The following is a 443333-nucleotide window of genomic DNA, read 5'->3' as shown; positions in this document are numbered from 1 at the left end:
CCCCTCCGCGGTGGGGTCCCGGCTGTCGTTCAGGTCCGCGACGAACAGCGGGTGGCCCATCCGGTCGCGCAACACGAGGTCGAACGCCCGCTGCTCGCGGGTCTCCTCGCCGCCCTCCCGGATCGCGATCGACACCGTTCCGCCGATCTCGGCGCGGTCGATCTCGGGGAGCGCGTCGTAGAGGTCCCGGAGCGTCCCCTCGTTGCCGGTTCCGCGGACCTCGAACGGGAGGTCCTCGACGAGCCAGCGGGTGAACCCGTACTCGATGGTGTCCTCGAGGAACTCCTCGAACGGTCGGCCGTCGACCGCGAGGCCGTCGGTCTCGAAGCTCGTGTGGTGTTCGACCCGGAGGTTCTCGCGGAGCGCGTCCCGGTCGGCGGCGCCCTCGTGGGCGTCGGCGAGCGTCGCGCCCTCCTTCGAGTCGTACCTGATGAACAGGTTGGTCCCGTTGCGCGCCTCGCCCGGCGTGAGCGTCCGCTCCGCGTCCGGGAGCCGCTCCCTAGCGTTCGACAACTCGTCGCGGAGTCGGTCACGCTCCTCTCGGAGGTCTTCGACCTCGGATTCGAGCCGGTCGACCGCCTCGGCCAGCTCGTCGCGCTCCGACTGTATCTCGTCGCGCTCGGCCGCCAGCCGGTCGCGCTCGTCGGCGAGCGACTGCCGCTCCTCCTCGGTCTCCTCCAAGGCCGCCTCGAGCTTCCGCACCCGATCGGGGTCGGCGTCGGTCGCCGCCTCGCGCTTCGACACCGCCGACGGCGTCGACGACGGCGTCTCGGTGGCGCGCGGCGAGGGCGAGCCGCCGTTCGCGTCCGACCCGCTCCGCCCGGTCCGGGCGCGGTCGTCAGCAGAGCGGGAGCGCTGCGCCGACGCCCCGCGCCGCTCTCCACCCGATCGCGGCTCGCCGCCCGCCTCGGAGGGGTCGAGCGCCGGGATCGACTTCTGTTCCCGCCACTCGGCCTCCTCCGAGAACACGTCCTCGGAGTCCGGGGCGTCGCGACCGTCCGAGTCGGCGTCGCCGATCCGGACGGCGTCGGACGCCGGCCCGTCCGTCTCGTCGGTGCCGTCGCTCGGGTCCGCGTCGTCGCGGTCGCTCTCCGCGGTCCGCACGTCGACGCCGGCCGGTTCGTCCGAGCGGTCCGCCGGGGACGGCCCGTCTTCCCGCCCGGCGTCGTCGCCGGGCTCGCCGGGGGTTTCGCGCCCGTCGGCGGGCTCGTCGGCCCCGGCCTCGGGAGCGGTCCCAGGGGCCGCCGGCCCGTCGCTCGGTTCGTCGGCCTCGTCGCTCGCTGCGTCGCTCGCCGGGTCGGATCCGGCGGCCGCGGTCGACTCGGCGGCCGCGCCGGAATCGCCCGCGTCGTCGCCGTCCGGGAGCGGCCGGACGTCGAGGTCGACCTCGTAGACCGTGTAGATCCCGACCTCGTCGGCGGCGAGGTCGAACGCGTCGTCGCCCGTCTCCAGCCGCCGGGCGTTGCCGACGTACGCCGCCGCCATCGACTCGCCGCCGGTGTAGGCGACGTAGTAGTCGCCGGAGAGGACGTTCTCCGAGAGCTCGATGTACCCGGTGAATCCCCCCTGCGAGAGCTTGCGGTCGGCCTCGTCCAGCGGCGTGTCCTTGGTGTAGTACTTCGCCCGCGGCTCGCCGCCGAGCTCCTGCATGGCGAAGAGCACGGGGAGCGCGTCGTCCGGGGCCCGGTAGACGGTCCCGGAGGCGTCGGCGAAGGCGTCGAGCGTCGCGTCGACGACGCCGACGACGCGCCCGTCGACGAGGAACAGCCACCCGGTCCCGTCGGTCGCCGCCCCCGAGAACCCGTCGTCGACGATCCGCCGGAGCCCCGCGAACCCGTCGGAGAACGAGCGGTCGTCCCACTCGGCGATCGCTTCCCGTCGCTGTGCGTCCATCCTTGCGTTTACGTCGCCAACACCGACTCAAATACCTTCCGGAGCGTGAGACGGCCGTCTGACGCCGCGCGCGGCGGTCCGAACCGCTCGACGGCGGGCCCGACGTCTCGGCGCGATGCCCGGCCCGGTCAGTCGGCGTCGACGGCGGCGATCGCCTCGCGGCCGAGCTCGACCACGTCGTCCGGGAGGTCGCTCGCCGCCAGCTCCGCGGCGGTGTACCAGCGCCAGCGCGCCGGGTCGACCTCGTCGTCGCCGTCGGGGGCGATCTCCCGCGAGTCGACGCGGGCGTAGTAGAGGTGGTCGACGTGCTGATGGCCCACCGACCCGTCCTCGTGGACGTTGATGTCGTGGAGCATGAGGTGGGCCGGCTCCGGAAGTCCCCGGGTGTTCGGGCCCGTGATCGCCGACTCCGTCGCGACCAGCTCGGGAGTCAGCCCCGTCTCCTCGCGGACCTCGCGGCGCGCTGCCTCGTGGGGGAGTTCGTCGCGGTCGACGTGCCCGCCGGGCGGCAGCGTGATCCCGAGCCGCTCGTGCTCGTGAAGGGCGGTCGCCCCGTCGTTGACGATGTAGGTCGTCGCCGTGAAGTGGCGAGTCGTCTCCATGGTCTCGGGTGGCGGCGCGTCGCCTTCGCGGTTTCGGCTCCCGGCGGGAGGCCGGCTCCGCTCGGACGACGCGAACGACTTTGGGGGTCCGGCGTGATCGCGGGGTATGCCACCGATCAACGCGGACGAGCTGTCGTGGGCGACGGCCGACGCGGACGTCGCCGCGTGGCGACGGAAGCGGCTGGGCGCCGCGGCGGGCGGCGCCGACCTCGGCTGTAGCCTCTACGAGCTGCCGCCCGGCGAGCGCTCGTGGCCATATCACTACCACGCGGCCAACGAGGAGGCGCTGTACGTCCTCGCGGGCGAGGGGACGCTGCGGCTCGACGGCGAGGCGTACCCGCTCCGGCCGGGCGAGTACGCCGCGTTCACCGCGGACGAGTCGGGCGCGCATCGGGTCGTCAACGACGGGGACGAGGTCCTCCGCTACCTCGTCGTCTCGACGATGCGCGAGCCCGACGTGACCGTGTACCCGGACTCGGAGAAGTTCGGCGTGTACGTCGGCGCGCCGCCCGGGGGCGACGCCGAGCGGTCGCTGTCGGGGTACTACCGGATCGGCGACGACGTGGGGTACTGGGACGGCGAAGAAAGCGGGTGAATCCGTGAGCGACCTTCGAACGCGGCGACGAGCGGCCGCGGCGCGGTAGCGTCAGTTCAGTGCGACCGAGTCCTCGGCCTCGAGGAGCTCGTGGTAGCGGTTCCGGATGGTGACCTCGCTGATGTTCGCGACCTCGCTGACCTCGCTCTGGGTCACCTTCTCGTTGACGAGCAGCGAGGCGGCGTAGACGGCGGCCGCGGCGAGCCCGACCGGCGACTTCCCGGAGTGGATCCCCTGTTCCTTCGCCGTGTCGAGCAGGCTGCGGGCCCGGCGCTCGGCCTCGTCGGAGAGGCCGAGGTCGGAGGCGAACCGGGGCACGTAGCTCTCGGGGTCGGCGGGCTGGATCTCCAGCTTGAGCTCGCGAACGACGTAGCGGTACGTCCGGGCGATCTCGTCCTTCTCGACCCGGGAGACGCCCGCGATCTCGTCGAGGCTGCGCGGCGTCCCCGCCTGCCGGGCGGCGGCGTACAGCGAGGCGGTGGAGACGCCCTCGATGGAGCGGCCTGGGAGGAGGTCCTCGTCGAGCGCGCGGCGGTAGATGACCGACGCGGTCTCGCGGACGTTGTCCGGGAGCCCGAGCGCGCTCGCCATCCGGTCGATCTCGCCGAGCGCCTGCTTGAGGTTGCGCTCCTTGGAGTCGCGGGTGCGGAACCGCTCGTTCCAGGTCCGCAGCCGCTGCATCTTCTCGCGCTGGCGGCTGGACAGCGACTTGCCGTAGGCGTCTTTGTCCTGCCAGCCGATGTTCGTCGAGAGCCCCTTGTCGTGCATCATGTTCGTCGTCGGGGCGCCGACGCGCGACTTGTTGTCCTTCTCCTTGGAGTCGAACGCGCGCCACTCCGGCCCGCGGTCGATCTCGTCCTCCTCGACGACGAGCCCGCAGTCGACGCAGACGGTCTCGCCGTGTTCCGTGTCGGTCGCTAACTGCCCGCCGCACTCGGGGCACCGCAGCTCCTCGTCTTCGGTTGTCGACTCGGTCTCGCTCTCGTCGTCGACGGTCTCGGTCGTGTACGTTCGAAGGTTCTCGCTCATTGGTTTGGTGCGTGGAGGGAACAACGAAACCGAGAGACGGGTCTCGGTGTTTTCCTCACCTTCGGGTAAGTGACCGACGCACTTAAATGTTCGCGTGTCTGGCGTCGCGGAGACACGGCCGAAAACAGCGTGTAGAACCCTGTACAATTCGGAATTCTCGACGGAGGAGACCGACCCACGCAGAGAGGGATCTCGACGGCGCGAGAACGGAAGTTAGTATATAGGCGTTTCGCGAGCCGAGGGCGCTCATCGAGGCGGCCGGCCCGCCGGTCACTCCCCGGTCGCGACCGTCGCGGCCGCGCCGGCGAGGTAGCCGAGGGTCACGCCCAGTCCGGTCACCAACGCGAGGGTCAGAGCGAGGTCGGGGCCCGCGGTGACGCCGGCCGCCTCCGACACCGGTATGCCGTCGCCGTCGGAGATCGGTGCCGTCCCGTCGGTCGCGTGCCGAGTGAGCGGCACGCGAGAGACCCACCACAGCGCGAGCATCGCCGGGAGGTACCCCAGCGTCGCGCTCACGCCGGTCACGGCGCCGGTGAGCGGATCGTCGATACCGAGGTACCGGACGGCGGTGGCGGCGCCGAGACCGAAGGAGAGCGGAACGAAACGGAGCGGCCACAGCGCCGCGTCCGACTGTATCAGCGGGTGCCCGGAGACGACGAGGTTCGACAGCCCCGGCCCCGTTCGCATCCGGATCCAATGGGCGTCGAAGAGGAACCAGACCGACCCTTCGAGCCCCGATATCGGTCCCCCGACCATCCACCGAGCGACCGCCGAGTCACCCGGCGACACGCCGGCGACCGCGAGTCCGACCCGCGTGATCCCCAGTCCGAGCAGCGCCGCGCCGGCCCCGCAGGCGACGGCGACGCGGAGCCACCCCGGCGGGAGCGAGGCTAGCGATCCGACCGTCGTTCGGCCGTCGGTCGCCATCTCGACCCGGCCTTCCCGAGCGAGCGGGATATGCTTTCTCACGGGCCGCGTGCGGGACGGCGATCGGTTCCGCGAGGACAACCGCTTTGGGCGTCGCGCGAGCAGCACGCGTATGAACCGAACGCGGCTCGACGACCGCCTCGCGGACCTCGACACCGACGGCTACCTCCTCGACGCCTCGCAGGAGGACGCCAACCAGCTGTACCTCTCCGGGTTCACCGGCCCCGACCCGTTCCTCACCCTGTACGCCGACGGCGAGGTCCACGTCCTCGTCAGCGGGCTGGAGTACGGCCGCGCGACGACGGAGGCGGCGGCCGACACCGTCGAACGCCACGCGGACTACGACTACGAGTACGGCGGCCGCGAGGAGCGCAACGACATGTACGCGGAGTTCGTCCGCGACAAGGGCGTCGAGTCCGTCTCGATGCCGCCGCGCGGCCCGGTCGGCACCGCGGACGCCCTCCGCGAGCGCGGGATCGAGGTCGCGGTCGACGCAGACGACCGGCTCCAGGCGGTCCGCGCGGTGAAGACCGACGAGGAGATAGACGCGATCCGCGACGCGCAGGAGGCGAACGAGGCCGCGATGCGGGCCGCCGAGGAGCTGATCGCCGGCGCCGACGTGGCGGGCGAGGACGACGACGCGGAGGCGGGCGTCCTGCTCCGCGACGGCGAGCCGCTCACCAGCGAGCGCGTGACCGAGGAGATAGAGGTGACGCTGCTGCGCCACGGCTGCGCGCTCGACGAGACGATCGTGGCCGGGGGCGCGCAGGCCGCCGACCCCCACGACCGCGGCTCCGGGCCCCTCCGCGCGAATGAGGCGATCATCGTCGACATCTTCCCGCGCTCGAAGGCGACGAAGTACAACGCCGACATGACGCGGACGTTCTGCGTCGGCGAGCCGAGCGACGCGCTCCGCGAGTGGTACGACCTCACCGAGCGCGCGCTGGAGGCCGCGCTGGACGCGGTCGAGCCGGGCGCCACGGGCGAGGAGGTCCACGCCGCCGCCTGCGAGGTGTACGAGGAGGCGGGCGAGCCGACGTTCCGCACGGACCCCGAGACGGAGACCGGGTTCATCCACTCGACCGGGCACGGGATCGGCCTCGACGTCCACGAGTCGCCGCGGCTCGCGAGCGGCGGCGAGGAGCTGGAGCCGGGCCACGTCATCACCGTCGAGCCCGGGCTCTACGACCCCGCGGTCGGCGGCGTCCGGATCGAGGACCTCATCGTCGTCACCGAGGACGGGTACGAGAACCTCACCGACTACCCGATCGAGTTCGTCGCCGAGTGAACCGCTGCGGGGCGCCGGGGGGCGCCCGGGACCGCCGTCGGCGCCGCGCGACACCCGGCCCGTCTGACCGCGATCGGAAGCCGCTTTGACCCGTACCCGGTACGGCGACCGTGAACTGGCGGTACGAACACACGGCGCTCGCGCTCTGTACGCTCGCGTTCACCGGGACGATGGTGGCGCGGCTGGTCGTCAGCCCGCTCGTCCCGGAGATCACGGCCCGGTTCGGCGTGACGAACGGCACCGTCGGGCTCGCCTTGAGCGGGATGTGGCTCACCTACGCGCTGGCGCAGTTCCCCTCCGGCGTCCTCGGCGACCGCTACGGCGAGCGCCGCGTCATCCTCGCCGCGGTCGGCGCCACCGCGGTCGCCTCCGTCCTCCTCGCCGCGTCGCCCTCGATGCTCGCATTCGGCCTGTTCGCGGCCGCACTCGGCGTCGGCGCCGGGCTCCACTACTCCGTCGCGACGACGTTCCTCACGCGGCAGTTCGACGACACCGGCCGCGCCATCGGCGTCCACGTCGCCGGCGGCCCGCTCGCGGGGCTCGCCGCGCCGCCCGCCGCCGCGCTCGTCGGCTCGCGGTACGGCTGGCGCGCCGGCGTGCTCCTCGGCGCCGCGGTCGCGGTGCCCGTCTTCGTCCTGTTCGCGTGGCGGGTCCGGCCGACCGAACCCCTGCGGCCGGACCAGCCGATGGGCGAGCGGTTCGCCGTCGGCCCGCTCGCCGAACTGCTCTCGCGGCCGCGAATCCTCTACACGACGGCGCTCGCGACGATGGGGGCGTTCACGTGGCAGGCGACCGCCTCCTTCCTCCCGACGTTCCTCGAGGTCGGGACTGGCCTGTCGAGCGCGCTGTCGGCGCTTCTGTTCTCCGTGTACTTTCTCGTCCACGGCGGCACCCAGCCGGTGACCGGCTCGGTGTCCGACCGGATCGGACGCGACGCCACGGCGATGGTGACGATGGGCGCGGGCGTCGTCGGCTACGGGACGCTCGTCGCGGCCGCGACGCTCGACCTGGGCCTCCTCGTGTCGGTCCCGGCCGTGGGCCTCGTCGGCCTCGCGATGTCGTGGGGCGCGCCGATCCAGTCGCGGTTCATGGACCTGCTGTCCGACGCCGAGCGGGGCGCCGGCTTCGGACTCGTCCGGACCGCCTACATGGTGACGGGCGCCTCCGGCAGCGTCGTCGTCGGCGCCGTCTCGGACGCCGCGGGGTGGCCCGTCGCGTTCGGACTGCTCGCCGGCGTGATGGCGCTGGGGCTGGCGACGCTGTCGGCGAACCGGCTGCTGGGGCTGGGGTACTGAACGGTTCGGAGTCGCGCCGTGAATCACTCGAACGTCGGGAGTCGCTCCACGTAGCCCTCGTCGCGGGCCGCTTGCGTCAGGGAGCGGACGACCTCGAACTTCGCCTCGGTGTACGCCGCCATGTCGCCGCCGTGCTCCGCCGCGGCGTCGCGTTTGACTCGGGCGTACTCCGCGCGCGCCCTCGGATGGTCGGTCAGGTACTCCCGGAACAGCAGCATCGGTCGCCACTGGTCCGCCTCGACGGTGTGCATCCGGACGGCGACGACGCCGTCCGCCTCCCGTCGGATCGCGACGACCGTGTCGTCGGCGTCGTGCTCCCGCTCGAACCCCGCGGCGGCGAGCCCCTCAGCGGCGGCGCGCATCCCGTCGCCGTCTGCGTATATCGGCATGACATCCAGCACTGGCTTGCCCGGGACGCCGGGGATGGCGGTGCTCCCGACGTGGAACACGTCGAGCAGTCGGTCGTCCGAGGCGGCCTCGACGCGGTCCCGTGCCGACTCGTAGCGATCGTCCCACTGCGGGTCTTGGAGGAGGGAGACTCCGTCCTCTTTCGGATCCATCGCTCGCGGCTATCCGCTCCGTCCGGAAAATAATGTCGGAATATTTGAAATTACTCTTTGCTTACTATTTCTCACGGCGGTCTCTTAATCGTTCCGGCGGACTCGTCGGTGCGGTAGGCGGGCCGGCCGTTGAGCGCGCTCGCGGAGCCGGGGCTGGGCGGCGCGAGCGACGCTGCGGAGAAAGCGCGGCGGGTCCCAGGGCGGCGGGGAGAGCGCGCCCGTTACAGCCGATCGTCCTCGATGCTGCCCGGGTCCTCCGCGGTGTCGAACATGTTGTTCTCGGCGCCGTCGAGCATCTCGTCGCGGGGCTCCTCGTCGACCACGCTCACGTTGTACGCCTCGATACCGGACGCGATGAGGTCCTCCGCGGCCTGCTCCTCGGAGACGAACTCCTCGTCCGCCAGCTGCTGAAACTCCGCGTACACGTCGTCCGAGAGGTTCAGCTCGAAAGTGGGCATACCCACCGTTCCGACCGGACACTTTTAAATTGTTCCCTCGTTGCGTGACGTGTCCGCGGAGGGGGATCACAGCGACCGACGACGGCGAAACGGTGATCGAGGCGTCAGACGGCGGCCGTCGGATCCGCCGCGACGCCGTCGACGCCGTCCGCGCCCGGGCGCAGAACCTGCGCTCGGAGGCGGACGAGAGCGGCTGAGGGCCGACCGGCCGCGACGGCCCGAACATCTGCGGGGTCAAGGGTACCCCGACGGAGTGACGTAATACGGGTATGCCCGGCTTCCCGTCGCCCTTCGGCTCCGACGACGAGGACCTGTTCGACGGCTACGACGAGTTCGTCGCGGAGACCGTCCCGCGTCCAGGCGGGTTCCTCGACGGCCACGACGTGCTCACGGGGGCGGACCACCTCGCGTTCCACCGGCTCACCCGCGAGTGCTTCGAGGAGCGGAAAGTGTACGACATGACGTTCGACTACAACCTCGCCCGGCTGAACTTGGACACGCGCCACGGTGACGCCGGGTTCCGCTACGCCGTCGAGCGCGGCGACGCGCCGGACGCGGTCGACGGGAGCGAGGTCGACCGGGTCCTCCGCGCGGAGTTCACCCCGACGACCGCCTTCTGCCCGCAGACGCACACGCTGACGGTCGGGGCCTTCCGGGCGTGGAACGGGCTCGCCGACCGACACGAGTACGACCTCGTCCGGGTCCGCGCCGCCGCGTCGCACAACCAGAGCGAAGCGGTGAACGACCGGCTCGCGGCGCTGGAGGAGGCGTACCTGGAGACGGGCGACGTGGAGGTCGACCTGGAGGAGGGAGTCGGGGTCGAGTCGACGCCGACGAGCGGGACGGAGGCGTCGGGCGCCGGGGGACGCTCGGCGGACGCGCCGTTCTGAGCGCCCGTCGCGGGGACGGTTACAGGTCCCGCCAGGCGCCGAGGAACCGCTGGACCGCGGTGAGGTGTCCGACCGCGGCGAACAGCGCGAGCAGCAGGCCGACGACGTTCAGTCCGGCGACGATCGGCGCGGAGTAGACCGCGGCGACGACGCCGACGATCCCGGCGAGCGCGAGGCGGTCGGCCCGGCCGAGGAGCCCGCCGTACTCGCGGCCGATGCCGACCGCCTGGATCTGCGTGCCGAGGTAGGAGGTGAGGAGGACGCCCGTGACGGCCGCGAAGCCGAGCGCGTACGCCTCGACGCCCGCCGTGAGCCCGGCGATGATCGCCACGTCGGCGTAGCGGTCGAGGACGTGGTCGAGGAAGTCGCCGCCGTCGGAGGCGACCCCCTGGTGCCGCGCGAGCGCGCCGTCGACGACGTCGAGCCAGCCGTTGAGGAGGACGAGCAGCGCGCCGGCCGCGTACAGGGGCGTCGACCCGACGGCGAAGGCGGCGGCGGCCCCCACCGCGACGAGGAAGGCGATCACGCTCACCTGGTCGGGCGAGAGGCCGAGCCTGTCGGCCGCCGACACCCACGGGCCGAGCAGGCGGTCCGCCACGGAGCGGTACTGGTCGAGGGTCATCTACCGTCTCGACGCTCGCGGCCGGCTCATATATAATCGATGAAGTCCACGGTGCCGGCGCTCGGCTCGCGCTCGCCCTCGACCGCCGCGCGGATCGCGTCGGCGACCGCCTCGGGGTCGCGGTCGGTCGCGTCGACCTCGTAGACGTTCTCCGCGCCGTGTTCCGCCACGGCCTCCGAGAGGATCACGTCGAGCGCCTCGCTTTCGGCGTTCTCCGCCGCGGTCTCGGGCGACTCGCCGCGCTCGACGAGGCGGGACTCGATCGCCTCCGGGTGACAGCGCAACACGACGACGCGGTCGGCGTCGAACCGGTGCGCGAGGTGGGAGTCGAGGACGCCGGTCCAGTCGCCGAGGTGCTCGCGGACCGCGTCGAGGTCGGCGACGAGCGTGTCGCGGTCGGCGTCGCGCTCGGTCCAGAGGTCGTCGTCCGACTTGATCCGCTCGTTGAGGTGGATCACGTCGTACTCGTCCGCCAGCAGCGCCGTCGCGGTCGACTTGCCGGTCCCGGGGGTTCCCGTGACGGCGACGCGGTCTGCGCGGCCGCGGCCCGCGGTCGCCTCTTCGGATTCGGACGCCTCCGTCACGCGCGGACACCGAGTTCGAGGTCGGCCAGCACGTCGTTGAGCAGGGCGACCGCCTCGCGCGTCTCCTCGCGCGTCCCCGTGGAGACGCGGACGTGTTCCGGGAGCCCGAACGAGGTGCAGTCGCGGATGATGACGCCGCGCTCCTGGGCCGCCTCGGCGACGCGCTCGCCGTCGCCGACCGCGGCGAGGACGAAGTTGCCGGCGGAGTCGACGGTGGGGGCGTCCAGCTCGTCGGCGATGTACTTGCGGGCCCAGCGCGCGGACTCGACCGACCGTTCGACGTGCTCCTCGTCGTCGAGCGCGGCGAGCGCGGCGCGGCAGGCCAGCTCGTTGGCCGCGAACGGGGTGTTGACGCGGGCGTACGCCTCGCCCCACGCCTCGGGGACGACGCTGTAGCCGATCCGGAGCCCGGCGAGGCCATACGCCTTCGAGAAGGTGCGGAGGACCGCCACGTCGTCGCGGTCGTCGACGAGCGGGATCGCGCTGTCCACGTCGGCGAACTCGCCGTACGCCTCGTCGACGACGACGAGCGTCTCCTCGGCTGTCGCGTCGGCGATCGCCTCGACCTCGTCGAGCGCGATCGTCGACCCGGATGGGTTGTGCGGGGAGGTGAGGTAGACGATCCGCTCGCCGCCGTAGGCGGACAGCACCGTCTCGGCGTCCTGCGCGAAGCCGTCGGCCGGGGAGAGCTCGTACTCCGTCACCTCACCGTGGTGGTACCGCGACGACATCGCGTAGTAGGCGAAGCCGGGGCTCGGGACCAGCACCTCGTCGCCGGGCTCTAAGGCGGCCCGCGAGAGGTAGTCGATCGAGCCGTCGGCGCCGGGCGAGACCCACACCTGCTCGTCGTCGACGCCCCACTTCTCCGCGATCTTCGCGGTGAGGTCGGTGTGCGAGGACTTCGGGTACTGGTTCACCCGGTCGGCGTGCTCGCGGATCGCCTCGACCGCCGCCGGGCTCGGCCCGTGCGGGTTCTCGTTCGAGGAGAGCTTGATGAGGTCGTCGGGGTCGAGCCCGCGCTCGCGGGCGACCTCCTCGACGCCCCGCCCGGGCACGTACGGCGAGTGATCGGAGAGATCCCGTGGTTCCATGTCACCGATTCGGGGACCGGCGGGCTTAAGCGTGGTCTTGGCGGTCGAGGGCTCGCGACGGGGCCGCTCCGCCGTTCACGACGACCGGCCGTCGGCGAACCGCCGCTCTGCCTCGGCGACCACGTCGGGTCGCCCCGCGAGCTCGACGACGACGGTCTCGCTCCCGTAGTCGACGCCCGCGACCACGCCGCGGTCGTACGCCCACGAGAGCGCGGCCTGCGCGGCGCCGCCGTTGGGCGCCTCGACCGTCGCGGTCGCCGTCGGCAGCGCGTCGGCCACCGCGTCTGCGAGGTCGGCGAGCCCGGTCTCGTCGCGGACGCTGACCGGGACCGGCGAGCGGAGCGCGTCGACGACGGGGGCGTCCCGCGGGTCCAGGTCGGCGACCGCGCCCTCGTAGGCCTCGACCGCGGCCGCGAGCCCGTCCGCCCCGACCTCGTCGGCCTTCGACAGCACGGGGATCACGGGGCCGTCGGTCGCCTCGATCGCCGACAGCGACGCCGTGAGCTTCCGGCGGAGGTCGGCCGGGTCGTCGCTCGCGTCGACGACGAGCAGCGCGCAGTCGGCCCCCCGGATCGCGTCGATCGTCGTCCGGAACGAGCGCACCGCCTCGTGGGGGAGCCCGTCGAGGAAGCCGACGGTGTCGGTGACGAGGGCCCGCCGCCCGCCGACCGTCGCGCGGCGCGTCGTCGTCGAGAGCGTCTCGAACGGCCGGTCCGCGACCGCGAGCGGGCCGTCGCCCTCGGCCGGGTCGCCCTCGGCGTCGGTGCGGTCGGCGTCAAGAGTCCCCGGCTCGTCCCCGAATTCGGGGTCGTCGACCTCGTCCGCGAGCCGGCGGGCCAGCGTCGACTTCCCGGCGTTGGTGTACCCCGCGAGCGCGACGAGGTCGAACCCGGCGTCGCGGCGCTCCGCCCGTCTGGCCGCCCGGTCGTCGGCGATCTCGTCGAGCGCGCGCTCGGCCGACTCGATCCGCTTCTCGACGTCGAGCACGCGGCTGTCGCCCTCCGGCTGGAGGCGCACGTCCTCGCTCGCGTCGCGGGCGACCGCCTCGCGGAGCCGGGGCAGCTCGTAGCGCAGCCGCGCCAGCTCCAGCTGGCGGTCGGCCGCGCGCGAGTCGGCGGCGTCGGCGAACAGCTCCAACACGAGGCGCGGGCGGTCGATCACCGCGGTTCCGGGCGGCAGCAGGTCGCCGAGCGAGAACGTCTGTCCCGGCGACAGGCCTCCGTCGTAGATCACAGCCTCGGCGTCGGTCTCGGCGGCGAGCCGCATCAGCTCCTCGGCCTTCCCGCGACCGAGGTCGTAGGTCGGGTCCTCGCGGCGCCGCTGGGTGACCTCGCCGACGACCGCGTACCCGGCCGCGGCGGCGAGGTCCCGGATCTCAGCCGTGTCAGGCGGCTCGCCCTCGGAGCGGGCAGCGACGACGGCGGGGGTCGCGCCCGGGTCTGCGGGGTCGAGGGGAGAGAGGTCGGTGTCGCCGGGGCGAGCGTCGGAGGTATCGGCGGCGGCGTCGGTTTCGATCGATTCGGCTGTCTCGTTCGTCGTGGCGTCGTCTCGTGACATTCGGTCGGGCGCTCGCGTCGGCCCGGAGAGGGGAGCGTCTCGCGCTCCGGTCGCGGTGCTGCGGCGCGGGCGACCGACCCCGATTCGCGGACGGGGCGGTCGATCGCGCCGCGGCGGTACCGTCATGAACCGGCGACGAACGAACTGGTCTCCATACCTCCGACTCCGGGGCCTCGCACATAAGCGTTCACCGGAAACGAGGTGTGGTACCGAGACGCAAAAACGAGGGAGTCCGAGCGGCGCGCCGCTCAGGGGACGCGAACGTCGTGTTCCAGCGTGCCGACGCCCTCGACCTCGACCTCGACGGTGTCGCCGTCCGAGAGCGCGCCGACGCCCTCGGGGGTGCCCGTCGCGATCACGTCGCCGGGTTCGAGCGTGAGGTACGTCGTGATCTCCTCGATCAGCGTCGGCACGTCGAAGATCATGTGCTCGCGGTCGCTCGACTGCTTCGTTTCGCCGTTGACGCGGAGCTCGACGCTCGCGTCGGCGGGCACCTCGTCGGGCGTCGCGAGGACCGGGCCCAGCGGCGCGGCGCCGTCGAACGCCTTCCCGCGCACCCAGTTCTGCTCGCGGTTCTGGTCGTCGCGGTTCGACACGTCGTTCATACAGGTGAACCCGGCGACCACGTCCATCGCGTCGGCGGCGTCGACCGCCTTACACTGCTCGCCGATCACGACCGCGAACTCCGCCTCCCAGTCGATCCGATCCTTGCCGGCGGGGACGGTCACGGTGTCGCCGTGGCTCGCCACCGCGTTCGGCGGCTTGAGGAAGAGCAGCGGGCGGTCCGGCACGTCGTTGCCGAGCTCCTCGGCGTGGTCGGCGTAGTTGCGGCCGATACAGACGATCTTCGACGGGTCGGTCGGCGCGAGCACGTCGATATCGGGGTCGGAGAGCGCGTACTCCTCGCCGCCGAAGGCGACCGTGTCGGTCGCCGGGTCGTACTCGCCCTCGCGGATCGATCCGGCCGGGTCGCGGAACCGTGCGCGGTACATACGCGGCCGAACGGGCGGCCCCCCGAAAAGCGTTCCCGGAGAGGCAAGCGACGACCGCGACCGGGCGCGGGTCCGCGGACTCAGTCGGTCCGATCGGCGGACTCACGGACCGAGTCCGTCGTCGTCGAATCCGCTTTTGTCGCGTCCGCCGTCTCGTTCGCGGCGTCGGCGGCGGGCTCCTCGTCGTCGAGTTCGTCGAGCGACAGCGACTCGACGTCGTCCGCGAACAGCTCCGACCGCGCGCAGTCGGCGCAGTAGTGGTTGTACCGGACCGAGTGGGTCCGGACCGGTACGCCGGCGACCACCGTCTCGTCGCGGCGCCGCCTGACGAGGCCGCGGTCGAACGGCTCGTCGCAGACGACGCAGGGCTCCTCGACGGACTCGGGCGGGCGGACGACCCGGTGATCGACCGTCTTCTGCCGGCCGAACTCGGTGACCCCGTGGCGGCGGTCGAGTCGCCGGCGGACGGGCGGGGACACGCCGAGCCCGAGCCCGACGAACGCGAGGCCGATCAGCGCGCCGGGCACGGAGCCGCTCGTCCCCCCGAGGAAGGCGATCCACCCCCCGATCACGAAGAGCAGCGCGATGAGGAGGTAGCCGGCGACGGTCTCCGTTCGGCTCTCTCCGGGGGCGCTCGACGGGGCGCGCGTCGGCGTCGAGTCGCCGCGGACGAGGCGCCGCCGCTCGGCCAGCTTCGAGTAGTGCCACCAGCCGTACAGCAGGTTCCCGATGCCGCTGGTGAAGAAGAACAGGAGGACGTGGACGCCGACGGAGCCGATCCCCCTGTCGACGAGGACCACGCGGTCGCCGGCGTCTTGTTCGATCTCCCATCCGGCGTCGAGATGGTCCTGGACGCGGCGGCGGAACGCGCGCTCGCTCTCGTCCGGCGACGCGGCCGAGGGCGACGGGGGCCGGTCCGCCCCGCCCGACCGGCCGCTCGACCGCTCGGACGCGGCGGACTCACCGCCCGCCCGCGACGCGCCGCAGTTCGAACAGAACCGGTCGTCGTCGTCGAAGGCCGCGCCGCACTCGGCACAGTAGGCGGGGTCGGAGGGGTCGCCGAGGTCGGCGCCGCAGTCGGGGCAGAAGCTCGCCCCGTCCGGCACCGCCTCGCCGCAGGCGGGGCAGGCGGCCGGCGGGCCGCCGGGCTCGCTGGTCTGGGAGGGCATCTACCGGACGTTCGCGCCCGTTCCGGTTAATTGCTTTCGCCGACGGACGACGGCTTCCGCGGCGTCGAGTTTTATTACGACGCGCCGAGACGTACGGAACGGACCATGGAACTCACCTGGCACGGCCACTCCACGTGGCACGTCGTCGCCGAGGACACGGAGCTGCTCATCGACCCGTTCTTCGACAACCCGAAGACCGACGTCGACCCCGCGGACCTCGACCCCGACTACCTCCTGTTGACCCACGGACACGCGGACCACATCGGCGACGCCGCCGAGTTCCCGGACGCGACGGTGGTCGCCACCCCGGAGCTGACCGGCTACGTCCAGGAGAACTTCGGCCACGAGCACACGCTCCCGGCCGGCGGCATGAACATCGGCGGCACCGCCGAGTGCGGCGACGCGTGGGTGACGATGGTCCGCGCGGACCACTCGAACGGCATCGAGAACGACCCCGACTACTCCGCCGGCATGCCGACCGGGTTCGTCATCGGCGACAAGAAGCCGACCCAGGAGTCGGACCCCGACTGTACCACGTTCTACCACGCCGGCGACACGGGCCTGATGTCCGAGATGGTCGACGTGATCGCCCCGTACCTCGAACCGGACGCCGCGGCCCTGCCCGCCGGCGACCACTTCACCATGGGGCCCGCGGGCGCCGGCATCGCCGCCGACTGGGTGGGCGCCGACGTGGTCTTCCCGATGCACTACGACTCGTTCGGCCCGATCGAGATCGAGACTCGCGAGTTCGTCAACGAGGTGAAGGCCGCGGGCGCCGCCGCCGAGCCCGTCGTCCTCGAGGGCGACGAGACGTACACGCTCGACTGAGGGAACGGGTCGACGGCCTCTCCGGTGATTCCGCCATTTTTCGCGGCGCTCGCGCGCGGAGCGACCGCGACCGAAGCTGCGTCGACCCCGCCCGTCCCCCGGCACTCACGTCCCGTGTCGGCAGCCTTTAGCGGCGGGAGGACGAACGGACGGTCGACTATGGCAGACATCGAGACGTCCACGGTTTCCGAGGAAGGGTACGCCAGCACCAGCCAGGTCGGCGAGTTCGACCTCCAGATCGACGCGACCGACGAGACGGGCCCGAACCCGAACGCGACGCTCGTCGCGACGTACGCCTCCTGTTACCTCCCGGCGCTCCGCGTCGGCGGGAGCCAGCGCGGCGAGGAGGACCTCGGCAAGATCCAGATCGACGCGAGCGCCGACCTCGACGACGACGACGACCTCGAATCGATCGCCTTCGACGTCCACGTCGAGGCCGACCTCGACGACGAGACCGCCGCCGACATCGCCGAGCGCGCCGAGGGCATCTGCCACGTCCACAGCGCGCTCCGCGAGGGGCTCCACGCCGACGTCAGCGTCTACCCCGGCGCGTTCTGAGGCCGGACCCCCGCGTCGAAAATCGGTTTTTCCCGACCGTACCCGCCCGCTCAGTCCCGCGACTCCGCCTCTTCCGCGGCCGGCCCCGAGGGCTCGCCGGGCGCCGCGGACCCGTCCGCGTCCGATCCCGGGCGGTCGAGCCCGGTGAACTCGAACCGGGCCCCCCCGCGTTCCCCCTCCGTGACCGCGACCTCCCAGCCGTGCGCCTCGGCGATGCGCTGGACGATGGAGAGCCCGAAGCCGGTGCCCGTCTCGGAGGTGGTGTAGCCGCTCTCGAACACCCGGTCCCGTTCGTCGATGTCGATCCCGGGGCCGTCGTCCTCGACGTAGAACCCGTCCGGGAGGTCGCCGACGACGACGCGCTGCCCCCCGTGTTCGGCCGCGTTCCGGTACAGGTTCCCGAGGAGCTGCCGGACCCGCCCGGGGTCGGCGTAGATCTCGCCGTCGGCCTCCACCACGACCTCGACAGGCGCGTCCGGCTCGTCCCCGCCGGCCGCGTCCTCGCCGAACGGGTCCTCCCCGTCCGCCGATCCGAACGCGTCGTCGCTGTACCCGGCTGCCAGGTCGCCGAGGTTGACGGGGTCGAACGACCCGACCGCCTCCCCCTGCTTGGCGAGCGCGAGCACGTCCTCGATCAGCCGCTCCATCTCGTCGAGCGCGCGCTCGCAGCGGTCGAAGTAGGAGTCGGTCCCCGTCTCGGGCGCGAGCCGGAGGTACCCAGAGAGGACGTTGAGGGGGTTCCGGAGGTCGTGCGAGACGATGCTCGCGAACTCGTCGAGCCGCTCGTTCTCCCGCTCGATGCGGCGCTCGTACGCCTTCCGCTCGGAGATGTCGCGGCTGCTCGCGAGGAACCGGTCCTCGCCCTGAACGTCGATGCGCCGCACGTGGACCTCCGCCGGGAACGTCGACCCGTCGGCGCGGGCGAACGTCGTCTCCAGCCGGACCGTCTCGTCCATCTCTAGGCCCTCCCAGAGCCGCCGCCCCTCCTCGGGGTCGAGCTCGGCGTCGACTTCCCACACGTCCATCCCGACTATCTCCTCGCGGTCGTACCCGAGCGCGTCGGTCATCGCGCGGTTGGCGTCGACGATCGACCCCGCCTCGTCGTGGATGTCGATCATGTCCGGCGAGCGCTCGAAGAGGGCCTCCAGCCGCGCGGTGGTACGTTCGAGCCGGCGCTGTCGGCGCCGCTCGGTGGTCACGTTCCGGGAGATGCCGAGCACCCCGTCGAACTCCCCGTCGATGACGAGTCGGGTCAGTCCGTAGTCGACGATCGCCCCGGGCTCTCCCGGGAGGTCGACCTCGACCGTCCCGGTCAGGGAGTCGCGCTCGCCGTCGACGAGTTCGCGGTACTCGTCGCCGTCGGTCGCCCGGATGCGCTCGACGAGGCGGCTCTCGCGGCCGACGAGCGACTCGCGGTCGGTCCCGAGCACGTCGGCGATGTAGTCGTTCGCGAGCGCGATGCGGCCGTCGGCGTCGTAGATACATACCGACTCCGGCAGCTCGTCGACGATGCGGCGGTAGCGTTCGAGCTCGCGCTCGCGCTCCTTCTCCTCGGTGACGTCGATGTGGATCCCGACGGCCCGGAGGGGCTCGCCGTCCTCGGTCCGCTCGACGACCCGGCCCCGGTCGCGGATCCACTTCCAGTCGCCCGACTTCGTCCGCATGCGGTAGTCGCTCTGGTAAGGGTCGGTCTCGCCGTTGAAGTGCGCCTCGATGGCGTCCCAGGCGTCGTCGATGTCGTCGGGGTGGACGCGGTCCTCCCACGTCGACAGGTCGAAGTCGATCTCGTCGGTGTCGTGGCCGAGCATCCCGGCCCACCGGTCGTCGAACCGGACCTCGTCCGTCCGGACGTTCCAGTCCCAGACGCCGACGTCGGCCCCCTCGACGGCCAGCTGGAGCCGCTCCGAGACCTCCCGGAGCTCCCGCTCGCGTTCCCGGCGCTCCGTCACGTCGCGGAAGTACAGCGCCAGCCCGTCGGCGGTCGGGTAGGCGTTCACCACGAGCACCGCGTCGAGGCGGTCGACGTGGTGTTCGAACTCGGTCGCCTCGCCGGTCGCGGCGACCTCGCGCAGCGCCGCCTCCGCCTCGGTGCCGGCGACCTCCGGGAACAGCTCCCAGATCCGCTCGCCGAGCAGCGCGTCCGCGTCGCGCTCGACGAAGCCCGCCGCCCGCTCGTTGAGGTAGGTCAGCCGCCACTCCGAGTCGACCTGACAGAAGGCGTCGCTGGTGCGCTCCAGGTGCGCGGCCAGGCGGCGACCGCCGCGAGCCTCAGACACCGCGTCCGCGACCGCGTTCGCGAGCCGCGCGAACTCGTCCGCCGGCTCGTCCCGTCGGATGTACTCGTCGACGCCGGCCGAGACGGCGTCGCTGGCGACCGCCTCCGACCCCGACCCGGTGAAGAGCACGAACGGCACGTCCCCGTGGCGGTCGCGGACCGTCTCTAACAGTCCGACCCCGTCGATCTCTGACAGTTCGTACCCGGAGACCACGCAGTGGAACGACGCCGACGACAGCGCGTCGAGCGCCGCCTCGGCGTCCTCGACCGTGACCACCTCGAACCGGTCGTCGCGCGCTTCGAGCCGCGAGGCCGCCGTCTCGGCGAACGCCGGTTCGCCGTCGACCACGAGGACCCGCACGAGCGACGCCGCTCGCGGTCCCCCGTCGCCGTCGGCTCCGTCCGCTTGACTCATCTGCGTAGGTGTTTCTACTCGACATGATAACCGTTTCGCTCGGTTTCATCGGACGACCGTCGAAACGGAAATGCCGGACCCGACGGGGAGGACCGCCGTCTCCACGGCGTCGTCCGAGCGGACGGTCCCCACGTACGCGCCGATGCCGCGCGTCTGGGCGTCCACGGCGGCGTCCGGGAGCGGTTCGCCGGCCTCGAAGTGCGCGACGAGGTCGCCGAAGTCGATCGGGCCGCGGGCGATGTTGTCGGCGACGATCACGCCGCCGGACCGGACCTTCGGGAGGACGGTCCGGTAGGCGTCCGCGTACCGCTCCTTCTGGTGATCGATCAGCACCACGTCGAACGGGCCGTCGTAGCGGTCGACGGTCTCCATCGCGTCGCCGACCTCGAAGGTGACGCGGTCGGCGTACCCGCCCTCGGCGGCGAACGAGACGCCGCGTTCGGCCTCGTCGGCGTCGAACTCGGTACACACCACGTGCCCGGCGCCGCCCCGGAGGAACCAGGTGGCGGAGTAGCCGAACCCCGAGCCGAACTCGAAGACGCGGTCGGCGTCCGTCAGTCGCGCGAGCAGGCGGAGGACCGCCCCCGCCTCCGGCCCGATGATGGGGAAGCCCCAGTCGTCGGCGAGGTCGGCCATCTCCGCCTGCGTCTCGGTGTGTTCCGGCGCCGTCGCGGCCAGGAACCGACGCGCAGGGTCCGTAAGCACGTCCATACCGCCGCCTCGGACGCGTGATACTTAAATCAGACCGACGGGCCGACCGACCCGATCCGGGCCCGGTCGCTCGGCGACCCTGAAAACTGTTAAGTCCCGCTCGGTCGACCGATTAGATAATGTACGACCCTGAGGAACTCGCCGCGATCCGGGAGGCCAAGGAGTCGTGGGAGGACGGGACCTACGGCGACACGGTCGACCGGTTCGGCGAGCGGGAGGAGACGTTCACCACCGACACCGGGGGCCAGGAGGTCGACCCGCTGTACACGCCCGCCGACGTGGACGTGGACTACCGGGAGGACCTCGGTTACCCCGGCGAGGAGCCGTACACGCGGGGCGTCTACTCGACGATGCACCGGGGGCGGCTGTGGACGATGCGGCAGTACGCGGGGATGGGCACCGCCGCGGAGACGAACGAGCGCTTCCGCTACCTCATCGACGAGGGCTCGTCGGGCCTGTCGATGGCGTTCGACCTCCCGACCCAGATGGGCTACGACTCCGACGCCGCGATGGCCGAGGGGGAGGTCGGCCGCTCGGGCGTCGCCATCGACACGCTCGACGACTTCGAGACCGTCTTCGACTCCATCCCGCTCGACGAGGTCTCCACGTCGATGACGATCAACGCCCCGGCCGCCGTCCTCCTCGCGATGTACGTCGCGATGGGCGACAAGCAGGGCGTCCCGCGCGACCAGCTCCGGGGGACCATCCAGAACGACATCATGAAGGAGTACATCGCGCGGAACCTCTACATCTACCCGCCGAAGCAGTCGATGCGGCTGATCACGGACATCTTCGAGTTCTGCGCGGCCGAGACGCCGAAGTTCAACACCATCTCCATCTCCGGCTACCACATCCGCGAGGCCGGCTCGACCGCGGCCCAGGAGATCGCCTTCACGCTCGGCGACGGCATCGAGTACGTCGAGGCCGCCCTCGACGCGGGCCTCGACGTCGACGAGTTCGCCCCGCAGCTCTCCTTCTTTTTCAACGCCCACAACAACATCTTCGAGGAGGCCGCGAAGTTCCGCGCCGCCCGCCGGATGTGGGCGCAGATCATGGACGAGCGGTTCGGCGCGGAGAACCCCAAGTCGAAGCAGCTGAAGTTCCACACCCAGACCGGCGGCTCGACGCTCACCGCCCAACAGATCGAGAACAACGTCGTCCGCGTCTCGTATCAGGCGCTCGCCGCGGTCCTCGGCGGGACGCAGAGCCTCCACACGAACGGGAAAGACGAGGCGCTCGCGCTCCCGACCGAGAAGTCCGTGCGCACCGCGCTCCGCACCCAGCAGATCCTCGCCCACGAGTCGGGCGCGGCCGACACGATCGACCCGCTCGCGGGCTCGTACTACGTCGAGGACCTCACCGACGGGATCGAGGAGGAGGCGTTCGAGATCCTCGAAGAGGTCGACCGCCGCGGCGGGATGTTGGAGGCCGTCGAGAGCGGCTGGGTCCAGCGACAGATCCAGGACGTGGCCTTCGAGCGCCAGCGGGAGATCGAGGAGGGCGAGCGGATCATCGTCGGCGTCAACGAGTTCGAGGTCGACGAGGAGCCGGAGATGGACTTAGAGGAGGTCGACCCCGAGCAGGAGCAGAACCAGCGCGACCGGCTGAACGAGGTGAAGGCCGAGCGCGACGACGACGCGGTCGACGAGGCGCTCGCGGGGCTCCGCGAGGCCGCGCAGGGGTCGGAGAACGTGATGCCCCACGTCGTCGACGCGGTGAAGGCGTACGCGACGGTCCAGGAGATATCCGACGTGCTCCGCGACGAGTTCGGGGAGTACAAGCCCGGGCGGTGAGCGGGAAGGTGGCGGCGACGGTTCCGAGCCGCCCCCGGCGGCGCGCTCAGTCCGCGCCGCGGACGACGTGGCCGTACTTCAGCGCCGCGACGAAGACCCCGCCGCCGACCGCGTTGCCAACGGTCGCGAGCGCGAGGAACGAGAGGTAGTCGGCGATCGATATCGCGGGCGAGGAGAACAGCCCGAACAACACCTCCACGTTGCCCGCGATCGAGTGCGGCAGGTGGAGCATCCCGATGGTGCCGGTGACGATGAAGACGAGCAGCAGGCGGCCGGTCGTCTCCTGGGCGGCCGTGATCAGCCACGCCAGCAGCCCCATCAGCCACCCGGCGAACACGCCGCCGACGAACAGCCACGTGAGATCGTGGGAGACGAGCTTGAGCGCGATCTCCTCGAACGCAGCGGCCTCGACGACGCCGAGCCCGGGCGTCAACAGGGTCGCGAGCAGGGCGAACGACAGGCCCCCGATCAGATTCCCGACGTACACCAGCCCCCAGAGGCGACCGAGCTGGCCGAGCGACGCCTGCCCGTCCATCACGGGGATCACGGCGAGCATCGTGTGTTCGGTGAACAGCTCCGACCGGCCGAGGATGACGAAGACGAACCCGACGGAGTAGACGGTCGCCAGCAGCAGCTCGGTCCCGAGGTCGCCGTACCCGCCCGGCGAGAGCGTCAACACGACGGCCATCAGGAGGGGGCCGAACCCGATGTCGAGCCCGGCGGACAGCCCGGAGAGCAGCAGCCCGGACCGCTCGCGGTTCATCTCGTGGACGGCGCTGTCGAGGATCGAGTCGAGGATCGTCCGCGACGTCTTCTGCTCTAAGGCCGTGTCGGGGTTCTGGTCGCTCACTGGGTGTCCCTGCGTCGAGTTGTCGCTCCAGACACCCAACGCTTTCCATCGGCGAACCCCGCTTCCGGGACCGACAGTCGCCCGCGTCCCCCGACCGCGTTCCCGCTCGGTCGCGCCGCCCGGGGCCATTTATGTCCCCGCGCCGCGACGGTCGCGTATGCGCTTCGATCACGTCGGCGTCGCGACGCGGGACGCCACGGCGCTCGCGGACCTGTTCGGCGGCCTGGTCGACGCCCCGGTCGCCCACGAGGAAACGTTCGACGGGATGCGCGTCGTCTTCCTCGAACTCGACGGCGGCGGCTACTTCGAGCTGCTCGAACCGGACGCCGGCGGGACCATCGCGGACTACCTCGACCGCGAGGGGCCCGGCGTTCACCACGTCGCGCTCGCGGTCGACGACCTCCCCGCCGCGCTCGACGACGCCCGCGACCTCGGCATCGACCTCGTCGACGAGGAGCCGCGCCCCGGCGCGTGGGGCCACGACGTCGCCTTCTGCCACCCGCGCTCGACGGGCGGCGTGCTGGTCGAGTTCGTCGAGCACTGAGGCGGCCCACGGTCGCCCCCGAGAAGCCGACGGCGCGGCTCAGTCCGCGGACTCGGCCTCGACCGCCGGGTCGTGGGCCTCGTACCAGTCGAGGATCTTCTCCAGCCGGTGGATCGCGCGGTCGGGGTCGCCGATGTTGTGGTGTTCGTCCGGGTAGACGACCAGTTCGGCGTCGACCCCCTGCTTACGGGCGGCGACGTACAGCTGCTCCGACTGCGACGGGGGACAGCGCCAGTCCTCGCCGCCCGCCATGACGAGCAGCGGCGTCTCGATGTTCCCGGCGTCGAGGATCGCCGTGGACGCGTCGAACGCCTCCGGGTTCTCCCACGGGAGCCCGAACTCCGCCTCCATCCAGATGTGCGTGTCGTCCGTCCCGAACGCCGACCGGATGTCGTAGATCCCGTGTTCCGGCGCCGCGGCGGCGAAGAGGTCCGGCTCCTGCGTGACCAGGAACCCCTGGGCGATGCCGCCGTACGAGAAGCCGTGGCCGAACACGCGGTCGGGGTCGACCCAGCCGCGGTCCGCGAGCGACTCGACGCCCGCGGCGATGTCGTCGACCTCCGCGGTGCCCCACTTGCCGGTCAGCTCGGCGGTGAACTCCCGGCCGCGCGAGGTGCCGCCGCGGTAGTTCGGGCGGAAGACGAGGTAGCCCCGGCTCGTCAGCGCGGCGTGACCGAAGCTGAAGACGGGCTCGTCGTACGACATCGGCCCGCCGTGGATGGCCACCACGAGCGGGTGGTCGCCGGACTCGGGGTCGACCTCGGGGTCGTGGTAGAGCACGCCGTCGAGCGTCCAGCCGTCGGACTCCCACTCGACGCGCCGCGCCTCCGGTATCGCGAACTCGTCGACGAGCGACTCGTTGACGCGGGTGAGCCGCCGGAAGGACTCGGGCTCCGTTGCGGCGTCGAGGTCGTCGACGTCGACCGCGTACAGGTCGGTGCCCTCGGTCGGGTCGGAGAGGACGACGACCGCCGTCGACCCGTCGTCGGCCACGTCGATGCCGGCCATCGCGCGGTCGCGGCCCTGCGCCTCGAAGACGCGCTCGACGGTGCCGTCCGTCTCGACGCGGACCAGCCGCGTCTGACTCTCGTCGGCGATCCGGGCGTATATCTCGCCGTCGACCCACGACGGCTCGCCGCCGCGGGCGACCGTCCGGTCGAGCGCGGCGGTGAGGGAGGCCGGGTCGTCACGGGCGTCCGCGTCGTCCGCTGCGTCGACGAGGTACACCTCGGCCGGCGCGGGCGGGTCGTCGGGATCGCTGGCGACCGTCGCGATCCCGTCGCCGTCGGGACGCCACGCCGGCGCGCCGTGGGCCAGGTCGCCGCCCGTGAGCCGCTCGGCGTCGCCGCCGTCGACTGGGACCGCGTAGAGGTCGCGGACGGAGGTGTCGTCCGGGCGGTCGAGCCGACACGAGGTGAACGCGATCCGCCCGTCCGGCCCCCACGTCGGACTCATGCCGGCGATGTCCTCGAAGGCGCCGCCGCCGTACGCGTCGTCGAGCCGGCGAGGGTCGCTCTCGGGGTCGTCGAGGTCGACAACGAACAGGTACCGCGTCACCTCGTCGGTCCAGCCGGCGCCGTTGACCTTGTGCTGGAGCCGCGTCGTCTCGATGGGGCCGCCTTCCTCGCGCACCTGGTCGAGGTACTCGGACTCCTCGTCGGTCGGGTCGCGCGACTCGATCACCAGGCGGTCGCCCTCGGGCGACCAGTCGAAGTCCGCGACGCCCTCGTCGCGCTCGGTGACCTGCCGCGCGTCGCCGCCGAGCGCGAGGTCGAAGATCCACACCTGCGGCTTGGGCCCGTCGTCGCCGTTTCCGAGGGGCTCCTCGCTGTCGCCCTCGCTCTCGGCGTCCGCGTCCTCGTCCCCGCTTTCAGCGTCCTCCTCGTCCTCATCGTCGTCTCGGTCGCGCCAGCCGACCCGCTTCTCGGCGTCGCGGTCGCGGGCGGCCACGAACGCGAGGCGGTCGCCGTCGGGCCCCCACGCCGGCGCGGAGGCGCCGGAGGCGCTCGTCAGGCGGTGCGGCTCGCGGGACCCGTCGGTCGGGGCGACGAAGAGGGAGGAGACCGCCTCGTCGGCGGCCTGGTCGTACTCGGTCGCGGTGAAGGCGACGCGGTCGCCGGTCGGGGAGACGGCGACCTCGCCGATCTGGGTCAGGTCGTAGTACGCGTCCAGCGGCAGTTCCGACATGAACCCACCCAGCGGCGGGCGGAGGAAATACGTTCGGGCCGCGGAACCTCGGCGACCGAGGGGGCGCGGTCGGCGGCGACGCGGGACGCGAGGGCGACCGACTTAACCGCGACGCGACCGCATCGCTCGTCGTGTTCCGCGACCTCTCGCGACCGATCGAGACGGGGATGCCGACCTATCCCGGCGATCCCGACGTGACGCTCGCGCCCGACGCGACCCACGAGGCCGACGGCTACGCGACGAGCGAACTCCGGACCGGGACGCACGCGGGAACGCACGTCGACGCGCCGTGGCACACCGTGCCCGGGGGCGAATCGATAGACGAGCGGGACGTCGACCGGTTCGCGTTCGACGCGCGCCTCGTGGACCCCCGCCCGCTCGAACCGCGGGAGCCGATAAGGGCCGACGCGCTGCCCGACCCCGACGCCCTCGACGGCGACCTCGACCTCCTCGTCCTCCGGACGGGCTGGGAGTCGCACTGGGGGACCGAACGGTACCGCGACCACCCGTACCTGACCGCGGCGGCCGCGGAGCGGTGTCGGGAGGCGGGCGTCGGCGTCGGGCTCGACGCCTTCGGTCCGGACCCGACGCCGACGGCGGACGGAGGGGCAGACGGTGAGGCGAGCGAGGACGGCGAGCCCGACGAGACGCCCGCCCACGACGTTCTCTTGGGCGCCTCGCTGCCGATCGTCGAGAACCTCTGCGGCCTCGACGGCGTCCCGGCGCGGTTCCGGCTCTCCGCCTTCCCGCTCCGGCTCCGCGGTGCCGACGGATCGCCGGTGCGAGCGGTCGCCGAGTGGGAGGAATAGACGGACGCGGACCGCGGCGCGGGCGCCCCAGACCAAACCCGTTTTAAGCGTCGGCGACGAACCGCGTCTCAAGGTCGATATCCATGGAAATGCCACGCCGCTTCAACACGTACTGCCCCCACTGTGACTCCCACCAGGAGCACGAGGTGGAGAAGGTCCGATCGGGTCGCGCGACCGGAATGAAACGCGACGCGCGACAGCGACGCCGCGCGCTCGCGACCATCGGCAACGCCGGCGGGTACTCGAAGGTGCCCGGTGGCGACAAGCCGACGAAGAAGACCCACCTGAAGTACCGCTGCGGCGACTGCGGGAAGGCCCACATGCGCGAGGGATGGCGCGCCGGCCGTCTCACGTTCCAGGAGTAAGCATGGCGGGAGACTTCCACCGCGTCGCCTGCGGCGACTGCGAGAACGAACAGGTCGTCTTCGGCAAGGCCTCCTCGACGGTGTCGTGCGCGGTCTGCGGCACGACCCTCGCGACCCCCACCGGCGGGGAGGCGGAGCTTCACGGCGAAATCGTCGAAACCGTTGAGGCGCGGTAACCGCCTCACCGCTCCGTCATGAAGTACAGCGGCTGGCCCGAACCCGGCGAGTTGGTGGTCGGCGATGTCGACGAGATCGCCGACTTCGGCGTGTTCGTCGACCTCGACGAGTACGAGGACAAGCGCGGCCTCTGCCACATCAGCGAGGTCGCGTCCGGCTGGATCAAGAACGTCCGCGACCACGTCCGCGAGGGACAGACGGTCGTGGCGAAGGTGCTGGAGGTCGACGAGTCGTCGAACCAGATCGACCTCTCGATCAAAGACGTCAACGAACACCAGCGCAAGGAGACGATCCAGGACTGGAAGAACGCCCAGAAGGCCGACAACTGGATGCTCATCGCGCTCGGCGAGGACGTCGACGACGACCGCTACACGTCGGTCGCCAACGCGCTCCTCGCGGAGTACGAGAGCCTCTACGACGCCTTCGAGGCGGCGGCGATCCGCGGCGACGAGGCGCTCGACGACGTCGACGTCGACGCCGACACCGTCGACGCGGTCGTCGCGGCCGCCCGCGACAACGTCTCCGTCCCGTACGTCGACGTGACCGGTTACGTCGACCTCGAGTCGGCGGCCCCCGACGGCGTCGACGACGTGCGCGACGCGCTCGCGGCCGCCGAGGGCAACGGCGAGGTCCCGGACGGCGTCGACCTCGACGTGGGCTACGTCGGCTCGCCCGAGTACCGGATCAAGGTCCGCGCGCCGGACTACAAGACGGCGGAGTCGCAGCTCGAAGCCGCCGCCGAGCGCGCCCGCGAGGCGATCGAGGCCGCCGGCGGCGCCGGCGAGTTCCACCGCGAGCGGCGCGAGGACGACGAGTAACTCGGTCCGACCCGACCCCTTTTCATCCGTGAAATCAGACATCCGCGTCTGCGCGAACTGGGAGGCCGCTCACGAACGGCCGGTGTACGCGCTCGGCGACCGGTGCCCGAAGTGCGACGGCCCGACCGAGAACAGCGCGCCGGCCCCGTTCGGCCCGGAGGACCCGTACGGCGAGTACCGACGGCGGGCGCGGCGACGCGGCTCGGAGTAGGCGCGGACGCCGCGGCGGCGCCCGGAGCGTCCGATCGATCGCGAGCCACCGGAATAGCCACGCTCTTGTGACCGCCGCCCGGACGGACGGGGTATGGAGGACATCGAGATCGACGAGGTCGCGACGCCGGAGCTCACGGACCCGGTGTTGATCGAGGGGCTGCCGGGCGTCGGGCACGTGGGGAAGCTGGCGGCCGAACACCTGCTGGAGGAGTTCGACGGGGAGCTCGTCCGCCGGGTGTACGCCACGGAGTTCCCGCCGCAGGTGAACGTCGACGACGAGGGGGTCGCGGAGCTGACCTGCGCCGAGTTCCACGCCGTCGAGACCGACGGCGCCGACCTGCTCGTGTTGACCGGCGACCACCAGGCCGGGTCGAACGCGGGCCACTACAAGCTCACTTCGACGTTCCTCGACGTGGCCGAGGCGTTCGGCGCGCAGCGCGCGTTCGCGCTCGGCGGCGTCCCGACCGGCGAACTCGTCGAGGAGTACACGGTCCTCGGCGCGGTCTCCGACGGCGCGCTCACGGAGGACTTGGAGGACGCCGGCGTCGAGTTCCGCGCCGACGAGCCGGCGGGCGGCATCGTCGGCGTCTCCGGGCTCGTGCTGGGGCTCGGCGGCCGCCGCGGGTTCGAGGCCGCCTGCCTGATGGGCGAGACGAGCGGCTACCTCGTCGACCCGAAGAGCGCCCGCGCCGTGCTGGAGACGCTGGAGGCCGTCCTCGACATGTCCGTCGACTACGAGAGTTTAGAGGACCGCGCCGAGGAGATGGAGGAGGTCGTCGGCAAGATCCGCGAGATGCAGGAGGGGCCGGCGGTGCCGGACGACGACCTCCGTTACATCGGCTGATCGGGCGCACAGCCGGGACTCGTTCGACCGTTCGTCCGACCGTTCAGTCCCGCCGCCGAGCCGGAACCCCGGTTCCGGCAGAGATAAACCACGTCCCCGATCATCGTTCGTGTATGACAGAGGTACGCGTCGCCGGGGTCGGGCTCACTCCCTTCGGCAGTCACCCGGAGCGCACCGGCCGCGACCTGTTCGGCGAGGCCGCGCTGCGGGCGTTCGAGGACGCGGCGGTCGACCGGGCCGACGTCGAGGAGCTGAACTACGGGAACTTCATGGGGGCGCTCGCCGAGCACCAGGGCCATCAGGCGCCGCTGATGGCCGAGGCCGCCGGGGTGCGCTGCCCGGCGACGCGCTACGAGTCGGCGTGCGCGTCGGCCGGCGTCGCGGTCCGGGAGGCGGTCCGGACGGTGGCCGCGGGCGACGCGGACGTGGTCCTCGCGGGCGGGATGGAGCGCATGACGAACCTCCCGACCGCCGAGGTCACCGAGGGCCTCGCCATCGCGGCCGACGACCTCTTCGAGGTGCGGGCGGGCGTCACCTTCCCCGGCGCCTACGCGCTCATGGCGAACGCCTACTTCGACGCCTACGGCGGGAGCCGCGAGGACCTCGCGCACGTCGCGTCGAAGAACCACGCCAACGCCGTGCCCAACGAGTACGCCCAGTACCGGAAGGAGGTGTCCGTCGCGGAGGCGATGGACGCGCCGCCGGTCGCGGAGCCGCTCCACCTGTACGACGCCTGCCCGATCACCGACGGCGCGAGCGCGCTCGTGTTGGTCTCCGCCGAGTACGCGGAGCGGAACGACCTCGACGCGTCGGTCGCGGTGACGGGCACCGGACAGGGGACCGACCGGATGGCGCTCGGCGACCGCGACCGACTCGCCCGGACGCCCGCCGCGGACGACGCGGCCGACGCGGCCTACGCCGACGCCGGCGTCGAGGCGAGCGACGTCGATGTCGCGGAGGTCCACGACTGCTTCACCATCGCCGAGGTGCTGGCGCTGGAGTCGCTGGGACTGTTCGAGCCGGGCGAGGGGATCTCGGCCGCCCGCGAGGGGGTCACGACCGCCGACGGCGACCTCCCGGTGAACCTCTCGGGCGGGCTGAAGGCGAAGGGCCACCCGGTCGGCGCGACCGGCGGCTCGCAGATCGCCGAATTGACCCGGCTCCTCCGCGGCGACCACCCCAACAGCGAGCACGTCCCAGACGCCGAGGTCGGCGTCGCGCACAACGCGGGCGGGACCGTCGCCAGCGCGGTCGTCCACGTGCTGGAGGTGGCGGAATGAGCGACGAGGACCCGAGCGGAGAATCCCCGCCGACCGACCGCGACTACGCCGAGTGGCTCGACGCACTCGCCGACGGCGAGGGGTTCGCGCTCGCGTGCCCGGACGGCCACGGCTCGCTCCCCCCGCGTCGCGTCTGCCCCGAGTGCGGGTCGCCGGACCTCTCGCGGGAGCCGCTCCGCGAGACGGGGACCGTCGAGACGTACAGCGTCGTCCACGTCCCGTCGCCGCGCTTCGCCGACGACGCGCCGTACGCGACCGCCGTGGTCGACTTCGGCCCGACGCGGTTGACGGGGATCGTCCGCGGGGACGACCCGGACGGGGACGCAGCCCCGGAGGTCGCAATCGGCGACGCGGTGACGGCCGCCGTCGGGGAGCGCGCCACCGACGGCGAGCGGCTCGTCGTCTTCCGGCCCGCGGCCGACCGGTCCCCGGACGAGTGAGCCGAGCGCGAGCGGGCGGGTCGCTCGGTAAGTGAGAGGTCACCCCGGAACCGGCGTCGCTCGCGGTCTTTCCGTCGAATTTCGGCGTCCGACGCGCGGCGGGGCAAAACCATTATACAGGGATGGTAAGTATTCCGACCGTATGTCCGACCGCATCCCGGTCCTCCTCGTCGACGACGACCCGGACCTGCGAGAGGTCACCGCCTCGTTCTTAGAGCGCGAGGCGGACCGGATCGCGGTCGAGACGGCGCCCGACGCGGACGCCGGGCTCGACGTCCTGGCGGACCATGAGGTCGAGTGCGTCGTCTCGGACTACGAGATGCCCGGGCGGGACGGACTGGCGTTCCTCGCCGCGGTCCGCGAGCGCTACTCGGACCTCCCGTTCATCCTCTTCACCGGGCGAGGGTCCGAGGAGGTCGCGAGCGAAGCGATCTCCGCCGGCGTCACCGACTACCTCCAGAAGCGCGGCGGCACGGAGCGGTACGAGCGGCTGGCGAACAGGGTCGTCGAGGCCGTCGAGAAGCGGCGCGCCGAACTGGAGGCCGAAGAGGCGGTCGGCCAGTTCCGCGCGGTCGCGGAGGGGGCGTCGGACGCGATCCTGTCGGTCGACACCGACGGCGTGATCGAGTTCGCGAACCCGGCCGTCGAGTCGGTGTTCGGGTACGAGCCGAGCGAGTTGGAGGGCGAGCCGCTGACGACGCTGATGCCCGACCGGCACCGGAACGACCACCTCGGAGCGGTCGAGCGGTACCTCGCCACCGGCGAGCGGAGCGTCGACTGGTCGGACGTCCGGTTCAACGCGCTCCACCGCGACGGCCACGAGGTCCCCGTCTCCCTGTCGTACGGCGAGTTCACCGCGGACGGCGAGCGACACTTCGTCGGCGTGATCCGCGACGCCACCGACCGCGACCGCCACCGGGCGTTCATCGAACACGCCAGCGACGTGGTCGCCGTGCTGTCGCGCGACTGGCGCTTCCGGTACCTGAGCCCCTCTTGCGAGCGCGTGACGGGCCACGCCCCGTCGGACCTGCTCGGCGAGCGGTCGCTGGACTACGTCCACCCGGAGGACCGGGAGGCGGTCAGGGCGGCGTTCGGCGAGGTCGACGTCGAGGGGGGCCCACCGACGGCCGAGTACCGGTTCGAGACGGCCGACGGCGAGTACCGGTGGCTCGAATCGGTCGGGAGCGACCGGATCGAGACGGACGACATCGAGGGGTACGTCGTCACCACCCGGGACGTCTCCGACCGGAAGGAGCGCGAGCGGACCCTCGCCAGGCTCCGCGAGTGGACCCGGGACCTCAACTACGCCCGGAGGACCGAGGAGGCGGCCGATCTGGCGGTGGAGGCGGTCGACGACCTGATCGACGCGGGGCTGAGCGGGATCCACCTCCGCACCGAGGAGGGGGACCGCCTCGAACCGGTCGCGCTGGGCCAGTCGGTGCCCGCGCTGTTCGAGGAGCAGCCGTCCTACGACCGGGACGCGCCGCCGGGGACGCGGGCGGCGATGGCGTGGGACGCCTTCCGGAGCGACGAGTCGCTCGTCGTCGACGAGCTGTCGACGTACGAGCCGCTCGACGAGCCCTCGCCGGCGGAGAGCCTCGTGTTGCGCCCGATCGGTGACCACGGGCTGTTCGTCGTCTCCTCGCCGGAGCCGAACGAGTTCACCGACACCGACGTGCTCGTGGCCGAGATCCTCACCGGCCACCTCGAGGCGGCGTTCGACCGCATCGAGCGGGAGAGCCGGGTGGAGCGGCTCCACGACGCGACGCGGACCCTCGTCCGGGCGGACTCGCGGAAGGAGATCGCGGAGCGGGCGGTCGAGGCCGCCACCGACGTGCTCGGGTTCTCGATCGTCACGGTCCGGATCCACGACGAGGACGCCGGCGGACTGGTGCCGATGGCCGTCTCGCCGAAGGCGGAGGACCTGCTGCCGGAGCGGCGGACCTACACCCCCGACGGGGGGAGCCTGAACTGGGGCGCGTACGACGCCGGCGAGCCCCGGAAGTTCGACGACATCCGCGAGACCGACGCGCTCGACGCCGACACGGACCTCCGGAGCCTGCTGATCGTCCCGATCGGCGACTACGGGACGATCTCGGTCGGCGAGACGGAGCCCGGCGTGTTCGGCGGCGTCGACGAGTACCTCGCCGGGATCCTGGCGACGGCGGCCGAGACGGCGTTCCAGGCCGAGGCGCGCACCCGCCGGCTGGCGGAGCGGACGTCGGAACTGGAGCGACAGAACGACCGCTTAGAGGAGTTCGCGGGGGTGGTGTCACACGACCTGCGGAACCCGCTGGAGGTCGCGCGCGGCCGGACCGAACTCGCCCGCGAGGAGTGCGACAGCGACCACCTCGCGGCCGTCGAGCGCGCGCACGGCCGGATGACAGCCCTGATCGACGACCTGCTCACGCTCGCCCGCGAGGGCGACCCCGTGACCGACCCCGACCCGGTGGACCTGGGCCGGGTCGTCGGCTCCTGCTGGCGGACGGTCGACACCCGGGACGCGACGCTGCGCGCCGACGCCGAGGGGATGATCCTCGCGGACGAGGGGCGGCTCAAGCAGCTGTTAGAGAACCTGATCCGGAACGCGATCGAACACGGCGGCCACGACGTGACGGTCGCGGTCGGGACGCTGCCTGACGGCTTCTACGTGGCCGACGACGGCCCGGGCATCGACCCCGACCGCCGGGAAGACGTGTTCGAGGCGGGGCACACGACCTCGCAGTCGGGGACCGGGTTCGGGCTGCGGATCGTCGAGCAGGTGGCCGACGCGCACGGCTGGTCGGTGCGGGCGGGAGCGAGCGAGGACGGCGGCGCGCGGTTCGAGATCACCGGCGTCGAGTTCGAGGAGTGAGCCGGTCCGAACCGGGCGCGAGCGGGGGAGCAGAGGGGCGGCGTCGCCCGCGTGACCGCGGTCGGGCGGAGTCGATCAGTCCCGCGTGACCAGTTCGACCTCGTGGCCGTCCTGGTCTTTGGTGAACGCGTAGTTGTGGTCGCACGAGGCGGGGTCGCGGTAGTCGGGCGCCTCGCGGGTCATGAGGTCGTCCCACGCCTCGTCGAGGTCGTCGACACGCACCGCGACGTGGCCCCAGCCGTCGCCCATCGTGTACTCGCGGCCGTCGTAGTTGTAGGTGAGTTCGAGCTTCATCGCCTCCTCGGCCGCGTCCTCGGGCGCCACGAAGTAGTTCGAGAACGTGTCGGCCTCCCAGCGGCCCGGGAACTCGGTGTACTCGAACTTGCGGGTCCAGTAGCCCAGCGCCTCGTCGGCGTCCTCGACGCGAATCATCGTGTGGTCGATGCTCCACTTCGCGCCGTGGTCGCGCTTGACGATCTCGATCTCGTGGCCGTCGGGGTCCTTCACGAACGCGTAGCGGTTCCCGCAGGACTCGGGGTCGCGGTAGTCCTCGACGCCCTCGTCCATCAGCTGGTCGTACGACTCCTGAAGCGCGTCCTCGGGGACGCGGACCGCGATGTGGCCCCAAGCGTCGCCGATCTCGTAGCTGCGGCCGTCGTGGTTGTACGTGAGCTCTAAGAGGGCGCCGTCCTCGTGAACGTCCTCGGGGCCGAGGAACACGTTCGTGAACGTGTCCGCCTCCCAGCGGCCCTTCTCCTCGTAGTTCAGGTGCGTCTGGTACCAGTCGAGGCTCTCCTCTAGGTCCTCGACGCGGATCATCACGTGATCGAAGGTTCCGTCCATGGGCGAGATATCGGCCGCTCGGGTCAAAAGCGTACTGAAGCCCGAACCCCCGCGACGGGCCGGACCGGCGAATCCGATACAGCGCGAATTCGCGTTTTATTAACGCCGAACGGGATGGATAGATACGGCTCGATCCCCCATATCGCACGTTCGCCGTCGACCGGCGGCGAACGTCTCTATGGCAAACGAACCGACGAAGCCGTCGACGGCAGACGGCACGACATCGCAGTATCGCTCGCATGTGACTCCTCCCGACACGGGCGCCGTGCGCCGGGTCGCCGCGTTCGCCGCGGGCGCCCCGTTCACCGCGCTCGTCGCGGCCGTCGAGGTGGCGCTCGTGACGGCCGCGCTCGGGGTCCAGCGGTCCGCCGCGCCGGTCGCGGTCGGGCTGATCGCGTTCTCCGTGTACGCGGCCGACCACGTCGCCGACGCGGAGGGCGACGCCGACTCGACGCCGCTGCGCGCCCGCTTCGCGCTCCGCTACGCCGACCAGCTGATGGTCGCCGCCGCCGTGAGCTACGGGCTCGCGGTCGCGCTCGCGGCGGGCGCCGGGCCCGCGGCGCTGGCGCTCGCGCTCGTCCCGGGCGCGGTGTGGATCGGCTACGCCACCGACTGGCTCCCGGCCCTCGGCGACCGCCTCGCGCCGCTCGGCGCGGGCTCGGTGCCGCGGCTCAAGGACGTGTTCCTCCTCAACTCCGCGGCGGTCGCGCTCGCCTGGGCGGTCGCGGTCGTCGCCGCCCCGCTCGCGTTCGCGGGCGTCCCCGTCGACTCGGTCGGGCCGGGGACGGTCGCCCTGCTTTTCGCGTACGTCCTCGTCCGCTCGTTCGTGGACGTCGAGGTCCCGAACGTCAGGGACGCCGCCGCCGACGCGGCGCGGGGCGTGGCGACGCTCCCGGTCGTCTTCGGGGTCGCCGGAACGCGGCGGATCCTCCTCGGCGTCGACGCCGTCGCCGCCGGGCTGCTCGCGGTCGCCTTCGCGACCGGCGCGGCGGCGCCGCCGGCCCTCGCCGCGCTGGCCGTCGGGCTCGCCGTCTCCCTGGCCGTCACCGCGCTCGCGGGGCGGCTCGACGGGACGGCGCTCGGCGTCGCCCCGGACGGCAGCTACCTCGTCGCCGGCGTCGCCCTCCTCGCGATCGGGCTGTGAGAGCGGGACGTTCCCTGCGCTGAGGCCCGAGCGACCGATTTTTTCGATGAACTAATTCGACCAGATGAGTTATAAATGCGATGCGCGTAAAAAACGCCATGGCCGCGCTGAGTCCCCTGTCCGTCGCCCTCCTCGTGGCCGTGACGGTCGGGCTCGCGGGGGCGATCCTCGCGTGGCGGGAGCGCCCGGAGCCGGGCGCGACCTGGCTCGCGGTGATGCTCGCCGGGCAGGTCTGGTGGGCGACGTTCCTCGTCTTCGAACTGGAGGCGACGACGCTACCGGCGAAGGCGCTGTGGTACGACGTCCAGTGGGTCGGCGTCGTCGCCATCCCGGTCGGGTGGCTCTTCTTCGCGCTGGCGTACACCGGCTACGACCGCTACGTGACCCCGTTCTCCGTGGCGATGGTGTCCGTCGTGCCCGCGGCCACCGTCGCGGTCGCCGCCGCCGGCGACCCGGGCAACCTCCTCGCGGTCGACCGGGTCGTCCGCGAGACCGCCGTCGGCACGTTCCTCGACGTGGTGCCCGGGCCGCTGTACTACATCATCGCGGGCTACACCTACCTCCTCGGCGCGGTCGGATCGGTCCCGCTGATCCAGCTGATCCGCGACGACGCCCGCCCGTTCCGGGGACAGAGCGCGGCGCTCCTCGTCGGGACCGCGGCGCCGTGGGCCGGCAGCGTCGCGTACCTCTCGGGCGCGATCCCGATCCCCGGGCTCGACCCCACGCCGCTGGTGTTCGGGGTCTCGGGGGTCGCGTACCTGCTCGCGCTCTCGCGGTTCCGGCTGTTGACGCTCGCGCCCGCCCCGCGCCGCCGGGCGAGACAGCTCGTCTTCGAGCAGCTCCACGACCCCGTGTTCGTCGTCGGGACCGAGGGGCTCCTCGTCGACTTAAACGAGAGCGCGGCCGAGACGTTCGGCGTCGACCGCCGCGACGCCATCGGCGAGCCGGCGTCGGCGGTCGTTCCGAAGTACGACGCGGTCCGCGAGCTCGACGCGGGCGGGGACGACAAACCGCGGGCGATACGGGTCGTCGGACGCGACGGGCAGCGCCCCTACGAGGCGACGATCAGGGACGTGGTCGACGACCACGACCGCACCACCGCGCGGGTCATAACCTACCACGACGTCGGGGCGTACCTCGGCCAACAGCAGCGGCTCAACGTGCTCAACCGCGTCTTCCGGCACGACGTTCGCACGGAGACGAACCTCATCCTGGGGTACGCCGAACAGCTTCGCTCGGACCCGACCGACGAGCGCGCGATGTCCGTCATCTCGGAGAGCGCCGAGCGGATGCTGGACCTCAGCGAGCGCACCCGGACCGCCGGCGAGCTGTTCGACCCGACGGACGAGTCGGAGTGGAGGCCGCTCCCGGCGGTCGTCGACGAGGCCGTCGCGGAGGCGCGAGCAAACGGTCCCGACGCGCGGGTCGAGGTCGGGGAGGTGCCGACCGTCCCCGTCAGAGGGGTGTTGGTGGTCGTCTTAGAGAACCTCTGCTCGAACGCGGTGCGACACAACGACGGCGACGCCCCGTGGATGCGGGTCGACGCCGCGGTCGCGGACGGGTGGATCGAGGTCACCGTCGCGGACGACGGCCCCGGGATCGATCCGGCCGAGTACGACGTTCTGGACCGCGGCACGGAGACCCCCCTCCGACACGGCAGCGGGATCGGCCTGTGGATCGTCAAGTGGGGCGTCGACCACCTCGGCGGCCGGATATCGTTCGAGGAGCGCGACCCGCGGGGCACGCTCGTGACGGTCTCCGTGCCGCTAGACCGGGAACCGTCCGAGGCCGGGGGCGACGGGAACGAAGCCCCAGAACCGCCCGCCGACGGCCCGTCGACCGGGGGCGGTTCGGTCTCGGGGCGGGCGCCGTCGGACGCGGGTCGATAGGCACTTGACGCCGGACCCCGACCGCGGGATATGGACGCTACGGCCACGACCTATCTCCCGTACGCGCTGCTCGCGATGGGCGCGTACGCCCTCGTCTCGCCGCTGATGCGCGTCGCCACGACCGGACCGAACGCGATCCCGAGCGACGTCGCCGTCGTCGTCTCGAACACGCTGCTCGTCGCCATGGCGATCGGCGTGATCGCGTACACCGGACAGGGGTTCACGGCCCACCTCGCGTCGCCGAAGCTGGCGCACGTCCTCGCGGCGGGCGTGTTCCTCGGCATCGGCATCCTCGCCCTCTACCGCTCGCTCTCGCTGGGGCCCGTGAGCGTCGTGACGCCCATCTTCGCGATGTTCCTCGTCTTCTCGTCGGTGATCGGCTTCCTGTTCCTCGGCGAGTCGTTCACGGCCCGGAAGGGGCTCGGCATCGCCTTCGCCGCCGCGGCCGTCTACCTGGTCTCCGGCGCCTGACCGCGGGCCGATACGGGAGTCGATCCGGAACCGCCTGCCGCGTGACGAAACCCCTTTAGCCGCCAGCGGGAAACGGGCTCATCCGTCGTGTCTCGCCTTCCGAGCTCCCTCCGGTCGCTGATCTCCCGCGTTCCGAACCCGTTCCGGCTGCTGATCTTGTACATCGGCTTCGCCCTCGCCCGGGTCGGCCTGATCGACCGCCACCGCGTGGTCCGGACCACCGACCTCGCGTGGCCGCGGATCGTCACGGGGATCGCGCGGATGTCGAAGAACGCGGTCGACGTGGCGATGGTCGGCGTCGCGGTCGGCACCAGCGCCGTCGCCGGCGTCGGCTTCGCCGGCCCCTACTGGGGGCTCGCGTTCGCGCTCGGCGGCGGCGTCGCCGGCGGTACCATCGCCCTCGTCTCCCAGCGGTTCAGCGCCGAGGCGCTCGTCGAACTCGGCGACGCGGTCCGGTCGAGCGTCCTCCTCGTGATCGCGATCACGGTCCCGGTCAGCGGCGCGTTCTGGCTGTACGCGCCGGCGTTCATCGACGTCCTGAGCAGCAACGAGGCGGCGATCGCCTACGGCGCCGACTACCTCCGCGTCGTCGGGCTCGGCGTCCCGTTCGCCGCGCTCAACCTCGTCGGGAGCCGGGTGCTGGTCGGCTGCGACGACGCCTACACCGCGATGCAGGTCCGGGCCGGCGGCGCGCTCGCGAACATCGTCCTCAGCGCGCTGTTCATCTTCGGCTTCGGCTGGGGCGTCGAGGGCGCCGCGGTCGGAACCGTCCTCTCGAACGTCCTCGCGGTCGCCGGCTTCACCGTCGGCCTCGTCCGCGGGAGCGCCCCGCTGATCGGCGAGTTCCCGGTCGCCATCGACGCGACCGGCTCGTACGTCAACCCCGGCATGCTCCGCGACCTCGTCGAGATCGGGGTCCCGGTCGGCGCGCGCAACCTCGTGTGGACCGCCGCCGAGTTCCCGATGCTCGCCATCCTCGACGTGTTCGGGCAGAACACCGTGGCCGCGTTCGTCATCGCCCGCCGCATCTGGGGGATCATGAACACCCCCGGCTGGGGCTTCGGCCTCGCCTCCTCCAGCCTGGTCGGGCAGGAACTCGGCGTCGAGCGCCCCGACGAGGCGGAGGCGTACGCCCGCGACATCATCCGCTTCTCGGTGGCGACGTACGCCGTCTCCGCGGTGCTGATCGCCGTCTTCGCGACCGACATCGTCTCGCTGTTCGCCGAGTCGCCCGACAGCCCCGAGATCCCGATCGCCGTCAACCTCGTCTACGCCGCCTGCGCGGCGGTGATCTTCCAGGGGGTCTCCGGCGGCGCGGCCGGCCCCCTCGACGCCGCCGGCGACACGAAGATCCCCTTCGCGAGCCAGTTCCTCGGGATGTTCTGCGTCTCGATCCCCCTCGCGTACGTCGGCGCGCACAGCGCGACGCCGGCGATCGACCTGCCGCTCGTCGGCGTCACGATCCCGGAAGTCGCGCTCCCCGCGATCGGCCTGTGGGGACTCTACCTCGCGTTCATGGCGGAGACGACGATCCCCGCCGCGATCAACTACCTGCGGTTCCGCTCGGGCAAGTGGAAGAAGATAAGCGAGGCGTACCGGCCCGAGGCGCCCGCGGACGACTGAGATCGGGCGGCGTCGGGCCCCGGCCGGCGGAGCGGATGACACGCCGCGGGCGGGCCCGAAGTCGCCGCGAGCCCGCGGCCGCTACGAGTCGTCCCCGAACGACTCCGCGAGCGCCGCGAAGTTGGCGAGCGTTCGGGTGGCGGTGGCGTCCTCGAAGGAGCGCTCGGTCGCCTCCCAGCCGTCGTACTCGTCGACGATCCGGGGGGTGAACTCGGGGTGGTACTGGACCGACCAGACGGGTCGGTCGCGGTGGCGGGTGGCGAAGTACTCGTAGTAGTCCGCGCGGCCGATGACCTCCATCCCGTCGCCGAGCTCCGTCACCACGTCGGAGTGGAGCACCGGCACGGTCGGCTCGACGCCGTCGAACAGCGGCTCGTCGGCGTCGAGGTCGGCGTCGCAGAGCCGGAGCCGAGAGGTCCCGCTGTCGACGACCTCGCCGCCGAGCGCGGCGTTCAGGATCTGGTGGCCGAAGCAGATGCCGAGCGTCGGGACCCCCTCCTCGACGAGTCGGCGCGCGAACCGCTTCTGGGCCGTGATCCACGGCTGGTCGGGCTCGTCGTAGACGCCGACCTCGCTCCCGCCGACGACGACGCCGTCCACGCCGTCGAGGCTCGGGTCGCCGTCCTCGTGCGGGTAGTCGTACACGCGGGCGTCGGGCAGGAAGTGCGCGATCTCGTCGGCCATGTAGCCCCCGTCGACCGCGTTATTGAGTACCAGTATCATCTGCGATCAATTTAAGAAGAACTGATCTCTCGGTAGTGACATGGGTTTCGATGCCGAAGCGGTACGTGCGGACTTCCCCGTCCTCGACCGGCGCGTGAACGGCCATCCCCTCACCTACCTCGACAACGCCGCGACCACGCACACCCCCCGACAGGTGTACGAGGTCTTCGAGGAGTTCTACGCGGGGTACAACGCGAACGTCCACCGCGGGATCCACGAGCTGAGCCACGAGGCCTCGCTCGCCTACGAACGGGCGCACGACCGCGTCGCCGACTTCCTCGGCGCCGACGGCCGCGAGGAGATCGTCTTCACCAAGAACACGACCGAGAGCATCAACCTCGTCGCGTACGGCCTCGGCCGGCACCTCGACGAGAGCGACGAGATCGTCGCGACGGAGATGGACCACCACGCCTCGCTCGTCACCTGGCAGCAGATCGCCAAGCGCACGGGCGCGACCGTCCGCCACGTCCCGGTCACGCCCGACGGCCACCTCGACGCGGACGCGGCCCGCGACATCGTCACCGACGACACGGCGGTCGTCTGCGTCCCCCACGTCTCGAACGTGCTCGGGACGGTCAACCCCGTCGCGGACCTCGCCGCCCTCGCGCACGACCACGGCGCGTACGCGGTCGTCGACGGCGCCCAGTCCGCGCCGACGCGTCCGGTCGACGTGGGCGCGATGGACGCCGACTTCTTCGCGTTCAGCGGACACAAGCTCGCCGGCCCGACCGGGATCGGGGGGCTCTACGGGAAGCGGGAGCTGCTGGAGGACCTCGACCCGTTCCTCTTCGGCGGGGAGATGATCCGGAACGTGACGCTCACCGACTCCACGTGGAACGGGTTGCCCTGGAAGTTCGAGGCCGGCACGCCGCCCATCGCGGAGGGCATCGCGCTCGGCGCGGCCGTCGACTACCTCGCTGAGCTGGGCATGGACGCCGTCCGCGAGCACGAGAACGACCTCGCGCAGTACCTGCTCCGGGAGCTCGCGGACCGAGAGTTCGTCCGGGCGTACGGCCCCGGCGTCGGCGAGGAGCGCACCGGCCTCGTCTCGTTCAACGTCGAGGGCGTCCACGGGCACGACCTCTCCAGCCTCCTCAACAACCGCGGCATCGCCATCCGCGCCGGCGACCACTGTACGCAGCCGCTCCACGACCGGCTCGACATCCCCGGCTCCGCCCGCGCGTCATTCTACGTCTACAACACCCGCGCGGACGTGGACCGCCTCCTCGAGGTCGTCGACTCGGCCCGCGATGACCTGGACGCGTACCTCGCCTCCGACCGTTACCACGATCTCGTCAGCGAACACTACCACCAGCCCCGTAACTCGGGCGCGCTCACCGACCCGACGTTCGTGAAGTCCTCGGAGGAGACGACCTGCGGCGACGACGGCGAGTTCCACGTGACGATCGCCGACGGGCGCGTCGAGGAGATCGCCTTCGAGAGCCGGAGCTGCGCGGTCAGCCGGGCCGTCGCCAGCCTGCTCTCGGAGGATCTAGAGGGTATGGCGGTCGAGGCCGTCGCCGACCTCGACGGGCACGTCGCCCGCGCGCTCGACGGGCAGTACCCCGACATCCGCAGCGAGTGCGTCGAGGGCCCCGAGGAGGTCATCCGCGAGGCGGCCCGAGAGTACGTCGCGGAACACGGGGCGTAGGCCGTCACCGCGGCGCTCGGCGTCGACCTCGGACGGGACGGGCGCGCGGCTCCGGGACGGGCGCGACCCGCTCGGATTACCGGATCGAACGGCCTCCTCAGCGATCGGTCACTTCTCCTCGGCGTGTCGCACCTCGACCGCGACGCCGCGCGTCGACCCCGCCATCTCCGGGCCGGACATCGCCGCGCGGCCGACGGCGAACGCCTTCGGCCCCTCGACCACGACCTCGTCGCCCACCCGCACGTCGCCGTCGGCGTCGACGACGCCCGGCGCGAGGACGGAGCCGCGCGGGACGAAGGAGTCGATCTCGACGCGCTTCGTCGGCGCGTCGCTCGCGACCCACCGGCGCGCGCCGGCGAGGGTGAAAGACAGGGTGCCGTACTGCGGGACCATCGTCGCCAGCTGCTCGCCCGGCTCGCCCTCGCGGCCGGCGTCGGGGTCGTCGCCCCACACCTGGAGCTTCGGGTAGCGCCCGGTGGTGCGCACGTCGGCCTCGCCCGGCCCGCCGAACAGGTCGTCGCCCGCGCCGTCGCCGAGGAGGAAGTCGGCGATGCCGCGGACCGTGTTGTGCTCGCGCTCCCGCTTGCTGTAGGCGGGCTCGCCCTGGAGGGCGGCGTTCAGCTCGCCGAGCGACTCGTCGGTTGTCGGGTGGTCGACGCAGGTGTACTCGAAGGGAACGTCGATCGCCGGATCATTCTCGACGCGCTCGCAGATCTCGCGGTAGCCGTCCTCCGGGACGTGCGCGACGACGCGGGAGTAGTCGTTGCGTTCGAGGTACCGCCGGAGGACCTCGGCGACGAACTCGATCTCGTCTTCGCTCCAGTCGCCGGTGACGACCGAGTCGTAGTGTTGCGCGGGGTAGGTCGTCTCCAGCTCCTGGGGCACCACGCCGATGGGCGAGGTCATCGAGACGGTGTGACCGCGCCACTGGATCGCGTCGTGGAACTGGCGGTGGCTCTGGGAGTCGCTGTACGGCTTCGTCGCCGAGCAGGGGACCAAGACGAGCGGCTGGTCGGTGAAGCGGTTGCGGTAGCGGCTCGTGACGCGGTCCGCGAACCGGCGGATCTCGACGCGGTCGAGCGTCTCCGCCGACGCCGCCGTCACCTCGGCGTCGCGCATGAGCGGGGTCCGCTCTTCGAGGTACCCCCACTGGTCGTCGAACTCGCGGAACGCGGCCGTGAGCCACCCCTCGTGGCGCGCCTGTCCCTCGACGTAGTCGCGGAGGCGACCGCTCCGGATCCGCTCGCGGACGCGGCGGAGCTCGGCGCGGAGCGCGTTGACGTTGTGGTCGGCGCAGTCGGCGCGCGTGAACTCGCTCCGCGGTCCGGCGCAGGCCGGACAGGCACACGGGAGTTCGTCGAGGTCTTCGAGGAAGTGCTCCGCGTCCGCGGTGAGGTACATCCCCTGGGTCCCCTTCGTCCGGGCGAGCGTCGCGTCGACGAGGTCGACGCCGGCGTACGCGAGCAGCGCGACGTTTCGCGGCGTCGCAACGCCGGAGAGGCCGAGCGCGGCGTCCGGCGGCAGGCCCGCCTTCGCGCGGACGACCGCGTCGCGGAACGCCTCGCCGTGGCCGACGAACCCCTGGGCGTCCGAGAGGAGGTACGCGTCGGCGCCGAGGTCGCGGGCGCTCCGGCTGTCGACGACCGCGGCCGAGGGGAAGTCGGCGTCCGGATGGTCGACCGCGAACGACTCGCGGACCTCGTCGCGCGTGCCGGCCGGGAACGACCGGTGCGGCAGCACCGTCAGCGCGCTCTCGTCGCCGTCGGGCACCTCGCGGTCGCCGGCCCAGAGGCTCCCGGCGTCGTCGAGGAACGGGTCCGCGAGCGCCGGCGTCGTGACGGGGTCGGCGAGGCGGACCTCCCCGAGGCGGGCGGCGCCGTCGCGCTCGTGGACCTCGAAGTAGTCGGTCATACCACCACTCGCGCGGGGACGGTCAATTCTCTTGTGTTCCGCGGCCGCCGCGGCCCGGCCGCCGGAGCGGAGCGCGGCCCGTCCGCGGCGCGGCGGGCGTGGCGTCGCGAGCCCGCCGACGGTCGACCGACCGCGGCGGGACGACCGGTCGGTTTCGGCCAGTGATAGCCGGGGGCCAACGGTTTTCACTCGGCGTTCCGTCCGGTCGCTCGATGGGCCGACGGTTCGACACGCGGGACGCGGGGGCGGATCGACTGCGGGAGCTGCTGGTGACGCTCGGCGTCGCCGATCCGGACTACGCCGCGGGGCGGCCGGACGCGGGGGTCACGCGGGCCGCCGCGGCGGCGTTCGTCTCCCTCACCGGGTTCGCGCTCCTCGTGCCGAACGTCACGCCGCTCGCGTCAGGCGGGGAGCCGCCGATCGGCGTCGCGCTCTCCGTGCTGGGGACGGTGCTCTCGGTCGCGCTCGTGGCGGTCGGGGGGCTCCTGTTCCGGAGCTCCTTCTCCACGCGGAACGCGGTCCGGATCGCGGTCTGGAACCTGTTCGGGATCGCGGTGCTCGGCGGCATCATGCTCGGCATCCTCCGGTATCAGGCGGCGCTCGGCTCGCCGTTCGTCGCGCCCACGTTCTCGGTCGCGAAGGTGCTCGCGATCGGCGCCGTCGCCCACGTGATCATCGGGGTCTACGACGCCCGGCGGGTCCGGGCGCAGCAGCTGGCGAAGGAACAGCGGAAGCTCTCGGTTCTCAACCGCGTGATCAGACACAACCTCCGCAACGAGACGACGGTGCTGGGCGGGCACGCCTCCATCGTCGCCGAGGGGGTCGACGACCCCGACCTGCGGGAGTCGGCCGAGACCATCGCGCGCAGCGCGTCGGTGATCGGCGGGCTCGCTGAGGACGCGAAGCGGCTTCAGGCCGCCTTCGAGCGTCGCCCCGACGAGCGCGGGCCGGTCGACGTCGACGCCGTCGTCGCGGACGCCGCCGAAGCGGCCCGCGAGGCCGGCGCGGAGACGGTCGAGACCGACGTGGACCCCTGCGTCGCGCTGGCCGACGAGCGGCTGGCGACGGCGGTCGAGGAGCTCGCGACGAACGCGCCGGACCACGGCGCGAGCGAGGTCGCCCTGTCCGCGCGGGAGCGCGACGGTGACGTCGAGATCGCCGTCAGCGACGACGGACCGGGGATCCGGGAGACGGAGGGGCGCGTGATCACCGGCCGCGACCCGGAGACCCAGTTGGAACACGCGAGCGGGCTGGGGCTCTGGATCGTGCGCGCGACCGCCGACGCGTTCGACGGCTGGCTCTCCATCGAGACGACCCGCGCCGACGGAGACGGCCCGAGCGGCGACGAGACCGGGACGACGATCACCCTCGGCGTGCCGGCGGCCTGACGGTCTCCCAGCGCGCTCTCCGCCGGCGCGCGGCGGAACTGTTAGGCCGACCGCGACCGACCGATCGGTATGGACCCGACCGGCCCGTGGGACCGCGACCGCGTCGACGAGTACCTCGCCGCCGCGCGCGTCCCGGTCCGGCTCGGCTGCCGCACGCCGAGCGACCGCCCGTGGATCGTCTCGCTGTGGTTCGCGTGGGACCCGGACGCGGGGGGCGAGCCCGACGGAGACGGCGGTCACGGGGGCACAGCCGGGGCGATCCGCTGCGCGACGAGCGCGAGCGCCGACCTCGTCGAGTTCGTCGAGCACGACGACCACGTCTCCTTCGACGTGTCGACGAACGACCCGCCGTACAAGGGGGTCCGCGGCCGCGGTCGCGCGACGGTCGTCCCCGACGAGGACAAGCGGCTCCTCCGGTCGCTCCTGACGAAGTACCTCGGCGGGACCGACAACCCGACCGCCGAGCGGCTCCTGCGGCCCGAGCGCGACGAGGTCGAGATCCGGATCGAGCCCGAGCGGCTCCACGCCTGGGACTACTCGGAGCGCATGGAGACCGGCGGGGAGTGAGGCGACCGCGGGCGGTCGACGGCGCGGCCCGCGTCGCTCTCCGCGAGGCGATCGTTTAAGCGGTCGCCGGGCCACCCGACGGTATGAGCGCTCTCGACAGCGACGAGTACCGCGCGTTCCGCCGCGACCTCCACCGCCACCCGGAGCCCGCGTGGCGCGAGTTCTACACCACCGCCCGCATCGTCGAGGAACTCCGCGAGCGAGACCTGACGGCGCTCCACGTCGGCCCCGACGCGCTGGCGGGCGACGAGCGCCTGAACGTCCCGGACGACGAGACGTTGGCCGAGTGGGAGGACCAGGCCCGCGAGGCGGGCGCCGACCCGGAGATCCTCGACCAGCTCTCCGGAGGCTACACCGGCTGCGTCGCGGTCGCCGAGCGCGGCGACGGCCCCGTGGTCGGCCTCCGCGTCGACATCGACGGGCTCCCGATCACGGAGTCGGAGTCCGGCGACCACGTCCCGGCCGGCGAGGGGTTCCGCTCCGAGCACGAGGGGTTCATGCACGCCTGCGGCCACGACGCCCACGCGACGATGGGGCTCGGCGCGCTCGACGCGGTCCTCGACTCCGACTTCTCGGGCACGCTGAAGGTGTTCTTCCAGCCGGGCGAAGAGCAGGTCGCCGGCGGCAAGCCGATGGCCGAGTCGGGCCACCTCGACGACGTGGACTACCTCTACGCGGTCCACGTCGGCCTCGACCACCCGTCCGGCGAGGTCGTCTGCGGCGTCGAGGGGTTCCTCGCGGTGCGGCACTTCCTCGCGGAGTTCTCCGGCGAGCCGGCCCACGCCGGCGCGCGCCCCGAGCAGGGCCGGAACTCGGTCCAGGCGATGGCGGCCGCGATACAGAACCTCTACGCCATCCCGCGGCACGCCGACGGCCCCACGCGGGTGAACGCCGGGCTCGTCGGCGGCGGCACCGCGACGAACATCATCCCCGAGGAGTCGCACATCGAGGGCGAACTGCGCGGGCAGACGACGGAGCTCGCCGAGTACATGTCCGACCACGCCGACCGGATCCTCGACTCGGCGGCGGAGATGCACGACTGCGAGGTCGAGGTGTCGACGCTCGGCGAGGCGCCCAGCGCCACGAGCGACGACGCGCTCGCCGGCCTCGTCCGCGAGTCCGCGGGCGACGTGGCGGGCGTCACGAGCATCGTCGACAGCGACGACCTCGGCGGCTCCGAGGACGCCACGTACCTGATGAACCGCGTCCAAGAGCAGGGCGGGCTCGCCTGCTACCTCGGCGTCGGCACCGACCACCCCGGCGGCCACCACACGAGCGACTTCGACGTGGTCGAGGCGGACATCGGGATCGGTATCGACGTGATCGCCGGCGCGATCCGGCGGGTCGCCGAAACGCGGCCGTAGCGGGAGCGAGCGACGAGAATCCCGACCTCAAGCGTAAGGTTCCCTGAACCAGAACCGGTCTGGACCGTCTTTTATTTCTACCGAAACCGGCCCGCGATTGAGTTGTAAAATGATGTGGAGACGCGAGAGGCAGGCGCGAGGTCGTCGGGCTTCGCCCGACTGCCAGAGGGACCTTCGGTTCCTCGCTGGAGTCGGTTGCCGAGCGAAGCGACGACGACCGATCGAGGGATTGAAACACTTCACCCAACTCCCCTAGCGGCGAGTTATGAGAGCCTGCTAGGCCTTCGGCGGGCGTCACCGCGAAGCGACCGGTGATGCTATGAACGCTGATGTGTATTTCTTTTCATATGTTTCTCGACTGAAACAACCGGTCGACGAGAGTTGCGTATCGGTCGCCGAAACCGCTCGATCCCCGAGCGATGACAACGGATCGAGACCGAAGCTACAAGACATTCCCGACATTTGACGAGGACGATGCAGCGGCTCGCCGGTCTGGCGCTTACTACGTTCGCAGTGTTACTCGCGGTCTCGACCGTCGGCGTGGCGTTTGGCGAGTTTTCACTCGTGGTCGATCTGACCGTCGCTCTCGTCGGACTGGGGTTCCTTACTGGGAGCGTCCTTTCGCTCATCGAGCTCGGACAGCGGATCCACCAGATCTCGCGGTTCCTCCTCGCAGACGTCCGCGGCGGGGACGACGTCGCGACGCTTCCCTCCGGGGACCACTGGCTACGCATCGAGGCCAACGCCACCGCGTTAGACGAGCCGGTCCGTGGCGTTCTCGGCGACGCTCCTGCGGTGGCGGTTACCAGCGGGGGTCACATACGCGAACGATTCGCAGGAGTTCCGTGGCCGAGTACACGGAGCGGGGCCGGCTTCGAGCAGACCGAAGCGGTTCCTACCCGACTCTATCAATCGACCACCAACGTCACCCTCGCCGCTACCGGCACGTCGCGGACCGTCGGAGATGACATCCGTGTCGTTGGAGGCGACCGAAGGGAGCTGACCGCTGACGACGACGTGTCGTCACATACAACGAACGCGCTTTCGGACGTTGAAATCGACGTCGGAGATGCCGTGTTCAGAGGACGCATCTTTGAACACTATCTCCGAATTACCGAAGCGACGATACCGGACGGAGAGACGGTTCAGCTCTTCGGACCGGTTACCGTCGTGACGGCCGGGGGCGAAACGACGGTCACGCCGGCCGGCCGCTTCGCGAATCGGCCGCTGATAACGACGGCAGGATGGGGAGCCATCCTACGACGGATAGGGCGACGGATCGGCATCCTTTCTCTGGTGGCCCCGATAACCGGTGTAACGGGGTTGTTCTTACTCACATTGGTCGGCGTTACGCTCATCGGGTAGCTGTTCCGAGCGCGGCTCGATGAGGGGAGACGGTCGGGAGATATAGATCGAATGGCGTATACTCCGTACTAAGTGATCTGTCGCTTGCTCGTACTGACCGCACCGAGGTAGGACGTCTCAGTTCCGACGATCGCAACGAAGACAGAATGTAGAGACGTCCGACCGCGAATTCGTCTTCCGGACATTACTCCTCAGAACGTGAGGTGCGAGCTCGACGACGGGCCGTCGTCGTCGCCGTCGTCGTCCGGCAACCCCTCGTAGAGGTACGTGAGGTCGTCGTCGGTGAGGAACACCGCGCCGTCGCGGACCTCGACATCGATCGACCGGAGCGTCGTCCCCGCGGCCTCGCCGTTGTCGCAGTCGCCCTCGCAGGCGTCGAACGCCGAGCCGTGCTTCGGGCAGACGACCGAGCCGCCGCGCGTCACGGCGCCCACTTCCTCCCGGTGAAGCCGCTGGTCCTCGTGGGTACAGCGATTGATCCACGCGCGGACGGGCTGTCCGTCGCCGCCGGCGTCCGCCTCGTCTACCCCGTCGTCCGGCTCGTCGGCACAGGGCACGAGGAACACCTCGCGGTCCGCGTCGCCCTCGCGGGCCGTGAACGCCCACGACCCCCGCTCGCGAACGGTCTCGACGGTGGTCAGTCGGTAGCCGCTCACGGGGTCAGTACTTCGCGTCGGCGCCGGTCGTCTCGTACACGCGGTCCATGATGGCGTCGCGCTCGCGGGTCCAGTTGGCCATCGCGGCCGGGCTCGTCGGGTACTCGTCGTAGTGCGCGATCAGCTCGTCGGCCAGCGACTTCGTCTGGTAGAAGTTCCGGATCGTCCCCCAGTAGCCGAACGACTTGATCGCGGCCTTCACCTTCAGCCCGAAGGACATCGAGGTCGACCCCTCGTACAGCGCCTCCGCGAGCTTCTCGCCCGGCAGCGACGCGAGGAGGCCCATTAGGTCGTCCACGTCGACCGCGGTCGAGAGCACGTTGTACACGTCGAGGCCGGCGTAGCGCCCGCCGAAGTGGTCCATCACGCGGGTGTTGTACCGCCAGAGGTTCTCCTCGCTCACGTCGCCGTCGGAGATGGCCTTCACCGCCTGCTCGCCGGCGTACTTGCCCGCGTACGCCGCGCCGGCGATGCCGCCGCCGGTCGTCGGGTTCACGTGGCCCGCGGCGTCGCCGACCGCCATGTAGCCGGGCGCGACCGCCGAGTCGTACGGTCGGCGGGTCGGCAGCGCGGCGCCGAGCTTGTCGCGCACCTCCGCGCCCTCGAACTCGGGGCGGTCCCGCAGGTCCTTCTTCAGCGACTCGACGAGCTGCATCGGTTCCTCGGTCATCTGGAAGCCGAGGCCGGCGTTGATCTCCGTCGCCGTCCGCGGGAAGTACCAGAGGTAGCCCGCCGCGCGGTCGGTCGCCTTGAACACGAGGGCGTCGTCCCACTCGACCGGCTCCGGTACGTCGACGATCTCGCGGTACGCCGAGCAGAACTGCGAGTACCGGACGTTCGTGTCGAAGGTCGTCCCCTCGAAGTCGGCCTTGTCCTGGAGCAGCGAGAGCGACCCGGCGCCGTCGATCACCACGTCCGCCGTGTACGTCTTCGGCTCCCCCTTCCGCACCGCGTGAATGCCCGTGACGCGGCCGGTCTCGTCCTGGAGCACGTCGTTGATGACGGTGTCGTAGTGGAAGTCGACGCCCGCGTCCTCCGCGCCGGCGATGATCTGACGGCCGTACTCCCAGCGGTCGATGACGGCGAGCTCGCCGGGGACCGGGATCTCCAGGACCGTGTCCTCCTGGGGGATCTCGAACCGACCGTGGTCGACGCCGGTGTTCGTGAACGCGGGTTCGAGCCGCTCTTTCGGGATCGCCTCGGGGAAGGCGTCCGCGCCCTTCAGGGCGTCGCCGCAGGCGATGTGGCCGGCCTCCTCAGCGTCCTTCCGCTCGACGATGACGACGTCGAGCCCCTCGTTCGCGATCGTCGCGGCGGCGTAGCAGCCGGCGGTCCCGGCGCCCGCCACGACGACGTCGTACTCGTCGATATCCATTACCGGACCGTGTCGTGCCCCCGGCAAAACTCTTTGCTCCCGTTTCGGTCGCGTCGGAGGCGACGGATTTCGCGGGCGACCGCGGCGCGAGGCGGGCGGCGCGGAGCCTAACTGTTCAGGGTCACCGTTTAACGGGCCGCAGACGGATGTCCATGGTATGGGTCACCTCGATCAGGTCGACGCCGACCGCCTCCGGGCATGGCTCTCGGAGGTCCGGTCGTCGGAGGCGACCGCGGCGCTGATGGTCGCCGTCGCGTACGACCGGGGGATCGGCACGGCGGAGCTCGCATCGTGGTACGACCGCTCCGAGGAGTGGGTCGCGGAGACGATCGAAGCCCTCGACTCGCCGGGCTTCGTCTCGACGGTGGCCCGCCTCGAAGGAGTCGACCTCGACGCGGTCGCCGACGAGTCGAACCTCGCGCCCGCGACGGTCCGCGACTGGTTCGACGACCTCGGGGACGAGCCGGTCCCGGAGGCGGCGGACGTGGTCCGCCGGTACGCCGAGGGGTCGGTCGAGCCGGTCCGGAGCGGGTCGCCCTCGACTGTCTACCACCTCGACAGGGCCGTCGTCGACGAGCGCGGGTGGTCGATCGACGACGACGACCTGTTCGCGAAGGCCGCCGAGGCCGACCTCGACCTCCCGGAGTACGGGCGCTTCCTCGTCGAGCCCGGGGAGTCGATCCTGGAGGCGGCGGAGCGCGGCGGCCGGTCGTGGCCGTACGCCTGCCGCGGCGGCGCCTGCTCGAACTGCGCCGTGATCGTCGTCGAGGGCGACGTGGCGATGCCGGGACAGTCGATCCTCTCGGACGAGCAGATCCGGGCGGCGAACGCCCGCCTCTCCTGCGTCGGCGTCCCGATCACCGACGAGGTCAAGGTCGTCACCGGCGTCGGCGACGCGGCGGACTTCGCCGACCTGCGGCTGCCGTCGCCGGCCGACGAGGCGGGGGCGTCGGACTGACGGCCGGCGGAGCGGCGGCGTCCCGAGCGCCGCCGATTACTCCTCGGTCTCGTAGTGTTCGCCCGCCGCCTCCGGGAGCCGCGTCCGGCCGACCAAGGCGAGCACGAGGATGACGACCACGAACGGCGTGATCCGGATGAGCTGGCGGGGGACGCCGATCCCCTGGGTCTGGAGGACGGTCTGGAGCGCGTCCAGCCCGGCGAACAGCATCGTCGAGAAGAACGTCCCGACCGGGTTGTAGTTGCCGAACAGGTACGCGACGATGGCGATGAACCCCTTCCCGTTGACCATCGTCGGGCCGTTCCCGGTGAACTGGCCGAGGTCGAGCGACAGCGCCGCGCCGCCCATCCCGGCGAGCACCCCCGAGATCAGCACCGCCGCGTAGCGGACGCGCGTGACGCTCACGCCGGCGGTGTCGAGCGCCTTCGGGTTCTCCCCGCTGGCGCGGATCCACCGGCCGAACGCCGTCCGCTCGAACACGTACCAGGACCCGGCGACGGCGACGAACAGCATGTACACCGACGGCGACGCCGAGAACAGCGCGCCGAAGAACGGGATGTCGGCCAGGACCGGCACCGAGATCGACCCCGTCGTCGCGACGGTCGGGGAGTTCGGGCTCCCGTAGAACACCTGGGACGCGAACGGGGCGAGCCCGAGCGCGATGAGCCACACCGCGAGCCCGGCGATGATCTGGTCGGCCCGGAAGCCGATCGTCACGACGGCGAACAGCGCCGCAAGCAGCGTGCTCGCGACGACGCCGCCCGCGTAGCCGACCCAAACCCCGCCGGTGATGTCGGCGACGTAGATGGCGCTGAACGCCGAGATGATCAACAGCCCCTCCAGTCCGATGTTGATCACGCCGGACTTCTCGGCGAAGATCCCGCCGAGGGCCGCGAACGCGATGGGGACCGACAGCCGCAGCGCGGACGCGAGCGTGAACCGGCTCGTGAGCGCGTCGGCGAGCGTCCCGGCGATCGAGTCCGGGAAGGCCAGCCCGGCGAGCAGCAGCGCGACGATCCCGACGACCGTGACGCCGGCGACGAGCGCGCGGGTTGAGTACCGCTCCAGGATCGATCCCGAATCGGCGACCGGACCGCTCGTCGACCCGTCCGCGGGCGCGTCACTCATCGGTCTCACCCCCGTCGACCGGCACGCCGCCGTCGGTCGCGGCCGACTCCGGCCCCCGACCGATCCCCGGGAGCCCCCGGGCGAGCAGCCGGAAGAACTCCGGCATCGCCACGAACAGGATGATGAGTCCCCGGAGGACGCCGACCAGCTGCGGCGGCACGTCCGTCGCGAACTGGACGACCGTCGTCCCGCTCTTCAGCACGCCGAACAGCAGCGCGGCGATCCCGACGCCGAGCGGGTTGTTGCCCGCGAGGATCGAGACGGTGATCCCGTCGAAGCCGTACGAGGGGATCCCGGTCTGGAACGTGCCGAGCACCATCATCACGTACATCGCGCCGGCGATCCCGCCGAGCGCGCCCGAGAGCGTGAGGCTCGCGACGACGGTGCGCTCGGCGTCGACCCCGCCGTACTCGGCCGCCTCGGGCTGGACGCCGCTCGTCCGGACGTCGTACCCGAACGCCGTGTGTTCGAGGAGGTAGTAAAGCGCGCCGAGCGCGAGGAGCCCGAACGCGAGCGCGACCAGCGAGAAGTCCTGTCGCGCGCCGAACAGCACCGCCGGGAACTGCGCGAACTCGGGGAGGGGGACCGTCTGGTTGGCGGCGCTCTCGGGGTCTTTGAACACGCCGCTGACCAGGTACAGCGCGACGCCGGTCGCGATGAAGTTGAGCATGATCGTCGTGATCACCTCGTTGGCGTCGGCGTACGCCTTCAACAGGCCGGGGATCGCGCCGTAGAGCCCGCCGAACACCGCTCCCACCAGCAGGCCGAACGGGATCAACACGACGGTCCCGACGACGCCAGACACGAGCGACGACGCCCAGAGGACGCCGAGCGCGGTCGCCAGCGCCCCGACGACGAGCTGGCCCTGCGTCCCGATGTTGAAGATCCCGGCGCGGAACGCCAAGGCGACCGAGAGGCCGGTGAAGATCAGGAGCGTCGTCTCGCGGAGCGTGACCGCGAACTGTCCGTTCGGCGACCACCCGCCGCTGAAGGGGTCGCCCAGCGCGCCGAGGAAGAGGCGGTCGAACACCGCTATCGGGTCGTAACAGAACCCGGTCCCGAAGTAGTACACCGCCTCACCGGCGGTACACGTCGTCATGCGTCCGGCGACGAGCACCAGCACCGCGCCGATGAGCACGGAGAGCACGAGCGCGGCGGTGCTGATCAGGATCCGTTCGGTCCCGGACGCCGTGGCGAGCCGCGAAAGCACGTCGCGGGCGCGGTCGGCGACGCTCACGCCCGGTCACCTGCCGGATCGACCGCGTCGGCCGCCGCCTCGTCGTCCGCCGCGTCCGCCCCGTCGGGCGGCGACGAGGGGTCCGGGTCGCCGTCGGCGCGCTCGCCCGGTCGCTCCCCGGCCATCAGGAGCCCGAGCTCCTCTTCCGTCGTCTCGTCGGGGTCGACCACGTCGATGAACTCCCCCTCGTAGATGACCGCCAGCCGGTCGGAGAGCCCCTGGACCTCCTCCAGCTTCGAGGAGACGAGGAGGACCGCCACGCCCTGTCGACGGAGCTCCAGCAGCCGCTCGTGGATGAACTCGATCGAGCCGATGTCGACGCCGCGCGTCGGGTGCGAGGCGACCACCAGCTCCGGGTCGCGCTCGAACTCACGGCCGACGATGAACTTCTGCTGGTTGCCGCCCGAGAGCGACTCCGCGTCCGCGTCGGCGTCCGGCGGGCGGACGTCGTACTCGTCGATGATCGCCTCCGCGTGGTCGCGCGTCGTCTGCCAGTCGACCCGGCCGTTGGCGGCGAAGTCGGGGTCGTGCTGGCTCCCCAACAGCCCGTTCTCGACGAGGTCGAACTCCATCACCAGCCCGCGCTCCTGCCGGTCCTCGGGGACGTACGCCATCCCGGCGTCGATCCGGTCGCGCCGCGAGACGGTCGTCACGTCCTCGCCCAGGAAGCGGATCTCGCCCGCGTCGACCGACTGGAGCCCGGTCACCGCTTCGACCAGCTCCGTCTGTCCGTTGCCGTCCACGCCCGCGATGCCGAACACCTCGCCGCCGCGAACGTCGAAGGAGACGCCGTCGACCGCTCTGACCCCGCGGTCGTCCTCGACGACCACGTCCGAGACCGACGCGACGACGTCCCCGGTCTCCGCGGCGCCGCGGTCGACGTCCATGAGCACCTCGCGGCCGACCATCAGCTCCGCGAGCTCCTCTTGGCTGGTCGCGTCCGCGGCGACGGTCCCGACCTTCCGGCCGTCCCGGAGGACCGAGATCTCGTCGGCGGCGCGCATCGCCTCGCCGAGCTTGTGGGTGATGAAGATGATCGTCTTGCCCTGCGCCGTGAGCTCCTCTAACACCTCGAACAGCTCGTCGACCTCCTGCGGCGTCAGCACGGCGGTGGGCTCGTCGAGTATTAGCGTCTCGGCGCCCCGGTACAGCGCCTTCAGGATCTCGACGCGCTGTTGCTCCCCGACCGAGACGTCTTCGATCCGCGCGTCCGGGTCCACGTCGAAGCCGTACCGGTCGGCGAGGTCGGCCACGGCCTCTCGGGCCGCCTCTCGGTCGACGGCGAGTCCGCCCCACTTCCGCGGCTCGCTCCCGAGCGTGATGTTCTCGGTGACGGTCATCGGGTCGACGAGCATGAAGTGCTGATGGATCATTCCGATCCCGGCGTCGATCGCGTCCCGCGGCGAGCCGAACGCCTGCGGTTCGCCGTCGAGCCGAACCGTTCCCGACGTCGGCTCGTAGAGGCCGTAAAGGACGTTCATCAGCGTCGTCTTCCCGGCCCCGTTCTCACCGAGAAGGGCGTGGACGGTGCCGCGTTCGACCTCGAGGTCGACGTCGTCGTTCGCGACGACGCCGGGGAACCGCTTGGTTATCCCGTCGAGGTGGACGGCTGTGGCCATTGGTCTACTACCCTCTGGTTCAACCGTGATTGAATATGTTTGGATATGATTCGGTGCCCGCGGCGCGCCGATCGGTCGGGGCGCCGACAACATCCGGTGCGGCGGCGCGCGGGCGACGCCCGTCGAGGGGCCTTACAGCTCCGAGGGGACGTCGATGTCGCCGGCGATGATGTTCTCGCGGGCGGTCGCGACCTCCTCGGTGACGTCGTCGGGGATCTCGGAGCCGAGCTGGTCGCCGTAGACGAGCGCGACGCCGTCGTTGCCGAGCCCGAGGGCGACGTTCGAGCCGCCGGGGAACTCCTCGTCGACGGTCGCTTCGATCGCGTTGTAGACCGCGGTGTCGACGCGCTTGACCATGCTGCCGAGGATGACGTCGGCGTAGTCCGGGCGCGTGACCGACTGGTCGCGGTCGACGCCGATCGCGAACTTCCCCTGTTCCTGGGCGGCCTGGAAGACGCCGGTGCCGGTGTTACCCGCGGCGTGGTAGACGATGTCCGCGCCGCTGTTGTACATCGAGGTCGCCGCCTCGCGGCCCGCGGCCGGGTCGTTGAAGCTGCCGGTGTAGTTGACGCTGACGTCGACGTCGTCGTTGCCCGCCGAGACGCCCGCCTCGAAGCCGGCCTGGAACTTCTGGATCAGGTCGGACTCGACGCCGCCGACGAACCCGAGGTTCGTCGAGTCGCCCTGGGTGGAGCCGGCGCCGGCCGAGAACGAGCGCGTCGTGAGCAGGCTCGCCATCAGGCCCGCGAGGTACGACCCCTCGTGCTCCCGGAACGTGTAGCTCGCGACGTTGTCCGCGTCGACGACCGAGTCGACGATCATGAAGTCCTGGTCGGGGTACGACGACGCGGTGTCGGTGAGCGAGTCCGCCTGGAGGAACCCGATACAGCACACCAGGTCGTAGTCCGGGTCGCTGGAGTTCGCGAACTGCTGCTGGAAGGTGCTGAACTGCGCCACCTCGTCGGGCTGGGCCTCGCGGAAGGAGATCCCCAGCTCCTCTTCGGCCTCGATCGCGCCCTGCTGGGCCTGGTCGTTGAACGACCCGTCGCCGAGGCCGCCGGTCGCGTACACCATCCCGATGTTCGCCGCCGGACCGCTCCCGCCGTCGGAGCCGTCGTCGCCGTCGGACCCATCGGATCCGTCAGACCCGTCCGAGCCGTCCGAGCCGTCCGAGCCGTCCGAACCGTCGGAGCCGTCCGAACCGTCAGACCCGTCCGAGCCGTCGCTCGGACCGCCGCTACATCCGGCGAGGCCGATCAGGCCCGCCGCGCTTGCCGCCTTGATGAACCGCCGCCGTTCGAAGTCGGATGCCATCTCACTACTAACCCCGTCGGAACGGGGCATAAATTCGTCGTTCCCCCGACGCGGCTGTCACACGTTCGTGCGGACGTACGGAGCGAACCCGGCGGAATCGACCCCGGTATCGAGGGGTTCGATCCACGAACCCGAATCTCTCACGGTCGTAAACGGCCCGCCGTCGCGGAGACTCGGTCGGGAACGCCCTCGGCGACGCGAGGACTCAGACCGCCGCGACCGCGTCCTCGACGAGCCCCTCGACCTCGGCGACCAGCGCGTCGACCTCGTCGCTCTCGGCGTACACCCGGACGTACGGCTCCGTCCCGGAGGGGCGGACCAGCGTCCACGAGGCGTCGTCGAACTCCAGCCGGACCCCGTGGTCGGTGTCGACCGCGGCCTCGGGGAACGCCTCCGGCAGCGCCGTCTCCAGTCGGTCCATCACGTCGCCCTTCGCGTCGTCGGGACACGAGACGCTCACCTTCCGGTACGGGCGCTCCGTGATCGGCGCTCGGAGCGCGTCGAGCCCCTCGTCGGCGACGAGGCGGGCGATCACCGCCGCCGAGGTGACGCCGTCGATCCACCCCCCGAAGGCGACGTGGATGTGCTTCCACGGCTCGGCCGCGAAGACGACCCGCGTGTCGGCGCCGACCTCCCCGGCGGCGCCCGCTTCGCCCACCGCGCCCGCCTCGCCGAGGGCGCCGGCGTCCGTGGCCGACTCCCGCACAGCGGCGATCCCCTCGTGGAGCGCGCCGAGGCGCACGCGTTCGACCCGGCCGCCCGCCTCGCGGACGCGCTCGTCGATGCGGCCCGAGGCGTTCGGCGTCGTCACGACGACGGGGTCGGCCGCGTCGCTCGTGCGGGTGTACCGCTCCGCGAGGAGGGCGAGGACCGTGTCCTCGTGGACGACCTCGCCGTCCGCGTCGACGATCACGATCCGGTCGGCGTCCCCGTCGTGACCGATCCCGAAGGCGAACCCCTCCGTCTCTCCCGAGCCGTCGCCCTCACCGGACTCGCCGGCCGTCGGTCTGCCCGGGTTCTCGACGCCCTCGTTGGCGTCGGCGACGAACGCCCGCAGGTCGGCGAGCGTCTCCGGGGTCGGCTTGCTCCCGCGGCCGGGGAAATGGCCGTCGACGTTGCCGTTGAGCGTGACCACGTCGGCGCCCAGTTCGCGGAGGACGGCCGGCGTCGCGGGCGCGCTCATCCCGTTCCCGCAGTCGACCGCGACGCGGAGCCCGTCGAGGGGCGCGCCGAACCCCGCGGCGTACTCGCGCACGGCGTCGAGGTAGCCCCCGAGCGGGTCGGTCCGGACCGCCTCGGTCCAGTCGTCCCACGGGGCGACCGCCTCCTCGTCGGCGACCCGCGCCTCGACGGCGCGCTCCGCGTCGCGGTCGAACTCGACCCCGTCGCGGAACAGCTTGATCCCGTTGTCGGTCGGCGGGTTGTGCGACGCCGTGAGCATCACGCCGTAGCGACCGCGCGAGGCGTACGCGAGCGCCGGCGTCGGCAGTCGCCCGGCGCGGCGCACGTCGACGCCGCCCGCCGACAGCCCGGCCTCCATCGCCGCGGCGAGCGCCGGGCCGGTCACCCGCCCGTCGCGGGCGAGCACGACCGTCGACTCGGGGGTCGACCCCGCGGGCGACTCCTCGGCTCGGCTGCGTATCTCGGCGGCCACGGCTCGCCCCACGGCGAGCGCGAGCGCCGGCGTGACACGGTCCTCGACGCCGCCGCGTATCCCGGCGGTTCCGAACAGGTCCATGTCGACCACGTCGGCGCCCGGGAGTTAGTAGGCGTCGGTTGCGGCCGCGAGGTCGGCCCACCGGGAGTCGACAGTTGGGGGAGTCGGTCGCCGGCGGGTCGTTTAAATCGTCGGCGGGCGCACCACCGACCGATGACCGACCGCGTTCGCGCGCACGTCTTCGTCTCGGGCAGGGTTCAGGGCGTCTACTACCGGGCGACCACCCGCGACACGGCCCGCGAGAAGGGCGTCGACGGCTGGGTCCGGAACCTGGAGGACGGCCGAGTCGAGGCCGTCTTCGAGGGGCCGGAGGGCGACGTCCGCGACATGGTCGCGTGGTGCGAGACGGGGAGCCGGGCCGCCGAGGTCGACGACGTGGACGCCGAGTACGGCGAGCCGGAGGGGATCGAGGGGTTCGAGGTCAGGTGGTGACGCGGTCCGGTCAGTCGTCGTCCGCGGCCGCCGCGGCGCCGGTGGCGTCGGCGCCGGACCGCTCGCGCACGCCCAGCTCCTCCAGCGCGCGCAACACCACGACGGCCTCGACCACGTCGCGCTCCTCGGTGTAGGGGTCGTCGACCGCGTCGAGGGTCGCCTCGGCCTCGCGCGACAGGCGCGCCTCCAGCTCCGTCTGGTCAGTCTCCGCCTTCGTCGCCGACAGCAGCGCCTCGTGGTCCTCGCGGAGGTCGAGCGAGACGTGCGCGGCGTTACACCGCGAGAGCGGGTGCGTGTCCATCTCGATCGCGAGGTCGCTCACGAGGTCCCAGTCGTCGGCGCAGAAGCGGAGGGTGACCGTGCCGACCACGTCGCGCCAGGCTATCGGCTCCCCGTTCTCCATGAGGCGGAGCGCCCGCGGCGGCACCGCGATCCGGGTGTGGGTGTCGTCCCGGCCGCACAGGCAACAGGGGGTGTTCTTCAGTCCGGCGTACACGTAGATTCGTACGCGCCGCAGAAGGGTGTGCGTTTCGCCGTCCGGTACGCTCGGACGCCTCGATGACTCGGCGTCTCGACTACGCCTCACACTCGGCGAGCCACTCGTGGGCCCACGAATCGATCTCCTCGAAGACGGGCGCGAGCGACTCGCCCTTGTCGGTCAGGCTGTAGTACGTCGCCACGGGCGAGTCCTCCTCTAACCGCCGGTCGACGAAGCCGGTCTCCTGGAGGTCGTCGAGCACGCGCGAGAGGGTCCGCGCGTTCGCGTCGGTCTCGCGCTTGAGTTCGTTGAACCGCGCCTCGCCGTTCAACAGTTCGTGGAGGACGACGAGCCGCCACTGCGATCCGATCTGCTCGATCGAGTCGATGACGGGGCACGGGGTCTCGGGCGCCGTCGCCTCGGTCGCCGCCGCCTCGGTCGCCGCGTCAGCGCTCGATTCCGTCGTCTCAGCCGTCTCAGCCGACTCCGCCGCAGAGAGATCCTGTGATGACATCGGTGTTACCTACTAACCCAATTGTCCGGGAAGCGATAAATAGGTTACGTCCGTATAGCAGGTTACACGATGTTAGCTGAATTCGCGACGACACCGCTTCAGTTCGACGCCCCGTTCTCGGGCGAACTCTTCCTGCTCGGCCGGATCCTGTTCGGCGCGACGCTCGCATTCATGGGACTCAACCACTTCATGGACCTCGAAACGATGGCCGGCTACGCCGAGTTCAAGGGCCTCCCGGCGCCGAAGTTCTCCGTCATCGCCTCCGGCGCCGTCCTCGTGCTCGGCGGCGTGGCCGTGGTCGCCGGCGCGTTCCCGGTCGTCGCGGCCGGCGCGCTCGCCTTCTTCCTCCTCGTCTCCGCCGTGACGATGCACGACTTCTGGTCGATGGACGACCCCGAGGAGAAGCAGAACGAGATGACGAGCTTCCTGAAGAACGTCTACGGCGCCGGCGCGGCGCTCGCGCTGCTCGCCGTCGGCGGCACCGCGTGGCCGTACGCGGTCGGCGTCGGCCTGTTCTGAGCCGCCGGCGGACCTGACTTCGACGACGCATCGACTCGCGACCACCGCGCACACGATGTTACCACCGCACACGCGCAGCGCGGTCGACGAAAACACCTTTTCGAAACGCCGTCCGGCGACCAGTCGAGTCGCCGAGCCGGCCGGCGCCGCCGTCGCCAGTACGACTAACTGTGCTCCCGACAACTGTTCGCACAGACCATGACCGACGCGCCGCCGACGACGGGACTCCACCACGTCACGAACATCTGTACCGACATCGAGGAGACCACCGCGTTCTACGAGGACGTCCTCGGGTGGCACACGGTGAAGCGGACCCAGAACTACGACGACCCCGGGACGCCGCACTACTACTACTCGCCGACGCCCGAGGGGGAGCCGGGGACCAACGTCACCTACTTCGAGTACCCCGACTCGCAGGGGGCGCCCGGCCCGGGCGCGAGCCACCACTTCGCGTTCGGGGTCGAGGACGAGGAGGCGCTCCGCGAGTGGCAGGACCACCTCGAAGCGCACGGCGTCGAGGTCTCCGAGGTGAAAGACCGGACCTACTTCAAGAGCATCTACTTCACCGACCCCGACGGGCTCGTCTTCGAGCTGGCGACGCAGGGGCCGGGCTTCACCCGCGACGAGGACGACCCCGGCAGCGAGGTCATCGACCCGTTCGAGAAGGGGTACGAGAACTGAGACGCCTGGTCGCCGCCCGGCTCACTCGCCTTCCACCAACGCCGCGAACCGGTCAAGCGCGCGCCGGCAGACGGGCACGTACGGCGCCGCGACCAGCGGGACCTCGATCACCGCCCGACACCGGTCCGGGTCCCCGGAGTACCGCTCGACCCGGTGGCCCGTGGCGGGTATCCCGGCGACCTCCCAGTCCCACCGGAGACGCGTCGCTGACGACACCCTGAACGGAACCCACGCGCCCGCAACTCGAACCCGGCCGGTCGTCCCGGTCTCGACGTACCGGTCCGAACTCTCGACGCCGCTAACGGACGGGCTCCACTCGGGCCAGCGCCGCGTGTCGCGGAGCGCCGTCGCCGTGGCCACCGGCGGCGCGGCGACGTCGCGACCGACCGCGAGCGTCGCGCCCTCCCGGACCACCGACCCGCCGTCGCCGCGGTCAACGTTCCCGGACGCGTCGCGATTTCCGAACACGTCGATTCCTCCGCGGTCCGTCCCCCTCATCGCTGCGGCCGCCCGAAAGAATCGAAACGTTCGGTCGCTTCTACGCCGTTGAAACGACTATTTTCCGAGGTACGTCCAGAGATCCGACCGCCGATCTCGCTCGAATATTAATACCTAATATGGTATCAGGACTCATTATCTCTTTCCACGAAGGGTTAATACGGGGTTCCGGGCTATCGCAGGTCAATATGGCAAGCGATCGCGACACCATGAAAGACGTCTCGCACACAGCACCGAACGACACGTCCGCCGACGGCGTCTGGGAGCGAGGACGAGGAGCCGTCGAGGAAGAGGAAGAAGAGGAGTAACGCCGACCGCCGTTTCTCGCCGGACGCACCGGCGTCGATCAGCTCTCGACCGAAGAGCCACGCGGCCGTCGCTTCCCCGTTTTCGTCGCCTTTGTCGCCACCCCGTATTCGACGCCACCGTCGCCTCCCCGCGTTCGCCGCACCGGTCGCGTCGGCCGGCTCCCGTCGACACCCTCTTTGACCTGCTGACTCCACACGAGGCATGGTCGGAGCCGCACTCGGCGTGATCGGTGTCGCAGCGGTGATCGTGTTGCTGGGACTGAGCGCCTTCTTCTCCAGTTCCGAGACCGCCATCTTCTCGCTGCCGACCGAGTGGTTCGACCGGCAGGCGACCACGGGCGACCCGCGAGGGGCCGTCCTGAAGGAGCTTCACGACGACCCCCACCGGCTCCTCGTGACGCTCCTCGTCGGGAACAACGTCGTCAACATCGCCATTTCGAGCATCGTGACCGTCCTGGTCGCGAGCCACCTCTCGTCGGGGGCGACGGTAGTGGTGACGACGCTGTGTACGAGCTTCCTCGTCCTCGTCTTCGGCGAGATCGTCCCGAAGGCCTTCGGGCTCGGCAACGCGGAGTCGTGGTCGCTGCGCATCGCGTCGCCGGTCCGGCTCGTCGAGCGCGTCCTCTCGCCGCTCATCACGCTGTTCGACGGGATCACCCGCCGGATGAACGCGTACATCAGCGGCGACGCGAACATCGAGAAGCCGTACACCGACTGACGCGCCGACGGCCGACGTTCGGCGCTCGATCCCGGCGTCCCCGGGATCTCCCGGAATCCCGACCGACGCGATCCGAGCGGGCATACGTTCCCCGCGTGACAGTACAGGATGACCGATCCACAGCCGGAACGGGAGCCGTTCCGGACGGCGCCGTCGACTCCCTCCCGGACCGTTCTCGCGGTTGATACCCGCGGGCGTGGGTTTAACCCGGCCGACGGCGGAGCCGTGCGCATGATCGAGGTGTCGGGCCTGCGGAAGACCTACGGCGACTTCGCGGCCGTCGTGGACAGCGACTTCGCCGTTGACGACGGCGAGGTGTTCGGGATCGTCGGCCCGAACGGGGCCGGCAAGACGACGACGCTCAAGGTGATCGCCGGCCTCGTCGAGCCGACGGCGGGCGACGTGACCGTCGCCGGGTTCGACGCCGCGGACCCAGAGATGCGCCGGCACCTCGGGTTCCTGCCCGAGGAGTCGCCGCTGTACGAGGAGATGACCGCGCTGTCGTACCTCCGCTTCTTCGCCGACCTCTACGACGTGCCCCGCGAGATGGCCGACGAGCGGATCGGCGCCGCGCTCGACCGCCTCGAACTCGACCACCGCGAGCGCCGCCTCGGCGATGTCTCGAAGGGGATGAAACGGAAGGTCGCCATCGCGCGCTCGCTGGTCAACGACCCGGACGTGCTGGTGTACGACGAGCCAGCCTCCGGGCTCGACCCCGTGACGACGAACTCGGTGCTGGCGTTCACCCGCGAGCTCCGCGAGACGGGCAAGACCGTCGTCTTCTCGGCGCACAACCTCTACCACGTCGAGTCCGTCTGTGACCGCGTCGTGGTGATGAACGAGGGGCGGATCGTCGCCCGGGGCAGCGTCGACGGGATCCGCGAGCGACACGGCGAGACGACCTACCGCGTCTTCAGCGACGCTGAGCCGGCCGCGACGCCCGCGCTCGCCGACCTCGACGCGGCGACCGAGGAGGTCGGGGACCGGTACCGGACGGCGGTCCCGAGCATGGACGCCGTCGCGGCCGTCCGCGAGGCCGTCGGCGACACCGGCGGCGAGGTCGTCGACATCCGGAGCCGCGAGCCGAGCCTGGAGGACGTATTCCTCGACATCGTCGGGCGGCCGATGCCGGGGCGGTACACCGGGGACGGCGGGGCGGACGGACGGAGCGACGGCGAAGGCGGCAACTCGGACAAGGGAACCGACAGCGACCGCGACTCCGACGAGCCGAGCGACGGCGACGCGAACGGGTCGGAGGGCGGTGAGGAGACGACCGCCGCGACGGCGACGGAGGCGACCGAGTGACCGACCGGCTGCGCGGCGTCGGCCGACGGCTCGCGGTCGCCGGCCGCCGCGTCCTCCGGGTGGCCAAGTGGGAGTCCGCCCGCGCGTCGGGCGGCGTGGACCGTCGGACGCTCGCGGCCGGGGTCGCCCTGCTCCTCGTCGCCGGGGGCGTCGTGGGGGTCGGCGTGGCCACCGGCGTCGCCGGCCTCGACGTCGACCAGAACGTGTACCGCGTCGGGGTCGACGCCGAGTCGCCGTACGCGGACGCGATCGAGGAGGCGCCGTCGCTGCGCCCGGTGCCGGCCGGGACCGCGTCGCTCGGCGACTCCGCCGACGCGGTCGTGGTGACGGTGGTTCAGCCCGGCGCCGGCGACGACGGGTCGATCGACGGCGCGGACGTCGAGGAGGTGGTCGTCCGCGCGAGCGACACGCAGAAGGGCGAGGCCGCGGCCGCGTCGGTCCGCGAGGCCGTCGAGTCGCACAACGAGCGGCTGATGCGCGCCGAGCCGAACCGGACGGCCGCCTTCCCGGTCGTCGTCACGCTCCGGTACGTCGGCCGGACCACCGGCTTCGACGAGGGCGCGACCCTCGGCGGGAGCGACGGGGGGAACGACGGCGGCGCAGGCGACGGTGGCGGCGGGTCGGGCGGAGGATCAGACGGCGGTGGCGGATCGGACGGCTCTGACGGCGCCGACGGCTCGGGCGACACGGGTTCCGCCGCGGACGGGAGCGCGTCCGGCGACGACGGCGGATTCGCGGTGCCCTCCATCGGCGGCGCGGCGTTCGGCGCGGACACGGTCGGCTCGCCCGGGTCGATCACGCCGCCGTTCCCGTTCACCTCGCTGCTTCTGGCGTTCGTCTTCCTCGTGCCGATGAACTTCCTGATTCAGGCGTACGGCTCCTCGATCCTCGACGAGCGGACGAACCGGCGGGGCGAGCCCCTGCTCGTTACGCCGCTGTCGCCGGCCGAGATCGTCGCCGGCAAGACGCTGCCGTACGCCGCCGCGGCCGCGGTCGTCACGACCCTCATCGCGCTCGCGGTCGGCGGCGGGGCGCTCTCGGTGGTCGCCGTGGCGCCGGTCGCGGCGACGTTCCTCGGGGCCACCTTCGTCGGCGCGATGTTCGCGCGCTCGTTCAAGGAGCTCACCTTCGTCACGGTGGGGGTGAGCGTCCTCCTTACCACCTACGCGTTCGTCCCGGCCATCTTCACGAACGTGACGCCCGTCGCGCTCGTCTCGCCGCTGACGCTCGTCGTCTTCGACCTCCAGGGCGAGGCCGTCTCGGCGGGCGAGGTGCTCTTCTCGACCGCGCCGATGGCGGTCGGCGCCGCGCTCCTCTTCGGCCTCGGCCTCGGCGTCTACCGCGAGGAGGACATGTTCTCGCAGAAGCCGGTGACGCGGAAGTTCCTCGACGCGCTCGCGGTCCGGCTCGCCCCTGTGCCGTCCGGGGGCGAGCTCCTCGACCGCGGTCGCCTCCGCGCGCTCGGGCGCGTCGCGTTCCTCACCGCCTGTACGATCCCGTTCGTGTTCGTCGCGGAGCTGCTTGCCGTCGCGGTGCTGTTCGCGCTGCCGGTCACCGTGTCGATCCCGGTGCTGCTCGTGACCATCGCGTTCATCGAGGAGGTCGCGAAGAGCGTCGGCCTCTACGCCGGCTTCGAGCGCGGCGTCTTCGCCCGGACCGGCGGGGGCGGCGACGGGGAGCGCGACGGGACCCTCGGCGTCGCGCTCGCGGTCGGCGTCGCCTCGGGGACCGGGTTCTTCCTCGCGGAGAAGGCCACCGCGGTCGTCCAGGCCGTCGGGCTCACCGACCTCTTCCTCGGCCGCGCCGCCTTCGCGGACGTGGCCGGGCTCTCCGGGCTGCCGCCGCTCGCGCTGGCGGCGTTGTTCTTCGCGCCGCTCGTCCTCCACGTCGCGACGACGAGCGCCGCGAGCGTCGGGGCGAGCCGCGGCCGGACCGCCTACGCGCTGGCGCTGACGCTGGCGACGCTCGGCCACGCCGCGTACAACGTCGGGGTGGTGAGCCTTGGATAGCCGCCTGACGATCGCCGGGCGGGAGATAGCCGGCCTGCGCGCCGAGAAGACGATCCTGCTGGCGATCGGGATCCAGCTGTTCATCGCAATGTTCTCGTCGTTCCTCGTCGTCGGGCTGGTCTCGATGTACGACCCGGGCTCGCTCGACGGGGCGCAGATCGAGGTCGCGGCGGCCGGCGACGCGGTCGACGACTTGGAACGCGCCGCGAGCGAGGTGCCGGGCGCCACGGTCACGCCGTACGAGGACGCGGGCGCCGCCCGGAGCGCCTTCGAGCGGAACGCGGCCGACGCGGTGGTGATCGCGACTCGCACGGAGGACGGGCGGGTGTCGGCCGCCGTCACCGCCCCCGACTCCACCGTGGAGACGACGGTGATCGTGGTACAGCTGCGCGAGCTGTTGCGGACCTACGAGCTGAACGAACGCGACGCACGCGCCTCGTACCTTCAGGAGTCGCCGCTGCCCCTGCCCGACCGGAGCGACACCAGCCCGTACTTCACGTTCACCTACACGGTGTTGATCCCGCTCCTCGTCTTCCTCCCGGTGTTCATCTCGGGGTCGCTCGTGGTCGACTCGATCACGGAGGAACTGGACCAGGGAACGATGGAGCTCCTCCGGGTCGCGCCCGTCACGCTCGCGGACATCGTCGACGGGAAGGCGCTCGCGGCGATCGGGATCGCCCCCGGACAGGCGCTGATCTGGCTCCTGCTGCTGGAGGCGAACGGCACGTCGGTCGCGAACGTCGGCCCGATCCTGGCGCTGATGACCGCGCTCACGACGCTCGTCGTCTCGGTCGCGGTCGGCATCGCGGCGGTCGCGCCCGACCGGCGGGCGGCCCAGCTGCTCTACTCGGTCGCCGTCCTCGTGCTGTTCGGCGGCGCGACCGCGATGGCCGGCGGCCCCGCGAACGCGGTGGCGCGGCTCGCCATCGACAGCGCGGGCGCGGCGACGGGCGTCCTCGTGATCGCGTACGCCGCCATCGCCGCGGCCGCGTACCTCGGCGTCCGCCGCGTCGTTGCGCTCGAGGGGTTCGCTCGCTGAGGAGGTCGGCCGCCCGTGGGTCGGGTCGCTGAGGGCTCGCCCCGCGCCTACCGACCGAACCCGTCACCGAGCCCCTTCGCGGTCGGGAGCCGCCAGCCGCGGGCGACGGCGACGAGCCGGAGCCCGACCGTCACCGCCGCGCAGGCCGCGGCCGCGATCCCCGAGGGGCCGCCGAGGACGCCGACCAGCCAGTACGCGAGCCCGCCGAGCACGGCGCAGCTCGCGTAGAAGTCCTCGAAGAGGATGAACGGGGACCGGTCGAGGAGGATGTCGGCGAGCGCGCCGCCGCCGACGGCGTTGATCGTGGCGACGGCCACGACGCCGAACGCGGACACGCCGGCGTCCGTCGCGACGATGGCGCCGGTCGTGGCGAAGGCGGCGAGGCCGACCGCGTCAGCAACGACCGTCACCGGGTGCTCGTCCGGGCTGGCGAGCCACGCGCTCAGGCCGACCGCGAGCGCGACGCCGAGCAGTCCGAGGAGGATCTCGACCGGCGAGCGCAGCGCCAGCGGGACGCGCGAGACGAGGAGGTCGCGGGTGACGCCGCCGGCGAACGCCATCGCGAGCCCCACCACCGCGACGCCGAACAGGTCGAACTCCTCGCGGACCGCCTTGCTCGCCCCGACGAGGGCGAACGCGACGAGCCCGACCGTGTTCATGACCGCGAACGGGTCGCCGAAGAGGGCCGCGAGGACGCCGCCGGTCATCCGCCGAACGCCCCGAGGCTGGACTGGAGCTCGCGCTCCGGCACCGCGTCGGTCAGCTCGTAGCCCACGAGGTCGCGCGCGTCGACCGCGTACGTCGAGCCGCCGCGGTCGAGCACCAGCACGCGCCCCTTCCAGCCGCGGACGGTCCCCGCGGCCATCGTCTCGGCGACGGGGCGCTCGTCGAGGTCGAGCCCGTAGTCGAACGCGAACCGCTCGATCGGGTCGAACCGGTCGAGGAGCGCCTCCCAGGCGGCCTCGTCGACCGCGCGCCCGAACCCGTCGAGCTTCGTCGGGACGCGGACGCGATCGACGAGGTCGTCGCCGGCGGCCAGCTCGGCCTCCACCTCGCGGGCGACCCGGCCGTTCGGGAAGGTGCGGATATGGGCCGCGCGATCGGCGCCCTGCTCGCGGAGGCGGGTCCCGAGGCGCCACTCGCGGGTGACGCCGACCTTCAGCACGTCGGGCGCGAACGCGGCGAGGTACATCGCGTGCGACTCGTGGCAGTCCATCTCGTCTTTCAGGCACGTGCCGGTACACCGCGCGCACACCCAGACCCCCGAGTGCTCGTCGCAGTACGGGGCGTCCGCGGCGTCGCAGGCGACGTGGTCGCCCTCGTGGACCGTCCCCGCGCAGCGGCGCTCGCCGAGGCCGAACGCGAGCTCGGTCCCGGGGCTCGCGTCCACGAACTCGACGCTCCCGCCGCTCGCGACGTAGAGCCCGCCGCCGATCGGTCCGCTCTCCTCGGAGGCCGGATCCGCGCCCCCGTCGGACTCCGGCGGATCGCTCGCGACGCCCGTCTCGTAGCCGACGACCTGCACGCCGCGGGGTAGGGAGAGGCGGGGCTTATAGCCGTCGTCGGCCGCTCCGCTCGCCGCCAGTCGAGACGCGACGCGCGCTCGGCGAGGAGTTTTCCCCGCGGGCGTCGCACACGCGGCCATGCTCGACGCGACGCTCGCGACGGCGGCGACGGACGACGGGTTGACCCTCTCGCTGCGGATCGAGAACGCGGGGTCGACGCCGGTCACGCTCGACTTCCGGACCGGGCAGCGCGCGGAGTTCACCGCGTACCCGGCGGACGAGAAGGACATCGACACCGGCGGGGAGGGAGCCGACACCGGCCGGGAGGACACTGACTGGGAGGACACCGACCGGGAGGGCGCGGACCCCGTCTGGCGGTACGGCGCGAACCGGATGTTCACGCAGGCGCTCGGGAGCGAGACCGTGGCGCCCGGCGAGGCGGTCGCCTACGAGGCGACGTGGCGGGGGCCCCCCTCCGGCACCTACCGGGTCGTCGGCGAGGCGACGGCGACGGACCGCGACGTGCGCGCGGCGGCGGTCGTCACCGTGGCGTGACCGCGCCCGCTCCGACCGGATTTTATAAGTGAGGCCCGCGTTGCTCCTCGGACATGCGCACGGCAGCCCTCCCCCCGGTCGTCGCCGCGGTCGTCGCGGTCGCGATCAGCGGTATCAGACGCCTCTCGCCGATCCTCCTCGAATCGCCGGTCGCCCTCCCGTCGGCCGAGACGCTCTCGACGTACCTCGTGAGCGCCCGGTTCACAGCGTTCCTGCTGGTGTACGGGCTACTGTTCGGGGCCGCACTCCTCGCCGGACTGCGCGACGGCGACACCTCCGCCACGTCGACCGCGCTGGCGACGGGCGCGAGCGCGACCGTCGCCTTCCTGCTCGGGTCGGTCGCCGTCTTCTGGTACCTCGGCCCGGACCGCGGCCCCGTCGTCACCGCGGTGTTCGCGCTCGGCGCGAGCCTCGGCGTCGGGATCCAGTTCGCGGTCGTCGCGTACGCGGGGGTCGCGCTCGGGGAGCAGCGCGGCGCGGGGCCGAGCCCGATCGTCCCCTGATCGCGTCCTGCGCGCCGCTCGCGCGGCTACGACGCGTCCGACTCCCGCCCGTGGACCGCGCGGTCGACCGCGGCCGCCGACGCCTCCCGGGCGCGGTGGCTGGCCTCGGCGTCGGTCTCGACCTCGACGAGGTGCGACCCCGGCGACTCGTGGGCCCGGGCGACGGCGTCCGTCACGTCCTCCGCGACCGCCGCCGCGCGCTCCGCGGGGTCGTCGCCGCGGTCGGCGAGCGCGTCCGGGCGGGCGTCGATCCGCTCGTACGCGAGGCCGTGGAGCGCCGCGAGCGGCTCGAAGTCGAGCCCGTGCGGCGTCTTGAACGACTCGGTGAACGGCGGGTCGAACGACTCGATCGGGAGCTTGTGGAAGATGCCGCCGCCGTCGTTGTTGACCGCGACGACCGTGACGTCGACGTCGCAGCGGTCGACCGCGAGCAGCCCGTTCGAGTCGTGGTACAGCGCGAGGTCGCCGACGACGAGCGTGAGGTCGTCCGTCGTCCCGCTCCCCGCGCCGAGCGCGCTGGAGACGATGCCGTCGATGCCCGAGACGCCGCGGTTACCGAGCGCGGTGACGTTCGCGGTCGTCGCGCCGACGAACCGGTCGAGGTCGCGGACGGGCATCGAGTTCGAGACGAACAGCGTCGCCGGGTCGGGCAGCGCCTCTGCGACCGCGCGGACGGCGTCGCCCTCGTGGAACGCCGCGTCGGTCGCGTCGCCAGCGTCGCCCGCGGCAGAGCCCTCGTCCGCGTCGCCGTCGCGGGCGTGGATCGCCTGCGCGACGCGGTCCGCCTCCTCCCACTGCGCGCGCCAGTCGCCGTCTCCGCCCCCGCCCGCGACGAGCCGCGAGAGGCGGGCGCAGAGCCGGCTCGGCTCGGCGACGACGAGGTCCGTCGCGGCGAACTCGGCCTCGCGCCAGCCGCCGGCGGGGTCGACCTGGTACTGGGCGGCGCCGGTCCCGGCGAGGTACTTCCGGAGCCGCTTCGAAGTCGGCGAGGCGCCGAGTCGGAGCACGAGGTCGGGGTCGCTCCAGCCCTCCGGCCCGTCGCCGGCGAGGTCGGCCGAGAGGTAGGCGTCGTAGCTGCCGATCACCGGCGCGACGCGCGTGTGGCCGCCGTATCGAAGTCCGGAGAGCGGGTCGGCCAGCACGGGGAAGCCGGTCGCGTGCGCGAGCGCCGTGACCGCTTCCGGGTCGATCCCCGGCGGGTCGGCGGGCCCGGCGACGATCAGCCCGCGGTCCGCGTCGCCCAGCTCGGCCGCGAGCGCGCGCAGCTCGTCGTCGCCGGGCTCCGGCGCGCCGGGCGTCACGTCGACGTAGGGGCCGTCGCGGCCGCGTTCGGCGGCCTCCGGCAGGTCGTCCGGCACGTCGTCCGGGACCGGCGTCGGCTCCAGCGGCTTCTTGAACGGCACGTTGAGGTGGACCGGTCCCGGCTCGGCGCCCTCGGCGGCCCCGACCGCGCGCGCCACGGTGGTCCGGAGCGACCGGAGCGCCCGGTCGTTCGCGGCCGGCTCGGGGAGGTCCTTGTAGAACCGGACGGCGTCGCCGTACAGCTTCTCCTGGTCCGCGGTCTGGTTCGCGCCGGAGTCGCGCAGCTCCGGCGGCCGGTCGGCGGTGAGCGCGAGGAGCGGGACGCGCGCCTCGCTCGCCTCCATCACGGCCGGGTGGTAGTTGGCGGCGGCGGTGCCCGAGGTACAGATCAGCGGCGTGACGCGGCCGGTCCGTCGGGCGCGGCCGAGCGCGAAGTACGCGGCGGAGCGCTCGTCGAGCTGGGAGAACACGCGGAGCTCCTCGTGGCCCGCGGCGGCGACGGTCAGCGGCGTCGAGCGGCTGCCCGGCGAGGCGACGACGGCGTCGACGCCCGCGGCGACGAGCTCGTCGACGAGCGCGGTCGCCCACAGGACGTTCCGGTTCGGCGCGGTCATTACCGCCGCTTCGGGCGCCGACGTAAATACTCCGGCGGGTTCGACCGAGCGGCGGGGGCGTGCGGGGTCGACGGCGTGGTCACTCCGACTCCGATTCCGACTCCCGCCCGGTCACCTTCCGGATACACGAGGAGCCGAACGGCCCGAGCTCGCCGGCGTCGAGCTCGACGAAGTGGCCCGTCGAAATCGAGGCGCCGCACCGCCGGCACTCGAAGTCGCCCTCGCGGGCGACGACCTGGCTGTCGTACTCGACGTAGGTCCCGCCCGTGCGGACGCGGAGCCGGGCGCCCTCGCGGTCGATGACGCCGCGCTTCTCGGCCGCGTCGAGGATGTCGCGGGTGAGCGCCGGGCTGGTCGTTATCGTCTCGATCCGGTCGACCGCGGCGGCGAGGTCGAGCTCCTCGCGTTCGAGGTGGGCCAGCAGCTCGACGCCGAGCTCCAGCTTCTCGTCGCGGGTCGGCGGCTCCGTCACGGGCGGCGAGACGGCGCGGTCGCTCTTAAGTCGGCGGGATGGGCGCCCGGCCCGCGCCCCGAGCGGTCGGCGGTCGCGTCCGCGCGCCCCCAACGATCGTCCGCCAACCCTCGCAGACCGGCAGATTCACGTCGAGCGGACGACACCTCCGACCGTGGCCCGTTCCCGCGACCGCTCCCGCCGCCGCCCCGCCTACCGGCGGCGCCCGAACGAGTTCTACTGGCTGTGGATCGCGGCGACCGCGACGTACGGCGTCGGCGATATCGTCTCGACCGTCGCCTTCCTCCGATACGTGCCGACGATCGAGGAGGCGAACCCCGTGGTGCGGTTCGCGCTAGAGTCGTTCGGGCTCTCGGGGCTCGTCGCGCTGAAGATCGCCGTCTACCTCGTGATGCTCTGGATCAGCGTCGAGGGGGCGCGAGACGGAGACGGCCTGCTGTACTACTTCCCGCCGATACTGCTCACGGCGACCGGGACGTACCTCACCGCGAGCAACCTGCGGCTGCTGTGGCTCGCGTGAGCCGGGGCGCGCCGTCCCGCCGGCTCCCAGCGCCGGCTATCGCCCCGACCGACACCGACTTTCCCGCGCGGCGCCGATCGGACCCATGCTCTCTGACACCCCCGGGCTCCACCACGTCACGGGGATCGTCGGCGACGCCGAGGCGCACGCCGCCTTCTACGGCGGGACGCTCGGCCTCCGCCTGCTCCGCCGGACGGTGAACTACGAGGACTTCCTCCAGTACCACCTCTACTTCGGCGACGCGACGGGCTCGCCGGGCTCCGTGTTCACCGTCTTCCCGGACCCGAACGCCGACCCCGGACGGCCCGGGAAGCCCGGCTACGAGGCCGTCGCCTTCGCGGTGCCGCCGGACTCGCTCGGCTACTGGCGGGACCGGCTCGCCGACCGCGGCGTCGAGGCGGACCCGCTCGACGCCGACGCGCGCTTCGGCGACCGCGGGCTCGCGCTCGCGGACCCCGCCGGGACGCGGGTCGAACTGGTCGCGGCGCCGGCGGGCGACGAGTCGGACCCGTGGACCGAGGGGCCGGTCCCCGCCGCGCACGCGGTCCGCGGGCTCCACGGCGTGACCGCGCTGCCCGCCGACCCGTACGGCACGGCGAGCGTGCTGGAGACGCTCGGCTTCGAGTACGAGGCGGAGGCCGGGGACCGCGTTCGGTACCGCGCGCCGGGGGACCGCGCGGCGGTCGTCGACCTCCTCGACCGCGACGCCGCGTACCTCCGGGAGGGGCCGGGGACGCTCCACCACGCCGCGGTGCGCGTCGCGGACCGCGAGACGCTGCTGGAGTGGCACGAGCTGTTCCGCGAGCGGGGCTACGACGTGTCGCGCGTGAAGGACCGCCACTTCTTCCACTCGCTGTACGTCCGCGGCCCCGGCGGGCTCCTCGTCGAGCTCGCGACCGAGGCGCCGACCGCGGACGGCCCGCCGGGCCCGGGGCTCGCCGACCCGGCGGCGACGGGGCACGCGACGGAGCTCTACCTCCCCCCGCGGTTCGCGGAGGACCGCGAGCTGATCGAGTCGCAGCTGCCGCGGTTCGACGGCCCCGAGTCGGGGTCCGCGGAGGAATGAGCCGGCGGATCCGCGGCGTCGGCGGGCCGCACGCGGAGGCGACGCTCGTGACCGGCGGCGCCCCCGTCGCGGCGGCCGAGGTCGCGGTCGTGCTGGTCCACGGCCGCGGCGGCACCGCCGAGGGGCTCGTCAGGCTCGCGGACGAGTTCTACCGCTCGGGCGCGACCCTCCTCGCGCCCGGCGCGGTCCGGTCGACGTGGTTCCCGGCGCCGCACGAGGCCGCGCTGTCGGCCAACGAGCCCGCCCTGACCTCGGCGGTCGACTGCGTCGCGGCCGCGGTCGACGTCGCGCGCGACGCCGGCGTCCCGCCGGAGCGCGTCGTCCTCGTCGGGGTCTCGCAGGGCGGCGCGGTCGTCGCCGAGTTCCTGCGCCGCCGCCCCGATCGGTACGGGGGCGCGTTCGTCGTCTCGGCCGCCCTGCCGGGCGACGACCTCGATTCGCGGGCGCTCGACGCGGCCGAGGACACCGAAGGCGACGAAGGCGACGGCACCGGGGACGGCAACGGCGGAGACCGTGGCGCCGGGAGCGACGACGACGGGTCGCTCGCCGGGACCCCCGTCGCGCTCGACAGCAGCGAGGACGACCCGTACGTGCCCGCCGAGCGCGTCCGAGCGACCGCGCGCGCCTTCGAGCGGGCCGGCGCGGCGGTCGAGTGCCGGATCGACCCGGGCGACGGCCACGGGCTCTCGGACGCGGCGATGGACCGGATCGGCGAGCGGATCGCGGGACTGCTCGGCGAGGACTGAGGCGTCGCCCCGTCGAGCGGCCCTCGCGACCCGGCCGGTCCCGAACGTGTTCGCGCCGCCCGACATGCGGCTGCGGCGTCGACGGTCGAGCGATGTCCGAACTCGACGTCAGAGAGATCCCGCCGAACGAGCGACACGACCGGATCCACGAGGCGTTCGCCGACTTAGAGCCGGGCGAGTCGCTCACGATCGTCAACGACCACGACCCGAAGCCGCTCTACTACGAGCTGTCGGCCGAGGTCCCCGCGTTCGACGACGAGGCGTACGCGGTCGAGCGCGAGGGCCCCGAGCGGTTCGTCGCGGAGCTGCCGAAGGCCGAGGACGGAGCCGAGCCGGAGACGGTCCGGATCGCCGACCTCGACGGCGAGCCCCACGCCCGGGCGTTCCCCGGCGCGGAGCCGAAGACGGTCCGGCTCTCGCTGGACGCCGGCGAGTCGGTGGCGGAGCACGACCACCCGGACCGGACGGTGCTGTTCCACGCGCTGACGGGCGCCTTCGACGTCGCGCTCGACGGGGAGCCCCACCGCGTCGAGGCCGGCGAGCTGCTCCGCTTCGAGGGCGATCGGACGGTGAAGCCGACCGCGCGCGAGGACGCCACCGCGCTGATCGTGCTGGCGCCGCGGGGGGAAGCGTAGGCGACGCGCGACTTCGGCGGCCGACGGTCCCGGAGCGGACGGCGTTCGCTCCGAACATGTTCGTCGGAATTCCCGCACGGCGAGTCGGCGCGCAGGGCGTTACAACTACCGACCGCGAACGACGACCCACATGACGGACGACACGACACTCGATCGGCGACGGTTCGTACAGGCGACGACCGCCGCGGGCGCGACGCTCCTCCTCGCCGGCTGTTCCGGCGGGGGCGACGGCGGCGACGGCTCCGGTGGAGACGGCGGCGACGGATCCGACGGCTCGGACGGCGGCGACGGCGGCTCCGGCGACGGCGGAGACGGCGGCGACACCCAGTACCTCGGCGAGGAGCCGGACTACGGCGGCTGGATGGAAGGGGCGAACAACTACGAGCAGACCGTCGACGCCACCGGCCAAGACGAGGTCACGGTCTCGGTCGGCGCGGGGGACGGCCTCTCCTTTGGCCCGGCCGCCGTGGCGGTGAGCACCGGGACTACCGTCGTCTGGGAGTGGACCGGACAGGGCGGCGGCCACAACGTCGCCGCCGACTCGGGCGCGTTCGAGAGCGAGACGGTCACCGAGGAGGGCCACACCTTCGAGTACACCTTCGAGGAGACGGGGACGTTCAATTACGAGTGTACCCCTCACTCATCGGTCGGCATGAAGGGCGCCGTCGTCGTTCGGTGACGACGCGACCCGGCTGAACCGCGCCCGGGACGCCGACGCGACGCGGACACCTTTTTTCCAACCCACCTTTCGAGCAGGGAACCGGCCGCGTTCTCACGTCCTCGGAACGCGGTCGGCGTTCTCCGAACGTGTTCGCGCGCTTCCAGCCGCACAGCAAGCCGCTCGACGACCTATATACCGAACGCCGCAACGTCCGCCTGTCGCGAGGGAATCGCCGCTCGCGGATCTACCCATGTCGAACGACACACAGCGGTCCACGGACGCGGGGGAATCGAGCGACCAGACGACCGACTCGACGGACGGGTTCGACTCCATGCTCCCCGGCGTCCGTCGCCGCGACTTCATGAAGGCCGGCGCCGCTGCGGGGGGTCTCAGCGGGCTGGCGGGCTGTACCAGCATCCTGAGCGAGGACGACGTCCAGGGGACGGCCTCGGCGAGCGGGGTCGACAACTCCGTGCCGCCGGGCGAACACGACGAGTACTACGCGCTGCTCTCCGGCGGGCAGGCCGGCGACGTCCGCGTCTACGGGCTCCCGTCCATGCGCGAGCTCATCCGGATCCCGGTGTTCAACCGGGACGCCTCGCGCGGCTACGGCTTCGACGACGAGAGCAAGCAGATGCTCGAAGACGCCGGCGGGTACACGTGGGGCGACACCCACCACCCGCGGATCAGTCAGACCGACGGCGACTACGACGGCCGGTTCGCGTACGTCAACGACAAGGCGAACGGGCGGATGGCCCGGATCGACCTGACGTACTTCGAGACGGACGCCATCGTCAACATCCCGAACCAGCAGGGGACCCACGGCGCCTGCGCGCAGCTGCCCGACACCGACCTCATCTTCGGCGTCGGCGAGTTCCGGACGCCGGTCCCCAACGACGGGAGCGGGAACCTCGAAGACCCCGACTCCTACGGCTCCGTCCTCGCCGCGATCAACCCCGAGAACATGAACGTCGAGTGGGAGGTCCTCATCGACGGCAACATGGACAACGGGGACGGGAGCAAGGAGGGTCGGTACTTCTTCACGAGCGCCTACAACACCGAGGAGGCCGCGACCGAGTCCGGGATGACCCGGGCCGACCGCGACGACGTGAAGGCGTTCGACATCCCGCGGATCGAGGCCGCCGTCGAGGCCGGCAACTACGAGATGCTGAACGGGGTCCCGGTCGTCGACGGCCGGAAGGACAGCCCGCTCAACCAGGGCGACGAGCCCATCGTCCACTACATCCCGACGCCGAAGAGCCCGCACGGCGTGAGCGTCACCCCGGACAACGAGTACGTGATCGTCAGCGGGAAGCTCGACCCGACGGCGTCGGTCATCGACATCGACAAGATCGACGAGGTCGACGACCCGACCGACGCCATCGTCGGCCAGCCGAAGCTCGGCCTCGGCCCGCTCCACACCGCCTACGACGGCCGCGGCCACGCGTACACGACGCTGTTCATCGACTCGCAGGTCGTCAAGTGGGACATCGAGGAGGCGGTCAACGCCGAGCCGCGCTCGGAGAGCCCCGTGATCGAGAAGATCGACGTCCACTACAACCCCGGCCACCTCATCGCCGCGGAGTCGTACACGGAGGACCCGGCGGGCGACTGGCTCGTCTCGCTGAACAAGCTCTCGAAGGACCGGTTCCTCCCGGTCGGCCCGCAGCACCCGGAGAACGACCAGCTGATCTACATCGGCGACGACGAGAACGGGATGGAGCTGGTGAAGGACTCGCCGGCGCAGGCCGAGCCGCACGACGCGTCGATTTGCCACAAGTCGAAGATCAACCCGAAGGAGGTGTACGACCCCGAGGACCTCGAACTCAGCCACACCGCCGAGGGCGAGTCCACGATGGAGCGCGTCTCCGAGGACCGCGTGGAGATCGAGATGTACTCCACTCGGAATCACTACGGGTTCCAGGAGATGGTCGTCCAGGAGGGCGACGAGGTCGAGATGCAGGTGACGAACATCGAGACCACGAGCGACATGCTCCACTCGGTGGCGATCCCCGACCACGACGTCCACATGCGGGTCGCGCCCCAGGAGACGCGCAAGGCGACGTTCACCGCCGACGAGCCCGGCGTCTACTGGATCTACTGCGCGCACTTCTGCAGCGCGCTGCACTTAGAGATGCGCTCGCGGCTCATCGTCAAACCGGAGGAGTAACGCCATGAGTTCGTCGCTCACGCGGCTGACCGAGATCCGACGCGCGCTCCCGCTGGCAGCGGCGGCGCTGCTCGTCGGCGCGCTGCTGGTCCCGGTGTGGAAGATCTCGCTGACGGCGCCGCAGTACCCCGGTCAGGAGCTGCTCATCGAGCTGTACGCGTACCCGCGTCTGGGCGGCGACTTCGCCGAGGTACAGGGGCTCAACAAGTACGCCGGGTTCCACTACCCCGACCCGGTGTTCATCGACCCGAACTACGCCGTCAGCGAGGCCGCGATCGACGTGCCCGAGTGGCTGCTCGGGCCGGTCGTGTTCGTCTCCCTCGCGCTCACGGGGGCGTTCGTCGCGTTCGCGCCGACGGCCCGCAAGCTGAAGGCCGGGCTCACGGCCCAGCTCGTCGGGACGATCACCGTCTTCGTCGGGATGTTCGCGTTCATCCAGTACCGGCTCTACCAGGCCGGCCACTCGCTGGACCCGGACGCGCCGCTCCGGGGCATCGAGTCGTTCACGCCGCCCCTGCTGGGGCCGTACGAGGTGGCGAACATCTCCGGCTTCGCGTGGTTCGGCCCCGGCGGGTACATGACCGTCCTCGCGGTCCTGCTGCTCGCCGCCGCGTACCTCGCGCGCGACATCGAGGCGACCGTGGACGAGCTGCCGGCGCTCGCCCGCGCGCTCCCCGGAGAGGTCCGCGACCGCGTCGGTGGAGAAACGGCCGCCGACCGAGACCGCGACGTCGACGGGGGCGACCATGTCGGGTGACCGCCTCGAGGTCGGCTTCCTCGCGGCCGCCGTCGCGGTCGCGGCCGTCGCGCTCGCGCTCGGCGTCGCGCTCCCGGTCGCCGGCGCTGGCGGCGCCGCGGACGCGAGCGGCCCGGCCGCCCCGTCGAACGCCTCCGGCGCCCCCGGGCTCGACGTGGCCACGGACTTCGCCGCGACGGGGGTGACGGCGCCCGAGCGCGACGGGACCGCGACGGTCGACGGGGAGTCGTTCGCGTCCGCGCAGGCCGCCGTCGACGCCGCCGACCCGGGCGCGACGGTCGTCCTCGACGGCCGGTTCGACGAGCGCGTCAACGCGAGCGTCGACGGCCTGCGGCTCGTCGCGAGCGCGGACGGCGCCGTGATCGACGGCGGCGGCGAGGGGCGCGTGCTCACCCTGAGCGGCGAGAACGTCACCGTCTCCGGCGTGTGGGTCCGCGGCTCCGGAAGCGACCTCGGCACCGAGGACGCCGGCGTCTTCGTCGCGGGCGACCGCGCCCGGATCGAGTCGGTCCGGATCACCGACACGGCCTACGGGATCTGGGTCGACGGCGCCGACGAGGCCGTCATCGAGGACGTGCGGATCGACGGCCGGGAGGACGTGTACCCGGTCACCGACCGCGGCAACGGGATCCACCTGTTCGAGACGCGCGGGACCGTCGTCCGCGACACCGAGATCACGCGCACCCGCGACGGGATCTACTTCTCGTGGGCGACGGACGTGCTTGCCGAGAACAACACGATCCGCCACACGCGGTACGGCGTCCACTACATGTACTCGGACGACAACCGCCTCGTGGACAACGTCGCGGCCGACAACGGCGTCGGCTACGCGCTGATGGTGAGCGAGGGGCTGACCGTCCGGAACAACACGGCCCTGCGCAACGACGGCGGCAGCGGCCACGGGATACTGGCGAAGGACATCGAGGACTCGACGATCGCCGGCAACCGCCTCGTCGCGAACCGGAACGGGCTCTACCTCTACAACGCGCAGGGGAACCGGCTCGTCGACAACCTGATCTACCGGAACGGGATCGGGATCCACAGCGCCGCCGTGAGCAACAACGCCGTGGTCGCGGGCAACAGCTTCGTCCGCAACGAGCGGGCGGCCAAGACGGCGCGGAACTCGCTCGTCGCCTGGAACGGCACCGAGCGGGGCAACTACTGGTCGGGCGCGCGGACGGCCGACCGCGACGGCGACGGCGTCAGCGAGATCCGCCACCGCCCGATCGGGATCGTGGAGACCCTCGTGGACGAGACGCCGCAGGCCGCCGTGTTCGCGAACAGCCCGGCGTTCGAGGCGGTGCGGCTGGCCGAGAGCTCCTTCCCGGTGATCGAGACGCCGGGCGTCGTCGACCGCCGCCCCCTCGTCGAGCCGAACCACGACTGGCGCGCCTACGAGCCGACCGGCGAGGCCCGCGCCGCGAACCGAACCGCCGACACGGAGGACACACCATGAGAATCGACGCGACCGACGTGCGGAAGACGTACGGGGACGTGACCGCCCTCGACGGGCTCTCGCTGTCGGTCCCGAGCGGCTCGACGTTCGGGATCATCGGCACCAACGGGGCCGGCAAGTCGACGCTGTTCCGGCTGCTCGTCGGCCACGACCGGCCGGACGCCGGGACCGTCAGCGTCGGCGGCACCGACGTGACCGAGGACGGGCGGCGGATCCGCGAGCGCGTCGGCTACCTCCCCGAGCACATTGGGTTCCCGGACGGACTCACCGGCCGCGAGGTCCTCGGCGTCCACCGGGCGACGCGCGGCCTCCCGAAGGACGGGCGGATCGCGGCGGCGATAGCGCGGGTCGGGCTGACCGCGGACGAGGCCGACCGCCGCGTCTCGGGCTACTCGAACGGCATGCAGCGCCGGCTCGGGCTGGCGACGGTGCTGTTGCCCGACCCCGACGTGCTGATCCTCGACGAGCCGACGGCGGGGCTCGACCCCCGCGGCGTCGACGAGTTCCACGCTATCGTCGAGGAGATAACGAAGGAGACGGACGCGACGGTCGTGTTCTGCTCGCACGTGCTCGGCGAGGTCGAGCGGCTCTGCGACCGCGCCGCCGTCCTCCACGACGGCCGCGTCCACGCGTCGGGGCCCGTCGATGAGCTCGCCGCGGGGACGAGCGAGGCGGCGCCGGCCGCGACCGACGCGGGAGCGACGGGCGAGAGCGGCCGGGACGCCGGCGGACTCCGCGCGGCGTTCCGCGAGGCGGTCGGCGACGACGCGGCACGCCGCGCCGCGACCGACGCCGAGGAGGTGGCGCCATGAGCGACCCGACGGAGCGGGCCGAGGAGGGCGACGCCGAGACCCGTCCGGACGGCGGGCACGCGGACGCGGCGGCCGCGGTCGGGGCGTTCGACGCCGACGGGGACGCCGAGGCCGCCGACTCGTCGGCGTCGGCGGCGACCGTCGAGGCGACCGAGACCGGGGCGAACGACGGCGTCCGCGGGGCGCTGCGGCACGTCTTCGTCGTCGCGGTCACGGAGTACCGGTTGGCGGTCCGGAGCCGGTGGGCGCTCGCGCTGACCGGGCTGTTCGTCGCGTTCGGCGGCGTCGTCTTAACGTTCAGCGGCTCGGCGGTCGGGCCGGCGGGCGCCGAGCGCGTCGTCGCCTCGCTGACGAGCCTCGCCGCGTACCTCGTCCCGCTCGCGGCGCTCGCCTTGGGATATGACGCGATCGTCGGCCGCGAGGACGAGGGGTGGCTCGCGGTCGTGTTCTCGCTGCCGGTCCGCCGGAGCGAGGTCGTCGCCGGGACGTATCTCGGCCGGCTGGCGGTGCTGGCGGGCGCGACGCTGCTCGGGTTCGGCTTCAGCGGCGCCCTGATCGTCCGCGAGTTCGGGGTCGCCGAGCTGCCCGCGTTCCTCGGGTTCCTCGGGGGCGCCGTCGGCGCCGGCGCCGCGTTCCTCGCGCTCGCGCTGCTGCTGTCGACCGTCGCCCGCGAGAAGACCCACGCGCTCGGCGCGGCGCTGCTCGCGTGGGTGTGGTTCGTGCTGGGCCACGACCTGCTCGCGCTCGGCGTCGTCGCGGCCGCGGACCTGCCCGGCGCCGCGCTCTCGGCGCTGGTCCTGTCGAACCCGGTGAGCGCGTTCCGCGTGCTCGCCTTGAGCGGACTCGGCACGACCGCCGGCGGCGGATTCACCGCCGTCCTCGCCGGGAGCGGGCTGTCGACGGCCGCGCTCGCGCTGTCGCTCGTCGCGTGGGCCGTCGTCCCCGTCGCCGCGGCGGGCGTCCTGGTCCGCCGGCGGCGGCTCTGAGAAGGGGCGTTCGAGCCGGCGGACGCCCGCGGACTCGGTTTCCGACCGCGCTACTGGATCCGTTCGATCCCGTCGTCCTCGGGCTGCTCGAAGTCGACCGGGCGGCGCGGGAGGTCGTCGACGAACTCCCGGACGATGGTGCGCTCGACGCGCTGGAGCACCTCGCTACACGTGGACTTCGCGATGCCGACGTGGTCGGCCACCTCCGTCAGCGTGGTCTCGCGGGGCACGTCGTAGTAGCCGCGGTCGACCGCCTCGAAGAGGACCTCGCGCTGGCGCTCCGTGAGCGACCCGCCGGGGTTCACGCGCTGTTGGACGTACTCGACCTCGAAGTCGGCGCCCACGTCGCGGAGGGCGTCGCCGAACTTCGCGACGCGCTCGTGGTCGCCCGTCACGTCGACGCGGGCGACGCCGTCGCGGATCTCGACCGGCATCTCGATGGGGACGCCGGCCCGCCGCGCGACCGTCTGGAGCAGCGGGACGAGCGCCTCGACCTGGACGGTCACCATGCCCTCGTCCTCGGCCATCACCGACGAGTGGGTGATCGTGTCGTGCGCTTCGATGACCTCGAGGATCGAGTCGGTGTCGTCGGCGGTGATCCGGACCAGCGCGAACCCGGCGCCGTCGTCGGGGGTCGCGGTCATCACCTGGAACCGCGCGTCCGGGAACTCCCGCGAGACGTCGCCGACCCACGGGCCGTCCGGGATGTCCACGCGGAGGCGTGCCTGTGCCATGCGCGCCCGTTCGGCGCCGGCGTGGAAGTACCTTCGGCTCCGCGCTCGCCGGAACATGTTCGTCACAAACGACCCGGGGATCGGGTTCGTCGATCGACACATGAGCTCCGAACCCGGCGATTCCGCGGCGGTCGAACGGGCGGTGGCGGAGCGGACGGACGCGCCGACCGAGGGGGAGACGATCGCCCTCGACGTGCGGACCCTCGGCCCGCCGAAGCCGCTGCGCGAGACGCTCGAACGCGTCGAGACGCTCGGCGACGGCGACGTGTTAGTCCAGTACAACGACCGGAGCCCGCAGTTCCTCTTCCCGCGCTTGGAGGACCGCGGGTTCGCCTACGCCGCGGTCGAGACGGACGCGACGGAGGCGACCGTCACGGCGATATGGCCGGCCGACGGCGACCGGACCGCGGCGGACGAGCGGGCTACCGAGGGCGACTCGGGCGCCGGCGACGCGACCGCGACGTAGCCGCCTGACGGGGTGAACCATTCAAGCTCGACGCGACGGTCCCCGACGTCGTGCGCGGCGGCGCGTTCGGCTATCCCCCGCGCAGCGCCCGCCACTTCGCGGCGACGAACCCCGCCAGGATGAACGCGAATCCGACGACGGTCGCGGCCGTCACCGCCTGACCGAGCACGAGCCAGCCCGCCAGCGCCGCGAACACGGGGATCACGTACTCGATGAAGCTCATCTCGACGGGACCGAGGTCGTCCAGCAGCGAGAAGTACAGCAGGAACCCCCCGACGCCGGCGACCGCGGAGAGGTACGCGACGGCGCCGAGCGCGGACGGGGTCCACGCGGCGGTCGCGAACGACTGGCCCGGGACCGCGAGCACGGCGGCGTGGAGGACCGCCGCGCCGACCGCCATCATCCACGCCTGCGTGGCGACGAACGGCATCGACGGCGATCGGCTGTGGGTGACGACCGCGGCGACGGCGAACGCGAGCGCGGACGCGAGCACGAGGGCGACGCCGAGGACGCTGTCCGCGAGGTTCGCGGGGTCGGGGTCGGCGATGACGACGACGCCGACGAACCCGAGCGCGACGCCGACCGCGGTGCCCGCGGTGACGTCCGCGTCGGTGGACGCGAGCCGCGTGAGCGCGGGCGTCACCACGGGGACGAGGCCCAACAGGACGGCCGCGACGGCGCCGGTGACGTACCGCTGTCCGGCGAACAGGAACGCGTGATGGGCGCCGATGATGAGGGCCCCGCCGACGAGCACGTACACGTAGTCGTCGCGGGTCCGCGGGCGGGCGTCCGTCCCCGAGGCGAGGACGCCGCCGAACAGCAGCGCGGCGGCGACGTCGAAGCGCACGGCCGCGAACGGGACCGCGGGGAGGTCCGCGAGGCCGACGTCCGTCGCCATGAACGCCGTCCCCCAGACGGCGCAAAGTAGGAGGAAGCGGCCTGCGGTCCGGTAGCGACTCATTCACGCGGAGGTCGCCGCCGACCGCGAAATACCCGTCGAACCGCCTCCGCATTCGCGCGCCGCTCCCGGCGGGGAACACGTTCGGGGACGACCCCAAAGGGATCGGGACCGTACCGTCGCCCGACCGATGTTCGACGACCTCGACACCGACCGGCGGCCGCTGGTGCTCGTCTGGGAGGTCACGCAGGCCTGCGGGCTCGCGTGCCGGCACTGCCGCGCCGACGCGAGGCCGCAGCGGCACCCCGACGAGCTGACGACCGCGGAGGGGAAGCGACTGCTGGAGGACGCCGCCGCGTTCGGCGACGGGCAGCTCGTCGTCCTCTCCGGGGGCGACCCGCTCGCGCGCGACGACCTCACGGAGCTGGTCTCGTACGGCGACGACCTGGGCCTCCGGATGACGATCACGCCGAGCGGGACGCGGTCGCTCACGCCCGAGCGCGTCCGCGACCTCGCCGACGCCGGGATCGCGCGGATGGCGCTCAGCCTCGACGGCCCGACGCGCGAGCGCCACGACGCGTTCCGCGGCGAGGAGAGCTTCGCGGACACGGTCGAGGCCGCGCGCGCCGCCCGCGACGCCGGGATCCCGCTCCAGGTCAACACCACGGTCTGCGCGGACACCGTCGACGACCTCCCCGCGATCCGCGACCGCGTCCGTGACCTGGGCGCCGTCCTCTGGAGCGTCTTCTTCCTCGTGCCGGTGGGTCGCGGCCGCGTCCTCGAGCCGATCGACCCCGGGCGCGCCGAGGACGTGATGGCGTGGCTCCACGAGGTCTCCGACGAGGAGCGCTTCGGCGTGAAGACGACGGAGGCGCCGTTCTACCGCCGCGTCGGCGTCGAGCGCGCGAGCGACGGCGAGGCCGACGGCGCGGCCGGCCGTCGGGGCGGGATCACGGCCGGTCGCGGGTTCGCGTTCGTGAGCCACACCGGCGAGGTGTATCCGTCGGGCTTTCTCCCGGAGTCCGCGGGGAACGTCCGCGACCGGTCGGTCGTCGACGCGTACCGGAACGCCGACCTCTTCGAGTCGCTCCGCGACCCCGACGGCTTCTCGGGGAAGTGCGGCGCCTGCGAGTACCGCCACGTCTGCGGCGGGAGTCGCTCGCGGGCGTACGCCGCGACGGGCGACCCGACGGGAAGCGACCCCCTCTGTCCGTACGTCCCGGAGGGCTACGACGGGCCGCTTCCGGAGCGACAGCGCGCCGGCGACGACGGCGAGCGTCCCGAGCCGGCGGACTGAGTTCGGGCTCAGGCGTACGCCTCGAACTCCTCGCCGAACGCGAGGAAGTAGCCGGTCCCGGCGACCCCGATGACCGCCGCGACCGTGAACGCCACCTCCGGGCTGACGAAGTCCCACAGGTACCCGCCGACGGCGGCGCTCGGGATCACGACCGCGTTCCGGAGCAGGTAGTACGTCCCGGTGACGCGGCCGCCGGACCCGCGCTCCGCCGGGCCGACGATAAGCGCCTTGTGCGACGGCAGCCCCGCGAACCGGAGCCCGGAGAACGCGAAGACCGCGACCATCACCGCAGACAGGGGCAGCGCCGACCCCGCGAGCGCCGGCGCGTAGATCAGCACGACGGGGAAGACGGCGTAGACGGCGAAGCCGACCGCGACGACCGGCTTGAGCCCGACGCGCTCCGCGAGCTTCGAGGCGGGGACCATGATCAGCAGCGCGACGAGCATCTCGACGCCGAGCAGGTAGCCGAAGAACGCCTGCGGGGAGAGGTCGATCTCGTACGAGAACCCGCCGAGCGCGACGGTGGTGTCGAGGCCGACCTGGAAGAACTGCGTGACCACGAGCACGAAGAACACGTACACCATCCCGTTCGCGAACCGGACGAGCGTGTCGCCGACGAGCAGCGGGCGCAGCGGCGCCGGCATCTCCCGCAGGTCCCGTCGGATCCGGTCGAGCCCGGCGAACGAGTCGCCGATGGAGTCGTCGCTCGCGTCGTAGAGGACGTGTTGGACCGCGGTCCCGAGGACGCCGAACGCCACCCCGACAGCGAGGACGTACCGGAAGCTGGCGGTGAACTCCGCGCGGAGCCCGATGAGGACGGCGGCCAGCACTGGGCCGATCAGGAACGCCGTCCGCCGGAACGTCTCCGTGCTGGCGAACCCCGCGGCCAGCCGCGAGGGCGCCGTCGCCTGCTTGACCACCGCGAACGTCGCGCCGAGGCCGAACGACTTCCACGCCTGCGCGAGCGCGAGGCCGACGAAGATCCAGACCCACGGCTCCACCGTGCGCCCGCCCGCCGTGATCGGACCGACCGCCGGGGCGACCAGCCAGACGGCGAAGCCCGCGGTCGACAGCAGCCCGAACAGCGTCAGCGCGTACCGCGAGCCGATCCGGTCCGAGACGGCGCCGCCCGGGTACGGGTACAGCGCCGAGATGACGTTGCCGAACGTGCCGAAGAGCCCGACGGCGAACCCGGAGGCCCCGAGCGCGACCATGTACTCCGGGAGGTACCGGGTCGTCATCTGGAAGCCGAGGCTGAACGCGAACATCGCGACCGACAGCACGAGCACGTCCCGCTCTAACGCGAGGAACCGGCGGAAGGCGTCGAGCGCACCGGACCGCTCGGCGTCGGCCGCCGCAACGTCGGTCACGAGTGGCCCCTCCGCGCCGCGAGGCGGTCGCAGTCGTTGACTCCGGCCCGGGCCCGCGGTGCGACGGGAACGAACATACGCGTTCTCCGGTTCGGGCCGTGAAAAATCCGACCCCGTCACTCGGGGCCCGTCTCGGTCGCGCGGACGAGGTCGCGGAGCTCCTCGATCGAGAGCGGATCGATCCGCTCGCGGGTCCCGTCGCTCGTGTAGAACAGACTCGTCTCGACCGGCCTGTCGGCGAACCACTCGTCGAGGACGTGGTAGTAGACGCTGAGCTGTTTTTGGTACTCCGCCTGCGCGCGCCGCGTCGCGTCCGTCTTGTAGTCGATCACCTCGACCCGGTCGGGCGTCACGCGGACGAGGTCCGCGATCCCCGAGAGGGTGACGCGCCGGCCGTCGACCGCGACCGGGAGCGTGACCGGCTCCTCGACCCGGAGGTCGCCAGACAGGCCGTCGAGGAGCTCGGCGATCCGCCGCTCGTGGTCGTTCGACGGCGTCACGTCGTCGCCGAGGGCGTACGCCTCCGCGAAGTCGTGGACGCGCGACCCGAAGTCCATCCCCCGCGTCTCGGGGTAGGCCTCCGGGCCGGTCTCCGGCCGTTCGTCCGCGTCCTCGAACACCGACTCGTCCATCAGCGAGTGGGGCGTGTGACCGATCGGCCCGTCCGGCGCCGTGACCGCGAACGGGAGGTCCGCGTCGGCCGGTTCGCCGCGGTCGAGCGGCTCCACGCGGGGATCGATCTCCTCGACGGCGACCGGGAGTCCGTCGAGGAACGCGTTCGGGTCCTCGCCGGCCGCGAACACGACGTGACTCTCCGCGCGCGTCACCGCGACGTAGAGCAGCCGCCGCTCCTCGTCGTACCCCCGCGGCAGACAGCGCCTGATCACGTCGTATCGCCAGTCGTCGTACACGTGCGGGTGGGCGCCGTCCTCCGAGTAGACCTTCCGCCGGCGGAGCCCGACCGGGTCCCGGAACTGGATGACGCTCGACCCGCCGGCCCGCGGCGGGAAGCGCCCCTCGTTCATGTTCGCCATGACGACGATCGGATACTCCAGCCCCTTCGCCGTGTGAATCGTCTGGACGGTCACCGCGTCGTCGCCAGCGGACGCGCTGACGTCGACTGTGCCGCCGGTCTCGACGCCGCGCTCGATGTGCCGGATCAGGTCGCCGCGCGTCGCCGTCGTCGAGTCGTGGACCGACTGAACCGTGTGTAAGAGCACGTCCGCGACGTCGCCCGTGAACCCGTAGCGGTCGAGGACGCGGCGCGCCACCGCCCCGACCGACTCCAGCCCGCGGAGTTCGTCGCGAAACGCGGCCGGCTCGGCCGGGTACGACCCCGTCTCCAGGATGTGATCGATCTCGTCGACCGCGTAGCCGATCCGTTCGAGCACCACCGCCCAGCCGCGGTCGGCGTCCGCGTCGAGGATCCGGAGCCACGCGAGCAGCAGCTTCGCCGGGTCGGTCCGGAACAGCTCGACCCCGCCGTCGTACGCCACCGGGAAGTCGTACTCCGCGGCGACGTCGAGCAGCTCCCGCCCGTAGTCGCGGGTCCGCGTGAACACCGCGACGTCCCCGTACTCCGGCGGGCGCGGCTCCCCGTCCTCGCCCTCGACGGCGTAGTCGTCGTTGCCGACGATATCCTGAACCTTCGAGAGGACGGCCTCGTGTTCGTCCTCGTGGCGGATCCCCTCGATTACGGTGTTGTCGAACGCGGCGTTCGCGGAGAGCTCGACCACGTCGTCGAGGGGGGCGTCGACGGTCTCGCCGCTCGACGCCGGCGTCGCGATCGCCCGCTCCGAGAGGTCGATCACCGACGCCGTCGACCGGTAGTTCTCCCGCAGTTCGATCCGGGTCGGGTCGGGCGAGCCGAACGGGACCCGGTCCGCGTCGGCGTTGAGGTCCGCAGCGAACCGGTCCAGCCGCGCCTCGAACTCCAGGATGTTGTCCACGTCGGCGTACTGGAACGAGTAGATGCTCTGCTTCCAGTCGCCCACGAAGCAGAAATTGTCCGTCGCGGACAGGAGGAGCGCCAGTTTGAACTGGACCTCGCTCGTGTCCTGGAACTCGTCGACCATGACGTACTCGAACGCCGCCGCCTCCCGGACGCGCTCGTCCTCGCACAGGAGGACGAACGCGAACAGCTGGAGGAAGCTGAAGCTGAGGTAGTTGCGGCGCAGCGCGAACCGGAGGTACCCGAGGTAGGCGTCGTGGACGAACGCCTTGAGCGCCTCGCGGTCCTCGCGGAACACCGCATCGGCCACGTCGTCGTCGAGTCGCTTCGTCCCCCGACCGCCCCGGAGCGCCGACTTCGAGGGGGCGTCCGGGCGGTACGTCTTGTCGCGGCCGAAGCGGCTCAGGTCCTCGCGCAGGACCGACTGCTTCCGGCCGTCGTTGCGGGGCTCGTTCGCCGCGTCGAACCGCTCTTTGAACGCCTCGAAGTCCCCGTCGAGGTGAGACTCGCCGTCGCGGTACCAGCCGTCCGCGGCGGGGAAGACTCCCTTCGAGGCGAGCTCCCGGATCAGGTCGAGCAGTTCGTCCGGCGACGAGAGCACGCGGTAGAAGTCGGCGTGCTCCGGGTGGTCGTCGCGGAAGCCGCCGAAGAACTCGCGGAACCGCTCGGCCTCGATCAGCTCGTCGTCGAGGATCCGCGTCGAGCCCGTGATCCGCTCGTCGATGCCGAGGTGCGTCGGCGCGGCGTACCCGTGTTCCTGAAGCAGCTCGTGGCAGTGCGAGTGGAACGTCCGGATCGGGGCGTCGGCCAGCTCCCGCAGCCCGTACGCGCTGTGGTCGACGATCCGCTCTTTCATCTCCGTCGCGGCGCTCCGCGTGAACGTCGCCAGCAGCACGTCCTCGGGGTCCGTCTCGGGGCGGTCGACGATCCGGCCGTAGCGGCGGGTGACGGCGAACGTCTTCCCCGTCCCGGGGCCGGCGTCGACGAGGTAGGTCCCCTCCGTGCCCTCGATGAGCTCCCGCTGCGCGTCGTTCGGCGTCGGCTCGCTCATCGGTCGCCCTCCAGCAGCAGGTCGCGGTTGTCCACGCGCCGGTAGTTCGGCTCGCCCCCGAGCCCGTCGACCGGGAACCGCTCCTCGCCGGCGCGTCGGTCGTTGAGCTCGTCGAGGCGCTCGTCGACGAACGACTCGAAGGCGTCCAGGTCCTCGCGGAAGAACGCCCGCTTCCGGGCGCCGTTGAGCTCCCGGATCGCCTGGTCGACGCCCTTCTCGGCGTCGACGTCCGCCGCGGTGGCCGCGTCGACGGCGTCGGTGAACCGCGCGGCGAACGCGGAGTCGCGCAGTTCGCCCCTGTCGGTCGTCTCGGGGAACGTCAGCGGGGTCAGGACCTCCTCGTACGCCTCGTAGCCGAGGTCCGCGAACGTCTCGCGGCAGTCGGCGTAGCCGTCCAACAGCCGCTCGTAGGCCTCGCGGGAGGCGACGTACTCGTCGAACGCGACCGGGTGGTAGGTGACGGTCGTGAGCGCGTCGTCGAGGTCGGCCTCGCCCGCGATCACGTCCGCCATCGGTTCGAGGAAGTGGAAGAACGTGAACTCCAGCCGCTCGTCCGGGCGGACCGACCGGTAGTACGCGAGGTACAGCGCCGCCTGGAAGTTCGGCGCGTCCGCCGGCGGATCGGTCGCCGCGCCGCCGACCACCTGCGAGGCCCGCTTCCTGCGCCCGCTCTTGTAATCGAGCAGGTGAGTCGGCGACCGCACGAGGTCGATCTTCCCCTTCAGGCCGAGGGACGCGTCCTCGAACCAGCGCTCGGTGAGCGGCGAGTCGACCGGCTCGTCGAAGTAGTCGGCGAAGAAGTTCGTCCCCCGCCCCGAGGCCGGCGTGAGGAAGTCGTCCGACTCGGGCGCCTCCTCGTCGAGGTACGCCGTTATCAGTTCGATGCCGACGCGGTACGTGCGGCGGCGGAGCGGCTCGTCGTCGGCCGCGAAGAACGCCGCCGTCTCCGCGAGCATCGCGTCGACGAGGTCGCCGGTGTCGGCCGCGGCGACCGCGTCGGGGTGGTTCGCGTAGAACTCCGCGAAGTCGTGGAAGAGGTTCCCCTCGACGAACCGCTCCCGGTCCGGCGCGTCGAGGAGCCGGTCGAAGAGGTAGTCGCGCGGGCTGTTGACGTAGCTGTTGAGCGCCGACTGGCTGACCGTCTCGACCGACTCCGGCTCCACGTCGGTCGGTTGCCGGTCGAAGCCCTCGCCCCTCGGCCGCGGGCGGCGCCGGTGTTCGACCGAATCGAGGTCGCTGAACCGCTCGAACTCGTCGTCGAGGAGGTCCCCGAGGTACAGGCACGGGGTGACCGGCTCCCCGCCGGCCGCGTCCTGGACGAGGTAGTACCGCCGGTCGCCGCTCTGGAGCAGGCGCTGGAAGTCGGCGACGTAGCGGTCGAACTGCGCCTCGGTGTCGACCCAGGGCCGCTGGGGCGCCGAGTGCGTCCACTCATCGCCCATGCCGAGGTGGAAGACGACGGGGCGGTCCACGTACGCGGACGACTTCGCGTCGGCGAGGAGGACCCCCTCGTTGTCGGTGTCGACCGGGACCTCGTACGTCTGGAGGTAGTACGCGAGCCGGTCGACGGCGCCCTCGGTCACGGGCTCGTCCGCGAGCCCCAAGCGCCGCAGCTCCTCGCCGAGGCGGCTCAGATCGACGCCGGCCTCCGTCGCGTACGCGTCGAGCGCCGCCGCGAACGTCCGTCCCGCGGCCGCGTCGCGGAACGACCGCAGCCACGCCGCGCCCGGCCCGTCGACCGCCGCGACGCGCCGCTCGCGGTCGGCGACCGGAACGTCGATCCCCAAGGCCGTCAACACCGGCGCGGCGTCGCCGAGGGTCGTCTCGGAGCCCCGGAAGCAGAGCCGGAGGAGCCGGACGAACGCCCGGTGATGCGGGTCGTCCGCGAACCCGGGGCCGCCGTAGAAGGGGACGTCCGCCGCCTCGAACGCGGACTCGACGAGGGAGGAGTACCGCCCCCCGCCGTCGAGGACGACGGCGACGTTCTCGGCGTTGCTCGGGGAGACCGTCTCGAGGAGCGCGGCGACGACGTCCGTCGCCGACTCGAAGACGTGGAAAGGCGGGGCGTCGAACGCCTCGTCGGTGAACAGGTCGACGCGGTCGAACGACTCGGGGAGGACGCCGCGTTCGAGCGCGGTCAGCTGGTCGTGACCGACGACGGCGACGGACCGCCCCTCGTCGATCTCGTACTCGGTGAGCCGCTTCGAGGTGGTCCGGAGCGTTCGCATGCCCGCGACGACCTCGCGAGTCGCGTCGTCGACGTAGGCGTCGTACTCGAGGATCGCGTCGAGCCGCCCCGTGTGCTCCCAACACTGGAGGACGTTCCCGACGGCGTACGCGACCGCCTTCCAGTCGCGGTCCGTCGACGTGACGAGTTCGAGGAAGGCGCGCCGGTCCTCCGCCTGTTCGCGGCGGCCGGCGGCGAGGCGGCGCGGGGTGGTCGCGAACGTCCCGAAGTGGGGGCGGTCGAGGCGGCGGTTGATGGCGCTGGCCAGCGGGGCGTCGGGGGTGACGACGAGGTCGTACCCCTCGACCGCCGCGTAGAGTGACTCCGCCCGTTTCGCTCTCCGAATAGGCACGCCTACCGAGGATACGGACGAGTCACAAAAAGATACGGAAGGCGGCCGCGACCCCACGGTCCCGGTCACGCCCGGGGCCGGACGGCGATCGGCGTCGGCCGCCCGCATCCGGCGTGACCGTCGCCGGCACGGGCGACGGCGCCAGCGTGAGGGGACCGGGAGCGGGAGCGAGAGAAACGGTCCGGGGGCGCTAAAACGCGTCCGAGTCGAGCACCCGATGCGGCACGTTCCTGTCGCGGAGCTTGGAGGTGTGTCGCGGTATCTCGTCGGTGACGGCGACCAAGAGCACGTCGAGGCCGAGCATCCCCGCCTCGGCGACGCCCTCCGCGGTCCCGAACCGGACGTCCGGGGAGGCGTCGCTCCGGGAGACGAGCGCGTACGCCTCCGTCCCGGCGACGGCGACGAGGCCCTCGTCCGGGACGTGCGCCGAGACCACGTCCGGGTTCAGGCGCTCGTCGTCGGTGACGGTCGGGACGGGCAGCACCGAGACGGTCCCCGTCTCGTAGTCGACGACGCCCTCGAAGTCGGCGACGCCGACGGCCTCGCCCTCCGCCGCGCTCGTGACGGTGACCGCGGTCGCGGTCCCGCCGGCGGGGTTGGCGTGGAGGACGCCGTCCCGCATCACCAGCCCGACCTCCCTGCCCTCCGCCACGTCGTCGAGCGCGATCGCGGCGTCGACCTCGACGCTTTCCAACACGTCGGAGTTCACGCGTTCGAGGTACGTCTCCAGGTCGTCGGTCCGGGAGATCAGCCAGTCGACGCCCTCCTTTGTCACCTCGTAGCGCCCGCGACCGCCCTTCTCGACGTAGCCCGACTCGACGAGGTCGCGGACGTAGTCGCTGACCGCCTGCGAGGTCACGCCGATCGCGTCCGCGATCTCCCCCTGACTCACCGCCGGCTGGCGGGCCGCGATCTCCACGAGCACCTGATAGCGCGTCGCGCTCCGCTTGTTCTCGAGGACGTCCGGCGACCCCCCGCCCGCTGTGTCACCCATTACCGGACCATGAGCCGCCACAACCAAAGTCCTGTTGTCTATCTCACGGCGAGCTTGCGCTGTGTGCGGTTCTCAGCTCAGATGAGAAACCTCAGTGTTCGCAATTCAACTCGGCTTGTCCCGCGGTGCGAGAGAGTTGTATTCCGGACGAGGGCGACGGGGCCGCGAAGTGAGGCGAGATCGAACCCGACCTGCGCGGACACCCACTGAAGCGACGCGGCGGTCCGCGCGATTTCAGATGGTGGCGCCGCCCAGGTGGTTCCCGTGTCTATCGGGATCGACACGCGAGAATCGAGACTAGGTGAAAAACGGTCGGCGAGGAAGTGGGCGCTACAGGATTTGAACCCGTGGCAACTTGGTCCGAAGCCAAGCACTCTGTCCAAACTGAGCTAAGCGCCCTCGCTCTGAGTTACTGCCGAGAGCGTGTTAAGTCCCGCGATCCGAACGCGCCGCCGCGCAGTCGGTCGGTCCGCGGGTCGCGCCGTCGCGGAGATCGATTCGGGTCCGTGACACGTTCCCGCGATCCGGCCGCGTGCGGATCCGCGCTCGACCGCGAATTCCGCGATCGAACGGGGTGTACCGCGGCGTCGAAGTCGGGCGGCGCCTCGCAAGGGGCGATCAAAAAGAATATTATTCGGAGCGGGCATGTTTCGGTAGTAGATGTGTCCTGGTCGTACGGCCTCTCGGCCGAACGAGTGGCTCGCGCCGTCGACGTCGCCCCCGAGGTGCGTCCATGTATGAGCTGACGCCGCATTTCGACGCCGAGGTCGAGCCCGGGACCAACATCCTGTTGACCGGCCCGCCGCTCAGCGGGAAGCGGTCGATCATGATGGACGTCCTCGCCGCGGGGACCGACCGCGACGAGGGCGCGATCGTCGTCACCACGAAGGACGGCGCCGACCGGGTGCTCCGCGACTACGAGAAGCGGACGCCCTACGAGGGGAAACCGGTCGCGGTCGTCGACTGCGTCACCCGCCAGCAGGGCGGCGAGACCCGCGAGTCCGACCGGATCAAGTACGCCTCCTCGCCGGTGGACATGACGGGGATCGGGATCAAGCTCTCAGAGTTCCTCCAGGCGTTCGGCGACCGCGGCATCGAGCGGAACCGCGTGATGGTCCACTCGCTGTCGACGCTGCTGATGTACTCCGACCTCCAGACGGTGTTCCGCTTCCTCCACGTGTTCACGGGGCGGGTCCAGAGCGTCGACGGGCTCGGGCTGTTCAGCATCGACTCGACGGCCCACGACGACCAGGCGATGAACACGCTCAAACAGCTGTTCGACGGGATCATCACCGTCCCCGAGGACGGCGAGCCCGACATCCGGCTGCCCTGAGCGGGGAATCAACGCCGGCCACCTCCTCCGCCCCGACGCGCCGACCGAGGGATCCGCTTAATCGCGTCGCGACCCAACGACGAGCCATGCCCATCACCGACGACGCCGGACTCGACCGCCTGCTCGACGCCGAGACGATAGCGGTCGTCGGCTGCTCGACGACGCCGGGGAAGGCCGCCCACGACGTGCCGGCGTACCTCCAGCGGCAGGGGTACGAGGTGATCCCCGTGAACCCGTTCGCCGACGAGGTGCTCGGCGAGCGGGCGTACGACGCGGTCGGCGAGGTCGAGGAGTCGATCGACCTCGTGGACGTGTTCCGGCCGAGCGAGGAGGTGCCGGACATCGTCGAGGCCGTCCGCGAGCGCCACGCGGACCGCGGCGACGCCGGCGCGGTGTGGCTCCAGCTCGGGATCACCCACGACGAGGCCGCCGCGGCCGCCGAGGCCGACGGGATCGACGTGGTCCAGGACCGCTGTCTCAAGGTCGAACACGGCCGTTTGCGCGGATAGGACCGGCTGCGCGGACAGGACCGACCCCGGAGCGGCACCGCGCGGCCGGCGCCGCGCCGCTCACCCCTCCCACTCCTCGAACGACCGGTAGACGCCCTTCGAGAGGTAGCGCTCGGAGGAGTCGCAGAATATCGTGGCGACCGCGTCGTGCGGGGCGTCGATGGCGCCGTCGCGGATGTCACGGGCGACCCGCTTCGCCGCGATGGCGTTCGCGGCGGCCGACGAGGCGACGAGCTGCCCCTCCTCGGCCGCGAGCCGGCCCATCTCCTCGTGGACCTCGCGGTCGGGGACCGCGATGATGTCGTCGACGATCTCGGGGTCGAACAGCTCGTTGCGGTCGATGTCGTGGGTGCCGATCCCCTCGGTCTTGTACTCCTCGTGCTCGACGTCCTCGCCGAGGAACTCGCGGTAGGCGGACCCGGCGGGCTCGACGGCGGCGACGTACGTGTCCGGGTCGCGCTCGCGAAAGTACTCCGCGAGGCCCATCAGCGTCCCGCCCGTGCCGCAGCCGGCGACGACGGCGCCGACCTCGCCGTCGAGCGCCTCGTCGATCTCGGGCGCGGTGGTCTCGTAGTGGGCCTCGACGTTGAGCGGGTTCGAGAACTGCTGGGGGACGACGGCGTCGTCGAGCTCCTCGGCGATCTGGTGGGCGCGGTCGATCGCCAGGCCCATCCCCTCCTCGCTTGGCGTGTTGACGACCTCGGCGCCGAGCGCGCGCATGAGCTGCTGCTTCTCGACCGAGAAGCGCTCGGGGACGACGAAGACGGCGTTCAGGTCGAGCTGTCCGGCCGCGACGGCGAGGCCGATCCCGGTGTTGCCGGCGGTCGGCTCGACGACGGTGCCGCCCTCCCCAACGTCGCCGCGCTCCAGCATGCGTTCGAGCATGTACTTCCCGATGCGGTCCTTGACGCTCGCGCCGGGGTTGAACGACTCCAGCTTGGCGTACACCGGCACCGCGTCCGGCGCGTCGTGGACGTCGACGAGCGGCGTCTCCCCGATCGTCTCCAGCACCGACGACAGGGGCTCCCGATGGTCGGTCATAGCCCGGCAAACGTTGCCGCCGGTTTTGTGTGTTGCCATCGGTCCGTCCGGTTCCGGGGCTCCCCGGCGAGGGCAGTCTTTGCCGAGGGCGGCGCGGCGCGACCGAATCGGTTCGCGCGTCGCGGCCCGCGACCGTGTGACGCCGCGCCGCGGATCGAACACACTTATGCCGGTCGTCCGGCTCCGACCTGTATGAGCGAGACCGATGCGGAGGCCGAGGTGACGGTCGTCCTGCCGGACGGATCAGAGCTGACCGTTCCGGCGGGGTCGACAGTCGAGGACGTCGCCTTCGAGATCGGCCCCGGGCTCGGTCGCGACACCGTCGCGGGGAAGATCGACGGCGAACTCGTCGAAAAGTACGCGGAGGTCCACGACGGCGCGCGGATCGAGATCGTCACCGACCAGTCCGACGAGTACCTCACGGTGTTGCGCCACTCCGCGGCCCACGTGTTCGCGCAGGCGCTCCAGCGGCTCCACCCCGAGGCGACGCTGACGATCGGCCCGCCGACCGACGACGGCTTCTACTACGACGTGACCGACGTCGACGTCGACGAGGACGACCTGGCCGCCATCGAGGAGGAGATGGAGGAGATAATCGCGGCGGACTACGACATCGAACGCGAGGTCCGGTCGCGCGAGGCGGCGAAGGAGACCTACGCCGACAACGAGTACAAGCGACAGATCTTAGACGAGGAGGCCGACGGCGAGGAGGTCACCTTCTACGTCCAGGACGACTGGGAGGACCTCTGTCAGGGCCCCCACGTCGAGTCGACCGGCGAGATCGGCGCCGCGACGCTGCTCGAGGTGTCGGCCGCCTACTGGCGCGGCGACGAGGAGAACGACTCGCTGACGCGCGTGTACGGCACCGCCTTCGCGAGCGAGTCCGACCTCGAGGAGTACCTCGAACTCCGCGAGCAGGCCCAGGAGCGCGACCACCGGAAGATCGGCCAGGAGATGAACCTCTTCTCGATCCCGACGGTGACCGGGCCGGGCCTCCCGCTGTACCACCCGCCAGGGAAGACCGTGCTCCGCGAGCTGTCGGAGTTCGCGAACGAGCTCAACCGCGACCACGGCTACGAGGAGGTCGAGACCCCGCACGTGTTCCGGACGGAGCTGTGGAAGCAGTCGGGCCACTACGAGAACTACAAGGACGACATGTTCCTCCTCGACGTCAACGACGAGGAGTACGGCCTGAAGCCGATGAACTGCCCGGGCCACGCGACCATCTTCGACCAGCAGAACTGGTCGTACCGCGACCTCCCGCAGCGCTACTTCGAGAACGGGAAGGTGTACCGGAAAGAGCAGCGCGGGGAGCTGTCGGGGCTCTCGCGCGTCTGGTCGTTCACCATCGACGACGGCCACCTGTTCGTCCGGCCGGACCAGATCCGGGGGGAGATCGAGTCGGTGATCGAGATGATCTTCGAGGTCGTCGAGACGCTCGACCTGGAGGTCGAGGTCGCGCTGGCGACCCGCCCCGACAAGTCGGTCGGCGGCGACGAGATCTGGGAGTCCGCCGAGGAGCAGCTGCGCGACGTGCTCGAATCCGGCGGCTACGACTACGACGTCGAGCCCGGCGACGGCGCCTTCTACGGCCCGAAGATCGACTTCGGCTTCGAGGACGCCCTCGGCCGCGTCTGGGACGGCCCGACCGTCCAGCTCGACTTCAACATGCCCGACCGCTTCGACCTGACCTACACGGGCGAGGACAACGAGGACCACCAGCCCGTGATGATCCACCGGGCGCTGTACGGCAGCTACGAGCGCTTCTTCATGGTCCTCATCGAGCACTTCGACGGGAACTTCCCGCTGTGGCTCGCGCCCGAGCAGGTCCGCATCCTCCCCGTCTCCGACGAGACGCTCGGCTACGCCCACCGCGTGAAAAACGAGTTGGAGGACGCCGGCTTCCGCGTCGAGGTCGAGGACCGCGACTGGACGGTCGGCCGGAAGATCCGCGCGGGCCACGACGACCGGCTCCCGTACATGGTCATCGTCGGCGACGACGAGCAGGAGGCGGGGACGGTCTCGGTGCGCGACCGCTTCGAGAACCAGCGCGGCGACGTCGACCTCGACGACTTCGTCGACCACCTCGTCGCCGAGCGCGACGAGAAGCGGACGGAACCCGACTTCGTCGACGCCGAGTGACGACGCGGCCGAGCGCGGGTCGCTGATCGGCGACGCCGCGCGGCCGTCGCGGCGCGCCGGCGCTCACACCCGGTCGACGCCCGCGAACTCGAACCGCGCCCCGCCGTCGGCCGACTCGGTCACGCTGACCGCCCAGCCGTGTCCGTCGGCGATCTGGGAGACGATGTCGAGCCCGAACCCGGTGCCGTCGCTCGTCGTCGTGTACCCGGACTCGAACACGCGGTCCCGGTCCTCCGCCGGGATCCCCGGACCGTCGTCGGCCACGTAGAACCCGTCTCCGTCGGAGAGGGGCCCGACCGTGACCGCGACCCCGCCCGACCGGCTGCCCGCGGCCCCGTGCTCCGCGGCGTTCCGGAACAGGTTCTCGAGGAGCTGCCTGAGCCGCTGCTCGTCGGCGCGGAGGGCGTAGCCGTCGCTCGCGACGCGGAGCGTCCCGCCCCGAGTGTCGGCCGTCTCCCAGGCGTCCTCGGCGAGCGCCCCGAGGTCCACGCGGGTCAGCTCGTCGACGGCGCCCCCCTCGCGCGACAGGGTGAGGATGTTCTCGATGAGCGTGTCCATCCGCGAGAGAGCGCGCCGAACGGGCTCGACGTGTTCGCTCTCGCAGTCGTCGGCGAGGAGCTCCATCCGCCCGCGGGCGGTCGTCAGCGGGTTCCGCAGGTCGTGGCTCACGACGCTCGCGAACTCGTCGAGCCGGTCGCGCTCGCTCGCGAGCCGGTCGGCCGCGCGCCGCCGCTCCAGCTCGTAGCTCACCCACCGCGTCAGCAGCTCGACGAACGTCCGCTGGGTGTCGGTGAACGGCTCGTCGCGGGCGCTCGTGTCGGCGAAGCAGAGCGTGCCGAACCGCTCGCCCTCGACCTCGACCCGACCCCCGACGTACGTCTCCAGCCCGAAGGTCTCGTACGCGGGATCGCCGCCCCACCCCTCCGCCGAGGCGTCGACGATCGTCAGGAGCTGGTCGCGTTCGAACGTCCGCTTACAGTACGCCTCGTCGAGGGGACACGTCTCGCCGGGCTGTAACAGGGGGTGGCTGGCGTGCGAGACCTCGATGTGCTGGGTGTCGTCCTCGATCCGCGTGAGGAAGCCGTTCGGGAGGTCGAGGTACTCGCAGCCGATCGTCAGTATCTCTGCGACCTTCGCCTCGAACGTGCGGTCCTGGTCGGACGACACCGCGTACAGCCGCTGGATGGCGCGGAGGCTCTCCTCCTGACGCTGCTCCAACTCGCGTCGCTCGGTGACGTCGAGGAGGTAGACGGAGAGCCCCTCGTCCGACGGGAACGCACGCGCGTTGAACCACGTGTCGAGCGGCTCGTAGTAGGAGTCGAACGAGACCGGCTCCTGGGTCTCCATGGCGCGGCGGTACTGCTCGTAGAACACGGTTTCTCTCGACTCCGGGACCGAGTCCCAGATGTTCGCGCCCTCGACCGAGCCGTCCGGGCCGACGGCGTCGTCGCTCATCGCGGACCGGAGGATCTCCCTGCCCCGCTCGTTCGCGAACACGATCCGCCAGTCGCCGTCGAGGGTGAAGAACCCGTCCGACATCCGGTCGAGCACCGTCCGGAGGTCTTTGTTCGACGCCGACTCGCCCGCGCCGTCGCTCATGTTTCGGCGCACGTGGCGCGGACGGTTAAGTTGGGGTGGATTCGGGACAGACCGCGGCTCGGCGGCGTCTCGGACCGTGGGCTCGGCGGCGCACAGACCGGTCCCGAGGCACGGGGTCGCCCCTTCCGTCGGCTTTTTGCGTTCGCTCGTCCGGGTATGACGTATGTCGAACCAGCAAGCCGAGCCCGGCGTCGACGACCGAGCGCCCGAAGTCGGAGAGCTGACGCCGCCGGACCGCACGCTGATGGGGCCCGGACCGAGCGACGTCCACCCGCGCGTCCTGAACGCCATGAGCACGCCGCTGGTGGGCCACCTCGACCCCTCGTTCGTCGAGATCATGGACGAGGTCCAGGAGCTGTTGCGCTACACGTTCCGGACGGACAACAAGTGGACGATCCCCGTCTCGGGGACCGGGTCGGCGTCGATGGAGGCCGCGATCGGCAACCTCGTCGAGCCGGGCGACACCATGCTCGTCCCGACGAACGGCTACTTCGGCGGCCGGATGAAGTCGATGGCCGAGCGCGCGGGCGGCGAGGTCGTCGAGGTATCGGCTCCCTGGGGCGAGCCGCTCGACCCCGTCGACGTGGAGCGCGCGTTCGACGAGCACCAGCCCGACGTGTTCGGGTTCGTCCACGCGGAGACCTCGACGGGCGTCCTCCAGCCGAGCGTCCCGGAGCTGACCGACATCGCGCACGCCCACGACGCCCTAGTCATCGCCGACTGCGTCACCTCGCTGGGCGGCGTCGAGATGCGCGTCGACGAGTGGGGCGTCGACGCCGCCTACTCCGGGCCGCAGAAGTGCCTCTCGTGTCCGCCCGGCGCGAGCCCGCTCACCCTCAACGACCGCGCGATGGACAAGGTGCTCGACCGCGAGGAGCGCCCCCGGTCGTGGTACCTCGACCTCTCCCTCCTGGAGGGGTACTGGGGCGACGACCGCTCGTACCACCATACCGCGCCGATCACGAACGTCTACGCGCTCCGCGAGGCGCTGCGCCTCGTCGCCGAGGAGGGGATCGAGTCCCGCTGGGCGCGACACCGCGAGGTCGCCGGCGACCTGAAGGCGGGCCTCCAGGACCTGGGGCTGGAGATGAACGCCCCCGACGAGTACTGGCTGCCGAGCCTCAACGCGGTGCGGGTGCCGGACGGCGTCGACGACGGCGCCGTCATCGACCACCTCCTCGACGAGTACGACCTGGAGATCGCCTCGGGCCTGGGCGACCTGGAGGGCGACATCTGGCGGATCGGCTGTATGGGCTACTCCGCGCGGCCGAAGAACGTCGAGTACGTCCTCGCCGCGTTAGAGGACGCGCTGGCGGCGCAGGGACACGAAGCCTGAACCGCTGTCCGGGCGCGCAGCCGACGCGGTTGAGGCGGACCCAACTGAGGCGGGTCTAACGAGACGAACCGCCTCTCCGCCGTGCGAACCGGTACCACCGTTCCCTCCCGCTTTTTTGTCGGGGAGCCGACCGTGCCACCGTGACCGACGCTTTCGGACGCGCGATCCGAGACCACCACCGGAGCGAGCGAACGGCCCCGCTCCGCCAGGGTGACGGCGAGGAGACGCGCGAGCACCCGATCGAGGCGTTCTACTTCACCGAGTTCGACCCGGAGAGCGACGCGTGGCTCGCCTCGCGGCTCGATGGACCGCTGGTCGACCTCGGCGCCGGGGCGGGCCGCCACGCGCTGCGGTTTCAGGAGCGGTTCGAGACCGTCGCCGTCGAGTCCAGCCCGGCGCTCGTCGAGGCGATGCGCGAGCGGGGCGTCGCCGACGCCCGCGAGGGCGACATGTTCGCCCTCCGAGAGTCGTTTGAGCGCGACCGGTTCGCCTCGGCGACCGCGATAGGCACCCAGATCGGACTGGCGGGGTCGATGCGCGGGCTCTCGGCGTTCCTCGGCGACCTCGCGTTCGTGACGACGCCGGACGCGACCGCCGTCGTCGACTGCTACGACCCCGACCACCCCGAGGCCGCCGACCTCCTCGGCTACCGCGAAGATCCGACGCCGGGGCTCGCGGGGCGCGTCATGTGGTTCGCGTACGACGGCGAGCGGGACCCGACCCTCCGGTTCACCCTCTTTTCGCCGGACCGACTCCGCGAGGCGGCGATCGGGACCGGGTGGGAGGTCGAGGCGGTCGACCGTCCCGGATCGGGCGAAGGGCCCCACTACCGCGCCGCGCTCCGGAAGCGGTAGTCGGCCGCCGCGGCGCTCGCTCCGCGAACACGGCCGCTACCACGCGGTCAGCGCCGCGCAGCCGTGGTCGGCGGCGAGGATCCCGAGGAACGCCAGGACGCCGGTGATCGCGAACGCGCCGCCGACGTAGAACACCGAGCCCATGCTGACCTCGACCATCAGCCAGCCGGCGATGAGCGGCCCGGCCACGGATCCCGGGCGCCACACCAGTTCGCGGATGCCGAAGCTGGAGGCGACGCCGCCGTCGTCGGTCCCCTCGTCGGCGAACAGCGCCATGCTGGCCGGCTCGCGGAAGGAGTCCGCGACGCCGAGCAGCCCGGAGAAGGCGACCAGCGGGAGGTACGCCGGCGGGAGCTCGCCGAGGACCGGCAGCGTCACGCCCGCGCCGAGCGCGCTCCCGACGGCCGCGGAGAACGGGATCGCGACCGCGACCGCGCCGTAGGCCCCGCCGCCGGCGAAGACGAACAGCGACCGCCCGTAGGCGTCGGAGAGCCGGCCGGTGAACAGCTGGCCGACCATGTTGGTCGCCTTCTCGGCGGTGACCGTCACCGCGACCGCGGTCGCGCCGACCGCGAGCCCGCCGGAAGCCAGCTCGGTCCCGGCGTAGATCGGCACCCACGTCCGCACCATCGTCACGGCGAAGGCGTACTGCGCGCGGAACGTCGAGATGGTCAGGATCTTCCGGTTCACCGCGAGGTCGCTGAACGGGAACCCCTCGACCCGCGTGGGGTCCGGGTCGAGGACACCCCACGTGACGAGCCACGCGGCGACCATCAGCGCCGCGATGATCGCGAACACCGGCCCGAAGCCGACGGCGTCGTAGACGGCGCCCGCGCCGAGCGACCCCAGTATCGAGGCCCCGAACGAGGCGGCGTTCGCCTTGCCGATCTTGTCGGCCCGCGTCCCGGCGTCGGCGATCTGGCCGACGAGCGAGAGCGTCATCAGCCCCGCGCCGGTGACGACGAGCCCCTGGAGCGCGCGGACGAGGATGAACGTGCCAGAGGTGTCGACGAGCGGGAAGAGGGCGTACACGCCAGCGCCGACGCCGAGGACGCCGAGCAGTACGAGCCGCTTGTCGAACCGGTCGCCCGCCCACGCGAGCGGCACCACGGCGACCGTCTGCGCGAGCGTGAACCCGGTGGTGTACATCCCGATGACGAAGCCGGCGGAGAGCGTGACCCCCAACACCGTCGTCGCCTGCGGGTCCAGGGTGTTGATGTACGTCGGCAGCAGCGTCAACAGCGTGATGAACCCGAACCCCTCGGCGAACCGGGTGAGGTAGAGCGCCCAGAACTGCGATCGCTTCGCCCCGTCGGTCGCGCCCGCGTTGCTCACACCGGATCCGCGCCGACCGATTCAAAAGGGGTTACGATTCGAAACGCCGCTCCGGACCGCTCCGCTCACATCGTGTCGGCGTACTTGTCCCGGCGGTAGAGGTCGATCTCGTGGGCCGACGAGCCCGGCCGCGACGCCGCGAACGCGATGGCCTCCGCGACCTCCTCGGGTTCGGTGACGCTCCCCGGCTCGAAGCGCTCCTCGAACGGCTCGCCCTCCTCGCTGCCGAACTCGGTCCGCACCTCCGAGGGGTTGACCACCGAGACCGCCACGCCGTCGTCGCCGGCCTGCGCCGCGACGCTGTGGGCGAACCCCCGGATCCACCACTTCGTCGCGGCGTACACGGGGTTGAACGGCCGGGGGAACTCCCCGGCGAAGCTGCCGACCGCGACCAGCGTCCCCTCGCTCTCCCGGAGGTGCGGGAGCGCCTCCCGCGTCAGGAAGAACGCCCCGTCGACGTTCGTCTCCTGCATCGCGAAGTACTCCTCGTCGGTCATCGTCGCCACGTCGCTCCCGCGGGCGAGCCCCGCGTTGACGACGGCGACGTCGAGGCCGCCGAACGCCTCGACCGCCGCCTCGACCGCCGCCGCCGAAGTCGCCGACTCGCGCACGTCGCCGGCCGCGACGACCGCCTCGACGCCGTACGCCGAGCGCACGTCCTCCGCGACCGACTCCAGCGCCTCGCGCCGCCGCGCCACGAGGACGAGGTCCGCGCCGCGCTCGGCCAGCGCGTGCGCCGTGGCTTCGCCGATTCCAGAGCTCGCTCCGGTGATCACCGCCGCCGCGCCGTCGAGATCCGTCATGGGTCTGCGATCGGAGAGCGCGAAAATAAAACGTCGCGCCGAGGCGAGTCACCGCGTCGCCCGTCGCTCTTCGGTTCAGGGTACGGGCCGGGCGCGATTTGAACACGCGACCGACGGATTAAGAGTCCGTCGCTCTCCCTAACTGAGCTACCGGCCCTCACCGAATCGTACCGCTGTCGAGTTAAAAGACCTTTTCATTCGACGACGGTCCGGGCCGGCCGAATCCCGGAGGCGAGAACGGCGTCGACTGGCGTGCGCCCGGGCCGACCGCTCGGAGTACCGAGGGCGGCCGACTCGACGGAGGCGACGGCGCGAGGAACCCCGCTCGGTCACACGTTCGGGGCGCACGGATGAACCGCGCGCGGACGCTGAGAGCGCACTCGTTAAGTGTCGTGCCGCGGAAATCCCTCCAATGAGTAGTGGGGCATCCGGATCCGCGCGGACCCGATACGCCATCCTCGGCTGTGGAAGCGTCGGTCACGCGGTCGCTGAGGAACTGACCGAGCGCGGGAAGGACGTCCTCATCCTCGACCGCGACGAGAGCCGGGTCGAGGCGCTCCGCGACCAAGACCTCAACGCGCGCGTCCAGGACATCGTCGAGCCGGACGTCGTCGACGAGCTCGACGACCGGGACATCGTCCTGATCCTCGCGAGCGACGTGGAGGCGAACAAGGCCGCGGTCTCAGCTGTCAGGGAGACCGGCGGCGACCACTACGTCGTCGTCCGGGCGTCGGACCCCGTCAGCGAGGACGAGCTGCGCGAGCGCGGCGCGGACGTGGTGATCAACCCCTCGACGGTGATCGCCGACAGCGCGCTCCAGTCGCTGGAGACCGGCGAGCTGGAGTACATGGCGCGCCAGCTCGCGGAGATCATCGAGGAGGGGGGCGACCGCATGGCGATCTTGACCCACGACAACCCAGAGCCGGACTCGATCGCGTCCGCCACCGCGCTCCAGGCTATCGCCGAGGCGTTCGGCGTCGACGCCGACATCATCTACTCCGGCGACGTGGGCCACCAAGAGAACCGCGCGTTCGTCAACCTCCTCGGAATCGACCTGCTCGCCCGCGGGGAGGCCCCGGCGCTCTCGGAGTACGCGACCGTCGCGGCCGTCGACCTCGCGAAGGCCGCGGCCGAGGACCTCGACCTCGACGTGTCCGTCGACATCTACCTCGACCACCTGGAGTCCGAGGTGCCGTTCGACGCGCGGTTCGTCGACGTGCGCACCAACGTCTCCTCGACGTCGACGATCCTCACGAAGTACCTCCAGGAGTTCGACCAGTCGCCCTCGGAGGCGGTCGCGACCGCGCTGCTGTACGGGATCCGCGCCGAGACGCTCGACTTCAAGCGCGACACGACGCCGGCCGACCTGACCGCGGCCGCGTACCTCCACCCGTTCGCGAACCACGACACCCTCGAACAGGTGGAGTCGCCGTCGATGAGCCCGGAGACGCTGGACGTGCTCGCGGAGGCGATCCAGAACCGCGAGGTCCAGGGGAGTCACCTCTTCTCGACGGCCGGGTTCATCCGCGACCGCGAGGCGCTCGCGCAGGCGGCCCAGCACCTCCTCAACCTAGAGGGGATCACGACGACGGCCGTGCTGGGCATCGCCGACGAGAAGATCTACCTCGCGGCCCGCTCGAAGGACATCCGGCTGAACATCGGCAACGTCCTCGACGAGGCGTTCTCGGAGATGGGCGACGCCGCGGGCCACTCGACGCAGGGGTCGCTCGAGATCCCGCTCGGCATCTTCACCGGCATCGAGGCGAGCGGCGAGAACCGCGACACGCTCCTCCACCTCACCGAGGAGGCGGTCCGCCGGAAACTGTTCGACGCGCTCGGCGTCGAGGGCGGCAGCGGCGACGGCTCGAACGGCTCCTGACCTGCCGACTCGGGACGGATCGCACCCGCGTCTCGGCGGGGTCGTTTTCCGGCTCGGTCCCGTACCTGCGACCGCCACGCCGCATGTACGTTCCCGAGGACCCGCCGCCGGACTGTCCCGCCTGCGGCGACCCGTACGACTCGGTCTCCCGCCACACCGGGGGGTTCGTGGCGAACCTGCTCGACAACGAGCGCTACCAGCGGGTCTGTTTCTACCCCGCGACCGACGGCGGCGAGCCCGCGTTCGACTGCTATCACCACACGCACGCGCAGGCCGGGACAGACGGCGACTGACCGCGAGGAACTCGGGCGGCGGCTAGCTGAGAGGAGAGAACGGACGGCGGCTGACGCCGGTAATGACGACTGACCGCGAGGGCGCAGGGCGGCCCCGGCGGTCGCGCCGCGCTCAGAAGTCGTCGCCTTCGGTGATCGAGGTGTACGAGCCGATCAGCGCGCCCGAGAGGTCGACGCCCTCCAGGGTGGCGCCCGTGTCGATCACGGAGTTTCGGACCTCGGAGTCGGTGATCGTCGCGTCCTCGAAGACGACCGCGCGGTCGAGCGTCGAGTCGGTCACCGTCGCGCCCGACATGACGTGGACCACGTCGCCGAGGTCGCTCCCCTCGACGGTCGCGTCGTCGGCGACGAGCGTCCCGCCGTCGAGCGCGTACTCGACCGCGTCGAGGTAGGAGTCGGCGGTGCCGATGTCGAACCACGCGCCGTCGAAGGTGAACGCGTGGACCGCGCCGCGCTGTTGGAGCCACTGGAGGAACCAGCCCGGCTCGTCCGGGTTGTTGTCGTCTTCGAGGTATGTGGTGAGCTTCGGGAGCGTCTCCGCGGGGAACGCGTAGCAGGCGATAGAGACCAGCGTCGACTGCGGGTCGTCGGGCTTCTCCTGGAAGTCGACCACCTCGTCGCCGTCGAGTTGGACGAGCCCGTACGACTTCGCGCGCTCGCGGTCGCCCACGTCGTAGGCCGCCAGCGTCGGCGTCCCCTTGTCCTCGAAGAAGTCGGCGAAGTCGGCGAGGTCGAAGCTGATCATGTTGTCGCCGGCGACGACGATCAGGTCGTCGTCGACGCCCTCGCGGTCGACGAGCTGTTCGAGCGCCCCCACCACGCCGAACTTCTCGTCCTCCTCGACGGTCTCTTCGACCGACAGCGTCGGCTTCTCGAACGGGCTGTCGGCGAGGTACTCGGCGAAGGTGTCGGCGAAGCGCTCGTTGGTCGAGACGAACACCTCGTCGACCCGGTCGTCGGCCTCCAAGTCCTCGAATATCTCGTCGATGACGGTGTTCTCGCCAACCGGCAGGAACATCTTCGGCCGGTGTTCGGTGATCGGCCAGAGTCTGGTCGCGTAGCCACCCGCGAGTACGACGGCTTTCATACCTGCTCCGTCTCACCCCGGTGACATACCTCTTGTGCCCGCGTCATCGGTGGCGTCGCGATCCCGGACGGTTTTGCGCGTCGCCCTCGACGTTCGCCCATGGAGACGACCCGCCAGCGGATCGCCGACGCGCTCCGCGAGGGACCGCGGACCGCGAGCGACCTCGCCGAGACGCTGTCGCTGCCGACGCCGACCGTGTACGAACACCTCGACCACGTCTCGCGGTCGGTCCGAGAGGGGAACGCCGGCGGCGGCGACGCGGACGAGGAGTTCCTCGTCGCGCCGCCGACCTGCCGCGAGTGCGGGTTCGACGGCTTCGACGACCCGGTCAACGAGCCGTCGCGGTGTCCCGAGTGTAAGAGCGAGCGGATCGAGGAGCCGGCGTTCGTGATCCGGTAGGGAGACCGGGCGGCGTTACAGCTCGTCCAGCAGCGTCGTCGCCGCGTCGGCCGAGGAGCCCGGGCCGCGCGCGGTGATCAGGTCGCCGTCGACCGTGACGCTCGTGTCGGCGTCGAGTTCGGCGTCCCAGTCGGCGCCGGCGAGGACGACCTCGTCTTCGACCCAGTACGGGAGCTTCCGGCCGTCCGGCAGCACGTCGTCCTCGTCGACGATGTCCTCCTCCCACGCGTTCGGGAAGCCGGTCACCGAGCGCCCCTCGACGAGCGGCGTCCCGTCCGCCTCGCGGGTGAACCCGAGGATGCCGACCGCGTGACAGACGACGAGGGCGACGCCGTCGTCGCCCGCGACCGCGTCCAGCAGGAGCTGCCGCGCGTGGCGGTCCTGGTTCACGTCCCAGACGGTCCCGTGGCCGCCGGGGAAGACGACGGCGTCGTAGCCGTCGGCCTCGACCGTCGCGATCGGCTCCGGATCGTTGAGTTCGGGGTGGCTCTCGTCGACCTCGCGAAGCTCCGCGACGCGGTCCTCGCCGCCCGCGGCCTCCGGGTCGAGCGACCGCTCGTCGACGACCGGCGGCGACCCGGACGGCGTCGCGACCGTCACGTCGACGCCCTCGCTTTCGAGCGTAGTCAGCGGCTCGATACACTCCTCGGCCCAGTACCCCTCCTCGCTCACGACGAACAACGCGCTAGTCATGTGTACGCCCCCGTTGACGCCCCCGACACAAAAGGCGCCCGCGCCCGGCAGCGATGAAGGACGGCGCCGAGTTTATAAACGGCCGCAGCGGTGCGGTCGGCGCGTGCCTGTGAGCGGCCGACAGGCCGCGAGCAGCACGCGCGAGGTCGCCGGCGCTACGCGCCGGCTGCCAGAGGGACCGGAGGTCCCTCGCTGGAGTCAGTCGCCGTCGCTTCGCTCCGGCGACTGACGAGGTTGGGGAGGTGTGAGGCTGCGGTTACTGCGCGGGGTGCGCCTCACGGCTGGGGCTTTGAGGGCGTTCACCACCTCAGCGTAGTCAACTACCTATAAGCGGCTAACCAGAAAATTCGCGGGGTTCACCGCGGTTTCGCTGCGGACGGGTTATTCGTCGCCCTGCGCGTCGACGATCACGACCTCGCCGTCCTCGACGGTGACGTTGATCAGCGTCTTCACGTTGTAGTCGGTGTCGTCGAGCTCGTTCGGGCCGGCCTTCTTGATCACGGCGACAACGTCGACGACCTCCGCGCCGACCTCGTCGGTGAGCGCGTCGAGGATGGCCTTCATCGTGCCGCCCGTCGAGAGCACGTCGTCGAGCACGAGCACGCGGTCGCCCTCCTCGACGTCGTTGATGTACATCTCCGACTCGGAGTAGCCCGTCTCCTGGAACAGCGGGACCTCGCCGTCGAGGCCGTACTGGCGCTTCCGGATGACGACCAGCGGGATGTCGGTCATCAGCGAGAGCGCGGTCGAGATGTGGATCCCCATCGCCGCGGGGGTGACGATCTTGTCGACGTTCTCCAGCTCCGCCTTCCGGATGATCCGGATGACGATCTCCCGGAGCAGCTCCGGTTCGAGCATGGGGACGCCGTCGCTGATCGGGTGGACGAAGTACTGGTACTCGCCTTTCTCGATGATCGGCGCGTCGAGGAGCGACTGCCGCAACTGGTCCATGTCGCGGGTACTCGGGCGGATTAATAAAGCGTGGCGATCCCCGAGTTCCGTGGAGTCCGGTGGCACGGAGCGAGGCACGGAGGTGAGCCGAAGGCGGTGGGCGGGCCGGCGCGACTTACCCGCCCGTCACGTGGCGCTCCATCGCTTCGACGGTCGGACTGAGCATGTCGGTGAGTCCGCGGTCCGCGTCGGCCTCTGGAACCCACTCCTCGGACGTCAGGTAGTCGCCGACCTCGTGGACCGTCGCGGCGTCCGCACCGCGGTAGCGGGACACCGCCCACAGCGCCGCCGACTCCATACAGAGAGTCACGACTCCTTCATCGCGGTAGCGCTCGACCTCGGGAACCGTCTCGCGGTACATCGCGCTGGTCGTCCACGTCGTTCCGCGTGGCGTGTCGAAGCCGGCGCGCGACAGCGACGCGTCGAGTTCGTCGACGAGCGACGCGGTCGGTGTCACCGGCTCCTCCGGGGGGAGATAGTGATGTGAGACCCCCTCGTCGCGGATGGCGTCCGTCGGGAGGACGGCCGCGTCCGGGGCGATGTCGGGCTGGAGCGCGGCGCCGCCGCCGAGCATCGCGACCGCCTCGGCCCCGGCGGCGATGACGTTCTCCGCGACGGTCGCGGTCACCGGTGCGCCGATCCCCGACTCGTGGACGGGGACGTACCCGACCGCCTCCGAGAGCAACTCGATGTGTTGTCCCCTGACGATCTCGACACGATCGTTGCTCTCTTCGCGTACCGCGTCGGTGAGCTCGGTCTGGTAGCCGAGCAGGACGGCCGGCGGCGCGTCGGGGAGTCCGTCGCCCTGCGCCGCGACGGCGTCGGCGGGCGAGAAGAGGGCGTCGGCGTCGTACTTGTCGCCGAAGTGCGGGATCATTCGAACTCCGGCTCCCGCTTCTCCAAGAACGCCCGCATCCCCTCGCGCTGGTCGTGGGTGCCGAACAGGCCGGCCCACGCCCGGCGTTCGAGGGCGTGCCCGGTCGCCGCGGCGCCCTCGCCGGCCGCGTTCAGCGCCTCCTTCGCGGCGCGGAGCGCGGTCGTGGGCTTCGCCGCCAGCTCGCCGGCCAGCTCGTCGATCCGGTCGTCGAACGCCTCGTCGGCGACGACCTCGCCGACGAAGCCGACCTCGGCCGCCTCGGCCGCGTCGATGCGCTCGCCGAGGAAGATCAGCCGACGGGCCACCTCGTCGCCGACGAGGGCCGGGAGGCGCTGGGTGCCGCCCCAGCCCGGGATGATGCCGAGGTCGATCTCGGTCTGTCCGAGGACGGCGCTCTCGGCCGCGACGCGGAGGTCGCAGGCCAAGGCGAGCTCGCAGCCGCCGCCGAAGGCGTACCCGTCGATCGCGGCGACCGTCGGCGCCGGGAACGACTCGATCGCGTCCGCGACGCGGTGGCCGAGCTCCGCGTACGCCTGCGCCTCCGGCGTCGACATCTCGACCATGTAGGAGATGTCGGCGCCGGCGACGAACGCCTCGTCGCCCGCGCCGGCGATCACGAGGGCGCGCGCGTCGCGGTCGGCCGCCTCGTCCAGCGCGTCCTCGATCGCTTCGAGCGTCTCGACGGTGAGCGCGTTGAGCTGTTCCGGTCGGTCGACGGTGATCGTCGCGACGCCGCGGTCGTCGACATCGAAGGAGATGGTGTCCCGGTTCATACGGGCCCCGTCGCGGGGCGGCGTGAAAACAATTCGGCAGCCGGATCCGGAGGTCGGGAGTCGGCGCGGCCGAGCGCACTCCGGCCCCCGTCAGACCTCTTCGCGGCTGTCGATGCCGGTGTAGATGAACCACGCCGTCGTGTACACGCCGACGAACAGGAGGTAGCCGACGATCAGCCCCCCGAGCTGGCGGCTCGCGAGCCCGCCGGGGAGCGTCCGCGAGAGGACGCCGAGCGCGAGCACGAAGACGACGAGCGAGAACAGCCCGGAGAGGGCGTACACGCCGAGGTCGGAGGTGAGGCGGTCGCGCACGCTCTGACCAACGGGGTCCCGTTACATACCCCCATCGGTCCCGGACCGGACCGCGGGAAGGGACTCGGTCGCGGCGTCGGGGCCTCGGCGGCCGATCGCTTAATCGAGCGCGGCTCCTATCGGATGGTATGAAACGAACCCGACGCGAGGTCCTCGGGATCGGGGCGGCGATCGCCGGCGCGTCGACCGCCGGTTGCCTCGGTGCGATCGGCGGAGCGACCGACGGCGACGCTCCGCGAGGGAAACAGCAGATCGAGCCGCCGGTGACCGCCGACGACCCCGACTACGCCGACGTGTACGAGGCCGTCGTCCCGTCGGTCGCGCGCGTCCAGACGTACGTCGAGAGCCGGGAGACCGTCTTCGGGCCGGGGGAGGGCGGCGCCGCGGGACAGGGCTCCGGGTTTCTCTACGACGAGGCGCACCTGGTGACGAACGACCACGTGATCGGCGATCCCGACACGATCCGCGTTCAGGCGACCGACGAGACGTGGGTGAACGCGACCGTCGTCGGTCGCGACCCGTACAGCGACCTCGCGGTCGTCGAACTCGACGCGGGGCTCCCCGGGGACCCGCTCCCGGTCGCGACCGACCTCCCGCCGGTCGGCACCCGGGTCCTCGTCGTCGGCGCGCCGCTCGGCCTGTCGGGGTCGGCGACCCAGGGAATCGTCAGCGGGCGTAACCGGACGATTCCGGCGTCGACGGCGCCCGGCCGCTTCTCGATCGCGGACGCGATCCAGACCGACGCCGCGCTGAACCCCGGCAACAGCGGGGGGCCGATCGTCACTCTCGACGGCACGGTCGTCGGCGTCGCGACCGCGACGCGGGGCGATAACATCGGCTTCGGCGTCTCCGCGCGGCTCGTGAACGAGGTGGTCCCGGCGCTCATCGAGACCGGGAGCTACGACCACTCGTTCATGGGCGTGAGCGTCGTTCGGGTCGATCCGCTGCTCGCGGCCGGCAACGACCTCCCGGACGCCAGCGGCGTCTACGTCGCCGGCGTCGTCGCCGACGGCCCCGCCGACGGCGTCCTCCGCGGCACGGACGGGGAGGCGACTGTCGACGGCGCGACGGTGCCGACCGGCGGCGACGTGATCGTCGCGCTCGACGGGACCGAGATCGCGGACAACCCCGACCTCTCGCGGTACCTCGCCCTGGAGACGGACCCCGGCGACACGGTCGCCGTCACCGTGGTGCGCGACGGTAGCGAGGAGACCCTCGACGTGACGCTCGGCGAGCGGCCCGAGCCGTGACGCTCGGCGAGCAACCTCAGCGGAAAGCTGAATTTGGGTGCGTGCGCCCGGTCGTCACCCGTTGCGCGGATTGCAACCCCTATATGCCCCCGGCCACACGTACCGGTATGAACGGGAACCGGTTCGGCCGACTCTTCCAGCTGACGACCTACGGCGAGAGCCACGGCGACGCGATGGGCGTCACCGTCTCCGGCGTGCCCGCAGGCGTCGAGCTCGACGAGGAGGCTATCCAGGCGCAGCTCGACCGGCGCAAGCCGGGCCAGTCGATGATCACCACCTCGCGCGGCGAGCCCGACGAGGTCGTCGTCAACTCCGGCGTCCAGGACGGGTACACCACCGGGACGCCGATCGGCATGGTGATCCAGAACAAGGACGCGCGCTCGGGCAAGTACGAGCCGTACGTCACGGCGCCGCGCCCCTCGCACGGCGACTACACCTACTCGGCGAAGTTCGGCACGCGCAACTGGGGCGGCGGCGGGCGCTCCTCCGCCCGGGAGACGGTGAACTGGGTCGCGGCCGGCGCCGTCGCGGAGCAGGTCCTCGACGCCTCGGACCACGACGTACAGATCAAGGCTCACGTCAACCGGATCGGCGAGGTCGAGGCCGACCCGGTGAGCTTCGAGCAGCTGCTCGAACGCAGCGAGGAGAACGACGTGCGCTGCGCCGACCCGGACGCGGCCGCCGAGATGCAGGAGCTGATCGAGGAGTACCAGGAGAAGGGCGACTCAATCGGCGGCTCCATCTACTTCGAGTGCCGCGGCGTCCCGCGCGGGCTCGGCGCGCCGCGCTTCGACGGCTTCCCGAGCCGCCTCGGGCAGGCGATGTTCTCCATCCCGGCGACGACGGGCGTCGAGTTCGGACTGGGGAAGGAAGCCGTCGACGTGACGGGCAGCGAGCGCAACGAGGACTGGACGTTCGACGACGGCGAGTCGTTCGAGCACGTCGAGAGCGACGAGGGCGACCCGGTCCCCGTCGGCAACGACCACGGCGGCCTCCAGGGCGGGATCACGACCGGCGAGCCGATCTACGGCGAGGCGACGTGGCACGCGCCCACATCGATCCCGAAGAAGCAGCGCTCCGCCGACTGGGAGACCGGCGAGGAGAAGGAGATCCAGGTCGTCGGCCGCCACGACCCGGTCCTCCCGCCGCGGGCGGTCCCCGTCGTCGAGGCGATGCTGTACTGTACCGTCCTCGACTTCATGCTGCTCGGCGGTCGGATCAACCCCGACCGCGTCGACGGGAACCCGGGCCAGTACGACACCGAGTACCACCCGAGCAGCCCGCGCAACGAGTAACGAGCGATCGGCCACCTCCGCGGGTCGGCCGGCCTATTCCCCCGGCGACCACTCGCAGGCGTTCCCCGCGACGAGGTCGTTCTCGTCGATGTGCGCGGAGAGGCACGCGTAGTTACAGAAGTAGGTCGGCGAGCCGCACCCGTCGTCGCAGTCGCGCACGCAGACCGGGTCGTGGTCGAAGATCCGCGAGTCGCAGTACGCGCAGGTCTCGTCGGCGTCCGGCGTCGACACGGTCGTGGACATACGTGGAGATTGTCGCGGCGCAGCGACGAAAAGGCGTCGCACGTCCGGGCGGCTCACACCACGACGACGGCGTCGACGACGACGAGCAGCACGAAGCCGACGAGGAACGCGCCGGTCGCGGCGTCGGCGTGGCCGTGCCCGTGCGAGGAGGGGATCAGCTCACGGAAGACGACCGCGAGCATCGCCCCGGCGGCGAAGCCGGAGGAGACGGGAAACAGCCCCGCGGCGACCGAGACGAGCGTGAAACCGAAGGCGGAGGCGGCGACCTGCGGCACCACCCCAGACAGCGTCGTGTACCAGAGGACGCGGGCGTTCGACATGCCGGTGTCCGCCATCGGCACGGCGAAGGCGAACCCGTCGGGCACGTTCTGGAGCCCGATCACGACCGCCAGCAGCAGCGCCACCTCCTCTAACCCGGAGGCGAACGCGACGCCGATCGCCAGCCCCTCGGGGGCGTTGTGGAGCGTGATCGCCCCGCCGATGAGCAGCGCCTTTCGGAGCGTCACCTCCCGGGCGGCCGCGTCGGATTCGGCCGGATCGGCTGCGGCCTCGTCGACGGCGTCCTCGTCGTCATCGCCGGCGGTCGGCCGACCGCCCTCGCCCGTCCGCATCGATTCGGCGTCGTCGCCCGTCGCGCCGCCCTCCGGGAGCCACTCGCGGTACCGCGCGTGGAGGTGCGGAATGGCGTAGTTGCCGCCGAGGAGCACGATCCCGCCGAGGAACACCCCGATCATCACTGCGGAGAGGGTCCCCTCCTCCAGCCCGGGAATGATCAGCCCGAAGACGCTGGCGGCGACCATCAGCCCCGCGGCGAGGCCGAGCGCCGCGTCGTACACCCGGTGCGTGACCTTCGAGCGGAAGAAGACGGGTAACGCGCCCAGTCCCGTCGCGAGCCCCGCGACGGTGGTGACCCCCAGGAGGGCCGGCAGCGTTGTCATGCCCGTCGGTTCCCCGCCCGGCGGGATAAAGACGGGCGACCGAGCCGACGGGCTCTCTCGCCCCGGCTCCCTACCGGACCGCGATCCCGCGGAGGTCGCCGCCGTACGCCCAGCCCGCGACGAGAAGCGTCGCCACCGCGCTCGCGGGGAGGACCGAGAACCACCCGGCGGTCGCGCCGACGCCGAAGCGCACGCCCAGTCCCGCCGCGACCCACAGCGCCGCGGCCGCCGCGAGCACGAGGAGGCCGCCCGTGACGCGGCGGTCCTCGCGGCCGAGCGCGACCCCGCTCGTGGCGCTCCCGGCCGCGAGCAGGTGGAACCCGAGCGCGAGCGGCCACGCCCGGATCGACGGCGGGAGCGTCGCGAACGGCCGCGGCTGATCGAGGAAGTACGCCCACACCGGGTAGCCGCCGAGCCCCGCGCCGTCGCCGCCGAGCGTCACGAACCCCCAGAGGCTCACCAGCGTCGGCTGACCGTCGCCGGGCACGACCGCCATCGGGACCGCGAGCAGCGCGGCGACGAGGAGCCACTCGACGCGGCCGCTGGTCGGTGCCGCCGGGCGCGACGCGGACCGCGACTCCGAGTTCGCTCTCCGGGACGACTCCGACGCCGACTCCCGACCACCGTCCGGTCTCGCCATACGGGCGGTTCGACGCCCGGGAGTAAGTATGGTCGGGGAGTCGAATCGGCCGGCGCGAGGTCATGTCCCCGTCAGGGGTAATTCGTTCCCGCCCGTACCGCGCGTGTCAGTGACCCACGACTGAAGTCGTTGGCTTGTCAGTGGACTCCCCTTCTGCCGTCGAATCGACGGAGGCGATAAATTCGCCGTTCAGGTTCAGTGTCCCTGACGTCAGCGCACACTGACAGGGTGCGCCTCCACTCGAAGACTTCTGCCCCGAGCGGAGACGTTTCAATAGTTTCCGAGCAATGTTCTTGCTCGCGTTATAGTCCGCGTTCAGCTGGTAGTCGCACTTCTGACACGCGAACTGGTGTTTCGAGCGCCGATTCCTCTCGTGTGTAAAGCCGCACTTCGAACACCGCTGGCTCGTGTACGCCGGACTCATCTTCTCGACTTTGATATCGAGCGTCTCGGTTTTGTACTCGACGTACTCGTATAATCGGCGGAACGCCCACGCGTGGAACCGCTTCGCACGAGCCATCCGATCGCGGATATCGGTCAGATTCTCGAACGCGATGTGCGTACATTCGTGGTCGTGAGCTTCGTCGAGAATCTGGTTCGAAGCACGATGGAGTTCGTCTTTCATCCAGCGGTGTTCTCGGTCGTCCATCGACTGGATCGACAGGTGGGCCGACCGCGTGCCCGTCTGTCGCATTGACCCGCGGGTCTTCTTGAATTCGCGGCGTCGATGGTTCATCTCGTCGGCGTTCCCGATGAACGCACCCGTAGAAGTCACCGCGAGCGAGCCGCCCACGTTCAGATCAACGCCAAGGACTGTTCTGTGCTCGGCGTTAGAAACAGCCGTCGACTGCTCGTGTTCGTCTGTGGTACGGCGCATACGCGCGTGGAGGTAGAACGACTCGCTCGAGCGGTCGTACTGAAGCGTGGACATCCGGAACTCGTACTCCTCGTTCAGTAGGTACTCGCCAATCGGTGTTCCTGTCGGATCGTCAGGAAGTACGTACTCACACTCGACGCGCCCGTTCACCGTGGAAAGGGACACGTGGTCGCGGTGAAACGTCGCACTTCGTTTGTCGTAGACGACGCTCCACGCGTCAAAGTGCGGTTGACTGGTGGTTTCGCCTTTCTTGAGTCGAGCAATACCGCTTTTTGTGGCTTCGATAGCGCGTCGAATCCCTTTTTGAACGAGGTTCGCTGTCAGATCTGTTTCGTTGCGAAGTCGCTCGTAAAGCGCGTTTTCGGCTTGTTGTTTCGACGTGATACAATGTTCGTCCGGGTATCTCCACGCCCAGGCTGCGGTCGTGTTCGCACAGTGGAGGAACTGCTTTTTCGTCTGATGGAGGTTGTCGCACCGCTCGTCGGGTACGTCAAGCTTGACTTTGACGGTGCGGACCACATCCTCCATCTGTATTTCACATGTTAATCTATTTATTTATAACTTCTACGGCTGGTGCCGGGGAGTCAGGTTGCTATCGCCCGTGATTTGTTGCGAAAGTTGGCGGGTTCCTCCTACGATTAAAGTCGTGGGGCCCTCGTTGTTACTCTGTGAACACGAACGACGGCGGCCATCACGACGCGGCGGTCGACGCGCTGGCGGCCCGCGAGTACGAGCGCGCGGGGAACCGCTACACGCGCGGAGGACGGCGCGTGCTCGCGGACCCGCGGCCCGACCTGGACCCGTTCGAACCGGACGAGAAGGGATGGATCGGACAGGGGCTCCAACAGTTGATCGCGGCCGCGGTCGCGTACCGCGTCGCGGGCGTCGGCGAGCGCGCGGGCCGACGCGCGGCCGAGGGGATCGCCGCCGCGCGCGACTTCCAGTCGGTCCTCGACGAGCCGGGACAGGCGGCCTGCCTCGCGGAGTTCGTCGCCGACTTCCGGGTCGCAGGCGCGCTTGGCGGCGCTGGCGATGCGTACGACGCCGCCGCCGAGCGCTACCAGACTGCCGGGGACGCGGTCGACTCCCCGCAGGCGCTCGCGACGACGCCGCTGTTCGAGGCCGCGGCCGCGACGATCAAGCAGGTCGCGCGGGGACAGGCGGACGGCGAGATAGCGATCAAGTGGGAGGACCTCCACGGGCCGGACCCGAGCCGGCCGGGCGAGTTCCTCGCGCACCGCGCCGGGTTCAAGAAGCAGCGGTTCCCCGGGCTGGTCGAGCGCGCGGTCGCCGACGGTCACCTCGCAGCCCCGCGGGGGACGACCGAGTACAACAACGACACCCACCGCTGCCCGAACTGCGGGTCGACCCACGTGAACTGGGCGGGGACCGGAATCCTCTGTCTGCGGTGTTCGACGCCGACGGCGGAGAAGTAACGCGCGGCGAGCGCGCCGCCGTCAGCTCAGCAGGCTCTCGCCGTCGAACTCGTCGTCGGCCTCGACGTCCAGCAGGTCGAGGACGGTGGGCGTCACGTCGAAGAGGTTCGCGTCGGACAGGTCGAGGTCGGGGTCGGTCGAGTACAGCAGCGAGTTCTCGAACTTGTGCATCCCGTTGCGCGGGCCCTCGGTGAAGACGGCCTCCTTGCCGGAGAACCCGGACTTGAGGTCGAACCCGTCCGCGGGGATGACGACGAGGTCGGGGGCAATCTCGTCGTGGTCGCCGTCGAAGACGGTCTCGCCTTTCACGATCCGGCGGCACACCTGCCGGCCGTCGGGGCCGGTGAGCGATTCGAGGTCGTCGATGAGCGCCTCGCGGGTCGCCTCGTACTCGGACTCGGGGACGACGCCGTTGGGCTCGCGGCCCTCTACGTTGAGGTAGAAGCGGCCGGGGATGAGCGAGTACGCGCGCGTCTCGTCGTCGATGTCGGTGAGCGCGTCGTGGTCGTCGCCGTCGTATGAGAGCCACCCCTCGTCGGCGAGGAACTGGTTACAGTTCACCTCCCACTCCAGTCGAGTGAACCCGTGGTCAGAGGCGACGATCAGGGTGGTGTCGTCGTCGAGCGAGTCGCGGATCTCCCCGATGTAGCCGTCGAGCTTGCGGTAGAACGCCAGGAACTCCTCTTTGTACTCGCCGTCGGTCGCGTAGTCGCCGAAGAGGAAGTGGTTCACCCGGTCGGTGCTCATGAACACGCCGAAGAAGAGGTCCCAGTCGTCCTGGTCGAGGTAGTGGGAGAAGGCGTCGTAGCGGGCGTCGAGCGTCGCGTGCGCGTTCTCGATGAACTCCGTCTTGTCATCGTCGTGGCCCAGTTTGGCGTTGACGTCGATCCGGTAGTCGAAGCCGTCGAGCGTCTCGCGCACCGCGTCGTCGCTCGCGGCCGACTCCAGGTCGGGCGAGAGGAACCCGGAGACCATCCGCTGGACCCGCGTCGACGGCGGGAACGTGACCGGGACGTTGAGGACGGTCGCGTCGCGCCCGGCGTCGGTGACGCGGTCCCACAGGCGGGTCGCCTTCACGTGGCGCCCGAGCGGGACGTACGTCTCGTAGGAGTCGACCTCGCGGTCCTGGAAGCCGTACACGCCCGTCGAGCCGGGGTTCTGCCCGGTCGTGAGGCTCGGCCAGCACGCGCTCGACTCGGGCGGGACGATGCTCTCCAAGCGCCCCCCGGAACCGGTCTCGGCGATGTCGGTCAGGTTCTCGAAGACGTCGGGGTGGTCCTCGACGAGGTCGAGCGGTACGCCGTCGATCCCGAGGAAGACGACGCGCTCGTCGTCGTCGCCGCGGAGCCGGTCGAACAGACCCATGGGCGACGGTTCCGGGGCGGCCGCCATATCCCTTGTGTTCCGCGAGATTACGACACTCGTGGCGACTGAGAGGGCGCGCCGGGATTCAGAAAGCCTATTCGTCTCGGCGGCGACTGCTACGGCGTATGAGCGACGACTTCCCGGCGAGCGTCGACGTCGATTACACCGACGGCGAGGGGGAAACTCCGGACGACTACCCGTCGATCCAGCACAAAATCGAGAAGGCGGTCGAGGTCACCCGCCGCGGGCTCGAACAGTACGACAACCCCGCGGTGATGTGGACCGGCGGGAAGGACTCCACGCTGACGCTGTACTTCATCAACCAGGTCGCCGAGGAGTACGGCTACGACAAGCCGACCGCCGTGTTCATCGACCACTTCCAGCACTTCGATTCGATCACCGACTTCGTCGAGCACTGGGCCGACGAGTGGGAGATCGACCTCGTGTACGCCCGCAACGAGGACGTGGGCGCCTACGTCGACGAACACGGCCTCGAACCGGGCGACGACATCCCCGTCGACGCCCTCTCGGAGCACAACCAGCACCACATCCGGGAGATCCTGGAGTTCGAGGAGGACTCGTTCCCGTTCCTGCTCGACACGTACGTCGGCAACCACCTGCTGAAGACGGTCGCGCTCAACGACGCCCTCGAAGAGCACGACATCGACGGCGTCATCTCCGGCGTCCGCTGGGACGAACAGGAGGCCCGCGCCGACGAGACGTTCTTCTCGCCGCGGCACGACCCCGACCTGTTCCCGCCGCACGACCGCATCCAGCCCATCCTCCAGTTCGCCGAGGCCGACGTGTGGGAGGCGTTCTGGAACTTCGTCGTGCCGGACACGGTGGAGGCGTTCCCCGACGAGGGGTACATCCCGCAGGCCGACGACGACCTGCCCGAAGGCGTTACCCAGGAGGACATCCCGATCTCGCCGAAGTACTTCGCCGGGTTCCGCTCGCTCGGCAGCGAGGTCTCGACCGAGAAGACGACCGAAGAGCCCGCGTGGCTCCAGAACCTCGAGGACACGACCGAGCGCGCCGGCCGCGCCCAGGACAAGGAGGACCTGATGGAGCGCCTGCGCGACCTCGGCTACATGTGATCGCCGCCGGGGCATAGCCCCGACCGACCCTCTTGACGCAGCAGCTCCTTCGTCCTTCGGTCAGCGTTAGCGACCGTCGGCGCTCGCCTCGCCGGCCGACGCGGTGAAGCCGACCTCGCGGAGTCGCTCCGCGAGCGGGAGGCCGATCCCGGACGCCGGCGTCAACACGCCGCCGTCGAACTGGGAGTCGACCTCGTCGCGCGCCAGGCAGACCGCCGACTCGCCGAGCATCCGCGCGGTGGCGCCGTAGCCCGGATCGCGGTCGGCGCCGAACTCGGCCTCCACGGTGAACGGCCCGTCCGCCGCCGTCCCGCGTCCGAGGACGCGGATCCGGAAGTGGCCCGCCTCGGCCTCCTCCCGCGTCGGCCCCTCGCCCGGATCGGGGAAGACGTATCGGCGGAGCGCGGAACGCAGCGGTCCGACGGACATCGCGGCCGTGAACAGGCCGAGGCCGCCGGCGACGGCGCCCGCGGTCGCCGCGCCCCGCACCCCATCGCCGGTCGGGACCACCTCCGAACACCGGAACTCGCGTCCCCACGGGTATCCGAGGAGCGCGTTGCTCCGGCGCACCACCCGCTCGTTCACCGCGGCCATCGGCGACGGCGCCGTCCACTCGCCCCGCAGCGCGTCCCGCTGCGGCCACCGCTGTGCGCCCGGATCGACGCCGCTCCGCTCGCCGCGCGGCGCCAGCGAGTAGGGGTTGCGGAGCGTCTCCCGCGCGAGCGGGTCAGTCGCGGCCGCCTCGAACAGCTCGCCGGCGCTCGCGAGCGTCCCGCCGCTGACGCTCCCGCTGCCGCCGTCGAGGTAGATCCGGACCGTCTCGCAGGGCGCGCCGTGCGCCTCTCGCGCGTACGACTGCGCGAGCAGGGTGCCGAGGTCCGCCGGGACCGAGTCGAACCCGCAGCTGTGGACGATCCTGGCGTCGGCGTCGACCGCCGCCTCGTGGAAGCGGTCCACGGTCTCGCGCACCCAGTTCACCTCGCCGGTGAGGTCGCAGTAGTCCGTGCCGGTCTCGACGCAGGCCTCGACCAGCGGCGTCCCCAGCCGGGTGTAGGGGCCGACCGTCGTACACACCACCTCCGCGTCTCGGGCGACCGCGCGCAGGCTCTCGGGGTCTGTCGCGTCGCCCACGACGACGGCGACATCGTCTCGCGCGTCGCTGCGACGGGCGAGGTCGTCGGCGAGCGCGTCGAGCTTCGCCCGGTTCCGTCCGCCGACGGCCAGCGAGAGCTCGTCGGGGCCGTACCGCTCGGCGAGGTACTCGGCCGTGAACCGCCCGGCGACCCCGGTCGCGCCCCACACCACGATGTCGTGCGTCGGCTCGGCGTCAGTCATTCGGGAGGGAGTAGGGGGCGGCGTCGGTAAACTGGTGCGGTACCGCGCGGCGACCGCCGGCGATCGGGGCGTCACGAGGTTCTGACACGCGCTACCTCTTTAACGCCGGGGCCGTACACAGTGGTATGGCCGTTGGCACTCGGTTGTCACTACAGCTCGCCGACTTCGGTACCCGCTCGCTCGTCACGCACAGCCTGATGGTGTTGGGGTTCATCGGGGCGGTGTACACGGGGCTGTTCGTCGAGGGACAGATCGGCACCGTCTCGATGGCGGCGTTCATCAACTTCACCGCCGGGCTGTGGATCTCGCAGTCGATCCACTCGCTCGGCAACGCCGCGACCGACGACGAGTACCAGGGCGTCCTCAAGGAGATATTGAACCGTGTCTAGCGAACCCGGGATCGACACCGCCCGCTTCGGGCGGATCCTCGCGCTCGTCGGCTTCGTCACGACCGTCTTCCTGTTCCTGACGGCGCAGCGGCTGTCCGGCGACGCGTTCCAGATCGGCGCGGTCGCCATCGGGATGGTGGGGCTTATCACCGCCATCATCGGCTTCCTCGTCGCCGCCGGCAGCGCCGTCGACGCGACCTGACCGCCGTCCCGCTTCTCGTTCGGGTTACTGATACGGCTCGCAGACCAGTTCGACGCCTTCCTCGAAGCTGATTTCGGGCTCCCAGCCGGTCGCCTCGTGGAAGGTCGAGTAGTCGGCCATCGTGTCGTGGACGTAGCCGTCGAAGGGGCACTCGATGTACTCGGGGTCGACGTCAGTGCCGAGCGCGTCGTTGATCATCGCGACCATCTCGTTGAACGAGTACGCCTCCTGGGTGCCGACGTTGTACACGCCCGTCAGCTCGTGGTCGGCGGCGAGCTCGCACGCGCGGGCCACGTCGGAAACGTGCGTGAAGTCGCGGGTCTGAGAGCCGTCGCCGAACAGCTCGGGGGCTTCCCCGTTGGCGATAGCGTCCGCGAACTGCGCGACCGTGTTCGCGTACTCGCCCTTGTGTTCCTCGTTGCCGCCGAACCCCTGGTACACCGAGAAGAAGCGGAGGCCGGCCATGTTCATGTCGTGGTGGTTGGCGTAGTACTCGGCGTAGCGCTCGCGCGCGAGCTTCGAGGCCTCGTAGGCCGTGCGCGCCTCCACGTCCATGTCGACCGGCGAGGGCTCGGTGCGGCTCCCGTAGATGGAGGAGGTGGAGGCGTAGACGACGGTGTCACACCCTTCCTTTCGAGCGCGTTCGACCGTGTTGACGAACCCCTCGACGTTGACGCGGCAGCCGCGCTGGGGGTCGCTCTCGTGCATGTTCCGCGAGGAGAGCGCGGCGAGGTGGAAGACGACATCGACGTCGACGGGGAAGTCGCCGTCGACGACTGAGGCCTCGACGAACTCGACGCCGTCGTCGAGGTTCTCGGGCGTGCCGAGGTAGGTGTCGTCGACCGCGATCACGTCGTTGTCGGCCGCGAGGCGGTTCGCGAGGTTCGAGCCGATGAATCCCGCGCCGCCCGTGACGAGGACGCGTTTGTCCTTCATGTACGAGTGTCCTCAGAGCCGACGGTTCAGCGCTTCGGTTTCGCGAGGATGACCGAGGCGGCGGGCGGGCGGACTCGCGGCTCCGCACGCGGCGAAAGCGACTTGCTCGCGGCGCCGGAAGTGGGACCAGAGATGTCGACCCGCGAGGCGGAACTGGTGATCGAGACGTGGCGCCTCCGCGAGCGGGACCTCCCGCGGGTCCCGCCGGCGGGGTGGGGAACCGTCGACCGCCTCCGCGCGGCGGTCTGTCTCGCGGTCGAGTGCGCTGTCGACGGCGTCGATCGGATCGAACCGTTCGAGGGCCCCGCGAGCGAGCGCGAGCGGTTCGCGGCGACGGTGACGACGGACGCGGTCGACGACGCCCTCGTCAGCGTCCGCCCCGCGCCCGCGGAAGGCGAGACCGACGACGAGACCGAGGCGCGCGGCGACGGGGAGTCGTTCGAGGAGACGACGGAGCAGTTCGACCTCGACGAGGCGCTCGACCGGCTGTAGGCGGGCCTCGCGGGGCCAGCGCACCGGCGCCACCGGCTCGTAGTGGCCCGCGACCGATACCGACCGGTCGGGGGCGGCGCACTCGACTGGTCCGTCTCCGAACCTGTGCCGATCGACGCCTCGTTTCGCGCCGATGGGCGCTCGACGGGAGGACGAGGCGCGGAGGCCCCTGGGGGCGGTGACGGGCGTGGTTTCAGCGGTCCGGGTTGAGCGAGGAGGGCCGAAAAGCGAGGCGGGCCGAAAAGCGAGGCGGGTCCGGGCGGAAACGCGGCGTCAGCGGGGACGGTCCGGGGCGCTCACGCTCGGATCGTGATGTCGCCGTCGTTGGTCCGCGCCGTCAGCGCGCCGTCGCCGCCGTTGACGGACGCTCGCAGTCGGGTCTCGGTGCGCTCGCGGACGCGGAACCTGGGGCCGCCTCCCGAGAGTGCGAAGTCACCGTCGTACGTGCGAGCGGTGAGCGCCGCGCTGAGGTCGTCGCCGAGCCGGAGCAGCAGGTCGCCGTCCGAGGACTCGACCGTCGCGTCCGCAGTGACCGCGGGGACGTCGGCGACGACGTCGCCGTCGCGGGTCCGGAGCGTGTCGACGCGCTCGGGGTCGCGGACGCGGACCGCGCCGTCCGCGGTCGTCGCCGTGACGGCCCCGGCGGCCCCGTCGACGCGGACGTCGCCGTCACGGGACTCGAGGCGCACGGCGCCCCGGGCATCGGTCACCGACACGTCGCCGTCGGCCGTGACGAGCGCCGCACCGTCGGGAACTGACTCCGCGTGGACGTCGCCGTCGGCGGTCTGAAGTCGGTCGACGTCGACATCCGGCGGCGCGGTGACCTCGACGTCGACGCCCCCGCCGCCGAGCCCGACGATCCGCGGTTCGTCGGTCGTCACCTCCAGCCGGTCGCCGGTCACCCGAACCGTCGCGTCGAACTCGTCGAGCGAGACGCCGCCGACGGCGCGCTTGCGGGCGACGACCTCGACGTCGTCGCGGGGCTCGGCGCTGAACGAGACGTCGCCGGCGACGTCCGTCACGACCAGCGTCGAGACCGCCGCGGGGTCGACGGTCCGGCGCTCCGTCTCCGTCCGCCGCTCGACGTCGACGACGCCGGCGCAGCCGGCCAGCGCGGTTCCGAGGCCGACGCCGACGGCCCCGAGCAGGCCCCGCCGCGTGGCCGACGCGCCGTCGGACGACCCGTCAGGCATCGGCGCCCCCCGCGGTCCGCGCCGCGCCGCCGAGCAGCGCGTCGGTGAGGAACCCGCCGAACCTGGCGACCCCGTTGAGCACGTGGAGCGACACCAGCGCGAGGAGGACGCCGAGGCCGGCGCCCGCGACCGCCTCGCGCAGCGTGTCGACCACGTAGGGGCCGAGCGTGTACGTCACCCCGGGGGCGTCGTAGAAGACGGGCATGCTGATCAGCGTGGCCGAGAGCGTGAACGCGGTGACGAGCGCGGTGAACGCCACCACGCCGTAGACGAACTTGAGACCGACGAGCACGAGGCCGGTCCAAGTGGTCGGGGCCGTGAGGATCCGCTTCGTCGTCCCGAGCGCCTCCTCGACCGACCCGAACGCGAGGTCGACCTCTGCGGGGGCGGCGTCGACCTCGACGTCGAGGAGCCAGTCCGCGAGGCGGCGCTCGAAGGACCCGATCCCGAGCGTCACGAGCAGCGTCAGGAGGACGACCGGGACGCCCGCGAACGTGACGAGCAGGCCGATGCCGGTCGAGAGGCCGGTGGTGACGACCGTGAAGTAGGCGATCCCCAGCGGGAACGCCAGCAGGAGGTACGCCAGGTTGCGATACGTCTGTCCGTCGAAGGGCACACCGACGAAGCGCGCGAGCGCCTCGCCCGGCGAGCGCGGAGACCAACTGTGGTCGCTCATAGTGCGCTTACGGCTTGCCGCCCCGTCGACATATAAAGAATCGAGCGCTGCTGATCCGGCAACATCACCAAAAGTATAAATATGAGTTTCGCGCCGACCGTCCTGGACGCCGGCCCGGAACTCAGTCCGTTCCGATCGACGGCGCGCCCTGCCCCAGGGTGAGCTCGGCCCACCGGGCACAGAGCCAACCGGCGGCGTAGAGCACGTTGAGCCCGACGAGGAGCGCCAGGACGCCCAGGAGCGACATCGCCAGCGCGCCCGGCAGCGTCGACACCTCCCACGACGTGAGCCGCACGATGAACGAGACGCCGACCTCGAACTGCTCCCACGGGACGACGAGCGACAGCTCCCGCCGGATCGGCTCCGGGAGAATGAGCCCGACCGACGCGCCCGGGGCGTCGTAGTACAGCGGCGTCGCCAGCAGCGACCCGCCGACGCTGAGGAGGACCGTGAGGAGCGTGAAACCGGCGACGCCGACGACCAGCTTCGAGAGGACGAACGCGACGGCGCCCCACACCGCCAGGTCGGTCACGACCGCCACGGCGCCGTCGGTCACGCCCGACGCCTCACGGACCTTCCACGACGGCGGGGTGATGTCGGCGCCGAGGAGGGCCTCCGCGAGCGCGCGCTCGCCGATCGACACCGCCACGACGCCGCCGAGCGTCGCGGCGAGTATCGGGACGCCGACCGCGAGGACGGAGAGCCCGAGCCCGAGCGAGATCCCGACCACCGTGCCGACGAAGTAGGCGATACCGAGCGGGAACGCGAGGGCCAGGTACGCGGCGGCGGCGTAGGTTCGCGGCCGGAACGGCGTCAACAGCACCGCGCGAACGACGCCGCTGTCTGCGGAGGGAACCGAGATCGCGTCTGAGAGGGCCATCTGCCGTCTGGACCGTCTGCCACCGCTCGTATTAAATTTCGGTCCTGTCACCGTCCCGAGCGGTTCGTCCGCGGAGCGCGAACGGGGGATCGATTCGGAGCGAGCGTGACGCCGCCGCCGGGGAAATTAAGTTTCCCGCCGGCGACGTTCAGCCGGATGGCCTCGGAGGCGTCCGTCGACCAACGAGAGGTGTACTCGCTGCTCGACGACGAGTACGCCAGGCAGATCCTCATCGAGACCTACGAGGAGACGCGCTCGGCGCGCGCGCTCAGCGAGGCCTGCGACGCCTCCGAGGCGACCGTCTACCGCCGCCTGGAACGCCTCCGCGAACAGGACCTCGTCGAGACGGTACAGGAGGTCGACCCGGACCGCGGCCCCCAGCAGGTGTACGCCGCACGGCTCAACCGCGTGTCGGTGGACCTGACCGCGAGCGGGTTCGAAGTGAGCGTGGACTACGTCGACGAGACGGCCGCGGACCGACTGACGCGGCTCTACGAGGAGCTCTCGGGATGATCGGAACGCGCGCAGCGGCGACGGCGCTCGCGGCGGTCGGCCAGCGGAGCGTCCCGCTCGTCGGGCGGTCGAATCTCGCGGCGCAGGTCGACGTGGTCGGCGGCGGCGCGGGGCTCGCCGCGATCACGATCGCCGCGTTCTTCCTCTCGGTGCTGCTCGCGGTGTTCGTCACCTACCGCTTCGCCCGCGGCTACTTCCGCACGCGGCGGCGGCCGCTGCTGTTCCTCACGCTCGGGCTCCTGCTCCTGGCTCCGCTCCCGATGTTCCTCCGGCTCGCCTTCGGCAACGTCGCGTGGGTGACCGCCACCGAGCGCACGGTGGTCGTGACCGCGAGCAAGCTCTGCGGCCTGCTCCTCGTCCTCGGGGTGGTCCACCGGTGACGCTCTCCGTCGTCGCGACCGCCGGCGGGGTCGCGACCGCCTGCCTCGGCACGTACGTCGCGTACCTGGCGTACGACGGCGGCCGCCGGAACGGGAGCCGGACGATGCTGCTGTTGGCCGTCGGCGTCGCGTGTATCGCGGTCCTCCCGTACGTGATCGCGTACGCCGTGACGCCGCTCCTCGGGCTCTCCGACGCCGCGACGGTGTTCGGGGTCACGGTGGCGCATTTGGTCGGCCTCGTGGCGCTCGCGGGGTCGGTGACCGATTAACGGCGATCGCTCCTCACCTGTGTCGACCCGCCCCCTGGCGCAGGGTCCGGGCGCTCCGACTCGCCATCCCGAACCGTCTTTGCGGAGCCCGGTGATGACCGTGGTATGTTCGGAACCAGCGGCGTTCGCGGGCCGGTCGGCGAGGCGGTGACCGCGGACCTCGCGCTCGACGTGGGGCGCGCGCTCGCGACGGACGGCGCGGCGACGGTCGTGGTGGGGCGCGACGCGCGGGACAGCGGCCGGATGCTCACGCGAGCCCTCGTCGCGGGCCTCACCGAATGCGGGGCAGACGTGATCGACGTGGGCGTGGAGGCGACGCCGACGGTCGCCCGCGCCGTCGCCCGGGAGGGCGCCGACGCCGGCGTCGTCGTCACGGCCTCGCACAACCCGGCGCCCGACAACGGGATCAAGCTCTGGACGGCCTCGGGGCGCGCCTTCGGCGAAGAGCGCAACGACCGGATCGCCGAGATCGTCGAGGCGGAGGCGTTCGAGTTCGCGGGGCACGACGCGATCGGCGCCGTCGAAGAGCGGGAGGTCGCGGTCGGCGGCGACGCCCGACGCCGGCACGAGCGCGCGCTCCGCGAGACCGTGCCGCTGCCCGACGACCTCTCGGTCGTCGTCGACCTCGGAAACGGCGTCGGGCGCGTCACGGCCGACGCGCTCCACGCGGCCGGCTGCGACGTGGAGACGCTCAACGGACAGCGCGACGGGCGGTTCCCGGGGCGGCCGAGCGAGCCGACCGCGGCGAACTGCGAGACCGCCTGCGAGGTCGTCGCCGCGACCGACGCCGACCTCGGGATCGTCCACGACGGCGACGCGGACCGCATGATGGCGATCGACGAGCGCGGGCGGTTCGTCGCGGGCGACGCCCTGCTCGCGCTGTTCGCGCGCCGCGAGGCGGGCGCAGGCGACCGCGTGGCGGTCCCGGTCGACACGAGCCTGCTCGTCGCCGACGCGCTCGCCGAGGTCGGCGCCGAGGTCACCTACACGCCCGTCGGCGACGCGTACGTCGCCGCGGAGGCGTCGAAGCCGGGGGTCGCGTTCGGCGGCGAGCCCAGCGGCGCGTGGATCTGGCCGGACCGGACGCCCTGCCCGGACGGCCCGCTCGCGGCGTGTATCCTGACTGCGCTCGTCGGCGCCGAGGGCTCGCTCGCCGCGCTCGTCGACGACCTCCCCGAGTACCCGATCCGCCGGGACTCGGTTCGGACGGACGCGAAGTCGGCGATCGTCGAGCGCGTCGCCGAGGCCGCGGCCGTCGAGTACGAGGACGTGTCGTCGCTCGACGGCGTCCGCGTGGAGACGGACGCCGGCTGGTTCCTCGTCCGCGCGAGCGGCACCGAGCCGCTGGTCCGGATCACGGCCGAGGCGCGCGACGAGGGCGACGCGGACGCGCTGTTCGAGACCGCGCGGGGGCTCGTCGACCGGGCCGCAAAGGACGCGTCCTAACCTCGCTCCGACTCATCGTAGCGTTGCTCGACGCGCTCCGCGACCCAGTCGAGAACCGAGAACAGGACGTCGAGGTGGTGGTCGCCGAGCGGTGACGGCTCCGCGCCGCCCGCGTCCGGCGCCGGGTGGAAGTGGTTCCTCGGCGCGTCGGCCTTCGGGTGGCGGTCCCAGCGGCACTGGAACCGAGACGAGCCCCGTTCTTCGACGTAATGAAAGTAGTAGTCGCCCGTCACAAACCAGTGGACGTCGATCCGGGCGGCGTCGACGGCGGACGGATACGCGGTCGCGTCCAGCGTGAGCACCAGCGACCGGGGAGCGATCCGATCCGGCTCGAACTGCCAGGACTCGACCAGCGGGGCTGTCGCCGCCCGGCGCCCGATCGTTTCCATCGTTGTCCGGTCGAGCCGACCGCTGTCTGCCGCGGTCTCGGCGTCGTCATCGTCCGACATGTAGCTGGGGAGGCCTCAGGCCGACCCGCGGAGGTCGGTCCCGTCGCGGCCGCGCGCCTCGGCCCGCGAGACGGCCCGCTGAAGGAGTTCTATGTCGTGCCGCACCGTTCGCCACCGCGACAGCGACTCCAGCCGGTCGTGGACCGCGGCGTGGTCGCCGCCTTCGACTGACGCGACTGAGGCGGCGTCCGGATCCGGAACGCCGAACGACTCTTGGAGGTCGGCGTCCTCGGCGAGGAGGTCGTCCAAGCGCTCGCGGAGCGTTGCGGCGGTGTGGTCGTCGGCCAGCGTCTCGACGCGTTTCCACTCGAAGTACGACTCGTTGCGGCGGTACTCGGTGGGACGACTCCCGCGCCGGTCGGCAATGCCCATCTCGACCAGCTGAGTGAGCGCGTTTCGCGCGCCGTCGGGCGAACAGGCCGCGCGCTCGGCGATCTCGCTCGCCGACGCGTGTTCGGTCACCCCGGTCATCACGTCGTACACCCGCTGAAACGTGGTTCGGTCCCGTTCCCACTGACGTCGGGCCTCACCGCTCTCGTCCGACGACGAGTCGCCGGTGGTATCGTCCGACATACCGTTCAGTCGTGGTCTACAAGGCATATATCTTTGGTAGCAGAAATATAGCATCTGACCGCCCTTCCGAGATCGATCCCGACGGCCACATCGACCGAGCCGACCGCAGCCGATAAGCCCCGCCCCGCCGTCGCCCCGGCCATGTACGGAGTCGTGCTCGCGGCCGGCCGCGGGACTCGGATGCGACCGCTGACGGACCGCCGCCCGAAACCGCTCCTCCCGGTCGGGGACCGCTCGCTGCTGGAACGGGTGTTCGACACGGCCCGCGACGTCGTCGACGAGTTCGTCGTCGTGACGGGCTACCGCGGCGAGGCGATCCGGGAGGCGATCGGCGAGTCGTACCGTGACCGCCCGGTCCACTTCGTCGAGCAGGGGGAGGCGCTGGGCACCGCCCACGCCGTGGCGCAGGCCGCGCCCGTCGTCGACGACGACTTCCTCGTGCTCAACGGGGACGTGGTCGTGGACGCGTCGCTGCCGCGGGCGCTCGCCGAGGCGGGCGCGCCGGCGGTCGCAGCCACCGAAGTCGACGACCCGCGGGCGTACGGCGTGCTCTCGACCGACGCGGACGGGGCGCTCGCGGACATCGTCGAGAAGCCGGCGGACCCGCCGACGAACCTCGCGAACGTCGGCTGCTACGCGTTCGAACCGGAGGTGTTCGAGTACATCGACCGCACGCCCGAGAGCGAGCGCGGCGAGTACGAGATCACGACGACGATCGACATGCTGCTCGGCGACGGCCGCCGGATCGACGTGGCGCGCTACGACGGCACGTGGCTCGACGTGGGGCGCCCGTGGGAGCTGCTGGAGGCGAACGAGCTGGCGCTGGCGGCGCTCGACGACGAACGCGCGATCGCCGGCGCCGTCGAGGAGAACGCCCAGCTTCACGGACCGGTGGTCGTCGAGGCGGGGGCGCGGGTCCGATCCGGGGCGTACGTCGAGGGGCCGGCGCTGATCCGCGAGGGCGCCGACGTGGGACCGAACGCCTACGTCCGCGGGGCGACCGTCGTGGGGCCCGGAGTCCACGTCGGCCACGCGGTCGAGGTGAAGAACTCGGTGCTGATGGCGGACGCCTCGGTCGGTCACCTCTCGTACGTCGGCGACTCCGTCCTCGGTCGCGGGGTCAACTTCGGCGCGGGGACGAACGTCGCGAACCTCCGCCACGACGGCGAGAACGTCCGGCAGACGGTGAAGGGCGACCGCGTCGACACCGGGCGCCGCAAGCTGGGCGCGATCGTCGGCGACGGCGCGAAGACCGGGATCAACACCGCGTTGAACGCGGGCGTCGTGCTGGGCACCGGTGAGACGACGGGGCCCGGCGAGGCGCTGACGCGCGACCGGCTCTCGGAGTGAGAGCAATCTCCACCGGTCGGGGCTCCGCTCCGAGCGCGAGCGATTTAACACCCGGGCGGGCGACGGTGACGGTATGGCAACCGACTCGGTAACCGCGGTGATCCTCGCCGCGGGCGAGGGCCGGCGGCTAGCGCCGCTGACGAACCGGCGGCCGAAGCCGATGGTCCCCGTGGCGAACAGGCCGCTACTCGAACACGTCGTCGAGGCGGTGACGGCGACCGACATCGATCGGATCGTCCTCGTCGTCGGCTACGAGCAGGAGCGCATCCGGAACCACTTCGGCGACGGCGACGACTGGGGCGTCACGATCGAGTACGTCGAGCAGGCGACGCAGCTGGGCACCGGCCACGCCGTCCTCCAGGCCGAGCCGGTCGTCGACGGCCCGTTCGTCGTGCTCAACGGCGACCGGATCGTCGACTCGTCGATCGTCTCGGCGATGCGCGACCGGGCGCTCGACGGTGCCCCCCCGGCGATGGCGGTCACGTCCGCGGCGAGGCCCCGCGAGTACGGCGTCGTCACGCTCGACGGCGACCGCGTGAGGGCCATCGACGAGAAGCCGGAGGGGCCGGTCGAGACCAACCAGATCAACGCCGGCGTCTACGCCTTCTCGCCGGCGGTGTTCGACGCGATCCGCGAGACGCACGCCCCCGGTGAGTTGGCGATCACGGCGACGCTCAACGACCTCGCCGGCCGCGAGACGCTGTCGGCGGTGCGGTACGACGGGCGCTGGCTCGACGTGTCGAACCTCTGGGACCTGCTGATCGTCAACGCGGGGCTGGTCGACGAGGCCGCGACGCCCGATGCCGCGGGCGCGAGCCGCGGCGAGTCGGTGACCGTTGCCGACGACGTGGCGCTCGCGGGCAACGTGCGCGTCGGGCCGAACGTCACGATCGGCGGGAGCACCGCGATCGGCAGTAACGCGACGATCGAGGCGGGCGCAGTCGTCGAGAACGCCGTGGTTTTTCCGGACGCCGTAATCGGTGCGGGCGCCGTGGTCCGGGACGCGATCGTCGCCGGCAACGCACGAGTCGGCCCGAACGCGACGATAGCGGGCGAACCGGCGACGGTCGTCGTCGGCGACGCGGTCCACCACGGCGTCGAACTCGCCGGCGTGGTCGGGGACAACGCGACCGTCGGCGCCGGCGCGACGCTCACCGACGGCGCGGTCGTCGGCGACGACGTGACGGCCGACGCGGGGGTCGTGATCGACGACCGCGTCGACTCGGGCGCGGTCGTGCGGAGGGGGTAATCATGTGCGGGATAACCGGCTACATCGGCGACGGCATCGCGCTGGACGACGACGCGGAGGGCGCCGCGGGCGACGGCGGGGTCGCCGGCGTCGGCGACATCGTCCACGAGGGGCTCCGTAACTTGGAGTACCGCGGCTACGACTCCGCGGGCGTCGCGCTCGTCGGGGAGACGAGCGGGCTCACGGTCGCGAAGCGGTCCGGCGAGGTCGACAACCTCACCGTGCCCGACGTGCCCGACGCGGCGCTCGGCGTCGGCCACACGCGCTGGAGCACGCACGGCCCGCCGACGGACGCGAACGCCCACCCGCACACCGACTGCGTCGGCGACGTGGCGGTCGTCCACAACGGGATCGTCGAGAACCACGAGGCGCTCAAAGCCGAGCTAGCTGATCACGAGTTCACGAGCGACACCGACACCGAGGTCATCCCGCACCTGATCGAGGAAGAGCTCGCGGCCGAGCGCGGCGCGGACGACCTGCTCGACGCAGTCCGAGCCGTCGAGGACCGCCTCGAGGGGAGCTACGCGATCTGCGCGGTCCGCGAGGGCGACGACCGGATCGTCGTGGCGCGGCGCGGGAGCCCGCTCGTGTTGGGCCGCGACGACGACGCGACGTTCGTCGCCAGCGACGTGACGGCCTTCCTCGAACACACCCGCGACGTGACGTACCTCGAGGACGGCGACGTGGCGGCGCTGTCGGCCGAGGGCGTCGCAATCTACGCCGACGGCGATCTCGTTGACCGCGGCGTCGAGACGGTGACGTGGGAGGCCGACGCCGCCGAGAAGGGCGGCTACGAACACTACATGCGAAAGGAGATCCACGAGCAGCCCGAGGCGCTCCGGCAGACCATCGCGGGGCGCCTCGACGTGGACGCCGGCGGCGTCGACCTCGACGTCTCGTTCCCGCCCGGCTTTCTCGCCGACCTCGAAGAGATCCAGATCGTCGCCTGCGGCACCTCGAACTACGCGGGCCGGTACGCCGCGCAGCTGTTCGAGGAGCTCTCGGGAGTGCGCGCGACCGTCGAGATCGCCAGCGAGTACGAGTTCGGCGCCGGCCGCAGCCCGGACCGCACGCTCGTCGTCGCCGTGACGCAGAGCGGCGAGACCGCCGACACGCTGGGCGCGGTGCGGCGAGCGAACGCCGCCGGCGCGCGGACGTTCGCCGTGACGAACACGCTCGGGAGTACAGTGACGCGCGAGGTCGACGACACCGCGTTCATCCGCGCCGGCCCCGAGATCGGCGTCGCGGCGACGAAGACGTTCGCCTCGCAGGTGGCGACGCTCGCGATGCTCGCGGTAGCGATCGGCCGCGAGCGCGGCGCGCTGGGGGCCGCCGACGCGCGGCCGGTGTTGGAGGGGCTCCGCGACCTCCCGGGAGCCGTTCAACAGGTGCTCGACAACGAGGACGCGGTGCGCGAAGCCGCGACCGAGTACGGCGACAGCGAGGCGTTCTTCTTCGTCGGGCGGCAGCTCGGTGTCCCCGTCGCCTTGGAGGGCGCGTTGAAGCTCAAGGAGATCTCCTACGACCACGCCGAGGGGTTCGCCGCGGGGGAGCTCAAACACGGCCCGCTCGCGTTGGTGACGCCGGAGACGCCCGTGTTGGCGGTGCTGACCGACGGGTCGCGCGCCGACGAGACGATGAACAACGTCACCGAGGCGCAGACCCGCGGCGCGCCCGCTATCGGCTGTGTGTCCGCGGGCCAGGAGTACGGCACGCTCGACGTGTCGCTACCGGTGCCCGACGTGGGGATCGTCGAGCCGCTGGTCGCGAACGTCTACCTCCAGCTGTTCGCGTACCACGTGGCCAACGACAAGGGTCGGTCGATCGACAAGCCGCGGAACCTCGCGAAGAGCGTCACGGTCGAATAGCGCCGCGTCGTCCGCGGCGGTCCCGTGGGCGGCTGGAAATCGTTTAACCAACAGGAGGGTATGGTGGACCGAATTCTGTTGGTTATCACGTCCGATATGACACCGCTGGCCGCGTGACCGATCGTTGCCGAACGGATCCACGAGTGACGGCGAACCTCTTCCGGACGATCGGTTGCTTGGACGGGTACCTGGGGATTCAGCGCGGCTTTCAGATCGAGCTACACTGGTTTGCCCCGCCGCAGTCGTACGGGTGACAACGGGTGAAACGCTGTTGGAGATACGGAACTCGCAGGCCGGCTTGCCGAGACATCTAGGAGTCGACCACCATCTCAGTCGGCGGAGCGCGCTGCCGTCCCAGAAATGCGTGAGGCGAGGCTGTGGCCCGACGCAAACCATGAGACCGGAGTATCTATCAATGTGAATATAGTATCGGTTCGCATAGCCGGAACACCCCGGGAATACCGGGGTGATACGGCCGATCTGTGAAATCGGCGTGTTGAAACGTCATCAGATATCCGGGCCACGCGTCAGGAGACATCCTACTTCCCGAGGTGTGGAATCCCGCTGCCGGCTGGCAGTTTCACGATCAGCGCCCGCTGGTCCAGCGGCGAGAGCACCCCCGTTCAACGCCACGTGCGCTTGGTCGAAACTTCGGGCGCGTGTTACACCAGTTGACACGGAGAAGACTGCGGCGGGAAAAACGGGTGTCAATCGGCCCAATTTCGGCATAATAGCGGATTTCGCAGGAGGAATTTGAAATCAACGGGTGAACCAACGCACGTCGGGACAACTGCCCCGTCAGTTCCATTCACGCGCAGCCAGCGACCGGGACGAAGTCGATAATTACGTGCCAGGCGGCACTCCGCCGGACCGGCTTTCGCGACCCCCTCGCCGCGCCCGTTGATGCGGGCGCTCGTCGACGACCGACGCCGCCCGCGCTCGATGAGGCCTGCGACGTCCGCAGCGGCGACCAACTCGGGAAAGCAGCGGCTACTCGTCGTCCAGTTCCTCGTCGCGGCCTTCAGAGAGGCGCTCCCAAATCTCCGTACACCCCGCGCCATCGGGAACATCGGCGAGGTGGGCGTCGTCAGCGGCATCCGAGTTACTCATGTTCTGAGTAACCGTATAGGCGCCCGCCTAATAACCCTTCCGGCCCTACCAGTACGTACTTACGGAGCGCACGAGGAGAGGCGTACATGCCCGATTCCGGTGAGGACCTCTTCTCGTTGCTCGATCTGACGGAGTACGAAGCCGACGCCTTAGAGGAACTGCTGCTGTTGGGCCGGACGACGGCGCCGGATCTCGCGGAGGCGACGGGGATTCCGAAGGCGCGGATCTACGGCGTGCTCGACGCACTGTCGGAGGCGGGATACGTGAAGGTGATCCCGGGCCGGCCGAAGCGGTACGAGCCCCACGCGCCGGCGGCGATCGCCGAGCGGGCAGTCGAGAACCGGCGACACGCCTACGAGCGGTTCCGCGAGGACGTCGAAGCCGTCGAGGAGGCGTTCGTCGAGGAGTACGCGCCGGTCCGCGACCGCGGCGTCAACGAGCTCAGCCCGACCGAGGACCTGTTCCACGTCGTCGACGTGGGCGAACCGAGCGAGCGGGAGACCAGACGCCTGTTCCGCGAGGCCGACGAGGGTGTGTACGTGCTCTCGAAGAGCTTCGGATACATCGATGCCGTGCGGACAGCGATCCGGGACGCGGTCGACCGCGGCGTGGACGTTGACGTGCTACTCCTCCACCCCGACTCGCTCTCGACGGAGAACCGACAGCGGCAGGCGGAAATTCGCGAAACGCTCGCCGACGAGTACCCGTCGGTCAGCGTGCGAGTCAGCGACCGCGTGCTGCCTTGGCGCGGCACGTTCGTCGATCCGGATCTGTCGTACGAATCCGGGCAGGGACTCCTGATGGTTGAACAGGAGGAAGTGCCGAACCACCACCGACAGGCCGCAGTCACGGAGAACCCCTCGTTCGTGGCGGGGATGTGGCAGTACTTCGACCTACTGTGGCGCCACGAGAGCGTCCCAGCTGACCCGGACCCGGGCCGAGGTCCGGTGGACGGTGACGGAGTTGGGGAGTAGCGAGACGGAGCGACTCCGTACGGAGGCATTATCAGCGGCCGAAGCTAACCGCAAAGCCTTTACTCGTAGTTACTCGATTGCCGAGTAACGATGACCGTCCTACTCACTGGTGCTGACGGCTACCTCGGCTGGCCGACTGCGCTGCGACTGGCAGACCGCCTCAACGAGCGAATCGTCTGCGTCGACGACTTCTCGCGGCGCGACTGGGTCGCCGAGTCGGGGAGCGTCTCCGCGACGGAGATAGAGGATCCCGAAGCGCGCTTCGAGCGCGTTGAGAACCTCAGCCTGATCGAGGGCGACCTCGCGGACCGCGACTTTGTTCTCCAGTTGCTGGCCACCCACGAGCCCGACACCGTGCTCCACGCGGCCGCCCAGCCAAGCGCACCGTACTCGTCGATTAACGGCGAGCGCGCGCTGTACACCCAGCGCAACAACGTCTCGATGACGCTGAACCTGCTCCACGGACTCCACGAGACGGGGCTGTCGGACACGCACTTCATCGAGACGACGACCACCGGCATCTACGGGGCGCCGCACTTCCCGATCCCCGAAGGCGGATTGGAAGTCGAGCGGAAGGGCGGTTCAGACGAGGTGCCGTTCCCGGCGATGGGCGGCAGCTGGTATCACCAGACGAAGTCATTCGACGCCGCGAACATGCGGCTCGCGGAGTCGCAGTTCGAGTTCCCGATGAGCGAGGTGCGGACTGCCATCGTCTACGGAACTGAGACCGCGGAGACGCGCGACCACGAGAGCCCGACGCGGTTCGACTTCGACTACTACTTCGGGACGGTCGTCAATCGGTTCTGCGCGCAGGCTGTCGCCGGCTACCCGATCACGGTGTACGGCAAAGGCGAGCAGCGCAAGCCGATGGTGAGTCTCGAAGACGCCGTCGAGAGTCTCGTGCGGCTGGTCGAACAGGGCCACTCCGGCGACGACGGGATCGACGTGTACAATCAGGTCACCCGGCCGATAGCGATCGTCGAGCTGGCGGAGACGATCGCCGAGGTCGGCGCGGAGTTCGACTTGGACGCTGAAGTGAAACACTACGAAAACCCGCGCGAAGAGGACGAGGAACACAAAATGGAGATGGAAAACGAGCGGTTCCTCAAGCTCGTGGGCGGCCAGCGTCAGGACCTCGAGTCCGGGATCCGCGACGTGCTCGGAACGCTCGTCGACGAGCGCGAGCGGATCGCGGCTCACGAGGACCGGTTCCTGCCGGGCGTGCTGACCGATGAGTGAGACGGACGGCGACGCAAGCGGAAACGAGGGTGACGGCCAGCGGATCCTCGTTACGGGCGGCTGCGGTTACATCGGCAGCGCCCTGGTTCCGCGGCTGCTCGACGACGCGCGCGTGAGCGAGGTCGTCGTCCTCGATTCACTGGCCAACGGTTCACCCGCGCACCTCGCCGGCTGCGTCGGCCCGGATCTCGATTTTCGCCGCGGCGACGTCCGTGAGTACGGCGCCGTCGAGAGCGCGACCCGCGGCGTCGACGCCGTGATCCACCTCGCGGCGATCACCGGCGCCGCGTCGACGCACGAACGGCGCGAGGAGACGTTCGCGGTGAACCGCGACGGCACTGAGAACGTGCTCACAGCCGCGGGGAAGTTCGACGTCGACAGCGTCGTCGTCGCCTCTTCGTGTAACAACTACGGCCGCGCGGCGAGCCGCGATATCGACGAGATGACCGAACAGAATCCCCTCAATCCGTACGCAGAGTCGAAGGTGGCCTGCGAGCGGCTGTTGAACGACGCGCTCAAGGCGTACGATTTCGAGGGGACGGCGCTCCGGATGAGTACGAACTACGGCTGGTCGCCGGGCGTCCGGTTTAATCTGGTGGTGAACCACTTCGTGTTCCGCGGGCTGACGGACCGCCCGCTGACGGTGTACGGCGACGGGTCGAACTGGCGGCCGTTCATCCACGTGCGCGACGCCGCGCGGGCGTATCTTGACGCCGCCCTGGATCCCGACACATGGCCCCAGCGCGTGTATAACGTCGGCTCGAACGACGGGAACTACCGAATCGCGGAGATCGCGGAGATAGTCCGGGAGGAACTCGATCGGGATCTGGACGTGACGTACTTAGAGGACGAGCAGCCCGGCCCCTCGTATCACGTGAACTTTGACCGCTTGGCCGAGACGGGCTTCGAGACGGAGTGGACGCTTCGCGAGGGGGTTTGGGATATCGCGAATGAGCTGACCGGCACAGAGGTGTTCAACGCATGACGGACACGACACAGATGAAGACGGACGGCGGAAACGACGGCAGGGAGATCGACACCCCGACGATCGCGGTCACGGGCGCGGCCGGTTACATCGGTAGCCGCGTCGTCGTAGAGCTCCAAGAGGCGTATCCCGACTGGGAGCTCATCGCGATCGACAACCAGTACCGCGGGCAGGTGGATACGATCGGCGATGTCGACATCGAGCACGTCGATATTCGAAACCGTGATCGGCTGGAAGAGGCGCTCGCGGGCGCGGACGTGGTGTGTCACCTCGCGGCGATTAGCGGCGTCGACGATTGCGAAGAGAATCCGGACCTGGCCTACGAGGTGAACGTCACCGGGACGAACAACGTGGCGTGGTTCTGTCGGAAGACGGGTGCCGCGTTGGCCTTCCCGTTCAGTATGGCCGTGTTGGGCGATCCGGAAGAGTTCCCGATCACGGCCGACCAGCCGCGTGATCCGTTGAACTGGTACGGGCGGACGAAACTGCTCGGCGAACGGTCGATCGAGGCGTTCGCGGACGGCGCGTTCCCGGCGCACCTCTTCCTGAAGTCGAACCTCTACGGCGAACACGTGGTCGACGAGACGGAGGTTAGCAAGCCGACCGTTATCAACTTCTTCGTGAATCGCGCGCTCGCCGGCAAGACGCTGACGGTGTACGAGCCCGGGACACAGGCGCGAAATTTCGTTCATGTGAAAGACGTGGCGCGGGCGTACGTGCGAAGCGCGGAGCGGTTGGTGGAGCAGCTTTCGAACGGCGAGACGGGGGCTGAGACGTACGAGATCGCGAGTAACGAGGATATGAGCGTGATGCGCGTGGCCGAGATCGTTCGGGAGGTTGTACGCGAGGAGCGCGGGATCGAGGTGAACATCGAGTTGATGGAGAATCCACGAAGTGCCGAGACTATGGTAGAAGAGTTCGAAGTGAATATTTCGAGCGCCAGTAATTTCCTTGGGTGGGGAACAGAGGATGGAGTCGAGGGAGCGGTTCGAGAACTCTTAGAGTAAGTGACATCGGCAAGAAGCGATTCGACAAAAAACGGCCTCTCGCGTGGTGTTTTTTGACTCTTCGAAAGAAACAGTTATGACTGAAGTCGACAGGGCTTGGATCAGTTTCGTGGATCAGGGACTGGCACCGCAGCCATCAAGAGTTTTTACTCGCGGGTTACTATGACTGTGGTGTTCGAAGTCTACGTCTGCCGCCGAAGAACCGGTCGATCTCATCATCGGGTAAAGCCTATTCAAGTGTATTCTCGAAATTTGAAGCGTGATAACGGCACGTACTAGTTCCGAGGTATTACTACGAGAGGTTGTAGAGGTGTGCGCAGTCGGCACACGGGTTTTCCATTCGGTCATCGACTGATTTTATTACTGACATGAGATAGTACTAACCACTTACTTCCCGTTAGGTATTTCCTTTCTTGTTCATTTTGGCTGCCCGACTCACAATCCTAGTTAGTCGCTGGTCTGTAATTAGAAGTCTTCTGGTCCCAAACCGTTATAATCGCTGACCGAAGACGGAGATCAAATGCATCTTGCGCTGGTCGTGGAAGATCCCGCCTCCACTAAGGGGCCCGATACCCAAGCTAATAATCTTCTGAAATCCCTCGATACGTGTACGGATACGGTGGATGAGATTACGGTCATATGTAAAGATGGAGCGAGCCCTGATTACCGATCATCGAATATCAGTACTGCCGACGTACTTGATTCCCACCAGCCGTTCGCCTCGCTAAAAAGAGTGTTCGAATGTTGCCGAACGGTAGACCTAGTCCACGTGTTCGCAGCTAACTGGCGCATCGTCTTGGCAATCATGGGACTGTCAAGAACTCCCGTACTACTCGGAACGTCGACGACATTCCGCGCACTCCCGCACCGAATCGCGGTACGTCTCTACCGACCGAACGCGGTATTCGCTAGCGTCGAACCCTTCGAGACCGCCATCAGCGAGATGGGCTACCGACGTGACAGAACGTTTTTTATACCCAACGGAATTGACACCGATATCTTCTCCCCCCCGGGCCAGAAGAAAAGAGAGGAAATCCGCCGAATCCTCGGCGATCGACACGAACTCTCATTGGCAGAGAATATCATTATTTGGGTGAACCACCTCAACGATCACAAGCGACCACTCCTGGCGCTCCAAGCCTTTCAGCAGTTTAGACAACAGAGAGACGACGTATCGCTCCTCATGATTGGTGATGGGCCTCAACGGGCGGCAGTTGAGGAGATGGCCGAGAATATATCAGACGCGCACTGCTTGGGATTTATCGACCACGATGCCGTTCATGACTACTACCGTGTTGCCGACCTCAACCTTGTCACATCAAGATCGGAGGGTATCTCTAACGTCGTCTATGAGGGGATGGCCTGCGGTCTCCCGGCCCTCACGGCGACAGCATTCGACCAAGTCGGAACCGGAGAACACGGACGCTACCTGTCGCCATCAGCTTCAAAGGAGATGATCACCAGCGGCATGGCCGAAATACTTCAGCGCCGAGAAGAGTTGGGACGACAGGCACGAGATCACGTCGTCCGGCACCACGGCCTAGAAACGTTCGCCGACCGATACGAACAGTTGTACCAATGGTGTCTCGGACGGGGATCAAAACCGAAGTTCGACGAGACTTGGAAAGCCGATACAATTAATCGTATACAGCGGAGCTAGAAGTTCTGTTCTTCGAAGTGTTCGATAGTCCTGCGTAGCCCCTCGTCGAAATGGACTATCGGTTCATAGTCGATAGTTTGACTCCCCCATTCGAGATCGGCCAGAGAGTGGCGAACGTCGCCGGGTCTGGGGCTGTCGTAAATCGGGCTGATATCAGTACCGAGGTGTTCGTTGATCCGCTCGACGAGTTCGTTCACCGTCACACGATTTCCACAGCCAACGTTACAGACGACACCACTAGCGTCGCTCTCAGCAGCACCGACGTTCGCCGCAATGACGTTGTCGATGAAAGTAAAGTCTCGCGACTGTTCACCGTCACCGAAAATAGTCGGTCGTTTTCCTTCCATCATTATACTGATAAATTTTGGAATAACAGCAGCGTATTCTCCGTTTGGATCTTGCCAAGGTCCGAAAACGTTGAAGTATCGTAAACACACCGTGTCGATACCGTAGATGTCAGACGCCTGCTGGACGAGTCGTTCTGTGTAGTACTTCGAGAGGGCATACGGTGACTCGGGATTCGTCGGGTCGCTCTCTCTGGCTGGTAGGTTCCCGTCGGATCCATAGACCGAGGAAGAGGACGCAGCGACGATTTTTTCCGGGTCTTCATCGCGTGCCGCATCGACCAGTGTCGCCGCCCCAACGCAGTTGGCAAGGGTCGAACGCCGAGGGTCCTCAACGCTGCGCGAGACGGAAGGAATGGCAGCCTGATGGAATATCCAATCTACGTCTGTTACAGATTGTCGAGCGACCGCCGGGTCGCAGATATCACCCTCGATGAATTCGAAGTTCTCATCGGGTAGCCGTTTGAGATTGTCTCGACTGCCAGTCGAGAAGTTATCAATACCTCGAACCTCGTGGCCCGACTCAAGCAAGGCCTTCGCGAGCGATGAACCGATGAATCCTCCGACGCCAGTGACGAGTGCCTTCTTTGTCATACGATTGCTGTGTGAATGTCGCCGACTACACGTTTCAAGACATCGATTCAACAGTAGATGTGTCCGAGATCCTGTTCTGTAAATCAGGTCGATTTATATAGGTAGTGTTTAGATAAGCTGATTCTATGCGAAGGCAAACGCTTGAACCCAATCTTCAGCAGTACTCGGCTTGACACGGCTAAACGTATTTGAGAACTGGTTTGTTCGTCTTTTTACTTCACGAAGACACGTTCGATGGCATTCCGATTCCCATGTGTAAGGTGTTGGAATCGGAGCCCGTGACGATGACAGGCCGCCTGTAACCATGGAGCACCATCGACGAGAAAGACTTCGTCGTCGACCTGATATTTCTCACGCAGTTCTGGGAGAAACATCGAGGAGATCGCGTTCATTCTCGCTGGATAGAGACAAACGTGGAGAAGGCGGTTCGTGTCGGGATAGACAGCAGCATACAGCCAATGTCGTTCAGAATTGAGCTGAATCACGGTTTCATCGACCGCAACGTGATTCGGATCGGTACCGTCTGTCGGCTGTAGATCCGCTTTTTGTACCCACCGGTGGACGGAAGTTCGATGGCGATCGACACCCAACCTCTAAAGATTCGAGACTGTATCTGAAAGTGATAGACCAGTCAAATGGAGTCGGATACCGAGCTTCATCACCGACTCGGGTGTCTCTCTCGCTTCAGAAAATCTAACTCGATACACCCGCTATCGCCGTTGAGACGGTCGAAACTAAGCATGAATCACTCAATCTTTTGACCGCCTCATCCTTCGACCTTATTTTAACACCGCCTTATAGATAGACGGAACGTTTATCCTACCCTCATAAGAATAGTGCGGCATGAACGTTCGGAAGTTCGTTTATAAACATACCTTCCCCCTTCACCACTGGGTTGTCAGGAATGATATGTTCGATTACTATGAGGATATCAAGAAATTCGAACGGAAGGACCGAAGAGCAATTCGCAATTTCCAGCGCGAACGGGTACAAAAAATGGTCGAATACGCTCGCGAGAACACAGAACATTACGCGAAGTCGCTGTCTGATGTTGACACCGATATTGACGATCTAGACGGGTTACTTCAGCAAATTCCGGTTCTCGACAAGCAGACGCTCCGTGACGATCCCGACCGGTTCACGAACGAGAAGTATGCCGATCATAAAATCACGACCTCGGGGTCAACTGGCACCCCGTTAGTCATGTGGGCGAATAAAGCGCAACTTGAGAAGCGCTTGGCCATGAACCTACGCAATCGTGAGTGGATGGGGTATGAGTGGGGGGACAAGAGCGTGCGTCTATGGCATCAGAAGATCGGGATGTCCACAATCCAGTGGATTAAAGAACAATTTGAGGCGTTCCTATCTCGCGAGAAATTCATCCCGGTCTTCAAAATGGGTGACGACAACCTCGGAGAGATTTTGGATGAAATCGACGAATACAATCCGGATCTCATCGACGGTTACGCCGAAGCATATAATATTCTCGTTGAGTACTGTAAGCGCAACGACCTCCAGAAAGATTGGAAGCGGGTCGTCAGCTCAGGACAGCAACTCCATCCCTCGACACGAGAGGGGATCAGAAACTATCTCGGCGCAGATGTGTTCGACAGATACGGCGCGAGAGAGTTTAGCGGCATCGCACAGGAGTGCGTGGAACATGACGGCAAACACATAAATTCGTACCTCTACGTCGTCGAAGTACTGAACGATGACGGCGAGAAACCTGAGAAGGGTGAAAAAGGAAATATCGTCGTGACGGATCTCCATAACAAGGCGACTCCTCTGCTCAGGTACAAAATCGGCGACCTCGCGTATCCGGTTGAAGAGGGGACCTGTGGATGTGGAATGGACTGGCCGAAATTAGGTGAAATTGTTGGTCGCGAACAGTCGGTTATCGTGACGAAGCGGGGTAAGCAGCTCCCCGGTACCTTCTTCGACCACTATTTCAAGGACTACTTCGATGTAATACAACAGTGGCAGGTCGTCCAGAAAGAGCGAGAATCCATCGAAATCAATCTTATGGTGACGAGTGAAGAAGCGTTTGAAGAGATCGAACCAGAACTCCGTCGGGGGCTACACAAGCACGTCGGGGACGTGGAAATTCGGTTCAATATGATGGACGACATGGAAATGATCCGTACCGGAAAGTTCCGACACACGATATCAGAGGTCGAAGAATGAACTCGGTTTTGGTCACTGGTGCGAGTCGGGGTATCGGTCGATACGTCGCAACTCACTTCGCGGAACAGGGGCACGACGTGGCGATAACGGCTATTGACGAGGTAGAACTTAGGAAAACCGCCGAAGAACTGGCTGACCTCTCCGAAAGTGGCCGTACCGAGCGGTTCCTCGCCGACAGCTCCGAAGCGTCCGAGGTAAGGCGGGTTATCGAGGCGGTGAATGACGCCTTCGACGGTATCGACATTCTGGTGAACAATGCTGGTCGGGTAGGTCCAGTCGGAGAATTCCCCACAAACGATCTTAGGGACTGGAAACGAACTGTCCGAACGAACTTATTTGGGATGGTACACTACACATATTATATTCTACCTAGTATGAAGAACCAAGGCTACGGGCGTATCGTGAACATCCTCGGCGGGGGGGCACGGAGTTCCAGACCAACGCTGTCGGGCTATGGAACTTCCAAGGCGGCGACGCTTAGATTCACGACCTCGGTCGGTGAAGAACTCGAAGGAACGAATGTTCGGATGAACGGTGTGGGCCCAGGTGTGGTCGCGACAGATCTCATCGACGAGATCAGGTACGGAGAAAGACTCTCCGACGAGTACGCGGAACGGCTGACCGAGAAAGTCGAGGAAGGTGAGACGACAGACCCAGAGAAGCTGTGTCGATTCATTGAGTTCCTCGCACGCGAGGAGCTTGATGAGACGGGTGAAATTTGGGAAGTCGACGAGTGGGAAGACCCGGAAGAGTTCTGAGTAGCGCTTTCCAAAGAACTAACTCTTTGAGCGATCAGGTCCCTTTATGATGGAAATCTGCGTCGTTGGTCTCGGATATGTCGGCCTACCCTTGGCCTCCGCATTTGCTGAAGAAGGATATCAGGTCACTGGATTTGATGTCGACGACGAGAAGATATCTCAATTAAATAGTGGGCGTGACGAGACGGGAGAGCTGTCGGAAGACGATCTTATTCGGGAAGAGATTACGTTCACATCCGATAGCACTGCCATTGAGAATGCCGATTTCGTGTTCGTGTGTGTCCCGACCCCGCTGGACGACAGCAAGCGACCTAATCTATCTTACCTCGAAGCTGCATCACGGACTATCGGTGAGCACATACAACCTGGTACCACAGTCGTCTACGAGAGCACCGTCTACCCCGGTGCGACGGAGCAGAAGTGTCTCCCGATACTGAAGGAACACTCGGGGATGGAACTCGGAAATTTCCACATCGCGTACAGCCCGGAACGAATCAGTCCCGGAGATGATTCCCACACGCTCCGCTCAACGACGAAGATTCTCTCCGCTAGTGACCCCGAGAAGGAGGAGGAATTAGCCGCTCTCTACGAGTCGATTCTGACCGAAGAGACGCACATAACGCCGACGATACGGGTCGCGGAGGCGGCGAAAGTCATTGAGAACACACAGCGCGACCTCAACATCGCGCTGATGAATGAGCTGAGTCAGCTGTTCACTACGATGGAGATTGACACGGCCGCGGTGATTGATGCGGCGGCGACGAAGTGGAACTTCCACGAGTATCATCCGGGATTGGTCGGCGGCCACTGTATCGGCGTGGACCCGTACTACCTTACTTACAAAGCCCAACAGGAAGGCCATGACCCTCAGGTGATCTTGGCCGGACGCTCAATCAACGACCGTATGTACAGACAGGTCGTTGAGATGGTACTGAAAGGTCTTAATGAGTTTGAAAAAGTCCCCAAGCAGTCTACCGTAGTGGTGCTGGGCCTTACATACAAGGAGGACGTGAACGACGCACGGAACTCCCAGGTCAAACCGCTCATCAGCGAACTTGAAGAGTACGGAGTTGACGTCCGAGTCCTGGATCCAGTACTTGGGGAGAGGCGTATCGAAGAGCTAGGGTATACACCGCTCTCAGACTTAGACGATCTCTCGGCCATCGATGGCGTGGTGAATGCAGTACCCCACGAAACCCTCTCGCACATCACGCTGGACACACTTCAGACAGCCATGGACGCACCCGTTTTAGTGGATGTGCGGGGGAGTTTCGACAGCGATGACGCCGAAGAGCGCGACTTCTATTACCGGAGTTTCTAGTCTCTGGGCTAAAACCTCGTAGTTAGCTGCTTGAGGTATCAATATTCATCTGACAGATGCTATTTTGAGTGTCGACGATCTATTTATTCGGTCACCACCGGCGTCGCGACGACGAACATCAGTGGCGCAAGTGTCGCTGGTCGGCGCAGTCGGAGCATGACATAGCCGAGCCGCAGTATCAGCCTTGGGACGGCTTCCATAGCCTGACCTGCGAAGTACCGAACCGTGCCGCTATACTTCGCGTGTTCGAATCCCGAAACGGCCGCTATCTCGTAGTCATGGTTTTCGAGCAGCGTCGAGAGGCCGGCCGGTGTGTAACCGAACTTGTGGTCGAAGTCGCCGAACATTATTGAGTTTGAGAGGGGGTTCGCGAGATTCCCGGTTAGTATTGATATGACCCCGTCGTCAGTCAGCTTTCGCCGCGCCGTGTTCAGTAGCTGCTCGACGTATTCTTTCTCCAAGTGTTCGATGACTGCGTGCATGAGTATAAAATCGTAGGCACCGTCTTCACAGTCTTCGAGGTGAGAGAGACCGTCTTCGTTGGACACCGTGGCTTGGTCGTCAAGCCGACTACGAGCCTGCGACACGCGAAGGTCAGAGACTTCGCATCCGTACACCTCCGTGTAGCCCTTCGAACGGACCCACTCGAGAAACTTACCGTCGCCACAGCCTAAATCAAGAACCCGCCCTTCAGTTTCTTCTGGGAGAAACGGACCGTAGTTCCGCTGGAATCGGTCGTGGTACGCTTCGCTCATTTCATAGCTGACTCAGCAGACAGATGTATAAATCCGACGGAACTGACACGGCTGAGTGAATTAAAATTCTTCATTAATGAGCTTATTAGCGAGAGTTTTGAATGGACCAAGGTCGATTCCGAAGCGTTCTTCGAACATGAGGACAAGACGAGCCTCCTCAGCTTCGATCCCCCCAGTGCGAAGCACGACGATAATAAATAGCGGCGCGTAAAGCACACAGGCAACCACCAGTGAGAAGGCCGATCGTTGGAGAGTCGCGACGACCGGCAGGTAGACGAGACCGGCAACTATGGTGGCGACGACTGCCGGTTTAAATAGACCCATCGAGATGGGATTAACGTCAATTTTATTCCATATTTGGTAGATGTACAATACCCCTAAGGTCAGGTACGAAGCCGTCGTGGCGAGTGCGGCACCGAAAGCCCCAAAATCAGGGATGAGTGCCACATTAACCACCACATTGAGTACCGCAACGAGGAAGTTGTCGTACATGATGAGTCGAGTCTTGCCGATCGAGGTCAGTGTGTTACCGCTTAGGGCCGCCGCAGTATGAACAAAGAATCCGACTGCCAGAATCGGAAGCACTGGCGCCGCGGCAACGTATTTGGGGCCAAATGTAATAGATACAATTGTTTCAGGGAAAAGAGATAGCAAGAGGGTAAGCGGAAGATTCGCCAGTAGGGCCCACTTAGTGATTGTGCGAATCAGACGACGGAGCGCGTCGTGATCTCCGTCGGCGTGGAGTTCAGAGATCACAGGGACGAAGAGGAAGCCGAATGCGGAGACGGTCATCGTGAGGAACTGCGCGAGGGGGTAGACAGCGTTGTACTCACCCACGGGACCCGCGCCGGCTAGGGCGCCGAGAAGAAAAATATCGATATCGGAGAAGACAGCGCTCATCGCAGCCGTGACGACTAGTGGTGCCGAAAACGTTAGCAGCGTTCTGCGTACCGGAGTATACTGAACCGACCAATTAAATATTGGTGTTCGGGAGTGGAGGAACCAGAGACCGAGAAACGCGGTAACTAAGTAAGAGACTAGATACGCCCAAGCGACCGACGCACTATCGAAACCAAGCGCAACTACGACTGCGATACCGATGATGCGGACGACTGGGAGCGATACGTTCTGGAGGACAGTTCGTGGGACGGGAAGTTTGAACCCTTGCATACTTCCGTTAACCATCCGGATGAAGACGGCGAACGGAATAGCAGCACTGAATAGTCGTAGCACGCGGACCGTGGTACCATCAGCACCGATAATGTCGGCCAACCTTGGTGAGAGGACGAACAGCACAAGTGCGGCGGCAAGCGAGAGCGGAATTGCAATTTGAAAGCCTGATACCAGGACTCCGCGAATGCGGGAAGCGTCGTCATAACGAGGGACATAGCGCCCGATACCGCTATTTAAGCCTAGGACGAGCACAATTCCAGAGAACGTCAGCAGTGTCGTGCCGACAGAAATAACGCCATACTCGACCGGACCAAATATTCTTGCAACGACTAGCTTTCCGGCGAACGCGATGCTGACCTCAAGGAGCATACCGAGGAAAACCAACCCACTACCCTTGAGTAGGTTACTCAGGAGATGCGCGTCCTCGTCGTCCATGGGGTATCCTGTCTGGGGAGGGTACTGTGAATTTCGGTTGCGTGAGAGTTCAGTCTACTCAACAGTCACGTTTTGATTAAGATCAGAACTTTATTCTAATCATGTGTACAATGTCAGTAGAGAAATATTTTAACGGATGGAAGTGGATGTTGGCCGCAAATAGCGTTATAAAACCGGAGTGATTACCTATATATAATTATTAGAGTCTTCCATTGCCAATAGTATTTTATAATGGAATAGCAAATAGTGTGAGACCGCTGAACGTTCGTCATTTCGTTCCATTTTTTTGGCCTAGCGGATACATGCGTCGTCGGCGGGGGAAAAATTGTATTTAATTCACAGTCCAAGTGATAAAAGGCAACCTGTCTCACAGTCATACTGGCCATTCTGACAGAGTTGCCGCTGTCTTAGTTCCAAACCATTGCCGACTATCCTGTCTGGAAGGATAACCAACCTCTCGCACTAGTGTTGGACAGAATCACGGCATTACTACCGAAGAGCGATTAAAATAAAACGCAAGGAGAACTGAGCCCATAGTCACGCTACGGGTTATAGGAGGCGTAACTGAGGGGGTTTCCGCGATCGCAACGTGATCGTGATCTTACGGCGGTTCTCGGGCCGTCATTAAGTCAGAAAGCCCTACGTGTGACTTACAACTCCGCCATTCTACTTATTAAGACCAATGCCGATGACGAGTTTGTCTTGTACAGGAGACAGATTCCCTGGGATATTTGTTCAAGAGAGATCGAATGAGTATCTAGAATATGGTACCCCTGAGAGAATTCGGTCGACAGTTCGGCGATACCAGACTCACGTGGCAGAGCCATCGGCTGCGCGGATGGACCCGTTACCAAAACGAGCGGCCGCGAGATCTACTCCTCAAGCCCTACGGGTCGTTGCTCTCTGCGAACATATGAGAATCGGCATCTATAATCCACGTGTTGGTTTCTCTCGTGCGGGCGGCACTGAGACGTTCCTCCGGGAGATGATGCGTCGGCTTCAGAACAACTACGAAATACACCTATACTGTGGGGAGAATAAACTACTAAGCGAGGTTAAAGAGCTTAACATCGAAATAACTACTATACCTCTCTGGAAAAAAGAATCGCGTCGAAACGAACTGCTCGCTGAAAACACTCCCCTACTGCCCGCAGAGGTCGAATCGATATCTATGTACTGGCATGCGAGACGTCGCGGGGTCTTCGATCGCTTGTCTGATGAGGTTGATGTCCTCTCGACTCACTACTATTTGGATAATCTCCTCGTCTCCCGAAGCACTCCCATATCTACGCTTTTTCGGTTTCCCGGAATAAAGCACCCATCCGTTCGGTGGCAAACAATGTCCAAGTTCGCCTCGCCCGAGTGTTACCTCTCCAACAGCCAAGCAACAGCCGAACGATTGCGTGAGTGGCTCGACTTAGATGTCGATGGAACGGTGTACGCCGGTGTCGACCTCGACCAGTTCTCCCCAAATACCGAACCCGCATTCACATCTGACCGTGTCTCCATATTGTTCGTCGGTCGCCTCGACGAGGGAAAGGGTCTCAACGACCTTCTAGACGCATACGCGAGAATCACCGACGAAGCCAGACTTTACATTGTCGGAAGCGGAGTCCTAGAGGACGACCTGCGAGCAAGGGCCAGAGAACTCGGTATCGAGAACTCCGTGACGTTCGTCGGCGCAGTTGCTCACAATGAGATACAACGCTACTACGCTGCCGCAGACGTGTTCTGTCTACCTTCGTACCACGAGGGATTCCCGGTGGTGAATATGGAAGCACTGGCGAGCGGGTGCGCACTGGTTACTACACGTTTGGACGCTGTCAAGGAGCAAGTTACCGACGGTGAGCAAGCGCTCCTATTCGAACCTGGTGACGTGGACGGTCTAGTGGATGCCCTTGGGCGCGCCGTCCGCGAGAGGGATCTCCGCGATCGACTGGCCGCGAACGGTCTGGAACGGTCGAAAGAGTTCGGCTGGGACGAACAGGCGAAGCAGATGGGAGAGTTCTACGAACAGGTGGGGCAGCAGTGACACGACAGATTACAGTCGTCGTTCCTACTATTGACGAGCCCGAGGAGCTGCGCGGATGTCTTGATTGTCTCAATAACCAGTACTACGACAACTTCGATGTCTTAATCGTCGATTCGGGAACAGGAGTCAACAGGGATGTGGTTAATGATTTCTCCGACCGGTTGGCAGTTGAGATGCTGTCGATGCGCAGGAACGGCCTCCCTCGTGCGCGAAACAAGGCCGTCACTTATATTGATGAAACAGACGTTGTTGCCTTCTGTGACCCCGACGCCCGTCCGGTCTCCGATTGGCTCGGGGCTCTAGCCGTCGAGTACACTGATGGGGTCGGCGCAGTTGGTGGTCCGGTTCTCGAACCCGGCGACTCCCTCCAAGATCGTGAGACTGTGGGACGGATCCAACCCAACGGAGAAATCGTCTCGAACTTCGATGCGGATGATCGTTGCCTAGTCCATCACCTCCGCGGGACGAACATGTCGTTTGACGTTGATTTACTCCGCGAACTCGGCGGCTTTGATCCCGCGTATGAAGGCACTGCCCATTACGAAGACACCGACGCAACGTACAAAGTACATCGAGCGGGTTACGACGTGGTCTATACGCCGGAGGCCGTCCTTGAACACTACCATCCGGAGTCGGAACGAGACCTCAAAGCATATCACCACTACCGGCTCGCGAACTGGCCGATACTGTTCGAAAAAACGTCTCCCACTCTGCTGGATAGGGTCTCATTCTACACGCGGCTCTTGATGAGAGCGGGATACTACCGTCTGAGACTCTGAACGTCAGCCTAGATGACGCTCGGCGATCAATTCGTCAAGGAGCGATGAACGTCTATGGACGATAGGATGTCGGAACCCAATAACCGATAGTCCCATTAGTCGTCGGTGAGTCCGATTATGCCGATGGACACCCGCACTATAGCGCTGGGGGTCGATGGAGCGACCTATGATCTCCTCGACGAGTGGATACAGGCCGGGGAACTCCCCAATTTCGAATCGGTCGCCGACGAGGGGTTAGACTGGACTCTCGAAACGACCATTCCAACGCGGTCTATCCCCGCATGGCCCTCGTTTAATTCCGGTACCAATCTGGGAGTTCACGGTCTGTTAGATTTCAATTGTGACCTTGACTCCGATAGTGAGAAGCTCGTCGATCAAACAAACCTCCGAAGTACTCGGTTCTGGGACGTGCTAGCTGAAGATGGCGTCTCTCCTATTACACTCGGTGGTCTATTGACATACCCGCCTCGCGAGGTACAAAACGGCGTCGAGGTCTCGGGCCCGATGACTCCCGAGTCGGCGGAGGTATTCACAAAGCCAGGGTCCGTTTCCGAAAGAATCCGGGAAATCGTACCCGACTACGAGTTCGGTCCGTCGCTCGATGGTTCCCGGAGGGCGGTCAGGGATGCTTGTATCGAGTCAGCGGAACAGCGTGCGACCGTCGCGAAGAACCTGATGACGGAACACAGCTGGCAGTTTTTTTTCGGTCTGTTCATCGCGACCGATCGAGCACAGCACAAGCTCTGGGATACCCCCGAAGAGATCCTACCGGTGTATAAAGAGATAGATGACTTCATTGGGTGGATTCGAGAGAGGTATCCTAAAGCGAACGTCATTCTGTTTTCCGACCACGGTTTCACCTCACCACCCGAGCGAGATTTCTTCCTCAACGGATGGCTCGCGTCTCGGAACGACACTACCGAGGGAAGTCCGGACACTTCGTTGAAGTATACTGTTGCGAAGTGGGGCTATTCCAACGCTCGACAGTACATAGGCGTCAACTTCCGTGACCTCGTACCTGACCGCTTAGAAACTTGGTTAACCGGCACCGGAGAAGGTTCAAACTCGCCTGTTCGCGCCGCAAACCGAAATATCGACGGTATTCATGTGGATCTGCCAAACGAAGAAGAAGTAATCGAAGATCTGATCACCGAGCTTTGCGATCTGACCGACCCTGAAACCGGTAGCCAGGTGTTCAGAGGGGTCTACCGTAAAGAAGATCTGTATGAGGGGAAGTATCTGGAAGATCTTCCGGATATCATCCTCCTTCCGAACCCGGACTACAACGTCAACACCAACCCGAACAACCATATTTTCGGATTATTCCCGGGATCGGAGAACGAAGGGATGCACGATGCCGCTAGGGAGGGAGTATTGATGATGGCAGGACCGAATATCAAACAAGATCCCGAACGGAAAACGGCATCCCTCCTTGACCTCCCGCCGACCCTACTCCACATATGTGACTCACATATCCCGTCGAATTACGACGGAAAGGTACTCATGGACACACTCACGGGGGCACCGGCACAACGTGAAGTCGCTTCACGTGAACCGCTTCATACAGGACCTAAAACGACAACTACGACAGAAAACAAAGAAGACGTTGAAGAGCGTCTCTCAGACTTGGGATACCTCTGATGCAGGAGGCCATAACGGTTTCAATTCTGATCCCAGCGTATAACGAGGAGGCATACATAGAGGGTTGTATTAAAAGCATCCTGAGTCAAGACACGTCTTTTCGGTACGAAATAGTGGTATGTGACGACTGTTCGACGGATGCCACACCACAGATCCTCGAACAATTAGATCAGATGATACCAGAATTGCGAACGGTTAAGAACGACACGAACCGGGGGATAATAGGAACTTGTAACCGGCTAGTTGAAGCCGCTAGAGGGGAATACTTTGTGCGAATCGACGCTGATTCGAGACTTATTCCAAACAGTCTTCAGCGGATTCAATCAAAACTCATAGGCGGCTACTCGTTGGTGTTCGGGAAGATTGAGGTGAAAAACACGAGCTATCTTCATCCCGCCGCCGCACAGGTCGGGAAGCTCAAGGGACGAAGTACATGGTACGGTGGTGCCTGTTTCGCGTGCGACACGCAGGCATTCGTCGACTCGGGTGCGTTCGACAAGGAGATGATTGGTGCCGAAGTTCAGGAACTGAAACAGCGAGCACAGCGACTGGACTGGTCGGTCGCGTATCTCGACGAGGCCGGCGTCGAATCAAACTTCCCGACAGCGCTCAGACCTGTTCTTTATAGGAAGTACGACTCAACACGGTCACACATCCGCCAGTACAAGAACAATCCGGAGGAATTCAACCTCTGGGAAGTTCGAGGACCGATGTTTTGGACCACATTTGTTGTAGTAGGGCTCACCTCGATTGTCCTGCCTGTTCTGGCCTTATTATCACTAATCCTTCTTGTTGTGCCCTTCCATCAGTATGTCCGCGACGCACCCCTTGCTGCCTCCGTCTCTGGCCGCCGATCGTTCTTATTATTGTACCCGCTGTACGAAGCAGTTGGAGGAATTGTACGAATGTTTGGCCTTTGGTCTGATATAGATATTTTGATAGATGTGATGGCCAAGAAGTATATTTAAGTTATATGTATGAAGTTAATACTACTCACCAGATGTGTCAATCGTATCTTATTAGATTTCTAGATATTATCTGATATGTAGTGCCCTCCTCACTTATTTTATCGTAACGAACTGTCGAATAACGCTATTAGGACAGACAAACAAACAGCGGTGGGTGGTGAATATGTCGACTCGAGGTTTATTTCTATATAATTATGTTCAATATTTATAGATAATGCCTTAATTCATAAACTATTTGAAAATTTTGCCAATAAACCTAGTCTCTCCCAACCATTTTACTCCTCGGTGTATTTATTACCTCTGAATAGTTTGGAAACTATCATAATATAATTTTATGTTTTTTCTGATGTTTTCAGAGAACCGCATATATGAAAATTCTGACACGTATGTCTCCAGTGGTTTTGAGAATTCTGTCTGGGTTGTCCGAACGATCGCTTGCTTGATTCCGTTTTTTGTTCCGTCATGGAGCGTGCCATTCTCGTTTTCAGTGATGAATGCCCCAGGAAACCCGTCGTTTATCGAAACTACCGGCTTTCCACTCGCATTCGCCTCAATTGGCACTATACCGAAGTCTTCATTGTGTCCATTAAATACGACGGCGGTACATCGTGACAAAATTTTGAGTTTTTCATCTTCATCAACAAATCCCTTCCATTTGATGTTTTCAGTCCGCTTGATCCGATCCATAACCGAATCGTCGACATCACCAGCCCCACCGACCATCACCAGCCGCTCATCCAAGTCCTCAAAAGCCGAGACGACTTCGGGGACGCCCTTCTCCTCATCAAGCCGGCCGAGATGAAGGAAGAACCTGTGATCGCCGTCATCGTAGTACCGGTCCAGTTCGACGGGCGGATATAGAACTTCTGAGTCGCGCTTGTAGTACTTCCAGAGGCGACGCTCAATGATCGGACTGTTGACGAAGTAGTGATCCACGCGCGGATCGACCGCCATGTCCCGCGTCCGGAGGTAGCGTATCATCGGTCGCGAAAGTGCCCCGAACAGCGAGTCCTTGCGGTCGTGGTAGAGGTCGTAGAACCACCGCGGCGGGGAGTGACAGTAGTTCACGTGAAGCGTGTCGTCGGGTGTAATGACCGCCCGCGTCGTTGCGCCCGACGTGACCAACACGTCCGGATCGCCGAACTCGCGCCAATCGATGTCCTCCCACTGTGAGTACTCGAAGAGGCGACCTGCCCGCCGCTGAAATCGTCGGACGACCGGGTAATCGAGACCGGGGGTTACGTCTTCGAACGTCACTGATCCGTACGGGTTGGAGTCGTCCGGATCGGGCTCGCCGAGCGTGTAGACGCGGTCCGCGTCGACAGCCTCTGCGAGCTTCGTGACTAGGTACTCGGCGCCGCCCCACGCGTTGACGTGCCAGTGGGCGACTGCGACGTCGAAGTCGTCTAAGTCCATGGGTTCGTCAGCGGCCGACGCGTCCATATCTGGCCCAAAGACGAGTCATCGAAAAAGTGTGTCGTCATCCCAGTCCCAGAGGGCGTACGCGTATCCGCACCCGACGGCGGCGGTAAACTGAAAGAGAGAAAGGAACTGAAGCAGGCCGGCCAGCGAGGGGTCTCGAATCAGCGTCGCAGTCCGTGTCGGTACCGAATCGGTCGCCAAGGTTGTGAGAAACGCTCCCTCTTCCCCGCCCTCGTCGTCAACGAACGACTCCATTGCTCGCTTCGAGTATCCCTGCCAGAATGCCCTGTCGACTAACCACCGAAACTCCGTCCGGTACTCGAACACCTTGTGGGCTACCTCGGCCTCCGGGTCGTACCACACGCCCTGCCCGTACGCCTCTCGCATCCGCGCGCACAGCTCGGTCTCTCCACCCTGGAGGTTCTTGTCGCCCTTCCGCCCGCCGATGTCGACGTCGAACCCGCCCAACTCCGCGAACACGTCCGCCCGGAACGAGATGTTCGAGCCAAAGGTGTTCCGCACCTCACCCGGACCGTCCGCGAAGCCGCGATGCGTCACTCCGACCAGCCAGTAAAACTCTTCCGGGAGAAACGACGGCTTCCCGGCGACCCACTCGGGCGTCATCTTCCCGCCGGCCGCGATCGCGTCCTCTTCCTCGTAGGCGCAGACCAGCCGCTCGGACCATACCTCGTCCGCCACCGCGTCGTCATCGATGAATGCGACCACGTCGCCGGACGCTAACTCTGCGCCACGATTGCGACTCGCCAGCAGCCCCACGTTCTCGTTGTTACACGCGATCACTGTGTCCTCGCGGTCGCCGTAGTCCTCGACGACGCGGTCGTACACTTCCGGCGTCCCGTCGACGACCACGACGAGCTCGACGTCGTCGTGCGTCTGCGCGAGGACGCTGTCGGCGGCCTCGCGGAAGTGCTCGTACATGTCGAGGGTGTACGTACAGACGACGACCGAGACCTTCACACCGTGAGGCTTTCGACGCGCGGGCTTATCGTTTCCGCCTTTGGCCGAATTCCGGAGCGTGTTCGCGGTCGAAGACCACCCGAAAACGCGGAGCGGTCGCGGGTATATGACAAGCCTTATGCGCGTTTTGACAGTGCCTTGCGGTAATGAGCGATTTGAACGATCCGCCGGCTGAATCGGACTCGTCCCCGTCCGATCTCCTCGCGCGGTGGTACCATGTTCCCGTCCTCCTCGGGATATTCGCGTTCATGCTGTGGACGCGGCTGCGCTCGTACGGGAACTTCATCCAGAACGGCGAGGTGTACTTCCGTGGCAACGACGCGTGGTATCACCTCCGGACGACGAGTTACCTCCTCGAGAACTATCCGAGCACGCTCCCGTACGACGTCTGGACCGGCTTCCCGGTCGGGACGAACGCGGGGCAGTTCGGGACCCTTTGGGATCACATCATGGCGGTCGGCATCTGGATCGCCCGACCGATCATGGGCAGTACCGAGGAGGTCATGCTCGTCATGTCGCCGATTATCGGCGCGCTCGTCGCGGTGCCGACGTACTTTATTGCGCGTCGTTTCGTTGACCGCGTGCCCGCGCTCGTGGGCGCGGCGACACTGGCGCTGTTCTCCGGGACGTTCCTCCGGTACAGCCTCGTCGGGTTCCCCGACCACAGCGCAGCCGAGGTCTTCTTCCAGAGTACCGCGATTCTCGCGTTCCTCGTCGCGCTCGGGGTCGCCGAACGCGAGAAGCCGGTGTGGGAGCTTGTCATAGATCGGGACTGGGACGCGCTCCGTGAACCGATTGCCTACGCCGCCGCGGCCGGCGTCGCGCTCGGCCTCTACATGTGGACGTGGCAACCCGGTATCCTGATGGCCGGGTTTACCGGGATCTTCCTCGCGGTAAAGCTCACGAGCGACACCTACCACGGAAAGAGCCCGGAACCGGTGGCGTTCGCGGGCGCTGTCGCGATGGCGGTTGCGGGCCTGATGCAGGTCGTCCCGCTGGACACCTTCGGTTTTAATCCGACAGAGTACTCGTTACTCCAGATCATTGCGCCACTCGCCGTCGCGGTCGGCGCCGTCTTCCTCGCGTGGCTCGCCCGCCAATGGGAAGCACGTAACCTCGGTACCAACACCTACCCCGCGGCCGTCGGCGGCCTCATTCTCTCCTCTGCTGGCGTCGTCTGGCTCGCGATCCCGTCACTGTGGTCGACGATCGTCAACAACCTCCTCAACACCGTCGCCTTCTCGGCGAGCGCCGGGGCTCGCACCATCGGTGAGGCCCAACCTCCCCTCCAAGGCGCCTCTTTCTCCAATTTCGTCCTCTCGCAGTACGGGCTCGCCTTCTTCCTCGCGCTCGCCGCGATCCTCTACATCCTCGCGCGCCCGCTCTACCGCTCTGACGACACCAACCACACCCTCTACATCCCGGCCGCGCTCGCGGTCGTCGGATCCGTCTACGCGGTCCCGCAGGCGTACGGCGCGATCGGCGGCGCCGTCGGTGTCGACTGGCAGGTGATCGGCCTGCTCATCGCCGCGGGGTTCCTCGTCGGTGCGACGCTGCTCGTCGAGTACGACGCCGAGGAACTGTACTTCGTCGTGTGGGCAGCGTTCATCGGCAGCGCGGCGTTCACGCAGGTCCGGTTCAATTACTACCTCGCTGTCGTCGTCGCGGTCGGCACGGCGTACTTCCTCCAGGTCGCGCTCGACGCTCTCGATCTCAACTCGCTCGACGCCGTCCGCGAGATCGAGGGGTGGCAGGTGCTCACCGTCGCCGCCGTCATCGCGATCCTCATCGTCCCGCTGGTCGGCGTCGCCACGCCGGTCTGGCAGGCGGGTAACTCCAGCCAGCCGGGCAGCGTCGTCCAGTGGGACGAGAGCCTCCAGTGGATGAACGACGAGACGCCTCAGCCGGGCGAGCTCGAAGGCGCGGACAACCCGATGGAGCTGTACGGCACCTACGAGCGGCCGGCAGACGGCGACTTCGAGTACCCAGAGGGCGCCTACGGCGTCCAGTCGTGGTGGGACTACGGCCACTGGATCACCACGCGCGCCGAGCGCATTCCGAACGCCAACCCGTTCCAGCAGAACGCGGGCGAGGCGGCCGACTACCTCCTCGCGCCGAGTGAAGAAGAGGCGGCCGACGTCCTCGCGAGCCAGAGCACCGAGGGCAACAACACGCGCTACGTGATGGTCGACTGGCAGATGGCGTCGCCGAACTCCAAGTTCAACGCGCCGGTCACCTTCTACAGCGGCAACGAGACCGTGCGCGACTTCAACGAACTGCTCTACCAGCGCGTTCAGGGTCCGCAGGGCCAGCAGGGCGGCCTCCGCCCCGCGCTCCAGACGCGCACCCAGCGCTACCACGAGAGCCAAATGATCCGGCTCTACCAGCACTACGGCAGCGCGGTCGAGCCGCAGCCGGTCGTCCTCGACTGGGAGCCGCAGACCGCACAGACCGCCTCGGGCGAGCAGGTCGAGATCAAGGTTCTCCCGAGCGAGGGGCAGGCGATCCGCCGGTTCGATAACCTCTCGGCCGCGCGGTCGTACGTCGAGGAGGACGGCTCCGCGCAGGTCGGCGGCGTGATGGGCGTGCCCACGGAGCGGCTCGACGCCTTGGAACACTACCGGCTGGTCCACGCCACGGAGGCGCCGGGGCGGTCGCCGTACGCCCAGCAGGCGAGCATCCTCGCCCAGCAGTTCGGCGTCGACCTCCGGGCGACGTTCGGCGAGTCGTTCCTCGGCGCGCTGCGCGACGACTTCGTCAAGACGTTCGAGCGCGTGCCGGGCGCGACCGTCGAGGGGTCGGGCGCGGCGCCCGGCCAGGAGGTCCAGGCGACCGTCGAACTCCGGAAGCCGAACGGGCAGACGTTCGAGTACACGCAGTACGCGACCGCGGACGACGACGGGAACTTCGAGTTCACGCTCCCGTACTCCACGACCGGGTACGACGAGTTCGGCCCCGAGAACGGGTACACGAACACGAGCGTCCGCGCGACCGGCCCGTACAACGTCACCACGGCGGCGACGACGGACGACGACCTCTACACCACCGAGCGGTTCGGGCAGGTCGAGGTGACCGAAGGGCAGGTCGTCGGCGCCGACGACGCGGCCGCGACGGTCGAACTCGAAGAGCGGATCATCGACTGCCCCAGCGGCGACCCCGAGTGTCCGGTCGACGGCGACAGCGGGAGCGACGGCGGCGACTCGACGAACTCGACCGACGCCGGATCGCTGATCGGCGTCGAACCGGTGGCGGCGACGACCGCGACGGCGGCGACCGCACCCAACTGACCACGGAATCCGATCGCGGTCTCGGCGCCCGCGGTCGACGCGGCCGTCCGATCACACGCTTCTTTACCGCGGCCCCGTTTGTGGCGAGCAGATGGCCGACCTCCGCGAATGGGCGACGCTGTACCTGAAGGGCGTCGCGATGGGAAGCGCCGACGCCGTCCCGGGCGTCTCCGGCGGCACCATCGCGCTCATCGTCGGGATCTACGAGCGGCTGATCGCGGCGGTCACCGCCGTCGACCCCGACCGCGCGCGCCGCGTGCTCGGCGGGGTGCGAACGGGCGGCCGCGCCGACGCGCGCGCCGCCTTCCGCGAGGTCGACGGCGGCTTCCTCCTCGTGTTGGGCGCCGGAATCGGGACCGCGGTGGTGACGGTGTTGAGCGCGGTGAACCGGCTGCTCGCGACGCAGCCGGTCGCGACGTACGGGTTCTTTTTCGGGCTGATCGCGGCGAGCGCAGCTGTGCTGCTGGGCGACGTCGACCTCTCGACGCCGCGCCGGAAGGCAGCCGCGGTCGCCGGCTTCGCGCTCGCCTTCCTCGCGTCCGGCGTCGCCGCGACCGCGCTCGGCAGCCCGCTCCCGGTCGTCTTCCTCGCCGGGGGCGTCGCCGTCAGCGCGATGGTGCTGCCGGGCATCTCGGGGTCGCTGCTGCTCATCGTCCTCGGCCAGTACGAGTACATGTCCGGCGTCGTCGCGCGGTTCGTCGACGGCGTCGGCGCGGCCGCGCTCGGGAACGGCGCCGACGCGGTCGTCGAGACGCTGCCGCCGGTGGCCGCGTTCCTCCTCGGCGGCGTCGGCGGGCTCTTCACCATCGCGCACGCCGTCCGCTACGCGCTGTCGCGGGCGCGGGCCGCCACGCTCGCGTTCCTCGTGAGCCTCGTCGTCGGCGCGCTGCGCGCGCCGCTGGTGGAGGTGTCCGCGCGGCTGGCCGAGAGCGGCGAGCCGTGGCGGGCGGCCGCGCCGCGGTTCGCGCTGGCGGCGCTCGTCGGCGCCGGGCTCGTCGCCCTGTTGAACCGCTACTCCGCGACCATCGAGTACTGAGTCGACGGGTCGCCCCTCCGGCCGCGCCCGCACCGCCCGCACCGGCCGCCCCGCCCGCGCAACGCCTTTTCCGCTCCCGGTCGTACGTCCGATTATGGTTCAGATGGAATCCGACTCGGCGCTCGACCGCGGCGACGCCGCGCCCGACTTCGAACTGCCCGGCGCGGACGGCGAGACGCACGCGCTCGACGACTTCGCGACGGAGGCGCTGCTCGTCGTCTTCACCTGTAACCACTGCCCGTACGCGAAGGCGAAGGTCGACCTGTTGAACGACCTCGCGGCCGAGTACGACGACCTCTCGGTCGTCGGGATCAACCCGAACGACGCCGACGAGTACCCCGACGACTCGTTCGAGGCGATGCGCGAGGCGGTCGCGGACGGCACGGTCGCGTACGACGCGTACCTCCGCGACGAGACCGGCGAGGTCGCGGCCGCCTACGACGCCGTCTGTACGCCCGACCCGTTCCTCTTCGGCCGCGAGGACGGCGCGTGGCGGCTCCGGTATCACGGGCGCCTCGACGACGCGCTCAACCCCGACGACGAGCCGACCGAGTGCTACGTCCGCGACGCGGTCGACGCCGTCCTCGCGGGCGAGGACGTCGAGATCCCGGACCGGCCCTCGCGGGGCTGCTCGATCAAGTGGCCCGAGGAGTGAGGGCGGACGGGGCGCGGCCGACGACGGAGCGCCCGGGCGCGATCCGGTGCCGGAACGGCGTTCCGACGGAGACGCCTTAACAAGGGTCCGGGCCGAACGGAGGGCATGGGCATGAAAGGCGACGAGCCGGACCTCCACGAGATCGATCGCTACGACGGCGGCGTCGGCTGGATCGCGTACCCCGACGAGACGATGGAGCGCGCGAGCCACGCGTTCGCGGTCGACAACGAGGAGACGGGCGCGGCCGACGTGTGGGTGGTCGACCCGGTCGACGCGCCCGGCGTCGACGAGCTGCTCGACGACCTCGGCGAGGTGGCCGGCGTCGTCGTCGGGCTCGACCGCCACGTGCGCGACAGCGGCGAGGTCGCGGCGCGCCACGGCGTTCCCGTGTACGTCCCCGAGTGGATGACGGGCGTCGCCGAGGAGCTGGGCCCCGACGTCGAGGTCGAGCGGTTCGGCTCGCGGCTCGCCGACACGGGCTTCGAGGCGATCAGGATCCGCGACTCCTCGCTGCCGCCGTGGCAGGAGGTCGGGCTCTTCGACGGCGAGACGCTCATCGTCCCCGAGTCGCTCGGCACCGCGTCGTACTTCCGGGGCGACCGCGAGCGCCTCGGCGTCCACCCGATGCTGCGGCTCACGCCGCCGACGACCGCCCTCTCGGGGCTCAATCCCGAGCGGGTCCTGACCGGGCACGGCGTCGGCGTCCACGAGCGCGCGGCCGTCGCCGTCGAGGACGCCCTCTCCGACTCCCGGTCGAAGGCGCCCGGCCTGTACGCGAAGACGCTCGCGTCGGCGCTGCCGTTCTGAGCGGGAACGGCGGTGCCGCGGCGCCGCGGCGGCTTTCCGGGCCCGCGGCGTCGGGCGGGCGGTGCGTGACCTTTTGCCAATGCGTCCCGTAGCGACGGCCGACCAGTGATCTACGTCACCCGCGACCTGTTGACCGTGCTCCGCGAGCGCGCCGCGAGCGAGGACCCCGACGAGGTGAACGTCCGGCTCTCGGCGACGCCCGCCGAGGAGTTCGAGGCGGACCTCGGGCTCGACCCGGCGACGCCGGTGGTGACGCACTTCACGCTCCCGTCGGTGGGCAGCTCGGTCAGCTCCGTGTTCGGCGTCGACCTCGGCACGCCGGCCGGCGAGGGCGGCGCGCGGTTCCTCTCGCACCCGGACGGGTTCCTCGGCGTCTCCCGCACCGACGACCTCGCGGGCGTGGTGATCGTCGCGGTCCCGCCGTACGACGCGGACTCGGTCGCCGCCTTCGACCGGGCCGGGGACGGGGTCGAGCTCGCCGTCGTCGACGCCGTCCCGCCGACGGAGTCCGTGCCGGAGTGAGCCGAGAGCAGGGGTTTCAAGCCGTCGGAGGGAGTATCCGGTTCTAATGGCAGCACGGCCACCCGGTGGCGGCGATACGAAGGAACCGGAGGCGATCGAGTTCGGCATCGCCGCGCTCGACGCCCGGCTCGACGAGGCGGACGTGTCGTTCCCCGCGACGGCCGCGGAGCTCCGCGACGCGCTCGGCGATCAGGAGGTGCCCTACGACGCGCAGGGGCGCTCGATCGCGCTCTCGGACGCGCTCGACCGCGTGCCGCAACGGGAGTTCGAAAACGAGACGGCGTTCCTCGACGCGCTCTACCCGGTGTTCGACGAGGCCCGCCGGGAGGAGCGCGGCGTGATCGCCAGCCTCCGCGACGCCTTACCCTTCTGAGCCGGTCGGGCGCGGTCCGCCCGACCGAGACCCCTCACCGCGACTCGGCGATCTCGCTCGCTTCCTCGTCGGACTCGCCGGCGTCGTAGCGCTCGATGACGTCGTTGATCAGGACGACGTCGCCGACCGCGCGGACCCAGCGGTACGGGACGATGACGCCCGTCGAGCCGCTCACCTGCCCGGCGAACAGCTCGTGGTTGAGTTCGGCGAGCGCGAGGCCGGTCACGGCGCGGGCGTCCAAGTCGAGCTGGATGTCCTCGATTTCGCCGACGAAGACGCCGTTGCTGGAGTACACCTCGCGGCCGACGAGCGACGTGATCTCTTCGGGGGCTGCGTTCATACACAATACGGTCACGAGCGCGCCTAATAAGCGTTCGTTGTCGAACGACGCGCGTCGGACGCCGTCCGGTCGCCGCCGTCCGAACCCCGCAACTCCCGGCGCCCGTCACTCCCGCGGCGCGATCACTTCGATCGGGTGGAGCGGCGACGCCTCCAGCAGGGCGTCGAGCTGTTCGGTACAGGAGGTGCCGGGCGCGACGACGGTCCGGTCGGTGTCGCCGAACTGCTCGACGAGGGGCTCGCCCACGTCCACGCTCAGCTCGTAGTAGTCCGTCTTGTAGCCGAACGAGCCCGCCATCCCGCAGCACTCGGTGTCGGAGACCAGCACGTCGTAGCCGAGCCGCTCGAAGGTCGCGGTCGCGTACTCGCCCACCTCGACCGTGCGCGCCTGACAGTGCGGATGGTAGGCGATCCGCCTGCCCGACGCCACGGGGCCGGTGCCCTCGCTCGGCGCGCGCAGCGCCGCGGGGTCGGCGCCGTTCTCCAGCAGGCCGAAGACGTACTCCATGGCGTCGTAGCTCGCGGTCGCGAGCCGCTCGTGGGAGTCGGTCGGGAGGAACCGCTCGTACTCGCGGCGGAACGTCGCGAGGTCGCTCGGCTCGATCACCACCACGTCGCGGCCGGCGTCGAGGTGGGGCGCCAGCCCGGCGTACACGTCCTCGGCGGCCGCCTCGGCGGTCGCGACCATCCCCTGCGACAGGGGCGGGCGACCGCTGCCGGGCAGGTCGGGCACCAGCACGCGGACGCCGAGCGCCTCCAGCGCCCTGACGGTCGCCTTGCCGCGCGCGACGTCGACGTAGTTCGTCGCGGTGTCGGGGTAGACGACCGCCTCGCGGGCCGCCTCGTCCGCCGGGACCGTGGGGCCGCCGCGGGCCTCGAACCACTCCACGAGCGACTCGCGCGCGAACGCTGGGAGGTCGCGGCGGCGGTCGATGCCGGCGACCCGCTCGGCGACCGCGCGCAGCGGGCCGACGTTCGCGAGCCGGTTGGCGAGCGGCGCCGTCTTGTGCCCCCACTTCGCGAGCGTCGCGTAGTTGCCCACGAGCCGGGTGCCGAGGTCGAGGCCGCCGGGCTCCTCGTCGGGGACCAGCTCCTCGAACGCCCAGTCGAGCTGGCTCGGGTCGGCCTCGCCGCGGTTGATCCGGTCGCGGACCGCGGTGTTGATCCACGGGATGTCGATGCCGACCGGACACGCCGGGACGCAGCGCGAGCAGCCGGTACAGAGGTCGTTGAACTCGGCCGCGGTGTCGAGCCCCTCGATGCCCGCCTCCCAGCCCGTCGCGATGCCGCCGGAGTAGGTCTCGCCGCCGAACGCGTGCCCGCCGACGCTCTGGAAGTTGCCGCAGGCGTTCGAGCAGGCCGAACAGCGGATGCAGTACAGCGTCTCCCTCAGCGTCTCGTCGTCGCGCATCGCCAGGCGCCCGTTGTCGATGAGCACGAGGTGGAACTCGCGGTCGGACTCCGAGCCGTCGGCCAGGGGGCCCTCGTCGGCCGCGAAGTCCGGCACCGGCGAGTCGACGGGCGGCGTAAGCGTCGAGATGTAGGAGGTCACGTCCTGCCCGGTCCCCGACCGGCCGATCAGCTCGACGAACGGCGAGAAGTCCTCGACGGTCGGGACGAGCTTCTCGACGCCCGCGACCGCGACGTGCGTGTCGGTCGCGGTCACCGTCTTCCGGGCGTTGCCCTCGCTCGTCACGAGGAGCATGGTGCCCGAGTCGGCCGCGATGAAGTTCGCGCCGGTCATCCCGAGGTCGGCGTCCTCGATCAGCTCGCCGAGCCGCTCGCGGGCGAACATCGTGAGCTCCTCGGCGGTCTCGGGCGGGTCGTCGGGGTCGAACCGCTCCGCGAACAGCTCGGCGATGGCCTCGCGGGACTTGTGGATCGCCGGCGCGACGATGTGCGACGGCTCCTCGTCGGCCAGCTGGAGCACCCACTCGCCGAGGTCCGTCTCGACGACCTCGACGCCGTCGTCCGCGAGCGCGTCGTTCACCTCGATCTCCTCGGAGGTCATCGACTTCGACTTCACCGCGCGCTCGGCGCCGCACTCGGCCGCCACCTCCCGGATGTACCGGTTGGCGTCGGCCGCGTCGTCGGCGAGGTAGACGGTGCCGCCGTTGGCCTCCACCGTCTCCGTCACCTCGTCGATGAGGGCCGGGAGGCGCTCGATCGCGTCCTCCTTGATCGCCCGCGCCTCGTCTTTCAGCGCCTCGTAGCCGTCGAGGCGGGCGGTCGACTCGTAGCGCCCCTCGTTGAAGCCGCGGGTGTTCGCCGCGACCGCGTCGCCCTCGGTCGCCAGCAGCTCGCGGATCCGGTCGGCCTTCGCCTCCCGGTCGAGGTCGCCCGGCGCCTCGGCGGGACGCGCGTCCTCCGTCCCCGCGCCGGGGTCGGCGTCGCTGCTCATCGCTCCCCCTCGCCGGGGTCGTCCTCGCGGAGCAGCACCACGTGGACCTCCTTCGGCCCGTGCGCGCCGTGGACGAGCCCGCCCATGTCCGCCGTCGCGCTCGGGCCGGTCGCGAACACCACGTCGACCGACTCGTCGCGCGCCCGCGGCCCGAGCCACTCGAAGGCGTCGGGCATGTCGGGGACCAAGTCCGCCTCGCGGAGGACGACGACGTGGCGGTCGACGAACAGGCTCACCGGCTCCGTGCCGGCCGCGTCCGCCTCCAGCGCGACGCTCCCGTACTCGGCGACGCCCAGCGACGCCGCCGTGACGCCGGTGTGCGCCCCGCGCAGGTCGGCGGTGGTCGGCTCCGTCTCGATTCGCTCCGGGAGGGTCGCGGGCGAGTCGGCGAACGCGGCCGGCCCGGACCGGTCGAGCGGGACCCCGACCGCGGGCTCGCCCGCGGCCGCCTCGACCATGGCCGCGCACTCCGCGGGCGGCCCCGCCGAGACCGCGACGCCGAGGTCGTCGAGTCGACCCGTGAACGTCGACGTGTCTGCGAGCGACATGGTGGTCACTTCGCCGGTCGGCATAAGGGTGTTGCGGCGCTTCTCGCGGACGCGAACCGGGCCGCGCGATCGGATGCGGCCGGGCGAGCGGATCGAGTTCCCGCGACGCGCGGGCGGCAGGAGGTTTTTCATGGTTCGACCGCGAGGGTCTCGCATGGCCACCAACACGCCGGAGCCGGAGCCGACGGACGGCGGGGACTTCGACTACACCGGCGGGTCCGTGGAGCGACCGGATCTCGTCGACGCGCTCGACGCCCGCGTCGACGGCGACGTGCGGTTCGACGACTACTCGAAGCGGCTGTACGCGACCGACGCCTCGGCGTACGAGGTCACCCCGATCGGCGTCGTGATCCCGGAGTCGACCGCGGACGTCGCGGCCGTCCACGAGTACTGCTTCGCGGAGGGGATCCCCGTCCTCCCGCGCGGCGGCGGCACCTCCCTCGCCGGGCAGACCGTCAACGAGGCGGTCGTCCTCGACCTCACGGCCGAGATGGACGCGGTGATCGAGACCGACGCCGACGCGGAGACGGCCCGCGTCCAGGCCGGCGCGTACGTGGGCGACCTCAACGCCGCCGTCGAGGGCGACGGCCTGAAGTTCGCGCCGGACCCGGCGTGGCGCGACAAGTCGGCGGTCGGCGGCGCCATCGGCAACAACTCCACCGGCTCGCACTCGCTGAAGTACGGCAAGACGGACCACTACGTCGAGGAGGCCGAGGTCGTCCTCGCCGACGGCACCGTGGCGACGTTCGGCGAGGTCGCGGTCGAGGAGCTCCGCGAGTCCGCCGACGCCGACAGCGACGACCTGCTCCCCCGGATCCACGCCGAGGTCGTCCGAGTCCTCGACGAGGAGGCAGACCGGATAGACGAGCGCTACCCGGAGCTGAAGCGGAACGTCTCCGGCTACAACCTCGACCGGCTCCTTGCCGAGTACCGCGGCGAGCACGGCGAGGCGGGCGTGGTCAACCTCGCCCGGCTCATGGCCGGCAGCGAGGGGACGCTCGCGACGGTCACCGAGGCGACCGTCTCGCTCGTCGAGATCCCCGAGACGAAGGCGGTGGCGCTGCTCACCTACGACGACCTGCTGGACGCGATGGAGGACGTGGCGGCGTGCCTCGAACACGACCCCGCCGCCGTCGAGGTGATGGACGACGTGCTGCTCGGGCTGGCGGCCGACACGCCCGAGTTCGAGGACGTGGTCGGGATGCTCCCGGACGGGACCGACTCCGCGCTCCTCGTCGAGTTCTACGCCGACAGCGACGCCGAGGGGAAACGGAAGGTCGCGGACCTCATCGCCGACCGCGTGGGCGCCGCCGACGGGGACGGGGGCGTCGACACCGCGGTCGAGCCGAGCGCGGGCGCCGCCGAGACGACGAGCCACCCCCGCCGCGCGGCCCACGCCATGGAGGCCCACGACCCGGAGAAGCGCGACCGCTTCTGGAAGATGCGCAAGGCCGGCCTCCCGATCCTCCTCTCGCGGACCACCGACGAGAAGCACATCTCCTTCATCGAGGACTGCGCCATCCCGCCCGAGCACCTCCCCGAGTACACCCGCGAGTTCCAGGAGATCCTGGCCGACAACGACACGTTCGCGACCTTCTACGCGCACGCCGGTCCCGGCGTCCTCCACGTCCGCCCGCTGATCAACACGAAGGAGGTCGACGACGTGGAGGCGATGCTCGACATCGCCGACCGCGTCACCGACTCCGTGGTCCGGCTCGGCGGCTCGGTGTCAGGCGAGCACGGCGACGGCCGCGCGCGGACCCAGTGGAACCGGAAGCTGTACGGCGACGACCTCTGGGAGGCGTTCCGCGAGCTGAAGACCGCGTTCGACCCCGACTGGCTGCTCAACCCGGGGAACGTCTGCGGGGACGTCGACATGCGCGAGAACCTCCGGTTCGACGCCGACTACGAGTACGACGCCGGCTTCGACCCCGCGATGGAGTGGGCCGTCGACAACGGGATACAGGGGATGGTCGAACTGTGTCACGGCTGCGGCGGCTGCCGCGGCCCGCAGGAGACGACCGGCGGCGTGATGTGCCCGACCTACCGCGCCGCCGACGAGGAGATCCAGGCGACCCGCGGCCGGGCGAACATGCTCCGCGGGGCCATGACCGGCGAGCTCCCGGACGACCCGACCGACGACGAGTTCGTCACCGAGGTGATGGACCTCTGTGTCGGCTGTAAGGGCTGTAAGGTGGACTGCCCGAGCGGCGTCGACATGGCGAAGCTGAAGGCCGAGGTCGAGCACGCCCACCACGAGGAACACGGGGCGGACCTGCGGACGCGGCTGCTCGGCCGCTTCGAGTCGCTCGCGCCGCTCGCGTCGCGGTTCGCGCCCCTCTCGAACCTCCCGAACAAGATTCCGGGGAGCGGCCTCATCGCGGAGAAGGCGCTCGGCATCGCCAGGGAGCGCGACCTGCCCACCTTCCGCTCGGAGACGCTCGTCGACTGGTTCGAGGCCCGCGGCGGCGCGGGCGTCCCGCGCGAGGAGGCCGCCCGCGACGTGCTGCTGTTCCCCGACGTGTACACCACCTACACGAACCCCGGCGCCGGGAAGGCCGCGGTTCGCGTGCTGGAGGCCGCCGACTGCCACGTGCGGATCCCCGACGTGGACGGCAGCGGGCGGCCGCCCCACTCGAAGGGGCTGCTCGACGTGTCACGCGCGACGGCGAGAGACGTCGTCGAGACGCTCGCGCCCGACGTGCGCGACGGCTGGGACGTGGTCGTCGTCGAGCCCTCCGACGCCGTGATGCTCCAGTCCGACTACCACGACCTGCTCGACGGCGACGCCAGCGACGTGCCCGACGCCGACGTGGCCGCCGTCTCCGAGAGCGCCTACGGCGTCATGGAGTACGTCGACGCCCGCCGGCTCGACGAGGAACTCGCCCTCGACGCCCCCACCGAGTCGCTCACCTACCACGGCCACTGCCACCAGAAGGCGACGAAGAAGGACCACCACGCGGTCGGCGTCCTCCGGCGCGCCGGCTACGGCGTCGACCCGCTCGACTCCTCGTGTTGCGGCATGGCGGGGTCGTTCGGCTACGAGGCCGAGCACTACGCGATGAGCAAGGCCATCGGCGAGACGCTGTTCGAGCAGGTGGACGCCAGCGGCGGCGACGCCCTCGTCGCGCCGGGCACCTCCTGCCGGACGCAGTTAGAGGAGGGCCCCGGCGAGGTCCCGGAGCCGACGCACCCGATCGAGAAGCTGGCGGCCGCGCTGGCGTAGGCGGCGGCCGCCAGGCGGAGACGCCGACTGCCGTGCGTCAGCGGTCGGTTCCGTCCGGATCGGTGCGGCGCCTACTCCGCGTTCGAGCGGACGTTCGCTCCGACGACGGCGATCAGGTACGAGAACGCCGGGAAGGTCGCCGCGACGACGACGAGGAACGCCGGGTCGAGCCCGGCGGGGTCGTCGGAGAGCCACCCGGTGTACTGGAGGACGGCCAGCGTGAGGACCACGACCGCCGTGTTGATCGCGTACTCGGAGAGCGGCGGGGTCGGAAAGCGCACGCGGCAGGGTGGGACCGCCGCTCACTCAACGCTTTCGACCCGGTCGCGCTCCCGCTCGCGGCGCCGCGCCAGCAGCCGCTCGATCCCCTTCCCCGGGCCGCCCTCGATGGGCCACCCCCGCGTGCGCCACTGCGGCGGCTCCGGCGAGAACTCCGGACAGGAGCCCGAACACTCCCGCGCGGTCGGCATCTTCCCTTTCGCGGCGCAGTGCGGGACGAGCGCGCGGTCCTCGCGCCGGAGTTCGAAGTGCCGGCAGTCGGGACGCATCGTGTCGTGGAACGAGCGCCACCCCTTCCCGTACGCGCGTTCGGCGATCTCCAGCCGCAGCGTCTCCGTCTCGGGATCGCGGTGCTCGCCCTCGCCCGGCGCGAGGTCGCTCGGGTGCCACGCCACGTCGGCGGCGTCGGCGTCGACGCCCGCGGAGAAGTCGGTCGCGAGGATGCCGGCCTCGACGGGCATCTCGCGGAGCAGGGCGGGCTCGACGCGCTCGCCGGTCGTCTCCGTCGCGAGCCACGCCTCGTCGGCGAGCGCGGCCTCGACGTCGTGGGCCAGTTGGTCGGCGAGCCGGTCGGCCGCCGAGCGGTCGAGGTCCGGCTTGTTCTCGACCGCGACGATCCGCTCGACCCAGTCCGGGTACGGGCGCACCCGCCGGATCTCGATGCGGTTGCCGTCGCGGCGCTTCTCGATCAGGTCCCGGCCCGCGGCGCGGTGGACCGCCTGCCGCACGTAGCGCCACGGGTAGCCCGGGTCGGGCAAGGCGTCGCGGTACCACGCCCACTCGGCGGGCGCGCCGCGGACCACGTGGAGGAGGTCGGAGTCGATGGTCCGGTCGCCGAACGCGCGCCGCCGCGCGAACGCCGCCGGGTCGACCTCGATCACGACCGTGTCCCAGCGGCGCTCCTTGGTGCCGAGCTGGCGGGCGACGATCGCCGGGCGCAGCCCCTCGCTGGGGTGCCAGGCCAGCTCGGCGTACCGACAGACCAGAAGCTCGTAGCCGAACTCGGCGTCTGGCGTCACTGGTCGACCAGTCGAGCGGGGCGGACAAAAGCGAACCGCTCGGGGCGGGCGCCTATACGTACTTCCCGTCTTCCTCGTCTTTCCGCTCGTCGAGGTACTCGTGGGCCTCTTCTAGGATATCGCGCGGGCCGTCCTGCGTGATCGTGTTGATCGCCTGGTCGTAGTCGCGCCACTGGAGGTCGCGGTGTTCCTTCGAGAGCTCCGCGCTCGCCTCGAACGAGCGGGCGATGAAGAGGTGGACCGTCTTGTGGATGGTCTTCCCGTTCGCCTCGAACACGTAGTCGTACTCCCTGCGGAACCCGTCGATCAGCCGGAAATCCTCGATTCCGGCCTCCTCGCCGACTTCTCGTATCGCCGTCTGCTGGAGCTCCTCGTCCCCCTCGACCCCGCCTTTGGGGAACTCCCAGTCCCCCGGTCGGCTCTTCAGGAGCAGGTACTCCCGTTCGCCGCGGGTATCGCGGAAGAGGATGGCTCCGGCACTGGTCGCTTCGACCGTCATTGGCCGCAGGTAAGCGATCACCCCTAAAGAGCGTGTCGGACTTCCGAACGGTCGTGTCAGTGCGGGCTGAAAGACGAGACGGCGGGGTTCCGAGCATCGCCGGACGGTCGAAACGGCGCCACACCGCTCTCGGTACCGGTCAATAGCACTCCGTCGGTCTCATAGTTCGTTTTATGATTGCGTCGCACGTGGCCCGGAATAATGGGAGCGACCGCTGAGGTTCGGCGGCGGTGTCGGCTCGCGACGGAACCGCACCGCGACAGGGGCGTGACGCTCCACGGCGTCGACGGCCGGACGTGTCACGCCATCGACGCGACCGAGGACGCCCGCGACCGCTTGGCGGACCTACGCCTCGGGGACGCGGTCGAAGTCGTCCTCGAATCCGTCCGCTGTCGGGGCGACGGCTGGCGGATCATCCGCTTACGCGAGGTCGACCGAGGGAACGCTCCGGCCGGCCGTCTTCAGGGAACTGGTCCGACGCAGCGCCGACCGTCCGGCGAGCGGGACGACTCCGCGGACCGGCTAAACGCGAAGCCGTAACTCGGGGTTCGAGCCGAACGCGGCCGCGGCGCGCGGCGGTGCGGATACCGCGGGCTACGCTCGGCTCCAGCGACCGTCGCGGCCGGGGCGAATTCGGGGCCGGAATCGCGGGTAGATGCGTTTTTACCGCTCGGGCGGCCATTGGCGGACGACCCCCAGCCATGACCTTCGTCACGAAACTCGACTTCGCGTCCGGCGACCGCGACGTGCTCGTCGAGACCGTCCAGGAGCTCAAGGAGACGCTCGAACGCAAGGGCGCCGAGTGCAAGGGCCCGCACGCGAGCCCCTCGGAGCGCGTCACCGTCCCGCTGTACAAGGACCTCGCGCCCGGCGACGAGTTCTCGCCGTGGCGCTACGACGTGTACCGCCGCTCGATGGAGATCCACGGCGCCGACGACATCGCGCGCGACGTGGTCGGCCGCGACTTCCCCGACTCGATCCACGTCGAGGTCGAGGTCGACCAGAAGAAGCCGCTCGGGCACCGACGCGACTGAGCCGGCCCCAGTCCCGACCGACCGGGCGACGGGGTCACGGCTGCTTTTTCGGCGCGACGACACTCCCCAGCGAGCCGCCGATCCGTCAGCCGAGCGTCCGCAGGTTCTCCGTCGCGACGCGGTCCGGGAGCCGCTCCAGCGCCGCGTCGCACCACGCGTCGTGGCCGAGCGTGAGCGTCGTCTCCGGATTGGCGTCCGCGAGCGCGGCCACGCCCGCCGCGGCCGCGACCTGCGCCGCGTCGTCGGTCCGCTCAGGCACCTCGGCGGTGAGGGGGTACGTCTCCGAGAGCGCGGGCGGGTAGGGGCCGAACGGCGGCTTCACGCGCCACACGGCGTCGTAGGCGTGGTCGGAGGGCGCCTTCGACTCGGTGAGCAGCAGGTCGTCCGGCGCCGCCAGCCGGCCGAGGCGGTCCCGGTGCCGTCGCACCTCGGGCCGGCGCGCCGCCTCGTGGGAGGTGTAGAAGAACGCGTCCTTCGAGCCGGGGTCGGTGCGCTCCAGCTCCTCGGCGTGGTCGAGCAGCGCGCGGTAGCCGTCGAGCATCGCGGGGTGGCCGCGGGCGCGTCGGTCGACCAGGTCGAGCAGGTTCCCGGACCGGATCGCCTCCTTCACGCGGCGCAGCTCCTCGAAGGTGACGTGGAGGTTGTGCTCGGCGAGCAACCGCTCCGTCTCGCCGTCGCCGAAGCCGCGGAGGTCGGCCGGGGCGTGGTCCGCGCAGACGGGACACGAGCAGGGGAAGTAGTCGAGATCCTCCAGGTGTTCCGTCCCCGACACCGTGAGGTAGCGGCCGTCGCGGGCCATCAGCGCGTAGGCGGCCGAGTCGAACAGGTCGCAGCCGGCCGCGACCGCGAGGGCTAACATCATGGGGTGGCCGGCGCCGAACAGGTGGACCGGGACGCCCGGGCCGAGGCCGCGCTTCGCGGCGCGGACCGCCTCGACGACCTCGGCGTAGCGGTACGAGTTGAGCAGGGGGACCATCGCGCCGACCGGGAACACGTCGAGGTCGGTCGCGGCCGCGTGCCGGCCGGCCTCCTCGCGGAGGTCGGCGTACGTCGCGCCCTGGACCGGGGCGTTGACGAGCATCTCGCCGGTGTCGGCGTCCTCCGCGTCCGCGAGCGCCTGCTTCGTGGTCGCCAGCTCCCGCTCCGCCCGCTCGCGGTCCGCGTCGGGCGGCGTCGGCACGTCGACGGGGGTAGCCACGTCGCTGCCGATCCGCCGCTGGAACTCGATGATCTCCGCGGTCGTCACGTCGATGTCGCCGTACTCGGCCAGCTGGAAGGAGCCCGAGTCGGTCATGATCGCGCCGTCGAACCCGAGGAACTCGTGGAGCCCCTCGTCGACCACGCGGTCGCGGATGCGGTCCGTGCTGCGGATGATGTAGGAGTTCGTGATCAGCATCTCCGCGCCGAACTCCTCGCGGAGCCGCTCGGGCTCGATCGTGAGAACGTTGGGGTTGACCACGGGCAGGAGCGCCGGCGTCTCGACCGTGACGTCGGCGCGCGGGACCTCCAGCCGACCAATCCGCCCGGCGGCGTCGTGGTCCCGGATCTCGAAGTGATCGCGCATACCCCGACTGCGCGGACGCGAGCGGTAAGGGTTGCGTTCGGCGGCGAGCGCGCCGCCGGAGAGCGCGGTCGCGCCCCCGTTTACAGCCCGGTCGGGTGCGGGAGGTACGTCGTCTCGACGCCCCAGTCGTCGGTCAGCGACTGGAGCGCGCGGACGCCGAACGTCTCCGTAGCGTAGTGGCCGGCGAGGAACACCGTGACGCCCGCCTCCCGCGCGTCGTGGTAGACCTGCTGTTTCCCCTCGCCGGTGATCAGCGCGTCGGCGCCGGCGGCGACCGCCTCGTCGAGCCAGTCGACCCCGGACCCGGTGACGACCGCGACCCGCTCGATCTCGTCGGGGCCGAAGTCGAGCACCCGCGTCGGGGACGGCTCGCCGTCCGGCTGCCCCTCGAAGCCGTCGAGCGTCTCCCGGATCGCCGCCGCCGACCGCGGTTCCGCCGCTTCGCCGATCGTCCCGATCGTCACCGGCCCCATCTCGCCGAACGGGTCGCGGTCCGCGAGCCCGACCGCGTCCGCGACGCCGGCGGCGTTGCCCAGTTCCTGATGGCCGTCGAGCGGGAGGTGCGAGACGTACAGCGCGATGTCGTGCTCGATCAGGGCCGCGATCCGGTCGTGGACCCGTCCGGTGACGCGCTCGATGCCGCCCCACGAGAGTCCGTGGTGGACGACGAGGGCGTCGGCGCCGGCGTCCGCGGCTGCCTCGATCGTCGCCCGCGCGGCGTCGACCGCGAACGCGACGCGCTCGATCTCGGCCTCCTCCGGCCCCACCTGGAGCCCGTTCGCGCTCGCGTCGACGTCGGCGTACGCGGCCGTGTCGAGTCGGTCGTCGAGTCGGTCGACGTACTCGGAGAGCTTCATACCGACCCGTGGACCGGCCGGGGAATAAAGCGCGGCGGTCCGCGGGGACCGGGCCCGGTCGGAACCGCGAGCGGCCTGTGACGCAGCGGCCGAGGCGAGAATCAGTCGTCGAGCTCTTCGGCGACGGAGTCCGGGATCGCGTCCGGGCCGCCGGCCCCGGCCTCGGTGAGGTCCGCCTCGTCCGGCCCCTCCGCCCGCGCGGTGAACTCGGGGTCGAACAGCTGGAGGGCGGTGCGGATCGTCTCCCAGTCGTCCTCGCCGGCGGCGTCCCGGAGCGACCGGGTGGGGGCGGCGAGCAGCTGGCCGACGAGCGCGTCCGCCAGGTCCTCGACCGTCTCGCGCTGCTCGTCGGTCAGGTCGCCCTGCGCCTCCAGCTTCGACATCGCGCGGTCGAGCTCGCGCGCCTTCACCTGGTCCGCGCCGGCGTACATCGCCGAGATGGCGTCGTCGGCGCGCTTGCGCTTGTACGCCTCCAGGATGCGGTCGAGCTCGTCGTCGATGATCGACTCCACTTTCCGGGCCTCCTCGGCGCGGCTCTCCCGGGTCCGCCGGGTGACGTCTTCGAGGTCGTCGATGTCGTAGACGGTGACGCCCTCGCGGGCGCCGGCCGCGGGGTCGACGTCGCGGGGCTGCGCGATGTCGATACAGACGACCCGGCCGGCGCCGTCGACGTAGGAGGGATGGACGACGAGGTCGGGGCTCCCGGTCGCGGTGACCACGAGGTCGGCCTCGGGGATCACCGCGGGGAGGTCGGCGAGCGACACCGCCTCCGCCGGGGTGTCGACCTCCTCGACGACGAACTCCGCGTGGGGCACGGTGCGGTTCGCGACGACGATCTCGGAGACGGCGGTGTCGTCGAGCGTCCGGGCCGCGAGCGTCCCCATCTCGCCGGCGCCGACGACGACGGCCGTCCCGTCGGTGAGGTCGATCTCGCCCGCCGCCAGCCGGACGGCCGCGGAGCCGAGCGAGACGACGCCCTCGTTGATCTCGGTCTCCGTCCGCGCGCGCTCGCCGACGTGGAGCGCCTTCGTCACGGCGTCTTTGAGCACCGGCCCGATGCCGCCCGCCGACTTCGACTCCTCGTAGGCCTCGCGCAGCTGGCCGATGATCTGGTCCTCGCCGAGCACGAGCGACTCCAGCCCGGAGGCGACGCGCATCAGGTGTTCCAGGCTCTCCTCGTGGTCGAGTCGGCGGACCGCCCCGGCGCGCACGTCGGGCGCGAACGTCGACAGCGCCTCCGTCCCGTCGACGGTCCGGTCGGTGACGACGTACGCCTCAGAGCGGTTACACGTCTGCACCGCGAACGCCTCTTCGACTCCCTCGCGTGCGAGCAGGTCGGAGACGGTCGCGCGGACGCCGTCGCCGCCGGCGGCCTCGATCTCGTCGACGGTCGCGTCGGCGTGGGCGACGCTCACGCCGGCGATCGCACCCGTCTCTCTCATCGGTCGAGTACCTCCTCGATCACGGTGTCGGCCTCTTGCCGTCCGTTGGATCTCCCCTTTTGTAAACCCTTCCAAACCCCCCGGGATCTGACAACGCGCCGGACCGCTTCCCGGCGTTTGGCCGGCGGGACGCCCGCCGCTTTCAGCTCCTCGCGGATCTCGCCCGAGAGGGTCGCCATCGCGCCCGCGCCCTCGATCTCGGCCTCGATCCGCTCGCGCAGCGCCTTCGCGAGCGCGGGGCTCGTGCCCCCCGTCGAGAGCGCCACGGTCACGGGGTCGTCCTCCACCGTCGCGGGGACGACGACGCTCCCGGGGTCGCGGCCGCCCGACACGTCCGTCCGGTTGACGAGGATCCCGCGGTCCAGCGCGGCCGACTCGACGGCGGCGTTGACCGCTGCGTCGTCGGTCGCGGCGACCGCGAGCGCCGGGCCGAGCCGGTTGATCCAGTCGGGCACCGCCTCCGGGTCCGGGGCGGCGCGGACCAGTTCGACCGACGGCCCATCGGCGGATTCCGACCGGTCCCCGTCTGCGAACGTTCGCAGTCGCTCGTCGAACTCGGGGCTGACGACGACGATCCGGGCCGCCTCGTCGAACCCCCGCGCCTTGCGCGAGCCGACGGCGCCGCCGCCGAAGACGGCGACCGTCTCGCCCGCGAGGTCGTGGTACAGCGGGGTCACGCCGTGTTGCTGTCCGCCCGGTCCGCGATGCGGATGCCGGTCTTCTTCAGGATGCGCGTCGAGAACAGCGTGTCCCAGTCGTCGGCGCCCACGTCCCAGTGGTCGTCCATGAGCTCCCTGACCTCCGCGATCCGGCGCTCGCTCTCCGCCTCCGTGCGGCCGTGCGTCATCGCGAAGAAGTTGTACTCCCAGACGCCGGCGTGGCGCGGCCGCTCGTAGCAGTGCGTGACGAAGTCCAGCGACGCGACGGCGGGCCCGACCTCGTCTAAGACCTCCTCGGGCACGTTCCAGACCGTCATCCCGTTCTCCGTGTAGCCGAGCGCGTAGTGGTTCGGGATGACGCCGACGCGGCGCACCTTCCCCTCCCGCTCGAACCGCTTGATCGTCTCGATCACCCAGTCGACGTCGGCCCCGATCGCCGCCGCCACGTCGGCGTACGGCGTCTCCGTGATCGGGAGGCCGCCCTGGATCTCGACCACGAGGTCGCGCTCGTCGGGCGTGAGCGTCCCGCGGTCGCTGGGCGTGACCTCGGGGCCCAGATCCGAGAGGTCCACGTCGCCGTCGGGCACCGGCCCGTCGACGAGGAACTTCGCGCCGACGTGGAACTCCCGGAGCTTCGGGAGGTTGTACGTCTCCTGGCCCGTCGCGGCCTCGATCTCCGCGAGCACCTCCTCGACGCGGTCGTGGCCGTCCTTGTCCGGGTCCGGGTGGTCGGCGACGCTCACCACGAACCACATGTTGAGGTGGGGGTGCTCCCGCTCGTAGTTGTGCGCGACCGCGGTGAAGTCGTTCACCGTCTCCGCGATCTCGTCGTAGCGGTCCTCCGGCGCGTGCATGGCGACGAGCGACGCCGCCCCGCCGATCTCCTCGGCGTTGACGAGCGCGCCGAACCGCGATAAGATCCCCTCCTCGTCGAGTTCGCGGACGCGCTCGCAGAGCTCCGGTCCCGTGACCTCGACGCCGCGCTCCCCGAGCGCGGCCGCCGCCGCGTCGAAGGGGCGCTCCGCGACCGGGAAGCCGCCCTGGAACGCGTTGATGATCGCGCGGTCGAGCGCCGTCAGATCCGCGTCGACCTCCTGCATGGACCGATCTCGGACCCGAGCGAGAATAAGCGGTTCGACCCGTCGCCGCGACGCCGCGGCGGGCCTACCCGTCGAGGTCCCGGGCGATGTCCGCGAGCGACGACCGCGGCCCCCGGTTCGCGTCGTACAGGGTCCGCTCGCCGGGGATCCGCAGCCCGTACAGCTCGCCGGGCACCACCACGTCGAGGACGACGCTGTCCCCGGGCTCCCGACCGTTCGCGTCGAGCCACTCGACCAGGCGGTTCGTCCCCTCGCCGGCCTCGCGCGCGAGCCGTCGGTTGTCGTACGCGCCGCGCAGCAGCCGCCCGTTCGAGTCGGCCGCGACCCGCGCGTGGTACTCCTCGCGGTCGATCGCGACGCGGATCACGTCGCCCGCGCTCACGCCGAGCGCGTCGCAGGCGCCGGACTCGACGCGCCCGTCGAGGGCGTCGTCGTCCGGGAGCCTGACGCAGGGGCGACGAGTGCCGCCGCTGCGGGCGAGCGAGACGCGAACCGAGGAAACGTCCTCGCCGTCGGAGGGAACGCGAGGCATCGGGGCGCCTTACTCGTCGGCGTCGTCGTCGCCCTCGCCGAGCGCGGCCGCCACGTCGCCGTCGCCGTCGACGACGCTGGCGTTGATCTGCGCGATGTCGTCGTCGATCTCGCGGCCGCGGACGGTGATCCGCTTGCGCTCGCCCTCGCGGGACGGCTCGAAGCCGACGCCGCCCTCTAAGAGGAGCTCCTTCAGGCGGGTGCCGGAGACGTCCTCGCGCATCGGGCGCCCGGTCTCGTCGGAGCCGCCGGTGAGTTCGATGGTGTGTTCGGGGAGTCCGACCGCGTCGCCGCCGATCTCGTCGCCGAGTTCGCGACCGAGGAATCGGTTGGCGTCCTGTCCGTCGACCTCTCGCTGGAACGTCTCGCCGGTCTCGGGGTCGGCGACGACGACTTTGAATTCGGCCATGCGCGAACCCAGATGCCCGCGCATAAAAAGCACGTCGAAACGTCGGAACCGCGGGCCGCGGCGCGCTCAGGCGTCTGCCCCGTCGACGCGGACGATCTCGCGTTCGCCGTCCCCCCACGCGCCCTCGACGAACGCGGCCTCGACGGCGCGAGCGACGGCGTCGGGGTCGTCCGGGCCGCCCGCGTCCGCGACGCTCCCGACCGATCCGGGGTCGAACGGCACGTCGAGCGCGCCGTAGACGCGGTCGGTGACCCGAGCGATCGGGTCGGGGTCCGCCGCGGAGGCGACGAGGACGCCCGCGACGAGCGCCGCGTCGGCGCGCACGCGCTGGGCGAGCCCCGCGATCTTCCCCCCGCTCGCGTCGCCCGCGCCGTCGGCGACCCGGAGCGAGTGGTCGCCGGGGCAGAACGCGTTCGGCGGCTCCCCGCGGACCACGTCGGCGCCGAGGTCGCGGAGCGCGTCGCGGAGCGCCTCGGTCGCCGTCTCGTACCGCGCGTCGATCGACCCGCGGCCGGCCCCGGTCGGCACCGCGACGCCGAACGACAGCGTCGATCCGGTGTACGCGACCGCGCGGCCGCCCACGTCGCGCTCGACGGCCGGGAACCCCGCCGCCTCGGCCGCCCGCTTCGCCGCCTCGAACCCGGGATCGCGGGCGTCGCGCCGGCCAAACGCGACCTGTTTCGGGGGCGCGGTGACCCGGACCGCGGGGACGCCGTCCGCGGCCGACGCGAGCAGGTCGGCCGTCGGCTCCCGGTCGGCGGCCGGCGTCGCGAACTCCCCTCTGAAGACGCGCATGACGGAGCCGAGGGGGGGATCGCACAAGCCCTTTGCGCCGAGGGCGCCGCGCGGCGACGCCCGCGGGTCTGCGCGGCCGGCGACCGCCCGCCCGCCGCCGTCCCGTGACACAACAGTTTTGTCGGCCCTGGAAGTGGTACAGGTATCGATGAGCGATCTGGGCGCGCTGCCGGTCCAAGCGTACCTGACCGCCTGCCTGCTGGCGGGGGGCATCGGGCTCTGGCTCGGCCGGGTCGCGTGGCGGGAGCGCGACGAGCCCGGGGGGATCGAGGTCGCGCTCTACCTCCTGTGCGGCGGCGGCGCCTCGCTCCTGTACGCCCTCCAGGTCGCCGCGTCAGGCGAGGTCGCGATGACGGTCGCGCTCAACCTGTCGACGCCGCTGCTGGGCGCGTTACCCGTCCTCTGGATCCTCTTCGCCCTGGCGTTCACCGGCCGCGACCGCTGGCGGACCGAGAACCGGATCGTCGCGCTCGCGACCCCCGCGTTCGTCTGGGTCCTGCTCGCGTGGTCGAGCGGCACCCACGGGCTCGCCCGCCGCTCGGTGACGCCGGTCACGGACGGGCCGTTCACGCTGCTCGGCTACGGGCTCGGTCCCGCCGGGGGCCTGTTCGTCCTCCTCGGGTACGCGCTGTGCGTCGCCGGCGCGTTCCTCGTCGTCGACCTCTACGAGCGGACGGGGAACCGCTACCGGCTCCAGACGTTCGTCGTCCTGCTCGGCACGCTGTTCCCGTTCCTAGCCGGCATCGCGACGTTCGTCGACGTGGGGAGCTACGCGAACCTCTCGTGGCTGCCGACGGCGTTCGTGATCCACGGCGTGTTCCTCTACGGGACCGTCTTCTGGCTCGGCACCCTCGACGCGGCGGTCGTCGCGCGCGACACCGCCGTCGAGGTGATGCAAGACCCCGTGATCGTCTCCGGCTCCGACGGGCGAATCCGCGACCTGAACCCCGCCGCCGAGGCGATCCTCCCGCCGGACGCGGTCGGGTCCTCGCTGTCGGAGGTGTTCCCCCGCCTGGAGGTCGGCGTCGAACACCCGATCGCCATCGGCGGCCGACAGTTCGACATCCAGGAGAACCCGATCACCGACCCCCGGGGGACCGACCGCGGCCACGTCTTCCTGCTCCGCGACGTGACCGCCCGCGAGGAGCGACAGGCCGAGCTGGAGCGCCGGGAGGCCGAGCTCGAACGGCAGAACGAGCGCTTAGAGGAGTTCGCCGGCGTCGTCTCCCACGACCTGCGCAACCCCCTGGCCGCCGCGTCGGCGGGCGTCGAACTGGCCCGCCAGCGCGGCGACGACCCCGACGGCGCCCTAGAGCGGGCGGCGAACGCCCACGAGCGGATGGACGACATGATCGAGGGGCTGCTCGCGCTGGCGACCGCGGGCGAGACGGTCGACGAGCTCGACCGCGTCTCGCTCGACGGGACGGTGCGGCGCGTCTGGTCGCGGCTTGAGACCGCCGAGGCGACCCTGACCGTCGAGGGCGGCGACGCGACGGTGCTGGCGGACCGCGACCGCCTCGAACAGCTGGTCTCGAACCTGTTCCGCAACGCGGTCGACCACGCGGGCGAGGACGTCGCCGTCACCGTCACCATCGAGGCCGACGGCGACCGGGTCGCGCTGGCGGTCGGCGACGACGGGCCCGGGGTCCCCGCGGCGGAGCGCGAGCGCGTCACCGAGCGCGGCGTGTCGCTCGGCGGCGGGACCGGGCTGGGGCTGGCCATCGTCGGCGACATCGTCGAGGCGCACGGGTGGTCGCTCTCGGTCGCCGAGTCCGACGCCGGCGGCGCGGAGTTCGTCATCGAGGGGATGGAGGCGGCGGACGCGTGACCGGACCGCAGGCCGAGGGGGCCGACACGCCCGGGACGACCGTCGCGCTCCCCGGCGAGGTCGTCCGCGAGTACGAGAAGTTCTCGCGGTTCAACTCCCCGTACCCGGCTCACGACCGCGGCCGCGCCGTCGACCTGTATCCGCGCGACGGCGTCGGGCGCTCCCCGGTCGCCGGGGTCGTCAGCGAGGTCCGCACCGTCGGCTGTCCGGACCGCCCGTACGCGGCCGCGGAGGACCACCTGATCGCCGTCGACCTCGACGAGGGGTGGTGCGCGCGGGCGGGCGTTCCCCCGGGCACCGTCGCGCGGATCCTCCACGTGATCCCCGAGGTGGAACCCGGCGACCGAGTGGCCGTCGGCGACGCGCTCGGCCCGACGACGCGCTCCGGCTTCTTCGGCCAGTGGGTCGACGACCACGTCCACCTCGGCTTCCGGGCCCCGGACGCGGACCCCCTCCGGGCCAGCGGGTCCCTCCCGGTCGCCGTCGACGCCCCGATCGAGCCGGTCGCCTGGGACGGGACGGGCGCCGTCGTCGAGCGCGGGCCGACCCACGTCGTCCTCGACGGGCCGCGCCGCTCCGGGGCCGGGCCGGCGTTCGCCGCGCTCGCGAGCGACCGGGGCGTCCCGCTCGACGGCGGGCTGACGCACTACGCGGGCGGCGGGACGTTCGCGCGCGCCCCGAAGCCGGCGGACGGCGCGAGTACCGGAGCGCTCGGCCCGGGCGACGCGGTGTCGCTGCTCGGGACGCGGGTCGGCACCGCGGCCGACCACGAGGCGGCGGGCGGCGCGCCGCGCGTCGAGTGGGACGCCGTCGACGTCCTCGCGAACGGCGAGCGCGTCGTCGGACTGTCCCTGTTCGCGGCGCGGACCGACCGGTTCGGCGTCAAGGTGGTCTGCCCGGACCGCGAGTTCGCCGTCGGAGAATCGGTGACGGTCGAAGTCGTCCCGAGCGACGACCCGATCCGCCTCGGCGTCGGGTGAGCGGCGACGGGAATCGCCGGCCGGTTGTCTCGCGTTTCCGGGGGGTACAAGCCGGCCCGGCGTCTGCCCGGGAACATGGACCGCACGGACATCGCCGAGATGGACCCGCTGCCCGACGCGGCGACGGCGTTCGTCGAGCGGAAGCTTGAGGACGAGCACGGCTACCTCTCGTGGCTGAACACGTCGGTCGAGACGATCGAACGCGGCCGCGTCGTCCTCTCTATCCCCTTCGACGACAAGCTCACCAACGCGGACGGGCGGACGATCCACGGCGGCGTGGCGGCGACGCTGATCGACACGGCCGGCGGCGTGGCTCAGCGCACGACGTTCGAGGACCCGCTCGACGGCGGCGTGGCGACGGTGAACCTCAACGCGAACTACCTCCGCCCCGCGAACGGCGACCTCCGCGCGGAGGCCGAGGTGGTGCGGGCGGGCGGCTCGATCGGGGTCAGCGAGATGACGGTCACCACCGCCGGAAACGGGGGCGAGGCGACCGCGGACGACGACGCGAGCGACGGGGACCGGTCGGAGGTCGTCGTCGGTCAGGGCTCGTTCCGGCTGTTCCGCGAGTAGCCCGGGAGGTCGGCGAGGATCGCGTCGAGGGCCTGCTCGGCCTCGTCGGTGGCGTCCGCGTCGGCGTCGGCGTCGTCACTGGCGCCAGTCCCGAGCGCCGCCGCCAGCGCCGCGACCGGCTCGCGGTCCGCGCGGTCGGGGGCGGCCCGCACGACGACTGACTGCTCGCCGAGCGAGACGAAGTCACAGCCGAGCCGCTCCGCCGTCTCGCGGAGGCCCAGGCCGGCGTCCGCGTCGCCGGCGACGACGGCGCGGACCGGGCTCTCGAACGCCTTCGCGGTCCGCTCGTAGCCGTCGATCCGGCCGGCGAGGTCGCGGCGGTCGGCGTCGCGGTCGGCCGCGAGGTCGTCGAGCGCCGCGTCGAGGCTGCGCCGGAGCCCCGAGACGGTCGGCCGGTTGCGGAGGCGGAGGTTGCAGTCGACGAGGTCCGCGAGCCCGGTCACGTCTTCGGGGTTGCCCTCGGGGACGACGAGCCCCCACTCGCGGGTCCAGCCGCCGAGGACCGCGGCGTCGACGTCGCGGTCGGTCGGGCCCGCGGTCACGGCCACGTCGGGGACGCCGTCGCGGAGCCGGCGGAGCCCCTCGCGAGAGCCGACGGCGAGGTACCGCGGGTTCGCGAGCCGGTCGAGCAGGCGGTTGAGCGCGGGGTCGTCCTCGCCGACGCCGAGCAGCGTCGGCGGGCGCACGTCCGGGGAGAACAGGTCGACGGAGACCGTCTCGCCGGCGTCGAGGTACTCCGTGTCCGGGTCGACCGCGACGACGCCGTCCGCCTCGACGAGGCTCGTCGTCGCCCCCGACCCCTTGTCGACCGGGTAGACGAGCGGGCGATTGCCGTCGTCGAGGTCGAGCAGGCCGACGGGCATCAGCCGCAGGCGCCCCTCGCCGTACCGCTCCCCGACGCCCATCCGGCCCTCGACGGTCGCGGTCGCGGGGTCGTCCCGCCCGGCCGCCTCGCGGATCGCGGGAGCGACGAACGTCCGGAAGATGGTGAGCGCGGACACCGGGTACCCCGGGAGGCCGATGTACGCCGACTCGCCGGCGTCGGCGGCGTCGCCCGTCTGTCCGTCGCCGTCGGCCCCGTCGCCCGACCGGTCGAGGCGACCGACGAGCATCGGCTTGCCGGGCTTGACGGCGACGCCGTGGAGGAGGAGCTCGCCGCGCGCCTCGATCACGCGGTAGATGACGTCGACCGCGCTCGCGGAGGTCGACCCCGAGGAGAGCACGAGGTCGCACTCGTCGGCCGCGCGGCGGAGCAGCCGCTCCATCTCCGCGTAGTCGTCGCCGGCGTGCGGGTAGAGGACGGGCTCGCCGCCGGCCTCCTCGACGCCCGCCGCGATCGTCGTCGAGTTCACGTCGTATATCTCGCCGCGCTCGGGGTCGAGCTCCTCGCCCGGCCGGACCAGCTCGTCGCCGGTCGAAACGATGCCGACGCGCGGGCGTCCCTCGACCGGGACCTCGTCAACCCCGAGCGCGGACAGCAGGCCGATCTCGCGGGGCGTCAGCCGCGTCCCGGGGCCGAGCGCGCGGGCGCCGGCGGCGATGTCGGTCCCCGCGGTCATCACGTGGTCGCCCGGCGCGACCGACGTGCGGACCGCGATGCGAGAGGCGTCGCCGTCGGTCGCGTCGTCCCCGCCGACCTCGTCCGTCCGCTCGACCATCACGACCGCGTCGGCGCCGTCGGGCATCACCGCGCCCGTGGATATCTCCGCGCAGGTCCCCGGCTCGACGGTCACGTTCGGCGCCGCGCCCGCGTGGACCGCGCCGACCAGGTCGAGCTCGGCGGGGTCGGCCTCGTCGGCGCCGAAGGTGTCGCGCGCCCGCACCGCGTACCCGTCCATCGAGGCGCGGTCGAAGCCCGGCACGTCGATTGCGGCGTCGACGCGCTCGGCGAGGACGCGGCCGCGGGCCTCCCGCAGCGGGACCGTCTCCGGCGACGGCGAGAGGTCCAGCGACGCGATCGCCTCGCGGGCGGCCTCGGGGGTCGCGAGGTCGCGGAACTCCTTGCGGTCGCTCATTCGGTCACCTCCCAGAGCTCGACGTCGACGGTCTCGCCGGCGTCGAGCCCCTCGCGCGGCTCGGGGACGACGACCCAGCCCTCGGCGAGCGCGACGCTGGAGAGGATCCCGGAGCCGCTGGCGCGCGTCGGCGTCGCGGTCGGGAGAGCGTCGTCGCCGTCCCCGTCAGCACCCTCCTCCCCGTCCGGCTCCGTCAGCGACACCCGCGCGAACGTCCGCACGCCGGGCTCGCTCGCGACCTTCCGGTCGAGCGTGGCGCGGCGCGTCGGGAACGGGTCGGCGTCGGTCCCGCCCGCCCGCTTCAGCGCGGGGCGGAGGAACTGCGCCGCGTTGACGATACACGCGACCGGGTAGCCCGGGAGCGAGACGATCGGCGTCCCCTCGGCCGCCCCGAGGCACACCGGGTGGCCGGGCTTCAGGGCGACGCCGTGGACGAGCACCTCGCCGAGGCCGTCGACGACCTCGGGGATCAGGTCGCGCTCGCCCACCGAGGAGCCGCCGGTGGTGACGACCACGTCGGCGTCGAGGTCGGCCGCGACCGCCTCGCGGAGCGCGTCCGGGTCGTCGGTGACCACGTCGCGGTACCGGGCCTCGCCGCCCCAGCGCTCGACGAGCCGGGAGACGGTGAGCCCGTTCGTCTCGATCACCTCGCCGGGGCCGGGGTCGGACTCGACGAGCTCCTCGCCGGTCGGGATGACGGCCACCTCGGGCGGCTCCCTGACCGTCACCTCGTCGAGGCCGACCGAGCGCAACAGGCCGAGGTCGGAGGGGCGCAGGACGTGGCCGGGCTCGTACAGCCGCTGGCCGTCCGCCACGTCCTCGCCGGCCTCGCCGACGTTCTCGCCGGTCGCGACCGCGTCGAACACCTCGACCTCGTCGCCGACCGCCTCGACCCGCTCGACCATCACGACGGCGTCGGCGCCCTCGGGGACCGCGCTGCCGGTGTGGACACGCGCGGCCTCGCCGGGCGCGACGGCGTCGGCCTCGGCGGGCTTGGCCGCGAGGACCGCCGGCGAGCGGTCGCCGGCGCCGAAGGTGTCGCTCGCGCGGACCGCGTACCCGTCCATCGCGGCCCGGTCGTACCCCGGCACCGGCGCGGGCGCGTCGATCGGTTCGGCGACGACGCGGCCGTCCGCCGCCTCGACCGGGACCGACTCCGTCCGGTCGTGGGGCGTGACGGCGTCGAGCAGCGTCGCCCTCGCGTCCGCGACCCGGGTCCGCCGCTTGAACCCGGACTCGCGTCTGTCGTGGCTCATGGGATCACATTCGCGGCCGCGGGCAAAAACCCCGTTCTCCGCGGGCGCGGGCGCCGTCGTCTCCGGCCGCCGACCGCTTCGCGCCGCTCCGACGCTGTGCCGCTTCGTCGCTGTGCCGCTCCGTCGAACCACGCCGTCCGTCAGGCGAACCAGGAGAGGAGCCGCCGGATTCGGTGGACCGACTGGAGCGCGGCCACCTTCGCGGCGACGGCGCCGTCGACCGCGGTCCGCTTGGTGGCCTGCGCGCCCCGCGCGGCGCCGGTCCGCGCGTAGTAGGCCGACCGGCGCCCGGCCGCGCCGACGTAGTGTTTCGCCGCCATCCGGATCGGCGCGCGCCGTCCCTCGACGGTCGTCGTGCCGCGGCGGATCGCCGCCAGCACGTCGTCGGCGGTGACCTCGCGGACCGATTCGGCGCCCTCGATCGTCAGGTCGGTGTACGCCCGCCCGACGTACTGGAGGTGGTGCGCGTCGCTCGCGGCCACGCCGGGGTAGCCGTACTCCGCCGCGAACCGCCGAGCGCGGCGGTTCCGGTACCCGGTGAACAGCCACGCGTTGAACACCTCGATGGCGTCGACCTCGGTGGCCGTCGCCGGTTCGGGGGTCGCCCCGCCGTTCGGCGTCGGTTCGGGCGCCGCCGATTCGACCGCCTCGCCCGTCGCCTCGTCGGCCGGGCCGGGGGTCGCCGCCGCCTCGTCGGCCGGCCCGGGCGTCGGGATGTTGCGCTGGCGGACGCCGTGGCGCGAGCGCTGGAACGGGTGGGGAACGATCGCGACGCCGCCGCGGTCGCGGACCCAGCGGACCGTCTCGGCGTAGGGGCGCCCGCGGGGCGGCATCCGGTCGACGCCGACCGCGAGCAGGTGGCCGTGCGCGGTCGACACCTCCACGCCGGGGATCCCGATCAGCCCGTACTCGTGGGCGATCTCGGCCGCCCGTTTCGACTCCCGGATCACGTCGTGGTCGGTGATGACGACCGCGTCGAGGCCGATCTCTGCCGCGTGTTCCAAGATTAGCTCGACGGGCTCGTGGCCGTCGTAGCTCCCCTCCGAGTGGACGTGCGGGTCGATGCTGACGGTGACGCTGGACACGCCCGGACTACGCGGCGGGAAGTATATAAATGGGCCAGCGACGGCGGCGCGGGCGGGCTCAGCCGAACAGCCCCTTGATCTTGTCGACGACCGATTCGTCCTCGGCGGCCTCCTCGGCCTCCTTCCGCTGCTGTTCGCGCAGCTCGCGGAGCTTCGCGGCCTGGTCGTCGGTCCCCTGGCCGCTGTCGGTCTTCACGTCGCCGCCCTGGAGCCCCTTCAGCTCCGAGACCGCGTCGTTGACCGCGCCGGAGGTCGTCCGCGTCTCGGTCGCGGAGCCCGCCAGCTTCTCGGCGTCGACGTCCGCGTCGTCGACCGCGCTGGTGTTCAGTTCGAGCCGGCGCGTCTCGGAGCGCTCGACGCCCCCCCACGTCAGCTCCGCGTCTTCCAGCTCGCGCTCGATGTCGGCGCGGACCGACTCCTCGGTGACCGCCTCGCCGTCGCCGCCGGCCGCGTCCGGCCCCGATCCGCCGCCCGCGTCCGCGGCGCCGCTCCCGGCCTCGGACGCGCCGCTCCCGACCGCGCCGCCCGCGGCGCGCTCGACGCGGTGGGCGACCAAGGCGCCGCCCGTCGCGCCGATGACCGCGACCAGCCCGAGGGTGTAGCCCGCGACGATCTGCGCGCTGTAGTCGGGGTTGGCGACGACGTTCCAGTTGCGCGGGTACGCCCAGGTGAACGCGGCGGTGCCGACGAGGGTGATCGCGACGCCGACGCCCGCGAGGTACAGCATTCGGCGGTCGACCGGGAGGAGGACGACGATGCCGAACAGCAGGGCGGGGAGCCCGGCCGCGGCGGCGACGGCCGCGACCTCGCGGACCGCGTACGTCGAGAGCGCGGTCGGGTCGAGCGTCGCGCTGTAGAGGAACACGACGACCCCGATCACCCCGAGGGCGATTCCGGCGGAGAACAGCCCGAACCCCGCGTACACGTCGATCGTCCGGTCCGGGTCGCCGACGTATCGGCGGTAGTACTCGATGAGGACGTTCTCTGCGTCCGCTTCGCTCATACGCGAACGTTTCCGCCGAGTGTAATGACTGTTACCCCGGCGGTCCCGACCGCGCGGCGGCGCTCGTCCGGAGCGGTCGGCGGTCGACCCCCGCCGACCCGTGCGTTTTTCACCGCGGGCGACGAGGTTCCACGCGAGAATCCGTGACGCCCGAGTGCCCCCGCTGCGGCGCCGCCCTGTCGTCGCTGTCGCTGGGCGCCGCCACCGCCGTCGCCTGCGAGGAGTGCGGCTACGCCGACGTCGAGGCCGACCACTCCGGCGAGCCGGAGCTCGCCGAGAGCTGGGCGGACGCGCTCGCGCGCTTCGAGGAGAACCAGTAGCGGTCGACCCAACCCACACCATGCCCACGCTCGACATCTCCGACGACCACGCCGACCGGATCGAAGCGCTCCGCGCGGAGCTGGCCGCGGCCCACGCCGGCCCGTACGCCTCCGTCGACCGCGAGGACGCGCTCGCGTACCTGCTCGACCTCGCGGACGCCGTCGACGACCCGGACCGCGTCGCGGCGCCGGCGACCGACGACGAGGACGACAGCGAGCGGTCGGCGGCCGCGGGCGACGCCGCGCCCTTCGACCGCGACCGCGCCCGGGAGCTGCTGGCGTCGCGGAACCGCCGCCGCAGCGACCCGGACCCGGACGACCCGATGGACCTGTCCGACATCGCCGCCGCCTTCGAGGTCACCGGCCGCAGCGAGATGACGAAAGACGAGCTGATCGACGCGGTCCTCGACGCGGCGGCCGCCCTCGCCGCGGACCCGTTCTCGCGCGTGGATATCGACCTCGACGACGACGCGGACGCGGAGGCTGCAGACGACGCGGGCGACGGCGAGGGCGACGGAACTGAAGCGGACGAAGGCGACGACGGAACTGGAGCAGACGACGATGCCGACGCGAGCGAGGACGCGGCCGGCGGGAGCGACGACGGCGGCGCCGGCCAGTTGGATGCGATGATGAGCCTGCTCGACACCCACGCCGACAAGTGGCGCGAGGCGGACGGCGACGCGCGGTACGAGGTCGACCTCCCGGACGGGAGCGTCGAGACGGCGCGGACGAAGGACGACGTGCGCGCGCTGCTGTTCCGGAACTACTGACGAGGACCACACATGGGATTCATCGACGCGGTCCGCGCGTGGCTCTTCGGCGCGGACGACGACGCGACCGACGCGGGCGAATCGGGCGACGAGCCGGGAACGAGCGGCGACGACGACGGGGACACGAGCGACGGCGACGAGCCGGGCGGGCTCGACCCCGCCGGCGCGACCGAGACGCGCACCGCGAGCGCCACCGACGACGCGGTCGACGCGCTCCGCGACGTGCGGCGGTCGCAGGACGCGGGGAGTGCGGGCGACGCGGACAACGGGCGCGCGCCGGACGACGACCGCACGAAGCCGCCCGACGAGGGCGGTACCAACCGTTAGGTACCCGGAGGCGAACAGGAGCGTATGACAGACGCGTCCGGCGACGGCGAGTTCCAGTCCCTCGACGACCTCCCCGACGATCCGACCGACCGGGAGTACGTCGAGCGAGCGATCAGGCTCTCCGAGGAGGCGGTCGAGGCCGGCAACACGCCGTTCGGCGCGCTGCTCGTCGTCGACGGCGAGGTCGTCGGCGAAGCGCACAACGAGACGCGGACCGAGGGCGACGTGGCGGCCCACCCCGAGCTGACCCTCGCGCGCTGGGCGGCCCGCGAGCTCGACGCCGACGAGCTGGCGGGCTGTACGATGTACGCCAGCACGGAGCCGTGCCCGATGTGCGCGACGGCGATCCACTACGCGGGCATCGGGCGGGTCGTCTTCGGCGTCGACGGCGAGACCCTCGGCGAGCTCTCCGGCGACGTGGTGCCGATCCCCCTCGAAGAGGTGATCCGGCGCGCCGACGGCGACACGACCGTCGAGGGACCGGTGGCCGTCGAGTCCGCGATGGCGGTCCACAACGACTTCTTCCGCGAGTCGTGACGACGGGACCGGACGCGGGCGGCGACGGCGGGGGCGATGCCGACGGCCCCGGCGCCGACGAAACCCCTTCCGTCCTCTCCGTCGGCGCCGCGGCCATCGACGAGTGGTACGCGGTCAGCAACCTCCCGGAGCCGGACGGCGGCGCGTTCGCGGACGAGGTCACCTCCGCGTTCGGCGGCGTCGGCGCCAACGTCGCGGTCGCGCTGGACCGCCTCGGCCGCGATGCCGGCCTCGTCAGCCGCGTCGGCGACGACGAGTACGGGCGCCGCGCGCTGGCGTACCTCGACGAGACCGGCGTCGACGGGACCCACGTCGCCGTCGGCGACGCCGCCCACACGCGCTCGCTCATCCTCCGCGACCCCGACGGCGAGCGCGCCATCGTCACCGCGGGCGAGAGCTTCCGCGGGCTCCGCCCGGACGCGGACGCGCTCGCGGCGATGGCGGACGCCGACGTCGTCTTCCTCACCGCCTACGCGCCCGACCGCGCGGCGCGGCGGATCCTCGACCGGGTGGAGTCGCTCAGGGCGGCCGCGGCCGACTCGGGCGACGCCCCGCCCGCGCTCGTCTTCGACCTCTCCGGGGCCGTCGAGGAGCTGGTCGGGCGCGGCACCGAGCCGGCGACGATCCACCGGTTCCTCCACCGGGCCGACCTGTTCGTCGCGGACGGCGTCGCCGCCCGGGCGTTCTTCGGCTCGGCGGCGGCCGCGGTCGAGCGGGTCGCGGCCGCGCAGCGTCGAACGGCCGACTCCGAGGCCGGGCCCCGGACCCTGTCGCGCCGCGGCCCGACGTGGCCCCGCGCCGTCCTCACGCGCGGCGCGGACGGGATGACGGCCGTCGCCGGCGGCGAGGCGTCCCGGTTCGACGCGTTCGACGTCGAGACCGTCGACGCGACCGGCGCCGGCGACGCCTTCACCGCGGGGCTGATCGACCGGTGGCTCGCGGGGGAACCGCGGGGAGCGGCCGAGCCGGGGAAGCCCTCGGCCGACCGTGAGGCCGTCGCTTCCGGCGTCCGGTTCGCGGCCGCCGTCGCCGCGATCAACTGTACGAGCCGGTTCACGCAGCCCGGGCTCCCGACCCGCGACGAGGTCGAGGCGTTCCTCGCCGAGCGCGGGTTCGGGCCCGACGGGAGCCCGTAGCGACCGGGTCGGGCGCGCGGGCCGGCCGGCGGGAGCTACCGCGCCTCGTCGGCGGCCGCGACGAGGGCCGCGACGCGGTCGGCGTCGACCGGGGCGGTCGTCTCGCCGCCCGCCTTGAGCGCGGTGCCGACGATCGCGCCGTCGGCGACCGAGAGCAGGTCGGCGACGGTCTCCGGCGTGACGCCGCTGCCGACGAGGACGGGCGTGTCGAGGCCGTGACGCTCGCGCTCGGCGACGACCGACTCCAGCGCGCCGGCCTCGACCGCTTCGCCGGTCCCTGAGCCGGAGGCGATGACGGCGTCGGCGAGGCCGCGCTCGGCGGTGTCGGCGAACGACTCGGCGGTGTACCCCTCGGGCGTCAGCGGCGCGGAGTGTTTCACGTCGGTGTCGGCGAAGACGCCGACGTCGACGCCGAGGCGCTCCCTGAGCCGGAGCGTCTCGTGGGCGCGCCCCTGGACGATCCCCTGGTCGGTCACGCGGGCGCCGGTGTGGACGTTCACGCGGACGAAGTCAGCGTCGACCGCGGCGGCGACGGAGAGGGCGGCCTCGGCGTCGTTCCGGAGGACGTTGACCCCGAGCGGGAGGTCGGTCTCGGCCGCGACCGCCGTCGCGGCGCGGGTCACGCTCGCGACGACGTGCGGCGGGACCTCGTCGGGGTAGAACGGCGCGTCGCCGAAGTTCTCGATCACGATCCCGTCCACGCCGCCGCGGTCGAGCGCCCGCGCGTCGCTCGCGGCCCGGTCGACCGCCGCGCGCATCGCCTCGCGCCCGTCGTCCGGCGCCCGGGGGGCTCCGGGGAGCGGCGGGAGGTGCACCATGCCGAGGAGCGGCGCGGCCGTGCCGAAGGTGGATTCGAGCTCCATCGTCGGGAGCGACGCGGCGCCCCGACAAAAGCCTCCCCACAGCGTTTAGGCCGGTGCCCACATGCGTCCGACCGAGATGGGAATCGACGCGACGGAGCCCGGCGACGGCGACGTGACGCTCGTCTTCTCGCTCGGGGCCGCGCGCTCGCTCGCCGACCCGGCCGCGGCGTTCGCCGACGCGCGTCGGTGGAGCCGCCACGTCGGCGTCGTCGCGAACGAGGCGGACCGCGTGGCGGCGTTCGCCCGCGAGCACGGCGTCGAGAACGACTACGCGCTCCGGAACTGGGACAAGTGGGGCACGCTCGCGGACGCCCGCGACGAGAGCGCCGCCCCGCGGTACGTGTTCGTCGGCACCACCCGCGCGGACGAGCGCGTCGCGACCGAGACGGGATACGAGTTCCTGCGCGTCGACGAGGCAGCCGAGAAGGCCGGCTGGGAGCTCTCCGATCCGGGGGCGCCGGACGCCGCCGAGGAGGGGCGCGGCGGCCGGCTCTCGCGGGCCCGGCGCGCGCTCCGGAACGCGCTCTCGCGGTTCCGGTGAGCGCCGCGCGCCCGTTCGGCGGTCGGGGACGCCGGCCTTCCGTCCGCGGAAGGTACAAACCGCTCGTCGCCCAACGTGGGGTATGTCCTCACCGCTCGCGGACGAGCCGGTCGAGCCGGCCGGCGACGACGGAGAGCCGCTCGCCGAAGACGAGTACGCCGACTACGCCGCCGAACTCGGCGACGCCTGGGAGGTCGTCGACGGGCACCACCTAGAGGCGAGCTACGAGTTCCCCGACTTCGAGACGGCGCTTTCGTTCACGAACGACGTGGGCGAGCTCGCCGAGGCTGAGTGGCACCACCCCGACATCGCGCTGTCGTGGGGAGAGGTCGGCATCGAGATGTGGAGCCACGAGGTCGGCGGCCTGACGCGCGCCGACTTCGTGATGGCGGCGCGGATGGACCGCCTGTACGCCGACTACGGGGAGTGACCCGACGCATCAACGAACGGCTTTAAACCCCTGCCGGCGAAACGTCGGGTAATGAGCGAGAACGTCTTCCTGGTCCCGATCGACCCGGAGAACTTCGACCGAACGGTCCGGACGCCGGTCGATCTCACCGACTACCCGGATCGCCCCGAACCCCTCGCCGACCTCGACGAGGCCCGCCTGTGGGCCGTCGACGACGACAGCGGCAACGGGTCGACGTTCGAGAAGATGGAGTCGGGCGACCTCCTGCTGTTCTACGCGGACGACGAGTACGTCGCGACCGGCCGCGTCGGCGAGGCGTTCGCGGACGAGGACCGCTGGGCGAGCGGGACGTTCTGGACCGCCTTCCCCACCACGCGCGTGTACACGGTCACCGACTTCAGCGCCGTCTCCGCCCCGAAGCGCGCCGTCAACCGCATCTTCGACTACTCGTCGTCGTACACGCCCGGCTTCATGCGCGTCGCGGACAGCCGCGTGACGGCCGAGCTCTCCTCGATCGAGTCCGCGCTGGAACACTACACGAAGCGGAACGCCTGAGCGCGGGCCGCGCCGGCGGGTTCTCAGTTCTCGACCGCGTCGACCAGCGCCGCGTACGCCGGCTCGTACGCCGCCGCCACGCGGTCGGGGTCGCCGCGCACTTCGCCCGACAGCGCCGGGAGCGGCTCGGTCGCGAGCGGTTCGATCATCTCGGTCACCGCGTCGACGTGCTCCTCGCGGGTCCCCTCGCGCGGGCTGCCGGCGGCGACCGCGCGGGCCTTCGCGTAGCGGTCGCCCGCGTAGATCCGGGCGCGGCCGGGGTCGACGACCGCGACCGCGTCGGGCGCGACCGGGCCGTCGCGGGGCAGCGTCCCGGCCACGTCGGCGTACGACTCGACGACGACCGGGACCGGCGTGCGGGCGACGCGGTCGGCGAGGCGCTCGATGGCGGGCAGGTGCGCCGCGGCCATCACCTCGTTGAACTCGGGCACGTCGCGCACGCGGGTCGCCTCCGCCAGCGGCAGGCGGTCGGTCAGTCCGTCGGGGATCAGCCCCGCCTCCGCGGCCGCGCCGTTGACGACGAACCGCGTCCCGGCGTCGGTCGTCACGCGGTCGCAGAGGAAGGTGCGGTCGGCGTCGCCGAGCATGCCGGTCCGGCCCGGCGTCGGCTTCCAGAGCCGATGGACCGGGTTGATCGACTCGGGCGTGACCGCCGACGCCGACGGCGACGAGTCGTCGGCCGCCGCCAGCGGGCGGGTGTTCGCGGCCGCGAGCGTGCGGGCGTCCTTCCCGTACAGGCGGCCCGCGTCGGTCGCGACCCGGTAGTCGTCGTGGTCGAACCAGTAGTCGTTGCCCGCGCGGGGCTTGACGCCGACCGCGTCGCCCGCGCGCTCGGCGAGGTGCGCGACCAGCCCCGCCGAGAAGGTGGTCTTCCCGGCGTCGACGCGCGAGCCCCCGGCGACGAGGTAGGTCGGCGGGTCGGAGCGATCCCCGGTCACGCCGATCCGTCGACGTCGTCGGGCTCAGCCTCGCCGCCGTCGGCGTCCGAGTCGGGCTCGGGGTCGGCGTCGGTCGCGAGCCCGTAGTACCCCGGGCCGTCCTCGGTCAGCGGCTCGGCGACGACCATCTCCTCGGCGTGGACCATGACCCACGGGACCGCCCAGTCGACCAGCACGGCCTCGGTGTCCGGGTCGACCTCGGCGTCCGGCTCTAACCCCTGAAGCAGGCGCCCGATCTCCGGGATTGTGTACATCTGGTCCGGCTCGAACAGCTCCGCGGGCTCGTAGAAGTCGCACGGGTAGGTGGTGTCGAACGCCGACTTCGGTTCGGGCATGCGCGGCGATACGCGACCGCGTCCGTAAACGCTGCCGATACGACCTGAATCGATCCGACGCTACCTGAACCGATGCGGTGGCGCGTGCCGACGAGCGCCCGATAGGGCGCGAGTCGCACGCGCGAGGGAGTCGCTGGCGCCATCGGCGCCAGCGACGAGGCTGGGGAGGCGAGAGGTGCGGTGCTGTGCGGGGCGGGGTGGGGCTCAAAGGGGCAGCCGCGAGGGCGGCGCAGGCGACGTAAGCACCGCAGCGGGTGAGCGGAGTGAACGAGCGAGGAGCGCAACGAGCGTGCGCCGCCCTCGTGGCTGGGGCTTTGGCGGTATTCCCCGGCACTCCGTCAACAATCCCGGTGAATCAATCAGCCTGAACAGAGCGGTCACTAACCGCGTAGCGTCCTGCGAAAAAATGCGGATCTCGACGCGCGTAACGCGTCCTCTCGAACGCGCTTACTCGAACAGCTCGACGGCCTGCTCGTAGCGGTCCGACGGTTCGTCCCAGTCGACGACCTCGAAGAAGTTGTCGACGAACTCGCCGCGGGCCGGGCCGTAGTCGTGGTAGTAGGAGTGCTCCCAGACGTCCAGCGCGAGGATCGGGTGGCCGCCCCAGATCGCGCCCTGGTCGTGCTTGTCGACCACGACGTTGCGAAGCTGATTCGAGAACGTGTCGTACACTAAGAGCGCCCAGCCGCTGGCCGCGGAGGCCGCCGCCTCGAACTCGCCCTTCCAGGCCTCGTACGAGCCGAAGTCCTCCTCGATGCGGTCGGCCAGCTCACCCTCGGGCTCGTCGCCGCCCTCCGGGGACATGTTCTGCCAGAACAGGTCGTGGAGGATGTGGCCCGAAGAGTTGTGGGTCACGTTGCGGATGGCGCCGCCGGACGAAGAGAAGTCGTGGTTCTCACGGTTCTCTTCGAGCGTCTCTTCGGCGGAATTCCAGCCGTTGACGTACCCCTGGTGGTGGGTGTCGTGGTGCCATTCGAGCACCTGCTCAGAAATGTGGGGCTCAAGCGCGTCGTACTCGTACGGGAGCGGATCGAGTTCGTAGCTCATGCTTGTATCACCTATCACGAACATGTGCCGGAAACCTGTTAAAGATAATGCGGCACGCGCTACCACGCGGCACCGGACGTGAGTGTTATCGGGAGTTTCGGGGCTCCAACGGTGTGGTTGCGGTTCCGCGAGTGCGCGCGTCGAACGCGGAAGCCACTCGTGAAAGGCGCCCGAAACGAAGACGTAACTGAAAGTGGTTTCTCTGTCGGCGGGCCACTCTTCGAAGTCGAATCCGTACACAAAGCGCACGTGGCGCGCGTAGCGCGATGTGCGCTGCGCGCTTACGGTGGGACTGGGATTCGAACCACGGTCGCTCCCTGCGGTCGCTCTCTGATTCGAATTCCGCACGTGGTGCGCGCAGCGCGGAGTGCGCCGCGCGCTTACGGTGGGACTGGGATTCGAACCCAGGAAGCCGTGAGGCTACCTGCTTTCAAGGCAGGCGCAATGGGCCACTCTGCCATCCCACCGCTCGGTGCGTTCCGACGCCGTCGTCCGATCCGGAGTCGACGACCGGTCGGTCCCGCAGCCGATTCGGGGCCGTCGAGATCGCCGGCACTCGTCGCGACGCGGCGTCGGTTATCGATCCGTTCGAGGGAGTTTGAAGCTATCGCTCTCGCCGACTCCTCTCTCGACGACCGCGGTCTGTCGCGGTACGCCGGCGCGAACGGGCGCGGGCTACTCGCCGGCAGCCGATCCGTGTCGGCGACGGACGGCCTCGGCCAGCGCCTCGTCGGCCGACACGTCCCCCCGCGTGACCCGTACCCACCCGACGATCAGTCCGAGCATCACGAGCGTCGGGAGGACGACCAACAGCAGTTCGATGGCGCCCGCCCCGAGGCTTCGGTCGAGCCTGACGAGCGCCGGGAACCCGCTGTCGGCCAGTCCGAACACCGACACCGTCCAGAAGTTGGTCGCGAAGTGGAGCCCGACGGGGAACGCGAGGCTGCCGGTGAGGACGTACGCGGCCGCGAAGTACACCGCCGCGGCCATCGCCTGGCCGGCGGCGAAGATCGGGCTCGCCCCTTGGGCGGCGACGACGGCGTGCGCGGGGCCGAACGCGAGCACGCTCGCGACGCCGGCGACCAGGACCGCTCGCCGGGGTTCGAGCCCCCGCGCGGCCAGCCCCTCGCTCGCGTTGACGATGAACACCCCGCGGAAGAGCAGCTCCTCCCAGAGCGCGACGCCGACGAACCCGACGGCCGTCGCCGCGACCGCGACGGCGACCGCCGGGGCGCCGCCGCCGCTCGCGACTCCGGGAGAGAGCGTCTCCACGACACGCCCGGTCCCGGTCGCCAGCAGGAGGGCCGTGACGAGCCCCTGGAAGACGCACCCGACGGCGACCGCCGCGAGGAAGTCGCGCGCCCAGCGGCGGTCGAGCGCGAGGCCGTACCCGCGCACCGGTCGCTCGCCGGGGACGAGCGAGGCCACCAGCGCGTACGCCCCGACGGCGAAGAGGACGATCAGCGCCACCGGACCGTTGACCAGCACGCCCGGGACGTCGACTCGCCCGAGCAGCCGACTACCGGTGAGCAGCGCTCCGAGCACCACGGCGAACCCGAGCAGGATCCGCCACGTCGCGCGCAGCCGATCCCCCTCGCCGCCCCACAGCAGGCGCCGGAGCGCGTCGCTCGCCGAAAGCCCCATCGTGACAGATCGGTAACGAATAGACGAACATAAACCTCGTGGCCGTTCGAGCGGAGGATCAGAACCGGATCGAGGGCCGCGAACTGGTGACGCGACGCCACCGCGGCGGGGAAGCCCGGACCCGGGCCGGACTCGGACGGGTGGCCGTCAGTCCCGAACCAACCGCTGCTCGCCGTCCTCGACGACCACGTCGAGACCCTTCTCGTGGACGAACGCGGCCGTGTAGTCGGGCACCACGCGCTCCGCGGCGAACCGCGCGCGGAGCATCGGCACCACGTCGAGGAGGTCGTCGCCGGTCTCCAGCGAGGGCGACGGCTCGACGAAGTCCACCGAGCGGTCCGCGTCGCGGCCGCGCTCCGCGAGCGTCGGCAGCGCCGGCGCCTCGAACGCGCCGTCGAAGTCGATCGGCCGAGTGAATCCCGCGTAGTACGCCCGGCCGTTCGACGAGGGGCCGAGGACGACCTCTGTCGTCCGGAGCTTCATCGCCGCCGAGTCGACGATGGTCCGCGAGAGCAGCGGCGCCGTCGGGGTGACGACCGCGACGGAGTCGGCGCCCTCCTCGCGCAGCAGGTGCGTGACGGTGTTGCCGGCTCGCGCGCCGAACGAGGACCCCACCTGCCGCTCGAAGCGGACCTCGTCGGTGCCGCCGAGGGTGTCCGCGACGAGCGTCCGGAGCTCTGCCTCGGGGCTCGTCTCGGTCCGGTACTCGGCGGGGAGGTCGTCCTCGTCGGGGTAGTTGACGAGGAGCTCGCCGCCCGAGCGCTCGACCGCGAGGACGGCGTCGCGGAACTGCGCCTCGTAGAGGTCGGCCGCCTCGGCGGGCGACAGCGGCGTCGACTCGGCGATCGCGGTTCCGACGAGCCCCTCGCGGGGCGGGTTCGCCAGCAGGGCGACGACGGTCATATCGGAACGCGGCGCGGGAGCGCCTTCAACTCGCTGCTTCGGTCCGGCGGGCGTTCGAACGCGGCGCGGGCCCGCGGGACCGGCGCGCGTCGGTCGGCCCGCTCAGGAGAAGTCGCGCCGCATCGCGATCTCGAACCACGGGCAGAGGCGGAGCTGGCGGTACAGCTCGGGGTTCTCGTGGAGGTGGTCGTAGTCGGCCCACAGCATGCCGCCGATCTCCTCCTCGTCCGGGTCGAGGGTCGTGTCGTCGAGGGTGACCTTCAGGACCGCACAGACCTCCCACTCGACGCCCTCGTTGGGGTAGTAGCGCTTGTACTCGAACTTGTCCGTCACCCGGAGGTCGTCGTACTGGTCGGGCGAGATGCCGAGCTCCTCTTCGAGGCGCTGTTCGGTGGCCTCCTCCTGCGACTGCCCCTCGACGGGGTGGGAGGCGACCGTGCCGTCCCAGTGGCCGTCCCACAGGCGCTTGGTCGGCGCGCGCTGGGCCAGCAGGACGTGGCCGTCCCCGTCGAAGACGAGGCAGGTGAACGCGCGGTGGCGGATCCCGTCGCCGGTGTGCGCGTCGAGCCGGTTCACCGTCCCCTGCGCGACGTCGTCCGGGTCGACGGCGATGACGTCCTGAAGCGCGTTCTCGTGGTCTGCGTCGGTCGTGTCCTCGGGCTCGCTCGCGCCGTCGCCGGCGGGGTCCCCCGGTGCGGCAGCGTCTTCGGAACTCATGCGCGTTACGTCGCGGACCAGGGCTAATAAGGGTTCGATACCGCGGCCGCTCGCGAGCCCCGAGGGCGCCTCGCCGCGGCAACCGGCGCTCCCGGACGCCCGTTCCCGCGCTACCCACCGTCTACCCTCCGGCGTTCGGTCGCGTCCGCCGCGGGGTCGCCCGCGACCGGCGGCGCTTCGACGCTCTTAACCGCGTCCCGGCGCTACTTCGCGCGGATGAGTGACCCGGCGCTCGACGTCGTCGAGTTCGTGTTGACGACGCACTTCTACACGCAGGACCGCGACCTCGACGAGAACGACCTGCCCCCGCGCTTCCGGCAGGTGTTCTGGTCGGCCGACGCCGCCGACGACGCCCCCGGCGGCGTGGAGCGACCGCTGAAGGCGACCGACGAGACCACCCGCACCGCGACCGGCGTCGAGCGGCCGTGGGAGGCGGTCTCGGACCTCCTCTTCACCCAGCGCACGGAGTTCTCCGGCGAGATCTCGCTGACCCAGCCCGCGATGGGGCTGGAGTGGTACCGCGATCACGCGGACGATGACCGTATCGCCGGGAACCCGACGGTCGTCGCCGCGATGGCCGCCGCCGAGGACCTCGAACCGCCGGTGACCCGCGAGGAGGCCCGAGAGGACGTGCGGCCGGTCCAGGCCGACCGCGTCTGGATCGACGCGCTGCTCGCGGAGTACTTCGACGAGGACGAGGACGGCGAGATGCTCGACCTCGTCAACGTCCGGGCGCCCGAGGAGATCGAGACGACGCTGGCCGACCTCGTGTTGACCGGCGACCAGGAGGGCGAGATCCAGAAGATCGTCAAGGCGATCGAGCACCGCGAGTACCTCGCGGAGATCGGCCTCCGCGAGATCGGCAAGCTGCTGTTCGTCGGCCCGCCGGGCACCGGGAAGACGACCGTCTCGCGCGCGCTCGCCCACGAGCTCGGGCTCCCGTTCGTCGAGGTGAAGCTCTCGATGATCACGAGCCAGTACCTCGGCGAGACGTCGAAGAACGTCGAGAAGAGCTTCGAGGTCGCCAAGCGGCTCTCGCCGTGCATCCTCTTCATCGACGAGTTCGACTCGGTGGCGAAGACCCGCCGCTCGGACGAGCACGCCGCCCTGAAGCGCGCGGTCAACACCCTCCTCAAGTCGATCGACGAGGTGTCGCTCGTGCGCGACGAGGTGCTGCTGATCGGCGCGACGAACCACCCGGACCAGCTCGACGCCGCCGCGTGGCGCCGCTTCGACGAGATCGTCAACTTCCCCAAGCCGGACCGCGACATGCGCGCGGACATCCTCCGCGTCGTGACCAAGGAGATGCAGATCGCCGACTTCGACCCCGAGGAGGTCGCCGACCGGACCAGCGGGCTCACGGGCTCTGACCTCCGGATGGTGCTCCGCGAGGCCGTCCTCGGCGCGCTCACCGAGGACCGGATGACGATCACGCAGGCGGACGTGATGGAGGCGGTCCAGGACTTCGAGGAGCGCGATAACCTGAAGAACATGGACATGATCGACGGCGAGGGCGCCGAGGTGCTCGGCGAGACGAGCTCCGGCGAACAGGAGCACACCCACGACGAGTCCGGCGACGGGTCGCACGACCACGACCACGCCGCGCACGGCGCCTCGCACGACTGAGCGACGCCGCGGTGCTCAGGCGAACGTGTCGACGACGGTCCCCGTCCCCTCCCCCGTGGTGTAGTAGTAGCCGTCGGCCTCGGAGAGCGTCCCCCAGTCCGCCCAACTGCCCTCGTAGTTCCGCGTGTCCACCCGGCCGAGTTGATCGAGAACGAACCAGCCGACGGAGCCGCGGACGCCGGTCTGACAGTACGTGATCGCCGGCTCGCCGTCGTCCGAGAGCCCGGCGTCGTCGAGCCAGAGGGTCTCGAGGTCCGCCCGCGAGCGGAGCCGCCCCGCCTCGCCGTCGATGCTCTGGACGAAGTGGAGGTTCGTCGCGCCGGTGATGTGCCCGAACCGGTCGAGGTCGCCCCGCCGGTCCTGCCCCCAGTACTCCGCCGTCGAGCGCATGTCGAGGATCGGGACCGCGGCGTCGTCCTCGGAGACGCGCTCCGCGACGAACTCGCGGGTCGCCACGACGCCGGTGTCTATCGCCGGCTCGTACGCCGTCTCGCTCGCCGACGGCGCCGCCGACGTCGTCTCCTCGCCGGCCGCCTCCCAGACGGAGAACCCGCCGTCGAGGAGGCTGACGCTCCCGCGGTGGCCGACGGCGTTGAGCGTGTAGATGGCGTACGTCTCCCAGAGGCCCGAGGCGGCGCCGTACACCACCACGTCGTCGTCCCGAGCGATCCCCGCCCGCGAGAGCGTCCGCGCGACCGCACCGGGGTCGGCCTCGAACCCGTCAGGCGTCTCGGCCGAGTGGCTCTCGAGCATCGCCGAGGTGGAGAAGCGGTGGGCGCCGGGGATCCGGGCCGCGTCGAACGCCGACTCGTCGCGGACGTCGAGCAGCGCCACGCTGTCGCGGTTCTCGGAGAGCCAGCGGGCGTCGACGACGTCGTCGAACGCCTCGGCCGCGGGGGTGCTGTACGCCGCCGGGCGTCCGTCGTCGAGGACGCCGAGGCAGCCGGCGGTCGCCGCGAGCGCCGCGCCGCCGGCGGCCAGCGCCTCGCGCCTGGAGAGCCGCGCGTGTCTCCCTGTCATTCGTTCGCAAGTCGTGACCCGACGGGGTTAACGCTGTCTCCGATCCGTCGGCGGTGTCGTCGGTGTTGTCGGTGTCGCCCCGTCGCGAGCGCGGTCCCGGGGGCCTCGGGCGCGACCTCAGCGCCGAACGCCGACGACCGTGTAGCCGAAGCCGCGGTCGACGATCCGGGGGTCGAGGCCGACGCCGTCCATCGCGGCCGCGAAGTCGGCCGGCGTCCGGAACCGCGAGTTCATGCCGATCGCGTGCTCGCCGGCGACGAGCAGCCGACCGAGCGGGTGACTCGGGTCGAACTCGCGGACGACGAGCGCGCCGCCGGGCGCGAGCGCGCGGGCCGCCTCCGCGAGCGCGGCGTCGTGGTCGGGCAGGTGGTGGAGGGCGTCGACGACCGTGACGGCGTCGACGCTCGCGTCGCGGAACGGCAGGCGCCCGGCGTCGGCGGCGAGTCCGTCAAGCCCGCGGCCGCGGCGCGCCCGCGAGAGCATCTCGACGGAGGCGTCGACGACCGTGATGTCCGGGCCCGTCAGCGCGGCCGCCGCGCGGCCAGATCCCCCGCCGACGTCGAGGAGGCGCTCGATCGGGCGCGTCGCGTGATCGAGGCCGGCGGCGAGCGCCTCGCCGTCCGCCGGCGGCATCGCGAGGTCGTACAGCGGGGCCGTCCGGTCGAAGAAGTCCACGTCGCCGAGGCCGTACATGAGCGGTCCGACCGCCGCGACGGACAAAGAGCCACCGACCCTATTTACCCGTTCGCCACCGTACGGTCCCCATGGAGTACGCGCTCGTGTGTCCGCCCGGGGAGGGGGAGACCCTCCGGCTCGACTACCGAGCGTTCGCGTACGCCGGCAAGTTCGTCGTCGGCGGGCCGGGGAAGGCGGTGGTCCGGACGCCGGACGGGTCCCCGGCGGCGCCGGGCTGGGAGCCGGACGAACCGCTGCCCGACACGGTCGACCCGGAGGCGTTCGACGACGAGGTGATCGCGGCCGTCTCCTTCTCGGCCGACCGGACCGACCCCGACTGCTGTCGGCTGCGGTACGTCACGGTCCACGCCGCGCGCCGCGGGGAGGGTATCGGGCCGGAGCTGATCGGCGAGACCGTCGCCGACCTGGCCGTCGCCGGCTTCGAGCGCGTGAAGATCGCCGTGAACAACCCGTTCGCCTACGAGGCGTGCCACAAGTGCGGCTTCGCCTACACGGGCGAGCGCACCGGGATCGCCGAACTGGAACTCGAGCGCCCGGCCGGGGCGCCCGCCGACGTCGACCCCGAGCGGTACCGCGAGGGGCTGTCGGCGTTCCGCGAGACGGACGGCGAACTGAGCCGGGCCGAGCGCCGGTTCGTCGCGGAGCGACTGGAGCGCGGGCCGCCGCCGGTGGCGGACGCGACGAACTCCGGAAAAGGTGCCTAGTTGAGCGCCCAGATGGCGTAGTTGAGCGCGGTCGCGAAGGAGACCCACGCGAGGTAGGGGACGAGCAGCGCCGCGGCGCGGCGGTCGACGCGGTCGAAGAGCCGGATCGTCGCGGCGACGAGCGGAAGGAGGACGGCGAGGACGGCGAGGCCGAGGTCGGCGCGTTCGAGCCCCCAGAAGGTCGGCGACCACGCGACGTTGACGGCGAGTTGGACGCCGAACAGCGCGAGCGCCGTCCGGACGCGCCCCGCCGGCGCCGCGCCGTCGCGCCCGGCCAGGTATACGAGGGCCGCGGCGGCGCCGCACAGCGCGTACAGGATCGGCCAGACGACGCCGAACGCCCAGCCCGGCGGGTAGAAGGCGGGGAGCTCAAGCGACGTGAACCACGCGCTCTGCGTCGTGGTGAAGGGGACGCCGAGCGCGCCGATCAGGTTGACCGCGACCGCCGCGGCGGCGATGAGGAAGGCGTCGCGGCGGTCCGGGAGCCGAGAGGTCGCGGTCGTCACCATGGGCGACCTTCGCGGGCTGAGCGGTTAAATCCGTCAGATCGCGTCGTAGTCCTCGCGGAACGTCTCTAGCGTGGCCGCGAGCACGCCGATCACGATCGGCCCGACGAACAGGCCGGTGAAGCCGACCGAGTAGATGCCGCCGAACACGCCGAGGAGGATGATCGCGGGGTTGAGGTGCGCCCGCTGGTCGATGACGAGCGGCCGGGCGTAGTTGTCGACCATCGCGATCACCGCGACGCCGTACACCGCGAGGAAGATCCCGGCCGTGACCTGGTCGACGATCACGAGGTAGGCCGCGGCGGGCCCCCACACGAAGAAGGCGCCGATGAGCGGTAAAAGCGCCAGCACCGCCATCACGAACGTCCAGAACACCACGTTGGGGATCCCGGCGACCCAGAGCCCGAGCCCGGCGATGACGGCCTGAAGCAGCGAGACGGAGATGTGGCCGATCACCACCCCCCGCGTCATCGCGTCGATCCGGTCGACGAGGTCCGCCGTGACGTCGGGCGGCAGCGGGCTCGTGTCCCGGATCCACCGCACGAACGCCGGCCCGTCGATGAGGGTGTAGTAGAGCAGGAACAGCGCGAGCGACAGCCCGACCGAGGCCCGGAGCCCCGTGGTGACCACGCCGCTGAACCCGCCGAACAGGACCTCGACGAGCAGTTCGCCGGCGGTCTGGAGCAGGTCGGCGACCTCGGGGTCCTGCCCGGTGAGCGCCGCGATCTCCGCTTCGATCGCCGCGACGTTGATCGCGGTCTCGCCCGCGGCGATGGCCGTGAGGTCGCGCACGAACACCCACGAGATGTACGCGAGCGGGAGGATCACGGCGACGATGGCGGAGAAGATGAGCGTCAGCGCCGAGAGCATCTGTCCGAAGCGCTTCGAGACGCGGGCCCGGAGCCACCGCGAGAGCCGACGGTGGAACGGGTAGAGGACGAACGCGAGGATCGCCGCGGCGATCACGTACTCGACGAACGGGAGAATGACGAAGAGGGTCAACAGCGCGACCGACCCCATGAGGAGAAGCAGGAACGATTGCCCGCGGTTCATGGAAGTCGGTGTCACCCCCGGAATATAAATATGCGCGGCGGGCGGAGCCGACCGACGGAGACTCCGGTCGGAGCCGCCCCGGAACGACGGCAGCGCCTCTCGGCGGCGCGGAGTGCGCGCGCCCAGCGACCACGTCGATCGGGGGCGCTCGTCCCTCGATGAGCGTGGACGCTGGGGTCATCGCCCGCGACGAATCACGTTAAATCCGGTTAAATCGGCGATAGCGGCGCTAACGGTCTCACCCGTTTATTCCCGTCAGGCCCCACGTGACGAGCGCATGAGTCGAAGCACAATCGCCGCGATCGTCGCGGCCGCGCTGCTGTGTGTCGCCGGCGTCGCCGGCGCGACCGGTGCCGCCACCCCGGGCGCCGGCCAGCTCGCACAGACCGACGACCAGTCGACGAGCGCCACAACCATCGACGCGAGCGCGGCGATCGATAACGAGACCCTCGTCGTGACCGTCACGGCCGACGACGGGCCCGCCGAGAACGTCTCGGTCAGCTACGACGACCAGACCGCACAGACCGGCGCGGACGGCACCGCGTCGTTCGCCGTCGCCGACGACGACGAGGCGGAGATCGAGATCGAAACCGAGGGGGCCGAGGGCGAACTCAAGTACGCCGTCGCCGACGGCTCGCTGACGCTCCTCGAAGAGGAGTACGAGTACGACCGCGACGTCGACGCCGACGATAACGACGACGCGGCCGAGGAGGCTGACGACGAGGCCGAAGAGGACGACGATGAAGAGGAGTACGATGACGACGAGGAGGACGACGAAGACGACGACGAAGAGGCGGAAGCCGAAGACGACGATGAAGAGGACGAAGACGACGACTGACGCGCGGTGACCCCGGTGACCCGGAGGCCCTCCGCGTGACCCACATCGAACGCTAATCGCTTTTTGCTGGTTCGCCTGCCAGCCGCGCCGCTACCGGTCGTCTAAGCGTGCGCGTCACGCACCGCGGACAAGCTGTGAGATCAGTTCGACGGTCGACGTGAGCGAGGACGACTCAGGCGCTGGCCTCGTCCTCGTCGAGGCCGGGCGCGGCCGCGGGGTCGACCTCGTCCGGCTCTTCCGTGTCGCCGCCGACGACCGTCTCGCCGTCGTCGGTCTCGACGTACACGTCGTCCGCGAAGCCGGCCAGGGCGTTCTCGTACTCCGGCGAGGCGAGCTTCTCCGGGGTCTCCGGCGCGTCGACGATCCCCTCCGGCGGGCGGAAGTCGCCGAGCGGGTCGTCGATCGTGATCCCGTACTCGGTGAAGAAGGACTCGTACCGGCGGTAGTGGGGCTCCAGCTCGTCGCCGGGGATCTCCATCATCTCCGTCCAGCCGTAGTTGAAGAAGTCGAAGTTCGCCTGGACGTGGGTGATCTCTCGGGCCTCAGCCTCCGGGAAGCCGGCCTCCAACGCGGCGACGTACGTGTCCATCGTCGCGTCGAAGAAGCTGTCGAGGTGGTCGCGGCGCTCCTCCCGGCGGTCCTCGTCGGCCTTGTTGAGGAAGATGCTCGTGTGGAGGTCGACGAGCTTGTCGTTGGCGACGTCGCCGACGACCGGCGTGGTCAACGCCTTCTTGGCGGCCCAGTGGCGGATGTTCTGCCGGATTTTCATACGCGTCGTTGGGTCGGGACGCTCTTGAATGTGTGGCGTCGAACCGGTTCGAAACGCGGTCCGGCAACCGCTTCAGGTCTCGCCGAGCGCGTACACGTCACCCGCATGGGTCGCCGCGAGGACGACGCCGTCGACGACCGTCGGAGCGGCGCGGACGCCCTGGAGCAAGACGTCGGTGTAAGTGCGCTCGCGAGTCCGGAAGGACCACCGCTCTGTCCCGTCTTCGACCGCGATCGCGCGGACGGTCCGGCCATCGCCGAGGTACGCGACCCCGTCCGCGACCATCGGCGCGGTCGCGCCGGCGACCTCGTCGTCGCTCCACAGCCGCTCTCCGCCGGTGCCGACGGCGACGAGCCCGAGTTCGGTCGGAACCACCGCCGTGTCGGCCGCGACGGCGACCGACCGCCGGACGGGTCCCAGGAGGTCGTCAGTCCATTCGACGGTTCCGTCGCCGAGGTCGAGCGCGTACAGGGTCCCGGCTCGCGTTCCGATCAGCACGCGGCCGTCGGCGACGGTCGGCGTCGCGGTCGCGTCCCCGTCGACGTCGGCCGTCCACAGTTCCGCTCCCGAGGCGGCGTCGTAGGCGACGACACGGGGATCGCCCGCGCCGTAGACGACGGTTCCGTCGGCGACGGCGGGCGCGGAAGCGTACTCAGCGAGGTCGTTGCGCCACCGTTCGGTCCCGTCGCGGTCGAACGCCGCGACGGTCTGCGTCTCGTAGCCGCCTCCCACGAACACGCCGTCGTCGGTCACGGTCGGCGCCGTCGTGATCTCCGTGTCGGTCAGCCGCCGCCACCGCACCTCGCCGCTCTCGGCGTCGACGGCCGCCAGTCCGCGGTCGGTCTCGCCCCCGCCGTTCCAAACCGTCACGTATGCGATGCCGTCGCGAATCGCCGGCGTCGACGACCCGTCGTGACCGACCTCCGTCGACCACTGTACCTCGCCGGTCGCGAGATTGAGACGAAACAAGGTCCCCGAGAAAGAGACGTACACCCGATTGCCCACGACGACCGGCTGCGAGTGGTCGTACCGGAACGGCGTCCGCCGCCAGAACACGTCGATGTCGTCTGTCGGTCCCGCATCCTCGCGGCGTCCGACGTGCGCCGGTCCCCACTGGAACTGCGACCGGGGGCCGTCCTCGGCGCCGTTCGTTTCGACCTCTCGGTTCAGTTCGGGGTCCGACCCGTCGCTATCCGATCGCTCGTCGTCGCCGCCAATGCGCACGTCGCCGAGACAGCCAGCAACTCCGACGAACCCACCGACCGCCAAGGTGGAGAGGGCAGTTCGTCTGTTCACGGCTCAACGTCCCCGAGAACGCTATAAGTGCCTTCTGTCGCCGGCGCGGTCGAGAGTTCCGTTGTCGGAATTGTTATTGTGCGCGCGGCGCAATACTAAGGCAATCATGGACGACGACGCGGACGACTGGGCGGCACAGGTGGAGGCGCAGCGGGAGGCGAAGACGCAGCAGTTCCGCGAGTCGGCGCGGTCGCCGCTACCGGTCTCGATGCGGGGCGACGGCTTCCCCGGACTGGCGTACTACGACCCGGACCCGGCGTACCGGTTCGTCCTGCCGCTCCACGAGCACGACGAAAAGGAGACGGTGACCGTCGAGACGACGGCCGAGGGCGAACAGACGTACCGCCGGTGGGGGGAGTTCCGCTTCGAGGTCGACGGCGAGGCGGCGACGCTCCAGGCGTATCGGCCGGCAGACGGTGCGGACCGGTTCTGGGTGCCGTTCCGCGACGCGACGAGCGGCGACGAGACGTACGGCGCGGGCCGGTACCTCGACTTAGAGCCCGACCGCGACCGCGTCGACGGCGAGTGGGTCGTGGACTTCAACCTCGCGTACAACCCGACGTGCGCGTACAACCACGCCTACGAGTGCCCGCTCGTCCCGACGGAGAACTGGCTCGACGTCGCCGTCGAGGCCGGCGAGAAGGACTTCCCCGCGGAGCCGGCCGGAGCCGACCACTGACTGGGGGCGAGGACCCCATGTCGTCGGTCGGAGCCACCGATCGGCGCAGGGGGCGCAGCGCCGCGAGCCCGAGCGCCGGCCGGTGTGAGAGTTTCCGACGGAAACGCGTCACTTCGGCCGTTTTCGCCGGTCGTGCGTATCCGTCGCATGCCCCCGGACGCGGATGACAACCCACATTAACCATGAATCCGAACGGCCGGACATGAGCGATTCGTACGTGATCATCGGTGACGGTATCGCGGGCGCGTCCGCGGCCGAGACGCTCCGCGAGGAAGCGCCCGACGCCGAGATCACGGTTCTCACGGACGAGGGTGAGTCCCTCTACAACCGGATTCTGATCAAGGAGTACGCGAAGGGGAAGCTCCCCGAGGCCCCGATCTCGATCCACCAGGAGGACTGGTACGACGAGCACGACGTCGACCTCCGGCTGAACACGGTCGTCGTCGACATCGACGTGGAGAACGACGCAGTCCACACCCACGAGGGGGAGACCTTCGAGTACGACTCCCTCCTGCTCGCCATCGGGGGCACGCCCCAGCAGCTCCCCGTCGAGAACGCCGACGCCGACGGGATCCACCACTTCTGGACGTTCCAGGACGCCCGCAACATCAAAGAGAGCGTGGAGGGCGCCGAGAAGGGCGTCATCGTCGGCGCCGGCCTCCTCGGCATCGACTTCGCGGCCATCTGCGGCGCGCAGGGCGTCGAGGCGAAGTACCTCATGCGCGGCGACTGCTGGTGGCGCTACGCGCTCTCCGAGGAGGGCGCGGAGATCATGCACGAGGCGATGCGCGAGCGCGGCGTCGAGCCGGTCTTCGACTCCGGCGTCGACCGCTTCGAGGTCGACGACGAGGGCCACGTCGAGGCCGCGGTCGACCCGAACGGCGAGCGCTACGAGTGCGACTTCGCCGGCGTCGCCATCGGCCTGAACTTCAACACCGAGCTCGTCGAGGACACGCCGCTTGAGCTCGATGACGGCATCGTCGTCGACGAGTTCATGCGCACCAACGTCGACAACGTGTTCGCCGCGGGCGACATCACCACGTTCAACGACCTCATCCTCGGCGAGCACGCGAAGAACGGCTCGTGGGGCTCCGCGAAGGAGCAGGGGTCCATCGCGGCCCGCAACATGCTCGACTACGGCAGCGAGGCGTTCAAGTGGGTCTCCTCGTACTCGATCACGCACTTCGACTTCCCGTTCCTCTCGTTCGGCCACCCGACGCTCGGCGAGGAGTCGGTGGAGGCGACCACCGGCGACGCCGAGTGGCGCCGCGTCGCGCTGAAGGACGGCAAGGTCGTCGGCGGCGTGCTCATCGGCGACCTCTCGCCGCAGTCCGCGTTCAAGCAGCTGATGCGCGAGGGCCGCGACGTGAGCGGACAGACCGACCTCCTCATGGAGCCCGGCTTCTCCGTCGACGACCTCGCGGCGACGACGGAGCAGTAGAACGCGACGCCGCGTCCGACTACCTTTTCGCCCGCGGGGGCGTACTCTCCGCTCATGAACGCTGGACGGCTTCCCGACGGGGACTTCTTCGCCTCCTTCGTCGCGGAGTGTTCGGACCCGGTCGTCTCCGTCGACGGCGAGGGAGCGATCGTCCACGCGAACCCGGCGACCGCGTCGGCGTTCGGCTACAAGCCGAACGAGCTACAGGGACGCGAACTCGCGTTCATCGTCGCGCCGGACGCCGGCGACGCGGGGGCCGAGTCGGTTCGGGACCGGATCGCGCGGGTCGAGGGACTCGACGAGAGCGGGAGCGTTTCGGTGCCGATCCGCCACGCCGACGGCCACACGGTGACGTTCTCCGTGCGCTTCCACGAACACGTTCCCGGCGGGGCGGGAGGCGACGGTGGCGACGAGGCGGACCGTGACGGCCGCGATCCGGTGTACACTGGGATCTTCCGTGACGGCGTCGAGGAGGTCGGCGGCCGGCGGGCGGAGACGTTCCGCAACCTCGTCGAACACGCCGGCCACGCGATTTACGTCACCGACACAGACGGAACGATCGAGTACGTCAACCCGGCGTTCACCGAGCAGACCGGCTACGAGCCGGAGGAGGCCCTGGGCGAGACCCCGGCGATACTCAACTCCGGCGAGATGCCCGACGAGTACTTCGACGCGCTGTGGGCGACCCTGCTGGACGGCGAGGTGTGGGAGGAGGAGATAGTCGACCGACGCCGCGACGGCGAGCCGTATCACGCCCACCAGACGATCGCGCCCGTGGTCGACGACGACGGGGAGGTGTCGCGGTTCGTCGCCATTCAGACGGACATCACGGAGCGGAAGGCCGCCACGGGGCGGCTGAAGCAGTACCGGGACATCGTCGAACGGCTCGACGACCCGGTGCTCCTCCAGAACCGCGACGGCGAGTTCGAACTGCTGAACGAGGCCGTGAGCGAGTTCGCGGGCGTCGACCGCGAGGCGCTGTACGGCACCGACGAGTTCGCGCTCATGGACCCGGCGGCCGCGGCCGAGATAGACGAGCGCCGGCGGGAGGTGCTCGAACGCGAGGAGACGGTCGAGTACGAGGTCTCGCCCGAGTTCCCGACGAGCGGCCGCGAGGCGACGTTCAGCACGCAGCGGTACCCGTACTACGACGCCGACGGCGAACTGGCCGGGACCTTCGCCATCTGCCGGAACGTCACCGACCGCAAGCGCCGGGAGCGGGAGCTGGAACGGTACGAGCGCGCCATCAACGGGGCGACGGACCTCATCGCCGCGGTCGACCGCGACGGGCGGCTGCTGTTCGCCAACCCGCAGTACCGGGAGTACCACGGGATCGGCGACCGCGACGTGACGGATCTGACGCTCGCCGACGTCGTCCCGGAGGGGAGCTACGAGCGCGTCGAGAGACAGGTGGAGCGGGCGCTCCGTGGCGAGTCCGTCGAGTACCGGACGACGCGGACCCACCCGACCCGCGGGAAGCGGACGTTCGACGTCCGGTACTACCCGCTCGACAGTCCCGACGGCGAGGCGCCCGCCGGCGTGGTCGGCGTGCTCAGGGACGTGACCGACAGCGAGAACCGCGCGCGACAACTGCGGGTCGTCGACCGCGTCCTCCAGCACAACCTCCGGAACGCGCTGACAGTCGTCAGGGGGCGCGCACAGCAGATCGCGGCTGGCGACGCCGACCCGGCCGCCGCCGCGGAGTACGTCGTCTCCCGGGCCGACGACCTCTTAGAGACCAGCGAGAAGGCCCATCACATCACCGAGATACTGAGCGACGGGGCGGAGACGGAGCGCGTCGACGTCGGCCGGATCGTCCGACAGGTGGCGGCCGCGGCGGCCGACGAGTTCCCGAGCGCGACCGTCGACGTCTCGGTGCCGGACGACGGGATTGCGGTCGCGTCCGCGACGACGTGGCTCTCGCGGGCGGTGGACGAGATGATCCGGAACGCGATCGTTCACCACGACCGGGACCGACCGACGGTCGAGGTGTCGGTCGAGACGAGCGACGACTCGGTCGCGGTCCGCGTCGCCGACGACGGGCCGGGACTGAGCGACATGAACCGAGACGTGCTCGTCGACGGCACCGCGGTCGACGCGCTGTACCACGGCAGCGGCCTCGGCCTGTGGCTCGTCTACTGGGTCGTACAGCAGTCGGGCGGCTCGGCGGCCGTCGCGGACGCGGAGCCCCGCGGCACGGCGGTCACGCTCACGCTGTCGCGCCGGGAGGGCCGACTCCCCGGTGAGTGAGGCGTCGACGACGGGCCCGCCGAGCCCGCGGCCTCGGTCGGGACGGCGGCCGCCGCGAAACGCTTATGATTAATCGTGTTATACGGTATCACATGTCACTCAGAGACACCGGGCGACGGCTGCGGCTCCGCCGCACCGGCCGCGTCCCGTCGGACGCGCGCGTCCGCCACTACGACGAACTGGACGACGACGAGCAGGGCGTCGTGCGGGAGCTGGCGGGCGAGCCGTGGACGGCGCCCGAGACCGGCGACCTCGACGACGGCGACGTGGTGAAGTTCACCGACTACTACCTGGTCCGGTCGCGGTGACGGCGGCCGCCTCGGGGTGAGCGGCCGGCGGGCTACGCGGAAGCGAAGTTGTTTTCGCCGGCGGGCGGCAAGCGGGGCGCATGGACAGCGGCGGATCCACAGACATGACGCTGGCGTTCGAGTTGGAGGCGCTGAAAGCGCTCGCGGACCCCAACGCGGTGTTCAACAACGCCCGGCAGTGGACGGAGTACGTCGGGGTCGTCAGCGAGAAGCCCACCTACGTCGTCACGAACTTCACGCGGAAACACCGCGTGCGACAGGACTTCTTCTCCGGCCCGCGCGGCGTCGAGGAGAGCTTAGAGAACATCAGCGGACAGTTCGACACGGATCGGCACGTCTTCGTCGGCGTCGACGACGAGGACGAGGCCGTCGCCGAGGCGACCGGGTGGGAGTTCCTCCAGGTCGAGGACGCCGCCGAGGCCGCGGGGTGGACGCTCGCGACGGGCGAGCCGGACGATGAGGCGCCCGAGGAGCAGGCGCGCGACGACTGGCCCTGACGAGACCGGGAGGTGTTTTGACGCGGGCGCCGAAGGCGGACGTATGACCGACCACGGCGACGACAGCCACGACGGCGACCATTCTGGAGATGGCCACGATGGCCACAACCACAGTCACGATGACCACGGCCACGATCACGATGATCACGGCCACGGAGACCACGGCCATCACCACCACGACGCGGACTCGGTCGCGGCCGCGGTCGTCACGGTCTCCTCGTCGCGGGGCGCGGACGAGGACCCGGCCGGCGACTACGTCGCGGCGGCGTTCGAGGAGGCGGGCCACGAGGTGTCGGTCCGCGAGCTGATCCCGGACGACTACGACAGCGTCCAAGGTACCGTCGACCGACTCGCTCGGCGGAAGGACACCGACGTGGTGGTGACCACCGGGGGGACGGGCGTCACGCCCGACGACGTGACGCCGGAGGCGGTCCGCGGCCTGTTCGCGAAGCGGCTCCCCGGGTTCGGCGAGCTGTTCCGCCGGCTCTCCTACGAGGAGGTCGGCACGCGGACCATCGGCTCGCGCGCGACCGCCGGCGTCGTCTCCGCCACGCCGGTGTTCTGTCTCCCGGGCTCGGAGAACGCGGTCCGGCTCGGCGTCGACGAGATCGTCCTCACCGAGGTCGGCCACCTCGTCGGGCTCGCCGGCCGCGGGCTCGACGACGAACCGGCCGAGGACGAGAACGGAGAGGGAGGGCAGGGTGACGACGCGGATAGCCGCGACGGCGGAGGGGGCGACGAGGAAGGCGGAGACGCCTGACCCAGGGGGCGCTCAGACGGCGGTGAGGAAGTTCCGGATGAGGTCGTGGCCCGACCCGGTCAACACGCTCTCCGGGTGGAACTGGACCGCCTCGATCGGGTGCTCGCGGTGGCGGATCCCCATCACGATCGACTCGCCGTCGTGGTCCGTGGTGGCCGTGACGTCGAACGCCTCGGGGACTTCGGTGGCCGCCAGCGAGTGGTAACGGCCGGCGCGGAATCCCTGGTCGAGCCCGCGGAACACGCCCTCCCCGTCGTGGTCGACGGGGAACGCCTTGCCGTGGACGGGCTCGGGGGCGTGCCCGACGGTCCCGCCGTACTCGTAGACCGCGGCCTCCAAGCCGAGACAGACGCCGAGCGTCGGCACCGACGGCGAGAGGTCGCGGAGCACCGACATCGTCACGCCCACGTCGCGGTCGTTCTTCGGGTGGCCGGGCCCCGGACTGATGATCACGGCGTCGGGCTCGGCCGACTCGATCTCGTCGAGCGACGCCGTGTTCTTGAACACGTCGACGGCGACCGGCTCCCCGCCGATCGTCTGGTCGGAGACGTACTCGACGAGGTTGTAGGTGAACGAGTCGAAGTTGTCGACGACGGCGACCTTCATCGCTCCGCCTCCGTGCCGGTAGCGAGCGGCCCGTCGTCGCCCTCGGCGGGCGCCGCCGAGTCGGCGTCGCCGTCCCGCGCTTCGTCCTCGCGGATGCGGTCGATCGCGGTCAACACACCGTCCATCTTCTGTTCGGTCTCCTCGTACTCGGCCGCGGGGTCGGAGTCGGCCACGAGGCCAGCGCCGGCGCGCACGCCGACGACGGACTCGTCGCCCGACTCGTCGAGCGTCGCGGTCCGGATGACGATCGCAAAGTCGGCGTCGCCGGTCCACGAGTAGTAGCCGACGCCGCCGCCGTACGCCTCCCGCGGGGTCGTCTCTAAGTCGTCGATGATCTCCATCGCGCGCACCTTCGGCGCGCCCGTGAGCGTCCCGGCCGGGAACGTCGCGCGCGTCGCGTCGAACGCGTCGGCGTCGGCCGCGAGCGTCCCCGTCACGGTCGACTCGATGTGCTGGACGTGGCTGTACTTCAGCACGTTCATGAACTCCTCGACGCGGACGGAGCCCGGCTCGGAGACGCGCCGCACGTCGTTGCGCGCGAGGTCGACGAGCATCGTGTGCTCGGCACGCTCCTTGCCGTCCGCGAGCATCTCGCCCGCGAGCCGCCGGTCCTCGACCGGGCTCGTGCCGCGCGGGCAAGTGCCGGCGATCGGGTTCGAGACGACGCGGTCGCCCTGGACCGACACGAGCGTCTCCGGGCTTGCGCCGACGACGGTCCGGTCGTCGTGTCTGAGCACGTACATGTACGGCGAGGGGTTCACGTCGCGGAGCGCCGCGTACAGCCCGAGCGAGTCGACCTCGCCGCGGAGCTCGCGACTGCGCGAGATCACGCCCTGATAGATGTCGCCGTCGAGGACGTGTCGCTTGGCGGTCCGGACGGCCTCCTCGTACTCCTCGCGCGGGTCCGCGGACTCCTCGCGCACGCGGACCCCGTCCGGGTCGGGCGGCGCGGCCTCGCGCAGTTCGGCCGCGACCCGCTCCGCCTCCGCGACGAGGTCGTCGTAGACGGCGGCGGGGTCGTCGTCGACGCCGATCACGGGCGTGAACACCAGCTCGGCGCCGCCCTCCTTCTCGTCGAAGACGACGGTCCGGGTCGTGAGCGCGAACTCGGCGTCGGGGAACTCGGTCTCGGGGCGGTCGACGCCGACCTCCTCCAGCCAGAGGTCGTACACCGCCTCGTACGCGAGGAACCCGACGAACCCGCCGGAGAGGATCTGCCGATCGGTGTCCGGGAAGCCGCGCAGGCTCACGTCGGGGAACGCCGCGCGGACGCGGTCGACCGCGTCGCCCGCGGCGGGTCCGAGGTCGCCGTCGGTCGCACCCGCGCCAGCGCCGACGAACTCGGCGGCCGGTCCCAGCTCGGTCACCTCGGTGCGGTCGGGGTGGACCGAGACGATCGCCTCGGGGTCGTAGCCGACGAACGAGTAGCGGGCGTGCCGGTCCGCCTTCCCGCCCGCGGTGAACGCGCCGTCGGGGTCGCTGGAGGCGACCTTCTCGCCGGACTCCAGCAGGAAGCCGTACGGCCCCTCGCCGACGAGGGTCGCGTACGCGCCCAGGGGGGTCACGTCGGCGTCGAGCGCGGCCGACGCGCGGACCACGACCGGCCGCTCGGCGTCGGCCGCGAGGTCGACGAACTCGGCCTTCGTCCGGTTCAGCGGGGGCGCGTCGCTCATGCCAGCTCCATCTCCCGGCCCGCGTTCGCGACGAAGCGGGCGACCGCGTTGTGGTCCTTCCGCCCGCCCTCGATCTCGACGCCCGAGGCGACGTCGACCGCGAAGGGGTCGGCGACGCGGACCGCCTCGGCGACGTTGTCGGCCGTGAGCCCGCCCGCCAGCACGACCGGGGTCGTGAGCCGGGCGGCGAGGTCGCCGGTCGCGCGCCAGTCGTGCGTCTCGCCCGTCCCGCCCGCGCCCGAGTCGTCGGTGGAGTCGACCACCAGCGCGTCGACCGCGCCGTCGAGCTCCTCCGCGCGGGCCGGGTCGTCGGCGTCGACCGTGAGCAGCACCTTCCGCTCCGTCTCCGCGCGGACGTACCGCAGCTCGTCGAGCGTCCACTCGCCGTGGAGCTGGATCGCGTCGGGGGCGACTGTCCGGGCGAGCTCGACCGCGCGCTCGGCGGAGTCGGGCATCGTCACGAGCGTCGCGGTGACGAACGGGGGCACGGCGGCGAGCAGCTCGGCCGCCGTCGCCGGGTCGACCTCGCGCGGCGAGTCGACCGGGACCTCCGTGATCACGCCGACCGCGTCGGCGCCCGCGTCGACCGCGGCGCGGAGGTCGGCCTCGTCGGTGAGCCCGCAGATCTTCACCCGGGCCATCAGTCGTCGTCCTCCGCGGTCGCCCCGAGCCCGCCGTCGACCGGCTCGCCGTCGCCGCAGAGCGCCGCGAACTTCTCGGCGGCCGCGCCGGAGTCGATCGCCTCGGCCGCCCGCTCGACGCCCGCCGCGAGCGTGTCGGCCTCGCCGGCGACGTAGATGGCCGCGCCCGCGTTCGCCAGGATCAGGTCGCGCTTCGGGCCCGTGACGGAGCCGTCGACGATCCCGCGCAGGTCCGCCGCGTTCTCCTCCGGACCGCCGCCGGCGACCGCGTCGATCGGGGCCCGGTCGAGCCCGAGGTCCTCCGGCGCGATGGTGAACTCGGTCACGTCCTCGCCGTCGACCTCGGCGGCGACCGTCTCGTCGTGGATGCCGATCTCGTCCATCCCGGCGCCGTGGACGACGAGGGCGCGCTCGACGGGCATGTGCGCGAGCGAGCGCGCGATGACGGGGACGAGGTCGGGGTCGTAGACGCCGAGCACCTGCGCGTCGGCGCCCGCGGGGTTCGTGAGCGGCCCGAGGACGTTAAAGATCGTCCGCATGCCGAGCTCCTTCCGGGGGCCGATGACGGCCTTCATCGCCGGGTGGAAGACCGGCGCGAGCATGAAGCCGATCCCGTCCGCCTCGATCGCCGCCTCGACGGCGGGCGGTTCGGCCTCCACGTCGGCGCCCGCGACCTCCAGCACGTCCGCGCTCCCCGACGACGAGGAGACGGAGTAGTTGCCGTGCTTCGCGATCGGCACGCCGGCGCCCGCGGCGACGATGGCGGCGGTCGTCGACACGTTGATCGTGTCGTAGTCGTCGCCGCCGGTGCCGCAGGTGTCGACGAGCGGCTCGCGGTCGGGCTCGATCGTGCGCGCCGCGTCGCGCATCCCCTGCGCGAAGCCGGCGATCTCGGCCTCGGTCTCGCCCTTCGTCCGGAGCGCGGCCAGCAGCGCCCCGATCTGGGCGTCCGTCGCCTCCTCGAAGACCAGCCGCGCGGCCTCGCGCGCCTCGGCTACGGTCAGATCCTCCCCGTCCGTCACGCGCTCGACCGTGTCGTTGAGATTCATTGTGTCCACCGATGTAGTATTCCGCGTTGTGATGTACAAGTATGTACACTAATTTAACGCTGTCGCCGTGACGGGAAGCGGTACCACGCGCCGTGAACGCGGAAGAACACGAGGAGAGGCGACCGAGAGCGGAGAAGCGACGCCGACGGCAGAGCGGATCAGCCCCTACGCCGGGTCGAGCGCCCGCGACCCGTCGGCCTCGACGACGACCACGGGGACCTCGGCGTCGCCGATGACGGTGTCGGTCGTGGAGCCGAAGACGAAGCGGCCGACGGTCCCGGTGGTCGGCGCGCCGACGACGACGAGGTCGTAGTACGCCGACTGCTCGACGATGGCGCCCGCCGCGGTCCGGTCCTCGACGAGCCATCGGTCCGCGCGGTCGAACCCGCCGAGCCTGTCCTCGGCCGCGTCGAGGAGCCGCTCGCCGGCCGCCGCGTAGTCGGTGTCGTCCGCGTCGCTTGCGGCGACGACCGTGCCGGAGGCGTCCTCGTCGGGGCCGGCGTCGGCGAGCGCCGCGTCCGAGGGGACGACGTGGAACAGTTCGAGCCACGAGTCGGTCTCCGACGCGATTTCCCGCGCCACGTCGACGGTCGCGCCCGAGTGCGGGCCGGGGCCGACGGCGACGAGGACCGAGGAGACCCGGTCGGGGCGGTCCGCGCGGTCGGCGCCGTTCAGCGACACGTCGGCGGCGGCCGGGACCTCGCCCGCCTCGTCGACCGCGGGCCGGATGACGGGGTCGCCGACCGCGGGCTCGGCCGCGTGGCCGGCGCCCCCGGTCCCGACCGAACCGCCCGACCCGCCGCGTGCCCCGCCGTTTTGCGTCCCGCCCTCGCGGGCGTTTCCACCGTCGGCGTCGCTCCCGTCCATGTGCGAACGTCTGACGCTCGTCAGATAAATCCCGTTGGTTCCGCGACCGTCACGGTCCGAGGCGGTGCGCTGCGGGGCCGGACCCGGGAGGTCGCGACCCGAAACGCGGGCGCGCTACTCCCGGAAGAACGCCTCGTCCTCGAACGGCTCCGCCTCGCCCTCCACCGCGAGCACGTCGAGCGCGGTCACCTCGGCGCCGACGCCGAGCAGGCCGGCGAGGCTCGGCTCGGTGCGTCCCTCGTCGCCGGAGATCAGCTCCTTGATGTAGAGCCCGCCCTCGCCGCTGATCTCGACGGTCGCGCGCCGCGGGTCGTCGAGTTCGGCGGTCGCCTCGTACACGTCGCGCTCGCGGGTGATGCTCGCGCGGCGGTGGTCGACGCGGTTCGGCGTGTACTGCTCGACGGTCGCTCCCTCCAGCTCCGCGACCGCGTCGGCGAGCGCGTCGGCGTCGACGTCGGCGTCGAACGCCACCTGCGCGCGGTACCGCTTCCCGGCGTCGTGCTCTTTCACGCGCTCGACCATGTCGTAGGTCGCGAGCCGGAGGCCCTCGACCTCGACCGCGCCGTCGGCGAACGCGTTGATGTCGGACTGGAGGCGGTCGGTGTCGACCCGGCGCCGGCGCGGCTCCTCGACCTCGATCACGAACGGGCGGCCGGTGCCGAGCATGAGGGCGTCGACGTCCTCGCGGCCCGCGCCGTGGAACGTCGCCTCGGTCCCGTCCATCACGTCCTCGACGATCGGCGCGGTGTACTCCTCGACGCTGTCGTCGTAGAGGTAGCCGGAGCCGCCGCAGTGGTCGCAGGGGTCGGCGCCCTGCCGTCCGGAGCCCTTACACTCGCGGCAGGGCCACTCGGTCTGGGGGATGTCGCGCTCTAACTTCCGGTACCGGCCGTAGACGAACGTGGAGTTCACCTTCGCGGCTATCTCGTCCTCGGCCAGGTCGATCGTGAACTGGACGTCCGGGCGGTCGAAGGAGACCTCGGCGCCCGTCGCCCGCCCGACCCGCTTGCCCACCTCGCGGTTGAACTCCGACTTGAACGGCTCGCCCGCGTCCTCGTCGAGGCCGGCGTCGGCGCGGAGCAGCGCCTCGTTCTCCTCGATCAGCGGCGGCGGGCGCGTGCCCACGTTGTACGTCTCGAACTCGATCCCCTCGACCGCCTCGGCGGCGCGGGCGGCCCAGTCGTCGAACTCGGCGCAGCGACCCTCGCACACCCAGCAGTCCGCGGTGTCGACCGCCTCGTGGTCCTCGTCGTCGCGCAGCGCGAGCGACACCCGGAGCGCCGAGCCGCGGTCGGCGTTCGACAGCCCGAAGCTCCGGTCGGCGACGAGCCGGCCGAGACAGGCGTCGCACACGGGCCCGGTCTCGGTCGCGCGCGCCGCGACGTCGAGTACGTCCATACGCCATCCAGCGCGCCGGGTGGTAACTGTCTTACTACTCGGCCGAGACCGGGCGGCCGAGGCCCGGCGCCCGAGCGACGGCTCGCCCCGCGGACGAGGGGCGGAGTCGGATCGTTCAATGTCGCCCGGGCGGAGGGGATCCGTATGGGAACGCCACGCGATGCGCGGGAGGACCAGGTCGCCGAGGTCCTCGACCGGCTGTACGAGGAGTACCCGGACTCGACCATCTCGCTCAACTACTCGAACCGGCTGGAGCTGCTGATCGCCGTCATCCTCTCGGCGCAGTGCACCGACGAGCGCGTGAACTCGGTGTGCGCCGACCTGTTCGAGACGTACGAGACGCCCGAGGAGTACGCGAACGCGCCCCAGGAGGAGCTCGCGGAGGCGATAAACTCGATCACCTACTACAACAACAAGGCGAAGTACATCCGCTCCGCGTGCGCGGACATCGCGGAGAAGCACGACGGCGAGGTGCCGGACACGATGTCGGAGCTGACCGACCTCGCGGGCGTCGGCCGCAAGACCGCGAACGTCGTCCTCCAGCACGGCCACGACGTGGTCGAGGGCATCGTCGTCGACACCCACGTCCAGCGGCTCACGCGGCGGCTGGGGATCACCGAGGAGGAGCGTCCGGAAGCGATCGAACAGGACCTGCTCGACGTGGTCCCCGAGAGCGACTGGCAGCAGTTCACCCACCTCATGATCGACCACGGTCGCGCGACGTGTACCGCGATCAACCCCGACTGCGCCGACTGCGTGCTCGCCGACGTCTGCCCCTCGGAGAAGGGCGACGGCGACGTGGACCTCGCGAGCGGCGAGGCGTGGTGAGCGGGTCAGAGAGCGTTCGGGACCGATGTCGTTCGGCATAGTGTATTTAAAGGCCCCGCCGATGCGGGGAACGGGCCGGATCCGTCTCGCCGGGAGGGAACCCGCTCGCCGGTTTATACGTTCGTCCGGTGTATCCGTAGGTGAGGAGAGACACTATGTCCACCAAAACCACGAACGAGTTCGGCGGCGAGATCGGCGGAATCACCCTGTTGGGGAAGGCGCACTCGCTGTCGGCGCTGTTCATCGTCCTGCTCCGGGCGACCATCGGCGGGATGATCCTGTTCGCCGGTCTCGGGAAGGTCTCCGAGTGGCCGTTCGACGCCGCGGGCTACCTCGCGAACATCGACCCGGCGAGCCCGGTCAGCGGGCTGTACGGGGCGATGGCGTCGAGCCCGGCGCTCATGGAGGTCGTCAACGTGATCGTTCCGGTGACGCAGCTGCTCATCGGCGCGGCGCTCATCGCGGGCGCGTTCGTCCGGCTGGCCGCGCTCGGCGGCGCGATCCAGATGACGCTGTTCTACCTCGGCGGGTGGAGCGGCGAGGCGCTCGCGCTGTTCGACTCGACGCTGGTGTACGCATTGGTGTTCCTCACCGTCGCCGCGTTCGGCGCGGGCCGCGTCCTCGGACTGGACGCCTACATCGAGCGGATCGAGGTCGGCGGGCAGGCGCTCGTCGAGCGGTTCCCGAAGCTCCGCTACGTCCTCGGCTGAACGGGGGCGACGCGGCGCGGGGGGAACCGGGCGCGTGACGGCGCGCCGCCGACTCGTTTTCGATGTGCGACGTACGGTGTGGCTGCTTCACTTTTCGCAATCAGTTTTGGAACGGAGAGCGGCCGCGTTGCCACCGCGCGTTGATAAATGTCTGACTGTGAATCGCCGGGGGATGCCTCCAAAGACCCAGCCGCTCGGCGAGACGCGACCGCTCCTGCCGAGGAGACCTCCAAAGCCCCAGTCGCGAGTAGGCGACGCAAGCACCGGAACGAGGGAGCGGTAGCGACCGAGTGAGGAGCGCAGCGAGCGTACGGGCTCCTCGCGACTGCCCCTTTGAGTCCCGGCCCGCACGGCACCGCACCTCACGCCTCCCCAGCCTCGTCGGTCGCCGTCGCTACGCTCGGCGACCGACTCCCTCGCGCGTGCGACTCGCGGCCTGCGGCCGCTCGCCGGCACGCGCCGCCGCAACGGCTCGTGTTGGTGTAGCCGCTCGCGGCACCGGCCCTCCGTTTCGGGTTCCAATCGATATAAGACCGCGCGGGCGGAACGGGGGCGTAATGGAACTCGGTTCGCGGGACGCGTTCTCCCGGATGGGGACGCTCGGCATCGAGGAGGAGTTCTACATCGTCGATGCCGAGGGCCGCCCGACATCCGGGACCGACGACCTCGTGTACGGCCGCGACCCGCCCGCCGCGGTGCCCGAGGGGTTCGACCACGAGCTGTTCGAGTGTACGATCGAAGCGCAGACGGAGCTGATCGAAGACCCCGCGGACGCCGCGGACGCGCTCGCGACGGTCCGCGAGGCCCTCGTCGACCACGCCGCAGCCGACGGCTATCAGATTGCGGCCGCCGGCCTCCACCCGGCGGCGAAGTGGCGCGAGCTCGACCACGTCGAGAAGCCGCGGTACCAGGCCCAACTGGACCGCATTCAGTACCCCCAACACCGGAACACGACGGCGGGGCTCCACGTCCACGTCGGCGTCGACGACGCAGACAAGGCCGTCTGGGTCGCGAACCGCCTGCGGTGGCACTGCCCGGTCCTGCTCGCGCTGTCGGCGAATTCGCCGTTCTGGAACGGGTTCGACACCGGGCTCGCCTCGGCCCGCGCGAAGGTGTTCGAGAACCTCCCGAACACCGGCATCCCGTCGGCGTTCGAGGACTTCGACGCGTTCCGGCGGTACGAGCGCCGGATGGTCGAGACCGACTCCATCGCCGACCGCGGCGAACTGTGGTTCGACGTGCGCCCCCACACGGGTCACGGCACGGTCGAGGTGCGGGCGCCGGACGCCCAGCGCGACCCCGACGTGACCCTCGCGCTCGCCGAGTACGTCCGGGCGCTGGTCGTCGACTACGCCGAGCGGTACGAGGACGGCGAGTCGCCCGCGTCGCTGCGCCGGGAACTGCTCGACGAGAATAAGTGGCGGGCGATCCGGCACGGACACGACGCCGCGTTCGTCGACCGCGACGGCGAGGGGACGACCCCACTGGGCGAGGTGGTCGACGCCGAGTGCGACCGGCTCGGGATCGACGGCATCCGGGAGGTGTACGAGGCCGAGAGCGGCGCCGCGCGCCAGCGCCGGATCCGCGAGGAGTCGGGCGCCGACGCGCTGCGCGCGGACCTCCTCGTGAGTCCCTGACGCCGTCGTCATCCCCTGACACCGGGGCCGAAAGACCCGAAAACGCGCTCCCGGCGTTCCGTCGGAACGAAAGCGACGAGAAACCCTTTTGGCCGCGTAGCTCCCACTCTCCGCCATGACCGCGAACGATTCACCCTCCGAACCGGGCGACGACGCAGAGGAGTCCCCGACGGAGCGGACCCGGGAGGAGCTGCGGAAGACGAAAGAACGGCTCGGCGAGGGCGCCGACAGGGCGGTGAAGGGGTTCGACGACAACGTCGTCGACCTGCTCGCGTGGCTGCTCGACACCGAGACCCGGGCCCGCATCTACGTCTACCTGCGCGACAACCCCCACAGCACGAGCGACGAGGTCGCCGACGGCACCGGCCTGTACCCGAGCACCGTCCGCGAGGCGCTCGCCGAGCTCCACGACGAGGGCACCGTCGAGCGCGACAAGCGGAAGGCCGAGGGGGCGGGCAACAACCCCTACGAGTACGAGGCCATCGCGCCGAGCGACCTCGTCCGCGGCGTCGTCGGCGACGTCCAGGCGGAGCTGAACGCCGTCTTCAACCTCGACCGCCGGCTCGGCGGCGAGTCGCCCGACGGCGACACCGAGCCCGTCCAGATCTCTGTGGACGGCGACGGCGAGCCCGTCGGCGACGCGGACGCGGACGACGGCGGCGACGAGCCGTCGAACTGAGCCGGCGGCGGTTCGGGACCATTTAAGTTCGACCCGCGTAACGGAGAGGCATGAACGTCGCGCTGGGGGGTACGTTCGATCCCGTTCACGACGGCCACCGCAAGCTGTTCGAACGGGCGTTCGAGCTGGGTGACGTCACCGTCGGGCTCACCTCCGACGAGCTGGCGCCGGAGACCCGACACGTCGAGCGGTACGTCCGCCCCTACGACCGACGCGAGCGCGACCTCGAGGCGGAGCTGGCCCCCCGCGCCGAGGCGCACGGCCGCGACTACGAGATCCGCGAGCTGACGGAGCCGACCGGCATCGCCGTCGAGCCGGAGTTCGACGCGCTGATCGTCTCCCCCGAGACGAAGGCGGGCGGCGAGCGGATCAACGAGATCCGCGCCGAGCACGGCCGCGACCCGCTCGACCTGGTCGTCGTGGACCACGTGGCGGCGGAGGACGGCGAGCGCATCTCCTCGACGCGGATCGTCGCGGGCGAGATCGACGAGCACGGCAACCTCACCCCCGACCGCGAGGGGCGGGGCGCGACGCGCCCGGAATGACCGGCAGCGAGGCAAGCGAGGCGGACGCGGCCGCCTCCCGGCGCGCGACGTTGCGTCGGATCGCCCTCGGCGAATCCGGCTTCGAGCGGGCGACGGTGTGGAGCGCGGTCGGCTTCGCGCTGTCGTACGCGGCCTTCGACGCGACGGCCGCGGTCGGCGTCGGCGACCCGGCGGTCGTCGGCGCCCTCGCCGCGGTGACGGCGGTCGCCGCGGTCGCGTTCGCGGCGACCGGGGGCGGCGCGTTCCCGGCGATCCTCCTGACGTACGGCCCGTTCGCCGGAACGTTCCTCCGGGGACTCGGGCCGGAGCCGTACGTCCTCCCGTTCACCGCCGGCGGCCCGGCGGCCGCCGCGTTCACCGCCCCGCTCGCGCTCGCCGGCGCGGTCGCGGTCGCGGTCGGCGCCGCGTCGACGGTCATCGGGTATCTTCTCTCGCGTATCGCCGCGTCACGGTAGGATCGAACTCGGGCCGTCTCAGTCGTCGAGCGTCCCGTTCAGCACCTTCGCGGCGACGAGTATCGGGTCCCACACCGGGCTGAACGGCGGCGCGTACGCGAGGTCGAGCCGCTCGACCTCGGGGACGGTCATGTCCGCCTCGATCGCGGTCGCGAGCGTGTCGATCCGGACCGCCGCGCGGTCCGTGCCGACGATGCTCCCGCCGAGCAGCCGCTTCGTATCGCGGTCGGCGACGAGCGTCACGTCCGTCTCGGCTGCGCCCGGGTAGTAGCCGGAGCGCGAGCCCGCGGTCACCGTCTCGCTCACCGGGTCGAACCCGGCCGCCTCGGCCTCGTCGCGGTCCAAGATCCCGACGCGGGCGGCCTCGGCGTCGAACGCCTTCACCGCCGCCGTGCCAGCGATGTCGCCGACCGGCGTCGGGTCGCCGGCGACCGTCGCCCCGATAGCGCGCCCGGCGCGGTTCGCGGTGAGGCCGAGCGGGACCCAGTCCGGCTCGCCGGTCACCGCGTGGCGCGCGGTCGCGCAGTCGCCCGCGGCGTACACGTCCGGGAGGCTGGTGCGGCCGTGGTCGTCGACCCGGATCGCCTCGCCGGGCCCGAGGTCGACGCCGGTGCCGTCGAGCAGGTCGGTGTTCGGCCGGATCCCGACGCCGACGACCGCCATGTCGACGGGGAACCGCTCGGGCGCCTCGCCGCCGCCACGTCCGACCTCGATCGCCTCGATCCGACCGTCACCGACGAGCGCGTCGACCGGGGCGTTCGTGTGGACGGTCACGCCCTCGGCTTCGAGCGCCGCCTCGACGCGGTTCCCGACGGTCTCGCCGAACGGCGAGAGGAGGTGGCCCGAGCGGTGGAACACGTGGACGTCCAGCCCGCGCTCGGTGAGCGCCTCGGCGACCTCGACGCCGACGTACCCGCCGCCGACGACCGCCGCGGTCTCGGGGGCCGGCATCGCGGCGTTGCGGTCGACGCGCTCGCGGTCGACGGCGCTCACGTCGGCGCGGGCCGGGTCGTAGGCGTCCGGCTCGGCGACGTAGGCGTCGATGGCGGCGGCCGCGTCCATGTCGTGGAGCGTGAACGCGCCGTCGACGCCGCGCACGTCGAAGGGGCCGGTGGTCGCGCGCGCCCCGGTGGCGACGAGCAGGCCGCCGTACGCCCGCTCGGAGCGGTCGCCGTCGGCCGTCTCCACCGTCACGCGCTTCGCGTCGGGGTCGACGGCGACGACCTCGTGGCCGCGCCGGAGGTCGATCCCCCGCTCGTCGACCTCGCTCGGCGACAGCGACAGCAGGTTCGACATCCGGTCGACGTAGCCGGCGATGAAGTACGGCATCCCGCAGTAGGCGTACGAGATCCACCGGCCCTTCTCGAAGACGACGACCTCGCGGTCGGGCGCCTCGCGGCGGAACTTACTGGCCGCGCTCAACCCCGCCGCGTCGGCCCCGACGACCACGAACGGATCGCTCATGGCCGGATATCGACGGGGCGGGTGAAAAAGTCACGCCGCGGGTGCGGGTCGGGCACGCGACCGGTCGGGTGCGGGCGCGGGGCGTGGGGCGGTCAGTCGCCGTCGTCGTCCGCCAGCCGCGAGAGGGTCTCGCGGGCGTTCGCGACCGCCTTCTCCTTTTTCGCCGGGTACGCCTCGACCTTCGTGCGAACGGTAACCCCCGGTCCGAGCCTGATGTCGCCGCGGAACGCCGCCTGCTTGTCGAGACGGAGGAACAGCGCGCAGTTGTCGTCGACCCGCTCGTCGAGCTCGTCGAGGACGCGGTCGAGGTCCTCCAGCTCGGAGAGCCGGTCGAGGACGTGGCGCATCTCGTCGGCCCGCTCGACGCGGGCCGAGAGCACGACGATCCGGTCCCCGTGATGGCCGACGTTCTCGACGCGGTCGAGTTCGACGTCCTCGGGCAACAGAGAGCGGAGCGCCTGCTCGACGCGTTTGACGTCCTCCGTGGCGTACGAGAACGCGCGGAGGTCGACGTAGTGGAAGGGGACTTTCGGCATACGGTACGGATGGGGGCGGCGTTACTCCTCGCTCTCGACGGCGTCGAGCGCGTCCTCGGGGACGCCCGTCTCCTGGCCGTCCTCGAAGCTGACCGTGTACGTCGCGTCGCCGAACATCGTCTCCATCACCTGCGTGATCGTGCCCGACTCGCCGTCGTACTCGCTGTGCTTGTCGTGGAGCACGACCTCGTCTTCCTTCTCGAAGCTCATGGCGATTCGTTCCGCCGGGACGGTTAAAAGCGCGCGGATCCCGACCGAGACGAGGGACGTGAGACGGCGACGGCCTCGGGGAAGCCGCCACCCGTCGCCTCACGTCACGGCGAGCAGCGCCGCGCCGAACGCGATCATCAGCGCGAGCCCGACCGCGAGCCAGACGAGGGCGCTGTCGACGGCCACCGCGACCGCGACCGCGGCGCCGACCGCGACGAGCCCGAAGACCGCGCCCGCGACCCCGCCGCTCCTGACGAGGCGGTCGAGCGCGTTCACCGCGCGCTGCCCGGGCGGGATCTCCGGGGGTCGCTCCGGGGGCGCCGAGAAGGTCTCGTCGACCGCGACCGACTCGCTCGGGGTCTCGGGCGACGGGTCGATCCGAACGTCGACGTACGCCGTGTTCGAGCCGTAGCCGGTGACGATCTTCAGTTTGCCGCGGACCGGTTCGTCGACGTCGGCCGTCGAGACGTGGACGCGGCGGGTGGCCTCGTCGGCGACGAAGTGGTTGCCGTCGTCGAGCGCGGCCGCCCGGTCGAGGTCGTCGTCGAAGTGGAGGTGGACGTGCGTCGAGCGCCCGCTGTTCTCGAGCACGACCGGGAACGGCCCGTCGGTGACGAACGAGTCCGGCGCGTCGATGTCGTGGACCGCCTCCCCGTTCAGTTCGACGTCGAGTGTCGGCACGGTCGGGACCACGCCCCCGTACTAAAAAAAGATTCACACGAGCGAGGGGTTTCGAGGCAGGGGACCGCCGCCGTCGCCCGCTCGGCTCGGCCCTACGCCGCCGCCTCTTCGCGCATGTCCGGCGGCAGGAGGTTCGGGATCCCGTCCTCGATGGGGTACGTCTCGCCGCACTCCGTACAGGTGAGCGTCCCCGCGAGCACCTCCTCGTCGTCCTCGTCGTCGACGTCGAGTTCAAGGGGCGCCTTGTCGAGCGGACAGCAGATCACGTCCATCAGGGATTCCTTCATACCGCTCGGTTGGGGTGGACCGATAAAAAAGCGTGCGGGTCGCGACCGTCGCGCCGTCTCGGACCGGCCGAGCGGGCCGTCGCGGCGTCGCGGCGCCGCGGTCGCTCCGGATAACAACCTCTTTGCCGTCGGGCGCCGCCCTCCGTGACATGGGCATCCCGGCGGAGCGGATCGAGCGGCTGTTCGCCCTCGCCCGCGAGGCGGTCATCGACGACGAGTACGACCGCGCCCGCGAGTACGTCGCCCGCGCCCGCCGGATCGCAGAGCGGAACCGCTGCGGCGTTCCCACAGAGCTCTCCAGGCGCGCCTGCGACGACTGCGCCGTCTACCTCCGGCCCGGAAAGACGAGCCGCGTCCGGACCCGGCCCGGCCGCGTGGTCGTCCGCTGTACGGAGTGCGGCGCGACGGCGCGGTACCCCTACGGGGAGTGACCGCGGCTACTCGGCGCGCTCGCGCAGCGCCGCGAGCACCGAGGCCGTCCCGTCCATGAACCCCTCCGAGACCACCTCGTCGGCCGCCTCGCGGGCCGCGTCGTCCGCGTTGGCGACCGCGTAGGACTCGCCGGCGACGCCGAACGTCGAGACGTCGTTCTCGCTGTCGCCGACCGCGACGAACTCGTCGGCGGCGAGCCCGAGCGCGTCGGCGACCACGCCGAGCGCCCGCCCCTTGCTCACGCCCGTCGACTTCACGTGGTAGGCGTAGCCGGTGTCGACGACCTCCACGTCGTCGACGGCCGCGGCGACCTCCCGGAGGAGCGCCTCGTCGGCGTCGGGCGAGCACGCCACCTCCGTTTCGCGCCACCGATTCACCGTGTCGCCGTCCCCCCACCCGACCTCGCCGCCGCGCTCGCGGAACGCCTCGACGACGGCCCGCGCGGCGTCCGGGTCGCCGACGACCGTCGTCTCGCCGTCGACGTACGCAACGCCGCCGTTCTCGGCGATAACGGTCTCCTCGCGGCCGAGGAAGTGCGCGAGCGCGACCGGGTAGGGGAACGCCTTCCCTGTGGCGAAGACTATCGGGGCGTCCCAGTCGGGCAGCAGCTCGAAGGCCCGCGGGTCGATCCGGCCGGTCGGCGTCGTCAGCGTGCCGTCGATGTCGAGCGCGAGTGGCGGGACCATACCCCGAGTCGGCGGCTCGGCGACAACTGTCTTCCGTTCGAACGAAGCGGGGTCGGAGCGGCGGCGCGTCGTCCGCACGCGGGCCACCCGCCCGAGGCGAGCGCGGAGCGCAGCCGAGGGGTCGCGCGGCGCTACCCGGTCCGGACGCGGCGGTCGAACAGCTCGCGGAAGACGACCGTCGGGAACAGCGGCACGAGCCGGCTCGGCGGCCGACCCTTGCCGTCGCTCCGGTGGACGGTGACCCGTTCGAGCAGGCCGGCGTCGGCCAGCTCGTAGAGGACGCGCCGCACCGTCGACGCCGACAGGTCGACGCCCGGGCGCCCCGCGATGGCCTCCGTCGCCATCCCCACGGTCGACCGCTCCTCTTCCGTGAGGCCGGCGAGCTCGTAGAGGAGCCGCTGGCGGCTCTCGGGCAGCGAGAGGACGCGGCCCAGCGCCACGCAGGGGCGCGGGACCCCGTCGGTGCCGGCGTCGACGTCGCCCGCTCTGACCGTCGACGCGCCGGCCCGCTCCGCGTTGACCGCCGCGCCCATCACGGCGGCGAGCGCGTCGTGGGCGTCGCCCGCGGCCCACTCGACTATCTCGCGGATCTGGTCGTGGCTGAGCGCGTCGCGGCCGAGCCCGGTCGAACACCGGCTCGTCAGCAGTTCGACGAGCACGTGCCGGCGGTACTTCGCGAACTCGACGGTGGTCTCCGGCTCCCAGTCGACCGCGTCCGGCGGGTCGCGGCCGAGACAGGCCGGCGTGAGCTGCTCGCCCACGTCGGTGAGCCAGTCGACGAGCGTCGCCGCGGTCGGCGTCTCGGCCTCGTTCGTGTGGTCGACCGCGACGACCAGGTCGGGCCCGGTGCGCATCGCGTCGCGCAGCGAGTCGGCCAGGTCCTCGGTACCGATCCCGTGGTCGGGGACGTGTTCGTCGCTCATCGCGGCCAGCATCGCGTGGTACAGTCGGAACCGGGTCGAGGCGTTCCGGGCGTCGACGTAGACGAACCCGGGGATCGTCGGCTCGACCGCCCGCGTGGTCGTCTGGATCGCCCGGCGCGGGCCGCTGTGGCTCGCGAGCCGGGCGAACAGCGCGGAGACGACCGCGGACTTCCCGCTCCCCTTCGGTCCGTACACGTAGACGCTCGGCGGGAGCGACCCGGAGAAGGCGGGCTCGAACACGTCGAGGAGCCGCTCTATCGCCGGCCCGCGGCCGACCGGCGAGTCGACGTGTCTGACCGGAGACACGGCTTCGAAGTCGGCGAGAACGCTCATGCCGGCGTCGTAGCCGAGTCGTCGCTCGATCCGGTCGTCGATATTCACGGTCGACCCTCCGGGATAGTCGAACAAAACAGCCCCGAAACGGGACTGGAGGACGGTCCTCGGGGCGGACGGGTTCGCACGCCCGAGCCGCCTACCAGTGGGCGGGCTTGTACCGGTTGATGACGACCGTCGAGACGACGAAGACGACCCCGCTGATGACGCCGGCGATCGCGCCGACCGCCAGTCGGACCGCCGGCGTCCCCTCGGAGACGACCGCCATCACGACTGCCACGGCCCCCATCACGACGAGGAGGTTCCGTCGGTCCCGCCGGTCCAGCCCGATCCGGTCTAGCATACCACGTCGTCTCGGCCGGGGCAGTTAAACGCCCCGCGTTCCGCTCGCGACCGCGCCCCGTCGGGCGGGCGGACGGCGCCGCGCTCGTCCGGGGCCGACGGCCGGGGTCGGGGCGATGGAAACCTATACGACCGTCGGGCGAACTACGACGGGTATGTCGAACGACGCGGCCGTCGAGACGCTGCACACGGTCGACGACAGGAGCAAGGTCGTCGCGGTCCTGTCGACGGCGGCCGCGTTCGGGGCCGGGATGCTCGCGATCGGCGACATCGAGTTCGTCTCGATCGCCGCGGCCGCGTTCGGGATCGGCGTCCGCTTCGCGTCCGTCTGGGCGGGCGTCCGCGCCTTCGTCGACGACGACGCGGTGACGATCGCCGACCAGCCCACCGCGGGGAGCTTCCACCACGGCGCGACCGGCGTCGCGCTCGCCGCGGCCGGCGCGACCGCGCTGGTGGGCCGCGCCCTCGGCGTCGAGGTCGTCCCGATCGCCGTCGCCGCGGCGGCCGTCGGCGTCGTCGGGTTCGTAGGGCTCTCGGTGCTGCTCCCCGACTGAGCAACGTGCGCGCTCGGCCGTGGTCTCGTGCGCGCCGCTCGCCGACCGGTTCCGAGCGACCGCGGGTGAGCGAGGTTCCATAATAAAAAGGTGCTGCCGGGGCCGAGAGCGCGTTAGATTCCCGTGCCGGGGATCCAGACGCCCCAGTTGAGCAGCCCCGCGATGACCAGCAGCCCGATCGTCAGCGTCCAGACGACGATGGCGGCCGCCGGCGGGTCGAAGTGGGTGTCGGAGTGCGCGTAGAACACGCGCTGGCTCGCCTCGCCGACGACGGCGGAGAACAGCCCGAACAGCGCGCCGAACAGCAGCGCGGGCGCGGCGCCGAACGCCAGCGGCGCGGTCAGGTCTCCGGCCGACAGGTCGGTGAGCATCAGGATCCCCTCCTGCCACGTCGCGAGGAACGCGGTCGCCCCCGCGAGCGTCATGTGGTGGGTGACCGGGATGCGGTCGACGCCGAGGTTCAGGAACAGCAGCGACGCCGCGCTGATCCCGAAGCCGGCGAACACGGCGATGAGGCCGTGCCCGCCGCTGATCATGTTGTACGTGATGACGCCCGCGCCGAGCCCGGTGAAGAACCCGATCGCGGCGACGTGCGACCACTTGTACATGTTCGGCAGCCACGGCTCGACGGCCAGGCGGTCCTCGCTGGCCTTCCCGCCGTCGCCTTTGACCTCGCCGGGCTCGCGCATCTCCTCGCGCTCGAACGGCCCCATGTCGAAGTAGCCGTCGGCCTTGTCGCTGACCTTGCCGACGATGCTGTAGCCGAAGACGGCGCGGACCACGAGCGCGCTGATGACGATGCTCACCGGGATCGGGTCGACCGGGAGCGCGAGCTGTCGGGAGAGCTGTTCGATGAGGACGCCGAAGATGCCGAAGACGGCTCCCACGGCGAGGACGTCCGGCTTACTCCCCAACGCGAAGCCGATGTCCTTCGCGTTGTGGTAGTCGAACCCGGACTCCATGTAGCCCTTGTTGGCCGCGTAGCCGGCCGCCGCGACGCCGCCCGCGAAGGAGATGTGCGGCCCGAACACCGGCCCGAAGCCGACGTCGACGCCGAACCCGCCGCCGCCGAGCGACCCGCCGATGACGAGGAACCCGGTGAAGATGAACGCCGGCAGCGCGCCGAGCGCCGCCCCGAAGGCGCCGCCCGCGAGCGCGCCGAGCAGGATGGCCGGATTCGTCAGGCTCTCGATCACGTCGGTCGGCGCGCCCGGCTCGTAGCCGACCTGTAGCACGGTGTCGGCCGCGACGGCCAGCTCCGGGAGCAGTTCGACGCTCATCTACTCGTCCTCCTCGTCGATCGCCCAGTTCTTCGAGCGCTCGACCGCGTCGTCCCAGCGGCTGTACAGCTTGTCGACCTCGTCCTGCGACTTCTCCGGGGTGAACTCGCGGTCGATCTGCCAGTTGTCGCGGAGCTCGTCGACGTTGTCCCAGTAGCCGACCGCGAGCCCGGCGGCGTACGCCGAGCCGAGCGCGGTGGTCTCGTCGACCTCCGGTCGCGCGATCTCCGTCTGGATGATGTCGGACTGGAGCTGACAGAGGAAGTTGTTCTTGACCGCGCCGCCGTCGACGCGGAGGCTCGTCGTCTCCACGCCGGAGTCGGCCTCCATGGCCTCGGCGATGTCGCGGGTCTGGTAGGCGATCGATTCGAGCGTCGCCCGCACGATGTGCTCTTTGCTCGTCCCGCGCGTCATCCCGACGATGGTGCCGCGGGCGCGACCGTCCCAGTGCGGGGCGCCGAGCCCCGTGAACGCCGGGACCATGTAGACGCCGTCGGTCGAGTCGACCGACCGCGCCAGCTCCGCGGTCTGGGCCGCGTTGTTGATCAGGTCGACGTCCTCGAGCCACTCGATGGCGGCGCCGGTGATGAAGATGGACCCCTCGAGCGCGTACTGGACGGGCTCGCCGGACATCTGGAACCCGATCGTCGTCAGGAGTCCGTGGTCGGACTCGACGGCGTCGGTCCCGGTGTTCATCAGGTAGAACGAGCCGGTGCCGTAGGTGTTCTTCGCGTCGCCCTCGTCGAAGCAGGTCTGCCCGAACAGCGCGGCCTGCTGGTCGCCCAGCGCCCCCGCGACCGGGACCTCCTCGCCGAGGAAGCCGTCCGCGTCCGTGTGGCCGTAGTAGTCCTCGTCGGAGGACGGCCGTACCTCGGGCACCATCTCCTTCGGCACGTCGAACTCGTCGAGCAGCTCGTCGTCCCACTCCAGGTCCCGGATGTTGTACAGCATCGTCCGGGAGGCGTTGGTGACGTCAGTGATGTGGTTGCCCGTCAGGTTGTAGATGAGCCACGAGTCGATGGTGCCCATCACGAGTTCGCCGGCGCGGGCGCGGTCGCGCAGGTCGCCGCCGCGCGAGCTCTGCATCTTCAGCGGCTCGGCGTTGTCGAGGATCCACTCCGTCTTCGTCGCGGAGAAGTACGCGTCGGCCTCGAGGCCGGTCTTCTCGCGGATCTCCTCGACCTTGTCCGCCTCCTGAAGCTCCTCGACGCGGTCGGTCGTCCGGCGGTCCTGCCAGACGAGGGCGTTGTGGACCGGCTTCCCGGAGTCTTTGTCCCAGACGATCGTCGTCTCGCGCTGGTTGGTGATGCCGATGGCGTCGAGCTGGTCGGCGTCGAGGCCCGCGTCCGCGAGGCCGTCGAGGACGACCTGCTGGGTGTTCTCCCAGATCTCTATCGGGTCGTGTTCGACCCAGCCCGGGTTCGGGTAGATCTGTTCGTGCTGTTCGTAGGCGTTCGCGACGACCTGGCCCTCGTGGTCGAACACCATGAATCGAGTTCCGGTCGTCCCCTGGTCTATCGCACCGACGTACTGTGTCATGTTGTGGATCCCTCCTGTGGCGCTGGTCCGTGCGCGGCGATCGCCCGGTCGCCCTCGCCGTCGAGGGCGGTTTCGGGCCCGCGTCCGCCGCCGCGGCGCGCGACCGATCGGTCAGGCCCGTCCGGAGCCGACCCGAGACGGTCGCGAGACGCGCCGCGGCATATCTTCACGGAAGCTACCACGCCGATCGTGAACATAATGTACTACCATAATAATCTTCCTGTTGAAATCCCGAGTTCGACGCGAGTGAAAAAGGCAGATTGATAAATCCGTCGGCCTCGTCAGCGATTACAGTACTTGAATGACCCTGATAGTTACTGTTGGGGTGCGCCGGGAGGTAAAGTAAAGTGGACGTGGTCCAAGGGCCTCGCATGGACAGACAAGTGGACGTCGTGGTCGTCGGTGGGGGGTCGACGGGGTGCGGCGTCGTCAGGGACCTGGCGCGGCGCGGGCTCGATACGGTCCTCGTCGAGAAGGGGAACCTGACGCACGGCACGACCGGACGGATGCACGGACTCCTTCACAGCGGGGGGCGGTACGCGGTCTCCGACCAGAAGAGCGCGAAGGAGTGTATCGAGGAGAACAGGGTGCTGCGCGACATCGCGTCCCACTGCGTCGAGGAGACGGGCGGGATGTTCGTCAAGCGGCCCGAGGACTCCGAGGAGTACTTCCAGGAGAAGCTGGAGGGGTGTAAGGCGTGCGACATCCCGGTCGAGGTGATCGACGGGGAGGAGGCGCGGCGCCGCGAGCCGTACCTCGCGCGCGACGTGGAGAAGGCGATCGCCCTGCCGGACGGCGCGGTCGACCCCTTCCGGCTCTGCGTGTCGAATGCCGCGGACGCCCGGGAGCACGGCGCGCGGATCGAGACGCACGCCCCGGTGACGGACGTGCTCGTCGAGGACGGGGAAGTCGTCGGCGTCGAGATCGAACACGAGACCGGGCCGGGCAAGCGCGTCCACCGCGAGCCGGGGACGACCGAGGAGATACGCGCGCGCCACGTCGTCAACGCCACGGGCGCGTGGGCGGGCAACGTGGGCGAGATGGCCGGCGTCGACGTGGAGGTGCGCCCCTCGAAGGGCGTGATGACGGTGATGAACACCCGGCAGGTCGACACCGTGATCAACCGCTGCCGGCCGAAGGGCGACGCCGACATCATCGTCCCCCACGAGACCGCCTGTATCCTCGGCACGACCGACGAGGAGGTCGACGACCCGGAGGACTACCCCGAGGAGGAGTGGGAGGTCGACCTGATGATCGAGACGCTCTCGGAGCTCGTCCCGGCGCTCGAGGACGCGCGGACGCTCCGCTCGTTCTGGGGCGTCCGCCCGCTGTACGAGCCCCCGGGGACGGGCACCGAGGACCCGACCGACATCACGCGCGACTACTTCCTCTTGGACCACGGCGACCGCGACGACCTCCCCGGCATGACGACCATCGTCGGCGGGAAGCTCACCACCTACCGGATGATGGCCGAGTCCATCTCCGACCACGTGTGCGAGACGCTCGGCCACGAGGCGACCTGCGACACCGCCGACGCGCCGCTCCCGGGCTCGGAGAGCGAGGCCCGCATGGAGGACCTGATGGACGAGTTCGGCCTGCGCTCGCCGGTCGCGCGCCGCTCGGGCCAGCGGCTCGGCTCCCGGGCCGACGACGTGCTCGACGAGTACGACCCGAACCCGATCGTCTGTAACTGCGAGAGCGTCACCCGCGCGGAGGTCCAGGACGCGATCGGGGAGGCCGGCTCCGACCTCAACGCGGTCCGCCTCCGCACCCGCGCCTCGATGGGGAACTGCCAGGGCGGCTTCTGTACCCACCGGATCGCCGCGGAGCTCGCCGAGGAGTACCCCGAGCCGGTCGTGCGCGACGCCGAGGACGAGCTGTACCAGGAGCGCTGGAAGGGCCAGCGCCACGCGCTGTGGGGCGAGCAGCTCTCGCAGGCGATGTTGAACCACATGCTCCACGCGACCACGATGAACCGCGACGGCGACCCCGCGAACCTCGACGAGGCGGTCGACTTCGGCGCGTTCGACGCGGGCGCGGGGGCGCCGAGCCCGGGCGATTCCGACGGCGAGACCGGGACCGCCGCGGCGGACGGCGGCCGCGCAGACGACGACGCGGTCACCGACGGTGGCCGCGCAAGCGACGACGCGGCGACCGACGGAGGTCGCTGATGGCGATCAACAGCGACGTGCTCGTGATCGGCGGCGGGCTCGCCGCGGTCACGGCCGCGGTGTCGGCCGCCCGCGAGGGCGCGGACGTGCGGCTCGTCTCTCACAAGGCGAGCACGCTGCGGCAGGCCTCCGGGCTGATCGACGCGCTCGGCTACGTCCCGGCGACCGAGCCGGCGAAACCGCTCCGCGACGGGCCGCCGACCGCGGGCCGCGAGCTCGACCGCGACGAGTGGCCGGACCCGGAGGGGCCGCTCGCGGACCCGTTCGAGGGGATCGAGCGCCTGCCGGAGTCGCACCCGTACCGAGTGGTCGGCGCGGACGCGCTCCGCGACGGGCTCGCCCTGTTCGACGACCTCGCGGGCGACGCCTACCGCGGGGGCCACACCGACCGCAACGCGCTCGTCCCGACGTTCGGCGGCGCGGTGAAGCCGACGGCGCGGTACCCGGCCGCGGCCGAGGCCGGGCTCGCGAGCGACGAGCGGCCGATGCTGATCGTCGGGTTCCGGTCGCTGACCGAGTACGACGCGCGCGCCTTCGCGGGTCGGCTGGAGGCGGCGGGCGTCCCGTTCGACGCCGCCGGCGCTGAGGTCGAGTTCGCGGAGGCGTTCCGGGCCGACGCGAAGATCACCCGGCTCGCGAAGGCGCTCGACCACGACGAGGACATCGACGGCGTCCCGGCCCGCGAGGCGCTGGCGAAGGCGGTGGCGCCGCACCTCCACGACGTGGTCGACGCGGACGGCGGCGTGGACCGCGTCGAGCGCGTCGGCTTCCCGGCGTTCCTCGGCGACGACCGGGGCGACGAGGTGCGCGCGGAGCTCGCCGACCGGCTCGGCGCCGACGTGTTCGAGGTCCCGATGGGGCCGCCGAGCCTCCCGGGACTCCGTCTGGAGGACCGCCTGTTCGACGCGCTCGACGCCGAGGGCGTGCGGTTCGAGACCGGCAACCCCGTCGTCGGCGTCGAGTCCGCGAGCGACGGGCGGGTCGAGGCGGTCGCGGTCGACCGGAAGGGTCGGACGGCGCCGTACGGCGCCGACGCGTTCGTGCTGGCGACCGGGGGGCTCGTCGGGAAGGGGCTCGACTCCGACCGCGAGGGCGTCCGCGAGCCCGTCTTCGACCTGTACGTCGACCAGCCGGACGACCGGTACGAGTGGTTCGTCGACGACGCGTTCGGCGACCAGCCGTACGCGCGGTTCGGCGTTCGGCCCGACGAGCGGTGTCGGCCCACGGACGCCGACGGGGAGGCGCAGTACGAGAACGTGTTCGCGGCCGGCGGCGTCGTCGGCGGCGCGGACGCGGCGAGAGAGAAGTCCGCGAGCGGGGTGTCGCTCGCGACCGGCCTCGCGGCCGGGCGGCAGGCGGCGACGGAGGCGAGCCAATGACACGAGACACGGCGGACGACGGCGACGGGGGAGACGCGAACGGGACGACCGAACCGAGCGGCGGACGCGGCGGGGGCCGCGGGCGCGCCGGGTGCGGGGACTGCGGCTGCGGGGAGCCGAGCCCGGGTGTCCCCGAGGCCGGCCGCGACGAGCAGCCGTCGATATTCGTCCCTGACGAGGGGGAGATCGCGGACGACGGCCCGGGGGCGGCCGCAGACGCCGCCGGCGCCGCGGAGCGCGCCGCCACCGACGGCGGCGTCGAGAGCGCGTCGGGCGGCAGCGACTCGACCGAGCTCGACCCGGACGCGTACGACCCGGTGGACGTGTTCCCCGGCGGCGACCTCGACCTCCGCGAGGGGGCCGACTCCTGTTACAAGTGCACGAGCTGCGACACCTCCTGTCCGGTGGCGGAGGTCGACGACGAGTTCCCCGGGCCGAAGTTCCAGGGCCCGGAGCAGTGGCGGCTCAAGCGGAAGGACGACCACGACATCGACGAGTCGATCACCTCCTGTTCGAACTGTATGCGCTGTGACGACGCCTGCCCCTCCGGGGTGCCGCTCTCGCAGATGCACAACGAGGCGCGCGGGCAGTTCGTCGAGCGGCAGATGGAGAAGCTCTCGATGGAGTACATTCGGAACCGAATCTTGGCCAACTACCGCACGTCGGCGAGCCTCGCGAGCATGTTCCCGCGGACCGCGTCGTTCGCGATGAACTTCGGGCCCGCCCGGTGGGCGATGGAGAAGGTGATGGGGATCCCCAAGGAGCGCGACTTCCCCGAGTTCGCCACGGAGACGTTCCGCGAGTGGTGGAAGGCGCGCGGCGGCGCGCAGGTGGAGAACCCCGACAAGCGCGTGGCCTACTTCCACGGCTGTTACTCCAACTACAACACCCCCGAGGTCGGGAAGGCCATGGTCCGCGTCTACGAGCACTTCGGCTACGAGGTCATGGTGCCGCCACAGAAGTGCTCGGGCACGCCGATGTTCGCGAACGGGATGCTGAAGGACGCGCGGCGCCACGCCGAGACGAACGTCGAGAACCTCGTCGAGGCCATCGGCGATGGCGCGGACGTGATCGCCTCCTGTACCTCCTGTTCGATGTCGCTGCGCCAGGAGTACCCGGAGCTGTTCGACCTCCACGGGATCGAGGACCTCGCCGAGCACACCTTCGAGGCGCTGGAGTATCTCCGGATCCACGAGGACCTGGAGGGCGAACTCGACGCGGCCGGCGGGCTCGACGACGAGCGCGCGTTCGCGTACCACGCGCCGTGTCACGCCCGCAACCAGGGGCTCTCCCGGCAGGCGGTGGAGACGTTCCGGGACGTCGACGGCGTTCGGATGGAGGACGTGGGCGACTCCTGTTCGGGGATCTCCGGGACGTACGGCTGGAAGGAGGAGAAGTACGAGAAGTCGATGGAGATCGGCGCGGAGATGTTCGAGCACATGGAGGACGCCGAGGGCGAGGTCGGCATGACGGAGTGCCCGACCTGCGCGATGCAGATGGAGCACGGCACCGGCTACGAGATCGAACACCCCCTCCAATTGCTCGAGGACGCGCTCGGCGCGTAGGCGGGACCGTCCCCGACCGGGGGTGAACACCGCCGAGACAGCGCCTCTCGCGGACCGCGCTCGCGGCGCGTCTCGTCGCCTGCGCCGTTCGTTCTCAGGTTCGATAACCGCGTGAGAATCCTTATCCGGGAACCCCCTCAGTCAGGATACGTGACGCTCGAACAGTTTCTCGATCGCTTCGACGGTCCCGAGCGGTCCGTGGTCATCGTCAACCGAACCGACCCGGACCCCGTCTTGAACATGCTCGTGGACACGTTCGGCGACGACGCAGTGCGGGTCGTGGAGGGCCGTGTGGTCGAGGGCCCGGACGACCCCGACGCGGGCGGCGCCGGGGGGGACGGCCGGCTGACCGACGGCTCCGGGGCCCCGCGGCTCGATCGGACGAGCGGTCTCACAGCGCGAGAACTGGCGACGAACGCCGTCGTCGACGGGGAGGGCGACGCCGCCCCGTCGCTCGACGTCGAGGTGCTCCGCCGCCACGAGGACGTGCCGTTCGACGGCGGCGACCCCTCCGACATCGAGAACCTCGTGCTGCTCATGGAGGACGACGAGGTGGTCGCCGGCTCGACGCTCGGCGAGCTCGGCGACGCGGTGCTGTTCGTCAACTCCGACCTGTACATCACCGGCAGCCGGTCGCTCTCCGACGTGGAGCTTCCCTCGGTGATAAGCGGCCTCGACGACGCGACGTTCACGCTCCGCGGGTACCCCGAGTCGAACCGACAGAAGCTGCTGCTCATCACCATCTCGCGGTTCATCGAGCGGGCGGCGTGGACCGCCGGCGACGGCACCCTGCGCTCGTCGTTCCAGCGGCTCTCGCGTATCGACGACGAGGTCGGCACGCGGGACGTGTACGAGCGCGTCGCCGACACCGGCGTCGACACGCACCTCTACGGCGTGCCCGACGAACTCCCGCAGGACCTCGACGCGGTGATCCACGCCGGGAACGACCCCGACTTCACCGACAGCTGGTTCGTGGTGTACCGGCCCCCGGAGGGGCCGCACCCCGCGCGGAGCGACCCGGAAAGCGACCTCGTCCGGGGGGTCGAAGGGGGCGTCGGGCTGCTCGCGGTCGAGACGGAGCCGCGCGTCTGGCGCGGGCTCTGGACGTTCGACGCGGACCGCGTCGCGCGGATAAATCGGTACATCGAGCGCAACCTGTAGGCCGATCGAGGATTTCCTCCCGCCGGCGACCGGTCGTATCCAACCCGTGCGTTCATATTCTCGGAGCGGTGACGGGCGGCCATGTTCACGGAGCGGTCCGCGCTCGTCGACGACGGGCGCCCGATGCGCGGGTACGGCGTCGCGGTGACGCCCGGCCGCGACGGGCCGCTCGTCTTCGTCGCCGGCTACGGCGAGCCGAACCGGCTGTACGCCCGCGAGGGCGGCCGCTTTTCCGACACCGCCTGCGGCATCGTCGCCGACGGAACCCACCACGGGATGGGGGTGTGCGCGTCCGACCTCGACGCAGACGGGTGCGAGGAGGTGTACGTCCACAACTGCGCGCGCGGCGTCGACGGCGGCGACCCCGACCTGCTCTTGAGTCGCCTGGAGGCCGACAGGTACCGCTGGACGGACGTGTTCGCGCGGGAGGTGAACGCCGACCGCATCGACGTGCGCGCCGGGCGCTCCGTCGCCGCGCTCGACCGACTGGGGACCGGTCGCTACGGCGTCGCCGTCTCCGGCTACGCCGCCCCGCTCGCGTTCTACGAACTCGGCGACGACGGCGAGGTGACCGACATGGCCGAGGCGGTTGGCCTGGAGGTCGACGGGGGGTGCCGGTCGCTGCTCGCGGTCCCGTACCGCTCGCGCGAGGGCGACCTCTTCGCGGGGGTCGAGGGGGGACCGAACCGGCTGTTCAGCAACCGGGACGGGCACTACGACCGGACCGACGGCGGCCCCGACCTCTCGGACCCCGGCGGCGACACGCGGGGCGCCGCGCTCGTCGACGAGGGCGGGACGTTCGCGCTCGCGGTCGGCAACGAGTCGGCGCCGAGCCGGCTGCTCCGCTGCTCTCCCGACGGCGGCTACGACGACGTGGCCCCCGACGCGCTCCGCGACGTTGGGCCGGTCCGGACCGTCGTCGCGGCGGACTTCGACAACGACGGCCGCGAGGAGCTCTTCTTCAACGTCTGCGGCGCGGAAAACCGGCTGTTCGAGCGCGTGGATCGGCCCGGGGGGCCGCCACAGTGGGAGCCCGCGGACCTCGGGGCCGCCGCGGAGCCGGACGGGTTCGGCACGGGGGCGGTGGCGGCCGACCTCGACGGCGACGGCGCGCTGGAGCTCCTCGTGGTCCACGGCGAGGTCGCCGCCCAGCCCGTGACCGCCTACGGCGTCGCCGACGCGCCCGACGCCGGGTGGCTGCGCGTGCGCCCGACGACGCGACACGGCGCCCCGGCGCGCGGCGCCGTCGCCACCCTGGAGACGACCGAGGGCGTCCAGCGGCGGACGGTCGACGCGGGGGGCGGCTGCCTCTGTCAGACGGAGCCGGTCGCGCACTTCGGGCTCGGCGGCGCGGAGCCGCTGCGCGTCGACGTGCGGTGGCCGGACGGGCGCGAGCGGACCGTCGTCGGCCCGAGCGCCGACCGGGAGATAACGGTCAGACACCCGTCTCGGAAGGCGACGGACCGCGACGCCCGGACGCGGCGGTAGCGGCCGAGCGGCCCCGAGCGGGGGCCCGGCGGGACGGCGGCGGCCGCCGTGGCCAGAACTGCCGCCCTTCGCGGGTTCAAGTGTCCCCGGGCGTACGGGGAGGTATGGTGGATCCGACCTCGGAGCTCGAGGAGGACGTCGACGAGGAGTCCGCGCCGCGCTGCGCGACGTGCGGCGAGCCGGCGCTGGGGACCGGACACCGAACGGTCACGTGGGTCGACGGCGGCGACGCCGTCCACCGACACTTCTGTTCGCCGTCGTGCCGCGCGGACTGGGACGACGAGCGGCCCTCCGCGGGCGAATAGTCAGGGGAGCGACGGCGCGACGATCAGGGCGGTGACCGGAGGCCGGCCGCCACGACGCGGCGCGGCGGTCGGCGACGGCGGGAGGCTTTTTGCCCGCGGGGGTGGTAGCGTTCGGTATGATATCGCTCGACGAGGCCGTGACGGCCCGACTGGAGTCACACGGGGAGCGGTTCGAGGTCCTGATCGACCCCGACGCCGCGCTCGCGATCAAGCGCGGCGAGTTCGACGACGACTTAGCGGAGGTCATCGCCGCGGAGGACGTCTTCGAGAACGCCTCGCGGGGCGACCGCCCGGCCGAGGAGGACTTAGAGACCGTCTTCGGCACAACGGACCCGCTGGAGATCATCCCGGAGGTCGTCGAGCGCGGGGAGATCCAGATCACCGCCGAACAGCGCGCGGAGATGCAAGAGCGGAAGCACAACCAGCTGGTGACCACCATCACGCGCAACGCCGTGAACCCACAGATGGACGACTCCCCGCACCCGCCCGAGCGGATCGAGCGCGCCCTGGAGGAGGCCGGGTTCCAGATCGACCCGATGGAGCCGGTGGAGAACCAGGTCGACGACGCGCTCGACGCGCTCCGACCGGTGATCCCGATCCGGTTCGAGGAGGTGACGATGGCGGTCCAGCTCCCGGCCGACTACGCGGGGTCCGGCCAGGCGCAGATCCGCGAGTTCGGCGATCTCGAACGCGAGGAGTGGCAGAACGACGGCTCGTGGGTCGGCGTGCTCACCTTCCCGGCCGGCCTCCAGAACGACCTCTACGACCTCGTCAACGAGGTCACCTCGGGCGAGGGCGACGCCCGCGTCATCAAGGACAAAGACGAACTGCGGACCCGCTGACCGAATCCTTAAGCTCGCGACGCATTTTCACCGCCTCCGCGGGGTTGATACCGGCGGGCCGCGGCTCGGATCGCATGCATCCACGCGCGGCGGAGTTCGAGGAGCGGGCGGCGGAACGGCACGGCGTCGACGTCGACGTGCTGGAGTTCGACGCGGGCACGGAGACGGCGGCCGCCGCGGCCGACGCCGTCGGCTGCGAGACGGGCGCCATCGCGTCGACCATCGTCGTCTCCCTCGTCGGCGGCGACCGGGACGGGGCGCTCGTCGCGGCGGTCACGAGCGGCGCGAACCGGCTGGACCTCGACGCGGTCGCCGAGTACTCCGAGGCCGACGCGGCCGAGATGGGCGACCCGGACCGGATCCGCGAGGTCGTCGGCTGGAGCATCGGCGGCGTCCCGCCCATCGGACACGACGCCGCGCTCCCGACCGTCTTCGACCCGACGCTGGCCGAGTACGACACCGTCTACGGCGCCGCCGGGACGCCGAGCGCGGTGTTCGCGATCGGTCCGGACGCGCTCGCCGACCTCGCGGACGCGACCGTCGTCGATCTCACAGAGTGAGTAGCGACGCCACCGGATGGCGGAGGCAGCGGCGCGTTGTTAAGCGAGCACGCTCTCGGCGACTGAGTTATTAACTATGACTTGTGAAATAATAACCTTTTTCTGTTAATCGGCGATAGGATCGGTATGACTCACTCACGGCGGTCGGTACTGCGGCGCGGCGCCGGGCTCGCGGTCGCGGGGGCGGCGGCGTCGCTGGCGGGATGCTCGGGCGGGGGAACCGGCGGTTCCGAGGGGTTCGACTCGGGGTACGCCGCCTTCTTCACCCTCAACGACTGGGCGAACGAGGTCGCGGGGGAGCACGCGAGCTTCGAGGACCCGGTCGACGTGGGGCAACTCGGCCACGGGTGGACGCCCGACGGGACGCTCGCCGCGGAGGTCGCCGCGACGGACGCCTTCGTCTACCTCGACAGCCCGGAGTTCTCGTGGGCGCAGGACCTCGCGGAGACGCTGGAGAGCGACTACGACTCCGTCGCCGTGGTCGACGTGCTCGACGGGCTGGAAGACGACCTGCTCGACTGGGACCACAACCACGGCGGAGAGGGCGGCGACCACGGCGACGAGAGCCACGACGGGGAAGGGGACTCCCACGAGGGCGACGATCACGAGGGCGACGACCACGGCGGCGAGGGGGAGACCCGGTACGACCCCCACGTCTGGACCGACCCGGTCCTCGCGGCCGAGATGGTCGAGTCGATCGCCGCGGGGCTCGGCGAGGCGGACCCGGAGCACGCCGACGCGTACGCCGCCAACGCCGAGTCGTACGCCGACGAACTCGGCGCGGTCGACGACGCGTTCGAGTCGATCGCCGAGGACGCCGCGCGCGACGTGGCGGTGCTGGCGGGCCACAACTCCTTCCAGTACTTAGAGGCGCGCTACGGGTTCCGGCTCCACTCGCCGGTCGGGGTCTCGCCGCAGAACGAGCCGACGCAGTCAGAGATCGCCGACACGATCGACCTCGTCGACTCGGCGGGGATCGACGTGGTGTTATACGACCACTTCCAGTCGCCCCGGCTCGCCGAGTCGATCGTTGAGAACAGCGACGCGACGGAGGCGGTCCCCGTCACGCCCGCCGGGGGGACGACGCGGGAGTGGAACGACGCCGGCTACGGCTACCTCGAACAGATGACCGAGATCAACGTCCCCGCCTTCGAGCGGGCGTTCGGCGCGCAGTGAGCCGGTCGACGCGCGCGCCGACCGGCTCGGCGCCCGGCGACGGCGGCGCCGCCGGACTAAAAGAGCTAAACGTGCGGCCGACCCATACCGGAGACACGCAGTGAGCGCAATCGTCGACCTCGACGGCGTGACGTTCGCCTACGGCGACACCGTCGCCGTGAGAGACGTCTCCCTCACGGTCGAGGAGGGGGACTTCCTCGGGCTGGTCGGGCCGAACGGCTCCGGGAAGACCACGCTCCTCCACCTCATGCTCGGTCTCCACGAGCCGGACGCGGGGTCGGTCGAGCTGTTCGGCCGACCGGTGGCGGAGTTCGACGACGGCGGTCGGATCGGCTACGTCTCGCAGAAGGCGACGAGCCAAGGCGGCGCGATGCCGGTCACCGTCCGCGAGTGCGTCACCATGGGTCGGTTCGCGCACGCCGGGCGGGGCCGGCTCTCCGCGGCCGACCGGGCCGCCGTCGCGGACGCCATCGAGACGGTCGGCATCGGCGACCTGGCCGACCGGCTGGTCTCCGAGCTCTCGGGCGGACAGAAACAGCGCGCGTACATCGCGCGCGCCCTGGCGAGCGACGCCGACCTGCTCGCGCTCGACGAGCCGACGGTCGGCGTCGACGCCGAGTCGCGCGACGCCTTCTACGCGCTCCTCGACGAGCTCAACGACGACGGGATCACGATCATCCTCATCGAGCACGACATCGGCGTCGTCACCGACCGCGCCGACCGCATCGCCTGTATCAACACCGAGCTGTACCACCACGGCGACACCGAGTCGTTCGTCGAGAGCGAGGCCCTCGCCGAGGCGTACGGCACGACTGGGCAGGTCGTCCACCACCACCACTGATGAGCCGGAGCAGCGCCGCTGACGGCGAGGGGGAGACCGCGGCCGTCGAGGGATCGACCCGTGACCGCCGGCGTCGCGTCGAACTCGCCGGCGTCGGCCTCACCGCGTTCGTCGCGGTCGGCATGCTCGGGTTCCTCCTGCTGTACTGGGCGCAGGACCTCCCGGTCGCGAGCGATCTCTACGCCGCGTTCCGCTCGCTCGGCCGGGGGATGGACGCCGCGCTCGGCACCAACGTGTTCCGGCACCCGATCATGTGGCAGTCGATGGCGGTGGGCGTGCTCGTCGGCGTCGTCGCCCCGCTCGTCGGCTCGTTCCTCGTCCACCGCGAGATGGCGCTGATCGGCGAGACGCTCGCGCACACCGCGTTCGCCGGCGTCGCGGTCGGCATCCTCGTCACCTCCTCGACCGGGTGGAACGGGTCGCTGCTGCTCGTCGCGCTCGCGGTCGGCGTCCTCGGCGCGCTCGCGGTCCAGTGGCTCACGGAGCGCACCGACGCCTACGGCGACGTGCCCATCGCGATCATGCTCAGCGGGAGCTTCGCGGTCGGCACGCTGATCATCAGCTACGGCGACGGGCTGACGGGCGTCAACATCCAGGGGTACCTGTTCGGGAACCTCGCGGTGGTCACGCCGGAGGGCGCGCGCCTGATGGGCGCGCTCTCGCTCGTCGTCGTCGCCGGCGTGGCGCTGACGTACAAACAACTCCTCTTCATCACCTTCGACGAGCAGGCGGCGCGGGTCGCCCAGCTGAACGTCACCGGCTACAACACCCTGCTGGTGGTGCTGACCGCGGTCGTCGTCGTCGGCGCGATGCAGGTGCTCGGCGTCATCCTCGTCGCCGCGATGCTGGTCGTCCCCGTCGCGGCCGCCTCGCAGGTCGCGCGGAGCTTCCGCGAGACGATGTACCTCGGCGTGATCTTCGGACAGCTGTCGGTGCTGGGCGGCTTCGCGATCTCGATCGGGTTCGGGCTGCCCTCCGGGGGATCGATCGTCGTCACGGCCATCGCGGTATACCTCGCGAGCATCCTCGGCTCCGGGGCCTCCGGAACGCCCGTGTCGGCGCACGGCTGACGGCGAGCGGCCGCCCGTTCCCGTCGCGTGACCCGGCTCGCGTCCGGTTTCCACAGACCCTTATGTCCCGGCCGCCAGACACGTCTATGGGAGACACAGAGACCTACACGGTCACCGGCCCCGACGGTGACGAAGAGTCGTTCGAACTGCCCGCCGGCCTCGTCGACGTGCTCAGCGAGCAGGGCGAGCCGTCGACCGCCGTCATCTCCGACGTGGTCGTCCAAGCGATGGCCCAGCAGGCGCACGTCATCGTCCACCACAGCGAGGGCGACGTGCCCGAGGACATCGCGGCGATGGAGGAGACCGCCGCGGAGCTGTTCGAGGAGCGCTTCGGCCAGTCGCTCGAAGACGCGCTCGGCCACTCGCACTGAGCGGGCGCCACGCGGTCGTTCCGACCGACGCCGGCGCGTCGCACCGCCCGAACGAGTTCGCCCGACCGGCCGCTTAAGCCGGTCGAGTCCCTACGTTTTCGCATGCCTACCGACCCGGCCGGCGCGGACGCGCCGGTGTTGATCTTCGACGGCGACTGCCCGTACTGCTCGGTCGCGGCGGTCGCGCTGCGCCGGCTCGACGGCGTGGTCGCGGTCCCGTGGGAGGCCGACCCCGTCGGGCCGTTCCTCGACGCGCAGTTCGGCTCCCGGCCGTTCGCGATGGTGCTCGTCGACCCCGCCGAGCGCCGCGTGTACGCCGGTCGGTCGGCCGCCGAGGAGCTGGCCGACCGCGCGGGCACCCCCGGGATCGTCGGCGGGCTGGTCCGCGACAACTACGACCGCATCGCCGACGTGGTCGGGACGCTGTCGGGACGGGCCCGCGACCCGGACGACTTCCACGACACCTACCGCCTCGACGACGAGGCGGGCGACATGGTGGGATCGCTCCGGACGGCCGCCGCGGAGGCGCCGGCCGCGCTGTCGTGACCGGGGCGCCGACCGCGGCCGCGACGGGGAGCGACCGATGAACGACGCGCCCGGCGGGAGCTATACGCTCGTCGTCGGCCTCGCAGCGGACGCGACGGTGACGGCGGGCGCGCTCGGCGACCGCCGGCTCCCGGCGGGCGCGTACGCCTACACGGGGAGCGCGCTGGGCGCGGGCGGGTTCTCGCGGGTCGACAGGCACCGCCGGACCGCGCGCGGCGACAACGACACCCGGCACTGGCACGTCGACTACCTGCTCGGCCACCCGGCGGCGCGGATCGACCGCGTCGTGCGGAGCGTCGGCGTCGACGTCGAGTGCGCGGTCGCCGAGTGCCTACCGCCCGGGCCGATCGACGGGTTCGGCGCCTCCGACTGTAGCTGCGAGGCCCACCTGTCCGCCGGCGACGGGCTCGACGCCCTCGCGGAGCGCGCGCTGGCGGCCCACGAGGCGGCGGTCGCGTCGTCGGACGACCCGGACGCGACCGTCGACGTGGTCGACGGCTCCGGGGAGTGAGCCGCCGGGCGGCTCGCCTCAGAGGTCGTACCGGTCGACCACCTGCCGGAGCTGTTCCTCGCGCCCCTCCATGGCGGCGTCGCGGAGGGCCTCCTCGTCCTCGGTGGGACAGTTTAGGTCGGGGACCGGCGTGGGACGCCCGTCGTCGTCGAGCGCGACGAACGTGAAGTAGGAGGTCGTCGTCCGCCGCGTCTCGTCCGTGCGGGGGTTCTCGGCGCGCACGTCGACTTTCACGTCGACGCTCGTCCGGCCGGTGTTGAACACGTACCCCTCGATGATGGCGACCTCGCCCATCTCGATGGGCGAGATGAAGTCGACGTGGTCCATCGAGGCGGTGACCACCTGCCGGTTCGCGAAGCGCATGCCGGCGATGGCGCCGCAGATGTCCATCCAGTGTAACACGGCGCCCCCGAGCGCGCGGCCGAGGTTGTTCGTGTCGTTCGGGAGCAGCATCTCCGTCATCTCGGTGTGCGAGGAGGCGAGCGTGGCCGTCTCGTCCATGCCTCCCGTGAGAGGGCCGGCGACTTGAACGGCCGGCTTCCGTCGCGGGCGGCGGCCGGCGGACGCGGCGCGAGCGCGCTACCGCTCTTCGGAGGGCCCGTCGTCGTCGCCGAACCGGATCGAGTCCGGCGGTCGACCGGCCTCGTCTATCACCTCGTCGGTGACGACGATCGGACAGTCGACGCGGACCGCCAGCGCGAGCGCGTCCGAGGGGCGGGCGTCGAAGACGAACCGCTCCGGCTCGCCGTCGTCGTAGCGCTCGGCATCCACCTTCGCGTAGAAGGTGCCGTCGTGGAGGTCGTCGACGCGAACGCGGTCGATCGCGCCGCCGAACTCCGTGAGGACCTCCACGAGGAGGTCGTGCGTGAGCGGTCGGTCGAACGGTTCGCCCTCCAGCGCCATGCCGATGGACCGGGCCTGGTCGCCGCTGACGAAGATGGGGACGTACTCGCCGCGCGCGGAGAGGATCACCGCCGGGACGTCGCCGCTCGGCGCCGAGCCCGCACCGACCCCGACGACCTCGGCTTCGTGTTCCATACGCGAACGTGGTGACGGCGGCTTGAATAGCTGTCCCACGCGCGGCCTCAGTCCGACGCGCGGTACCAGTACGCCCACGCGAGCGTGAACACGAGCGCGGCCCCGAGGAAGAACACGACCCCCGGCTCGACGAGCGAGACGGCGTACTGCGCGATCGGGTCGCCGACGAGTTCGACCGCGCCGTCGGTCCCCTCCGCGGCGGTGTTCTGGTCCGGGACACTCTCGATGGTCGGGCCGCCGCCGTCGCCGCCGTCGGCGGTGGCGGTGCCCGCGTCGCCCCCGGAGCGGGCGGTGAACTGCGAGCCGAGCGAGCCGACCGCGAGCAGGCGCTGGACCGCGACCGCCGCCAGCCCGATGATCCCGTAGCCGCCGAGCAGGCGCATGAGCGCGGTCTTGATCCCGGTCGACTCCTCGGACCCGCCCGCGAACAGCACGAGGGGCTCGTCCGCGGCGGCGTACACGTCCATCTCGCGCCCCTTCTCCGAGTAGGCGGTGTCGACCACGTCGACGAGGTCGGCCTCGTCGAGCCGCGAGAGGTGGTACTGGACGTTCTGGAGCGAGGTGTCGACCTCGTCGGCGATCTCCGACTTCGTCGCCGGGCGGTCGTGGAGCGTCGAGAGGATGGCTCGGGCCGTCTCGGAGCCGAGGGCGGCGATGAGGTCGTCGGCCTCCTCGTCGTCGACGCCGACGACGCGGGGTTCGCGCTCCTCCGGAGTCGCGTCCGGCAGGGAGGGCAACAGCCGGGACATACGCTCTCATGGGACGCGTGAGGATACAAACTTGTTGGATCGTCGGGGACGAGTCGGCGCTCCCTGGGCGGATACCGCGATCGACTCACAAACCCTAAACGCGGCGACCGAGTACGACGGGTGATGACAGAGACGTCACGGGGGAGCGGCGACGGCGCGCCCCCGTCGACCGACCGGTCCCCGCGGGCCGACGGCGGCGACTTGGACGGGGCGACGCGTCGCGACCGCTCCGCCGGCGAGGGGAGCGTCACGGTCGTCGGGACGGCGCACGTGTCGGAGCGCTCCGTCGACGAGGTCGAGGAGACGATAGAGCGGGAGCGCCCCGACGTCGTCGCCGTCGAGCTCGACGAGGGGCGCTACCGGCAGCTCAACGGCGAGACCCCCGACGACCTCGACGCCGGCGACCTGCTCAAGGGGAACACCGTGTTCCAGTTCCTGGCGTACTGGATGCTCTCGTACGTCCAGACCCAGCTGGGCGAGCGGTTCGACATCGAGCCGGGCGCCGACATGAAGGCCGCCGTCGACGTCGCCGAGTCGCTCGGCATCGACGTCGCCCTGGTCGACCGCGACATCCAGACGACGATCCAGCGGTTCTGGGCGCGCATGACGATAACCGAGAAGCTCCGGCTCGTGGGCGGGCTGGCGTTCGGCGTCAGCGACCCCCGCGTCGCCGGCGTGATCGGCGGGCTCATGGTCGGGATCCTCGCGGGCCCGGCGATCGGGCTCTTCGGCGGCGCCGTCGGGATCACGACCGGCGTGCTGACGAGCGTCGCCGCGGGCGTCCTCGTCGCGCTCGCCGTCGGCATCGCCGTCGACCAGGTCGGCACGCTCGCGCTCTCGCCGGACCAGCGGCTCTACGCCGCGGCCGGCACCGGGCTGGCCGCCGGCGTCGCGGCCGGGGTCACCGGCGTCGCGAACGGCCTCGTCTCGACGTACCTCGGCGGGTTCCCCGTGGCCGCCATCGGCGGCTTCGGGATCGGGATCGGCCTCGGGCTCGTCGTCGGGGCCGTCCTCGCGCTCGCGGTCGGCGCGTTCGCCGGCGGCGAGGTCGACCCCGAGGCCGGGGGGATCGAGGAGCTCGACGAGGCCGACCTCACCGACACGGACGTGGTGACGATGATGATGGAGGAGTTCCGGCAGTTCTCCCCGGGCGGCGCGGAGGCGCTCATCGACGAGCGCGACGCGTTCATCGCCCACCGGCTCGTCGCGCTCCGCGAGGCCGGTCACGACGTGGTTGCCGTCGTCGGTGCCGGCCACCGGGCGGGGATCGAGGGCTACCTCGCCGACCCCGCGACGCTCCCGCCGATGGAGAGCCTGGTCGGCCAGGAGTCCGGGCGCGGGCTCCCGTGGAAGAAGGCGATCGGCTACGCGATCACCGTCGGCTTCGTCGGCTTCTTCCTCCTGCTCGCGCTGGGCGGGGCCGGGAACGCCTTCCTGCTCCGCCTGTTCGGCGCGTGGTTCCTGATCAACGGCGTCTTCGCGTTCGCGTTCGCGAAGGTCGCGGGCGCGCGCTGGCTCTCGGCCGGCGTCGGCGGCGCCGTCGCGTGGCTGACCTCGATCAACCCGCTGCTCGCGCCCGGCTGGTTCACCGGCTACGTCGAACTGCGCAGCCTGACCGTCAACGTCGCCGACATCGGCGCGCTCAACGACCTGCTCGCCGACGAGACGCGGTCGGCCGCCGAGCTGGTCTCCGCGATGCTCGACGTGCCGCTGTTCCGGCTCATCGTCGTCGTCGCGATGACGAACGTCGGGAGCATCGTCGCCAGCTTCCTGTTCGCGGCGTACGTCATCCCGGCGATGTTCGGCGCCGAGGTCGGCGGCGTTGAGGACGTCGGCCGGCTGCTCGTCGAGGGGGCGATAAACGGCGCGGACCTCGTCCGCGGCGCCGTGGGGGGGATCGCATGAGCGGCGGGAGCGCGGTGTCCGGGCGCCGGATCGCGGGCCTGTACTTCAGCGGGACCGAGCTCCGCGACCTGCTCGTCGCGTGGCTCGCCCTCGGCGTGGCGTTCATGCTGTTCTTCGTCGGCGGCTCGGGCGGTATCGGCCGCATCCTCGCGGCGGGCGTGGTCCCGCCGCTGTTCGTCGCCCTCTCTACCGCCGGGGTCGCCTTCCTCCTCCACGAGGTCGCGCACAAGGTCGTCGCGGTCCACTACGACCAGGTCGCGGAGTTCCGCGCGGACAACAGCATGCTGTTCCTCGCCGTGATGAGCTCGCTCCTCGGGTTCATCTTCGCCGCGCCGGGCGCCGTCCACCACCGCGGCCGGCTGACGCCCCGCGAGCACGGCCACATCGCGCTGGCCGGCCCGGTCGTGAACCTCGGGCTGATGGCCGTCTTCTTCCCGCTGTTCGCGCTCGGCGGGATCGTCGGGAGCGAGATCGTCACGGTCCTCGGCGCGCGCGGCATCGCGATCAACGCGTTCCTCGCGGCGTTCAACCTCGTGCCGTACGGCCCGCTCGACGGGAAGACGGTGCTGTCGTGGAGCAAGCCCGTCTGGGCCGCCGTCTTCGTCCCCTCCGCGCTGCTCGCGTTCGGGCTCGTCTTCGTCCTCGGCCTCGGGTTCGGCGGGCCGTTCTGACGGGCGACGCAGCCCGCTCGCGACGGGCCCGGCGGAACGGTGCGTTTTTGCTCTGCGGGCGTGCCCCCACAGACATGACCGAGGCCGACGGGAGCGACGACGGGGGACCGGACGCCGGCGACGAACTCACCTACGCGGACGCGGGCGTCGACATCGACGCGAGCGAGGCCGCGACCGCGGCGCTGATCGGCGCGGTCGGCGCGGACACCGAGGCGGAGGGCTCCGGGAGCGAGTACGCCGGGCTGCTCGACATCGGCGACCGCTACCTCGCACTGGCGACCGACGGCGTCGGGACGAAGCTGCTCGTCGCTGAGGCGCTCGGCGACTACTCGACGGTCGGCATCGACTGTATCGCGATGAACGTGAACGACCTCGTCGCGGCCGGCGTCCGCCCCGTCGCGTTCGTCGACTACCTCGCGGTCGACGAGCCGGACGAGCGCTTCGCCGAGCAGGTGGGCGAGGGGCTCGCCCGCGGCGCGGAGCGCGCCGACATGGAACTCGTCGGCGGCGAGACCGCGGTGATGCCGGAGGTGGTCCGCGGGCTCGACCTGGCGGGCACCTGCGCCGGCCTCGCCGCGAAGGACGGCGTGTTCGACGGGCGGGCGGAGCCGGGCGACGCCCTGGTCGGCTGGCGCTCGTCGGGGATCCACTCGAACGGACTCACGCTGGCGCGGGAGGCGGTGACGCGCGACCACGAGTACGCCGACCCCTGTCCGTTCGAGGGCTACGAGACGCTCGGCGAGGCGCTGCTCGAACCGACCGCCATCTACACCGACCTCCTCGACCCGATGCGCACCCACGGCGTGCGCGGCGCGGCCCACGTGACGGGCGGCGGCTGGACGAACCTCGAACGCCTCGGCGACCACCGCTACGTCGTCGAGGACGCGTTCGACCCCCAGCCGGTCTTCGAGTTCGTTCAACGCGAGGGGAACGTCTCCGACGAGGAGATGCACCGCACGTTCAACATGGGGACCGGCTTCGTCGCCGCCGTCGACCCGGACGCGGCCGAGTCGCTGGCCACCGAGACCGACGGTCGCGTCATCGGTCGCGTCGAGGCCGGGACCGACGCCCCGGACGGCGACGCGACGGTGGCGATCCGCGGGCTGGAGCTGTGATCGGCGCTCGATAGCAGTTATTGTTGCCGGTACTACGGACCGTCGGCCCGGCGCGCCGACGCGGCGTCGTTTATGCCCGTCGGGGCCGAACGGGAGATGATGACAGACCGGGACGCGTCGCCGGACGAGCGCGACGGCGAGGACGGCGAGACGCGCGAGGGCGACGAGCCGGACGACGCGGGACACCTCGACGACGTGGAAGACGGCGCGGGCTGTACGGAGATTTGGGAGCGGCTCTCCGAGCGCCGGGAGGAGTGAACGCGGCCCCGCGTCGATCTCTTACGACAGTTGCGCGGCGATGTCGGCCTCGGTGATGATCCCGACTGTCTCGCCGCCGTCGGTGACCATCACGGCCTTGTAGTGGTCGAGGAGGTTCCGGACCTCGTCGACGGTCGCCGACGGCGCGACCGTCGGGAACGACTCGCTCATCACCTCGCTGACGGGGTGATCGCCGACGTTCTCGCCGGCGTGGACCACGTCGCCCTGACTGATCGACCCGACGGGCACGCCGTTCTGGAGGACGGGGAGCTGCGAGTACGCCTCCGCCTCCATCAGCTCGACCGCCCCGCTCACCGCGTCGTCCGGCGCGACGCTGATCACCGTCTCGTTCATCAGGTCGGCCGCGCGGACGACCTCGCCTTCCGCCTCCTGGAGGGCGTTGACGATCCGGCGCAGCGTCGAGAGCCGCGGGTCGACGTCGCCGCCTTCGATCCGCGCGATGAGGGGCTGGGAGACGTCCGCGGCGTCGGCGAGCTCGCTCTGGGTCAGCTCCAGCGCGGTCCGGCGCTCGCGGAGGTCTTGGGGCGTCGGCAGTTCCATACCGCTGAATTACCTGAGGTTATTAGAAAAGCTTTCGGCACCGACCGATCTCGCGCACTCGCGTCTACCGCTCCGGCGCCTCCTCGTCCTCGTCCGCCTCCGTCTCGAAGACGTCGATGACTTCGAGGGGCACGTCGCGGAGCGCGCCGCCGACCTCGCTTTTCGCGATCCGCTCGGCGTGCTCCTCGCTGTCGGCGTTGAAGATGTCGATCTCCAAGAGGAGTCCCACAAGGGCCGTGTTGGCCGCGAGGAACGCGGCGTCGAACGGCTCGCCGCAGGCCGGACAGCCGGTGACGCCGGGCTCGACCTCGACGTACTGCTTGTCCGTCTCGTTGAGTCGCTTGCCGGCTTCGCTGACCGCGACGCCGATGGCGTCGTCGGTCTCCTCGACGTCACGGACCAACCAGGCGGCCTCCATCGCGACTTCGTAGTTGCTCATACTCGGCCGGAGGAGCCGCAGGGTTTCTTGTCTTGTGGTTCGCCCGCGGTCGACGCGACCGCGGAAGCCGGGCCGATCGGCGGCGAAACGCGCCTTACACGCGGTCGACGACCGCCGCGGTGACCTCGTCGGTCGTCGCCGACCCGCCGAGGTCGCCGGTGCGGGGACCGTCGGAGAGGACGCCCTCCACCGCGTCGCGCACCCGCTGGCCCTCCTCGACGTGCCCGAGGTACTCCAGGAGCATGGCTGCCGAGAGGATGGCCGCCGTGGGGTTCGCGACCCCTTCGCCGGCGATGTCGGGCGCGGTCCCGTGGACCGGCTCGAACAGCGCGTTGTCGTGGCCGACGTTCGCCGAGGGGAGCAGGCCGAGCCCGCCGACGAGGCCCGCGGCCAGGTCGGAGAGCACGTCGCCCGCGAGGTTCGGGCAGACGATCACGCCGTACTGGCTCGGGTCGAGCGGGAGCTTCGTCGCGAACGCGTCCATCAGCTCCTCGTCCGCGTCGACGCCGCGCTCGGCGGCCACGTCGAGCACTTCCTCGCGGAACCGGCCGTCCGTCTCGCGCATCACGTTCGCCTTGTGCGCGACCGTGAACCCCTCGTCGGGGTCGCCCGCGGGGCCGCGCCCGTCGCGGACGAACTCGCAGGCGTACTCCGCTAGCTCGCGCGAGGCCGACGACGTGACGACCCGCGTCAGCGTCGAGAGGTCGTCCGAGAGGCGGTCCTCGTGGCCCGAGTACACGCCCTCGGTGTTCTCGCGGAGGAACACCACGTCCGTCTCCGGGCGGAGCGCGTCGACGCCCGGGAACGCCTTCGCGGGCCGGACGTTGACGAACGAGTCGACCGCCTCGCGCAGCGGGAGGATGACGTCGGCGGCCGTCTCGCCGGCCGCGCCGAACAGCGTCGCGTCCGCGTCGGCGACGCGCTCGTACGTCTCGGCGGGGAGCGCCTCGCCGGTCGCATCCTTCGTCGCGTCGCCCGCGTCGGCGGCGACGAACTCGAACTCGACGTCGATCGACTCCAGCACCTCGACGGCGGCCGGCACGACCTCGCGGCCGATGCCGTCGCCCTCGATGACGACGATCTCGTCGGGCATCCGGTCAGTCGTCCCCCTCGACGTACGGCAGGTCGGCGACCGTCTCGTCGACCTTGCTCCGGTTCGAGTACATCAGCGCGGTCGTGTCCCAGATCCCCTCGACCAAGGCCTCGCGCATCGCGTCGTCGACGTCGACGTCGATGACGGTGTCGCCGTAGGTGACGGTCTCGTTCTCGACGTCCACGTCGATGTTGCCGTCGGGGTTCGCCTCGATCCACTCCTGCAGTTCGACGACCGTCTCGTGGTCCGTCGTGACCGCCGGGATGCCCAGCGACTTGCAGTTGTCGCGGAAGATCTCGGCGTAGGACTCGCCGACGACGCCGTCGATCCCCCACCGCATCATCGCCTGCGGCGCGTGTTCCCGGGAGGAGCCGCAGCCGAAGTTGGAGTTGACGACCGCGATCGACGCCCCCTCGAAGCGGTTGAGCGGGTGGTCGTTGAACTCGCCGTCGTCGTCCCGCCGGGCGTCGTAGAAGAGGTAGTCCGCCATGTTGTCGAACGTGACCTCCTTCATGAACTTTGCCGGCAGGATCTGGTCGGTGTCGACGTCGTCGCCGGGGATCGGGACCCCCGTGCCGGACACCTCGGTGATGTGCTGGTCGTCCGCGTCGTTCGCGCTCATCAGTCGGCCACCTCCTCGACGCCGCCGGCGCCGCCCGTCGGCCCGTCGTCGAGGTACTCGCGCGCGTCGGCGACTTCGCCCTCGACGGCCGCGGCCGCGACCATCGCGGGGCTCATCAGGACGGTGCGGCCGTCCTTCGACCCCTGCCGCCCGATGAAGTTCCGGTTCGACGAGGAGGCGCACACCTCGTCGCCCTCCAGGGCGTCGTCGTTCATCGCGAGGCACATCGAACAGCCGGCGCGGCGCCACTGGAAGCCGGCCTCGATGAACGTCTGGTCGATGCCGCGCTCCTCGCACTGCTGGCGGACGGTCTCGGAGCCGGGGACGGCCAGCGCGCGGACGTCCTCGTCGACCGTGTTCCCTTCTAAGATCTTCGCCGCCTCCTCGAAGTCGGAGAGGCGACCGTTGGTACAGGTGCCGAGGAACGCCACGTCGACGTCGTAGCCGAGCATCGACTGGCCGGCCTCGATGTCCATGTGGTCGAGCGCCTTCGCCGCGGCCTCGCGGTCGGTCCGGGCCTCGAAGTCGTCCGGGTGCGGGACCGGCTCCGAGATCTCTATCACCTGTCCGGGGTTGATCCCCCAGGTGACGAGCGGGTCGAGCCCGTCGGCGTCGACGGTGACCACGTCGTCGTACTCGGCGTCGTCGTCGGAGCTGATCGACTCCCAGTACGCCTTGCGCTCCTCGAACGCCTCGCCGTCGGGGACGTACTCACGGCCCTTCAGGTACTCGTAGGTGGTCTCGTCCGGGTTGATGTAGCCGGCGCGGGCGCCGCCCTCGATGGACATGTTACACACCGCGAGCCGGCCCTCCATGTCGAGCGCCTCGATGGCGGGGCCGCCGTACTCGTACACGTGCCCGACGCCGCCGTCGACGCCGAGGTCCTGGATCACTTTCAGGATCACGTCCTTCGCGTAGACGCCCTCGCCGAGCTCGCCCTCGACGTTGACCCGACGGATCTTCTGTTTGTCCGCGGCGATACAGCCGGTGGCGAGCACGTCGCGGATCTGGCTCGTCCCGATGCCGACGCCGATGGAGCCGAACGCACCGTGGGTCGCGGTGTGGCTGTCGCCGCAGGCGACGGTCATCCCGGGCTGGGAGAGTCCCAGCTCCGGGGCGACGACGTGGGTGATCCCCTGCTTGCCGGACTCGAAGCCGAAGAACGTGATCCCGCTGTCGCTCACGTTGCGTTCGAGCGCGGAGAGCATCTCCTCGGCCTGGTCGTCGGCGAGGGGACGCTCGCGCTTGTCGGCCTCGGTGGGCGCGATGTGGTCCGTCGTCGCGAACGTCCGGTCGGGGTACGCAACGTCGAGCTCGCGCTCGCGCAGCATGCCGAACGCCTGCGGGCTCGTCACCTCGTGGACGAGGTGGAGCCCGATGAACAGCTGGTCCTGCCCGTTCGGGAGCTCGGTGACCTTGTGTCGGTCCCACACCTTGTCGTACAGCGTCCCCTCGCTCATCAGGCGGTCACCTCTGCCGACTCCTCCTCGTCCTCGTCGGCCGACTCCTCCCACGCGAACAGACCGCGCAGCTCGTCGCCGACGGCCTCGATGTCGTGGTTCTTCTCCGCGTTCCGGAGCTGCGTGTAGGAGGGCCGCCCGGCCTGGTTCTCCGCGATCCACTCGCGGGCGAACTGCCCGTTCTGGACCTTCTCTAAGACCTCCTCCATGTTCTCGCGGGCGTGCTCGTCGACGACCACGTCGCCCTGCGTGAGCCCGCCGTACTCGGCCGTGTCGGAGACGGAGTCCCACATCTCGCCGAGCCCGCCCTCGTACATCAGGTCGACGATGAGCTTCAGCTCGTTGAGGCACTCGAAGTACGCCATCTCGGGGGAGTAGCCCGCGTCGACGAGCGTCTCGTACCCCTGCTTGACGAGCGACGTGACGCCGCCGCAGAGGACGGCCTGCTCGCCGAACAGGTCGGTCTCGGTCTCCTCGCGGAACGTCGTCTCGACGACGCCGGCGCGCGTACAGCCGATGGCGGCCGCGTACGCGAGCCCCTCGTCGCGGGCGTCGCCGGTCGCGTCCTGATACACCGCGAGCAGGCCGGGCGTCCCCTGGTCGTTCTCGTAGTTCCGGCGGACGAGGTGGCCCGGCGACTTGGGCGCGACCATCGTCACGTCCACGTCCTCCGGCGGCTGGATCTGGTTGTAGTGTATGTTGAACCCGTGCGCGAACTGCAGCGTGTCGCCCGCGTCGAGGTTCGGTTCGATCGCGTTCTCGTACACGTCCGGCTGGACGGTGTCGGGGACGAGGACGCTCACCACGTCGGCCTCGGCGGCCGCGTCGGCGGGCGTCTCGACGCGGAGCCCGTCGCTCTCGGCGGCGGCCCGCGAGGAGCTGTCCTCGCGGAGGCCGACGATCACGTCGACCCCGCTGTCGGCGAGGTTCTGCGCGTGGGCGTGGCCCTGCGAGCCGTAGCCGAGGACGGCCACCGTCTTGTGCGCGATGGCCTCCTCGTCCGCGTCGTCGTCGTAGTATACTGTCGAGTCGAACGTCTGCGTGTCGTCTTCGGTCATGTGTATCGTGTTGTGTCCGCGTGGGTCCGCGCGTCAGTCGTCGTGCGTTGTCGGTTCGCCGGCCGTTCCGGGTTTCTCTCCTGGCGCCGTGGGGGTGTCGCCGCGCGCGAGGGCGGTCGGGCCCGTCCGCGCGATCTCGACGATGCCGAACCGGTCGAAGGCGCTTATCGCGCTGTCGATGCTCGCCTTGTCGCCGGTGAGCTCGACCGTGATCGTGTCCGGGCCGGCGTCGACCGTCCGGCCGTCGTACATCTCGGAGACCGCGTGGACCGCGGCGGGGTCGTCGGCCTCGACCTTCAGCAAGACGAGCTCCGAGGTGACCGCGTCGCCCGCGACCTCGCCGACCGAGATGACCGGCTTCAGCTTCGCCATCTGCTTTTCGATCTGGTCGATGCCGGGGTCCGTCTCCTCGACGACCATCGTGATCCGCGAGTGGCCGTCGACCGTCGTCGGCCCGACCGTCAGGCTCTCGATGTTGAACTGGCGCCGGGAGACGAGCCCGGAGACGCGCGCGAGCACGCCGGGCTCGTCCTCCACGAGCGCCGAGATGACGGCGCGCCGCGACTCGTGTTCGGCCTCGACGACCGGGTCGATCCGGATCCCCTCGAGGTTCCGGCGGCCCTCGGGGTGGTCGCGCTCGTCCGGCCCGGGCTGTTCGTCCGGGAGGGGCCTCGAGTCGCCCTCCGGCGCGCCGGCGGACGGGGAATCGCCGCTCATAGCTGGTCCTCCGCGGCCGCGAACTTCCCGTTCGCGCCGCCGCTCGGCACCATCGGCAGGACGTTCTCCTCGGGGTCGACGTGGAAGTCGATCACGGCCGGCCCCTCGTAGTCGAGCGCCTCCTCGACCGCGGGCGCGACCTCGTCGTAGTCGTCGACGCGCAGGCCGAGGGCGCCGAACGCCTCCGCGAGCTTGTCGAACTCGGGCATCCACGTGTAGTCGGACGCCATGTGGCGCCCCTCGTAGAAGGCGTCCTGCCACTGGCGCACCATGCCGATGTACTCGTTGTTCAGCACGGCGATGGTGACGTCTAACTCCTCGCGGACCGCGACCGACAGCTCCTGCATCGTCATCAGGAAGGAGCCGTCGCCGTCGAAACACACCACGTCGCGGTCCTCCTCGCCCATCGTGTCGGCGGCGACGCGCGCGCCGACCGCGGCGGGCACGCCGTACCCCATCGTGCCGAGCCCGTGCGAGGAGACCCACGTGCGGGGCTCCGTGTACGTCCAGAACTGCGAGGCCCACATCTGGTGTTGCCCGACGCCGGTCGTCACGATGGTGTCGTCGTCGGTCGCCTCGTCGAACGCCTCGACGACGAACTGCGGCTTCAGCGGCTCGTCGTCCGGCGTCGCGTACGTGAGCGGGTACGTCTCCTTCCACTCCTCGCAGCGCTCGCGCCACGCGGCGGCGTCGGGCGCCTCGCGGACCGCCGCCGTCAACTGGTCCAACACGCGCCCGGCGTCGCCGATCAGCGGGTAGTCGGCGTGGACGTTCTTGCTGATCTCCGCGGGGTCGATGTCGACGTGGATGACCTCGGCCTCGGGCGCGAACGTGTCGATGCCGCCCGTGAGGCGGTCGTCGAACCGCGTGCCGACCGCGATCAGGCAGTCGGTGTGGGTGATCGCGAGGTTCGCGTAGCCGGTGCCGTGCATCCCCGCCCACGAGAGGCAGAGGTCGTCGTCCTCGGGGAACGAGCCGATGCCGGGCATCGTCGTGGTCACGGGGATGCCGTAGCTCCGGGCGAAGGTCCGCGCCTCGTCGCTCGCGTCGCCCTTGATGACGCCCCCGCCGAACAGGCAGATGGGGCGTTCGGCGGCCTCGATGGCGCGCGCGGCCTCCTCGACCGCGTCGGCGTCGGCGTTCGGGTCGGGATCGGTGCCGGCCGGCGGCGTCGCCGGCCCGGGCGTCCGGTCCGTCTCGTCCTGCGTCACGTCCTTTGGGAGGTCGACGAGGGTCGGCCCCGGGCGTCCGGCCCGCGACAGTTCGAACGCCTCGCCGACGGTGTCGCCGACGGTGTCCGCGCCGCCCGCGAAGTAGTTGTGCTTCGTGATGGGGCGGGTGACCCCGACCGTGTCCGTCTCCTGGAACGCGTCGTTCCCGACGAACTCCGTCGGGACCTGGCCGGTCAGCGCGACCATCGCGTCGGAGTCCATGTCGGCGTCGGCGATGCCGGTGACGAGGTTCGTCGCGCCCGGGCCGGACGTGGCCATACAGAGGCCCGGCTCGCCGGCGACGACGCCGTACGCGTCGGCGGCGTGGGCCGCGCCCTGCTCGTGGGCCATCGTCACGTGCCGGATCGACGAGTCGTACAGGGCGTCGTAGACGGGCATGATCGCGCCGCCCTGAACGCCGAAGGCGGTCTTCGCGCCCGCGGCCTCGAGGGCGGCGACGACCGACTCGGCGCCGGTCGAGACGGCGCCCGCGGCCGGTCCGTCGTCCGGGTCGGTCGGTTCCTCGGTCGCGCCGTCGTCCGACTCGTCGGCGTCGGATCGCGGCTGTGCTGCTGTGTCGCTCATTGTCGTGGTGGTGTGCGGTGTGGCATCTGGCGGGTTGTCGTGTCGGTCGCTGCGAACGCGGGGCGGCCGGGGGCGGCCTCGACCCGTCGAGCGCGGCACTCCGGGGCTCGGGAACGGTCCGGCCGCCGGCGTTCGGCGGTGCGTCGCGTCGGTGAGGAAGGGGTAGTGTAGGGGGTCAGACCCCTACGATGATCGGCGCGACGGCTCCCGGGACGCTCGCGTGCGCCGCGGCCGTGGAACGCCGTCGCATCTCGCCCGAGGCAACGCGGCCGGGGTATAAATTCCTGTCGGGGGACGCGGCGCCGGGCGGCGCACGGCCCCTCGGTCGGGTGCTCCCGCGACCGCCCTCGCGGTCGCTCGGGGGGCGCTCCGGTCGGGGCGGGGTCCATCAGACCCGGACCTCCTCCTCGCGCGTGACGCCCGCCTCCTCGGCGAACCGCTCGACGTCGCCGGCGGTCACCTGCCGCTTGCCGGCGCCGTACTCCTTGACCCGCTTGGTTATCTTCCGGACCTCGCTGTCCGTGGGGTCGAAGCCGGCCTCAACCAAGTGCTTGCGCACGCTGTGCGTGCCGGTGTGTTTGCCCAGCACGAACTCGCGCTCCGCGCCCACCATCTCCGGGGTCATCACGCCGGTCTCGAACGTGTCGGCGTTCTCGATGACGCCCGCGGCGTGGATGCCGGACTCGTGGGCGAACGCGTTCCGCCCGGTGATCGGCTTGTTCGCCGGCACCGGGATGTCCGAGGCCTCCTCGACGATCCGGGCCAGCTTGGTGATCTGGGTCGTGTCGATGCCGGTGTCGACGCCGTACACCGACTCGACGGCCATGACGACCTCCTCGTAGGCGGCGTTGCCGGCGCGCTCGCCGATCCCGTTGACCGACACCTGCGCCTGCTCCGCGCCGTTCTCGAAGCCCGTGACCGCGTTCGCGGCGGCCATGCCGAAGTCGTCGTGCGTGTGGACGTCGACGCGCGCGTCGGTCGCCTCCACGACGGCGTTGACCGTCTCGCCGAAGCTGGTCGGCATCCCCACGCCGCAGGTGTCGGGGATGTTGATCCAGTCGGTGCCGGCATCGGAGACGGCCTCGACGATGTCGATCAGGTACTCCGGGTCCGTCCGGGTGGCGTCCATCGGCGAGAACATGCACTCGACGCCGGCGTCTTTCACCTGCTCGACGGCGTCGACCGCTCGCCCCTTCGCCTCCTCGCGGGTCGCGTGCATCGAGTCCTCCAGCTGGACGTCGCTGGTGGAGACGAACACGTGGACCATCTCGACGCCGGAGTCGATGGCGGCCTCGATGTCGCCCTCGACGACCCGCGCCAGTCCGCAGACAGTGGTGTCCGTCGCGGCGGCGATGTCGCTGACCGCCTCGAACTCCGTGTCCGAGTTGACCGGGAACCCCGCCTCGATGACGTGGGTGTTCATGTCGTCCAGCGTCGCCGCTATGCGGCGTTTCTCATCGTAGCTGAACGACGTACGTGGTGACTGTTCTCCGTCTCGCAGGGTCGTGTCGAAGATCCGTACCGGACCTATGTCGACGTTAGAAGCTATCGTGCCCTGGAAGAACTCGATCCGCCGGGGTGTCCGACGAAGCCTCCGTGATGTCTGTCATCGATTCACGACAAGACGGTCGCGTACTTAACGGTTTGGACGATCGCAAAATCGGAGCGGACCGGCAGTTCGGCGTGACGCGAGGGGAACCGAGAGAACCGCATGACAGCGCCGGTATCAATACACCTTAAGGAGATTATACACACACCGGTGATCGATGACCTATTCCGATCCGGAAGCCGGTTAATAAGCCGAATCGACGTTCGTTTCCTTCGATCCGCGGCCGGCGCGCGGTGGGAACGCGCGGCGCGGCACGCGGTAGCAAGGGGGGCGACGGAAGGCGGCGGGCAGCGCGCGGCGCCGCGTATCGGTGAGCGGCGCCGCGTATCGGCGTGCGCCGCCCGCCGGTGCCCGTCGGGGATCGCTGCGGTCCGCCCTCACCGACCGAGCGCCGCCGTCACCTCGCGCCGGAGCGCGACCAGGTCGGGGTCCGCCCGGTCGCGGGGGCGGTCGATGTCCACGTCGACGACCGACTCGACCGTGCCGGGCTGACCGCCGAGGACGGCGACGCGGTCCGCGAGGTAGACGGCCTCCTCGACGTCGTGGGTGACGAGGACGACGGTCGTCCCCCGCTCCGCCCACACGTCGAGCAGGTGGTCCTGCTGGTCGGCCTTCGTCAGCCGGTCGAGCGCCGAGAACGGCTCGTCGAGCAGCAGCACGGACGGGTCGTAGGCGAGGCCCCGGGCGAGCGCGACGCGCTGGGCCATGCCGCCGGAGAGTTCGCCCGGGCGGCTCTCGGCGAACCCGTCGAGCCCGACCGTCTCGATCAGGTCGTCGACGCGCCCGCGGGCCGCCTCGGTGTCGGGGTCCACGTCCGCCGGGAGCCCGACCGCGACGTTCTCGCGCACATCCGCCCAGTCGAGCAGTCGGGGCTCCTGGAACACCATCCCAACGGCGTCGCTGCCGCCGTCGCGCACGTCCGTCCCGTCGACCGTGACGCGCCCCTCGAACGCCGGTTCGAGCCCGGAGAGCACGCGGAGCAGCGTCGACTTGCCGCAGCCCGACGGGCCGACGACGGCGACGAACTCCCCGTCCGCGACCGCGAGGTCGACCCCGTCGAGCGCGACGGTGTCGTCGTACCGCTTGCGGAGACCGTCGACCGCGAGGACGGGGTCCGCGTCCGAGGGCGCGGCGTCGGCGGTCGGCGCCGCGGCGTCGGCGTCAGCGTCCGACGACACGGTCTCTCACCTCCCTCACCGCGAGGTCCGAGCAGTTGCCGAGGAACGCGAAGAGCAGGATCGACCCGACGATGATGTCGGGCCGCGCGAGGGTCCGCCCGTCGCTCAGCAGGAACCCGATCCCCTGGCTCGCCGCGATCAGTTCGGCGGCGACCACGAACATCCACGCCAGCCCGACGCCGCCGCGGATCCCGACGAGCAGGTCCGGGAGCGCGGCCGGGAACACGACCCGCCGCAGCGACTCGACGCGGCCGAGGTCGTACACCTCGGCGACCTCCAGCAGCTCCTCGTCGACCGCGGCGATGCCGGTCGAGAGGTTGAGGTACACCGGGAAGAACGCGCCGACGGCGATGAGCAGCACCTTCGCGGTCTCGCCGATGCCGAACCAGAGGAGGAACAGCGGCACCCACGCCAGCGACGGGATGTTCTTCAGGCTCTGTAACAGCGGGTCGAGCAGGTCGCTCGCGGTCCGCGAGAGCCCGGTCGCGGTCCCGAACAGAATTCCGACGGCGATCCCGAGGCCCGCGCCGAGGACGACGCGCTGAACGGTGATCGCGACGTGACCCCACAGCTCGCCCGAGGCAGCCATCCCCCAGAGCGTCTCCGCCACCCGCAGCGGCGCCGGCAGCTGGTGGGCCGCGAAGACCCCGGTCGCGACCGCGACGTGCCAGACGACGACGAGCGCGGCGGGAACGAGCAGCCCGAGCAGCGGCCGGAGCCGGCCCGCGGCGGGGAGCGGGACCGGTCCGAGACCGCGCGACTCGGCGCTCCGGGCCGACCCGTCCCCGTCCGATCCGCGGCGGGCCTCGGACTCGTGACGGGTGTCCGCGGCCATCTCAGACGACCTCGGTCGCGAACTCGGAGTCGATCAGCTCGTCGACGGTGCCGGCGGGGTCGGCGTCGTCGGTCACGAGCCCCTCGCGTTCGAGGATCGGCGAGAGGTCCGAGAGCAGTTCGCGGTGCGGCTCGCCCGGGACGGGCTCGGAGAGGTCGGTCCGCCGGGTGAACACGCGCTCCGCGACCGGCGCCGACATCTCGGAGGCGTCCGCGAGGATCCCCGCGGTCGCCTCGGGGTTCTCGATCGCCCACTCGCGGCCGCGCTCGTAGGCCTCAAGGACGCGGCGCGCCTGCTCCGTGCGGTCCGCGAGGAACCCGTCGAGGAAGTTCAGGAAGCCGTAGGTGTTGTACCGCGGCTCGCGGAAGAACAGCTCGGCCCCGTCGTGTTCGAGCTCGAGCTCGGCCATGTGCGGGTCGAGCCCGGCCCACGCGTCCACGTCGCCACGGACCAGCGCGGACTGCCCCTCCGGGTGCTGGAGGTTGACGACCTCGACGTCGTCCTCGCTCAGCCCGGCGTCGCCGAGCGCCTGCAGCAGGAAGAAGTACGGGTCAGTCCCGCGGGTCGCGGCGACCCGCTTCCCCTCCAGGTCCGCGACCGACTCGATGCCGGTCTCCTGGAAGGTGACGAGCGCCGTCCACTCGGGCTCCGAGTAGACGTACGGCGTCGTGATCGGCACGCCGTTCGTGCGCGCCATCAGCGCCGCGATGCCGGCGGTCGAGGAGACGTCGGCCTCGCCGCTCTGCGCGTACTCGTTCGCCTGGTTGCTGCCGAGGCTCAACACCCACTCGACGTCGGTGCCGGTGTCCGCGAACGCCGCCTCGAGCCAGCCCTTCTCGCGCAGCACGAGGCTGACCGGATTGTAGTACGCGTAGTCGACCGTCACCGTCCCCGAGCCGCTCCCGCCCCCGACGCAGCCGGCGACGAGCGAGCCGCCGATCGCCGCGCCGGTACCGCGCAAGAACTGTCTTCGCTCCATCGTGACTCCTCGTACCGGTGCCACTCATAAACCGATATGGCTATTGAGAATATTCGGCTACGGCTATGATGCTCACGAGTTATTTATTTTCACCAGTGGCGACGGTTCACACGCGAACAGAACGCGGCGTCGACCGCGCTGTCGCCCGGACGCGCGGTTCGCTCGCGGTCGCCCGCACGGTCGAAGGCGTTCGGCTCGCGTTCGGGGTACCGGATCATGTTGCGGACTCCTCGCGGCGTCCGGTCTCGGCCGCGAGGGGCACTGACTGAGGAAGAAGAGTTCCTCCGCGATTACATCCCCATGTCGGCGGCGGCGTCCGGAACCGGGAGATCCGGGACGGCGACGCCGAGGAGTTCGGCGGCGTGGTCGAGCGCCATGTCGAACCCGTAGTACCGCTCCAGTTCGTCGCCGTCGGGGCCGGGCCGGACCTTCAGCATGGCGTACCCCTCGACGTTCTGCGCGACGGTCGCCTCGCGGCCGTCCCGCGAGAAAGTGAGCCGTCGTTCGCCGTCCGTCTCCTCGTACCGCGCCTCGATCCCGTTCGCCGACGCGGCCTCCGTGTCGGTCATACCCGCAATACGGGCCGGACCCTGTCGAACCTGTCGGTCGTTACCGGGGGTCCCACCCGTGGAACTCGGTCCCGGGCTCCAGTTCGAGGTCGAACGCGTCGATCATCCCGCCGAGCGCGTCGTACCCCCGCGCGGTCGCGGCGATGCCGACGATCGCCACGTCGTCGTACAGCGCCGCGACCTCGTCGTGCGCGACCGCGTCGACCTCGCCGCGGACGACAGCGAGGGCGTACTCGATCAGGGTCGTCTCGTCGTCGCCGAAGGGGCCGGTGTCCCCGCGCCCGAGCGCCGCGATCTCGTCGTCGCCGATCCCCACCCCGCGGGCGATGTTGACGTGCTGGTGCCACTCGTAGCGGTTGCCGACCTCGCTTGCGACCGCCAGGATGACGAGCTCGCGCTCCCGCTCAGTGAGCCCGCTGTCGGTCCACAGCGACCCGAGGAACGACCGCAGCCCCGCCAACACCTCGGGGTTGTTGCCGACCGACTGGTACACGTGGAGCGGTTTCCCCTGAAGCGACGACTCCAGGAGGTCCTCGTACTCGTCCGGCACGTCCGACGCCTCGACGTAGGGAACTCGGGCCATGCCGGGCGGTCGCGCCGGCGGGGCATAGGTGTACGCGCCTCGGTATCGTTCGCCGCGAACGGCGGCGGATCGGGTCCGTCGCCGTCCGCCGACCGCTCTCGGGGCGGGCGGCGGCGATCCGCGATGGCAAGGTTAAGGGACGCCACGCACCAACTGGCGGCAATGAGTACCGAGGTGACCCGCCGCCGGGCGTGGGTGATGGCCGCCCGGCCCCAGACGCTCCCGGCCGCGGCCGCGCCGGTGATCGTCGGCGTCGGGCTGGCGCTCGCCGACGGGGTGTTCGCCCCGTTGCCCGCGCTGGCGGCGCTCGTCGGCGCGGCGCTGATCCAGGTCGGGACGAACTTCGCGAACGACTACTACGACGCGATCCAGGGCGCCGACACCGACGACCGCGAGGGGTTCACCCGCGTCGTCGCCAGCGGCCTCATCGAGCCGGCCGAGGTGAAGCGGGCGATGTGGCTCACCTTCGCGGCCGCCATCGGCGTCGGCACCTACCTCGTCGCCGTCGGCGGCGTCCCGATACTCGTGATCGGACTCGCCTCCGTCGCGGCCGGCATCGCCTACACCGGCGGGCCGTACCCGCTCGGCTACCACGGGCTCGGCGACCTCTTCGTGTTCGTCTTCTTCGGCGTGATCGCGGTGACGGGGACGTACTACGTCCAGGCGGCCGCGCTCCTCGCCGGGTGGTTCCCGGTCGGGGTGCCCGGTGAGACCGTCACCGTCGGGGCCGCGGTCGCGAGCCTCCCGATCGCCGCGCTGTCGACGAACATCCTCGTCGTCAACAACCTCCGCGACCGCGAGGAGGACGCCTCGACCGGCAAGCGCACGCTCGCGGTCCGCTTCGGCTACCGGTTCGCCCGCGGCGAGTACCTCGCGATGCTCGCCCTCGCGTACCTCGCCCCGCTGTGGTTCGTCGCGCGCGGGGAGGGCCTCGCGACGCTGCTCCCGCTCGTCACGCTCCCGCTGGCGGCGACCGTCGCGCGGACCGTGCTGACCGAGACCTCCGGCGAGGCGCTCAACCCAGCGCTCGAATCGACCGGCAAACTGCTCGCCGCGTACGCCGTCGCGTTCGCGGTCGGACTGGCGGTGTGACCGACGACGACCCGCGCGGCGAGGGGCCGGCCCGGACCGTTCGACACCGGCCGTTCGCGCTCGACCTGACCCGTCCGCTCGGCACCGCACGCGGGGAGATCAGCCGCCGGGAGGGGTTCGTGGTCACCGTTGAACGAGAGACGGGCGGGGACGGCGCGGTCGGTCTCGGCGAGGCGACGCCGCTCCCGGGGTGGACGGAGTCGCGGGAGGCCTGCGAGACCGCGCTCGACGGCCTCGGCGACCGGGGCGAAGTCGAGTCGCCCGCGGAGGCGCCGGACGCGGCGTCGACGCCGGCCGCGCGCCACGGCGTCTCGCTCGCGGTCGCCGACGCCGCGGCCCGCGAGCGCGGACGGCCCCTCGCGGCTCACCTCGCGGACGCGGCCGGCGTCGGCGCCGCCCCCGCAGACGCGGTCCCGGTCAACGCGACCGTCGGGGACGGCTCTCCGGCGGAGACCGCCGCCGACGCGAGGCGCGCGGTCGAGGGGGGGTTCGACTGCCTGAAGGTGAAGGTCGGCGCCCGCGACGTCGACGCCGACGTCGAGCGCGTCCGCGCCGTCCGGGAGGCCGTCGGCGACGCGGTCGCGCTCCGCGCCGACGCGAACGGCGCGTGGGACCGCGAGACGGCGTCCCGCGCGCTGGACGTGCTGGCCCCCTTCGACCTCGCGTACGTCGAACAGCCGCTCCCGGCGGACGACCTCGACGGGCTGGCGGCGCTTCGTCGGGGCGACCCGGCCGACGGCGGCGAGAGCGACGACGGAGGCAAGGGCGACGACGGCGGCGACGGAGTCCCGATCGCCGCCGACGAGTCGGTCGCGGCTCGCGGGATCGACGCGGTGCTCGACGCGGGCGCGGCCGACGCGGTCGTGCTCAAGCCGATGGCGCTCGGCGGGCCGGACCGCGCGCTCGCGGCCGCGCTTCGGGCGCGGGAGTCCGGCGTCGACCCGGTCGTCACCACCACGATCGACGCGGTGGTCGCGCGGACGGCCGCCGTCCACGTCGCGGCCGCGGTCCCCGACGTGTCGCCCTGCGGCCTCGCGACCGCGTCGCTGCTCGACGACGACCTGGCGCCGGACCCCTGCCCGGTCGAGGGCGGCCGGATCGCGGTCCCGACCGGTCCCGGCCTCGCCGGGGGCGCGTTCGACGACCTGCGGCGGTAGCGGGGCGGGGGCCGACCCGTCGCTCGCCGCAGGGGGACGGACTTTTCACCGCGACCGGCGAACGGAGGGGTATGAGCGAGTGGACCGACGCCATCGTCGGCGAGCGGATGACCGTCGACAACCAGTTCAACGAGCGCGTCGCGGCGTCGCGCTTCTCCAGCCAGGAGTGGGGACTGATCATGACGGCCACCGAGTTCGAGATCGAGAACGCCGACGACCCGGAGGCCGCCCGCGTCGTCGCGGACACGTCGAGCCTGCCCGCGATCATGCCCGAACTGGAGAACCTCCGGTCGCAGATGGCGGGGATGGGCGGCGCCCCCGGCGGCGACTCGGGCGGCTCCGGCGGCGGCGTCGTCGACTCGATAAAGGGCGCGCTCGGACTCGGCGGTGGCGGCGGCGGTGGGCCGTCCGACGAGGAACTGGAGGCCGCCGAGCGGCTCGTCCAGGAGTACGCCGACGAGCTACAGGCGCACTTAGAGGAGGTCGGGAAGTGGGAACAGGTCCGGGTCGCGTATCAGGAGTAGCGGGGCGGCCCGGGAGGCAGGGCCGACGCCGGGCTTACTTCAGGTCGCTGCCGCGGAACAGCGTCAGCTCCTCCGCCTCGTAGATGTTGATCAGTTCGCTCACGATCTCGTCGTACTCCTCGTCGTCGACCCGGAGCGCGTCGAGCCGCTCGACCGTCTCCTCGTCGAGGTGGATCTGGGGCATACGCGGCGGTTGGTCGGCGAGGGAATAAAAAATGTCGACGGGCGTGATCCCTGACGGCGTCGCCGAGGCGGACTCGGTTCGCGGCGCTCGGCGCAGCGTCAGTCGCGTCACTCGGACTCGCTGCGGAGTTCGGTCGGGTCGCCGGCGCCGGACTCGTCGGTCGCGAGCGCCTTCCGAGCCGATGCTTCGACGTCCTCGACGGTAAGATCGACGGTCGGAGGCACGAACTGACCGTTGAGGAACAGCGTGGTGTCGGGCTCGGTCGACCAGTCTGCCACCACTTCCGAGGAGAGAATCGGCTGCTCCGTCGGGTCGCGTCCCACGAGCCGTGTCTTCTCGTCGAAACAGTCGTAGACGATCTGATACTCCGCCCCGAGCCACGAAGCCGGGGAAAGCACCGTTCGCCAAATGACTCGGTGTTGCGACTCCGAGACGGACTCGACGGAGATGAGCCTCGGCGTCGGAGGATTCGGAGGCATCACGTTGGTGGAGCAGTTCCCCGCGAAGCGGACCGGGGGGTGACTGGGAAGCCGTAGCGTCGCGAGGGCCGTGTCGAGCGGGAGGCCTTCGGCGGCGAGCAGTTCGATCGCGGTTCGAAGCTGGTCTGCCGGGAGGTGACCGTCGATCACCGCGGCCCCGGTGCCGCCGCGGCGGACCGTGTTGACGGCGACGGCGGGACGTGAACTTCCCTCGAAGACGCTGACGGCCGGAGCCGATCGGCCGTCGGCCGCCGGGTAACGAGGGAGGTCGTCCGCGACCGGCAGGCCTCCGCGAACCGGGAGATCGGAGTACAACAGGTCGATCGACGGGTCAGACAGCGCGTCCGCGACGGAGTCCGCGGTCGGGGTTCCGAGAACCGAGAGCGACCCGACGCCGGCCGGCGTCGACGGGCTCGTGAGCGCCTCGCGCAGTCGCCGGGCTCGCTCATCGGACCGGATGAGGAGGGTGACGTTCGCGTCTCCGGCGTCCGGGGGCGTCCGCCGAAGTTCGTGTTCGTACGCCGCCGGGAGCGCCGCGGCGGTCCACTCCGGTATCGGATCCAGGGCGGGAACCGAGTCGCCCTCGCGGGAGGAGAGCGATCGGCTGCCGGTCGGCCGGTCCGCCGTCGTGACTCCGACCGGATCCCCCGAGCGAACCCCCTCGGCGGAGCCACGGACTCGAATCGGCGCGAGGACGTGCGCGAGGTGCGGCAGGAGCTCGGCCCCTTCGGGGCCGGGACGGAGTACCGCTTCCGTCGCCCACTCGGGAGCGTACGGTTCGACGGTTTCCGCGTCGACTTCCAGGAACTCCATCAGCCGTTCGCTCAGCGAGAGATCGTCCAGGTTCGGCGGGTAAAACGGCAGTTGCGGGCCGACTAGGTCGTACTCCACCCTGTCGGAGATCGTGTAGCCGTCGGTCCGCACGAGCGTGTCGAGGAAGAACCACGTGCGAAGCAGGTCCGTTGCCCGCTCTTCGAGCCGGTGGCCGTCGGTGGGAAGCCGCTCTGTGTACCCGTTTTCGAGCCGGACGGCCGGCGCCTCGCCGATCGTCATCCGGGCCCCGAGGTAGTAGGCGAGCGTCGAGAGGCGGTACACGTCGGCGTACGTCGGTCGGACGACTACCTCGACGCCCGTGTCCGGGACGGTCAGCGGGCTCGGGATTTCGAGCGACTCCCCTCGGCGGATGCGGGGCGGGTATCCGCGAAGCGTCGGCCAGGACCGCTCCGCCGAAAACTCTCTGATGGACGATCCCAGCACCGACACCGCCTCCGCGAGGGCTTCCGGGTCGTCCGGGACGGTGATCGTCGCCTCCGGACGGGTATGGAGCGAGCGGGCGCCGAGGGAGACGGTCGCGGGACGGTCCAGCGATATCTCGACCGATTCCGGTCCCTCGACTCCGCTGACCGACAGCTCCGCGTCTTCGACCCTGAGAGTCGACTTCACTGCGCCCGTGGTCTCGACACAGTACGATCCCCGCGGGAATTCCGTCGGGTCGTTCGGGCGCCCGATGAACTCGCCCTCGGCGTCGCGCACGACGATCGACGTGTAGGCCGGGACGACGAGCGACGTCGCCTCGAAGCTGACGGCGTTGTCGACCGGAGAGGGGAACAGCGCCGGGAGCGCCGGCGAGAGCTCCGGTTCGCGGTCAACGCGGAACTCCATCTGCTCGCCCTCGATCACGTCGCGGACCGTGAGCGTCGTCCCGTTGACCTCGAACCCGATACGCTCGTCCGAAACCCCGTCTTTCACGAGTTTATTCTGGTTCGCCAACACGTATGAGCGTGTCGATAATCTCCGGGTTCCGGGATTCTGAAACGTGTTCTGAGATTTTACGCACCCCCACTAATTTCGTCCTGACAACAATGTTAACACGGCTCCGCGCGGAACGAGGGGCATGAACGATGCCGGGTCGGAGCCGATCGAACGGGCCCTCGCGGCGGCGTTTCCGGACCGGGCCGTAGACCGGTTGACTGGCGTCGGCCCCTCGTGGAACGGCGCCAACGAGACGGTCGGCGTCGTCTTCGCCGACGGTGGCCGGGCGTTCCTCAAGGTCGCGCTGGCCGACGAGAGCCGCCGGATCGCCCGGGAGCGCGCCGTGCTCCGGTACGTCGTGGAACACGGGCCCCTCTCGGTCCCCGAGGTATTGGGGGCCGAGCCCGACGGCGACCCGGCGTACCTCGCGACGGCGCCGGCGCCCGGCCGAGGGCTGTTGGACGCCTACGAGGCGGCGAGCGACGACGAGCGCGAGCGACTGCTCCGCCGCGTCGGGGCCGCGCTCGCCGCGCTCCACGCCGACCGGTTCCCGGACCACGGGGAGATAGTCGGGGCAGGCACGGAGCGCGGGAGCGCGGCGGAGCGCACGGCGACCGCGGAGAAAGGAACGTCCCCGGGACCCGACGGGCCAACCGGACTCTCCATAGAGTTCGCGCCGTGGTCCGACGTGCTGCTCGCGACGATCGAGCGGACCCGAGAGATCGGCACCTCCGAGCGGCTCGCGGGCCACTACGACGCGGTGATCGACTGCGTCCGCGCGAACCGGGGGACGCTCGACGAGGCGCCGGCCGCGCTGCTCCACGGCGACGTCACGAAGCCGAACCTCTTCGTCGACGCCGACGCGGTGGCGGCGATCGACTGGGAGCTGTCCCACGTCGGCGACCCGGCGCGGGACCTCGTCCGCGCGGAGGACCAACTGCTCAACGGCTTCGACTCGACCGGCCCAGAGCGGTTCGCCGCCGCCCTCCGCGAGGGGTACCGCGAGCGGGCCGGGGGGCTCCCGGCGGGGTTCGAGCGGCGCCGCCCCGTCTACGAGGTCGTCAGGATGCTCGGACGGTCGGGGTTCGTCGACCAGTGGGCGACGTACCTCGACGAGCCGGTCGACGCCCTGATCGAACGCGCGGACGCCGAGTTACGGGCGCGGCTCGACGCCGTCTGACCGCGGCGGAGAGTCGGCCGCCCGCCTCAGCGGTTCCACGCCGCGTCGTCCGGGTCGATCTGTCGCTGGCCCGGGTCGAGCGCGTCGATGGCGTCGAGGTCGGACTCGGGCAGGTCGATGTCGAGCGCGCGCAGGTTCTCGCGGACGTGGTCGCCGCGCGCCTTCGGGATCGGGGCGACGCCGCGGTCGAGCGCCCACGCGAGCGCGACGACCGCGGGCGAGAGATCGTTCCGCTCCGCGATCGCGGCGACCTCCGGGTCGTCGAGGATCTCGCCCCGGCCGAGCGGGGAGTAGCCGACGAGGCGGTGGTCGCCCTCGGCGGCGAGCGCGCGCAGTTCCGGCTGGCGGAACCGCGGGTGGCACTCGACCTGGTGGGCCGCGATCGGCGCGTCGAGGATCTCGCGCGCCTCGCGCAGCAGGTCGGGGGTGAAGTTCGAGACGCCGACGTGGTCGGTCACGCCCGCGTCGCGGAGGTCGTCGAACGCCGGCAGCGTCGCCTCCGGGTCGTACGCCCGGATCGGCCAGTGGACGTACAGGAGGTCGACGCGGTCGAGGCCGAGGCGGTCGAGGCTCTCGCGCGCCGTCTCCCGCACGTCGTCGGGCGCGAGGTTCTCGGGGTGGACCTTCGTGGCGACGACCACGTCGTCGCGGTCGACGTCGCTCGCGGCGATCCCCTCACCGACCGCGGCCTCGTTGTCGTACATCTGCGCGGTGTCGACGTGGCGGTAGCCGGCGTCCAGCGCCGCGGCGACGGTGTCGGTACAGGTCTCGGGGTCGTCGAGCCCGGACGTTCCGAGCCCGATCGACAGGTCGAGCGGTGGCACGCGAGACGGTTCCGGCCGCTGAGTGAAAAAGGCGCGCGAGCCGGCACGCCGCGATCCGACGCCCCCGCGCCGGCGCCGCCGCGTCCCGCGCCCCGTCCCGCACGCTTAATCCGTCGCGTCCGTAGGGTGGCCTGAGATGGCGACCGGTCCCGCGCTCCCCTCGACCCCCGAGCCGCTCCGGCTCGGCGCGTTCGCCGACCCGATCCTCGTCGACCCCGGCCCGCGGCTGCTCCGCGCCGTCGTCGCGGGGTACCGCGAGGCCGCGCCGACGCTCGTCGACCCGAGCGTCGCGGATCTGTCGGGCGGCGCGGGCGACGCGGACGCGGACGGCCCCGATCCGTCGGGGCTCCCGACGCTGAGGGTGCTCGCGGGCGAGAGCGCGGTCGACGACGCGACGGCGGGGTTCCGGTCGGCGAGTCGGCTCGCGGCGCTCGTCGACGCCGACGCCGTCGCCCTCCGCGTCCTCGACGCGCCGCAGCCGAACCCGGTGCTGGCGGGCGAGGAGACCGGGTTCGCCCTGATCGGGAGCGAGGACGACGGGGCGACGGCGGAGACGACCCGGTGGCACCGCGTCGGCGACGACGCCTCGCTCCGCGAGCGGTACGGGGCGGCGTTCGGAGACGCCGAGGCGTACGGGCTCCGAACGCCGAGCAGACGACGGGTCTACGAGGGGGTCGCCGCGCGGTGCGACGAGTCGGTCGCGGCGGCGGTGCTCCGCGCGCTCGACGTGACGGACGACGCGGGCGACACGGTGGACGACGCGGGCGACGCGCCGGAAGGTTCGGGCGACGCGAGCGCGGACGGTCCCGACCCGGAAGCGGCCCGAGTCCGCGCCTACGCGGTCGGGGCCCGCGAGGGCGTCCTCGACCGCGCCCTCCGGCGGGCCTGCGAGGACGCGGGGCTCGGGAGCCCCTCGACGTTCACGCGGATAAAACGGCTCCTGCTGGCGGCCGACCTGATCGAGACGGTCGCCGAGCCGCAGCCGGTCGGGCGACCGCGGGAGCGGCTGGCGCCCCGCGGCGCGCTCGCCGCGGCCGAGACCCCCGAAGAGACGGTCGCGGCGGTCCGCGACGTGACGGAATAAGAGCGGTGCGGAGCGGCGAGGCCGCGGGATCGATCGCGGCTCGTCAGTCGTCGGTCGTCTTGATGTCCGCGGAGAGCCCCTGCGCCATCTCGATCTCCTTCGAGTTGTTCAGGGTCCACGCGGTGCGGTCGGTGACGGCCTCGATGGCCTCGCGGGCGGAGGGGTAGCCGTTACCGGACTTCTTCACGCCGCCGAAGGGGAGCTGGACCTCGGCGCCGATGCACGGGAGGTTCCCGTACGCCAGCCCCAGCTCGGCGCGGTCGCGGTAGTAGTTGATCTGCCGGTAGTCCTCGGAGATGATCGCGCCGGCCAGCCCGTAGTCCACGTCGTTCTGGATCTCCACGGCGCGCTCGATGCCGCCCTCGTACTCCAGCAGGGCGACGTGGGGGCCGAACACCTCCTCGTGGGTACACCGCAGGTCGGCGTCGGGGTCCGCCTCGTAGACGAACGGACCGATCCAGTTGCCGTCCGCGTGGCCGTCGGGGATCTCGTCGGCGTCGAGTTCCGTCCGGTCGACGAGGACGTTCACGTCCTCCTCGCGGGCGAGCTCGTTGTACTCGGTGACCTTCTCCAAGTGCTCCGGCTCGATCAGCGGCCCCATGAACGTGTCCTCGTCGAGGGGGTCGCCGACCGCGACCGACTCCGCGACCTCGACGAACCGCTCTTTGAACTCGTCGTACACGTCGGTGTGGACGATCAGGCGCTCGGAGGAGACGCAGCGCTGGCCGGTCGTCTTGAACGAGGACATCACCGCGGAGTGGACCGCGACGTCGAGGTCCGCCTCCTCGGTGACCACGATGGCGTTCTTGCCGCCCATCTCGCAGGCCGCGCGCTTGCCGGCGACGCCGCCGAGCTTGTCCTGGATGTGGTGGCCGACCTCCGCGGAGCCGGTGAAGAGCACGGTCGAGACGTCGTCGTGCTCGACGATCGCGTTGCCGGCGTCGCCGAACCCTTGGACCATGTTGAACACGCCGTCCGGGATCCCGGCGTCGTCGAACATCTCCGCGATGATCTGCGCGCACCACGGGGTCTGTTCGGCGGGCTTGAAGACGACGGTGTTCCCCTCGACCAGCGCGATGGCCATGTGCCAGTACGGGATCGCGACCGGGAAGTTCCACGGCGTGATACAGCCGGTGACGCCGCGGGGCTTCCGGCGCATGTACGCGTCCTTCGACGGGATCTCCGAGGGGACGATGTCGCCCTTCGGGTGCCGGGCGTCGCCCGCGGCCCACTCGACCATGTGCGCGGCCTCGACCACGTCGGCTTTCCCCTCGCTGATCTCCTTGCCGCACTCCTTCGAGACCACCGCTCCGAGCTCGTCCGTCCGGTCGCGGAGCTCGTGGTACACGTCCCAGAGGTACTCCGCGCGCTGGATCCGCGAGAGCTCGCGCCACTCCTCGAACGCCGCGTCCGCGGCGTCGACCGCGCGCTCCACGTCGTCGGGGGTTCCGCGTCGGAACTCGCCGAGGGACTCGCCCGTCGCGGGGTTCGCGCTCTCGAAGGTCTCGGACCCGTCGCCGTCGACCCACTCGCCGTCGATGTAGTGCTGGTAGGGCTGCGCCATGTGTGGCGGTTACCGTCGGCACGTCCAAATAACCCACCCTACCATGGGCGGCAGGGTCTTCGTGGTGCGGTACCTACTGTGTCGGATAATGGCGACGACCGACGCGGAGGGGCGGGAGGACTGGAGCGGGACCAGGCTGACGCTCGACCTGTGGCACCCGAACTGCTGGGCCATCGAGGCGACGGGCAGGACGGAGGGCGGCGTGCTCGCGCACGCCATCTACAACTCGCCGCGGACCGACGCGGCCGCGCCCAACTCGGTGAACGGGCTGTTCACCGCCTTCGCGGACACCACGGACGAGGTCGAGGCGCTCCTCGACGCGATCCGCGACTCCGACCGCGCCGGCAACCTCCTGGAGCTCCAAGAGCGGTTCGGACGCGCGCGGGACGCCCCGGGCAACGTCGTCCGCGAGTTCTTCCTGGAGTACGACCCCGCCGATATGGTGTGTCCGACGCTGCTCGAACACGGCTTCGTCCACAGCGCGCCGGTCCGGATCGAGGACGGGCGGGAGGAGTGGCAGGTGTGCTTCGTCGGCGAGCGGACGGACATCCGCGAGTCGCTCGACGCGGTTCAGGCGGCGTCCGGCGCCGAGGTGACGGTGGAGTCGATGTCGTCGACCGGGCACGCCGGGCGGACCCCCCGCGAGCAGCGGCTCGACACGCTGACGCCGACGCAGCGAGCGGTGTACGAACACGCGCGCGAGGCCGGCTACTACGAGTGGCCCCGCGAGGCGTCGACCCGGGAGCTCGCCGACGACATGGACGTCTCGAAGACGACGCTGCTCGAACACCTGCGGAAGGCGGAGTCGAAGCTCCTGGACCCGTGACCTCGGCCCCGTGTCAGCGGCCGACGACCGCTCGCAGCGCGAACAGCGCGTTCGACTTACGCTCCCGGACGCGCCGGTAGAAGTACGAGAACCACTTGCTGCCGTACGGGATGTACTGGTACACGGTCACCCCGTCGGCCGCGAGGTCGAACTGCGCCGACTCGCGGACGCCGGTCAGCATCTGGACCTCGTATGGGGTCCCGTGTTCGGCGTGGAGCTCCGCCGCGTGCTCGATCATCGCCGGGTCGTGGCTCCCGACCGCGACCCCGTCGTCGAACGCCTCGAACATGTACGCGAGGCAGTCGCGGTACGACTCGTCGACGCGCGCCTTCTTCTTGTAGGAGATGTCGGCGGGCTCGTCGTAGGCGCCCTTGACCAGCCGGACCTTGCCCGGCAGCTCCGCGAGCCGTTCGAGGTCCTCCCGGGTCCGCTTCAGGTTCGCCTGGACGCAGACGCCGACGTTGCCGTCGGTCTCGCGCGCGTGTCGCTCGAAGGCGTCGAGCGTCACGTCTGTGGTCTCGTGGTCCTCCATGTCGATCCAGACGAACGTCCCCGTCCCGTCCCCCTCGGCCCCGGCTCCCTCGTTGGCCGCCGCGACGATCCGCGCGAGGTTCTCGCGGAAGACGTCGTCGCCGACGTCGAGGCCGATCTGACTCGACTTCACCGAGACGCAGGCGTCGACGTCGCGGTCCGCGATCGATCCGACGAGGTCGACGTAGGCGTCCGCGTCCTCGTCGGCGGGCGGCCGCTCCTCGTAGTGCTCGCCGAGCAGGTTCAGGATGCCGGCCACGCCGCGGTCGTTCAGCCCCTCGACGTGGGCGAGCGCCGCCTCGGGCGTCTCCCCGGCGACGAAATTGCTCGCGATGGGCGGTAGCATGTGTACACTGCGAGCCCGGGCCGGTATATACTGCCACCCGACCAATTCTTACGAATACATGTCATTTGTATAAATCTGCGACGGTGCCCGTACGTACGAATTCGCCGGGCCGAACCGCTCGTCCCGACCATGGACGGGCCGGGGTTAAGATACCCGGATGTGCTCCGGACTACCGGATAAACATGTCACGAGATACCACGGACGTGGCTGACCGGCGTACCCTGCTGAAACTGACCGGCGGCGCGGGAGTGATCGCCCTGTCCGGCTGCCTGAGCACGACCGACGACGGCGGCGACGGATCGGACGGATCGGACGGCTCCGACGGCAGCGACGGAAGTGACGGCGGCGACGGGAGCGACGGGAGCGACGGGAGCGACGGCGGCGACGGCGGCGACTCGACCGGCCCGTACGAGATCGGGATGGTCGACTCGCTGACCGGGTCGCTGTCGGCGTTCGGCGAGCGGAACCAGCGCGGCGTCGAACTCGCGTTATCGCGCGTCAACGACGTCGGCATCAACGGCCGCGACCTCGCCCTGATCACCGAAGACTCCGAGAGCGAGAACCAGGGCGGCATCGCCGCCGCGCAGAAGCTCGTCAACCAGGACGGCGTCCCGTTCCTCATCGGCGCGGTCGGCTCCGGCGTCTCGCTCGCCATCTACGAGAGCGTCGTCGAGGGGACCGACGTGGTCCAGCTGAGCCAGAACTCCACCGGGCTCAACCTCACCGACTTCCCGGGGCTGCTCCGGATGTCGCCGTCCGGCCGCAGCCAGTCGCTCGCGCTCTCGAACATCATCGCCGACGACGGCTACGACGAGGTGGCTGTCACCTACGTCAACAACGACTACGGGCAGAGCCTCACCGACGCGTTCGTCGAGGCCTACGACGGCGACGTGGTGTACAACACGCCCCACGACCAGGACCAGCAGTCCTACTCCGGCGTCGTCTCCGAGATGAACAGCTCCGGCGCGGACGCGTGGCTGTTCGTCACCTACCAGGCCGAGTTCGCCACGATGGTCAACGAGGTGTTCTCGTCGGGCTACGAGGCGCAGTTCTACGGCGCCGACTCCGTCTCCGGCGACAACGTCTTGGAGAACACCCCGGAGGGGAGCATCGACGGCATGAAGATCGTCGTCCCCTCCGCGCCCGTCGAGGAGGAGAACTACCAGTCGTTCGCGGACGCCTTCGAGTCCGAGTACGGGCGTCGCCCGACCTCGTGGGCGGCGTACGCGTACGACTGCGTCATCAACGCCGCCCTGGCGATCCAGGCCGCCGACGAGTTCAGCGGCGCCGCGCTCCAGGAGACCGTCCGGCGCGTCTCCGGCCCCGAGGGCGAGCAGGTGACCTCGTTCGAGGCCGCCAGCGAGATCCTCGCCGACGGCGGCGGTCCCGACGACGTGGACTACCAGGGGGTCAGCGGGCCCATCGACTTCAACGAGGACGGGGACCCGGTCGGGTTCCTCCAGGTCTTGGAGGTCCAGAACCACGAGTACGAAGGCATCGACTTCGTCGAAGGCTAACTCCGACCGATGACCGTCCTCGGATACCTGGCCAACGGGCTGGTCTTCAGCAGCATCATCGTCCTCGGGAGCATCGGGCTGTCGCTCGTGTACAGCATCGCGGACTTCGCGAACTTCGCGCACGGCGACACGATGACGATCGGCGCGTACACCGCGCTCGTGACGTTCGGCGCGATCGGCGGGCTCGGCGGCGCGGTGCTCGGGCTCCCGTTCGGGTTCTTCGTCGCCTTGGTCGTCGGCATCGCCGCCGCCGCGGTCGTCGCGGTCGTCACCGAGCGGCTGATCTACGAGCCGCTGGAGATCGACTCGATCGGCCTGCTTATCACCTCCATCGGGATCGCCTTCGTCTACCGCGCGCTGATCCAGATCCGGTTCGGCTCCGACTTCACGCGGTTCGACATCCAGCCGCTGCGGCCGATCGAGTCGCTCGTTCCCCTCGGGATCCGGGTGACGCTCCACGACGTGGCGATCGTCGTCTCGGCCGTGATACTCGTCGTCGGGCTCCACGTGCTGCTCCAGTACACCGACCTCGGCCGGAAGATGCGCGCGATGGCCGACAACCCCGACCTCGCGCGGGTCAGCGGGATCCGGACGAAGCGGGTCAAGCTCTGGACGTGGGTCATCGGCGCCGGGCTCGCCGGCGCCGGCGGCGTGTTCCTCGGGCTGTTCAACCAGCTCTCGCCGCGGATGGGGTTCAACCTCCTCCTCGTGATCTTCGCGGCGGTGATCCTCGGCGGGATCGGCTCCGTCTACGGCGCGATGGCGGGCGGCTTCCTCATCGGCATGATCAACCAGCTCACACCGTTCTTCTCCGACGTGGTCGAAGCGCTCCCGATCTGGCCGGGGTGGCTCGCGCGCCTCCTCGAGAGCCTGGTCAGCATCGAGTACGCGAACGCTATCGCCTTCGTGATCATGGTCGCGGTCCTGCTGGTCCGCCCCAACGGGATCGCCGGCGAGGGGGCGACATGAGTCGCCTCGACGACGCGAAGGCGGCGGTGACGGACCTGAGCCGCCCGGAGCGGTGGGTGCTCACCGTCAGCGTCGGGTTCGCGCTGTTCCTGCTCGCCGCGCTACTGACGGGCGGGCTCGGCCCGACGTACTTCCTCTTCCTCGTCGGCCTCGCGGGCATGTACGCGCTGCTGTCCTTCGGGCTGAACGCGCAGTGGGGATACACCGGCCTGATCAACTTCAGCGTCGCCGCGTTCTTTGGGATCGGCGCGTACGGCTCCGCGCTGATGACCGCCGACGGCTCGCCGATCGCGGGCGGGTTCAGCCCGCTCGTCGGCCTCGCCGTCGCCCTGTTCGTCGCGCTCGTGCTGGCGCTCCTCATCGGGATCCCGACGCTGCGGCTGCGGGCCGACTACCTCGCCATCGCGTCGCTGGGGCTCGCGGAGGTCGTCCGGCTCGTCGTCCTCAACGAGCGCTGGCTGACGAACGGCAGCGCGGGGGTCCGGGGCATTCCCGGGTTCTTCGCCGGCTGGCCGGTGCTGTCGACGTTCCCGGAGGCGATGCCCGGGCTCCGACTGGAGGTCGTGCCCGGGTCGCCGGTGTTCTTGGAGACGGCGTTCTGGCAGGCCTCGCTGAACGTCCTGCTGGTGCTCGCGTTCGCGGGGGCGACCTACTTCGTCCTCCGGCGCGCGCACCGGTCGCCGTGGGGCCGCGTCCTGCGGACGATCCGCTCCGACGAGGACCTCGCGCGAGCGCTGGGGAAGAACACCTACTCGTTCAAGATGCAGTCGTTCGTCCTCGGGAGCCTGATCATGGCGCTGGCGGGCGTGTTCTACACGCACCTGAACCTCTACGTCGGACCGGGCGACCTCGACCCGATCACGACGTTCTACGCCTGGGTCGCCGTGATCTTAGGCGGCAGCGGCTCCAACCGGGGCGCGCTGTTCGGCGGGATCGTCATCGTCGCGATCCGCGAGGGGACGCGGTTCCTCAACGACGTGGCACTGCCGGTCGACCCCGCGCCGCTGCGGCTGCTCCTCATCGGCGTCGTGATCATCGCCGTCATGCGCTACCGGCCGCAGGGGGTCCTCCCGCCGCAGCGGGAGCTGATCTGGCCGAGCGCGGTCGACGGGGGCGGACGCCCCGAGCGGCCGGACAGCGGCGTCCGCGAGCGCAAGGGGGGTGGTGACGGTGAGTGAGGGCGCGCTCCCCAAGCAGGACGCCGTGTTGCGCGTCGACGACCTCCAGAAGTCGTTCGGCGGGCTCGCGGCGACGGACCACGCGACGTTCGCCGTCGAGCGCGGCACGATCACCGGGCTCATCGGCCCGAACGGCGCCGGCAAGTCGACGCTGTTCAACCTCATCTCCGGCTTCTACGAGCCGGACGGCGGGACCGTCGAGGTCAACGGGACCGACGTGACCGGCATGGAGCCGTATCAGGTCGCCGACCACGGGCTCGTTCGGACGTTCCAGACGCCGCGCAAGCTGGAGGGGATGACGGTCCGCGAGGCGATGCTGGTCGGGCCGCGGAAACAGCCCGGCGAGTCGTTCCTGACGCTGTTCGCGTCGCCGGGGACGGTCGCCGACAGCGAGTCGGCGAACCTCGCCGAGGCCGAGCGGATACTGGCGGACTTCGAGATCGACCACCTCGCCGCGCAGCCCGCGACGGACATCTCCGGCGGGCAGATGAAGCTCGTCGAGCTCGCGCGGGCGATGCTCGCCGAGCCGGAGGTCCTCCTGCTCGACGAGCCGGTGGCGGGGGTGAACCCGACGCTCGCGAAGAAGCTGAAGCGGCAGATACGGCGGCTCAACGACCAGGGGACGACGTTCCTGCTCATCGAGCACGACATGGAGTTCGTGATGGACCTCGCCGATCCGATCGTCGTCTTAGACCAAGGGCACGTGCTGACCGAGGGGACGCCCGAGGAGGTCCGGAGCGACGACCGCGTCATCGACGCGTACCTCGGGGGTGGCGCGTGAGCGACGCTCCCGAGGCCGGCTCGGGCGCCGGGACCGACCCGGTGCTCGCGCTGTCGGGCGTCGACAGCGGGTACGGGGAGGTACAGGTGCTCGACGACCTCTCGGTCCGGCTCGACCCCGGCGAGATCGTCTGTCTCGTCGGGCCCAACGGGGCCGGGAAGTCGACGGTGCTCAAGACGGCGTTCGGCATGCTGACGCCGTGGACGGGGACCGTCGAGTACCACGGCCGCGAGATCGGCGGCATGGCGTCCGAGGAGATCGTCCGCGAGGGGATCGGCTACGTCCCGCAGACCGACAACGTGTTCGGCTCGCTGACGATAGACGAGAACCTCCGGATGGGCGGGGTCGCCCGCGACGGCGGCCTCGACGCGGTCATCGAGACCCTGTACGACCGGTTCCCGATCATCGAGGAGAAGCGGACCGCGAAGGCGAAGACGCTCTCCGGCGGCCAGCGCCAGGTGCTCGCGTTCGCGCGGGCCCTCGTGATGGAGCCCGACGTGCTCCTCATCGACGAGCCGTCGGCCGGCCTCGCGCCGAACACCGCCGACGACGTGTTCGCGGACGTCCAGGAGGTCAACGACATGGACACGGCGATCCTGATGGTCGAGCAGAACGTGACGAAGGGGCTCGGCATCTCCGACCGCGGTTACGTCCTCGACCAGGGGACGGTCCGGTTCGAGGGGACGCCCGAGGAGCTGTTGAACGACGAGGAGGTCTCGCAGCTGTACCTCGGCGGCTGACTCCGCTCGACACCCTTTTGCGAGCCGGTAGCGGTTCTCGTACGCCGTCTCACCGATGTCACCTAGCCCGAGCCGATACGCCTTCGCGCTCGCCCCCCTCGCAGCCGCGTCGCTGTGGGGCGGGATGTACGTCGTCAGCAAGTGGGGGTTCGCACTGATCCCGCCGGTCACGCTGGGGTTCCTCCGGGTGACGCTGGGCGCCGCTGCGCTCCTGCTCGTCGTCACCGCCCGCGGCGGTCCCCTGCCCTCGCGCGGCGAGTGGGCCACCTTCGCGGCGCTCGGCGGCTGGGTGACCCTGACGGTCGCCACGCAGTTCGTCGGGACGGAACTGACGAACGCGAGCCAGGGCTCGCTTCTGACGGTGTTGACCCCCGTCTTCACCGTCGCGCTGGGCGCGGTCGTGGTCGGGGAGCGCGTCACGGGGAGGAAGGCCGCCGGAATGGCGGTCGCGGGGATCGGCACCGCGGTCGTGCTCGCCGGCCGGTACGACCTCGCCGCCGTCGCCGCCGGCAACCTGCTCGGGGTGGCGCTGCTGCTCGTCGCGAGCGCGGCGTGGGCCGGCTACACCGTCTGGGGTGTCCGCGCGGTCAGGCGTCACGGGGCGCTCCGCGCGGCGACCTACTCCTCGCTGGCGAGCGTCCCGATGCTGGGCGCCCTCGCCGCCGCCGAGCTGTGGGTCCTCGGCCGCTCGCCGGCCGACCTCCCGCTGACCGCCGAGTCGGCCGGCGCGGTGTTGTACCTCGGGCTGGCGTCGACGGCGGCGGCGTGGTTCCTCTGGTACAAGGGGTTGGAGTACGTCTCCGCGGGGACGGTCGCCGTCTTCTTCTTCTTCGCGCAGCCCGCCGTCGGGGCGGCGCTCGGGGCGGCGCTGCTCGGGGAGTCGCTCGGGTCCGGCTTCGTCGCCGGCGGCGCGCTGATGGCCGTCGGCATCTGGGTCGTCGGCCGCGAGCGCGCGAACGAAATGCGACGGTCCGCCCGATCCGACCGCGGGATGATCCGCGAGAGAGGCCGCCGGGTCGGGTGTCGCCGGCCCTCGCGCTACGTCGTCCGCTTTTCGAGCTCGCCGGTCAGCTCCGCGGCGTCGAAGTCGTGGTCCGGTCGGATCGCGACGAAGTCGAGGAACCGGCGCGCGGCGAGGAGCTCGTCCGTCGAGTAGCTCGTCAGCGCGGCCGAGACCGTCTCGGCCGCGCCGACCAGCGGCTCCAGCGCCGCCAGCGCGCTCGCGAGGTCGTAGGCGCGCGCCGCCTCTCGGCCGTCCTCGCTCACGCGGGTCGCGTCGATGACGTAGAGCTCGCCGTCGGCGACGAGGACGTTCTCGGCGCGAAGGTCGCCGTGCGCGAGGCCGGCGTCGTGGATGGTCCGGAGCGTCCCGAACAGCTCGGGGGCGAGCTCGGCGACGGCCGCCGCGTCGAGCTCCCCCAGCGTGCGGAACTCGGGGAGGTACTCCAACACGAGCACGCCGAGGTCGCCGACCTCGAACGCCTCGACGGGCTCGGGCGCGTTGACCCCGAGCTCGCGGACGCGTCGGGTCGCCTCCAGCTCGTGGCGCGCCATCTCGTAGGGGGTCTCGTGACGCTCGAAGAACCCCTCGGTGCCGGCCGAGAACGCGCCGAGGTTCCGCCCGGTGGTGAACAGCGCGTGGACGAGCGTGTTCTGCCGCGTGATCACCTTCACGAAGAGGTCCTCGTCGACGACCATCGGCGTCGACAGCCAGTTGTCGGCGTCGAGGAAGCGAACTCGCATCTCGTCGCGGTCGTAGCGGGTCGCCAGCTCGCGCGCGACCCGCTCGATGTCGGGCCAGTCGACGCGACCGCGGACGAGCTGCCGGAACTCCATACCGGCGGAACGCGGCGACGCGTCATAAGTCGTCGGCTCGCCGACCGCCGCGCGCCGCGGTCTGTCACGGTCGTTCGCATCGTTTATGCCCGCGGGTCGCAATTCTTGCCCATGGACTTCGAGGTACCCGGCGAGCACCGGATGATACGCGACACCGTCCGGGAGTTCTGCGAGGAGGAGATCGCGCCCATCGCTCAGGAGATCGAGGACGAACACCGCTTCCCCGAGGAGGTGTTCGAGTCGCTCGCGGACCTAGACATGATGGGCGTCCCGGTCTCGGAGGAGTACGGCGGTCTCGGCGGCGATCAGCTGATGTACGCGCTGGTCACGGAGGAGCTCGGCCGCGTCTCCGGCGGGATCGGGCTCTCGTACGCCGCGCACACCTCGCTGGGCGCGAAGCCGATCGACCTGTTCGGGACCGACGAGCAGAAGGAGCGGTGGCTCCGCCCGCTCGCGGAGGGGGAGGGGCTCGGCGCGTGGGCGCTCACCGAGCCCGGCAGCGGCTCGGACGCCTCCGACATGGACACGACCGCCGAGTACGACGCCGACGCGGACGAGTACGTGCTGAACGGCACCAAGCAGTTCATCACGAACGCGAACGTCGCCAACTCGATCCTCGTGAAGGCGGTGACGGACCCCGAGGCGGGGTACGACGGCATCTCGACGTTCATCGTCGACCCCGACGCCGACGACGGGTTCGAGGTGACGACGGTCTGGGACAAGATGGGCCTGAACAGCTCGCCGACCTGCGAGATAGCCTTCGACGACGTGCGGATCCCGGCGGACCGGCTCCTCGGCGAGGAGGGCGACGGCTGGACGCAGACGATGAAGACGCTCGACGGCGGGCGCATCTCCATCGCCGCGCTCTCGGTCGGGCTCGCGCAGGGCGCCTACGAGGCCGCCAAGGAGTACGCGGGCGAGCGGGAGCAGTTCGGGAAGCCGATATCGAAGTTCGACGCCGTCCGCGACAAGGTGGTCCACATGCACCGCCAGATCGAGCGCGCCCGCCTGCTGACCCACCGCGCGGCGTCGAAGTACGACGCCGGCGAGTCGGTCACCCGCGAGTCGGCGCTCGCCAAGCTCGACGCCAGCGAGGCCGCCCGCGAGGTCGCGGAGGAGGCGGTCCAGACGCTCGGCGGCTACGGCTACACCACCGACTTCGCGCCGCAGCGCTTCTACCGCGACGCGAAGCTGATGGAGATCGGCGAGGGGACGAGCGAGATCCAACACGTCGTCATCGGGCGCGAACTCGGCCTCTGACGGGGCCGTCCCGCGTTCTCGGTCGTCCACCGTCCGGCCTCAGGGGAACTCGATCAGGTCGTCGTCGACGCCGCGTAAGCTCTCGGCGAGCCGCGAGCCCTCCGGGACCGCTCGCTTGAACGGCGCCGACCCGAACGTCGCGTCGCCGTTGACCGAGACGAGGCCGAGGTCGGCCGGGTCGCCCTCCAGCCCCGTCAGGAACGCGACGGTGCGGACCGCCGGCACGTCGCCGGCGTACGCGTCCCGGTCGACGGAGCCGTACAGCGTGCGGTTCGTCGCGACATGGTGGACGCAGGTGGGCGTCGGCGCGAAACAGAGCAGGTAGCGGGCGCCCGGTTCGGTCCGCCCGAGCTTCGGGCGGAGCGCGTGGCGCTCGTCGGCGTGGAAGTACCGCTCCATCCGCCGGTACTGTCGGAGGACCTCGTTCGCGCCGGTGGCGCGGCGGACCGCGGCGTCCGCCTTGAGCTCGATCACGCGGTCGACCGGCTCAGGCGTCCGCGTCCGGACGAACAGGTCGACGACGCCCTCGCGTCCGTCGGCGTCGTACGGCTCTTCGAGGCGGATCGCCGGGTCGTCGGCCGTCGCCTCGTAGTGTTCGACGAGCCGGGTCGCCAGCGCGTCTTCGCGCATTGGTCGCCGGGAGGGTCCGAAGCGCGATAAACCCGCCCCTCCCGGGCGAGTCCTCGGCGCGCCGAACGGGACGATTTCCCCTCGGCGCGTTCCCGCGATCCGAGAGCCATCACGGGGTTTGTAAGGCTTCATCTCCTACTTCAGGTGATGTCTGACAAACTGTCCAGACGGCGGTATCTCGCCGGAACCGGCGCCGCGCTGACCATCGGAACGCTCGCCGGCTGTTCGGGCGGCGGGGACGGCGGCGACGGGTCGGACGGCGGGGACGGCGGCGACGGGTCCGGCGGCGGGAACGCGGCCGATGACGTTCCCGACGAGATCGACGAGTACCTCTCGGACGCCCGGATGTACGAGGGGACCATCATGGACTTCACCGGACAGGACGAGGTGACCGTCCAGGTCGGCGCCGGGGACGTCGGGTTCGCCTTCTCGCCGGCGGCGATCCGCATCGACTCCAGCACGACCGTCGTCTGGGAGTGGACCGGGACCGGCGGCGCGCACAACGTCGCCTCCGTGGAGGCGTCCGAGTCCGACTTCAACAGCGGTGACGCGGTCTCCGAGGAGGGGACCACGTTCGAGCAGTCGTTCGACAACACCGGGATCCAGCTGTACCAGTGTACGCCTCACCAGGCGAACGGGATGCTCGGCGCGATCGAAGTCGTCGAAGCCTGAGCCGGCCCCGACCGGCGGTCCGACGGAACGCTATTTTTTCGGCGGCGGAACGGCGCTCACGAGAGGAACGACCAGCGGACGTCGACGATCCGGTCGTGCTCGCTGGTGACCGTCGGCCGCGCGAGGTGGTCGTTGGCGTTGGCGCCGACCTCGGCGAGCCGCGACAGCGCCTCTTCGAGCGTCCGATCTGAGCGCCGCACGGCGGCGTCTCGCTCGTAGGGCGCGTCGACCGGGTTCGACCGGGAGTTCGAGATCGCGATCGCGTCGGTGAGGTCGCCGCCGATCGCGTGCGGCGGCTGGTGGAAGTGCCAGTCGCCGACCGTGAGAAACAGCCACACGTCGCCGTTGATGGCGTGGTACTCGCCGGTGACCCCGTCGGCGTCGTACGCGACCACGCGGGAGAGCACGGCGGTCTTGAGCCGGTAGAGGGCGTCCTTGCGGGCCGAGCGGACGTTGCTCTCGGTGACGTCGCCGCGCTCGTAGGCCGCGGTGGCCTCGTCGGCGAACTGCTTCGCGACCTTGTTGACGACGTACAGCGATTCGAGCAGGTCGTCCGTCGGTTCCAGCGGAGTCACGGGAGCACCGGTCGTGTGCTGCGACCGGCCGCAGGTCCGGCCGTCGCGCGGATAGGCGTTTCGGGATCCGGAACGCCGGCGCCATCCCTCGGGCGCCACCGCGGACTCGCTCAGCGTCGAGGTCGGGGGACCCCGGATGGTTAATTCTTTAAGCGCAGGGACGAAGAGAGGCGTAAGATGGCGCACGACTCCGTGAAACTGTATTCGGCGATATACGTCGCCCTCCTCGTCGCGGCGACGCTGAACTTCGCGCTCTTCGAGACGTCGTTCATCGAGTTCTCGTACACGACGGCGATCGCCGGGACGCTGGTGATCGCGACGGTCAAGACGCTGCTCATCGTCGCGTACTTCCAGCACCTCCGGTGGGAGAACCGCTCGCTGACCTACCTGATGGGCCTCGCGCTCGCGCTCACCATGCTGCTGATGGCGGCCGCGACGTACTCCATCTCGTAACGACCCCGCGACGGCAGCGGACCCTCCTCCCGGATCTCCTCTCGACGCCTCTCGCTTTCCGTGGAGCGACGCTTCCGTCTCCATTGTCGCCGCCTGTTATTACTAAGTAATATTAGTTAGTTATAACACGGTCCGAAACGGACCCTCGGACGAGATGGCGTTCAGCGACCGACTCCTCGAGGCCGGATCGGACATCTGGGACGCGCAGAAGGAGCACCCGTTCGTCGTCAAACTGGCGGACGGGGAACTGGACGAGGCGGCGTTCAGACACTGGGTGAGACAGGACTACCGGTACCTGCTCGACTACGCGCGCGTCTTCGCGATCGCGGGGACGAAGGCGGACGACGAGGAGACGACCCGGCGGCTGACGGCCACCGCGCACGCCACGCTCGACGACGAGATGGACCTCCACCGCTCGTTCGCCGCCGACTACGGCCTCTCGGCCGCGGATCTGGAGGCGGTCGAGAAGGCGCCGACCTGCGCGGCCTACACCGACTTCCTCGTCCGGACGGCCCACGAGGGGTCGATCGCGGAGATCGTCGCCGCCGTCTACCCGTGCGGGCAGGGCTACCTCGACGTCGCCGACCACATGGCCGACCGCGCGACCGAGGAGCACCGCTACACCCCGTTCATCGAGAAGTACACGAGCGACGCCTTCCGCGAGACGGTCGCCTGGGTGCGCGACCTCGTGGACCGGCACGCCGAGGCGTACCCCGGCGAGCGCGACGCGATGCGGGCGGCGTTCCTGCGGAGCGCCCGGCTCGAACACGCCTTCTGGGAGATGTGTTACACCGAAGAGGAGTGGCGCGTCTGACGCGGCGTGTCGACGGAGCGCGCCGGTCAGCGGCCGCGCCGACGGCGCGGTCGCCTCAGAACGGGTACTCGCGCGGCTCGTGCTGGATCGAGATCCACTTCGTCTCGGTGATCTCCGAGAGGAACGCGTCGCTGTTGTAGTGCCCGACGCCGGAGGCGCCGATCCCGCTGAACGGGACGTGCGCCTCGTCGTTGATCGGCTGGTCGTTGATGTGGACGTTGCCGGTCTCCATGCGGTCGGCGATCTCCTTCGCCGTGCCGAGGTCGCCGGAGTGGACCGCGCCGGAGAGCCCGTATTCGGTGTCGTTGGCGATCGCCACCGCCTCGTCCACGTCGGAGAACGGGATCACCGGGGCGATAGGGCCGAAGTGCTCGTTCGCCGCCGCCGGCATGTCGTTTGTGACGCCCGAGAGGACGGTCGGCGCGACGACCAGCGAGTCGTCAACGCCGTCGACGTCGACCGTGCGGCCGCCCGTCTCCAGCGTCGCACCGGCTTCGACCGTCTCGTCGACGTACTCCAGCATCTCGTCGCGCTGCGACTCGTCGATGATCGGGCCGACGATCGTCTCGGGGTCGTGGACGCTCCCGGTCGGCAGCGACTCGGCGCGGTCGACGAGGCCCGCGACGTACTCGTCGTAGATGTCCTCGTGGACGACGTGGCGGTTGATCGAGATACACACCTGTCCCTGGTGGACGAAGGAACCGAACGCGGCGGCGTCGAGCGCGCGGTCGATGTCGGCGTCCGCGGTGACGACGTGCGCGTTGTTCCCGCCGAGCTCCATCGCCGGGACGGCGAGGTTCTCGCCGGCGAGGCTCGCGACGTGCTGGCCGACCTCCGTCGAGCCGGTGAACGCGACCACGTCGCTCTCGGGGTGGCTCGCGACGCGGTCGCCGACCTCGGAGCCGCGACCGGTGACGACGTTCAGGACGCCGTCGGGGAGGTCGGTCTCCTCGAACAGCTTCGCGAACAGCAGCCCGCCGGTGATCGGCGAGTTCGTCGAGGGCTTCAACACGACCGCGTTCCCGGCCGCGATGGCGGGCGCGACGGCCCGCATCGAGAGGTTCAGCGGGAAGTTCCACGGCGAGATGACCGTGACGACGCCCTTCGGGCCGACCTGGAGCTGGTTCTCCTTGCCGGGGATGTTGGAGGCGGCGTGTTCGCCCTTCATCCGGCGCGGGAGCGTCGCGGCCTCGCTCGCGTGGTCGCCCGCGATCTGGATCGACGTCTCGCCCATGATCGCCGAGCCGCCGACCTCGTACTCCAGCAGCTCGATGATCTCGTCGGCGTGGGCGTCGAGCGCCTCGTGGAACTGCTCGATCACCGCCTGGCGGCGCGCGGGCGGCTGCTCGCCCCACGACGCCTGCGCCTCGGCGGCGGCCTCGTAGGCCGCGTCCACGTCCGTCTCGGTGCCGCGCGGTACCTCGGTCACCGTCTCGCGCGTCGAGGGGTCCTCGACGGCGATGGTCTCGCCGTGCTCGGCGGCTCGCCACTCGCCGTCGACGTAGAGCCGGTCCCAGTCCGCGTCGATCGATAGGTCGCTCATTCCGTTTTACCAAACGGTAGAAACAGCAAAAAGGGGAGAGATAGCGGAGATGCCCGCCGGATCGGTCGGGCGGGGGTCGTCGCGTTCCCGGCGGCTCCAACAGACTTTACCGTCCAGTAAACGAGGAGGGACGTATGAGTCAGTTCGACCGGTCCGGCGGCGTCGCTCCCGACGGCGAGCGCGCGGACCGCATCGAGGGGGCCGACCCCGCCGCGGCCCCGCGGACCGAGTCGCGGATCCCGCCCGCCGAGGTGTTCGCGGTCCTCGGCAACGAGACGCGGGTCGAGACGCTCCACGCGCTGCTCGACCTCGGCGGGGACGAGTCGCCGGTGAGCTTCTCCGAGCTGTTCGAGCGGGTCGACGCGACGGACAGCGCGAACTTCAGCTACCACCTCGACCGGCTCACCGGTCACTTCGTCCGGCGGCGCGACGACGGCTACGAGTTCCGCGCGCCCGGGCGGAAGGTGGTGAGCGCCATCTTCACCGGCACCCTCACGGAGCGGGCGCAGTTGGGCTTCTTCCCGGCGGACGGCTCGTGTCACGCCTGCGGCGGCGACCTCCACGCCTGGTACGTCGACGACACGCTCTCCATCGGCTGCGTCGACTGCGGCGCGATCCAGGTGAGCTACCCGTTCCCGGCGGGCGCGCTCGACGGCCGGTCGACCGACGACCTGCTGGACGCGTTCCACCACTACGTCCGCCACCACTACTGTCTGGCCGCCGACGGCGTCTGCCCGGAGTGTGCCGGCACGGTCGAGACCGACCTCGTGCGGACGCCCGACGAAGCGGACCAGGCCGTCGCGGTCGAACACGCCTGCCGGCGCTGTAGCTACGACCTCCGGTCGACGGTCGGGCTCCTGCTGCTCGACGACGCCGACGTGCTCCGGTTCCACGCGGACCGCGGCGTCGACCTGAGTTCGGCGCCGTTCTGGACGTTCGACTGGTGCGTGAGCGACGCCGCGACGACGGTCGTCTCCGAGGAGCCGCTCCGCGTCCGCGTGACGGTCGCCTGTGAGGGCGACGAGATGCGCGTGGGCGTCGACGAGACCGGGACGGTCGTCGAGACCGACGGTCCCGAGTTCGACGCGGTTTAGCCGCCGGACGACCCCACGGCTGGACGGTTATTCGAAAGGAAGACGGAAGAGAACGGACCGCCGCGAGTGCCCACAGCCTCGCTCCGTCGCCGGCGGCGCGAGCGCCCGGAGCGGGAACCGGCGCGTCGAGCGCGTTACTCGAACAGCTCGACGGCCTGCTCGTAGCGGTCCGACGGCTCCTCCCAGTCGACGACCTCGAAGAAGTTGTCGACGAACTCGCCGCGGGCCGGGCCGTAGTCGTGGTAGTAGGAGTGCTCCCAGACGTCGAGGGCCAGAATCGGATGGCCGCCCCAGATCGCGCCCTGGTCGTGCTTGTCGACCACGACGTTACGCAGCTGGTTCGAGAACGTGTCGTACACTAAGAGCGCCCAGCCGCTGGCCGCGGAGGCCGCCGCCTCGAACTCGCCCTTCCAGGCCTCGTACGAGCCGAAGTCCTCCTCGATGCGGTCCGCGAGGGCGCCGGTCGGCTCGTCGCCGCCCTCCGGAGACATGTTCTGCCAGAACAGGTCGTGGAGGATGTGGCCCGAGGAGTTGTGGGTCACGTTGCGGATGGCGCCGCCGGACGAAGAGAAGTCGTGGTTCTCACGGTTCTCTTCGAGCGTCTCTTCGGCGGAATTCCAGCCGTTGACGTACCCCTGGTGGTGGGTGTCGTGATGCCATTCGAGCACCTGCTCGGAGATGTGCGGTTCCAGTGCGTCGTACTCGTACGGCAGCGGATCGAGTTCGTAGCTCATGCGTTCACACGTACTCGCGGCACGGGTAAGAAGATTCTCTGTAGCGCATTCCAGTAAATCACCTGTTATTTCTGAACGCAGGTGAAATCCCCTAAAACAGCACTCAGGTCTGATTATAAAAGAATACTATATCGAGGTTAAACTATTCGGAGTTCCGTAATCGTGATGCTTACCATCTCTGATCGAAGCGAAGTGCCGTGACCGCCTCCGCGTCGAGCGCGAGCAGGGCGGCGCAGGTGCGGTGAGGACGGATCCGGCAGGGGCGACCCGTTCGGTCGCCGCGGCGCGCGCGACGGTGGCAGGGACCCGTTGCGTGCGACGGAAATCCCGACCGAGTTTTTAGTAGTCGGGGTGGTATCTACACCCATGGACCTACGCGAAGCAACCGCCGCAGACGTCGACGCGGTCCGGTCGGTCGCCCGCGAGTCGCTCGTGGCGTCGTACGGGCACGCCGTCGACGAGGCGCTGTTGGACGAGGCTGTCGAGGAGTGGTACGACGCCGGGGACCTCGGCGACGACGTCGAGGACGACGACGCGGTGTTCCCGGTCGCCGTGGTTGACGGGGTCGTCGTCGGGTTCGCGGAGAGCTACGTCGTCGGCCGCCGCGAGCGCGTCGGCGAGATAGACTGGCTCCACGTCCACCCCGACCACCGGGGCTCGGGAATCGGCTCGGCGCTGTTAGAGCGAGTCGAGTCGGCGCTCCGCTCGGCCGACGTCGACCGCATCGAGGCGCGCGTGCTCGCCGACAACGAGGCGGGCACTGAGTTCTACGAGCGCGAGGGGTACGAGCTCGCCGGCGAGCGCGAGGTGGACATCGGCGGCGAGCTGTTCGCGGAACGGGAGTTCCGGAAGCAGGTCGGACGGCTCAGGGGCATCTCCGAGGCGACGTACCAGACCGAGGACGGGGAGACCGTCCACGTCGCGTTCGACGAGAGCGACCGCGGCTCGCAGGCGCCGTTCTACGTCGCGTACGTCGACCCGGACCACGAGCGCCGCTACGGCTACCTCTGTGGCAACTGCGAGGGGACGGACGTCGCCATCGATACGATGGACCGGATGGAGTGCCGCGACTGCGGGAACCGGCGGAAGCCCGCGCGGTGGGACGCGGCGTACTGACGGGTCGCCGCGCGGAGCGGCGCGACCGCCTCAGAGCGTCTCCTTCACGCCGATGACGCGCTCCTCGGCCTCGCGGCCGGGGTCCCACTCGCTCCCGTCCCGGTCCGACTCGCGGTGCTCTTCGACGGTCCGCGCCATCGCCTCGTCGACCGGCGTCGACTCCCAGCCCAGGTCGGCGAGCGCGCAGGTGTCGAGCAGGTGCGGGTACTCGCGGTAGAGGGTGAACTCCTCGGGGTCGAGGCCGCCGGCCGCCAGCGCGTCCGCGCTCGCGGGGACGATATCGACCTCGGTGTCCGCCGCGTCGGCGATAGTCTCCAGCGTCTCCCGCAGCGTGAGCGCCCGCCGGTCGCCGACGTTGTACGCCGCGCCAGGCTCGCCGCGCTCGGCGACGATCCGCAGCGCGCTCGCGACGTCCGCGACGTACGCCCGGTGCCAGAGGTTCTGCCCGTCCCCGGGGACGACGACGCGGTCGTGGGTGAGCACGCGGTCGATCCAGTAGTCGAGCCGCTCGGTGTAGTCGTGCGGGCCGTAGACGATACACGGGCGGACGGCCATCGCGTTGACGCCCGCCTCGGCGGCCGCGAACACCTCGCGGTCGCCCTCGGCCTTCCGGTTGCCGTACGTCTCGTGGTCGTCGTCGACCGCCTGCGCGTCGGTACACGGCTCCAGCGGCGTTTCGCCCTCGCGCTTGGGAATCTCCTCGGCGGCGTAGCTGGAGCCCGACGAGATGTAGACGTAGCCGTCGACGTCGGCGAACACGTCGGTCGCGGTCGCCACGTCTGCCGGGTGGTACGCGACGCAGTCGATCACGACGTCCGGTTCGACCGACAGCTTCGCGGCCCGGAGCGCGGTCTCGTCTTTCCGGTCGCCCTCGACGTGGGTCACCCGGTCGTCGTCCGCGAAGGGGTTCTCGTGGTTCCCGCGGTTGAATATCGCGACCTCGTAGTCGTGCGCGAGCAGCTCCGCGACGGTGTGTCGGCCGATGAACCGCGTGCCGCCGACGACGAGCGCCGTGTCTGACATACCTGGGATCGGACGAGCGACGTGAAAAGCGTGGCCGAACCGGAATTCGATCGTCCGGCTCAGTCGTCGTCGCCGCGGGGGCCGTCGCCGCGCCACCGGCGGTAGAGGAGGTACGCGACGCCGAGGCCGATCCCCCAGGTGCCGACGCCGAACACCGCGAACGCGGCCCCGTAGAGGAACTCGCCGAGCGGAACGCCGAACATACCGGAGTTCGGCGCGTCCGCCACATAAACGCTCCGAGAGAGGTAGGTTCTCGGGGCGGGAGGTCGTACGACCGCGCATGTCGGAACGCACTCGTCGGCGGCCCTGGCTCGCCGCACTGCTCGCGCTCGTCGTCTCGGGACTGGGTCACGCGTACCTCCGCCGGTGGGCCCGCGGGCTCGGCTGGTACCTGGCGGTCGCCGCGGCGGTGTTCGTGTTCGTCCCGGAGTCCGCGATCTCGGGCGCGCTCGCGGGCGACCCGCCGGCGGTCTCGGAGGTCGCGCCCGCCGCCGCGGTCGTGGTCGCCAGCGTGGTCGACGCGTACGTCGTGGCGGTCCGCCACAACCGGGGGTCAGAGCGGGACCGCGACCGCAGACGAGCGACGGACTCGCCGGCCGCGGTACCCGGTCCCGACGGCGCGTCCGCGGAGGTGACGGGCGGCGAGTCTGAATCGGAGTCAGGAGAGACGATCCGCTGTCCCGAATGCGGGAGAGAGACCGACCCGACGTTCGACTTCTGTCAGTGGTGCGCCGAACCGGTCGGTGAGGGCGACGCGTGACAGCGAAAAAACGGGGCCGCGAACCGCCTCAGAAGAGGTAGAACAGCGGGAAGACGAACACCCAGACGATGTCCACGAAGTGCCAGTAGAGGCCGAAGTACTCGATCGGCCGCTCGTCGTCGAGGTAGTGACCCTGGTACGCCCTGACGAACAGGAAGATGGCGATCACTAACCCGAGCAGCACGTGGATCCCGTGGAGCCCGGTCGTGACGTAGTAGATCGACGCCTGGATCGGGTCGCCGTGGGCGTTCGCGGAGATGGTCACGCCCTTGTCGAAGACCTCGTGGTTCCACTCCCACATCTTGATCGCCATGAAGACGAACCCGAGCAGGATGGTCGACCCCAGCGACGCCAGTAGTCCCTGCCGGCTCTTCCGGCGGGCCGCAACCAGCGCGAGGATCACGGTGAACGAGGACGTGAGCAGCACGAAGGTGTTGATCAGTCCGGGTAGCGGGTCGGTCAGCGGCTCCCACGTCATCCAGCCCGCGTTGTAGCGGACGAAGATGGCCGCCGAGAGGAACGCACCGAAGACGATCACGTCGGAGGCCAGGAAGAACCACATCCCCAGCTTCACCTTCTCGACGCCGTTGAACGGCCAGCGTTCGGCGAACTCGGACGGCGGGGCGTAGAAGTCTTCGAGTCCCCACTTCACGCCGGTGTAGAGGAGGCCGACCATGCCGGCCACGATGGCGATCGGGTACATCGCGTTGGAGATGACGACGTTGCTCTGCATCGCCGTCTCGCCCAGCTCGACGGTGACCGCGTCCGCGAACCCGGAGAAGCCGAACAGCGTGACGCCGAGCGCGACGGAGAGCGCGAACGGCCAGATGCTGGCGTGGCTCGGGTGTTTGTCCCAGTACGGGTACTCGGAGATGTGCGCCGAGTGGCTGTCGCCGCCGTCGGTGGCCACGTCGCCGTTGTCGTCGGTCTTCATGGCGGGGCCGCCGTCCGGCACGTAGTCCTTCACGAACTCCAGCTTCCCGGAGGCGTACGAGGGACGGTTGGGCCAGTTCTCGAGCGGCGGGGGCGAGGAGACCGCCCACTCAGCCGTCCGCGAGTAGTCCCACGGGTTGTCGCCGGCCGGCTCGCCGGAGACGTAGGACTTCGCGAAGTTGTAGAACATGATGAAGAACGAGAACCCGAGCACGAACGCGCCGATCGTCCCGAACTGGTGGTAGATCTGGAACTCGGGGTTGTACTCGAACACCCGGCGGGGGGTCTCCCAGCCGAGGAACATCGAGAAGTAGACGGCGTTGAACCCGATGAAGAAGATCACGAAGTGGAGCTTGCCGAGGAACTCGTCGTACATCTTCCCCGTGATCTTCGGGAACCAGTAGTAGGCCCCGCCGAACAGCGCCGTCGCCCCGCCGAACATCACGTAGTGGAAGTGCGCGACCACCCAGTAGGTGCCGCGGAACTCGTAGTCGAGCACGATGGCGCCGAGGAAGACGCCCGTGATCCCGCCGAGGATGAACAGCAGGAGCGCGCCGAACGCAAACAGGAACGGCGTCGTGAACTGGATCCGCCCCTTGATCAGCGTGTAGATCAGCGCGAAGACGACCAGGTCGAACGGCAGCGAGATGCCGATGGTGGTCGCCATCATCAGCGTCTTGATCTCCAGGTTGATCGTCGTCAGGAACATGTGGTGCATCCACACGAGGAACGACTGGACGGAGATCAGGCAGATGGAGATGATCACCCACTTCCGCCCGACGAGGCGGCGCCCGGAGAACGTCTGGAACAGCTCCAGCATCACGCCGAGCGCCGGGAAGAAGACGATGTACACCTCCGGGTGACCGAAGAACCAGAACAGGTGCCCCCACAGCAGGGACCCGCCTTCGGTCGCCGAGAAGTAGACGCTACCGAGGACGCGGTCGGCCGCGAGGATGAGGCCCACCGCGAGCAGCGCGGCGAACGCGAACAGCATCATCCAGACGGTCGCGAGCATCGACCAGGTGAACATCGGCATGTCCATGATCCCCATCCCCTCGGCCCGGGAGTGGTGGATGGACGTGAGGAAGTTCACCGTCGACGCCGTGGTGCCGGTGACGAACATCGCGAGCGCGAGCACCGCACCGGTCGAACCGATGCTCGGCGTGTACATCGGCACGTTGAGCGGGGCGTAAATCGTCCAGCCCGCCGACAGCGTGCCGCCCTGGAAGAAGCTGATCGCGAGCAGGAGGCCCGAGCCCAGGTACAGCCAGTACGAGAGGGCGTTCAGCCGCGGGAACGCGAGGTCGTCCGCGCCGATCTGGAGCGGCACGAAGTAGTTCGCGAACCCGAACGCGAACGGCGAGAGGAACCAGAACACCATTATCAGCCCGTGCGCGGTGACGGCCTCGTTGTACGCCAGCCCGGAGAGGATCTGGCTCGTCGGGTCCCACAGCTGGAGGCGGATGAGCAGCGCCATCACGCCGCCGAACAGCAGGAAGAACAGCGCGGTGATCGTGTATAAGATTCCGATGTCCTTGTGGTTGGTCGTCACGAACCAGCGCTTGACGGAGGTCGTCGGCGGGAGTTCGCTCATGCGCCCACCCCGCTGGCCGCGGCGAAGCCGGCGCCGGAGGCCCCGATACTGGCGCTCTCGGAGCTGTTACCGGTGCTCGCGTACCACTCCTCCCACTCGTCTTGCGGCAGGACCGTGATTTGGCTCTTCATCTGGGAGTGACCCGGACCGCACAGCTCGAAGCACTCGACGCGGTAGGTCGCCTCCCCGCCTTGCGCCTCGACGTCCTCGGAGCTCACAGCGAACCACGTCTCGCTGTAGTCTCCGGGAATGGCGTCGGACTTTATCCGTAAGTCCGACGAGCCGAAGTTGTGCCACACGTCCCTCGACGTGATGTTGAGGTCGATCCGCTGGTCGGCCGGCACGATCAGCTCACCCCGTTCGGTGTGCCCGTTGGGGTACTCGTAGGCCCAGCCGTACTGGTACCCCTCGACCATGATCTCGATGTCTCCCTCGTCGCCGGTGTCCGGTCCCTGCTCGACGTAGAGGAGGAGCCCGTACGCGTACACGACGAGGCTGATGACCACGATCGCGCTCAACCCGAACGAGAGGAAGAGCTTCTTGGCTTTCGGACCGCCCTGTCCCGTGGGGAGCTCGCCGACGACCGGCGCGTCGAACTCCTCGTCCGACCGGTTCCCGTCGTCGCGGTACTTGTACACGTTCCACAGCGTGTACGACACGACGATGGTACCGACGAGGGTGCCGAGCGCGAGGAAGACGAAGAAGATCTCGTCGAAGACCTCCGCCTGTGCGCGCCAGTCGCCCCCTTGTTGTAGGATAACTGGATCTATCATGTTCGTCTGTCTGCTCTTGTACCACCCTTAGCGATGGTACACTTATCTCTTGTGTAGCGGGGCGGGCCATCGGGGGTGGACCCACCCGTTTCGCCCCCCGAGTGCGACCCCACCGGCCGGTCGATCGACGCCGCGGTCGAGGGGACCGATCGGTGCGGAGACCCCGCGTCGAAGGCGCGTCGAAGGGTATTTGTACGCGCGAACGGAGCCCCTAACAACGGAAATCCATGACATCACTCACCCTCTTGAGTACGGGGCTGATGGGCCTCCTCGTCGTCGCCACGTTCGTCGCGGTCGCCGAAATCGGGGCGAAGCGAGTCGCTCCCGGCCGCGACGAGACGGGCGGACGCTACGAGGCCGTCGTCGACACGCTCGGCGACGTGGTCCGGACGCCGGTCGTGTGGGCGGTCTCGTTCGTCGGCATCACGGTCCTCGTCGGCGGGAGCATCCTCCTCGGCGTCGGGAGCTTCGGGATCCCCGAGGGGCTCGCCGGGACGCTGGTGAACGTCGCCTTCCTGGCCGTCGGGCTGCTGCTCGTCGGCTTCGTCTTCCTCGGCGCCTACTTCGCGACGCGGAGCCGCGGACTCGGGAACGCGCACGGCGTCGCCGCGGGCACCCTGGCGACCGGCGCCGCGTTCCTCGTCCTCGTCACGGTCCAGCTGGTCGTCGGCGTGGTTGGCTGACTCGGTCTCCTTCTGTCTCTGCCGTTCGGTCGGAAGTCACTCGGTGCGCGGCGTCAGCGCTCGGCGCCGGCGCCGCGGAGCCCGTCGTCGAGCCCGAGGCCGACGAGCGAGCCGTACCGGTCCCACACGACGACGAGCGAGGGGACGAGCAGGATCGAGCAGAGGTAGGCGTAGAACACGCCGAGCGCGAGCAGGACGCCGAAGTCGCGCAGGAGGGGGATGACCGCGAGCCACAGCACCCCGAGCCCGGAGACCGTGGTGAGCATGCTGCCGGTGAGCGCGCCGCCCGTCCCCGCGATGGTGACGTCGAGCGCCTCGTCTATCGGCAGGCCCGCCTTGTACTCGTCGACGAACCGGTGGACGAAGTGGACGGTGTAGTCGACGCCGAGCCCGATGGAGACGGAGAGGATCGGGGCGTTGATCGGCGTCAGCGGGATGTCGAACAGCCGCATCGACCCGACGAGCAGGCCGACGGTGACGAGCACCGGGACCAGGTTGAGGAGGCCGTAGACCGCCTTCCCTTCGAGGTAGGCGTACGAGAGCGCCAAGAACAGCGCCGTGAGCCCGAAGGCGGCGAACAGGCTGCGGATCGCCGACTCCGTCAGCAGGTCGATCACCGCCTCGTTGACGACGAGCGAGCCGGTCGGCACCGCGTCGAGCGGCGTGCGCTCGGCGAGCTCGCGCACGTCGGCGACCGCCTCGGAGTTGTCGACGCCGGGTCGGATCGTGTAGTCGATCCGCGCGCTGCCGCGGTCGGCGGCGACGTACCCGCGGGCCCGGCCGTCAGCGGAGGAGTCGAGGAGCGCGTCGTACACCTCGTCGACGTTGCGATCGGGCACGCCGTTGCCGAGGCGGTCGTTGCGCTCGACGAGCGCCGCGAACTCGGGGTCGCGCGACGCCCGGTCCTCGATCACGGTGACGACGCTCGTCGCCTGCGCGCGGCGCTCGTCGGTCGTCGCGAAGGTGTCCGGGGGGTTCCGCGTCGTGCGGTGGATCAGCTCCAGGGAGTCGTCGTCCCTGACCGACTGGTCGATGTACAGCGTCACCGACCCCACGAAGTCCTGCTCGAACTCCTCCTCGAAGAGGGTCAACACGTCGAGGAACGTGTACTCCGTCGGCGCGAACGGCTCCGGGAGGTCGGCGTACGTCTCCAGCCGGTCCTGGTCGGGGAAGAACGCCTCCTCGGAGAACTCCGTGTTCACGCCGGTCCCGTAGGCGCCGCCGACCGCGCCGCCGACGAGGAGGAGCGCGACGACCGCGACCGGGGCGATCCGCGAGAGGTCGACGCCGACGTGGAGGACGCGCGCGAGCCGCGAGCCGCCGGCGCCGAGGGCGCTCGTCCCGAACGTCGGGACCGGGAACCGCTCGCGCAGCCGGTCGACGAGCACCTTCGCCGCGGGGAGGAAGACGCCGAAGATGATCAGCGTGAACGTGATCCCCGCGGCCGCGACGATCCCGAAGTCGCGGTTCGGGTCGAACGGGCTCACGACGTTGGAGACGAGCCCGAACACCGTGGTGATCGTCACCAGCAGGAAGGCGATGAGCAGCTGGTCGGTGGTGGTCCGCATCGACGCCTCGATGCCGGTCCCGGTCGCCCGCTCCTCGCGGTAGCGGTTGACGATGTGGATCCCGAAGTCGATCCCGACCGCGAGCAGCAGCGGGAACACCGTCACGAGCGAGTCCGAGAAGGGGATCCCGGCGTACCCCATGAAGCCGAACGTCCAGAGGAGCGACAGGAGCAGCGCGGCGATCCCGATCGCCATGTCGAACGGGTCGCGGTACGAGAAGATCAGGAACCCGACGATCAGGATGAGCGCCGCCGGGAAGACGATGATCGCGGTGTCGGTCAACAGCGCCGTGATCTCCGACTGGAGGACGCCGTCCCCGAAGAGGATGGCGTTCTCGCCGGCCTCGTTGCCCGGGACCGAGTCGACGACCTCGACGCTGCGTGTCTGTAGCTCGGTCACGCGCGCCGTCGTCGCCGCGTCCGGCAGGTCGTAGGTGATCCCGACGATGGCCGTGTCGGCCGCCTGCGCGGTGGGGTTGTAGTCGACCGACACCTGGGCCGCGATCGCGCCCGTCGCGTCGGCGTCGGCGATGGCCGTCCGCAGTTCGGCGGGCGTCGCCTCGGTCACGGCGTCGCGCCGCTCGGCCGCGGTCGAAGCGCTCGGGTCTAACTGCCGCGCGACCGCGTCCGCGTGGCTCGACGTCGACGCGACCCGGAGCGTCGAGCGCGACTCCAGCCGGTGTTGCGTCTCCAAGGTCCGCACGAGCGCGTCGTGGGAGAGGACGTTGTCGTCGGAGACGATCACCTGCGCCGACGTCGCGGAGCCGCCGATCGAGGTCTCGAACTCCTCGTCGATGTCGTCGAGCGCCCGCTGGGCGGGGATGTCCTGCGTGAACTGGTCCGCGCCCGCGCTGGTCTCGATGCCGGTCAGCCCGCCGGCGAAGCCGGCCGTCACGACGAGGAACACCGCGACGACCGCCAGCGGCCGCTGCGTGACGACGCGGTCGATCTCCTCGATCAGCCGGTCGGCCGCGGTCACCGGTGCCCCGCTGTCCCGCGGTCCGTGGTCGGGCGGCTCCTCGGCGGGCGACCCGGCGCGGTGGTGCGTCCGCTCATCCGATCACCGTCGTCGGTACCAGACGGCGCCGCCGACCGCGGCGGCGACGAGCAGGGCGGCGACGGCGACGAGGCCGAGCGGCGGCCCGCCGTCGTCGACCGATTCAGTCACGGTCACCGGGACCTGGGTGATGTCCGAGATGCGGTCGTTGCCGCGGGCGTCCTCGTAGCGGAAGTCGAGCTCGACCGGGTGGTCCTCGACGCTCGCGCTCCCCGCGGCGGCCACCTCGAACCAGATCCGCGCGGACTCGCCGGGTTCGAGCTCGTCGACGAACGCCTCGTCGTTGACGGCCGTCAGCGGGCTGTCGGCGTAGAGCCCGGCGTTGATCGACGAGAGGGTCTCCGGCCGCCGGTTCGTGATCGTGGCGTTGATCCGGCGGGTCTCGCCCGCCTGGACGGTCGCGTTCTCGACGGCCAGCTCGAACTCGGGCTGTCGCGGCGCAACCTCGACGCGTCGGGTCTGCTCGGCCGTGAGGGTCGCGTCGCCGCTCTCGTACTCAGTGGTGAACCGGAACTGTCGCGGCCCGGGGTCGGCGCTCCCGCTCACGTCCGCGTCGAAGGTGAACTCCGCCGACTCGCCGGGCGGGATCCGCGGGAGCGCGTACCGGCTCTCGCCGAGGCTCACGCGGTTGCTCCCGGAGTCGGCGACCAGGACCGCGTTCTCGACGGCGCGCGGCCCCTCGTTCGTGATCGTGCCGGTGACCGTCCCGGAGTAGCCGACTTCGAGCGTGCCGGAGACGTCGTCTAGGGAGAACGACTGCTCGCGGAGCGGGACGACCCCGGCGCGGGCGGGCGCCGCCGTCTCGTCGAGGCCGTTCGGGTCGCGGTAGTCGACGGTCGAGGAGAGCGCGTAGGCGCCGCCGGCGAACGACTGCCCGACCGAGGAGTCGAACGTCACCGTCCGGTTCTCGCCGGGCGCCCAGTCGCCGACGAACGACTGTCCGCCGCCCTGCCCGAGGGTGACGCCGGGCGCGGTCGTGCTCCCGGAGACGACCGCGTCGCGGGCGGTCTCGTCGCCGACGTTCGCCAGCGTGACGGTCACGTCGCCGCTCCCGCCGACCTGCGCGTCGGTGTCGGTCTCCAGCACCGCGAACCGTGCGCCGTCGTCGACGACGATGGTGACGTCGAAGTCGTCGATGCCGCGGCGGTCCTTGTGGTCGTTGAACTCGGGGATGATCTCGAAGGTGTAGCGGTAGCGGAGGGTCGCCTCCACCTCGTACCGCCCGTCCGGCACGTCCTCGGGCACGGTCACGTCGAGCGGCACGGCGACCGGGCTCGCGGCGGTCGAGACATCGCCGACCGGGATCTCGCCGTCCTCGACATCGATCGGCACGCCGCCGTCGTCGACCTCGACGGTGAGCCCGCGCGCGGTCGTCACCCGGGAGTCGAGCTGGTTACCGATCTCCATCTCGCCGGTGTTGACGATGTCGAGCGTGACGGTGGACTCCGCGCCCGCCGGCACCGTTCGCTGCGACGCGAAGACCTCCAGCACCGGCGACCCGCGGACCTGTCGCGCGGTCGGCTCGCTCGTCTGCGCGACGACGCCGTCGGCGGTCGGGGCCCCGGACAGGGCGGCCGAGTCCGCGGGCGATCCGCCCGCGCTCGGCGCCGCGGCGCCGGCGAGCGAGACGCCGACGAGGAGGGCGCTCACCGCGGCGACCGCGAGCGCGGCGGTGACGAGTCGCGCCGGTCGGCTCATCGGTCCCCTCCGGCGGGACCGCGGGAGGATCTGGCCGCGCTGAGCGGCCGGTCGTACCGTGACGCGTCGGAACGAGTCATACGTCCCCGAGCGAGGCCCGCGACATAAGCGTGTTGAATGAACGTTCAATCAAGAGCTGTATATACCGGGGGCGAATACGTCGGGTATGGACGACCCGTTCGCGGAGCCGTCGAACACCCGGCAGGCCATCCTCGGCGCGGCGTTCCGCGCGCTCTGCGAACACGGGTACGCGAACGTCACGATCCAGCGGATCGGCGACGAGTTCGACAAGAGCCCGTCGCTCGTGTACCACCACTACGACGGGAAAGACGACCTGCTGCTCGACCTCCTCGGCTTCCTGCTCGACCAGTTCGAGGCGGCCGTCGCGGACGGGTCCCTCGCGGAGCCGTCGGGCGACGCCGCGGCGGGCGCGGGCGACGACGTGCCGGAGATGGCCCCGGAGGCCTTCGACCGCTCGGCCCGGGACCAGCTCGACGACTACCTCACGGCGGTCGTCGACCCCGCGTCGCTCGACGACCCGTACGCCCCCGACGAGCGGTTCGTCACGGTGATGACGGAGCTCCGCGCGCAGGCCGCGAGCGACGAGGCGTACCGCGACCACTTCGACCGCAGCGACCGCGTCTTCGGCGAGTACCTCGAACGGCTCGTCCGCGAGGCCGCGGCCGAGGCCGACGGCGACGGGTCACCGGGCCCCGCCGACGACTCGCCCGGCCCCGACGCCGTCGACGCCGCCGAGGTGGCCGCGACGCTCCAGACGTTCGCGACGGGCGGGATGTTCCGCTGGGCGACGACGAACGGCGGCCCGTGGGTCGCGGGCTCGCGCGCCGGGATCGACCGATACTTGGAGGCGATGCTGCCGCTCGTCGACGCGAGCGGTGCGGGAGAATAGCGGCCGGAGCCGCGCTCAGCGGTCCGTGACGCCCTCGGCGTCCATCCGCGAGACCTCCTCTTCGAGCCACTCGCGGAGCCACTTCACGCGCTTGATCCGCTGGTGCGCGATGCTCTCGGCGGTGTCGGAGACGACGCGGTCGGTGTGGTCGTGCGCGCGCTGGAGCACGCGGTCGACCATCTTCGCGGCGTCCATGTGCGTCCGCGACTCGTACCCCATGCGCAACAGCATGAGGACGGCGCCGTTGGCGCCGACCTTGTCGAGCACGTCCGCCTCGATCAGACACCGGCTCTCTAGGGGCACGTCGTCGAGGTCGCCGGTGTACGAGTGGTCGACGACCGCCCCGCACACCTCCTCGATGAACGACTCCGGGTAGGTGCCGCGGCTCTGGAGGTACTCGCGGGTGACGCGCGCGCCGGCCTCCGCGTGGACATCCTGTTCGGCCTCCAGCTTCGCGACGTCGTGGAAGACGGCCGCGACCCGGACCACGTCGACGTCGGCGCCCTCGGCCTCGGCGATCTCGGTCGCGAGGTCGACGACGTTGAGGATGTGGTTGAAGCGGTACGACGCGGAGTGCCAGGGGTACCAGCGCATCCGTCCGCCGTCGTCCTCGCTCTCGACGCTGGCCGCGAGGTAGTCGCGGACGAACCCCTTCATCTCCTCGAAATCCTCGTCGTTCACCTCCGTTTCCTTAATTTCGACGCCCACCGGGACCACCTCGGGCGAAAAGATCGTGATTCATTACCGTCACCGAGGAGCGTTTCGGTCTTAGGCGTTACGACGGAGTCTCCGGCCGCTGACGCGGCGGGCGATCGGTCGGTGCGACGCCTCCGCGGCGGGCGGCGGCGCGACGCGGGACGCTTAACAGGGTCGGGGGCGCACCGGCGTCTATGCTGAGTCCCTTCGGGAACGACGACCGCGCTCGGTTCCAGCGGGCGGCGGCGGTGAACGTCGCCGGCAACGCGGTGAAGATCGCGGTCGAGGGCGCCGCGGGGCTCGCGTTCGGCAGTGTCGCGCTGGTCGCCGACGCCGCCCACTCGGTCGCAGACCTCGTCGCGAGCGCGGTCGTGTTCGTCTGGGGGGGCTCGCGGTACGAGAGCGCGGACGAGACGCACCCGCACGGCCACCAGCGGATCGAGCCGCTGACGGCGCTGTTCGTCGGCGCGACGGTCGCGATCCTCGGGCTGCTCCTGCTGCGCGAGTCGGTCCGCGGGCTGGTCGGGTCGGCCGAGGTGACGGCGAGCCCGCTCCTCGTCGGCGCGCTGCTGTTCGCGATGGCCGACATGTACCTCCTGTACCGGTACACGGAGCTGGTGAACGCCGACCTCGGCTCGACCGCGCTCGACGCGCTCGCCGTGGACTGCCTCAACGACATCTACACGACGATCGCGGCGCTCGTCGGCGTGTTCGGCGTGTTCCTGAACGTCCCGATCCTCGACCCGGTCGCCGGCGCGCTCGTCAGCCTCCTCGTCGTGTACCAGGGGGTCGAGATCGGCCGCGAGAACGTCACGTACCTCGTCGGGGCGGCGCCGCCCTCCGGCGACCGCGAGCGCGTCGTCGCCGCGCTCCGCGACCACCCGGCCGTCGAGGGCGTCCACGACCTCACCGTCTACTACGACGGGACCGACCTGGAGGTCGAGGTCCACGTGGAGGTCGACGGGGAGATGACGCTCCGCGCGGCCCACGACGTGGAGACGGACCTCGTCACGAGCCTCCGCGCGCTGGAGGACGTCGGGGACGTCCACGTCCACCTCGACCCGTCCGGCCTCGGGGAGTGGAAGGACGCGCCGGAGTGGGAGGACGCGGCGGACGGGTCGGACGCGTCAGGGGAGCCAGACGCATCGAGCGGGCCGGACGCGTCGAGGGAGCCGGATCCGTCGGGCGGGCCGGACGCGCCGATGGAGTGAGGCGGGGCGACCCCGCGGTCGCCCGGGGCCCGAGGCCGCCGGGGGCGTGCGGGTTTTGCCCGTTCGTCCCCTAGATCGGGTATGCTGAAACGCCGCTGGCTGGAGATGACGTGGCGGGACGGACTGTTCGCGCACTGGCCCGTCGACCCGTCGACCGTCGCCGCGGCGCTGCCGGAGGGCCTGTCGGTCGCGACCCACGACGGCGACGCCTACCTCGGGGTCGTCCCGTTCGTGATGGACGACATCCGCCCGCGGGGCGTGCCCGCGGGGCTGTCGTTCCCCGAACTCAACCTCCGGACCTACGTCGAGGGACCGAGCGGGCCCGGCGTCTACTTCCACAGCCTCGACGCGGACGACCGGCTCGGCGTCGCGGTCGCTCGCGGGCTGTTCCGGCTCCCCTACTATCGCGCCGAGACGGACGTTCGACGCCCGGGGGCGTGGGACGGGGGCGGCGCCGAGGGCGCGAACGAGGACCGCGCCGTGCGGTTCGCGAGCCGCCGCGTCCACGACGGCGCCCCGCACGCGCGGTTCGACGCGACGTACGCCCCGGCCGGCGAGGCGTTCACGCCGGAACCGGGGTCGCTGCCGGCGTTCCTCACGGAGAACTACCGCTTCTACACCGCCGGCTCCGGCGGGCGGCTGTACGTCGGCGAGATCGAACACGAGCCGTGGACGCTGCGCCCGGCCGCGGCGGAGATCCGGGCGAACACGCTGTTCGCGGCCAACGGGTTCGACGACCCGGACGGCGAGCCGCTGCTCCACTACGCCGAGCCGATCGCGGTCACCGCGGACCGGATCCGCCGGGTCTGAGGGCCCCGGGGGCGTTCGCCCCGGCCGCGCGCGACTCGCTACGGGAAGAGCCCGCGGTACTCGTGGGCCTTCGCCGTGCGCTCCAAGGCGAGCGTGTACGCCGCGGTCCGCAGGTCGGGCAGCTCCTTCTCGTCGTACTGGTCGATCGTCTTGTCGAACGCGCTCCCGATGCGGCGCTCGAGCTCGGCGTTGACGGTCTCCAGCGGCCACGAGAACTCCTGGGCGTTCTGGACCCACTCCAGGTACGAGACGATGACGCCGCCCGCGTTCGCGAGGATGTCCGGGACGACCTGGATGTCGCGCTCGGTGAGGACCTCGTCGGCGGCGACCGTCGTCGGCCCGTTCGCGGCCTCGACGACCGCCGAGGCCCGGAGGTCGTCGACGTTGTCGGCGGTGATCACGCCCTCGACGGCGGCCGGGATGAGCACGTCGACGTCGAGGGTGAGCAGCTCCGCGTTGGTGATCCGGTCGGGGTCGTCCCAGCTCGACCCGTCCGCGTTCCCCCGGTACTCGCCCGCGACGTACTCCTCGATCAGCCCGCCGGCGTCGACGTGCGCGCCGAGCGCCGCCACGTCGAGGCCGTCGGGGTCGTAGGCCGCGGCGGAGACGTCCGAGGTCGCGACCACGTTGGCGCCGGCCTCGTCGAGGAGCCGGGCCGCGTTCGACCCGACGTTGCCGAACCCCTGGATCGCGACGGAGGCGTCGGAGAGGTCGCGGTCGAGGTACTCGAAGAGCCGCTCGGTGACGAGCGAGACGCCGCGGCCGGTCGCCTCCACGCGGCCCGGCGTCCCGCCGATCTCCAGCGGCTTCCCGGTGACGACCTGCGGGACGGAGTACCCCTCGTACATCGAGTAGGTGTCCATCATCCACGCCATCGTCTGGGGGTTCGTGTTCATGTCGGGCGCGGGCACGTCGATCTCGGGGCCGATCATCCGGCGGATCCCCTCGGTGTACCGCCGGGTGAGCCGTTCGAGGTCGCGGTCGGTGAGGTCCTTCGGCTCGCAGATCACGCCGCCCTTCGCGCCGCCGTAGGGGAGGTCGACGAGCGCCGTCTTCCACGTCATCCAGCCGGCGAGCGCCTCGACCTCGCGCTGGGTGACCGACGGGTGGAACCGGACGCCGCCCTTGAACGGGCCGCGGGCGCTGTCGAACTGACAGCGGTACCCCTCGAACACCTCGACTTCGCCGGACTCCAGCTCCACGGGGAGCGTCACCTTCAGCGTGCGCTCCGGGTGCTTGAGCCGCTCGAACACCCCGTGATCCACGTCTGCGTACTCCTCGGCGCGGTCCATCTGGGCGAGCATGTTCTGGAACGGGTCGTCGGCCATGGCCGGCACGACTCCGTCGCCCGTGATATCGGTTTCGGCAAGTATCGCCTCCGAGAGAGATCCTCTCGCATGGGATTCGGACCGAGTTCCACCGGGCGGTTCCGACCGGACTTATACGTCGGGCCCCTCAATCGCCCCCCATGACACACGGACGTGCGACGGGGGACCGTCGATGACGGCACAGACGCTCCACCCCCGGGTCCAGATCGTGTGGGTCCTCCGCGCGGTGCTGCTCTCGGCGCTCGTGACCGCCCCGTTCGCGGGCGGCGCGTACCTCGAGTACCTCCCGCGATGGGCGCCGGTCGCCGTCGGCGCCGTCGTCCTGACGCTGACCGTCGCGCACGCGCTGCTCCGGTACCGGCGCTGGAGCTACGAGATCCGCGAGGACGCCATCTACCTCGACCGCGGCGTGCTCACGCAGGTGCGGACGACGGTGCCGCTGGTGCGCATCCAGCACGTCGACTCCCGCCGCGGCCCGATCGAGCGGACCGTCGGGCTCGCCTCCTGCGTGGTGTACACCGCGGGGTCGCGCGGCGCCGACGTGCGGATCCCGGGGCTGACGCCGGACGGCGCGAGCGACCTCCGCGAGGAGCTGAAGCGGCTGGCCATCCGCGCCGACGGGGAGGACGCGGTGTGAAGCTGGCGCCGCAGTCGGTCCCGTACCGCGCGCTCCAGAAGGCGGCCGGAACCGCCGTCGCGCTGTTCGTGGTCGTGAACAGCGGCGGGTTCGGCCTCCCGCTCGCGGTCGGCGGCGGGGCCGCCATCCTCCTCGCGATGTTCGCCTACGAGGTCGCGTACTACCGCCGGTTCGAGTACGTCCTCACCGAGGACACGCTCGACATCTCCTCCGGCGTCATCTCCCGCCGCGAGCGGGAGATCCCGTACCGGCGGATCCAGAACGTCGACGTGAGCCGGAGCGTGATCCAGCGCGCCATCGGCGTCGCCGCGGTCGACTTAGAGACCGCCGGCGGCTCCAGCACCGAGGGGTCGATCCGGTTCGTCACGCCCGACGAGGCGACCCGGCTCCAGCGCGAGGTCCAGCGCCGGAAGGCCGGGGGCGCGCGGCCCGAGGAGGCCGGCGAGGGAGCGGCGGCCGACGTGGACGCGGTCGAGGCCGGCCGCGAGGACGCGTTCGCGCCCGACGAGGAGGAGCTGTTCGCCATCTCGCCGAGCGAGCTGGCCTTGGTCGGGGCGCTCTCGTTCGACGGGCGCCTGATCGGGCTCCTGGCGTTCCTGAGCTCCGGGTCGTTCCCGGTGCTGTCGAGCTTCCTGCCGGAGACGTCGGCCGCCGCGCTCACCGCGACGGCGTTCGTCGGCGTGGCGGCGCTGTTCATCGCGTCGTGGCTCATCGGCGCGGGCGTCGCCTTCTCGAACTACTACGGCTTCCGGCTCTCCCGCGCCGGCGACGAACTCCGGTACGAGCGCGGGCTGTTCCGGCGGTACAGCGGGTCGATCCCGACCGAGAAGGTCCAGACGCTGCGGATCACGGACAACCCCGCCAAGCGCGCGCTCGGCTACGCGAGCCTCTCCATCGAGACCGCGGGGTACGCCCCCGGACAGAGCGCGGAGTCCGGCAACCAGTCCGCGGTGCCCATCGCCGCGACCGACCGCGTCTACCGGCTCGCACACGAGATAGAGTCGTTCGGCACCCCCGATTTCAACCGGCCGCCGAAGCGGATCCGGTGGCGGTACGTCATCCGGTACGCGCTGCTCGTCGGCGTCCTCACGGGGATCGCGTACGGCGTGAACTGGTACGTCTCGCCGTCGCTGCCGTGGTACGCGGTCGCCGCGCTGCTACTCGTCGCGCCACCCGCGGCGCACCTGAAGTGGAAGCACCGCGGCTACTGGGTCGGGGAGGACCACCTGCTCACGCGGAACGGCTTCTGGAGCCGGACCGTCGCCGTCGTCCCGTACTACCGGATCCAGAACGTGATCGACAGCCGCACCGTGTTCCAGCGCCGGTGGGGCGTCGCGACGGTCGTCGCCGACACGGCGGGGACCGGCTCGCTGACCGGCAGCGACGCCGCCGCGGTCGACTTCGAGGTGGCCGAGGCCGAGGCGTTAGAGGAGACGCTCACCGAGCGCCTCGCGACCGCCGTCGCGGAGCGGCGCGGCGCCGGCACCGACCGCTTCGAGTGGTTCGATGGGAACGTCGACCCCGACGAGAGCACCGACGGCGACGGCAACCCCGAAGAGGACGCCGGCGGACTCAACGCGGACATCGACGGGGCGCCCGCACCCGGCGACGACGACCCCGACGCGGACGTCGACGAGACGGCGCCCGACCCGACGCCGTCGGTCCCGGACGCGGACGAGACGACGGACGACGACGCGCTCGACATCCCCGAAGACGGCGTCGTCCGCCCGGACTTCTCGCCGAGCGACCGCGACTACTCGGAGCCCGCGGAGCGCATCGACACCGGCGAGTACGCGGTCGACCAGAACCCGTCGGACGCCGACGTGGCGCACGGGCCGAACGCCGACGGCGGTCGGGACGGGACGAAGGCGGACGACGACCGCGACGAGGATATGGAAAGAGACCGCGACGACACGGAGAGCGGTCGGGCGGACGCAAACGGCGAAGATTCTGAGGGTGATGGGGGTGATCCCGACGGCGATGGCGACGACCCCGAGGGCGCCGGGACCGATTCGCGGACCTGACCGGCGGGACCGATTCGCGGACCTACTCGTCGAGCAGCTGCTGGGCGATCGTGTTGCGCAGCACTTCGCTCGTCCCCTCGTAGATCTCCGAGAGCTTCGCGTCGCGGTAGAAGCGCTCGGCGGGGAAGTCCTTGGTGTAGCCGTAGCCGCCGTGGATCTGGATCCCCTCGTTGGCGACCTCGCGGGCGATCTCCGAGGCGTACAGCTTCGCCTGCGCGGCCTCCTTGATGTAGTCGTCGCCGCGCATCTTCAGGTCGGCGGCCTCGTGCATCAGCAGCTCCGCGGCGCGGGCCTTCGTGTCCATGTCCGCGAGCTTGTGCTGGATGGCCTGGAAGTCGCTGATCGGGCGGTCGAACTGCTCGCGCTGCTGGGCGTACGACTTCGCCTCGTCGAGGGCGGCGCGCGCGATCCCGACCGACCGGGCCGCGATGGTGATCCGGCCGCCGTTGAGCGTCTTCAGCGCGTGGACGAACCCCTCGCCCTCCTCGCCGAGCCGGCGCTCTTCCGGGATCCACATGTCGTCGAACCGGAGCTCCGCGGTCGGACACCCCTTGTCCCCGAGCTTGTCCTCCGTCCCCTCAACGACGAACCCGTCGTCCTCTTCCGGGCGCACGATGAACGACGAGATGCCCTTCCGCCCGGCGTCGGGGTCGGTCTTGGCGAACAGCGTGACCGTGTCGGCGACGGAGCCGTTCGAGATCCAGAGCTTCCCGCCGTTGACGAGGTAGCCGTCCCCGTCGCGCTCCGCGGTCGTCGACATCGCGGGCACGTCCGACCCGGCCTCGGCCTCTGAGAGCGCGAACGCGCCGATGTCCTCGGCGGTGTTCAGGGCGGTGAGGTACTCCTCCTTCTGGGCCTCGTCGCCGAACTCGTAGAGCATGTTCCCGGCCAGCGACGTGTGGGCCGCGACGACGGTGCCGAGCCCGCCGGAGCCGCGTGAGATCTCTTCGAGCCCGATGGCGTAGCTGTGGTAGTCGAGGCCGGCGCCCTCGTACTCGACGGGGAACGGCATGCCCATCAGCCCGAGGTCGGCCATCTCCTCGACGAGGTCGGCGGGGAACTCGTCGGTCTCGTCGATCTCGGCCGCGCGCGGGACGACCTCCTCGTCGACGAACTCCGCGACGGTGTCGCGGATCTGACGCTGCTCTTCGGTGAGCGTGAACTCCATGCCGTGGCCTTCGGCCGGGCGGACTTAGCCGTTTCCACACGGTTGTACACGGGTCGGCGGTTCGTCGGCGCTGACGGGGACCGAGTCGTGCGGTTTCGCCGCCCCGAGCGGCGATCGACGCGCGGCCGCCGTTCCACGAGGCTTTTTATGCGTTGTGCCGTAAACACTGGCAACTGAATGAGCGGACGAGAACACGCCCCCGCCGAGGCCGACCTCGCGTGGTGTCACGAGGCGGTCCAGGGGGTCTCGCGGACCTTCGCGCTGACGGTCGACGTGTTAGAGGAACCGATGGCGTCGCAGATCTGCGTCGGCTACCTCCTCTGTCGCGTCGCCGACACGGTCGAGGACGCCGGGCACATCCCGCCGGACGCCCAGAGCGACGTGCTGCGGACGTACCGGCGAGCGATCGACCCGGACGACGAGACCGACATCGCCGAGTTCCGCGAGACGGTCGACGAGTGGCTGCCCGCGGAGCGCGACGACGACTGGAGCGTCGTCGCCGACGCGCCCACGATCGTCGCGACGTTCGAGGAACTCGACCCGGAGGCGCAGGCGGCCATCGTCCCGCCGGTGCTGGAGATGGTCGACGGGATGGCGATGTTCGTCGACCGCCACGCCACCGAGGGCGGGCTCCGCATCGACGACCGCGACGAGTTAGAGCAGTACTGCTACTACGCGGCCGGCACCGTCGGCAACCTCATCACGAACCTGCTCACCCGCGGCGACGTGGCCGAGGAGCGCGCGAAGCGGCTGCGGGAGACCGCCGAGGAGTTCGGGCTCCTCCTCCAGCTCGTGAACGTCTCGAAGGACGTGTACGACGACTACACCGAGGAGAACAACATCTACCTCCCCGCCGAGTGGCTGGAGGCGGAGGGCGTCGACCAGGAGCGCGTCGTCCACCCCGAGAACCGCGAGTCGTCCGCGCGCGTCGTCGACCGCACCGCCGACTACGCCCGCTCGTTCCTCGACGACGCGCAGGCGTACTTGGAGACGATGCCGCTCTCGAACGGCAACACGATGGAGGCGTGGACCGTCCCGTACCTGCTCGCGGTCGGCACCCTCCGCGAGCTGGGGAGCCGCCCTGAGGACGCGCTCACCGAGACCGGCGTGAAGGTGTCCAGACAGGAGGTGTTCGCGGTGATGTCCGCCGCGAGCGGCGTCGGCCGCGACTCGCTGGCGGAGCTGCGACAGACCATCGCGCGGACCCCCTTCCACCGCGCGGTCGGGTCGGCGGACTGACCACCACGGCCCGACGCCGCCGGCTCTCCTCGCATCTCTCTACCAGCTTCTCACCGCTATTTCTCACAGCCGCGACCGCGCCCGCGACACCGCCGGGACGCGCACCTCGATAGTCTCCCCGAGCGCCTCGGCCGCGCTCAGCAGCCACTCCGCGCGCTCGACGCGCGAGTCGAGGTCGCCGGGGCCGATCCGGTAGCGGTCGACGAGCTCCTCGACCGTCGCGCCGCCGATCCACTCGTCTAAGATTCGCGCCGTCTTCACCGACTCCAGCCACCCCTCGAAGTCGTCCGGGTCGGTCATGTCCGTGGTGAGACGGGCGGCGTTCCGCCGCGCGAACCGGTAGATCTCCGCGCGCTCGGCGTTGCCGAGGTAGGTGTCTTGCATGTCGGGCGTGTCGCAGATCACCTCGAAGGCGGTGAGCGTGGTCGCCTCGGGGAGGTCGGCCGCGGCGCGGAGCCCGGCGACGATCCGCTGGCCGGTCTCCGGGCGGACGTACTGCTTCGAGGTCGTCTCGCCGACGGCCGTCGCGACGAGCCGGTAGTCCTCGACGCCGCCCGTCTCCCGGGCGACCATCCCGGCCGCGACGAGGTCGTCGACCGCGACGGCGACTGCGTCGGCGAGGCCGCCCGCCCCGGTCTCCCGCGCGTAGAACGTCCCCTCGAACACGTCGAGGATCTCCGTCTCGGTCGCCGCGAAGTCCGTCGCTATCGCGGCGAGGACGTGCGTGCGGAGCGCGCCGGGGTCGGCGAGCTGCGACTCGACCGCCTCGGGCTCGCCCTCGACGTAGCGCTCGCGCACCTCGTCGCGCGCGTCGGCGTCGGCGACGAGCACCGCCTCGCCGTGGGGGTCGAGCCCCGGTCGGCCCGCGCGGCCGCACATCTGGTGGACCTCGAGCGTCGGGATCCACGACATGCCGCCCTCCCCGTAGCGGCGCTGGTCGCGGACGACGACGCGGCGCGCGGGGACGTTGACCCCGGCCGCCAGCGTGGGCGTGGCGCAGATACAGGCCACGTCGCGCTCGCGGAACGCCGACTCGACGACCGCGCGGTGGCCCGAGCGGAGCCCGGCGTGGTGGAACGCGACGCCGGCGCGCAGGCAGTCCGCGAGCTGTCGGCCGGTCATGGTGCCGTCCACGTCGGTGGCCTCCTCGGCGGCCGCCGCGGCCGCGTCCTCGACGCCCAGCGCCGCGGCGAGGCCGCCCTCCGCGAGCCGCTCCGCGAGGTCGACCGCCTCGCGCCGGGAGCGGACGAACGCGAGGCACTGGCCGCCGTCCGCGACCGCGTCGGCGACGAGCGCGGCGGTGACCTCGGTCGCGTCGGGGTCGTCGGCGTCGTCGGCACCCCCGTCCCGGGCCTCGCCGCCGTCACCGTCGCCGGCGGTCTCGTCGGGGCCGACGTCGACCGAGAGGCTCGTGCCGTCGTCGAACGCGACCTCGCCGCCGACCGCGACGCCGGTCCGCAGGTCGACCGGGCGCCACTCGGACTCGACGAGGGCGGCGTCGAGCCAGTCCGCGATGGCGTCGGGGTTGTCGACGGTCGCCGACAGCGCCACCGTCTGGAGGTCGGGGTTCCGGCGCCGGAGCGTCGCCAGCGTCACTTCGAGCGTCGGGCCGCGTCGCTTCGCGCCGAGGAGGTGGACCTCGTCGACGACGACGCAGGCGAGCTCGTCGACCCACGAGGCGCCGTTGCGGATCGCGGAGTCGACCTTCTCGCTCGTGGCGACCACCACGTCGTTGCCGGCGAGCGCCTCGCCCGTCGCGTCGAAGTCGCCGGTGGAGATGCCCACGTCGACGCCCGGCAGCGCCGCGAACGTCTCGTACTTCTCGCGGGCGAGCGCGCGGAGCGGACAGACGTACAGACCGGGACCGCCGGCCGTCAACAGCGCGAGCTGGGCGATGAACGTCTTGCCCGACGCGGTCGGCACCGCCGCCACGACGTCGGCGCCCTCACAGACGCCCGCGTCGACCGCCGCGCGCTGGGGCGGGTACAGCTCGCGGACGCCCCGCTCGGCGAAGTGGTCGACGACGGGCTGAGACAGCGGCAGGTCCCGGACGCGCATGTACCGCTCGTTCGGCGGGACCGGTGATAAAGAGTCGGCGGAATCCCCCTCGCCGCGGGTTACGCGTCGGCGTCGAAGTCCTGGAAGAGCTTCTCGTAGTCCTCGTCGTCGCTCGCGACCGCGTCGCGCGACTCGTCGGCCCGCTCGCGCAGCTCCTCGATCCGCTCGGTGAGCCGCTGGTACTCCTCGTTGTCGGCGAGGTCGTTGGCGCTCTTCTCGGACTCCAGCATCGCCTTCTTCGAGGTCAGCGAGAACAGCTCCTGGACCTCCGAGTCGTACTCACCGCGCCGCAGGAGCCCCTCGACGGTCTCGCGGAGCGTGTCGCTCGTGACGGGCTTGACGAGGTAGTCGTCGAACCCCATCTCCAGGATGTCGAAGTCGGGCTCGACGGCGGTGACCATCGCGACCCGGCAGTCGATGCCGCGGTCGCGGACCGCCGTGAGGACCTCGTCGCCCGAGAGGCCGGGCATCCGGCGGTCGAGAAGTATCGCGTCGACCTGGTTGTCGGCCTCGTCGAGCTGATCGAGCGCCTCGCGGCCGCCGTACGCGGTTCGGACGCGGTACTCGTCGCCGAGCCAGGCGGCGTACAGGTCGGCCAAGTCGGGTTCGTCCTCGACCACGAGGACCAGCGGCGGTTGCTCACTCATGGATGACGGGAGCGAGGGGGTGTTCGCTCACACGTTTCGTCTCGCCGCTGGCTATATTAAAATACCTCTTCGACGCGGGGGTCGATCGGCGGCGCGGCCGGACTCGGCTCCGCCCGGTCCGGGCTCGGAGCCGGTCTCGCCCGCCGCACGGCCTCCGCGGTTACTCGCCCGGGCTGTAGTTGGGCGCCTCGTCGGTGATCATCACGTCGTGCGGGTGGCTCTCGCTCTGTCCCGCCGAGGAGACGCGGACGAACTCCGCGCGCTCGTGGAGGTCGGGGACGGTCTCGGCGCCGACGTACCCCATCCCGGAGCGCATGCCGCCGGTGAGCTGGTGGAGCTCGGAGGCGAGGCTCCCCTTGTACGGCGTCGCGGCCTCGACGCCCTCGGGGACGAACTCCTCGTCCTCGTCCTCCTCCTTGAGGTAGCGGTCGCCGCCGCCGGACTTCATGGCGCCGACGGAGCCCATCCCGCGGTACTGCTTGTACTTCTTCCCCTGCATCGTGATGACGCGGCCGGGCGCCTCGTCGGTGCCGGCGAAGTACGAGCCGAGCATCACCGCGTCCGCGCCCGCGGCGATGGCCTTGATCGCGTCGCCGGAGTAGCGGATGCCCCCGTCGGCGATGACGGGCACGTCGTGCTCGGCCGCGACGTCGGCGACCTCCGCGACCGCGGTCATCTGCGGCATCCCCGCGCCGCTGACGACGCGCGTGGTACAGATCGACCCGGGGCCGATGCCGACCTTCAGGCCGTCGGCGAAGTCGACCGCCGCCTCGGCGGCCTCGCGCGTCCCGACGTTGCCGACGACCACGTCGGCGTCGACGGTGGCCTTGATCGCCTCCGCGGAGTCGAGGACGTTGAGGTTGTGCGCGTGGGCGCAGTCGATGAAGATGACGTCGACGCCGGCCTCGTCGGCCGCGACGGCGCGCTCCTCCTCGAAGGGGCCGACGGCGACGCCGGCGAGCAGGCGGCCGCGCTCGTCGCGGGCGGCCTCCTCGTGTTCGCGGCGCTGGAGGATGCCCTGCATCGTCACCAGGCCGACGAGCCGCTCGTCGCCGTCGACGATGGGGACGCGCTCGATCTTGTGGTCGTACATCAGTTCGAGCGCCTCGCGCGCGTCCACGTCCTCCGGCGCGGTGATGACCTCGTCGGTCATCGCCTCGCGGACGGCGTCGTCCTCGCCGACCTCCAGGTACGGGCGGATGTCGGTGCCGGAGATGATCCCGAGGACGGTGTCGTCCTCGGCGACGACGGGGGCGCCCGAGACGCCCTGCCGCTCCATCACCGCGTCGGCCTCGCGGACGGTGTCGTCGGGCGAGACGGTGACGACGTTCTCGCGGCGGATGACGAGCTCGTGCGCGCGCTTGACGCGCTCGACCTCCGCGGCCGTCTCCTCGACGGTCATGTTACGATGGAGGACGCCGAGCCCGCCCTCGCGGGCCATCGCGATGGCGAGGTCGCTCTCCGTGACGGTGTCCATCGCCGCCGACAGCACGGGGACGGTGAGTTCGACGTTCTTCGACACGCGGGTGGAGAGGTCCGCGTCGTCGGGCTCGACGCGGCTCTCCTTCGGTCGGAGCAGCACGTCGTCGAACGTCAGCGCTTCCGGAACCTCGAGCTTCGCCGAGAACCGGTCAGAATCTGTCGCCATATAATGCGTCACAAGCGCCCGATGAAAAGCGTTGCGAGACGGCACGGACGTGGTGGTTGCTCACATCCGAACCCGTGTTATATACAGAATCGTGCCGATCTCGACGAGATCTGTCGCGACCGCGGTCGAAATGGGCCCGACGGCCTCGACCGTTCGGTCCGCCCGGCGGCCGCGGTCCGAAAACCGAGAGATGATCGGGGATGCTCGGCGAACGTCGATGTATCGTCATCGAAGCGCTACCATCGCCGTCGATCCATCGTGTCGTGCGGACACGTCTCACACAACCTTTAACGCGACCGAAACGCGTATATTGGGTATGGACTCCGACAGTCCCGTGAACGCGCGCATCGCCGGCCAGCCGAACGCCGCCCTCGGCGTCCGCTTTACAGCCGGCAATCCGCGCAAACGCTTTACATGGGCTCGTCGGACCCGTCGCGGCGTGGACTCCGCGTGGTGGTCCCCGGACCATCGCGAGTCGCACGCGTCCCACCGCCACCCCGTCGGTCAGGGCTATCGTCCCTAAATGAGCACGTCACGCCACCCGGTCGCCCTGCGGCTCGAACAGCAGGTCGGGAGCGCGACGAAGCTGCTCGCGACCGTCATGGCCCTGCCGCTTGTCGACGGCATTTTCCCCGCCCTCGTCGTCGCCGGCGTCCTCGGATCGGCCACCGGCGTCGTCGAGACCGGCATCCTCATCTTCGGCGGCTCCGCGACCGCCGCGGTGATCCTCGCCGAGATGGACGGCTCGCGGCGGGAGATGGCCACCTCGGTCCTGCTGATCGGCGCGGTCATCATCCCGGTCGCCGCCGTCGAGGCCGCCCTCGCGCCGACCCTCCAGGGGCTCCTGAACCTGCCCGTCTTCGAGCGGTTCGCCGGGCTCGTCATCCTCACCATCGCCGCCAAGACCGCCAGCTCGGAGGTCGGCGAGTTCCTGCCGAGCCCCGGCGTCATCATCGGCCTAGGCCTCGTCGCGAGCTTCGACCCGTCGGGGTTCGCCATAGAGACCTCGACCGAGTACGTGGTCAACGGCACCGCGGCCGCCGCCGTGGGCGTGGCGTTCGCGCTGTCGATCGCGCTGCTCTCGCCGCACCTCCGCGGCCGCGTCGACATCGACCGGTTCCGGTTCGGCTCCGCGGTCGCGCTGGGCGTGCTCGCGCTGCCGATCCTGCTCGGCCCGTTCGACCTCATGCAGACGGACGCGCCCATCGCGCTCGCGGTGCTCGCGGTGACGACCCTGTTCGCGTACGACCCGAGCGCGGACGGCGAGGCGAGCGCCGCCGGCGACGACGCGCCCGACGACGACGCGCCGACGAGCGACTCCCCCGAGGCGGACGACGGCGACGCGACCGACGCCGGCGAGGAGCCGGACGCGGAGGCCCCGAGCGATCCGCCGCTCGACGCCCCGCCGGAGGGGCCCTCGCCCATCGTCGACGACGACGTCGCCGTCCTCGCGAACGGGGGCGACGGGCGAGAGACCGACGACGACGGCGCGGACCCGTTCGCGGACGACGACTCCCGCGCGCCGTGGCTGTGACCGGCGGGTGGCCGCCCGCGAACGGCGCGCCCCGCCTGACCGCTTTCTCCGTCGCTCCGACCCCCGCGCGTGTCGCCGGGGTTTAGGCACTCGGTCCCGAACGGCCGGTATGTCGAACCGCGTCGTTCAGGGGCGGATGGTGACGCCCGAGAAGCTCGCAGAGCTGGTCGAAGGGGAGTCGGTGCTGGAGGCCGAGTCGATCACGGACGCCGACCGCGACTGCCCGGACTGCGGCGGCGACGTCATCTCGGTCGGGTACATGCCGAGCGTGACGGAGTTCGTCACCGGCTACAAGTGCCAGGACTGCGACTGGAGCGCCGACGACCGCGACTGAACCGCGTAGACCGACTCACCCGACGATCGGCGGAACGGGCCGGAGGCACCCGGAGCGGAAGCCCCCCGCCGTCCCTCGATCGCTTTCGATCGAAACCCCTTTATCCGCGTTTCGGCAACGAACTGATGCGAGATCACGCGGGGCTGTGGCCAAGCCAGGCATGGCGACTGACTCCAGAGGCTTGCGCCCGGGACGACACTCCAGACTGATATACCGAGCGGCCGACTGATCATCGGTCGCGTTGACGACCCTCTGGAGTTCCGAGGCGCACCGGAGATATCAGTCGATCGGGGGTTCAAATCCCTCCGGCCCCACTTCCTGCTGTCGCGAGCAACACCGCGAGCGACGGCGACGTGCTGAGGAGGGATTTGAACCGAGAAGCGACGACGACCGCGGTTCAGATCCCCGTAGCCGCAAACTCTGCTGCTGTATTCGGCGACGCGAACGGCACCCCGTCGAAGACGGGTCGACGCGGGTCAGCGCCGCGCGACGATCCGGCCGGCCATGAGGCCGACGAGCCCGATCATGCCCGCCATCGCGAGGTAGATCCCCAGCCCGATCAGTTCGCCGTTCGCGCCGTTCACGCCCGCGAGGCCCAGGAACACGACGGCGATGACGGCGTGGAGCGCGAGCACGCCGGACGGGACGTTCGCTCCGAGGTCGAATCCGATGTCCATGCCGTTCACTTCGGCGGGCGTCGGAAAAAGTCGTCCGGTCGGACCGCGCGACAGCGGCGCTACGCGCGCGGCTCGTCGGGCAGGTCGAACACGTCCTCGACGCGCGCGTCGAACTCGCGCGCGATGCGCCAAGCCAGCTCCAGCGAGGGGTTGTACTCGCCCTTCTCGACGTAGAGGACCGTCTGCCGAGTCACGTCGACGCGGTCGGCGAGCTCGGCCTGGGTCAGCCCGGCCTCCTCGCGGAGCTCGCGGATGCGGGTGTCGAACTCCACGATCACGCCTCCACGCCGCGCCGCCGCACCCACGCGCGCGTCCCGTGGGCGACGGAGGAGACGCAGATCGCGACGGCGGCCCAGACGACCACGACGCGGGCCTGCGCGTAGGCGGTCTGTGCGACACCGTCGATTCCGCCCGTCGCTTGGAGCGCGGATCCGACGAGGAAGACGGCGAGCGAGCCCCCGAACAGCAGCACCGCGGCGCGGCTCGCGGCCGTCCGCGTGAGCGCTCGGGTGCGCTCGTCGGTCGGCGTGTAGCCGACGCGGTCGGCGAGCGTGCGGCTCACGGTGAAGAACGCGACGAACAGCACCGCGCCGCTGGCGATGAGCGGGGCCGACTCCCGGGCCAGTCCGAGGTTGAGCGTCAGCACCGTGACGAGCATGTGAACGGCCCGTCCGATGCGGTACTTCGTGCGAGGTCGCATGCGATTGTCACCTCTGTGTGTTAGTTTAATCTAACGTTATATATTTCTTACTACGGTCAGCGAGGCGAGCACCGTCGCTCACGAGAGGCAAGTCAGATCGCACAACGAGAGCGGATTCGACGAGGCGGTACCGAGTCGGGGTCGTCAGAGGAACGTCCGGCAACCGTCGGCAGTCGTCCGTTACAGCACGTCCCCGATCCGGACCGGCTCGCCGTCCAGGTCCGGGTCCTCGGCGACTATCGTCAGCACCTCGTGGTCGGTGACGTCGCGGTACGACTTCCCGGTCGCCTCCTCGATCAGCGTCTTCTCTAACTCGAACTCGGTGCCCTCGTAGACGACGTCGACGCCGCGGTCGGTGAAGGTCAGGTCGGTGCTCATACCCGGCCGTAGGCGGCGAATCTGTAAAAGGAGCGCGACACGGGCCCGCCGGCGGCGAGCGTTCGTCGGGCGTTACTCGTCGTCGTCGTCGCGCATCTCGGAGAGGCGTCCGACGAGGTCGTCGGTGTCGGCGTCGCCCTCGATGGTGACATCGCCGTCGTGGTCGTTCTCGTGGACGTTCACCGCGTCGTCCTCGTCGGTGTCGACGTCCTGGTCCTTCTGCTCGCTCTCGTCGTACGATCCGAATCCCATGGGCGGGCTACCGGCGGCGCACTGAAAAGCGCGGCGACAGGGGGCCGCCGCGGGAAGCGTTCACGTCCCGCTCCGGAGGCCCCCGCTCGGGCTGGAGGCGGCGCGCTCCCGTCCGACGCTCGTCCGACGCCCCGCACCGTTTATACGCTCGGGGCGACTGCTCCCGGTGTGTCGCTGCGAGGAGACGGCCCGATAGAGGAGCTCGCGATCCCCTCGGAGACGACCGTCGAGGAGCACGACGTCGTCGTCGACGGCGACGTGCTCGTGGGCGGGCAGTCGACCGTCGAGCTCGGCGTCCGCGGCCGCAACGTCGCGATCGGCGAGCGCGTGCGCGTCGGCGACGACATCGAGGCCGAGGGCGACTGCCGGCTCGACACCTGGTGTTCCGTCGACGGCAACGTGCTCGTCGGCGAGGACGCGTACCTCGGCGAGCGGGTGACCGTCACCGGCCGCCTGATGGTGTCGGGCGACCTCGACATCGGCGACGACGTGACGATCGAGGAGGGGTTCGAGGCCAACGGCTGGATCGTCATCCGCAACCCGGTGCCGACGATCGTCTTCTACTTCATCGTCCTCTCGCAGCTGCTGCGCGTCGGCGAGACCGACGCCGCCGACGAACTGGCGGAGGCGCTCGCCGACGGCGACGACGTGCGGGACCCGCTGTTGGTCCCGCGGAACGCCGAGATATCCGACGACGCCTGGCGGGTGTCGACCCCGGCCACCGTCGGCGACGACTGCCGGCTCCACGGTAACCTCCGCGCGGCGTCGATCCGCGTCGGCGAGCGCAACGAGGTGTTCGGCTCGCTGCGCGCCCGCGAGGACGTCACCGTCGGCGCCGACACGATCATCCACGGCGACGTGACGACCCGCGGCGGGACGGTGACCGTCGAGAGCGGCGCGCGCGTCCTCGGCGACGTCTCCGCGGGGGATCTCGTGGTGTACGACGGCGCGGAGATCCAGGGCACCCTCCGGGCGCGCGGCGAGATGAAGCTGATCCAGGAAGCGGAGCGGGCGAGCGAAGACGACGGGGTCGAGTCCGATGAACCGGAGGAGGCGGAGACCGAAGCGGCCGCCGAAACCGGAGCCGATGCCGCAGACGCCGAAACCGGGGCCGACGCCGCTGAAGCTGAGGCTGACCAGTCCGCCGGCGCGGACGCAGAGACAGTGGAGTCCGCCGACGCGGAAGCCGAGAAGGCGAACGAGTCGGACCGCGACAGCGACGACGGATCGGTCGACGACGGAGAAGCCGCCGAGTCCGCCGACGCGGACGACGACCGCGACCTCGACGGCGAGTCGGATGCCGACGCGACCGCCGAGAGCGAGCCCGCGGCGTCCGCGCGCGAGGACGAGACGACCGCCTCCGAAAACGGATCCGCCGCGGACGCCGAGGAGACCGCGGCGGTGACCGCCGACGCCGGCGCGGCGACCGAGACGGTCGAGTCCGACGACGACTCCTGACCCGTTGCGTCGGACGTGTTGCGTCCGTCAGGGACAGAACCCGGACTTCCGTTCTCTACGCCTAAACAGCCGTTTTTCGGCAGGCGTTTGGAGATAGTTTATCGCGGAACCCCCGCTCCATTCGACGTTTAACGCGGTTTTAGCCAATTTAATTTCACGCTAAGTCTAAACTGACACAAGGCACTTACAACAGGCACCGAAAGCCCCGGGTGCGTCATGAGCCGATCTCTGACGGCGACCCGCCGCGCGACGCTGGCGGGACTGGGTGCGATCGTCGCATCGGGAAGCGTGACAGGTGTCGCCGCGGCCGCGGAGGGCGACTGGACCGTCGAGGCGACCGAGACCGACAGCACGCTCCACGACGTGGTGTCGGCGAACGCCGGCCGCTTCGCGGTCGGCGGCGGCGGCGTCCTCACCGCGCCGGCGGCCGAGGGCTGGCGGACGCTTCGCGACGGCGGCCCGACCGGGAACGGGAACAACCTCTACGGGGCCGCCGTCACCGACGACGGCGAGCGCGTCTGGTTCGTCGGCGCGAGCGGCGCCATCGGCGAGTACGTCCCCGCGACGGACACGCTCGTGGACCACTCGGCGCCGATGGACAACACGAACAACTACAACGCCGTCGCCGTCACCGGGCAGGCCGGCGAGGCGAACGTCTACGTCGCCGGCGACTCCGGGAAGATCTACTACAGCTTCGAGAACGGCGCCACGGGCACGTGGGACTACGTCACGCCGGGCAGCGGCTCCGCGCTCCCCGCGATCGACTTCCACGGCCCTCGCAGCGGGCACGCGATCGACACGAACGGCCGCGTGTTCGTCACGGACGACGGCGTCACCTGGAACGCCATCGGCATTGAGGACGCCAACGTGACCTTCTACGGCCTCGACAGCGACGCGCCCGACGACGTCGCCGTCTCCGGCGGCAACGGGACGGTCCTGACGTACGACGGCGCGAACTGGACGCCCGACGCGCTCGGCGACGCCGACCTCGTCGACGTCGAGACGGACGGGGAGGCGGGGTACGTCGTCGGCAGCGGCGGCGTCGTCCAGGAGCTCACCGCCGACGATCGGTTCGCGCTCGACACGCCGACCGGCGAGAACCTGAACGCGGTCGACGTCGACGGCGACGCCGTCGTCGTCGGGAACAGCGGCCTCGTCCTGCGTCGGTAACGCGGGCGTCGACCCCGCCGACCGCCGACTCCGACCGCGGCGGTCCATACCCGCCGTCCGCGCCTATCGGGTCCCTCTCAGTCGCCGTCTCCGTCCGAGGCGGCGACGAACACCTCGTCGTCGAGGCGATCGCAGACCGCGTCGGCGAGCGCCCGCAGGTTGACCGCGTCCTCGCGGTTGTACGAGACGAGCGTCTCCAGCGCCTCGTCGCTCCCCCGCTCGTACTCGCGCCAGAGGCGGACCGCGTCCCGGCCGGAGATGTCCGGGCGGTCGCGGTCGATCCCGATCTCCTCCTCGATGGGCTTCAGCCCGCCCGAGAGGCCGATCCGCTTCGCGGGGTACATCAGGTCGAGGTGAGGGGTGTCGATCTCGACGTCGAAGGAGGTCTCCAGGAAGGGCACGTCGAAGCGCGCGCCGTTGAACGTCGCGAGCAGGCTCGCGTCCGCGAACTGCTCGCGGAGGCGCCGCGCGGTGAGGTTCTCGCCCGCGACGAGGGTCGTCGTCTCGCCGCCCTGATGGAAGCTGACGGTCGTCACGCGGTCGCGCCGCTCGTCGAGCCCGGTCGTCTCGATGTCGAAGAAGCAGGTCTCCTCGCGGAAGTTCTCGTAGAGCCGCCAGCGCTCGCCCGAGGGGAACGCCCGGTCGAAGTAGGCGGCGTCCCCGTCGTCGAGCCGCGCGAGCGCCTCCGCGATGAACGACTCGATCCGGTCGGCGGTCGTCGCGCCCACGCCCGCCACGTCGACCGCGGGGTCGAACTCGTCCCACGTCGTGACCCCTCGCTCCCAGAGGCGCAGTTCGGTCGTCTCGCCCACCCCCTCGACGGGGATGAAGCTGTTCTCGATGCGCATGTCCGTCCCCGAGCGGCGCGCGGGCAAAAAGCCGACGGGAGCGGCCGCGCGGCCGACCGCGAGCGAAGAGCTAACACGCCGCGGCACCGAGGCGAGCGCGTGAACGACCGATCGAACGGGGCGACCGACGCGCCGAGGGCGGCCCGATGAAGCGGGCGGGTCGTGACGGTGTCACGCTGATCGGCCACCGGGGCTGCGCCGGCCAGTACCCGGAGAACACGGTCGCGGCCGTCGAGCGCGCGGCGCCGCGCGTCGACGCCGTCGAGGTCGACGTGCGCCGGTGCGCCAGCGGCGAGCTCGTCGTCTTCCACGACGCGGAACTCGACCGGCTGACCGGCGCGTCCGGGCGCGTCGCGGACACGGACTGGAAGGCGCTGCGCGAACTGACGGTGCTCGACTCCGGCGAACCGATCCCGCGGCTCCGCGAGGCGCTCGCGGCCGTCCCCGAGGGGATCGGCGTCAACGTCGAAATCAAGGAACCGGAGACCGCGCTCGACGTGCTCGCCGTCGCGCGGCGGGCCGACACCGAGGTGCTGTTCTCGTCGTTCCGCCCGGAGGCGCTGGCGTCGCTGCGAGACGGCGACCCGGCGACGGACCGCGCGCTGCTCGTCGCGGACGCGACCGCCGAGCGCGCGGTCGAAACGGCGACCGAACTCGGGTGCGTCGCGGTCCATCCGCCGATCGACCTCGCGACCGAACCGGGGTTCGTCGAGGCGGCACACGAGGCGGGGCTGGCCGTGAACGGGTGGACCGCGGCCGACCGAGAGGACGCCGAGCGACTTGTCGCGGCCGGCGTCGACGGGGTCATCGCCGACCGGTGGGACCTGCTGCCGGAGGCCGACCGGTCGTCGCGGAATTAAGTGGTCTCGCGGCAAGCGATCCGTATGTGCGGCCGCTACACCCTCTTCACCCCCGCCGCCGACCTCGAAGACAGGTTCGGCGCCGACTTCGGCGACCACGAACCCAGCTACAACTGCGCGCCCGGGCAGTCGCTGCCGGTGATCCCCGACGCGGACCCGTCGGCGGCGACGCGGATGGAGTGGGGGCTGACGCCCTCGTGGGCCGACGAGTCGTTCGACCTCATCAACGCCCGCGCGGAGACGGTGCGGGAGAAGCGGAGCTTCGCGGACGCCTTCGAGCGCCGGCGCTGCCTCGTCCCCGCGGACGGCTTCTACGAGTGGGTCGGCGGCGGCCGCGGGTCGGGCAAGACCCCCTACCGCGTCGCCTTCGAGGACGACCGGCCGTTCGCGATGGCCGGCATCTACGAGCGGTGGGAGCCGCCGACGCCGGAGACGACCCAGACCGGCCTCGACGCGTTCGGCGGCGGCGCCGGTGACGGCGGCTCCGAGGGCGACGGAGCGTCTGAGGCGGTCGAGACGTTCGCGGTCGTCACCACCGAGCCGAACGACCTCGTCGCCGACCTCCACCACCGGATGGCGGTGATTCTGGACCCGGACGCCGGCGAGGAGGAGACGTGGCTCCGGGGCGGCGCCGACGAGGCCGCCGCCCTGCTCGATCCCTACCCGAGCGACGAGCTGACCGCGCACCCGGTGTCGACGCGGGTGAACTCGCCGAGCGTCGACGCGCCGGAGTTGATCGAGCCGGTGGCGAGCGACTGAGTCGCGGCGGCCGTCGAGACCAGTTTCGCCCGGTCAGGGCGCGACCAGGTCGACGACCGTCTCGTCGTCGACGACGACGTTGTACGCGCCCTCGTCCTCGTTCCAGAGGACGAGCCCGTTCTCGACGAAGACGACGGACCCGTAGCCGGCCTCGCGGAGGTCGCGGTTCAGCGCGGTCTCGCGGGTACAGACGAGGTAGTGGTCGGTCGCCTGCGAGCCGTCGCCGACGCGGTAGACGGCGTTGTCCCCCTCGCTCAGGTCGTGGCTGAGCTTCACCGCGAGCAGGTTCACCCGGTCGGTGACGTGCCGCTCCGACTCGGCCATGCGCGCGCACCGCTCCGCGCTCGCCTCGATGTCGACGCGCCGCCGGCCGTCGGGGCGGAGGATCGAGTAGGCGAACTGCACGTCGACGTTGACGAACTCGCCCGGCTCGTCTGTCTCGCCGCGCGCCGCCGCCTCGTCGAGCCGGCGCTGGAACGGCGGGACCGCGAGGTCGGGGGCCACGTCGAACGACCAGCCCGGGTCGGTCGGGACCGCGTCGGGCCACAGGCGGAGCGCCGGCGAGTATATCTCGGCGTCCCGACCGGGGTCGCCGCCGGACGCGACGACCTCGCGCTCGACCCGGCGGAGCCCGGTCGCGGTGTTCCGGTCGGCCGGCGCGAACGCGACGACGCTGCCGTCGGGCGCGAGCGCGTCGACCGCGGCGCCCGCGACCGCCGCTGGGTCGGCGAGCTCCGAGAGGACGTTGCCGAACAGCACGAGGTCGAAGGCCTCGTCGGTCGCCGGGGCGGGCTCTTCGCCCTCGTCGAGCCCGAGGAACGCCTCGGCGGTCGTCTCGTGGACCGTCGCGCGGAAGTTGCGACCGGTCTCCTCTAGCAGCCGGTCGAGGACATCCGTGGCCGCGCTCGGCTCGATCGCGTGGTAGTCGACGACGGCGTCGTCCGGGAGGTAGTCGTGGAGCCCGAGCGCGGGACCCCCGACGCCGGCGCCCACGTCGAGGACGCGGAGCGTGCGGTCGAGCAGGCCGTTCTCGGTCAGGTCGTCGAGGACGTACCCGACCGTCGCGTAGTACGCCGGGAGGTGGTAAATGGCGTAGCCGAGCGCCGCGACGCGGTCGTACTCGACCTCGTTCTCGTAGAGGTAGTCCGTCTTCATCCGGCGGACGCGCTCGCGGAGCTCGGCGCCCGACTCCCCGCGGTGCCAGTTCGCGCCGTACTCGCGGACCAGCAGGTCCTCCAGGGCGAACGAGTACGCCTCGGGGAGCGTCTCGGGCGCCCAGCCCGGCGGGTCGACGGGCGCCTCCTCGACGGGGACGAAGGCCCCGTCCTCGCGCTCGCGGAGCCGGAGGTCGAACGCCTCCTCGCGGAGCGTCTCGCGGACGACCGCCGGGTGCGGCGTCCCCTCGATGTACTCCGCGATCTCCTCGGGGTCGATCGGTCTGACGTTGCGCAGGTAGTTCGCGTTGTTCCGGACCGCGGTTCTGTCGATCATTGGTGTCTTCTCGCGTCGTCTCACTCCAGCCGCTCTCTCCCCTCGCGGTCGCCGCGGGCGCGCTCGTACAGGGCGGCGAACGCCTCGTCGTCCGCGTCCGCGATCGCGGCCGCGGCGTCGGCCACGTCCTCGGCGCCGTCGAAGGCGCGCTGTATCTCGGCGTACACCGCGGGCGACCCCTCGGTGACGGTGTCGGCCACGTCGTCGAGCGCGGCCGACACGGGGGTGTGGAACTCCTCGCGGACCGGCTCCGCGGCGAGCCGCCACGCGAGCACCGCCGCGTGCGCGCCCGCCTGAACGGTCTCCATCGCGCCGTCGTGCTCCGCGGCGGTCGTCTCGAAGACCTCGTTGCCGCCGGCCTCGATCGACGCGGTGAGCCCCTCGACCGCCGGGCCGCCCTCGTCGACGACGACCGCGACGTTCCCCGGGACGCGCGGCGGCGCGAACAGCGGGTGGTAGCTCGCGCGCTCGAGGCCGGGGGCGTGCTCGCGCATCGCCGCGAGCGCGTCGGTCATCTCGCCGGAGACGTCGACGATCGCCTCCTGCGCTCGCGGCGCGTACGCCTCGACCGCCGCCGGCACCGCCGACATCGGCACCGCGAGGCAGACGGCGTCGTGGACGGAGTCCCCGTCGGCCTCGACCGTCCGGGCGTCGCGCCCCGCCGCGGCGTCGGCCGCGACGGCCGGGTCGCGGTCGGCGAACGCGACGCTCGCGTCGACGGGCGCGGCGTCGGCCGCGACGGTGTCGGCCACCCAGCGCCCGATCTCACCGGCGCCGACGACGAGGAGGTCCATCGGTTACGGGATCCGAGGCGACGCGACGGTTAAAAGGCCTCGCCTCGGGGCGGGGGGAGCGCGGAGCGCGCCGTCACGACGCGTCTCACCCCTCCGCGCCGAGCGGGCCGACCACGCCCGCGCCGGGCGAGATGGAGCGAACCGCCGGCAGCAGCGCGAGCGCGATGGCCAGCTCCAGCCCGCCGACCGCGAGGAACGCCGGCGTGTAGCCGAACGCCTCGGTGGCGCTCCCCCCGATGAGGAACCCGGTGAGGAACCCGAGCGAGCCGAACACGTTGAACAGCCCCATCGCCGCGCCCCGCACCTCGGGCTCGACGAGGTCGGTCACGAGCGCCATCGTCGCCGGCGCCATCAGCGCGCCGCAGACGCCGACCAGCACCATCAGCCCCGCGGCGACCGGATAGACCGGCGCGACGCCGACGCCGACCGTGACGACCCCGTAGGCGAGCGACCCGGCGACCACGGGGAGGAAGCGACCGATCCGGTCGGAGAGCGCGCCGAACGGCGACTGGAGCAGCGCGAAGGGGACGAAAAAGAGCGCGAGCGTCGCGCCCGCGCCGGCCGCCGAGAGGCCGAACGTCGCCGGGTCCTGGAAGTAGTACACCCCGACTAAGGCGAAGAAGCCCGCCGTGAGCCGGTCGACGAACCCGAACGCGAGCGGGACGAGGAGGCCGGGCGTCGTCCGGGCGCGAGCGAGCACGTCGCCGAAGCCGACCTCGTCGGGCGGGTCGCTCCCGATGCCGGACTCCGCCGAGACCGTCGCCGCCCGGTCGTCGACGGTCGCCGCGAGCAGCCCCGCCCCGCCGAGCACGACGGCGCCGGCGTACACCGGGTACAGCGCGCCGAGGCCGGCGAGCGACCCGCCGACGACCGACCCGACCGCCGCGCCGAGGCCGATGGCGAGCCCCGCGGCGCCCATGTTGCGGCCGTTGCCGCCGCGGAGGTCCATGAGGAGGGTGATAGAGAGGGAGAACGCGCCGATGGTGAGCGCGCCGCCGACCGCCCTGACGAGGAGCGCGGCCCCGAAGCCGAGCCCCAGGGCCGGCAGCGACGCGAGCGCGACGTACGAGCCCGCGCCGCCGAGGGCGCCGGCGACGATCAGCGGGACCCGCCGCCCGAGCGCGTCCGAGAGCGCGCCCCAGACGACCGCGAACGCCACGAACGCGCCGAACTCCGCGACGAGGAACCACATCCCGGCGTCGATGCCGGCGGGCGCGCCGAGCGCGACGACGAGGTCGGGCACGCCCGGGTAGAGGAGGACCTGCGAGATCAGCACCGCGAGGACGACCGCGCCGAGCCGCCGGCGGTCGGCGGCGTCCGCGTCGCCCCCGACGGCGTCCGCGTCGACCGAGCGGTCGCCGCCGGCGGCCTCGGTCGCGGGGGAGGGGTCGGCGTCGCTCATCTACGTATAAAACGAGTCGAACGGTCAAAAGACCGACGCTCCGGGAAGATCCGCTCGGAGACGTGGGCTCACGGCGCCGTCCGGCCGGTCGGCCGCGCCTCAGAGTTCGGACTCGATCGCGGCGGCGATCGACTGGGCCCCGTAGCCCTCCTCGACGGGGCTGCCGTTCACGAAGATGGTCGGCGTCCCCTCGACGCCCATCGACGCGCCCTCCGCCCGGTCGTCGGCCGACGCCTGGCCGAACGCCGCGAACCGGGCGTCGGACAGCACCGCACAGGGGTCCGCGCCGGCGGCCTCCGCGGCGGCGCCGAGCGTCTCCCCGCTGTAGCTCCGCTGCGACTCGTAGGCCGCCGTGGCGAACTCGAAGAACGCCTCGTCGCCGTTCCGGGCGCCGACGCCGCGAGCCGCGCTGGCGACGGGAACTGCCCACGTCTCGTCGACCGGGATCGGGAAGTCCCAGTGCTCGTACCGGATCTCGCCGGGGTCGATGTACTCGTCGCGGATGACCGGGAAGTGGTCGAGCTTGTAGCTCGCGCAGTGCCCGCAGGTGAAGTCCTCGAACGCCTGAACGACCACGTCGGCGTCCGGGTCCCCGAGGGTCGGCCGGTAGTCGAGGTCCGGGTCCGACGGCTCCGTCAGGTCGCAGTCGTACTCGCCGGTGTCGAGTTCCACGCCGCTGAGGTCGAGGGTCGTCCCCCCGCCGCCGCCGAGACATCCCGCCGCGCCGACGACGCCGACCGACGCCGCGCCCGCGAGCAGGGACCGCCGCGTGCGTTCCATGTCCGTGGTGGGGTCGGCGCGCACTTAACGACTCCGCGACCCGACTGCGGCCTCGGCCGCGGGCGGTCGGACGGCTCCCGAACGCTTTTGCCGTCCCCTGTCGACCCCCACGTATGAGCGACTGGGACCTCGACCTGCGGGACGCCGAGGCGAAGATGGACGAGGCGTTCGCGGCGGCGGGCGACGTCGTCCTCGGCGTCTTGGACGGCACGACCGACCCGGAGGAGTGGGTCCGCAGCGTCGACTACGGGAACACGCTGGTGTTGTCGATAGACGGCGACCTCAACGAGCTCGCCGCGCCCTTCGCGCGCGACGTGAAGGACATGGACGGGGAGCTGATGCACTTCCGGGGCTTCCTCGTCGTCACGCCGCCGGGCGTGAGCATCGACACCGACCGCCTGAGCGACTCCGGCGGCGAGGAGTCGGGCGGATCAGAGGGCGACGAGGCGGACGGCACCGACGAAATCGACAACGGCGGAGACTGAGTCGGGCCGAACGCCTCCCGACCGCGGCGAGCGACCGCTACCCCTCGCCGACCATCCGCTCCTCCTCGTCCCACTCGCGCTCGCGCAGCTCGTACTTCTGGATCTTCCCGGTCGCGGTCGTGGGGAGCTCCGCGACGAACTCCACCTCGCCGGGCGTCTTGTAGTCCGCGACGCGCTCGCGGACGAACGCCTTGAGCTCCTCGGGCGTCGCGCCCGCGTCGTCCGGGTCGCCGCCCTCCGGGACGACGAACGCCTTCGGGGTCTCGCCCCAGCGCTCGTCCGGGGCGGGGATGACGGCCACGTCGGAGACGGCGTCGTGTTCGAAGAGGGTGTCCTCCAGCTCGATCGAGGAGATGTTCTCCCCGCCGGAGATGATGATGTCCTTCTTCCGGTCCTGGATCGAGACGAACCCGTCCTCGTCGACGACGGCCAGGTCGCCCATGTGGTAGTACCCCTCCAGCCGCTCGGAGAACGCCTGCTCGGTGGCCTCGGGCTTGTTCCAGTAGCGGTCCATCACCTGGTTGCCGCGGACGACGATCTCGCCGATCGTCTCGCCGTCGGCGGGCACGTCCTCGCCGTCCTCGTCGACGACGCGGACATCCGTACCGAGGTAGCCGATCCCCTGCGTCTTCTTCACCGCAAAGCGGTCGTCGGCGCCCTCGTCGAAGTGGCGCTTCGCGTCGGAGGTGGTGATCAGCGGCCCGGTCTCGGTGGCGCCGTACACGTGCTTGAGGTCCCACCCGAACTCCTCCTCGACGGTGCGGATCGTCGCCTCCGGCGGCGCCGCCCCCGCGGTGGCGACCCGCACGTCGTTGTCGCCGGTCGTCTCGCCGCCGTGTTCGGCGTAGTGGTCGCCGAGCATGTTGAGGACGGTCGGCGCGGCACAGAAGTACGACACGTCCTCCCCGCGGATCCGCTCGAACGTCTCCGCGACGTCGACGCCGCGGGTACAGACGTGCCGGGCGCCCATCCCCGTGATCGCGTAGATGTGGCCCCAGCCGTTGACGTGGAACATCGGCAGCGTCCAGAGGTACACGTCGTCGTCGGTGATCTCCTGGTGGATCGAGATGAGGTACGCGTGGAGCGTCTCGGCGCGGTGCGTGCGGCAGACGCCCTTCGGGTCGCCGGTGGTCCCCGAGGTGTAGTTGATCGTGATCACGTCGTCCTCGTCCATCTCCGGGCGGTCGTAGGCGTCGGGGTCGGCGTCGTCGAGCGCCGCGTCGAACGACTCCCAGTCGCCCTCGACCGCGTCGGCGTCGTTCGTGAGGAACGTCTCGGTCGGCACCTCGTCGCGGATCGCCTCGACGTTCGCGGCGTACTCCGCGTCGGCGTAGATGGCGTCGACGCCCGCGTCCGAGAGCATGTACGAGAAGTCGTCCGGCGTGAGGCGGTAGTTCAGCGGTGCGTGGATCGCGCCGACCTGCATCGCGCCGTAGGCGGCCTCCAGGTGGTAGTGCGTGTTCGGGTCCAGCACGGCGACCCGGTCGCCCTTCTCGATCCCGCGCGCCTGAAGCGCGGCGGAGAACCGGTCCGCGCGGTCGCCGAGCTCCGCGTACGTGTAGCGCGTGCCGTCGACCGCGAGGACGGCCTCCTCGTCGGCGTAGTGGCGTCGCGCCCGGTCTAAGAAGTCCGTCGTCAACAGCGGCTTGTTCATCGTCTATCACTATCGATGATGAGTAAAATCGTTTGCGGCCGCCGCAAGGGAGCGGCGGTCGCGGGAGGCTTTTCACGGTCGGCCGCGCAGAGAGGGGAAATGACCGACGAGACCGGCGGGTCGCCGCTCGGCGAGGGGTACGTGATTCCGATCGCCGGGCTGCTGGCGTTCGCGTTCGCGCTGATGGCGGGACTCACCGCGCAGCGGGCGCTCTCGGGCGACCCCGCCGACGTCGGGGTGACCGTCGGCCTGGCGCTCGTCGCGGTCCTCGCGCTCCGGATCCGCACGAAGGCCGTCGCGGCGCGGGAGGGCGACGCGGAGGAGAGCGAGGCGTGACGGGCGGAACGGGATTGAGGCCGGGCATCGATTTCGGTCGCCACCGCCGGGGCGCGCGACCGCCGCGGACGCGTGGACGAATCGCACACCGGCGTCGGGATCAGAACCCTTAACAGTCGCACGCGATTTTGCTACGATAGCGGGATGGGATAGCCAGGAGATTCCGCCGGGCTCATAACCCGGAGATCGGTAGTTCAAATCTACCTCCCGCTATCTTCTGTCGACGACCGTGAACGCCGAGCGTAGCGAGGCGTGAGCGCCGTCGTCGACGAGATAGCCTCGGAGAAGATTTGAACCAGGGAACGGAGTGACCGTGGTTCAAATCTACCTCCCGCTACTTCTGGCCGGCTGCTACCCTCCCAGCGTCGTCTCTCTCCGCTCGGAGCCGCGGCCACCGAACCCGGAAGCGATTTCCGTCGCGCTGTCGTTCCCTCGGGTATGGATTACGAATCGAGCCTCGACCGCGCGATGGATGCGGTACCGGACCTCGGGGGCTCCGACGAGCGGCTGTCGGTCCCCGATCCTGAATGGCAGAAAGACGGGGCGTTCACCCGCCTGACGAACCTCTCCGGGATCGCCGACGCGCTGAGCCGCGAGCCCGAGCACGTCCACTCGAAGATCCAGCAGGAGCTGGGGACCGCGGGCCAGTACGAGGACGGCCGCGCCCGCTACAGCGGGAACTTCCGCGAGCGCGACTTCCAGGCCGCGATCGACTCGTACATCGAGTCGTTCGTCACCTGCTCGGAGTGCGGCCTCCCCGACACGCGACTGGAGACCGAGAACCGGACGCCGATGCTCCGCTGTGAGGCCTGCGGGGCCTTCCGCCCGGTGGCGAAGCAGAACACCTCCAACACCCAGCGGCAGGAGGACGCCGTCGAGTCGGGCAACACGTACGAACTCGAGATCGTCGGCACCGGCCGTAAGGGCGACGGCGTCGCCGAGCGCGGCGAGTACACCATCTTCGTTCCCGGCGCACAGGAGGGCGAGACCGTGACCGCCTACATCAAGAACGTCTCCGGCAACCTCGCGTTCGCCCGCCGCGAGGACTGAGCCGCCGGCGCGACCGCGGCGCCGGGGGTATCCCCGCGCGGCGCCGCCGTTCCGCTACCCGACCGTTTATCGGCCCGTTCGCACATCTTGAGGCATGGCCACGAAACTTCCCGAGTCGGCCTTCGACGACCGGCTCGCCGCGGTCCGAGACCGGCTCGCGGCGACCGACGCCGACGCCGCGACGTGGGTGGGCGCGACGGCGATCGAGTACCTCACCGGCTTCCACCACATCCAGACGGAGCGGCCGGTGGTCCTCGCGGTCACCGACGACCGCGTCGAGATCACCGTGCCGCGGCTGGAGGTCGAGCGCGTCGAGCCCAACCCGCGGATCGACGCCGTCCATCACTACTTCGATTACCCCGGCGGCGAGCCGGTCTCGGTCGCCGTCGAGATGCTGGACGGGCTGGGCGCGGACGCGGTCGCCGCCGACGCGGACGGGCCGCCGGGCGTGATGGGATACGAGGGCCCCGCGTTCTCCGAGTCGCTCGACGTCGAGACGCAGTCGTGGGTCGACCGGATGCGCTGGGCGAAGTCCGACGCCGAGGTCGACCTGATCCGCGAGTCCGCGAAGTGGGCGAACCTCGGCCACCGCTACCTCGCCGACTACTCCGAGCCGGGGGCGCACCCGGCGACCGTCTCGCAGCGCGCCTCCGCGGACGCCTCGCGCGCCATGCTCGACACGCTCGGGGACAGCTACGCCGTCCGCGTCCGGGGCGACGGCCCGGTCCACGCCGGCTACATCTCCGGCGAGGAGACCGCGCTCCCCCACGGCCACACGCCGAACGAGCGGCTCGCCGAGGGGGACGTGCTCGTCACCGGCGCGACGGCGAACGTCGACGGCTACCGCTCCGAGCTGGAGCGGACGATGTTCGTCGGCGACTACGACGACGAGCAGGAGCACTACTTCGAGCTGATGTTGGAGGCGCAGACGCTCGCCATCGACGCGCTGGGGCCGGGCGTGCCGGTCGCCGAGGTCGACCGCGTCGTCTGGGAGTACTTCGAGGAGCAGGGCGTGACCGACCTCGCGCAGCACCACGTCGGCCACAACATCGGACTGGGCGCACACGAGCCGCCCTACATCGACCGCGGCTGGGGCGAGCGCTACGACGGCGACGACGCGGTGATGGCGCCCGGACACGTCTACACCATCGAGCCCGGCCTCTACACGGACGAGTACGGCTACCGGCACTCCGACACGGTCGCGATCACCGAGTCGGGAACGGAGCGGCTCACCAACTACCCGCGCGACATCGACTCGAACGTCGTCTGAGCGCGGGCGCTCAGGCGATCCGCTCGACGGCGACCCGGTGGCCGGTGTCGGCGACGTGACCCTGACCGAGCACCTCCGCGTCCGTCGGGGCGTCACAGAGGCGTTCGAGGGGACACTCGCGACAGACGACGTGGTAGCGTTCGGCTTCGAACGAGGAGTACATACCCTATACACTCTCCCCCCGAGGCATAGTTACGAGCACCGTACCGCCCCGATAGTCAGTCCCTACCACGCGGCGAGAGGCCCCTACGTCACTCGGGCGTCGCCGAGGAACGCGACTCGAACCGGTCGAGCGCGACCTCCAGCATGTCCGGGCTGACGGGCTGGTACTCCTCGCGCTCGTGCGCCGGGAGGTACTCCCGGACGCCGTTCCACGAGTCGCGGGCGTAGCGGGCGTCGAGCAGGACGCGGACGCCCCGCTCGTCGGGCCCGCGGATGACGCGGCCGACCGCCTGCCGGGCCTTCCGCACGGCGGGGACCGTGAGCGCCGTCTCGAACCCGGACTCGAACCGGCGGTCGTAGGCGGTGATCACCGCCCGCGTCTGCGGCCGCGCCGTGTTGATGATCGGGACGCCGCAGACGACGGCGGCCGCGAGGCGGTCGCCGCGGTAGTCGACGCCCTCGGTGAGCGTGCCGCGGAGGCTCGTCACCAGCACCTTCCCCTCGCCGGCGAAGAAGTCGTCCTTCAGCGACTCCGTCTCGCGGTCGCCGGAGGACTCGTCGAGCAGGACCGGCTTGTCGAGCCGCGCCGAGAGCGACTCGGCCATCCAGGTCGCCTCTGCGTAGCTCGGGGTGCCCACGAGGACGTTGCCGTCGCGGCGCGCGACCGCGGCCGTCGCGTCGAGGTGCGCGAGCCGCGTCGGGTTCTCCTCGCCCGGCGCGCCGCGGTTCTGATGGGTGAACTTCGGCGCGTCGACCGCGAGGCTCGCGCGGTTCTCCGCGGGGAACGAGAGGCCGTACGTCCGCTCGACGACCGGGCGACCGCGCTCCGCGAGGTGGTCGAGCCCGGTCACCTCTCGGAAGAGGTCCATCGGCTCCAGCGTCGCGCTCATGAGGACGCCGCCGCCGAACTCCGCGAGGCGGTCGCCGATCGGCTCGCTCGGCAGGCAGTTGTGGAGCGCGAGCCGCGCGTTATACGCCCGGCGCCACGAGTCCGGCGGCTCCGTCTCGTCGAACGTCCGTTCGAGCTCGATAGCCCGGAAGAAGTCGGTGTGCCCCTCGCGGTACCAGGCGTTGAGGGTGCGGCCGACGCCCGGGGCCGCGCGCTGCTTGTCCTCATCCTCCAGCGAGTCGAGGACGCGCTTGACGACCGCGCCCACCTGCTCGGCGCGCGCCCAGACGCGCTCGCCGTACCCCTCGCGGTCCGCCCAGGCCGTGATCTCGTCTTCGCCCGGCTCCTCGGGGTCGCGGAGCGGGATCTCCGTATCGTCGAGCTCGCGCATCGACGCCCGCCAGTCCGGGCGCTCGCGGTCGAGGTGCGCGGTCACGCGGCGGTCGAGCTCGCCGCGGAGGTCGGCGTAGAACTCGCGGACGGCCTCGATCTCCTCGACGGTCACGTCCGCGTCCGCCAGTTCCCCCCGGACGAGCGCCGCGTCCTCGGACTCCGCGCCCGCCGACTCGAACGAGAGCGGCTGGACGACGCGGGTGAGCTCGTTCTCGGCGTCGCGGAGGCTCGCGTCCGCGACCGCGTCGCTCACGAGGTCGCGGACGCGCGGTTCGAGCATGTGCGCCTCGTCGCAGACGACGAACGTCGAGTCGTCCAACAGCGCGCCGGTGAACGTCCCGGTCGTCACGGGGTCGAACGCGTGGTAGTAGTTGCCGATCACGACCTCGACCTCCGGGACCAGCGCGCCCATGATCGAGTGGGGACAGGAGCCGTGGCCCGCGGCGAGCCGGACGAGCTCGTCGGCGTCGACGTGGCCGAGCTCGGTCACGTCGAACGGGACCGCCTCCGCGGGGTCGCCGTCCTCCGGGAGGTCGTCGAGGAAGCCGGCGTAGAACGGGCAGAACTCGACGTCGTCGTACTCCTCGGTGTCCGGGCGGTACGGAGTGGGCTCGCCGTCGACGGAGAGGTAGTCGGTGGCGGGCCCGTCGGCGGGCGAGCCGGCGTCGGTCCCGGAGTCCATGAGTCCGACCTGCTGGCTGCGCGCCTCGCTCACGAGGTTCGAGGTCGTCGTCGCGCCGCCGTCCCCGACGAGGTTGCGCGTGCGCTCGCGGAGCCCCTCGCAGCGCTCGTAGACGTTCTCGCGGTCGATCCCGCCGCGGTTCTCTCTCGCGTACGGGCAGACGTCCGCCTTGCCGACGAGGGTGAGCCCGGAGACCGGGTCGTACCCCTCGGGGAGGTCGTCGTTTATCGTCCGCAGGTCCGTCTCGAACTGGCGCAGCTGCTGTTTGACGCTGGTGAGGACGAAGACGCGCTCGAAGTCGGAGTCCGGGTCGCGGACGCGGTCGAGGCCCGCGGTGAGCGCGAGCATGGTCTTCCCCGTCCCGCAGGCGCCCTCGAGGGCGAGGAAGCCGCCGTCGGCGGCGGCCTCGACGGCGGCGTCGATGCCGTCGGCCTGTTCGGGGTACGGTTCGGGGTGGCCGAAGAGGTCGGCCCACGGGGGCGAATCGGTCACGAGGGCGAGTTACGCGCCATCCGAGTTAAACGCTTCATCGGCGGCACGGCGCGGGGGTCCGCGACGCGTCGCTGTCGAGGCCGAGGGTGGCGCGGAGGCGGTGCGGCCTCACTCCACGATGTCGTGGAGGTCGGAGAGCCGCTCTATCTCCCAGGTCGGCCAGACGTTCAGCTCCCAGTCGCGGCGGTGGGGACGGCGGATGAACGCCGAGTCGATACCGGCGTTCTCGGCGGCGCGCACGTCCGACTCGTTGTCGCCGACGAACAGGGCGTTGTCGGCGTCGAGGTCGCCGAGCGCCTGCTCGATGTAGTGGGGGTTCGGCTTGCGGAGCTGGAGCGAGTGGATCGTCGGCTCGCGGCCGTAGGCGGCGCCCATGCGGTCGAAGCCGTCGAAGTGGTCGACGAGGAAGTCGACGGTCGCCTGCTGGTTCGACGAGACGATCCCCATCTGGACGTCGAGGTCCTGGAGCTCGTCGAGGTCGTCGTACGGGGTCTTGCGCCCCTCGCGGGCCTCCTGCTGTTGGGCCCGCGACACCACGTCGTCGCGCGTCCGCCAGAACGACCCCGGATCGAGGTCGTACGTCTGACAGACGGTGCCGACGCTGCCGGGGGTCGCACCGATGGTCATCTGCTCTACGTCGTCCGGATCGGGCTCCTCGACGCCGCACTCTTCGAACGCGTCCCGGGTCGCGTCCCGGAGCACGTCGAAGCGCGTGCGGCCCACGAGGACACCGTCGTTGTCGAACACGACGGTATCGTACGTCATAGCCCCCATTCACGGCGAGGCGGGATAAGGGTTTCAGTGGCGGTCTCACCGGCGAGAATCGACGCGAGCCACCGTCTCTCGGTCGATAGACGAGAGACGCCGGGCGGTTTTACCCGCTCGCGGGCCGTGGGTCACCGCATGCGCGTCAGCGTCATCGGCGGGAGCTCGGTCGGTCCGGAGACCGCAGCGGTCGCGGAGGCCCTCGGCGAACGGCTCGCGGAGCGCGGCCACGTCGTCGTCTGCGGCGGGCTGGGCGGCGTCATGGAGGCGGTCTGCCGCGGGGCCCGCGCGGCGGGCGGCGAGACGATCGGGATCCTCCCGACGGACGACCGCGCGGACGCGAACCGACACGTCACGACCCCGATCGCGACGGGGATGGGCCACGCGCGCAACGCGCTCGTCGTGATGAACGGCGACGCCGCCGTCGCGGTCGACGGCGCGGGCGGCACGCTCTCCGAGATCGGGCTCGCGCTCGCGCAGGGGCGCCCCGTGGCCGGGCTCGACACCCACGCCGTCGACGGGGTCGAGGCCGTCGACTCGCCCGCGGCGGCGGTCGAGTACGTCGAACGGGCCGCGCGGACGGACTGACGGGGTAGGGTCGACGCTCGGCCGCCGGTCGGGCGTGTTATCAGAGAAGTCCGGGGCAGAACCACGGTTTACAGCTCCGGCACCGCCGGTGGCTCCGACCGAACCGCTCGCAGTTCGCCACGCCTCGACGAGCGCACCGGCGCTCGGCGACGCCGGGCCCATCTCATCCGTCATCGGACGTGGCTGCGAGGTCGACTCCGGGCGCGAACCCCTGTAATTAGATGTAATTAATATTTATCAGGCCGCGGCGAAACGGATCCGGCAATGAGCGATTACACCACGATCTCGCTGCGGAAGGAGTTCGTCGCGGACGTGGAGGCGTACATCGAGGACGAGCCGTTCGGCTCGGTCAAGGAGTTCGTGAAACACGTCGTCGTCCAGGAGATGGAGTCCGACGAGGGGGTCTCCGAGGCGGAGGCGAAACAGATCGCCCAGAAGCTCCGGGAGCTGGGGTACATGGAATGAGCGGGCGGCACCGGAGGGCGGGGTCGAGCGCTCTCGACGAAATCGAGCGCGCCGACCTCCTCCTGCTCGCCATCCCGCTCGCCTTCTGCGCCGCGTACGCGGCCGCGTCGCTCGTCGCCCGCGGGTACACGGTCCCCGTCGCCGGCGGCTCGCTCGCGGCCGGCGCCCTCGTGGTCGACGGGCTCTTCGTGAACCCGCCCGACGAGGCGTAACCTGGGCTGCGAAAAGGTCCGAAGGACGCCTGCGCGCCGCTCTACCAGGTGTCGTGGAACGTGTCGAACTCGATCGAGTCGAGCGGCTTCTCGCCGATGGCGGCCTCGTACTCGCCGGGCGTCAGCATCGGCTTGTGGAAGCGCGGGCCGTCGTCGGTCGTGATCCGCGGACAGCCCGTGTTGACGAACGCGTCCATGTCGAAGTTGCGCAGGCGGTCCGGCGTCACCTCGTCCATGGTGATCAGGTAGGCGTTCTCGTTGTTGTCGACGATCTCCTGGGCCTTCTCCCAGCGGCCCTGGCCGATCTTCGTACAGAAGATGACGCCCCACTTCTCGGCGTCCATCGCCTTGTGGACCGCGGCGTACCGCTGCTTGAGGAACTGGTCGTGCTCGGCGATCGACACCGCGTTGTTGACGGGGTCAGCGATGACGACGCGCTTGTCCGGGTGCTCCATGGCGAGCCCGACCGGGTGGAACTTCCCGCCGCCGACGTACAGCACCTGCTCGGCGTCGATGTCCGCGGAGGCGTAGTTACAGCCGAGCACCTGCCCCTCCTTGGTGAGGCGATCGTCGCCCCGGCGGGTGTGGACCTCGTAGCCGCGCTCCTCTAACCAGTCGGTCATCTCCTCGAAGCGGTTCATGTGCTGGGCCGTCGTGACGAGCCCCACGTCCGGGTCCTCCTCGGGGGGCGCCAGCTCCTCGTCGAGCGCGTCCTCCATGATCGGGAACGGGTCGACGTTCGAGAAGAGGGGAACGTAGACGATGCTGTCGGACTCCTTCATCGGCGTGTGGCCGAAGTGGACGAACACGTCCGTCCGGCGCATCAGGTACGTGTCGAGGTCGCAGGCGCCGTAGCAGGGCTGCCCGGAGAGCATGAACGTCACGTCGTCTGGCGCGACCTCGCGGAGGTCGTCGGCGACCTTCGGGCCGCGACGCTTCAGTCCCTCGGGGAACTGGAGGCCGACCTTCGAGGCGTCGCGCTCCTCGATGGCCTCGAGGATTCGGTCGAGTTCGTAGTCCCACTCGCGGTCGTGTTTCAGGGCCATCCCCGTCTTCGTCAGGTCGCCCTCCGTAGAGCCGCTCATGTCGAGCGAATTGTGCGGCAGGACGGTTAAACGGCGCGTTCGACCCCGAGCGTCGTTCCGGGCGGTCGCGACCGTCGCTGCCCCGCCGGGAGTTCAGGGGCCGTCGCCGGCGAGCAGTCGGGCGATCCACGCCCGCGGACCGGGGAGGACCGCGCCCGCCTCGACCGCGACCGGATCGCGGTCGACGTCGAGCGAGAGTCGCTCCGCGTCGTCGGCGTCGGCGGTCTCGCGGGACCAGACCAACCCCGCGTCGGAGCCGCCGGGCGCGTCGCCGCGGACCGCCCACCCCGGCTCGCCGCGGACCGTGAGGCGGTCGGCGGCGAGGTACCGTGATCCCTCGCCGCCGATCACGAAGGGCGCCCCAGGGGCCGCGGGCGTCAAGGGGGTGAAGACGACGGCGTCGAGGGACCGGTCCGTCGCGTTCGGGTCCCGGTAGTCGACGACGAGCGTCTCGCCGTCGAGCCGGGCCGTGACGCCCCGCGGGTCGGCGACCCCGTCGTCGGCCGCCTCGGCCGCGACCGCGTCGCGGAGAGACTCGTTCGCCGCGAGCGCGTCCGCGCCGGCCGAGAGGTCGGCGCGCGCCCGCCAGGTGGTCGAGCCGTTCGCGTGAATCGTGACGGTCAGTTCGCTCTCGCCGGCGACCACGCGCTCGCCGCTCGGCGTGGTCCGGTCGAGGTCGCAGACGCCGCAGACGGGCGTCGGCGGGGCGCGGGCGTCGACGGCCGGGACGGCGACCGCCGCGGTCGCGCAGAGGAGCAGTGCGACCAGCAGGGAGAGGGCGCGGGGACGCATGCGACCCGTGCTACTCCGGGAGCCGGCAAGTATCCTGTGGCGCCCGGGGAGGACGCGCTGCCGCGGCCGACGGACCTAACCGCCGCCCTCGCCAACCGCGCACCGATGACCGACATTCCGCTCGAACACGTTCACGTCGCGCCGGACGACGAGGCCGACGGCGAGCCCGCGCCCGCCGTCTTCGTCCTCCACGGCCGCGGCGCCGACGAGGAGGACTTGCTCCCCGTCGCCGCCGAGCTGCCGGGCGACCGCCACGTCGTCAGCCTCCGCGCGCCCGACCCGCTCCAGGGCGGGTACACGTGGTACGAACTCGACCTCTCGGCGGGCGGGCTGGAGTCGAGCCAGCCGGACGCCGAGGACTTCCGCCGGAGCCTCGATCTGATCGTCGAGAGCGTCGAGGGCGCCGTCGACGCGTACGGGCTCGACGCCGACCGGATCGGCCTGCTCGGGTTCAGCCAGGGCGCGATCACGAGCCTCTCGCTCCTCCTCGAAGCCCCCGACCGCTACGCGTGGGTCGTCGCGCTCCACGGCTACCTCGCGGAGTCGCACGCCGACCTCGACCCGGCGGGCATCGAGGGCAAGCCGGTCTTCGTCGGCGCCGGCGCCGGCGACCGCGTGATCCCCGAGTCGCGGACGCAGGCGGCGGTCGAACGGCTCGAAGCCGTCGGCGCCGACGTCGCTCACGGGAGCTTCCCGGGCGGGCACGGCATCGGTCCGCAGGAGCTCGAAGCGGTCGTCGAGTTCGTCGGGTCGCGGACGGCGTAGGGCACGCGGGAAACCGACTCGGAGCCCCGGCTCCGGCAGGTTCAAACCGCTCGCCCACGACGTTCGGGTATGAGCGTCGAACAGGTCTCCATCGAGGACCTCGGCCGAGAGCTCGGCGAGCGGATCGCCGAAACGCCGGAGTACGAGCGCTTCGAGGAGGCGAGAGCCGCGGTCCAGCGCGACGAGGAGGTCCAGCAGCGAATCGACGAGTTCGAGCAGCTCCGCGCGGAGTTCATGCAGGCCCGGCAGACCGGGCAGGCGACGAACGCCGAGCTCCAGCGCGTCCAGGAGGCGCAAGACGAGCTCCACTCGATGCCGGTGATGAGCGAGTACCTCGACGCGCAAGAGGAACTGGAGGACACGCTCGAAGCGGTCAACGAGGCCATCTCGGAGCCGCTCGCGGTGGACTTCGGCGGCGAGGCCGGCGGCTGCTGTCAGGACTGACCCGCGGGCCGGTCCCGTCTTGACTGCGCCGAAGAAATCACCGCACCGCGGCGCGTCGCCGACCGACTCCTTATCCCGGATCCCGACCCATCCTCGCCGTGATAGCCGTCGCCGGCGGGAAGGGCGGAAGCGGAAAGACGACGACTACCCTCGGGCTCGCCCGCGCGCTCTCGCGGCGCGGCGCGCCGGTGGTCGCGGCCGACGCCGACTGGGACCTGCCGAACCTCGCGCGGTTGGCCGCGGAGACCGGCGCCGAGCCACCGAGGGCCGACCCCGGCGGCCGGGCCGACGAGGCGGCGGCGCGGACCGTCCTCGACGCGATTCGCGACGCGGAGCCGCTTCGTCCGGACCGTTCGGCCCCGACGGTCCTCGCGGCGCCGGACGCGCCGCGGTCGGTCGACGCCGGCGCGACGTTCGACGCCCTCGCGGGGGCGACGCCCGACGGGGCGCCGGTGCTGATCGACAGTCCCGCGGGCGCGTCGCCGGACGTGGCCGCGCCCCTGCGGGCGGCGGACCGCGCGCTGATCGCGACGCCGCTCAGGCGCGCCGCGCTCCGCGACGCCGCGAAGACGGCGGCGATCGCCCGGCGGCTCGGCTGCCCGGCGGTCGGCGCGGTCGTGATCGGGGAGGCGAGCGTGCCGGACCGAGTGGCGAGCCTGCTCGGCTGTCCCGTCCTCGGCGCGATCCCGGACGGCGGCGGCGCCCCGCTGTCCGACCCGGCCGTCCGGAGCGCGTACGACGACCTCGCCTCGCGGCTCTGCGAGACCGCGGCGGCGAGCGGGTGGCAGGTCGCGTGAGGATCGCGCCCACGGGCGACGCGGGGGCGGCGGACGACGGGGTCGCGACCGGCCGAGAGGGCCGCCATCGACAGACCCAAGCCTCCACGGGCGGCAGCGATCGTATGGAGACGCTTCCGACTGGGATCTCGGTGCTGGACCGACAGTTCGGCGGGGGGCTCCCGAGCGGTAGCGTCGTCGTGTTGAAGGCGAACCCGGACAGCCAGTCCGAGCTCATCTTGGACCGGTTCGCCCGGGTCCGCCGGTGTCGCTACCTGACCACCGTCCGCTCCGCCGACGCGGTGGAGGCGGCGCTGAGCGGCGACGGCGACGAGGAGACGACCGTCGAGGCCACGACGGAAGTCGGCGACCTCGACGAGGCCGCGGCGCTGACCGGCGACCTCCCCGAAGCCGGCACGCTGATCGTCGACTCCGTGGAGCCGCTGGAGGACGGCGCGGCGCCGGCGGCGTACGCCGAGTTCCTCGATGACCTGCGGTCCCGGGTCGACGACGCCGGCGGTGTCGCGCTGCTCCACGCGCTCCGCGGCGGCGAGGACCCACGGACGCGGCGGGTCACGGAGCAGGTCGCGGACGTGGTGTTCGACCTGCGCACGACCGTCACCGGGACCGAGATCGCGAACCGCCTCGTCGTCCCCAAGTTCCGGGGCGGCGCGGCCCTCGAAGAGCCGCTGAAGCTGAAGCTCACGGACACGGTCGCGGTCGACACGAGCCGCGACATCGCCTGACGCGGTCGGTCGCCCCGACGCGGATTACAGCGCCGCGGACGCGAGGACCACGAGGACGCCCGCGACGGCCGCCGCGACCGCCCAGTTCCGCGCGGTGTCGAACGCGCCGTACGGCCCGCCCTTCCGCGAGAAGAGGTACAGCGCGTAGACGGCGAGCGGCGCCAGCGTCGGCAGCGTCGCCACGGAGACGACGCCGGTGAAACTCGACAGCAGCGCGATCCCGACCGTCGCCGCGCCCGCGACGCCGGCGACGACCGCGTCCTCGCGCGCCCGTTCGATCTCCATACCCGGTGTGGACGCGGCGGCGGCCAAAAGGGATCCGTTCGCCGGACGCTCGCTCACCGCCGGATCGTCCGACGCATGTACGCGAGAGCCGCCGCTCGGCGAGAGAAAAAACGGCCGAACCGAGGCCGGCAGAAGCGGGTTACTCTTCGTCGATCTCGTCGACGATCTCGTCGGCGTCGACGTCGACGTCTTCGAGCGCCTCCTCAATGTCCACGTCGCCGGCGCCGGCGCCGCCCATGCCGCCCATCATACCGCCGAGACCGCCCATGCCGCCGCCCTCGATGACCTCCTCGATCACGACGCGATCGAGGTCGAGGCGGTCCATGAGGTCCTGCGCGATCTGCTGTTTCTGGAACATCCACTGCTGGTTCATCTGCATCGCCTGCGTCGCCGTGACGTAGAGGACCTCCTTCTCGACCTCCTCGGTCTCGACGGTCTCCTCGCCGTCGTCGTCCTCGGTGACGGTCTCCTCCTCCTCGGTGACCGTCTCGATGCGGACCTCCGGCGCCTCCTGGAGGTACATGCCGAGCATGCCGGACGCCTGCTCCTCGCGGTCGTCGATGGCCTCGAGGATCTCGTACTCGTACTCGAGGTCCTCGCCGGCCAGCGGGTGGTTGAAGTCGACGCGGGCGCGGCCGCCGATGATCGTCTCCAGGTGGCCCTGCTGGTTGTCGATCTGGACCTGCGCGCCGGGGTAGCGGCTGTCCTCGGGGATCTTGTCGGCCTTGACCGTCTCGACCTCGTCGGGGTCGTACTCGCCGAAGGCGTCTTCGGCGGGGACGTCGACCGTGCCCTCGTCGCCGACCTCGGCGCCGATGAAGGCCTCCTCGACGGAGGGGAACACGTGGCCGGCGCCGAGCGCGATGATGCGGGGCTCGAACTCGTACTCGTCGACGTCGATCTCGGCGTCCTCGGCCGTCTCCTTGTCGGTCGTGTCGATGACGCGGTCGTCGTCGGCCGTGCGGATCGTGTACGCGACGCGGACGAAGTCGCCGTCTTCGAGTCCGTCGGCGTCAGTCTCGGTCTCGGTCTCCTCGGCCTCCTCGGCCGCGTCCGCTTGCTCCTGATCGCTCATACCTGAAGGTCACCTGTTACACCCTTAAGAAGCACGGTTCGGCCCGAAGCCCGCCGGCGAACGGGAGACAGCGGCGGTTCGGCGGACGACGCGCCCCCCAAGGACCGGCGGTGCCGTCCCGGACCGCCGCGGAGTCCCGCGCCGCTTATGAACGCCCCGGCCGCACCCTCGGGCATGTACGAGGTCGAGATCAAGGTTCCGGCCGACCTGGACGCGACGCGGGAGCGCCTCCGGGAGGCCGGCGCCGAGCGCGTCGATGCCCGCCGGCAGCGGGACATCTACTACGACGCGCCGCACCGCGAGTTCGCCGAGACCGACGAGGCGCTCCGGATCCGCCGCGAGGTCCCGCTCTCGGACGGCGAGGCGACCGACGAGGAGACGGCGACGGTCACCTACAAGGGGCCGCTCCTCGACGACGCCTCGAAGACGCGCGCCGAGCACGAGACCGGCGTCGACGACGGCGAGGCCCTCGACGCGGTCCTCTCGGGGCTCGGGTTCGAGCCGGCGGCGACCGTCGAGAAGCGGCGCGAGTTCTGGTCGTACGACGGCTTCACGGTGACGCTCGACGCCGTCGCCGGGCTCGACGAGTACGTCGAGATCGAACGCACCGTCGGGGCCGAGACCGAGGTCGACGCGGCGCGCGAGGCGGCGGTCGCGGCGCTCGACCGGCTCGGCCTCGACGCGGCCGAGCAGGTCCGGACCTCCTACCTCGGGCTGCTGTTAACCGCGGCGGACGACTGAGGCCAGCGGAGCCCGCTCAGTCGTCCCCCTCGTCCGCCGGTCGCTTCTCCGAGAGGACGGTCCGCTCGAACTCGCAGACGAGGACGTCGTCGTCCCCGTCGACGACCTTGAACGCCTCCACGCGCATCGTGACGACGCCGCGCTCGCCGTCGCTCGTCTCCCGCTTGTCGGTGACCGTCGACCGCGCGCGGATCGTGTCGCCGTGGAAGACGGGGTTCGGGTGTTCCACCTCGTCGTACGACAGGTTCGCGACGATGGTCCCGTCGGTCGTCTCCGGGATGGAGAGGCCGACCGCGAGCGACATGGTGTACAGGCCGTTCACCAAGCGCTCGCCGAACTGCGTCTCGGCGGCGAAGTCGCCGTCGAGGTGGAGCGGCTGCTGGTTCATCGTCATGTCGCAGAAGCGCTGGTTGTCCGCCTCGCTGATGGTCCGTCGCTTGGCGTGATCTATCGTCTCGCCGACCGCGAACTCCTCGTAGTACAGTCCGGGCATGGCCGCCCGCTCGGCCGGCGCCGTGAAATCGGTACCGCTCTCGGCGCGGCCGGCGGCTTTTAGCCGCGCGCCCGCGGACCTCCGCACATGCCACGCCGAAGCCTGCTGTTCTCGCCCGGCGGCAGCCCCGAGCTCATGCGGAAGGCCCCCGGGGCCGGCGCCGACGTGATCTGCTTCGACCTCGAAGACGCCGTCGCGCCCGGTCGGAAGGACGAGGCGAGGGCGGCGGTCCGCGACGTGCTCGCGGACCCCGCGTTCGACCCGGACGCCGAGGTCTGCGTCCGGCTGACCGCCGAGTCGCCCGCGGCTGATCTGGACGGCGTCCTCGACGGGGGCGACCCCTCGAACGAGTCGGTCCGCCTCGACGCGGTGATGCTCCCGAAGGTCGAGGCCGCCGACCGGGTCGAGCGCGTCGCCGCGCTGTGCGCCGGGCGCGGGCGCGACCCCGCCGTGTTCGCGCTCGTCGAGACCGCCGCCGGCGTGCTCTCGGCGCAGTCCATCGCGGCCGCGGACGCGACCGACGCGCTCGTCTTCGGCGCCGAGGACCTCGCCGCCGACGTGGGCGCGACCCGGACCGACGAGGGGACCGAGGTGCTGTACGCCCGCGAGCACGTCGTCCTCGCGGCGAGCGCGGCGGGCGTCGACGCGCTCGACACGGTGTTCACGGACTTCTCCGACGAGGCGGGGCTCCGCGAGGACGCGGCGTTCGCGCGGCGGCTCGGCTACGACGGGAAGCTCGCCATCCACCCCGCGCAGGTGGGCCCGATCACCGAGGCGTTCACCCCGGACCCCGAGGACGTGGAGTGGGCCGAGCGGGTCCTCGACGCGCGCGACGAGGCGGAGCGGGCGGGGAAGGCCGTCTTCCAGGTTGACGGCGAGATGATCGACGCGCCGCTCATCGCGCAGGCGGAGCGGATCCTGGACCGCGCGCCCGACGCCGACCGGTAGCGTCCGCCCGCCGCGGGATCGTCCGGGTCGTCCGTCACAATTAACCCCCGTCCACCAGCACGTACTGGCATGTCTTCTGAGGCGAACCCGTTCGAGAGTCTGCGAGAGCAGGTGGACGACGCCGCGGCGGTCGTCGACGCCGCCCCGGGCGTCATCGAGCGCCTGAAGAATCCGGAGCGAGTGCTGGAGACGAACCTCACGTTCGAGCGCGACGACGGCTCGCTGGAGACCGTGCGCGCCTACCGCTCGCAGTTCAACGGCGACCGCGGCCCGTACAAGGGCGGCATCCGGTATCACCCGGGTGTCACCCGCGACGAGGTGAAGGCGCTGTCCGGCTGGATGGCGTACAAGTGCGCGGTCGTCGACGTGCCCTACGGCGGCGGGAAGGGGGGGATCGCCATCGATCCGGCCGACTACTCCGAGGGGGAGTTAGAGCGCATCACCCGGGCGTTCGCGACCGAGCTGCGCCCCCTGATCGGCGAGGACCGCGACATCCCCGCGCCGGACGTCAACACCGGCCAGCGGGAGATGAACTGGATCAAAGACACCTACGAGACCCTAGAGAACACCACCGCGCCCGGCGTCATCACCGGGAAGGCGCTCGACTCCGGCGGGAGCGAGGGCCGCGTCGAGGCGACGGGGCGTTCCGTGGCGCTGTCGACGCGCGAGGCGTTCGACTGGCTCGACCGCGACCTCGAGGGCGCGACGGTCGCCGTCCAGGGGTACGGCAACGCCGGCTCCGTCGCCGCCGCGCTGCTCGACGACCTCGGCGCGGACGTGGTCGCGGTGTCCGACTCCTCCGGCGGCGTTCACGACCCGGACGGCCTCGCCCCACGCGACGTGAAGGCGCACAAGTCCGAGACCGGGTCGGTGACCGGCTACCCCGGCGCCGACGCGCTCACGAACGACGAGCTGCTCACGCTCGACGTCGACTGCCTCGTCCCGGCCGCGCTGGAGAACGCGGTCGACGAGGCCCTCGCGAGGGACGTCGCCGCCGACCTGATCGTCGAGGCCGCGAACGGGCCGCTCACGCCCGGGGCCGACGACGTGCTCGCCGGGCGCGACGTCCACGTCGTCCCCGACATCCTCGCGAACGCGGGCGGCGTCACCGTCTCCTACTTCGAGTGGGTCCAGAACCGACAGCGGTTCAGCTGGACCGAGGAGCGCGTCAACGACGAGCTCGAACGGGTGATCACGGACGCGTTCGACACCCTGGTCGACACCTACGAGTCGAACGAGGTCGACACCCTCCGGACCGCGGCGTACGTCGTCGGCATCGGTCGGATCGTGGACGCGTACGACCAGGCCGGCAGCTGGCCGTAGCGGTCGCCGCTCCCCGCTCTCACTCCAGCCGCGCGTCCCGGATCTCGATGTGCCCCCGATCGCCCTCCCACACCGCGTCGTAGGTGAGGTCGATGCGGCGGTTCATGTGCGGCCCGTCGACGACGTACGTCTCGAACTCGCCGCCCTCGCCCAGCGGGTGGACCCCGTACTCCTCGCGGAGCGCGAGCAGGTCGGCGAGCGCGTCGGCGTCGAAGCGCCGCCCGAGCCACGACTCGTCGAGGCCGTACGCCGCCACCTGGACGATCCGGATCTCGAAGCCGGCGTCGAACATCGCCTCCGCGAGCTCGATCGGGTCCCGCTGCCACAGCGGCGCGAACAGCTCGATTCCGAGCCGGTCGCACATCGCCTGGATCCGGTTCGTCTGGAACTCGCTCTCGACCGCGCCCGCGGTGACGCCCGCGAGGTCGAGGTCGTCGTCGGCCGCGAGCTCGCGGAGCGCCGCCTCCATCGGCTCCAGCTCGGCGTCGCCCTGGGCGCCCGCGTCGTCGACGTCGTCCGCGCCGAAGTCGTCGGGCGACACCTCGACGAGGTCGATCCCGACGCTCTCGGCCGCGAGCGCGGCGAGCTCCGTCGCCGGCGTGTGGTACATGTACGAGTCGCCGGCGGGGTGGACGGTCAGCAGCCGCGAGACGTCGAGTCCCTCCTCCAGCGCGCGGTACAGCGCCCACGAGGAGTCCTTCCCGCCGGAGAAGAGGCTCACCCAGTTGCTCATGACTCCGAGAGGGAGTCGCGCGGATAAAGGGTCGGCGGTCGGGCCGTAGCGGGGCCGCGTTTCGCGTGTCGCGCGCGACGGGCGCGCCGAGTCAGTCCGAGATGAACTCGTTGTCGCGCCAGTTGACGCCGCCGTCGCCCTCGCCGGCGCCTTGCGGGCTCTCGACGACCTCGATGCTGGCGGGGCGCGGCTCGCCCTCGACGATCCGCGTCGCCTCCAGGTCGCCGTCCTCCTCGGTGATCGCGGTCAGCGTCCCCTTCTCGGAGAGGGTCGCGATCTTGCGGAGCACGAGGAACATGGGGTACTGGAGCGCGGAGTTCTGGAGGACGGTCTCGCGGTCGCCCTTGAAGCAGGCGAACTCGACGAGCTCGGAGGGGATCTCCTCCTCCTCGTCGTCCATCCACTGCGGGCCGCCGGCGCGGGGCGGCTCCTCCTCCCAGACGCGGGTCTCCGTGACCGACGCCTTCAGCTGCGCCGTGGGGGTGTACTTGCTGATCGACTCGTCGTCGGACAGGGCCTTGATGATGAGTGTGTTGTTTCGACGCGTGATGTCGATGTCGTCGATCTCCTCCGGCAGATCGGGGTCTTCGTCGAAGTACGTCTCTACGTCTTCGAGGGGCAGTTCGAGCGTCGAATGAAGTCGGAACACGCGGCCTGTCATTGTTTGTGGGATGCGGTGGGGTCGAACCGGTGGTCACGGCGGCAACGGCAACGGCTGCACCTGCCCTATGTAGGCACCGTGGGTTTATATGGACTGCCCTTCGAGGTGTGAAGATCGGTGCGGCGAGCGGGCGGGGTCGCCGCGGGGCCGAGTCACGTTCTGCGCGGAACCGGGCTCACTCGGCGCCAAGCTCCGCGGCGAGCTCGCCGCGCTCGTCCAGCTCGGCGAGCACGTCGCTCCCGCCGACGAACTCGCCGTCGACGAAGGTCTGCGGGATCGTCTCCCAGCCGCTGTGGGACTCGAGCGCCTCGCGGTACTGCGGCAGCGCGGGCAGCACGTCGACGGTCTCGAACTCCTCGACGTGCTGGGAGATCAGTTCGACGGCGCGCTGCGAGTAGCCGCACTGCGGCATCAGGCGGTTCCCCTTCATGAAAAGCACCACGTCGTTGTCGGCGATTGTCGTCTCGACGCGCTCCTCGATCGCTTCCGGGTCGGCGTCCGTTTCGGGGCTGAACGTCATGACCATCCGTACGCGTCGGCGAGGCAAATGGGTTCCGCACGGCTGTCGTCCGCGTACGGGTCGTCCGCGCGCGGCCCCGCCCCTACTCGTCGCGGTCGACGCGGACCACGTCGACGAGCGAGTAGACGGGGACGCCGTCTATCTCGTCGTACCCCATCTTGTCGACCAAGACGACGCACGCGACGGGCTCGCCGCCCTGCTCGCGGATCGCGTCGATCGACTCCCGCATCGTCGTCCCCGAGGTGATGATGTCGTCGACGACGTAGCAGTCGCGGTTCCGGATCGCGGCGAAGTTCCGCGAGAAGCCGCCGCCGTGCTCGTCGATGTCCCCCTCCTCCCACTGGTGTTTCGCGGGGGCGTACGTGCCGAGGTCGGTGTCGAGCCGGTCCGCGACCGCGGTGGCGAGCGGCGCGCCGGCCTTCTCGATGCCGACCGTCAGGTCGACCTCCTCGCCCTGCTTGACGAGGAGGTCCGCCATCGCGCTCGCCGCGTAGCCGAGGCGGGTCGAGTCGCGCCCGAGCGCCGACCAGTCGACGTGGATGTCGGCGGAGGCGGTCGCGTCGGCCGCTTCCGCGCTCTCGGCGCCGCCGCCGCGCTCGACCAGCCAGCTCGCCGTCTCGCGGGAGACGTTCAGCTCGTCAGCGATCTCGCCCTTCGAGAGCCCCCGCTCCGCGAGCTCGGCCGCGCTGTCTATCAGGTCGTCAACGTTCTTCATACGCGGCGAATTCGACCGCCGTTTTAATAGTCGTGTCGTCATCCGCGAACGCGGCCTCGAAGTCGTCGAGCCCGTGGACGCCGGTCACGAGATCGCCCAAGAACTCGTCCGAAAGGGCCGAGAGCGACTCGACGGCGGACTCGAAGTGGCCGTACCCGGAGTTGACGCTGCCGACGAGCGCCTTGTTGTGGAGGACGAACTCGCGGTGGAGCCGGCCGCCGTCGATCTCGAACTCCCAGTCGCCCGGGACGCCGAGGAGCGCGCCGACGCCGTTGGGCGCGAGCGCCTCGATGGTCTCGAACGCGTGCGGGGCGTACCCCGTCGCCTCGAAGACGAGGTCCATGGGCTCGTACGCGCCGGGCACCTCGGGGATCGGCGTCTCGTTGGAGTTCACGTACGTCGCCCCCAGCGACTCGATGATGTCGATCGTCGGGTCCGGGCGCTCGCGCCGCCCGAGACAGTAGATCCGCTCGAACTCCTCGTCGAGGGTCGCGACGGTCAGGAGGCCGAGCGACCCGTTGCCGAGCACGAGCGCCGACTCGGGCTCCCAGCGGAACGCCGACCGGCTGGCGTACGCGTGGTCGAGCGCCTTCTCCGCGATCGAGACCGGCTCGACGAGGAACCCCCACTCGGCGAGCGCGGGCGGGATCTCGACTAGGAACTCCGCGGGGCTGGTGAAGTACTCGGCCATGAACCCGTGCGCGCCGACGATACCGCGCTCGTGGTACTCGCCCTCCGGCGCCATGTCCGGCTCGCCGCGCGCGAAGTACTCGTTGGCGCCGTTCGGCGGGCGGCGGACCGTCGGGACGACCACGTCCCCGACCTCGAACGGCGTGTCGTTGGGGTCCTCGACCACGCCGACGGCCTCGTGGCCCAACACGAGGTGGTCCTCGCCCGCGGGCGTCCCGCCGTGCCCGCCGGCGATGACCTCGTGGTCCGTGCCGTCGACGCCGACCCGCAGGGTCCGAACGAGCGCCTCGCCGGGCGCGGGCTCCGGTCGCGGCTTCTCTGTCACGACCGGTTCGTCGGCTCCCTCGTAGACGGCTATCGCGTTCATGTCACGACCCAAGCGGTCAGCCACCAAAAGATTTCTTTTGTTGTGAGTAAACACGTGCTCCGGATTCCCCGGGGGAGTTTTCAGTCGGTCCGGCGTACGTGCGGTCGTGTGTACCCTGACTCTCGCGTGGCGAGCGTTCGGCGACGCGCCCGTCGCGCTCGCCGCCACCCGCGACGAGGCGCTCGACCGCCCGAGCGAGCCTCCCGCGGTTCGCGGCGGAACGAGCGGTGACGGCGGCCGGGCGGGCGACGGTAGCCGCGCGACGGACGGCGACGCCGGCGGGCGCGTCCGGTACGTCGCTCCGCGCGACGCGGAGGCCGGCGGGACGTGGATCGGCGTCTCCGAGGGCGGCCTCGTCGTCGCGGTCACGAACCGGTGGCTCGACGCCGACCGCGAGGGCGACCGGTCGCGCGGGCTGCTCGTCCGCGACTGTCTGACGGCCCCCTCCGCCGAGGCGGCGGTGCGAGCGGTCGAGCGCGAGCTCGACGAGCGCGACTACGACGGCTTCAACCTCGTCCTCGCGGACGAGCGGGCGGCGTTCCTGCTGGCGTACGACGGCGGCCTCGCCGCGACCAGGCTCGACCCGGGCGTCCACGTCGTCGGCAACGTCGGCGGCGTGGTCAACGGTACGGAGCGGTTCGCGGTCCCCGAGCGGCGGCGGGCGTTCGGCGAGGAGCGCGCGGACAGCGCGAGACGGATCGCGGCCGCCCTGGTCCCGGAGCCGGGCGAGTCGGGGGCGCCGTGGCTCGACCGCGCGAGCGGCGTCCTCGCCGACCACGAGTACGGCGCCTGCCTCCACGGCGACGAGTTCGGCACCCGGTCGTTCACCCGGATCCGGACCGGCGACGAGCCCGAGATGGCGTACGCCGACGGCCCGCCCTGCGAGACGCCCGCGGAACCGGTGTCGCTTCCCGAGGACTTCGCGACCGCTCGCCGGTGAGACGGCCGCTGTGCGGTCGCGGAGCGTGCGACCGGAAAGCCAGTTTTAAGCGATTCGGGGGGCGTGAGAGAGTATGAGCGCGTCCGAAATCGAGTCCGACCTGTCGGCGGACGAGCGCGCCGGCCTCGAACTCATCCGCGAGACCGGCGGCATCCACCAGAGCGACTTCTGGAAGGAGCTCGACGTCTCCTCGCGGAAGGGGAGCCGCATCGCCGAGTCCCTGGAGGAGGCGGGGGTCATCCAGCGGGAAGACACCGTCTACGACGGTCACAACACCTACTACCTGGAACCCGCCCCGCGCGACCTGGACTTCTCGCTGCTGATGGCCGACGACATGCTCTCCCCGTTCATCGGCGAGGAGGAGGTCGACGCGCAGGCCGACGCCTTCTCGCAGTGGATGATGAACCTCGCGTACGAGGAGTACTGAGCGCCGGTCGCTCGCGGCTTTTATCACTGCGCTCGCGGATCGGGCGTCCGTGAACAGAGCCCTCCCCCTCGCGGCCGGCGTCGGCCTCCTCGCCGCCCTCGGCCTCTACCAACTCGTCCCGTCCCTCCCGACCGCCCTCGGCACGGGGGCCGTCTACGCCGGCGCCGCCTACTTCTACCTCGCGTTCGACGTGTCGCTGCTCGCGGCGGCGCCCCGGTTCGACGACCGCACCGACCGGATCGGCTACGCCCTCGGCCTCTTCGGCCTGAGCGTCACTCCGATCCTCTTCGGCCACTACGCCGACGGCGACGCCGCAGTCTTCGGGTTCGTGGTCGCGTTCTTCGGCGCGGTCGCGTTCCTCACGCTCAGCGAACAGGCGCGTCGGCTCGACGACGGGACGGCGTGAGCGGCCGGAGACGGGAGCGATCCCGGCTCAGGCCAGCAGAAAGGCGAACAGCGCGATTCCGGCCGCGAGCGTCAAGAATAGCACGCTCCGACCGATGCCGGCGCGGATCTCGGTGTCGATCCCGGCCCGCGCGAGCACCTCTCGCGGGCGCGTCGCGGTCCGCATCGTCGCGCCCGCGAGCGCCATCGTCGCGCGGTCGACGGCGGCCCACAGCTCGGTGACGCCCCACACCGAGCCGCGCCCGAGGTAGAACGCCGCCGGGAACAGCACGCGGTCGACGTCCGGCATCCGGTGGGCGAGCCAGCCGAGCGGGCGTTTCAGCGCGAAGAAGCCGACGAACCCGGCGACGAGCAGCGCCGCGCTCTCGGTCAGGTGGCTCCGACTGTACGGCTTGAAGTACACCTCGTCGCTGAGGATGAGGTCGGTGAACGGCATCACCTCGATCAGCTGGGTGTAGAAGACGCCGAAGAAGACGCACGCCCCGGCGGCAAGCACCATGCCGACCGTCTGGAACGGCGTGGCGTCGTCGGGCGACAGCGTCGCCGACCCGTGGAAGAACACGTAGTAGCCCAGCTTGATGAACGACATGAACGTCCCCACGCCGCCGAGGACGAGCAGCCACCAGAGCAGCCCGCTGTCTAAGAGCAGGACGTAGTTGTGTACCTCGTGGGCGGAGTCGAGCACCATCCCCTTCGAGATGAAGCCGTTGAACCCCGGCACCGCGGTAATCGAGGCCGCGCCGACGAGGTAGACGACGAAGGTGACGGGCATCACCCGCCAGAGCCCGCCCATCTCGCGGATGTCCTCGACTCCGGTCCGGTACACCACGACGCCGACCGCCATGAACAGGAGGCTCTTGTAGAGGACGTTGTTGAACAGGTGCGCGAAGCCGCCGACGACCGCGAACTCGCCGACCGCCGTGGCGAGGCCGAAGCCGGCGAGCATGTAGCCGAGCTGGGCCTGGATGTGGTACGACAGCAGGCGGCGCGGGTCGTACTGGAGCAGCGCGAAGAACGCGCCGTAGACGGCCATGAACCCGCCGAGGTACGCGAGCCACATGCCGCCCTCGGGGAAGGCGCGGTACATCACGTAGGCGGCGGTCTTCGTCGTGAACACCGAGAGGAACACCGACGCCGCGACGTGCGGGCGCGGGTAGGTGTCGGGGAGCCAGCTGTGCAGGAAGATGAACCCGCAGTTGATCCCGATCCCGATCGCGGCGAGCACCGTCGCGGCCGGGTCGATCCCGGCCGTCTCCGAGAACAGGAACGTCCCGGCGTTCGCGAAGTGGACGACCACCGCTGCGAGTAGGATGGTCCCGCCGGTGCCGTGGAACAGCGCGTAGCGGTAGCCGGCCCGCACGGCCGCCCCGCCGTGCTGCCAGACGAGCAGCGTCGAGGTGACCGCCGTCAGCTCCCAGAAGAAGACCAAGGTGAGCCAGTCGCCGGCGTAGATGGTCCCGAGGGTCGTGGCGACGTACAGCAACGCGAACGCGGACAGCCACGTCGGCGCCTCGCTGCCGTAGGCGTACAGCACCGCGGCGGTCGCGAGGAACCCGACGACCACGCCCATCAGCAGCGAGAACTGGTCGACGTTGAAGAACACGACCTCGAAGCCGAGGAACTGGGTCGCGAGGTGCGCGCCGGTGCCGCCGTCGCCCAGCAGCACCGCCTGGACGAAGGTGAACGCCGTCGCCAGCGCCGCGACCGCGTGCCCCGCCCGCCGCGGCAGCGCCAGCACCGCGAGCGCCGCGAACGCGACGAGGACGTACGGCGGAATCGAGGTCAGGAGGCCGACGGGGGCGGTCACGGGCGGACCACCCCCTCGGGGAGCCGCGCGTCGACGATGAGCTCGATCAGCTCCAGGAAGCCCATCTCGTAGGGGATCACGCCGAGCAGCACCGCGAGCGTCATCGCGGCGAGGATCGGCCCGAGCGTGAACCAGGTCGACTCCCGGCCGCGGAGCGCGTCGAGGCCGGCAATGTGCTCCCAGCCGCCCGGCGGCGGCCCGCCGTGGTGGCCGTCGTCGTGCGTGTCGGCGTCGTGCCCGCCGTGCGGCTCGTCGTCGTGGTCGCCGTGCGGGTCGTCGGGACCGCGATCCGCGTCGGCGACGCGGTCCGCGTCACCGGCGTCCGGCTTGCCCGTGTCCGTCGAGTTCGCGTCGTCGCGTCCCGGACCGAACGGCACGTCGGCGTCGGACGGCCGCTGGTCGACAGCATAGTCGCCGGTGTCGACGCGCTCGGCCGGCTCCGAGAAGTCGCGTTCGGTCGCCGCGAAGTCCGGCCGGACGACCCCCTCTTCGTCGGTCGGGAGGTCGTCGAGGTCGGCGTCGGGGACCTCGGACTCGTCGACGCCGTCGGGCGCGGACGAGGGTCCGTCCGAGTCGTCCGCCTCCACGACGATGTCGTCGACGTCGCCGGCGGGTTCCGCGTCGTCGTCCTCCTCGTTCGCCCCGTCTCTTCCCTCGTCCGCGTCGTCACCGGCGCGACCGCCGTCCGTCGCCGCGTGGTCATCGCCGCGGCCGCCGTCCGTCGCCGCGTGGTCATCGCCGCGGCCGCCGTCCGTCGCCGCGACGATCGACCGCGACTCGCCCCCGAGCGGGAAGTCCACGAGGGGCTTCGCGTCGTGGGCGTCCTCCGCCTCGAAGAAGGCGGTGTAGATCACGGGCCAGAAGTACGCGATGTTGAGCACGCCGGAGAGCAGCAGCGCGCCGGCGAGGTAGTACGCGACCGGGGTGAAGTTCATCCCCATCCGCACCCCGCCGATGAGCATGTAGTACTTGCTGACGAAGCCGGCGAGCAGCGGGATCCCGGCCATCCCGAGCGAGGCCACAGTGAACGCCCCCATCGTCAGGGGCATCCGCTTGCCGATCCCCGCCATCTGCGAGATGTAGTCCGTATGGGTGGACACGTGGATGTTGCCCGCACAGAAGAACAGGGTGAGCTTCATGAACGCGTGCGCCGGGATGTGGAGGAGCGCGCCCACGAGCCCGTACCACCCGAAGAGGCCGAGCCCGAGGATGATGTAGCTCAGCTGGCTGATAGTCGAGTAGGCGAGCCGGCGCTTCAGGTGGTCCTTCCGGAGGGCGATGAGCGAGGCCGCCGTGAGCGTGATCGCGCCGATAGTCGAGAGCACGAGCCCGGCCGTGAAGCCGAGCGGCAGCGACAGGTCGAAGACGAGCTCCGGGCCGAACACGTCGAGGACGACCCGCGAGACGCCGAACGCGCCGGACTTTACGACCGCGACCGCGTGGAGGAGCCCGGAAACGGGCGTCGGCGCCACCATCGCCTCGGGGAGCCACTGGTGGAGCGGCATGATCCCCGCCTTCACGCCGAACCCGATCGCGAGCAGGAAGAAGGCGAGCATCGCCAGCCCGGGGTCGGCGTTCGCGAGCTCCGCGATGCCGCCCGCGGTGAAGTCGACGCTGCCCGCGAGCAGGTAGACGAGCGCGGTGCCGGCGAGGACGAGCACGCCGCCGCCGAACATCGTGTACGCGAGGTACTTGCGGCCGGCCGAGCGCGCCTCGGCCGTCTCGTCGTGCGCGACCAGCGGGTACGTCGCGATCGACAGCAGCTCGTAGAAGACGAATATCGTCACGAGGTTGCCCGCGAACGCGATGCCCATCGTCGCGGCGAGCGACACCGCGAACGCCGCGAAGTACCGGGTCTGGTTCGGCTCGTCGAGCCCGCGCATGTAGCCGATGCTGTAGAAGGAGGTGATTATCCAGAGCCCGCTGGCGAGGAACGCGAACAGCATGCCGAGCGCGTCCGCGCGGAGGGCGAACTCGATCGGCGCGCCGACGCCGGGCAGGAACGCACCGGCCGTCCACTCGAAGGTCGTGCCGTCGAGGACCGCCGGCAGCATCGACGCGACGATGCCGAACTTCGCGAGCGACGCGACGAGCGTCCACCCCTCGCGGACGTTCGGCGAGCGGTGCGACGCGACGATGAGGAGCGCCGCGACGAACGAGACGAGAACCGCCAGCAGGGGTCGTGGGTCTGAGAGTACAACGTCAGTCATGCGAACACCTCCGTGAGGAACGGGCCGAACCACTCCGCGAGCGAGAAGCCGCCGAAGCCGAGGCCGACCGCCGCCACCACCGCAAGCGCGAGCGCGAACAGCGGCGCCGTCGGGACCCGATCGGGGACGAGCGACGACCGCGGTGCGCCCTCGACGGGCGCCGGGAGGCCGTCGGCCGTCTTCGCGACGGACCCCTCGCCGCCGTCGGTCGCGGCGGAGTCGCCCGCGCGGCCACCGTCGGCGGCCGCGCCGTCACCGGGCACCTCGCCGTGGTCGCCCGGGAGGCCGGCGCCGGCGAAGTAGAACCGCTCGAGCAGCCGCGCGACGTACGACAGCGTGAACAGCGTGCTGACGAATATCGCCGCCGCGACCGCGATCCCGACCGCGCCGCCGCCGGCGAGGCCGGCGTCGACCGCGCCCACGCCGATGTACCACTTGCCGAGGAAGCCGATCGACGGCGGGATGCCGACCAGGGCGAGCCCGAGGACCGCGAGCGCACCGGACGTGTACGGGGCGGCGCGCGCGGCGCTCGCGAGGTCCTCGATCCGCCGGGTGCCGTAGCCGAGCGCGAGCAGGCCGATCCCGAGGAACAGGCCGAACTTCAGGATCGCGTGGCCGATCAGGTGGACGATCCCGCCGAGCAGGGCCGTCTCGTTCGCCAGCGCGACCGCCGCGCCGATCATGCCGAACTGCGCGACCGAGGAGTACGCGAACATCCGCTTGAGGTTCGACTGCATCGCGGCGAGCGCGGAGCCCGCGACGATCGAGACCGTCGAGACGGCGAGCAGCGCGGTCGCGATCCCCTCGTTGGCCGCGAGGAAGTCGACCGTGAACACGGTGTAGGTCACGCGGATGAGCGCGTACGCGCTCGTCGTCGAGACCAGCGCCGCGACGATCGTCGTGACCGAGTCCGGCGCCCGCTGGTAGGCGTCCGGCTGCCAGGAGTGGACCGGGAAGATGGCGATCTTCAGCGCCAGCCCCGTCACGATGAACGCGTAGCTCGCGCGGACCAGCGGGTCGCCGTAGCCGGCCTGGGCGACGATCTGCGCCTGGACGTCGAGCATGTTGAGCGTCCCCGTCGCGAGGAAGACGTAGCCGACGCCGAGCAGGTACAGCGAGGCGCCGACGGTGCCGACGACGAGGTACTTCAGCGAGGCGTACGCGCTCGCCCCGGTGCGGTCGGAGGCGATGAGCGCGTACGTCGTCAGCCCGGTGATCTCCAGGAAGACGAACAGGTTGAACAGGTCCCCGGTGAGCGTCATCCCGGCGAGGCCCCCGACCAGCAGGAGGTAGGCGCTGTAGAAGGGGTTCCCGTGGGGGCCGGCGGCCCGCGCGAACGCGAGCGTCGCGACCGAGACCGCGGCCACGAGCAGCAGCACCGCGACCGACAGCCGGTCGGCGACGAGCTCGATCCCGACCGGCGGGAGGAAGCCGCCGAGCGCGTGGTCGAACGGGCCGTTCAGCACCACTTCCGCGGCGATCGCGGCCGCGATCCCGGCCACGGCCGTCGTCCCGACCGCGGCGACCGGCCAGCCGACGCGGTCGTACCGCAGGCCGAGCGCCAGCGGCAGCGTCGCCGCCACGATGGGGACGACGATCGCGAGCGGCAGGAGGACGTCAGTCATCCGCCTCACCCCCCGTCTCGGGCGATTCGACAGCGCCGTCCGCCCCCGACGCTCCCGGCGACCGCCGCGACGGGATCGACCCCTCGTCGCGGAGCAGTTCGCGGAGCGTGTCGGTCCGCAGCGTCCCGTACTCGTCGTAGATCCGGATACACAGCGCGAGCCCGACGGCGGTGAGGCTCACGCCCACGACGATGGCGGTGAGCACGAGGACGTGCGGGAGCGGACTGACGTAGAGGCCGCCCTCCGGCCCGCCGGTCGGGACGATCGGGATCGATCCGCCGTCGACGTACGCCGAGGCGATGAACAGCAGGAAGATCGCCGTCTGGAACAGGTTGAGACCGATAATCTTCTTCACGAGGTTCGGATTCGCGATCATCATGTAAAGGCCGATGCACAGCAGCACCGCGAACGCGACGTACGCGTGTCTCGTTGCGAGCACGTCGACCGCGCCGGTGGCCGAGGCGAGCGTCGAGACGGCCGCGCCGGCGCCGAGCGGGGCGGACACTACAGCTCACCCCCGTCGGTCGCGGCCGGTCCCGGGGCGCCCGGGTCCGACCCGCCGTCGTCGGTCGTGGCGCTCTCGCCCTCCACGTCGGGCGACGCCTCGCCCTCGGCGTCGCCGCCGACCTCGTCGTCGAAGGCGTCCGCGTCGGCGAACCCGCCGGCGTCGGCGAACCCCTTCGCGAGGACGAAGAACAGGCCCATGAGGACGCCGGCGACGATGGTGCCGATCCCGAAGATCTCGACGCCCTCCATCCCGTACTTGACCGGGTCCGGGATCGGGAGCAGCTCGTACTGGAGGAACGCGCCGCCGAGCGCGACCGGGACCAGCCCGATGCCGGCGAACACGAGCGCGCCGCCGACCGCGAGCGCGACGACGACGGTGTTCGCGAGCCACTGCCGGGTGGCCTCGATACCGAACGCGAACGCGATCATGAACACGACGGCGGCCACGATGGCGCCGCCCTGGAACCCGCCGCCGGGCGAGCCGGCGCCGTGGAAGGTGACGAACAGGCCGTAGGTGAACGCGAACGGCGCGACGATCTTCACCGTCGGCATGATCACCTGGCTCTCCGTGTACGGGGTGCCCTGCCGGCTGTCCGAGTCGAGGCGGCCGTCCTCGCGGGGCGGGCGGTCGCGACCGAACCCGCCGTCGGAAGCGGTCTCGGCGTCCCCGCCGGGGCCGGCGTCTGTGCCGCTCATGCGAACACCTCCCGGTGGAGGACGATGAGGGCGGCGATCCCGGCCGCGAACACGACGACGGCCTCGCCGAACGTGTCGAAGCCGCGGAACGCCGCCAGCACGGCCATCACCGTGTTCTCGACGTGCGTCTCCGCGTACGTCTGAGCGATGTACCACTGGGTCACGTCCGGGTTCGACCAGATCGGTGCGTCCGCGGACCCGACCGCCGGGATGTCGGCCATCGTGAGCATCAGGCCGGCGAACAGCAGGCCGGCCGCGCCGGCCGCGGGCAGATTCACGGACTCGAATGCGGCCTCGTGGTCGATTCGGGTGGTCTTCGCGAGCGTGAGCAGCAGCAGCACGGTCGTGACGCCGGCGGAGATGGCGGCCTCCGTCATCGCCACGTCGGGCGCGCGGTAGAACGTGTACAGCGCGGCCATTCCGAGGCTGTACGCGCCGAAGATGATCACCGCCGCGAGCACGTCGCGCGCCAGCGCGGTGAACAGCGCGGTCAACACGACGAAGACGAACAGGCTCGCCTCGACGGCGGTGACCTGCGCGACGACGGGCGCACCGAGGGGACCGGCGGCCGCGAGCGCCCCCGTCATCGGCGGTCGTCCCCCTCGATCCACGGCACGATTCCCTCCTCGAAGGCGGCCCGGGCGATGGCGTGGGCCGCGGTCGGGTTCGTCACGAAGATGAAGAACAGCAGGAGGACGGACTTGAATCCCGCCCCCGCCAGCCCGACGGTGAGCGCGACGGCCGCGAGCCCGAACCCGGCGCCTAGCGTGTCGGCCTGCGAGGCGGTGTGCGCCCGCGAGTAGACGTCCGGGAGCCGGAGCACGCCCACCATCGAGACGAACGAGAAGAACAGCCCGAGCAGTGTGAGGGCCACGACCAGCCAGACGCGGGCCGTCTCCAGCGTCGCGGCGGTCACAGCACACCACCCCGCTCGACGGTGAACTTCGAGATGGCGATGGCCATCAGGAAGTTGAGCAGCGCGTACACTAAGGCGATGTCGAGGAACGTCGGCTCGCCGAGCGCCGCGCCGAGGATGGCGAGGATGACGACGGTGTTCGTCCCGAGGACGTTCACCGCCAGCACCCGGTCTTGCATCGTCGGCCCGACGACCGCGCGGTAGAGCATCCCGACCGCGAGGACGGCGAAGCCGGCGGCCGCGACGAGCAGGAAGTCGCCGAGCGTGTAGCCGGCCGCGAGCGGCGCGTCGACGAGGCTCATCGGTCGGTCACCTCGTCGGCGTCGCTCACGTCGGTCGTCGACTCGGCCTCACCGCTCGCGTCGGTCGCCTCGACCGCGCCGCCGTCCGCGGCGGCGATCGGTAGCTCCTCGGTCGCCTCGTCGCCCTGGAGGATCGCCACGTCGTCGCGCTCGCGTGGCGTCGGCAGCCGCGCCGACCGGCGCCCGTAGTAGACGAACCGGGTCCACCGTTCGAGGGAGCCGTCGAACAGCCCCTCGCGGGCCCACGGGAGGAGCGAGTGGACGTAGAGGTCGCTGTCGCGGGCCCGGACGGTGAGCGTCCCGGGCGTCAGCGTGATCGAGTTCGCGAGCGTCATCAGCGGGAGCCCGCTCCCGACGATCACGCGCATCCGGTTGAGCGTCGGCTCGATCGGCAGCCGGGGGTCGAGGATGACCCGGGCGACGACGAGGTTCGCCTTCACGATCTCGAACAGCAGCACGGGGACGTAGATCACCCCGCGGACGATCCGCATCGGCGTCCGGGGGATCGCCGGGTTCGAGTCGAGGCTCACCCGCGAGAGGGTGATCGAGACGACCGCAGCGGTGGCGACGCCCGTCACCAGGTCGAACCAGTAGGTCGGGTCCCCGAGGAGGAGGTAAAACGCCAGCGACAGGCCGAACAGCGCCACGAACCGCCCGGTCGTGGCCTCGGTCCGGAACCGCTCGCGGCGCGTCGGCCGGTCGACGGGCGCGGTCTCGACCGACAGCGGGGTGTTCGAGAGCGCGAACTCCAGCGGCTGGAGCAGCGTCGTGTTCCCGACCGGGGTGTACTCGGGGTCCAAGACGACGCGGTCGGCCCCGTTGGCCTCGGCGTACTCCGCGAGGACGCGGACGTAGTCGTCGGCGCCGAACAGGTAGTCGTCGGCGCCGAGCACCGCCGAGACGACTTCGACCTCCGAGGCGGCCTCCGCCTCCGAGTCGTCGAGGTCGGCGGTCGCCCACGACGTGACCCGTTCGAGCACGCGCTCGGCCGCGGCGGCGCGCTCGTCGCTCTCCGGGTCGCCGTTCCGCCACGAGGCGATCTCGACGAAGTGGATCGCCGAGGCGCCGTCGGCCGCGGCCGCCTCCGCGACGTGAGCGACCGTCGAGCGGAGCGTGGAGCTCGGCTCGACCGGAACGATGACCGCGCCGGCCGACGCCGACTCCGCCGTCGCGTCCGTCGCCGTGGCCGCGGCGTCCGCCGGCGCGTCGCCGTCGGTGACCTGGCCGGTCGGAGGGTCGCCGTCAGCCACCCACCACACCTCCCACGGAGCCGTGCGTGACCGTCTCCTTACACATGGGTTACTCTATCCGTGTGGTTACCCTACCGCCCCAAAACAGTTTGTATCCGCGGGGACCCTGCCGGAGGCGGGCGATACGGTCCGCACGGCCCGCGGCCCGTGCGAGGGCGTCGCGAGCGCTCGCGAGACCAACCGGGTCGGCCGACGCTCACGCCGACGCGTCGAGCGTCGCCGCGAGCCGGTCGGCGATACGCCCGGCGACCGCGTCCTTCGACCCCGTCGCCTCCGCGGGCTCGGTGCCCGCCTCGCCGACCAGCAGGACGCGCGTCTCGTCGTCGCCCATCACGCTCGCGTCGTTCGCGACGACGAACGCCAGCCCGACGCGGTCGCGGATGCGCTCGGCCTCCGCGACCATCGCCGCGTCGTCGCCCGACGTCTCGGCCTTGAACCCGACGATTGGGAGGTCCGGGTACGCCTCGCGCACCGAGTCGATGAGCTTCGGCGTGGGCTCTAGGTCCAGCGACAGCGGCGACCCGGACCGGATCTTCTCGCCGACCGCGTCGGCGGTGAAATCGGAGATCGCGGCCGCGGAGACCAGCGCGTCCGCGGTCGCCGCCGTCCGCCGGCAGGCGGCCATCATCTCGTCCGCAGTCTCGACCGCGACCACGTCGGCGTAGGGGACCTCGGGCCCGTCCTGGACGAGCGTCACCCGCGCGCCGCGGACGTACAGCGCCCGCGCGACCGCCCGGCCGGTCTTCCCCGACGCGCGGTTCGTCAGGATGCGGATCGGGTCGATCCGCTCCTTCGTCGCCCCCGCGGTGACGACGACATGCGTCCCGGCGAGCGTCTGCGGCGTCGTCGCCCGCGCGACCTCGGTGACGATGTCGCCCTCGGCCGCGATCTTCGCTTTCCCCTCCTCGACCCGCGGGTCGGCGAAGCGGACCCCCCACGACTCCAGGCGGTCCAAGGCGTCCAACACCCCGGGGTGGTCGTACATCGGCTCGTGCATCGCGGGCGCCATCACGACCGGCACGTCGGCGCCCAGCGCGGTCGTCGCGCAGGTCGTCACGGGCGTGTCGTCGACCGCGGCCGCGACCTTCCCCGCGGTGTTGGCGGTCGCGGGCGCGAGCAGCAGCACGTCGGCCCACCCCTCGCGGCCGCACAGCTCGACGTGTTCCACGTCGCCGGTGATCTCGGTGACGACCGGCTCGTCGGTCGCGAAGTCGACCGCCCACGGGTGGACGATGTTCGTCGCCGCCGGGGACATGACGGCGCGGACGCTCGCGCCCTGTCGGCGCAATTCGTGCGCGAGTTCGACGACCTTCACCGCCGCGATGCTCCCCGAGACGCCGAGCGCGACGTTGACCCCGTCCAGCATTACCGAGTCCGTTCCGCCCCCGACGGCTTATATGATGTCGTTGCGGAGCGGGCTCGGGTAACCGACCCCAGTGCGTTCCCCGGAAAATAATTTATAAAGGGATTTCGTGGCGCGTGCCTGCGAGCGGCCGCCACCGGCGGCCGCGAGTCAGCACGCGCGAGGGAGTCGGCCGACCGTAGGGAGGCCGACGAGGCTGGGGAGGCGCGAGGCGCTGTGCGGGTGCGGTCGGGCGGGACTCGAAGGGGCAGTCGCGAGGCGGGCGCAGGCGATGTAAGCACCGCAAGGAGCGAGTGTAACGAGCGACGGAGGAGCGCAACGAGCGTGCGCCCGCCTCGCGACTGGGGCTTCGGTGGTGTTCACGTCAGTCAGCGGTTTATAAGCCGAGTCGTACAGCCTCGGGACTGGGACTTCGGCGGCGTTTGTGGCGACCGCTAGTACATAAATGGAATCAGCATTAGGCCGAGCTTCCGGGGCTACAGGGACGGTCGCCCGTCGTCCCACGCACCGCCGTGTACAGCTGAGCGGCTGGGGTATCACGGTAATGCCGCCGTTGAGATCCACGACGGAAGAGCTGGTCGCGCCCCGTCGCGATCGACTGCTGAATTCACGAATCGTACGGTGTAGAAAAAATTATTTACACAGACATATTTCCATTATTATCTATGCCCTCCACGAGTCCCACCTGGTTCCACGGGTACGTGGACTGGTACGTCCGGGGCGTGATCTGGTTCGTACAGAGTGCGCTCGTCGGAGTCGTTCTACTAGCGGTTCTCGGCACCGGCGGACTCTCCGGGGTCGTCAGCACGGCGTCAACCGGACTGATCACGGCGCTCCTCCTCTTCAGACAGGTCGATAAGCACATCCGACAAGAGATGAAGTGACAGGAGCGCGCGCACCGCCGAAATCCACCACGTGTGGCCTATCTCGATCCGACCGTAATCGCTGCGTGCCTACCGCTCGGCGAGTTCCAGGGCGACCGCGCTAACCAGAATCGCGCCACCGATGCCGATACCGGCCAACGTGACGGAGTTCCCGTATCCGACGGCGCTCGCGACCACGGCAACGACGACCGTCCAGAAGCCGGTCTGGACCGCGTACACGCGAGTCGAGTGACCACCGATCTCGGAGGGCATGTGTAACGAATCAGTCAGAACACAGGAATTTCTTCCGGTCGTCCGCGATGTGGCTGCTCGCGGGAACTACGATGACGGGGCTTCCCGGCCGGTACGCTTCGTCGACCGGCCGGACCGGTCCTCAGACCCCGAACGTCGCGCGCAGCATGTCCCGCGTGCCGGGGCCGAGCCCGACGGCCAGCACCGTGATCAGCAGCAGCAGCGTGTAGCGCGGCGACTCCTCGTACATCTCGCCGTTGAACACCCAGACGACGAACGTCGCGGCCGCGAGCTTCACGAGCAGGAAGGGCCACGCGTCGCCGGTGACGGAGACTATCGACTCCGGCAGCAGGCGCCCGGTCCAATCGACGATCAGCGCGTTGACGACGTGCTTCGGGACGAGGTTCGCGGTGCCGGTCAGCGCGGGCATCCAGTTGAGACCGATCACGTTCGCGACGCCGTCGATCGCGTGCCCCCAGATGATCACGATCCCCGCCGCGCCGGTGCCCTGACGGATCGTCGCGATCCGACGCGTCGCCAGCGCCCACGTCGCCGCGGTCGCGACCGTCGCGATGACGAGCGTGGGCACGAGCACCTGCGGGTAGAAGGTGACGTAGCCGGTCGTGGCCGCCAGGTACGCGAGGTAGCCGACCGCGAGCGCGAGCCCCGCGGTCCCCAGCGCGAACAGCGGCCGCGCGTAGTCGTCGACGACGCCCCGGCGTTCGAGGCCGTACGCCGTCAGCACGCACGCGAGCGTGAACAGGAACACCGTGAAGTAGATGAACGGGCTGATCAGCACCGCGCTCGCCGGGAACGCGATCAGCGGGTCGACGCCGGCGGCGGTCGCGGCGACGCCCGCGTCCTCGACCGTCCGCATCGCCCCGCCGAACAGCATGAACGGGAACAGCGCGTAGAAGAACCGGAGCTCCGTCGCGATGTCGAGCCGGCGGAGGAGGAAGACGACGCCGATCAGCATCGCCAGCAGGATCACCACGTAGCTCACCGTCGAGAAGGTCGTGTACCCCGGCGCCGCGACGACCTCGCCGGCGCTCCGCGCCGCCTCGCACGCCGCGCTGCTGCCGAGCAGCTCCGTGGTGCCGCCGGCTTCCCGGACCGCGCACTGCGCGCCCTCGCCGTCCGCGACCACCGGCCCCCAGAAGTAACGCCAGAGGAACCGGTCGTAGACGACGCGGGGGAAGACGACGGATCCGACCGCCAACAGCGCCGTGACGCCGCCGACGACAGCCGCCCACGCGCGCTCCGGCGACGGGTCGAACCCGTCCGCGAGGCCTGTGCTCATGGTCACCGTTCGGGGAGGTCCCGAGTTGAGCGTTCCGGTCGCGGGCGACGCGGTCGAGCGGTCGCGCCGCGGGGCGCCGCGGGGCGCCCCGCCGCGCCGGCCTACAGCGGCGGCCCGGCCCGCTCGTAGTCGGTGCCGAGGATGACCATCGTCTGCGAGCGCGAAAACCCCTCGGTCTCCGCGATCCGCTCGAACATCAGCTCCCGGAGCCGGTCGGTGTCGGCCGCGACGACCCGGAGGATGACGTCCCACTCGCCGGTGGTGAGGTGGATCTCGCGGACGCCGTCGATACCGCGGAGGCGTTCGAGCGCGTCCTCCTCGCGGCCCTGCTCGACGCGCAGGCCGACGAACGCGCCGACGCCGTACCCGACCGCCTTCGGGTCGATGTCGGCGTGGTACCCGCGGATGACGCCCGCCTCCTCGAGGCGGCTGACCCGGTCGTGGACGGTCGCGCTGGACATGTCGATCCGCCGCGCGACCTCCGAGAACGGGGTCCGCGCGTCCTCCTGGAGGATTCGCAGGATCGCCCGGTCCGTCTCGTCGAGTTCCATACGAGCCCGTACGGGGGGCGGAGGCTTTTGTTTTCCGGCGGGAGCAACCGGCGGCTACGACCCGTCCGCGTCCGCGAACGACCCCTCGCGGATCGCCGCCTCCGCCGCGTCGAGCGCGGCGGCGGCGTCGAACTCGGCGACGATCCGCTCCAGTTCCGCGGGCGTCGCGTCCGCGAGGTCTCGCGCGTGCGCCGCGACGTTCGGCACGGCCCGGATCAGGTTGTCGATGATCGGCACGTCGGCCGTGCGCGGCGAACGGCTCCCGGGGTTGAGGTCGATCACGATCTCGGTCTTCCCCATCGCGTCGAGCGCGGCGGCGCGGTCGCCGTCTTCTAAGGGGACCACGACGACGTCGGCCGCCTCGATCCCGTCGGCGTCGACGACGCCGCGCGCGTGGTCGAGCCCGGGGATCTCGCCGTCGCCGGCGAGTCCCTTCACCTCGTCGGCGCCGTGCTCGCGCAGGTGGTCGGCGATCCGCCGGACCCGCTCGTCGGTGTGGTTGAACAGGTTCACCTCGAGGTCGGCGTCGACCGCCGCGGCCAGGTCGACCGTCTCGCTCGGCGCGAGGGCGGCGACGTTGCCGTTCACCGAGATCACGGGGCGCTCGGCGAGCAGGAGCGTCGCGGCCGCGGCGCGCGCGGCGGCGTCGGCGCTCGGCAGCGTGCGCTCGCCGAGGAGGTAGTCGAACGCCTCGCCGCGCCCCTGCGCGATCAGCCCCTGCTTCGAGGTGATCCCCTTCTCGACGCCCGCCTCGATCCGGTGGCGCGTCACGAGCGACGCGTACCGGGGGTGGTCCTCGGGGATCTCCGTCTCCGTCATACCCGAGGGAGGCGACGGGTCGGTTAAAATGGACCGTTCGCGGTCGGCGGCGCCGGATCGCCGCCCCGCGTCCGCCCGCCGGCCTCGTTCGTCTCCGCCGCGCACGTAGGGATGGCATAACTAAGTTTCTGGAAACCGAAACGCCGCGCGTGATGAATCGGACTGGGAAGTACACGGTCGTCAGAGCGTGTAACGACCACGGGGCGATCACGCTCCGCGAATACCCGCGCAACGGGACGCTGTACGTCGTCGAGTACGACGGTCCCGACGTGGAGGCCGAGCTGTCCGCGCTGGACGCCGGCTCGGTCGTCGAGCTCGACCTCCGGCGGGCGGGCCGCCGAGGGAACGCGTGGTGCGCGGAGTCCGCGCGGCCGGTCGAGACGGCGTAGCTCGCGGCCCGCGGAGTCGCGCGGCCGACTGACCCGTCCGGTTTGGTTTTCCCGTTCCGCCGTCAGGCGACGCCGATCCGCTCGCGGTACGCGCCGTGTTCCGTCTCGAACACCTCCATGATCTCGCCCATCGTCGCGTACGCCTTGACGGCCGTGACGATCTCGGGCATGGCGTTCTCGCCGGCCGCGACCGCGTCGCGGAGGTCGTCGAGCGCGGCCGCGACCGCGTCGTCGTCGCGCTCGGCTTTCACCGACTCCAGCCGGTCGAGCTGGCGCTCGCGGGTCGTCTCGTCGACCTTCAGCAGGTCCGGGCGGGTGTCCTCGTCGATCTCGTAGGCGTTGACGCCGACGACCGTCTCCTCGCCCTCGTCGACGCGCTCCTGGTACTCGTAGGCCGACTCCTGGATCTCGCGGTGGAAGTACCCCTGCTCGATGCCGTGGAGAACGCCGTCGCGCACGGAGCCGTCGCCCATCTCCCGGATCTCCTCGATGTACGCCATCGCCTCGGCCTCCGTCTCGTCGGTGAGGCTCTCGACCGCGAAGGAGCCGCCGAGCGGGTCGACGATGTCGGCCGCGCCGGACTCCTCGGCGATGATCTGCTGGGTCCGGAGCGCGACGCGCACCGCCTGCTCGGAGGGGAGCGCGAGCGCCTCGTCGAAGGAGTTGGTGTGGAGGCTCTGGGTGCCGCCCAGCACGCCCGCCAGCGCCTGGATCGTGACGCGCGCGACGTTGTTGAGCGGCTGCTGGGCCGTCAGCGATTGGCCCGCGGTCTGGGTGTGGAACTTCAGCTGCTTCGAGGCGTCCGCCTCCGCGCCGTACCACTCGTCCATCACGGTCGCGTAGATGCGGCGCGCGGCGCGGAACTTCGCGACCTCCTCGAACAGCGAGTTGTGGGAGTTGAAGAAGAAGGAGAGCTGCGGGGCGAACTCGTCGACGTCGAGCCCGCGGTCGAGGCACGCCTCGACGTACGCGAATCCGTCAGCGAGGGTGAACGCGAGCTCCTGGACCGCCGTCGACCCCGCCTCGCGGATGTGGTACCCCGACACGGAGATGGGCTTGAACTTGGGCGTCTCCGCGACCGCGAACTCGATGGTGTCGGTCACCAGGTCGAGTGAGGGCTCCGGCGGGATCACCCACTCCTTCTGCGCGATGAACTCCTTGAGCATGTCGTTCTGGAGGGTGCCCCGGAGCTCCTCGCGCGGGACGCCGCGGCGGTCGGCGAGCGCGACGTACATCGCGTAGATCACCGGCGCGCTGGGGTTGATCGTGAACGAGGTGGACACCTCCGCGAGGTCGATGCCGTCGAACAGCACCTCCATGTCGCGGAGCGTGTCGACCGCGACGCCCTCCTTGCCGACCTCGCCGAGCGACATCTTGTCGTCGGAGTCGATCCCCATCAGCGAGGGCATGTCGAACGCCGTCGAGAGGCCGGTCTGCCCCTCGTCGATGAGATAGCGGAACCGCTCGTTCGTCTCCTCGGCGGTGCCGAACCCCGCGAACTGCCGCATCGTCCACGTCCGGCCGCGGTACATCGTCGGGTAGACGCCGCGGGTGTACGGCTCCTCGCCGGGGAACCCGAGGTCATCGTCGTAGTCGAGGTCGGCGACGTCCTCGGGGGTGTACAGGCGGTCGACCTCGCGGTTCGAGACGGTCGCGAACCGCGACTTCCGCTCTCCGTGGCGGTCGAGGGTGGGGTCGAGCGTCTCCGCCTCCCACGACTCCTTCGCCTCGCGGATCTCGGAGAGCTCCTCGTCGTCGTACATACCGCCCGTTACCCGCCGATCGGGTATAAATATTCATTATATTCTGAAAGGGCCGGCCGCGCGAGCGACCCCGGAAACGACCGCCTCGCCGCGCTCGGCTCGGGCCGATCGCCCGCCGCCGCGCTCGCCTCACCGACCTCCGAACAGCCGGTCGCGGAGCGACCGCGGCGTGGGGCGCTCCGCGAGCAACACCGGCGCGTCGAGGGCCTCGACGGCCGCGAACGCGAGCGACCCGCGGACGATCCGGGAGAGGAGGCCGCGCTCCGTGGCGCCGACGATCACGAGGTCGTACCCCTCGCCGACGCGACCGATCGCCGCCTCCACGTCGCCGGTCTCGACGCGCAGGTCGGCGTCCCCGAGGCCGTGCCCCTCGGCCCAGCCGGCGAGGAATTCGCGGCCCGCCGCCTCGTCGCCCTCCTCGACGACGTGTAGCAGCGAGACCTCGGCGCCGACCGCCGCCCGGAGCGCGAGCGCGACCTCGGCGGAGAGGTCCGACGACGGGCCGCCGGCGGTCGGCACGAGCACGTCGGCGGGGTCGAGCCGCCGCCCGTCGAAGACGAGGAAGTCGCAGGGGAGGTCGCGGGCCAGCTCGTCCAGCGAGCCCTCGACGCGCCCGCCCGCGAACCGCGCCCCGCCGTAGCCCATCACCACGGCGTCGGCGTCGGTCGCCCGCGCGGCGTCGAACACCTCCTCGATCCCGCGGTGCGAGAGGATCGTCTTCGTCTCGACCGGCGCGTCGAACTGCGCCGCGTCGGCGACGGCCGCCGAGAGCAGCTCGGCGGAGGAGCGGTCGAGCCGCTCCCGGTTCGCGGCCGCGTTCTCCAGCGAGGTCTGGTCGGGGACGGTGACGACGTGGACCGCGAGGAGGCGGGCGCCCCGGTGAGCGGCCATGGCGCCGGCGAGCGCGACGAGCGCCGCCTCGGTGCGCGGGTTCGAGAGGGCGACCATGACGACGGGGCGGTCGTCGCCGTTCCCCGTCGCTCGGTCGTCGCTGTGCGGCATCGGTCGACCCCCGCGTCAGCGCGCCGCCGACCCGCTCCCGGGGGCGCGACGTCGGCTCATTCGTCCGCGTCGGCGCGGGGGAGCGCGATCACGGGCACCGGCGCGTCGGTCGCGATCTCGGCCGACAGGTCCCCGGAGAGGAGCTGGACCAGGCGGTTCCCGCCGCGCGACTGGTAGGCGATCGCGCTCGCGTCCACCTCGTCCGCGGCGTCGAAGATCGCCTCGACAACGTCTCGGGCGTAGGCCGTGTGTTCGGCGGCGTCGGGGAACACCGTTCTGACCGCCGCGTACGACTCGGCCGCGAGCTCCTCCGACTGCTCGACGGGGGTCTTGTCCGGCACGCCGTCCCCCTTCTCGACGACGTGAAGCGCGGTCACCCGCGCGGGGTCGTAGGGGTCGAGCGCACGCGCCGTTCGCAGCGCGTCCTCCTCGTTCGCGACCGGGAGGAGCACGTGCCCGAGCAGGTCCTGGCCGCCGGTGTCGTCGGGTCCGTCCATGCGAGGTAGTACGGCCGGCGGCGCTTAAGAAGGTGGCCTCGCGTCCTCGGGCGTCGCGTCGATTACCTCACCGCGCCCCGGAAGGTCACTGCTCGTCGACGCCGGCGACGAACAGCGCGAGCACGGGGACGATCTCCAGCCGCCCGATCCACATCAGCCCGATCATGAGCAGCTTCGTCGTGTTCGGCAGGAACTCGTAGCTCCCGAAGGGACCCAGCGGGCCGAGCCCCGGTCCGATGTTGCCGATCGTCGCGAGCGACGCCGCGAGCGCCTCCGTACCGGTGAGCCGCTCGCCGATCCGCGCCGTGTCGAGCTCGATGAAGACGGCCGAGAGCGCGAACACGAGGAAGTACAGCAGGGTGAACACGAGGATCCCGCGGATCACGTCCTCGTCGACGACCTCGCCGCCGAGCCGGACCGGCCGGACCACGTCCGGGTTCGCCGTCGTGTACAGCTCCCGCCGGAGCGTCTTCAGCAGGATGAGCCAGCGGATCACCTTGATCCCGCCGCCGGTCGACCCGGCGGAGCCGCCGATGAACATCGCGAACAGCAGGAGGAACTGGGTCTGGGTGTCCCACTCCGCGAAGTCCGCGGTCGCGAAGCCGGTCGAGTTCATCAGCGACGCGACCTGGAACACGGCCTGCCGGAGCGCGTTCTCCGGGACGCCCTCCGTGATGCCGCCGATGTCGGTGGCCGGCGCCCCGCCGTAGAACAGTCCCACCGCGAGCACGGCCGCGAACGCGGTCACCAGCCCGAGGTAGATCCGGAACTCCGTGTTCTCGAACATCTCCCGCGGATCGTCCCTGAGCACGTACCAGAACAGCGCGAAGTTCACCCCGGCGATCACCATGAACGGGACGAACGCCCACTGTACCACCGGCGAGAACGCGCCGATGCTCTCCGCCTCCGGCGAGAACCCGCCGGTCGGGAGCGTGGAGAACCCGTGGGCGAATGCGTTGTACAGGTCCATCTCCGGCGCGTACCCGGTGAGTCCGAGCAGCGCCAGCACGGCTATCATCGCCACCGTGAACCCGAGGTAGATGAGCCAGAGCGCGCGGGCCGTCTCGACGATCCGGGGAGTGAGCTTCTGGAGCCCCGGCCCCGGCGCCTCCGACTCCATCAGCTGGGCGCCGTTGACCGCCAGCTGCGGCAGGATCGCGATCATCAGCACGATGATCCCCATCCCGCCGAGCCACTGCGTGAGCTGCCGCCACATCAGCACCGCGTGGGAGTGCTGCTCGAAGCTGATCTCCGCGGTCGCGGTCGCGCCCGTCGTCGTGAAGCCGCTCATCGACTCGAACAGCGCGTTCACGGGGTGCGCGAGCGCGGAGGGGGTCCCGTAGCCGGCGATCACGTACGGGATCGCGCCGACGACCGCGGCGGTGAGCCACGCGAGCGAGACGACCGCCAGCGCGTCCCGCGGGCCGAGCTCCGGCTCGTCGTCGAGCCGTTCGAGCCCGGCGCCGATCGCGACGGCCACCGTCATCGACGCCGCGAACGCGAGCGCGTCCTCGCCGTAGATCAGCGCGACGACGAGGGGGACGGCCATGGACGCCGAGAGGAGCTTCACGATGCTCCCGGTGTAGCTGAGCGTCGCCCGCGCGTCGATGGTCCGTGTCACGAGTGTCCCTCGGGGGTTCCGATACCCGTCGTAGCAGGCCCGCGCGACAAGAAGCCGTCGATGGACGGAGCCGCCGCGGGCGCCGAACGGGGGACCGCGGCGGGTCGGCGTCGGTCAGGAGGTCCAGAACGCCTTCGTGAACAGCACGAGGACGGGGATGATCTCGATCCGACCGATCCACATCAGCACGACCATCACGGCCCGCGTGCTCAGCGGGAACGTCGCGAACGTGCCGTACGGCCCCGCGTCGCCGAACGCCGGCCCGATGTTGAGGAACGTCGTCGCCGCGGCGCCGAGCGCCTCGAACTCGGAGACGCGGAGCCCGGCCCGCTCGGCGTCGACGACGATGACGACGGCGAGCAGGAAGAAGATCACGATGCTGAGGAGGAGGTACGCGTAGATGTCGCGGATCGCCCCCTCCTCGATCGACTTGCCCGAGATACGGACCGGCCGCACCGACTCGGGGTGGATCGCGGTGTAGAGGTTCCGCCGGAACGACTTCAGCGCCACCAGCCACCGCAGCGACTTGATCGAGCAGGTGGTCGACCCGACCATCCCGCCGACGAACATGCCCATGAACAGCATGTGCTTCGCCGCGGGCGCCCACAGCACGTAGTCGGTGCTCGCGTACCCCGTCGTCGTGACGATGGAGGCGACGTTGAACACGGCGTGGCGGACCGTCGCCTCGGCGCCGAACCCGGTGCTCGGGTCGAGGAACAGCGAGACGGCGACGATCGACGCGAGCGTCCCCATCGCGCCGAGGTAGAAGTGGAACTCCTCGTTTTTCAACAGGCGCATCGGCTCGCCGTTGATGGCGAAGTAGATCAGCACGAAGCTGGTCGAGCCGATCACCATGAACGGGACCACCGCCCACTGGATCAGCGGGTGGAACGCGCCGACCGAGAGCGGCTCCGGAGAGAAGCCGGCGGTCGCGACCGACGTGAACGCGTGCGCGACCGCGTTGTACAGGTCCATCTGCGGGTCGACGGCGAGGCCCAGCGCGAAGTAGACGACGATCGCCAGCCCCGTGAGCCCGAAGTAGATCCCCCAGATCAGCTGTGCCGTCCGGGAGATCTTCGGCGTGAGCTTGTTGACGTCCTGGGTCTGTGACTCCGACTCCATGAGCTGGGCCCCGCCGACGCCGATCTCAGAGAGCACGGCGGTCGCCAGGATGAGGATGCCGAGCCCCCCGAGCCACTGGATCACCTGCCGCCACATCATGACGGACCGCGAGTGGAGGGAGAAGTCGCGCAGCACGGTCGCCCCCGTCGTCGTCAGCCCGCTCATCGACTCGAACATGGCGTTGACCGGGTGCGCGACCGTGCCGACCCCCGCCACGACGAATGGGATCGCGCCGACCGCGGCGACGAGGAACCAGATCAGCGCCACCGCGAGGAACGCCTCCCGCGGCCCGAGGTCCTCCGCCGGGTCCCGCGTCCATCGGAGCACCGCGCCGAGCGCGAGCGAGACCGCGATCGCCGCGAGGAACGGGACGGGCGACTCGCCGTAGTAGAACGCGACGAGGAGGGGGAACGCGAGCGGGACGGGGAGGGCGGCGAGGACGTCGCCGGTGAGTCCCACGCTGGCCCGCCACCCGACGCGGATGCTGGTGCTCACGGGACTCAGGCCATCGAGGCGATGTCGCTCACGGAGTCGGACTCCACGAGGAGGATGACGTGGTCGCCGGCCTGGAGCACCGTGTCACCGCGGGGCGTGACCAGCCGGTGGTCCCGGGTGATCGCCCCGATGACGAACCGCACGTCGCTGTCGGCGACGATCTCCGATATCGGTCGGCCGACGAGCCCGCACCCCTCTGTGAGTTCGAGTTCGAGGACCTCCGCCTGGTCGTTCTCCAGCACGGCGATGTTCTCCGCGACGCTCTCGTAGGTGAACCGCGTGATCTCCTCGGCGGTCACCGTGCGGGGGTTGACCGCGATGTCGATGCCGATTTCCTCGAAGACGGTGACGTAGTCGGGGCTGTCGACGACGGCGATCACGCGGTCGACGCCGAGGCGCTTGGCGAGCACGGAGATGAGGAGGTTCTTCTCGTCCGAGCGGAGCGCCGTGACGACGATGTCGGCCTCGTCGACGTGCTCGCGGGCGAGGAACTCCGTGTCCGTCGCGTCGTGCTCCATGACGACGGTGTCCGGGAGGTTCTCCGCGAGCCACCGCGCGCGGTCGGCGTCCTGTTCGATCAGCCGCGGCCTGAAGTCGCGCTCCTCCAAGAGTCGGGCCGTCTGGTAGCCGATCTCGCTGCCGCCGACGACCACGATCTCGTCGGCGCGGTCGGGCGTCGCCTCCGGCGCCACGTCGGTCGCGAACGACTGGACGCTCTCTGGGCTCCCGATCACCACCGCGCGGTCGCCGACGGCGATGTCGGTGTCCCCGCGGGGGATGATCATGTCGCCGTCCCGGAACAGGCCGACGAAGGTGAGCGACTCGAAGCGGTCCGCCTCCGAGACGGTCTGTCCGGCGACGGGGCTCCCCTCGGCGATCTCGAACTCGGCCATCTGGACGAGGCCGCCGGCGAACGGGTCGACGTCGACGGCCGCCGGGAGCCCGATGACGCGGACGATGTTCTCCGCGGTCAGCAGGTCCGTACACACCATGAAGTCGACGCCGAACGCCCCCTCGCTGCCCTGCCACGTGCGGAGGAAGTCGGTGCTCTTGACGCGGGCGATCGTGAACCCGTCCCCGAGCGTCTTGGCGGTGCCGCAGGCGACGAGGTTCGTCTGGTCGTCGTCGGTACAGGCGATGACCATGTCCGCGCGGTCGACCTCGGCGGCCGACTGGATCTCCGAGGAGGTGCCGTCGCCCGCGATGGTGAGGACGTCGAGTTCGTACTTGAGCTGTTCCGCGCGGTCCGGGTCGACGTCCACGACGACCACCTCGTGGTCCGACGCGAGACTGGCGGCGATGCTCGTCCCGACCTCGCCGGCCCCGATGACGACCACGTACATGGGCACACCCAGTTACCGGACCCTCAAGTTCGTTACTATCGCTCCCGGGGCGGCTCCCGCGCGTCGGTAAAACCGCGACGCGTTTCGCCCGGTCGACCCCGGAATCTCAGGGGTTCGAGCCTACGAGTCGCCGCCGGCGCCGCCCGCCGCGCCGCCGAACGACGCGGGGTCCGTCCACTCGTTGCGCCCCGAGACGGTCCGCTGCGGGAAGGGGATCGAGATCCCCTCCTCGTCGAACCGTTTCTTGACGGCCTTCACGTAGTCGGCGCGCGCCTTCACGAAGTCCGCCCGCGAGGGGTCCTCGATCCAGATCCGCGACTGGAGGCCCACGTAGGAGTCGGCCAGCTCGGTGAGCCGGACCGACGGCGCGGGGTCTTCGAGGATGGCGTCGCTCTTCTCGGCCTCCTCGACGATGATGTCCGTCGCCTTCTCCACGTCGTCCTCGTAGTCGATCCCGAAGACGAACTTCAGGCGGAGCGTCTTCTTCGCGACCGGGTTCTTCACCACGTCGCTCGTCAGGGCGTGGTTCGGCACCGTGAGCAGCTCGTTGTCGAACGTGCGGACGCGGGTGACGCGGAAGGAGATGTCCTCGACGACGCCCGAGTTGCCGTTCCACTCGATCCAGTCGCCGATGCGGAACGGCTTGTCGGTGTATATGAACACGCCGGCGACGAAGTTCTTGATCACGTCTTGGAGCGCGAAGCCGATCGCGAGCGTCGCCGCGGCCGCGATCGTCGCCAGCGATCGCAGGAACCCCTGGTACCCCGCCGCGCCGAACGCGACCGTGACGCCGGCGAACAGCACGAGGAACGCCACGATCTTCTGGAGCGGGCGCCGGGCGTGCTCGTCGAGCCCCTGCCTGTCGAAGACCCGCGTGACGAGCGGGGTGACGACCGCCTTGTAGAGCAGGTACGTCGCGACGACGACGGCGAGGAAGATGGCGGCGTCGACGACGAGGTCCGTCACCGGCCCGAGGTACGGTCGGAGCGTCCCCGCGACCGCGACGACGCCGGCCGGCCCCGCGGCGGCGCTCATCAGTGGAGCACCGCCGTGTTCCCGCGCGTCTCGATCAGGTCCGCCCCGACCGCGTCCGCGAGTTCCTCGGCGAGCTCCTCGGTCGTGGTGCCCCCGCGGGCCGCGCGGAGGAACTTCACCTTCACCAGCTTCCGGTCGTCGAGCTGGTCCGCCAGCTCGTCGACGACGGAGTCGATGCCGCGCTTCCCGACCCAGACGGTGACGTCGAGGTCGTGCGCCTCCTTCCGCAGTTCCTGGTCGCTCATACGCGGTCGAGTCGGCCGCGCGCATTGAACCTTGAGGTTCGGTCGCGCCGGGCTCGCCGCCGCGCCGCGACGCCGCCCGCCGCGTCACCGCTCGCGTTCGACGTCGCGCTCCCGGTCGGCGGCCCGGTTTCGCTCGGCCCACTCGGCGGCGTCCTCGGGGGTCTCGGTCTCCAGGAGGCGGTCGAGCTTGCGCTCGAACTGCTCGTCGGTGAGGTCGCCGTTCGCGTAGCGGGTCCGCAGCCGTTCGAGGGCGTCCGCGGTGGCGGCGGGCTCGTCGTCGCTTTCCGCCGTCTCGGCGCGGTCGGTCCGAGCGGAATCGAGATCGAACTCGCCGGCGGCCTCCTCCTCGTCGAACAGCATCGAGACGACCGGAACGATCACGATGTAGCCGAACAGCATGAACCCGAGCCACCAGTCGAACCCGAGCAGGAGGGCGGCGAGCCACGTCCCGGTGACAGTCGTGGCGGCGATGCCGCTCGCGTTGCGGCGGAAGCGCTCGCGGAGGGTCTCGTCGTCAGCCATCGCTAGCACGGTTCCCGCGTCGGTACAAAATCGTATCGGCGGTGGGGGTCGGAGCGGATCACCGCGCCGCGTCGCGCCCGCTACGACTCGCTTTCGACGGTTATCTCGTCGCGGTCGACCGCCAGCCGGAACGTCGGCACGGTGCGGTAGACGACCTCGACGACGTTCTTGCGTTCGAGGCTGCGGAGCGCGCGCCGCACCGCGTCGACCTCGGGGTCGACGTCGTACGCCTCCCGGAGCGCGTTGAGCACGCTGACGACGGACTGCGAGCGCTCGTCCGGGCCGGCGAGCACGTCGACCACCCGCGACTCCAGCTCGGGGACGCGGATCGTCTCCGGCACGCCGCCGCGCGCGACCGCGTCGGGCTCGACGCCCGGCTCGACGTCGACGAGGTCGTTGGCCTCCGCCGTCGCGCGGATCAGGCTGTCGTCGTCGCGGTAGTAGTACTCCTTCAGGTGGTTCTCCAGGTAGCCGTGGACCTCGCTGCCGCTCTCCATCTCCCACGCGTCCTGGAGCTCGCCGTTCTTCGTCGGCTGGAGGCGGACCACGTCGGCGAGCCGGTCGCGTTCCTCGTCGGTGAGGCTCATCGCTCCTCGACCGCGCTCGCGGCGCGGACGATGGTCTCCTCGCCGAACTTCGGGCCGACGAGTTGGAGCCCGACCGGCAGCCCGTCTGCCTCGCCCGCAGGCACGGAGACCGCGGGGAGGTTCGCGAGGTTGGCCGGCGTCGTGTTCGCGTCCGCGAGGTACATCCGCAGCGGGTCGTCGAGGCTCTCACCCAGCTCGAAGGGGAGGACCGGCATCGTCGGCGACGCGATCACGTCGACGTCGTCGAAGGCGTCCTCGAAGTCCCGACGGACCCACGCGCGGGCGTCCTGCGCCTTCTCGTAGTACTTGTCGTGGTAGCCGGCCGAGAGCGCGTACGTGCCGAGCAGGATCCGGCGTTTGACCTCCGCGCCGAACCCCTCCTCGCGGGTCTCCGCGAACGACTCGTTCCAGTTGCCGTCGGCGTCGCTCCGGTGGCCGTACCGGACGCCGTCGAAGCGCGCGAGGTTCGAGGAGGCCTCCGCCATCGCGATGACGTAGTACGCCTGGACCGCGTGCTCGACGGAGGGGAGCGAAATTTCGGTCGTCTCCGCGCCCTGCGCCTCCAGGTCGTCGATCGCGGCCTCGACCGTCTCCACGACGCGCTCGTCGGCGCCCTCGAACAGCTCCGTGGGCACGCCGACCGTCAGGCCCGCCACGTCGCCGTCCGCGGCGTCGGCGTAGCTCGCGTCGGGGTCGGCGCCCTCGACCTCGCGCAGGTCGCGGGTCGTCCCGTCGTTCGGGTCGTCGCCCGCGATGACGTCGAGCGCGGCGGCCGCCTCCTCGACGGTGCCCGCGATCGGGCCGATCTGTTCGAGGGAGTTCGCGTACGCGATGAGCCCGTACCGGGAGACGAGCCCGTAGGTGGGCTTGATCCCGACGACGCCGCAGAAGGCGGCCGGACAGCGGACCGAGCCGCCGGTGTCGGAGCCGAGCGCCACGTCGGCCTCGCCCGCCGCGACCGCGGCCGCCGAGCCGCCGGAGGAGCCGCCCGGGACGCGGTCGGTGTCGACCGGGTTCCGCGTGGGACCGAACGCGGAGGTCTCGGTCGTCGTCCCCATCCCGAACTCGTCCATGTTCGTCTTGCCGACGACCGTCGCGCCCGCCTCGGTCAGGCGGTCGACGACGGTCGCGGAGTAGGGCGGGACGTAGTCGGCCAGCATCTCCGAGCCGCAGGTCGTCCGGATCCCCTCGGTGGAGATGTTGTCCTTCACCGCGACGGTCGTGCCCGCGAGGGGGCCGTCGGCGTCGCCCTCGATCGTCGCCTCCGTGACGAAGGCGTTGATGTCGGCCGCCATCTACGACACCTTCGGCCCGACGAAGAAGCCGTCCTCCGTCTCCTCGGCGTTCGCGAGCGCCTCCTCCTGCGAGAGCCCCTCGCGGACCTCGTCCGGGCGCATCACGTTGACGAGCTCCTCCTCGCGCTCCGTCTCCGGGACCTCGTCGAGCGCCGCGAAGTACTCCAAGATGTCGCCGAACTGCGCCGCGAACTCGTCGACCTCCTCGTCGGCGAGCCGCACCCGCGCGAGATCCGCGACGTGTCTGACCTCCTCGGCGTCGACGGCGGCCTCGCCGTCGTCCGACGCTGCGGTGTCGCTCATACCCGAACGTACCACGCGGGCGGCGAGTAAGGGTTTCGGAAGGGGGCCGGCGACGCCGGGTCGGGACGGCTGCCGGAATTACCGGACCTGATCGACGAACGCGAGCCAGCGCTCGTGGCCCGCCAGCGTGTCCGCGTGGTGCTCGTCGGCGAACCCCGGCCGGCGGACGCCCTCCAAGGCGTTGAGCGCGCGGTCGATGCCGACGACCTCGTCGGCGAGCGCCTCGGCGGTCTCGCGGTCGAGGGGGTCGCTCTCCAGCCGCTCGACGCGCCGCGCCCGCTCGGCCCGCAGCGACTCGCGCGCCGCCGTCACCTTCCGGTCGAGCGCGGGCGGGACCGCGTCGACCTTCCGGGTCTCGACGATGAACGCCGACAGGTCGACGGCGCTCCCGTCTATCTCGACCTCGTCGGGCACGCTCGCGCCGACGGTCGCGCTGGGGCTGTTCACGCGGTCGAGGAGGGCCTCGCGAACGTCGTCGTCGATCGCCGTTCGCTCCGGGTCACTCATGGGTTCGCGTGGTCGACGGAGCCGGGAAAAATCGTCGGCCGTCGGTCGGCTCGGTCCGCCTCCCGCGTCCGCCTCGGTCGTCCGGCCCGCCGCCTCACGCGTCCTCGTCCGCCCGCACCGTCATCACCGGCACGTCCGAGAGCCGGACGACCTTCTCCGCGACGCTCCCGAGCAGGTACCGCTCGACCCCGGTCCGGCCGTGCGTCCCCATCACCACGAGGTCGGCGTCGGCCTCGTCGGCGTAGCGCAGTATCACCGAGTGGGGCGTCCCCGACTCGACCGCGGTCGTCAGGTCGACCTCGTCGGTCGAGGCCTGGATGAGCGCCTCGGCGTGGTCGGTGAGCCCGGCCTCGACTGCTTCGGGGTCGGGGCCGTCCCCGTGCCGCCCGATGTAGCCCTCGTCGGGCGACCGCCCGCTCATCGCCTGCGGGTCGTCGTCGAGGAACGCCCCGCTCAGGCCAAGCCCGCCCTCGCGGGTGTCGATCACGTGTAACACGTCCACGCTCGCGCCGAACTGCGACGCGAGCGCCCCCACGTGCGCCGCCGCCGCCTCCGATCCGGCGCTCCCGTCCGTCGGGTACAGTATCCTGTCGTACATCGTACCACCAAGCTGAAACTTCGAGGAGCGGGGTGAAAAACGCACCGCAGCCCCCGTTCGCGGCCGGTCCGCGAGTTCGTCCGGGTCGGAAGCGGGCGGGACGGCGGCGTCTGCGGGCGGTCGGGCGGCGTTACAGCAGGTCGTTCGCGACGAGTCGGTCGACCGCCTCGCGCAGGCGCTCCTCGCTCGCGGCGTACGAGATGCGGGCGTAGCCGGGCGCGTTGAACGCGCTGCCGGGGACGCAGGCGACCGCGGCCTCCTCGATGGCGCGCTCGCACCACGCCTGGTCGTCGTCGTCGACCGGGATCATCATGTAGAACGCGCCGTCGCCGACGTCGACGTCGACGCCGTGCTCGTCGAACAGGTCCACGAGGAGGTCCCGGCGGTCGGCGAAGGCGTCGCGCATCTCCTCGACCGACGCCTCGGTGTTCTCCAGCGCCTCGATCCCCGCGCGCTGGACGAAGTTCGTGGCGCAGGAGACGGAGTGGGAGTGGAGCTTGCCGGCCTCGCCGACGAACTCGTCGGTGGCGTGGAGGTAGCCGAGCCGCCAGCCGGTCATCGAGTACGCCTTCGAGAAGCCGTTGATCGTCACCGTGCGGTCGGCCATCCCGTCGAGGCTCGCGAGCGAGACGTGGTCGGCGTCGTAGACGATCCGCTCGTAGATCTCGTCCGAGATGACGGCCACGTCGTGCTCCACGGCGAGGTCGCGGACGCCCTCCAGGGCCGCCTCCGAGAACACCGCGCCCGTGGGGTTCGACGGGGTGTTGACGACGAGCAGTTCGGTGTCGTCCGAGACGGTCTCTGCGAGCTCGTCGAGGGCGGGCTCCAGCTGGAAGCCGTGGGGCGCGAGGTCGACGCGCGAGAGGTCGGCGCCGGCGAGCTTCGCCATCGCCTCGTAGGAGACCCACGCCGGGTCCAGCAGGACGACCTCGTCGCCCTCGTCGATCAGGGTCTGGAACGTCTCGTACAGGGCCTGCTTGCCACCGGGGGTGACGATGACCTCGCCGGCGTCGGCGTCGAGCCCGTTGCCGCGGAGCTTCTCCGCGATCGCCGCCTTGAGCTCGGGCACGCCGTTCGAGGAGGTGTACCCGGTGTGGCCCGCGTCGAGGGCCTCTTTCCCGGCCTCGACGACGTTCGCCGGGGTGTCGAAGTCGGGCTCGCCGACCGAGAGGTCGACGATGTCGGCCCCCTCGGCCTCCTTCTCCGCCGCCAGGTTCGATATCGCCAGCGTCGCGCTGGGCTCTACGCGTCCGATCCGCTCCGAGAAGTCGTATGCGTCGCTCATGTGTCGTGTGTGATCGTCGTGTCCGTCAGTCGAGTTCCGTCGCGAGGTCGATCGCGGCCGCGGCCGCGTCCGCCCCCTTGTCGATCCGCTCGCGCGCCTCCGCGCCGGACATCCCCGGGCCGCTCACGCCGAAGGTGACCGGCGTGTCCCGGTCGAGGCTCACCTGCGTGAGCTTCTCGGCGGTCGCGTTCGCGATGACGCGGTCGTGGTCGGTGTCGCCGGTGACGATGGCGCCGACCACCGCGACAGCGTCGACGTCGTCCCGGCGCGCCAGCCGGTCGGCGGCCAGCGGGCTGTCGTACGCGCCCGGCACGCTCAGTTCGTCGACGACGACGGCGTCGCGGTCGGCGGCCGCCTCGCGGGCGGCCTCGGCCATCGGCTCCGTGACGGAGTCGTTGAACCGCGCCACCACCAGTCCCAGCGAGACCATACGCGACGTGGAGCGGGCGACGGCAAAGGTCTACCGTTCGACCGCAGGGTTGCCGGGCGAACCTGTTCGGGACGGACTGGGGCGGTCGACTGATCGGTCATGGATCGACCTGCGGTGGCGCGTGCCTGCGAGGTCGCATCGCGGCCGAGCAGCACGCGCGAGGGAGTCGGCCGACCGCAGGGAGGCCGACGAGGCTGGGGAGGCGTGAGGTGCGGTTGCGGTGCGGTCGGGTGGGGCTCGAAGGGGCAGTCGCGGGAGCGGCGCAGGCGACGCAAGCACTGGAAGGAGCGAGCGAAGCGAGCGACTGAAGCGCGCAGCGAGCGTGCGCCGCTCCCGCGACTGGGGCTTCGGTGGTGGTCACCGCCGATCCACGGTCGGCCGTAGACGACTCACCGCCACAGGCGACGCCCGTCTTTCCGGCCACGCGTGATTAATACGTCTCCGACGCCAACACGAGTCCATGACAGACACCGAGACCGCGACGGTCGGCGGCGGCTGCTTCTGGTGCGTCGAGGCGGCGTTCAAGGAACTCGACGGCGTCCACGGCGTCACTTCGGGCTACGCCGGCGGCCACGTCGAGGACCCGAGCTATCGCGAGGTGTGTACCGGCAACACCGGCCACGCCGAGGTCGTTCAGGTCGAGTACGACCCCGAGGCGCTCTCTTACGAGGAGATCCTGGAGATCTTCTTCACCGTCCACGACCCGACCCAGCTGAACCGACAGGGGCCGGACGTGGGCACCCAGTACCGGTCGATCGTCCTCTACCACGACGACGAGCAGCGCCGGATCGCGGAGAACTACGTGGCCGCGCTCGACGAGGAGGGCGGCTACGACGACGACGTGGTGACCGAGGTCGAGCGGCTGGAGGCGTTCTACCGCGCCGAGGAGAAACACCAGGACTACTTCGAGAAGAACCCGGCCGACGCCTACTGTACGATGCACGCGCAGCCGAAGGTGGAGAAGGTCCGCGAGCGGTTCCGCGAGAAGGTGAAGGCGTAAGGATCGTCGGTGGACACTTCCGAACTCCCAGTCACTCGTTTATAAGCCATTGACTAGGGGTCGCCGGTGACCACCACCGAAGCCCCAGTCGGGAGGTGGGCGCACACTCGTTGCGCGCTTCAGTCGCTCGCTTCGCTCGCTCCTTCTAGTGTTACGTCGTCTGCGCCCACCTCCCGACTGCCCCTTCGATTCCCGCCCGACCGCACCGCAACCGCAGCCTCACACCTCCCCAGCCTCGCCGCTCGCTCCCTCCGGTCGCTCGCGGCGTCCCTCGCGCGTGCTCCTCGCGGCCGCCTTGGGCGGCCACTCGGAGGCACGCGCCGGCGTCCGAATGTGAGTCCTCACGTCGCGGCACAACCTATTCCCTTCCGCCGATCGAACCGTGGTTCGATGAAGGTCGGCCTCATCTCGGACGTTCACGCGAACCTCCCGGCGCTGGAGACGGTCCTCGACGACATGCCCGCCGTCGACCGGATCTACTGCGCGGGCGACGTGGTCGGCTACAACCCGTGGCCGGCCGAGTGCGTCGAGCGCGTGCGCGAGGTCGCGGCCGCGACGGTCCGGGGGAACCACGACCGCACCGTCGAGAGCCCGCAGCGGTACAGCGCCAACCGGATGGCCGAGGCCGGTCTCGAACACGCGAAGGCGTCGCTGTCGGCCGAGCAGCGCGAGTGGATCGACGCCCTCCCGCGGACAGAGACGTTCGGTGGCGACCGGTACCTGCTCGTCCACTCGCACCCCGCCGCCGAGCGCGAGGACGCCTACGTCTACCCGGAGGAGTTCCCGAACCTCGACCGGCACGTGGGCGAGTACGACGGGATCGTCCTCGGCCACACCCACGTTCAGGGGGTCCGCGACGTGGCCGGCGGCTTCGTGTGTAACCCGGGCAGCGTCGGCCAGCCCCGCGACGGCGACCCGCGGGCCGGGTACGCCGTCCTCGACACGACGGCCGACGGGAGCGACGCGGTCGAGACGCACCGCGTCGAGTACGACGTGGACCGCGTCGCGGCCGCGGTCCGCGAGGCCGGCCTCCCCGAGACGACGGCGGAGCGGCTCTACGAGGGCAGGTAGGTCAGTCGCCGTCGGCGGTCGCCGCGGCGTTTGGGGTGACGCCCAGCTGCTCATAGCAGAACGCCCACGAGTCCGTCTGCTCGTCGACGATCATCGAGGCCGGCTTGCCGACGCCGTGGCCGGTGGCCGACTTCATCCGCAGGAGGAACGGCCCGCCCGTCGCCTCGTTCTGGAGGCGCGCGGTCATCTTCCGGGCGTGCGAGGGGTGGACGCGCGTGTCGCTCGCGGCCGTGGTGAAGTAGACGGGGGGATGCGTCTCGTCGGGGTCGACGTTGTGGTACGGCGAGTACGCGCGGAGGTACTCGAACGCCTCCGGGTCCTCGGGGTGCCCGTACTCCGTCGTCCACGACTCCCCGAGCAGGAAGCGGTGGAACCGGAGCATGTCCAGCAGGGGGACCGCGCACTGCGCCGCCGCCCACAGGTCCGGGCGCTGGGTGACGACCGCACCGACCGAGAGCCCGCCGTTCGACCCGCCGGCGACCGCCAGGTGGTCGGTGTCGGTGAGCCCGGACGCGCAGAGCGCCTCCCCGGCCGCGACGAAGTCGTCGAAGGTGTGCTGTTTCTCCGCGAGCATCCCGGCCTCGTGCCACGGCTCGCCGTACTCGTACCCGCCGCGGGCGCACACCGCCGCGAACGCGCCGCCGTCCGCGAGAAACGGGAGCCGGAACCGCCCGAACGATGGCGTGATGCTGTTCCGGAATCCCCCGTAGCCGTACAGAAGCGTCGGGCGCGGGCCGTCGACGGCGGCGTCCTCGCGGTAGCAGACGAACACGGGTACCTCGGCGCCGTCGGTGGAGTCGACGAACCGCTGTTCGACGACGAGGTCCTCCGGGACGGGGAGGTCCACCGAGTCGACCTCGGTCGAAGCCAGTTCGGCCTCGGCCCCCGACCCCTCGCCGAGGTTGAGCGCTCGGACCGCCGGCGGCCGGTCGAAGCCGGTGAGCCCGAAGAACGCCTCGGGCGCGTCGCGGTTCGCGGAGACCCACGTGACGGAGCAGTACGACGGCAGCGACACGTCGCGCAGGTGCGTCCCGTCGCGGTCGTGGACGGAGAGCCGCGAGTGGGCGTCGCGCTGGCGGTGGACGAGGAGGCGCTCGGGAGTCGGCGCCACCGACTGGATGATCCCCTCGCCGCCGGGGAGCAGCTCGCGGCACTCCTCGAAGGAGAGGTCGCCCTCGCGGAAGCGCTCGACCGAGCAGGCGAGCACCCGCCGCCGGGGCGCGCCGTGGTCGGTCGAGACGAACGCCGTCCCGTCGTGGAACTGGACCGAGGTCTCGGCGTCGGTGTCGGTCAGGACGGGGCGGAGGTCGCCGTCGACGTGGACGTACCACTCGGTTCCTCCCACCATCTCGGAGAAGGCGACCGCGAGCAGCCCGGAGTCGGGGTCGACCGTGACCCGCGGCCAGACGTGCTGGTCGTCGTGTTCGAGCAGGAGTTCCTCCGACTCGGGGCCGTCCGCGAGCCGGAACCGGCGGACCTCCTTGTCCATCTGCGCGCCGTCGGCCGCGCCGCCGGTCGCGACGTAGACGAACCCCTCGCCGTCGGCCGTCCACGCGAGGCTCCCCGCGTTGACGCGGCCGCGCTCGGGGAGGACCGCGACCTCCTCGGCGCCCGGGCCGTAGCCTCCCGAACCCTCGGACTCCGCCGATTCAGTCGGGTCGGGCACCGACAGCACCCGCACGTCGTAGTTCTCGTCGCCGCCCTCGGTGACCCCGACCGCGACGCGCTCGCCGTCGTGCGACGGGACGTACCACGCCATCGACCGCGGCGGGCGCTCCGCGTCGCGGTTCGCGGCCCAGGCGTTCGGGTCGACGAGGACGCGACCGTCGCTGTCGGGCGCGTCGCGGACGACGAGGCGGGCGTGGTCGGCCCCGGGCTCGCGGACCGTCGCGAAGTAGCGCCCCTCGCGGACCGCGATCGGGCCGTAGTCGGCCACCTCGACGAGGTCCTCGAACCGGGGGCGGAGCCGGTCCCGGAGCGCGTCGTCGAGCGCCTCGTCGACGTGGGCGTTCTGGGCGTCGACCCACTCGTCGACTGCTTCGTCGTCGCCTTCGAGCCATCGATACGGGTCGTCGACGTCGACCCCGTGGAGCGTCTCCGTGACGACCTCGCGGCGCGTCGCCGGCGGAGAGCGGGCCGGAGCGGATTCGCGTGGCATACGGATCGGTGTCGCCGGCGACGCAAAACCGCTGGGGTCGCGGCGGCCGAGGCCGCCAATTCCGCTCGCGTCGCGGCGGACGGGGCGGGTGTTACGGCCGAGCCACGGCCGGGTCCCTCACAACCGGGCCCCTCACGGCCACAGGCCCGCGACGAACAGCAGGTTCCGCGCGGCGACGGCCAGCGAGAGCGCGCCGACGCCGCCGCACATCAGGGTCGCGACGAACCGCCGCGTGCCGCCCGCGACCGCGACCGGGAGCCCGATGACGGCCATGCCGACGACCTTCGTGAGGAGCATCCCGCCGAGGAGGCCGAACCGGGAGATGAACAGGCGGCCGACAGGCGACCCCTCGACGTACTCGCTGCCCGAGAGCGCGACGTAGGTCGTGCCCACGTCGGCGGCGATGCCGACGAGGAGGAGGCAGACGGCGAGGGCGAGACGAGTGACCACTGACCGAGCGAACGCGGTACGCACCAATAAACCTCCGGACGGAAGGCGGGAGCCGTCGCGGTCGGGCGCCGGTCCCGTCGTTCTGGCGCGAGGCGACGGGGTTGGTCGCGGGGCGCGCACAACAAGACGGTATTTAACCCGGTGGGTCGCCTACGAACGGTAATGAGTTCGTCCGACGACGAGTACGAGATCGCGGTGGTCGGCGGCGGGCCGGCCGGGCTGACGACGGCGCTGTACGGGGCCCGACTGGGCCACGAGACGGTGCTGATCGACCGCGGCGGCGGCCGCGCGGCGATGATGGCCGACACGCACAACGTGATCGGCGTCACCGAGGACGTCTCCGGCAACGAGTTCCTCGCGACCGGGCGCGAGCAGGTGGAGTCGTACGGCGGCACCTTCGAGCGCGGCTTCGTCACCGAGGTCGAGCGCACCGGCGACGACCGGTTCCGACTGGAGACGAACGACGCCGAACTGGTCGCGGACCGCGTCGTCCTCGCGACCGGGTTCTCCGACGAGCGCCCGGACCCGCCGCTCCCGCGGACGGGCAAGGGGCTCCACTACTGCCTCCACTGCGACGCCTACATGTTCGCCGACGAGCCGGTGTACGTGATGGGCCACGGCGAGGCCGCCGCGCACGTCGCGATGATCATGCTCAACGTCACCGACGACGTGGACGTGCTGACCCGCGGCGAGGAGCCGACGTGGAGCGAGGAGACCGCCGCGCAGCTGGAGGCGCACCCCGTCGACGTCGTCACCGAGGAGGTCGAGGGCGTCGAGAACGACCCCGACACCGGCTGGCTGGAGGCGCTGGAGTTCGCGGACGGCACGCGCCGCGAGTACCGCGGCGGCTTCGCGATGTACGGCTCCGACTACAACACCGTCCTCGCCGAGGGGCTGGGCTGCGACCTCAACGACGACGGCACCATCGCCGTCGACGACCACGGCCGCACCAGCGAGGACGGCGTGTTCGCGGTCGGCGACATCACGCCGGGGCACAACCAAGTGCCGGTCGCGATGGGCCAGGGGGCGAAGGCCGGCCTCGCGATCCACAAGGAGATCCGGGAGTTCCCGCGCTCGACAGAGGAGATCGCGCGCGACGGTCCCGTCGGCGAGGACGAGGTGCCCGCGATCCCGCCGCACCTCATGGCGACCGCCGTCGCCCACGAGGGGCACGCGGGCGGGCCGCGCGAGTCCGCCGAGGCCGAGGGGACCGAGGCGCCGGCCACCGACGACTGATCGCCGCCGGCTTTTCAGCGGAAATCGTCAGGGGAGATTCCCGATCTTTCACAGAGCGTACTGCGCGCGGCTGATGGGTTTCAAATCCGACGGAGCTGTCTCTCAGTTCGTTCGAGAACTGCGCCGGCCGGAACTCCCGCGAGCGAGCGCAGCGAGCGAGTGGGAGTACGGGCGGCGCACGAACGAAGTGAGTGCGCCGGCCGGGATTTGAACCACGGTCGCTCGCTGCGCTCGCTCTCTGATTCAAATCCCTCGGCGCATCCTGGCGCACGGACTCACTCGTCGCTGTCGCTCCTCGTTCGTTGTGTGCGCCAGGATGCGCCGGCCGGGATTTGAACCCGGGCCATGAGCTTGGAAGGCTCAGGTCCTACCACTAGACCACCGGCGCTCGCGTCGGTCGATGACGCACCTACACGTAGGCGGAACGGCTTTCATAAGCGTTCCGTGTTCTGACGGGACGAGCCGCGTCCGTGACCACCGATAGTACTTAAAGCGCCACGATACTGCGGGCCGCTCCCAGCGCGCTAGAACGCTTTTCAGCCGCTTAGAACCCTGTACGGTACATATGTGTCTACCCACCCAACGTACACCTGTGAGGTGAGACCGATGTCATACCAAACTAGCAATCCGCTGGTCGGCGAGACTGAGTTCGCGCTGGAGGGACCGTGGGCGACGTACTGGATCGCGTTCCTCCGCGTCGTCACCGGCTGGTGGTTCTTCCACGCCGGCGTGACGAAGATCATCACCGACGGGTTCGCGTTCAGTTACGGGCCGGCGTACATGCAGCAGATGACGGGCACCGCACTCGGCGGAATCCCGGTCTGGATGGGGAACAACCTCGCGTGGCTCATCGCGCCCGGGGTGCCCCTCTTCGAGACGCTCATCGGCCTCGCGCTGATGGCCGGCGCCCTGACCCGGTTCGCCGCCTTCGGCGGGGTCATCTTCATGAGCCTCTTCTGGGTCGGCAACGCCGGGTTCGGCCACGGCGTCGTCAACAGCGACCTGATGGGCCTGCTGCTGTTCATGACGGTGATCGTGCTCGCGGCCGGTCGGTACTACGGCCTCGACGCGCTCATCGAACAGACGGCGCTCGTCAAACAGAACCCCAAGCTGCGGTACCTGCTCGGCTAACGAGGTGACCGAAAATGACAGACATCATCGACAAGGCGGCACGGGCGTTGAGCGCGGGACTGATGCTGTTCGGCATCGTGGTCCTCGGATTAGTCGAGACGCTGGCCGGGCAGCCGTTCGCCCCGGTCCCGATGACGAACGAGGCGGGCGACGTGGTCGCGACGCCGCTGATCGCGCCGGAGATCCGCACCGGCTTCGTGCTGGCCGGCATCGCGGTGCTCGGCCTCTACGCGGCGTACCGGCTCGTGGCGCCGCTCCCGGACGACCGGGGCGTCAGCCACGAGACGATGGCGGACTGAATCGCGCGGGAATCGCCGACCGCGACGACACCGGCGGAACGCGCCGTCGCGGACGACGACGGTCACTCTTCTGTTCGGTCCGTGCCCTCGTCGAGCGACCGCTCCGATCCGGACCCAGACTCCGCCTCCGAGCCGCTCGCGCCGGTGTCGGTCCCGCCGTCCGTGCTCGCGGGCGCGGCGTCGGAGGCCTCCTCGTCGGCGCCGAACGAGAACGCGGTGTCGGCGTCGAGCGCCTCGGCGCTGGCGTCGGCTGACGCCGCCCCGTCGCCGGCGGCGGCCTCGTCGGCGTCGACCTCGAAGTCCTCGGTCATCTCCCGCAGGTCGCGGGCGCGCTCGTGGAGGTCGTGCGCCTGCTCGGAGACCTCGCCGAGCGTGGCCGCCTGCTCCTCGGCGGCGGACGCGACGGTGGTCGCCTCGGCGGTGGTCTGCTCGCTCACGCCCGCGAGCTCGTCGACCGCGCCGGTCACCTCGTTGACCGACGCCGCCTGCGCGTCCATCGCGCCCGAGATCTCCTGGACGCCGTCGTCGGCCTCGCTCACCCGCTCGGAGACCTCTTCGAGCGCGTCCTCGGCGTCCTCGACGACGTCGACCCCGTCGTCGACACCGTCGCGGATCGCGGCCATCTCGTCGACGCTCTCGTCGGTGCGCTCGCGGAGGCTCTCGATCAGGGCCTCGACCTCGGCGGCGGACTCCTGGGTCTCCTCGGCGAGCGACTTCACCTCCTCGGCGACGACCGCGAAGCCGGAGCCGGCCTCGCCCGCGCGGGCCGCCTCGATCGAGGCGTTGAGCGCGAGCAGGTTCGTCTGGTCGGCGATCTCAGAGATCGTCTCGACGATCTCGTCGACCTCCGCCATCTCGGACTCGAGCCGCTCGATCGTCTCCGCGGCCGACTCGGAGCGCGCCTCGATGCCGTGGAGCTCCTCGACCGCGTCGGCCGCCGCCTCGCGGCCTTCCTCCGTGAGCGCGTCGGCCTGCCGCGAGGTGGTCGCGACCTCGTCGGCGGAGGCCGCGACCTCCTCGACGGTCGCCGACATGTCCTCCATCTCGCCGGCCACCTCGGCCAGCCGGCGGCTCTGCCGCTCCGCGCCGGCGGATATCTCGTCGACCGCGTCGCTCGTCTCCCGGCCGGCGGCCGCGGCCTCGTCGGTGCCGTCGGTCACCGCCTCGCTGCGGTCCGCGACCTCGACGGCGAAGGCGTCGACCTCCGCGATCGCGGCCTCCAGCTCGTCCATCGCGTCGTTGAACTCCGCGGCGATGTCGCGGAGCGCCTCGGGGTCCTCGGGGTCGGCCTCCAGCCGCGCGGTGAGGTCGCCGTCGGCGCAGGCCGCCATGGTCGCGCCGAAGTCGCTCGCCCGCGACTCCAGGCGCTCCGCGAACGCCTCGCTCTCCGCCTTCGCCGCCTCGGCGCGCTCCCGCTGCGTCTCCGCCGACTGGATCTGGTCGCGCAGCGAGTCGCGCATCGTGGCGAACGCCGCGGAGAGGTCACCGAACTCGTCGCGCCGCTCCGTGTGGAAGTCGACGTCGAGGTCGCCGTCGGCCAGCGCCGTCGCCCGCGCCCGGAGCTGGTTCAGCTCGGCGACGGTACCGCGGCCGAGCGTCACGCCGAGCAGGCCGAGCCCGACGATCGCGACGCCGACGATGAGGAGCAGGTTCCGACCGATCATCCCCGAGAGGGCGTACGCCTCGGAGAGCGGGACGTGGACCGCGACGTACCACTCCTCGGTCTCTAGGGGCGCGTACGCGACGAGGTACTCGCCGCCGTCGGCGAAGCTGAACGTGGCCGATGGCAGGAACCCGACGGACCGCGTGTCGTCGAGCATCGCGGAGCGGACGTCGGTGTCGTAGCGGATCCCGGAGACGTAGTCGGCGTTGCTCGCGGCGATCCGGCCGTCGGGCTGGACGATGGTCGTGAACGCGCTCTCGGTGGGCTGGCGGAAGTCCTCGGTGACGGGGGCGAGCGAGATCTCCATCACGAGGTACTCCCGCAGCGGGGTCGCCGCGACGTACGCGATCCGGCGTTCGCCGTCGACCATGTAGGTGGGGCTCGTGTACACGTCGTCCGCGAACAGGAGGTCGTCGTCGAACCACGCCTGCGAGGTGACCGACTCGCCGGCCTCCCGGTCGGTGCTGGCGAGGACGGCGCTCTCGTCGCGGTCGACGAAGTGGAAGGCGGTGACCGACTCGGCGGTCCGCGAGAGGTGCGAGGAGAGGTAGCTGTCGACTTGTGCGGGGTCCTGGGAGAACGCGTGGTTGTCGGCGATCTCCGTGACCACCGAGCGGCGCTCGCTCGCCCAGCCGTCGAGCTCCGTGGCGCTCAGCTCCGCGACGGCCGTGTAGTCCCCTTGCGCGTTCGATTCGAGCTGGTCCGTCGTCTCGGCGTACGTGACGGCCCCGACGGCCCCGATGGCGAGGACGACGACGACGAGGGCGACGAGGAACTTCGCGAGGTAGCTCCGGGCGACCGCGTCGGGCGCGACCCGACGGAGGACCCGTTCGAGGAAGGTGTCAGCCATTATCATCAGGCGGTCGACAAGGACTCTTTAATCCACCTCCTTCGATATCTCTCGTGATAATCAGCGGTCCGGCGGCGACACCTCGGCGTAGCAGTTGCCGCTCGAAACCGTCACGTGGTGCGGTTCGAGGTCGCTTTCCGCGAGGTCGGACTCGAACTCGGACGGCGAGTAGATGTGATAGTACCGGGGGACCGTCTCGCCGCCCGGCAGCGTCCAGTCGACGGTCGTGTCGAACCCCTCCTCGCGGTCGAAGCGGTCGTGCGCCGTGCTCCACGCGCTGACGAGCGCGACCCCGTCCGGCGCGAGGACCCGGGCCAGTTCGTTCAGGCTCTCGACGCGGGTGTCGCGGGGCGAGAGGTGGTGCAGCGTGGCGACGTAGACCGCGAGGTCGACCGCGCCGTCGCGGACCGGCAGCGCGGCCGCGTCCCCGTGGACGAACGCGGTCGCGTCCGCGTACCCTCGCTCGCTGGCGCGAGCGACCGCCTCGTCGAGCAGCCCGCGGCTGAGGTCGACGCCGACGGCGGTCTCGGCGCGCGCCGCGAGCGCCTCCGTGTGCCGCCCGTTCCCGCAGCCGACATCGAGCGCGACCGGACCCGACCGGCCGTCGAGGAACGACTCGACCTCGGGCCAGGCGTACTCCCGCGTCTTCGAGAAGTGCGCCGCGATGCGGTCGTACGTCGCTCGCGGGTCGCCCGTCGACCCCGCGTCGCCCCCCGAATCCGAGTCCATACGCCCCCGTCGACCGCGACCGGTTTAGCTCGTGCGGCCGCGGCGGAGTCCGTCCCGACCGACGGCGCGTCGGCGCGACCGGCTCGACCGGGACCGCCGCGTCACGCCACGCCGATCGCGGCGAACGCGACGAGCGTGAGCGCGAGCAGCACCACGACGTGTTTCACGCCGTCGCGGACCGACCCCTCCCCGAGCTGGCCGGCGACCAGCCCGGAGCAGACCGCCTGGATCGACGCGGCGTGGAAGAACAGCTGCTCGTAGACCGCCACGTCGATGTCGCCGATCCCGTCCGTGATCCCGCCCGGGCCGCTCGGCACCCCGGTCCCGGCGTCCGGGAGGCTGCCGGTCCCCGGGACGCCCGCCGCCTCGATGGCGGGGATGAACGACACCGACAGCGCCGCGATGATGCCGAGGAACACGAGGAAGGAGATGTAGATGACGATGAGGTAGGTGAGCATCACCTGCCGGCGCTCCCGGCGGAGCGACCAGGTCGCGCGCGACTCGTCGGCGGCGATCCGGAGGACGGGCCCGACGTCGCCGCTCGCCCGGATCGCGTTGGTGACGAGCGCGACGGCGCGGGAGGTCATCGGGGACCGGACCCGGCGCTCCAGCCGGCGCAGCGCGGTCGAGACGTCCGCCCCCCAGTCGATGTCGCGGCGGGTCCGACGGAGGTCCTCGGTCAGCGCCTCCAGGTTCGAGTCGGCGACGCGGCGGACGCTGCCGACCACGGCGGTCCCCGCCTCGTTGACGCTTGCGAGGCGGTCGAGGAAGTCCGGCACCGCGGACTCGATTCGCCGGACCCGGCGCTTACCGAACTCGTAGGCCACCGCGTACGCCGCGAGGACGAACGCGGTCGCGACGACGATCGGTCCGTCGATCTGGTCGACCATCTCCACCGGCGTTCCGAGCGTGATCGGGAACGCGAAGACGAGCAGGCCGACCACCGCGACCGGGACCGCGCCGAGCAGCACCGTCCGCGGCGAGTTCAGCACCGTCTCGACCGGCGAGGCGGCCAGCCGCCGCACCCAGCGGAGCCGGTCGTAGACCCGGAGCCGCTCGCGGTTCTCGGCCCAGCGGCCGGCGCTCGCGCCGGTCGCGCCAGACCCGTCGCCCGGGACGCTCGCCTCCCGGCCCGCCGCCGCGCCGCCGTCGAACCGCGGGGAGCCGCCGCGGTCGCCCGGTTCGTCCGTCGCGTGGCGCACCCCCGTGACCGACGGGGTGTCCGGGTCGTCGAACGACGACGCCGCGACGGTCTCGGTGCCGCCGACGCCCTGGGTCACGCTGTCGACGTAGACGACGAAGCCGAAGGTGGCGAGCGGCACGCCGAAGTAGACGACGACGCGGAGGAGCGGGAGCGTGTCCTGCAAGACCAGCCCGATGACGACGAGGATGGTGATGAAAAAGAGCGGGCCGGCGACCAGCGCGGTCACGTACGCCTCGGCGAACGTCGAGAGCAGCTCCAGGTACTGCTCCTGTTTGGCCTCCGCCTCCGCCTGGTAGCGCTCGTACTGGTCGTTGAGGAACGCCGACACCGACTGCCCGGTGCCGAGGACGGAGGCGAGGTTCTCCGAGAAGTCCGCCAGGTCGTCGCTGGGCGTCCGCCGCGAGATGCGCTGGAGCGCGGTGAGCGCGTCGGTCCCGAAGGCGTTCATGTCGCGGACCGCGACCGACAGCTCCGCCGCGGCCTCGCCGTACACCGCCTCGTTCTCCGCGAGCGTGTCCATCACCCGCGGGAACGCCATTCCCGAGCGCGACAGCGCGTACATGAACGCCACCGTCCGCGGCAGTGTGGCGTCTATCTCGGCGGCGCGCGCCGCGGCCCGCTGGTCGAGCAGCTGCCACCGGGCGACGTACGCGCCGAGCGCGAGCCCGGACCCGACCGTCGCGGAGACGACCGCGAGCAGGACGAACAGCCGTCCGAGCCCGAGGTCGGCGAGGCGCGCGACGACGGCGACGAACTCGACCGCGGCCGGGAGCGCCTCGCGGATCGCCGCCTCGCCCACGTCGAGCGCGGCGAGCAGCCCCGCGGCCGCGTACACCCCGATCACGCTGCCGGCGACCCCGAGGACGGCGGCGTACAACAGGGTCCGCGAGGCGTAGACGCGGTGGGTCGTGCCGGCGACGTGGGCCGCGCGCATCCGGTCGCGCTGGGCCCGCCGCCGCGACTCGTTCTCGCCGACGTAGTCGCCGAACGCGGTCAGCGCGACGCGGGTGACGAACAGGTCCGCCCGGTCGTCGACGAGCGGGAGCACGAGCGCGAGACAGGCCGCGACCGCGGCGGCCAGGGGGAGGTACTCGATCATCCGTCCGCGGCGTCCGCCGTCGGGTCCCCGGCGGCGGGCTCCTCCTCGGCCGCGAGCTCGTCGGCGTCGACCCCGTCGGCCGCGGCGGCGCGATCGTCGAGCCGCTCCATCACGCGGCCGGGATCGGCGTAGTACTCGTTGACGAGGGCGGTGAACGTCCGGTAGTCGTCGATGCCGAGCGCGGAGAGCAGTTCGAGGAAGCGCTCGCGCCGCCGGACCTCGCGCAGCAGCTCCGAGCGCGACCAGCCGCGCTCGTCGGCGATCTCCTCTAACAGCGACGAGTCGTTCCGTCGGAACGTGTCGGCGTCGGGCACCCACTCGAACGCCGAGGAGTAGTCCAGCTCCCCGGTCCGCTGGTCGATGCCGCCGATCTCGCCGATCGTCTTCGCGCGGCGCACGCGCTCGTCGTCGGCGCGCGTGAGCGTCTGGACCGAGAGCATGTCGAGCGACTGGACCATCGCCCGCGGGACGTTGATCGGCTCGTTCTCCAGCCGGTTGATCACCGTCTCGATCGAGTCGGCGTGCATCGTCGAGAACGTGGTGTGACCGGTGTTCATCGCCTGGAACAGCGTGATCGCCTCCTCGCCGCGGACCTCGCCGACGACGATGTACTCGGGCCGGTGACGGAGCGCCGAGCGCAGCAGGTCGTACATGTCGATGTCGGTCCCCTCGTACCGGCGCTCGCGGGTGACAGCCGAGAGCCAGTTGTCGTGGTACAGGGAGAGCTCGCGGGTGTCCTCGATGGTGAGCACCTTCGCGCGCGGCGGGACGAACATCGACACCGCGTTCATCGAGGTGGTCTTCCCGGAGGCGGTGCCGCCCGCGAAGATGAGGCTCTTGTTGTGCTCGATACAGAGCCAGAAGTACGCCATCTGCTCGATCGAGAAGGTCCCGTACTCCACGAGGTCGACGGGCGTGAACGGGTCCTCCGCGTACTGGCGGATGGTGAACGCCGACCCCCGCGGCGTCACCTCCTCGCCGAGCGCGAGCTCGGCGCGCGACCCGTCGGGCAGCGTCGTCTCGACGATGGGGTCGCCGACGGAGACGTGGCGCCCCGACTGCTGGGCGAGCCGGATCACGTAGCTGTCGAGCGCCTCCTGACCGAACGAGACGTTCGTCTCGATGTCCGTGTACTCGTCGTGGTAGACGAAGATGGGGAGGTCGTACCCGTCACAGGAGACGTCCTCGATGTGGCGGTCGTTGAGGAGAGGGTCGACCTTCCCGTAGCCGCGGAAGTCGCGGAAGAGGTAGTACGCGAGCGCGTGGAAGGAGTCCATCCCGACCTCGACGCCGTACCCCTCCAGCAGGGACTCCAGCTCGGCCCGGAGCGTCTCCTCGTCGGTCTTGCCGGTCCCCTCGCGGTAGAGGAGCGGGTCGCGGATGTCGTCGACGACGCGGTCGAGCAGGTCGCGCTCGAAGGCGTCGAGTTCGGGCTCGACCGCGTAGTAGCGGTGTTCGCTCTCCGCCTCGTCGTAGGTGATCACGACGTACGCGTACGGGGCGTTCACCCAGTACCGGTCGACCTCGCGCTCGTCCTCGGGGACGACGAACGAGGCGAGCGGGCCGTCCTCGCCCGGGCGGAACGGCCGGACGTCGAGCGTCGAGCCTTGGAGCAGTTCCCACGCGTGCGAGAGGCGCCGCTGGAGGTCCTCGATCCGGTCGCCGAGGTCGCTCCCGCCGGCGTCACTCGCCATGGATACGAGGCCATAGAGGCGGGGGGAAGTTAAACTACCCCCGACAATTATCACGACCGACATCGGGGGCGCGGCCGCGGGTCGGCTCCGGATTCCGGCGGCGCCGGGGCTCGGGAGCGCCGGGCCGCCCGTTACGTTGATACGGCCGGACCGCAAAGCATCCGATAGGAAATGCGGCGTGACTACTTCGATCTGACCGTCGAGGGCGTCGACGACGGCGCCGGCTCCCGGTCGCCCCCGCTGGTGCGGATCGACTTCCACGGGCCGGAGGAACTGCTCCGCGAGCGGCTCTCCGGCGGCGAGAGCGGGGACGCCGCCGACGGCGACCTGCTCACGGCCGACCAGATCGACGTCGCCTTCCGGCTCCGCGAGCCGCTGGGCGAGGCGGACGACCCGGAGGGCGTCGTCGGCGTCACCAACCGGTACACAGGCGACTTCATCCTCGAACTCAACGAGACGGCGACGGACGTCCTCCCCTTCATCCACGCCGCGCGCGACGCGACGGACGACGGCGACGCCCGGTACCGCGTCGAAATCGACGTGGACGGCGAGCGGCTCGTCGCCTACGACAAGGACACCTTCCTCGTGTACGACCACGAGGGGAACCTGCTCCGCAGCGAGAGCCTGATCCCCTCGGGCGTCGAACTGTAGCGGCCGCGAGCGGCCGACGCCGGGCGAATCCCCCGGCGCTCACAGGCTGACGCTGTCCGGGACGAACCGCACCGAGTCCCCCGGCCGGAGGTCGAACGCGCCGTCGCCGCGGCCGTCGTTGACGTCGCACTCCGCGTAGCCGTGGCTCCCGACCGTGACGAGGCGCTCGCCGGGCTCGACGGCGCCGAACGTCTCCGCGACCGGCGTGAGGTCGCCGTCGACGCGGATCCAGTCGCGGCCGCGGATCAGGTCGCCGGGGACGTTGGTGATCACGTTGCCGAACCGGTCGATCGCGAGCACCTCGCCGTCGACCGCGGTCACGTCGCCGCCCTCGTCGCGTTCGACCGTCGGCTCCGGGAAGCGGATGTCGACGGGGTCGGTCGCGGGCGCGAGGTCGTCCATCCCCGCCAGCGTCTCCGCGACCGCGTCGGCGTCGGGCGACTCGCCGTCCGCCGCCTCGTCGAGCGCCGCCCGGATCCGCGCCGCAGTCGGGGCGAACACGTCGCGGCCGTGGAACGTCTCGCTCGCGGGGTCGTCGACCGCGACCGTCCACGCTTCGACGCCGTCCTCGTCGCCAGCGAGCGCCCGGGCCGGCGGCATCGCCAGGCCGTTGTCCGGGGCCACGAGGACGTGCGCGCCGGCGCGGACGACGAGCGCGTCGCGGTCGGTGCCGACCCCGGGGTCGACCACGGCGCAGTGAACCGCTGGCGGGAACTCCGGGAGGACGAACCGGAGCCAGAAGGCCGCGGCGCGCGGGTCCCCGCGCGGCAGGTCGTGGGCCACGTCGATGAGCTCGGCGTCGGTGTGCCGGCGGATCACTCCCTTCATCGCGGCGGGGTACGGCGAGCCGAAGTCCGAGGTAAGCGTGATCATACCGGAGACCGCGTGCGGCGGGCGGTTAAAAGGAACGGGCGCCGGTCGCGACGAGCGCCGGTCGCGACGAGCACCGGTCGCGGCCGGTCGAACGCCGGCGAGTCGGAGCCGCCGCCTCCTCGGCTACTGGTCCGAGGGCTCGTCGCCGTTGGAGTCGGTCTCGGCGATGCGCCGGATGCGGTCGACGCCGTCCACCTCGCGGATCACGTCGACGACGGCGTCGGGGACCAGGTCCTCCCAGTCGCGGCCGCGGATCATGCGTTCGCGGAGCTCGGTCCCCTCCAGGACGTCGCGCCGGAACATGGGGGACTGGCGCACCTCGACGCCGGCTTCCTCGAACAGGCGAACCACGAGCGGGTTGTTCGAGTACGCGACGTCGAACCGGGGGGTCATGCTCTGGACGTGGCTCACCCACACGGAGTTCCGGTCGAGGTCCTCGATGGGGACGACGTAGGTGGTGGCGTCCAGCTCCTCGACCGCCTTCGTCACCATCATCACGCGCTCGCCGGCGGTGAAGGGGTTCCGGGTGGTGTGGGAGTCGCCGGCGGAGCCGATACCCAAGACGAGTTCGTCGACCTCCTCCGCGATCTCTTCCACCATGTGCTGGTGGCCGTCGTGAAACGGCTGATACCGGCCGATGTAGAACCCCCGCATGAATCTACGTACCGTCGGCGTCATTTATAAACCCCGTGGAACGGTCGCGCCCCCAGATCGGGGGATATACGGCTTCAAAGCGGGGTTTACTGCCCCCGGACCGGCACCGCCGGGGGGAGAAAGTATATCAGTAGCCGACCCTTCGTTTTCGGTAGCGACACCCGATTCTATGAGCAACGAGAAGGACACGAACGACCCGACGGCCGACGACCCCGACGAACCGCCTCGCGGCGGCGTCGACGACTCGAGTCCGGCGGGGAACGGCGAGGACGCCACGCGCGGCGACCCCGAGCCCGACGACGGCCCGGCGAACGAGCCCGGCGTCGACGAGGCCGCGGACTCCGACGGGGAGTCGGCCGCGGGCCCCGACGACGAGGACCCCTGGGACGACGGGGTCGTCGTCGACGACGACGGGTTCGAGGGGACCGACGTCGTCGGGGAAGGTCCCGACGGCGGTCGGAACGGCGACGCCGCCGAGCCGGCCGACGACGGCGACATCGACGAGCTCGGCAGCACCGTCGAGGTCGAGGGCGCCGAGATCGAGGACAACCCGGACGAGGACGACCTCCTCGGCGGGCTCAAGATCGACACGACGGCCGAGATCGAGATCCCCGACCGGCTCGTCGACCAGGTCATCGGGCAGGAGCACGCCCGCGACGTGATCATCAAGGCGGCGAAGCAGCGCCGCCACGTGATGATGATCGGCTCGCCCGGGACCGGGAAGTCGATGCTCGCGAAGGCGATGTCCGAGCTCCTCCCCAAAGAGGAGCTTCAGGACGTCTTGGTGTATCACAACCCCGACGACGGCAACAAGCCGAAGGTCCGCACGGTGCCGGCCGGCAAGGGCGACCAGATCGTCGAGGCGCACCGCGAGGAGGCGCGCAAGCGCAACCAGATGCGCTCGCTGCTGATGTGGATCATCATCGCCGTCGTGCTGGGCTACGCGCTCATCATCGTCGGCCAGATCCTCGTCGGCATCATCGCGGCCGGCGTGGTGTACCTCGTCTTCCGCTACCTCAACCGCGGGTCGGACGCGATGATCCCGAACCTGCTGGTGAACAACGGCGACACGAAGACCGCGCCGTTCCGCGACGCGACCGGCGCACACGCCGGCGCGCTGCTCGGCGACGTGCGGCACGACCCGTTCCAGTCCGGCGGGATGGAGACGCCCAGCCACGACCGCGTCGAGGCGGGCGCCATCCACAAGGCGAACAAGGGCGTGCTGTTCATCGACGAGATCAACACGCTGGACATCCGCAGCCAGCAGCACCTCATGACGGCGATCCAGGAGGGCGAGTTCTCGATCACGGGCCAGTCCGAGCGCTCCTCGGGCGCGATGGTCCAGACCGAGCCTGTCCCGACCGACTTCGTCATGATCGCGGCCGGGAACCTCGACGCGATGGAGAACATGCACCCGGCGCTGCGCAGCCGTATCAAGGGGTACGGCTACGAGGTGTACATGGAGGACACCATCGAGGACACCCCGGAGATGCGCCGCAAGTACGTGCGGTTCATCGCCCAGGAGGTCGCGAAGGACGGCCGCCTGCCTGAGTTCTCCGCGGAGGCCGTCGAGGAGATCATCCTCGAGGCCAAGCGCCGCTCCGGCCGGAAGGGCCACCTCACGCTGAAGATGCGGAACCTCGGCGGGATGGTCCGCGTCGCGGGCGACATCGCCCGGGGCGAGGACGCCGACTACACGACCCGCGACCACGTGCTCCAGGCCAAGGGGCGCTCGCGGTCCATCGAACAGCAGCTCGCCGACGACTACATCGAGCGCCGGAAGGACTACGAGCTCCAGGTCTCCGACGGCTACGTCACCGGGCGCGTCAACGGCCTCGCCGTGATGGGCGAGGACTCCGGGATCATGCTCCCGGTGATGGCCGAGGTGACCCCGACCCAGAGCGGCGGGCAGGTGATCGCCACCGGCCAGCTCCAGGAGATGGCCGAGGAGTCGGTCCAGAACGTCTCGGCGATCATCAAGAAGTTCTCCGACGAGAACATCTCGGAGAAGGACATCCACATCCAGTTCATCCAGACGGGCCAGCAGGGCGTCGACGGCGACTCCGCGTCCATCACGGTCGCGACCGCGGTCATCTCCGCGCTGGAGGACGTCGGCGTCGACCAGAGCCTCGCGATGACCGGCTCGCTGTCGGTCCGCGGCGACGTGCTCCCCGTCGGCGGGGTCACCCACAAGATCGAGGCGGCCGCGAAGGCCGGCTGCGACCGGGTGATCATCCCCGCGGCCAACGAGCAGGACGTGATGATCGAAGACGAGTACGAGGAGATGATCGAGGTCATCCCGGTCTCGCACATCAGCGAGGTCCTCGACATCGCGCTGGAGGGCGAGGCCGAGAAGGACTCGCTCGTCTCCCGGCTGAAGTCGATCACGGGCTCCGCACTGAAGGACGGCAACGTCTCCGGGCCGTCGAACCCGAGCCCGCAGTAGGCCGCTCTCCCTTTCCGCGTTCTCCGCTTTCGCACTGACGAACGGCGAGCGCCGGCCCCGACGTTCCTTCCGGCCGGCTGTCGCCCCGCCCCTATCTCGGCGGGCCCTCGCCCCGCCCTCTTTTATCCCGGGAGCGTCTACGGCGGACGATGAGCGGGAAACCGACGGTCGGGGAGTACATGACCCGCGAGGTCGAGACGGTGAGCCCGGACGAAACGGTGGCGACCGTCGCGCGTCGCATGGCCGACAGCGACGGCCACAACGGGTTCCCGGTCACGCAGGGCCGCACCGTGGAGGGGTTCGTCTCGGCCGGAGACCTGCTGCTCGCCGACGACGACGCCCCCGTGTTCACGGTGATGACGGAGGACCTGATCGTCGCGCATCCGGACATGAAGGTGACCGACGCCGCGCGGGTGATCCTGCGCTCCGGGATCCAGCGGCTCCCCGTCGTCGACGACGCCGACAACCTCGTCGGGATCATCTCGAACACCGACGTGGTCCGCTCGCAGATCGAGCGCGCCACGCCCGGCAAGGTCGGGAAGCTGATGCGGACCCTCTCGCAGATCCACGGCGTCGAGCTCGACGAGGAGCGCCGCGAGGTGGCCATCGCCGACCTGACGCCGACGCAGGCGCGCGTGTACGCAGACGAGCTGGAAGGGCGGCAGTACGAGCTCGAACACGGGCTCGCGGAGCCGCTCGTCGTCATCGACAACGGCGGCACGCTCTACCTCGCCGACGGCCATCACCGGGCCATGGCCGCCCGCGAGGGAGGCATCGAGACGATGGACGCGTACGTGATCGTCCCGCGGACCCCGATCGACCTGGGGATGGCGAAGACCGCCGAGAAGGAGGGGCTCCGCGTCGTCGGCGACATCGAGGTCGTCGACTACGCGCGCCACCCTCTCGTGGAGACGACGAAGCGGCTCCAGTGAGCCGTCGCGCGGAACCCCGTCCGTAGGCTTTTGTAAGTTGACGTAGACGTTCCGGGCATGGGATCACGCATTCGACGCGCACTCGCTCGGGCGGCGTTGGCCGCGGTCGGCGCGGCCGCCGGCGCCGCGGTCGGCGGACTGATCAGCAGACAGGCGGCGTCCAGCGGCGGCGCCCTCGGCGCGCTCGCGGGCGCGACGATAGCGGACGTGCGCTCGGACCCGGGCGGCTTCCTCGACGCGCTCCGCTCCGACGAGGACGAGGCGCTCAACGATGCCGACGGCGCGGAGACCGCCGACTGAGGCGCTCCCCGCTGCGCCGCCGCGCGTCGGCGTTCGGGAACGCCTATACGACGGGAACGAGTAGCGACGGCCAATGACCGACACCGACGCCGACGCGGGGTGGTTCTCGCGATCCGACGCGGGCGACGCCGCCGACGCCGCCCGCGACCGGCTCGCGAACGGCGAGGCCGACCGGCCCCGAGACTGGCCGGCCCTCGCCGTCGAGTCCGGGTTCGCCGACTCGCCCGACGACTACTACGACCGACTCCACGAGGCGAGCGTCGCGGCGACCCGCGAGGCGGTCCGCGAGCGGGAGCGCGCCGACGACGCGCAGCTGATCCACGCGGTCCGGGCGATGGACGACGCGGAGCGCGTGGCCAACGAGCTCGCCGAACGCGCCGTCGAGTGGGCCGGGAGCCTCTTCGACGACGTGGAGTCCGGCGTCGAGGGCGCCCGGGCGATCGCGGCCCGCGAGCCGGAGAGCGAGGTCGAACGGCGGGCGGTGTCGCTCGCGGCGCGCGCCGCCGACTTGGACGACGAGCGAGCCGAGCTCGCGGCGACCATCGGTCGGATCGCGCCCGCGGTCGCCCCGAACCTCTCAGAGATGGCCGGGCCGGAGCTCGCCGCGCGACTGATCGCGCTGGCGGGCGGCCTGGAGTCGCTCGCGAAGAAGCCCTCGGGAACGGTTCAGGTGCTCGGCGCCGAGGACGCGCTGTTCGCGCACCTCTCGGGGCGGGCCCCCTCGCCGAAACACGGGATCATCTACACGCACGAGTTCGTCCGCGGCACGCGACCGGCGGACCGCGGCTCGGCGGCGCGCGCGCTCGCCGGGAAGCTGACGCTCGCGGCGCGGGCCGACCACTACGCCGGGGAGCGACGGGCGCAGCTCCACGAGGACCTCCGCGAGCGGATGGCGACCATCCGGACCCGGGCAGACGGGGGCGCCGAGGGCGACGGCGACGGAGCGGCGAGCGAGGGGGAGGCCGACGATGAGTGAGCCGTCCCTTCCCGACGGGGTCGAGCGCCGCGAGATAGCCGGCGAGGAGCGGCTGGCGACCCGCGGCGAGCCGGTGTACGGCGAGCCGACCGCGGGCGGCTGGCGCGCGTGGAACCCCGAGCGGTCGAAGCTCGGCGGCATGCTGGAGCTCGGGCTTGAGACCGGGCTCGCGGGCGGGGAGACGGTCCTCTACCTCGGCGCCGCGAGCGGGACGACCGTCAGCCACGTCGCCGACTTCGCCGGACCGACGTACGCGGTCGAGTTCGCCCCGCGGCCGGCGCGCGACCTGCTCGACGCCGCCGAGCCGCGGGACCGGTTGTTCCCGCTGCTCAAGGACGCGCGGAAGCCGGAGACGTACGCGCACGTGGTCGAGGCCGACGTGGACGCGATCGTTCAGGACGTGGCCACGCGCGGACAGGCAGACGTGGCCGTGCGCAACGCGCGGTTCCTCGCCGACGACGGGCGGCTGCTGCTCGCGATCAAGGCGCGCAGCGAGGACGTGACCGCGGCGCCGGGCGCGGTGTTCGATGACGCGCTCGACCGCCTTCGGGAGGCGTACGAGGTCCTGGAGACGCGGCGGCTCGACCGGTTCCACGAGGACCACCTCGGCGTCGTGGCGACGCCGAAGTGATCACTCGGCCGGTTCGAAGATGTCCTCGATCCGGCAGTCGAAGTGGGCCGCGAGCGCGAACGCCAGCTCCAGCGAGGGGTCGTAGCGCTCGCGTTCGATGGCGTTTATCGTCTGTCGGGTGACGCCGACCGCGGCGGCGAGGTCGGCCTGGCTCTCGCCGGTCTCGGCGCGTCTGTCGGCGATGTCGTTCCTCATGACCGGTACTTGTGATAGCCGACGGCGACGCCGTACACGACGTATATCGCGAACAGCGTCCACGTCGCGCCGTGGAACCAGCCGGGGAGCGTGACCGCGCCGGTCTCGGCCAGCACGAGGCCGCCCGGCAGCCCGAGGACGAAGACGTACGCGAAGACGTTCAGCGTGGCCTGGCTCGCCTTTCGGTCGATGGTGCTGTCGCGCTCGTCGTACAGTTCGACGGGGCTGAACCGTTGGACCAGCCCCATACCGAGGCCGCCGGCCCAGTAGAGGGCGACGCCGAGGACGAACCTATCGAGGGCGATGGCCACGAACAGCGCGGCGATGCCGGCGCCGAGCAGTCCGTAGGCGATGCGCTTGTAGCGTTTCCGTGTGGAGGGCCGAGTCGTCGCGGAGGCGGTGTGTTCGCTCATGGTAGGGGGTAAAGCGAGCGGGAACCGTGTGTAAAGCTCGCTTTACAGTAAAGGACACTTTACGTTAGATAATAAAACTGTCGCCGGCGAGGTCACCGGTGGCTCACGAGGGTCGAGACAGTCGTTCGCCGCCGCTCCGCCGTGCTACCACGACGGCGGCGAGAAGCCGGCGTCCTCTAAGATCGGCTTCCAGCGCTTCTGGACCGAGAGCCGCGAGACGTCCATCGCGTCGGCGACCGCCGACTGCGAGCGCTCCTCGCCGCGGATCAGTCCGGCGGCGTAGAGGCTGGCGGCGGCCGCGACGCGCTTCCCGCGGTCGTCGTCGGGGGCGCGCGAGAGGAACAGGTCGACCGCGGTCGAGCGCGTCTCGTCGGCGAGGTCGAGCGAGCGGCACGCCTCATCGAGCAGTTCGATCCACGCCTCGTTGTCGACTCGGTCGCTCGCGCGGTACACGCGGCGAGGTAGTCGCGGGAGGGACATAAACGCCCGCGTCGGCGCGTCCGGAGTTCCCCGCGGTCGCCGGTCTCAAGTCGCACGCGCACGTAGCGCGCGTATGTCGACGCAGACGTGGGACGAGACGCGGGTCCGCGCGCTTCACGACGACCTCGTCGAGCTGTACGAGCCGGTCGACCGGGTCGCCGAACACGGCGCGGACCCGACCGCGGAGCCGGGCGAGGGCGTCAGGCAACTGGTGACGACGATCCTCTCGCAGAACGTCGCCGACGAGAACACGCGGCGCGCCTCGGAGGCGCTGTTCGAGCGGTACGACGACTTCGCGGCCATCGAGGCCGCCGACCACGACGAACTGGCCGAGACGATCCGGGTCGCCGGCCTCCCCGACCAGAAGGCCGCGCGGATCCAGCGCGCGCTGACCGCGATCCGCGAGGAGACCGGCGGCGCGTACTCGCTTGCGTTCCTCGACGCGATGGCGACCGACGACGCGAAGGCGTGGCTGACGGAGATCAAAGGCGTCGGGCCGAAGACCGCCAGCGTCGTGTTGAACTTCCACTTCGGGAAGCCGACGATGGCGGTCGACACCCACGTCGAGCGCGTCTCGAAGCGGTTCGGGCTGGTGCCGGAGTCGGCCTCGAACGAGCGCGCCCACGAGGAGCTGGACGCGCAGGTGCCCGACGAGCTGATCTACCCGCTTCACGTCCTCCTGATCCGACACGGTCGGGAGCACTGTTCCGCGCGGAGCGCGGACTGCGACAACCCGGTCTGCGAGGCGTACTGCGACTGCGAGTACTGCTGATACGTTGAGTAGGGAGCGATTCGTGACCGGTTCGGAGTGAATTCTGCTGGTCGCTGGGTGGCGACCACGTCCCAAAGCCCCGGCCGCCCCTTTGAGTCCCGCCCCGCACAGCGGCCACACGCCTCCCCAACCTCGTCAGTCGCCGTCGCTTCGCTCCGGCGACTGACTCCAGCGAGGGACCTCCGGTCCCTCTGGCAGCCGACGCGTAGCGCCGGCGACCTCGCGCGTGCTCCTCGCGGCCTCCGCTTCGCTCCGGCCGCTCGCAGGCACGCGCCGCGCACGCTATTTATAAATCATATCGCCGCTGTCGGTCCGTCAGGTTCTTGACTCGGTTTCGCGTACGCTGGTTTGCGCGCGGGTTGCCGAGCCAGGCCAAAGGCGTAGCGCTTAGGACGCTATCCCGTAGGGGTCCGCCGGTTCAAATCCGGTCCCGCGCATACTGCCTCGAACGAACGTGAGAGGCATTTTTGGCGCAGGTTCGAATTCCCTCGGTATCCGAATCCGTGTTAGTAGTTATATACTAACAGGGGCGTTGAGTAGCCATGGGAGGGGACCCCGGCGACGCCGATGTCCACCGGGAGACCGGCGCTGCCGGCGATCGGTATCGGATGCTGTTCGAGAACAACCCGATCGTCATCTGGGAGCACGACTTCTCGGCGGCGAAGTTGTACTTGGATTCGCTGGAGGTCGACCCGACGGAGGTCGCGGCGTTTCTCGACTCGCACCCCTCGGAAGTGGCGGCGCTCTTCGACGAGGTCGAAACGGTCGACGTGAACCGGAACGCGGTGGAGTACTACGGGGCGCGTTCGAAGGAGCACCTCCTCGACAACGTCGATCAGGTCCTCGACGAGGAGGCGTGGGATCTCACCGTCGAACTCTGGGCCGGCATCGCCGCCGGGAAGACGCGGTTTCGGGGCGAGACGGTCGCTAACACGTTCGACGGGAAGCGCCGGCACCAGATCCTCCAACTGTACGTCCCCGAAGCGTACGCCGAGACCTACGAGCGCGTGTACATGACCGGGACCGACATTACCGACCTCAAAGAGCGCGAACGCGAGTTACAGCGGGAGCGCGACAAGCTCGACGAGTTCGCGAGCATCGTCTCGCACGACCTCCGCAACCCCTTGGGCGTCGCGCAGGGTCGTATCGCGCTCGCCCGAGAGGACGGAGACCTATCCCACTTGGCGCCCGCCGCCCGGTCGATCGATCGGAGCCTCGAACTGATCGACGATCTGCTCGCCCTCGCCCGCGCGGGCAGGGAGATCGGCGATCTGGACGACGTCCCGCTGGCGGCCGTCGTCCGCGACTGCGAGGCGCAGGTCGACGGCGCCGCCGTCTCGCTCGTCGGCGACCTCCCGACGATCCGGGGCGACCGCAGCCGGGTGGGCACGCTGCTGGAGAACCTGCTCCGGAACGCGGTCGAACACGGCGGCGGCGACGTTGCCATCGCTGTCGGCGGCCTCGACGGCGGGTTCTACCTCGAAGACGACGGGGCGGGCATCCCCGCGGACGACAGGGACGCCGTCTTCGATGTCGGCTTCTCGTCGAACGCCGACGGCACCGGCTTCGGGCTGAGCATCGTCGCGCAGATCGCCGACGCGCACGGGTGGGACGTGGGGGTGACCGACGGCCCCGACGGCGGAGCGAGGTTCGAGATCACCGGCGTCGAGAGCGCGTCGTAGGGTCGGGACGCCTACTTCACCGCGGCTCTCGAAGCGCGCGATCGGGAGTAGCTCGCCGCTCGGAGGCTTATTCCGGCCACGCCTCGCGCTCGCGTCTGTCCGCCTCGCCGGTGAGCTCCGGCGGGACCTCGTCCAGCAGCACCGGCGCCAGCGACGCGCCGACGTGCCACGCGACGACTTCCTCGTCGAGCTCCTCTAAGCGCACGTCCTGTTGCCCGTAGTACTCGCCGTCGACCGTACAGGACCCGCCGCCGTCGGCGAAGCAGACCTCGCCGCGCTCGTCGTAGGTGATCTGGACGTGCGCCTCGCGCGCGCTGTCGACGAACTCCCACGCAAACCCGTCGTTGCCGATAACGTCGTCGCGGGCCGCGAAGTGGTCGAGCGCCGCGGCCACCTCGTCTTCGACGGGCCCCGTGACCGCGCCGTCGTCCCCGCGCAGGTGGACCTTCACCGGGCTGTTGGTGGCGAGCGTGCTCGTCGCGTTCATCAGCCCGACGGGCTCGTCGCCGTGTTCGAGCCCCTGAACGTGCCCGAGCTCGTGGATGATCGTCGAGTTCATCTCCGCGTCGGAGATCCGGGGGTCGACGGTCGCGGTCATCGGGGTCCGCGGTTCGTCGACGAGCAGGTCCGCGCAGCCGAAGTACCGCGCGTCGTCGTCCTCGACGCCGCACCGCTCGACGCGCTCGAAGCGGAGGACCACGTCCGCGGCGTCGGCGTCGTCGACGCGCTCGTACGCGACCGGGTAGCCCAGGTAGCGCTCGTCGTTCCGCTCCCAGTACCCTGTCGCGGCCGCGACGACGCCCGAGACGTTCCGGTCGACCGCCTCGTCGTCGACGTAGAGCCCGAGCGTCGTCTTCCCGTAGGGGCTCGGGTGGATCACCGAGACGGCCCGCTCGCGCGTCCGGTTCGCGGTCGCCACGACGAGCGGGTGGTCGCCGCCGTCGAGCCGCACGTCCGCGAACGTGACGGTCACTCGCGTCTCGGCGCCCCCGTCGAGGCTCACCGTCCGGTTCGCGCTCGCGGCGGTCCCGTACCGGAACGAGACCGTCTGTGCGCCCGCCAGGTCGCCGCGGTTGGTCACGGTCGCCGTGACCGAGAGGTCCTCGCCGTACGCGACGCGCTCCGGGGCCTCGATCCCCGAGACCGCGAACGTCGCCGCCCGCGCCTCCTCGACGACGATGGACCGCGTCGCGTTCGCCTCCCCGACGGTCACGGTGAGCTCGTGCTCGCCGGGGTCGAGCGCCGCGGCGTCGACCGCGGTCGTCACCGTCATCGTGCCGTTCGCGGGGACGGACCGGTTCTCCGCGAGCAGCGTCGCGTCGCCGATCCGGACCGTCACCCGGACCGGATCGAGGCTCGCGTTCGGCGCGTCCGAGCCCGCCGCGCCGCCGCCGTCGGCCAGGGCGGCCCACCGCGCGGTGGCCCGGACCGTCGCGCGCTCGTCGTGGCCGAGCGACGCGGGCGCGTCGACGGACTCGATGGTCGGCGAGGCGTCGGTCAGTGACTGCCCGCCGAGGCCGCCGCAGCCGGCGAGCACGACGAGGAGCGCGGCGACGAGGGCGGCGCTGGCGTGACGCATCGTTATTGCGACCTCGGGACCGGAGGCACATAACCTTCGTTTCAGGCGACGACCACGTCCGGTCGGGCGGGCTCGTCCCGTCCCGGCGCGCTCCGATACTGACTCCGCGCGCGGCGCGCTGGTCGCCGAGCGACACCGCCTTGTCGATCGGTCGCGAACCGGATCCGTGACGCTCCGACGCGACGTGCTCGCGGCGGTCGACGCCGACCGCGGCTCGTTCCGGCCCGCGCTCTGGGGGCTTCTCGACGAGTACGACCTCGCGCTCGGGAGGACTCCGACGCCGGTCGAGCACCCCGACGACCGGACGGAGCGCGAGGCGCGCTTCGTTGACCGACTCCGGGCGCTCGACGACGCGCCGATCGGACTCACGCTCACCGGTCCGGCGTACCGCGACACCCCGATCGTCTACGTCAACCGCTGGTTCCGCGAGCGGACCGGGTACCCGCTCGACGACCTCCGCGGCCGGAACCCCCGACTGTTTCAGGCCCCCGACGCCGACGCGGACGCCCGCGCGGACTTCCGCGAGGCGCTGTCGACGTGGTCGGCGGTCACCGTCGACCTCCGCAACCGCCGCCGGGACGGTACCCCGTTCGCGAACCGCGTCACGCTGCGGCCGCTGTTCGGCGACGCGGGCACGGTCACGCACTGGGTCGCGGCGCAGGAGCCGCGGCCGATCGAGGGGTCGGACGCGGGCGTCGAGTGAGCGAGCGACCGCCGCGCACGCCGCTCACCGCAGCGTCGACGTGGGGACGACCGACGGGAACGCGCCGCTCCCGGTCGCGTCCTCGACGACCGCCTCGGCGACGTGTTCGCCGCTGAGCAGGCACATCGGCATCCCAATGCCGGGGTTCGTGTACGCGCCGACGTAGTAGAGGCCGTCGACGCCGGGCGCGCGGTGCGCCGGCCGGAGCGGGCCGGTCTGGTCGAGCGTGTGCGACAGCGCCAGCGCGGTGCCGCGGGGCGCGTTGAACCGCCGCCGGAAGTCGGAGACGCAGGCCGTCTCCTCGAAGACGATCCGGTCGCGGAAGTCGACGCCGGCGTGCTCGGCGAGGTCGTCGAACACCAGGTCGCGGAACCGCTCGCGGGTCTCCGGGTCGTCCTCCAGCCCGGCGGCCAGCGGCACGAGCAGGAAGACGGCCTCGTGGCCCTCGGGCGCCGCCTCCGGGTCCGTCTTCGAGGGGACGTGGACGTAGTACGCCGGGTCGTCCGGCCACCCCGGCTCGTCGAAGATGGCGTCGAAGTGCGGCCGCCAGTCGGTCGGGAACACGAGGGTGTGGTGGTCGAGGTCCACCTCGCCCTCCACGCCGATGTACGAGAGGTACGCCGAGGGCGCGTACGTCCGCGACTCCCAGTACGACTCGCGGTCGACGGTCCCGGCGGGGAGGAGCTCGCGCTCGACGTGGGGCGGGGCGGCGTTCGCCACGACGCGGTCGAAGCGGGCCGAGCGGGGCGACGCGCCCGATTCGCGGGGCGCCGACTCCACGGTGAACTTCGGGACCGACGCCGGGACCGACGGCTCGATCGCGGTCACCGGCTCGCTCGTCCGGATCGACACGCCGAGCTCCGCGGCGAGGTCGGCCATCGCGTCCACGACGCTCGCGATCCCCCCGATCGGGTGGTAGACGCCGAGGTTCATGTCGACGTGGCTCATCAGCGTGTAGATCGCGGGGGTGTTGTACGGCGACCCGCCGAGGAAGACGAGCTTGTACTCCGCGATCTGTCGGAGCTTCTCGCTGTCGAAGTAGTCGCCGACGTAGTCGTCCATCTCCCGGAGCTTCGGGAGCGCGCGGCCGGACCGGAGCACGTCGGCGTCGACCATGTCGCGCAGCCGCGAGCGGCTCGGGTAGACGAACCGGTCCATGCCCAGCTCGTACGCCTCCGCCGCGTCCGCGAGGTAGTCGTCCAAGACCTCCCCCGCGCCCGACTCGTAGGACTCGAACAGCGCCTTCTGCCCCTCGCGGTCGGCGGGCATCGACGCGCGGTCGCCGTCCTTCCAGATCACCTCGTACAGTGGGTCGAGTTCGATCAGGTCGTAGTAGTCGTCGGTCGAGCGTCCGAAGTGCTCGAAGAAGCGGTCGAACACCTCCGGCATGAGGTACCACGAGGGGCCGGTGTCGATCCGGAACCCGTCGCGCTCGATCCGCCCGGCGTACCCGCCGGGGTGGTCGTTCCGCTCGAAGAGCGTCACGTCCGCACCCGCGTCGGCGAGGTGGCTGGCCGCAGAGAGGCCGCCGAAGCCGGCGCCGACGACCGCGATGGACTCGCCGGCGAGCGGCTCGCCCGCGTCCGACCGCCCCGCGTCCGGTTGGGGTGACATTACGTCGTGATAGGCGGCCGACCACGTTTACCCTGCGGTCATACCATGTTAGGAGCGTCGCCGTCGGTCGGATCGCGCACGTCCGTCAGGCGTCGTCTCCGACGCCGTCGCCCTGGAGCCGCCGGGCGCCGAGCGCGAACAGGCCCAGCCCGATCAGGTAGAGCCGCCACCCGCTGTTCGCGATGGGGAACCGGCGGTCGACCGGCTCCGCGACGTCGAGGTCGGGGTCGCGCGGCTGGACCGGGTTGTCGACGTGGACCGACTCGCTGGTGCCGCCCGCGCCCGCGTCGACGGTCCGGCTCCCCGTCTCCGGGTCGATCCGAACGTCCACGAACGTCTGGACGAGCCCGTCGGCCGTCGAGTAGAGGACCTCGCCGTCCAGCCGGAAGAAGCGGTCGCGGAGCGGCCAGAAGGCGTTGACTCCGTCGAGGTGGGTCCAGTCGATCGCGACGTGGGCGAAGGCGTGGACGAAGAGGGCGACCCACGCGACGGCGACCCACCGCGCCGAGAGCCGCTCGCGGACCAGCGACCGCTCCCGGACGCGCGTGTCGTAGTACAGCGCCAGCGCGGCGACGCCGGGGAGGACGAAGTTGTGGCCGACGGTGCGGTGCGCGCCCTCCATGACCACCCCGAGGAAGCTGTCCGCCTCCGGGAGGACGAGGACGACCAGCAGGACCGCGAGCGCCCGCCGGTCGTAGTACGCGCCGAGCAGCCCGGCCGCGAGCAGCAGCGCGAACCCGGCGTGGACGACCGTCGAGGGCATTCAGCGGGGCACCTCCGGGCAGCCCGTCGCCTCGTCACCGCGCCGGAAGCGGACCGCGAGCGTCGCGGCCGCCGCGGCGACGACGACCAGCTGCCACCCGCCGTCAATGAACCGGAACTCGCGGTCGGCGGCCGGGTCGAGGCCGGGGCGCCCGTCGGGGTTGACCCACGAGGCGACGGGGTCCGCGACCGCGCCGCCGGCGGTCCGGAGCGGCAGGACGCCGGACCCGTCGCCGCCGGACGCGAGGAACGTCTGGACGACCCCCTCCTGCGTCGAGAGCACGAGCCGCCCGCGGACGACGTAGCGCGCGTCCTCCAGCGGGTACAGGAGCGCCGCCCCCTCGCCGGCGAACAGCGCGGACCCGATCCCGGCGACGACGAACGACGCGAGCGCGACCCACGCGACCCACACGCCGCGGCGACCGAACCGGTCGCGGAGCGCCGAGGCCGGGCGCAGCGACGTGTCCCAGTAGACCGCCGCGCCGACGAGCAGGGGCGCCCAGACGGCGTGGAGGAGGGCGTTCGTCGCGCCCGGGACGACGAGGCTCGCGGCAGCGTCGAGGGAGGGGACGACCGCGGCCGCGACGACGACCGCGACCGCCCGCCGGTCGAACGCGCCGCCCAGCAGCGCGGCCGCGAGCAGCGCCCCAACGGCCGCGCTCACGAGCGTCGGAGCCATACCCGTCCTGACGCTCGGAGGCGAATAAGCGCTCCGGGCGGGTCAGTCGCGGTCGTCCGGGTCCGCGTCGGGGTCCGCCGGGTCGGCGTCGAACTCGAAGCCGTCGGCGCCGGCGCGGGCGGACGCGTCCGACTCCGCCTCGCGGTCGGCGTCCGAGTCGCCGTCGGGGGCCTGGTCGCCGTCGACGCCGTCGCGCGCGACCGTGACGCGGTCGGCGTCGTCCCCGTCGTCCGACTCGTCGCTCTCCCCGAGCAGCGCGACGGCCATCAGCCGGGCGCCGCCAGCGATCAGGTTCGTCAGGTGGAGGCCGACGAGCAGGCCGACGACCCCGACGCCCGCCGCGAGGGCGGCCTCCGGCGCCGTGTCGATCGCCCACACCGCCGGCTCGCCGTTCACCTCGCCGAACTGCGGCGCGTAGGGGTACCGGGCCGGAGCGGCGACGAGCGCGAGCGACCGCGAGAGGACGGCGAGCGGCGCGAACGCCAGCACCGTGACCCAGAACTTCAGCGAGACGAACCCGAGCCCCCGCCAGGTCGACGGCGCCGACAGGTACGCCCGAACGGTCGCGACCGCGCCGGACGACCCGCCGTCCGCGGCGGCGGGGAGGTCGTCCGCCGCGACCAGGTCGGTGCCGAGCAGGCGGTTCGCCAGCCACCGTTCGAGCCCGGCGGCGATCCGCGAGGCGACGACGGCCGCGATCAGGACGCCGACCCCGACGAGGACGACCGAGAAGACGATCCCGAACGCGAGCGCGAAGGTGACGAACCCGGTGTAGACGAACCACAGCGGGACCGCGATCAGCAGGTACAGCAGGCGGCGATACGTGCGGCCGTCGGCGGCGACGCCGACGACCGGGAGGGCTGCCAGCGGTCGGAGGGAGACCATATCCCGACTGGTTCGCCGTCCGACAAAAATCGATCGCTCGACGGCGGTCGGCCCGCCGCGGGGAGCCGGCTCAGCCGAGGAAGAAGTCGATCGCGTTGCCGGACGACTGGCCCTTGTACAGCTCTGAGTAGCCGCACTCGGCGCAGGAGACGACCACGAACCGCCGGTTCTGGACGTCGAACATCTTGGTCAGTCCCGTCCCGCTCGTGGCTATCTCGTCGGTCTCCGTCTCGGTGCCGCCGCACTTCGGGCAGCCGTCCTCGCCGCCGCCGAGGGACTGCGGTCGCTCGTCGGTCGCCGCCTCGCCGCGGCCGGCGGGCGACCCGCCGTCGCCGCGCTCGCTCTCGTCCGTCGATTCGTCGCCGCCGAAGACGGAGTACTTCGTGTCGTCGGTTTCGGAGGGCATCGGTCCCCCCTGCTCGGCCGAGGAGTAAACGTCTTGTGCCGTCCTAGGCGGACCCGTCGTCCGCGTCGTCCCCGTCGCCGAGTTCGTCCGCGAGCGCGTCGGCGACGCCCGTGTAGCCGGCGGGCGTGAGCGCGTTCAGCTCCGCGCGGACCGACTCGTCGACGTCGAGGTCGTCGAACAGGTCGCGGAAGTCGTCGAGCGTCACCGACCGGCCGCGCGAGAGCGCCTTCACGCGCTCGTAGGCCTCGGTGTCGCCCTCGCGGCGGAGGATCGTCTGGACCGCCTCGCCGATCACCTCGGGGGTCGCGTCCAGCTCCTCGCGCATGACGGCCTCGTTCGGGACGACCTTGTCGAGCCCGTCGGCGGCCTTCGAGTAGCCGATCAGGCAGTGCGCGAGCGCGGCGCCGACGTTGCGCTTGACGGTGGAGTCGGAGAGGTCGCGCTGGAGCCGGGAGGCGGTCACGTAGTCGGCGAGGAATGTGAGGTCCGAGTTCGCCTTCGAGAGGTTCCCCTCGCTGTTCTCGAAGTCGATCGGGTTCACCTTGTGCGGCATCGTCGACGAGCCCGTCTCGCCCTCGACGGCCTCCTGCCCAAGGTAGCGGTCGGAGACGTACAGCCAGGCGTCGAGGTCTAAATCGAGGAGGACGTTGTTGACGCCGCGGAGCGCGTCGAACAGCGCCGCGAGGTCGTCGCAGGGGTTCACCTGCGTCGCGAGCGCGGTGTGCTCCAAGTCGAGGCCGCGCACGAACGACGCGGAGAACGCCCGCCAGTCGACGTCGGGGTAGGCGGCGTCGTGGGCGGCGAAGGTGCCGGAGGCGCCCGCGAGCTTCCCCGAGAGGTCCGCGTTCGCGACGACGACCCGCCCGAGCGCGCGGCCCAGCCGCGCGGCGTACACCGCCATCTCCTTGCCGAAGGTGGTCGGCGTCGCGGGCTGGCCGTGGGTGCGCGCCAGCATCGGCGTGTCGCGGTGCTCGCGGGCCAGCTCGGCGAGGGCGTCGCGAACCTCGCGGACGGCGGGGACGATCACCTCGCTCACCGCGGCCTTGACGAGGAGCCGGTGCGCGAGGTTGTTCACGTCCTCGCTGGTGAGCCCGAAGTGGATCCACGGGTACAGCGGCTCGGCGTCGTCGAGGGGGGCGTCGGGGGCCTCCGCGACCTCGGCCAGCCGGACGCGGAGGAAGTACTCGACCGCCTTCACGTCGTGGTTGGTCGCGTCGTACCCCTCCGCGCCCTCGGTCTCTAGGGCCTTGATCAGGCGCGCGTCCTCGGCCGAGAACCCCTCGTACAGATCGCGGAGCGCGGCTTCGGTCGCCTCGTCGAAGCCGATCGGCGTCGCCGAGAGCGCGCCCAGCGCGAGCAGGTACTCGACCTCGACGCGGGTCCGGGCGCGCATCAGCGCGGCCTCGCTCGCGTACGGAGACAGCGGCGCCGTCCGGCCGGCGTAGCGGCCGTCGAGCGGCGAGACGGCCGCGAGCGGGTCCGACCGTGACAGCCCCGAGATGGCATCGTCGGTCATGTCCGCGACTGCCCCCGGAGCCAGCAAAAGCGTGTCGATAGGGTGACGCACGGACGTGGATCCGAACCGGTCTCGAATCCCTCCAAATCCACCTTCCGATCCCCGATCGTGTACACTCGCGCGGCGCGGACCGCAATCGATATACCCGATCGGTCGGACGTTCGCGTATGAAGATCGCGGGACTCGCGAGCAACCGGGGACGGAACCTCAGACACATCGCCGACGCCGCGCCGGGCGGGGCGGAGCTGTCGGTCGTCCTGACGAACCGCGAGCAGGCGCCCGTGTTGGGCGCCGCGACCGAGCGCCGGATCCCGACCGAGGTCGTCGAGCGCGAGGAGGGGGAGTCGCGCGAGTCGCACGAGCGCCGGATCGTCGAGCGGCTCTCGGACTACGACGTCGACCTCGTCTGCCTGGACGGCTACATGCGTGTGCTCACCGACGAGTTCCTCGACGCCGTCCCGACGACGCTGAACGTCCACCCGTCGCTGCTCCCGTCGTTCCCCGGCGCGGACGCCCACGAGCAGGTCCTCGACGCCGGCGTCCGGACGACCGGCTGTACGGTCCACGTCGTCACCGAGGAGGTCGACGCCGGCCCGGTCGTCACCCAGGAGCCGATCCCGGTGTACGAGGACGACGACGCCGACTCGCTGAAGGCGCGCGTCCTCCGCGAGGCCGAGTTCACGGCGTACCCGCGGGCGGTCCGCTGGTTCGCCGAGGACCGCGTGACCGTCGAGCGGGACGCCGACGGCGAGCCGGTCGGCGTCGCGGTCGACGGCGACGTGGGGGGCGACTTCCCGGAGCGGCGGTTCGTCTCCGAGGAGCGGTCCGCCTCGCTGCGCTACGGCGAGAACCCGCACCAGGACGCCGCCTTGTACGTCGACGACGGCTGCGAGGAGGCGAGCGTCGTCGAGGCCGACCAGCTGAACCCCGGCGCGAAGGGGATGGGGTACAACAACTACAACGACGCCGACGCCGCGCTCGACCTCGTCAAGGAGTTCGACGAGCCCGCGGCCGCCGTGATCAAGCACACGAACCCCGCCGGCTGCGCGGTCGGGTCGGACCTCGCCGACGCGTACGACCGCGCGCTCCGCACCGACGCGAAGTCGGCGTTCGGCGGCATCGTCGCGCTGAACCGCGAGTGCGACGCCGACACCGCGACCGCCGTCGCCGACTCGTTCAAGGAGGTCGTCGTCGCGCCCGGCTACACCGACAGCGCGCTCGACGTGCTCCGCGAGAAGAAGAACCTCCGGGTGCTCGACGTGGGCCCGCTCGGCGAGGGCGACGAGCGCTTCTCCGAGCGGTTCACGGAGAAGCCCATCGTCGGCGGGCGCCTCGTCCAGGAGCGCGACCGCCAGTCGCCGACCGCCGACGACCTGGAGGTCGTCACCGAGCGCGAGCCGACCGACGAGCAGGTCGAGACGATGCTGTTCGCGTGGAAGACGCTGAAACACGTGAAGTCGAACGGCATCCTCTTCGCCACGGGCACGGAGACGGTCGGCGTCGGCATGGGGCAGGTGTCCCGCGTCGACGCCGTGACGCTCGCGGCGATGAAAGCGGAGAAGGACGCGGAGGGCAAGTCCGCCGAGGGGGCCGTGATGGCCTCGGACGCCTTCTTCCCGTTCCCGGACGCGATCGAGGAGGCGGCCGACGCCGGCATCGAGGCCGTCATCCAGCCCGGCGGCTCCGTCAACGACGAGGACGTGATCGCCGCGGCCGACGAGCGCGACATGGCGATGGCGTTCACCGGGTCGCGCTGCTTCCGGCACGACTAGGCTTCGCCGACGCTGCGCCGCCTCAACTCTGTGGACCGCCGTCGGGGTACCAAACGGCCTGCCCCGGCGTGTGGTGATGCCAGTGGTCGTCCTCGCGGAGGAGCCGCGCGTCGCGCCACCTGAACCGAGCGTTGGCGACGTACGAGAACGGATCGGGCGTCCCGGTCGGAGTCAAAAGCGAGCGCTGGCAGGCGGTGAAGCCACGGCGCGTGCGGTCGCTGGTGGACTCGAACCTGTGGTCGACCGCGTCGTCGCTCCCGTCCTCCTCGCGTCGAACCGTCAGTCCGTCGGTCTCGCCCGTCGGCGGCGCGGTCGCGTGGAGCGGGTCGTCGAACGACGCGACCAGCCGAATTCGGTCGGCGTCGTAGCGGTCACCACTGCTGTCGACATCCCCTCGGTCCTGAATTGTTCCCCGCATCGAGAGCACCACCCGCGTGCGGTCCGGGCCGGGGGCGATCCGAAGGTCGTCCCGGCGGGTGAAGCGTCCCGCCTCGTTGCGGCCGTGGACGTACGCGGTGCCGAGCGCCCGCCCTCGGTCGTCGAACCCGTTCGGGTACCCCGGCAGCTCCGGATCTACCTCGCAGGCTGCGTGGGGCGGGTTCAAGATGCGGTCGAGCGCGTCCGGGAGACCGCCCGGCACGCCGACGCCTTCGAAGACATGCGTGGCGAGGACCTCACCGTACGGGACTACGGCGGCGACGGGCGTCGTCGGATCCCAACTCTCACCAGCGAGGCCGTAGGCGCGACCGTCGCCGGCGCAGATGTCCGCGAGCGTTGCCTGCGCGTTGCGACCGACGACCGCGACCGGCGTGGCGCCCCGCAGCGCGGCAAGCGCCTCGTCCAGATCCGGGTTCCTCGCCGGAAACAGTGCGAGCCGGCCGCCCGTCGGGTCCTCGACGGTAAGTAGGTCCGCGCCGTCCGGCAGCGGCACGCCGTCAGCGACGTAGAGCGGGTCGATGTCGGTGAGTCGGGTCGGAGGGGGCGACGCCGACGATCCGCCTATCCGGGCGTTACAGCCGGCGATACCGCCGGCGAGTCCGGTCGTAACCGCCGCGAGGAGGGAGCGACGCGAGCGGGGAGGCATGCGCGCTCGGATACTCCGCCGTGGCACCTCAATCCTCTGGCTCCACGCTACCCGTCCCAGTCGCTCGGGACGTACTGGTCGAACGCGGGGTCGGCCGAGCGGGCGAGCGGCCGGAACGCCCGCTCCCCGTCGACCCGGAACTCCTCGATCCGCGACTGTCCGGGGCCGGTGAGGTAGCCGACGTAGGACATGGCGAGCGCGTACGCCGCGTCGTGTCGCGCGGGGTTGACCGGGATGACGGCGTACTCGTTCCGGAGGAGCGGCGGCGGGTCGTCGATGCCGCGGTCGACGTGCCGCGCGAGGGCGCCGTCGCCGCCCACGGCGAGGAAGGTGCCGCGGTCGACGAGCGTGTACGCGCCCGACTGCCGGGCGGCGATCAGCGTGTCGCCCATCCCCTGGCCGGTCTCGAGGTACCACTCGCCGCCGGGGTCGACGCCCGCCTCGTCCCAGATCCGTCGTTCGCGGATGTGCGTCCCCGAGTGGTCGCCGCGCGAGAGGAACGTCGCTCCCGCGTCGGCGACGGCTTCAAGCGCCGCCACCGGATCGCCTCCTGCGACGCCCGCGGGGTCGTCGGGCGGCCCGACGACCAGGAAGTCGTTAACCATCACCCGCCGCCGGTTGACGCCGTGTCCCTCCCGGAGGAACTCGTCTTCCAGCGGGCGGGCGTGGACGAGCACGGCGTCGCAGTCGCCGTCCCGGGCGGTCCGGAGCGAGGCGCCCGTCCCCCGAACCACCGACTCCACCCGCGCCCCGAACCGGTCGGCGTACCCCCGGTTCAGGACGGGGAGCAGCCCGCTGTCGTACGCCGTCGTGGCGGTCGCGAGCGTCACCGTGCCGCGGTCGCCGGAGGGCGTCTGGGCCCGGGTCGTACAACCGGCCAGCGAGGCGGCACCGCCGAGGCCGAGCGCCCGCAGGTACTGTCGACGACGCATGTGTGACGTGATCGGAATTGCCTACACTTCCGTAAGAAGTAACCGGTCGTTGTTTCCGTTCGGGAACGCGGTCCGCCCCGGTGCGGTCGACCCCCGTCGTCCCGTCGAACCGACAACCCCACGCGGACCGCCGGATCGACGGCGCTTTTTTCTCGGGATCCCCTTGGCTCGGAACAGAGACGACCGTGGCGAAGTTCGGCAACTCGGTACGGCTGCTCGGGGACCGCGAGTTCGCGGCGCTCGCCGGGACCGCGTTCGCCCGTAGCCAGGCGTACTCGACGATCCTCATCGCCCTGGCGCTGTACGCCGACCTCTTCGGGACCACCGGGTTCATCGAGGGGCTGTTCGGGACCGCGTTCGCGATCGTCCAGCTGGTCATCGTCCTGCCGCTGGGGCGGAAGGTCGACACCGGGAACGCGAAGCGGTGGCTGCTCGGCGGCTTCCTGATCAACGTCGCCGTCTTCGTCGGCTTCGCGCTGGTCGACAGCTCCGTCCACATCATCCTCGTGCGGATGGTCCAGGGCCTCGGCGCGAGCGTCCTCTGGATCACGGGCGCGACCGTGATCGGCGAGATCAGCCCGGACGACGAGCAGGGGCGGTGGCTGGGCTCGTACAACCAGTTCGCCTCCTTCTCGTCGCTCGCGGGCGACCTCGTCGGCGGCTACCTCCTGTACGCCTACGGGTTCTCCGAGACGTATCTCGTCTTGACGCTCGTCACGCTCGCCGCGTTCGCCTTGGTGTTCGCGTTCCTCCGCGACAACCCCGGCGGGCGGAAGGACCCGGAGGACGCGGGAGGGATCGAGACGTTCCGGTCGCTGCTCGGGCTCCCATTGCTGCGCGCCTTGGTCTTCTTCCGGTTCACGTTCAGCGTCGGGAAGATGGCGGTGATCATCTTCCTCCCCATCTACGCGCGGACGACGTTCGGCATCTCGGCGTTCGCCATCGGCTGGATCATGGCGGGCGGGAAGCTGACGAAGGCGCTCACGCAGGGGTTCGTCGGCGACCTCACCGACCGCTACGAGCGCACGTACCTGTTCGTCGCCGTCGGCGCGCTCCTGTACGGCGTCGGCACCGCGACCATCCCGCTCGCGGCGTACTTCGAGGGGACCCTCTCGCCCGTCACCGTCTCGTACCTCGGCGACTCGCAGACGCTCGGCGGGGCCTTCTTCGCGCTGTTCGGCGCCTACTCGCTCCTCGGGGTCGCCGACTCGATACGCCTCCCGGCGAGCATGTCGCTGTTCGTCAGCGAGGGCGAGGCGTACGACTCCGTCGCCAGCGCGATGAGCCTCCGGTCCGTCTCGTGGAAGGTCGGCCAGGTCGTCGGGCCGGTGCTGGTCGGCGTCACGATGGACGGGACGAGCACGGAGACCGGGTTCCTGCTCGCGGCCGGGTTCATTGCGTTCGCGACGGTCGGCTTCGCGTGGCAGGCGCGGGGGGCCCACCGCGCGACGCGCGATCCGGGACCGGCCGTCCCGAGCGACGACTGACCCGCGCCGGCGCGGCGCCCAGCGGGCTTACAGGGTGTAATCGTGCTCGCCGGTCTCGGACTCCAAGAAGGCCGTCAGCAGGTCGATCGTCGCCTCGACGTCGCCGCCGTCCGCGGTCTCCGTGACGGTGTGGAGGTACCGCGTCGGGATCGAGACGGCACCGACGGGCTTCGCGCCCGCCGTGTTCTGGAACCCCGCGGTGTCGGTGCCGCCCGCGGGTAGCACCTCGTGCTGGTGGTCGATCCCCTCGCCTTCGGCCACCTCGGTGAGCCGGGCGTGGACCTTCGGGCTGGTGATCACCGAGGAGTCCTTCAGCTTCACCGCCGTCCCCTCGCCGAGTTCGGTGACGGCGTCCGCGGGGTCGCCGACCTGCGGCACGTCGTTGGCGACGGTCACGTCTAGGGCGACCGCGAGGTCCGGGTCGATGTCGACGCCGAGCGCCCGCGCGCCCCGAAGGCCGACCTCCTCCTGGACCGTCGCCGCGAAGTGAATCGTCACGTCCGGGTCCTCGATCCGCCGGGCGGCCTCCAGCATCGCGAACACGCAGATCCGGTCGTCGAGCGCCTTCCCGGTGACCCGGTCGCCCATCCGCGTCGTGGTCTGGTCGAGGGTGACGAGGTCGCCGACGCTCACCGCCTCCTCCACCGCCTCGGCGTCGCGGCCGAGGTCGATGAAGACGTCTTTCACCTCGTCGTCCTTCTCGCGCTGCTCCTCGGTGAGCGTGTGCGGCGGGACCGAGCCGATGACGCCCGTCAGGTCCTCGTCGCCGTGGACGGTGACGCGCTGCGCGCGCAGCACCCGGGCGTCGAACCCGCCGAGCGGGTCGACTTGGACGAACCCCTCGTCGGTGACGTGACGGACCATGAACCCGATCTCGTCCATGTGGGCGGCGACGGCGACCGAGTAGTCCGAGTCGCCCTCGACCGTGCCGACGACGTTGCCCATCGCGTCCGTCCGGACGCGGTCGACGCTCTCGGCGAACTCGCGGCGGACGATCTCGCGCACGTCGTCCTCGTAGCCGGGCACGCCGCGGGCCTCGGTCAGCTCTCGGAGCAGGTCGAACTCGAAGTCGAACTCGCGTGGCATGTCGGCACGTGGCCGCGCCAGCGACAAAGGTCCGCAGGATCCGGCACGACCGTCGCCCTTCGGCGACGGGTATTCAACCGTAAATATGTTTATCGTTGTTCCGCAACCCTTTTGCGGGCGCTCGCGGGATGGGATGAGTATGAGCGACGTGAAAGCGGAACTCCGCGAACAGTTCTTAGAGGCCTTCGGCGGCGCCGACTTCCCCGTCCAGAACCAGATGGACCTCGTCCCGGCGCTGCCGGACGGCCCGGCGACGAAGTTCGAGGCCGGCGACGTGAGCTTCACCGCGATGGAGATGGCCGCGAAGCTCGGCAGCGAACAGGAGTTCCCCTACGACACCGCCGAGGAGCTCGTCGACGACATCCTCGACGGGCTCGAGTCGAAGGGCATGATCTGAGTCGGCCTCACGGAACCGCTCTTCTCACCGCACCGCGCGCACCGCTCCCGCCCCGTAGCCGCCGCCCCGGCGGGAGGTTGATTACCGCGGAGCCGCTACGGCGGGTGTGTTCGCCGATCTCACGACGCTGGTGCCGCGGTGGGTCCTCTGGGGGGGCGGCCTCGGGGTCGTCGCCACCGCGCTCGTCGCGCTCGCGTTCTACCTCGGGGACCGGTTCGCGCCGGCCCCGGCCGCGTCGACGGGGCGCCGCGGCGCCGCGGGCGACGAGCGCCGCCGCCGCGAGATCCGGACGTACCTGGAGGCGGCGGGCGAGCGCTTCGCCGAGGACCACGCGATCGACGAGGTGACGGTCCCCTTCTACCTCCCCAAGCGCGGCGTCGCCATCACCTTCGACGCGCACGACTACTTCCGGCTGGAGGGCGAGGGCGTCTACACCGTCCTCTGCGAGCACGAGATGCCGGGCCGCGGGCTCGGTCGCCGGCTCCCGTTCGACGTCGACGAGCCCGACTGGGCGACCGGCGAGTCCGCCGGGTCGAGCGCGGGGCGCGCCGGGCGCTTCGGCGGCGACCGGTTCGGGGCCGCGACCGGGGCCGCCGGCCGGCCCGACCCCGTCGGCGACGCCTTCGACGAGCTGGGCCTCGACCGCGACGCCGACCTCGACGCGGTGAAGGGCGCCTACCGCGAGCGCGTCAAGGAGACCCATCCCGATCAGGGCGGCGACGAGGAGTCGTTCCGCCGCGTCCGCGAGGCGTACGCGACCGCCCGCAACCACGCCGACGGCGGGCCGGCGGACCGCGGCGGCGCGCGCCGCGAGCCCTCGACCGGGTACGGCCGGTGACCGACCGACGCCCCGGCGCCGCGGGCCCGACCGCGTTCGCCGACGCCGCGTTCGCGGAGCGAGCGGTCTACCTCCGCGCCCACGACGCGCTCGTCGTCGCCGACCTCCACGTCGGCCGCGGGGAGGCCTCGGCCGTCTCGCTCCCCCTCGGCGAGCGCAGGGACCTCGTCGACCGCCTCGACGCGTTGCTCGACCGGTTCGACCCCGGAACGGTCGTCGTCGCGGGCGACGCGGTCCACACCTTCGACCGGGTGACCGACAGGGCCCGCGGGACCCTGAACGCGCTCCGCGACCGCTGCGAGGCGAGCGGCGCGACCCTCGAACTCGTCGCCGGCAACCACGACGCCGCGCTCGCCGACGCGTGGGACGGACCGGTCAGCGAGGAACTGGTCCTGACCGGGGGCGACGGCTCCGACGGCGACCCCGCCGACCCGCAGCGGACCGTCGTCCGCCACGGCCACGAGGCGCCCGCGGCCGACCGCGCGTCGACGCCCGCCGACCGCTACGTGATCGGCCACGTCCACCCGACGATCGAGATCGAGGGCGACCGGCGCCCCTGTTTCCTCAGCGGGGCCGGGACCTACCGCGGCGCCGACCTCCTCGTGTTGCCCGCGTTCACCCGTCTCGCGGCGGGCGTCCCAGTCAACGACGCGGTCCGGACCGGGCTCGACTCCCCGCTCGTCACCGACGCGGCCGCGCTCGCGCCGGTCGTGTACGACCCCGACGCCGGCGACGCCGACGGCGCGGCGAGCGCGCTTCGGTTCCCGCCGCTGGGCGAGTTCGACCGGTTGTTGTGAACGCTTTTGTCCGTTCGTGGGTATCGTGACCTATGAACACGGAAAACGCCTGTCTCGGCTGCGGCGAGCCGTTCGACTGGGCCGAGGGGGAGTGTCCGGAGTGCGGCTGGGACCGCGACGAGTGGGCCGCGAGCGGCCGACACGGCCTCGAGAAGGAAGGGCACGGCGAACCGGAGGAAGACGACGGCTCCGGCGGCGGTGGGCTCGGCGGCCTCGGACCGATCCGCTGAGGCTCGGGAGGCGGCGACGCGCTCGGCGGTCAGTCGTCGACACCGGCGGTCCACGCCGAGGTGAACTCGTCGACGTCGCCGTCGTACGCCGAGAGGTCCCCTTCCGACCGGTCGACGTAGGACGCGCCGGTACCGTCCGGGCCGTCCGGGCCGTGCCGCGCGCGATGTAGCGCGTCGCAGACGGCGCCCTGCCCGCCCATGTTCACGCTCGCGAGCCGGGAGCGCTTCTGGACCACGTCGAGCCGGTCCGCGGGAATCGGGTCGCCCTCCGGCGTCAGGAACAGCGTGTCGTCGGGTGCCCCTACGTGGCCGCTAGCCTCGACGCGGTCGAGGTAGTCGGCGATCGGTTCGGCGTCGACGACGACCGAGAGCCCATCGAGGGCGACGTGCGCCTCGTCGCCGGCGACCTCAACGTCCGAGCGGTCGAGGGCGACGACCTGCTCGGGATCGACGCCGGCGTCGAGCAGCGCGGTTATCGCCTCGCGCTGCGTCGAGACTCGGGCCTTGTCCGCGATGGAGGCCCGGACCGCGGCGACGTCGCCGTCGGCGTCAGGGAACGTCGCCCCGAAGGTGTCGCGGGCGTTGACCCCGGCCGTGATCTCCGCGCCGTGCATGTGGTCGCACAGCTCGATCCGCGACTCCTCGACCCAGTCGAGCGACTCGACCTCGTCGCGCGCGTCGGTCGCCATCATCCACGCGAAGGCGGGCGAGCACCACGCCGTCGGCAGCGTGAACCGGACCTCGACGCGGTCGCCGTCGATCTCGATCGCGTCGATGTAGTCGAGCGCGACGATCGAACGGGCGAGCTCCGGGTCCTCGACTCGGTCGAGTCGGTTCTTGACCGCCGCCGTCCGGTCCCTCATCGGCTCGTCTGCGGGATCGCCCGTCGGCTCGCGGGGCGCGTCGCCCGGCGGGTCCGTGCTGCTCCCCGACATCAGTCCGCCGCGGCCCCCGCGTCGCCGCCGTAATGCGCCTCGAGATCGAACCGTTCGGTGATGTCGTCGTCGCGGAACTGTCGCTTCTTGGCCTCGATGTCGATGTCGTACAGCTCCGCGGCGTTTTCGCCCATCACCTTCTTCATGGTCTCGACGTCGAGTTCGACGCCGTACTCGTCCCGCTGCTCGTCGGTGAGTTCCGCGTTCATCACTTGGTCGACGAGCCAATCCGGGTTCCACAGTGCGTAGTCGGACCCGAACAGAACTCTGTCTTCGCCCAGCCAGTAGAGCAACTCGCCCATGATCTCGCCGAACTTCCGCGGACGATTTGTCGTCATCGCGGAGGCAACCGCGAGCCCGCCGTACACGTTCGGCTCCTGGGCGGCGATCCAGCAGAAGTCGTCAAGCCGGGGGAGCCCGACGTGGTTGACGATGAAATTGAGCTCTGGGAACGACGAGGCGGCGTCGTCGATGTCCTTCACGTCGAACGCGTCGCGGTTGAGCGGGCGGATCGTCGGTCCCTTGTGGGCGTTGATGTTCTCGATGCCGAGGTCGGCGCACTTCTCTAAGAATTCGAAGGCCTCGTCGCTGTCAAGCCGCCATCCCTTCGACTCGCCGCGCCACTCGGCGGTGTACAGCTTCACCCCGGGGATGTCGTACTCCTCTTTGAGGTGTTCGAGGTACCGGAGCCCCTCTTCGCCGTCGCGCGGGTCGAAGCTCCCGTTCAGAACGAACCGCTCCGGATACTCCTCCGCGAGCTCGGCGTTCTGCTCGGTCGTGTTGAATCCCTCGTCGTAGAAGTCATCGAGGTACGTGGGCTGGAAGATCGCCATGTCGGCGGCCGCGTTCGCAAAAAGGTCCTCGGTCATGCGGTCGGCGCCGTAGTGACGGTACGTGTCGATGTCCCACTGCTTCTCGTCCGGCGTGAACCCGGTGTGGTAGTCGTAGAAGCACTGGAGGAACTGTTCGCCTCCCTCGTGGATGATGTTCTCCTGGCGCGCGTCCCACAGGTGAACGTGGCCGTCGATGACGAAGATCTCCTCGCCGTCCATTTCGTACATACGACCTTCCATGTGAAGTGTTTACATATAACTATAAGGATCATTCAAGTAAATTATCCGTCCGTTCCCTCGTTTACAGCCAACCTGACACCATAACGAACGTTTATGACGTGGGGTGCGAGAGAGTATGTCACATGCGAGCAGCCAGGCTCCACGAGTACACGGACGACATGAGCGAGGGACTGACGATCGACGAGGTCGACCGCCCGACGGCGAGCGGTCCGGACGACGTGATCGTCGAGGTCGAGGGGGCGGGGTGGTGTCAGACGGACAACCACATCATCGAGGGGATGTGGGCCGAGTACGTCCCGCAGGAGCTGCCCATGACCCTCGGGCACGAGAACGCCGGCACCGTGGTCGAGACGGGGGACAACGTCGACCTCGTCTCGCCGGGCGACCCGGTGATCTGCCACCCGGTCCAGACCTGCGGCACGTGTCGCCCCTGTCGGCTCGGCGAGACGATGTACTGCGAGAACGACGCGTTCAACGGGCTCACGACCGACGGGGGCTTCGCCGAGTACCTCCACACCAGCGAGCGCTCGGTGATCCCGCTCCCGTCGGGCGTCGAACCGATCGACATCGCGCCCCACGCCGACGCGGGGATCACCGCGTACCACGCCGCGAAGAAGGCGGTCGGCGACCTGAACCCGGGCGACCACGCGGTCGTTATCGGCGTCGGCGGGCTCGGCCACATCGGCCTCCAGTGCCTCGACGCGATGAGCGCGGCCCGGATCACCGCGGTCGACCTCAAGGAGTCGGCGCTCAACCTCGCGGACAGCTACGGCGCCGACCACCTGATCAACCCGAGCGAGGAGGACGTGGCGGCCGAAATCGAGGGAATTACCGACGGCACCGGCGCGGCGCAGGTGCTCGACTTCGTCGGCGAGGACGTGACGACCGCCTACGCCCCCGAGATCACCGCCGCCGGCGGCGACCACCACATCATCGGCTACGGCGGCCACGTCCACGAGCCGTCGCAGGCGCTGGTGAACGGCGAGTTCTCCTTCGTCGGCAACATCGTCGGCCGGTACGCCGAGCTCCAGGAGCTCGTCGCGCTCGTCGAGCAGGGCGACGTGGACCTCCACACCAGCCGGTACGACCTCGGCGAGATCAACGCGGTCGCCGAGAAGCTCGAACACCGGGAGATCGACGGCCGCGCCGTCATCACGCCCTGAGCCGGTCAACTGGCCGCGCCGCGGGCCGCGACCCACCGAAGATTTTTATTATTCGTCTCGAAGCTCCCGAGCATGGACCGCAGAGCCCTCCTCTCGGCCCTCGGCGGCTCCGCCGTCGTTCTCTCGGGGTGCGTCGGCGAGACCGGCACGGGGCCGGCGACGAACGGAACGGACGGAACGGACGACGGCCGGTCGGGCGACGACGACGGTTCGACCGGATCGCTCGACGTCGAACTCCGGACGGTCCCCCACGTCGTCACCGCCTACGAGCCGTCGCCGACTCGCGGAATCGACCCCGACCACGTGGTTCCGCAGTCAGAGATCCCCGACGCGCTGCGCGAGCCGCTGGCCGCGGCGCGCGACGGCGGGTTCGAGACCGACGACCCGAGCGACGCGCTGTTGGCCGCGGTCGACGAGTTCCGCGTCTACGACCGCGGCGAACTGAAGCCCTACGTCGAGATCGACGGGACGCGCTACGCGTTCGACCCGTCGCTCCCGACGTTCACCGCGGCGCTCGCGGACGCGACGACAGAGGGATACGACGAGGACCGCGTCCTCCGCGAGGCGGGACAGCGAGACGACCTCGGCGCCGCGGCCGTCGAGACGTTCGTGAACGCCCTGACGGCGTACGGTCCGAACGTGGCCCGCGGCGAGTACCGACGGTGCGTCCGCCCCGAGCCGGTCGACGACTTCCTCGACGAGTACGACTACCTCGAAGACGGGAGGGGCGTCTCCCGGATCCGCACGGCCGTCGAGCACGAGGATCCGCCGTACGCGATCACGGCCCGGGAGCTGACCGACGGGGACATGTGGGACCGGCGGGTCGTCAACGAGTCGGCGCTCGACCCCGAACTGGTGACCTTCTTCGAGCGCGCGCTGGCGTCGGAGCACCGCGCCCCCGCGCTGCCGACGCCGGACCGGAGCCAGCTCTTCGCCGACGACGTTCCGGACGCCTACGCGGCGTTCGCCGCCGAACACGACGAGCCGGTGTACTACCGGATAAACGGGACCGTGTACAGCGTCATCGTCGGCGAGTCGCTGTACGACCGCGTCCCGGTGTCGGTCGCGGTCGCGGCGGCCGAGGACGCGGCCCGCGAGTTCACGCTGACGGTCGCGCCGGCCCCGGAGAACGCCGCCGGCGAGGCCGAGGGGCCGTACACGTTCACCAGCCGGGGCGCGCTGCCCAGCGCCCTCTGGACCTTCCACGAGGGCGAGCGCCGCTCGCTGGAGGTCGTCGAGACCGAGGGCGTCGAGGGACCGCATCCGAGCAGCAGCGACGGACAGGCGCTGGAGTCGCTCGACGCGGGCGATGAGATGGTCGCGACGTACGCCGTCCCGTCGGACCTCCCCGCGGGAACGTACGTGAGCCGCGGCCTGTTCAACGTCTCGTGGAACGTCCCCGGACAGACGCCGAGCGAACACGGGGCGTACCCGTTCGAACTCGCGATCGCGGTCGCGTGAGCGCGGGCGAGGCCCGCGGGGGAAACACAAGCGACCGCTTCACTCACGCGAAGAGCTTTATGCCGAATCCGTGACATTCGACTATGGACAGTTCTCTCCGACGGGCGGCCGAGTTGACGCCCTCACGGCGTTGGTCGCTGCTCGCCGGCGCCTACGCGTTCTGCTGTGCAGTCCTCACCGCGACGGCCCTCTCAACTGTGCTCGATCTCTTCGGCGAGGTGATCGGCCTCCCGGCCTCGTTCGTCGCACCGATCCTCGCGGCCCCGGCGCTGCTCGCCGGCGCACTCGTATGGTGGGTGCTCGTCGAGCGCCACGGAACCGTCACGTACCTCCGGGGTGCCGCGTTCGGCCTGCTCACGGCGCTCGTCACCGGGACCGTCTGGACCCTACGGTTCGTCTCGGTCTGGAGCGCAGAGATGCTCGCGGCCGGTCCCGTGCGACTACTCGTCGGGTTCGTGCTCGGCGCGGTCGCGGTTGCCGGCGTCGTCGTCGGCCTCCCGATCATGTACGTTCGCCGGCGGAGCCGAGGGGCGTCCGACGGCCCCCCGACCGCTAACTCCTTGTGACGTGGGGTCACACCGATCGCGCATGGACGAGAACGGCGCCGGCGCGTCGGACGGCGGCGAAGCGACAGACCCCCTCGCCGACGAGGACCTCTACCGCGTGCTCGGGCCGGACGGCAGCCCTCTGCCGGACGCGACGGTCCCGGACCTCTCGGACGAGGAGTTCCGCGCGATCTACCGCGACCTGGTCGTCACCCGCCGGTTCGACGAGCGCGCGGTGAGCCTCCAGCGGCAGGGCCGCATCGGCACGTACGCGCCCTGCGCGGGCCAGGAGGGGTCGGCGGTCGGCTCGACGCACGCGCTCGCTGACGACGACCTGATCAGCTACCAGTACCGCGAGCACGGCGCGGTCGTCGTCCGCGACCTGCTCTCGGAGTATCTTCCCTACTGGATGGGCCACGAGGCCGGGACGGAGGCGATCGCCGACGGCAACGTCTTTCCGCTGAACATCGGGATCGCCGCGCACCTCCCGCACGCGGTCGGCGCCGCGTGGGCGTTCGACCACCGCGACGAGGACCGCGTCGTCGCCTGCCACTTCGGCGACGGCGCGACCAGCGAGGGCGACTTCCACGAGGCGATGAACTTCGCGGGCGTCTTCGACACGCCGACGCTGTTCTGCTGTCACAACAACGGCTGGGCCATCTCGATCCCCGAGTCGCGACAGACCGCGAGCGACACGTTCGCCCAGAAGGCGACCGCCTACGGGTTCGACGGCGTCCGCGTCGACGGGATGGACCCGCTCGCGAGCTACGCGGTCACGCGGGAGGCCGCCGAGCGCGCGCGAGGCGGGACGGACGGCGACGACGGCGACGAGCCGCGCCCCGTCCTCATCGAGTTCGTCGAGTACCGCTTCGGCGCGCACACGACCGCCGACGACCCGAGCGCCTACCGCGACCCCGACGACGTGGACCCGTGGCGCGCGCTCGACCCGCTCGACCGCACGGAGGCGTTCCTGCGGGAGACCGGGCGGATCGACGACGAGGGCGTCGCGGCGATACGCGACGAGGCCGACGCGGTCGTCGCCGACGCCATCGACTTCGCGGAGTCCGTCGATCCCGACCCCGCCGACATGTTCGACCACGCGTACGCCGACCTCCCGCCCGAGATACGCCGCCAGCGCGACGACCTGCTCGCCGCCGTCGAGGAGCACGGCGAGGACGCGTTCCTGCGGGAGGAGTGAGGCGGCGAGGACGGTCGGTCCGCGGTCCGCGGACCGCCAGCACTATCGGCCGGCCGCCGAGTTCCGTCCGCATGAACGACGCCGCCCCCCGGACCCGCCTCAACGCGATCCTCCTCCTGCTGGCGACGAACGCGCTCCTCCTGTTCGGGATCGGATTCCGGTACGCGAGGGAGATCGCGGTGGGGGTGGCCGTCCTCGCCGCGCTCGTCGGGTACGGAATCGTTCGGGGACGGCGGTCCGGCGCGCTGCCGTGAGCCGCGTCGGGGGCGCCCCGGTGGCGGAACCGCGGTAGGCGGGCCGCCGGGAGACAGTGTCGGAACCGCCTACAGGTGCTCCGCCGCCGCCGCGGCCGCCGCCCGCCCGCTCTCCAGCGCGCCCTGGATCGACGACCACTCGGTGTAGTCGCCGGCGAGCGCCACCGGGCCCTCCGGGTCGTCGGCGTCGGGGAGATCCGCGTGGACGCCCGGGGGCTGCGCGAACTGCGCGAACCGGATCCGGTGGACGTCGAGCGTCTCTAAGCTCTCGAAATCGCGGTCCGGGAACCACGCCGCGAGCGCGTCGCGCACGTCGCCGCGGAGGGCCTCGTCGTCGCGCTCCAGGGCGTCCTCGCCGAGGAACGTCGCCGCGAGCAGGGCGCGGTCGCCCGGGGCGTACTCGGGCGCGACCTCCGACATCGGGACCACGGCGTTCGGCGACTCACCCGCGGCGTTGAGCAGGATCCGTTTCCCCGTCTCGAACGACTCGCCCGCGGGGAGCGCGTACCAGCCGGTCGTGTTCGGCACGCCCTCGGTCGGGACCGACTCGACGCCGGTGAGCCGCCGCGCCTCGGGCGGCGAGGTCGCCACGACGACCGCGTCCGCCTCGCGGGTCGACCCGTCCGCGAGCTCGACGGTGGCGCCCTCGGCGTCGGCCGCACCGGTCCGGAACGGGATCCGGCCCTGTCCGGCGATTCTGACCGCCTCCACGTCCTCGCCGGTCCGGATCTCGACGCCCGCCTCGCGGGCGCGGTCGGCGAGCGCGGCGGGGAGCGCCGCCATCCCCTCCGCGGGGACGCCGATCGACCCGCGGCCCATCGCGCGGAACGTGTACTCGAACACGTGCTTCGAGGTCGACAGCGTGCGGTCGAGGGTGATCCCGCCGTAGAATGGCTCGACGAAGTTCTCGACGTAGTCGTCGGCGAACCCCCAGTCGCGGAGGTACTCGCGGATCGAGGCGTCGGGGCCGTCGAAGAAGTCGTCCTCGTCGCGGTTCGCGAGGTCGTACCGGAGCGCGAGCGTCCGGAGCTTGTCGGAGACGGAGACCTCGTCGTTCAGAAGCGAGGGGACCGCGGAGCGCGGGTCGCGAAGCGGGTCGCCGAGGACCGAGTGCGAGCCGGGCCGACAGATCGTCGCGCCGGGCGCGAACGTCCGGAGGTCGAGGTCGTCGAGCCCGTCCGGTCCGAGTTCGCGCGCGACCGCGGGGTAGCTGGAGAAGAGGACTTGGAAGCCCCGGTCGAGCGTGAAGCCGTCGACCGTCTCCGTCCGCACGCGCCCGCCGACATCGGGCCGTCGCTCGTACAGCGTCACGTCCGCGCCCGCCTCGGCGAGCCGCCGCGCCGCGACCAGCCCCGCCAGTCCGCCGCCGACGACCGTGGCGTCTCCGTTCATACTCGGGGTATCGGGTCGCGGGATTATAAGCGGCGGCGGGTTCGGGTCGCGGGCGTCGCTCCGAACGGGCTGGAATCACGAGTGATAACCCCGGGATCGGTTTGAAAACCCCCTGCGCGGATCGGACGGTATGTGCCCCGAGGCGCCGCCCGGAGGCGGTCTCGCCGTCCCCGAGACGGGCCCGGCGGCGACCCGGACGTCTCGTCCGATGAGAACCGCTCGCCGCGCGGCGACCGCATCGACGGGGAGGGTACCGTGAGCGGGTCCGACGACCGCTGGCTCCACTACGGCGCGGTCGCGACGCCGATCGACCGACCGGACCGGACCTTTGGCTACGTGGACGAGGCGGAGAACCCGAAGTTCGGCACGTTCCCCTCCGACTTTCTGAACCGGGTCGACGTTCCCGCCGACGAGGAGCGCGGCCGGGTGCCGCTCGGGGAACTCGACCCCGACCTCTACCGGCGGTTCGGGAACGGGTTCCAGCGGGTCGACGTGGGCGCGCTCGCGGGCGACCTCGTCGCCGCGTCGCTGTTCCCGCCTCACGAGGCACGGATCGTCGTGCTGTACGGCTGGTTCGACATGGACCGAGAGGCGACCGCCGAGGCGCTCGAAACGGAGCCGGACCGCGTGCGACGGCTGGTCGAGACCGTCCGCGACCGCCGCGAGCGGGCCGACCGGACGGCGACGGTCCGGTTCACCCCCGAGTAGTCGCCCCCGAGTGCGAAGCGATTAGTCGCCGCCGCCGCAAGGATCCGTATGGCTGATTCCGAGACCACGCCGGCGTTTCGCGGGCTGGAGAGTCGGGCGTCGGGACGCGTCCACGAGACCGCCGACGCGGCGGCGATCGACGGCGACGAGCGCGCGCGCGGCCTCGACCCCGTCTACGACTACGACGCGGTCGACCCGGACGACCTGTTCGACCCCGCCGCCCGCGGGGGGAGCGGCGACGCCCGGGCCGCGCCCGCGACCGCCCGCGGCCACTGGCGGTTCGACGCGCTGCTCCCGTTCCCGGCCGAGGCGGCGCTCACCGCCGGCGAGGGCGCCACGCCGCTCGTGGCGACCGACCGGCTCGCGGACGAGTTGGACGTGGAGGCGGTGTACGTCAAAGACGAGGGGCGGAACCCGACGGGGACCGTCCTAGACCGCGGGCTCTCGCTCACGATGACGGCGGTCGCGAGGCGGGCGGCCGACGGCGCCGACGTGGAGCCGCTCGTCTGCGCGAGCCCCGGTAACGCCGGGCAGTCGATGGCGGCGTACGCGGGCCGGGCGGACCTGCGCTCGTACGCGTTCGTCCCCTCCCGCTGCGCGTTCTCGAACAAGTCGATGACGAACGTCCACGGCGGGGAGATGCGCGTGGTCGGCGGGCGCTTCCCGGACGCCGCCGAGGCGGTGGACGAGCAGCTGGAGACCGAGTACACCGACCTCGGCGAGTTCGTCACGCCCTATCGCCACGAGGGCGCCAAGACCGTCGCCTTCGAGCTGGTCGCCGACCTCGGCGACGCCCCGGACGTCGTCGTCGTCCCGACCGGCTCCGGCGAGGTCGTCGCCGGCGTGTACAAGGGGTTCGCCGAGCTCGACCGGATCGGCGCGGTCGACGGCACCCCGAAGGTCGTCGCGGCGCAGGCGGCGGGCTGCGCCCCGATCGCGGCCGCCGTCGAGCGCGGCCTCGACGAGCCGGAGCCGTGGGGGACGCCCGACACCATCTGCGGCGAACTGGAGATCCCGGACCCCGCCGGCGGCGCCGCGGCCGTCGCGGCGGTCACCGAGAGCGGCGGGACCGCGGTCGGCGTCGACGACGACGACATCCTCGCGAGCGCGGTCGCCGTGGCGCAGAACGAGGTCGTCGAGATGGGCGCGACGGGCGGCGCGGCCCCCGCCGGCGCGTGGGCGCTCGCCGAGGACGGCTTCTTCGACGGCGACGAGACCGTCGTGCTGCTCAACAGCGACGCCGGGCTGAAGACGCCCGACGTGCTCCGCAGCCACCTGATGGGACAGGGGATCTAGAAGGGACCGCCGGTCAACGGTCGATGCGTCCCGCGCTCCTCGCCCGCTACTCGCGCCGCGCGAGCAGGCCGGTCGCGAGCAGCGCGAGCGCGGCCGCGACGACGCCGAACCCGGGCGACTCCGCGCCCGTGTCGCCGGCGCTCTCCCCGTCGCCGCCGTCGCTCCCGTCCGAGTCTCCGGTCGTCGAGCCGTCGCCGTCGGGCGTGTCCCCGTCTCCGGAGCCGTCGCCCGAGGAATCGCCGCCGTCGGAGCCGTCCCCGTCAGACGAGCCGTCCTCGGCACCGTCCGTCGACTCGCTGCCGTCGCTCTGGAGTTCGACCACGGCGTTCGACAGCGTCGTCGTCGACTCGATCACGCTGCGCGGCGCCGGCTGGTTGAGGTAGTTCACGTTCAACACCACGTAGCTGTCCTCGGCGCCCGCGGTCGTGCTGGCGTACGGCTCCTGGTCGAGGATCGCGGCCTCGGGGTCGGTGACGATGATGAGCTCGGGGTCCGTCTCCAGGATCACCTCGTCGGAGAGCTGGGGGTACGCCTCGTACTCCGCGGCGGCGTTGTCGGTCCCGCCCGCGTTCATGATCGCGTCGATGAAGGTGTTGTTCGCCGCCACGTAGCCGCCGCCGAGGGGGTAGAGGGCGGTCGGCCGCTCGACGCCGCTGGTCCGCTCCTCGGCCGCCTCGACCGCGTCGTACATCTCCGCGTTGGTCTCGCTCGCGGCGCCGCACGCGCCGACGAGCCGACCGATCGTCTCCGTCTTCTCGGCGATGTCGTCGATGCTCGTCGCCGCGGGGAAGTGGTAGACGGTCAGCCCCTGCTCGCGGAGCGGCTCCACGTCTGCCGCCGAGGAGTTCGGCGCCAGCACGAGGTCCGGCTCGGTGTCGACGACGCGCTCGACGCTCGCGCCGAACGAGGCGGAGACGTTGGCTCGCTCCTCGGCGCCGTCGAGGTAGAAGGCGAACTGGCTCACGCCGACGACGCGGTCCTGCGCGCCGAGCTCCCACAGCGTCTGCGCCGCCGACGGGTTGATCGTCGTGATCCGGTCGGGGCGCTCCTCCAAGGTGATCGTCTCGCCGGTGGCGTCGGTCGCGTTGTACGGGAAGCCGCAGGCGCCGTCCGTCTGCGCGGGCCCCGCGCCCGTCGCCGCGGCGCCGACCGCCGGCTGCGCGCCCGCGGCCGGTCCGTCGGTCGATATCGTCGGCTGTGCGCCCGTCGCCGTCCCGGCGACGCCGCCGATCAGGGCGGTCGCCACCAGCATCGCCATCGCGATCGCGAAGCTGTCTCGCATCGCATCGATGACCGGACTCGTCCAATAAGTATTTACCTACTACAAGTTGTGTTGGAGTACGTATGCGACCCTGGGTTCGGTCGGCGTACTGGTCGGCGGCGGTAGCCGCGCTCCTCGCGGTCGCCGTCGTCGTCAGCGCCGCGATCGGTCCCATCTCCATCCCCCCCGAGACCGTGGTGAAGTCGGTGTTGAACGCGCTCGCGGTGCCCGCGGGGATCGAGACGAGCGCCAGCGGCGTCGGCCCGCTGCCGGTCCCGGGCGTCGGACCGCTCACGCTCCCGGGCGTCGACCTCGCGTTCACGTCCCCGTTCGCGTTCCCCGTCGACTCGGTCCACCAGCAGATCGTGGTTGGCGTGCGGCTCCCGCGGATCCTGCTGGCCGCGCTCGTCGGGTTCGCGCTCGCGGCCGCCGGCACGGTGATGCAGGGCTTCTTCCGCAACCCGATGGCCGACCCCTCGATAATCGGCGTCTCCTCGGGCGCGGCGGTCGGCGCGGTCGCGTTCATCGTCTTCCCCGTGGCGCTCTCGACGACGGTCGCCCTCCCGCTCCTCGGCCCGGTCGAGGTCGCGCTCTCGCGCGGCGCCGGGACGAGCCTCTTCGCGTTCGTCGGCGCGCTCGTCGCCGCATTCGGCGTGTACGCCATCGCGACCCGGGGCGGCCGAACGCCCGTCGCCACCCTCCTCCTGGCCGGCGTCGCGGTCCAGACGTTCCTCGGCGCGGTCGTCTCGTACCTCCAGCTTCAGGCCGGCGAGTCGCTCCGACAGATCGTCGCGTGGCTGATGGGGCACCTCTCCGGCGCCGCGTGGAGCGAGGTCGCCCTCACCGCCGTCGTCGTGCCGCCGCTTTTCGCCGTGCTGCTCGCGTACGCCCGCGACCTCAACGTCCTCCTGCTCGGCGAGGAGGAGGCCCGGGGACTCGGCATCGCCGTCGAGCGCACCAAGCGCGTGCTGCTCGCGGCGTCGGCACTGGTCACGGCCGCGGGCGTCGCGTTCGCCGGCGTGATCGGGTTCGTCGGCCTCATCGTGCCCCACATGCTCCGGCTCGTCGTCGGCCCCGACCACCGGGTGCTGCTCCCGACCGCGGCGCTTTCCGGCGGCACCTTCCTCGTCGCGGCCGACACGCTCGCGCGCTCCGCCCCCGCCGAGTACCCCGTCGGGATCATCACCGCCGCGGTCGGGGCGCCCTTCTTCGTCTACCTGCTCGTGACCCGGGAGGTGACGGAGCTGTGAGCGCGGACCGCCCCGCGGACGCCGAGGCGGTGGAGGGGGAGGCGGGAGAGACGGACGCAGCGGCGGCCGAGGCCCGCTCGGCCGCCGCCGCGCGCGACGTGTCGGCATCGCTCGCGGGACCGGCGTCGCTCCCGGACACCGCGCGGTCGTTCGGCGACGACCCGCTGCTGTCGGTCGCGGACGTGGCCGTCTCGTTCGGCGACCTCGACGTCGTCTCCGGGGTCGACCTCCGCGTCGAGCCTGGCTCGCTCGTCGGCCTCGTCGGCCCCAACGGCGCCGGCAAGACGACGGTGTTGCGCGCGGTGACCGGGGCCGTCGAGCCGGACGCGGGGACCGTCGAGATCGGGGGCGACCCGGCGGCGTCGCTGTCGGCCAAGGAGGTCGGGCGCCGGGTCGCGAGCGTCCCGCAGGCGACGAACCTCGCGTTCGACTTCCGCGTGCGCCACGTCGTCGAGATGGGGCGGACCCCGCACCTCGGGCGCTTCGACGCGCACGGCGTCGCGGACGACGAGGCGGTCGACGCCGCGATGGCCGCGACCGACGTGGAGCGCTTCGCGGACCGCTCGATCACCGAGGTCTCCGGCGGCGAGCGCCAGCGCGTCCTGCTCGCCAGGGCCCTGGCGCAGGCGGCCCCGCTCCTCCTCTTGGACGAGCCGACCGCCAGCCTCGACGTGAACCACGCGGTCGAGACGCTCGAACTGGTCCGCGCGTTCGTCGACGACGGCGACCGCGGGGCGATCGCCGCGATCCACGACCTCGACGCCGCGGCCCGGTACTGCGACGAGGTCGTCGTCCTCGCGAACGGCGGGGTCCGGGCCGCCGGCCCCCCGGAGTCGGTGCTGTCCGCGTCGACCGTCGGCGCCGCCTTCGACGCGGAGGCGTTCGTCGGCCGCGACCCGGCGACCGGGGCGCCCGCGGTGACGGCGTTCCCCCACAGCGACGTCGAGCCCCGGCGCGTCCACGTGATCGGCACGGGCCGCCGCGTCGCGCTCCACGACGGTGGCGGCGAGGTCGGCGGGAACCCGATCGCGGTCCGCGACGGGGATGTAGATCGT

Annotated in this window: 448 protein-coding genes, 7 tRNA genes and 2 pseudogenes (1 of these 457 running past the window's edge); 220 read left to right on the top strand and 237 right to left on the bottom strand. The window is 70.7% G+C overall.

The window, feature by feature from the left end; genetic code table 11:
• Together EXE44_RS02255 and EXE44_RS02250 are read right to left on the bottom strand one after the other, a co-directional pair.
• Positions 1 to 1893: the 5' portion of a hypothetical protein gene (locus EXE44_RS02255; protein ID WP_137715783.1), read on the bottom strand. The gene continues 252 nt to the left of window position 1, outside the view; the window shows 1893 of its 2145 coding nt (coding positions 1–1893); it begins with the start codon at positions 1891 to 1893; its stop codon lies beyond the left edge, outside the window.
• A 128-nt stretch (positions 1894 to 2021) separates the two neighbouring features.
• Positions 2022 to 2495, bottom strand: a complete 474-nt coding sequence (locus EXE44_RS02250) for an NUDIX hydrolase (RefSeq protein ID WP_137715782.1) — start codon at positions 2493 to 2495, stop codon at positions 2022 to 2024.
• A gap of 106 nt (positions 2496 to 2601) precedes the next feature.
• On the opposite strand from EXE44_RS02250, the gene EXE44_RS02245 reads away from it, so the two are divergent.
• The gene (locus EXE44_RS02245; RefSeq protein ID WP_137715781.1) at positions 2602 to 3090 is read left to right on the top strand and encodes a cupin domain-containing protein; all 489 of its coding nucleotides are present in this window, start codon (positions 2602 to 2604) and stop codon (positions 3088 to 3090) included.
• A gap of 51 nt (positions 3091 to 3141) precedes the next feature.
• On the opposite strand, the gene EXE44_RS02240 is transcribed toward EXE44_RS02245, so the two are convergent.
• Positions 3142 to 4119 carry a transcription initiation factor IIB family protein gene (locus EXE44_RS02240; RefSeq protein ID WP_137715780.1) on the bottom strand — a complete coding sequence of 326 codons (978 nt, stop codon included), beginning with the start codon at positions 4117 to 4119 and terminating at the stop codon, positions 3142 to 3144.
• Positions 4120 to 4389: 270 nt separating this feature from the next.
• Entirely contained in the window at positions 4390 to 5046 is a 657-nt protein-coding gene (locus EXE44_RS02235) for a hypothetical protein (protein ID WP_137715779.1), read from the bottom strand.
• 112 nt (positions 5047 to 5158) lie between these two features.
• Between EXE44_RS02235 and EXE44_RS02230 the strand changes: the two genes are divergently transcribed.
• Both EXE44_RS02230 and EXE44_RS02225 read left to right on the top strand, forming a co-directional pair.
• The gene (locus EXE44_RS02230; RefSeq protein WP_137715778.1) at positions 5159 to 6334 is read left to right on the top strand and encodes a Xaa-Pro peptidase family protein; all 1176 of its coding nucleotides are present in this window, start codon (positions 5159 to 5161) and stop codon (positions 6332 to 6334) included.
• Between the two features lie 110 nt (positions 6335 to 6444).
• Positions 6445 to 7629, top strand: a complete 1185-nt coding sequence (locus EXE44_RS02225) for an MFS transporter (RefSeq protein ID WP_137715777.1) — start codon at positions 6445 to 6447, stop codon at positions 7627 to 7629.
• A gap of 23 nt (positions 7630 to 7652) precedes the next feature.
• On the opposite strand, the gene EXE44_RS02220 is transcribed toward EXE44_RS02225, so the two are convergent.
• A complete protein-coding gene (locus EXE44_RS02220; RefSeq protein WP_137715776.1) occupies positions 7653 to 8189 on the bottom strand; it encodes a GrpB family protein in 537 nt (178 codons plus the stop codon).
• A 221-nt stretch (positions 8190 to 8410) separates the two neighbouring features.
• Positions 8411 to 8647: a hypothetical protein gene (locus EXE44_RS02215; protein ID WP_053771204.1), complete on the bottom strand. Its 237-nt coding sequence runs from the start codon at positions 8645 to 8647 to the stop codon at positions 8411 to 8413.
• Positions 8648 to 8916: 269 nt separating this feature from the next.
• Here EXE44_RS02215 and EXE44_RS02210 point away from each other — a divergent pair, with 269 nt between their 5' ends.
• A complete protein-coding gene (locus tag EXE44_RS02210) occupies positions 8917 to 9537 on the top strand; it encodes a hypothetical protein (RefSeq protein WP_137715775.1) in 621 nt (206 codons plus the stop codon).
• A gap of 19 nt (positions 9538 to 9556) precedes the next feature.
• Here EXE44_RS02210 and EXE44_RS02205 read toward each other — a convergent pair whose 3' ends face one another.
• The 6 genes from EXE44_RS02205 to EXE44_RS02180 form a co-directional block, all read right to left on the bottom strand.
• On the bottom strand, positions 9557 to 10159 hold the full coding sequence (locus EXE44_RS02205) for a CDP-alcohol phosphatidyltransferase family protein (protein WP_137715774.1): 603 nt from the start codon (positions 10157 to 10159) through the stop codon (positions 9557 to 9559).
• A gap of 26 nt (positions 10160 to 10185) precedes the next feature.
• The gene (locus EXE44_RS02200; RefSeq protein WP_137715773.1) at positions 10186 to 10743 is read right to left on the bottom strand and encodes an adenylate kinase family protein; all 558 of its coding nucleotides are present in this window, start codon (positions 10741 to 10743) and stop codon (positions 10186 to 10188) included.
• Positions 10740 to 11834 carry a histidinol-phosphate transaminase gene (gene hisC / locus EXE44_RS02195; protein WP_137715772.1) on the bottom strand — a complete coding sequence of 365 codons (1095 nt, stop codon included), beginning with the start codon at positions 11832 to 11834 and terminating at the stop codon, positions 10740 to 10742. The genes EXE44_RS02200 and hisC overlap by 4 nt, the downstream gene beginning before the upstream one ends.
• Positions 11835 to 11909: 75 nt before the next feature.
• Positions 11910 to 13391, bottom strand: coding sequence for a GTPase (locus EXE44_RS02190; RefSeq protein WP_137715771.1), 1482 nt, complete (start codon positions 13389 to 13391; stop codon positions 11910 to 11912).
• Between the two features lie 248 nt (positions 13392 to 13639).
• On the bottom strand, positions 13640 to 14383 hold the full coding sequence (locus EXE44_RS02185) for a fumarylacetoacetate hydrolase family protein (protein WP_137715770.1): 744 nt from the start codon (positions 14381 to 14383) through the stop codon (positions 13640 to 13642).
• Between the two features lie 80 nt (positions 14384 to 14463).
• A complete protein-coding gene (locus EXE44_RS02180) occupies positions 14464 to 15552 on the bottom strand; it encodes a zinc-ribbon domain-containing protein (protein WP_137715769.1) in 1089 nt (362 codons plus the stop codon).
• Positions 15553 to 15657: 105 nt separating this feature from the next.
• Here EXE44_RS02180 and EXE44_RS02175 point away from each other — a divergent pair, with 105 nt between their 5' ends.
• Both EXE44_RS02175 and EXE44_RS02170 read left to right on the top strand, forming a co-directional pair.
• Positions 15658 to 16380 carry a metal-dependent hydrolase gene (locus tag EXE44_RS02175; RefSeq protein WP_137715768.1) on the top strand — a complete coding sequence of 241 codons (723 nt, stop codon included), beginning with the start codon at positions 15658 to 15660 and terminating at the stop codon, positions 16378 to 16380.
• A gap of 159 nt (positions 16381 to 16539) precedes the next feature.
• Positions 16540 to 16938, top strand: a complete 399-nt coding sequence (locus EXE44_RS02170) for an OsmC family protein (protein ID WP_137715767.1) — start codon at positions 16540 to 16542, stop codon at positions 16936 to 16938.
• Positions 16939 to 16988: 50 nt separating this feature from the next.
• On the opposite strand, the gene EXE44_RS02165 is transcribed toward EXE44_RS02170, so the two are convergent.
• Together EXE44_RS02165 and EXE44_RS02160 are read right to left on the bottom strand one after the other, a co-directional pair.
• On the bottom strand, positions 16989 to 19628 hold the full coding sequence (locus tag EXE44_RS02165; protein WP_137715766.1) for a PAS domain S-box protein: 2640 nt from the start codon (positions 19626 to 19628) through the stop codon (positions 16989 to 16991).
• Positions 19629 to 19673: 45 nt separating this feature from the next.
• Positions 19674 to 20339 (bottom strand): O-methyltransferase, encoded by a 666-nt coding sequence (locus EXE44_RS02160; RefSeq protein WP_137715765.1) that lies wholly within the window; start codon positions 20337 to 20339, stop codon positions 19674 to 19676.
• A 119-nt stretch (positions 20340 to 20458) separates the two neighbouring features.
• Between EXE44_RS02160 and EXE44_RS02155 the strand changes: the two genes are divergently transcribed.
• Positions 20459 to 22132, top strand: a complete 1674-nt coding sequence (locus EXE44_RS02155) for a methylmalonyl-CoA mutase (RefSeq protein WP_121562327.1) — start codon at positions 20459 to 20461, stop codon at positions 22130 to 22132.
• A 46-nt stretch (positions 22133 to 22178) separates the two neighbouring features.
• On the opposite strand, the gene EXE44_RS02150 is transcribed toward EXE44_RS02155, so the two are convergent.
• The gene (locus EXE44_RS02150; protein WP_137715764.1) at positions 22179 to 22982 is read right to left on the bottom strand and encodes a formate/nitrite transporter family protein; all 804 of its coding nucleotides are present in this window, start codon (positions 22980 to 22982) and stop codon (positions 22179 to 22181) included.
• 157 nt (positions 22983 to 23139) lie between these two features.
• On the opposite strand from EXE44_RS02150, the gene mce reads away from it, so the two are divergent.
• Positions 23140 to 23526, top strand: coding sequence for a methylmalonyl-CoA epimerase (gene mce, locus EXE44_RS02145; RefSeq protein ID WP_137715763.1), 387 nt, complete (start codon positions 23140 to 23142; stop codon positions 23524 to 23526).
• A 39-nt stretch (positions 23527 to 23565) separates the two neighbouring features.
• Here mce and EXE44_RS02140 read toward each other — a convergent pair whose 3' ends face one another.
• Positions 23566 to 25713, bottom strand: coding sequence for a S9 family peptidase (locus EXE44_RS02140; protein WP_137715762.1), 2148 nt, complete (start codon positions 25711 to 25713; stop codon positions 23566 to 23568).
• Between the two features lie 131 nt (positions 25714 to 25844).
• On the opposite strand from EXE44_RS02140, the gene EXE44_RS02135 reads away from it, so the two are divergent.
• The 9 genes from EXE44_RS02135 to EXE44_RS02095 all read left to right on the top strand — a co-directional run bounded on the left by EXE44_RS02135 (position 25845) and on the right by EXE44_RS02095 (position 33513).
• Positions 25845 to 26522, top strand: coding sequence for a cyclase family protein (locus EXE44_RS02135; RefSeq protein WP_137715761.1), 678 nt, complete (start codon positions 25845 to 25847; stop codon positions 26520 to 26522).
• Positions 26523 to 26605: 83 nt separating this feature from the next.
• Entirely contained in the window at positions 26606 to 26887 is a 282-nt protein-coding gene (locus tag EXE44_RS02130) for a 50S ribosomal protein L44e (RefSeq protein WP_053771189.1), read from the top strand.
• A 2-nt stretch (positions 26888 to 26889) separates the two neighbouring features.
• Positions 26890 to 27063 carry a 30S ribosomal protein S27e gene (locus EXE44_RS02125; protein WP_004595868.1) on the top strand — a complete coding sequence of 58 codons (174 nt, stop codon included), beginning with the start codon at positions 26890 to 26892 and terminating at the stop codon, positions 27061 to 27063.
• An 18-nt stretch (positions 27064 to 27081) separates the two neighbouring features.
• On the top strand, positions 27082 to 27882 hold the full coding sequence (locus EXE44_RS02120; protein ID WP_137715760.1) for a translation initiation factor IF-2 subunit alpha: 801 nt from the start codon (positions 27082 to 27084) through the stop codon (positions 27880 to 27882).
• A gap of 28 nt (positions 27883 to 27910) precedes the next feature.
• Positions 27911 to 28093, top strand: a complete 183-nt coding sequence (locus tag EXE44_RS02115; RefSeq protein ID WP_121562324.1) for an RNA-protein complex protein Nop10 — start codon at positions 27911 to 27913, stop codon at positions 28091 to 28093.
• 93 nt (positions 28094 to 28186) lie between these two features.
• Positions 28187 to 28939 carry a proteasome assembly chaperone family protein gene (locus EXE44_RS02110; protein ID WP_137715759.1) on the top strand — a complete coding sequence of 251 codons (753 nt, stop codon included), beginning with the start codon at positions 28187 to 28189 and terminating at the stop codon, positions 28937 to 28939.
• 113 nt (positions 28940 to 29052) lie between these two features.
• Positions 29053 to 30219: a thiolase domain-containing protein gene (locus EXE44_RS02105; RefSeq protein ID WP_137715758.1), complete on the top strand. Its 1167-nt coding sequence runs from the start codon at positions 29053 to 29055 to the stop codon at positions 30217 to 30219.
• A complete protein-coding gene (locus tag EXE44_RS02100) occupies positions 30216 to 30659 on the top strand; it encodes a Zn-ribbon domain-containing OB-fold protein (RefSeq protein WP_137715757.1) in 444 nt (147 codons plus the stop codon). The genes EXE44_RS02105 and EXE44_RS02100 overlap by 4 nt, the downstream gene beginning before the upstream one ends.
• Positions 30660 to 30801: 142 nt before the next feature.
• A complete protein-coding gene (locus tag EXE44_RS02095; protein WP_137715756.1) occupies positions 30802 to 33513 on the top strand; it encodes a PAS domain S-box protein in 2712 nt (903 codons plus the stop codon).
• A 75-nt stretch (positions 33514 to 33588) separates the two neighbouring features.
• Here the strand turns inward: EXE44_RS02095 and EXE44_RS02090 are convergent, their stop codons facing one another.
• Positions 33589 to 34356 (bottom strand): VOC family protein, encoded by a 768-nt coding sequence (locus EXE44_RS02090; protein ID WP_121562319.1) that lies wholly within the window; start codon positions 34354 to 34356, stop codon positions 33589 to 33591.
• Positions 34357 to 34534: 178 nt separating this feature from the next.
• Here EXE44_RS02090 and EXE44_RS02085 point away from each other — a divergent pair, with 178 nt between their 5' ends.
• From EXE44_RS02085 to EXE44_RS02070, 4 genes are all read left to right on the top strand, one after another.
• Positions 34535 to 35500 (top strand): UbiA family prenyltransferase, encoded by a 966-nt coding sequence (locus EXE44_RS02085; RefSeq protein WP_137715755.1) that lies wholly within the window; start codon positions 34535 to 34537, stop codon positions 35498 to 35500.
• A 98-nt stretch (positions 35501 to 35598) separates the two neighbouring features.
• The gene (locus tag EXE44_RS02080; RefSeq protein ID WP_137715754.1) at positions 35599 to 37389 is read left to right on the top strand and encodes a histidine kinase N-terminal 7TM domain-containing protein; all 1791 of its coding nucleotides are present in this window, start codon (positions 35599 to 35601) and stop codon (positions 37387 to 37389) included.
• A gap of 30 nt (positions 37390 to 37419) precedes the next feature.
• Positions 37420 to 37860, top strand: a complete 441-nt coding sequence (locus tag EXE44_RS02075) for an EamA family transporter (protein ID WP_137715753.1) — start codon at positions 37420 to 37422, stop codon at positions 37858 to 37860.
• A gap of 87 nt (positions 37861 to 37947) precedes the next feature.
• Positions 37948 to 39483: an MATE family efflux transporter gene (locus EXE44_RS02070; protein WP_137715752.1), complete on the top strand. Its 1536-nt coding sequence runs from the start codon at positions 37948 to 37950 to the stop codon at positions 39481 to 39483.
• Positions 39484 to 39564: 81 nt separating this feature from the next.
• On the opposite strand, the gene EXE44_RS02065 is transcribed toward EXE44_RS02070, so the two are convergent.
• Positions 39565 to 40206, bottom strand: a complete 642-nt coding sequence (locus EXE44_RS02065) for a type 1 glutamine amidotransferase (protein ID WP_137715751.1) — start codon at positions 40204 to 40206, stop codon at positions 39565 to 39567.
• 40 nt (positions 40207 to 40246) lie between these two features.
• Between EXE44_RS02065 and EXE44_RS02060 the strand changes: the two genes are divergently transcribed.
• Positions 40247 to 41857 carry a SufS family cysteine desulfurase gene (locus EXE44_RS02060; RefSeq protein ID WP_137715750.1) on the top strand — a complete coding sequence of 537 codons (1611 nt, stop codon included), beginning with the start codon at positions 40247 to 40249 and terminating at the stop codon, positions 41855 to 41857.
• 108 nt (positions 41858 to 41965) lie between these two features.
• Here EXE44_RS02060 and arcS read toward each other — a convergent pair whose 3' ends face one another.
• Positions 41966 to 43768 (bottom strand): archaeosine synthase subunit alpha, encoded by a 1803-nt coding sequence (gene arcS, locus EXE44_RS02055; protein ID WP_137715749.1) that lies wholly within the window; start codon positions 43766 to 43768, stop codon positions 41966 to 41968.
• Between the two features lie 212 nt (positions 43769 to 43980).
• Here arcS and EXE44_RS02050 point away from each other — a divergent pair, with 212 nt between their 5' ends.
• The 4 genes from EXE44_RS02050 to EXE44_RS02035 all read left to right on the top strand — a co-directional run bounded on the left by EXE44_RS02050 (position 43981) and on the right by EXE44_RS02035 (position 48452).
• A complete protein-coding gene (locus EXE44_RS02050; RefSeq protein WP_137715748.1) occupies positions 43981 to 45156 on the top strand; it encodes a sensor histidine kinase KdpD in 1176 nt (391 codons plus the stop codon).
• A gap of 69 nt (positions 45157 to 45225) precedes the next feature.
• The gene (locus EXE44_RS02045; protein WP_137715747.1) at positions 45226 to 45723 is read left to right on the top strand and encodes a pyridoxamine 5'-phosphate oxidase family protein; all 498 of its coding nucleotides are present in this window, start codon (positions 45226 to 45228) and stop codon (positions 45721 to 45723) included.
• An 83-nt stretch (positions 45724 to 45806) separates the two neighbouring features.
• Positions 45807 to 47087, top strand: a complete 1281-nt coding sequence (locus EXE44_RS02040) for an amidohydrolase (RefSeq protein ID WP_137715746.1) — start codon at positions 45807 to 45809, stop codon at positions 47085 to 47087.
• Between the two features lie 474 nt (positions 47088 to 47561).
• Complete coding sequence (locus tag EXE44_RS02035; RefSeq protein WP_137715745.1) at positions 47562 to 48452, top strand: hypothetical protein; 891 nt, start codon at positions 47562 to 47564, stop codon at positions 48450 to 48452.
• A gap of 191 nt (positions 48453 to 48643) precedes the next feature.
• Here the strand turns inward: EXE44_RS02035 and EXE44_RS02030 are convergent, their stop codons facing one another.
• Both EXE44_RS02030 and EXE44_RS02025 read right to left on the bottom strand, forming a co-directional pair.
• A complete protein-coding gene (locus EXE44_RS02030) occupies positions 48644 to 49108 on the bottom strand; it encodes a Rieske 2Fe-2S domain-containing protein (protein ID WP_137715744.1) in 465 nt (154 codons plus the stop codon).
• Between the two features lie 4 nt (positions 49109 to 49112).
• On the bottom strand, positions 49113 to 50483 hold the full coding sequence (locus EXE44_RS02025) for a geranylgeranyl reductase family protein (protein WP_137715743.1): 1371 nt from the start codon (positions 50481 to 50483) through the stop codon (positions 49113 to 49115).
• Positions 50484 to 50640: 157 nt separating this feature from the next.
• On the opposite strand from EXE44_RS02025, the gene fer reads away from it, so the two are divergent.
• Positions 50641 to 51441, top strand: coding sequence for a ferredoxin Fer (gene fer, locus EXE44_RS21880; RefSeq protein WP_137715742.1), 801 nt, complete (start codon positions 50641 to 50643; stop codon positions 51439 to 51441).
• 36 nt (positions 51442 to 51477) lie between these two features.
• Here the strand turns inward: fer and EXE44_RS02015 are convergent, their stop codons facing one another.
• The 5 genes from EXE44_RS02015 to EXE44_RS01995 form a co-directional block, all read right to left on the bottom strand.
• Entirely contained in the window at positions 51478 to 52569 is a 1092-nt protein-coding gene (locus EXE44_RS02015) for an ABC transporter permease (RefSeq protein WP_137715741.1), read from the bottom strand.
• Complete coding sequence (locus tag EXE44_RS02010; protein WP_121599348.1) at positions 52562 to 53806, bottom strand: ABC transporter permease; 1245 nt, start codon at positions 53804 to 53806, stop codon at positions 52562 to 52564. Before EXE44_RS02010 ends, EXE44_RS02015 begins: the two co-directional genes overlap by 8 nt.
• Positions 53803 to 55425: an ABC transporter ATP-binding protein gene (locus tag EXE44_RS02005; RefSeq protein WP_137715740.1), complete on the bottom strand. Its 1623-nt coding sequence runs from the start codon at positions 55423 to 55425 to the stop codon at positions 53803 to 53805. The genes EXE44_RS02010 and EXE44_RS02005 overlap by 4 nt, the downstream gene beginning before the upstream one ends.
• A 132-nt stretch (positions 55426 to 55557) precedes the next feature.
• Positions 55558 to 56739, bottom strand: coding sequence for a BMP family protein (locus EXE44_RS02000; protein ID WP_137715739.1), 1182 nt, complete (start codon positions 56737 to 56739; stop codon positions 55558 to 55560).
• Positions 56740 to 56944: 205 nt separating this feature from the next.
• Complete coding sequence (locus tag EXE44_RS01995; protein WP_137715738.1) at positions 56945 to 58477, bottom strand: phosphomannomutase; 1533 nt, start codon at positions 58475 to 58477, stop codon at positions 56945 to 56947.
• A 132-nt stretch (positions 58478 to 58609) separates the two neighbouring features.
• On the opposite strand from EXE44_RS01995, the gene EXE44_RS01990 reads away from it, so the two are divergent.
• Positions 58610 to 58888 carry an acylphosphatase gene (locus tag EXE44_RS01990; protein ID WP_121599344.1) on the top strand — a complete coding sequence of 93 codons (279 nt, stop codon included), beginning with the start codon at positions 58610 to 58612 and terminating at the stop codon, positions 58886 to 58888.
• Between the two features lie 10 nt (positions 58889 to 58898).
• On the opposite strand, the gene EXE44_RS01985 is transcribed toward EXE44_RS01990, so the two are convergent.
• A complete protein-coding gene (locus EXE44_RS01985; RefSeq protein WP_137715737.1) occupies positions 58899 to 59384 on the bottom strand; it encodes a hypothetical protein in 486 nt (161 codons plus the stop codon).
• Positions 59385 to 59463: 79 nt separating this feature from the next.
• Complete coding sequence (locus tag EXE44_RS01980; RefSeq protein WP_137715736.1) at positions 59464 to 59880, bottom strand: helix-turn-helix domain-containing protein; 417 nt, start codon at positions 59878 to 59880, stop codon at positions 59464 to 59466.
• A gap of 69 nt (positions 59881 to 59949) precedes the next feature.
• Between EXE44_RS01980 and EXE44_RS01975 the strand changes: the two genes are divergently transcribed.
• Positions 59950 to 60399 carry a DoxX family protein gene (locus EXE44_RS01975; protein ID WP_137715735.1) on the top strand — a complete coding sequence of 150 codons (450 nt, stop codon included), beginning with the start codon at positions 59950 to 59952 and terminating at the stop codon, positions 60397 to 60399.
• Between the two features lie 198 nt (positions 60400 to 60597).
• The gene (locus EXE44_RS01970) at positions 60598 to 61080 is read left to right on the top strand and encodes a VOC family protein (RefSeq protein WP_137715734.1); all 483 of its coding nucleotides are present in this window, start codon (positions 60598 to 60600) and stop codon (positions 61078 to 61080) included.
• Between the two features lie 21 nt (positions 61081 to 61101).
• Here the strand turns inward: EXE44_RS01970 and EXE44_RS01965 are convergent, their stop codons facing one another.
• Positions 61102 to 61548: an SRPBCC family protein gene (locus tag EXE44_RS01965; RefSeq protein WP_137715733.1), complete on the bottom strand. Its 447-nt coding sequence runs from the start codon at positions 61546 to 61548 to the stop codon at positions 61102 to 61104.
• Between the two features lie 540 nt (positions 61549 to 62088).
• Here EXE44_RS01965 and EXE44_RS01960 point away from each other — a divergent pair.
• The 4 genes from EXE44_RS01960 (at position 62089) to EXE44_RS01945 (ending at position 66957) form a co-directional block, all read left to right on the top strand.
• Complete coding sequence (locus EXE44_RS01960; RefSeq protein WP_137715732.1) at positions 62089 to 62604, top strand: CNNM domain-containing protein; 516 nt, start codon at positions 62089 to 62091, stop codon at positions 62602 to 62604.
• A gap of 231 nt (positions 62605 to 62835) precedes the next feature.
• Positions 62836 to 63909: an ABC transporter ATP-binding protein gene (locus EXE44_RS01955; RefSeq protein WP_137715731.1), complete on the top strand. Its 1074-nt coding sequence runs from the start codon at positions 62836 to 62838 to the stop codon at positions 63907 to 63909.
• Entirely contained in the window at positions 63906 to 65918 is a 2013-nt protein-coding gene (locus tag EXE44_RS01950) for an ABC transporter permease (protein WP_137715730.1), read from the top strand. Before EXE44_RS01955 ends, EXE44_RS01950 begins: the two co-directional genes overlap by 4 nt.
• Entirely contained in the window at positions 65911 to 66957 is a 1047-nt protein-coding gene (locus EXE44_RS01945) for an ABC transporter permease (protein ID WP_137715729.1), read from the top strand. Before EXE44_RS01950 ends, EXE44_RS01945 begins: the two co-directional genes overlap by 8 nt.
• Positions 66958 to 67004: 47 nt before the next feature.
• On the opposite strand, the gene EXE44_RS01940 is transcribed toward EXE44_RS01945, so the two are convergent.
• Both EXE44_RS01940 and EXE44_RS01935 read right to left on the bottom strand, forming a co-directional pair.
• Positions 67005 to 67664 (bottom strand): trimeric intracellular cation channel family protein, encoded by a 660-nt coding sequence (locus tag EXE44_RS01940; RefSeq protein WP_137715728.1) that lies wholly within the window; start codon positions 67662 to 67664, stop codon positions 67005 to 67007.
• The gene (locus EXE44_RS01935; protein WP_199241169.1) at positions 67661 to 68482 is read right to left on the bottom strand and encodes a DUF2797 domain-containing protein; all 822 of its coding nucleotides are present in this window, start codon (positions 68480 to 68482) and stop codon (positions 67661 to 67663) included. The genes EXE44_RS01940 and EXE44_RS01935 overlap by 4 nt, the downstream gene beginning before the upstream one ends.
• 118 nt (positions 68483 to 68600) lie before the next feature.
• Between EXE44_RS01935 and EXE44_RS01930 the strand changes: the two genes are divergently transcribed.
• Complete coding sequence (locus tag EXE44_RS01930) at positions 68601 to 69017, top strand: BsuPI-related putative proteinase inhibitor (RefSeq protein WP_137715727.1); 417 nt, start codon at positions 68601 to 68603, stop codon at positions 69015 to 69017.
• A 53-nt stretch (positions 69018 to 69070) separates the two neighbouring features.
• Positions 69071 to 69520 carry a hypothetical protein gene (locus EXE44_RS01925; protein ID WP_137715726.1) on the top strand — a complete coding sequence of 150 codons (450 nt, stop codon included), beginning with the start codon at positions 69071 to 69073 and terminating at the stop codon, positions 69518 to 69520.
• Positions 69521 to 69546: 26 nt separating this feature from the next.
• Here the strand turns inward: EXE44_RS01925 and menD are convergent, their stop codons facing one another.
• Together menD and EXE44_RS01915 are read right to left on the bottom strand one after the other, a co-directional pair.
• Positions 69547 to 71436, bottom strand: coding sequence for a 2-succinyl-5-enolpyruvyl-6-hydroxy-3-cyclohexene-1-carboxylic-acid synthase (gene menD / locus EXE44_RS01920; RefSeq protein ID WP_137715725.1), 1890 nt, complete (start codon positions 71434 to 71436; stop codon positions 69547 to 69549).
• A 79-nt stretch (positions 71437 to 71515) separates the two neighbouring features.
• Entirely contained in the window at positions 71516 to 71908 is a 393-nt protein-coding gene (locus tag EXE44_RS01915; RefSeq protein WP_121562287.1) for a DUF5830 family protein, read from the bottom strand.
• 154 nt (positions 71909 to 72062) lie between these two features.
• On the opposite strand from EXE44_RS01915, the gene EXE44_RS01910 reads away from it, so the two are divergent.
• The 10 genes from EXE44_RS01910 to EXE44_RS01865 all read left to right on the top strand — a co-directional run bounded on the left by EXE44_RS01910 (position 72063) and on the right by EXE44_RS01865 (position 81717).
• Positions 72063 to 72428 carry a hypothetical protein gene (locus tag EXE44_RS01910; RefSeq protein WP_137715724.1) on the top strand — a complete coding sequence of 122 codons (366 nt, stop codon included), beginning with the start codon at positions 72063 to 72065 and terminating at the stop codon, positions 72426 to 72428.
• An 85-nt stretch (positions 72429 to 72513) separates the two neighbouring features.
• Entirely contained in the window at positions 72514 to 73494 is a 981-nt protein-coding gene (locus EXE44_RS01905) for a VOC family protein (RefSeq protein WP_137715723.1), read from the top strand.
• Positions 73491 to 74240, top strand: coding sequence for an alpha/beta hydrolase (locus EXE44_RS01900; RefSeq protein ID WP_137715722.1), 750 nt, complete (start codon positions 73491 to 73493; stop codon positions 74238 to 74240). Before EXE44_RS01905 ends, EXE44_RS01900 begins: the two co-directional genes overlap by 4 nt.
• Before the next feature lie 92 nt (positions 74241 to 74332).
• Positions 74333 to 74875: a DUF2249 domain-containing protein gene (locus EXE44_RS01895; protein ID WP_137715721.1), complete on the top strand. Its 543-nt coding sequence runs from the start codon at positions 74333 to 74335 to the stop codon at positions 74873 to 74875.
• A gap of 130 nt (positions 74876 to 75005) precedes the next feature.
• A complete protein-coding gene (locus EXE44_RS01890) occupies positions 75006 to 75554 on the top strand; it encodes a halocyanin domain-containing protein (RefSeq protein ID WP_137715720.1) in 549 nt (182 codons plus the stop codon).
• Positions 75555 to 75786: 232 nt separating this feature from the next.
• Positions 75787 to 77706 (top strand): TAT-dependent nitrous-oxide reductase, encoded by a 1920-nt coding sequence (gene nosZ / locus EXE44_RS01885; protein WP_137715719.1) that lies wholly within the window; start codon positions 75787 to 75789, stop codon positions 77704 to 77706.
• 4 nt (positions 77707 to 77710) lie between these two features.
• A complete protein-coding gene (locus tag EXE44_RS01880; protein ID WP_137715718.1) occupies positions 77711 to 78463 on the top strand; it encodes a hypothetical protein in 753 nt (250 codons plus the stop codon).
• Positions 78453 to 79919, top strand: coding sequence for a nitrous oxide reductase family maturation protein NosD (gene nosD / locus EXE44_RS01875; protein WP_137715717.1), 1467 nt, complete (start codon positions 78453 to 78455; stop codon positions 79917 to 79919). Before EXE44_RS01880 ends, nosD begins: the two co-directional genes overlap by 11 nt.
• Entirely contained in the window at positions 79916 to 80731 is an 816-nt protein-coding gene (locus EXE44_RS01870) for an ABC transporter ATP-binding protein (protein ID WP_137715716.1), read from the top strand. The genes nosD and EXE44_RS01870 overlap by 4 nt, the downstream gene beginning before the upstream one ends.
• Positions 80728 to 81717, top strand: a complete 990-nt coding sequence (locus EXE44_RS01865; protein WP_137715715.1) for an ABC transporter permease — start codon at positions 80728 to 80730, stop codon at positions 81715 to 81717. The genes EXE44_RS01870 and EXE44_RS01865 overlap by 4 nt, the downstream gene beginning before the upstream one ends.
• 50 nt (positions 81718 to 81767) lie before the next feature.
• Here the strand turns inward: EXE44_RS01865 and EXE44_RS01860 are convergent, their stop codons facing one another.
• Positions 81768 to 82508, bottom strand: coding sequence for a helix-turn-helix domain-containing protein (locus tag EXE44_RS01860; protein WP_137715714.1), 741 nt, complete (start codon positions 82506 to 82508; stop codon positions 81768 to 81770).
• Here EXE44_RS01860 and EXE44_RS01855 point away from each other — a divergent pair.
• Positions 82507 to 82917, top strand: coding sequence for a DUF2249 domain-containing protein (locus EXE44_RS01855; RefSeq protein WP_137715713.1), 411 nt, complete (start codon positions 82507 to 82509; stop codon positions 82915 to 82917). The genes EXE44_RS01860 and EXE44_RS01855 overlap by 2 nt on opposite strands.
• Positions 82918 to 82987: 70 nt before the next feature.
• Here EXE44_RS01855 and EXE44_RS01850 read toward each other — a convergent pair whose 3' ends face one another.
• Positions 82988 to 83878 carry a DMT family transporter gene (locus EXE44_RS01850; protein ID WP_137715712.1) on the bottom strand — a complete coding sequence of 297 codons (891 nt, stop codon included), beginning with the start codon at positions 83876 to 83878 and terminating at the stop codon, positions 82988 to 82990.
• A 127-nt stretch (positions 83879 to 84005) separates the two neighbouring features.
• Here EXE44_RS01850 and EXE44_RS01845 point away from each other — a divergent pair, with 127 nt between their 5' ends.
• On the top strand, positions 84006 to 85112 hold the full coding sequence (locus EXE44_RS01845) for a radical SAM protein (protein WP_137715711.1): 1107 nt from the start codon (positions 84006 to 84008) through the stop codon (positions 85110 to 85112).
• 8 nt (positions 85113 to 85120) lie between these two features.
• On the opposite strand, the gene EXE44_RS01840 is transcribed toward EXE44_RS01845, so the two are convergent.
• From EXE44_RS01840 to EXE44_RS01820, 5 genes are all read right to left on the bottom strand, one after another.
• Positions 85121 to 86482 carry an MFS transporter gene (locus EXE44_RS01840; RefSeq protein WP_137715710.1) on the bottom strand — a complete coding sequence of 454 codons (1362 nt, stop codon included), beginning with the start codon at positions 86480 to 86482 and terminating at the stop codon, positions 85121 to 85123.
• A gap of 116 nt (positions 86483 to 86598) precedes the next feature.
• Complete coding sequence (locus tag EXE44_RS01835; protein WP_137715709.1) at positions 86599 to 89484, bottom strand: exodeoxyribonuclease V subunit beta; 2886 nt, start codon at positions 89482 to 89484, stop codon at positions 86599 to 86601.
• Entirely contained in the window at positions 89481 to 92063 is a 2583-nt protein-coding gene (locus EXE44_RS01830) for a PD-(D/E)XK nuclease family protein (protein ID WP_137715708.1), read from the bottom strand. Before EXE44_RS01830 ends, EXE44_RS01835 begins: the two co-directional genes overlap by 4 nt.
• A 190-nt stretch (positions 92064 to 92253) precedes the next feature.
• Positions 92254 to 93057, bottom strand: coding sequence for a MarR family transcriptional regulator (locus tag EXE44_RS01825; protein WP_137715707.1), 804 nt, complete (start codon positions 93055 to 93057; stop codon positions 92254 to 92256).
• Between the two features lie 324 nt (positions 93058 to 93381).
• Positions 93382 to 93456: transfer RNA gene (locus tag EXE44_RS01820), tRNA-Arg, on the bottom strand.
• 334 nt (positions 93457 to 93790) lie between these two features.
• Here EXE44_RS01820 and EXE44_RS01815 point away from each other — a divergent pair.
• Both EXE44_RS01815 and EXE44_RS01810 read left to right on the top strand, forming a co-directional pair.
• A complete protein-coding gene (locus tag EXE44_RS01815; RefSeq protein WP_121562270.1) occupies positions 93791 to 94390 on the top strand; it encodes a recombinase RecA in 600 nt (199 codons plus the stop codon).
• Positions 94391 to 94476: 86 nt separating this feature from the next.
• Positions 94477 to 94899: a CoA-binding protein gene (locus tag EXE44_RS01810; protein ID WP_137715706.1), complete on the top strand. Its 423-nt coding sequence runs from the start codon at positions 94477 to 94479 to the stop codon at positions 94897 to 94899.
• 60 nt (positions 94900 to 94959) lie between these two features.
• On the opposite strand, the gene EXE44_RS01805 is transcribed toward EXE44_RS01810, so the two are convergent.
• On the bottom strand, positions 94960 to 95940 hold the full coding sequence (locus EXE44_RS01805; protein ID WP_137715705.1) for a PLP-dependent cysteine synthase family protein: 981 nt from the start codon (positions 95938 to 95940) through the stop codon (positions 94960 to 94962).
• A 192-nt stretch (positions 95941 to 96132) separates the two neighbouring features.
• Here EXE44_RS01805 and thrS point away from each other — a divergent pair, with 192 nt between their 5' ends.
• A complete protein-coding gene (thrS, locus tag EXE44_RS01800) occupies positions 96133 to 98082 on the top strand; it encodes a threonine--tRNA ligase (RefSeq protein ID WP_137715704.1) in 1950 nt (649 codons plus the stop codon).
• A gap of 63 nt (positions 98083 to 98145) precedes the next feature.
• Here thrS and EXE44_RS01795 read toward each other — a convergent pair whose 3' ends face one another.
• A complete protein-coding gene (locus tag EXE44_RS01795) occupies positions 98146 to 99681 on the bottom strand; it encodes an ATP-binding protein (RefSeq protein WP_137715703.1) in 1536 nt (511 codons plus the stop codon).
• Between the two features lie 163 nt (positions 99682 to 99844).
• Here EXE44_RS01795 and EXE44_RS01790 point away from each other — a divergent pair, with 163 nt between their 5' ends.
• Both EXE44_RS01790 and EXE44_RS01785 read left to right on the top strand, forming a co-directional pair.
• The gene (locus EXE44_RS01790; RefSeq protein ID WP_137715702.1) at positions 99845 to 101017 is read left to right on the top strand and encodes an alanine--glyoxylate aminotransferase family protein; all 1173 of its coding nucleotides are present in this window, start codon (positions 99845 to 99847) and stop codon (positions 101015 to 101017) included.
• 140 nt (positions 101018 to 101157) lie between these two features.
• A complete protein-coding gene (locus EXE44_RS01785; RefSeq protein WP_137715701.1) occupies positions 101158 to 101871 on the top strand; it encodes a class I SAM-dependent methyltransferase in 714 nt (237 codons plus the stop codon).
• 36 nt (positions 101872 to 101907) lie between these two features.
• Here EXE44_RS01785 and EXE44_RS01780 read toward each other — a convergent pair whose 3' ends face one another.
• From EXE44_RS01780 to EXE44_RS01770, 3 genes are all read right to left on the bottom strand, one after another.
• Positions 101908 to 103206, bottom strand: a complete 1299-nt coding sequence (locus EXE44_RS01780) for an MFS transporter (RefSeq protein WP_137715700.1) — start codon at positions 103204 to 103206, stop codon at positions 101908 to 101910.
• 65 nt (positions 103207 to 103271) lie between these two features.
• A complete protein-coding gene (locus tag EXE44_RS01775; protein ID WP_137715699.1) occupies positions 103272 to 104009 on the bottom strand; it encodes an SDR family oxidoreductase in 738 nt (245 codons plus the stop codon).
• A gap of 83 nt (positions 104010 to 104092) precedes the next feature.
• Positions 104093 to 104166 (bottom strand) — tRNA-Lys (locus EXE44_RS01770).
• 255 nt (positions 104167 to 104421) lie between these two features.
• Here EXE44_RS01770 and EXE44_RS01765 point away from each other — a divergent pair.
• Both EXE44_RS01765 and EXE44_RS01760 read left to right on the top strand, forming a co-directional pair.
• The gene (locus tag EXE44_RS01765; RefSeq protein WP_137715698.1) at positions 104422 to 105888 is read left to right on the top strand and encodes a DHH family phosphoesterase; all 1467 of its coding nucleotides are present in this window, start codon (positions 104422 to 104424) and stop codon (positions 105886 to 105888) included.
• 83 nt (positions 105889 to 105971) lie between these two features.
• The gene (locus EXE44_RS01760; protein WP_121562260.1) at positions 105972 to 106181 is read left to right on the top strand and encodes a hypothetical protein; all 210 of its coding nucleotides are present in this window, start codon (positions 105972 to 105974) and stop codon (positions 106179 to 106181) included.
• 112 nt (positions 106182 to 106293) lie between these two features.
• Here the strand turns inward: EXE44_RS01760 and EXE44_RS01755 are convergent, their stop codons facing one another.
• Positions 106294 to 107268, bottom strand: a complete 975-nt coding sequence (locus tag EXE44_RS01755; protein ID WP_121562259.1) for a sugar phosphate nucleotidyltransferase — start codon at positions 107266 to 107268, stop codon at positions 106294 to 106296.
• 99 nt (positions 107269 to 107367) lie between these two features.
• Here EXE44_RS01755 and EXE44_RS01750 point away from each other — a divergent pair, with 99 nt between their 5' ends.
• On the top strand, positions 107368 to 107667 hold the full coding sequence (locus EXE44_RS01750) for a transcriptional regulator (protein ID WP_137715697.1): 300 nt from the start codon (positions 107368 to 107370) through the stop codon (positions 107665 to 107667).
• 15 nt (positions 107668 to 107682) lie between these two features.
• Here EXE44_RS01750 and EXE44_RS01745 read toward each other — a convergent pair whose 3' ends face one another.
• The 5 genes from EXE44_RS01745 to EXE44_RS01725 all read right to left on the bottom strand — a co-directional run bounded on the left by EXE44_RS01745 (position 107683) and on the right by EXE44_RS01725 (position 111273).
• A complete protein-coding gene (locus EXE44_RS01745; RefSeq protein WP_137715696.1) occupies positions 107683 to 108360 on the bottom strand; it encodes a DJ-1/PfpI family protein in 678 nt (225 codons plus the stop codon).
• 381 nt (positions 108361 to 108741) lie between these two features.
• Complete coding sequence (gene hpt, locus EXE44_RS01740) at positions 108742 to 109311, bottom strand: hypoxanthine/guanine phosphoribosyltransferase (protein ID WP_006628363.1); 570 nt, start codon at positions 109309 to 109311, stop codon at positions 108742 to 108744.
• Positions 109312 to 109426: 115 nt separating this feature from the next.
• Positions 109427 to 110188 carry a nucleoside phosphorylase gene (locus EXE44_RS01735; protein ID WP_137715695.1) on the bottom strand — a complete coding sequence of 254 codons (762 nt, stop codon included), beginning with the start codon at positions 110186 to 110188 and terminating at the stop codon, positions 109427 to 109429.
• Positions 110185 to 110961, bottom strand: a complete 777-nt coding sequence (locus tag EXE44_RS01730; protein WP_137715694.1) for an enoyl-CoA hydratase/isomerase family protein — start codon at positions 110959 to 110961, stop codon at positions 110185 to 110187. The genes EXE44_RS01735 and EXE44_RS01730 overlap by 4 nt, the downstream gene beginning before the upstream one ends.
• 90 nt (positions 110962 to 111051) lie before the next feature.
• Positions 111052 to 111273 (bottom strand): hypothetical protein, encoded by a 222-nt coding sequence (locus EXE44_RS01725; protein ID WP_121598867.1) that lies wholly within the window; start codon positions 111271 to 111273, stop codon positions 111052 to 111054.
• Positions 111274 to 111401: 128 nt separating this feature from the next.
• Here EXE44_RS01725 and EXE44_RS01720 point away from each other — a divergent pair, with 128 nt between their 5' ends.
• Positions 111402 to 112523, top strand: coding sequence for a S1C family serine protease (locus EXE44_RS01720; RefSeq protein ID WP_137715693.1), 1122 nt, complete (start codon positions 111402 to 111404; stop codon positions 112521 to 112523).
• 107 nt (positions 112524 to 112630) lie between these two features.
• Positions 112631 to 113818, top strand: a complete 1188-nt coding sequence (gene aroC, locus EXE44_RS01715; protein WP_137715692.1) for a chorismate synthase — start codon at positions 112631 to 112633, stop codon at positions 113816 to 113818.
• A gap of 33 nt (positions 113819 to 113851) precedes the next feature.
• Here aroC and EXE44_RS01710 read toward each other — a convergent pair whose 3' ends face one another.
• The 4 genes from EXE44_RS01710 to EXE44_RS01695 form a co-directional block, all read right to left on the bottom strand.
• Positions 113852 to 114061: a hypothetical protein gene (locus EXE44_RS01710; protein ID WP_137715691.1), complete on the bottom strand. Its 210-nt coding sequence runs from the start codon at positions 114059 to 114061 to the stop codon at positions 113852 to 113854.
• 53 nt (positions 114062 to 114114) lie between these two features.
• A complete protein-coding gene (locus EXE44_RS01705) occupies positions 114115 to 114999 on the bottom strand; it encodes a ZIP family metal transporter (protein WP_137715690.1) in 885 nt (294 codons plus the stop codon).
• Between the two features lie 70 nt (positions 115000 to 115069).
• Positions 115070 to 115639 (bottom strand): TIGR04206 family protein, encoded by a 570-nt coding sequence (locus EXE44_RS01700; protein WP_137715689.1) that lies wholly within the window; start codon positions 115637 to 115639, stop codon positions 115070 to 115072.
• Positions 115640 to 115745: 106 nt separating this feature from the next.
• A complete protein-coding gene (locus EXE44_RS01695; RefSeq protein WP_137715688.1) occupies positions 115746 to 117044 on the bottom strand; it encodes an RNA-guided endonuclease TnpB family protein in 1299 nt (432 codons plus the stop codon).
• A gap of 140 nt (positions 117045 to 117184) precedes the next feature.
• On the opposite strand from EXE44_RS01695, the gene EXE44_RS01690 reads away from it, so the two are divergent.
• Positions 117185 to 117952, top strand: a complete 768-nt coding sequence (locus EXE44_RS01690) for a hypothetical protein (protein ID WP_137715687.1) — start codon at positions 117185 to 117187, stop codon at positions 117950 to 117952.
• A 21-nt stretch (positions 117953 to 117973) separates the two neighbouring features.
• Here the strand turns inward: EXE44_RS01690 and EXE44_RS01685 are convergent, their stop codons facing one another.
• Positions 117974 to 119317, bottom strand: coding sequence for an alkaline phosphatase family protein (locus EXE44_RS01685; RefSeq protein ID WP_137715686.1), 1344 nt, complete (start codon positions 119315 to 119317; stop codon positions 117974 to 117976).
• Positions 119318 to 119442: 125 nt separating this feature from the next.
• Here EXE44_RS01685 and EXE44_RS01680 point away from each other — a divergent pair, with 125 nt between their 5' ends.
• Positions 119443 to 120414, top strand: coding sequence for a phosphoadenosine phosphosulfate reductase family protein (locus tag EXE44_RS01680; protein ID WP_137715685.1), 972 nt, complete (start codon positions 119443 to 119445; stop codon positions 120412 to 120414).
• Between the two features lie 66 nt (positions 120415 to 120480).
• Here the strand turns inward: EXE44_RS01680 and EXE44_RS01675 are convergent, their stop codons facing one another.
• Positions 120481 to 121749, bottom strand: a complete 1269-nt coding sequence (locus EXE44_RS01675; protein WP_137715684.1) for a trans-acting enoyl reductase family protein — start codon at positions 121747 to 121749, stop codon at positions 120481 to 120483.
• Between the two features lie 125 nt (positions 121750 to 121874).
• Between EXE44_RS01675 and EXE44_RS01670 the strand changes: the two genes are divergently transcribed.
• Both EXE44_RS01670 and EXE44_RS01665 read left to right on the top strand, forming a co-directional pair.
• Positions 121875 to 122138 (top strand): hypothetical protein, encoded by a 264-nt coding sequence (locus tag EXE44_RS01670; RefSeq protein ID WP_121562458.1) that lies wholly within the window; start codon positions 121875 to 121877, stop codon positions 122136 to 122138.
• On the top strand, positions 122131 to 122340 hold the full coding sequence (locus tag EXE44_RS01665; RefSeq protein ID WP_137715683.1) for a hypothetical protein: 210 nt from the start codon (positions 122131 to 122133) through the stop codon (positions 122338 to 122340). Before EXE44_RS01670 ends, EXE44_RS01665 begins: the two co-directional genes overlap by 8 nt.
• 24 nt (positions 122341 to 122364) lie before the next feature.
• Here EXE44_RS01665 and EXE44_RS01660 read toward each other — a convergent pair whose 3' ends face one another.
• Positions 122365 to 123276, bottom strand: coding sequence for an NAD-dependent epimerase/dehydratase family protein (locus EXE44_RS01660; RefSeq protein WP_137715682.1), 912 nt, complete (start codon positions 123274 to 123276; stop codon positions 122365 to 122367).
• Positions 123277 to 123408: 132 nt separating this feature from the next.
• On the opposite strand from EXE44_RS01660, the gene EXE44_RS01655 reads away from it, so the two are divergent.
• On the top strand, positions 123409 to 123768 hold the full coding sequence (locus EXE44_RS01655; RefSeq protein WP_137704245.1) for a hypothetical protein: 360 nt from the start codon (positions 123409 to 123411) through the stop codon (positions 123766 to 123768).
• A gap of 296 nt (positions 123769 to 124064) precedes the next feature.
• Here EXE44_RS01655 and EXE44_RS01650 read toward each other — a convergent pair whose 3' ends face one another.
• The 3 genes from EXE44_RS01650 to EXE44_RS01640 form a co-directional block, all read right to left on the bottom strand.
• Positions 124065 to 124961, bottom strand: a complete 897-nt coding sequence (locus EXE44_RS01650) for a DUF4097 family beta strand repeat-containing protein (protein ID WP_137715681.1) — start codon at positions 124959 to 124961, stop codon at positions 124065 to 124067.
• On the bottom strand, positions 124954 to 125637 hold the full coding sequence (locus EXE44_RS01645; protein WP_241991776.1) for a sensor domain-containing protein: 684 nt from the start codon (positions 125635 to 125637) through the stop codon (positions 124954 to 124956). Before EXE44_RS01645 ends, EXE44_RS01650 begins: the two co-directional genes overlap by 8 nt.
• Before the next feature lie 121 nt (positions 125638 to 125758).
• Positions 125759 to 126517: a sensor domain-containing protein gene (locus tag EXE44_RS01640; RefSeq protein ID WP_137715680.1), complete on the bottom strand. Its 759-nt coding sequence runs from the start codon at positions 126515 to 126517 to the stop codon at positions 125759 to 125761.
• A 156-nt stretch (positions 126518 to 126673) separates the two neighbouring features.
• Here EXE44_RS01640 and EXE44_RS01635 point away from each other — a divergent pair, with 156 nt between their 5' ends.
• The 4 genes from EXE44_RS01635 to glmM all read left to right on the top strand — a co-directional run bounded on the left by EXE44_RS01635 (position 126674) and on the right by glmM (position 129125).
• Positions 126674 to 127030: a winged helix-turn-helix domain-containing protein gene (locus EXE44_RS01635; RefSeq protein WP_137715679.1), complete on the top strand. Its 357-nt coding sequence runs from the start codon at positions 126674 to 126676 to the stop codon at positions 127028 to 127030.
• Complete coding sequence (locus tag EXE44_RS01630; protein WP_241991775.1) at positions 127027 to 127410, top strand: hypothetical protein; 384 nt, start codon at positions 127027 to 127029, stop codon at positions 127408 to 127410. The genes EXE44_RS01635 and EXE44_RS01630 overlap by 4 nt, the downstream gene beginning before the upstream one ends.
• Positions 127407 to 127679 carry a hypothetical protein gene (locus EXE44_RS01625; protein ID WP_137715678.1) on the top strand — a complete coding sequence of 91 codons (273 nt, stop codon included), beginning with the start codon at positions 127407 to 127409 and terminating at the stop codon, positions 127677 to 127679. Before EXE44_RS01630 ends, EXE44_RS01625 begins: the two co-directional genes overlap by 4 nt.
• 105 nt (positions 127680 to 127784) lie before the next feature.
• Entirely contained in the window at positions 127785 to 129125 is a 1341-nt protein-coding gene (gene glmM / locus EXE44_RS01620) for a phosphoglucosamine mutase (RefSeq protein WP_137715677.1), read from the top strand.
• Here the strand turns inward: glmM and EXE44_RS01615 are convergent.
• Positions 129122 to 129574, bottom strand: coding sequence for a hypothetical protein (locus tag EXE44_RS01615; protein ID WP_137715676.1), 453 nt, complete (start codon positions 129572 to 129574; stop codon positions 129122 to 129124). The two genes, glmM and EXE44_RS01615, sit on opposite strands and share 4 nt — an antisense overlap.
• Positions 129575 to 129589: 15 nt before the next feature.
• Complete coding sequence (locus EXE44_RS01610; protein WP_137715675.1) at positions 129590 to 130147, bottom strand: hypothetical protein; 558 nt, start codon at positions 130145 to 130147, stop codon at positions 129590 to 129592.
• A 141-nt stretch (positions 130148 to 130288) separates the two neighbouring features.
• Between EXE44_RS01610 and glmU the strand changes: the two genes are divergently transcribed.
• From glmU to EXE44_RS01570, 8 genes are all read left to right on the top strand, one after another.
• Positions 130289 to 131497: a bifunctional sugar-1-phosphate nucleotidylyltransferase/acetyltransferase gene (gene glmU / locus EXE44_RS01605; RefSeq protein ID WP_137715674.1), complete on the top strand. Its 1209-nt coding sequence runs from the start codon at positions 130289 to 130291 to the stop codon at positions 131495 to 131497.
• A gap of 73 nt (positions 131498 to 131570) precedes the next feature.
• Positions 131571 to 132746 (top strand): sugar phosphate nucleotidyltransferase, encoded by a 1176-nt coding sequence (locus EXE44_RS01600; protein ID WP_137715673.1) that lies wholly within the window; start codon positions 131571 to 131573, stop codon positions 132744 to 132746.
• A gap of 2 nt (positions 132747 to 132748) precedes the next feature.
• A complete protein-coding gene (gene glmS / locus EXE44_RS01595) occupies positions 132749 to 134614 on the top strand; it encodes a glutamine--fructose-6-phosphate transaminase (isomerizing) (RefSeq protein ID WP_137715672.1) in 1866 nt (621 codons plus the stop codon).
• Positions 134615 to 135810: 1196 nt separating this feature from the next.
• Positions 135811 to 136698, top strand: a complete 888-nt coding sequence (locus EXE44_RS01590) for a TrmB family transcriptional regulator (protein WP_137715671.1) — start codon at positions 135811 to 135813, stop codon at positions 136696 to 136698.
• A 90-nt stretch (positions 136699 to 136788) separates the two neighbouring features.
• Positions 136789 to 137937: an NAD-dependent epimerase/dehydratase family protein gene (locus tag EXE44_RS01585; RefSeq protein WP_137715670.1), complete on the top strand. Its 1149-nt coding sequence runs from the start codon at positions 136789 to 136791 to the stop codon at positions 137935 to 137937.
• Positions 137930 to 138922, top strand: a complete 993-nt coding sequence (locus tag EXE44_RS01580; protein ID WP_137715669.1) for an NAD(P)-dependent oxidoreductase — start codon at positions 137930 to 137932, stop codon at positions 138920 to 138922. The genes EXE44_RS01585 and EXE44_RS01580 overlap by 8 nt, the downstream gene beginning before the upstream one ends.
• Entirely contained in the window at positions 138919 to 139929 is a 1011-nt protein-coding gene (locus EXE44_RS01575; RefSeq protein ID WP_137715668.1) for an NAD(P)-dependent oxidoreductase, read from the top strand. The genes EXE44_RS01580 and EXE44_RS01575 overlap by 4 nt, the downstream gene beginning before the upstream one ends.
• Positions 139930 to 140449: 520 nt before the next feature.
• Positions 140450 to 141589: a glycosyltransferase family 4 protein gene (locus tag EXE44_RS01570; protein ID WP_137715667.1), complete on the top strand. Its 1140-nt coding sequence runs from the start codon at positions 140450 to 140452 to the stop codon at positions 141587 to 141589.
• Here the strand turns inward: EXE44_RS01570 and EXE44_RS01565 are convergent.
• Complete coding sequence (locus tag EXE44_RS01565; protein ID WP_137706860.1) at positions 141586 to 142527, bottom strand: NAD-dependent epimerase/dehydratase family protein; 942 nt, start codon at positions 142525 to 142527, stop codon at positions 141586 to 141588. The genes EXE44_RS01570 and EXE44_RS01565 overlap by 4 nt on opposite strands.
• A gap of 123 nt (positions 142528 to 142650) precedes the next feature.
• Positions 142651 to 143269 (bottom strand): annotated as a pseudogene (locus EXE44_RS01560) (IS6 family transposase).
• Positions 143270 to 143370: 101 nt separating this feature from the next.
• Here EXE44_RS01560 and EXE44_RS01555 point away from each other — a divergent pair.
• The 3 genes from EXE44_RS01555 to EXE44_RS01545 are packed head-to-tail and all read left to right on the top strand — an operon-like array spanning position 143371 to position 146790.
• Positions 143371 to 144711, top strand: a complete 1341-nt coding sequence (locus EXE44_RS01555; protein WP_137715666.1) for a phenylacetate--CoA ligase family protein — start codon at positions 143371 to 143373, stop codon at positions 144709 to 144711.
• Positions 144708 to 145469 carry an SDR family NAD(P)-dependent oxidoreductase gene (locus tag EXE44_RS01550; protein ID WP_137715665.1) on the top strand — a complete coding sequence of 254 codons (762 nt, stop codon included), beginning with the start codon at positions 144708 to 144710 and terminating at the stop codon, positions 145467 to 145469. Before EXE44_RS01555 ends, EXE44_RS01550 begins: the two co-directional genes overlap by 4 nt.
• 46 nt (positions 145470 to 145515) lie before the next feature.
• On the top strand, positions 145516 to 146790 hold the full coding sequence (locus EXE44_RS01545; protein WP_137706886.1) for a nucleotide sugar dehydrogenase: 1275 nt from the start codon (positions 145516 to 145518) through the stop codon (positions 146788 to 146790).
• A gap of 83 nt (positions 146791 to 146873) precedes the next feature.
• On the opposite strand, the gene EXE44_RS01540 is transcribed toward EXE44_RS01545, so the two are convergent.
• Both EXE44_RS01540 and EXE44_RS01535 read right to left on the bottom strand, forming a co-directional pair.
• Positions 146874 to 147545, bottom strand: a complete 672-nt coding sequence (locus tag EXE44_RS01540; protein WP_137715664.1) for a bifunctional 2-polyprenyl-6-hydroxyphenol methylase/3-demethylubiquinol 3-O-methyltransferase UbiG — start codon at positions 147543 to 147545, stop codon at positions 146874 to 146876.
• Between the two features lie 60 nt (positions 147546 to 147605).
• Entirely contained in the window at positions 147606 to 149153 is a 1548-nt protein-coding gene (locus EXE44_RS01535; protein WP_137715663.1) for a flippase, read from the bottom strand.
• Between the two features lie 913 nt (positions 149154 to 150066).
• Between EXE44_RS01535 and EXE44_RS01530 the strand changes: the two genes are divergently transcribed.
• From EXE44_RS01530 to EXE44_RS01515, 4 genes are all read left to right on the top strand, one after another.
• Positions 150067 to 151185 carry a glycosyltransferase family 4 protein gene (locus EXE44_RS01530; RefSeq protein ID WP_158293425.1) on the top strand — a complete coding sequence of 373 codons (1119 nt, stop codon included), beginning with the start codon at positions 150067 to 150069 and terminating at the stop codon, positions 151183 to 151185.
• A complete protein-coding gene (locus tag EXE44_RS01525) occupies positions 151182 to 151964 on the top strand; it encodes a glycosyltransferase family 2 protein (protein ID WP_158293424.1) in 783 nt (260 codons plus the stop codon). Before EXE44_RS01530 ends, EXE44_RS01525 begins: the two co-directional genes overlap by 4 nt.
• A gap of 123 nt (positions 151965 to 152087) precedes the next feature.
• A complete protein-coding gene (locus tag EXE44_RS01520; RefSeq protein ID WP_158293423.1) occupies positions 152088 to 153605 on the top strand; it encodes an alkaline phosphatase family protein in 1518 nt (505 codons plus the stop codon).
• Positions 153605 to 154573 (top strand): glycosyltransferase family 2 protein, encoded by a 969-nt coding sequence (locus EXE44_RS01515; protein ID WP_137715660.1) that lies wholly within the window; start codon positions 153605 to 153607, stop codon positions 154571 to 154573. Before EXE44_RS01520 ends, EXE44_RS01515 begins: the two co-directional genes overlap by 1 nt.
• 294 nt (positions 154574 to 154867) lie before the next feature.
• Here the strand turns inward: EXE44_RS01515 and EXE44_RS01510 are convergent, their stop codons facing one another.
• Both EXE44_RS01510 and aglG read right to left on the bottom strand, forming a co-directional pair.
• Complete coding sequence (locus tag EXE44_RS01510) at positions 154868 to 156016, bottom strand: glycosyltransferase (protein ID WP_137715659.1); 1149 nt, start codon at positions 156014 to 156016, stop codon at positions 154868 to 154870.
• Positions 156017 to 156034: 18 nt separating this feature from the next.
• Positions 156035 to 156973, bottom strand: coding sequence for a glucosyl-dolichyl phosphate glucuronosyltransferase (aglG, locus tag EXE44_RS01505; protein WP_137715658.1), 939 nt, complete (start codon positions 156971 to 156973; stop codon positions 156035 to 156037).
• A 146-nt stretch (positions 156974 to 157119) separates the two neighbouring features.
• Here aglG and EXE44_RS01500 point away from each other — a divergent pair, with 146 nt between their 5' ends.
• The 6 genes from EXE44_RS01500 (at position 157120) to EXE44_RS01475 (ending at position 163653) form a co-directional block, all read left to right on the top strand.
• Positions 157120 to 160260 (top strand): oligosaccharyl transferase, archaeosortase A system-associated, encoded by a 3141-nt coding sequence (locus EXE44_RS01500; RefSeq protein ID WP_137715657.1) that lies wholly within the window; start codon positions 157120 to 157122, stop codon positions 160258 to 160260.
• 91 nt (positions 160261 to 160351) lie between these two features.
• Positions 160352 to 161296, top strand: coding sequence for a DUF368 domain-containing protein (locus tag EXE44_RS01495; RefSeq protein WP_137715656.1), 945 nt, complete (start codon positions 160352 to 160354; stop codon positions 161294 to 161296).
• Between the two features lie 94 nt (positions 161297 to 161390).
• Complete coding sequence (locus EXE44_RS01490) at positions 161391 to 161951, top strand: thioredoxin family protein (RefSeq protein ID WP_137715655.1); 561 nt, start codon at positions 161391 to 161393, stop codon at positions 161949 to 161951.
• Between the two features lie 111 nt (positions 161952 to 162062).
• Positions 162063 to 162758, top strand: coding sequence for a hypothetical protein (locus EXE44_RS01485; RefSeq protein WP_137715809.1), 696 nt, complete (start codon positions 162063 to 162065; stop codon positions 162756 to 162758).
• 105 nt (positions 162759 to 162863) lie between these two features.
• On the top strand, positions 162864 to 163280 hold the full coding sequence (locus tag EXE44_RS01480; protein ID WP_137715654.1) for a hypothetical protein: 417 nt from the start codon (positions 162864 to 162866) through the stop codon (positions 163278 to 163280).
• Between the two features lie 46 nt (positions 163281 to 163326).
• Entirely contained in the window at positions 163327 to 163653 is a 327-nt protein-coding gene (locus EXE44_RS01475) for a hypothetical protein (protein WP_121562212.1), read from the top strand.
• Between the two features lie 34 nt (positions 163654 to 163687).
• On the opposite strand, the gene EXE44_RS01470 is transcribed toward EXE44_RS01475, so the two are convergent.
• From EXE44_RS01470 to EXE44_RS01460, 3 genes are all read right to left on the bottom strand, one after another.
• Entirely contained in the window at positions 163688 to 163993 is a 306-nt protein-coding gene (locus EXE44_RS01470) for a PRC-barrel domain-containing protein (protein WP_053772364.1), read from the bottom strand.
• Between the two features lie 105 nt (positions 163994 to 164098).
• Entirely contained in the window at positions 164099 to 166393 is a 2295-nt protein-coding gene (locus tag EXE44_RS01465; RefSeq protein WP_137715653.1) for an LUD domain-containing protein, read from the bottom strand.
• Positions 166390 to 166941 carry an LUD domain-containing protein gene (locus tag EXE44_RS01460; RefSeq protein ID WP_137715652.1) on the bottom strand — a complete coding sequence of 184 codons (552 nt, stop codon included), beginning with the start codon at positions 166939 to 166941 and terminating at the stop codon, positions 166390 to 166392. The genes EXE44_RS01465 and EXE44_RS01460 overlap by 4 nt, the downstream gene beginning before the upstream one ends.
• Positions 166942 to 167095: 154 nt before the next feature.
• On the opposite strand from EXE44_RS01460, the gene EXE44_RS01455 reads away from it, so the two are divergent.
• Positions 167096 to 170167 (top strand): FAD-binding and (Fe-S)-binding domain-containing protein, encoded by a 3072-nt coding sequence (locus tag EXE44_RS01455; protein WP_137715651.1) that lies wholly within the window; start codon positions 167096 to 167098, stop codon positions 170165 to 170167.
• Positions 170168 to 170238: 71 nt separating this feature from the next.
• On the opposite strand, the gene EXE44_RS01450 is transcribed toward EXE44_RS01455, so the two are convergent.
• Genes EXE44_RS01450 through EXE44_RS01440 form a run of 3 tightly spaced genes read right to left on the bottom strand, consistent with a single transcriptional unit; the run spans position 170239 to position 171964 of the window.
• Positions 170239 to 170448 carry a hypothetical protein gene (locus tag EXE44_RS01450; RefSeq protein WP_137715650.1) on the bottom strand — a complete coding sequence of 70 codons (210 nt, stop codon included), beginning with the start codon at positions 170446 to 170448 and terminating at the stop codon, positions 170239 to 170241.
• 21 nt (positions 170449 to 170469) lie between these two features.
• Complete coding sequence (locus tag EXE44_RS01445) at positions 170470 to 171465, bottom strand: DUF5787 family protein (RefSeq protein WP_137715649.1); 996 nt, start codon at positions 171463 to 171465, stop codon at positions 170470 to 170472.
• A 52-nt stretch (positions 171466 to 171517) separates the two neighbouring features.
• Positions 171518 to 171964 carry a bis(5'-nucleosyl)-tetraphosphatase gene (locus EXE44_RS01440; RefSeq protein WP_121562207.1) on the bottom strand — a complete coding sequence of 149 codons (447 nt, stop codon included), beginning with the start codon at positions 171962 to 171964 and terminating at the stop codon, positions 171518 to 171520.
• A gap of 201 nt (positions 171965 to 172165) precedes the next feature.
• Here EXE44_RS01440 and EXE44_RS01435 point away from each other — a divergent pair, with 201 nt between their 5' ends.
• The gene (locus EXE44_RS01435) at positions 172166 to 172504 is read left to right on the top strand and encodes a hypothetical protein (protein ID WP_137715648.1); all 339 of its coding nucleotides are present in this window, start codon (positions 172166 to 172168) and stop codon (positions 172502 to 172504) included.
• A gap of 161 nt (positions 172505 to 172665) precedes the next feature.
• Positions 172666 to 172998, top strand: a complete 333-nt coding sequence (locus tag EXE44_RS01430) for an uS10/mL48 family ribosomal protein (protein WP_121562205.1) — start codon at positions 172666 to 172668, stop codon at positions 172996 to 172998.
• Positions 172999 to 173083: 85 nt separating this feature from the next.
• On the opposite strand, the gene tgtA is transcribed toward EXE44_RS01430, so the two are convergent.
• From tgtA to EXE44_RS01390, 8 genes are all read right to left on the bottom strand, one after another.
• Positions 173084 to 174562: a tRNA guanosine(15) transglycosylase TgtA gene (gene tgtA / locus EXE44_RS01425; protein ID WP_137715647.1), complete on the bottom strand. Its 1479-nt coding sequence runs from the start codon at positions 174560 to 174562 to the stop codon at positions 173084 to 173086.
• A gap of 80 nt (positions 174563 to 174642) precedes the next feature.
• A complete protein-coding gene (locus EXE44_RS01420; protein ID WP_137715646.1) occupies positions 174643 to 175419 on the bottom strand; it encodes a Nif3-like dinuclear metal center hexameric protein in 777 nt (258 codons plus the stop codon).
• A gap of 101 nt (positions 175420 to 175520) precedes the next feature.
• A complete protein-coding gene (gene hemA / locus EXE44_RS01415; RefSeq protein ID WP_137715645.1) occupies positions 175521 to 176861 on the bottom strand; it encodes a glutamyl-tRNA reductase in 1341 nt (446 codons plus the stop codon).
• Entirely contained in the window at positions 176858 to 177538 is a 681-nt protein-coding gene (locus tag EXE44_RS01410; RefSeq protein WP_137715644.1) for a bifunctional precorrin-2 dehydrogenase/sirohydrochlorin ferrochelatase, read from the bottom strand. Before EXE44_RS01410 ends, hemA begins: the two co-directional genes overlap by 4 nt.
• A complete protein-coding gene (locus EXE44_RS01405; RefSeq protein WP_137715643.1) occupies positions 177535 to 178620 on the bottom strand; it encodes an Lrp/AsnC family transcriptional regulator in 1086 nt (361 codons plus the stop codon). Before EXE44_RS01405 ends, EXE44_RS01410 begins: the two co-directional genes overlap by 4 nt.
• Before the next feature lie 64 nt (positions 178621 to 178684).
• Positions 178685 to 179152 (bottom strand): hypothetical protein, encoded by a 468-nt coding sequence (locus EXE44_RS01400; protein WP_137715642.1) that lies wholly within the window; start codon positions 179150 to 179152, stop codon positions 178685 to 178687.
• Positions 179153 to 179161: 9 nt separating this feature from the next.
• Positions 179162 to 179560, bottom strand: coding sequence for a 30S ribosomal protein S6e (locus tag EXE44_RS01395; RefSeq protein ID WP_121562198.1), 399 nt, complete (start codon positions 179558 to 179560; stop codon positions 179162 to 179164).
• A 66-nt stretch (positions 179561 to 179626) separates the two neighbouring features.
• Positions 179627 to 180355 (bottom strand): lipoate--protein ligase family protein, encoded by a 729-nt coding sequence (locus EXE44_RS01390; protein ID WP_137715641.1) that lies wholly within the window; start codon positions 180353 to 180355, stop codon positions 179627 to 179629.
• 148 nt (positions 180356 to 180503) lie between these two features.
• Between EXE44_RS01390 and EXE44_RS01385 the strand changes: the two genes are divergently transcribed.
• From EXE44_RS01385 to EXE44_RS01375, 3 genes are all read left to right on the top strand, one after another.
• A complete protein-coding gene (locus tag EXE44_RS01385) occupies positions 180504 to 182183 on the top strand; it encodes a histidine kinase N-terminal 7TM domain-containing protein (RefSeq protein ID WP_137715640.1) in 1680 nt (559 codons plus the stop codon).
• Positions 182180 to 183163, top strand: a complete 984-nt coding sequence (locus EXE44_RS01380; RefSeq protein ID WP_137715639.1) for a hypothetical protein — start codon at positions 182180 to 182182, stop codon at positions 183161 to 183163. The genes EXE44_RS01385 and EXE44_RS01380 overlap by 4 nt, the downstream gene beginning before the upstream one ends.
• Before the next feature lie 75 nt (positions 183164 to 183238).
• Complete coding sequence (locus EXE44_RS01375; RefSeq protein ID WP_137715638.1) at positions 183239 to 183736, top strand: PaaI family thioesterase; 498 nt, start codon at positions 183239 to 183241, stop codon at positions 183734 to 183736.
• On the opposite strand, the gene EXE44_RS01370 is transcribed toward EXE44_RS01375, so the two are convergent.
• The 4 genes from EXE44_RS01370 to EXE44_RS01355 all read right to left on the bottom strand — a co-directional run bounded on the left by EXE44_RS01370 (position 183706) and on the right by EXE44_RS01355 (position 189095).
• Positions 183706 to 185751: a molybdopterin biosynthesis protein gene (locus tag EXE44_RS01370; RefSeq protein ID WP_137715637.1), complete on the bottom strand. Its 2046-nt coding sequence runs from the start codon at positions 185749 to 185751 to the stop codon at positions 183706 to 183708. The two genes, EXE44_RS01375 and EXE44_RS01370, sit on opposite strands and share 31 nt — an antisense overlap.
• Positions 185748 to 187007 carry a gephyrin-like molybdotransferase Glp gene (gene glp / locus EXE44_RS01365; RefSeq protein ID WP_137715636.1) on the bottom strand — a complete coding sequence of 420 codons (1260 nt, stop codon included), beginning with the start codon at positions 187005 to 187007 and terminating at the stop codon, positions 185748 to 185750. Before glp ends, EXE44_RS01370 begins: the two co-directional genes overlap by 4 nt.
• 140 nt (positions 187008 to 187147) lie before the next feature.
• Entirely contained in the window at positions 187148 to 188092 is a 945-nt protein-coding gene (locus tag EXE44_RS01360; protein ID WP_137715635.1) for a PHP domain-containing protein, read from the bottom strand.
• 58 nt (positions 188093 to 188150) lie between these two features.
• The gene (locus EXE44_RS01355; protein WP_137715634.1) at positions 188151 to 189095 is read right to left on the bottom strand and encodes a permease; all 945 of its coding nucleotides are present in this window, start codon (positions 189093 to 189095) and stop codon (positions 188151 to 188153) included.
• 143 nt (positions 189096 to 189238) lie between these two features.
• Between EXE44_RS01355 and EXE44_RS20635 the strand changes: the two genes are divergently transcribed.
• From EXE44_RS20635 to EXE44_RS01335, 5 genes are read left to right on the top strand one after another with little or no spacing between them, the layout of a single operon-like run.
• Complete coding sequence (locus EXE44_RS20635) at positions 189239 to 189415, top strand: hypothetical protein (protein WP_173228076.1); 177 nt, start codon at positions 189239 to 189241, stop codon at positions 189413 to 189415.
• Positions 189416 to 189435: 20 nt separating this feature from the next.
• On the top strand, positions 189436 to 190185 hold the full coding sequence (locus EXE44_RS01350) for a hypothetical protein (protein ID WP_137715633.1): 750 nt from the start codon (positions 189436 to 189438) through the stop codon (positions 190183 to 190185).
• Between the two features lie 12 nt (positions 190186 to 190197).
• On the top strand, positions 190198 to 190512 hold the full coding sequence (locus tag EXE44_RS01345; protein WP_137715632.1) for a hypothetical protein: 315 nt from the start codon (positions 190198 to 190200) through the stop codon (positions 190510 to 190512).
• Positions 190513 to 190536: 24 nt separating this feature from the next.
• Positions 190537 to 191049 (top strand): nucleoside deaminase, encoded by a 513-nt coding sequence (locus EXE44_RS01340; protein ID WP_137715631.1) that lies wholly within the window; start codon positions 190537 to 190539, stop codon positions 191047 to 191049.
• Complete coding sequence (locus EXE44_RS01335; protein WP_137715630.1) at positions 191046 to 192185, top strand: carbohydrate kinase family protein; 1140 nt, start codon at positions 191046 to 191048, stop codon at positions 192183 to 192185. The genes EXE44_RS01340 and EXE44_RS01335 overlap by 4 nt, the downstream gene beginning before the upstream one ends.
• Positions 192186 to 192220: 35 nt before the next feature.
• Here the strand turns inward: EXE44_RS01335 and EXE44_RS01330 are convergent, their stop codons facing one another.
• On the bottom strand, positions 192221 to 193048 hold the full coding sequence (locus EXE44_RS01330) for a BtpA/SgcQ family protein (protein ID WP_137715629.1): 828 nt from the start codon (positions 193046 to 193048) through the stop codon (positions 192221 to 192223).
• 76 nt (positions 193049 to 193124) lie between these two features.
• Between EXE44_RS01330 and EXE44_RS01325 the strand changes: the two genes are divergently transcribed.
• The 3 genes from EXE44_RS01325 to EXE44_RS01315 all read left to right on the top strand — a co-directional run bounded on the left by EXE44_RS01325 (position 193125) and on the right by EXE44_RS01315 (position 194553).
• Positions 193125 to 193589 carry a hypothetical protein gene (locus tag EXE44_RS01325; protein WP_137715628.1) on the top strand — a complete coding sequence of 155 codons (465 nt, stop codon included), beginning with the start codon at positions 193125 to 193127 and terminating at the stop codon, positions 193587 to 193589.
• A gap of 82 nt (positions 193590 to 193671) precedes the next feature.
• The gene (locus EXE44_RS01320) at positions 193672 to 194019 is read left to right on the top strand and encodes a 4a-hydroxytetrahydrobiopterin dehydratase (RefSeq protein ID WP_137715627.1); all 348 of its coding nucleotides are present in this window, start codon (positions 193672 to 193674) and stop codon (positions 194017 to 194019) included.
• Between the two features lie 51 nt (positions 194020 to 194070).
• On the top strand, positions 194071 to 194553 hold the full coding sequence (locus EXE44_RS01315) for a hypothetical protein (RefSeq protein WP_137715626.1): 483 nt from the start codon (positions 194071 to 194073) through the stop codon (positions 194551 to 194553).
• A gap of 23 nt (positions 194554 to 194576) precedes the next feature.
• On the opposite strand, the gene EXE44_RS01310 is transcribed toward EXE44_RS01315, so the two are convergent.
• From EXE44_RS01310 to EXE44_RS01280, 7 genes are all read right to left on the bottom strand, one after another.
• Entirely contained in the window at positions 194577 to 195491 is a 915-nt protein-coding gene (locus EXE44_RS01310) for an ATPase (RefSeq protein WP_137715625.1), read from the bottom strand.
• Complete coding sequence (locus tag EXE44_RS01305) at positions 195488 to 195826, bottom strand: DUF5827 family protein (RefSeq protein ID WP_137715624.1); 339 nt, start codon at positions 195824 to 195826, stop codon at positions 195488 to 195490. Before EXE44_RS01305 ends, EXE44_RS01310 begins: the two co-directional genes overlap by 4 nt.
• Positions 195827 to 196273: 447 nt before the next feature.
• On the bottom strand, positions 196274 to 196873 hold the full coding sequence (sod, locus tag EXE44_RS01300) for a superoxide dismutase (RefSeq protein ID WP_137715623.1): 600 nt from the start codon (positions 196871 to 196873) through the stop codon (positions 196274 to 196276).
• Between the two features lie 383 nt (positions 196874 to 197256).
• Positions 197257 to 197340, bottom strand: a tRNA-Ser gene (locus EXE44_RS01295).
• Between the two features lie 208 nt (positions 197341 to 197548).
• Positions 197549 to 198517, bottom strand: a complete 969-nt coding sequence (locus EXE44_RS01290) for a type II CAAX prenyl endopeptidase Rce1 family protein (protein WP_137715622.1) — start codon at positions 198515 to 198517, stop codon at positions 197549 to 197551.
• A gap of 147 nt (positions 198518 to 198664) precedes the next feature.
• Positions 198665 to 199420, bottom strand: coding sequence for a DUF2064 domain-containing protein (locus EXE44_RS01285; protein ID WP_137715621.1), 756 nt, complete (start codon positions 199418 to 199420; stop codon positions 198665 to 198667).
• Positions 199421 to 199522: 102 nt separating this feature from the next.
• Positions 199523 to 200137: an NUDIX domain-containing protein gene (locus EXE44_RS01280; protein ID WP_137715620.1), complete on the bottom strand. Its 615-nt coding sequence runs from the start codon at positions 200135 to 200137 to the stop codon at positions 199523 to 199525.
• Between the two features lie 216 nt (positions 200138 to 200353).
• Here EXE44_RS01280 and EXE44_RS01275 point away from each other — a divergent pair, with 216 nt between their 5' ends.
• Positions 200354 to 201763, top strand: a complete 1410-nt coding sequence (locus tag EXE44_RS01275; RefSeq protein WP_137715619.1) for an ATP-binding protein — start codon at positions 200354 to 200356, stop codon at positions 201761 to 201763.
• A 15-nt stretch (positions 201764 to 201778) separates the two neighbouring features.
• Here EXE44_RS01275 and EXE44_RS01270 read toward each other — a convergent pair whose 3' ends face one another.
• Both EXE44_RS01270 and EXE44_RS01265 read right to left on the bottom strand, forming a co-directional pair.
• Complete coding sequence (locus EXE44_RS01270) at positions 201779 to 202783, bottom strand: sulfurtransferase (protein ID WP_241991774.1); 1005 nt, start codon at positions 202781 to 202783, stop codon at positions 201779 to 201781.
• A gap of 117 nt (positions 202784 to 202900) precedes the next feature.
• Entirely contained in the window at positions 202901 to 203476 is a 576-nt protein-coding gene (locus tag EXE44_RS01265) for a class I SAM-dependent methyltransferase (RefSeq protein ID WP_137715618.1), read from the bottom strand.
• Between the two features lie 71 nt (positions 203477 to 203547).
• On the opposite strand from EXE44_RS01265, the gene EXE44_RS01260 reads away from it, so the two are divergent.
• A complete protein-coding gene (locus EXE44_RS01260) occupies positions 203548 to 204183 on the top strand; it encodes a GNAT family N-acetyltransferase (protein WP_137715617.1) in 636 nt (211 codons plus the stop codon).
• On the opposite strand, the gene EXE44_RS01255 is transcribed toward EXE44_RS01260, so the two are convergent.
• Positions 204180 to 204692, bottom strand: a complete 513-nt coding sequence (locus EXE44_RS01255) for a TspO/MBR family protein (protein ID WP_137715616.1) — start codon at positions 204690 to 204692, stop codon at positions 204180 to 204182. The two genes, EXE44_RS01260 and EXE44_RS01255, sit on opposite strands and share 4 nt — an antisense overlap.
• A gap of 33 nt (positions 204693 to 204725) precedes the next feature.
• Entirely contained in the window at positions 204726 to 205742 is a 1017-nt protein-coding gene (locus EXE44_RS01250) for an AI-2E family transporter (protein WP_137715615.1), read from the bottom strand.
• Positions 205743 to 206019: 277 nt separating this feature from the next.
• On the opposite strand from EXE44_RS01250, the gene EXE44_RS20140 reads away from it, so the two are divergent.
• Positions 206020 to 206580 (top strand): hypothetical protein, encoded by a 561-nt coding sequence (locus EXE44_RS20140; protein WP_158293422.1) that lies wholly within the window; start codon positions 206020 to 206022, stop codon positions 206578 to 206580.
• A gap of 172 nt (positions 206581 to 206752) precedes the next feature.
• Here EXE44_RS20140 and EXE44_RS01240 read toward each other — a convergent pair whose 3' ends face one another.
• Both EXE44_RS01240 and EXE44_RS01235 read right to left on the bottom strand, forming a co-directional pair.
• A complete protein-coding gene (locus EXE44_RS01240; RefSeq protein WP_121562171.1) occupies positions 206753 to 207349 on the bottom strand; it encodes a DUF6149 family protein in 597 nt (198 codons plus the stop codon).
• Between the two features lie 72 nt (positions 207350 to 207421).
• Complete coding sequence (locus EXE44_RS01235; RefSeq protein ID WP_137715614.1) at positions 207422 to 208645, bottom strand: PQQ-binding-like beta-propeller repeat protein; 1224 nt, start codon at positions 208643 to 208645, stop codon at positions 207422 to 207424.
• A gap of 106 nt (positions 208646 to 208751) precedes the next feature.
• Between EXE44_RS01235 and EXE44_RS01230 the strand changes: the two genes are divergently transcribed.
• The 6 genes from EXE44_RS01230 (at position 208752) to EXE44_RS01205 (ending at position 214580) form a co-directional block, all read left to right on the top strand.
• The gene (locus EXE44_RS01230; RefSeq protein ID WP_137715613.1) at positions 208752 to 209324 is read left to right on the top strand and encodes a DUF1684 domain-containing protein; all 573 of its coding nucleotides are present in this window, start codon (positions 208752 to 208754) and stop codon (positions 209322 to 209324) included.
• 202 nt (positions 209325 to 209526) lie between these two features.
• A complete protein-coding gene (locus tag EXE44_RS01225; protein WP_137715612.1) occupies positions 209527 to 210765 on the top strand; it encodes an NAD(P)/FAD-dependent oxidoreductase in 1239 nt (412 codons plus the stop codon).
• Between the two features lie 54 nt (positions 210766 to 210819).
• Positions 210820 to 213015, top strand: coding sequence for a PAS domain S-box protein (locus EXE44_RS01220; RefSeq protein ID WP_137715611.1), 2196 nt, complete (start codon positions 210820 to 210822; stop codon positions 213013 to 213015).
• A 92-nt stretch (positions 213016 to 213107) separates the two neighbouring features.
• Positions 213108 to 213323, top strand: a complete 216-nt coding sequence (locus EXE44_RS01215) for a hypothetical protein (protein WP_233559299.1) — start codon at positions 213108 to 213110, stop codon at positions 213321 to 213323.
• Positions 213324 to 213403: 80 nt separating this feature from the next.
• Positions 213404 to 213820 (top strand): hypothetical protein, encoded by a 417-nt coding sequence (locus EXE44_RS01210; protein ID WP_137715610.1) that lies wholly within the window; start codon positions 213404 to 213406, stop codon positions 213818 to 213820.
• 43 nt (positions 213821 to 213863) lie between these two features.
• The gene (locus tag EXE44_RS01205) at positions 213864 to 214580 is read left to right on the top strand and encodes a molybdenum cofactor biosynthesis protein B (RefSeq protein WP_137715609.1); all 717 of its coding nucleotides are present in this window, start codon (positions 213864 to 213866) and stop codon (positions 214578 to 214580) included.
• Positions 214581 to 214592: 12 nt separating this feature from the next.
• On the opposite strand, the gene trpG is transcribed toward EXE44_RS01205, so the two are convergent.
• The 6 genes from trpG to EXE44_RS01175 all read right to left on the bottom strand — a co-directional run bounded on the left by trpG (position 214593) and on the right by EXE44_RS01175 (position 220814).
• Entirely contained in the window at positions 214593 to 215186 is a 594-nt protein-coding gene (trpG, locus tag EXE44_RS01200; RefSeq protein ID WP_121562164.1) for an anthranilate synthase component II, read from the bottom strand.
• On the bottom strand, positions 215183 to 216859 hold the full coding sequence (trpE, locus tag EXE44_RS01195; protein ID WP_137715608.1) for an anthranilate synthase component I: 1677 nt from the start codon (positions 216857 to 216859) through the stop codon (positions 215183 to 215185). Before trpE ends, trpG begins: the two co-directional genes overlap by 4 nt.
• Complete coding sequence (locus EXE44_RS01190; protein WP_121562162.1) at positions 216856 to 217500, bottom strand: phosphoribosylanthranilate isomerase; 645 nt, start codon at positions 217498 to 217500, stop codon at positions 216856 to 216858. Before EXE44_RS01190 ends, trpE begins: the two co-directional genes overlap by 4 nt.
• Positions 217500 to 218549: an anthranilate phosphoribosyltransferase gene (gene trpD, locus EXE44_RS01185; protein ID WP_137715607.1), complete on the bottom strand. Its 1050-nt coding sequence runs from the start codon at positions 218547 to 218549 to the stop codon at positions 217500 to 217502. Before trpD ends, EXE44_RS01190 begins: the two co-directional genes overlap by 1 nt.
• A gap of 165 nt (positions 218550 to 218714) precedes the next feature.
• The gene (locus EXE44_RS01180) at positions 218715 to 219416 is read right to left on the bottom strand and encodes a universal stress protein (protein ID WP_137715606.1); all 702 of its coding nucleotides are present in this window, start codon (positions 219414 to 219416) and stop codon (positions 218715 to 218717) included.
• 114 nt (positions 219417 to 219530) lie between these two features.
• Positions 219531 to 220814 carry a tRNA pseudouridine(54/55) synthase Pus10 gene (locus tag EXE44_RS01175; protein WP_137715605.1) on the bottom strand — a complete coding sequence of 428 codons (1284 nt, stop codon included), beginning with the start codon at positions 220812 to 220814 and terminating at the stop codon, positions 219531 to 219533.
• Positions 220815 to 220958: 144 nt separating this feature from the next.
• Between EXE44_RS01175 and nth (EXE44_RS01170) the strand changes: the two genes are divergently transcribed.
• From nth (EXE44_RS01170) to EXE44_RS01145, 6 genes are all read left to right on the top strand, one after another.
• Positions 220959 to 221642, top strand: coding sequence for an endonuclease III (gene nth, locus EXE44_RS01170; RefSeq protein ID WP_137715604.1), 684 nt, complete (start codon positions 220959 to 220961; stop codon positions 221640 to 221642).
• Positions 221643 to 221797: 155 nt separating this feature from the next.
• Positions 221798 to 222352, top strand: a complete 555-nt coding sequence (locus tag EXE44_RS01165; protein WP_137715603.1) for a DoxX family protein — start codon at positions 221798 to 221800, stop codon at positions 222350 to 222352.
• 557 nt (positions 222353 to 222909) lie between these two features.
• Entirely contained in the window at positions 222910 to 223989 is a 1080-nt protein-coding gene (locus EXE44_RS01160) for a glutamate--cysteine ligase (RefSeq protein WP_137715602.1), read from the top strand.
• A 115-nt stretch (positions 223990 to 224104) separates the two neighbouring features.
• A complete protein-coding gene (locus EXE44_RS01155) occupies positions 224105 to 224668 on the top strand; it encodes a winged helix-turn-helix domain-containing protein (protein WP_137715601.1) in 564 nt (187 codons plus the stop codon).
• A 50-nt stretch (positions 224669 to 224718) separates the two neighbouring features.
• A complete protein-coding gene (locus tag EXE44_RS01150) occupies positions 224719 to 225213 on the top strand; it encodes a phosphopantetheine adenylyltransferase (RefSeq protein ID WP_137715600.1) in 495 nt (164 codons plus the stop codon).
• Positions 225210 to 225668: a hypothetical protein gene (locus EXE44_RS01145; RefSeq protein ID WP_137715599.1), complete on the top strand. Its 459-nt coding sequence runs from the start codon at positions 225210 to 225212 to the stop codon at positions 225666 to 225668. Before EXE44_RS01150 ends, EXE44_RS01145 begins: the two co-directional genes overlap by 4 nt.
• A gap of 18 nt (positions 225669 to 225686) precedes the next feature.
• Here EXE44_RS01145 and EXE44_RS01140 read toward each other — a convergent pair whose 3' ends face one another.
• The 5 genes from EXE44_RS01140 to EXE44_RS01120 all read right to left on the bottom strand — a co-directional run bounded on the left by EXE44_RS01140 (position 225687) and on the right by EXE44_RS01120 (position 228846).
• A complete protein-coding gene (locus EXE44_RS01140) occupies positions 225687 to 227132 on the bottom strand; it encodes an FAD-dependent oxidoreductase (protein ID WP_137715598.1) in 1446 nt (481 codons plus the stop codon).
• Positions 227133 to 227224: 92 nt separating this feature from the next.
• Positions 227225 to 227668 carry an RNA-binding protein gene (locus EXE44_RS01135; RefSeq protein ID WP_137715597.1) on the bottom strand — a complete coding sequence of 148 codons (444 nt, stop codon included), beginning with the start codon at positions 227666 to 227668 and terminating at the stop codon, positions 227225 to 227227.
• A 21-nt stretch (positions 227669 to 227689) separates the two neighbouring features.
• Positions 227690 to 227878: a hypothetical protein gene (locus EXE44_RS01130; protein WP_006113388.1), complete on the bottom strand. Its 189-nt coding sequence runs from the start codon at positions 227876 to 227878 to the stop codon at positions 227690 to 227692.
• Positions 227879 to 227977: 99 nt separating this feature from the next.
• On the bottom strand, positions 227978 to 228559 hold the full coding sequence (locus tag EXE44_RS01125) for a hypothetical protein (RefSeq protein WP_173228113.1): 582 nt from the start codon (positions 228557 to 228559) through the stop codon (positions 227978 to 227980).
• 92 nt (positions 228560 to 228651) lie between these two features.
• A complete protein-coding gene (locus EXE44_RS01120) occupies positions 228652 to 228846 on the bottom strand; it encodes a methytransferase partner Trm112 (protein ID WP_173228114.1) in 195 nt (64 codons plus the stop codon).
• 149 nt (positions 228847 to 228995) lie between these two features.
• On the opposite strand from EXE44_RS01120, the gene EXE44_RS01115 reads away from it, so the two are divergent.
• Complete coding sequence (locus EXE44_RS01115; RefSeq protein WP_137715595.1) at positions 228996 to 229277, top strand: ribonuclease P protein component 4; 282 nt, start codon at positions 228996 to 228998, stop codon at positions 229275 to 229277.
• Positions 229278 to 229283: 6 nt separating this feature from the next.
• Here the strand turns inward: EXE44_RS01115 and EXE44_RS01110 are convergent, their stop codons facing one another.
• The 3 genes from EXE44_RS01110 to EXE44_RS01100 all read right to left on the bottom strand — a co-directional run bounded on the left by EXE44_RS01110 (position 229284) and on the right by EXE44_RS01100 (position 231563).
• On the bottom strand, positions 229284 to 229964 hold the full coding sequence (locus EXE44_RS01110; protein WP_137715594.1) for an HAD-IIB family hydrolase: 681 nt from the start codon (positions 229962 to 229964) through the stop codon (positions 229284 to 229286).
• Between the two features lie 131 nt (positions 229965 to 230095).
• Positions 230096 to 231268 carry a Cdc6/Cdc18 family protein gene (locus tag EXE44_RS01105; protein ID WP_137715593.1) on the bottom strand — a complete coding sequence of 391 codons (1173 nt, stop codon included), beginning with the start codon at positions 231266 to 231268 and terminating at the stop codon, positions 230096 to 230098.
• A 91-nt stretch (positions 231269 to 231359) separates the two neighbouring features.
• Positions 231360 to 231563, bottom strand: coding sequence for a hypothetical protein (locus tag EXE44_RS01100; protein WP_121562145.1), 204 nt, complete (start codon positions 231561 to 231563; stop codon positions 231360 to 231362).
• Positions 231564 to 231717: 154 nt separating this feature from the next.
• Between EXE44_RS01100 and EXE44_RS01095 the strand changes: the two genes are divergently transcribed.
• On the top strand, positions 231718 to 232116 hold the full coding sequence (locus EXE44_RS01095) for a hypothetical protein (RefSeq protein WP_137715592.1): 399 nt from the start codon (positions 231718 to 231720) through the stop codon (positions 232114 to 232116).
• Positions 232117 to 232229: 113 nt separating this feature from the next.
• Here EXE44_RS01095 and EXE44_RS01090 read toward each other — a convergent pair whose 3' ends face one another.
• Both EXE44_RS01090 and glpK read right to left on the bottom strand, forming a co-directional pair.
• Complete coding sequence (locus EXE44_RS01090) at positions 232230 to 233396, bottom strand: hypothetical protein (RefSeq protein ID WP_199241167.1); 1167 nt, start codon at positions 233394 to 233396, stop codon at positions 232230 to 232232.
• The gene (gene glpK, locus EXE44_RS01085) at positions 233397 to 234935 is read right to left on the bottom strand and encodes a glycerol kinase GlpK (protein ID WP_121562143.1); all 1539 of its coding nucleotides are present in this window, start codon (positions 234933 to 234935) and stop codon (positions 233397 to 233399) included. It lies immediately after the preceding gene.
• 371 nt (positions 234936 to 235306) lie between these two features.
• Here glpK and glpA point away from each other — a divergent pair, with 371 nt between their 5' ends.
• From glpA to EXE44_RS01015, 14 genes are all read left to right on the top strand, one after another.
• Complete coding sequence (gene glpA, locus EXE44_RS01080; RefSeq protein WP_137715591.1) at positions 235307 to 237106, top strand: anaerobic glycerol-3-phosphate dehydrogenase subunit GlpA; 1800 nt, start codon at positions 235307 to 235309, stop codon at positions 237104 to 237106.
• Positions 237106 to 238485 carry a glycerol-3-phosphate dehydrogenase subunit GlpB gene (gene glpB / locus EXE44_RS01075; protein WP_137715590.1) on the top strand — a complete coding sequence of 460 codons (1380 nt, stop codon included), beginning with the start codon at positions 237106 to 237108 and terminating at the stop codon, positions 238483 to 238485. Before glpA ends, glpB begins: the two co-directional genes overlap by 1 nt.
• On the top strand, positions 238482 to 240050 hold the full coding sequence (locus tag EXE44_RS01070; RefSeq protein WP_137715589.1) for an anaerobic glycerol-3-phosphate dehydrogenase subunit C: 1569 nt from the start codon (positions 238482 to 238484) through the stop codon (positions 240048 to 240050). Before glpB ends, EXE44_RS01070 begins: the two co-directional genes overlap by 4 nt.
• 150 nt (positions 240051 to 240200) lie before the next feature.
• Positions 240201 to 241211, top strand: coding sequence for a hypothetical protein (locus tag EXE44_RS01065; protein ID WP_137715588.1), 1011 nt, complete (start codon positions 240201 to 240203; stop codon positions 241209 to 241211).
• 81 nt (positions 241212 to 241292) lie between these two features.
• Positions 241293 to 242699, top strand: a complete 1407-nt coding sequence (locus tag EXE44_RS01060; RefSeq protein ID WP_137715587.1) for a CRTAC1 family protein — start codon at positions 241293 to 241295, stop codon at positions 242697 to 242699.
• Positions 242700 to 242803: 104 nt separating this feature from the next.
• Positions 242804 to 243004, top strand: coding sequence for a hypothetical protein (locus EXE44_RS01055; protein ID WP_137715586.1), 201 nt, complete (start codon positions 242804 to 242806; stop codon positions 243002 to 243004).
• A gap of 116 nt (positions 243005 to 243120) precedes the next feature.
• Positions 243121 to 243846 carry a ribosome assembly factor SBDS gene (locus EXE44_RS01050; RefSeq protein WP_137704159.1) on the top strand — a complete coding sequence of 242 codons (726 nt, stop codon included), beginning with the start codon at positions 243121 to 243123 and terminating at the stop codon, positions 243844 to 243846.
• 74 nt (positions 243847 to 243920) lie between these two features.
• Positions 243921 to 244406, top strand: a complete 486-nt coding sequence (locus tag EXE44_RS01045; protein WP_137715585.1) for a YbaK/EbsC family protein — start codon at positions 243921 to 243923, stop codon at positions 244404 to 244406.
• Positions 244407 to 244532: 126 nt separating this feature from the next.
• Positions 244533 to 245582 carry a metal ABC transporter substrate-binding protein gene (locus tag EXE44_RS01040; protein WP_137715584.1) on the top strand — a complete coding sequence of 350 codons (1050 nt, stop codon included), beginning with the start codon at positions 244533 to 244535 and terminating at the stop codon, positions 245580 to 245582.
• 100 nt (positions 245583 to 245682) lie between these two features.
• Positions 245683 to 246423: a metal ABC transporter ATP-binding protein gene (locus EXE44_RS01035; RefSeq protein WP_137715583.1), complete on the top strand. Its 741-nt coding sequence runs from the start codon at positions 245683 to 245685 to the stop codon at positions 246421 to 246423.
• Positions 246423 to 247493: a metal ABC transporter permease gene (locus tag EXE44_RS01030; protein WP_137715582.1), complete on the top strand. Its 1071-nt coding sequence runs from the start codon at positions 246423 to 246425 to the stop codon at positions 247491 to 247493. The genes EXE44_RS01035 and EXE44_RS01030 overlap by 1 nt, the downstream gene beginning before the upstream one ends.
• A gap of 86 nt (positions 247494 to 247579) precedes the next feature.
• Positions 247580 to 247864 carry a hypothetical protein gene (locus tag EXE44_RS01025; RefSeq protein ID WP_137715581.1) on the top strand — a complete coding sequence of 95 codons (285 nt, stop codon included), beginning with the start codon at positions 247580 to 247582 and terminating at the stop codon, positions 247862 to 247864.
• 102 nt (positions 247865 to 247966) lie between these two features.
• Positions 247967 to 248410: a conjugal transfer protein TraF gene (locus EXE44_RS01020; RefSeq protein ID WP_137715580.1), complete on the top strand. Its 444-nt coding sequence runs from the start codon at positions 247967 to 247969 to the stop codon at positions 248408 to 248410.
• A gap of 37 nt (positions 248411 to 248447) precedes the next feature.
• A complete protein-coding gene (locus EXE44_RS01015) occupies positions 248448 to 248921 on the top strand; it encodes a DUF123 domain-containing protein (protein WP_137715579.1) in 474 nt (157 codons plus the stop codon).
• 18 nt (positions 248922 to 248939) lie between these two features.
• Here the strand turns inward: EXE44_RS01015 and EXE44_RS01010 are convergent, their stop codons facing one another.
• The 3 genes from EXE44_RS01010 to EXE44_RS01000 form a co-directional block, all read right to left on the bottom strand.
• Complete coding sequence (locus EXE44_RS01010; protein ID WP_137715578.1) at positions 248940 to 249422, bottom strand: acyl-CoA thioesterase; 483 nt, start codon at positions 249420 to 249422, stop codon at positions 248940 to 248942.
• Positions 249423 to 249500: 78 nt separating this feature from the next.
• Positions 249501 to 249959 carry a bifunctional nuclease family protein gene (locus EXE44_RS01005; RefSeq protein WP_137715577.1) on the bottom strand — a complete coding sequence of 153 codons (459 nt, stop codon included), beginning with the start codon at positions 249957 to 249959 and terminating at the stop codon, positions 249501 to 249503.
• 47 nt (positions 249960 to 250006) lie between these two features.
• The gene (locus EXE44_RS01000) at positions 250007 to 250708 is read right to left on the bottom strand and encodes a winged helix-turn-helix domain-containing protein (protein ID WP_121562128.1); all 702 of its coding nucleotides are present in this window, start codon (positions 250706 to 250708) and stop codon (positions 250007 to 250009) included.
• Between the two features lie 123 nt (positions 250709 to 250831).
• On the opposite strand from EXE44_RS01000, the gene EXE44_RS00995 reads away from it, so the two are divergent.
• The 4 genes from EXE44_RS00995 (at position 250832) to EXE44_RS20630 (ending at position 254657) form a co-directional block, all read left to right on the top strand.
• Positions 250832 to 252613: a TraB/GumN family protein gene (locus EXE44_RS00995; protein ID WP_137715576.1), complete on the top strand. Its 1782-nt coding sequence runs from the start codon at positions 250832 to 250834 to the stop codon at positions 252611 to 252613.
• Positions 252610 to 253284 carry a metalloprotease gene (locus EXE44_RS00990; RefSeq protein ID WP_053772158.1) on the top strand — a complete coding sequence of 225 codons (675 nt, stop codon included), beginning with the start codon at positions 252610 to 252612 and terminating at the stop codon, positions 253282 to 253284. Before EXE44_RS00995 ends, EXE44_RS00990 begins: the two co-directional genes overlap by 4 nt.
• Before the next feature lie 74 nt (positions 253285 to 253358).
• Positions 253359 to 254399 (top strand): phosphoribosylformylglycinamidine cyclo-ligase, encoded by a 1041-nt coding sequence (purM, locus tag EXE44_RS00985; RefSeq protein ID WP_137715575.1) that lies wholly within the window; start codon positions 253359 to 253361, stop codon positions 254397 to 254399.
• 99 nt (positions 254400 to 254498) lie between these two features.
• Positions 254499 to 254657, top strand: coding sequence for a hypothetical protein (locus EXE44_RS20630; protein WP_199241166.1), 159 nt, complete (start codon positions 254499 to 254501; stop codon positions 254655 to 254657).
• 21 nt (positions 254658 to 254678) lie between these two features.
• On the opposite strand, the gene EXE44_RS00980 is transcribed toward EXE44_RS20630, so the two are convergent.
• The 15 genes from EXE44_RS00980 to EXE44_RS00915 all read right to left on the bottom strand — a co-directional run bounded on the left by EXE44_RS00980 (position 254679) and on the right by EXE44_RS00915 (position 268156).
• Positions 254679 to 255218 carry a CBS domain-containing protein gene (locus tag EXE44_RS00980; RefSeq protein ID WP_006628588.1) on the bottom strand — a complete coding sequence of 180 codons (540 nt, stop codon included), beginning with the start codon at positions 255216 to 255218 and terminating at the stop codon, positions 254679 to 254681.
• Between the two features lie 64 nt (positions 255219 to 255282).
• Positions 255283 to 255657: a DUF555 domain-containing protein gene (locus tag EXE44_RS00975; RefSeq protein ID WP_121598975.1), complete on the bottom strand. Its 375-nt coding sequence runs from the start codon at positions 255655 to 255657 to the stop codon at positions 255283 to 255285.
• A 94-nt stretch (positions 255658 to 255751) separates the two neighbouring features.
• Positions 255752 to 256750: an isocitrate/isopropylmalate family dehydrogenase gene (locus EXE44_RS00970; protein WP_137715574.1), complete on the bottom strand. Its 999-nt coding sequence runs from the start codon at positions 256748 to 256750 to the stop codon at positions 255752 to 255754.
• 4 nt (positions 256751 to 256754) lie between these two features.
• A complete protein-coding gene (gene leuD, locus EXE44_RS00965) occupies positions 256755 to 257372 on the bottom strand; it encodes a 3-isopropylmalate dehydratase small subunit (RefSeq protein ID WP_137715573.1) in 618 nt (205 codons plus the stop codon).
• On the bottom strand, positions 257372 to 258832 hold the full coding sequence (gene leuC / locus EXE44_RS00960) for a 3-isopropylmalate dehydratase large subunit (RefSeq protein ID WP_137715572.1): 1461 nt from the start codon (positions 258830 to 258832) through the stop codon (positions 257372 to 257374). The genes leuD and leuC overlap by 1 nt, the downstream gene beginning before the upstream one ends.
• The gene (gene ilvC / locus EXE44_RS00955) at positions 258832 to 259890 is read right to left on the bottom strand and encodes a ketol-acid reductoisomerase (protein WP_137715571.1); all 1059 of its coding nucleotides are present in this window, start codon (positions 259888 to 259890) and stop codon (positions 258832 to 258834) included. Before ilvC ends, leuC begins: the two co-directional genes overlap by 1 nt.
• Positions 259891 to 259923: 33 nt before the next feature.
• Positions 259924 to 260607: an acetolactate synthase small subunit gene (ilvN, locus tag EXE44_RS00950; protein WP_137715570.1), complete on the bottom strand. Its 684-nt coding sequence runs from the start codon at positions 260605 to 260607 to the stop codon at positions 259924 to 259926.
• Positions 260604 to 262403, bottom strand: a complete 1800-nt coding sequence (gene ilvB, locus EXE44_RS00945; RefSeq protein ID WP_137715569.1) for a biosynthetic-type acetolactate synthase large subunit — start codon at positions 262401 to 262403, stop codon at positions 260604 to 260606. Before ilvB ends, ilvN begins: the two co-directional genes overlap by 4 nt.
• Before the next feature lie 388 nt (positions 262404 to 262791).
• The gene (locus tag EXE44_RS00940; protein WP_199241172.1) at positions 262792 to 263952 is read right to left on the bottom strand and encodes a LeuA family protein; all 1161 of its coding nucleotides are present in this window, start codon (positions 263950 to 263952) and stop codon (positions 262792 to 262794) included.
• Positions 263953 to 264389: 437 nt separating this feature from the next.
• Entirely contained in the window at positions 264390 to 265190 is an 801-nt protein-coding gene (locus tag EXE44_RS00935; RefSeq protein ID WP_137715567.1) for an ABC transporter ATP-binding protein, read from the bottom strand.
• Positions 265174 to 266025 carry an ABC transporter permease gene (locus EXE44_RS00930; protein WP_137715566.1) on the bottom strand — a complete coding sequence of 284 codons (852 nt, stop codon included), beginning with the start codon at positions 266023 to 266025 and terminating at the stop codon, positions 265174 to 265176. Before EXE44_RS00930 ends, EXE44_RS00935 begins: the two co-directional genes overlap by 17 nt.
• Position 266026: 1 nt before the next feature.
• On the bottom strand, positions 266027 to 267004 hold the full coding sequence (locus EXE44_RS00925; RefSeq protein WP_137715565.1) for an aliphatic sulfonate ABC transporter substrate-binding protein: 978 nt from the start codon (positions 267002 to 267004) through the stop codon (positions 266027 to 266029).
• Between the two features lie 89 nt (positions 267005 to 267093).
• On the bottom strand, positions 267094 to 267222 hold the full coding sequence (locus tag EXE44_RS21875; protein WP_274595364.1) for a hypothetical protein: 129 nt from the start codon (positions 267220 to 267222) through the stop codon (positions 267094 to 267096).
• Positions 267223 to 267294: 72 nt separating this feature from the next.
• Positions 267295 to 267573 carry a hypothetical protein gene (locus tag EXE44_RS00920; protein WP_121562113.1) on the bottom strand — a complete coding sequence of 93 codons (279 nt, stop codon included), beginning with the start codon at positions 267571 to 267573 and terminating at the stop codon, positions 267295 to 267297.
• A gap of 40 nt (positions 267574 to 267613) precedes the next feature.
• Entirely contained in the window at positions 267614 to 268156 is a 543-nt protein-coding gene (locus EXE44_RS00915; RefSeq protein ID WP_137715564.1) for a carboxymuconolactone decarboxylase family protein, read from the bottom strand.
• Between the two features lie 162 nt (positions 268157 to 268318).
• Between EXE44_RS00915 and EXE44_RS00910 the strand changes: the two genes are divergently transcribed.
• The 3 genes from EXE44_RS00910 (at position 268319) to EXE44_RS00900 (ending at position 270929) form a co-directional block, all read left to right on the top strand.
• Positions 268319 to 269248, top strand: coding sequence for a 1,4-dihydroxy-2-naphthoate polyprenyltransferase (locus EXE44_RS00910; protein ID WP_137715563.1), 930 nt, complete (start codon positions 268319 to 268321; stop codon positions 269246 to 269248).
• The gene (locus EXE44_RS00905; protein WP_137715562.1) at positions 269245 to 270405 is read left to right on the top strand and encodes a mandelate racemase/muconate lactonizing enzyme family protein; all 1161 of its coding nucleotides are present in this window, start codon (positions 269245 to 269247) and stop codon (positions 270403 to 270405) included. Before EXE44_RS00910 ends, EXE44_RS00905 begins: the two co-directional genes overlap by 4 nt.
• 71 nt (positions 270406 to 270476) lie before the next feature.
• Positions 270477 to 270929, top strand: coding sequence for a DUF5799 family protein (locus EXE44_RS00900; protein WP_137715561.1), 453 nt, complete (start codon positions 270477 to 270479; stop codon positions 270927 to 270929).
• Between the two features lie 34 nt (positions 270930 to 270963).
• Here EXE44_RS00900 and EXE44_RS20625 read toward each other — a convergent pair whose 3' ends face one another.
• Positions 270964 to 271113 (bottom strand): hypothetical protein, encoded by a 150-nt coding sequence (locus tag EXE44_RS20625; protein ID WP_167551910.1) that lies wholly within the window; start codon positions 271111 to 271113, stop codon positions 270964 to 270966.
• A gap of 107 nt (positions 271114 to 271220) precedes the next feature.
• Positions 271221 to 273341, bottom strand: coding sequence for a hypothetical protein (locus EXE44_RS00895; RefSeq protein ID WP_137715560.1), 2121 nt, complete (start codon positions 273339 to 273341; stop codon positions 271221 to 271223).
• A 145-nt stretch (positions 273342 to 273486) separates the two neighbouring features.
• Here EXE44_RS00895 and EXE44_RS00890 point away from each other — a divergent pair, with 145 nt between their 5' ends.
• On the top strand, positions 273487 to 274524 hold the full coding sequence (locus EXE44_RS00890; RefSeq protein WP_137715559.1) for a phosphotransferase family protein: 1038 nt from the start codon (positions 273487 to 273489) through the stop codon (positions 274522 to 274524).
• A gap of 26 nt (positions 274525 to 274550) precedes the next feature.
• Here EXE44_RS00890 and EXE44_RS00885 read toward each other — a convergent pair whose 3' ends face one another.
• Positions 274551 to 275348, bottom strand: coding sequence for an aldo/keto reductase (locus tag EXE44_RS00885; protein ID WP_137715558.1), 798 nt, complete (start codon positions 275346 to 275348; stop codon positions 274551 to 274553).
• A 136-nt stretch (positions 275349 to 275484) separates the two neighbouring features.
• On the opposite strand from EXE44_RS00885, the gene EXE44_RS00880 reads away from it, so the two are divergent.
• On the top strand, positions 275485 to 276432 hold the full coding sequence (locus EXE44_RS00880) for a DUF5821 family protein (RefSeq protein WP_137715557.1): 948 nt from the start codon (positions 275485 to 275487) through the stop codon (positions 276430 to 276432).
• A gap of 43 nt (positions 276433 to 276475) precedes the next feature.
• Here the strand turns inward: EXE44_RS00880 and EXE44_RS00875 are convergent, their stop codons facing one another.
• Positions 276476 to 277996: an aldehyde dehydrogenase family protein gene (locus EXE44_RS00875; protein ID WP_121562104.1), complete on the bottom strand. Its 1521-nt coding sequence runs from the start codon at positions 277994 to 277996 to the stop codon at positions 276476 to 276478.
• An 88-nt stretch (positions 277997 to 278084) separates the two neighbouring features.
• Here EXE44_RS00875 and EXE44_RS00870 point away from each other — a divergent pair, with 88 nt between their 5' ends.
• On the top strand, positions 278085 to 278822 hold the full coding sequence (locus EXE44_RS00870) for a helix-turn-helix domain-containing protein (RefSeq protein WP_137715556.1): 738 nt from the start codon (positions 278085 to 278087) through the stop codon (positions 278820 to 278822).
• 13 nt (positions 278823 to 278835) lie between these two features.
• On the opposite strand, the gene EXE44_RS00865 is transcribed toward EXE44_RS00870, so the two are convergent.
• The gene (locus EXE44_RS00865; RefSeq protein WP_137715555.1) at positions 278836 to 279699 is read right to left on the bottom strand and encodes a proline dehydrogenase family protein; all 864 of its coding nucleotides are present in this window, start codon (positions 279697 to 279699) and stop codon (positions 278836 to 278838) included.
• A gap of 182 nt (positions 279700 to 279881) precedes the next feature.
• On the opposite strand from EXE44_RS00865, the gene EXE44_RS00860 reads away from it, so the two are divergent.
• From EXE44_RS00860 to EXE44_RS00835, 6 genes and pseudogenes are all read left to right on the top strand, one after another.
• The gene (locus EXE44_RS00860; RefSeq protein WP_137715554.1) at positions 279882 to 281216 is read left to right on the top strand and encodes an ABC transporter substrate-binding protein; all 1335 of its coding nucleotides are present in this window, start codon (positions 279882 to 279884) and stop codon (positions 281214 to 281216) included.
• A gap of 9 nt (positions 281217 to 281225) precedes the next feature.
• Positions 281226 to 282185, top strand: a complete 960-nt coding sequence (locus tag EXE44_RS00855) for a branched-chain amino acid ABC transporter permease (RefSeq protein ID WP_121562100.1) — start codon at positions 281226 to 281228, stop codon at positions 282183 to 282185.
• On the top strand, positions 282182 to 283363 hold the full coding sequence (locus tag EXE44_RS00850) for a branched-chain amino acid ABC transporter permease (RefSeq protein ID WP_137715553.1): 1182 nt from the start codon (positions 282182 to 282184) through the stop codon (positions 283361 to 283363). The genes EXE44_RS00855 and EXE44_RS00850 overlap by 4 nt, the downstream gene beginning before the upstream one ends.
• Positions 283356 to 284144, top strand: a complete 789-nt coding sequence (locus EXE44_RS00845; RefSeq protein ID WP_137704141.1) for an ABC transporter ATP-binding protein — start codon at positions 283356 to 283358, stop codon at positions 284142 to 284144. Before EXE44_RS00850 ends, EXE44_RS00845 begins: the two co-directional genes overlap by 8 nt.
• Entirely contained in the window at positions 284141 to 284884 is a 744-nt protein-coding gene (locus tag EXE44_RS00840; RefSeq protein WP_137715552.1) for an ABC transporter ATP-binding protein, read from the top strand. The genes EXE44_RS00845 and EXE44_RS00840 overlap by 4 nt, the downstream gene beginning before the upstream one ends.
• Positions 284885 to 284939: 55 nt before the next feature.
• Positions 284940 to 285839 (top strand): annotated as a pseudogene (locus EXE44_RS00835) (DMT family transporter); the annotation flags it as partial.
• An 83-nt stretch (positions 285840 to 285922) separates the two neighbouring features.
• On the opposite strand, the gene EXE44_RS00830 reads toward EXE44_RS00835, so the two are convergent.
• A complete protein-coding gene (locus EXE44_RS00830; protein ID WP_137715551.1) occupies positions 285923 to 286720 on the bottom strand; it encodes an RIO1 family regulatory kinase/ATPase in 798 nt (265 codons plus the stop codon).
• 111 nt (positions 286721 to 286831) lie between these two features.
• On the opposite strand from EXE44_RS00830, the gene EXE44_RS00825 reads away from it, so the two are divergent.
• Positions 286832 to 287980 carry an acyl-CoA dehydrogenase family protein gene (locus EXE44_RS00825; protein ID WP_121562095.1) on the top strand — a complete coding sequence of 383 codons (1149 nt, stop codon included), beginning with the start codon at positions 286832 to 286834 and terminating at the stop codon, positions 287978 to 287980.
• A 39-nt stretch (positions 287981 to 288019) separates the two neighbouring features.
• Here EXE44_RS00825 and EXE44_RS00820 read toward each other — a convergent pair whose 3' ends face one another.
• A complete protein-coding gene (locus tag EXE44_RS00820; protein WP_137715550.1) occupies positions 288020 to 288610 on the bottom strand; it encodes a hypothetical protein in 591 nt (196 codons plus the stop codon).
• 147 nt (positions 288611 to 288757) lie between these two features.
• Here EXE44_RS00820 and EXE44_RS00815 point away from each other — a divergent pair, with 147 nt between their 5' ends.
• Positions 288758 to 289282, top strand: coding sequence for a halocyanin domain-containing protein (locus EXE44_RS00815; protein ID WP_137715549.1), 525 nt, complete (start codon positions 288758 to 288760; stop codon positions 289280 to 289282).
• A gap of 56 nt (positions 289283 to 289338) precedes the next feature.
• On the opposite strand, the gene EXE44_RS00810 is transcribed toward EXE44_RS00815, so the two are convergent.
• The gene (locus tag EXE44_RS00810) at positions 289339 to 289857 is read right to left on the bottom strand and encodes a hypothetical protein (RefSeq protein ID WP_137715548.1); all 519 of its coding nucleotides are present in this window, start codon (positions 289855 to 289857) and stop codon (positions 289339 to 289341) included.
• 177 nt (positions 289858 to 290034) lie between these two features.
• Between EXE44_RS00810 and EXE44_RS00805 the strand changes: the two genes are divergently transcribed.
• Both EXE44_RS00805 and tenA read left to right on the top strand, forming a co-directional pair.
• Positions 290035 to 290310 carry a cytochrome C oxidase subunit IV family protein gene (locus EXE44_RS00805; protein ID WP_053772186.1) on the top strand — a complete coding sequence of 92 codons (276 nt, stop codon included), beginning with the start codon at positions 290035 to 290037 and terminating at the stop codon, positions 290308 to 290310.
• A 154-nt stretch (positions 290311 to 290464) separates the two neighbouring features.
• Positions 290465 to 291124, top strand: a complete 660-nt coding sequence (gene tenA / locus EXE44_RS00800; RefSeq protein WP_137715547.1) for a thiaminase II — start codon at positions 290465 to 290467, stop codon at positions 291122 to 291124.
• A 55-nt stretch (positions 291125 to 291179) separates the two neighbouring features.
• Here tenA and EXE44_RS00795 read toward each other — a convergent pair whose 3' ends face one another.
• The gene (locus tag EXE44_RS00795; RefSeq protein ID WP_137715546.1) at positions 291180 to 292667 is read right to left on the bottom strand and encodes an aldehyde dehydrogenase family protein; all 1488 of its coding nucleotides are present in this window, start codon (positions 292665 to 292667) and stop codon (positions 291180 to 291182) included.
• A gap of 134 nt (positions 292668 to 292801) precedes the next feature.
• Here EXE44_RS00795 and EXE44_RS00790 point away from each other — a divergent pair, with 134 nt between their 5' ends.
• On the top strand, positions 292802 to 293761 hold the full coding sequence (locus EXE44_RS00790; RefSeq protein WP_137715545.1) for a helix-turn-helix transcriptional regulator: 960 nt from the start codon (positions 292802 to 292804) through the stop codon (positions 293759 to 293761).
• A gap of 134 nt (positions 293762 to 293895) precedes the next feature.
• Here EXE44_RS00790 and sod (EXE44_RS00785) read toward each other — a convergent pair whose 3' ends face one another.
• On the bottom strand, positions 293896 to 294495 hold the full coding sequence (sod, locus tag EXE44_RS00785) for a superoxide dismutase (RefSeq protein WP_137715544.1): 600 nt from the start codon (positions 294493 to 294495) through the stop codon (positions 293896 to 293898).
• Positions 294496 to 294861: 366 nt separating this feature from the next.
• Here sod (EXE44_RS00785) and EXE44_RS00780 point away from each other — a divergent pair, with 366 nt between their 5' ends.
• On the top strand, positions 294862 to 295611 hold the full coding sequence (locus tag EXE44_RS00780; RefSeq protein WP_137715543.1) for a GNAT family N-acetyltransferase: 750 nt from the start codon (positions 294862 to 294864) through the stop codon (positions 295609 to 295611).
• 30 nt (positions 295612 to 295641) lie between these two features.
• Here the strand turns inward: EXE44_RS00780 and EXE44_RS00775 are convergent, their stop codons facing one another.
• Both EXE44_RS00775 and EXE44_RS20620 read right to left on the bottom strand, forming a co-directional pair.
• Positions 295642 to 296634 carry an NAD-dependent epimerase/dehydratase family protein gene (locus tag EXE44_RS00775; protein ID WP_137715542.1) on the bottom strand — a complete coding sequence of 331 codons (993 nt, stop codon included), beginning with the start codon at positions 296632 to 296634 and terminating at the stop codon, positions 295642 to 295644.
• Positions 296635 to 296693: 59 nt separating this feature from the next.
• Entirely contained in the window at positions 296694 to 296837 is a 144-nt protein-coding gene (locus tag EXE44_RS20620) for a hypothetical protein (RefSeq protein WP_199241165.1), read from the bottom strand.
• Positions 296838 to 296914: 77 nt separating this feature from the next.
• On the opposite strand from EXE44_RS20620, the gene EXE44_RS00770 reads away from it, so the two are divergent.
• Entirely contained in the window at positions 296915 to 297394 is a 480-nt protein-coding gene (locus EXE44_RS00770; RefSeq protein ID WP_137715541.1) for a zinc ribbon domain-containing protein, read from the top strand.
• A gap of 28 nt (positions 297395 to 297422) precedes the next feature.
• Here EXE44_RS00770 and EXE44_RS00765 read toward each other — a convergent pair whose 3' ends face one another.
• The gene (locus tag EXE44_RS00765; RefSeq protein ID WP_137715540.1) at positions 297423 to 299921 is read right to left on the bottom strand and encodes a cbb3-type cytochrome c oxidase subunit I; all 2499 of its coding nucleotides are present in this window, start codon (positions 299919 to 299921) and stop codon (positions 297423 to 297425) included.
• Positions 299918 to 300694, bottom strand: a complete 777-nt coding sequence (gene coxB, locus EXE44_RS00760; protein ID WP_137715539.1) for a cytochrome c oxidase subunit II — start codon at positions 300692 to 300694, stop codon at positions 299918 to 299920. Before coxB ends, EXE44_RS00765 begins: the two co-directional genes overlap by 4 nt.
• Before the next feature lie 260 nt (positions 300695 to 300954).
• Here coxB and EXE44_RS00755 point away from each other — a divergent pair, with 260 nt between their 5' ends.
• Complete coding sequence (locus EXE44_RS00755; protein ID WP_137715807.1) at positions 300955 to 301377, top strand: hypothetical protein; 423 nt, start codon at positions 300955 to 300957, stop codon at positions 301375 to 301377.
• A 53-nt stretch (positions 301378 to 301430) separates the two neighbouring features.
• Here EXE44_RS00755 and EXE44_RS00750 read toward each other — a convergent pair whose 3' ends face one another.
• Both EXE44_RS00750 and EXE44_RS00745 read right to left on the bottom strand, forming a co-directional pair.
• Entirely contained in the window at positions 301431 to 303923 is a 2493-nt protein-coding gene (locus EXE44_RS00750) for an RND family transporter (protein ID WP_137715538.1), read from the bottom strand.
• An 81-nt stretch (positions 303924 to 304004) separates the two neighbouring features.
• Positions 304005 to 305699, bottom strand: coding sequence for a COG1361 S-layer family protein (locus EXE44_RS00745; RefSeq protein ID WP_137715537.1), 1695 nt, complete (start codon positions 305697 to 305699; stop codon positions 304005 to 304007).
• A 166-nt stretch (positions 305700 to 305865) separates the two neighbouring features.
• Here EXE44_RS00745 and EXE44_RS00740 point away from each other — a divergent pair, with 166 nt between their 5' ends.
• Positions 305866 to 306609 (top strand): TetR/AcrR family transcriptional regulator, encoded by a 744-nt coding sequence (locus EXE44_RS00740; protein WP_137715536.1) that lies wholly within the window; start codon positions 305866 to 305868, stop codon positions 306607 to 306609.
• Positions 306610 to 306624: 15 nt separating this feature from the next.
• Here EXE44_RS00740 and EXE44_RS00735 read toward each other — a convergent pair whose 3' ends face one another.
• Entirely contained in the window at positions 306625 to 307326 is a 702-nt protein-coding gene (locus EXE44_RS00735) for an HD domain-containing protein (RefSeq protein WP_137715535.1), read from the bottom strand.
• Positions 307327 to 307499: 173 nt separating this feature from the next.
• On the opposite strand from EXE44_RS00735, the gene EXE44_RS00730 reads away from it, so the two are divergent.
• Positions 307500 to 308516, top strand: coding sequence for a cation diffusion facilitator family transporter (locus EXE44_RS00730; protein ID WP_241991773.1), 1017 nt, complete (start codon positions 307500 to 307502; stop codon positions 308514 to 308516).
• 81 nt (positions 308517 to 308597) lie between these two features.
• Positions 308598 to 309326: a YqjF family protein gene (locus EXE44_RS00725; protein WP_137715534.1), complete on the top strand. Its 729-nt coding sequence runs from the start codon at positions 308598 to 308600 to the stop codon at positions 309324 to 309326.
• A gap of 38 nt (positions 309327 to 309364) precedes the next feature.
• Here the strand turns inward: EXE44_RS00725 and EXE44_RS00720 are convergent, their stop codons facing one another.
• Complete coding sequence (locus EXE44_RS00720) at positions 309365 to 310654, bottom strand: Glu/Leu/Phe/Val dehydrogenase (RefSeq protein ID WP_137715533.1); 1290 nt, start codon at positions 310652 to 310654, stop codon at positions 309365 to 309367.
• Between the two features lie 172 nt (positions 310655 to 310826).
• Here EXE44_RS00720 and EXE44_RS00715 point away from each other — a divergent pair, with 172 nt between their 5' ends.
• Positions 310827 to 311291, top strand: coding sequence for a PH domain-containing protein (locus tag EXE44_RS00715; protein ID WP_121562074.1), 465 nt, complete (start codon positions 310827 to 310829; stop codon positions 311289 to 311291).
• Positions 311288 to 313315 (top strand): PH domain-containing protein, encoded by a 2028-nt coding sequence (locus tag EXE44_RS00710; protein ID WP_137715532.1) that lies wholly within the window; start codon positions 311288 to 311290, stop codon positions 313313 to 313315. Before EXE44_RS00715 ends, EXE44_RS00710 begins: the two co-directional genes overlap by 4 nt.
• A gap of 22 nt (positions 313316 to 313337) precedes the next feature.
• On the opposite strand, the gene EXE44_RS00705 is transcribed toward EXE44_RS00710, so the two are convergent.
• Positions 313338 to 314483, bottom strand: a complete 1146-nt coding sequence (locus tag EXE44_RS00705) for an acyl-CoA dehydrogenase family protein (protein ID WP_137715531.1) — start codon at positions 314481 to 314483, stop codon at positions 313338 to 313340.
• A 177-nt stretch (positions 314484 to 314660) separates the two neighbouring features.
• Here EXE44_RS00705 and EXE44_RS00700 point away from each other — a divergent pair, with 177 nt between their 5' ends.
• Positions 314661 to 315722 (top strand): phytoene/squalene synthase family protein, encoded by a 1062-nt coding sequence (locus EXE44_RS00700; protein WP_137715530.1) that lies wholly within the window; start codon positions 314661 to 314663, stop codon positions 315720 to 315722.
• A gap of 63 nt (positions 315723 to 315785) precedes the next feature.
• Here EXE44_RS00700 and EXE44_RS00695 read toward each other — a convergent pair whose 3' ends face one another.
• The 3 genes from EXE44_RS00695 to guaB all read right to left on the bottom strand — a co-directional run bounded on the left by EXE44_RS00695 (position 315786) and on the right by guaB (position 320075).
• The gene (locus EXE44_RS00695; RefSeq protein ID WP_137715529.1) at positions 315786 to 317780 is read right to left on the bottom strand and encodes a DEAD/DEAH box helicase; all 1995 of its coding nucleotides are present in this window, start codon (positions 317778 to 317780) and stop codon (positions 315786 to 315788) included.
• A 59-nt stretch (positions 317781 to 317839) separates the two neighbouring features.
• Positions 317840 to 318427: a HalX domain-containing protein gene (locus EXE44_RS00690; protein ID WP_137715528.1), complete on the bottom strand. Its 588-nt coding sequence runs from the start codon at positions 318425 to 318427 to the stop codon at positions 317840 to 317842.
• Between the two features lie 160 nt (positions 318428 to 318587).
• Positions 318588 to 320075, bottom strand: a complete 1488-nt coding sequence (gene guaB, locus EXE44_RS00685) for an IMP dehydrogenase (protein WP_137715527.1) — start codon at positions 320073 to 320075, stop codon at positions 318588 to 318590.
• A gap of 523 nt (positions 320076 to 320598) precedes the next feature.
• Here guaB and EXE44_RS00675 point away from each other — a divergent pair.
• The 3 genes from EXE44_RS00675 (at position 320599) to EXE44_RS20135 (ending at position 322257) form a co-directional block, all read left to right on the top strand.
• Positions 320599 to 321609 carry a DUF5794 domain-containing protein gene (locus tag EXE44_RS00675; RefSeq protein WP_137715525.1) on the top strand — a complete coding sequence of 337 codons (1011 nt, stop codon included), beginning with the start codon at positions 320599 to 320601 and terminating at the stop codon, positions 321607 to 321609.
• A 109-nt stretch (positions 321610 to 321718) separates the two neighbouring features.
• Positions 321719 to 321943, top strand: coding sequence for a DUF5795 family protein (locus EXE44_RS00670; protein ID WP_121562065.1), 225 nt, complete (start codon positions 321719 to 321721; stop codon positions 321941 to 321943).
• A 139-nt stretch (positions 321944 to 322082) separates the two neighbouring features.
• Positions 322083 to 322257, top strand: a tRNA-Trp gene (locus tag EXE44_RS20135).
• A gap of 162 nt (positions 322258 to 322419) precedes the next feature.
• Here EXE44_RS20135 and EXE44_RS00665 read toward each other — a convergent pair.
• From EXE44_RS00665 to EXE44_RS00645, 5 genes are all read right to left on the bottom strand, one after another.
• Positions 322420 to 322620: a hypothetical protein gene (locus EXE44_RS00665; protein ID WP_121562064.1), complete on the bottom strand. Its 201-nt coding sequence runs from the start codon at positions 322618 to 322620 to the stop codon at positions 322420 to 322422.
• 59 nt (positions 322621 to 322679) lie between these two features.
• Positions 322680 to 322892 (bottom strand): helix-turn-helix transcriptional regulator, encoded by a 213-nt coding sequence (locus EXE44_RS00660; protein ID WP_137715524.1) that lies wholly within the window; start codon positions 322890 to 322892, stop codon positions 322680 to 322682.
• Positions 322893 to 322894: 2 nt separating this feature from the next.
• Positions 322895 to 323320 carry a hypothetical protein gene (locus EXE44_RS00655; protein ID WP_241991772.1) on the bottom strand — a complete coding sequence of 142 codons (426 nt, stop codon included), beginning with the start codon at positions 323318 to 323320 and terminating at the stop codon, positions 322895 to 322897.
• A 180-nt stretch (positions 323321 to 323500) separates the two neighbouring features.
• Positions 323501 to 323698 carry a DUF5800 family protein gene (locus tag EXE44_RS00650; protein ID WP_004598428.1) on the bottom strand — a complete coding sequence of 66 codons (198 nt, stop codon included), beginning with the start codon at positions 323696 to 323698 and terminating at the stop codon, positions 323501 to 323503.
• A gap of 72 nt (positions 323699 to 323770) precedes the next feature.
• The gene (locus EXE44_RS00645; RefSeq protein ID WP_121562061.1) at positions 323771 to 323950 is read right to left on the bottom strand and encodes a DUF5786 family protein; all 180 of its coding nucleotides are present in this window, start codon (positions 323948 to 323950) and stop codon (positions 323771 to 323773) included.
• Between the two features lie 168 nt (positions 323951 to 324118).
• Between EXE44_RS00645 and EXE44_RS00640 the strand changes: the two genes are divergently transcribed.
• Complete coding sequence (locus EXE44_RS00640) at positions 324119 to 325408, top strand: polymer-forming cytoskeletal protein (RefSeq protein ID WP_137715523.1); 1290 nt, start codon at positions 324119 to 324121, stop codon at positions 325406 to 325408.
• 288 nt (positions 325409 to 325696) lie between these two features.
• Positions 325697 to 326578 (top strand): hypothetical protein, encoded by an 882-nt coding sequence (locus EXE44_RS00635; RefSeq protein WP_199241171.1) that lies wholly within the window; start codon positions 325697 to 325699, stop codon positions 326576 to 326578.
• A gap of 77 nt (positions 326579 to 326655) precedes the next feature.
• Here the strand turns inward: EXE44_RS00635 and EXE44_RS00630 are convergent, their stop codons facing one another.
• A complete protein-coding gene (locus EXE44_RS00630) occupies positions 326656 to 327426 on the bottom strand; it encodes a ribonuclease H-like domain-containing protein (protein WP_137715521.1) in 771 nt (256 codons plus the stop codon).
• 146 nt (positions 327427 to 327572) lie between these two features.
• On the opposite strand from EXE44_RS00630, the gene EXE44_RS00625 reads away from it, so the two are divergent.
• Both EXE44_RS00625 and EXE44_RS00620 read left to right on the top strand, forming a co-directional pair.
• Positions 327573 to 328286 (top strand): glycerophosphodiester phosphodiesterase, encoded by a 714-nt coding sequence (locus tag EXE44_RS00625; protein WP_137715520.1) that lies wholly within the window; start codon positions 327573 to 327575, stop codon positions 328284 to 328286.
• Positions 328287 to 328310: 24 nt separating this feature from the next.
• A complete protein-coding gene (locus tag EXE44_RS00620) occupies positions 328311 to 329045 on the top strand; it encodes an SOS response-associated peptidase (RefSeq protein WP_137715519.1) in 735 nt (244 codons plus the stop codon).
• 33 nt (positions 329046 to 329078) lie between these two features.
• Here the strand turns inward: EXE44_RS00620 and EXE44_RS00615 are convergent, their stop codons facing one another.
• The 4 genes from EXE44_RS00615 to EXE44_RS00600 form a co-directional block, all read right to left on the bottom strand.
• Positions 329079 to 330536 carry a small ribosomal subunit Rsm22 family protein gene (locus EXE44_RS00615; RefSeq protein WP_137715518.1) on the bottom strand — a complete coding sequence of 486 codons (1458 nt, stop codon included), beginning with the start codon at positions 330534 to 330536 and terminating at the stop codon, positions 329079 to 329081.
• Positions 330537 to 330556: 20 nt separating this feature from the next.
• Entirely contained in the window at positions 330557 to 331330 is a 774-nt protein-coding gene (locus EXE44_RS00610) for a prephenate dehydrogenase (protein WP_137715517.1), read from the bottom strand.
• Positions 331331 to 331415: 85 nt separating this feature from the next.
• On the bottom strand, positions 331416 to 332732 hold the full coding sequence (locus EXE44_RS00605; protein ID WP_137715516.1) for an MFS transporter: 1317 nt from the start codon (positions 332730 to 332732) through the stop codon (positions 331416 to 331418).
• 99 nt (positions 332733 to 332831) lie between these two features.
• Complete coding sequence (locus EXE44_RS00600; RefSeq protein WP_137715515.1) at positions 332832 to 333512, bottom strand: DsbA family protein; 681 nt, start codon at positions 333510 to 333512, stop codon at positions 332832 to 332834.
• Between the two features lie 113 nt (positions 333513 to 333625).
• Between EXE44_RS00600 and EXE44_RS00595 the strand changes: the two genes are divergently transcribed.
• Positions 333626 to 333997, top strand: coding sequence for a DUF5779 family protein (locus tag EXE44_RS00595; RefSeq protein WP_137715514.1), 372 nt, complete (start codon positions 333626 to 333628; stop codon positions 333995 to 333997).
• Positions 333998 to 334034: 37 nt separating this feature from the next.
• Here EXE44_RS00595 and EXE44_RS00590 read toward each other — a convergent pair whose 3' ends face one another.
• Complete coding sequence (locus tag EXE44_RS00590) at positions 334035 to 335651, bottom strand: long-chain-fatty-acid--CoA ligase (RefSeq protein WP_137715513.1); 1617 nt, start codon at positions 335649 to 335651, stop codon at positions 334035 to 334037.
• Positions 335652 to 335750: 99 nt separating this feature from the next.
• Between EXE44_RS00590 and EXE44_RS00585 the strand changes: the two genes are divergently transcribed.
• From EXE44_RS00585 to EXE44_RS00570, 4 genes are all read left to right on the top strand, one after another.
• Positions 335751 to 335987, top strand: a complete 237-nt coding sequence (locus tag EXE44_RS00585) for a hypothetical protein (protein ID WP_137715512.1) — start codon at positions 335751 to 335753, stop codon at positions 335985 to 335987.
• A gap of 138 nt (positions 335988 to 336125) precedes the next feature.
• A tRNA-Met gene (locus EXE44_RS00580) sits at positions 336126 to 336200 on the top strand.
• Between the two features lie 225 nt (positions 336201 to 336425).
• Complete coding sequence (locus tag EXE44_RS00575) at positions 336426 to 337037, top strand: translation initiation factor IF-2 subunit beta (RefSeq protein ID WP_121562047.1); 612 nt, start codon at positions 336426 to 336428, stop codon at positions 337035 to 337037.
• A gap of 94 nt (positions 337038 to 337131) precedes the next feature.
• Positions 337132 to 338307 carry a Xaa-Pro peptidase family protein gene (locus tag EXE44_RS00570; protein WP_137715511.1) on the top strand — a complete coding sequence of 392 codons (1176 nt, stop codon included), beginning with the start codon at positions 337132 to 337134 and terminating at the stop codon, positions 338305 to 338307.
• Between the two features lie 10 nt (positions 338308 to 338317).
• Here EXE44_RS00570 and EXE44_RS20615 read toward each other — a convergent pair whose 3' ends face one another.
• From EXE44_RS20615 to EXE44_RS00560, 3 genes are all read right to left on the bottom strand, one after another.
• The gene (locus EXE44_RS20615) at positions 338318 to 338470 is read right to left on the bottom strand and encodes a hypothetical protein (RefSeq protein WP_199241164.1); all 153 of its coding nucleotides are present in this window, start codon (positions 338468 to 338470) and stop codon (positions 338318 to 338320) included.
• Positions 338471 to 338558: 88 nt separating this feature from the next.
• On the bottom strand, positions 338559 to 340925 hold the full coding sequence (locus EXE44_RS00565) for an ATP-dependent DNA helicase (RefSeq protein ID WP_137715510.1): 2367 nt from the start codon (positions 340923 to 340925) through the stop codon (positions 338559 to 338561).
• A 108-nt stretch (positions 340926 to 341033) separates the two neighbouring features.
• Entirely contained in the window at positions 341034 to 341690 is a 657-nt protein-coding gene (locus tag EXE44_RS00560; RefSeq protein ID WP_121562044.1) for an HAD family hydrolase, read from the bottom strand.
• Positions 341691 to 341828: 138 nt separating this feature from the next.
• On the opposite strand from EXE44_RS00560, the gene EXE44_RS00555 reads away from it, so the two are divergent.
• From EXE44_RS00555 to EXE44_RS00545, 3 genes are all read left to right on the top strand, one after another.
• Positions 341829 to 342278, top strand: coding sequence for a TIGR00725 family protein (locus EXE44_RS00555; RefSeq protein ID WP_053772233.1), 450 nt, complete (start codon positions 341829 to 341831; stop codon positions 342276 to 342278).
• A gap of 264 nt (positions 342279 to 342542) precedes the next feature.
• Positions 342543 to 342743 carry a hypothetical protein gene (locus EXE44_RS00550; protein WP_053772234.1) on the top strand — a complete coding sequence of 67 codons (201 nt, stop codon included), beginning with the start codon at positions 342543 to 342545 and terminating at the stop codon, positions 342741 to 342743.
• Positions 342740 to 342955 (top strand): hypothetical protein, encoded by a 216-nt coding sequence (locus EXE44_RS00545; protein WP_137715509.1) that lies wholly within the window; start codon positions 342740 to 342742, stop codon positions 342953 to 342955. Before EXE44_RS00550 ends, EXE44_RS00545 begins: the two co-directional genes overlap by 4 nt.
• A gap of 41 nt (positions 342956 to 342996) precedes the next feature.
• Here EXE44_RS00545 and dph2 read toward each other — a convergent pair whose 3' ends face one another.
• Positions 342997 to 344040 carry a diphthamide biosynthesis enzyme Dph2 gene (dph2, locus tag EXE44_RS00540; protein ID WP_137715508.1) on the bottom strand — a complete coding sequence of 348 codons (1044 nt, stop codon included), beginning with the start codon at positions 344038 to 344040 and terminating at the stop codon, positions 342997 to 342999.
• 93 nt (positions 344041 to 344133) lie between these two features.
• The gene (locus EXE44_RS00535) at positions 344134 to 344832 is read right to left on the bottom strand and encodes a hypothetical protein (RefSeq protein WP_137715507.1); all 699 of its coding nucleotides are present in this window, start codon (positions 344830 to 344832) and stop codon (positions 344134 to 344136) included.
• 105 nt (positions 344833 to 344937) lie between these two features.
• Between EXE44_RS00535 and EXE44_RS00530 the strand changes: the two genes are divergently transcribed.
• The 4 genes from EXE44_RS00530 (at position 344938) to EXE44_RS00515 (ending at position 347563) form a co-directional block, all read left to right on the top strand.
• Positions 344938 to 345597 carry an alpha/beta hydrolase gene (locus EXE44_RS00530; RefSeq protein WP_137715506.1) on the top strand — a complete coding sequence of 220 codons (660 nt, stop codon included), beginning with the start codon at positions 344938 to 344940 and terminating at the stop codon, positions 345595 to 345597.
• Positions 345598 to 345666: 69 nt separating this feature from the next.
• Positions 345667 to 346041, top strand: coding sequence for a YlbF family regulator (locus EXE44_RS00525; protein ID WP_137715505.1), 375 nt, complete (start codon positions 345667 to 345669; stop codon positions 346039 to 346041).
• Positions 346042 to 346139: 98 nt separating this feature from the next.
• The gene (locus tag EXE44_RS00520) at positions 346140 to 346838 is read left to right on the top strand and encodes a P-loop NTPase (protein ID WP_137715504.1); all 699 of its coding nucleotides are present in this window, start codon (positions 346140 to 346142) and stop codon (positions 346836 to 346838) included.
• Between the two features lie 104 nt (positions 346839 to 346942).
• Entirely contained in the window at positions 346943 to 347563 is a 621-nt protein-coding gene (locus EXE44_RS00515) for a transcriptional regulator (RefSeq protein WP_137715503.1), read from the top strand.
• Between the two features lie 24 nt (positions 347564 to 347587).
• On the opposite strand, the gene EXE44_RS00510 is transcribed toward EXE44_RS00515, so the two are convergent.
• Entirely contained in the window at positions 347588 to 347848 is a 261-nt protein-coding gene (locus EXE44_RS00510) for a hypothetical protein (RefSeq protein ID WP_137715502.1), read from the bottom strand.
• A gap of 139 nt (positions 347849 to 347987) precedes the next feature.
• Positions 347988 to 348923 carry a peptidylprolyl isomerase gene (locus EXE44_RS00505; RefSeq protein ID WP_137715501.1) on the bottom strand — a complete coding sequence of 312 codons (936 nt, stop codon included), beginning with the start codon at positions 348921 to 348923 and terminating at the stop codon, positions 347988 to 347990.
• A gap of 174 nt (positions 348924 to 349097) precedes the next feature.
• Here EXE44_RS00505 and cyaB point away from each other — a divergent pair, with 174 nt between their 5' ends.
• Positions 349098 to 349664: a class IV adenylate cyclase gene (cyaB, locus tag EXE44_RS00500; RefSeq protein WP_137715500.1), complete on the top strand. Its 567-nt coding sequence runs from the start codon at positions 349098 to 349100 to the stop codon at positions 349662 to 349664.
• A 16-nt stretch (positions 349665 to 349680) separates the two neighbouring features.
• Here the strand turns inward: cyaB and EXE44_RS00495 are convergent, their stop codons facing one another.
• Positions 349681 to 350157 carry a MaoC family dehydratase gene (locus tag EXE44_RS00495; RefSeq protein WP_137715499.1) on the bottom strand — a complete coding sequence of 159 codons (477 nt, stop codon included), beginning with the start codon at positions 350155 to 350157 and terminating at the stop codon, positions 349681 to 349683.
• Positions 350158 to 350244: 87 nt separating this feature from the next.
• On the opposite strand from EXE44_RS00495, the gene EXE44_RS00490 reads away from it, so the two are divergent.
• Positions 350245 to 351105, top strand: coding sequence for a CoA ester lyase (locus EXE44_RS00490; protein WP_137715498.1), 861 nt, complete (start codon positions 350245 to 350247; stop codon positions 351103 to 351105).
• A gap of 69 nt (positions 351106 to 351174) precedes the next feature.
• The gene (locus EXE44_RS00485; protein WP_137715497.1) at positions 351175 to 352428 is read left to right on the top strand and encodes a Glu/Leu/Phe/Val dehydrogenase; all 1254 of its coding nucleotides are present in this window, start codon (positions 351175 to 351177) and stop codon (positions 352426 to 352428) included.
• 19 nt (positions 352429 to 352447) lie between these two features.
• Here EXE44_RS00485 and EXE44_RS00480 read toward each other — a convergent pair whose 3' ends face one another.
• From EXE44_RS00480 to EXE44_RS00460, 5 genes are all read right to left on the bottom strand, one after another.
• Complete coding sequence (locus tag EXE44_RS00480) at positions 352448 to 353161, bottom strand: diphthine--ammonia ligase (protein ID WP_137715496.1); 714 nt, start codon at positions 353159 to 353161, stop codon at positions 352448 to 352450.
• A 91-nt stretch (positions 353162 to 353252) separates the two neighbouring features.
• The gene (locus tag EXE44_RS00475) at positions 353253 to 353822 is read right to left on the bottom strand and encodes a hypothetical protein (RefSeq protein WP_121562027.1); all 570 of its coding nucleotides are present in this window, start codon (positions 353820 to 353822) and stop codon (positions 353253 to 353255) included.
• 175 nt (positions 353823 to 353997) lie between these two features.
• Entirely contained in the window at positions 353998 to 354342 is a 345-nt protein-coding gene (locus EXE44_RS00470) for a glutaredoxin (RefSeq protein WP_137715495.1), read from the bottom strand.
• Positions 354343 to 354424: 82 nt separating this feature from the next.
• Complete coding sequence (gene gfcR, locus EXE44_RS00465; RefSeq protein ID WP_121562025.1) at positions 354425 to 355057, bottom strand: transcriptional regulator GfcR; 633 nt, start codon at positions 355055 to 355057, stop codon at positions 354425 to 354427.
• The gene (locus EXE44_RS00460) at positions 355044 to 356114 is read right to left on the bottom strand and encodes a glucose 1-dehydrogenase (protein WP_137715494.1); all 1071 of its coding nucleotides are present in this window, start codon (positions 356112 to 356114) and stop codon (positions 355044 to 355046) included. The genes gfcR and EXE44_RS00460 overlap by 14 nt, the downstream gene beginning before the upstream one ends.
• A 106-nt stretch (positions 356115 to 356220) precedes the next feature.
• Between EXE44_RS00460 and EXE44_RS00455 the strand changes: the two genes are divergently transcribed.
• The 3 genes from EXE44_RS00455 (at position 356221) to EXE44_RS00445 (ending at position 357887) form a co-directional block, all read left to right on the top strand.
• Positions 356221 to 357054, top strand: coding sequence for an NRDE family protein (locus tag EXE44_RS00455; RefSeq protein WP_137715493.1), 834 nt, complete (start codon positions 356221 to 356223; stop codon positions 357052 to 357054).
• Between the two features lie 73 nt (positions 357055 to 357127).
• Positions 357128 to 357481, top strand: a complete 354-nt coding sequence (locus tag EXE44_RS00450) for a hypothetical protein (protein ID WP_004598213.1) — start codon at positions 357128 to 357130, stop codon at positions 357479 to 357481.
• A gap of 49 nt (positions 357482 to 357530) precedes the next feature.
• Positions 357531 to 357887 carry a hypothetical protein gene (locus EXE44_RS00445; RefSeq protein WP_137715492.1) on the top strand — a complete coding sequence of 119 codons (357 nt, stop codon included), beginning with the start codon at positions 357531 to 357533 and terminating at the stop codon, positions 357885 to 357887.
• 27 nt (positions 357888 to 357914) lie between these two features.
• On the opposite strand, the gene EXE44_RS00440 is transcribed toward EXE44_RS00445, so the two are convergent.
• The 10 genes from EXE44_RS00440 to coaBC form a co-directional block, all read right to left on the bottom strand.
• Positions 357915 to 359693 carry a Na(+)/H(+) antiporter subunit D gene (locus tag EXE44_RS00440; RefSeq protein ID WP_137715491.1) on the bottom strand — a complete coding sequence of 593 codons (1779 nt, stop codon included), beginning with the start codon at positions 359691 to 359693 and terminating at the stop codon, positions 357915 to 357917.
• The gene (locus tag EXE44_RS00435) at positions 359690 to 361903 is read right to left on the bottom strand and encodes a proton-conducting transporter membrane subunit (protein ID WP_137715490.1); all 2214 of its coding nucleotides are present in this window, start codon (positions 361901 to 361903) and stop codon (positions 359690 to 359692) included. Before EXE44_RS00435 ends, EXE44_RS00440 begins: the two co-directional genes overlap by 4 nt.
• Entirely contained in the window at positions 361900 to 363528 is a 1629-nt protein-coding gene (locus EXE44_RS00430; RefSeq protein ID WP_137715489.1) for a proton-conducting transporter membrane subunit, read from the bottom strand. Before EXE44_RS00430 ends, EXE44_RS00435 begins: the two co-directional genes overlap by 4 nt.
• A complete protein-coding gene (locus tag EXE44_RS00425; protein WP_137715488.1) occupies positions 363521 to 364033 on the bottom strand; it encodes a cation:proton antiporter subunit C in 513 nt (170 codons plus the stop codon). The genes EXE44_RS00430 and EXE44_RS00425 overlap by 8 nt, the downstream gene beginning before the upstream one ends.
• Positions 364033 to 364731: an MnhB domain-containing protein gene (locus EXE44_RS00420; protein ID WP_137715487.1), complete on the bottom strand. Its 699-nt coding sequence runs from the start codon at positions 364729 to 364731 to the stop codon at positions 364033 to 364035. Before EXE44_RS00420 ends, EXE44_RS00425 begins: the two co-directional genes overlap by 1 nt.
• On the bottom strand, positions 364728 to 365318 hold the full coding sequence (locus tag EXE44_RS00415) for a DUF4040 domain-containing protein (RefSeq protein WP_137715486.1): 591 nt from the start codon (positions 365316 to 365318) through the stop codon (positions 364728 to 364730). The genes EXE44_RS00420 and EXE44_RS00415 overlap by 4 nt, the downstream gene beginning before the upstream one ends.
• Complete coding sequence (gene mnhG, locus EXE44_RS00410) at positions 365315 to 365647, bottom strand: monovalent cation/H(+) antiporter subunit G (protein WP_121562015.1); 333 nt, start codon at positions 365645 to 365647, stop codon at positions 365315 to 365317. Before mnhG ends, EXE44_RS00415 begins: the two co-directional genes overlap by 4 nt.
• Complete coding sequence (locus EXE44_RS00405; protein WP_053772262.1) at positions 365644 to 365949, bottom strand: cation:proton antiporter; 306 nt, start codon at positions 365947 to 365949, stop codon at positions 365644 to 365646. The genes mnhG and EXE44_RS00405 overlap by 4 nt, the downstream gene beginning before the upstream one ends.
• Positions 365946 to 367199, bottom strand: a complete 1254-nt coding sequence (locus EXE44_RS00400) for a monovalent cation/H+ antiporter subunit E (RefSeq protein ID WP_137715485.1) — start codon at positions 367197 to 367199, stop codon at positions 365946 to 365948. The genes EXE44_RS00405 and EXE44_RS00400 overlap by 4 nt, the downstream gene beginning before the upstream one ends.
• Before the next feature lie 196 nt (positions 367200 to 367395).
• Positions 367396 to 368565 carry a bifunctional phosphopantothenoylcysteine decarboxylase/phosphopantothenate--cysteine ligase CoaBC gene (coaBC, locus tag EXE44_RS00395; protein ID WP_137715484.1) on the bottom strand — a complete coding sequence of 390 codons (1170 nt, stop codon included), beginning with the start codon at positions 368563 to 368565 and terminating at the stop codon, positions 367396 to 367398.
• A gap of 662 nt (positions 368566 to 369227) precedes the next feature.
• Between coaBC and EXE44_RS00390 the strand changes: the two genes are divergently transcribed.
• Positions 369228 to 369446 carry a hypothetical protein gene (locus EXE44_RS00390; protein WP_053772265.1) on the top strand — a complete coding sequence of 73 codons (219 nt, stop codon included), beginning with the start codon at positions 369228 to 369230 and terminating at the stop codon, positions 369444 to 369446.
• Positions 369447 to 369515: 69 nt separating this feature from the next.
• Here EXE44_RS00390 and EXE44_RS00385 read toward each other — a convergent pair whose 3' ends face one another.
• The 4 genes from EXE44_RS00385 to EXE44_RS00370 all read right to left on the bottom strand — a co-directional run bounded on the left by EXE44_RS00385 (position 369516) and on the right by EXE44_RS00370 (position 372347).
• Positions 369516 to 369698 (bottom strand): hypothetical protein, encoded by a 183-nt coding sequence (locus EXE44_RS00385; protein ID WP_137695145.1) that lies wholly within the window; start codon positions 369696 to 369698, stop codon positions 369516 to 369518.
• Between the two features lie 121 nt (positions 369699 to 369819).
• The gene (locus EXE44_RS00380; RefSeq protein ID WP_137715483.1) at positions 369820 to 370977 is read right to left on the bottom strand and encodes a DUF63 family protein; all 1158 of its coding nucleotides are present in this window, start codon (positions 370975 to 370977) and stop codon (positions 369820 to 369822) included.
• Between the two features lie 101 nt (positions 370978 to 371078).
• A complete protein-coding gene (locus EXE44_RS00375; RefSeq protein WP_053772268.1) occupies positions 371079 to 371528 on the bottom strand; it encodes an Lrp/AsnC family transcriptional regulator in 450 nt (149 codons plus the stop codon).
• A gap of 54 nt (positions 371529 to 371582) precedes the next feature.
• Positions 371583 to 372347 carry a 4-phosphopantoate--beta-alanine ligase gene (locus EXE44_RS00370; RefSeq protein ID WP_137715482.1) on the bottom strand — a complete coding sequence of 255 codons (765 nt, stop codon included), beginning with the start codon at positions 372345 to 372347 and terminating at the stop codon, positions 371583 to 371585.
• A gap of 152 nt (positions 372348 to 372499) precedes the next feature.
• Between EXE44_RS00370 and EXE44_RS00365 the strand changes: the two genes are divergently transcribed.
• The gene (locus EXE44_RS00365; protein ID WP_137715481.1) at positions 372500 to 372736 is read left to right on the top strand and encodes a hypothetical protein; all 237 of its coding nucleotides are present in this window, start codon (positions 372500 to 372502) and stop codon (positions 372734 to 372736) included.
• 62 nt (positions 372737 to 372798) lie between these two features.
• On the opposite strand, the gene EXE44_RS00360 is transcribed toward EXE44_RS00365, so the two are convergent.
• From EXE44_RS00360 to ribH, 16 genes are all read right to left on the bottom strand, one after another.
• Complete coding sequence (locus EXE44_RS00360) at positions 372799 to 374499, bottom strand: methylmalonyl-CoA mutase (RefSeq protein WP_137715480.1); 1701 nt, start codon at positions 374497 to 374499, stop codon at positions 372799 to 372801.
• A gap of 129 nt (positions 374500 to 374628) precedes the next feature.
• The gene (locus EXE44_RS00355) at positions 374629 to 375501 is read right to left on the bottom strand and encodes a universal stress protein (RefSeq protein ID WP_241991771.1); all 873 of its coding nucleotides are present in this window, start codon (positions 375499 to 375501) and stop codon (positions 374629 to 374631) included.
• A gap of 56 nt (positions 375502 to 375557) precedes the next feature.
• On the bottom strand, positions 375558 to 375998 hold the full coding sequence (locus EXE44_RS00350) for a universal stress protein (protein ID WP_137715479.1): 441 nt from the start codon (positions 375996 to 375998) through the stop codon (positions 375558 to 375560).
• Between the two features lie 85 nt (positions 375999 to 376083).
• Positions 376084 to 377619: a TrkH family potassium uptake protein gene (locus EXE44_RS00345; RefSeq protein WP_137715478.1), complete on the bottom strand. Its 1536-nt coding sequence runs from the start codon at positions 377617 to 377619 to the stop codon at positions 376084 to 376086.
• A gap of 114 nt (positions 377620 to 377733) precedes the next feature.
• Positions 377734 to 379236, bottom strand: coding sequence for a TrkH family potassium uptake protein (locus EXE44_RS00340; RefSeq protein WP_137715477.1), 1503 nt, complete (start codon positions 379234 to 379236; stop codon positions 377734 to 377736).
• 5 nt (positions 379237 to 379241) lie between these two features.
• Positions 379242 to 380579, bottom strand: a complete 1338-nt coding sequence (trkA, locus tag EXE44_RS00335) for a Trk system potassium transporter TrkA (RefSeq protein WP_137715476.1) — start codon at positions 380577 to 380579, stop codon at positions 379242 to 379244.
• A gap of 120 nt (positions 380580 to 380699) precedes the next feature.
• Positions 380700 to 381614, bottom strand: a complete 915-nt coding sequence (locus EXE44_RS00330; RefSeq protein ID WP_137715475.1) for a mechanosensitive ion channel family protein — start codon at positions 381612 to 381614, stop codon at positions 380700 to 380702.
• Entirely contained in the window at positions 381614 to 381859 is a 246-nt protein-coding gene (locus EXE44_RS00325; protein WP_137715474.1) for a YhbY family RNA-binding protein, read from the bottom strand. Before EXE44_RS00325 ends, EXE44_RS00330 begins: the two co-directional genes overlap by 1 nt.
• Before the next feature lie 84 nt (positions 381860 to 381943).
• A complete protein-coding gene (locus tag EXE44_RS00320; RefSeq protein ID WP_137715473.1) occupies positions 381944 to 382381 on the bottom strand; it encodes an SHOCT domain-containing protein in 438 nt (145 codons plus the stop codon).
• Between the two features lie 80 nt (positions 382382 to 382461).
• Complete coding sequence (locus EXE44_RS00315; RefSeq protein ID WP_137715472.1) at positions 382462 to 382968, bottom strand: DUF5797 family protein; 507 nt, start codon at positions 382966 to 382968, stop codon at positions 382462 to 382464.
• On the bottom strand, positions 382965 to 384263 hold the full coding sequence (gene gatA, locus EXE44_RS00310; protein WP_137715471.1) for an Asp-tRNA(Asn)/Glu-tRNA(Gln) amidotransferase subunit GatA: 1299 nt from the start codon (positions 384261 to 384263) through the stop codon (positions 382965 to 382967). Before gatA ends, EXE44_RS00315 begins: the two co-directional genes overlap by 4 nt.
• A complete protein-coding gene (gene gatC / locus EXE44_RS00305) occupies positions 384264 to 384566 on the bottom strand; it encodes an Asp-tRNA(Asn)/Glu-tRNA(Gln) amidotransferase subunit GatC (RefSeq protein WP_053772279.1) in 303 nt (100 codons plus the stop codon). It lies immediately after the preceding gene.
• A gap of 78 nt (positions 384567 to 384644) precedes the next feature.
• Positions 384645 to 385073 carry a DUF5788 family protein gene (locus tag EXE44_RS00300; protein WP_137715470.1) on the bottom strand — a complete coding sequence of 143 codons (429 nt, stop codon included), beginning with the start codon at positions 385071 to 385073 and terminating at the stop codon, positions 384645 to 384647.
• Between the two features lie 94 nt (positions 385074 to 385167).
• Complete coding sequence (locus EXE44_RS00295) at positions 385168 to 385671, bottom strand: universal stress protein (protein WP_137715469.1); 504 nt, start codon at positions 385669 to 385671, stop codon at positions 385168 to 385170.
• 130 nt (positions 385672 to 385801) lie between these two features.
• Positions 385802 to 386956 carry a pyridoxal phosphate-dependent aminotransferase gene (locus EXE44_RS00290; protein ID WP_137715468.1) on the bottom strand — a complete coding sequence of 385 codons (1155 nt, stop codon included), beginning with the start codon at positions 386954 to 386956 and terminating at the stop codon, positions 385802 to 385804.
• 25 nt (positions 386957 to 386981) lie between these two features.
• Positions 386982 to 387386, bottom strand: coding sequence for a 6,7-dimethyl-8-ribityllumazine synthase (gene ribH, locus EXE44_RS00285; protein WP_121561996.1), 405 nt, complete (start codon positions 387384 to 387386; stop codon positions 386982 to 386984).
• A gap of 460 nt (positions 387387 to 387846) precedes the next feature.
• Between ribH and msrA the strand changes: the two genes are divergently transcribed.
• Together msrA and EXE44_RS00275 are read left to right on the top strand one after the other, a co-directional pair.
• Complete coding sequence (gene msrA / locus EXE44_RS00280; protein ID WP_137715467.1) at positions 387847 to 388386, top strand: peptide-methionine (S)-S-oxide reductase MsrA; 540 nt, start codon at positions 387847 to 387849, stop codon at positions 388384 to 388386.
• 390 nt (positions 388387 to 388776) lie between these two features.
• Positions 388777 to 389457, top strand: a complete 681-nt coding sequence (locus EXE44_RS00275) for a metallophosphoesterase (protein ID WP_137715466.1) — start codon at positions 388777 to 388779, stop codon at positions 389455 to 389457.
• 1 nt (position 389458) lies between these two features.
• Here the strand turns inward: EXE44_RS00275 and EXE44_RS00270 are convergent, their stop codons facing one another.
• Complete coding sequence (locus tag EXE44_RS00270; RefSeq protein WP_137715465.1) at positions 389459 to 391615, bottom strand: prolyl oligopeptidase family protein; 2157 nt, start codon at positions 391613 to 391615, stop codon at positions 389459 to 389461.
• A gap of 132 nt (positions 391616 to 391747) precedes the next feature.
• Positions 391748 to 392065 carry a hypothetical protein gene (locus EXE44_RS00265; RefSeq protein ID WP_121561992.1) on the bottom strand — a complete coding sequence of 106 codons (318 nt, stop codon included), beginning with the start codon at positions 392063 to 392065 and terminating at the stop codon, positions 391748 to 391750.
• Positions 392066 to 392227: 162 nt separating this feature from the next.
• On the opposite strand from EXE44_RS00265, the gene EXE44_RS00260 reads away from it, so the two are divergent.
• Complete coding sequence (locus tag EXE44_RS00260; RefSeq protein WP_137715464.1) at positions 392228 to 393301, top strand: NAD(P)/FAD-dependent oxidoreductase; 1074 nt, start codon at positions 392228 to 392230, stop codon at positions 393299 to 393301.
• A 317-nt stretch (positions 393302 to 393618) separates the two neighbouring features.
• On the opposite strand, the gene EXE44_RS00255 is transcribed toward EXE44_RS00260, so the two are convergent.
• A tRNA-Gly gene (locus EXE44_RS00255) sits at positions 393619 to 393689 on the bottom strand.
• A gap of 218 nt (positions 393690 to 393907) precedes the next feature.
• Between EXE44_RS00255 and EXE44_RS00250 the strand changes: the two genes are divergently transcribed.
• Positions 393908 to 394432: a DoxX family protein gene (locus EXE44_RS00250; protein ID WP_137715463.1), complete on the top strand. Its 525-nt coding sequence runs from the start codon at positions 393908 to 393910 to the stop codon at positions 394430 to 394432.
• 14 nt (positions 394433 to 394446) lie between these two features.
• Entirely contained in the window at positions 394447 to 394731 is a 285-nt protein-coding gene (locus tag EXE44_RS00245; RefSeq protein ID WP_137715462.1) for a hypothetical protein, read from the top strand.
• A 62-nt stretch (positions 394732 to 394793) separates the two neighbouring features.
• On the opposite strand, the gene EXE44_RS00240 is transcribed toward EXE44_RS00245, so the two are convergent.
• From EXE44_RS00240 to EXE44_RS00225, 4 genes are all read right to left on the bottom strand, one after another.
• Complete coding sequence (locus EXE44_RS00240) at positions 394794 to 397244, bottom strand: methyl-accepting chemotaxis protein (protein ID WP_137715461.1); 2451 nt, start codon at positions 397242 to 397244, stop codon at positions 394794 to 394796.
• 60 nt (positions 397245 to 397304) lie between these two features.
• Positions 397305 to 397973, bottom strand: a complete 669-nt coding sequence (locus tag EXE44_RS00235) for a class I SAM-dependent methyltransferase (protein WP_137715460.1) — start codon at positions 397971 to 397973, stop codon at positions 397305 to 397307.
• 101 nt (positions 397974 to 398074) lie between these two features.
• Positions 398075 to 400276 (bottom strand): type II secretion system F family protein, encoded by a 2202-nt coding sequence (locus EXE44_RS00230; protein ID WP_137715459.1) that lies wholly within the window; start codon positions 400274 to 400276, stop codon positions 398075 to 398077.
• Positions 400273 to 401970 carry a type II/IV secretion system ATPase subunit gene (locus EXE44_RS00225; RefSeq protein ID WP_137715458.1) on the bottom strand — a complete coding sequence of 566 codons (1698 nt, stop codon included), beginning with the start codon at positions 401968 to 401970 and terminating at the stop codon, positions 400273 to 400275. Before EXE44_RS00225 ends, EXE44_RS00230 begins: the two co-directional genes overlap by 4 nt.
• Before the next feature lie 171 nt (positions 401971 to 402141).
• Between EXE44_RS00225 and EXE44_RS00220 the strand changes: the two genes are divergently transcribed.
• Positions 402142 to 402621: a DUF5793 family protein gene (locus EXE44_RS00220; RefSeq protein ID WP_137715457.1), complete on the top strand. Its 480-nt coding sequence runs from the start codon at positions 402142 to 402144 to the stop codon at positions 402619 to 402621.
• A 39-nt stretch (positions 402622 to 402660) separates the two neighbouring features.
• Here EXE44_RS00220 and EXE44_RS00215 read toward each other — a convergent pair whose 3' ends face one another.
• Together EXE44_RS00215 and EXE44_RS00210 are read right to left on the bottom strand one after the other, a co-directional pair.
• A complete protein-coding gene (locus tag EXE44_RS00215; protein WP_137715456.1) occupies positions 402661 to 403494 on the bottom strand; it encodes an S-adenosyl-l-methionine hydroxide adenosyltransferase family protein in 834 nt (277 codons plus the stop codon).
• 123 nt (positions 403495 to 403617) lie between these two features.
• Positions 403618 to 404148, bottom strand: coding sequence for a nicotinamide-nucleotide adenylyltransferase (locus EXE44_RS00210; RefSeq protein ID WP_053772296.1), 531 nt, complete (start codon positions 404146 to 404148; stop codon positions 403618 to 403620).
• Between the two features lie 169 nt (positions 404149 to 404317).
• Here EXE44_RS00210 and lonB point away from each other — a divergent pair, with 169 nt between their 5' ends.
• The 5 genes from lonB to EXE44_RS00185 all read left to right on the top strand — a co-directional run bounded on the left by lonB (position 404318) and on the right by EXE44_RS00185 (position 409433).
• Positions 404318 to 406594 (top strand): ATP-dependent protease LonB, encoded by a 2277-nt coding sequence (lonB, locus tag EXE44_RS00205; protein ID WP_137715455.1) that lies wholly within the window; start codon positions 404318 to 404320, stop codon positions 406592 to 406594.
• A gap of 149 nt (positions 406595 to 406743) precedes the next feature.
• On the top strand, positions 406744 to 407526 hold the full coding sequence (locus EXE44_RS00200; protein ID WP_121561979.1) for a CBS domain-containing protein: 783 nt from the start codon (positions 406744 to 406746) through the stop codon (positions 407524 to 407526).
• 57 nt (positions 407527 to 407583) lie between these two features.
• Positions 407584 to 407826, top strand: a complete 243-nt coding sequence (locus EXE44_RS00195) for a hypothetical protein (RefSeq protein ID WP_137715454.1) — start codon at positions 407584 to 407586, stop codon at positions 407824 to 407826.
• 73 nt (positions 407827 to 407899) lie between these two features.
• Positions 407900 to 408802 (top strand): NOP5/NOP56 family protein, encoded by a 903-nt coding sequence (locus tag EXE44_RS00190; protein ID WP_137715453.1) that lies wholly within the window; start codon positions 407900 to 407902, stop codon positions 408800 to 408802.
• Positions 408795 to 409433, top strand: coding sequence for a fibrillarin-like rRNA/tRNA 2'-O-methyltransferase (locus tag EXE44_RS00185; protein WP_137715452.1), 639 nt, complete (start codon positions 408795 to 408797; stop codon positions 409431 to 409433). The genes EXE44_RS00190 and EXE44_RS00185 overlap by 8 nt, the downstream gene beginning before the upstream one ends.
• On the opposite strand, the gene EXE44_RS00180 is transcribed toward EXE44_RS00185, so the two are convergent.
• From EXE44_RS00180 to EXE44_RS00170, 3 genes are all read right to left on the bottom strand, one after another.
• Positions 409434 to 409628 carry a helix-turn-helix transcriptional regulator gene (locus EXE44_RS00180; protein WP_137715451.1) on the bottom strand — a complete coding sequence of 65 codons (195 nt, stop codon included), beginning with the start codon at positions 409626 to 409628 and terminating at the stop codon, positions 409434 to 409436.
• Positions 409625 to 410041, bottom strand: a complete 417-nt coding sequence (locus EXE44_RS00175; protein ID WP_137715450.1) for a DUF2178 domain-containing protein — start codon at positions 410039 to 410041, stop codon at positions 409625 to 409627. Before EXE44_RS00175 ends, EXE44_RS00180 begins: the two co-directional genes overlap by 4 nt.
• Positions 410042 to 410185: 144 nt before the next feature.
• Entirely contained in the window at positions 410186 to 410494 is a 309-nt protein-coding gene (locus EXE44_RS00170) for a transcription initiation factor IIB family protein (protein ID WP_137715449.1), read from the bottom strand.
• 100 nt (positions 410495 to 410594) lie between these two features.
• Between EXE44_RS00170 and nth (EXE44_RS00165) the strand changes: the two genes are divergently transcribed.
• From nth (EXE44_RS00165) to EXE44_RS00155, 3 genes are all read left to right on the top strand, one after another.
• Positions 410595 to 411293 (top strand): endonuclease III, encoded by a 699-nt coding sequence (nth, locus tag EXE44_RS00165; protein WP_137715448.1) that lies wholly within the window; start codon positions 410595 to 410597, stop codon positions 411291 to 411293.
• Positions 411294 to 411645: 352 nt separating this feature from the next.
• Positions 411646 to 411730: transfer RNA gene (locus tag EXE44_RS00160), tRNA-Leu, on the top strand.
• A 105-nt stretch (positions 411731 to 411835) separates the two neighbouring features.
• Complete coding sequence (locus EXE44_RS00155; RefSeq protein ID WP_137715447.1) at positions 411836 to 412975, top strand: PAS domain-containing sensor histidine kinase; 1140 nt, start codon at positions 411836 to 411838, stop codon at positions 412973 to 412975.
• Between the two features lie 67 nt (positions 412976 to 413042).
• On the opposite strand, the gene EXE44_RS00150 is transcribed toward EXE44_RS00155, so the two are convergent.
• Positions 413043 to 414554, bottom strand: a complete 1512-nt coding sequence (locus EXE44_RS00150) for an Ig-like domain repeat protein (RefSeq protein WP_137715446.1) — start codon at positions 414552 to 414554, stop codon at positions 413043 to 413045.
• 166 nt (positions 414555 to 414720) lie between these two features.
• Here EXE44_RS00150 and EXE44_RS00145 point away from each other — a divergent pair, with 166 nt between their 5' ends.
• Positions 414721 to 415257 carry a PAS domain-containing protein gene (locus EXE44_RS00145; protein ID WP_137715445.1) on the top strand — a complete coding sequence of 179 codons (537 nt, stop codon included), beginning with the start codon at positions 414721 to 414723 and terminating at the stop codon, positions 415255 to 415257.
• A 24-nt stretch (positions 415258 to 415281) separates the two neighbouring features.
• Here EXE44_RS00145 and EXE44_RS00140 read toward each other — a convergent pair whose 3' ends face one another.
• The 6 genes from EXE44_RS00140 to purB all read right to left on the bottom strand — a co-directional run bounded on the left by EXE44_RS00140 (position 415282) and on the right by purB (position 421119).
• On the bottom strand, positions 415282 to 416871 hold the full coding sequence (locus tag EXE44_RS00140) for an NAD(P)/FAD-dependent oxidoreductase (RefSeq protein ID WP_137715444.1): 1590 nt from the start codon (positions 416869 to 416871) through the stop codon (positions 415282 to 415284).
• An 85-nt stretch (positions 416872 to 416956) separates the two neighbouring features.
• Positions 416957 to 417634, bottom strand: coding sequence for a metal-dependent hydrolase (locus EXE44_RS00135; protein ID WP_137715443.1), 678 nt, complete (start codon positions 417632 to 417634; stop codon positions 416957 to 416959).
• Positions 417635 to 418312, bottom strand: a complete 678-nt coding sequence (locus tag EXE44_RS00130) for a hypothetical protein (RefSeq protein ID WP_137715442.1) — start codon at positions 418310 to 418312, stop codon at positions 417635 to 417637.
• A gap of 42 nt (positions 418313 to 418354) precedes the next feature.
• The gene (locus tag EXE44_RS00125) at positions 418355 to 419197 is read right to left on the bottom strand and encodes a sensor domain-containing protein (RefSeq protein WP_137715441.1); all 843 of its coding nucleotides are present in this window, start codon (positions 419195 to 419197) and stop codon (positions 418355 to 418357) included.
• Positions 419198 to 419267: 70 nt separating this feature from the next.
• On the bottom strand, positions 419268 to 419603 hold the full coding sequence (locus tag EXE44_RS00120) for a zinc ribbon domain-containing protein (RefSeq protein WP_137715440.1): 336 nt from the start codon (positions 419601 to 419603) through the stop codon (positions 419268 to 419270).
• A gap of 43 nt (positions 419604 to 419646) precedes the next feature.
• On the bottom strand, positions 419647 to 421119 hold the full coding sequence (gene purB, locus EXE44_RS00115; protein WP_137715439.1) for an adenylosuccinate lyase: 1473 nt from the start codon (positions 421117 to 421119) through the stop codon (positions 419647 to 419649).
• Between the two features lie 167 nt (positions 421120 to 421286).
• On the opposite strand from purB, the gene purH reads away from it, so the two are divergent.
• Entirely contained in the window at positions 421287 to 422891 is a 1605-nt protein-coding gene (purH, locus tag EXE44_RS00110) for a bifunctional phosphoribosylaminoimidazolecarboxamide formyltransferase/IMP cyclohydrolase (protein WP_137715438.1), read from the top strand.
• A 22-nt stretch (positions 422892 to 422913) separates the two neighbouring features.
• On the opposite strand, the gene EXE44_RS00105 is transcribed toward purH, so the two are convergent.
• Positions 422914 to 423975, bottom strand: a complete 1062-nt coding sequence (locus EXE44_RS00105) for a hypothetical protein (protein WP_137715437.1) — start codon at positions 423973 to 423975, stop codon at positions 422914 to 422916.
• A gap of 47 nt (positions 423976 to 424022) precedes the next feature.
• Entirely contained in the window at positions 424023 to 424907 is an 885-nt protein-coding gene (locus tag EXE44_RS00100; RefSeq protein WP_137715436.1) for a substrate-binding domain-containing protein, read from the bottom strand.
• Positions 424908 to 425092: 185 nt separating this feature from the next.
• Between EXE44_RS00100 and EXE44_RS00095 the strand changes: the two genes are divergently transcribed.
• Positions 425093 to 426394 carry an MFS transporter gene (locus EXE44_RS00095; protein ID WP_137715435.1) on the top strand — a complete coding sequence of 434 codons (1302 nt, stop codon included), beginning with the start codon at positions 425093 to 425095 and terminating at the stop codon, positions 426392 to 426394.
• A gap of 27 nt (positions 426395 to 426421) precedes the next feature.
• Here the strand turns inward: EXE44_RS00095 and EXE44_RS00090 are convergent, their stop codons facing one another.
• Positions 426422 to 427480, bottom strand: coding sequence for a M42 family metallopeptidase (locus EXE44_RS00090; protein ID WP_137715434.1), 1059 nt, complete (start codon positions 427478 to 427480; stop codon positions 426422 to 426424).
• 139 nt (positions 427481 to 427619) lie between these two features.
• Between EXE44_RS00090 and EXE44_RS00085 the strand changes: the two genes are divergently transcribed.
• The 4 genes from EXE44_RS00085 (at position 427620) to EXE44_RS00070 (ending at position 429742) form a co-directional block, all read left to right on the top strand.
• Positions 427620 to 427877, top strand: a complete 258-nt coding sequence (locus EXE44_RS00085; protein ID WP_053772327.1) for an MTH865 family protein — start codon at positions 427620 to 427622, stop codon at positions 427875 to 427877.
• A 106-nt stretch (positions 427878 to 427983) separates the two neighbouring features.
• Positions 427984 to 428715: a J domain-containing protein gene (locus tag EXE44_RS00080; RefSeq protein WP_137715433.1), complete on the top strand. Its 732-nt coding sequence runs from the start codon at positions 427984 to 427986 to the stop codon at positions 428713 to 428715.
• On the top strand, positions 428712 to 429512 hold the full coding sequence (locus tag EXE44_RS00075; RefSeq protein ID WP_137715432.1) for a metallophosphoesterase: 801 nt from the start codon (positions 428712 to 428714) through the stop codon (positions 429510 to 429512). The genes EXE44_RS00080 and EXE44_RS00075 overlap by 4 nt, the downstream gene beginning before the upstream one ends.
• 32 nt (positions 429513 to 429544) lie before the next feature.
• The gene (locus EXE44_RS00070) at positions 429545 to 429742 is read left to right on the top strand and encodes a hypothetical protein (RefSeq protein WP_137715431.1); all 198 of its coding nucleotides are present in this window, start codon (positions 429545 to 429547) and stop codon (positions 429740 to 429742) included.
• 29 nt (positions 429743 to 429771) lie between these two features.
• Here the strand turns inward: EXE44_RS00070 and EXE44_RS00065 are convergent, their stop codons facing one another.
• Positions 429772 to 430677, bottom strand: a complete 906-nt coding sequence (locus EXE44_RS00065) for an iron-sulfur cluster assembly protein (RefSeq protein WP_137715430.1) — start codon at positions 430675 to 430677, stop codon at positions 429772 to 429774.
• On the bottom strand, positions 430677 to 431738 hold the full coding sequence (locus EXE44_RS00060) for an amidohydrolase family protein (protein WP_137715429.1): 1062 nt from the start codon (positions 431736 to 431738) through the stop codon (positions 430677 to 430679). The genes EXE44_RS00065 and EXE44_RS00060 overlap by 1 nt, the downstream gene beginning before the upstream one ends.
• A 134-nt stretch (positions 431739 to 431872) precedes the next feature.
• Between EXE44_RS00060 and EXE44_RS00055 the strand changes: the two genes are divergently transcribed.
• The 5 genes from EXE44_RS00055 to EXE44_RS00035 all read left to right on the top strand — a co-directional run bounded on the left by EXE44_RS00055 (position 431873) and on the right by EXE44_RS00035 (position 436371).
• A complete protein-coding gene (locus tag EXE44_RS00055) occupies positions 431873 to 432913 on the top strand; it encodes an NAD(P)-dependent alcohol dehydrogenase (RefSeq protein ID WP_137715428.1) in 1041 nt (346 codons plus the stop codon).
• 72 nt (positions 432914 to 432985) lie between these two features.
• Entirely contained in the window at positions 432986 to 434374 is a 1389-nt protein-coding gene (locus EXE44_RS00050) for a hypothetical protein (protein WP_137715427.1), read from the top strand.
• Between the two features lie 83 nt (positions 434375 to 434457).
• Complete coding sequence (locus EXE44_RS00045) at positions 434458 to 434940, top strand: hypothetical protein (protein WP_137715426.1); 483 nt, start codon at positions 434458 to 434460, stop codon at positions 434938 to 434940.
• Between the two features lie 22 nt (positions 434941 to 434962).
• Complete coding sequence (locus EXE44_RS00040) at positions 434963 to 436117, top strand: thiamine pyrophosphate-dependent dehydrogenase E1 component subunit alpha (protein ID WP_137715425.1); 1155 nt, start codon at positions 434963 to 434965, stop codon at positions 436115 to 436117.
• A 71-nt stretch (positions 436118 to 436188) separates the two neighbouring features.
• Positions 436189 to 436371, top strand: a complete 183-nt coding sequence (locus EXE44_RS00035) for a hypothetical protein (RefSeq protein ID WP_137715424.1) — start codon at positions 436189 to 436191, stop codon at positions 436369 to 436371.
• A 69-nt stretch (positions 436372 to 436440) separates the two neighbouring features.
• On the opposite strand, the gene EXE44_RS00030 is transcribed toward EXE44_RS00035, so the two are convergent.
• Positions 436441 to 437763, bottom strand: a complete 1323-nt coding sequence (locus EXE44_RS00030) for an NAD(P)/FAD-dependent oxidoreductase (protein ID WP_137715423.1) — start codon at positions 437761 to 437763, stop codon at positions 436441 to 436443.
• Positions 437764 to 438018: 255 nt separating this feature from the next.
• Here EXE44_RS00030 and EXE44_RS00025 point away from each other — a divergent pair, with 255 nt between their 5' ends.
• Together EXE44_RS00025 and EXE44_RS00020 are read left to right on the top strand one after the other, a co-directional pair.
• Positions 438019 to 438471: a hypothetical protein gene (locus tag EXE44_RS00025; RefSeq protein ID WP_137715422.1), complete on the top strand. Its 453-nt coding sequence runs from the start codon at positions 438019 to 438021 to the stop codon at positions 438469 to 438471.
• 48 nt (positions 438472 to 438519) lie between these two features.
• A complete protein-coding gene (locus tag EXE44_RS00020; RefSeq protein ID WP_137715421.1) occupies positions 438520 to 439767 on the top strand; it encodes a pyridoxal-phosphate dependent enzyme in 1248 nt (415 codons plus the stop codon).
• 46 nt (positions 439768 to 439813) lie between these two features.
• Here EXE44_RS00020 and EXE44_RS00015 read toward each other — a convergent pair whose 3' ends face one another.
• Positions 439814 to 441049, bottom strand: a complete 1236-nt coding sequence (locus EXE44_RS00015) for a PGF-CTERM-anchored ABC transporter substrate-binding protein (RefSeq protein WP_137715420.1) — start codon at positions 441047 to 441049, stop codon at positions 439814 to 439816.
• A 62-nt stretch (positions 441050 to 441111) separates the two neighbouring features.
• Between EXE44_RS00015 and btuC the strand changes: the two genes are divergently transcribed.
• Both btuC and EXE44_RS00005 read left to right on the top strand, forming a co-directional pair.
• Positions 441112 to 442278: a vitamin B12 ABC transporter permease BtuC gene (gene btuC / locus EXE44_RS00010; RefSeq protein ID WP_137715419.1), complete on the top strand. Its 1167-nt coding sequence runs from the start codon at positions 441112 to 441114 to the stop codon at positions 442276 to 442278.
• A gap of 98 nt (positions 442279 to 442376) precedes the next feature.
• On the top strand, positions 442377 to 443333 hold a 957-nt coding region (locus tag EXE44_RS00005; protein WP_241991778.1), incomplete at its 3' end, for an ATP-binding cassette domain-containing protein.

Origin of the sequence: Halorubrum sp. SS7, from assembly GCF_005435055.1 — an archaeon.
Lineage (GTDB): Archaea > Halobacteriota > Halobacteria > Halobacteriales > Haloferacaceae > Halorubrum > Halorubrum salinarum.
The sequence above is the reverse complement of the archived record's forward strand: the minus strand, read 5'-3'. Positions and strand labels throughout refer to the sequence as shown.

Excerpts from the sequence above, each read along its gene's own strand:
- EXE44_RS02250 (WP_137715782.1), bottom strand. The coding sequence starts at position 2,495 with ATGGAGACGACTCGCCACTTCACGGCGACGACCTACATCGTCAACGAC.
- EXE44_RS02245 (WP_137715781.1), top strand. The coding sequence starts at position 2,602 with ATGCCACCGATCAACGCGGACGAGCTGTCGTGGGCGACGGCCGACGCG.
- EXE44_RS02240 (WP_137715780.1), bottom strand. The coding sequence starts at position 4,119 with ATGAGCGAGAACCTTCGAACGTACACGACCGAGACCGTCGACGACGAG.
- EXE44_RS02235 (WP_137715779.1), bottom strand. The coding sequence starts at position 5,046 with ATGGCGACCGACGGCCGAACGACGGTCGGATCGCTAGCCTCGCTCCCG.
- EXE44_RS02230 (WP_137715778.1), top strand. The coding sequence starts at position 5,159 with ATGAACCGAACGCGGCTCGACGACCGCCTCGCGGACCTCGACACCGAC.
- EXE44_RS02220 (WP_137715776.1), bottom strand. The coding sequence starts at position 8,189 with ATGGATCCGAAAGAGGACGGAGTCTCCCTCCTCCAAGACCCGCAGTGG.
- EXE44_RS02215 (WP_053771204.1), bottom strand. The coding sequence starts at position 8,647 with ATGCCCACTTTCGAGCTGAACCTCTCGGACGACGTGTACGCGGAGTTT.
- EXE44_RS02210 (WP_137715775.1), top strand. The coding sequence starts at position 8,917 with ATGCCCGGCTTCCCGTCGCCCTTCGGCTCCGACGACGAGGACCTGTTC.
- EXE44_RS02205 (WP_137715774.1), bottom strand. The coding sequence starts at position 10,159 with ATGACCCTCGACCAGTACCGCTCCGTGGCGGACCGCCTGCTCGGCCCG.
- hisC (WP_137715772.1), bottom strand. The coding sequence starts at position 11,834 with ATGGAACCACGGGATCTCTCCGATCACTCGCCGTACGTGCCCGGGCGG.
- EXE44_RS02190 (WP_137715771.1), bottom strand. The coding sequence starts at position 13,391 with ATGTCACGAGACGACGCCACGACGAACGAGACAGCCGAATCGATCGAA.
- EXE44_RS02185 (WP_137715770.1), bottom strand. The coding sequence starts at position 14,383 with ATGTACCGCGCACGGTTCCGCGACCCGGCCGGATCGATCCGCGAGGGC.
- EXE44_RS02180 (WP_137715769.1), bottom strand. The coding sequence starts at position 15,552 with ATGCCCTCCCAGACCAGCGAGCCCGGCGGCCCGCCGGCCGCCTGCCCC.
- EXE44_RS02175 (WP_137715768.1), top strand. The coding sequence starts at position 15,658 with ATGGAACTCACCTGGCACGGCCACTCCACGTGGCACGTCGTCGCCGAG.
- EXE44_RS02170 (WP_137715767.1), top strand. The coding sequence starts at position 16,540 with ATGGCAGACATCGAGACGTCCACGGTTTCCGAGGAAGGGTACGCCAGC.
- EXE44_RS02165 (WP_137715766.1), bottom strand. The coding sequence starts at position 19,628 with ATGAGTCAAGCGGACGGAGCCGACGGCGACGGGGGACCGCGAGCGGCG.
- EXE44_RS02160 (WP_137715765.1), bottom strand. The coding sequence starts at position 20,339 with ATGGACGTGCTTACGGACCCTGCGCGTCGGTTCCTGGCCGCGACGGCG.
- EXE44_RS02155 (WP_121562327.1), top strand. The coding sequence starts at position 20,459 with ATGTACGACCCTGAGGAACTCGCCGCGATCCGGGAGGCCAAGGAGTCG.
- mce (WP_137715763.1), top strand. The coding sequence starts at position 23,140 with ATGCGCTTCGATCACGTCGGCGTCGCGACGCGGGACGCCACGGCGCTC.
- EXE44_RS02140 (WP_137715762.1), bottom strand. The coding sequence starts at position 25,713 with ATGTCGGAACTGCCGCTGGACGCGTACTACGACCTGACCCAGATCGGC.
- EXE44_RS02130 (WP_053771189.1), top strand. The coding sequence starts at position 26,606 with ATGGAAATGCCACGCCGCTTCAACACGTACTGCCCCCACTGTGACTCC.
- EXE44_RS02125 (WP_004595868.1), top strand. The coding sequence starts at position 26,890 with ATGGCGGGAGACTTCCACCGCGTCGCCTGCGGCGACTGCGAGAACGAA.
- EXE44_RS02120 (WP_137715760.1), top strand. The coding sequence starts at position 27,082 with ATGAAGTACAGCGGCTGGCCCGAACCCGGCGAGTTGGTGGTCGGCGAT.
- EXE44_RS02110 (WP_137715759.1), top strand. The coding sequence starts at position 28,187 with ATGGAGGACATCGAGATCGACGAGGTCGCGACGCCGGAGCTCACGGAC.
- EXE44_RS02105 (WP_137715758.1), top strand. The coding sequence starts at position 29,053 with ATGACAGAGGTACGCGTCGCCGGGGTCGGGCTCACTCCCTTCGGCAGT.
- EXE44_RS02100 (WP_137715757.1), top strand. The coding sequence starts at position 30,216 with ATGAGCGACGAGGACCCGAGCGGAGAATCCCCGCCGACCGACCGCGAC.
- EXE44_RS02095 (WP_137715756.1), top strand. The coding sequence starts at position 30,802 with ATGTCCGACCGCATCCCGGTCCTCCTCGTCGACGACGACCCGGACCTG.
- EXE44_RS02090 (WP_121562319.1), bottom strand. The coding sequence starts at position 34,356 with ATGGACGGAACCTTCGATCACGTGATGATCCGCGTCGAGGACCTAGAG.
- EXE44_RS02085 (WP_137715755.1), top strand. The coding sequence starts at position 34,535 with ATGGCAAACGAACCGACGAAGCCGTCGACGGCAGACGGCACGACATCG.
- EXE44_RS02080 (WP_137715754.1), top strand. The coding sequence starts at position 35,599 with ATGGCCGCGCTGAGTCCCCTGTCCGTCGCCCTCCTCGTGGCCGTGACG.
- EXE44_RS02075 (WP_137715753.1), top strand. The coding sequence starts at position 37,420 with ATGGACGCTACGGCCACGACCTATCTCCCGTACGCGCTGCTCGCGATG.
- EXE44_RS02065 (WP_137715751.1), bottom strand. The coding sequence starts at position 40,206 with ATGATACTGGTACTCAATAACGCGGTCGACGGGGGCTACATGGCCGAC.
- EXE44_RS02060 (WP_137715750.1), top strand. The coding sequence starts at position 40,247 with ATGGGTTTCGATGCCGAAGCGGTACGTGCGGACTTCCCCGTCCTCGAC.
- arcS (WP_137715749.1), bottom strand. The coding sequence starts at position 43,768 with ATGACCGACTACTTCGAGGTCCACGAGCGCGACGGCGCCGCCCGCCTC.
- EXE44_RS02050 (WP_137715748.1), top strand. The coding sequence starts at position 43,981 with ATGGGCCGACGGTTCGACACGCGGGACGCGGGGGCGGATCGACTGCGG.
- EXE44_RS02045 (WP_137715747.1), top strand. The coding sequence starts at position 45,226 with ATGGACCCGACCGGCCCGTGGGACCGCGACCGCGTCGACGAGTACCTC.
- EXE44_RS02040 (WP_137715746.1), top strand. The coding sequence starts at position 45,807 with ATGAGCGCTCTCGACAGCGACGAGTACCGCGCGTTCCGCCGCGACCTC.
- EXE44_RS02035 (WP_137715745.1), top strand. The coding sequence starts at position 47,562 with ATGCAGCGGCTCGCCGGTCTGGCGCTTACTACGTTCGCAGTGTTACTC.
- EXE44_RS02025 (WP_137715743.1), bottom strand. The coding sequence starts at position 50,483 with ATGGATATCGACGAGTACGACGTCGTCGTGGCGGGCGCCGGGACCGCC.
- fer (WP_137715742.1), top strand. The coding sequence starts at position 50,641 with ATGGGTCACCTCGATCAGGTCGACGCCGACCGCCTCCGGGCATGGCTC.
- EXE44_RS02015 (WP_137715741.1), bottom strand. The coding sequence starts at position 52,569 with ATGAGTGACGCGCCCGCGGACGGGTCGACGAGCGGTCCGGTCGCCGAT.
- EXE44_RS02005 (WP_137715740.1), bottom strand. The coding sequence starts at position 55,425 with ATGGCCACAGCCGTCCACCTCGACGGGATAACCAAGCGGTTCCCCGGC.
- EXE44_RS02000 (WP_137715739.1), bottom strand. The coding sequence starts at position 56,739 with ATGGCATCCGACTTCGAACGGCGGCGGTTCATCAAGGCGGCAAGCGCG.
- EXE44_RS01995 (WP_137715738.1), bottom strand. The coding sequence starts at position 58,477 with ATGGACCTGTTCGGAACCGCCGGGATACGCGGCGGCGTCGAGGACCGT.
- EXE44_RS01990 (WP_121599344.1), top strand. The coding sequence starts at position 58,610 with ATGACCGACCGCGTTCGCGCGCACGTCTTCGTCTCGGGCAGGGTTCAG.
- EXE44_RS01980 (WP_137715736.1), bottom strand. The coding sequence starts at position 59,880 with ATGTCATCACAGGATCTCTCTGCGGCGGAGTCGGCTGAGACGGCTGAG.
- EXE44_RS01975 (WP_137715735.1), top strand. The coding sequence starts at position 59,950 with ATGTTAGCTGAATTCGCGACGACACCGCTTCAGTTCGACGCCCCGTTC.
- EXE44_RS01970 (WP_137715734.1), top strand. The coding sequence starts at position 60,598 with ATGACCGACGCGCCGCCGACGACGGGACTCCACCACGTCACGAACATC.
- EXE44_RS01960 (WP_137715732.1), top strand. The coding sequence starts at position 62,089 with ATGGTCGGAGCCGCACTCGGCGTGATCGGTGTCGCAGCGGTGATCGTG.
- EXE44_RS01955 (WP_137715731.1), top strand. The coding sequence starts at position 62,836 with ATGATCGAGGTGTCGGGCCTGCGGAAGACCTACGGCGACTTCGCGGCC.
- EXE44_RS01940 (WP_137715728.1), bottom strand. The coding sequence starts at position 67,664 with ATGACCGGCGGCGTCCTCGCGGCCCTCTTCGGCGACCCGTTCGCGGTC.
- EXE44_RS01930 (WP_137715727.1), top strand. The coding sequence starts at position 68,601 with ATGCTCGACGCGACGCTCGCGACGGCGGCGACGGACGACGGGTTGACC.
- EXE44_RS01925 (WP_137715726.1), top strand. The coding sequence starts at position 69,071 with ATGCGCACGGCAGCCCTCCCCCCGGTCGTCGCCGCGGTCGTCGCGGTC.
- menD (WP_137715725.1), bottom strand. The coding sequence starts at position 71,436 with ATGACCGCGCCGAACCGGAACGTCCTGTGGGCGACCGCGCTCGTCGAC.
- EXE44_RS01905 (WP_137715723.1), top strand. The coding sequence starts at position 72,514 with ATGCTCTCTGACACCCCCGGGCTCCACCACGTCACGGGGATCGTCGGC.
- EXE44_RS01900 (WP_137715722.1), top strand. The coding sequence starts at position 73,491 with ATGAGCCGGCGGATCCGCGGCGTCGGCGGGCCGCACGCGGAGGCGACG.
- EXE44_RS01895 (WP_137715721.1), top strand. The coding sequence starts at position 74,333 with ATGTCCGAACTCGACGTCAGAGAGATCCCGCCGAACGAGCGACACGAC.
- EXE44_RS01890 (WP_137715720.1), top strand. The coding sequence starts at position 75,006 with ATGACGGACGACACGACACTCGATCGGCGACGGTTCGTACAGGCGACG.
- nosZ (WP_137715719.1), top strand. The coding sequence starts at position 75,787 with ATGTCGAACGACACACAGCGGTCCACGGACGCGGGGGAATCGAGCGAC.
- EXE44_RS01880 (WP_137715718.1), top strand. The coding sequence starts at position 77,711 with ATGAGTTCGTCGCTCACGCGGCTGACCGAGATCCGACGCGCGCTCCCG.
- nosD (WP_137715717.1), top strand. The coding sequence starts at position 78,453 with ATGTCGGGTGACCGCCTCGAGGTCGGCTTCCTCGCGGCCGCCGTCGCG.
- EXE44_RS01870 (WP_137715716.1), top strand. The coding sequence starts at position 79,916 with ATGAGAATCGACGCGACCGACGTGCGGAAGACGTACGGGGACGTGACC.
- EXE44_RS01865 (WP_137715715.1), top strand. The coding sequence starts at position 80,728 with ATGAGCGACCCGACGGAGCGGGCCGAGGAGGGCGACGCCGAGACCCGT.
- EXE44_RS01855 (WP_137715713.1), top strand. The coding sequence starts at position 82,507 with ATGTTCGTCACAAACGACCCGGGGATCGGGTTCGTCGATCGACACATG.
- EXE44_RS01860 (WP_137715714.1), bottom strand. The coding sequence starts at position 82,508 with ATGTTCCGGCGAGCGCGGAGCCGAAGGTACTTCCACGCCGGCGCCGAA.
- EXE44_RS01850 (WP_137715712.1), bottom strand. The coding sequence starts at position 83,878 with ATGAGTCGCTACCGGACCGCAGGCCGCTTCCTCCTACTTTGCGCCGTC.
- EXE44_RS01845 (WP_137715711.1), top strand. The coding sequence starts at position 84,006 with ATGTTCGACGACCTCGACACCGACCGGCGGCCGCTGGTGCTCGTCTGG.
- EXE44_RS01835 (WP_137715709.1), bottom strand. The coding sequence starts at position 89,484 with ATGAGCGAGCCGACGCCGAACGACGCGCAGCGGGAGCTCATCGAGGGC.
- EXE44_RS01825 (WP_137715707.1), bottom strand. The coding sequence starts at position 93,057 with ATGGGTGACACAGCGGGCGGGGGGTCGCCGGACGTCCTCGAGAACAAG.
- EXE44_RS01815 (WP_121562270.1), top strand. The coding sequence starts at position 93,791 with ATGTATGAGCTGACGCCGCATTTCGACGCCGAGGTCGAGCCCGGGACC.
- EXE44_RS01810 (WP_137715706.1), top strand. The coding sequence starts at position 94,477 with ATGCCCATCACCGACGACGCCGGACTCGACCGCCTGCTCGACGCCGAG.
- EXE44_RS01805 (WP_137715705.1), bottom strand. The coding sequence starts at position 95,940 with ATGACCGACCATCGGGAGCCCCTGTCGTCGGTGCTGGAGACGATCGGG.
- thrS (WP_137715704.1), top strand. The coding sequence starts at position 96,133 with ATGAGCGAGACCGATGCGGAGGCCGAGGTGACGGTCGTCCTGCCGGAC.
- EXE44_RS01795 (WP_137715703.1), bottom strand. The coding sequence starts at position 99,681 with ATGAGCGACGGCGCGGGCGAGTCGGCGTCGAACAAAGACCTCCGGACG.
- EXE44_RS01790 (WP_137715702.1), top strand. The coding sequence starts at position 99,845 with ATGTCGAACCAGCAAGCCGAGCCCGGCGTCGACGACCGAGCGCCCGAA.
- EXE44_RS01775 (WP_137715699.1), bottom strand. The coding sequence starts at position 104,009 with ATGACGGATCTCGACGGCGCGGCGGCGGTGATCACCGGAGCGAGCTCT.
- EXE44_RS01765 (WP_137715698.1), top strand. The coding sequence starts at position 104,422 with ATGAGTAGTGGGGCATCCGGATCCGCGCGGACCCGATACGCCATCCTC.
- EXE44_RS01760 (WP_121562260.1), top strand. The coding sequence starts at position 105,972 with ATGTACGTTCCCGAGGACCCGCCGCCGGACTGTCCCGCCTGCGGCGAC.
- EXE44_RS01755 (WP_121562259.1), bottom strand. The coding sequence starts at position 107,268 with ATGAAAGCCGTCGTACTCGCGGGTGGCTACGCGACCAGACTCTGGCCG.
- EXE44_RS01750 (WP_137715697.1), top strand. The coding sequence starts at position 107,368 with ATGGAGACGACCCGCCAGCGGATCGCCGACGCGCTCCGCGAGGGACCG.
- EXE44_RS01745 (WP_137715696.1), bottom strand. The coding sequence starts at position 108,360 with ATGACTAGCGCGTTGTTCGTCGTGAGCGAGGAGGGGTACTGGGCCGAG.
- hpt (WP_006628363.1), bottom strand. The coding sequence starts at position 109,311 with ATGGACCAGTTGCGGCAGTCGCTCCTCGACGCGCCGATCATCGAGAAA.
- EXE44_RS01735 (WP_137715695.1), bottom strand. The coding sequence starts at position 110,188 with ATGATCCCGCACTTCGGCGACAAGTACGACGCCGACGCCCTCTTCTCG.
- EXE44_RS01730 (WP_137715694.1), bottom strand. The coding sequence starts at position 110,961 with ATGAACCGGGACACCATCTCCTTCGATGTCGACGACCGCGGCGTCGCG.
- EXE44_RS01720 (WP_137715693.1), top strand. The coding sequence starts at position 111,402 with ATGAAACGAACCCGACGCGAGGTCCTCGGGATCGGGGCGGCGATCGCC.
- aroC (WP_137715692.1), top strand. The coding sequence starts at position 112,631 with ATGAACGGGAACCGGTTCGGCCGACTCTTCCAGCTGACGACCTACGGC.
- EXE44_RS01710 (WP_137715691.1), bottom strand. The coding sequence starts at position 114,061 with ATGTCCACGACCGTGTCGACGCCGGACGCCGACGAGACCTGCGCGTAC.
- EXE44_RS01705 (WP_137715690.1), bottom strand. The coding sequence starts at position 114,999 with ATGACAACGCTGCCGGCCCTCCTGGGGGTCACCACCGTCGCGGGGCTC.
- EXE44_RS01700 (WP_137715689.1), bottom strand. The coding sequence starts at position 115,639 with ATGGCGAGACCGGACGGTGGTCGGGAGTCGGCGTCGGAGTCGTCCCGG.
- EXE44_RS01695 (WP_137715688.1), bottom strand. The coding sequence starts at position 117,044 with ATGGAGGATGTGGTCCGCACCGTCAAAGTCAAGCTTGACGTACCCGAC.
- EXE44_RS01685 (WP_137715686.1), bottom strand. The coding sequence starts at position 119,317 with ATGGGTCTGTTCGACCGGCTCCGCGGCGACGACGACGAGCGCGTCGTC.
- EXE44_RS01680 (WP_137715685.1), top strand. The coding sequence starts at position 119,443 with ATGAGCGACGACTTCCCGGCGAGCGTCGACGTCGATTACACCGACGGC.
- EXE44_RS01675 (WP_137715684.1), bottom strand. The coding sequence starts at position 121,749 with ATGACTGACGCCGAGCCGACGCACGACATCGTGGTGTGGGGCGCGACC.
- EXE44_RS01670 (WP_121562458.1), top strand. The coding sequence starts at position 121,875 with ATGGCCGTTGGCACTCGGTTGTCACTACAGCTCGCCGACTTCGGTACC.
- EXE44_RS01660 (WP_137715682.1), bottom strand. The coding sequence starts at position 123,276 with ATGAAGGACAAACGCGTCCTCGTCACGGGCGGCGCGGGATTCATCGGC.
- EXE44_RS01655 (WP_137704245.1), top strand. The coding sequence starts at position 123,409 with ATGTCGACCCGCGAGGCGGAACTGGTGATCGAGACGTGGCGCCTCCGC.
- EXE44_RS01650 (WP_137715681.1), bottom strand. The coding sequence starts at position 124,961 with ATGCCTGACGGGTCGTCCGACGGCGCGTCGGCCACGCGGCGGGGCCTG.
- EXE44_RS01645 (WP_241991776.1), bottom strand. The coding sequence starts at position 125,637 with ATGAGCGACCACAGTTGGTCTCCGCGCTCGCCGGGCGAGGCGCTCGCG.
- EXE44_RS01640 (WP_137715680.1), bottom strand. The coding sequence starts at position 126,517 with ATGGCCCTCTCAGACGCGATCTCGGTTCCCTCCGCAGACAGCGGCGTC.
- EXE44_RS01635 (WP_137715679.1), top strand. The coding sequence starts at position 126,674 with ATGGCCTCGGAGGCGTCCGTCGACCAACGAGAGGTGTACTCGCTGCTC.
- EXE44_RS01630 (WP_241991775.1), top strand. The coding sequence starts at position 127,027 with ATGATCGGAACGCGCGCAGCGGCGACGGCGCTCGCGGCGGTCGGCCAG.
- glmM (WP_137715677.1), top strand. The coding sequence starts at position 127,785 with ATGTTCGGAACCAGCGGCGTTCGCGGGCCGGTCGGCGAGGCGGTGACC.
- EXE44_RS01615 (WP_137715676.1), bottom strand. The coding sequence starts at position 129,574 with ATGTCGGACGATGACGACGCCGAGACCGCGGCAGACAGCGGTCGGCTC.
- EXE44_RS01610 (WP_137715675.1), bottom strand. The coding sequence starts at position 130,147 with ATGTCGGACGATACCACCGGCGACTCGTCGTCGGACGAGAGCGGTGAG.
- glmU (WP_137715674.1), top strand. The coding sequence starts at position 130,289 with ATGTACGGAGTCGTGCTCGCGGCCGGCCGCGGGACTCGGATGCGACCG.
- EXE44_RS01600 (WP_137715673.1), top strand. The coding sequence starts at position 131,571 with ATGGCAACCGACTCGGTAACCGCGGTGATCCTCGCCGCGGGCGAGGGC.
- glmS (WP_137715672.1), top strand. The coding sequence starts at position 132,749 with ATGTGCGGGATAACCGGCTACATCGGCGACGGCATCGCGCTGGACGAC.
- EXE44_RS01590 (WP_137715671.1), top strand. The coding sequence starts at position 135,811 with ATGCCCGATTCCGGTGAGGACCTCTTCTCGTTGCTCGATCTGACGGAG.
- EXE44_RS01585 (WP_137715670.1), top strand. The coding sequence starts at position 136,789 with ATGACCGTCCTACTCACTGGTGCTGACGGCTACCTCGGCTGGCCGACT.
- EXE44_RS01580 (WP_137715669.1), top strand. The coding sequence starts at position 137,930 with ATGAGTGAGACGGACGGCGACGCAAGCGGAAACGAGGGTGACGGCCAG.
- EXE44_RS01575 (WP_137715668.1), top strand. The coding sequence starts at position 138,919 with ATGACGGACACGACACAGATGAAGACGGACGGCGGAAACGACGGCAGG.
- EXE44_RS01570 (WP_137715667.1), top strand. The coding sequence starts at position 140,450 with ATGCATCTTGCGCTGGTCGTGGAAGATCCCGCCTCCACTAAGGGGCCC.
- EXE44_RS01565 (WP_137706860.1), bottom strand. The coding sequence starts at position 142,527 with ATGACAAAGAAGGCACTCGTCACTGGCGTCGGAGGATTCATCGGTTCA.
- EXE44_RS01555 (WP_137715666.1), top strand. The coding sequence starts at position 143,371 with ATGAACGTTCGGAAGTTCGTTTATAAACATACCTTCCCCCTTCACCAC.
- EXE44_RS01550 (WP_137715665.1), top strand. The coding sequence starts at position 144,708 with ATGAACTCGGTTTTGGTCACTGGTGCGAGTCGGGGTATCGGTCGATAC.
- EXE44_RS01545 (WP_137706886.1), top strand. The coding sequence starts at position 145,516 with ATGATGGAAATCTGCGTCGTTGGTCTCGGATATGTCGGCCTACCCTTG.
- EXE44_RS01540 (WP_137715664.1), bottom strand. The coding sequence starts at position 147,545 with ATGAGCGAAGCGTACCACGACCGATTCCAGCGGAACTACGGTCCGTTT.
- EXE44_RS01535 (WP_137715663.1), bottom strand. The coding sequence starts at position 149,153 with ATGGACGACGAGGACGCGCATCTCCTGAGTAACCTACTCAAGGGTAGT.
- EXE44_RS01530 (WP_158293425.1), top strand. The coding sequence starts at position 150,067 with ATGAGAATCGGCATCTATAATCCACGTGTTGGTTTCTCTCGTGCGGGC.
- EXE44_RS01520 (WP_158293423.1), top strand. The coding sequence starts at position 152,088 with ATGGACACCCGCACTATAGCGCTGGGGGTCGATGGAGCGACCTATGAT.
- EXE44_RS01515 (WP_137715660.1), top strand. The coding sequence starts at position 153,605 with ATGCAGGAGGCCATAACGGTTTCAATTCTGATCCCAGCGTATAACGAG.
- EXE44_RS01510 (WP_137715659.1), bottom strand. The coding sequence starts at position 156,016 with ATGGACGCGTCGGCCGCTGACGAACCCATGGACTTAGACGACTTCGAC.
- EXE44_RS01500 (WP_137715657.1), top strand. The coding sequence starts at position 157,120 with ATGAGCGATTTGAACGATCCGCCGGCTGAATCGGACTCGTCCCCGTCC.
- EXE44_RS01495 (WP_137715656.1), top strand. The coding sequence starts at position 160,352 with ATGGCCGACCTCCGCGAATGGGCGACGCTGTACCTGAAGGGCGTCGCG.
- EXE44_RS01490 (WP_137715655.1), top strand. The coding sequence starts at position 161,391 with ATGGTTCAGATGGAATCCGACTCGGCGCTCGACCGCGGCGACGCCGCG.
- EXE44_RS01485 (WP_137715809.1), top strand. The coding sequence starts at position 162,063 with ATGAAAGGCGACGAGCCGGACCTCCACGAGATCGATCGCTACGACGGC.
- EXE44_RS01475 (WP_121562212.1), top strand. The coding sequence starts at position 163,327 with ATGGCAGCACGGCCACCCGGTGGCGGCGATACGAAGGAACCGGAGGCG.
- EXE44_RS01470 (WP_053772364.1), bottom strand. The coding sequence starts at position 163,993 with ATGAACGCAGCCCCCGAAGAGATCACGTCGCTCGTCGGCCGCGAGGTG.
- EXE44_RS01465 (WP_137715653.1), bottom strand. The coding sequence starts at position 166,393 with ATGAGCAGCGACGCCGACCCCGGCGCGGGGACGGAGGACGCGCGTCCC.
- EXE44_RS01460 (WP_137715652.1), bottom strand. The coding sequence starts at position 166,941 with ATGTCGCTCGCAGACACGTCGACGTTCACGGGTCGACTCGACGACCTC.
- EXE44_RS01455 (WP_137715651.1), top strand. The coding sequence starts at position 167,096 with ATGGCCACCAACACGCCGGAGCCGGAGCCGACGGACGGCGGGGACTTC.
- EXE44_RS01440 (WP_121562207.1), bottom strand. The coding sequence starts at position 171,964 with ATGACGGTCGAAGCGACCAGTGCCGGAGCCATCCTCTTCCGCGATACC.
- EXE44_RS01435 (WP_137715648.1), top strand. The coding sequence starts at position 172,166 with ATGGGAGCGACCGCTGAGGTTCGGCGGCGGTGTCGGCTCGCGACGGAA.
- EXE44_RS01430 (WP_121562205.1), top strand. The coding sequence starts at position 172,666 with ATGACCTTCGTCACGAAACTCGACTTCGCGTCCGGCGACCGCGACGTG.
- tgtA (WP_137715647.1), bottom strand. The coding sequence starts at position 174,562 with ATGCGCGATCACTTCGAGATCCGGGACCACGACGCCGCCGGGCGGATT.
- EXE44_RS01420 (WP_137715646.1), bottom strand. The coding sequence starts at position 175,419 with ATGAAGCTCTCCGAGTACGTCGACCGACTCGACGACCGACTCGACACG.
- hemA (WP_137715645.1), bottom strand. The coding sequence starts at position 176,861 with ATGAGAGAGACGGGTGCGATCGCCGGCGTGAGCGTCGCCCACGCCGAC.
- EXE44_RS01405 (WP_137715643.1), bottom strand. The coding sequence starts at position 178,620 with ATGCAGGAGGTCGACGCGGATCTGACGGCGCTCGACCGCGCGATCATC.
- EXE44_RS01400 (WP_137715642.1), bottom strand. The coding sequence starts at position 179,152 with ATGCCTCGCGTTCCCTCCGACGGCGAGGACGTTTCCTCGGTTCGCGTC.
- EXE44_RS01395 (WP_121562198.1), bottom strand. The coding sequence starts at position 179,560 with ATGGCCGAATTCAAAGTCGTCGTCGCCGACCCCGAGACCGGCGAGACG.
- EXE44_RS01390 (WP_137715641.1), bottom strand. The coding sequence starts at position 180,355 with ATGCGCGTCTTCAGAGGGGAGTTCGCGACGCCGGCCGCCGACCGGGAG.
- EXE44_RS01385 (WP_137715640.1), top strand. The coding sequence starts at position 180,504 with ATGAGCGATCTGGGCGCGCTGCCGGTCCAAGCGTACCTGACCGCCTGC.
- EXE44_RS01375 (WP_137715638.1), top strand. The coding sequence starts at position 183,239 with ATGGACCGCACGGACATCGCCGAGATGGACCCGCTGCCCGACGCGGCG.
- EXE44_RS01370 (WP_137715637.1), bottom strand. The coding sequence starts at position 185,751 with ATGAGCGACCGCAAGGAGTTCCGCGACCTCGCGACCCCCGAGGCCGCC.
- glp (WP_137715636.1), bottom strand. The coding sequence starts at position 187,007 with ATGAGCCACGACAGACGCGAGTCCGGGTTCAAGCGGCGGACCCGGGTC.
- EXE44_RS01355 (WP_137715634.1), bottom strand. The coding sequence starts at position 189,095 with ATGAGCGAAGCGGACGCAGAGAACGTCCTCATCGAGTACTACCGCCGA.
- EXE44_RS01350 (WP_137715633.1), top strand. The coding sequence starts at position 189,436 with ATGCCCACGCTCGACATCTCCGACGACCACGCCGACCGGATCGAAGCG.
- EXE44_RS01345 (WP_137715632.1), top strand. The coding sequence starts at position 190,198 with ATGGGATTCATCGACGCGGTCCGCGCGTGGCTCTTCGGCGCGGACGAC.
- EXE44_RS01340 (WP_137715631.1), top strand. The coding sequence starts at position 190,537 with ATGACAGACGCGTCCGGCGACGGCGAGTTCCAGTCCCTCGACGACCTC.
- EXE44_RS01330 (WP_137715629.1), bottom strand. The coding sequence starts at position 193,048 with ATGGAGCTCGAATCCACCTTCGGCACGGCCGCGCCGCTCCTCGGCATG.
- EXE44_RS01325 (WP_137715628.1), top strand. The coding sequence starts at position 193,125 with ATGGGAATCGACGCGACGGAGCCCGGCGACGGCGACGTGACGCTCGTC.
- EXE44_RS01320 (WP_137715627.1), top strand. The coding sequence starts at position 193,672 with ATGTCCTCACCGCTCGCGGACGAGCCGGTCGAGCCGGCCGGCGACGAC.
- EXE44_RS01315 (WP_137715626.1), top strand. The coding sequence starts at position 194,071 with ATGAGCGAGAACGTCTTCCTGGTCCCGATCGACCCGGAGAACTTCGAC.
- EXE44_RS01305 (WP_137715624.1), bottom strand. The coding sequence starts at position 195,826 with ATGCCCGAACCGAAGTCGGCGTTCGACACCACCTACCCGTGCGACTTC.
- sod (WP_137715623.1), bottom strand. The coding sequence starts at position 196,873 with ATGAGCTACGAACTCGATCCGCTCCCGTACGAGTACGACGCGCTTGAG.
- EXE44_RS01290 (WP_137715622.1), bottom strand. The coding sequence starts at position 198,517 with ATGGGGCTTTCGGCGAGCGACGCGCTCCGGCGCCTGCTGTGGGGCGGC.
- EXE44_RS01285 (WP_137715621.1), bottom strand. The coding sequence starts at position 199,420 with ATGACCGTCGTCGCCCTGCTGGCGAACCCGCCCCGCGAGGGGCTCGTC.
- EXE44_RS01280 (WP_137715620.1), bottom strand. The coding sequence starts at position 200,137 with ATGAGTTCCGAAGACGCTGCCGCACCGGGGGACCCCGCCGGCGACGGC.
- EXE44_RS01275 (WP_137715619.1), top strand. The coding sequence starts at position 200,354 with ATGAGTGACCCGGCGCTCGACGTCGTCGAGTTCGTGTTGACGACGCAC.
- EXE44_RS01270 (WP_241991774.1), bottom strand. The coding sequence starts at position 202,783 with ATGACAGGGAGACACGCGCGGCTCTCCAGGCGCGAGGCGCTGGCCGCC.
- EXE44_RS01265 (WP_137715618.1), bottom strand. The coding sequence starts at position 203,476 with ATGTACGGCCTCGGCGACGTGGACTTCTTCGACCGGACGGCCCCGCTG.
- EXE44_RS01260 (WP_137715617.1), top strand. The coding sequence starts at position 203,548 with ATGGAGTACGCGCTCGTGTGTCCGCCCGGGGAGGGGGAGACCCTCCGG.
- EXE44_RS01255 (WP_137715616.1), bottom strand. The coding sequence starts at position 204,692 with ATGGTGACGACCGCGACCTCTCGGCTCCCGGACCGCCGCGACGCCTTC.
- EXE44_RS01250 (WP_137715615.1), bottom strand. The coding sequence starts at position 205,742 with ATGAACCGCGGGCAATCGTTCCTGCTTCTCCTCATGGGGTCGGTCGCG.
- EXE44_RS20140 (WP_158293422.1), top strand. The coding sequence starts at position 206,020 with ATGAGTCGAAGCACAATCGCCGCGATCGTCGCGGCCGCGCTGCTGTGT.
- EXE44_RS01240 (WP_121562171.1), bottom strand. The coding sequence starts at position 207,349 with ATGAAAATCCGGCAGAACATCCGCCACTGGGCCGCCAAGAAGGCGTTG.
- EXE44_RS01230 (WP_137715613.1), top strand. The coding sequence starts at position 208,752 with ATGGACGACGACGCGGACGACTGGGCGGCACAGGTGGAGGCGCAGCGG.
- EXE44_RS01225 (WP_137715612.1), top strand. The coding sequence starts at position 209,527 with ATGAGCGATTCGTACGTGATCATCGGTGACGGTATCGCGGGCGCGTCC.
- EXE44_RS01220 (WP_137715611.1), top strand. The coding sequence starts at position 210,820 with ATGAACGCTGGACGGCTTCCCGACGGGGACTTCTTCGCCTCCTTCGTC.
- EXE44_RS01215 (WP_233559299.1), top strand. The coding sequence starts at position 213,108 with ATGTCACTCAGAGACACCGGGCGACGGCTGCGGCTCCGCCGCACCGGC.
- EXE44_RS01210 (WP_137715610.1), top strand. The coding sequence starts at position 213,404 with ATGGACAGCGGCGGATCCACAGACATGACGCTGGCGTTCGAGTTGGAG.
- EXE44_RS01205 (WP_137715609.1), top strand. The coding sequence starts at position 213,864 with ATGACCGACCACGGCGACGACAGCCACGACGGCGACCATTCTGGAGAT.
- trpG (WP_121562164.1), bottom strand. The coding sequence starts at position 215,186 with ATGAAGGTCGCCGTCGTCGACAACTTCGACTCGTTCACCTACAACCTC.
- trpE (WP_137715608.1), bottom strand. The coding sequence starts at position 216,859 with ATGAGCGACGCGCCCCCGCTGAACCGGACGAAGGCCGAGTTCGTCGAC.
- EXE44_RS01190 (WP_121562162.1), bottom strand. The coding sequence starts at position 217,500 with ATGGCCCGGGTGAAGATCTGCGGGCTCACCGACGAGGCCGACCTCCGC.
- trpD (WP_137715607.1), bottom strand. The coding sequence starts at position 218,549 with ATGAATCTCAACGACACGGTCGAGCGCGTGACGGACGGGGAGGATCTG.
- EXE44_RS01180 (WP_137715606.1), bottom strand. The coding sequence starts at position 219,416 with ATGGACGGGAGCGACGCCGACGGTGGAAACGCCCGCGAGGGCGGGACG.
- EXE44_RS01175 (WP_137715605.1), bottom strand. The coding sequence starts at position 220,814 with ATGGACGTACTCGACGTCGCGGCGCGCGCGACCGAGACCGGGCCCGTG.
- nth (WP_137715604.1), top strand. The coding sequence starts at position 220,959 with ATGGGAACGCCACGCGATGCGCGGGAGGACCAGGTCGCCGAGGTCCTC.
- EXE44_RS01165 (WP_137715603.1), top strand. The coding sequence starts at position 221,798 with ATGTCCACCAAAACCACGAACGAGTTCGGCGGCGAGATCGGCGGAATC.
- EXE44_RS01160 (WP_137715602.1), top strand. The coding sequence starts at position 222,910 with ATGGAACTCGGTTCGCGGGACGCGTTCTCCCGGATGGGGACGCTCGGC.
- EXE44_RS01155 (WP_137715601.1), top strand. The coding sequence starts at position 224,105 with ATGACCGCGAACGATTCACCCTCCGAACCGGGCGACGACGCAGAGGAG.
- EXE44_RS01150 (WP_137715600.1), top strand. The coding sequence starts at position 224,719 with ATGAACGTCGCGCTGGGGGGTACGTTCGATCCCGTTCACGACGGCCAC.
- EXE44_RS01145 (WP_137715599.1), top strand. The coding sequence starts at position 225,210 with ATGACCGGCAGCGAGGCAAGCGAGGCGGACGCGGCCGCCTCCCGGCGC.
- EXE44_RS01140 (WP_137715598.1), bottom strand. The coding sequence starts at position 227,132 with ATGAGCGATCCGTTCGTGGTCGTCGGGGCCGACGCGGCGGGGTTGAGC.
- EXE44_RS01135 (WP_137715597.1), bottom strand. The coding sequence starts at position 227,668 with ATGCCGAAAGTCCCCTTCCACTACGTCGACCTCCGCGCGTTCTCGTAC.
- EXE44_RS01130 (WP_006113388.1), bottom strand. The coding sequence starts at position 227,878 with ATGAGCTTCGAGAAGGAAGACGAGGTCGTGCTCCACGACAAGCACAGC.
- EXE44_RS01120 (WP_173228114.1), bottom strand. The coding sequence starts at position 228,846 with ATGAAGGAATCCCTGATGGACGTGATCTGCTGTCCGCTCGACAAGGCG.
- EXE44_RS01115 (WP_137715595.1), top strand. The coding sequence starts at position 228,996 with ATGGGCATCCCGGCGGAGCGGATCGAGCGGCTGTTCGCCCTCGCCCGC.
- EXE44_RS01110 (WP_137715594.1), bottom strand. The coding sequence starts at position 229,964 with ATGGTCCCGCCACTCGCGCTCGACATCGACGGCACGCTGACGACGCCG.
- EXE44_RS01100 (WP_121562145.1), bottom strand. The coding sequence starts at position 231,563 with ATGCTAGACCGGATCGGGCTGGACCGGCGGGACCGACGGAACCTCCTC.
- EXE44_RS01095 (WP_137715592.1), top strand. The coding sequence starts at position 231,718 with ATGTCGAACGACGCGGCCGTCGAGACGCTGCACACGGTCGACGACAGG.
- EXE44_RS01090 (WP_199241167.1), bottom strand. The coding sequence starts at position 233,396 with ATGAGCGTCGAACTGCTCCCGGAGCTGGCCGTCGCGGCCGACACCGTG.
- glpK (WP_121562143.1), bottom strand. The coding sequence starts at position 234,935 with ATGACACAGTACGTCGGTGCGATAGACCAGGGGACGACCGGAACTCGA.
- glpA (WP_137715591.1), top strand. The coding sequence starts at position 235,307 with ATGGACAGACAAGTGGACGTCGTGGTCGTCGGTGGGGGGTCGACGGGG.
- glpB (WP_137715590.1), top strand. The coding sequence starts at position 237,106 with ATGGCGATCAACAGCGACGTGCTCGTGATCGGCGGCGGGCTCGCCGCG.
- EXE44_RS01070 (WP_137715589.1), top strand. The coding sequence starts at position 238,482 with ATGACACGAGACACGGCGGACGACGGCGACGGGGGAGACGCGAACGGG.
- EXE44_RS01060 (WP_137715587.1), top strand. The coding sequence starts at position 241,293 with ATGTTCACGGAGCGGTCCGCGCTCGTCGACGACGGGCGCCCGATGCGC.
- EXE44_RS01055 (WP_137715586.1), top strand. The coding sequence starts at position 242,804 with ATGGTGGATCCGACCTCGGAGCTCGAGGAGGACGTCGACGAGGAGTCC.
- EXE44_RS01050 (WP_137704159.1), top strand. The coding sequence starts at position 243,121 with ATGATATCGCTCGACGAGGCCGTGACGGCCCGACTGGAGTCACACGGG.
- EXE44_RS01045 (WP_137715585.1), top strand. The coding sequence starts at position 243,921 with ATGCATCCACGCGCGGCGGAGTTCGAGGAGCGGGCGGCGGAACGGCAC.
- EXE44_RS01040 (WP_137715584.1), top strand. The coding sequence starts at position 244,533 with ATGACTCACTCACGGCGGTCGGTACTGCGGCGCGGCGCCGGGCTCGCG.
- EXE44_RS01030 (WP_137715582.1), top strand. The coding sequence starts at position 246,423 with ATGAGCCGGAGCAGCGCCGCTGACGGCGAGGGGGAGACCGCGGCCGTC.
- EXE44_RS01025 (WP_137715581.1), top strand. The coding sequence starts at position 247,580 with ATGGGAGACACAGAGACCTACACGGTCACCGGCCCCGACGGTGACGAA.
- EXE44_RS01020 (WP_137715580.1), top strand. The coding sequence starts at position 247,967 with ATGCCTACCGACCCGGCCGGCGCGGACGCGCCGGTGTTGATCTTCGAC.
- EXE44_RS01015 (WP_137715579.1), top strand. The coding sequence starts at position 248,448 with ATGAACGACGCGCCCGGCGGGAGCTATACGCTCGTCGTCGGCCTCGCA.
- EXE44_RS01010 (WP_137715578.1), bottom strand. The coding sequence starts at position 249,422 with ATGGACGAGACGGCCACGCTCGCCTCCTCGCACACCGAGATGACGGAG.
- EXE44_RS01005 (WP_137715577.1), bottom strand. The coding sequence starts at position 249,959 with ATGGAACACGAAGCCGAGGTCGTCGGGGTCGGTGCGGGCTCGGCGCCG.
- EXE44_RS01000 (WP_121562128.1), bottom strand. The coding sequence starts at position 250,708 with ATGTCCCGGCTGTTGCCCTCCCTGCCGGACGCGACTCCGGAGGAGCGC.
- EXE44_RS00995 (WP_137715576.1), top strand. The coding sequence starts at position 250,832 with ATGACAGAGACGTCACGGGGGAGCGGCGACGGCGCGCCCCCGTCGACC.
- EXE44_RS00990 (WP_053772158.1), top strand. The coding sequence starts at position 252,610 with ATGAGCGGCGGGAGCGCGGTGTCCGGGCGCCGGATCGCGGGCCTGTAC.
- purM (WP_137715575.1), top strand. The coding sequence starts at position 253,359 with ATGACCGAGGCCGACGGGAGCGACGACGGGGGACCGGACGCCGGCGAC.
- EXE44_RS20630 (WP_199241166.1), top strand. The coding sequence starts at position 254,499 with ATGACAGACCGGGACGCGTCGCCGGACGAGCGCGACGGCGAGGACGGC.
- EXE44_RS00980 (WP_006628588.1), bottom strand. The coding sequence starts at position 255,218 with ATGGAACTGCCGACGCCCCAAGACCTCCGCGAGCGCCGGACCGCGCTG.
- EXE44_RS00975 (WP_121598975.1), bottom strand. The coding sequence starts at position 255,657 with ATGAGCAACTACGAAGTCGCGATGGAGGCCGCCTGGTTGGTCCGTGAC.
- EXE44_RS00970 (WP_137715574.1), bottom strand. The coding sequence starts at position 256,750 with ATGCCCGACGAGATCGTCGTCATCGAGGGCGACGGCATCGGCCGCGAG.
- leuD (WP_137715573.1), bottom strand. The coding sequence starts at position 257,372 with ATGAGCGCGAACGACGCGGACGACCAGCACATCACCGAGGTGTCCGGC.
- leuC (WP_137715572.1), bottom strand. The coding sequence starts at position 258,832 with ATGAGCGAGGGGACGCTGTACGACAAGGTGTGGGACCGACACAAGGTC.
- ilvC (WP_137715571.1), bottom strand. The coding sequence starts at position 259,890 with ATGACCGAAGACGACACGCAGACGTTCGACTCGACAGTATACTACGAC.
- ilvN (WP_137715570.1), bottom strand. The coding sequence starts at position 260,607 with ATGAGCGGCGATTCCCCGTCCGCCGGCGCGCCGGAGGGCGACTCGAGG.
- ilvB (WP_137715569.1), bottom strand. The coding sequence starts at position 262,403 with ATGAGCGACACAGCAGCACAGCCGCGATCCGACGCCGACGAGTCGGAC.
- EXE44_RS00930 (WP_137715566.1), bottom strand. The coding sequence starts at position 266,025 with ATGGCCGCGGACACCCGTCACGAGTCCGAGGCCCGCCGCGGATCGGAC.
- EXE44_RS00925 (WP_137715565.1), bottom strand. The coding sequence starts at position 267,004 with ATGGAGCGAAGACAGTTCTTGCGCGGTACCGGCGCGGCGATCGGCGGC.
- EXE44_RS21875 (WP_274595364.1), bottom strand. The coding sequence starts at position 267,222 with ATGATCCGGTACCCCGAACGCGAGCCGAACGCCTTCGACCGTGCGGGC.
- EXE44_RS00920 (WP_121562113.1), bottom strand. The coding sequence starts at position 267,573 with ATGACCGACACGGAGGCCGCGTCGGCGAACGGGATCGAGGCGCGGTAC.
- EXE44_RS00915 (WP_137715564.1), bottom strand. The coding sequence starts at position 268,156 with ATGGCCCGAGTTCCCTACGTCGAGGCGTCGGACGTGCCGGACGAGTAC.
- EXE44_RS00910 (WP_137715563.1), top strand. The coding sequence starts at position 268,319 with ATGAGTACCGAGGTGACCCGCCGCCGGGCGTGGGTGATGGCCGCCCGG.
- EXE44_RS00900 (WP_137715561.1), top strand. The coding sequence starts at position 270,477 with ATGAGCGAGTGGACCGACGCCATCGTCGGCGAGCGGATGACCGTCGAC.
- EXE44_RS20625 (WP_167551910.1), bottom strand. The coding sequence starts at position 271,113 with ATGCCCCAGATCCACCTCGACGAGGAGACGGTCGAGCGGCTCGACGCG.
- EXE44_RS00890 (WP_137715559.1), top strand. The coding sequence starts at position 273,487 with ATGAACGATGCCGGGTCGGAGCCGATCGAACGGGCCCTCGCGGCGGCG.
- EXE44_RS00880 (WP_137715557.1), top strand. The coding sequence starts at position 275,485 with ATGGCGACCGGTCCCGCGCTCCCCTCGACCCCCGAGCCGCTCCGGCTC.
- EXE44_RS00875 (WP_121562104.1), bottom strand. The coding sequence starts at position 277,996 with ATGGCGCAGCCCTACCAGCACTACATCGACGGCGAGTGGGTCGACGGC.
- EXE44_RS00870 (WP_137715556.1), top strand. The coding sequence starts at position 278,085 with ATGGCGACGACCGACGCGGAGGGGCGGGAGGACTGGAGCGGGACCAGG.
- EXE44_RS00865 (WP_137715555.1), bottom strand. The coding sequence starts at position 279,699 with ATGCTACCGCCCATCGCGAGCAATTTCGTCGCCGGGGAGACGCCCGAG.
- EXE44_RS00860 (WP_137715554.1), top strand. The coding sequence starts at position 279,882 with ATGTCACGAGATACCACGGACGTGGCTGACCGGCGTACCCTGCTGAAA.
- EXE44_RS00855 (WP_121562100.1), top strand. The coding sequence starts at position 281,226 with ATGACCGTCCTCGGATACCTGGCCAACGGGCTGGTCTTCAGCAGCATC.
- EXE44_RS00850 (WP_137715553.1), top strand. The coding sequence starts at position 282,182 with ATGAGTCGCCTCGACGACGCGAAGGCGGCGGTGACGGACCTGAGCCGC.
- EXE44_RS00830 (WP_137715551.1), bottom strand. The coding sequence starts at position 286,720 with ATGGAGTTCCGGCAGCTCGTCCGCGGTCGCGTCGACTGGCCCGACATC.
- EXE44_RS00825 (WP_121562095.1), top strand. The coding sequence starts at position 286,832 with ATGGACTTCGAGGTACCCGGCGAGCACCGGATGATACGCGACACCGTC.
- EXE44_RS00820 (WP_137715550.1), bottom strand. The coding sequence starts at position 288,610 with ATGCGCGAAGACGCGCTGGCGACCCGGCTCGTCGAACACTACGAGGCG.
- EXE44_RS00815 (WP_137715549.1), top strand. The coding sequence starts at position 288,758 with ATGTCTGACAAACTGTCCAGACGGCGGTATCTCGCCGGAACCGGCGCC.
- EXE44_RS00805 (WP_053772186.1), top strand. The coding sequence starts at position 290,035 with ATGGCGCACGACTCCGTGAAACTGTATTCGGCGATATACGTCGCCCTC.
- tenA (WP_137715547.1), top strand. The coding sequence starts at position 290,465 with ATGGCGTTCAGCGACCGACTCCTCGAGGCCGGATCGGACATCTGGGAC.
- EXE44_RS00795 (WP_137715546.1), bottom strand. The coding sequence starts at position 292,667 with ATGAGCGACCTATCGATCGACGCGGACTGGGACCGGCTCTACGTCGAC.
- EXE44_RS00790 (WP_137715545.1), top strand. The coding sequence starts at position 292,802 with ATGAGTCAGTTCGACCGGTCCGGCGGCGTCGCTCCCGACGGCGAGCGC.
- sod (WP_137715544.1), bottom strand. The coding sequence starts at position 294,495 with ATGAGCTACGAACTCGATCCGCTGCCGTACGAGTACGACGCACTGGAA.
- EXE44_RS00780 (WP_137715543.1), top strand. The coding sequence starts at position 294,862 with ATGGACCTACGCGAAGCAACCGCCGCAGACGTCGACGCGGTCCGGTCG.
- EXE44_RS00775 (WP_137715542.1), bottom strand. The coding sequence starts at position 296,634 with ATGTCAGACACGGCGCTCGTCGTCGGCGGCACGCGGTTCATCGGCCGA.
- EXE44_RS20620 (WP_199241165.1), bottom strand. The coding sequence starts at position 296,837 with ATGTTCGGCGTTCCGCTCGGCGAGTTCCTCTACGGGGCCGCGTTCGCG.
- EXE44_RS00770 (WP_137715541.1), top strand. The coding sequence starts at position 296,915 with ATGTCGGAACGCACTCGTCGGCGGCCCTGGCTCGCCGCACTGCTCGCG.
- EXE44_RS00765 (WP_137715540.1), bottom strand. The coding sequence starts at position 299,921 with ATGAGCGAACTCCCGCCGACGACCTCCGTCAAGCGCTGGTTCGTGACG.
- coxB (WP_137715539.1), bottom strand. The coding sequence starts at position 300,694 with ATGATAGATCCAGTTATCCTACAACAAGGGGGCGACTGGCGCGCACAG.
- EXE44_RS00755 (WP_137715807.1), top strand. The coding sequence starts at position 300,955 with ATGGGCCTCCTCGTCGTCGCCACGTTCGTCGCGGTCGCCGAAATCGGG.
- EXE44_RS00745 (WP_137715537.1), bottom strand. The coding sequence starts at position 305,699 with ATGAGCCGACCGGCGCGACTCGTCACCGCCGCGCTCGCGGTCGCCGCG.
- EXE44_RS00740 (WP_137715536.1), top strand. The coding sequence starts at position 305,866 with ATGGACGACCCGTTCGCGGAGCCGTCGAACACCCGGCAGGCCATCCTC.
- EXE44_RS00730 (WP_241991773.1), top strand. The coding sequence starts at position 307,500 with ATGCTGAGTCCCTTCGGGAACGACGACCGCGCTCGGTTCCAGCGGGCG.
- EXE44_RS00725 (WP_137715534.1), top strand. The coding sequence starts at position 308,598 with ATGCTGAAACGCCGCTGGCTGGAGATGACGTGGCGGGACGGACTGTTC.
- EXE44_RS00720 (WP_137715533.1), bottom strand. The coding sequence starts at position 310,654 with ATGGCCGACGACCCGTTCCAGAACATGCTCGCCCAGATGGACCGCGCC.
- EXE44_RS00715 (WP_121562074.1), top strand. The coding sequence starts at position 310,827 with ATGACGGCACAGACGCTCCACCCCCGGGTCCAGATCGTGTGGGTCCTC.
- EXE44_RS00705 (WP_137715531.1), bottom strand. The coding sequence starts at position 314,483 with ATGGAGTTCACGCTCACCGAAGAGCAGCGTCAGATCCGCGACACCGTC.
- EXE44_RS00700 (WP_137715530.1), top strand. The coding sequence starts at position 314,661 with ATGAGCGGACGAGAACACGCCCCCGCCGAGGCCGACCTCGCGTGGTGT.
- EXE44_RS00695 (WP_137715529.1), bottom strand. The coding sequence starts at position 317,780 with ATGCGCGTCCGGGACCTGCCGCTGTCTCAGCCCGTCGTCGACCACTTC.
- EXE44_RS00690 (WP_137715528.1), bottom strand. The coding sequence starts at position 318,427 with ATGAGTGAGCAACCGCCGCTGGTCCTCGTGGTCGAGGACGAACCCGAC.
- guaB (WP_137715527.1), bottom strand. The coding sequence starts at position 320,075 with ATGGCGACAGATTCTGACCGGTTCTCGGCGAAGCTCGAGGTTCCGGAA.
- EXE44_RS00675 (WP_137715525.1), top strand. The coding sequence starts at position 320,599 with ATGAGCACGTCACGCCACCCGGTCGCCCTGCGGCTCGAACAGCAGGTC.
- EXE44_RS00670 (WP_121562065.1), top strand. The coding sequence starts at position 321,719 with ATGTCGAACCGCGTCGTTCAGGGGCGGATGGTGACGCCCGAGAAGCTC.
- EXE44_RS00665 (WP_121562064.1), bottom strand. The coding sequence starts at position 322,620 with ATGGACATCGGATTCGACCTCGGAGCGAACGTCCCGTCCGGCGTGCTC.
- EXE44_RS00655 (WP_241991772.1), bottom strand. The coding sequence starts at position 323,320 with ATGCGACCTCGCACGAAGTACCGCATCGGACGGGCCGTTCACATGCTC.
- EXE44_RS00650 (WP_004598428.1), bottom strand. The coding sequence starts at position 323,698 with ATGAGCACCGACCTGACCTTCACCGACCGCGGCGTCGACGTCGTCTAC.
- EXE44_RS00645 (WP_121562061.1), bottom strand. The coding sequence starts at position 323,950 with ATGGGATTCGGATCGTACGACGAGAGCGAGCAGAAGGACCAGGACGTC.
- EXE44_RS00630 (WP_137715521.1), bottom strand. The coding sequence starts at position 327,426 with ATGCGCATCGAGAACAGCTTCATCCCCGTCGAGGGGGTGGGCGAGACG.
- EXE44_RS00625 (WP_137715520.1), top strand. The coding sequence starts at position 327,573 with ATGAAGCGGGCGGGTCGTGACGGTGTCACGCTGATCGGCCACCGGGGC.
- EXE44_RS00620 (WP_137715519.1), top strand. The coding sequence starts at position 328,311 with ATGTGCGGCCGCTACACCCTCTTCACCCCCGCCGCCGACCTCGAAGAC.
- EXE44_RS00615 (WP_137715518.1), bottom strand. The coding sequence starts at position 330,536 with ATGATCGACAGAACCGCGGTCCGGAACAACGCGAACTACCTGCGCAAC.
- EXE44_RS00610 (WP_137715517.1), bottom strand. The coding sequence starts at position 331,330 with ATGGACCTCCTCGTCGTCGGCGCCGGTGAGATCGGGCGCTGGGTGGCC.
- EXE44_RS00605 (WP_137715516.1), bottom strand. The coding sequence starts at position 332,732 with ATGAGCGACGCCGACCCCTCCCCCGCGACCGAGGCCGCCGGCGGCGAC.
- EXE44_RS00600 (WP_137715515.1), bottom strand. The coding sequence starts at position 333,512 with ATGGAACGCACGCGGCGGTCCCTGCTCGCGGGCGCGGCGTCGGTCGGC.
- EXE44_RS00595 (WP_137715514.1), top strand. The coding sequence starts at position 333,626 with ATGAGCGACTGGGACCTCGACCTGCGGGACGCCGAGGCGAAGATGGAC.
- EXE44_RS00590 (WP_137715513.1), bottom strand. The coding sequence starts at position 335,651 with ATGAACAAGCCGCTGTTGACGACGGACTTCTTAGACCGGGCGCGACGC.
- EXE44_RS00585 (WP_137715512.1), top strand. The coding sequence starts at position 335,751 with ATGACCGACGAGACCGGCGGGTCGCCGCTCGGCGAGGGGTACGTGATT.
- EXE44_RS00575 (WP_121562047.1), top strand. The coding sequence starts at position 336,426 with ATGGATTACGAATCGAGCCTCGACCGCGCGATGGATGCGGTACCGGAC.
- EXE44_RS00570 (WP_137715511.1), top strand. The coding sequence starts at position 337,132 with ATGGCCACGAAACTTCCCGAGTCGGCCTTCGACGACCGGCTCGCCGCG.
- EXE44_RS20615 (WP_199241164.1), bottom strand. The coding sequence starts at position 338,470 with ATGTACTCCTCGTTCGAAGCCGAACGCTACCACGTCGTCTGTCGCGAG.
- EXE44_RS00560 (WP_121562044.1), bottom strand. The coding sequence starts at position 341,690 with ATGACGTACGATACCGTCGTGTTCGACAACGACGGTGTCCTCGTGGGC.
- EXE44_RS00555 (WP_053772233.1), top strand. The coding sequence starts at position 341,829 with ATGCGCGTCAGCGTCATCGGCGGGAGCTCGGTCGGTCCGGAGACCGCA.
- EXE44_RS00550 (WP_053772234.1), top strand. The coding sequence starts at position 342,543 with ATGAGCGATTACACCACGATCTCGCTGCGGAAGGAGTTCGTCGCGGAC.
- EXE44_RS00545 (WP_137715509.1), top strand. The coding sequence starts at position 342,740 with ATGAGCGGGCGGCACCGGAGGGCGGGGTCGAGCGCTCTCGACGAAATC.
- dph2 (WP_137715508.1), bottom strand. The coding sequence starts at position 344,040 with ATGAGCGGCTCTACGGAGGGCGACCTGACGAAGACGGGGATGGCCCTG.
- EXE44_RS00535 (WP_137715507.1), bottom strand. The coding sequence starts at position 344,832 with ATGCGTCCCCGCGCCCTCTCCCTGCTGGTCGCACTGCTCCTCTGCGCG.
- EXE44_RS00530 (WP_137715506.1), top strand. The coding sequence starts at position 344,938 with ATGACCGACATTCCGCTCGAACACGTTCACGTCGCGCCGGACGACGAG.
- EXE44_RS00525 (WP_137715505.1), top strand. The coding sequence starts at position 345,667 with ATGAGCGTCGAACAGGTCTCCATCGAGGACCTCGGCCGAGAGCTCGGC.
- EXE44_RS00515 (WP_137715503.1), top strand. The coding sequence starts at position 346,943 with ATGGAGACGCTTCCGACTGGGATCTCGGTGCTGGACCGACAGTTCGGC.
- EXE44_RS00510 (WP_137715502.1), bottom strand. The coding sequence starts at position 347,848 with ATGGAGATCGAACGGGCGCGCGAGGACGCGGTCGTCGCCGGCGTCGCG.
- EXE44_RS00505 (WP_137715501.1), bottom strand. The coding sequence starts at position 348,923 with ATGAGCGATCAGGAGCAAGCGGACGCGGCCGAGGAGGCCGAGGAGACC.
- cyaB (WP_137715500.1), top strand. The coding sequence starts at position 349,098 with ATGTACGAGGTCGAGATCAAGGTTCCGGCCGACCTGGACGCGACGCGG.
- EXE44_RS00495 (WP_137715499.1), bottom strand. The coding sequence starts at position 350,157 with ATGCCCGGACTGTACTACGAGGAGTTCGCGGTCGGCGAGACGATAGAT.
- EXE44_RS00490 (WP_137715498.1), top strand. The coding sequence starts at position 350,245 with ATGCCACGCCGAAGCCTGCTGTTCTCGCCCGGCGGCAGCCCCGAGCTC.
- EXE44_RS00485 (WP_137715497.1), top strand. The coding sequence starts at position 351,175 with ATGTCTTCTGAGGCGAACCCGTTCGAGAGTCTGCGAGAGCAGGTGGAC.
- EXE44_RS00480 (WP_137715496.1), bottom strand. The coding sequence starts at position 353,161 with ATGAGCAACTGGGTGAGCCTCTTCTCCGGCGGGAAGGACTCCTCGTGG.
- EXE44_RS00475 (WP_121562027.1), bottom strand. The coding sequence starts at position 353,822 with ATGACAGGCCGCGTGTTCCGACTTCATTCGACGCTCGAACTGCCCCTC.
- EXE44_RS00470 (WP_137715495.1), bottom strand. The coding sequence starts at position 354,342 with ATGACGTTCAGCCCCGAAACGGACGCCGACCCGGAAGCGATCGAGGAG.
- gfcR (WP_121562025.1), bottom strand. The coding sequence starts at position 355,057 with ATGAAGAACGTTGACGACCTGATAGACAGCGCGGCCGAGCTCGCGGAG.
- EXE44_RS00460 (WP_137715494.1), bottom strand. The coding sequence starts at position 356,114 with ATGAACGCGATAGCCGTCTACGAGGGAGCCGACGAACCGGTCGTGACA.
- EXE44_RS00450 (WP_004598213.1), top strand. The coding sequence starts at position 357,128 with ATGAGCGCGTCCGAAATCGAGTCCGACCTGTCGGCGGACGAGCGCGCC.
- EXE44_RS00435 (WP_137715490.1), bottom strand. The coding sequence starts at position 361,903 with ATGACTGACGTTGTACTCTCAGACCCACGACCCCTGCTGGCGGTTCTC.
- EXE44_RS00430 (WP_137715489.1), bottom strand. The coding sequence starts at position 363,528 with ATGACTGACGTCCTCCTGCCGCTCGCGATCGTCGTCCCCATCGTGGCG.
- EXE44_RS00420 (WP_137715487.1), bottom strand. The coding sequence starts at position 364,731 with ATGAGCGGCACAGACGCCGGCCCCGGCGGGGACGCCGAGACCGCTTCC.
- EXE44_RS00415 (WP_137715486.1), bottom strand. The coding sequence starts at position 365,318 with ATGACGGGGGCGCTCGCGGCCGCCGGTCCCCTCGGTGCGCCCGTCGTC.
- EXE44_RS00405 (WP_053772262.1), bottom strand. The coding sequence starts at position 365,949 with ATGAGCCTCGTCGACGCGCCGCTCGCGGCCGGCTACACGCTCGGCGAC.
- coaBC (WP_137715484.1), bottom strand. The coding sequence starts at position 368,565 with ATGCTGGACGGGGTCAACGTCGCGCTCGGCGTCTCGGGGAGCATCGCG.
- EXE44_RS00390 (WP_053772265.1), top strand. The coding sequence starts at position 369,228 with ATGCCCTCCACGAGTCCCACCTGGTTCCACGGGTACGTGGACTGGTAC.
- EXE44_RS00385 (WP_137695145.1), bottom strand. The coding sequence starts at position 369,698 with ATGCCCTCCGAGATCGGTGGTCACTCGACTCGCGTGTACGCGGTCCAG.
- EXE44_RS00380 (WP_137715483.1), bottom strand. The coding sequence starts at position 370,977 with ATGAGCACAGGCCTCGCGGACGGGTTCGACCCGTCGCCGGAGCGCGCG.
- EXE44_RS00375 (WP_053772268.1), bottom strand. The coding sequence starts at position 371,528 with ATGGAACTCGACGAGACGGACCGGGCGATCCTGCGAATCCTCCAGGAG.
- EXE44_RS00370 (WP_137715482.1), bottom strand. The coding sequence starts at position 372,347 with ATGACGGAGACGGAGATCCCCGAGGACCACCCCCGGTACGCGTCGCTC.
- EXE44_RS00365 (WP_137715481.1), top strand. The coding sequence starts at position 372,500 with ATGAATCGGACTGGGAAGTACACGGTCGTCAGAGCGTGTAACGACCAC.
- EXE44_RS00360 (WP_137715480.1), bottom strand. The coding sequence starts at position 374,499 with ATGTACGACGACGAGGAGCTCTCCGAGATCCGCGAGGCGAAGGAGTCG.
- EXE44_RS00355 (WP_241991771.1), bottom strand. The coding sequence starts at position 375,501 with ATGCCGCACAGCGACGACCGAGCGACGGGGAACGGCGACGACCGCCCC.
- EXE44_RS00350 (WP_137715479.1), bottom strand. The coding sequence starts at position 375,998 with ATGGACGGACCCGACGACACCGGCGGCCAGGACCTGCTCGGGCACGTG.
- trkA (WP_137715476.1), bottom strand. The coding sequence starts at position 380,579 with ATGTACGTGGTCGTCATCGGGGCCGGCGAGGTCGGGACGAGCATCGCC.
- EXE44_RS00330 (WP_137715475.1), bottom strand. The coding sequence starts at position 381,614 with ATGAGCGCCGCCGCGGGGCCGGCCGGCGTCGTCGCGGTCGCGGGGACG.
- EXE44_RS00325 (WP_137715474.1), bottom strand. The coding sequence starts at position 381,859 with ATGAGCGACCAGGAACTGCGGAAGGAGGCGCACGACCTCGACGTCACC.
- EXE44_RS00320 (WP_137715473.1), bottom strand. The coding sequence starts at position 382,381 with ATGGCTGACGACGAGACCCTCCGCGAGCGCTTCCGCCGCAACGCGAGC.
- EXE44_RS00315 (WP_137715472.1), bottom strand. The coding sequence starts at position 382,968 with ATGAGCCTCACCGACGAGGAACGCGACCGGCTCGCCGACGTGGTCCGC.
- gatA (WP_137715471.1), bottom strand. The coding sequence starts at position 384,263 with ATGGCGGCCGACATCAACGCCTTCGTCACGGAGGCGACGATCGAGGGC.
- gatC (WP_053772279.1), bottom strand. The coding sequence starts at position 384,566 with ATGAGCGACACCGCAGCGTCGGACGACGGCGAGGCCGCCGTCGACGCC.
- EXE44_RS00300 (WP_137715470.1), bottom strand. The coding sequence starts at position 385,073 with ATGAGTGACCCGGAGCGAACGGCGATCGACGACGACGTTCGCGAGGCC.
- EXE44_RS00295 (WP_137715469.1), bottom strand. The coding sequence starts at position 385,671 with ATGTACGACAGGATACTGTACCCGACGGACGGGAGCGCCGGATCGGAG.
- EXE44_RS00290 (WP_137715468.1), bottom strand. The coding sequence starts at position 386,956 with ATGAGCGACGCATACGACTTCTCGGAGCGGATCGGACGCGTAGAGCCC.
- ribH (WP_121561996.1), bottom strand. The coding sequence starts at position 387,386 with ATGGTCTCGCTGGGACTGGTGGTGGCGCGGTTCAACGACTCCGTCACG.
- msrA (WP_137715467.1), top strand. The coding sequence starts at position 387,847 with ATGACAGACACCGAGACCGCGACGGTCGGCGGCGGCTGCTTCTGGTGC.
- EXE44_RS00275 (WP_137715466.1), top strand. The coding sequence starts at position 388,777 with ATGAAGGTCGGCCTCATCTCGGACGTTCACGCGAACCTCCCGGCGCTG.
- EXE44_RS00270 (WP_137715465.1), bottom strand. The coding sequence starts at position 391,615 with ATGCCACGCGAATCCGCTCCGGCCCGCTCTCCGCCGGCGACGCGCCGC.
- EXE44_RS00260 (WP_137715464.1), top strand. The coding sequence starts at position 392,228 with ATGAGTTCGTCCGACGACGAGTACGAGATCGCGGTGGTCGGCGGCGGG.
- EXE44_RS00250 (WP_137715463.1), top strand. The coding sequence starts at position 393,908 with ATGTCATACCAAACTAGCAATCCGCTGGTCGGCGAGACTGAGTTCGCG.
- EXE44_RS00245 (WP_137715462.1), top strand. The coding sequence starts at position 394,447 with ATGACAGACATCATCGACAAGGCGGCACGGGCGTTGAGCGCGGGACTG.
- EXE44_RS00240 (WP_137715461.1), bottom strand. The coding sequence starts at position 397,244 with ATGGCTGACACCTTCCTCGAACGGGTCCTCCGTCGGGTCGCGCCCGAC.
- EXE44_RS00235 (WP_137715460.1), bottom strand. The coding sequence starts at position 397,973 with ATGGACTCGGATTCGGGGGGCGACGCGGGGTCGACGGGCGACCCGCGA.
- EXE44_RS00230 (WP_137715459.1), bottom strand. The coding sequence starts at position 400,276 with ATGATCGAGTACCTCCCCCTGGCCGCCGCGGTCGCGGCCTGTCTCGCG.
- EXE44_RS00225 (WP_137715458.1), bottom strand. The coding sequence starts at position 401,970 with ATGGCGAGTGACGCCGGCGGGAGCGACCTCGGCGACCGGATCGAGGAC.
- EXE44_RS00220 (WP_137715457.1), top strand. The coding sequence starts at position 402,142 with ATGCGGCGTGACTACTTCGATCTGACCGTCGAGGGCGTCGACGACGGC.
- EXE44_RS00215 (WP_137715456.1), bottom strand. The coding sequence starts at position 403,494 with ATGATCACGCTTACCTCGGACTTCGGCTCGCCGTACCCCGCCGCGATG.
- EXE44_RS00210 (WP_053772296.1), bottom strand. The coding sequence starts at position 404,148 with ATGCGGGGGTTCTACATCGGCCGGTATCAGCCGTTTCACGACGGCCAC.
- lonB (WP_137715455.1), top strand. The coding sequence starts at position 404,318 with ATGAGCAACGAGAAGGACACGAACGACCCGACGGCCGACGACCCCGAC.
- EXE44_RS00200 (WP_121561979.1), top strand. The coding sequence starts at position 406,744 with ATGAGCGGGAAACCGACGGTCGGGGAGTACATGACCCGCGAGGTCGAG.
- EXE44_RS00195 (WP_137715454.1), top strand. The coding sequence starts at position 407,584 with ATGGGATCACGCATTCGACGCGCACTCGCTCGGGCGGCGTTGGCCGCG.
- EXE44_RS00190 (WP_137715453.1), top strand. The coding sequence starts at position 407,900 with ATGACCGACACCGACGCCGACGCGGGGTGGTTCTCGCGATCCGACGCG.
- EXE44_RS00185 (WP_137715452.1), top strand. The coding sequence starts at position 408,795 with ATGAGTGAGCCGTCCCTTCCCGACGGGGTCGAGCGCCGCGAGATAGCC.
- EXE44_RS00180 (WP_137715451.1), bottom strand. The coding sequence starts at position 409,628 with ATGAGGAACGACATCGCCGACAGACGCGCCGAGACCGGCGAGAGCCAG.
- EXE44_RS00175 (WP_137715450.1), bottom strand. The coding sequence starts at position 410,041 with ATGAGCGAACACACCGCCTCCGCGACGACTCGGCCCTCCACACGGAAA.
- nth (WP_137715448.1), top strand. The coding sequence starts at position 410,595 with ATGTCGACGCAGACGTGGGACGAGACGCGGGTCCGCGCGCTTCACGAC.
- EXE44_RS00155 (WP_137715447.1), top strand. The coding sequence starts at position 411,836 with ATGGGAGGGGACCCCGGCGACGCCGATGTCCACCGGGAGACCGGCGCT.
- EXE44_RS00150 (WP_137715446.1), bottom strand. The coding sequence starts at position 414,554 with ATGCGTCACGCCAGCGCCGCCCTCGTCGCCGCGCTCCTCGTCGTGCTC.
- EXE44_RS00140 (WP_137715444.1), bottom strand. The coding sequence starts at position 416,871 with ATGTCACCCCAACCGGACGCGGGGCGGTCGGACGCGGGCGAGCCGCTC.
- EXE44_RS00135 (WP_137715443.1), bottom strand. The coding sequence starts at position 417,634 with ATGCCCTCGACGGTCGTCCACGCCGGGTTCGCGCTGCTGCTCGCGGCC.
- EXE44_RS00130 (WP_137715442.1), bottom strand. The coding sequence starts at position 418,312 with ATGGCTCCGACGCTCGTGAGCGCGGCCGTTGGGGCGCTGCTCGCGGCC.
- EXE44_RS00125 (WP_137715441.1), bottom strand. The coding sequence starts at position 419,197 with ATGGTCTCCCTCCGACCGCTGGCAGCCCTCCCGGTCGTCGGCGTCGCC.
- EXE44_RS00120 (WP_137715440.1), bottom strand. The coding sequence starts at position 419,603 with ATGCCCTCCGAAACCGACGACACGAAGTACTCCGTCTTCGGCGGCGAC.
- purB (WP_137715439.1), bottom strand. The coding sequence starts at position 421,119 with ATGACCGACGATGCCATCTCGGGGCTGTCACGGTCGGACCCGCTCGCG.
- purH (WP_137715438.1), top strand. The coding sequence starts at position 421,287 with ATGAAGATCGCGGGACTCGCGAGCAACCGGGGACGGAACCTCAGACAC.
- EXE44_RS00105 (WP_137715437.1), bottom strand. The coding sequence starts at position 423,975 with ATGCCTCCCCGCTCGCGTCGCTCCCTCCTCGCGGCGGTTACGACCGGA.
- EXE44_RS00100 (WP_137715436.1), bottom strand. The coding sequence starts at position 424,907 with ATGCGTCGTCGACAGTACCTGCGGGCGCTCGGCCTCGGCGGTGCCGCC.
- EXE44_RS00090 (WP_137715434.1), bottom strand. The coding sequence starts at position 427,480 with ATGCCACGCGAGTTCGACTTCGAGTTCGACCTGCTCCGAGAGCTGACC.
- EXE44_RS00085 (WP_053772327.1), top strand. The coding sequence starts at position 427,620 with ATGAGCGACGTGAAAGCGGAACTCCGCGAACAGTTCTTAGAGGCCTTC.
- EXE44_RS00070 (WP_137715431.1), top strand. The coding sequence starts at position 429,545 with ATGAACACGGAAAACGCCTGTCTCGGCTGCGGCGAGCCGTTCGACTGG.
- EXE44_RS00065 (WP_137715430.1), bottom strand. The coding sequence starts at position 430,677 with ATGTCGGGGAGCAGCACGGACCCGCCGGGCGACGCGCCCCGCGAGCCG.
- EXE44_RS00060 (WP_137715429.1), bottom strand. The coding sequence starts at position 431,738 with ATGTACGAAATGGACGGCGAGGAGATCTTCGTCATCGACGGCCACGTT.
- EXE44_RS00055 (WP_137715428.1), top strand. The coding sequence starts at position 431,873 with ATGCGAGCAGCCAGGCTCCACGAGTACACGGACGACATGAGCGAGGGA.
- EXE44_RS00050 (WP_137715427.1), top strand. The coding sequence starts at position 432,986 with ATGGACCGCAGAGCCCTCCTCTCGGCCCTCGGCGGCTCCGCCGTCGTT.
- EXE44_RS00045 (WP_137715426.1), top strand. The coding sequence starts at position 434,458 with ATGGACAGTTCTCTCCGACGGGCGGCCGAGTTGACGCCCTCACGGCGT.
- EXE44_RS00040 (WP_137715425.1), top strand. The coding sequence starts at position 434,963 with ATGGACGAGAACGGCGCCGGCGCGTCGGACGGCGGCGAAGCGACAGAC.
- EXE44_RS00035 (WP_137715424.1), top strand. The coding sequence starts at position 436,189 with ATGAACGACGCCGCCCCCCGGACCCGCCTCAACGCGATCCTCCTCCTG.
- EXE44_RS00030 (WP_137715423.1), bottom strand. The coding sequence starts at position 437,763 with ATGAACGGAGACGCCACGGTCGTCGGCGGCGGACTGGCGGGGCTGGTC.
- EXE44_RS00020 (WP_137715421.1), top strand. The coding sequence starts at position 438,520 with ATGGCTGATTCCGAGACCACGCCGGCGTTTCGCGGGCTGGAGAGTCGG.
- EXE44_RS00015 (WP_137715420.1), bottom strand. The coding sequence starts at position 441,049 with ATGCGAGACAGCTTCGCGATCGCGATGGCGATGCTGGTGGCGACCGCC.
- btuC (WP_137715419.1), top strand. The coding sequence starts at position 441,112 with ATGCGACCCTGGGTTCGGTCGGCGTACTGGTCGGCGGCGGTAGCCGCG.